General features: G+C 30.4%; 465 protein-coding genes, 4 pseudogenes, 3 riboswitches and 2 other annotated features (1 of these 474 only partly in view). Of the genes and pseudogenes, 68 read left to right on the top strand and 401 right to left on the bottom strand.

Annotation, left to right across the window (positions count from 1 at the left end; genetic code table 11):
* The 4 genes from J2Z42_RS02325 to J2Z42_RS02310 all read left to right on the top strand — a co-directional run.
* On the top strand, positions 1 to 13 hold the final stretch of the coding sequence (locus J2Z42_RS02325) for an acyl-CoA dehydratase activase-related protein (protein ID WP_209700736.1). It extends 884 nt beyond the left edge of the window; only the last 13 of its 897 coding nucleotides appear in the window; its start codon lies off the left edge, out of view; its stop codon occupies positions 11 to 13.
* The gene (locus tag J2Z42_RS02320; protein WP_209700735.1) at positions 10 to 1,107 is read left to right on the top strand and encodes an acyl-CoA dehydratase activase-related protein; all 1,098 of its coding nucleotides are present in this window, start codon (positions 10 to 12) and stop codon (positions 1,105 to 1,107) included. Before J2Z42_RS02325 ends, J2Z42_RS02320 begins: the two co-directional genes overlap by 4 nt.
* On the top strand, positions 1,088 to 2,053 hold the full coding sequence (locus J2Z42_RS02315) for an acyl-CoA dehydratase activase (RefSeq protein ID WP_209700734.1): 966 nt from the start codon (positions 1,088 to 1,090) through the stop codon (positions 2,051 to 2,053). Before J2Z42_RS02320 ends, J2Z42_RS02315 begins: the two co-directional genes overlap by 20 nt.
* Before the next feature lie 91 nt (positions 2,054 to 2,144).
* Positions 2,145 to 3,002 (top strand): YitT family protein, encoded by an 858-nt coding sequence (locus tag J2Z42_RS02310; protein WP_209700733.1) that lies wholly within the window; start codon positions 2,145 to 2,147, stop codon positions 3,000 to 3,002.
* A 61-nt stretch (positions 3,003 to 3,063) separates the two neighbouring features.
* On the opposite strand, the gene J2Z42_RS02305 is transcribed toward J2Z42_RS02310, so the two are convergent.
* The 19 genes and pseudogenes from J2Z42_RS02305 to J2Z42_RS02220 all read right to left on the bottom strand — a co-directional run bounded on the left by J2Z42_RS02305 (position 3,064) and on the right by J2Z42_RS02220 (position 17,279).
* Positions 3,064 to 3,288 (bottom strand): DUF3006 domain-containing protein, encoded by a 225-nt coding sequence (locus J2Z42_RS02305; RefSeq protein WP_209700732.1) that lies wholly within the window; start codon positions 3,286 to 3,288, stop codon positions 3,064 to 3,066.
* 84 nt (positions 3,289 to 3,372) lie between these two features.
* Positions 3,373 to 4,173: an SDR family NAD(P)-dependent oxidoreductase gene (locus J2Z42_RS02300; protein ID WP_209700731.1), complete on the bottom strand. Its 801-nt coding sequence runs from the start codon at positions 4,171 to 4,173 to the stop codon at positions 3,373 to 3,375.
* A gap of 181 nt (positions 4,174 to 4,354) precedes the next feature.
* Positions 4,355 to 5,143 (bottom strand): tryptophan synthase subunit alpha, encoded by a 789-nt coding sequence (gene trpA / locus J2Z42_RS02295; protein ID WP_209700730.1) that lies wholly within the window; start codon positions 5,141 to 5,143, stop codon positions 4,355 to 4,357.
* Complete coding sequence (gene trpB / locus J2Z42_RS02290) at positions 5,136 to 6,317, bottom strand: tryptophan synthase subunit beta (protein ID WP_209700729.1); 1,182 nt, start codon at positions 6,315 to 6,317, stop codon at positions 5,136 to 5,138. Before trpB ends, trpA begins: the two co-directional genes overlap by 8 nt.
* On the bottom strand, positions 6,314 to 6,913 hold the full coding sequence (locus tag J2Z42_RS02285) for a phosphoribosylanthranilate isomerase (RefSeq protein WP_209700728.1): 600 nt from the start codon (positions 6,911 to 6,913) through the stop codon (positions 6,314 to 6,316). Before J2Z42_RS02285 ends, trpB begins: the two co-directional genes overlap by 4 nt.
* The gene (trpC, locus tag J2Z42_RS02280) at positions 6,906 to 7,691 is read right to left on the bottom strand and encodes an indole-3-glycerol phosphate synthase TrpC (protein ID WP_209700727.1); all 786 of its coding nucleotides are present in this window, start codon (positions 7,689 to 7,691) and stop codon (positions 6,906 to 6,908) included. Before trpC ends, J2Z42_RS02285 begins: the two co-directional genes overlap by 8 nt.
* Positions 7,692 to 7,695: 4 nt before the next feature.
* Positions 7,696 to 8,709: an anthranilate phosphoribosyltransferase gene (gene trpD, locus J2Z42_RS02275; RefSeq protein ID WP_209700726.1), complete on the bottom strand. Its 1,014-nt coding sequence runs from the start codon at positions 8,707 to 8,709 to the stop codon at positions 7,696 to 7,698.
* Positions 8,699 to 9,280 (bottom strand): anthranilate synthase component II, encoded by a 582-nt coding sequence (locus J2Z42_RS02270; protein ID WP_209700725.1) that lies wholly within the window; start codon positions 9,278 to 9,280, stop codon positions 8,699 to 8,701. The genes trpD and J2Z42_RS02270 overlap by 11 nt, the downstream gene beginning before the upstream one ends.
* Before the next feature lies 1 nt (position 9,281).
* Positions 9,282 to 10,709, bottom strand: coding sequence for an anthranilate synthase component I (gene trpE, locus J2Z42_RS02265; protein WP_245331456.1), 1,428 nt, complete (start codon positions 10,707 to 10,709; stop codon positions 9,282 to 9,284).
* Between the two features lie 452 nt (positions 10,710 to 11,161).
* Positions 11,162 to 11,515: a stage V sporulation protein AE gene (gene spoVAE / locus J2Z42_RS02260; protein WP_209700723.1), complete on the bottom strand. Its 354-nt coding sequence runs from the start codon at positions 11,513 to 11,515 to the stop codon at positions 11,162 to 11,164.
* Positions 11,516 to 11,535: 20 nt separating this feature from the next.
* Entirely contained in the window at positions 11,536 to 12,540 is a 1,005-nt protein-coding gene (gene spoVAD / locus J2Z42_RS02255) for a stage V sporulation protein AD (protein ID WP_209700722.1), read from the bottom strand.
* Position 12,541: 1 nt separating this feature from the next.
* Positions 12,542 to 13,024 (bottom strand): stage V sporulation protein AC, encoded by a 483-nt coding sequence (spoVAC, locus tag J2Z42_RS02250; protein WP_209700820.1) that lies wholly within the window; start codon positions 13,022 to 13,024, stop codon positions 12,542 to 12,544.
* A gap of 276 nt (positions 13,025 to 13,300) precedes the next feature.
* Positions 13,301 to 13,564, bottom strand: a complete 264-nt coding sequence (locus J2Z42_RS02245) for a DUF1858 domain-containing protein (protein ID WP_209700721.1) — start codon at positions 13,562 to 13,564, stop codon at positions 13,301 to 13,303.
* An 80-nt stretch (positions 13,565 to 13,644) separates the two neighbouring features.
* Positions 13,645 to 14,184, bottom strand: a complete 540-nt coding sequence (locus tag J2Z42_RS02240) for an ADP-ribose-binding protein (protein WP_209700720.1) — start codon at positions 14,182 to 14,184, stop codon at positions 13,645 to 13,647.
* Positions 14,185 to 14,208: 24 nt separating this feature from the next.
* A complete protein-coding gene (locus tag J2Z42_RS02235) occupies positions 14,209 to 14,433 on the bottom strand; it encodes a YdbC family protein (protein WP_209700719.1) in 225 nt (74 codons plus the stop codon).
* A 401-nt stretch (positions 14,434 to 14,834) separates the two neighbouring features.
* On the bottom strand, positions 14,835 to 14,954 hold the full coding sequence (locus J2Z42_RS14605) for a winged helix-turn-helix transcriptional regulator (RefSeq protein WP_281063514.1): 120 nt from the start codon (positions 14,952 to 14,954) through the stop codon (positions 14,835 to 14,837).
* A pseudogene (locus J2Z42_RS02230) lies at positions 14,952 to 16,060 on the bottom strand (amino acid permease); the annotation flags it as partial. The gene J2Z42_RS14605 and the pseudogene J2Z42_RS02230, both read right to left, overlap by 3 nt.
* Positions 16,061 to 16,193: 133 nt before the next feature.
* A riboswitch (Lysine riboswitch) is annotated at positions 16,194 to 16,370 on the bottom strand.
* A 39-nt stretch (positions 16,371 to 16,409) separates the two neighbouring features.
* On the bottom strand, positions 16,410 to 16,616 hold the full coding sequence (locus J2Z42_RS02225; RefSeq protein WP_209700718.1) for a hypothetical protein: 207 nt from the start codon (positions 16,614 to 16,616) through the stop codon (positions 16,410 to 16,412).
* Positions 16,617 to 16,790: 174 nt separating this feature from the next.
* Positions 16,791 to 17,279, bottom strand: a complete 489-nt coding sequence (locus J2Z42_RS02220; protein WP_209700717.1) for a GNAT family N-acetyltransferase — start codon at positions 17,277 to 17,279, stop codon at positions 16,791 to 16,793.
* 468 nt (positions 17,280 to 17,747) lie between these two features.
* Between J2Z42_RS02220 and J2Z42_RS14365 the strand changes: the two genes are divergently transcribed.
* Positions 17,748 to 18,056, top strand: a complete 309-nt coding sequence (locus J2Z42_RS14365) for a transposase (RefSeq protein ID WP_342589983.1) — start codon at positions 17,748 to 17,750, stop codon at positions 18,054 to 18,056.
* 88 nt (positions 18,057 to 18,144) lie between these two features.
* Here the strand turns inward: J2Z42_RS14365 and J2Z42_RS02210 are convergent, their stop codons facing one another.
* The 4 genes and pseudogenes from J2Z42_RS02210 to J2Z42_RS14360 form a co-directional block, all read right to left on the bottom strand.
* Positions 18,145 to 18,315 carry a hypothetical protein gene (locus J2Z42_RS02210; RefSeq protein WP_209700716.1) on the bottom strand — a complete coding sequence of 57 codons (171 nt, stop codon included), beginning with the start codon at positions 18,313 to 18,315 and terminating at the stop codon, positions 18,145 to 18,147.
* Positions 18,296 to 18,694: pseudogene (locus tag J2Z42_RS02205) on the bottom strand (penicillin-binding transpeptidase domain-containing protein); the annotation flags it as partial. The pseudogene J2Z42_RS02205 and the gene J2Z42_RS02210, both read right to left, overlap by 20 nt.
* 87 nt (positions 18,695 to 18,781) lie before the next feature.
* Positions 18,782 to 19,564: a YdcF family protein gene (locus J2Z42_RS02200; protein WP_209700715.1), complete on the bottom strand. Its 783-nt coding sequence runs from the start codon at positions 19,562 to 19,564 to the stop codon at positions 18,782 to 18,784.
* Positions 19,565 to 19,973: 409 nt separating this feature from the next.
* Entirely contained in the window at positions 19,974 to 20,105 is a 132-nt protein-coding gene (locus tag J2Z42_RS14360) for a homocysteine S-methyltransferase family protein (protein WP_245331426.1), read from the bottom strand.
* 32 nt (positions 20,106 to 20,137) lie between these two features.
* Here J2Z42_RS14360 and J2Z42_RS02190 point away from each other — a divergent pair.
* A pseudogene (locus J2Z42_RS02190) lies at positions 20,138 to 20,594 on the top strand (AraC family transcriptional regulator).
* Between the two features lie 525 nt (positions 20,595 to 21,119).
* Here the strand turns inward: J2Z42_RS02190 and J2Z42_RS02185 are convergent.
* The 10 genes from J2Z42_RS02185 to J2Z42_RS02140 all read right to left on the bottom strand — a co-directional run bounded on the left by J2Z42_RS02185 (position 21,120) and on the right by J2Z42_RS02140 (position 32,677).
* Positions 21,120 to 22,532 (bottom strand): FAD-binding oxidoreductase, encoded by a 1,413-nt coding sequence (locus J2Z42_RS02185; protein WP_209700714.1) that lies wholly within the window; start codon positions 22,530 to 22,532, stop codon positions 21,120 to 21,122.
* A gap of 39 nt (positions 22,533 to 22,571) precedes the next feature.
* Positions 22,572 to 23,783, bottom strand: a complete 1,212-nt coding sequence (locus J2Z42_RS02180) for an electron transfer flavoprotein subunit alpha/FixB family protein (protein WP_209700713.1) — start codon at positions 23,781 to 23,783, stop codon at positions 22,572 to 22,574.
* 45 nt (positions 23,784 to 23,828) lie between these two features.
* Entirely contained in the window at positions 23,829 to 24,617 is a 789-nt protein-coding gene (locus J2Z42_RS02175; RefSeq protein ID WP_209700712.1) for an electron transfer flavoprotein subunit beta/FixA family protein, read from the bottom strand.
* A 596-nt stretch (positions 24,618 to 25,213) separates the two neighbouring features.
* Positions 25,214 to 26,488, bottom strand: coding sequence for a nickel-dependent lactate racemase (gene larA / locus J2Z42_RS02170; RefSeq protein ID WP_209700711.1), 1,275 nt, complete (start codon positions 26,486 to 26,488; stop codon positions 25,214 to 25,216).
* Between the two features lie 96 nt (positions 26,489 to 26,584).
* Complete coding sequence (locus J2Z42_RS02165; RefSeq protein WP_209700710.1) at positions 26,585 to 28,126, bottom strand: L-lactate permease; 1,542 nt, start codon at positions 28,124 to 28,126, stop codon at positions 26,585 to 26,587.
* Between the two features lie 601 nt (positions 28,127 to 28,727).
* Positions 28,728 to 29,426: a FadR/GntR family transcriptional regulator gene (locus J2Z42_RS02160; RefSeq protein ID WP_209700818.1), complete on the bottom strand. Its 699-nt coding sequence runs from the start codon at positions 29,424 to 29,426 to the stop codon at positions 28,728 to 28,730.
* A gap of 23 nt (positions 29,427 to 29,449) precedes the next feature.
* On the bottom strand, positions 29,450 to 30,097 hold the full coding sequence (locus tag J2Z42_RS02155; protein WP_209700709.1) for a ribonuclease H-like domain-containing protein: 648 nt from the start codon (positions 30,095 to 30,097) through the stop codon (positions 29,450 to 29,452).
* Between the two features lie 76 nt (positions 30,098 to 30,173).
* Positions 30,174 to 30,899: an HAD-IB family hydrolase gene (locus J2Z42_RS02150; RefSeq protein ID WP_209700708.1), complete on the bottom strand. Its 726-nt coding sequence runs from the start codon at positions 30,897 to 30,899 to the stop codon at positions 30,174 to 30,176.
* Positions 30,900 to 31,063: 164 nt separating this feature from the next.
* Positions 31,064 to 31,720 carry a methionine ABC transporter permease gene (locus J2Z42_RS02145; RefSeq protein ID WP_209700707.1) on the bottom strand — a complete coding sequence of 219 codons (657 nt, stop codon included), beginning with the start codon at positions 31,718 to 31,720 and terminating at the stop codon, positions 31,064 to 31,066.
* Positions 31,721 to 32,677, bottom strand: a complete 957-nt coding sequence (locus J2Z42_RS02140) for a methionine ABC transporter ATP-binding protein (protein ID WP_209700706.1) — start codon at positions 32,675 to 32,677, stop codon at positions 31,721 to 31,723. It abuts the gene before it with no gap.
* Between the two features lie 77 nt (positions 32,678 to 32,754).
* Positions 32,755 to 32,859, bottom strand: a riboswitch (SAM riboswitch).
* A gap of 182 nt (positions 32,860 to 33,041) precedes the next feature.
* Here J2Z42_RS02140 and J2Z42_RS02135 point away from each other — a divergent pair.
* Genes J2Z42_RS02135 through J2Z42_RS02125 form a run of 3 tightly spaced genes read left to right on the top strand, consistent with a single transcriptional unit; the run spans position 33,042 to position 35,234 of the window.
* Positions 33,042 to 33,263, top strand: coding sequence for a FeoA family protein (locus J2Z42_RS02135; RefSeq protein WP_209700705.1), 222 nt, complete (start codon positions 33,042 to 33,044; stop codon positions 33,261 to 33,263).
* A 35-nt stretch (positions 33,264 to 33,298) separates the two neighbouring features.
* On the top strand, positions 33,299 to 35,062 hold the full coding sequence (feoB, locus tag J2Z42_RS02130) for a ferrous iron transport protein B (protein ID WP_209700704.1): 1,764 nt from the start codon (positions 33,299 to 33,301) through the stop codon (positions 35,060 to 35,062).
* Positions 35,063 to 35,078: 16 nt separating this feature from the next.
* On the top strand, positions 35,079 to 35,234 hold the full coding sequence (locus tag J2Z42_RS02125) for a FeoB-associated Cys-rich membrane protein (RefSeq protein WP_209700703.1): 156 nt from the start codon (positions 35,079 to 35,081) through the stop codon (positions 35,232 to 35,234).
* 60 nt (positions 35,235 to 35,294) lie between these two features.
* Here J2Z42_RS02125 and J2Z42_RS02120 read toward each other — a convergent pair whose 3' ends face one another.
* The 8 genes from J2Z42_RS02120 to J2Z42_RS02085 all read right to left on the bottom strand — a co-directional run bounded on the left by J2Z42_RS02120 (position 35,295) and on the right by J2Z42_RS02085 (position 43,606).
* A complete protein-coding gene (locus tag J2Z42_RS02120) occupies positions 35,295 to 35,672 on the bottom strand; it encodes a CBS domain-containing protein (RefSeq protein WP_209700702.1) in 378 nt (125 codons plus the stop codon).
* A gap of 28 nt (positions 35,673 to 35,700) precedes the next feature.
* A complete protein-coding gene (locus J2Z42_RS02115) occupies positions 35,701 to 36,498 on the bottom strand; it encodes a ribonuclease H-like domain-containing protein (RefSeq protein WP_209700701.1) in 798 nt (265 codons plus the stop codon).
* Positions 36,499 to 36,527: 29 nt separating this feature from the next.
* Entirely contained in the window at positions 36,528 to 38,219 is a 1,692-nt protein-coding gene (argS, locus tag J2Z42_RS02110) for an arginine--tRNA ligase (RefSeq protein ID WP_209700700.1), read from the bottom strand.
* 50 nt (positions 38,220 to 38,269) lie between these two features.
* Positions 38,270 to 38,491, bottom strand: a binding site (T-box leader).
* 54 nt (positions 38,492 to 38,545) lie between these two features.
* Positions 38,546 to 39,922, bottom strand: a complete 1,377-nt coding sequence (locus J2Z42_RS02105; protein WP_209700817.1) for an amino acid permease — start codon at positions 39,920 to 39,922, stop codon at positions 38,546 to 38,548.
* A gap of 198 nt (positions 39,923 to 40,120) precedes the next feature.
* Positions 40,121 to 40,293, bottom strand: a riboswitch (Lysine riboswitch).
* A gap of 146 nt (positions 40,294 to 40,439) precedes the next feature.
* The gene (locus tag J2Z42_RS02100; RefSeq protein WP_209700699.1) at positions 40,440 to 42,284 is read right to left on the bottom strand and encodes a MutS family DNA mismatch repair protein; all 1,845 of its coding nucleotides are present in this window, start codon (positions 42,282 to 42,284) and stop codon (positions 40,440 to 40,442) included.
* Positions 42,281 to 42,739 carry a bacteriohemerythrin gene (locus J2Z42_RS02095; protein ID WP_209700698.1) on the bottom strand — a complete coding sequence of 153 codons (459 nt, stop codon included), beginning with the start codon at positions 42,737 to 42,739 and terminating at the stop codon, positions 42,281 to 42,283. Before J2Z42_RS02095 ends, J2Z42_RS02100 begins: the two co-directional genes overlap by 4 nt.
* 152 nt (positions 42,740 to 42,891) lie before the next feature.
* Positions 42,892 to 43,245 (bottom strand): phage holin family protein, encoded by a 354-nt coding sequence (locus tag J2Z42_RS02090; RefSeq protein WP_439897304.1) that lies wholly within the window; start codon positions 43,243 to 43,245, stop codon positions 42,892 to 42,894.
* A gap of 160 nt (positions 43,246 to 43,405) precedes the next feature.
* Positions 43,406 to 43,606: an alpha/beta-type small acid-soluble spore protein gene (locus J2Z42_RS02085; RefSeq protein ID WP_209700696.1), complete on the bottom strand. Its 201-nt coding sequence runs from the start codon at positions 43,604 to 43,606 to the stop codon at positions 43,406 to 43,408.
* Between the two features lie 236 nt (positions 43,607 to 43,842).
* Between J2Z42_RS02085 and J2Z42_RS02080 the strand changes: the two genes are divergently transcribed.
* Positions 43,843 to 44,685, top strand: coding sequence for a PHP domain-containing protein (locus tag J2Z42_RS02080; RefSeq protein ID WP_209700695.1), 843 nt, complete (start codon positions 43,843 to 43,845; stop codon positions 44,683 to 44,685).
* Positions 44,686 to 44,753: 68 nt separating this feature from the next.
* Here J2Z42_RS02080 and J2Z42_RS02075 read toward each other — a convergent pair whose 3' ends face one another.
* The 6 genes from J2Z42_RS02075 to J2Z42_RS02050 form a co-directional block, all read right to left on the bottom strand.
* Positions 44,754 to 46,154, bottom strand: coding sequence for an aminopeptidase (locus tag J2Z42_RS02075; protein WP_209700694.1), 1,401 nt, complete (start codon positions 46,152 to 46,154; stop codon positions 44,754 to 44,756).
* Between the two features lie 86 nt (positions 46,155 to 46,240).
* Positions 46,241 to 47,179: a magnesium transporter CorA family protein gene (locus J2Z42_RS02070; protein ID WP_209700693.1), complete on the bottom strand. Its 939-nt coding sequence runs from the start codon at positions 47,177 to 47,179 to the stop codon at positions 46,241 to 46,243.
* 167 nt (positions 47,180 to 47,346) lie between these two features.
* The gene (locus J2Z42_RS02065; RefSeq protein ID WP_209700692.1) at positions 47,347 to 49,482 is read right to left on the bottom strand and encodes a sodium-translocating pyrophosphatase; all 2,136 of its coding nucleotides are present in this window, start codon (positions 49,480 to 49,482) and stop codon (positions 47,347 to 47,349) included.
* A 195-nt stretch (positions 49,483 to 49,677) separates the two neighbouring features.
* On the bottom strand, positions 49,678 to 50,169 hold the full coding sequence (locus J2Z42_RS02060; RefSeq protein ID WP_342589986.1) for a 5-formyltetrahydrofolate cyclo-ligase: 492 nt from the start codon (positions 50,167 to 50,169) through the stop codon (positions 49,678 to 49,680).
* A 23-nt stretch (positions 50,170 to 50,192) separates the two neighbouring features.
* On the bottom strand, positions 50,193 to 51,140 hold the full coding sequence (gene hprK / locus J2Z42_RS02055; protein ID WP_209700691.1) for an HPr(Ser) kinase/phosphatase: 948 nt from the start codon (positions 51,138 to 51,140) through the stop codon (positions 50,193 to 50,195).
* Between the two features lie 21 nt (positions 51,141 to 51,161).
* Positions 51,162 to 51,344 carry a DUF896 domain-containing protein gene (locus J2Z42_RS02050; RefSeq protein WP_209700690.1) on the bottom strand — a complete coding sequence of 61 codons (183 nt, stop codon included), beginning with the start codon at positions 51,342 to 51,344 and terminating at the stop codon, positions 51,162 to 51,164.
* Positions 51,345 to 51,687: 343 nt separating this feature from the next.
* Here J2Z42_RS02050 and J2Z42_RS02045 point away from each other — a divergent pair, with 343 nt between their 5' ends.
* Both J2Z42_RS02045 and rocF read left to right on the top strand, forming a co-directional pair.
* Positions 51,688 to 51,864, top strand: a complete 177-nt coding sequence (locus J2Z42_RS02045) for an aspartyl-phosphate phosphatase Spo0E family protein (protein ID WP_209700689.1) — start codon at positions 51,688 to 51,690, stop codon at positions 51,862 to 51,864.
* Between the two features lie 163 nt (positions 51,865 to 52,027).
* Positions 52,028 to 52,918: an arginase gene (gene rocF, locus J2Z42_RS02040; RefSeq protein ID WP_209700688.1), complete on the top strand. Its 891-nt coding sequence runs from the start codon at positions 52,028 to 52,030 to the stop codon at positions 52,916 to 52,918.
* Between the two features lie 27 nt (positions 52,919 to 52,945).
* Here rocF and J2Z42_RS02035 read toward each other — a convergent pair whose 3' ends face one another.
* The gene (locus J2Z42_RS02035; RefSeq protein ID WP_209700687.1) at positions 52,946 to 54,115 is read right to left on the bottom strand and encodes an FprA family A-type flavoprotein; all 1,170 of its coding nucleotides are present in this window, start codon (positions 54,113 to 54,115) and stop codon (positions 52,946 to 52,948) included.
* 189 nt (positions 54,116 to 54,304) lie between these two features.
* On the bottom strand, positions 54,305 to 54,799 hold the full coding sequence (locus J2Z42_RS02030; RefSeq protein WP_209700686.1) for an ECF transporter S component: 495 nt from the start codon (positions 54,797 to 54,799) through the stop codon (positions 54,305 to 54,307).
* A gap of 161 nt (positions 54,800 to 54,960) precedes the next feature.
* Between J2Z42_RS02030 and def (J2Z42_RS02025) the strand changes: the two genes are divergently transcribed.
* A complete protein-coding gene (gene def / locus J2Z42_RS02025; RefSeq protein ID WP_209700685.1) occupies positions 54,961 to 55,434 on the top strand; it encodes a peptide deformylase in 474 nt (157 codons plus the stop codon).
* Between the two features lie 75 nt (positions 55,435 to 55,509).
* Here def (J2Z42_RS02025) and J2Z42_RS02020 read toward each other — a convergent pair whose 3' ends face one another.
* The 9 genes from J2Z42_RS02020 to J2Z42_RS01985 all read right to left on the bottom strand — a co-directional run bounded on the left by J2Z42_RS02020 (position 55,510) and on the right by J2Z42_RS01985 (position 65,251).
* Positions 55,510 to 56,886, bottom strand: a complete 1,377-nt coding sequence (locus J2Z42_RS02020; RefSeq protein WP_245331424.1) for a [FeFe] hydrogenase, group A — start codon at positions 56,884 to 56,886, stop codon at positions 55,510 to 55,512.
* 20 nt (positions 56,887 to 56,906) lie between these two features.
* On the bottom strand, positions 56,907 to 57,407 hold the full coding sequence (locus J2Z42_RS14355; protein ID WP_245331423.1) for a 4Fe-4S dicluster domain-containing protein: 501 nt from the start codon (positions 57,405 to 57,407) through the stop codon (positions 56,907 to 56,909).
* 45 nt (positions 57,408 to 57,452) lie between these two features.
* Positions 57,453 to 58,208, bottom strand: a complete 756-nt coding sequence (locus tag J2Z42_RS02015; RefSeq protein ID WP_209700684.1) for a 4Fe-4S dicluster domain-containing protein — start codon at positions 58,206 to 58,208, stop codon at positions 57,453 to 57,455.
* Positions 58,209 to 58,223: 15 nt separating this feature from the next.
* On the bottom strand, positions 58,224 to 60,023 hold the full coding sequence (locus tag J2Z42_RS02010; RefSeq protein ID WP_209700683.1) for an NADH-quinone oxidoreductase subunit NuoF: 1,800 nt from the start codon (positions 60,021 to 60,023) through the stop codon (positions 58,224 to 58,226).
* Positions 60,016 to 60,513, bottom strand: coding sequence for an NADH-quinone oxidoreductase subunit NuoE (gene nuoE / locus J2Z42_RS02005; protein WP_209700682.1), 498 nt, complete (start codon positions 60,511 to 60,513; stop codon positions 60,016 to 60,018). The genes J2Z42_RS02010 and nuoE overlap by 8 nt, the downstream gene beginning before the upstream one ends.
* A 197-nt stretch (positions 60,514 to 60,710) precedes the next feature.
* On the bottom strand, positions 60,711 to 62,423 hold the full coding sequence (locus tag J2Z42_RS02000; RefSeq protein WP_209700681.1) for a B12-binding domain-containing radical SAM protein: 1,713 nt from the start codon (positions 62,421 to 62,423) through the stop codon (positions 60,711 to 60,713).
* 115 nt (positions 62,424 to 62,538) lie between these two features.
* Positions 62,539 to 63,102, bottom strand: a complete 564-nt coding sequence (locus tag J2Z42_RS01995) for a class I SAM-dependent methyltransferase (RefSeq protein WP_209700680.1) — start codon at positions 63,100 to 63,102, stop codon at positions 62,539 to 62,541.
* An 80-nt stretch (positions 63,103 to 63,182) separates the two neighbouring features.
* Positions 63,183 to 63,905, bottom strand: coding sequence for a zinc dependent phospholipase C family protein (locus J2Z42_RS01990; protein ID WP_209700679.1), 723 nt, complete (start codon positions 63,903 to 63,905; stop codon positions 63,183 to 63,185).
* A gap of 32 nt (positions 63,906 to 63,937) precedes the next feature.
* Positions 63,938 to 65,251: a hypothetical protein gene (locus J2Z42_RS01985; RefSeq protein WP_209700678.1), complete on the bottom strand. Its 1,314-nt coding sequence runs from the start codon at positions 65,249 to 65,251 to the stop codon at positions 63,938 to 63,940.
* Between the two features lie 167 nt (positions 65,252 to 65,418).
* On the opposite strand from J2Z42_RS01985, the gene spoVB reads away from it, so the two are divergent.
* On the top strand, positions 65,419 to 66,750 hold the full coding sequence (spoVB, locus tag J2Z42_RS01980) for a stage V sporulation protein B (RefSeq protein ID WP_209700677.1): 1,332 nt from the start codon (positions 65,419 to 65,421) through the stop codon (positions 66,748 to 66,750).
* 30 nt (positions 66,751 to 66,780) lie between these two features.
* Here spoVB and J2Z42_RS01975 read toward each other — a convergent pair whose 3' ends face one another.
* The 14 genes from J2Z42_RS01975 to J2Z42_RS01910 form a co-directional block, all read right to left on the bottom strand.
* Positions 66,781 to 68,385: a putative polysaccharide biosynthesis protein gene (locus J2Z42_RS01975; protein WP_209700676.1), complete on the bottom strand. Its 1,605-nt coding sequence runs from the start codon at positions 68,383 to 68,385 to the stop codon at positions 66,781 to 66,783.
* 21 nt (positions 68,386 to 68,406) lie between these two features.
* Positions 68,407 to 69,366 carry an RluA family pseudouridine synthase gene (locus tag J2Z42_RS01970; protein WP_209700675.1) on the bottom strand — a complete coding sequence of 320 codons (960 nt, stop codon included), beginning with the start codon at positions 69,364 to 69,366 and terminating at the stop codon, positions 68,407 to 68,409.
* A 272-nt stretch (positions 69,367 to 69,638) separates the two neighbouring features.
* Complete coding sequence (locus tag J2Z42_RS01965; protein WP_209700815.1) at positions 69,639 to 70,778, bottom strand: M20 metallopeptidase family protein; 1,140 nt, start codon at positions 70,776 to 70,778, stop codon at positions 69,639 to 69,641.
* Positions 70,779 to 70,836: 58 nt separating this feature from the next.
* Positions 70,837 to 72,948, bottom strand: coding sequence for a cell division protein FtsA (locus J2Z42_RS01960; protein WP_209700674.1), 2,112 nt, complete (start codon positions 72,946 to 72,948; stop codon positions 70,837 to 70,839).
* Between the two features lie 293 nt (positions 72,949 to 73,241).
* Entirely contained in the window at positions 73,242 to 73,541 is a 300-nt protein-coding gene (locus tag J2Z42_RS01955) for a hypothetical protein (protein ID WP_209700673.1), read from the bottom strand.
* 139 nt (positions 73,542 to 73,680) lie between these two features.
* On the bottom strand, positions 73,681 to 74,580 hold the full coding sequence (locus J2Z42_RS01950; protein ID WP_209700672.1) for a prenyltransferase: 900 nt from the start codon (positions 74,578 to 74,580) through the stop codon (positions 73,681 to 73,683).
* Between the two features lie 39 nt (positions 74,581 to 74,619).
* Positions 74,620 to 76,332, bottom strand: coding sequence for a methyl-accepting chemotaxis protein (locus J2Z42_RS01945; protein WP_209700671.1), 1,713 nt, complete (start codon positions 76,330 to 76,332; stop codon positions 74,620 to 74,622).
* 219 nt (positions 76,333 to 76,551) lie between these two features.
* Positions 76,552 to 76,899, bottom strand: coding sequence for a four-helix bundle copper-binding protein (locus J2Z42_RS01940; protein WP_209700670.1), 348 nt, complete (start codon positions 76,897 to 76,899; stop codon positions 76,552 to 76,554).
* 90 nt (positions 76,900 to 76,989) lie between these two features.
* The gene (locus tag J2Z42_RS01935) at positions 76,990 to 77,283 is read right to left on the bottom strand and encodes a ferredoxin family protein (protein WP_209700669.1); all 294 of its coding nucleotides are present in this window, start codon (positions 77,281 to 77,283) and stop codon (positions 76,990 to 76,992) included.
* On the bottom strand, positions 77,283 to 78,578 hold the full coding sequence (locus J2Z42_RS01930) for an FAD-dependent oxidoreductase (RefSeq protein ID WP_209700668.1): 1,296 nt from the start codon (positions 78,576 to 78,578) through the stop codon (positions 77,283 to 77,285). Before J2Z42_RS01930 ends, J2Z42_RS01935 begins: the two co-directional genes overlap by 1 nt.
* A 4-nt stretch (positions 78,579 to 78,582) precedes the next feature.
* A complete protein-coding gene (locus J2Z42_RS01925; RefSeq protein WP_209700667.1) occupies positions 78,583 to 79,836 on the bottom strand; it encodes an FAD-binding protein in 1,254 nt (417 codons plus the stop codon).
* On the bottom strand, positions 79,824 to 80,633 hold the full coding sequence (locus J2Z42_RS01920; RefSeq protein ID WP_209700666.1) for an electron transfer flavoprotein subunit beta/FixA family protein: 810 nt from the start codon (positions 80,631 to 80,633) through the stop codon (positions 79,824 to 79,826). The genes J2Z42_RS01925 and J2Z42_RS01920 overlap by 13 nt, the downstream gene beginning before the upstream one ends.
* Positions 80,634 to 80,773: 140 nt before the next feature.
* Complete coding sequence (locus tag J2Z42_RS01915; RefSeq protein WP_209700665.1) at positions 80,774 to 82,141, bottom strand: sensor histidine kinase; 1,368 nt, start codon at positions 82,139 to 82,141, stop codon at positions 80,774 to 80,776.
* On the bottom strand, positions 82,141 to 82,824 hold the full coding sequence (locus J2Z42_RS01910; RefSeq protein ID WP_209700664.1) for a response regulator transcription factor: 684 nt from the start codon (positions 82,822 to 82,824) through the stop codon (positions 82,141 to 82,143). The genes J2Z42_RS01915 and J2Z42_RS01910 overlap by 1 nt, the downstream gene beginning before the upstream one ends.
* 237 nt (positions 82,825 to 83,061) lie before the next feature.
* On the opposite strand from J2Z42_RS01910, the gene menA reads away from it, so the two are divergent.
* The 9 genes from menA (at position 83,062) to J2Z42_RS01865 (ending at position 89,578) form a co-directional block, all read left to right on the top strand.
* On the top strand, positions 83,062 to 83,955 hold the full coding sequence (gene menA / locus J2Z42_RS01905) for a 1,4-dihydroxy-2-naphthoate octaprenyltransferase (protein ID WP_209700663.1): 894 nt from the start codon (positions 83,062 to 83,064) through the stop codon (positions 83,953 to 83,955).
* A 20-nt stretch (positions 83,956 to 83,975) separates the two neighbouring features.
* Complete coding sequence (locus tag J2Z42_RS01900; RefSeq protein ID WP_245331422.1) at positions 83,976 to 84,596, top strand: CPBP family intramembrane glutamic endopeptidase; 621 nt, start codon at positions 83,976 to 83,978, stop codon at positions 84,594 to 84,596.
* Positions 84,597 to 84,683: 87 nt separating this feature from the next.
* Positions 84,684 to 84,974, top strand: coding sequence for a hypothetical protein (locus J2Z42_RS01895; RefSeq protein WP_209700661.1), 291 nt, complete (start codon positions 84,684 to 84,686; stop codon positions 84,972 to 84,974).
* A gap of 29 nt (positions 84,975 to 85,003) precedes the next feature.
* Entirely contained in the window at positions 85,004 to 85,720 is a 717-nt protein-coding gene (gene ubiE / locus J2Z42_RS01890; RefSeq protein WP_209700814.1) for a bifunctional demethylmenaquinone methyltransferase/2-methoxy-6-polyprenyl-1,4-benzoquinol methylase UbiE, read from the top strand.
* Between the two features lie 24 nt (positions 85,721 to 85,744).
* Positions 85,745 to 86,581, top strand: a complete 837-nt coding sequence (locus J2Z42_RS01885) for a polyprenyl synthetase family protein (RefSeq protein WP_209700660.1) — start codon at positions 85,745 to 85,747, stop codon at positions 86,579 to 86,581.
* Positions 86,582 to 86,587: 6 nt separating this feature from the next.
* Entirely contained in the window at positions 86,588 to 87,103 is a 516-nt protein-coding gene (locus J2Z42_RS01880; protein ID WP_209700659.1) for a TQO small subunit DoxD, read from the top strand.
* Between the two features lie 67 nt (positions 87,104 to 87,170).
* Positions 87,171 to 87,710 carry a FixH family protein gene (locus J2Z42_RS01875; RefSeq protein ID WP_209700658.1) on the top strand — a complete coding sequence of 180 codons (540 nt, stop codon included), beginning with the start codon at positions 87,171 to 87,173 and terminating at the stop codon, positions 87,708 to 87,710.
* 18 nt (positions 87,711 to 87,728) lie between these two features.
* Positions 87,729 to 89,123: a 4Fe-4S binding protein gene (locus J2Z42_RS01870; protein ID WP_209700657.1), complete on the top strand. Its 1,395-nt coding sequence runs from the start codon at positions 87,729 to 87,731 to the stop codon at positions 89,121 to 89,123.
* Positions 89,124 to 89,269: 146 nt separating this feature from the next.
* Positions 89,270 to 89,578, top strand: coding sequence for a hypothetical protein (locus J2Z42_RS01865; RefSeq protein ID WP_209700656.1), 309 nt, complete (start codon positions 89,270 to 89,272; stop codon positions 89,576 to 89,578).
* Between the two features lie 86 nt (positions 89,579 to 89,664).
* Here J2Z42_RS01865 and J2Z42_RS01860 read toward each other — a convergent pair whose 3' ends face one another.
* Positions 89,665 to 91,500: an ATP-dependent helicase gene (locus tag J2Z42_RS01860; RefSeq protein WP_209700655.1), complete on the bottom strand. Its 1,836-nt coding sequence runs from the start codon at positions 91,498 to 91,500 to the stop codon at positions 89,665 to 89,667.
* Positions 91,501 to 91,642: 142 nt separating this feature from the next.
* On the opposite strand from J2Z42_RS01860, the gene J2Z42_RS01855 reads away from it, so the two are divergent.
* Complete coding sequence (locus tag J2Z42_RS01855; RefSeq protein WP_209700654.1) at positions 91,643 to 93,124, top strand: nicotinate phosphoribosyltransferase; 1,482 nt, start codon at positions 91,643 to 91,645, stop codon at positions 93,122 to 93,124.
* A 211-nt stretch (positions 93,125 to 93,335) separates the two neighbouring features.
* Here the strand turns inward: J2Z42_RS01855 and J2Z42_RS01850 are convergent, their stop codons facing one another.
* On the bottom strand, positions 93,336 to 93,944 hold the full coding sequence (locus tag J2Z42_RS01850) for an NUDIX hydrolase (RefSeq protein ID WP_209700653.1): 609 nt from the start codon (positions 93,942 to 93,944) through the stop codon (positions 93,336 to 93,338).
* A 104-nt stretch (positions 93,945 to 94,048) separates the two neighbouring features.
* Between J2Z42_RS01850 and J2Z42_RS01845 the strand changes: the two genes are divergently transcribed.
* The 3 genes from J2Z42_RS01845 to gltX all read left to right on the top strand — a co-directional run bounded on the left by J2Z42_RS01845 (position 94,049) and on the right by gltX (position 98,542).
* Positions 94,049 to 95,308 carry a D-alanyl-D-alanine carboxypeptidase family protein gene (locus J2Z42_RS01845; protein WP_209700652.1) on the top strand — a complete coding sequence of 420 codons (1,260 nt, stop codon included), beginning with the start codon at positions 94,049 to 94,051 and terminating at the stop codon, positions 95,306 to 95,308.
* Positions 95,309 to 95,405: 97 nt separating this feature from the next.
* On the top strand, positions 95,406 to 96,920 hold the full coding sequence (locus J2Z42_RS01840; protein WP_209700651.1) for an MBL fold metallo-hydrolase RNA specificity domain-containing protein: 1,515 nt from the start codon (positions 95,406 to 95,408) through the stop codon (positions 96,918 to 96,920).
* Between the two features lie 164 nt (positions 96,921 to 97,084).
* A complete protein-coding gene (gltX, locus tag J2Z42_RS01835; RefSeq protein ID WP_209700650.1) occupies positions 97,085 to 98,542 on the top strand; it encodes a glutamate--tRNA ligase in 1,458 nt (485 codons plus the stop codon).
* A 44-nt stretch (positions 98,543 to 98,586) separates the two neighbouring features.
* Here gltX and J2Z42_RS01830 read toward each other — a convergent pair whose 3' ends face one another.
* The 15 genes from J2Z42_RS01830 to J2Z42_RS01760 all read right to left on the bottom strand — a co-directional run bounded on the left by J2Z42_RS01830 (position 98,587) and on the right by J2Z42_RS01760 (position 112,251).
* A complete protein-coding gene (locus J2Z42_RS01830) occupies positions 98,587 to 99,000 on the bottom strand; it encodes an acyl-CoA thioesterase (protein WP_209700649.1) in 414 nt (137 codons plus the stop codon).
* 29 nt (positions 99,001 to 99,029) lie between these two features.
* Positions 99,030 to 99,893 carry a hypothetical protein gene (locus J2Z42_RS01825; protein ID WP_209700648.1) on the bottom strand — a complete coding sequence of 288 codons (864 nt, stop codon included), beginning with the start codon at positions 99,891 to 99,893 and terminating at the stop codon, positions 99,030 to 99,032.
* 77 nt (positions 99,894 to 99,970) lie between these two features.
* Positions 99,971 to 101,401, bottom strand: a complete 1,431-nt coding sequence (gene purB / locus J2Z42_RS01820; protein WP_209700647.1) for an adenylosuccinate lyase — start codon at positions 101,399 to 101,401, stop codon at positions 99,971 to 99,973.
* A gap of 119 nt (positions 101,402 to 101,520) precedes the next feature.
* Positions 101,521 to 102,069, bottom strand: coding sequence for a pyruvate kinase alpha/beta domain-containing protein (locus J2Z42_RS01815; protein WP_209700646.1), 549 nt, complete (start codon positions 102,067 to 102,069; stop codon positions 101,521 to 101,523).
* Between the two features lie 84 nt (positions 102,070 to 102,153).
* Positions 102,154 to 103,155, bottom strand: coding sequence for a hydrogenase expression/formation protein HypE (gene hypE / locus J2Z42_RS01810; protein WP_209700645.1), 1,002 nt, complete (start codon positions 103,153 to 103,155; stop codon positions 102,154 to 102,156).
* Entirely contained in the window at positions 103,139 to 104,221 is a 1,083-nt protein-coding gene (hypD, locus tag J2Z42_RS01805) for a hydrogenase formation protein HypD (protein WP_209700644.1), read from the bottom strand. Before hypD ends, hypE begins: the two co-directional genes overlap by 17 nt.
* A complete protein-coding gene (locus tag J2Z42_RS01800) occupies positions 104,218 to 104,445 on the bottom strand; it encodes a HypC/HybG/HupF family hydrogenase formation chaperone (RefSeq protein WP_209700643.1) in 228 nt (75 codons plus the stop codon). The genes hypD and J2Z42_RS01800 overlap by 4 nt, the downstream gene beginning before the upstream one ends.
* Position 104,446: 1 nt before the next feature.
* Positions 104,447 to 106,738, bottom strand: coding sequence for a carbamoyltransferase HypF (gene hypF / locus J2Z42_RS01795; protein ID WP_209700642.1), 2,292 nt, complete (start codon positions 106,736 to 106,738; stop codon positions 104,447 to 104,449).
* A complete protein-coding gene (locus J2Z42_RS01790) occupies positions 106,722 to 106,982 on the bottom strand; it encodes a hypothetical protein (RefSeq protein ID WP_209700641.1) in 261 nt (86 codons plus the stop codon). The genes hypF and J2Z42_RS01790 overlap by 17 nt, the downstream gene beginning before the upstream one ends.
* Positions 106,983 to 106,998: 16 nt before the next feature.
* Entirely contained in the window at positions 106,999 to 107,427 is a 429-nt protein-coding gene (locus J2Z42_RS01785; protein WP_245331420.1) for a cytochrome b5 domain-containing protein, read from the bottom strand.
* Positions 107,428 to 107,892 carry a hydrogenase maturation protease gene (locus J2Z42_RS01780; protein WP_209700640.1) on the bottom strand — a complete coding sequence of 155 codons (465 nt, stop codon included), beginning with the start codon at positions 107,890 to 107,892 and terminating at the stop codon, positions 107,428 to 107,430. It abuts the gene before it with no gap.
* Positions 107,889 to 109,277 carry a nickel-dependent hydrogenase large subunit gene (locus J2Z42_RS01775; protein ID WP_209700639.1) on the bottom strand — a complete coding sequence of 463 codons (1,389 nt, stop codon included), beginning with the start codon at positions 109,275 to 109,277 and terminating at the stop codon, positions 107,889 to 107,891. Before J2Z42_RS01775 ends, J2Z42_RS01780 begins: the two co-directional genes overlap by 4 nt.
* A gap of 9 nt (positions 109,278 to 109,286) precedes the next feature.
* A complete protein-coding gene (locus J2Z42_RS01770; protein ID WP_209700638.1) occupies positions 109,287 to 110,138 on the bottom strand; it encodes a hydrogenase small subunit in 852 nt (283 codons plus the stop codon).
* A 112-nt stretch (positions 110,139 to 110,250) separates the two neighbouring features.
* Complete coding sequence (locus tag J2Z42_RS01765; RefSeq protein WP_209700637.1) at positions 110,251 to 111,198, bottom strand: 3'-5' exoribonuclease YhaM family protein; 948 nt, start codon at positions 111,196 to 111,198, stop codon at positions 110,251 to 110,253.
* A gap of 105 nt (positions 111,199 to 111,303) precedes the next feature.
* Positions 111,304 to 112,251, bottom strand: a complete 948-nt coding sequence (locus J2Z42_RS01760; protein ID WP_342589982.1) for a glycerophosphodiester phosphodiesterase — start codon at positions 112,249 to 112,251, stop codon at positions 111,304 to 111,306.
* A 160-nt stretch (positions 112,252 to 112,411) separates the two neighbouring features.
* Here J2Z42_RS01760 and J2Z42_RS01755 point away from each other — a divergent pair, with 160 nt between their 5' ends.
* The gene (locus J2Z42_RS01755) at positions 112,412 to 112,636 is read left to right on the top strand and encodes a DUF378 domain-containing protein (RefSeq protein WP_209700636.1); all 225 of its coding nucleotides are present in this window, start codon (positions 112,412 to 112,414) and stop codon (positions 112,634 to 112,636) included.
* Positions 112,637 to 112,678: 42 nt separating this feature from the next.
* Here the strand turns inward: J2Z42_RS01755 and J2Z42_RS01750 are convergent, their stop codons facing one another.
* From J2Z42_RS01750 to dprA, 43 genes are all read right to left on the bottom strand, one after another.
* Positions 112,679 to 112,939, bottom strand: a complete 261-nt coding sequence (locus J2Z42_RS01750) for an HPr family phosphocarrier protein (RefSeq protein ID WP_209700635.1) — start codon at positions 112,937 to 112,939, stop codon at positions 112,679 to 112,681.
* Positions 112,940 to 113,026: 87 nt separating this feature from the next.
* Positions 113,027 to 114,220 (bottom strand): pyridoxal phosphate-dependent aminotransferase, encoded by a 1,194-nt coding sequence (locus J2Z42_RS01745; RefSeq protein ID WP_209700634.1) that lies wholly within the window; start codon positions 114,218 to 114,220, stop codon positions 113,027 to 113,029.
* Positions 114,221 to 114,284: 64 nt separating this feature from the next.
* A complete protein-coding gene (locus J2Z42_RS01740) occupies positions 114,285 to 114,641 on the bottom strand; it encodes an SMR family transporter (protein ID WP_209700633.1) in 357 nt (118 codons plus the stop codon).
* On the bottom strand, positions 114,638 to 115,834 hold the full coding sequence (locus tag J2Z42_RS01735; protein WP_245331450.1) for a hypothetical protein: 1,197 nt from the start codon (positions 115,832 to 115,834) through the stop codon (positions 114,638 to 114,640). The genes J2Z42_RS01740 and J2Z42_RS01735 overlap by 4 nt, the downstream gene beginning before the upstream one ends.
* Before the next feature lie 148 nt (positions 115,835 to 115,982).
* Positions 115,983 to 116,843, bottom strand: coding sequence for a decaprenyl-phosphate phosphoribosyltransferase (locus tag J2Z42_RS01730; RefSeq protein ID WP_209700632.1), 861 nt, complete (start codon positions 116,841 to 116,843; stop codon positions 115,983 to 115,985).
* A gap of 126 nt (positions 116,844 to 116,969) precedes the next feature.
* The gene (locus tag J2Z42_RS01725; protein ID WP_209700631.1) at positions 116,970 to 117,230 is read right to left on the bottom strand and encodes a stage V sporulation protein S; all 261 of its coding nucleotides are present in this window, start codon (positions 117,228 to 117,230) and stop codon (positions 116,970 to 116,972) included.
* 148 nt (positions 117,231 to 117,378) lie between these two features.
* Entirely contained in the window at positions 117,379 to 118,923 is a 1,545-nt protein-coding gene (gene rny / locus J2Z42_RS01720; RefSeq protein ID WP_209700630.1) for a ribonuclease Y, read from the bottom strand.
* A 185-nt stretch (positions 118,924 to 119,108) separates the two neighbouring features.
* Positions 119,109 to 120,188 (bottom strand): recombinase RecA, encoded by a 1,080-nt coding sequence (recA, locus tag J2Z42_RS01715; protein ID WP_209700629.1) that lies wholly within the window; start codon positions 120,186 to 120,188, stop codon positions 119,109 to 119,111.
* Between the two features lie 159 nt (positions 120,189 to 120,347).
* Positions 120,348 to 120,935 carry a CDP-diacylglycerol--glycerol-3-phosphate 3-phosphatidyltransferase gene (pgsA, locus tag J2Z42_RS01710; RefSeq protein ID WP_209700628.1) on the bottom strand — a complete coding sequence of 196 codons (588 nt, stop codon included), beginning with the start codon at positions 120,933 to 120,935 and terminating at the stop codon, positions 120,348 to 120,350.
* The gene (gene rimO, locus J2Z42_RS01705; RefSeq protein ID WP_209700627.1) at positions 120,919 to 122,259 is read right to left on the bottom strand and encodes a 30S ribosomal protein S12 methylthiotransferase RimO; all 1,341 of its coding nucleotides are present in this window, start codon (positions 122,257 to 122,259) and stop codon (positions 120,919 to 120,921) included. The genes pgsA and rimO overlap by 17 nt, the downstream gene beginning before the upstream one ends.
* Before the next feature lie 137 nt (positions 122,260 to 122,396).
* A complete protein-coding gene (locus J2Z42_RS01700; RefSeq protein ID WP_209700626.1) occupies positions 122,397 to 124,649 on the bottom strand; it encodes an FtsK/SpoIIIE family DNA translocase in 2,253 nt (750 codons plus the stop codon).
* Between the two features lie 114 nt (positions 124,650 to 124,763).
* Positions 124,764 to 125,426, bottom strand: coding sequence for a ClpP family protease (locus tag J2Z42_RS01695; protein ID WP_245331418.1), 663 nt, complete (start codon positions 125,424 to 125,426; stop codon positions 124,764 to 124,766).
* An 89-nt stretch (positions 125,427 to 125,515) separates the two neighbouring features.
* On the bottom strand, positions 125,516 to 126,712 hold the full coding sequence (gene dapG, locus J2Z42_RS01690; RefSeq protein WP_209700624.1) for an aspartate kinase: 1,197 nt from the start codon (positions 126,710 to 126,712) through the stop codon (positions 125,516 to 125,518).
* Between the two features lie 81 nt (positions 126,713 to 126,793).
* Complete coding sequence (locus J2Z42_RS01685) at positions 126,794 to 127,066, bottom strand: YlmC/YmxH family sporulation protein (protein ID WP_209700623.1); 273 nt, start codon at positions 127,064 to 127,066, stop codon at positions 126,794 to 126,796.
* A gap of 59 nt (positions 127,067 to 127,125) precedes the next feature.
* Positions 127,126 to 128,424 (bottom strand): M16 family metallopeptidase, encoded by a 1,299-nt coding sequence (locus tag J2Z42_RS01680; RefSeq protein ID WP_209700622.1) that lies wholly within the window; start codon positions 128,422 to 128,424, stop codon positions 127,126 to 127,128.
* A 148-nt stretch (positions 128,425 to 128,572) separates the two neighbouring features.
* Positions 128,573 to 130,684 carry a polyribonucleotide nucleotidyltransferase gene (locus J2Z42_RS01675; protein WP_209700621.1) on the bottom strand — a complete coding sequence of 704 codons (2,112 nt, stop codon included), beginning with the start codon at positions 130,682 to 130,684 and terminating at the stop codon, positions 128,573 to 128,575.
* 71 nt (positions 130,685 to 130,755) lie between these two features.
* Positions 130,756 to 131,019, bottom strand: a complete 264-nt coding sequence (rpsO, locus tag J2Z42_RS01670; protein WP_209700620.1) for a 30S ribosomal protein S15 — start codon at positions 131,017 to 131,019, stop codon at positions 130,756 to 130,758.
* A 123-nt stretch (positions 131,020 to 131,142) separates the two neighbouring features.
* On the bottom strand, positions 131,143 to 132,075 hold the full coding sequence (locus J2Z42_RS01665) for a bifunctional riboflavin kinase/FAD synthetase (RefSeq protein WP_209700619.1): 933 nt from the start codon (positions 132,073 to 132,075) through the stop codon (positions 131,143 to 131,145).
* 2 nt (positions 132,076 to 132,077) lie between these two features.
* Entirely contained in the window at positions 132,078 to 132,959 is an 882-nt protein-coding gene (truB, locus tag J2Z42_RS01660) for a tRNA pseudouridine(55) synthase TruB (protein ID WP_209700618.1), read from the bottom strand.
* Positions 132,960 to 133,922 carry a DHH family phosphoesterase gene (locus tag J2Z42_RS01655; protein ID WP_209700617.1) on the bottom strand — a complete coding sequence of 321 codons (963 nt, stop codon included), beginning with the start codon at positions 133,920 to 133,922 and terminating at the stop codon, positions 132,960 to 132,962. It lies immediately after the preceding gene.
* 1 nt (position 133,923) lies between these two features.
* Positions 133,924 to 134,274 carry a 30S ribosome-binding factor RbfA gene (gene rbfA / locus J2Z42_RS01650; RefSeq protein WP_209700616.1) on the bottom strand — a complete coding sequence of 117 codons (351 nt, stop codon included), beginning with the start codon at positions 134,272 to 134,274 and terminating at the stop codon, positions 133,924 to 133,926.
* 37 nt (positions 134,275 to 134,311) lie between these two features.
* On the bottom strand, positions 134,312 to 136,462 hold the full coding sequence (gene infB, locus J2Z42_RS01645) for a translation initiation factor IF-2 (protein WP_209700615.1): 2,151 nt from the start codon (positions 136,460 to 136,462) through the stop codon (positions 134,312 to 134,314).
* 18 nt (positions 136,463 to 136,480) lie between these two features.
* Positions 136,481 to 136,789 carry a ribosomal L7Ae/L30e/S12e/Gadd45 family protein gene (locus tag J2Z42_RS01640; protein WP_209700614.1) on the bottom strand — a complete coding sequence of 103 codons (309 nt, stop codon included), beginning with the start codon at positions 136,787 to 136,789 and terminating at the stop codon, positions 136,481 to 136,483.
* Positions 136,779 to 137,048, bottom strand: a complete 270-nt coding sequence (gene rnpM / locus J2Z42_RS01635) for an RNase P modulator RnpM (protein ID WP_209700613.1) — start codon at positions 137,046 to 137,048, stop codon at positions 136,779 to 136,781. Before rnpM ends, J2Z42_RS01640 begins: the two co-directional genes overlap by 11 nt.
* 12 nt (positions 137,049 to 137,060) lie before the next feature.
* The gene (gene nusA, locus J2Z42_RS01630) at positions 137,061 to 138,176 is read right to left on the bottom strand and encodes a transcription termination factor NusA (protein ID WP_209700612.1); all 1,116 of its coding nucleotides are present in this window, start codon (positions 138,174 to 138,176) and stop codon (positions 137,061 to 137,063) included.
* An 18-nt stretch (positions 138,177 to 138,194) separates the two neighbouring features.
* On the bottom strand, positions 138,195 to 138,659 hold the full coding sequence (rimP, locus tag J2Z42_RS01625) for a ribosome maturation factor RimP (protein ID WP_209700611.1): 465 nt from the start codon (positions 138,657 to 138,659) through the stop codon (positions 138,195 to 138,197).
* A gap of 235 nt (positions 138,660 to 138,894) precedes the next feature.
* The gene (locus J2Z42_RS01620; RefSeq protein ID WP_209700610.1) at positions 138,895 to 139,536 is read right to left on the bottom strand and encodes an amino acid ABC transporter permease; all 642 of its coding nucleotides are present in this window, start codon (positions 139,534 to 139,536) and stop codon (positions 138,895 to 138,897) included.
* Complete coding sequence (locus tag J2Z42_RS01615) at positions 139,533 to 140,204, bottom strand: amino acid ABC transporter permease (protein ID WP_209700609.1); 672 nt, start codon at positions 140,202 to 140,204, stop codon at positions 139,533 to 139,535. The genes J2Z42_RS01620 and J2Z42_RS01615 overlap by 4 nt, the downstream gene beginning before the upstream one ends.
* Positions 140,204 to 141,007, bottom strand: a complete 804-nt coding sequence (locus tag J2Z42_RS01610; RefSeq protein ID WP_209700608.1) for a transporter substrate-binding domain-containing protein — start codon at positions 141,005 to 141,007, stop codon at positions 140,204 to 140,206. The genes J2Z42_RS01615 and J2Z42_RS01610 overlap by 1 nt, the downstream gene beginning before the upstream one ends.
* Positions 141,008 to 141,054: 47 nt before the next feature.
* On the bottom strand, positions 141,055 to 141,780 hold the full coding sequence (locus J2Z42_RS01605; RefSeq protein ID WP_209700607.1) for an amino acid ABC transporter ATP-binding protein: 726 nt from the start codon (positions 141,778 to 141,780) through the stop codon (positions 141,055 to 141,057).
* 340 nt (positions 141,781 to 142,120) lie between these two features.
* A complete protein-coding gene (locus tag J2Z42_RS01600; RefSeq protein ID WP_245331446.1) occupies positions 142,121 to 146,377 on the bottom strand; it encodes a PolC-type DNA polymerase III in 4,257 nt (1,418 codons plus the stop codon).
* A gap of 88 nt (positions 146,378 to 146,465) precedes the next feature.
* Positions 146,466 to 147,515 (bottom strand): flavodoxin-dependent (E)-4-hydroxy-3-methylbut-2-enyl-diphosphate synthase, encoded by a 1,050-nt coding sequence (ispG, locus tag J2Z42_RS01595; RefSeq protein ID WP_209700605.1) that lies wholly within the window; start codon positions 147,513 to 147,515, stop codon positions 146,466 to 146,468.
* Positions 147,516 to 147,536: 21 nt separating this feature from the next.
* Positions 147,537 to 148,547 (bottom strand): RIP metalloprotease RseP, encoded by a 1,011-nt coding sequence (gene rseP, locus J2Z42_RS01590; protein WP_209700604.1) that lies wholly within the window; start codon positions 148,545 to 148,547, stop codon positions 147,537 to 147,539.
* A gap of 50 nt (positions 148,548 to 148,597) precedes the next feature.
* The gene (locus J2Z42_RS01585) at positions 148,598 to 149,755 is read right to left on the bottom strand and encodes a 1-deoxy-D-xylulose-5-phosphate reductoisomerase (protein WP_209700603.1); all 1,158 of its coding nucleotides are present in this window, start codon (positions 149,753 to 149,755) and stop codon (positions 148,598 to 148,600) included.
* A gap of 233 nt (positions 149,756 to 149,988) precedes the next feature.
* Positions 149,989 to 150,786, bottom strand: coding sequence for a phosphatidate cytidylyltransferase (locus tag J2Z42_RS01580; protein ID WP_209700602.1), 798 nt, complete (start codon positions 150,784 to 150,786; stop codon positions 149,989 to 149,991).
* Positions 150,787 to 150,828: 42 nt separating this feature from the next.
* Complete coding sequence (gene uppS / locus J2Z42_RS01575) at positions 150,829 to 151,590, bottom strand: undecaprenyl pyrophosphate synthase (protein WP_209700601.1); 762 nt, start codon at positions 151,588 to 151,590, stop codon at positions 150,829 to 150,831.
* A 78-nt stretch (positions 151,591 to 151,668) separates the two neighbouring features.
* Positions 151,669 to 152,226: a ribosome recycling factor gene (frr, locus tag J2Z42_RS01570; RefSeq protein WP_209700600.1), complete on the bottom strand. Its 558-nt coding sequence runs from the start codon at positions 152,224 to 152,226 to the stop codon at positions 151,669 to 151,671.
* Positions 152,227 to 152,245: 19 nt separating this feature from the next.
* On the bottom strand, positions 152,246 to 152,959 hold the full coding sequence (pyrH, locus tag J2Z42_RS01565) for a UMP kinase (RefSeq protein WP_209700599.1): 714 nt from the start codon (positions 152,957 to 152,959) through the stop codon (positions 152,246 to 152,248).
* 121 nt (positions 152,960 to 153,080) lie between these two features.
* Entirely contained in the window at positions 153,081 to 154,001 is a 921-nt protein-coding gene (gene tsf / locus J2Z42_RS01560) for a translation elongation factor Ts (RefSeq protein ID WP_209700598.1), read from the bottom strand.
* An 88-nt stretch (positions 154,002 to 154,089) separates the two neighbouring features.
* Positions 154,090 to 154,791 (bottom strand): 30S ribosomal protein S2, encoded by a 702-nt coding sequence (gene rpsB / locus J2Z42_RS01555; protein ID WP_209700597.1) that lies wholly within the window; start codon positions 154,789 to 154,791, stop codon positions 154,090 to 154,092.
* Between the two features lie 139 nt (positions 154,792 to 154,930).
* Positions 154,931 to 155,707 (bottom strand): GTP-sensing pleiotropic transcriptional regulator CodY, encoded by a 777-nt coding sequence (codY, locus tag J2Z42_RS01550; protein ID WP_209700596.1) that lies wholly within the window; start codon positions 155,705 to 155,707, stop codon positions 154,931 to 154,933.
* Positions 155,708 to 155,970: 263 nt separating this feature from the next.
* A complete protein-coding gene (gene topA / locus J2Z42_RS01545) occupies positions 155,971 to 158,073 on the bottom strand; it encodes a type I DNA topoisomerase (protein WP_209700595.1) in 2,103 nt (700 codons plus the stop codon).
* Between the two features lie 90 nt (positions 158,074 to 158,163).
* A complete protein-coding gene (gene dprA, locus J2Z42_RS01540; protein ID WP_209700594.1) occupies positions 158,164 to 159,300 on the bottom strand; it encodes a DNA-processing protein DprA in 1,137 nt (378 codons plus the stop codon).
* 132 nt (positions 159,301 to 159,432) lie between these two features.
* On the opposite strand from dprA, the gene J2Z42_RS01535 reads away from it, so the two are divergent.
* A complete protein-coding gene (locus J2Z42_RS01535; RefSeq protein ID WP_209700593.1) occupies positions 159,433 to 160,950 on the top strand; it encodes a YifB family Mg chelatase-like AAA ATPase in 1,518 nt (505 codons plus the stop codon).
* Between the two features lie 305 nt (positions 160,951 to 161,255).
* A complete protein-coding gene (locus J2Z42_RS01530; protein WP_209700592.1) occupies positions 161,256 to 161,624 on the top strand; it encodes a YraN family protein in 369 nt (122 codons plus the stop codon).
* A 23-nt stretch (positions 161,625 to 161,647) separates the two neighbouring features.
* On the opposite strand, the gene rnhB is transcribed toward J2Z42_RS01530, so the two are convergent.
* The 20 genes from rnhB to pta all read right to left on the bottom strand — a co-directional run bounded on the left by rnhB (position 161,648) and on the right by pta (position 179,213).
* Entirely contained in the window at positions 161,648 to 162,436 is a 789-nt protein-coding gene (gene rnhB / locus J2Z42_RS01525; protein WP_209700810.1) for a ribonuclease HII, read from the bottom strand.
* A 103-nt stretch (positions 162,437 to 162,539) separates the two neighbouring features.
* Positions 162,540 to 163,385 (bottom strand): ribosome biogenesis GTPase YlqF, encoded by an 846-nt coding sequence (gene ylqF / locus J2Z42_RS01520; RefSeq protein ID WP_209700591.1) that lies wholly within the window; start codon positions 163,383 to 163,385, stop codon positions 162,540 to 162,542.
* Positions 163,386 to 163,416: 31 nt separating this feature from the next.
* The gene (lepB, locus tag J2Z42_RS01515; protein ID WP_209700590.1) at positions 163,417 to 163,938 is read right to left on the bottom strand and encodes a signal peptidase I; all 522 of its coding nucleotides are present in this window, start codon (positions 163,936 to 163,938) and stop codon (positions 163,417 to 163,419) included.
* A gap of 48 nt (positions 163,939 to 163,986) precedes the next feature.
* Positions 163,987 to 164,334, bottom strand: coding sequence for a 50S ribosomal protein L19 (rplS, locus tag J2Z42_RS01510; protein WP_209700589.1), 348 nt, complete (start codon positions 164,332 to 164,334; stop codon positions 163,987 to 163,989).
* Positions 164,335 to 164,454: 120 nt separating this feature from the next.
* Positions 164,455 to 165,180, bottom strand: coding sequence for a tRNA (guanosine(37)-N1)-methyltransferase TrmD (trmD, locus tag J2Z42_RS01505; protein ID WP_209700588.1), 726 nt, complete (start codon positions 165,178 to 165,180; stop codon positions 164,455 to 164,457).
* Positions 165,165 to 165,659 (bottom strand): ribosome maturation factor RimM, encoded by a 495-nt coding sequence (rimM, locus tag J2Z42_RS01500; RefSeq protein WP_209700587.1) that lies wholly within the window; start codon positions 165,657 to 165,659, stop codon positions 165,165 to 165,167. Before rimM ends, trmD begins: the two co-directional genes overlap by 16 nt.
* 85 nt (positions 165,660 to 165,744) lie before the next feature.
* A complete protein-coding gene (locus J2Z42_RS01495) occupies positions 165,745 to 165,972 on the bottom strand; it encodes a KH domain-containing protein (RefSeq protein WP_209700586.1) in 228 nt (75 codons plus the stop codon).
* 17 nt (positions 165,973 to 165,989) lie between these two features.
* The gene (gene rpsP / locus J2Z42_RS01490; RefSeq protein WP_209700585.1) at positions 165,990 to 166,247 is read right to left on the bottom strand and encodes a 30S ribosomal protein S16; all 258 of its coding nucleotides are present in this window, start codon (positions 166,245 to 166,247) and stop codon (positions 165,990 to 165,992) included.
* 96 nt (positions 166,248 to 166,343) lie between these two features.
* Positions 166,344 to 167,705 carry a signal recognition particle protein gene (ffh, locus tag J2Z42_RS01485; RefSeq protein ID WP_209700584.1) on the bottom strand — a complete coding sequence of 454 codons (1,362 nt, stop codon included), beginning with the start codon at positions 167,703 to 167,705 and terminating at the stop codon, positions 166,344 to 166,346.
* Positions 167,706 to 167,722: 17 nt separating this feature from the next.
* Positions 167,723 to 168,058, bottom strand: a complete 336-nt coding sequence (locus J2Z42_RS01480) for a putative DNA-binding protein (RefSeq protein ID WP_209700809.1) — start codon at positions 168,056 to 168,058, stop codon at positions 167,723 to 167,725.
* 151 nt (positions 168,059 to 168,209) lie between these two features.
* Complete coding sequence (ftsY, locus tag J2Z42_RS01475; protein WP_209700583.1) at positions 168,210 to 169,124, bottom strand: signal recognition particle-docking protein FtsY; 915 nt, start codon at positions 169,122 to 169,124, stop codon at positions 168,210 to 168,212.
* 26 nt (positions 169,125 to 169,150) lie between these two features.
* Positions 169,151 to 172,714 (bottom strand): chromosome segregation protein SMC, encoded by a 3,564-nt coding sequence (gene smc, locus J2Z42_RS01470; RefSeq protein ID WP_209700582.1) that lies wholly within the window; start codon positions 172,712 to 172,714, stop codon positions 169,151 to 169,153.
* A gap of 109 nt (positions 172,715 to 172,823) precedes the next feature.
* Positions 172,824 to 173,918: an elongator complex protein 3 gene (locus J2Z42_RS01460; protein WP_209700580.1), complete on the bottom strand. Its 1,095-nt coding sequence runs from the start codon at positions 173,916 to 173,918 to the stop codon at positions 172,824 to 172,826.
* Positions 173,919 to 173,956: 38 nt separating this feature from the next.
* Positions 173,957 to 174,652, bottom strand: a complete 696-nt coding sequence (gene rnc, locus J2Z42_RS01455) for a ribonuclease III (RefSeq protein WP_209700579.1) — start codon at positions 174,650 to 174,652, stop codon at positions 173,957 to 173,959.
* Positions 174,653 to 174,772: 120 nt separating this feature from the next.
* Positions 174,773 to 175,006 carry an acyl carrier protein gene (acpP, locus tag J2Z42_RS01450; RefSeq protein WP_209700578.1) on the bottom strand — a complete coding sequence of 78 codons (234 nt, stop codon included), beginning with the start codon at positions 175,004 to 175,006 and terminating at the stop codon, positions 174,773 to 174,775.
* A gap of 76 nt (positions 175,007 to 175,082) precedes the next feature.
* Positions 175,083 to 176,090 (bottom strand): phosphate acyltransferase PlsX, encoded by a 1,008-nt coding sequence (gene plsX, locus J2Z42_RS01445; protein WP_209700577.1) that lies wholly within the window; start codon positions 176,088 to 176,090, stop codon positions 175,083 to 175,085.
* A gap of 108 nt (positions 176,091 to 176,198) precedes the next feature.
* On the bottom strand, positions 176,199 to 176,381 hold the full coding sequence (rpmF, locus tag J2Z42_RS01440) for a 50S ribosomal protein L32 (protein ID WP_209700576.1): 183 nt from the start codon (positions 176,379 to 176,381) through the stop codon (positions 176,199 to 176,201).
* Positions 176,382 to 176,396: 15 nt separating this feature from the next.
* A complete protein-coding gene (locus J2Z42_RS01435) occupies positions 176,397 to 176,900 on the bottom strand; it encodes a YceD family protein (RefSeq protein WP_209700575.1) in 504 nt (167 codons plus the stop codon).
* A gap of 86 nt (positions 176,901 to 176,986) precedes the next feature.
* Positions 176,987 to 178,177: an acetate kinase gene (locus J2Z42_RS01430; RefSeq protein ID WP_209700574.1), complete on the bottom strand. Its 1,191-nt coding sequence runs from the start codon at positions 178,175 to 178,177 to the stop codon at positions 176,987 to 176,989.
* Between the two features lie 34 nt (positions 178,178 to 178,211).
* Positions 178,212 to 179,213: a phosphate acetyltransferase gene (pta, locus tag J2Z42_RS01425; RefSeq protein ID WP_209700573.1), complete on the bottom strand. Its 1,002-nt coding sequence runs from the start codon at positions 179,211 to 179,213 to the stop codon at positions 178,212 to 178,214.
* Between the two features lie 212 nt (positions 179,214 to 179,425).
* Here pta and J2Z42_RS01420 point away from each other — a divergent pair, with 212 nt between their 5' ends.
* Both J2Z42_RS01420 and spoVV read left to right on the top strand, forming a co-directional pair.
* Positions 179,426 to 180,688 carry a nucleotidyltransferase gene (locus J2Z42_RS01420; RefSeq protein WP_209700572.1) on the top strand — a complete coding sequence of 421 codons (1,263 nt, stop codon included), beginning with the start codon at positions 179,426 to 179,428 and terminating at the stop codon, positions 180,686 to 180,688.
* Between the two features lie 89 nt (positions 180,689 to 180,777).
* Positions 180,778 to 181,947 carry a dipicolinic acid transporter SpoVV gene (gene spoVV, locus J2Z42_RS01415; protein WP_209700571.1) on the top strand — a complete coding sequence of 390 codons (1,170 nt, stop codon included), beginning with the start codon at positions 180,778 to 180,780 and terminating at the stop codon, positions 181,945 to 181,947.
* On the opposite strand, the gene J2Z42_RS01410 is transcribed toward spoVV, so the two are convergent.
* The 6 genes from J2Z42_RS01410 to J2Z42_RS01385 form a co-directional block, all read right to left on the bottom strand.
* Positions 181,930 to 182,454, bottom strand: coding sequence for an ATP synthase subunit B family protein (locus J2Z42_RS01410; protein ID WP_209700570.1), 525 nt, complete (start codon positions 182,452 to 182,454; stop codon positions 181,930 to 181,932). The genes spoVV and J2Z42_RS01410 overlap by 18 nt on opposite strands.
* Positions 182,455 to 182,465: 11 nt before the next feature.
* Complete coding sequence (gene coaD, locus J2Z42_RS01405) at positions 182,466 to 182,969, bottom strand: pantetheine-phosphate adenylyltransferase (protein WP_209700569.1); 504 nt, start codon at positions 182,967 to 182,969, stop codon at positions 182,466 to 182,468.
* A gap of 1 nt (position 182,970) precedes the next feature.
* On the bottom strand, positions 182,971 to 183,537 hold the full coding sequence (gene rsmD, locus J2Z42_RS01400) for a 16S rRNA (guanine(966)-N(2))-methyltransferase RsmD (RefSeq protein WP_209700568.1): 567 nt from the start codon (positions 183,535 to 183,537) through the stop codon (positions 182,971 to 182,973).
* Between the two features lie 110 nt (positions 183,538 to 183,647).
* A complete protein-coding gene (gene recG / locus J2Z42_RS01395; protein ID WP_209700567.1) occupies positions 183,648 to 185,684 on the bottom strand; it encodes an ATP-dependent DNA helicase RecG in 2,037 nt (678 codons plus the stop codon).
* A 49-nt stretch (positions 185,685 to 185,733) separates the two neighbouring features.
* On the bottom strand, positions 185,734 to 187,356 hold the full coding sequence (locus J2Z42_RS01390; RefSeq protein ID WP_209700566.1) for a DAK2 domain-containing protein: 1,623 nt from the start codon (positions 187,354 to 187,356) through the stop codon (positions 185,734 to 185,736).
* A 16-nt stretch (positions 187,357 to 187,372) separates the two neighbouring features.
* Positions 187,373 to 187,723, bottom strand: a complete 351-nt coding sequence (locus tag J2Z42_RS01385) for an Asp23/Gls24 family envelope stress response protein (RefSeq protein WP_209700565.1) — start codon at positions 187,721 to 187,723, stop codon at positions 187,373 to 187,375.
* Between the two features lie 182 nt (positions 187,724 to 187,905).
* On the opposite strand from J2Z42_RS01385, the gene rpmB reads away from it, so the two are divergent.
* Positions 187,906 to 188,097 carry a 50S ribosomal protein L28 gene (rpmB, locus tag J2Z42_RS01380; RefSeq protein ID WP_209700564.1) on the top strand — a complete coding sequence of 64 codons (192 nt, stop codon included), beginning with the start codon at positions 187,906 to 187,908 and terminating at the stop codon, positions 188,095 to 188,097.
* Positions 188,098 to 188,238: 141 nt separating this feature from the next.
* Here rpmB and J2Z42_RS01375 read toward each other — a convergent pair whose 3' ends face one another.
* The 74 genes from J2Z42_RS01375 to J2Z42_RS01010 all read right to left on the bottom strand — a co-directional run bounded on the left by J2Z42_RS01375 (position 188,239) and on the right by J2Z42_RS01010 (position 262,527).
* Positions 188,239 to 188,409, bottom strand: a complete 171-nt coding sequence (locus tag J2Z42_RS01375) for a hypothetical protein (protein WP_209700563.1) — start codon at positions 188,407 to 188,409, stop codon at positions 188,239 to 188,241.
* Positions 188,410 to 188,476: 67 nt separating this feature from the next.
* Complete coding sequence (locus tag J2Z42_RS01370; RefSeq protein ID WP_209700562.1) at positions 188,477 to 189,112, bottom strand: thiamine diphosphokinase; 636 nt, start codon at positions 189,110 to 189,112, stop codon at positions 188,477 to 188,479.
* Between the two features lies 1 nt (position 189,113).
* Positions 189,114 to 189,764, bottom strand: coding sequence for a ribulose-phosphate 3-epimerase (gene rpe, locus J2Z42_RS01365; protein WP_209700561.1), 651 nt, complete (start codon positions 189,762 to 189,764; stop codon positions 189,114 to 189,116).
* Between the two features lie 37 nt (positions 189,765 to 189,801).
* Entirely contained in the window at positions 189,802 to 190,671 is an 870-nt protein-coding gene (gene rsgA / locus J2Z42_RS01360; RefSeq protein ID WP_209700560.1) for a ribosome small subunit-dependent GTPase A, read from the bottom strand.
* Positions 190,672 to 190,695: 24 nt separating this feature from the next.
* Positions 190,696 to 192,573, bottom strand: a complete 1,878-nt coding sequence (pknB, locus tag J2Z42_RS01355; protein ID WP_209700559.1) for a Stk1 family PASTA domain-containing Ser/Thr kinase — start codon at positions 192,571 to 192,573, stop codon at positions 190,696 to 190,698.
* Positions 192,548 to 193,294: a Stp1/IreP family PP2C-type Ser/Thr phosphatase gene (locus J2Z42_RS01350; RefSeq protein ID WP_209700558.1), complete on the bottom strand. Its 747-nt coding sequence runs from the start codon at positions 193,292 to 193,294 to the stop codon at positions 192,548 to 192,550. The genes pknB and J2Z42_RS01350 overlap by 26 nt, the downstream gene beginning before the upstream one ends.
* Positions 193,295 to 193,311: 17 nt before the next feature.
* Positions 193,312 to 194,346: a dual-specificity RNA methyltransferase RlmN gene (rlmN, locus tag J2Z42_RS01345; protein ID WP_209700557.1), complete on the bottom strand. Its 1,035-nt coding sequence runs from the start codon at positions 194,344 to 194,346 to the stop codon at positions 193,312 to 193,314.
* Between the two features lie 8 nt (positions 194,347 to 194,354).
* A complete protein-coding gene (gene rsmB / locus J2Z42_RS01340) occupies positions 194,355 to 195,683 on the bottom strand; it encodes a 16S rRNA (cytosine(967)-C(5))-methyltransferase RsmB (RefSeq protein WP_209700556.1) in 1,329 nt (442 codons plus the stop codon).
* A gap of 17 nt (positions 195,684 to 195,700) precedes the next feature.
* A complete protein-coding gene (locus tag J2Z42_RS01335; RefSeq protein ID WP_209700555.1) occupies positions 195,701 to 196,381 on the bottom strand; it encodes a zinc metallopeptidase in 681 nt (226 codons plus the stop codon).
* A 41-nt stretch (positions 196,382 to 196,422) separates the two neighbouring features.
* Positions 196,423 to 197,349: a methionyl-tRNA formyltransferase gene (gene fmt / locus J2Z42_RS01330; RefSeq protein ID WP_209700554.1), complete on the bottom strand. Its 927-nt coding sequence runs from the start codon at positions 197,347 to 197,349 to the stop codon at positions 196,423 to 196,425.
* 3 nt (positions 197,350 to 197,352) lie between these two features.
* Positions 197,353 to 197,808 (bottom strand): peptide deformylase, encoded by a 456-nt coding sequence (gene def / locus J2Z42_RS01325; protein ID WP_209700553.1) that lies wholly within the window; start codon positions 197,806 to 197,808, stop codon positions 197,353 to 197,355.
* A 35-nt stretch (positions 197,809 to 197,843) separates the two neighbouring features.
* On the bottom strand, positions 197,844 to 200,045 hold the full coding sequence (gene priA / locus J2Z42_RS01320) for a primosomal protein N' (RefSeq protein WP_209700552.1): 2,202 nt from the start codon (positions 200,043 to 200,045) through the stop codon (positions 197,844 to 197,846).
* 83 nt (positions 200,046 to 200,128) lie between these two features.
* Positions 200,129 to 201,325 carry a bifunctional phosphopantothenoylcysteine decarboxylase/phosphopantothenate--cysteine ligase CoaBC gene (gene coaBC / locus J2Z42_RS01315; RefSeq protein ID WP_209700551.1) on the bottom strand — a complete coding sequence of 399 codons (1,197 nt, stop codon included), beginning with the start codon at positions 201,323 to 201,325 and terminating at the stop codon, positions 200,129 to 200,131.
* Positions 201,325 to 201,543 carry a DNA-directed RNA polymerase subunit omega gene (gene rpoZ / locus J2Z42_RS01310; protein ID WP_209700550.1) on the bottom strand — a complete coding sequence of 73 codons (219 nt, stop codon included), beginning with the start codon at positions 201,541 to 201,543 and terminating at the stop codon, positions 201,325 to 201,327. Before rpoZ ends, coaBC begins: the two co-directional genes overlap by 1 nt.
* Positions 201,536 to 202,153, bottom strand: a complete 618-nt coding sequence (gene gmk / locus J2Z42_RS01305) for a guanylate kinase (RefSeq protein WP_209700549.1) — start codon at positions 202,151 to 202,153, stop codon at positions 201,536 to 201,538. Before gmk ends, rpoZ begins: the two co-directional genes overlap by 8 nt.
* Complete coding sequence (gene remA / locus J2Z42_RS01300; RefSeq protein ID WP_209700548.1) at positions 202,150 to 202,431, bottom strand: extracellular matrix/biofilm regulator RemA; 282 nt, start codon at positions 202,429 to 202,431, stop codon at positions 202,150 to 202,152. The genes gmk and remA overlap by 4 nt, the downstream gene beginning before the upstream one ends.
* Before the next feature lie 15 nt (positions 202,432 to 202,446).
* Entirely contained in the window at positions 202,447 to 203,325 is an 879-nt protein-coding gene (locus J2Z42_RS01295) for a YicC/YloC family endoribonuclease (RefSeq protein ID WP_209700547.1), read from the bottom strand.
* A gap of 279 nt (positions 203,326 to 203,604) precedes the next feature.
* On the bottom strand, positions 203,605 to 205,083 hold the full coding sequence (spoIVA, locus tag J2Z42_RS01290) for a stage IV sporulation protein A (RefSeq protein WP_209700546.1): 1,479 nt from the start codon (positions 205,081 to 205,083) through the stop codon (positions 203,605 to 203,607).
* A 113-nt stretch (positions 205,084 to 205,196) separates the two neighbouring features.
* On the bottom strand, positions 205,197 to 206,195 hold the full coding sequence (locus J2Z42_RS01285) for an NAD(P)H-dependent glycerol-3-phosphate dehydrogenase (RefSeq protein ID WP_209700545.1): 999 nt from the start codon (positions 206,193 to 206,195) through the stop codon (positions 205,197 to 205,199).
* 1 nt (position 206,196) lies between these two features.
* Positions 206,197 to 207,513: a ribosome biogenesis GTPase Der gene (gene der, locus J2Z42_RS01280; protein ID WP_209700544.1), complete on the bottom strand. Its 1,317-nt coding sequence runs from the start codon at positions 207,511 to 207,513 to the stop codon at positions 206,197 to 206,199.
* Between the two features lie 15 nt (positions 207,514 to 207,528).
* On the bottom strand, positions 207,529 to 208,863 hold the full coding sequence (locus tag J2Z42_RS01275) for a DUF512 domain-containing protein (RefSeq protein WP_209700543.1): 1,335 nt from the start codon (positions 208,861 to 208,863) through the stop codon (positions 207,529 to 207,531).
* 191 nt (positions 208,864 to 209,054) lie between these two features.
* Positions 209,055 to 210,053, bottom strand: coding sequence for an inorganic phosphate transporter (locus J2Z42_RS01270; RefSeq protein WP_209700542.1), 999 nt, complete (start codon positions 210,051 to 210,053; stop codon positions 209,055 to 209,057).
* Positions 210,046 to 210,669, bottom strand: a complete 624-nt coding sequence (locus tag J2Z42_RS01265) for a DUF47 domain-containing protein (protein WP_209700541.1) — start codon at positions 210,667 to 210,669, stop codon at positions 210,046 to 210,048. The genes J2Z42_RS01270 and J2Z42_RS01265 overlap by 8 nt, the downstream gene beginning before the upstream one ends.
* A gap of 156 nt (positions 210,670 to 210,825) precedes the next feature.
* Positions 210,826 to 211,482, bottom strand: coding sequence for a phosphate signaling complex protein PhoU (phoU, locus tag J2Z42_RS01260; RefSeq protein ID WP_209700540.1), 657 nt, complete (start codon positions 211,480 to 211,482; stop codon positions 210,826 to 210,828).
* Positions 211,483 to 211,521: 39 nt separating this feature from the next.
* Positions 211,522 to 212,271: a phosphate ABC transporter ATP-binding protein PstB gene (pstB, locus tag J2Z42_RS01255; RefSeq protein WP_245331416.1), complete on the bottom strand. Its 750-nt coding sequence runs from the start codon at positions 212,269 to 212,271 to the stop codon at positions 211,522 to 211,524.
* Between the two features lie 10 nt (positions 212,272 to 212,281).
* On the bottom strand, positions 212,282 to 213,169 hold the full coding sequence (gene pstA, locus J2Z42_RS01250) for a phosphate ABC transporter permease PstA (RefSeq protein WP_209700538.1): 888 nt from the start codon (positions 213,167 to 213,169) through the stop codon (positions 212,282 to 212,284).
* Complete coding sequence (gene pstC / locus J2Z42_RS01245) at positions 213,169 to 214,062, bottom strand: phosphate ABC transporter permease subunit PstC (protein ID WP_209700537.1); 894 nt, start codon at positions 214,060 to 214,062, stop codon at positions 213,169 to 213,171. The genes pstA and pstC overlap by 1 nt, the downstream gene beginning before the upstream one ends.
* A gap of 61 nt (positions 214,063 to 214,123) precedes the next feature.
* Positions 214,124 to 215,023, bottom strand: coding sequence for a phosphate ABC transporter substrate-binding protein (locus tag J2Z42_RS01240; RefSeq protein ID WP_209700536.1), 900 nt, complete (start codon positions 215,021 to 215,023; stop codon positions 214,124 to 214,126).
* 132 nt (positions 215,024 to 215,155) lie between these two features.
* On the bottom strand, positions 215,156 to 216,856 hold the full coding sequence (gene pnpS / locus J2Z42_RS01235) for a two-component system histidine kinase PnpS (RefSeq protein ID WP_209700535.1): 1,701 nt from the start codon (positions 216,854 to 216,856) through the stop codon (positions 215,156 to 215,158).
* 10 nt (positions 216,857 to 216,866) lie between these two features.
* Positions 216,867 to 217,562, bottom strand: a complete 696-nt coding sequence (locus J2Z42_RS01230) for a response regulator transcription factor (RefSeq protein ID WP_209700534.1) — start codon at positions 217,560 to 217,562, stop codon at positions 216,867 to 216,869.
* Between the two features lie 38 nt (positions 217,563 to 217,600).
* Positions 217,601 to 218,314 carry a peptidoglycan editing factor PgeF gene (gene pgeF, locus J2Z42_RS01225; RefSeq protein WP_245331415.1) on the bottom strand — a complete coding sequence of 238 codons (714 nt, stop codon included), beginning with the start codon at positions 218,312 to 218,314 and terminating at the stop codon, positions 217,601 to 217,603.
* 147 nt (positions 218,315 to 218,461) lie between these two features.
* Positions 218,462 to 218,917, bottom strand: coding sequence for a transcriptional regulator NrdR (nrdR, locus tag J2Z42_RS01220; RefSeq protein ID WP_209700807.1), 456 nt, complete (start codon positions 218,915 to 218,917; stop codon positions 218,462 to 218,464).
* Positions 218,918 to 218,994: 77 nt separating this feature from the next.
* Positions 218,995 to 219,258 carry a YlmC/YmxH family sporulation protein gene (locus tag J2Z42_RS01215; protein WP_209700533.1) on the bottom strand — a complete coding sequence of 88 codons (264 nt, stop codon included), beginning with the start codon at positions 219,256 to 219,258 and terminating at the stop codon, positions 218,995 to 218,997.
* 38 nt (positions 219,259 to 219,296) lie between these two features.
* Entirely contained in the window at positions 219,297 to 220,070 is a 774-nt protein-coding gene (sigG, locus tag J2Z42_RS01210) for an RNA polymerase sporulation sigma factor SigG (RefSeq protein WP_209700532.1), read from the bottom strand.
* 73 nt (positions 220,071 to 220,143) lie between these two features.
* Positions 220,144 to 220,851: an RNA polymerase sporulation sigma factor SigE gene (sigE, locus tag J2Z42_RS01205; protein WP_209700531.1), complete on the bottom strand. Its 708-nt coding sequence runs from the start codon at positions 220,849 to 220,851 to the stop codon at positions 220,144 to 220,146.
* A gap of 53 nt (positions 220,852 to 220,904) precedes the next feature.
* On the bottom strand, positions 220,905 to 221,690 hold the full coding sequence (spoIIGA, locus tag J2Z42_RS01200) for a sigma-E processing peptidase SpoIIGA (RefSeq protein ID WP_209700530.1): 786 nt from the start codon (positions 221,688 to 221,690) through the stop codon (positions 220,905 to 220,907).
* A gap of 234 nt (positions 221,691 to 221,924) precedes the next feature.
* Positions 221,925 to 223,043: a cell division protein FtsZ gene (gene ftsZ / locus J2Z42_RS01195; protein WP_209700529.1), complete on the bottom strand. Its 1,119-nt coding sequence runs from the start codon at positions 223,041 to 223,043 to the stop codon at positions 221,925 to 221,927.
* 16 nt (positions 223,044 to 223,059) lie between these two features.
* Entirely contained in the window at positions 223,060 to 224,334 is a 1,275-nt protein-coding gene (gene ftsA / locus J2Z42_RS01190) for a cell division protein FtsA (RefSeq protein ID WP_209700528.1), read from the bottom strand.
* Between the two features lie 180 nt (positions 224,335 to 224,514).
* Positions 224,515 to 225,789 (bottom strand): glycosyltransferase family 2 protein, encoded by a 1,275-nt coding sequence (locus J2Z42_RS01185; RefSeq protein ID WP_209700806.1) that lies wholly within the window; start codon positions 225,787 to 225,789, stop codon positions 224,515 to 224,517.
* Positions 225,790 to 225,922: 133 nt separating this feature from the next.
* The gene (locus tag J2Z42_RS01180; RefSeq protein WP_209700527.1) at positions 225,923 to 226,978 is read right to left on the bottom strand and encodes a type IV pilus twitching motility protein PilT; all 1,056 of its coding nucleotides are present in this window, start codon (positions 226,976 to 226,978) and stop codon (positions 225,923 to 225,925) included.
* 185 nt (positions 226,979 to 227,163) lie between these two features.
* A complete protein-coding gene (sigK, locus tag J2Z42_RS01175; protein ID WP_209700526.1) occupies positions 227,164 to 227,871 on the bottom strand; it encodes an RNA polymerase sporulation sigma factor SigK in 708 nt (235 codons plus the stop codon).
* Between the two features lie 70 nt (positions 227,872 to 227,941).
* Positions 227,942 to 229,612: a penicillin-binding transpeptidase domain-containing protein gene (locus J2Z42_RS01170; protein ID WP_209700525.1), complete on the bottom strand. Its 1,671-nt coding sequence runs from the start codon at positions 229,610 to 229,612 to the stop codon at positions 227,942 to 227,944.
* A gap of 69 nt (positions 229,613 to 229,681) precedes the next feature.
* Positions 229,682 to 230,902 (bottom strand): peptidase U32 family protein, encoded by a 1,221-nt coding sequence (locus J2Z42_RS01165; protein ID WP_209700524.1) that lies wholly within the window; start codon positions 230,900 to 230,902, stop codon positions 229,682 to 229,684.
* 1 nt (position 230,903) lies between these two features.
* Positions 230,904 to 231,554 (bottom strand): O-methyltransferase, encoded by a 651-nt coding sequence (locus J2Z42_RS01160; RefSeq protein WP_209700523.1) that lies wholly within the window; start codon positions 231,552 to 231,554, stop codon positions 230,904 to 230,906.
* A gap of 14 nt (positions 231,555 to 231,568) precedes the next feature.
* Positions 231,569 to 232,552: an endolytic transglycosylase MltG gene (mltG, locus tag J2Z42_RS01155; protein ID WP_245331413.1), complete on the bottom strand. Its 984-nt coding sequence runs from the start codon at positions 232,550 to 232,552 to the stop codon at positions 231,569 to 231,571.
* A gap of 53 nt (positions 232,553 to 232,605) precedes the next feature.
* Positions 232,606 to 234,426, bottom strand: a complete 1,821-nt coding sequence (gene typA / locus J2Z42_RS01150) for a translational GTPase TypA (protein ID WP_209700522.1) — start codon at positions 234,424 to 234,426, stop codon at positions 232,606 to 232,608.
* A 182-nt stretch (positions 234,427 to 234,608) separates the two neighbouring features.
* Positions 234,609 to 234,968, bottom strand: coding sequence for a YlbF family regulator (locus J2Z42_RS01145; protein ID WP_209700521.1), 360 nt, complete (start codon positions 234,966 to 234,968; stop codon positions 234,609 to 234,611).
* Between the two features lie 38 nt (positions 234,969 to 235,006).
* On the bottom strand, positions 235,007 to 236,674 hold the full coding sequence (locus J2Z42_RS01140) for a ribonuclease J (protein WP_209700520.1): 1,668 nt from the start codon (positions 236,672 to 236,674) through the stop codon (positions 235,007 to 235,009).
* A gap of 19 nt (positions 236,675 to 236,693) precedes the next feature.
* Positions 236,694 to 237,158, bottom strand: coding sequence for a Fur family transcriptional regulator (locus J2Z42_RS01135; RefSeq protein WP_209700519.1), 465 nt, complete (start codon positions 237,156 to 237,158; stop codon positions 236,694 to 236,696).
* A gap of 160 nt (positions 237,159 to 237,318) precedes the next feature.
* Positions 237,319 to 237,585 carry a DUF1292 domain-containing protein gene (locus J2Z42_RS01130; RefSeq protein ID WP_209700518.1) on the bottom strand — a complete coding sequence of 89 codons (267 nt, stop codon included), beginning with the start codon at positions 237,583 to 237,585 and terminating at the stop codon, positions 237,319 to 237,321.
* Positions 237,585 to 238,013 (bottom strand): Holliday junction resolvase RuvX, encoded by a 429-nt coding sequence (ruvX, locus tag J2Z42_RS01125; protein WP_209700517.1) that lies wholly within the window; start codon positions 238,011 to 238,013, stop codon positions 237,585 to 237,587. Before ruvX ends, J2Z42_RS01130 begins: the two co-directional genes overlap by 1 nt.
* Before the next feature lie 54 nt (positions 238,014 to 238,067).
* Positions 238,068 to 238,319 (bottom strand): IreB family regulatory phosphoprotein, encoded by a 252-nt coding sequence (locus J2Z42_RS01120; protein WP_209700516.1) that lies wholly within the window; start codon positions 238,317 to 238,319, stop codon positions 238,068 to 238,070.
* 73 nt (positions 238,320 to 238,392) lie between these two features.
* The gene (gene alaS, locus J2Z42_RS01115) at positions 238,393 to 241,032 is read right to left on the bottom strand and encodes an alanine--tRNA ligase (protein ID WP_209700515.1); all 2,640 of its coding nucleotides are present in this window, start codon (positions 241,030 to 241,032) and stop codon (positions 238,393 to 238,395) included.
* Positions 241,033 to 241,093: 61 nt separating this feature from the next.
* Positions 241,094 to 241,268 (bottom strand) — a binding site (T-box leader).
* A gap of 61 nt (positions 241,269 to 241,329) precedes the next feature.
* Entirely contained in the window at positions 241,330 to 242,361 is a 1,032-nt protein-coding gene (locus tag J2Z42_RS01110) for an AI-2E family transporter (protein WP_245331412.1), read from the bottom strand.
* A complete protein-coding gene (locus tag J2Z42_RS01105) occupies positions 242,345 to 242,809 on the bottom strand; it encodes a PRC-barrel domain-containing protein (RefSeq protein ID WP_245331411.1) in 465 nt (154 codons plus the stop codon). Before J2Z42_RS01105 ends, J2Z42_RS01110 begins: the two co-directional genes overlap by 17 nt.
* 135 nt (positions 242,810 to 242,944) lie before the next feature.
* Entirely contained in the window at positions 242,945 to 243,391 is a 447-nt protein-coding gene (locus tag J2Z42_RS01100; protein ID WP_209700513.1) for an RrF2 family transcriptional regulator, read from the bottom strand.
* 94 nt (positions 243,392 to 243,485) lie between these two features.
* A complete protein-coding gene (locus J2Z42_RS01095; RefSeq protein WP_209700512.1) occupies positions 243,486 to 244,751 on the bottom strand; it encodes a replication-associated recombination protein A in 1,266 nt (421 codons plus the stop codon).
* 82 nt (positions 244,752 to 244,833) lie between these two features.
* Positions 244,834 to 245,592, bottom strand: coding sequence for a histidinol phosphate phosphatase (locus tag J2Z42_RS01090; RefSeq protein WP_209700511.1), 759 nt, complete (start codon positions 245,590 to 245,592; stop codon positions 244,834 to 244,836).
* A gap of 10 nt (positions 245,593 to 245,602) precedes the next feature.
* Entirely contained in the window at positions 245,603 to 246,520 is a 918-nt protein-coding gene (locus tag J2Z42_RS14750; protein ID WP_342589981.1) for an AEC family transporter, read from the bottom strand.
* A 52-nt stretch (positions 246,521 to 246,572) separates the two neighbouring features.
* A complete protein-coding gene (locus tag J2Z42_RS01080; RefSeq protein ID WP_245331410.1) occupies positions 246,573 to 248,096 on the bottom strand; it encodes a sensor histidine kinase in 1,524 nt (507 codons plus the stop codon).
* Positions 248,086 to 248,781, bottom strand: a complete 696-nt coding sequence (locus J2Z42_RS01075; protein ID WP_209700510.1) for a response regulator transcription factor — start codon at positions 248,779 to 248,781, stop codon at positions 248,086 to 248,088. The genes J2Z42_RS01080 and J2Z42_RS01075 overlap by 11 nt, the downstream gene beginning before the upstream one ends.
* The gene (locus tag J2Z42_RS01070; RefSeq protein ID WP_439897305.1) at positions 248,727 to 249,398 is read right to left on the bottom strand and encodes a phosphatase PAP2 family protein; all 672 of its coding nucleotides are present in this window, start codon (positions 249,396 to 249,398) and stop codon (positions 248,727 to 248,729) included. Before J2Z42_RS01070 ends, J2Z42_RS01075 begins: the two co-directional genes overlap by 55 nt.
* A gap of 154 nt (positions 249,399 to 249,552) precedes the next feature.
* Positions 249,553 to 249,885 (bottom strand): phosphoribosyl-ATP diphosphatase, encoded by a 333-nt coding sequence (gene hisE / locus J2Z42_RS01065; protein ID WP_209700508.1) that lies wholly within the window; start codon positions 249,883 to 249,885, stop codon positions 249,553 to 249,555.
* Positions 249,886 to 249,904: 19 nt separating this feature from the next.
* Positions 249,905 to 250,246, bottom strand: coding sequence for a phosphoribosyl-AMP cyclohydrolase (gene hisI, locus J2Z42_RS01060; protein WP_209700507.1), 342 nt, complete (start codon positions 250,244 to 250,246; stop codon positions 249,905 to 249,907).
* Positions 250,247 to 251,008 (bottom strand): imidazole glycerol phosphate synthase subunit HisF, encoded by a 762-nt coding sequence (hisF, locus tag J2Z42_RS01055; RefSeq protein WP_209700506.1) that lies wholly within the window; start codon positions 251,006 to 251,008, stop codon positions 250,247 to 250,249.
* Positions 251,009 to 251,011: 3 nt separating this feature from the next.
* Positions 251,012 to 251,728, bottom strand: coding sequence for a 1-(5-phosphoribosyl)-5-[(5-phosphoribosylamino)methylideneamino]imidazole-4-carboxamide isomerase (hisA, locus tag J2Z42_RS01050; RefSeq protein ID WP_209700505.1), 717 nt, complete (start codon positions 251,726 to 251,728; stop codon positions 251,012 to 251,014).
* Between the two features lie 26 nt (positions 251,729 to 251,754).
* Positions 251,755 to 252,363, bottom strand: a complete 609-nt coding sequence (gene hisH / locus J2Z42_RS01045) for an imidazole glycerol phosphate synthase subunit HisH (RefSeq protein WP_209700504.1) — start codon at positions 252,361 to 252,363, stop codon at positions 251,755 to 251,757.
* Positions 252,364 to 252,963, bottom strand: a complete 600-nt coding sequence (hisB, locus tag J2Z42_RS01040; RefSeq protein WP_209700503.1) for an imidazoleglycerol-phosphate dehydratase HisB — start codon at positions 252,961 to 252,963, stop codon at positions 252,364 to 252,366.
* 19 nt (positions 252,964 to 252,982) lie between these two features.
* Positions 252,983 to 254,041 (bottom strand): histidinol-phosphate transaminase, encoded by a 1,059-nt coding sequence (gene hisC, locus J2Z42_RS01035; protein ID WP_209700502.1) that lies wholly within the window; start codon positions 254,039 to 254,041, stop codon positions 252,983 to 252,985.
* 21 nt (positions 254,042 to 254,062) lie between these two features.
* Positions 254,063 to 255,355 (bottom strand): histidinol dehydrogenase, encoded by a 1,293-nt coding sequence (hisD, locus tag J2Z42_RS01030; RefSeq protein ID WP_209700501.1) that lies wholly within the window; start codon positions 255,353 to 255,355, stop codon positions 254,063 to 254,065.
* Positions 255,352 to 256,029, bottom strand: a complete 678-nt coding sequence (gene hisG, locus J2Z42_RS01025; RefSeq protein WP_209700500.1) for an ATP phosphoribosyltransferase — start codon at positions 256,027 to 256,029, stop codon at positions 255,352 to 255,354. The genes hisD and hisG overlap by 4 nt, the downstream gene beginning before the upstream one ends.
* A gap of 31 nt (positions 256,030 to 256,060) precedes the next feature.
* A complete protein-coding gene (gene hisZ / locus J2Z42_RS01020) occupies positions 256,061 to 257,236 on the bottom strand; it encodes an ATP phosphoribosyltransferase regulatory subunit (RefSeq protein WP_209700499.1) in 1,176 nt (391 codons plus the stop codon).
* Between the two features lie 212 nt (positions 257,237 to 257,448).
* Complete coding sequence (locus tag J2Z42_RS01015) at positions 257,449 to 258,615, bottom strand: iron-containing alcohol dehydrogenase (protein ID WP_209700498.1); 1,167 nt, start codon at positions 258,613 to 258,615, stop codon at positions 257,449 to 257,451.
* 150 nt (positions 258,616 to 258,765) lie between these two features.
* Positions 258,766 to 262,527 carry a phosphoribosylformylglycinamidine synthase gene (locus J2Z42_RS01010; RefSeq protein ID WP_209700497.1) on the bottom strand — a complete coding sequence of 1,254 codons (3,762 nt, stop codon included), beginning with the start codon at positions 262,525 to 262,527 and terminating at the stop codon, positions 258,766 to 258,768.
* Positions 262,528 to 262,735: 208 nt separating this feature from the next.
* On the opposite strand from J2Z42_RS01010, the gene J2Z42_RS01005 reads away from it, so the two are divergent.
* The 6 genes from J2Z42_RS01005 (at position 262,736) to J2Z42_RS00980 (ending at position 268,553) form a co-directional block, all read left to right on the top strand.
* Positions 262,736 to 263,647, top strand: a complete 912-nt coding sequence (locus J2Z42_RS01005; protein ID WP_209700496.1) for a glycosyltransferase family 2 protein — start codon at positions 262,736 to 262,738, stop codon at positions 263,645 to 263,647.
* Positions 263,648 to 263,726: 79 nt separating this feature from the next.
* Positions 263,727 to 264,641 carry an NAD-dependent epimerase/dehydratase family protein gene (locus J2Z42_RS01000; protein ID WP_209700495.1) on the top strand — a complete coding sequence of 305 codons (915 nt, stop codon included), beginning with the start codon at positions 263,727 to 263,729 and terminating at the stop codon, positions 264,639 to 264,641.
* 5 nt (positions 264,642 to 264,646) lie between these two features.
* A complete protein-coding gene (locus J2Z42_RS00995) occupies positions 264,647 to 265,354 on the top strand; it encodes a glycosyltransferase family 2 protein (RefSeq protein WP_209700494.1) in 708 nt (235 codons plus the stop codon).
* Positions 265,355 to 265,371: 17 nt separating this feature from the next.
* Complete coding sequence (locus J2Z42_RS00990) at positions 265,372 to 266,457, top strand: glycosyltransferase family 4 protein (RefSeq protein WP_209700493.1); 1,086 nt, start codon at positions 265,372 to 265,374, stop codon at positions 266,455 to 266,457.
* Between the two features lie 28 nt (positions 266,458 to 266,485).
* Entirely contained in the window at positions 266,486 to 267,643 is a 1,158-nt protein-coding gene (locus tag J2Z42_RS00985) for a glycosyltransferase family 2 protein (protein WP_209700492.1), read from the top strand.
* A 19-nt stretch (positions 267,644 to 267,662) separates the two neighbouring features.
* The gene (locus J2Z42_RS00980) at positions 267,663 to 268,553 is read left to right on the top strand and encodes a glycosyltransferase family 2 protein (RefSeq protein WP_209700491.1); all 891 of its coding nucleotides are present in this window, start codon (positions 267,663 to 267,665) and stop codon (positions 268,551 to 268,553) included.
* A gap of 66 nt (positions 268,554 to 268,619) precedes the next feature.
* Here the strand turns inward: J2Z42_RS00980 and J2Z42_RS00975 are convergent, their stop codons facing one another.
* Complete coding sequence (locus J2Z42_RS00975; protein ID WP_209700490.1) at positions 268,620 to 269,228, bottom strand: hypothetical protein; 609 nt, start codon at positions 269,226 to 269,228, stop codon at positions 268,620 to 268,622.
* 160 nt (positions 269,229 to 269,388) lie between these two features.
* On the opposite strand from J2Z42_RS00975, the gene J2Z42_RS00970 reads away from it, so the two are divergent.
* Positions 269,389 to 270,468, top strand: a complete 1,080-nt coding sequence (locus J2Z42_RS00970) for a hypothetical protein (protein WP_209700489.1) — start codon at positions 269,389 to 269,391, stop codon at positions 270,466 to 270,468.
* A 116-nt stretch (positions 270,469 to 270,584) separates the two neighbouring features.
* On the opposite strand, the gene J2Z42_RS00965 is transcribed toward J2Z42_RS00970, so the two are convergent.
* From J2Z42_RS00965 to J2Z42_RS00835, 27 genes are all read right to left on the bottom strand, one after another.
* Positions 270,585 to 270,878 carry a hypothetical protein gene (locus tag J2Z42_RS00965; RefSeq protein WP_209700488.1) on the bottom strand — a complete coding sequence of 98 codons (294 nt, stop codon included), beginning with the start codon at positions 270,876 to 270,878 and terminating at the stop codon, positions 270,585 to 270,587.
* A 49-nt stretch (positions 270,879 to 270,927) separates the two neighbouring features.
* Positions 270,928 to 271,329, bottom strand: a complete 402-nt coding sequence (locus J2Z42_RS00960) for an immunity 22 family protein (protein WP_209700487.1) — start codon at positions 271,327 to 271,329, stop codon at positions 270,928 to 270,930.
* A 17-nt stretch (positions 271,330 to 271,346) separates the two neighbouring features.
* Positions 271,347 to 272,516 (bottom strand): ABC transporter permease, encoded by a 1,170-nt coding sequence (locus J2Z42_RS00955; RefSeq protein ID WP_209700486.1) that lies wholly within the window; start codon positions 272,514 to 272,516, stop codon positions 271,347 to 271,349.
* Positions 272,513 to 273,241: an ABC transporter ATP-binding protein gene (locus tag J2Z42_RS00950; protein ID WP_209700485.1), complete on the bottom strand. Its 729-nt coding sequence runs from the start codon at positions 273,239 to 273,241 to the stop codon at positions 272,513 to 272,515. The genes J2Z42_RS00955 and J2Z42_RS00950 overlap by 4 nt, the downstream gene beginning before the upstream one ends.
* A 147-nt stretch (positions 273,242 to 273,388) precedes the next feature.
* Entirely contained in the window at positions 273,389 to 274,783 is a 1,395-nt protein-coding gene (locus J2Z42_RS00945; protein ID WP_209700484.1) for an MFS transporter, read from the bottom strand.
* 14 nt (positions 274,784 to 274,797) lie between these two features.
* The gene (pfkA, locus tag J2Z42_RS00940; protein WP_209700483.1) at positions 274,798 to 275,748 is read right to left on the bottom strand and encodes a 6-phosphofructokinase; all 951 of its coding nucleotides are present in this window, start codon (positions 275,746 to 275,748) and stop codon (positions 274,798 to 274,800) included.
* A gap of 45 nt (positions 275,749 to 275,793) precedes the next feature.
* Positions 275,794 to 276,960 carry an MFS transporter gene (locus J2Z42_RS00935; RefSeq protein WP_209700482.1) on the bottom strand — a complete coding sequence of 389 codons (1,167 nt, stop codon included), beginning with the start codon at positions 276,958 to 276,960 and terminating at the stop codon, positions 275,794 to 275,796.
* A 48-nt stretch (positions 276,961 to 277,008) separates the two neighbouring features.
* Positions 277,009 to 277,836 carry a sugar phosphate isomerase/epimerase family protein gene (locus J2Z42_RS00930; protein ID WP_209700481.1) on the bottom strand — a complete coding sequence of 276 codons (828 nt, stop codon included), beginning with the start codon at positions 277,834 to 277,836 and terminating at the stop codon, positions 277,009 to 277,011.
* An 88-nt stretch (positions 277,837 to 277,924) separates the two neighbouring features.
* Positions 277,925 to 278,938: an inositol 2-dehydrogenase gene (gene iolG, locus J2Z42_RS00925; protein WP_209700480.1), complete on the bottom strand. Its 1,014-nt coding sequence runs from the start codon at positions 278,936 to 278,938 to the stop codon at positions 277,925 to 277,927.
* 11 nt (positions 278,939 to 278,949) lie between these two features.
* Positions 278,950 to 280,065: a 4-hydroxybutyrate dehydrogenase gene (locus J2Z42_RS00920; RefSeq protein WP_209700479.1), complete on the bottom strand. Its 1,116-nt coding sequence runs from the start codon at positions 280,063 to 280,065 to the stop codon at positions 278,950 to 278,952.
* Between the two features lie 11 nt (positions 280,066 to 280,076).
* Positions 280,077 to 281,081 carry a Gfo/Idh/MocA family protein gene (locus J2Z42_RS00915; protein WP_209700478.1) on the bottom strand — a complete coding sequence of 335 codons (1,005 nt, stop codon included), beginning with the start codon at positions 281,079 to 281,081 and terminating at the stop codon, positions 280,077 to 280,079.
* A gap of 95 nt (positions 281,082 to 281,176) precedes the next feature.
* The gene (locus tag J2Z42_RS00910; protein WP_209700477.1) at positions 281,177 to 282,196 is read right to left on the bottom strand and encodes a Gfo/Idh/MocA family oxidoreductase; all 1,020 of its coding nucleotides are present in this window, start codon (positions 282,194 to 282,196) and stop codon (positions 281,177 to 281,179) included.
* Between the two features lie 53 nt (positions 282,197 to 282,249).
* Positions 282,250 to 283,152: a myo-inosose-2 dehydratase gene (gene iolE, locus J2Z42_RS00905; RefSeq protein ID WP_209700476.1), complete on the bottom strand. Its 903-nt coding sequence runs from the start codon at positions 283,150 to 283,152 to the stop codon at positions 282,250 to 282,252.
* Between the two features lie 30 nt (positions 283,153 to 283,182).
* Positions 283,183 to 285,120 (bottom strand): 3D-(3,5/4)-trihydroxycyclohexane-1,2-dione acylhydrolase (decyclizing), encoded by a 1,938-nt coding sequence (gene iolD / locus J2Z42_RS00900; RefSeq protein WP_209700475.1) that lies wholly within the window; start codon positions 285,118 to 285,120, stop codon positions 283,183 to 283,185.
* A gap of 53 nt (positions 285,121 to 285,173) precedes the next feature.
* Positions 285,174 to 286,580 carry a sugar porter family MFS transporter gene (locus tag J2Z42_RS00895; protein ID WP_209700474.1) on the bottom strand — a complete coding sequence of 469 codons (1,407 nt, stop codon included), beginning with the start codon at positions 286,578 to 286,580 and terminating at the stop codon, positions 285,174 to 285,176.
* 112 nt (positions 286,581 to 286,692) lie between these two features.
* A complete protein-coding gene (locus J2Z42_RS00890; protein WP_209700473.1) occupies positions 286,693 to 287,658 on the bottom strand; it encodes a transketolase family protein in 966 nt (321 codons plus the stop codon).
* Complete coding sequence (locus tag J2Z42_RS00885; RefSeq protein WP_209700472.1) at positions 287,655 to 288,503, bottom strand: transketolase; 849 nt, start codon at positions 288,501 to 288,503, stop codon at positions 287,655 to 287,657. The genes J2Z42_RS00890 and J2Z42_RS00885 overlap by 4 nt, the downstream gene beginning before the upstream one ends.
* A gap of 186 nt (positions 288,504 to 288,689) precedes the next feature.
* The gene (locus J2Z42_RS00880) at positions 288,690 to 289,484 is read right to left on the bottom strand and encodes a 5-deoxy-glucuronate isomerase (RefSeq protein ID WP_209700471.1); all 795 of its coding nucleotides are present in this window, start codon (positions 289,482 to 289,484) and stop codon (positions 288,690 to 288,692) included.
* Positions 289,485 to 289,670: 186 nt separating this feature from the next.
* A complete protein-coding gene (locus tag J2Z42_RS00875; RefSeq protein ID WP_209700470.1) occupies positions 289,671 to 290,528 on the bottom strand; it encodes an AraC family transcriptional regulator in 858 nt (285 codons plus the stop codon).
* A gap of 301 nt (positions 290,529 to 290,829) precedes the next feature.
* Positions 290,830 to 291,294, bottom strand: coding sequence for a chemotaxis protein CheX (locus tag J2Z42_RS00870; RefSeq protein ID WP_209700469.1), 465 nt, complete (start codon positions 291,292 to 291,294; stop codon positions 290,830 to 290,832).
* Complete coding sequence (locus J2Z42_RS00865) at positions 291,276 to 292,151, bottom strand: response regulator (protein WP_209700468.1); 876 nt, start codon at positions 292,149 to 292,151, stop codon at positions 291,276 to 291,278. The genes J2Z42_RS00870 and J2Z42_RS00865 overlap by 19 nt, the downstream gene beginning before the upstream one ends.
* Before the next feature lie 96 nt (positions 292,152 to 292,247).
* A complete protein-coding gene (locus J2Z42_RS00860; protein WP_209700467.1) occupies positions 292,248 to 293,960 on the bottom strand; it encodes a methyl-accepting chemotaxis protein in 1,713 nt (570 codons plus the stop codon).
* A gap of 37 nt (positions 293,961 to 293,997) precedes the next feature.
* Positions 293,998 to 294,264 (bottom strand): hypothetical protein, encoded by a 267-nt coding sequence (locus tag J2Z42_RS00855; protein WP_209700466.1) that lies wholly within the window; start codon positions 294,262 to 294,264, stop codon positions 293,998 to 294,000.
* 137 nt (positions 294,265 to 294,401) lie between these two features.
* Entirely contained in the window at positions 294,402 to 295,550 is a 1,149-nt protein-coding gene (locus J2Z42_RS00850; protein ID WP_209700465.1) for a response regulator, read from the bottom strand.
* A gap of 237 nt (positions 295,551 to 295,787) precedes the next feature.
* Complete coding sequence (locus J2Z42_RS00845; protein WP_209700464.1) at positions 295,788 to 297,200, bottom strand: aspartate ammonia-lyase; 1,413 nt, start codon at positions 297,198 to 297,200, stop codon at positions 295,788 to 295,790.
* Between the two features lie 454 nt (positions 297,201 to 297,654).
* Positions 297,655 to 298,101: a DUF134 domain-containing protein gene (locus J2Z42_RS00840; RefSeq protein ID WP_209700463.1), complete on the bottom strand. Its 447-nt coding sequence runs from the start codon at positions 298,099 to 298,101 to the stop codon at positions 297,655 to 297,657.
* A 90-nt stretch (positions 298,102 to 298,191) separates the two neighbouring features.
* A complete protein-coding gene (locus J2Z42_RS00835) occupies positions 298,192 to 299,112 on the bottom strand; it encodes a LysR family transcriptional regulator (RefSeq protein ID WP_209700462.1) in 921 nt (306 codons plus the stop codon).
* Positions 299,113 to 299,302: 190 nt separating this feature from the next.
* On the opposite strand from J2Z42_RS00835, the gene J2Z42_RS00830 reads away from it, so the two are divergent.
* Complete coding sequence (locus J2Z42_RS00830) at positions 299,303 to 300,163, top strand: ferredoxin-like domain-containing protein (protein ID WP_209700461.1); 861 nt, start codon at positions 299,303 to 299,305, stop codon at positions 300,161 to 300,163.
* Between the two features lie 78 nt (positions 300,164 to 300,241).
* On the opposite strand, the gene J2Z42_RS00825 is transcribed toward J2Z42_RS00830, so the two are convergent.
* From J2Z42_RS00825 to J2Z42_RS00805, 7 genes are all read right to left on the bottom strand, one after another.
* Positions 300,242 to 301,225, bottom strand: coding sequence for a HAMP domain-containing sensor histidine kinase (locus J2Z42_RS00825; RefSeq protein ID WP_245331409.1), 984 nt, complete (start codon positions 301,223 to 301,225; stop codon positions 300,242 to 300,244).
* 17 nt (positions 301,226 to 301,242) lie between these two features.
* Positions 301,243 to 301,662: a hypothetical protein gene (locus tag J2Z42_RS14350; protein WP_245331408.1), complete on the bottom strand. Its 420-nt coding sequence runs from the start codon at positions 301,660 to 301,662 to the stop codon at positions 301,243 to 301,245.
* A complete protein-coding gene (locus tag J2Z42_RS14745; protein ID WP_342589980.1) occupies positions 301,646 to 302,002 on the bottom strand; it encodes a winged helix-turn-helix domain-containing protein in 357 nt (118 codons plus the stop codon). Before J2Z42_RS14745 ends, J2Z42_RS14350 begins: the two co-directional genes overlap by 17 nt.
* Before the next feature lie 38 nt (positions 302,003 to 302,040).
* A complete protein-coding gene (locus tag J2Z42_RS14740) occupies positions 302,041 to 302,349 on the bottom strand; it encodes a response regulator (RefSeq protein WP_342589979.1) in 309 nt (102 codons plus the stop codon).
* 60 nt (positions 302,350 to 302,409) lie between these two features.
* A complete protein-coding gene (locus tag J2Z42_RS00815; RefSeq protein ID WP_209700801.1) occupies positions 302,410 to 303,570 on the bottom strand; it encodes a DUF2705 family protein in 1,161 nt (386 codons plus the stop codon).
* Positions 303,563 to 304,492, bottom strand: coding sequence for an ABC transporter ATP-binding protein (locus tag J2Z42_RS00810; protein WP_209700460.1), 930 nt, complete (start codon positions 304,490 to 304,492; stop codon positions 303,563 to 303,565). Before J2Z42_RS00810 ends, J2Z42_RS00815 begins: the two co-directional genes overlap by 8 nt.
* 393 nt (positions 304,493 to 304,885) lie before the next feature.
* Positions 304,886 to 305,752 carry a LysR family transcriptional regulator gene (locus J2Z42_RS00805; protein WP_245331407.1) on the bottom strand — a complete coding sequence of 289 codons (867 nt, stop codon included), beginning with the start codon at positions 305,750 to 305,752 and terminating at the stop codon, positions 304,886 to 304,888.
* Between the two features lie 150 nt (positions 305,753 to 305,902).
* On the opposite strand from J2Z42_RS00805, the gene J2Z42_RS00800 reads away from it, so the two are divergent.
* Positions 305,903 to 306,640, top strand: coding sequence for a hypothetical protein (locus J2Z42_RS00800; protein WP_209700459.1), 738 nt, complete (start codon positions 305,903 to 305,905; stop codon positions 306,638 to 306,640).
* Between the two features lie 49 nt (positions 306,641 to 306,689).
* Positions 306,690 to 306,898, top strand: a pseudogene (locus J2Z42_RS14345) (IS256 family transposase); the annotation flags it as partial.
* 25 nt (positions 306,899 to 306,923) lie between these two features.
* On the opposite strand, the gene J2Z42_RS00795 reads toward J2Z42_RS14345, so the two are convergent.
* Positions 306,924 to 308,876 carry a GTP-binding protein gene (locus J2Z42_RS00795; RefSeq protein WP_209700458.1) on the bottom strand — a complete coding sequence of 651 codons (1,953 nt, stop codon included), beginning with the start codon at positions 308,874 to 308,876 and terminating at the stop codon, positions 306,924 to 306,926.
* 95 nt (positions 308,877 to 308,971) lie between these two features.
* Between J2Z42_RS00795 and J2Z42_RS00790 the strand changes: the two genes are divergently transcribed.
* Positions 308,972 to 309,892, top strand: coding sequence for a DMT family transporter (locus J2Z42_RS00790; RefSeq protein WP_209700457.1), 921 nt, complete (start codon positions 308,972 to 308,974; stop codon positions 309,890 to 309,892).
* A gap of 45 nt (positions 309,893 to 309,937) precedes the next feature.
* Here J2Z42_RS00790 and J2Z42_RS00785 read toward each other — a convergent pair whose 3' ends face one another.
* The gene (locus J2Z42_RS00785) at positions 309,938 to 311,947 is read right to left on the bottom strand and encodes a methyl-accepting chemotaxis protein (RefSeq protein WP_209700456.1); all 2,010 of its coding nucleotides are present in this window, start codon (positions 311,945 to 311,947) and stop codon (positions 309,938 to 309,940) included.
* A gap of 198 nt (positions 311,948 to 312,145) precedes the next feature.
* On the opposite strand from J2Z42_RS00785, the gene J2Z42_RS00780 reads away from it, so the two are divergent.
* Positions 312,146 to 313,510 (top strand): DUF2334 domain-containing protein, encoded by a 1,365-nt coding sequence (locus J2Z42_RS00780; protein ID WP_245331406.1) that lies wholly within the window; start codon positions 312,146 to 312,148, stop codon positions 313,508 to 313,510.
* A 1-nt stretch (position 313,511) separates the two neighbouring features.
* Here the strand turns inward: J2Z42_RS00780 and xerD are convergent, their stop codons facing one another.
* The 4 genes from xerD to J2Z42_RS00760 form a co-directional block, all read right to left on the bottom strand.
* Entirely contained in the window at positions 313,512 to 314,390 is an 879-nt protein-coding gene (xerD, locus tag J2Z42_RS00775) for a site-specific tyrosine recombinase XerD (RefSeq protein WP_209700455.1), read from the bottom strand.
* Between the two features lie 273 nt (positions 314,391 to 314,663).
* Positions 314,664 to 315,311, bottom strand: a complete 648-nt coding sequence (gene spoIIM, locus J2Z42_RS00770; RefSeq protein WP_209700454.1) for a stage II sporulation protein M — start codon at positions 315,309 to 315,311, stop codon at positions 314,664 to 314,666.
* A gap of 64 nt (positions 315,312 to 315,375) precedes the next feature.
* Entirely contained in the window at positions 315,376 to 315,897 is a 522-nt protein-coding gene (locus J2Z42_RS00765) for an NUDIX hydrolase (RefSeq protein WP_209700453.1), read from the bottom strand.
* 19 nt (positions 315,898 to 315,916) lie between these two features.
* A complete protein-coding gene (locus tag J2Z42_RS00760) occupies positions 315,917 to 316,099 on the bottom strand; it encodes a hypothetical protein (RefSeq protein WP_209700452.1) in 183 nt (60 codons plus the stop codon).
* 236 nt (positions 316,100 to 316,335) lie between these two features.
* Here J2Z42_RS00760 and J2Z42_RS00755 point away from each other — a divergent pair, with 236 nt between their 5' ends.
* Positions 316,336 to 316,731: an HsmA family protein gene (locus J2Z42_RS00755; RefSeq protein WP_209700798.1), complete on the top strand. Its 396-nt coding sequence runs from the start codon at positions 316,336 to 316,338 to the stop codon at positions 316,729 to 316,731.
* A gap of 152 nt (positions 316,732 to 316,883) precedes the next feature.
* Here J2Z42_RS00755 and spo0A read toward each other — a convergent pair whose 3' ends face one another.
* From spo0A to dapF, 34 genes are all read right to left on the bottom strand, one after another.
* Positions 316,884 to 317,702, bottom strand: coding sequence for a sporulation transcription factor Spo0A (gene spo0A / locus J2Z42_RS00750; RefSeq protein WP_209700451.1), 819 nt, complete (start codon positions 317,700 to 317,702; stop codon positions 316,884 to 316,886).
* A 174-nt stretch (positions 317,703 to 317,876) separates the two neighbouring features.
* Positions 317,877 to 319,067 carry a SpoIVB peptidase gene (spoIVB, locus tag J2Z42_RS00745; protein WP_209700450.1) on the bottom strand — a complete coding sequence of 397 codons (1,191 nt, stop codon included), beginning with the start codon at positions 319,065 to 319,067 and terminating at the stop codon, positions 317,877 to 317,879.
* Positions 319,068 to 319,234: 167 nt separating this feature from the next.
* The gene (recN, locus tag J2Z42_RS00740; RefSeq protein ID WP_209700449.1) at positions 319,235 to 320,932 is read right to left on the bottom strand and encodes a DNA repair protein RecN; all 1,698 of its coding nucleotides are present in this window, start codon (positions 320,930 to 320,932) and stop codon (positions 319,235 to 319,237) included.
* Positions 320,933 to 320,943: 11 nt separating this feature from the next.
* The gene (locus J2Z42_RS00735; protein ID WP_209700448.1) at positions 320,944 to 321,396 is read right to left on the bottom strand and encodes an arginine repressor; all 453 of its coding nucleotides are present in this window, start codon (positions 321,394 to 321,396) and stop codon (positions 320,944 to 320,946) included.
* Positions 321,356 to 322,246: an NAD(+)/NADH kinase gene (locus J2Z42_RS00730; RefSeq protein ID WP_209700447.1), complete on the bottom strand. Its 891-nt coding sequence runs from the start codon at positions 322,244 to 322,246 to the stop codon at positions 321,356 to 321,358. The genes J2Z42_RS00735 and J2Z42_RS00730 overlap by 41 nt, the downstream gene beginning before the upstream one ends.
* On the bottom strand, positions 322,243 to 323,067 hold the full coding sequence (locus J2Z42_RS00725) for a TlyA family RNA methyltransferase (protein WP_209700446.1): 825 nt from the start codon (positions 323,065 to 323,067) through the stop codon (positions 322,243 to 322,245). Before J2Z42_RS00725 ends, J2Z42_RS00730 begins: the two co-directional genes overlap by 4 nt.
* 11 nt (positions 323,068 to 323,078) lie before the next feature.
* Positions 323,079 to 324,935, bottom strand: coding sequence for a 1-deoxy-D-xylulose-5-phosphate synthase (gene dxs, locus J2Z42_RS00720; protein ID WP_209700445.1), 1,857 nt, complete (start codon positions 324,933 to 324,935; stop codon positions 323,079 to 323,081).
* Between the two features lie 148 nt (positions 324,936 to 325,083).
* A complete protein-coding gene (locus J2Z42_RS00715; protein WP_245331405.1) occupies positions 325,084 to 325,974 on the bottom strand; it encodes a polyprenyl synthetase family protein in 891 nt (296 codons plus the stop codon).
* Positions 325,975 to 325,977: 3 nt separating this feature from the next.
* Complete coding sequence (locus J2Z42_RS00710; protein ID WP_209700444.1) at positions 325,978 to 326,202, bottom strand: exodeoxyribonuclease VII small subunit; 225 nt, start codon at positions 326,200 to 326,202, stop codon at positions 325,978 to 325,980.
* Positions 326,203 to 326,221: 19 nt separating this feature from the next.
* Positions 326,222 to 327,424 carry an exodeoxyribonuclease VII large subunit gene (gene xseA, locus J2Z42_RS00705; protein ID WP_209700443.1) on the bottom strand — a complete coding sequence of 401 codons (1,203 nt, stop codon included), beginning with the start codon at positions 327,422 to 327,424 and terminating at the stop codon, positions 326,222 to 326,224.
* A gap of 28 nt (positions 327,425 to 327,452) precedes the next feature.
* Positions 327,453 to 327,890, bottom strand: a complete 438-nt coding sequence (nusB, locus tag J2Z42_RS00700; RefSeq protein WP_209700442.1) for a transcription antitermination factor NusB — start codon at positions 327,888 to 327,890, stop codon at positions 327,453 to 327,455.
* A gap of 116 nt (positions 327,891 to 328,006) precedes the next feature.
* Positions 328,007 to 328,396, bottom strand: coding sequence for an Asp23/Gls24 family envelope stress response protein (locus tag J2Z42_RS00695; protein WP_209700441.1), 390 nt, complete (start codon positions 328,394 to 328,396; stop codon positions 328,007 to 328,009).
* Positions 328,397 to 328,507: 111 nt separating this feature from the next.
* Complete coding sequence (locus J2Z42_RS00690) at positions 328,508 to 329,056, bottom strand: SpoIIIAH-like family protein (protein WP_209700440.1); 549 nt, start codon at positions 329,054 to 329,056, stop codon at positions 328,508 to 328,510.
* Positions 329,057 to 329,113: 57 nt separating this feature from the next.
* A complete protein-coding gene (gene spoIIIAG / locus J2Z42_RS00685; protein WP_209700439.1) occupies positions 329,114 to 329,746 on the bottom strand; it encodes a stage III sporulation protein AG in 633 nt (210 codons plus the stop codon).
* Positions 329,747 to 329,795: 49 nt separating this feature from the next.
* On the bottom strand, positions 329,796 to 330,386 hold the full coding sequence (spoIIIAF, locus tag J2Z42_RS00680; protein ID WP_209700438.1) for a stage III sporulation protein AF: 591 nt from the start codon (positions 330,384 to 330,386) through the stop codon (positions 329,796 to 329,798).
* 13 nt (positions 330,387 to 330,399) lie between these two features.
* Positions 330,400 to 331,635: a stage III sporulation protein AE gene (gene spoIIIAE / locus J2Z42_RS00675; RefSeq protein WP_209700437.1), complete on the bottom strand. Its 1,236-nt coding sequence runs from the start codon at positions 331,633 to 331,635 to the stop codon at positions 330,400 to 330,402.
* 8 nt (positions 331,636 to 331,643) lie between these two features.
* Positions 331,644 to 332,030: a stage III sporulation protein AD gene (gene spoIIIAD / locus J2Z42_RS00670; RefSeq protein WP_209700436.1), complete on the bottom strand. Its 387-nt coding sequence runs from the start codon at positions 332,028 to 332,030 to the stop codon at positions 331,644 to 331,646.
* 9 nt (positions 332,031 to 332,039) lie between these two features.
* Positions 332,040 to 332,237, bottom strand: a complete 198-nt coding sequence (gene spoIIIAC / locus J2Z42_RS00665; RefSeq protein ID WP_209700435.1) for a stage III sporulation protein AC — start codon at positions 332,235 to 332,237, stop codon at positions 332,040 to 332,042.
* 57 nt (positions 332,238 to 332,294) lie between these two features.
* Positions 332,295 to 332,813, bottom strand: coding sequence for a stage III sporulation protein SpoIIIAB (gene spoIIIAB, locus J2Z42_RS00660; RefSeq protein WP_209700434.1), 519 nt, complete (start codon positions 332,811 to 332,813; stop codon positions 332,295 to 332,297).
* On the bottom strand, positions 332,806 to 333,726 hold the full coding sequence (gene spoIIIAA / locus J2Z42_RS00655; RefSeq protein ID WP_209700433.1) for a stage III sporulation protein AA: 921 nt from the start codon (positions 333,724 to 333,726) through the stop codon (positions 332,806 to 332,808). Before spoIIIAA ends, spoIIIAB begins: the two co-directional genes overlap by 8 nt.
* Positions 333,727 to 333,861: 135 nt before the next feature.
* Positions 333,862 to 334,263: a CD1247 N-terminal domain-containing protein gene (locus J2Z42_RS00650; protein ID WP_209700432.1), complete on the bottom strand. Its 402-nt coding sequence runs from the start codon at positions 334,261 to 334,263 to the stop codon at positions 333,862 to 333,864.
* Between the two features lie 83 nt (positions 334,264 to 334,346).
* Complete coding sequence (efp, locus tag J2Z42_RS00645) at positions 334,347 to 334,904, bottom strand: elongation factor P (protein WP_209700431.1); 558 nt, start codon at positions 334,902 to 334,904, stop codon at positions 334,347 to 334,349.
* A 367-nt stretch (positions 334,905 to 335,271) separates the two neighbouring features.
* The gene (locus J2Z42_RS00640; protein WP_209700430.1) at positions 335,272 to 336,348 is read right to left on the bottom strand and encodes a M24 family metallopeptidase; all 1,077 of its coding nucleotides are present in this window, start codon (positions 336,346 to 336,348) and stop codon (positions 335,272 to 335,274) included.
* A gap of 171 nt (positions 336,349 to 336,519) precedes the next feature.
* Positions 336,520 to 336,981: a hypothetical protein gene (locus tag J2Z42_RS00635; RefSeq protein ID WP_209700429.1), complete on the bottom strand. Its 462-nt coding sequence runs from the start codon at positions 336,979 to 336,981 to the stop codon at positions 336,520 to 336,522.
* A gap of 35 nt (positions 336,982 to 337,016) precedes the next feature.
* Entirely contained in the window at positions 337,017 to 337,526 is a 510-nt protein-coding gene (locus J2Z42_RS00630; RefSeq protein WP_209700428.1) for a hypothetical protein, read from the bottom strand.
* The gene (locus J2Z42_RS00625; RefSeq protein ID WP_342589978.1) at positions 337,523 to 338,245 is read right to left on the bottom strand and encodes a hypothetical protein; all 723 of its coding nucleotides are present in this window, start codon (positions 338,243 to 338,245) and stop codon (positions 337,523 to 337,525) included. The genes J2Z42_RS00630 and J2Z42_RS00625 overlap by 4 nt, the downstream gene beginning before the upstream one ends.
* Before the next feature lie 26 nt (positions 338,246 to 338,271).
* Positions 338,272 to 338,607: a hypothetical protein gene (locus J2Z42_RS00620; RefSeq protein WP_245331404.1), complete on the bottom strand. Its 336-nt coding sequence runs from the start codon at positions 338,605 to 338,607 to the stop codon at positions 338,272 to 338,274.
* Positions 338,608 to 338,663: 56 nt separating this feature from the next.
* The gene (locus J2Z42_RS00615; protein ID WP_209700426.1) at positions 338,664 to 339,155 is read right to left on the bottom strand and encodes a prepilin-type N-terminal cleavage/methylation domain-containing protein; all 492 of its coding nucleotides are present in this window, start codon (positions 339,153 to 339,155) and stop codon (positions 338,664 to 338,666) included.
* Entirely contained in the window at positions 339,124 to 339,573 is a 450-nt protein-coding gene (locus J2Z42_RS00610; protein WP_209700425.1) for a type II secretion system protein, read from the bottom strand. The genes J2Z42_RS00615 and J2Z42_RS00610 overlap by 32 nt, the downstream gene beginning before the upstream one ends.
* Positions 339,554 to 340,003 carry a prepilin-type N-terminal cleavage/methylation domain-containing protein gene (locus J2Z42_RS00605; RefSeq protein WP_209700424.1) on the bottom strand — a complete coding sequence of 150 codons (450 nt, stop codon included), beginning with the start codon at positions 340,001 to 340,003 and terminating at the stop codon, positions 339,554 to 339,556. Before J2Z42_RS00605 ends, J2Z42_RS00610 begins: the two co-directional genes overlap by 20 nt.
* A 32-nt stretch (positions 340,004 to 340,035) precedes the next feature.
* Complete coding sequence (locus J2Z42_RS00600) at positions 340,036 to 340,449, bottom strand: prepilin-type N-terminal cleavage/methylation domain-containing protein (RefSeq protein WP_209700423.1); 414 nt, start codon at positions 340,447 to 340,449, stop codon at positions 340,036 to 340,038.
* Positions 340,450 to 340,467: 18 nt separating this feature from the next.
* Positions 340,468 to 341,664, bottom strand: a complete 1,197-nt coding sequence (locus J2Z42_RS00595; RefSeq protein WP_209700422.1) for a type II secretion system F family protein — start codon at positions 341,662 to 341,664, stop codon at positions 340,468 to 340,470.
* Between the two features lie 26 nt (positions 341,665 to 341,690).
* Positions 341,691 to 343,124, bottom strand: coding sequence for a GspE/PulE family protein (locus tag J2Z42_RS00590; protein ID WP_209700421.1), 1,434 nt, complete (start codon positions 343,122 to 343,124; stop codon positions 341,691 to 341,693).
* A 155-nt stretch (positions 343,125 to 343,279) separates the two neighbouring features.
* A complete protein-coding gene (gene dapF, locus J2Z42_RS00585) occupies positions 343,280 to 344,101 on the bottom strand; it encodes a diaminopimelate epimerase (protein ID WP_209700420.1) in 822 nt (273 codons plus the stop codon).
* A gap of 141 nt (positions 344,102 to 344,242) precedes the next feature.
* Between dapF and J2Z42_RS00580 the strand changes: the two genes are divergently transcribed.
* The 4 genes from J2Z42_RS00580 to J2Z42_RS00565 all read left to right on the top strand — a co-directional run bounded on the left by J2Z42_RS00580 (position 344,243) and on the right by J2Z42_RS00565 (position 348,814).
* Positions 344,243 to 345,979 carry an Rqc2 family fibronectin-binding protein gene (locus J2Z42_RS00580; protein ID WP_209700419.1) on the top strand — a complete coding sequence of 579 codons (1,737 nt, stop codon included), beginning with the start codon at positions 344,243 to 344,245 and terminating at the stop codon, positions 345,977 to 345,979.
* Between the two features lie 184 nt (positions 345,980 to 346,163).
* A complete protein-coding gene (gene pyrR / locus J2Z42_RS00575) occupies positions 346,164 to 346,700 on the top strand; it encodes a bifunctional pyr operon transcriptional regulator/uracil phosphoribosyltransferase PyrR (protein ID WP_209700418.1) in 537 nt (178 codons plus the stop codon).
* A 45-nt stretch (positions 346,701 to 346,745) separates the two neighbouring features.
* Entirely contained in the window at positions 346,746 to 348,053 is a 1,308-nt protein-coding gene (gene uraA, locus J2Z42_RS00570; RefSeq protein ID WP_209700417.1) for a uracil permease, read from the top strand.
* Positions 348,050 to 348,814, top strand: a complete 765-nt coding sequence (locus J2Z42_RS00565; protein WP_209700416.1) for an exodeoxyribonuclease III — start codon at positions 348,050 to 348,052, stop codon at positions 348,812 to 348,814. The genes uraA and J2Z42_RS00565 overlap by 4 nt, the downstream gene beginning before the upstream one ends.
* Positions 348,815 to 348,868: 54 nt before the next feature.
* On the opposite strand, the gene J2Z42_RS00560 is transcribed toward J2Z42_RS00565, so the two are convergent.
* The 20 genes from J2Z42_RS00560 to rsmH form a co-directional block, all read right to left on the bottom strand.
* Positions 348,869 to 349,783, bottom strand: a complete 915-nt coding sequence (locus J2Z42_RS00560) for an RluA family pseudouridine synthase (protein WP_209700415.1) — start codon at positions 349,781 to 349,783, stop codon at positions 348,869 to 348,871.
* Positions 349,773 to 350,228, bottom strand: coding sequence for a signal peptidase II (gene lspA, locus J2Z42_RS00555; RefSeq protein ID WP_209700414.1), 456 nt, complete (start codon positions 350,226 to 350,228; stop codon positions 349,773 to 349,775). Before lspA ends, J2Z42_RS00560 begins: the two co-directional genes overlap by 11 nt.
* A 27-nt stretch (positions 350,229 to 350,255) precedes the next feature.
* Entirely contained in the window at positions 350,256 to 350,948 is a 693-nt protein-coding gene (locus tag J2Z42_RS00550; protein ID WP_209700413.1) for a 5'-methylthioadenosine/adenosylhomocysteine nucleosidase, read from the bottom strand.
* A 44-nt stretch (positions 350,949 to 350,992) separates the two neighbouring features.
* Positions 350,993 to 352,069, bottom strand: a complete 1,077-nt coding sequence (gene aroB / locus J2Z42_RS00545) for a 3-dehydroquinate synthase (protein ID WP_209700412.1) — start codon at positions 352,067 to 352,069, stop codon at positions 350,993 to 350,995.
* 50 nt (positions 352,070 to 352,119) lie between these two features.
* Entirely contained in the window at positions 352,120 to 352,773 is a 654-nt protein-coding gene (locus tag J2Z42_RS00540; RefSeq protein ID WP_209700411.1) for a DivIVA domain-containing protein, read from the bottom strand.
* A gap of 14 nt (positions 352,774 to 352,787) precedes the next feature.
* Positions 352,788 to 353,564 (bottom strand): YlmH family RNA-binding protein, encoded by a 777-nt coding sequence (locus tag J2Z42_RS00535; RefSeq protein WP_209700410.1) that lies wholly within the window; start codon positions 353,562 to 353,564, stop codon positions 352,788 to 352,790.
* Between the two features lie 12 nt (positions 353,565 to 353,576).
* Positions 353,577 to 353,843 carry a YggT family protein gene (locus tag J2Z42_RS00530; protein WP_209700409.1) on the bottom strand — a complete coding sequence of 89 codons (267 nt, stop codon included), beginning with the start codon at positions 353,841 to 353,843 and terminating at the stop codon, positions 353,577 to 353,579.
* A gap of 18 nt (positions 353,844 to 353,861) precedes the next feature.
* A complete protein-coding gene (locus J2Z42_RS00525; RefSeq protein WP_209700408.1) occupies positions 353,862 to 354,323 on the bottom strand; it encodes a cell division protein SepF in 462 nt (153 codons plus the stop codon).
* Positions 354,324 to 354,351: 28 nt separating this feature from the next.
* Positions 354,352 to 355,023 carry a YggS family pyridoxal phosphate-dependent enzyme gene (locus tag J2Z42_RS00520; protein WP_209700407.1) on the bottom strand — a complete coding sequence of 224 codons (672 nt, stop codon included), beginning with the start codon at positions 355,021 to 355,023 and terminating at the stop codon, positions 354,352 to 354,354.
* A 126-nt stretch (positions 355,024 to 355,149) separates the two neighbouring features.
* On the bottom strand, positions 355,150 to 355,875 hold the full coding sequence (locus J2Z42_RS00515; protein ID WP_209700406.1) for a DUF881 domain-containing protein: 726 nt from the start codon (positions 355,873 to 355,875) through the stop codon (positions 355,150 to 355,152).
* Positions 355,876 to 355,885: 10 nt separating this feature from the next.
* Complete coding sequence (locus J2Z42_RS00510; protein ID WP_209700405.1) at positions 355,886 to 356,230, bottom strand: small basic family protein; 345 nt, start codon at positions 356,228 to 356,230, stop codon at positions 355,886 to 355,888.
* A 22-nt stretch (positions 356,231 to 356,252) separates the two neighbouring features.
* A complete protein-coding gene (locus J2Z42_RS00505) occupies positions 356,253 to 356,978 on the bottom strand; it encodes a DUF881 domain-containing protein (protein WP_209700404.1) in 726 nt (241 codons plus the stop codon).
* A gap of 13 nt (positions 356,979 to 356,991) precedes the next feature.
* Entirely contained in the window at positions 356,992 to 357,765 is a 774-nt protein-coding gene (locus J2Z42_RS00500) for a cell division protein FtsQ/DivIB (protein ID WP_209700403.1), read from the bottom strand.
* 124 nt (positions 357,766 to 357,889) lie between these two features.
* On the bottom strand, positions 357,890 to 359,014 hold the full coding sequence (spoVE, locus tag J2Z42_RS00495) for a stage V sporulation protein E (RefSeq protein ID WP_209700402.1): 1,125 nt from the start codon (positions 359,012 to 359,014) through the stop codon (positions 357,890 to 357,892).
* Between the two features lie 74 nt (positions 359,015 to 359,088).
* A complete protein-coding gene (gene mraY, locus J2Z42_RS00490; protein WP_209700401.1) occupies positions 359,089 to 360,042 on the bottom strand; it encodes a phospho-N-acetylmuramoyl-pentapeptide-transferase in 954 nt (317 codons plus the stop codon).
* 35 nt (positions 360,043 to 360,077) lie between these two features.
* Entirely contained in the window at positions 360,078 to 361,475 is a 1,398-nt protein-coding gene (locus J2Z42_RS00485) for a UDP-N-acetylmuramoyl-tripeptide--D-alanyl-D-alanine ligase (protein ID WP_209700400.1), read from the bottom strand.
* A gap of 54 nt (positions 361,476 to 361,529) precedes the next feature.
* Complete coding sequence (locus J2Z42_RS00480) at positions 361,530 to 362,987, bottom strand: UDP-N-acetylmuramoyl-L-alanyl-D-glutamate--2,6-diaminopimelate ligase (protein ID WP_209700399.1); 1,458 nt, start codon at positions 362,985 to 362,987, stop codon at positions 361,530 to 361,532.
* Between the two features lie 114 nt (positions 362,988 to 363,101).
* The gene (locus tag J2Z42_RS00475) at positions 363,102 to 365,294 is read right to left on the bottom strand and encodes a stage V sporulation protein D (protein WP_209700398.1); all 2,193 of its coding nucleotides are present in this window, start codon (positions 365,292 to 365,294) and stop codon (positions 363,102 to 363,104) included.
* A 6-nt stretch (positions 365,295 to 365,300) separates the two neighbouring features.
* Positions 365,301 to 365,756, bottom strand: a complete 456-nt coding sequence (locus tag J2Z42_RS00470) for a cell division protein FtsL (RefSeq protein WP_245331434.1) — start codon at positions 365,754 to 365,756, stop codon at positions 365,301 to 365,303.
* Positions 365,757 to 365,792: 36 nt separating this feature from the next.
* Complete coding sequence (rsmH, locus tag J2Z42_RS00465) at positions 365,793 to 366,722, bottom strand: 16S rRNA (cytosine(1402)-N(4))-methyltransferase RsmH (RefSeq protein WP_209700396.1); 930 nt, start codon at positions 366,720 to 366,722, stop codon at positions 365,793 to 365,795.
* Positions 366,723 to 366,978: 256 nt separating this feature from the next.
* Between rsmH and ychF the strand changes: the two genes are divergently transcribed.
* Complete coding sequence (gene ychF, locus J2Z42_RS00460; protein WP_209700395.1) at positions 366,979 to 368,079, top strand: redox-regulated ATPase YchF; 1,101 nt, start codon at positions 366,979 to 366,981, stop codon at positions 368,077 to 368,079.
* 83 nt (positions 368,080 to 368,162) lie between these two features.
* Here ychF and J2Z42_RS00455 read toward each other — a convergent pair whose 3' ends face one another.
* Positions 368,163 to 370,466, bottom strand: a complete 2,304-nt coding sequence (locus J2Z42_RS00455; protein WP_209700394.1) for an AAA family ATPase — start codon at positions 370,464 to 370,466, stop codon at positions 368,163 to 368,165.
* Positions 370,467 to 370,653: 187 nt separating this feature from the next.
* On the opposite strand from J2Z42_RS00455, the gene J2Z42_RS00450 reads away from it, so the two are divergent.
* Positions 370,654 to 371,427: an NlpC/P60 family protein gene (locus J2Z42_RS00450; RefSeq protein ID WP_209700393.1), complete on the top strand. Its 774-nt coding sequence runs from the start codon at positions 370,654 to 370,656 to the stop codon at positions 371,425 to 371,427.
* A 16-nt stretch (positions 371,428 to 371,443) separates the two neighbouring features.
* Here J2Z42_RS00450 and J2Z42_RS00445 read toward each other — a convergent pair whose 3' ends face one another.
* The 3 genes from J2Z42_RS00445 to J2Z42_RS00435 are packed head-to-tail and all read right to left on the bottom strand — an operon-like array spanning position 371,444 to position 373,798.
* A complete protein-coding gene (locus J2Z42_RS00445) occupies positions 371,444 to 372,037 on the bottom strand; it encodes an ABC transporter ATP-binding protein (protein WP_209700392.1) in 594 nt (197 codons plus the stop codon).
* Between the two features lie 32 nt (positions 372,038 to 372,069).
* A complete protein-coding gene (locus J2Z42_RS00440) occupies positions 372,070 to 372,831 on the bottom strand; it encodes an ABC transporter permease (protein WP_209700391.1) in 762 nt (253 codons plus the stop codon).
* Entirely contained in the window at positions 372,794 to 373,798 is a 1,005-nt protein-coding gene (locus tag J2Z42_RS00435; RefSeq protein WP_209700390.1) for an ABC transporter substrate-binding protein, read from the bottom strand. Before J2Z42_RS00435 ends, J2Z42_RS00440 begins: the two co-directional genes overlap by 38 nt.
* A gap of 464 nt (positions 373,799 to 374,262) precedes the next feature.
* Here J2Z42_RS00435 and J2Z42_RS00430 point away from each other — a divergent pair, with 464 nt between their 5' ends.
* The 3 genes from J2Z42_RS00430 to J2Z42_RS00420 are packed head-to-tail and all read left to right on the top strand — an operon-like array spanning position 374,263 to position 377,572.
* Entirely contained in the window at positions 374,263 to 375,333 is a 1,071-nt protein-coding gene (locus J2Z42_RS00430; RefSeq protein WP_209700389.1) for a nucleotidyltransferase family protein, read from the top strand.
* Between the two features lie 14 nt (positions 375,334 to 375,347).
* Positions 375,348 to 376,508, top strand: a complete 1,161-nt coding sequence (locus J2Z42_RS00425; protein WP_209700388.1) for a glycosyltransferase family 4 protein — start codon at positions 375,348 to 375,350, stop codon at positions 376,506 to 376,508.
* A gap of 2 nt (positions 376,509 to 376,510) precedes the next feature.
* Positions 376,511 to 377,572 carry a prenyltransferase/squalene oxidase repeat-containing protein gene (locus J2Z42_RS00420; RefSeq protein ID WP_209700387.1) on the top strand — a complete coding sequence of 354 codons (1,062 nt, stop codon included), beginning with the start codon at positions 376,511 to 376,513 and terminating at the stop codon, positions 377,570 to 377,572.
* Between the two features lie 3 nt (positions 377,573 to 377,575).
* Here the strand turns inward: J2Z42_RS00420 and J2Z42_RS00415 are convergent, their stop codons facing one another.
* The 11 genes from J2Z42_RS00415 to J2Z42_RS00365 all read right to left on the bottom strand — a co-directional run bounded on the left by J2Z42_RS00415 (position 377,576) and on the right by J2Z42_RS00365 (position 390,200).
* Positions 377,576 to 378,559, bottom strand: a complete 984-nt coding sequence (locus J2Z42_RS00415) for a 2-hydroxyacid dehydrogenase (RefSeq protein WP_209700386.1) — start codon at positions 378,557 to 378,559, stop codon at positions 377,576 to 377,578.
* Positions 378,560 to 378,698: 139 nt separating this feature from the next.
* Positions 378,699 to 379,394, bottom strand: coding sequence for an SDR family oxidoreductase (locus J2Z42_RS00410; RefSeq protein WP_209700385.1), 696 nt, complete (start codon positions 379,392 to 379,394; stop codon positions 378,699 to 378,701).
* A 42-nt stretch (positions 379,395 to 379,436) separates the two neighbouring features.
* Positions 379,437 to 380,447 (bottom strand): SPL family radical SAM protein, encoded by a 1,011-nt coding sequence (locus J2Z42_RS00405; protein ID WP_209700384.1) that lies wholly within the window; start codon positions 380,445 to 380,447, stop codon positions 379,437 to 379,439.
* Positions 380,413 to 381,249 (bottom strand): 5'-methylthioadenosine/S-adenosylhomocysteine nucleosidase family protein, encoded by an 837-nt coding sequence (locus J2Z42_RS00400; RefSeq protein ID WP_209700383.1) that lies wholly within the window; start codon positions 381,247 to 381,249, stop codon positions 380,413 to 380,415. Before J2Z42_RS00400 ends, J2Z42_RS00405 begins: the two co-directional genes overlap by 35 nt.
* 113 nt (positions 381,250 to 381,362) lie before the next feature.
* Positions 381,363 to 381,950: a protein kinase gene (locus J2Z42_RS00395; RefSeq protein ID WP_209700382.1), complete on the bottom strand. Its 588-nt coding sequence runs from the start codon at positions 381,948 to 381,950 to the stop codon at positions 381,363 to 381,365.
* A gap of 75 nt (positions 381,951 to 382,025) precedes the next feature.
* Complete coding sequence (locus tag J2Z42_RS00390; protein WP_209700381.1) at positions 382,026 to 382,478, bottom strand: MarR family winged helix-turn-helix transcriptional regulator; 453 nt, start codon at positions 382,476 to 382,478, stop codon at positions 382,026 to 382,028.
* 214 nt (positions 382,479 to 382,692) lie between these two features.
* Positions 382,693 to 385,899 carry a carbamoyl-phosphate synthase large subunit gene (gene carB / locus J2Z42_RS00385; protein ID WP_209700380.1) on the bottom strand — a complete coding sequence of 1,069 codons (3,207 nt, stop codon included), beginning with the start codon at positions 385,897 to 385,899 and terminating at the stop codon, positions 382,693 to 382,695.
* Positions 385,900 to 385,936: 37 nt separating this feature from the next.
* Entirely contained in the window at positions 385,937 to 386,986 is a 1,050-nt protein-coding gene (locus tag J2Z42_RS00380; protein WP_209700379.1) for a carbamoyl phosphate synthase small subunit, read from the bottom strand.
* 329 nt (positions 386,987 to 387,315) lie between these two features.
* Entirely contained in the window at positions 387,316 to 387,657 is a 342-nt protein-coding gene (locus tag J2Z42_RS00375; RefSeq protein ID WP_209700378.1) for a hypothetical protein, read from the bottom strand.
* Between the two features lie 123 nt (positions 387,658 to 387,780).
* The gene (locus J2Z42_RS00370) at positions 387,781 to 389,217 is read right to left on the bottom strand and encodes an MDR family MFS transporter (protein WP_209700377.1); all 1,437 of its coding nucleotides are present in this window, start codon (positions 389,215 to 389,217) and stop codon (positions 387,781 to 387,783) included.
* A gap of 71 nt (positions 389,218 to 389,288) precedes the next feature.
* A complete protein-coding gene (locus J2Z42_RS00365; RefSeq protein ID WP_209700376.1) occupies positions 389,289 to 390,200 on the bottom strand; it encodes a ribonuclease Z in 912 nt (303 codons plus the stop codon).
* Positions 390,201 to 390,349: 149 nt separating this feature from the next.
* On the opposite strand from J2Z42_RS00365, the gene J2Z42_RS00360 reads away from it, so the two are divergent.
* From J2Z42_RS00360 to J2Z42_RS00350, 3 genes are all read left to right on the top strand, one after another.
* Positions 390,350 to 391,336 (top strand): biotin--[acetyl-CoA-carboxylase] ligase, encoded by a 987-nt coding sequence (locus tag J2Z42_RS00360; RefSeq protein WP_209700375.1) that lies wholly within the window; start codon positions 390,350 to 390,352, stop codon positions 391,334 to 391,336.
* Between the two features lie 100 nt (positions 391,337 to 391,436).
* Complete coding sequence (gene iadA, locus J2Z42_RS00355; RefSeq protein ID WP_209700374.1) at positions 391,437 to 392,603, top strand: beta-aspartyl-peptidase; 1,167 nt, start codon at positions 391,437 to 391,439, stop codon at positions 392,601 to 392,603.
* 116 nt (positions 392,604 to 392,719) lie between these two features.
* Positions 392,720 to 393,127 carry a hypothetical protein gene (locus J2Z42_RS00350; protein WP_209700373.1) on the top strand — a complete coding sequence of 136 codons (408 nt, stop codon included), beginning with the start codon at positions 392,720 to 392,722 and terminating at the stop codon, positions 393,125 to 393,127.
* A gap of 67 nt (positions 393,128 to 393,194) precedes the next feature.
* Here J2Z42_RS00350 and J2Z42_RS00345 read toward each other — a convergent pair whose 3' ends face one another.
* Entirely contained in the window at positions 393,195 to 395,732 is a 2,538-nt protein-coding gene (locus J2Z42_RS00345) for a cation-translocating P-type ATPase (protein WP_209700795.1), read from the bottom strand.
* Positions 395,733 to 395,956: 224 nt separating this feature from the next.
* Here J2Z42_RS00345 and J2Z42_RS00340 point away from each other — a divergent pair, with 224 nt between their 5' ends.
* On the top strand, positions 395,957 to 397,600 hold the full coding sequence (locus J2Z42_RS00340; RefSeq protein ID WP_209700372.1) for a putative manganese-dependent inorganic diphosphatase: 1,644 nt from the start codon (positions 395,957 to 395,959) through the stop codon (positions 397,598 to 397,600).
* A gap of 44 nt (positions 397,601 to 397,644) precedes the next feature.
* Here J2Z42_RS00340 and J2Z42_RS00335 read toward each other — a convergent pair whose 3' ends face one another.
* From J2Z42_RS00335 to J2Z42_RS00175, 33 genes are all read right to left on the bottom strand, one after another.
* Complete coding sequence (locus tag J2Z42_RS00335; protein WP_209700371.1) at positions 397,645 to 399,336, bottom strand: carbon starvation CstA family protein; 1,692 nt, start codon at positions 399,334 to 399,336, stop codon at positions 397,645 to 397,647.
* Positions 399,337 to 399,516: 180 nt separating this feature from the next.
* On the bottom strand, positions 399,517 to 399,753 hold the full coding sequence (locus J2Z42_RS00330) for a hypothetical protein (protein WP_209700370.1): 237 nt from the start codon (positions 399,751 to 399,753) through the stop codon (positions 399,517 to 399,519).
* A gap of 94 nt (positions 399,754 to 399,847) precedes the next feature.
* Entirely contained in the window at positions 399,848 to 400,624 is a 777-nt protein-coding gene (locus tag J2Z42_RS00325) for a flagellar hook-basal body complex protein (RefSeq protein WP_209700369.1), read from the bottom strand.
* A gap of 29 nt (positions 400,625 to 400,653) precedes the next feature.
* Positions 400,654 to 401,430, bottom strand: a complete 777-nt coding sequence (locus J2Z42_RS00320; RefSeq protein ID WP_209700368.1) for a flagellar basal-body rod protein FlgG — start codon at positions 401,428 to 401,430, stop codon at positions 400,654 to 400,656.
* On the bottom strand, positions 401,427 to 401,591 hold the full coding sequence (locus J2Z42_RS00315; protein ID WP_209700826.1) for a hypothetical protein: 165 nt from the start codon (positions 401,589 to 401,591) through the stop codon (positions 401,427 to 401,429). Before J2Z42_RS00315 ends, J2Z42_RS00320 begins: the two co-directional genes overlap by 4 nt.
* A gap of 35 nt (positions 401,592 to 401,626) precedes the next feature.
* Positions 401,627 to 402,091, bottom strand: a complete 465-nt coding sequence (locus J2Z42_RS00310) for a hypothetical protein (RefSeq protein ID WP_209700367.1) — start codon at positions 402,089 to 402,091, stop codon at positions 401,627 to 401,629.
* A gap of 13 nt (positions 402,092 to 402,104) precedes the next feature.
* Positions 402,105 to 402,833 (bottom strand): FliA/WhiG family RNA polymerase sigma factor, encoded by a 729-nt coding sequence (locus tag J2Z42_RS00305; protein ID WP_245331403.1) that lies wholly within the window; start codon positions 402,831 to 402,833, stop codon positions 402,105 to 402,107.
* Positions 402,834 to 402,835: 2 nt separating this feature from the next.
* Positions 402,836 to 403,513 (bottom strand): flagellar brake protein, encoded by a 678-nt coding sequence (locus J2Z42_RS00300; RefSeq protein WP_209700366.1) that lies wholly within the window; start codon positions 403,511 to 403,513, stop codon positions 402,836 to 402,838.
* A 14-nt stretch (positions 403,514 to 403,527) separates the two neighbouring features.
* Positions 403,528 to 404,409: a MinD/ParA family protein gene (locus J2Z42_RS00295; RefSeq protein WP_209700365.1), complete on the bottom strand. Its 882-nt coding sequence runs from the start codon at positions 404,407 to 404,409 to the stop codon at positions 403,528 to 403,530.
* Positions 404,403 to 405,545: a flagellar biosynthesis GTPase FlhF gene (flhF, locus tag J2Z42_RS00290; RefSeq protein WP_209700364.1), complete on the bottom strand. Its 1,143-nt coding sequence runs from the start codon at positions 405,543 to 405,545 to the stop codon at positions 404,403 to 404,405. The genes J2Z42_RS00295 and flhF overlap by 7 nt, the downstream gene beginning before the upstream one ends.
* Positions 405,545 to 407,611, bottom strand: coding sequence for a flagellar biosynthesis protein FlhA (gene flhA / locus J2Z42_RS00285; RefSeq protein ID WP_209700363.1), 2,067 nt, complete (start codon positions 407,609 to 407,611; stop codon positions 405,545 to 405,547). The genes flhF and flhA overlap by 1 nt, the downstream gene beginning before the upstream one ends.
* Positions 407,612 to 407,615: 4 nt before the next feature.
* Entirely contained in the window at positions 407,616 to 409,436 is a 1,821-nt protein-coding gene (locus J2Z42_RS00280) for a fused FliR family export protein/FlhB family type III secretion system protein (RefSeq protein ID WP_209700362.1), read from the bottom strand.
* A 31-nt stretch (positions 409,437 to 409,467) separates the two neighbouring features.
* Positions 409,468 to 409,737, bottom strand: coding sequence for a flagellar biosynthesis protein FliQ (gene fliQ / locus J2Z42_RS00275; RefSeq protein ID WP_209700361.1), 270 nt, complete (start codon positions 409,735 to 409,737; stop codon positions 409,468 to 409,470).
* A gap of 10 nt (positions 409,738 to 409,747) precedes the next feature.
* A complete protein-coding gene (gene fliP / locus J2Z42_RS00270) occupies positions 409,748 to 410,548 on the bottom strand; it encodes a flagellar type III secretion system pore protein FliP (protein WP_209700360.1) in 801 nt (266 codons plus the stop codon).
* Entirely contained in the window at positions 410,538 to 410,951 is a 414-nt protein-coding gene (locus J2Z42_RS00265) for a flagellar biosynthetic protein FliO (protein WP_209700359.1), read from the bottom strand. The genes fliP and J2Z42_RS00265 overlap by 11 nt, the downstream gene beginning before the upstream one ends.
* Positions 410,952 to 410,979: 28 nt before the next feature.
* Positions 410,980 to 411,516: a flagellar basal body-associated FliL family protein gene (locus tag J2Z42_RS00260; RefSeq protein ID WP_209700358.1), complete on the bottom strand. Its 537-nt coding sequence runs from the start codon at positions 411,514 to 411,516 to the stop codon at positions 410,980 to 410,982.
* A gap of 65 nt (positions 411,517 to 411,581) precedes the next feature.
* Positions 411,582 to 411,776, bottom strand: coding sequence for a flagellar FlbD family protein (locus J2Z42_RS00255; protein ID WP_209700357.1), 195 nt, complete (start codon positions 411,774 to 411,776; stop codon positions 411,582 to 411,584).
* Positions 411,777 to 411,996: 220 nt separating this feature from the next.
* Positions 411,997 to 412,908 carry a flagellar hook-basal body complex protein gene (locus tag J2Z42_RS00250; protein ID WP_209700356.1) on the bottom strand — a complete coding sequence of 304 codons (912 nt, stop codon included), beginning with the start codon at positions 412,906 to 412,908 and terminating at the stop codon, positions 411,997 to 411,999.
* An 83-nt stretch (positions 412,909 to 412,991) separates the two neighbouring features.
* The gene (locus J2Z42_RS00245; protein ID WP_209700355.1) at positions 412,992 to 413,396 is read right to left on the bottom strand and encodes a TIGR02530 family flagellar biosynthesis protein; all 405 of its coding nucleotides are present in this window, start codon (positions 413,394 to 413,396) and stop codon (positions 412,992 to 412,994) included.
* Between the two features lie 18 nt (positions 413,397 to 413,414).
* On the bottom strand, positions 413,415 to 414,203 hold the full coding sequence (locus J2Z42_RS00240) for a flagellar hook capping FlgD N-terminal domain-containing protein (RefSeq protein ID WP_209700354.1): 789 nt from the start codon (positions 414,201 to 414,203) through the stop codon (positions 413,415 to 413,417).
* Positions 414,204 to 414,230: 27 nt separating this feature from the next.
* On the bottom strand, positions 414,231 to 415,724 hold the full coding sequence (locus J2Z42_RS00235) for a flagellar hook-length control protein FliK (RefSeq protein ID WP_209700353.1): 1,494 nt from the start codon (positions 415,722 to 415,724) through the stop codon (positions 414,231 to 414,233).
* A gap of 28 nt (positions 415,725 to 415,752) precedes the next feature.
* The gene (gene fliJ / locus J2Z42_RS00230; RefSeq protein ID WP_209700352.1) at positions 415,753 to 416,199 is read right to left on the bottom strand and encodes a flagellar export protein FliJ; all 447 of its coding nucleotides are present in this window, start codon (positions 416,197 to 416,199) and stop codon (positions 415,753 to 415,755) included.
* Positions 416,200 to 416,236: 37 nt separating this feature from the next.
* The gene (gene fliI, locus J2Z42_RS00225; protein ID WP_209700351.1) at positions 416,237 to 417,544 is read right to left on the bottom strand and encodes a flagellar protein export ATPase FliI; all 1,308 of its coding nucleotides are present in this window, start codon (positions 417,542 to 417,544) and stop codon (positions 416,237 to 416,239) included.
* A gap of 27 nt (positions 417,545 to 417,571) precedes the next feature.
* Complete coding sequence (locus tag J2Z42_RS00220) at positions 417,572 to 418,336, bottom strand: FliH/SctL family protein (RefSeq protein ID WP_209700350.1); 765 nt, start codon at positions 418,334 to 418,336, stop codon at positions 417,572 to 417,574.
* Positions 418,320 to 419,336 (bottom strand): flagellar motor switch protein FliG, encoded by a 1,017-nt coding sequence (gene fliG / locus J2Z42_RS00215; RefSeq protein ID WP_209700349.1) that lies wholly within the window; start codon positions 419,334 to 419,336, stop codon positions 418,320 to 418,322. Before fliG ends, J2Z42_RS00220 begins: the two co-directional genes overlap by 17 nt.
* Positions 419,337 to 419,341: 5 nt before the next feature.
* A complete protein-coding gene (gene fliF / locus J2Z42_RS00210; RefSeq protein WP_209700348.1) occupies positions 419,342 to 420,949 on the bottom strand; it encodes a flagellar basal-body MS-ring/collar protein FliF in 1,608 nt (535 codons plus the stop codon).
* Positions 420,950 to 420,964: 15 nt separating this feature from the next.
* Positions 420,965 to 421,300 (bottom strand): flagellar hook-basal body complex protein FliE, encoded by a 336-nt coding sequence (gene fliE / locus J2Z42_RS00205; protein ID WP_209700347.1) that lies wholly within the window; start codon positions 421,298 to 421,300, stop codon positions 420,965 to 420,967.
* Positions 421,301 to 421,311: 11 nt separating this feature from the next.
* Positions 421,312 to 421,743 (bottom strand): flagellar basal body rod protein FlgC, encoded by a 432-nt coding sequence (gene flgC / locus J2Z42_RS00200; protein ID WP_209700346.1) that lies wholly within the window; start codon positions 421,741 to 421,743, stop codon positions 421,312 to 421,314.
* 11 nt (positions 421,744 to 421,754) lie between these two features.
* A complete protein-coding gene (gene flgB / locus J2Z42_RS00195) occupies positions 421,755 to 422,159 on the bottom strand; it encodes a flagellar basal body rod protein FlgB (protein ID WP_209700345.1) in 405 nt (134 codons plus the stop codon).
* A gap of 291 nt (positions 422,160 to 422,450) precedes the next feature.
* The gene (locus J2Z42_RS00190) at positions 422,451 to 423,308 is read right to left on the bottom strand and encodes a flagellin (protein WP_209700344.1); all 858 of its coding nucleotides are present in this window, start codon (positions 423,306 to 423,308) and stop codon (positions 422,451 to 422,453) included.
* Between the two features lie 88 nt (positions 423,309 to 423,396).
* Complete coding sequence (locus tag J2Z42_RS00185) at positions 423,397 to 423,735, bottom strand: hypothetical protein (protein WP_209700343.1); 339 nt, start codon at positions 423,733 to 423,735, stop codon at positions 423,397 to 423,399.
* A 246-nt stretch (positions 423,736 to 423,981) separates the two neighbouring features.
* Positions 423,982 to 424,314 (bottom strand): single-stranded DNA-binding protein, encoded by a 333-nt coding sequence (locus J2Z42_RS00180; protein WP_209700342.1) that lies wholly within the window; start codon positions 424,312 to 424,314, stop codon positions 423,982 to 423,984.
* Positions 424,315 to 424,381: 67 nt separating this feature from the next.
* On the bottom strand, positions 424,382 to 424,750 hold the full coding sequence (locus J2Z42_RS00175) for a VOC family protein (RefSeq protein WP_209700341.1): 369 nt from the start codon (positions 424,748 to 424,750) through the stop codon (positions 424,382 to 424,384).
* Positions 424,751 to 424,913: 163 nt separating this feature from the next.
* Between J2Z42_RS00175 and J2Z42_RS00170 the strand changes: the two genes are divergently transcribed.
* Positions 424,914 to 425,693, top strand: coding sequence for an MBL fold metallo-hydrolase (locus J2Z42_RS00170; protein WP_209700340.1), 780 nt, complete (start codon positions 424,914 to 424,916; stop codon positions 425,691 to 425,693).
* A 101-nt stretch (positions 425,694 to 425,794) separates the two neighbouring features.
* Here J2Z42_RS00170 and dut read toward each other — a convergent pair whose 3' ends face one another.
* Positions 425,795 to 426,223, bottom strand: a complete 429-nt coding sequence (gene dut, locus J2Z42_RS00165) for a dUTP diphosphatase (protein ID WP_209700339.1) — start codon at positions 426,221 to 426,223, stop codon at positions 425,795 to 425,797.
* A 162-nt stretch (positions 426,224 to 426,385) separates the two neighbouring features.
* On the opposite strand from dut, the gene J2Z42_RS00160 reads away from it, so the two are divergent.
* Positions 426,386 to 426,991: a DedA family protein gene (locus J2Z42_RS00160; protein ID WP_209700338.1), complete on the top strand. Its 606-nt coding sequence runs from the start codon at positions 426,386 to 426,388 to the stop codon at positions 426,989 to 426,991.
* On the opposite strand, the gene J2Z42_RS00155 is transcribed toward J2Z42_RS00160, so the two are convergent.
* From J2Z42_RS00155 to J2Z42_RS00145, 3 genes are read right to left on the bottom strand one after another with little or no spacing between them, the layout of a single operon-like run.
* Positions 426,988 to 427,647 (bottom strand): ABC-2 transporter permease, encoded by a 660-nt coding sequence (locus J2Z42_RS00155; protein ID WP_209700337.1) that lies wholly within the window; start codon positions 427,645 to 427,647, stop codon positions 426,988 to 426,990. The two genes, J2Z42_RS00160 and J2Z42_RS00155, sit on opposite strands and share 4 nt — an antisense overlap.
* Positions 427,647 to 428,507 (bottom strand): ABC transporter ATP-binding protein, encoded by an 861-nt coding sequence (locus J2Z42_RS00150; protein ID WP_209700336.1) that lies wholly within the window; start codon positions 428,505 to 428,507, stop codon positions 427,647 to 427,649. The genes J2Z42_RS00155 and J2Z42_RS00150 overlap by 1 nt, the downstream gene beginning before the upstream one ends.
* A 15-nt stretch (positions 428,508 to 428,522) precedes the next feature.
* Entirely contained in the window at positions 428,523 to 428,900 is a 378-nt protein-coding gene (locus J2Z42_RS00145; protein WP_209700335.1) for a GntR family transcriptional regulator, read from the bottom strand.
* A gap of 151 nt (positions 428,901 to 429,051) precedes the next feature.
* Between J2Z42_RS00145 and greA the strand changes: the two genes are divergently transcribed.
* Positions 429,052 to 429,525, top strand: coding sequence for a transcription elongation factor GreA (gene greA, locus J2Z42_RS00140; protein WP_209700334.1), 474 nt, complete (start codon positions 429,052 to 429,054; stop codon positions 429,523 to 429,525).
* A 144-nt stretch (positions 429,526 to 429,669) separates the two neighbouring features.
* The gene (gene cls, locus J2Z42_RS00135; protein ID WP_209700333.1) at positions 429,670 to 431,094 is read left to right on the top strand and encodes a cardiolipin synthase; all 1,425 of its coding nucleotides are present in this window, start codon (positions 429,670 to 429,672) and stop codon (positions 431,092 to 431,094) included.
* Positions 431,095 to 431,104: 10 nt separating this feature from the next.
* Here the strand turns inward: cls and J2Z42_RS00130 are convergent, their stop codons facing one another.
* The 11 genes from J2Z42_RS00130 to J2Z42_RS00080 form a co-directional block, all read right to left on the bottom strand.
* Entirely contained in the window at positions 431,105 to 433,093 is a 1,989-nt protein-coding gene (locus J2Z42_RS00130; protein ID WP_209700332.1) for a fructose-1,6-bisphosphatase, read from the bottom strand.
* Positions 433,094 to 433,446: 353 nt separating this feature from the next.
* On the bottom strand, positions 433,447 to 435,546 hold the full coding sequence (locus J2Z42_RS00125; RefSeq protein WP_209700331.1) for a heavy metal translocating P-type ATPase: 2,100 nt from the start codon (positions 435,544 to 435,546) through the stop codon (positions 433,447 to 433,449).
* A 196-nt stretch (positions 435,547 to 435,742) separates the two neighbouring features.
* Positions 435,743 to 435,970 carry a heavy-metal-associated domain-containing protein gene (locus J2Z42_RS00120; protein WP_209700330.1) on the bottom strand — a complete coding sequence of 76 codons (228 nt, stop codon included), beginning with the start codon at positions 435,968 to 435,970 and terminating at the stop codon, positions 435,743 to 435,745.
* A gap of 18 nt (positions 435,971 to 435,988) precedes the next feature.
* Positions 435,989 to 438,226, bottom strand: a complete 2,238-nt coding sequence (locus tag J2Z42_RS00115) for a heavy metal translocating P-type ATPase (protein WP_281063507.1) — start codon at positions 438,224 to 438,226, stop codon at positions 435,989 to 435,991.
* 22 nt (positions 438,227 to 438,248) lie between these two features.
* Positions 438,249 to 438,512, bottom strand: a complete 264-nt coding sequence (locus J2Z42_RS00110) for a metal-sensing transcriptional repressor (RefSeq protein ID WP_209700792.1) — start codon at positions 438,510 to 438,512, stop codon at positions 438,249 to 438,251.
* Positions 438,513 to 438,683: 171 nt separating this feature from the next.
* Positions 438,684 to 439,331 (bottom strand): L,D-transpeptidase family protein, encoded by a 648-nt coding sequence (locus tag J2Z42_RS00105; RefSeq protein WP_209700329.1) that lies wholly within the window; start codon positions 439,329 to 439,331, stop codon positions 438,684 to 438,686.
* Positions 439,332 to 439,354: 23 nt separating this feature from the next.
* On the bottom strand, positions 439,355 to 439,771 hold the full coding sequence (locus J2Z42_RS00100; protein WP_209700328.1) for a hypothetical protein: 417 nt from the start codon (positions 439,769 to 439,771) through the stop codon (positions 439,355 to 439,357).
* A 96-nt stretch (positions 439,772 to 439,867) separates the two neighbouring features.
* Complete coding sequence (gene aroD / locus J2Z42_RS00095) at positions 439,868 to 440,632, bottom strand: type I 3-dehydroquinate dehydratase (protein ID WP_209700327.1); 765 nt, start codon at positions 440,630 to 440,632, stop codon at positions 439,868 to 439,870.
* A complete protein-coding gene (locus J2Z42_RS00090) occupies positions 440,632 to 441,162 on the bottom strand; it encodes a shikimate kinase (RefSeq protein WP_209700326.1) in 531 nt (176 codons plus the stop codon). Before J2Z42_RS00090 ends, aroD begins: the two co-directional genes overlap by 1 nt.
* Positions 441,159 to 441,962: a shikimate dehydrogenase gene (aroE, locus tag J2Z42_RS00085; RefSeq protein WP_209700325.1), complete on the bottom strand. Its 804-nt coding sequence runs from the start codon at positions 441,960 to 441,962 to the stop codon at positions 441,159 to 441,161. Before aroE ends, J2Z42_RS00090 begins: the two co-directional genes overlap by 4 nt.
* 25 nt (positions 441,963 to 441,987) lie before the next feature.
* Positions 441,988 to 444,363 carry an ATP-dependent DNA helicase gene (locus J2Z42_RS00080; protein WP_209700324.1) on the bottom strand — a complete coding sequence of 792 codons (2,376 nt, stop codon included), beginning with the start codon at positions 444,361 to 444,363 and terminating at the stop codon, positions 441,988 to 441,990.
* A gap of 222 nt (positions 444,364 to 444,585) precedes the next feature.
* Between J2Z42_RS00080 and J2Z42_RS00075 the strand changes: the two genes are divergently transcribed.
* Positions 444,586 to 445,860, top strand: coding sequence for an SH3 domain-containing protein (locus tag J2Z42_RS00075; protein ID WP_209700323.1), 1,275 nt, complete (start codon positions 444,586 to 444,588; stop codon positions 445,858 to 445,860).
* Positions 445,861 to 445,886: 26 nt separating this feature from the next.
* Here the strand turns inward: J2Z42_RS00075 and J2Z42_RS00070 are convergent, their stop codons facing one another.
* The 3 genes from J2Z42_RS00070 to J2Z42_RS00060 form a co-directional block, all read right to left on the bottom strand.
* Positions 445,887 to 446,729 (bottom strand): response regulator, encoded by an 843-nt coding sequence (locus J2Z42_RS00070; protein WP_209700322.1) that lies wholly within the window; start codon positions 446,727 to 446,729, stop codon positions 445,887 to 445,889.
* Between the two features lie 112 nt (positions 446,730 to 446,841).
* A complete protein-coding gene (gene ymfI / locus J2Z42_RS00065; protein ID WP_209700321.1) occupies positions 446,842 to 447,579 on the bottom strand; it encodes an elongation factor P 5-aminopentanone reductase in 738 nt (245 codons plus the stop codon).
* 53 nt (positions 447,580 to 447,632) lie between these two features.
* Positions 447,633 to 448,193 (bottom strand): DUF3867 family protein, encoded by a 561-nt coding sequence (locus J2Z42_RS00060; protein WP_209700320.1) that lies wholly within the window; start codon positions 448,191 to 448,193, stop codon positions 447,633 to 447,635.
* A gap of 319 nt (positions 448,194 to 448,512) precedes the next feature.
* Between J2Z42_RS00060 and J2Z42_RS00055 the strand changes: the two genes are divergently transcribed.
* The 4 genes from J2Z42_RS00055 (at position 448,513) to J2Z42_RS00040 (ending at position 453,575) form a co-directional block, all read left to right on the top strand.
* Complete coding sequence (locus tag J2Z42_RS00055; RefSeq protein WP_245331402.1) at positions 448,513 to 449,760, top strand: MFS transporter; 1,248 nt, start codon at positions 448,513 to 448,515, stop codon at positions 449,758 to 449,760.
* A 92-nt stretch (positions 449,761 to 449,852) separates the two neighbouring features.
* Complete coding sequence (locus tag J2Z42_RS00050; RefSeq protein WP_209700319.1) at positions 449,853 to 451,076, top strand: PucR family transcriptional regulator; 1,224 nt, start codon at positions 449,853 to 449,855, stop codon at positions 451,074 to 451,076.
* A gap of 28 nt (positions 451,077 to 451,104) precedes the next feature.
* On the top strand, positions 451,105 to 452,322 hold the full coding sequence (locus J2Z42_RS00045) for a M20 family metallo-hydrolase (protein WP_209700318.1): 1,218 nt from the start codon (positions 451,105 to 451,107) through the stop codon (positions 452,320 to 452,322).
* Complete coding sequence (locus J2Z42_RS00040; RefSeq protein ID WP_209700317.1) at positions 452,319 to 453,575, top strand: dihydroorotase; 1,257 nt, start codon at positions 452,319 to 452,321, stop codon at positions 453,573 to 453,575. Before J2Z42_RS00045 ends, J2Z42_RS00040 begins: the two co-directional genes overlap by 4 nt.
* Positions 453,576 to 453,577: 2 nt before the next feature.
* Here the strand turns inward: J2Z42_RS00040 and J2Z42_RS00035 are convergent, their stop codons facing one another.
* The 7 genes from J2Z42_RS00035 to J2Z42_RS00005 form a co-directional block, all read right to left on the bottom strand.
* Positions 453,578 to 455,578 (bottom strand): glucose PTS transporter subunit IIA, encoded by a 2,001-nt coding sequence (locus J2Z42_RS00035; RefSeq protein ID WP_209700316.1) that lies wholly within the window; start codon positions 455,576 to 455,578, stop codon positions 453,578 to 453,580.
* Between the two features lie 280 nt (positions 455,579 to 455,858).
* A complete protein-coding gene (locus J2Z42_RS00030) occupies positions 455,859 to 456,149 on the bottom strand; it encodes a late competence development ComFB family protein (protein ID WP_209700315.1) in 291 nt (96 codons plus the stop codon).
* A gap of 141 nt (positions 456,150 to 456,290) precedes the next feature.
* On the bottom strand, positions 456,291 to 458,300 hold the full coding sequence (locus J2Z42_RS00025) for a methyl-accepting chemotaxis protein (protein ID WP_209700314.1): 2,010 nt from the start codon (positions 458,298 to 458,300) through the stop codon (positions 456,291 to 456,293).
* Positions 458,301 to 458,461: 161 nt separating this feature from the next.
* The gene (gene hepT, locus J2Z42_RS00020; protein ID WP_209700313.1) at positions 458,462 to 458,866 is read right to left on the bottom strand and encodes a type VII toxin-antitoxin system HepT family RNase toxin; all 405 of its coding nucleotides are present in this window, start codon (positions 458,864 to 458,866) and stop codon (positions 458,462 to 458,464) included.
* Entirely contained in the window at positions 458,859 to 459,266 is a 408-nt protein-coding gene (gene mntA, locus J2Z42_RS00015; protein ID WP_209700312.1) for a type VII toxin-antitoxin system MntA family adenylyltransferase antitoxin, read from the bottom strand. The genes hepT and mntA overlap by 8 nt, the downstream gene beginning before the upstream one ends.
* Positions 459,267 to 459,502: 236 nt before the next feature.
* Entirely contained in the window at positions 459,503 to 460,219 is a 717-nt protein-coding gene (locus tag J2Z42_RS00010) for a FlxA-like family protein (protein WP_209700311.1), read from the bottom strand.
* A 56-nt stretch (positions 460,220 to 460,275) separates the two neighbouring features.
* A partial coding sequence (locus J2Z42_RS00005) for a GxxExxY protein (RefSeq protein ID WP_209700310.1) occupies positions 460,276 to 461,373 on the bottom strand: 1,098 nt, incomplete at its 5' end.

Below are 461,373 nucleotides of genomic sequence, written 5' to 3'. Positions count from 1 at the left end.
ATGTGCTGAATGAAAATAACTTTCCCCAATCTAGGGAATACCTGTCTTGCTGCAAAAGCTGTATTCGATGGACTTGGTATAGATTATGTACTTCCCCCTAAGAGCAATAAGAATATTCTTGAAGCAGGATGTCTTTACTCACCTGAAGAAATTTGTTTGCCTTTTAAAATAATGATAGGTTCCTATATTGAAAGTATAAAAAAAGGAGCAGATACAATACTTTTAGTTGGGAGCTGTGGTCCATGTAGATTTGGAGAATATTGCGAACTTCAAATGAACATATTAAAAAATTTAGGATACAATTTAAAATTTATAGTTTTAGACTCTCCAAAAGATATAGGTATGAAAGAATTTATAAGGAGATTATCTGAAATAAATAATGAAAGCCATATATCTGCTTATAAAAAGTTAAAAGCATTATCATATGGACTTAAAATAATAAATTTAATAGACGCTATAGAAAAAAAAGCTGAATTTTTATCTGGATATGAGATAAATAAAGGTCAATGTAAGAATATTTTAAATCAATGCAAAGCAAGTGCACTTAAAAGTACCACGCCTTTTGAAATGCTGTCGATTTTAAAAGGCTATAAAAATAAATTAAATAATGTTCCTGTTGATAAAAATAAAAATCCTCTTAAGATAGCTATAATTGGAGAAATATATACTATAATAGAACCATTTTCAAATCTTTTTATCGAAAGCAAACTTATTGATTATGGTGTATCTGTAAACAGATACATAACTCCAAGCTGGTGGGTAAAAGATACTATTTTATCAATTGTAAGATTAAATTCGCCTATTATAAGAAAATGTTCAAAAAAATACCTGCCATTATATATAGGTGGGCATGCTAGAGAATGTATTGGAAATGCAGTTCTTGCTAAAAAGAAAGGCTTTGATGGGGCTATTCAAATTTTCCCCATGGGCTGTATGCCGGAAATTGTATCAAAATCCATACTTCCAACTATATCAAAAGAAGAGGATTTCCCAATACTAACCTTAGTCGTAGATGAACTTACCGGTGAAGATGGCTATATTACAAGGATTGAAGCATTTTTAGATTTGCTTGAAAGGAGAAAAAATAATGTATTATATGGGAATTGACGTAGGATCCGTCAGTACAGATATAGTAATTGTAGATGAAAATATAAAATTGTTAGAATCAATATATTTGAGAACAAAAGGAAGACCAATAAATGCAATTCAAGAAGGATTCGGGCTGCTATACAACAAATACAAAAATATTCATATAAATGGTGTTGGTACTACTGGAAGCGGAAGAAAAATAGCTGCTTCCATAATAGGTGCTGATATTATTAAAAATGAGATAACCACTCATGCTATAGCAGCTTTAAATGTAAATAAAAATGTTAGGACAATAATAGAAATTGGCGGTCAGGATTCTAAAATAATACTTTTAAATAATGGAATTGTCACTGACTTTGCAATGAATACAGTATGTGCAGCTGGAACAGGATCTTTTTTAGATAGGCAGGCAGAAAGATTAGATATTCCTATTGAAGAATTTGGTTCTTATGCATTAAAGGCACATTCTTCAGTCAGGATAGCTGGTAGATGTGCAGTTTTCGCAGAATCAGATATGATACACAAACAGCAGCTTGGTTATACTGATACTGATATAATTAAAGGCCTGTGCGATGCACTTGTTAGAAATTATTTAAGCAATGTTGGAAAAGGAAAAGATATTAAAAAGGATATTTTTTTTCAAGGCGGCGTAGCTGCAAATATAGGTATGAAGGTTTCTTTTGAAAATATACTTGGATGTAATATTATAATTCCTCCAAATTATAAAGTTATGGGTGCTGTAGGTGCTGCAATTTTATCAAAGGAATATATAGAAAAAAACAATAAAATTACTAAATTTAAAGGATTTAATTTGGCAAAAACGAATTTTATTTCAAATAGTTTTGAATGTACCGGCTGCCCAAATAGATGTGAAATAGTCAAATTGCTAGGTGGTAATAAAATTGTAGGCTTCTTTGGTGACCGATGCGGAAAATGGACTAATAAAAATAATATGTCTGCTTAGATTTGACAATTTATAAATATTTAACATATACTTAATATAGTCATAGATTGGAGATGTTGTTAATAAAACAATTTAATAAGGATGTGGTCTGATGTTAAAAAAATATCATAGTATATTTTTATCAATATCAAGAATATTATTTATGCTGCTAGGTGCAACTTTAGCTTCTATTGGCCTTGAGCTGTTTTTAATTCCAAACAATATAATAGATGGCGGCATAACAGGTATATCTATTATATCAAGTTATATTACCAAATTACCTCTTGGTATGTTTATCTTTCTATTTAATATACCTTTTTTAATAATTGGATATAAACATATTGGAAAAACTTTTACTTTATCCACCCTCTTTTCCGTAATATCATTATCAGTTATGGTATCCATGTTAAAGCCTGTAAGTGCCATAACAAATGATACTCTTCTTGCATCAATATTTGGTGGAATAATAGTTGGATTAGGTGTTGGATTAGTTATAAAGAATGGTGGATCCACAGATGGTACTGAAATTGTTGCTATAATTTTAGATAAACGTACCGGATTTTCTGTAGGAGAAATAGTTATGTTTATGAATATATTTATATTAAGCAGTGCCGGACTAATATTTGGATGGGATAGAGCCATGTACTCTTTGGTCACTTATTTTATTGCATTTAAAGTAATTGATATTGTAGTCGAGGGTTTAGATGAATCTAAATCAGTCATAATAATTTCGGATAATTATAAAGAAATAACAGATGCTGTCTTAGTCAAACTTGGAAGAGGTGCTACCCTTTTAGAAGGAAAAGGTGCTTATTCTAAATCCCCCACTAATGTATTATATATGATAATTTCACGTCTTGAAATAGCCAGACTTAAATCAATAGTAACCGAAATTGATGAACAAGCTTTGATAAGTATTGGAAGCGTAGATGTATATGGTAAAAGCTTCAAAAAGAAGACTATACATTAAAAGAAAAGCGGTTTAAATATACTACTTAATAGGAGATAGAATTTTTATTAAATTCTATCTCCTATTTCCATAAATCTTTAGTTAATTTTTTTATGCCATCCGCCCTTTTTTTAGTTTCATCTTGATCAATGCTTATAATGTTATTATCTTCTATTTTTAGCACATATCCTTCTTTTGCTCCAATAGGTATATTTATTCTTTTGATATCCATCATAGTTCTGTCTTCTTTTTCACAGACAGCATATGGGCCTTCAAATCTGTCTATTACAACTCTTATATTTTTCATTTTAGCCTTCTTTCAAGTTTCTAAAATTTTATTATATTACCATTATATTACTATAATACTATACTTGCAATATAAATTATATTATTACTTACTCTTTCTGAAGTTTTTTACCATGGATTCCTGAATTTTTCTAACTATTTTTGCAGAAATATATCCCGGTGCTAATTTTGAAAATACTATAGCTATTTTATTAAATAATCCTGGAATTATTACAGCTTTATTTCTTTCCAGACCTTTAAAAGCTGCTTTAGCAACTTCTTCCGGCAGCATAGATTTTTTTATATCAGCTTTTCCTGCATTTTTTGAAAATTGTGTTCTAGTCGCTCCAGGACATAGAACACAAACATCAACTCCATAATCTTTTAATTCATTTCTAATTGCCAAAGAGAAAGATAATATATATGATTTAGCTGCATAATAAACTGAAATATATGGACCTGGTTGATATGCACCAGTTGATGCAATATTTAATATTTTTCCCCCTCCCCTGTCAATCATATCTTTAGAAAACAATTTAGTTAAACGAGTAAGTGTTTCTATGTTAATTTTTATAACTTCAATATCCTTTTCTATGTCAATATTGTGGAATAGTCCACTATAACCAACTCCAGCATTATTTATTAAAACATCAATATTGATTCTACTCGATTTTATTTCTTTGTATATTTCCTCAGCCGAATTATCTTGTATCAGATCTTTGGTTATTATTTTAATATTTACACCATATTCTTTTTCTAAAAAACTAGATATATTATTAAGTTTATCTTCACTCCGCGAAATTAAAATTAAATTAAATCCTTTTTTAGCAAATACATTTGCTATTTCTAAACCTATTCCACTAGAAGCTCCAGTAATTAATGCTGTTTTAACATCTTGTAATACCATATTATTTACCTTTCATTTATAATATATTTTAGTTTTAATAATTGATATTCTTAATTACTGTTATTTTAGTTTATTTTTAATGTATTAGTCAAATTTGTTTTATTTTTTGTTTACTTTTAAGTTTATTTACATAATATTTGTTATATAAATAAATTTTATTTTCTAATCTTATTATAGATTTCTACAATACTGCTTTTACATCTTTTATAAAAGCTTTCACATTTTTTATAATCTCTTCTTCATTTTCTGTTTCATCAACTTTTTTTACAATGGCACTTCCAATAATTACTCCATCACAATAAGGTTTCATCTCTTTTGCCATTTCAGCATTTGATATTCCAAAACCAATAGCTTTAGGAATGTCAGTATAACGTGAAACTATATCCATGTATTCTTTTATATTTGTATTTATCTTATTTCTTGTACCCGTAACACCATTAGTAGAAACACAATATATAAAACCGCTGGCATTAGTAACTATTTTCTTTATCCTCTCCTTTGAAGTAGGTGCTATTAGTGGAATTAAGGATACATCATATTTACCTGCAATTTTTAAAATATCCGCTCTCTCCTCTATAGGCAAATCAGGTATTATTATTCCATCAATTCCTACCTTACTGCACTGACTTATAAATTTCTCTATGCCGTACTTAAAAACCGAATTATAGTAAACTAAGTAAACAAGAGGTATTTCCGTTTTTAATCTTATATTTTCAACTGAATCCATTATTTTAGCAATAGTTGTTCCATTTTTAAGTGATCTTGCTGAAGACTTTTGAATTATAGGACCATCAGCTATTGGATCCGAGTACGGTATTCCAAGTTCAACAATATCTGCTCCAGCTTCCTCCATAGAATAAACAAGTTTCTCTGTTACTTCAAAGTTAGGATCTCCTGCAGTTATAAAAGAAATCATGGCCTTTTCATTCTTTCCCTTTAGTTCTTTAAATTTTAAATCAATTCTATTCATTTAAATTTACCCCCATCACACTAGCTATAGTATTTATATCTTTGTCTCCTCTTCCTGATATGTTTACAATCATAATCTTATCTTTCGATAATGTTGGTGCCAATTTCATGGCATAGGCTAAAGCATGAGAACTTTCAAGTGCAGGTATTATTCCCTCAATTGCAGATGTATCCATAAAAGCTTTTACAGCTTCATCATCTTTAATTGAAACATATTCAGCCCTTTTTACATCGTGCAAATATGCATGCTCAGGTCCTACTCCAGGATAGTCAAGTCCTGCTGAAATTGAATATGCAGGAAGTATCTGTCCATCATCATCCTGAAGTACATAAGTCATCATTCCATGTATTACACCAACTGATCCTTTTGTTATAGTAGCTGCATTTTTATCAGTATCAACACCAAGTCCTGCTGCTTCTACCCCTATAAGTCTTACATCTTTGTCATCTACAAATGGATAAAAAATTCCCATAGCATTGCTGCCTCCACCTATACATGCCAGTATATAATCCGGAAGTCTTCCCTCTTTTTCTAAAATCTGAGCTTTAGCTTCATCGCCAATTACTCTCTGAAATTCTCTTACCATAGTTGGATACGGATGTGGTCCCATAACAGTTCCAATAACATAAAAAGTATCATCAATACATGTAACCCATTGTCTCATAGCTTCATTTACAGCATCCTTCAAGGTACCTGTTCCTGCTGTTACTGAAGTTACCTTTGCCCCTAATATCTTCATTTTAAATACATTAAGAGCCTGTCTTCTTATGTCTTCTTCTCCCATAAATATTTCGCATTCCATTCCAAACATAGCTGCAATAGTTGCTGTTGCAACACCATGCTGTCCCGCTCCTGTTTCTGCTATAACCTTCTTCTTTCCCATTCTTTTAGCTAGCAATACCTGTCCAAGAGCATTATTTATCTTATGAGCACCAGTATGATTCAAGTCTTCCCTTTTAAAATATATTTTTGCTCCTCCAAGCTTCTTTGTTAGATTTTCAGCATAATAAAGAGGAGATTCCCTTCCTACATAATCCTTTAAATAATACTTATATTCATTTATAAATTTCTCGTCTGCCATTGCCTTATTGAATTCTTCTTCAAGCTCTATAACTGCATTCATTATAGTTTCGGGTACGTACTGTCCTCCAAATTTTCCAAATCTACCTTTCATTTTATATTCCTCACTTTCTCTATAAAACTTTTTATTTTATTTTCATCTTTTAAGCCAAAGCTCTCAACTCCGCTGGAAACATCTACTACATAAGGCTTGAATTTTAATATTCCATCTTCAACATTATCTATGTTAAGCCCTCCTGCCAGTATCAATTGACATTTTAGCACCAAATTACTTGCAATCTTCCAATCAAAAGTCTTTCCGCTGCCGGCTATTTTACTATCTAAAAGTATTCCATCTACATATTCATAATTTAAATTTAATATGTCTTCTTTAGTTTTTACCTTAATTGCCTTCCATACAGTATAATCACTAAAATTATCAATATAATTTTTATCTTCTTCTCCATGGAACTGAATAACATCAAGCTTCAAAGATTTCGATACGTTCTCTACAAAGTCCAAACTCTCATTTACAAATATTCCAACTTTTTTAATGCAGGGCTTAAGTTTTGATGTAAGTTCTTTTCCTTTATTTAAATCTATACGTCTCCTGCTTTTAGAGAATACAAAGCCTGCGTAATCTGGGCTATATTTATTTACATACTCTATATCTTCTTTTCGTGTAAGTCCGCATATTTTAACCTTAGCCATTTTTTATATCACCTATAAACTTCTTCATGTTTTCTAAATCATTAAGTTTTCTCATCAAGCCTTCTCCTATTAAAACTGCATTTACAGGAAGAGTTTTTATATAATTGAAGTCGTCCATAGTCTTTATGCCACTTTCAGAAATAACTACAGTTTCATCAGGTATATATTTTATAAGATTTCCTGTATTTCTTAAATCCACAGTAAAATTTTCAAGATTTCTATTATTTATTCCTATAATTTCAGCCTCTATTTCAAGAGCACTGTAAAGTTCTTCTCTATTATGAACCTCCACTATACATTTAAGACCTAAACTAGAAGCCAATTTATAGAATTTTCTCAATTTAATTCCCAGGATTCGAACTATTAAAAGTACTGCATCCGCACCAATTAATTTTGATTCATAAATTTGATACTCATCTATAATAAAATCTTTTCTAAGGACAGGTTTTTCAGCTATTTCTTTAACCTCTTTTAAATACTTATCCTGGCCCATAAAATAATGTTCTTCTGTAAGGACTGATATGGCATCTATATCAAGTTCCTTATATTTCCTAGCTATTCCGGCTGGATCAAAATCTTCTACTATTATGCCTTTAGATGGCGATGCTTTTTTCACTTCACCTATTATACAAATATTTTCTTTATTTATAGCACCTTTAAAATCTAAATTTTTAATATCTGTCCTCTCCAGCTTATATACAATATCTTTAAGAGGTCTTGTATCCTTTCTAAGTTTCACATCCTCATTTTTAACACAAACTATATCATCCAATATCATATACTTATCTCTCCTGACTGTATTTCAATATTTCCTTATATTTATTATATCCATCTCCAGAATCAATAATTTTACTTGCTAGTATTATACCCTCTTCTATATTTTCTGCCTTTTTACCTACGTATAGAGCAGCAGCACTGTTTAAAACAACTATGTCTCTTTTAGGTCCTGTCTTTCCTTTTAAAATGTCTAGTATTATATCTGCATTTTGTTTAGAATCACCTCCTGCAATATCCTCAAAAGATGATAATTTCATTCCAAAATCTTCTGGCTTTATTTCATATTTTTTTATTTCTCCATCCTTAACTTCGCATACACTTGTTGCAGTCGTAGTTGTAATCTCGTCAAGTCCATCATTGCCATGAATAACTAAAGCTCTTTCACAACCTAAATTCAAAAGAACTTTTGCTATTGGTTCTACAAGGCTGTTGTCATAGACACCCATAACCTGACCTTTCACAAAAGCTGGGTTTGTAAGTGGTCCAAGTATATTAAATATAGTCCTAACTCCAAGTTCTCTTCTTATACCTGCTACATTTTTCATGGCACTATGGTATATTGGAGCAAATAAGAACCCCATGCCTAAATCGTCAATGCTCTTTTCAACCTTGGATTTCTCAAGATTTATGTTTATTCCAAGTTCTTTTAATACATCAGCACTTCCACTTTTACTCGATACTGCCCTGTTTCCATGCTTGGCTACTTTAACACCACCGGCTGCAGCTATAATAGAGGCCGCTGTAGATATATTAAAAGTTTTTCCTCCATCACCACCGGTTCCACAGGTATCAATAGCATATTCAGACTTCAATTTAACAGGTACAGCCATATTTCTCATAGCTCTAGCACAACCTGTTATTTCAGTAATTGCCTCACCTTTCATCTTAAGACCTATTAGAAATCCTGCTACTACAGATGGTAATTCTCCTCCACTCATTATACCTTTCATAACTTCTTCTGATTCACTTTCAGATAAATCATTGCCTGACACCACTTTTTTTATAGCTTCATTTAACATGACATACCTCCTGTAAAAAATTTTTTATTATTTCATGTCCACATTCTGTAAGTATAGATTCTGGGTGAAATTGAAGCCCATATATAGGATAGTTTTTATGCTTAATTCCCATCAAAACTCCATCATCACTTTCAGCTGTCTTTATAAACTCCTGTGGAATGCATTTATCATCTACTATTAGAGAATGATATCTCATAGCTCTCATAGGATTCTTTATTCCCTTGAATAATTTGTCTTCTACATGGCTTATCATAGAGGTTTTGCCATGTTTTATTTCCTTTGCTTTTATTACTTTCCCTCCATAGGCCTGTGCTATAGCTTGATGTCCAAGACATATTCCTAAAATAGGTATTGTTTTTCCATATTCTTTTATAACATCAATGCATATGCCGGAATCATCAGGTGTGCCAGGTCCCGGAGAGATGACTATTCCCTGAAGATTTTTAAACTTTTTTATATCAGAAACTTTAATTTCATCATTTCGAACTACCCTTATGTCTTTATAGATTTCTCCTATATACTGATATAAATTATAAGTAAATGAATCATAGTTATCTATCATAAGTATCATGTTATACCACCTCCATAAGTGCTTTTGCTTTATTTAAAGATTCCTGATATTCCTCTTCCGGATTTGAATCATATACTATTCCTGCACCAGCTTGAATATAAGCATTTTTGTCTTTAAGAACGAGCGTTCTTATTCCTATACAAGTGTCCATATTTCCATTGTAAGAAAAATATCCTACAGCTCCTGCATATAAAAATCTCTTTTTATTTTCAATCTCATCTATTATCTGCATAGCTCTTATCTTGGGTGCCCCGGATACTGTACCCGCTGGAAGACATGAGACAAAAGCATCAAAAGCTGAAGTATTACTTTTTAATTTTCCTTCTACTTCAGATACTATATGCATAACATGGGAATATCCTTCAACCTGCATGAATTTTGTAACATGTACACTCCCAAATTCACTGACCTTTCCTATATCATTTCTTCCAAGGTCTACAAGCATAACATGCTCTGCCCTTTCTTTTTCATCATTTATAAGTTCATTCTTTAATTTTTCATCTTCCTCTTTATCTCCTCCCCTTCTTCTAGTACCTGCAATAGGATTTGTACTTACTATGCCGTTCTGTACAGCTACAAGTCTCTCTGGAGAGGAACCTACGACTTCAAAATCTTTAAAATCCATATAAAATAAATAAGGTGAAGGGTTTTCAGATTTCAACTTTCTATATATATCAAATCCTTTTAAATCTGTAGCACAAGCTATTCTCTGAGAAATAACCACCTGAAATATATCTCCATTTTTTATATATTCCTTGGACTTATTTACATTTTCACAGAAATCTTCTTTGGTACAGTTAGAAGCAAATTTTTGTGTCTTTGAATTATTAGGAATATTATGAATATTTGTTTTCCTATTTATCGAATTTTTGAGTTCTTCAAAGTAATCACATAGACGTTTATATTCTATATTTTCTTCTGGAAATACATTGTATATTAAAAGCACTTTATTTTTAAGATGGTCATAACATATAAAACTTTTGTAGAACATAAAATACGCTTCTGGTATATTTAAATCATCTTCATTTTTGTCTTCTATATGTTCATACTGTTTTATAACATCATAGCCAGCATAACCAATGGCACCTCCTGTAAATGGTATATCAAGCATATCAGCTTTATAATTTATATCCATAACTTGTTTTATATAATCAATTATCTTTCCTTTAAAATTACAGCTTGTATTTTTTTCTTCTACATGAATATTATCTTTAAAGCTTTTAACTTTCATATATGGATTAACAGCTATAAAAGAATATCTTCCCTTATCTTTATCAAATTCTGCACTTTCCATTATTATTTTATTTTCACCTTTTAGATTATAAAATATATTTACAGGTGTTATTTCATCTCCATTTAGATCATACACTACTGGAAAAGCTGTTTTCTTCTTTTTAAACAAATTGAATTCACTTTCCTTTAAATTCATCAAATTTGATCCCTCCAATATATCAATATATTTTTGTAAAATAAAAAGACATATCAATCCCAAACTGGGACGAAATGTCTTTTTTCCGCGGTACCACCCATGTTAATTTTATTCTGAATAAATATAAAAAGCACTTCTCCCTTTAGGAAGAAATGCATAATCTCTAAGCCACCCAAACATAAAATTCAACTTTTAAAGTACAGAGAACAATCTCGATACTTTGTCTTTTTTAACGGCAGACAACCCGGTTTTCAGCTACTATTATTTCACATCACACCTCGCAGATCCATTCACTATAAATTTTGATATCCGGTTCTCACCATCCCGGGTTCTCTTAAATCAAAATATAATAACTACTACTTCCGTTCACAGGCTTTAACTTCTTCATTTATTGATATTAATTCTAAAGCTATTTTTAATATTTGTCAATAGATTTTATTTAAATTTTTATATTAACCTTTAGGTTTAAATATCAACGAAGCTATAAATCCAAATATTATGGCAGCTGAAATACCTGCACTTGTAACTTCAAAAATTCCAGTTAAAACCCCAATTATACCATCTCTATCAGCCTCCATCATTGCTCCCTTTACAAGGGCATTTCCAAAACTACTTATTGGAACTGACGCACCTGCTCCTGCAAATTTGACTAATGGATCATATAGTCCCAATCCACCAAGTACAGCACCAACAACCACTAAAGTAGTAGTTGTATGCGCTGGAGTTAATTTAAATACATCCATCATTATCTGCCCTATGACACATATACCACCACCTACTACAAACGCCCAAAAAAGTTTTTCCAAAATAAACACCTCTTTTTATACTATTCCATTTCTATAGAAACCGCATGTGCGACAGACGGTATGCTCTCCTTTTGCTGATATGACATAGGAGACATAAGTGCACCTGTTGCAACTACTAAGATCTTCTTTATATTTTTCCTCTGAAGCTCTTTTATAAAGTGTCCATAAGTCATAACAGCAGAACAGCCGCATCCGCTTCCTCCTGAAAAAACTTGTTGATTATCATTATATATTAACATTCCACAATCTTTAAAAGCTCCATTACTAAATTCAATTCCATCCTTTTTGAGCTGCTCTTCTGCAATTTCATGTCCAATCTTCCCAAGGTCTCCTGTAACTACAATATCATAATAAGACGGATCACGATTTAACTCCTTGAAATGCATTTTAATAGTTTCAACTGCTGCCTGTGCCATGGCCTCTCCCATATTAAAAGGATCAGATATACCCATGTCAACTACCTTTCCAATAGTAGCAGAAGTTACTTTAGGACCATTTCCGCTTTTTCCTATAACTGCAGCACCAGAACCTGTTACTGTCCACTGGGCAGTCGGTGGCTTTTGTCCTCCATATTCTGTAGGATACCTGAATTGCTTTTCAGCTGCTGCATTATGGCTTGATGTTCCTGTAAGTACATAGTTTGCAGATCCGCTGTCTATAAGAAGTGATGCCATGGCCAAACCTTCCATTGAACTTGAACATGCACCAAATATCCCTAAATAAGGTATAGCTAAAGTTCTAGCTGCAAAACTGCTTATTACTATCTGATTTATAAGATCTCCACTTATAAAAAAGTTTATATCTTCTTTTTTTACTTTTGATTTGGTTATAGCTATATTACAGGCTTCTTCTAATAGCTTTTTTTCAGCTTTTTCAAAGCTATCCTGTCCCAGCCATATATCGTCAAATAACCTATCAAATTCACTTGCCATAGCTCCTTTTGCTTCAAATGGGCCACCTACAGCTGAACACCCTAAAATACTCGGTTTTGATTGAAAAATTAAAGATTGATTTCCTGAAAGCATTTTATATCATACCACCCAACCATTTTATTGCTATACTTATTATAGTTACTATAAATGCAGAAAATACTCCAAATGTTATAACCGGACCTGCAATCTTAAACATATTGCCTCCAACTCCAAGAACATATCCTTCAGTTTGGTGTTCTATAGCTGCAGATGAAATAGAATTTGCAAATCCAGTAACAGGTATAGATGTTCCCGCCCCTGCCCACTGTGCAATGTGATCAAATACTCCAAATCCCGTTAATAGCACTGCTATAATTATAATTACAGCTGAAGTTGGATTTCCTGCAGTTTGCTCTGTGAAATTAAAATATTTTATAAACATAAATTGTAATACCTGCCCAAAACAGCATATAGATCCACCAACAATAAATGCCCTTATACAATTTGTGACTACATTTCTTTTAGGCACCTTAGTATCAGCGAATTGTTGATATTTTTTTTGCTCTGGAGTTAATTTTTCCATCTTCTTTTTACTCAAACCCATATATAATCACCTCTGTAAAATAACAAATTAAAGATATTCGATAAAAATAGTTTAACCACAAATATCATAAACTATGCTAAAAATAGGTTTTAGTTTACTTTTTTATTTGTTTACATTATTTTTAATTAACATAATATTTAAACTGTAAATATTACTTAAACTCTAATTAATAAAAATGATGTACAAAAAATATTTGCACATCATTTTTATTACATACTTATAATTGGTATTTGAATTTATAAATCTTTACCTGTATAAATAAGAATTATATTATTTAGTATTATATCGTGACTTCATAGTATCCACAATTTTCTTCTCTATTTTCCATTTTATTCTGTCACTTAATGGAATTTTATTTAAACTCTTAATTAAATTTTCTACATTAATTTCATGAGCTGCAGCAGCATCTTCCAAACTTTCATTTTGAGATAAATGGCATCCAATACACCCCATGCCAAAATTTTTTAATATTTCTACTGCCTTAGGTCCCATATTCACAATATCTGTTATTAATGTTTTTCTATCGACTTTCATAGTATGCATCTCCTTATTAAACGTTGATCTTGTCCATTTAATCCCTTTATTAATATATATTTTTTGATATGTTATATATATTATATGACATCATTCAATAAGTTTACATATAATTTATAATTATAATCATCAAAGCAAACAAATTTAACTTTTTCTATAGCTTCATAATTTTTAAGACTCTCTATAACAGTATTAAAGGCTATTTTAGATGCCAATTTTTTAGGAAATCCGTACACTCCTGTACTTATATTTGAAAAAGCAATAGTTTTAATTTTATTTTCTGATGCTAATTTTAAACTGTTTCTATAAGCATTAGCTAACAAAGTTTCTTCATTTTTATCTCCACCATGCCAAATAGGTCCCACAGTATGGATAACGTACTTTGCTTTAAGATTTCCAGCTGATGTTATAACCGCTTCCCCTGTTTCCAATCTTCCTATTTTACTTATAATAACCATACATTCTTCAAGTATCTTCGGCCCTCCTGCTGAGTGTATTGCTCCATCTACACCTCCACCACCACGCAAGCCACTATTTGCCGCATTGACAATAGCATCTACATTTTCTCTTGTTATGTCACCTTTTGTTATAGTAATTTTATTTATATAAGATACAGACAAAATTAAACACCTCCATTTAATTTTTTATAAGGTCATTTCATTAAGTATGTCTTTAAGTTTTTTCAATTCTTCTATTGTCAAAGTGATTCCCTTTCCCATTTTTTCGTGTTCAGGTGCCCAATCCCGAATGTCGTATTTAGCTTCTCTGTTATTCCATGAAATTAGATTTAGTTCCTTCTTCCAACCTTTTGGTGATTCTGAAAGAGTACCTCTACTTTCCTCAATTTCAAATTTTATATTTGCAGCCATATTTATTTCACTCCTTTTTGCTTATTTTACACCTTTAATTAAAAACTATATAATCAAATATTTCATAAAAACTCTTTATTGATTATATCAAATTACTAATGTATAATTAGCTTATAGTTACATATATTAATTATATAATGCTTAAACGAGGCGAGTGATTCGCTCCTTGCTATTCGTCAATTGGCATTATTCAATAGACTATTAAGAATCTTGGTTATTTGGTGAGTGATTTAATCCTTACTAAATATACTAGGATTCTTTTGCTTTATAATATTTTAGCCAATCATAAATTTTAATCAATCGTCTCAAATTAATCTTATCAAAACTTTTTCCATTACTAGGGGTACTGGGAGCATCCGTGTAACCAAGGGCAAAGTAAAAATCAAAAACACTTCAATAGTCTATAGACGATTTTTCCCATCCCAAATACACATCATATCTAAAATAGGTATAAGTGATTTTCCAAGCTCTGACAAACTATACTCAACTTTTGGTGGGATTTGAGGATATTCTTCTCTCAGAAAACCTGCAAGTTCTGTAGCTGCTACAAGCCATACATAAACAGTTTTCTCAGCGTAAAGTCCTGTTAAGAAACAAAGTGATGCTACTACTGTAGTAGCTATTAATGCATTTACAGGAACTCCTCTCGAATTAACTTTTTTAAGCCATGCTGGAGCTTTATCATCTTTAGCCATTGCATGCAGCATTCTACTTGAAGCATACATTCCTGAATTTCCAGCTGATAATACTGAAGTTAAAATAGCTGCTTTTATACCAACTCTTTGAAATACCATTGTAAATGGACTTGTATCAACTCCAGCATCCTTATAAGGTATTAGCACACCCACAACAAATATTGTACCTAAATAGAATATTAGTATTCTCCAAAATACTGTATTGATAGCCTTTGGTATATTTTTTCTGGATCTTCACTTTCTCCAGCTGCTATACCAACAAGTTCTGTTCCTTGAAAGGCGAAACCAGCTATTAGTGATACCATAAAATTTGATTTAACTCCACCAACAAAAGGTGCATCTCCAACTGTAAAGTTTTTCAATCCTATTCCGTGACCCCCTACTATCCCAACTATTGTTACAGCACCTATTACTATAAATACAATAACAGTAATTACTTTAATTCCTGCAAACCAATATTCAGACTCACCATAAGCTCTTGCTGATAAATAATTAAGTCCAAAAATTATTATAAGGAATATAACACTCCATAAAATTGCTGGCACGCTTGGAAACCAGTATTTCATAATAAGTGCACCTGCAACCATTTCTGCTGCAACGACAACTGACCAATTGTACCAGTAATTCCATCCCATTGCAAATCCAAAAGCTTGATCAATAAATTTTGATGCATAAGTTTCAAAAGAACCTGAATCAGGCATAAAAGTTGCCATCTCTCCTAAACTAGTCATTAAAAAATAAACCATAATACTTATGCAGCCATATGCAACTAGTGCTCCTCCTGCACCAGCTTGATTAATCTTAGCTCCAAGAGCTAAAAATATCCCCGTCCCAATAGTACCCCCTAGTGCAATCATGTTTAGATGTCTCGCAGTCAAACTCCTTTTTAACTTGTTAGGAATTTGATTATTTTGTTGTTTTATATTTTGCATAATTTTCCTCCCTATTTTATTGCCATAAATGGATCAACTAAGATTTAGAAACATAAAAAATGCCTTAAGCATACACTCAAGGCATTTAACATGTATTTATATAAACATTGCCAAACACATATATTAATCCAAAATGAATGATAGTTCTCCACAAAACCATTTTGTGACAATTTTGTACATATTCTATACAAAACCAACTATGCAGTATTTAAGGCATCTACTGCACGCTTCGGCAAAATTTCCTTTTGAGCTGCTTCATCGTGCTTACCTCTACAGCTCTACTTTTAAATTTCGCTCCTCTACCTTGGTTATTCAATTATGATAGCAATTTATCCACGAACATTAATAATTAGTTAATTCCTTCTAAGCTTTTTTCAATGTTCTCTAGAGCTTTTTGTAATATGGTCCTAGGACATGCAAAATTGATTCTTTGGAAATGTTCTCCCCCAGCACCAAAGATATATCCATCGTCCAGTGCTATTTTAGCTTTTTTATGCATCAATTGCTGAAGCTCTATATTTGTTAAATCAAAATCGCTAAAATCAAGCCATGCCAAATAAGTTCCCTCTGCTTTAATCAGCTTTACTCTTGGAATTCGTTCTTTTAGAAATTTATCAATGAAATCAAAAGTATATGTTTACTAATTACGTGATTCAACATTTCTATTACCGATAATTTAATATTGTTAGTTAGCTATAAATTACAAGTGTTCACTCATATTATATCTCAATTAGAACTTTAAAATCATATTATACCATTTAGAACCACCGTGTACTGATTTAGATATACCTGTATTTGCATATCCAAACTTTGTATAATAATGAATAAGCTTTTCTTTACAATCTAGAATAACGCCTTTGCGGCCCTCTAATCTTGATATTTCTATCATATGATTCATTAATTGTGCAGCGACTCCTTGATTACGATAATTTGGTATTACTGCAAGGCCAAAAATAGTTTGATAATTTCCATCTGGAACATGTAGTGTAGCATCATTATATAGTTCATCATATATAGCAGTTTCATTTGTTATGCATCCATTGATAAAACCAATTATTTTACCATCAATTTCTGCTATAAAAAAATTTTCTGGAAATATTTTAATTCGTTGTTCGAATGATGCCTTCGTGGCTGCCTCTGTCTCTGGAAAACATCTTGCTTCCACTTCTGTTACATCATCTAAATCTTCTATATATACTCTTCTAATTTTAATATTCATTACACTAATCTCCTCGTATAATAAGCTTATAGTCAGTTAAATAACTGCTATAGACTTATTTATTTTTATATTTTGTATAGATTAAGAAAGCACTTCTATTCTATTTTCCTAGTGGGGTTCTCCCAATTTAATATTGCTGATTCTTTCACTTTCTAATCTATACAGTTTTAACTTAATATTTATAAGTGAATTTCCTAATGCTAAAATAGTTCTAAAGAAATTGCAAATGCTTCAGTTGAATGTCTTGTTGACTTTGTCAATAAAAAAAGTCGAAAAAGAATTTCTGACCCTAAGATAATTGCAGAAGTTCTTAAGCAGGCTGCACGTAATTCATATCGCCTTGATAAATGTTTGTACGAGCCTTTAACAACTTCAGTTGCTTGCTCTTTTAACTGCATCCAGGCTTTTGAGAAGGAACTTAAAGCTATTAACAAAGCCATTTAAAAAACTGTTAATGGTATAAATCCAGTGGAATACCAAATTTTAATGTCAATCCCTGGTTTTGGTCCCGTATACTCAAGTGGTATTCTTGCCGAGTTAGGCAGTGTACACGCATTTCCTAAAAATGATGCTATTGCCAAATACGCTGGCATCGTATGGAAAGAAAATCAATCTGGTGGTTTTAAGGCTGAAAATACACCAATGAGCAAAACAGGCAACCGTTATTTACGCTATTATTTGATAGAAGCTGCTGGAAGTGTCATAAGACACATTCCTGAATATCAAGAATTCTATCAGAAGAAATTCGCTGAAGTGACTACACAGCTGCTTAATTAAATCAAAAAAATTAGTCATAAATAATTAATATTCCTTTCATAAATATATTATTAAAAATAGTTGAGTTATTTAAAATTATTTAAATAACTTAATTTTGTAGAGCACCGGTAGTTTGACTAGTAATGCTATTTTTAAAATACTCAGCGTAATCTGTTCTTCCTATATCATCCTGATTTCCTAAACTTGCAGTACATTTTTCATTAACAGCAGCTATATTTTCAGCTTTAACTCCAGTTTTTAGATGCTTTAACATTTCCACTTGTAGATACTCCAAGTCCAAATTTCCATGCATATTTAGCTAAATTGTCATCTCCAAAATAATCTCTAATTCTCTTGCCAACTGTCATGAAATAGGGGTTATTGGATTTTTGTATTGCTGTAGTTAAATCAATATATCCATTTGCACCATCTGAATCAAAATGTACAATATTATTTTTTTCGCCTTTATCAAAAGTACCATTATCGTCAACACCAAAATCAGGAGTTATAGCTCCACTTTCAAGTCCTTCAATAGCCGTCATTGGTTTAAATGTAGATCCTGGTGGTATAAGTGATTGTGTAGCATAATTATAAAATGGCTTCGCGTATATATCGTAAGCATCCTTCCTTATAGTTGTATTATTTTTTATTATCTTATTTTCTTTTCTATGTCATCATTTAGACCTCTGCCCCTTTTAAATTTTATCTCCAGAGATCTTCTTGTATTTTGGTCATCGCTTCTAATATTATCTATCAAAAATAAAGGATTTAATAATGCCAAAGTATTCTCTTACACAGTAATTAGGTAGTAATAAATAATTTACAGGTGAGGAAATACTTTCAGTTTGAAATCCACATCTTTTAGCCAAAAACTTTGCTCTAAAAACATGGAAATTACTTGTAACAATAGCCAATCGTATATTTTTTCTTCCATCTATTTTTCTTAAAATTTCACTAGTATATTTCATATTTTCTATAGTATTTTTAGACTTTTCTTCTTTTATTATATTCCCATTATTTACTCCATGTTGAACAAGGTATATTCTCATAGCTTCTGCTTCTGATATGTCCTCACCTGACCCTTGTCCACCTGAAACAATGACTTTTATACCTGGATTCTTCTTTATATACTTAAGCCCCTCTTCAGTCCTATGAAGCTGAACTAGTAGCATATTTTTTCCGCTGATTCCTGCACCTAAAATCATAATATAGTCAGGTTTTTTATGATAATCTATATTAGCATTAACAAAAATGCACCCCTCAATAAAAATAAATGAAACACAAATTATGCAGATAAAAACTTTTAAAACTCTCAAAAATCTTCTTGCTAATTTATTAAGCTTATTTTTATGAAGTTTGACTTTAAAAATACCTAATATTACATAAGCAGTCCCTAATATAATGAAAATTTCCGAAAAATTTACGAACCTATTAAAAACTATGCAGCAAATAAGAAAATATAATATATTAACTATTCCGAAAATTACCAATAAATATCCTACATTCATCTGATTTTTAAAATTTTTCATCTTAAATACCATCCCAAAATATAATAATTTTAATTTTTACTCTCAACTGTTTTAAAAGTATACTTCACGTTTTTCAATCAAACTTTAAATGTCCTACTGTTTTCCTACGTCTTTATGTATAATTTTGAACTAATGAAGAAGATTAGTTAATAATTTAGGTATATTTTACATAGTAACCATATAAATAATACATTATATAAAGCTTACTAATATATTACAAAAAAATCAAGGAGGAAATTAAGTATTATAATACAGAAAAATTAGATAAAAATAGATATATTATAGTTTTTGATTTTTGATTAAAAAAAATTCAGCACATTCTTTAATAGGAGTTCCATTGCTTATTTCATAGTCATTTTTGCAACTGAAACTTATCCATGCATAAACTTCAGGAAATTCTTGAAGGAGCTCAGCAATAGCCCTTTAAACTTGGAATTGTTTCACAAGCTAAAATATCAACTCCAGATTCTACTAAAAGTTTTATTCTAGGTCTATGGAATTCAAATAATTCCTTTTCACTAAATATGATGAATACAGGCATCGATGTACTCTATTTAAAAAGAAGGTAAATTTATGAATATTAATATTGAAATGATACCCTCATATAAAAATAGCTTATATACGAAGAATAGGCTCTTATGGTTCATGTAATGTTCAAATAATGGAACAATTAAAAAGTTTGGCTAGAGAAAAAAACTTATTTAATGAAAGTTCAATTATATTAGGAATAGCCTAAGATAACCCTCAATTCACAGAACCTAAAGATTGTCGTTATGATACATGTTTAGTTGTTTCGGATGAATTTAAGGTTGATAATAAATATATTAATTTTAGAAAAACTATTGGCGGAAAATATTACGTATTTAAAATAAGTCATACAGTAGATGCTATACAAAAAGCATGGATGGAGATATTTTCGGAGTTATCAAAAAGAAACTATAAATTTGATGATAGAAGACCTACTCTTGAACGCTATGCAGTGCAGATGATAAATAAGAACTATTGCGAAATTTGTGTACCAATATTATAAAAGAATATTAAAACAAATGAATAATTTAAAATAACTAGATATTAGCATAAAATGTTCTTATCTAGTTATTCTTAAACTATATTAATTTTAAAGTTAAGTTATTTTACTCTAAATCTTTCAGAAAGTATATTAATTAGCCAAGCTAAAATACGCCATCTTTTAGAAACATATATTTTTTCTTTTTATTTATTATAGCATTAAGTATTTTATCAGCTGCTTTATCAGCATTAATTGCCAAAAAAAATTTTGGCTTTTTCTATTTCATTATCATGAGTTTGTTCTGTTTTCTTTAACTATTACATCTATATACTTATTATTTAACCTGGCACACTTAATTAATTCATTTCTTGTAGTTTTATAAATCCATTATAGCATATAATTCAAAGTCACTTGTTTACATTCTTTTTAATTAACATAATATTTAAACTGTAACTTTATAATTAATAAAAAATACTATAAAAAAATGAGCTTTTGCAATTAATACAAAAGCTCATTTTTTTATTATCAATTATTTAGAAGTAAGCGTTATTCACAAACTTTTCCTGGGTTCAATATGTTCTTAGGGTCAAATGCAAGTTTTATATTTTTCATAAGAGCTATATAATCCTCTCCATATTGACGGAACATATATTTCTTTTTAGCATAACCTATTCCATGTTCTCCTGAAACAAGTCCATCAAGTTCTTCTGATTTCTTATACATGCAATCAAAGATATCACTTAATTTCTTTTCCCATTCTTCTTTTGAAAGATCATCTCTTAATATGTAAACGTGTAAGTTTCCATCTCCTGCATGTCCGAAACTTCTTATTCTTATATTGAATTGTTTTTGAAGGTCATTTGTATATTTTACAAATTCAGCTACTCTATTTCTTGGAACTACAACATCACACTCATCCATTTCTGTAGTAGTTGCTTTTACAGCTTCAAGGAATGCTCCTCTTGCAGACCAAACAGCTTCTTTTCTCTCGTCAGTATCTGAAATATATACATCAAGTGCTCCTTCTTCCAAGCATATGTCTGCTACTTTTTCGTAATCTGCTTCTATCTGTTCTTTACTATTTCCATCGAAAGTCAATAGAAGATAAGCATCTGATGAATTATCAGGGAATTTTTTACCTAAAAATTCTTCTGCTGCAAGTATTACTTCTCTCTGCATAAATTCTATAGCAGTTGGTATTGATTTTGATTTTATGATCTTTGGAACAGTATTTATAGCTGTTTCAAGATCTGGGAATGGTACCAAAAGACTTATAGATTTCTTTGGCAGTGGAAGAAGCTTCAATATTATTTTTGTAATTATTCCAAGAGTTCCTTCAGATCCACATATCAAATCCTTTATGCTATAACCTGAACTGTTCTTTACTACTTTTCCACCTAATTCTAATATCTTTCCAGTTGGAAGCACTATTTCAAGACCTCTTACATAGTCTCTTGTAACTCCATACTTAACTGCTCTCATACCACCTGCATTAGTGCTTATGTTTCCACCAATAGTTGCAGATTTTTCACCTGGATCTGGTGGATAGAAAAGATCGTGGTCTTCAACATACTTAGCTATATCCATGAGTAAAACTCCTGGTTCAAGTGTAAGTGTTAAATTTTCCTCATCAATTTCAAGAATATTATTCATCTGAGTCATATTTATCATTATTCCGCCTTCGATAGGAACTGATGATCCAACAAGTCCTGTTCCTGAACCTCTACCTACTACTGGAATATTATTTTCATAAGCATAAGCCATTATTTTTGAAACTTCTTCCGCACTTAAAACTTCTACCATGGCATCAGGATATTTGCTAACACCGCCTAATTCATCATGGCTAAAATCATCATTTATATCTTTGCCAGTAAAGACTCTTTCCTGTCCCAGCAAATCCACTAGAAATTTTACATCATTATTATCCAACTTTTTATATTTCTGAGCACATTTTTCCATGTCCAATACCTCCTAAATTTAAATTAATCTTAAAATTTTCTATATTGCCTCGGTCTTAATACCATTTTTCATTTTTATATCTTCTATCAATTTTGGTACTATCTCGTATATATCTCCTACAATTCCATAATGAGCTACATTAAATATAGAAGCCTTAGGGTCTTTATTTATAGCAACTATAGTATCTGAATTGTTCATACCTGCTACAAATTGGATTGCACCTGATATTCCACATGCTATTATAAGCTTTGGTTTAACAGTTCTTCCACTAAGTCCGATCTGTCTTTTTGCATCTGCCCAACCTGCTTCTATGAGAGGTCTTGTTGTTGCAACCTGTCCTCCAAGTAAATCTGCAAGTTCTTTTATCATATCAAGATCTTTTTCAGATTTAACTCCTCTACCTACTGCTACTATAACATCTGCATCAGATATTCCAACTTCTACTTCCTTCTTAGTTACTTTAAGAACATTTATTCCTGATTCTAATTTACTCTTGTCTATCTTCTCTATAGTTATCTTTCCTGAAGTCTCATCAGATCTAACTGGTGCATCCATAACCTTATATCTTACAGTTGCAAGTTGTGGTCTGTGATTTGGATTTAATATCTGTGCCATTATATTACCGCCGAAAGCTGGTCTTATCTGAACAAGATCTGTATTTTCCTTCATATCAAGTATTGTACAGTCAGCTGTAAGTCCAGTTCTAAATCTAGCTGCAACTCTTGGTGCAAGTGATCTTCCAACTGTAGTTGCTCCAACTAAAAGTGTACTTGGTTTAACCTTATTTATAAAGTCCTCAATTGCTGCAGTATATGGTTCTATTCTAAAATCTTTAAGTTCGTCATAGTCATATACAAATACTTCATCTACTCCATAGTGAAGAAGCTCTTCTGCCTTGTCTTTTATATTGCATCCTACAAAGATAGCATATACTGGATGGTTTATTTTAGCTGCAAGTTCTTTAGCTTTACCTATGAGTTCATAAGTAACAGGGTGGATATTTCCCTCTACATGATCTACATATACAGCAATTCCTTTCCAAAGACTCTTATCTATCTCTTCTACTTTATCTTCTACAAATTCTACTACTCCCTTAGGACCTTTTTTAACACAAAGTCTACACATTTTACATCCAGCTGATATATCAATTTTTCCATCTACCTCAGTCATAGCTCCAAAAGGACATATGTTAGTCAATTCTTTTATTATCTCTGGATTCAATTTTTCCTGATGTACTACTAATTTTCCCATTTTCAATTCCTCCCAATTTTATAAATAATAATTCAACATTTAATTCTAAAGAAATTTAAGTTCCTTAAGTTTACCCTCTAATTTTTCTGAAACCTCTTCACCTGTACCCGTCCACATTTCTTTATCAGTATTAACTGCTGGTGGGAATATTCTCTCTACCTGTGTTGGTGAACCATTCAAACCATATTTATTTTCATCCTGATCTTCAAAATCCTTAAAACTTAACATATCAATTTTTCTATCTTTTGTAGCTAATTTTTTCTTGTAAGATGGCAGTCTTGGCTGATATATATCCTTTTCTACAGTTAAAAGACATGGGAATTTAACATCAGCTATTTCAACTGTATTTGGCATATCCATTTCAACTACTATAGAATCATCTTTTACATCTTTAATACTTAGAACATTTGCAATATGTGGAATTTTAAGATATTCTGCCATTTCAGGTCCTACCTGTGCTGTGTCTCCATCAGTTGTCTGTTTTCCACATAATATCAAATCTATATGTCCCATTTTTCTAATTCCCTGGGATATAGTATAAGATGTAGCAAGTACATCTGCACCTGCGAATTTTCTATCTGAAAGTAGTGTTCCACAGTCTGCACCCATCATGTAGGCTTCTTTTATTACATCTGCTGCCTGAGGTGGTCCCATACTTATTACCTTTATTGTACCTCCATGTTTTTCTTTCAACTTAAGTGCTGTTTCAAGAGCAAATAAGTCATATGGATTCATTTTTGAATCTATTCCATCTCTTTTTAATACTCCTGTTACAGGATCAACTTCAACTTTTGATGTTCCTGGAACTTGTTTTATACATACTAATATATCCATTTAAACTACCTCCAAAAATTTAATATTTATATTAAAAGTTATTTAAAACTATTTAAACTTAACTATGAATGAAAAAATTTTTATATAAACTTCTTACAATATATATTTACACTTATACTGATTTTTATGTAGTTTTTAAAGTTTTAAAAATATTATCAAAATTCTGTAAATTAACTAGCGAATATTTGTATATTTACATATAACAAATTCTTCAATATACTTTAAAACAGGTTTAATAAAAATTGATTTATTGGTTATTTTTATGTTAAAATATTGTTATGAGGCATATTATTCACTCCTTTTGTTAAAGTTGTTGTGGCAAATAATTTATACAATAAAAAGTGAAATTTGTCTCTATTTTTTTTTATAAATTTTTACAAGATTGTAACTATCCAGTCACTATATATTGTTTTTAAGAACCAGTTTATGTTTTAAAGTAATTATATTAATGTATTCTTACAGTGGTCAAAATGTGTAAGTTTTTAAACTGGCTTATAAGTTCATGAAACAATAATTTAAATTTATCAATGCCTGAATAGTTACATGAAATTTCTTATTGTAAATATACGTTATAAAATTTTCTCAACCATTTAAACTTAACTTACAATTACAGCAACCCCATCTGGTACAACTGCAACTTTTGCATCTTTTCCTACAATATCATATGCTCTCTTCAATGCTTCTTCAAAAGTATAGGCATGCTGCATATGAATATTCTTTATAATGTCTGGATCACACATATCAGTTACCATAATTACAGTATGCTTGTCAAGTATTCTTGCAAGTATCTGTGATTCCCATTGATCAGGTACAGTTTTATTTCTAGGAACCTTTGAAACTTTATCTAAAAATTCTTTAGGAGATTTTACATTAGCTAAATTATTATAAAATCCTTCTCCACCATGACCATCATTGCAGGCAGCTACCATTATTATTACTCCACCATCTCTACATGTTGCCTCACCTGCTGTCATTCCTTTAACTGACTGATATATATTCTGATCTAGAGGATATCCACCATTAGTTGAAATTGCAATATCTGCATCAACTTTATTAACTTTAGATAAATTCAATACAAACTTACATCCATCCTCATGTGCCAATTTGCTATGACCTGCAAAAGCATTTATTATTTTTTTATCTCCGTCTATGACAACGTTTATTATAAATGCCAGTTTTGCTTTTTCTGCTGCATATAGCATATCCTTATGAATTGGATTATTTTCAAGTTTTCCTGTTCTAGCAAATGGACTTGCTATAAATTCTGCACAATGATTTGCCATAACAGTTTTTGCAGAAGCTATACCTGGAAGTATACTCTTCCTTCCACCTGAAAATCCAGCAAAGAAATGTGATTCTATAAATCCCTCTGCAATTAAAAGTTCTGCATTGGCAGCCAATTTATTAATTATAAGTTCTCCACCTGATGGAAGGGTTCCTATTTTTACAAGGCTGCTGTCATCACGTGAATCGTGAATTACGATTTTTTCATTTTTAACTATTTCCTCACCGAATTTAGCTATTAGCTCTTCCTTTGTTGTAAGTCTATGAAATCCTGTGGCAATTAAAATTTTTATATCTATGTTAGGATTTACTTTTCTTATTCTCTTTAAAAGTATTGGCATTATAATCTTACTTGGAACAGGTCTTGTATGGTCGCTGCTTATTATGACCATATTTTTCTTTCCTTTAACAAGTTCCTCAAGCTTAGGTGATCCAATAGGATTGTCAAGTGCTTTTTCAACTATTTCAGCTTCCGTAAGATCCGTCTTATAATTTGCTGCCTTGGATTCAAGTACTGCAGCAAGATTTTTATCTTCAATTTCAACTTCAAGTAACTTTTTATTATATGGTAACTTTATTTTTGCCATAATTAAGGCCTCCCAATTATTAAAAATATATAATTATTTTAATTTATAAATTTGATTATATAAATCCAATTAAATCCAATTTTTTGTTAGTACCTATTATATTAATGTTCCTACAAAACATATGATACCACCAAGAATTACATAAAGTAGGAAATATTTAAACACACTTCCTAAAATCTTACTTTCCGAACCAGATTTATTAACTGCAGTTACACCAATTGCAATACTTTGAGGGCAGATCATCTTTCCAATACCTGCTCCAAGAACATTTGCTGCTCCCATCCATGATGCAGAAAGTCCAAGACTTGTAGCTGTTTTTGCTTGTAATCCTCCGAATAAAACACTGGTTGATGTACCTGAGCCTGTAACAAATGCTCCAATAGCTCCAATTAATGGGGAAATCGCTGGATATGCTCTTCCTGTAGCTACAACTAAAAGGCCTGCAATATCTGCAATCATTCCACTATAGCCCATTACCTTTGCTACTGCCATAACAGCACAAATTGTAGCCATTGCTTTCCAGTTTGCTTTTAATGTATCAAGCAATACATCTAACATCGTTGATGCTTTTGCATGTTGAATAATGCCACCAATAATTGCAGCAACAAAAATGATAACACCTGGTGTATTTACCCAACTAAAAGTCAATTTACCTCCGCCTTTGCCAGCATATACAACAGCAACGGTTTTGTATTTTGCAATTAAATGATTAATTGCTGGACATAAAGTTGATGTAATTAATAAAAAAATGAATATTAAAATAAATGGACTCCATGCTTGTACTGCCTTACCGAAGGATAAACTTTCTTCTCCTTCTTTTTTATCTTTAGCTCCAATACAATACTCATCTGCAGGTTTTTTATTAAATATTTTTGCTGCAATAACTGTACATGCCATACAGCAAATAGAACCTACTATATTTGGCAATTCTGCTCCAACTACTACTGCTGTAACATACCAAGGTAATACAAATGATAATGCTGAAATTAACGTAATAGGAAGTGCTCCTTTTAATGCCTTTATTCCACCACCTACAATGCATACCATAAGAAATGGGCTTATAAAAGTAATAATTACTTCAATCATTACTGTATTTGCTGCTAATACATGAGATGTAACTCCGGTTACTGATGAAAGTGTTACAAGTGGTATTCCAACTGATCCAAATGCAGTTGGTGTACTATTAGCAACTAAACAAGCTACAACTGCTGAAAATGGGTTTAATCCAACACCAGCGAGCATAGATGCCGGAATAGCAACTGCTGTACCAAAACCTGCCATTCCTTCCATGAAGTTACCGAATCCCCATCCAATAAGTAATACTAAAACTCTTTTATCAATAGAAACTCCAGCCAACATTTTTTTTATTGATTCCATGGCCCCTGTACGTAAAGTCAAATTATACGTAAACAAAGCTGCAACAATAACCAAACAAATTGGCCACAAGGCGTTTAATAGTCCTTCCAATACCGCTGATGCAGTATAAACAACATTTAATTTCCAGAAACCAACAGCTAAAATTATTGTAATAACAAGTGCAATAGAACACGCTTTATGGCCCGGCATTTTTAATTTACCCAATGCGACTATAAGCCAAATAATTGGTAACATAGCTAATAAAAATTTTAAAAATAACATTCCTTTTCCCCCCAAGCTAATATAATAGTGTCATGGTACTATGGTAGTACCAATAACTTTATTTAAAGTTTAGCACATTTTTGTTAAAATTGATACAATTGTTATTAAATTAACATCGTTTTCATTGACCACAAATCTACAGTTTGTCTTATTAATAACGTTTACATACCTTTTTACTACATAATTTTTTTCATATAATTTTAATTTTGTACTAAAACTTTAAAACATTGTTAATAACTTAACTATCATTTATTCTACTATTATATTATATCATATCTTTCTTTTATGGGAAGAAATTTTATTTGATCATACCAATTCACTAAATTGGTATGATGGTATTACCAATTTCCTTAGCATTATAATAACACATATCTTTTTAAATTTCTACAATAGTTACAAAAATAACACAAATATATTTTAATTCAGAAGCATCATTATAACAATTTTTTCAATTGATAATCCATAATCATCTTAAAGTATTGTTTAATAGGCATTATAGATGTTTTAATATTTCAATTGATATAAATTCATTTATTTTTTTACAATATATATTAAGTGTCTACTATATATTGTAAAAATAAATGACATATTTTTAACTATGTTATACATTCCTTCTTATATATTCATTTGTGAATTCCAGGTGTTTCCTCATTTCTTCTGAAGCTTTAGCTCCATTTCCATCTCTAATAGATTCATAAATAAGCTTATGCTGATTTGCAAGTACCATAACATTTTCCTTATCTATAAGTATCTTTTTTCTGGCATCTTCTAGGAATGAATCCATAAGTGAAGACATTGCATTTAATATATTGACTATTAGCAAATTTGCTGATGCTTTTGCAATTTTATAATGAAATTGTTTATCAAATTTTACATTTTCATTTTCATTTCTGCATACTTGAAAAGATTCAGTTAACTTTTTCAACTCATCAAGCTGTTCTTCAGTTATTCTTTCAGCTGCAAGCGCTGCAGTTTCTGTTTCTATTATTTTCCTGACATCTAATATTTGTTCAGGATCACTTTGCTGCAGCATAAACATTATTGAAATTGGCTCTAATAATGTATTTTCAAAATTTTCTTTTATAAAATTTCCTTCACCCTGCTTGCATTCTATCAACCCCATAATTTGAAGTGCTCTTATAGCTTCTCTTACAGATGTTCTGCTTACTTCTAAGTTTTCAACCAATTCTCTTTCAGATGGAAGCCTGTCACCTCTCTTTAATGTTCCATCAACAATCATATTCTTTATTTGTTCTATTACTTGTTCATAAACCTTTGTACTTTTTATTGGACTAAAAATCATAAAAATTCTCCTTTTCTAAACTAATTAAAAAAAACACTTTTCCATTTTGCACACATATAAAACAAGCTTACTACATCCTGTTCATTATATAAAAGTATCTTTTTTATTTTATCTTTAGGCATTCTATTTATATATTTACTATCTTTCATTATTTTGCTAAAAGTTTTAGCTAAATTTGATCCACTTATAACCTCACTTTCCCGTATAATATCAAATTCTTTTTCTAAATTTTTTAAACCTATAGAAGTATTATTTTCTTTTTCATATTGCTTTTGCAAATCAATGTGGAAGAAATGCTCCAGAATATCGAATTTTAAATCATACTTTTTAAAAAGATAATTTATTACAGTAAAATCATTATTCCCGGAAAATGTTACAATGTATCTTTTCCCTCTATTCCACATGTTTATAAAATAATCTTCTGCAAATTTGAGTATTAAATTTGAATCGTCTTTATTTTCTATCATATATTGTGTTACTTCCAGCTCACCTTTATTGCAATTATAAATACAGCATCCAAACACGCCTATGCATATAGGTTTCCTATATATATAATGCTCTAAATCAAAAAATAAAGCATCTTTAAAGTCAAATATATTTCCATTCACTTTTAAGATTTCTTCAAATTTGGGCCTACTAACACATATACTATTGTGTCTTTCTATCACTTTACCACTTCTTTTCTAAAACTTGTACTGCATAGTTAATATAGTTAATCTAATTATACTAAAAATATCGCTAATTTTAAATTATATCTATACACTCAGCATTTAAATTATATATCATATCCTTTCTTTCAACTACTATCCTAACTTTATTTTTAATAAAATTATTTTCCATTATTTCCTTTACAAGCTCTCTTGTAGGATTAACACAGACAGGATTTCCAACTAAACTTAACATATCAAAGTCTCCGGCTGTATCTCCATAGCTGTAGCTTTTTTCCAGATCTATATCATATTTCTTAACTAGATCTTCTATAGCCTTTTTTTTACTCTGACTATCCCACATAGGAATAACTTCGCCTGTATATTTATCATTTTTATCTATAATATATTTTGCTCCAATATAATCGTCAAAGCCATGTTTTTTTGACATTTCCCTTACCAATTCTATAGGGCTTCCAGATATGGTAATTACTTTATAACCATTTTTCTTATGCCACTTTATTCTGTCTCTCGTGTAAGTATAAACTCTATCACCTTTTTGTGATATAACATTTTTAGCTATAAACTCTATTTGGGATTTATGAAGTCCTTTTATAGCTTCTACATAAATGTCTGCCATTTTTAGTAAATAATCATCGTAATTGCCCTGACGTTTATCCCATTTTTCATACCTTGGTTTTACTTCTTTATACCATCTATCAGTTGGTATGACTTCATATTTTACAAGTTTCTTAAATACTTCCGTTATTAATCCTTCCCTATATAAAGTTCCATCTATATCAAAAAAAGCTGCTTTATTCATAATAAGCTTCCTCCTTTTTTATATTAATATTTATACTATATTAATATAACAGTTTATTCTAAATACTGCAAAAATGCCACTAAAAAATATTTATTTAAAATAAATACCTGCCAGCGATAAATCTAACGCTAACAGGTATTCAATATTTCCTTATCTAAAAGTATTTACTTATTAAGTTTCTTATATATAAGATTTCCAATAGTCTGAAGAAGTTGAACAAATATTATAAGTATTACTACTGTATATACCATTACATCAGTTTCAAATCTGTAATATCCATATTTTACAGCTACATCACCAAGTCCGCCGCCGCCTACGGTACCTGCCATTGCAGAACAACCTACCACACTTATAACTGTAAGTGTAATTCCAAGTACTATAGATGGAAGTGCCTCCTTGATCATAACTTTAAATATTATCTGTGTATTGCTAGCTCCAAAAGATTTTGCCGCCTCTATTATTCCAGGATCAACTTCTTTAAGTGAAGATTCAATTACCCTTGCTGCAAAAGGTGCTGCCGCTATTGTAATTGGGACTATTGCAGCTGTAGTACCTATTGTTTTTCCAACTATAATCCTCGTAATAGGGAAAATTGCTATCATGAGTATTATAAAAGGAAACGATCTTAATAAATTTACTATTATATCAAGTACTTTATAAACTATTTTATTTGGCCTGAGTCCATTATCCTGCGTTACTATCAATAATATGGCCGGTATAAATCCTATAATTACTGCCAATACTGTAGAAATTATAACCATATAAAGCGTTTGCCCTATAGCTGGCAGCAATATTTCCTGAAATGTTTCGCTAAATCCCATCTATTCTACCTCCCATGTAACATTTCTTGAAGAAAGATACTTGCATATTGCATCCATATCTTTTTCATCTACGTTTATAACTAAATTTCCTAAAACATCATTTCTAAACCTTTCAAGCTTTCCCCATACTATAGAAAATTTTATATTTAAATCTATTGCCATTGAAGTTATCAAATTACTCTGGCTTATATCTTTAGGGAAAAATACTCTTATGTTTTTGCCTTCATCCGGCAGCAAGCTTTCATTTCCCAATAATTTTTTGAGATTCTTTCCAGGTTTTAAAAATACTTCTTCAACATTTCCTACATCTTTTATTTTACCATCATCGATAATGGCTACCTTGTTGCATATATCCTTTATTACTTCCATCTGATGTGTTACTACAATTATAGTTATTTTAAATTCACTATTTATCTTTTTCAAAAGTTCAAGTATGGATTTGGTTGTATTAGGATCTAAAGCTGATGTAGCTTCATCACATAAAAGTATATTTGGATTTAGGGCAAGTGCCCTTGCAATAGCCACTCTCTGTTTTTGTCCACCGCTTAATTCTTTCGGCATACTTTCTGATTTATCTAAAAGTCCAACTAAGTTTAACAGTTCTTCAACCCTTTTCTTTATTTTATTCTTTTCAATTCCCCAAACCTCAAGTGGAAGTGCTATATTATCATATACATTTTTTCTGTTTAGTAAATTGAAATTTTGAAATATCATTCCTAAATTTTTTCTAAATACTCTTATTTCCTTCCCTTTTAAATCTTTAACTTCCTTGTCCATTATTTTTATGCTTCCACTATCATAAGTTTCAAGTCCATTTAAACATCTAAGAAGCGTAGATTTTCCAGCTCCACTGTGACCTACAATTCCAAATATTTCGCCTTCTTTTATATGAAGGTTTATATTTTTCAATACGTGCTTACTTCCAAAAATTTTTCCTACATTATTGATATCTATCAATTACTAACCCTCCTAATATGTTTTGTCCAAAAAGCACAAAAATCCGAGGAAAACCTCAGATTCAATTACAAAATATTATCTCATCTTTCAGCTTTCGCTGCAGGAATTAGCACCATTGTACTATAAAAAATACTGGTTGCCGGGTTTCAAAGGGCCTGTCCCTCCACCTCTCTTGATAAGTTCAAGATTTATATTCAATTAATGTTTTTAATTATATCAATTTAAATTTACTCTGTCAATAGCATAAATGATAATAAATTTTAATTGAAAATAAAAGTTAATATTGACAGTGCAATATAAAGATGATACTATGTAATTGAATTGATAATGGATTTCATTATAAATTGATAGTGAGGTGATCTAATTGAGTATTTGTGATTTAAAACCTGGACAAAAGGCTTTTATAAAAAATATAAGCGGAGATAAAAAATTGGTCAAAAGACTTCTTGCTCTAGGGTGTATTGAAGGCACTGAAGTAATGTTAAAAACCTTCGCTCCCTTTGGTGATCCACTTGTTATAAATTTCAGAGGTTTTGATCTTGCTATACGTAAGAAAGATGCTGAAAATATAGCAATTTTAAACTAATTATTATAAAATCATAAAATGTTTGGAGGGAATATATGATTACAGCCGCTTTACTAGGTAATCCTAATGTTGGAAAAACTTCTTTATTTAATAGTTTAACTGGTTCAAATCAATATGTAGGTAATTGGGCTGGAGTAACAGTAGAAAAAAAAGAAGGTTATTTTGAAAATATAAAAATTGTAGATTTGCCAGGCATATATGCCATGGACACATATTCAAATGAAGAAAAAGTTTCCAAAAATTTTTTAATTGATGGTAATGCTGATGTCATAATAAACATAGTAGATGCATCCAATTTAAATAGAAACTTATACCTTACCACACAACTCAAACAATTTAGCAAACCTATAATTTTAGTTTTAAACATGATGGATGTGGCTATTTCAAATGGAATAAATATTGATTGTGAAAAATTAGGAACTGAATTAGGTGTCACAGTAGTTCCTATAATAGCTACCAAGAAAAAAGGTATAGACATACTCAAAGATTTACTTGTAAAACAGAAATTCAAAAATATTTCCAAAGCAGTTAATACTTTTGAATTTAAAACGGAAAAGGAAACATATTCTTTTATAAATGATATACTGAAAAAATGCACTACAGTTACAAAAGATAAATTTATTTCATATACTGAGAAAATAGATAAAATTGTACTCAATAGATTTTTAGCTTATCCAATATTTTTAATTGCACTCTTCTTAATTTTTAAAATCACTTTCAGCTGGGTCGGCCAGCCAATTGCAGATGTATTTAGTAACTACCTGTCAAATAGCCTTACTCCCTATTTAAAAACTTTACTCTCATCATCCAGTCCATGGTTCAGTTCACTTTTAATCGATGGTATACTTGCAGGTGTAGGATCTGTAATTGTATTCTTTCCAATTATATTTTGTCTTTTTTTAGGCATATCATTTTTAGAAGACAGCGGTTATATGTCAAGAGGTGCACTTATAATGGACAAGCTTATGAGGAAAATGGGTCTCTCAGGAAAAGCATTTATTCCACTCATAGTCGGTTTTGGATGTTCAGTGCCTGCAATTATGTCATCGAGAACTTTAGAGAGTGAAAAAGATAGGAAACTTACAGCTCTCCTTGTTCCTTTTATGTCGTGTAATGCCAAGCTGCCAATATATGCATTATTTGCATCGGCCTTCTTTGTTGGATACCAGACAGAAGTAGTTTTTTCATTATATCTGCTCGGTATAGCTTTTGCTTTTATACTTGGGATACTATTCAAAAATACAATATTTAAAAAAGATGAAGAGCCATTTATAATTGAACTTCCAAAATATAATATTCCCGAATTTAAAAATCTAATTATTCATACCTGGGAAAAAGCCAAGGGATTTCTTAAAAAAGCTGGAACTATAATATTTTCCATGTCGGTTTTAATATGGTTTTTATCTAATTTCAATACAAGTGGAATGGTTTCTATGGATAAAAGTATTTTATCCTACATAGGTAAATTTTTAAGTCCAATATTTTCACCTATGGCATATGGATCATGGCAAAATTCAGTATCACTCATAGCAGGAATAATGGCAAAAGAAATTGTAATTGGAACCATGGGAATAGTATACGGAAATAATTTGCAAACAATTTTACCAATGCATTTTTCACCTATTTCAGCCTACTCATTTTTAGTATTTGTTCTTTTTTATACTCCATGTGTTTCTTCAATATCAGCTATGAAAAAAGAGTATGGCAGTAAGATGGCTGCATTTTCTGTAACATATCAAATTGTATTTGCATGGATACTTTCTTTTATTGTATTTAAAGTAGGTTCTATTATATTTTAAAGGATGGTGCATATAAATGGTTGAAATATTAATAGGTTTAATTATAGCTATAATTGCCATATATATATTAGTAAATAATATAAAAAACAAGTTTAAAGGTAAAAACTGCTGCAGCTGCAGTTCATGTACTATGAATCATAGTTGTGCTAGCAAACAAAATCATAAAAATTAATATAAGAATGCAAATATAAAAAATCCAGTAATATGTACTGGATTTTTTATATTTGAAACATTAGAATTTTTTTATTGCATAATCAATTATATCTTCAATGGATACAATTCCTTCTACAATTTCGTTATCATCTACAACCGGTATAGCTATTATGTTGTTTTCTCTAAGTCTCTTTGCGGCATCAATTATTTCCTCATCTTTATTTGCAGTTATTACATCTTTTGTCATTACCCAATCTATAGGACACGTATCAAAGTGACCTTCTTCCATTAAGAACCTATATATATCTGCTTTAACTATCATCCCAATTAATTTCCCATTTGAGTCAATTACAGGAGCTCCATTTACATTGTGTTCGTACATTATTTTTAGTGCCTTGCTAAGTATATCGTCTGATTTAAGTTTTACTATATCAGAACGCATTATATCCTTAATCATACCCATACCCCTTTCTAAAAAATACTTTTTAATAACTGTTACTTGCAATAGATTCTATTTTTTCTACGCTTTTTCCACCTTTAAGTATATAATCTATACTTTTAGATGCAGATTTTTTTGATATTTTTCCTATTTCAAAATTTAATTTAATATGATTCCTGTTTAGAAGGCTTGTCAAAAATTTTAATTGTTTTTGTGTAATTGAGTCCTCCCTAACAAGTGAATCATTATTTTGAACTTTATATATAAATTCATGTATTTTAGGCAAATTCAATACATCTTCATAGTTATGAAGCATTATAGTATGTTTTATATTTTCATCTTCTGTATTTAAAAATTCTTTATATAAGTCTACACTCATCCCCCCATCTATTTGATCTTTTCTTTCTATTCCTATATATTTTTCCACAGTTTTTAGATTGCATCTCTTCATTCCAAGTTGTTTATAATATGGTCTAACTAATCTATATAAATCTATGTGATGTTTAGGTGAATTAAAACTTATACCTGATTCTGACATTCTCTCGCATATGAATGGCTCGTCAAATGCAATTCCATTATATGAACACCATGCATTATATTTTTCAATATCCCTTGCAAAATTAATCAATACTTCACTCTCATCCTCAAGATTTTCTGAAAAATACTGTTTTACATAGAACTTATTATAACTTATAAAGTTGCCAAAAGATATAAGTATTATGCTGTCATTAACTTTATCAAATCCTGTAGTCTCTATATCAAAATAAGCTACATCTTTCATCTTGTAATTACTATATACACTTTCAGGAACATTTAATGTTTCATTGTATTCTTTAACAAACATCTGTGCCTCCAACAAAATAAAATTTAAGGTTACATCCTATCTACTACCTGTATTCCAAGTAAATTCAATGCATTTTTTATTACCTGGCAGGAAGCTTCTACAAGTCTCAGCCTGAAATTTTTTATTTTTTCATCTTCTGTATTTAGTATACTACAAGAATTATAAAATTTGTTAAACGCTTTCGCAACATCTATTGAATATCTTGTAACTATAAATGGTTCTAATTTATCTATAGCATTTACTATTTGAGAATTAAACCTTGACAGAGTTTTTACAAGTTCGAACTCTTCTTCTGAATTAATACCATAATACCCGCAATCTTCAATTGATTCTCCAGCTTTTCTAAGTATGCTCTTTCCTCTTGCATAACTATATTGTACATATGGCCCTGTTTCCCCATCGAAACTAAGCATTTCATCCCAGTCAAATATTATATCTTTTTCCCTGTTATTTTTTAAGTATGTAAATATTACTGCGCCTATTCCTATCTTTTTAGCTACGCTTTCCTTATCTTCAAGATCTGGATTTTTATCTTGAATTATCTGGAGAGTTCTATTTATGGATTTATCAAGCAGATCCTCTAAAAATATAACATCTCCCTTTCTTGTAGAAAGTTTTTTATTAGCGAATTTAACAAGCCCAAATCCAACATGTATGCATGAATTTGCCCAGGTATTGCCCATAAGCTTCAATGTAGTAAATACCTGTCTAAAGTGTAGAGACTGATCCATTCCAACTACATATATACATTTATCAAAATCATAAGTTTTTTTCCTGTATACAGCCGCTGCCAGATCACGAGTAGCATATATAGTGGCTCCATCAGATTTTTTTATTATACATGGAGGCATATTATATTTATCCAGCATTACAACTTTTGCACCATTACTTTCCTTAAGTAATCCACATTTATCAATTTCATCAACTACACTATCCATCTTATCTGTATAAAAGCTTTCTCCTGCATATGAATCAAATTCAACTCCCAATTCATCATAAACTTTACTGAATTTTTCAAGGCTTAATTTTTTGAATTTCTTCCAGAGCTTAACTTCTTCTTCTTCTCCATCCTCCAATTTTTTAAAATACATTCTTCCCTCATCTTCAAGTGATGGATTTTTCTCTGCCTCTTCATGAAATTTAACATATATCCTCAAAAGTTCTTTTATAGGATCCTTTAAAAGTTCATCTTCATTGCACCATCTTTTATATGCAGATATGAGTTTCCCGAATTGAGTACCCCAGTCTCCTAAATGGTTTATTCTGGTACAATTATATCCTTGAAAATCCATCATTTTGTACAATGAATTACCTATAGCTGTACTAAAAAGATGTCCTACATGAAATGGTTTTGCAATATTAGGTGAAGAAAATTCTATAACTATATTCTTATTTGCTCTCTCAGGAGATTTTCCATAGTTATCTTTTTCAACAAGTATTTTGTTTATAATATCCTTAGTAAATATATCCCTATCCACAAAAAAATTTAAATATGGTCCTAAGTTTTCTATTTTGCTAAAGCATTCTGTATCTATCTTGTTTTTCAGTTCAACTGCAATTACATTTGGAGCTTTTCTTAATACTTTTGCCAGTTGAAAACATGGAAATGAATAATCTCCCATTTCAGGTTTTGGAGGTATTTCGATAATTCTTTCTATAACGTCCAATTCTAAATCTACATTTTCTTTTATTTTTTCTGCTACTAATTTTTTATAATTCATTACAAATTTTCCTTTCTTCTAATAAATAAAAAAGACTAATCTCCTTTATTTTAAGAGACGAGTCTTTTTTCGCGGTACCACTCTAATTGATAGATAATCTATCCACTTTTAACTTTAACGCAGTTAACGATTTATCTTTTATATAGCAAAAGCCTAAATATTTTAATAAATACCTCAAAGTCTCTCTTATTCTCAATAAAGCTGCAGGCTTCCACCATTCCCACTCTCTGTAAAGCTCGCCTTAAAAATATTTTTCTCTTCATAGGATATAAATATATCTAATTATATTATTAGAATAAGGTTATTGTCAATATAAAGTAAACTTTTTATTTTATATTTTCACCTTCACTTAAATTTACATCTTTTAATTTTACTATTTTAGTATGATACACTTTTTTATATATTACAAAAAGTAGTAAAAATAAAGGAAGACCTATATATGAAGATGTTACTCCTGCCCAATCTATTTTACTTCCCTGAAAATACGTAATTCCCTGTCCAAGAACTACAATTGTACATAATATAAATGCAATTATAGGCCCTACTGGAAATAATTTAGCTTTATATTTAAGAGCTGATAAATCCTTTTTCTGAGCTACATATGCTTTTCTAAATCTATAGTGGCATATTGCAATACCAAGCCATGCTATAAATCCAGCAAGTCCTGAAGCCGCTACCAACCATACATAAACTGAACTTTGTGCATATAAGCCGGTCAAAAAACAAAGTGATGCTACAAGTGTTGTAATTATAAGGGCATTTATAGGTACTCCTCTTGAATTAACCTTTTTAAGAAATTTTGGTGCCTGTCCTTCTTCAGCTAATGCATATAACATTCTTGTAGAAGCATAAAGTCCAGAGTTGCCGCATGAAAGCACAGATGTAAGTATAACTGCATTCATAAGTGATGCTGCTCCTGCTATTCCTGCTTTTTGGAATATCATAGTAAAAACGCTGGTATCTACTCCTGCTTTTGTATAAGGAATTAAGGCTCCTACTACAAATATAGTGCCAATATAAAATATTATTATCCTCCAAAATATAGTATTTATAGCCTTAGGTATATTTTTTTCTGGATTTTCACTCTCTCCAGCAGCAACTCCTATGAGCTCTGTACCCTGAAAAGAAAATCCCGCAATTAAGAATACTAAAAATATGGATTTAAATCCACCTACAAAAGGTGCCTCTCCAACGGTAAAGTTTTTAAATCCTACTGCATTACCATTAAATATTCCAAATATCATGCAGACTCCTACAAACAAAAATACAATAACCGTAACTACCTTTATTCCCGCAAACCAGAATTCTGATTCTCCATAAGACTTTGCAGATAATAAATTCAGTATAACTATAAGAGCCAAAAATACTACACTCCATATAACTGGAGGCGTACTTGGAAACCAGAATTTCATTATAAGTGATCCTGCCACCATTTCTGCCGCTACTGTAATTGCCCAGTTATACCAGTAATTCCATCCTAGTGCAAAGCCAAGCGCTGGATCTACAAACTTAGTAGCATAAACACTGAAAGAACCTGAATCAGGCATGAATGTTGCCATTTCTCCCAAACTTGTCATTAAAAAATATACCATTATTCCTATAAGAACATATGCTGCTATTGCTCCACCTGGTCCTGCCTGTTTGATAGTATCACCAAGAGCCAGAAAAATTCCAGTGCCAATAGCTCCTCCAAGGGCAATCATATTTAAATGTCTGGCTTTAAGTCCTCTTTTTAATTCACCTGATTGTCCTAAATTTTTGTCTTCTTCATTAAAAGTATTTTGCAATTTTATTCCTCCTTATCGGTCTCAATTTTTCCGATAAATGAAAACTAAGATAAAAAAAATACCACGAGCACTACTCATGGCATATAAAGTACACATAATTAAATTTACCTTATAATAGATGATAGCTCTCCACAAAATATTGTGACAGTTTTACATATATTCTACATAAAACCAACTATGCAGTATCAAAGCATTTACTACACGTTTCGGCAAAATTCCCTTTCAAATGAACTCATCGTGCTTATCTCATTCATCCTAATAATAAATATTGCACCTCTACCCTAGTTATTCACTTATAGATACATTATGAACCTTATTTAAAGATTAGTCAATATAATTTGTTCGCAGTCTACAATCTATTACATAATATTGTCCACCATATTCACCGCTAAACTATATTAAATACTATTATTCTCTACTTTACAACAATATACTAGTTATTGGGAGTATCAATTCCTGCCATCTTCATAAGATATAAAGCATTTCTAGTTTTCGATACACCTCTATTTAGCTTGTAATCAAAGCATATTTTATTATCCTTATAGTACTCTTTAAAATGATAATTTTTTATTTTTCCACCGCTTTCATTTTCTATATCACACAATTCCAAATCATGAGTTGACACCATGCCGCAGGTATTAAAACCTATTAACTCATTTATAAGTATTTTAGCTCCAGTATGTCTATCCATAGAATTCGTTCCCTTAAATATTTCATCTAATAAGAAAAATATATTTTCGCCATTTTTTGCAGCTTCCACAATATATTTTATTCTCAAAATTTCTCCATAAAAAGAAGATATGTTTTTTTCAAGGTTGTCGCTTATTCTCATGCAAGTATATATATTCATTATAGAACATTTAAAATAATCTGCATATACTGGTGCTCCTGCATACGCAAGTATTAAATTTACACCTGCCGTTCTCAAAAATGTACTTTTTCCTGACATATTTGATCCTGTAATCAGCAATACTTTTGATCCATTTTCTATATCAAGATCATTGGCCACGGCCTTACCCTTAATTAGTGGATGTGCCATATTTCTTGCTTTTATTGTAAGCTGAGCATCCAAAATATCAGGCACTACAAAATCAGGATGATCAAATCCTATAATAGCAATACTTGAAAGCATTTCAAATTCTCCTACTGTGTCTATCCATGCACCTATTGATTTTTCATTTTCATTTTTCCATTTTTCAAAGGCAAACATACATTGATAATCCCATAAAAAAAGTATATTAAGTACTATGTACACCATGTTTCTTCTCTCTGAAATATTATCCGCTATTTTTAATAAATCATTTATGGCTTTAAATTCTTTGCACTTAGATTTTATATTACTTTTATTTTCAAATACAGCTTTTAAATCTTTTAAATGTTCTGATTTAAAGTTTGTATTATAAATTAAGCTAATTATATTATTATAAGCTTTTATACTATCCTTAAGCTTATATACCATACTAAGAGAATAATCCCGCTTTTTAGAATCAATAAATAATAATCCTATAGAAAACAGAACACTTATATATGCAATATACATTTTAGATATGTGAAAAACTAATGTCGTATATAAGCTAAAAAATATTGAAGCTATTATAAGAATTGGAAGTATCTTAAATAACATTATTATAAACTTATTACTGTATATACTGCTATTTTTAAAATTTAAAATATCAATCAAATTTGAAATTTCATGTCCATTTTCGTTCTCTTTTGCAAAATAAGCCTCTGCCTGAAGTCTCTGCCTGAATTTAATATTATTTTGTAATTCAGCTACAGCTTTTTGTCTTTTTAATATAATATCTTTTTTATCTGGAGAATTGGATAATACTTCACTTAACCTATTCTTTCCCGCATTAGTTTCAGCAGTATTAATCCACTGAAATATTGAACCTTTTCCGAATACATCTAAATCATGACTGAATCTATGATTCTCATTTATAAATTTCTTGCCGCATTCTTTAAATTTCTGCCAGTTTCCATCTAACCTTTCGCAGCAAGTTCTGTTTATATTATAAAGTTCCTCTGTAAATTTATAATTCTTATTTAATCTTTCATGTTTCTTAACTGCAATTATAAAAATTATTAGAAATACCAAAAATGAACTTGCACTTAAATAAATATAACTTCTTGTATATAAAAATATAGTAATAATCGCTCCCAAAATAAAAATAACAAATCTCAATCTGCTTATTAACTTAGCAGTATTTTTTTGTTTCTCCAAAAGAGACTTATAATGATATTTTCTTCTAGAATATATATCTTTTATATCTTTCACTTTTTTTCATCTTCCACAAATTTATTAGAATGCTTTAGTAATGTTGATAATTTTAAATTATTAACATAATCCTTTATTTTAAAATCCATGCCTAAAATATGTTCACTTATCCAGTTGTAAACAAAGTCCAGAAGTTTTATAACTTCCTCCTGAGGATTTTTTTCTATCTCATCAGTATCCAGATTCTCAATTTTATCTATAAATTTATCATGTACTAATTTTTGTTCTTTATATCCAGGATACTCGTACATTAACATTATTCTCTCTTCATCTTCAAAGTGATATACAGTATAGTCTTTAAGTTCATCAATAGCATCTAAAATTTGATCAATATATGCCATCTCATTTACGTCTTTAACTAAATTATATATCTCACGCCCTATTTCAAACAATCTTTTATGCTCGTCATCTATTTTTTTTATTCCACAACTATATTTATCATTCCATTCAAACATTTCACTGCTCCTTATAATTAAAATATATTATTTTTCAATTTGCTATTTATATTATAAATTATATCACATATAATATTTCTTAAAAGTTATATTTAAATATAAATTAAAGCGGTATCCATATGAATACCGCTTTAATTTATAATAAAAATATTTTACATAACAGAGCCCGGCATAAATGCATCCAGGACTCCAATTACAAGTGCAGCTATAATTGAACCTAGTACAGTCACTCTCATGTTTGGAACTATAAACTGTGTTAAATATAATATTACAGCTGCAATTATGAATCCCTTTAAGCCTTTTCCAAAAGGACTGGCATCTACGCCCATAAATCTTTCTACTATATAATCAATAACACTTATGGCAACTGCAGCTATAATATATGACCATAAGCCTGCTATAGAGAAACCAGGCGTTACAAAAGATGTTATGGCTAGTATAATTACAGTAAATACTAGTTTTAATATATATCCTGTTATAGAATGCCTATCTTTTTTATTATCCACAGTAATCACTCCTTATACAATATAGTTATAATCATAAATTCCATGCAATATTTTTATTTTTACCTAAATCGAAAAAAATATTTATGAAAACAAAATATTAAATATAACAAGAGACCGAATAAATATAATTTTACTCAGTCTCTCATTTTAATTTATTTTATTACTTTATTCCCTGTTCATAGGCTTCAATCATTTTTTTAACCATATTTCCACCTACTGATCCAGCTTCTCTTGCAGTAAGATCTCCATTATAACCATTTTTCAAGTTTACTCCTACCTCTTTTGCAGATTCCATTTTAAATTTATTCAAAGCTTCTTTAGCTTGAGGTACTAAAACTTTATTTCCATTGCTGTATGCCATAAGAAATCCCTCCTAAAATTTTATTTTTTATTGTTTATGATATTTTTTCATCCTGTACTATAAGTTTGTTCCATTTTTCATTTATTAATCTATAAAATTAAATGAAAATACTCTAGTTTATATCACAATTAGAAATTTAACTTAATTTTAGAAAGAATATAAAATAAAAATTTGAATGCTTAATTTAAAATAGTATAATGGTTACATCAAATATTTTAAATAAGCTGGTGATTTTATTGTACAAAAAAGGAGATTTCCATATGCATTCTACAGCTTCTGACGGAGAACTCTCTCCTAAAAATCTGATTAATCTTGCAAATGAACAAGGCATAGATATTTTAGCACTTACAGATCATGACACAATATCAGGTTTAAATGAAGCAATTTCTGAGGGAATTAAAATTGGAATTGAAGTAATACCCGGCATAGAACTTTCTACTCTATATAAAGGTAAAAGTGTTCACATTTTAGGCTATTTTAAAAATTCAGAATATATAAATGACAGATTTAAAGTCTTTCTAAAGGAGATGACTGATTACAGAACACTTAGGGCTAAAAAAATAATAGATAATTTGTATAAATTTTTTAATATAAAATTAAACTATGATGATGTATTAAAAAAATCCAAGGGAATAATTGCAAGACCCCACATAGCTAAAGCCATTATAGATGCAGGTTATGACTATAGTTTTGACTATATATTTTCAAAATTTATAGGTGAATCCAGCCCTGCCTATGTTCCGAATAAAAAAATTGAAACGGAGGAAGGTATAAAAATATTAAAATCCATGTCAGCCATGGTTGTACTAGCACATCCTGTACTCGTAAAGATAAAAAATATTGAGGAACTTATTAAGCTCCCTTTTGACGGCATAGAGGCTATTTATCCTGCCAATTCAGATAATGACACAACAAAATTTATAAATTATGCAAATGAATACAGTAAAGTAATATCCGCAGGATCTGATTTTCACAGTGTAAATGTCAATGATTCAAGACATGCCTCTCTTCCAGGTGAAGTATACTTAGAAGAAAAAGAAATAAGCATATTTTTAAATAAATTAAATTCCATAAACTAAATAGACAAACTAAGGCTTATTTTCATACTAAGCCTTAGTCATATAATTCTGTTGCTATTTATTATTTACTATATTTCATTTAAAAATGCGCTGTATCCTTTAACAGCTTCATATATATCTGCCTTGCTTGCAACTTCCCATGGAGCGTGCATATTATGAAGTGCTATTCCGCAGTCTATAACCTGCATATTATACTCTGCAAGTATATAGGCTATAGTTCCTCCACCTCCCTGATCTACTTTCCCAAGCTCTGAAGCCTGCCAGGATATATTGTTGCCATCCATAATCTTTCTTATTTCTGCTATAAATTCTGGATTTGCATCATTACAACCTGACTTTCCTCTGGCACCAGTATATTTGTTAAATACTATGCCCTTTCCAAAATAAGCTGAATTATTTTTTTCCATTACAGATGGATAATTTGGATCAAAGGCAGCACTTACATCAGATGACAGCATTTTTGAATTTGTAAGGGCACGCCTTAATTTTAAATCACTATAATCCCCAGTTAAATCTATTATTTCAGCTACAGTATTTTCAAAAAACCTTGATTGCATTCCAGTAGCACCAACACTTCCTATTTCCTCTTTATCAACTAAAAGAGTTACACAAGTCTTATCAGGATTTTTTACTTTCATCATGGCATCAAAAGAAGTATATGCACATATTTTATCATCATGTCCATATGCCATTACCATACTTCTATCAATTCCATAATCTCTAGCTTTGCCTGCTGGGACTACCTCAAGTTCTGCGGATACAAAATCTTCTTCACAAATACCATATTTTTTATTTAATATTTCAAGTATATTTTGTTTTACCCTTGTTTTAATTTCTTTATCCTTTACAGGTATACTTCCAACTAATATGTTTAAATCTTCACCTTCAATAACCTTATTTCCTTTTTTGCCCATTTGGTCATTTGCAAGATGAATTAAAAGATCTGAAACACCTACTACAGGATCATCATCCTCTTCTCCAATTACTATGTTTACTTTTGTTCCATCTTTTTTAACTACTACCCCATGAATTGAAAGTGGAAGAGTTACCCACTGATATTTCTTGATCCCGCCATAATAGTGAGTCTCAAATAAAGCTAAATCAGTATCTTCATAAAGAGGATTCTGTTTTAAATCAAGTCTTGGTGAGTCTATATGTGCACCTAATATCCTCATGCCTTGCTCTATGTCACTTGATCCAATTACAAACAGTGCAACAGTTTTATCTTTATTGTTGGCATAAACCTTATCTCCTGGATTTAATTTCGACTTACTTTTTATAATATCATTTAAATCTTCATATCCATTTGCTCTGGCTCTTTTTATAAATTCCGCTGTACATTCCCTTTCAGTTTTACACTTTGACATGAATTTTTCATATTCATCAGACACTTTAAAAACTTCTTTTAAATCATTTTTTGAATACTTATCCCATGCATATTCATATTTTTTTTGTAAGTCTTTTGCCATATCTATCTCCCCTAACTATAATAATTTATATTTAATACATCACTATATGAGTACAATTAATAACTATATTTTATCACAAAAGTATACTATATCCACTTGTTTTTTCTAAATATGAATACAAGAGATACCGCTATTAATATCATAATTATGGTAATATAATGGCATCCATTTTCTATTTCCATAAGTGGTATACCTTTTAAATTCATTCCATACATACTCGCTATAAGATTTAACGGCATAAATATACTTGTAATTACAGTGAAAACCTTCATGAGTTCATTGGTTTTATTTGATATCTCAGATTCAAAAGCTTCTCTAACCAAGCCAAGATCTTGAACCAAACTTTCAAGGGAAAGCATCAATTTTTCTATTTTTTTGTTTAAGCTCATGAAGTATCCCAAACTATCCTTTTCTATTATCAGATTATCATTCAAGCAAAGACTGTCACCTATATATCTCAGTGGATTCAAGTATTTTCTCACTTTGTAAACCTGTCTCCTTAAAGTTATAAGACTGTTTAATTGCTCTTTTTTAGGATTTTTCAGAATGTTTATTTCAATTTTATCTGCCTCAGCTTCAAGCTTAGATATAATATCATAATTTCTTACTATTATTCTGTCCAATATGTAATATAATAATATATCAGATCGTGATTTATCTCTTAATATAAAGCAATTCTTCGATCCTTTAATATCATCTATCAATTCATTTATGATATCCATATTGTCCCTGTATACAGTGATTATTATTTTCTTGCTCAAAAAAACATTTAATTCTGTAGATACAACTATTTTATCCGAAAAATTTAGTATATTAAAGATTATAAAAATATAGTCATTGAAAAAACTTATTTTAGAATTTGCAGAAAAACTTTTACAATCCTCTATACTTTCGTTATCAATATCTATGAATTTATTCAAATTTTCGATTTCGCTTACATCTAAAATTATCCAGTAATAATCATCTTTTAGTTCTAATTTATAGGTAATATTTGTTAGATTATCATTTATGTCCAGTATTTTCATAAAAGCACCACCAATACAGCTTGTAACAAATAAAATTAATTGCGATTATTATTTTGTGCAAAAATTATAGTTATTAGTCCACATTATAGCTAAAAATTCACAATATAAAAAACAGCAGTAAATTTTAACTGCTGTTTTTTATATTAAAACTTTATTTTGAAAATCGATTAGCTAAATAAAGAAACAAATACAAGCGTCAACGTACTTATAAGCTTTATTAAAACGTGTATGGATGGTCCTGCTGTATCTTTAAATGGATCACCTACTGTATCACCAACAACAGCACCTTTGTGGGTTTCTGACTTCTTTCCACCAAGATTGCCAAGTTCTATAAACTTTTTAGCATTGTCCCAGGCACCACCACCGTTGTTCAAGAATAATGCCATTACAACTCCTGTTATAGTACATACCATTAAGAAACCTGCTGCAGCCTCTTTTCCAAGAAGTACGCCTACTAGAATAGGAGCACATATAGGTATTATTCCCGGTAATATCATTTGCTTTAAAGCTCCCTTTGTAACTATATCAACACAATTTGCATAATCAGGTTTGGCAGTCCCCTCCATTATACCCGATATTTCTTTAAATTGTCTTCTAACTTCTACAATAACATACTGGGCGGCTTTTCCAACTGAACGTATAGCTGCTGATGAAAAAATAAAAACAACCATCGCTCCTATAAAAGCACCTATAAATACTTGACTTTTGCCTATATCTACAGCAAATAAAGAATCTAAAGGTTTACCGAGTATTGTTTTTACCTGCTCCAGATATGCAAAGAATAAAAGGAAGGTAGCAAGTGCTGCAGACCCTACTGCATAACCTTTTGTTAAAGCTTTAGTTGTATTACCACAGGCATCCAATTTATCTGTTACAAGTCTTATGTCTTCTGGGGCTCCAGACATTTCCACAATACCACCTGCATTGTCTGTAATAGGTCCAAAGGTATCCATTGAAAGTATATATGCACAACTAGAAAGCATTCCTATAGTAGCAATAGCAATACCATAAAATCCACCATTTGATATATTAGGAAGTGCAAATTCTCCAAATTTATAAGATGCAAATATTACTGCAGAAACAGCTAAGACAGGAAGTGCTGTAGATTCCATACCTACAGATATACCTGTAATTATATTTGTTGCAGCTCCTGTTTTTGAAGCTTCAGCAATAGATTTAACAGGTCTGTATTTATATGATGTATAATAATCTGTAATTAATACAAATGCGTAACTTAAAGCTATACCACAGAAAGCACATAAATACAAATATAAATAATTTATATTTCCTCCACCAGGTAAAGTACCTGAAAACATAGATTTTATAATTAAAAATAAAAATACCAAATTCAATATAGTAGTAACTATATAACCTCTATAAAGTGCACTCATTGGGTTGTCTGTTTTATCATCAGCCTTAACAAAGAATATTCCAACTATAGAAGATATAATGCCTACAGCTCCTGTTACCAGTGGAAATAAAATTCCTTTCCATCCGAAAACAGGATATAGAGCAACTCCAAGTATCATAGCTCCTATATTCTCTGCCGCAGTTGATTCAAAAAGATCTGCACCTCTTCCTGCACAATCGCCAACATTATCACCAACTAAATCAGCTATAACTGCTGGATTTCTCGGATCATCCTCCGGTATTCCAGCTTCAACCTTTCCAACCAAATCAGCACCAACATCAGCAGCCTTTGTATAAATACCACCACCAAGCTGTGCAAAGAGAGCTACAAAGGATGCACCAAATCCGAAACCAACTAATAATGACGGAGCTTCTTTTATTAATACAGCACTATTTGACATTCCACCATAAATTAAAAATAATGCAGTTACACCTAAAAGTGAAAGTGACGTAACAGCTAGTCCTGTAACAGCACCACCTCTAAGTGCTATGGTTAAAGCAGAATTTAAACCTTTTTTAGCACCAGCAGCAGCACGTATATTAGAGTTAACTGCCATATACATTCCTATATATCCAGAAATACCAGAACACAAAGCACCAGTCACAAAAGCAATTCCAATATGCCATGCATATTTAGACGCTGTACCAGACCCTTTAGATAGATTGCCAAAATAATTTGCAGCAATAATAATTACAACAGTTATAAGTGCCAAAGAAAATATCGTTTTATACTGTCTTTTTATAAACGCCATGGCACCTTCTTTAATTGCACTAGATATATTCTGCATATCTTTAGTACCTTTTTCTTGAGAAAATATAAATTTGACAAGGAAAAGTATTGCACCTACAGCAATAATTATGGAGCAGAAAATAAGAACTAAATAGGAACTCATTAACAAGACCTCCTTAAGATTGGCATAAAATATAATTTCTCATATATAATTATATACTTATTATGTCAAAAATTCAATATCAGTCCTCTAATTTTAATTTTTGTCATTTTAAAGTAATTAAGCATTATTGTTCTTGAAAACAAAAAAGCAAGCAAATTTGTCCTTGAGTAAATCTGCTTGCTTTTTATTTTAAATTTAATTTGTAATTATACTATCTATCATAATATCATGTGTTTCTGTAGGTACAGTATCCAACACTTGAAAATCATAACATAATGCAATTTTTTTAGAATTTTTTTCTAATTTCTGCAGGAATCTATCATAATATCCTCCTCCATAGCCAATTCTACCACCTGAGCTATCAAATGCAACTCCAGGAATATACGACAAATCTATGGATTTTTCATCCACTTTAAATTCTGTACTTTCAGGTTCAAGTATATTATAGGCACCAGGTACAAGTTCACTAAATTTTTTTATTTCTACAGCTATCATACCTGATTTTTTTGATATAACTTTTGGAGTACATACTATTTTGCCGTCATATAATGCATTCTTTATGATTCTATGTGTATCTACCTCACTTTTATAACTTACAAATACAAATATGCATTTAGCTTTTTTATATTCTAAGCTATTTATGACCTTGTTAAATATTATATCATCAAATACCTTTCGTTTTTCTATATCTAAATTATCTCTAAGTGAAATTACATTTTTTCTAATTGCATTTTTTTTTTACTATTTTTCATTTTTTCTACTTCCCTTATCCTCTCACTTATCACATCTACGGGTGTAACATTCGTAGTGAGACTGTATCTATAGTTTGCTGCTGCCGCCTCTATTATAACAGCTAAATTTCTTCCAGGTCTTATTGGTAAAATTATTTTTCGTATAGGCACATCCAATATATTTACATAACTTTTATCTATACCGAGCCTATCATAATTTTCTCCTTCCTTCCACTGTTCTATATATATAACTAAATTAATTTTCTTACTTTTCAAAATAGAACTAAGACCATATAGTGCTGGAATATCTATTATTCCCATTCCTCTGACTTCAAGCATTCCAGATGTTATAAATGGTGATGTACCATGAAGTTCTCCTTCAATTTCTTTTATATCAACTGCATCATCTGCTACAAGTCTATGGCCTCTTTTTATAAGTTCAAGTGCAGTTTCACTCTTTCCTATGCCGCTCTCACCAGTTATAAGTATGCCAACACCGTATACATCTAATAATACACCATGAAGCCTGGTTTCTGGAGCTAATTTATAATCAAGATAATTCATAAGTTTATTTACGAATCTTGTAGATACGCTGTGGGTTCTAAGTAACCACCTATCATATTCAATTGCATTTTTCAACAACTCTTTGTGTGGAGGTAAATTTCTTGTTATTATAGTACATGGATTTTCAAATTCGAAATATTTTTTAAGCCTTTTTTCTCTTAAATCAGGCTGCATAGCATCCAAAAAGCTCCACTCAGCTTTACCTACAACCTGTACTCTTTTATTTGCAAAATAATTATAAAATCCACTAAATTGAAGTCCAGGTCTATTTATATCACTTACACTTATTTCATTCAATCGTTTACCTTCATTTAAAACTTCTAATTTTAAATCTTTTATTATATCCTTAACTGTTACTTTCATAATTTTCCCCCTAATTACAACTTACATCTCATTATTAGGTTTTTCTACCATATTATCAAGTTGAGCTCTAAAATTTTTCTTTATATTATCTATATATCTTTTCCTCAATTTTTTCTGTTCAACCTTTTCATTTTCCGTAAGTCCTAAAGTTTTACTTTTAGAATATAAAAAATTTATTCTCTTTACTACCTCATCTATGCTCAAAAGCTCTTCCTCCCGAAATACAATTAATATGATATTTATTATAGCACAAAAATCACAAATCTACTTCCAGCAATTTCGAAATTATTTTCTATAAATAATTTATACCAAAAAGTTTTAGACAATATTTTAATTTTGAAATTTTTTCCATGTCTTTCATATCAGTATATAAAGACAGATTTTTATGTTTTCCACATTTTCTCCACAGGATAATCCACATATTATCTACATAAGTTATGTTCATTTATGTAATAATATGTATATTATTGGCTTATAAAATATATGTTTAATTCATTAATATCTGCTAAAATAAATGTAGCAAATAAATATTATAGAGGTATATGTTATGAATATTAATCTGAAAACTTTAGAAATTAATATAATACAATCAAGAGAAAACTTATATAAAGCCATGAAAAACAATAACTTAACAGACGAAAAAGTAGTTAAATACAGCGAGGAATTGGACAAACTTATTTTAGAATACCAGATGAACGAAATTAAAACTAAACATTTATATTAAATTTACGAATTCGTATACATTTTTTCCTTATATTTGATAATATTTTAACATTAATATGCTTACAAAAATAAATATGATTTTTATTTTCTATACGTATATAATGTTTTATGTTGAAACATAATTAAATTAGACATTTTTATAAACTGGACTGGAGGTAAATCAAATGAACATAAGTATAATTGGAGTACCTATATTTCTAGGCTCTGGAATAAAAGGAGTAGAACTTGGTCCTAAAAAATTCAGAGAAAAAAATATATTAAAAATATTGGAAGATCAAGGCCATACTGTATATGATTGTGGAAATATCTATATAGATGATATACACAAATATAAGGATACTAGCCATATAAAATACTTAAAATCAATAATTCGTGTAAATAACAATTTGGCAAATGACGTATATAGCAATTTATGTGCTGGAAATTTTCCTCTTGTGCTTGGAGGAGATCATTCTTTAGGTCTTGGAAGCATAAGTGGTGCAAGCAAATTCAATAAAAATTTAGCTGTAATATGGATAGATGCTCATGGAGATATAAATACCGACAAAACTTCACCTACAGGAAATATACATGGTATGCCGCTTGCAGCTGCTATGGGCATTGGAAATGAAGATCTTGTAAATACATATTATAATGGACCAAAAATTGAGGCTAAAAATGTTTTTATATTAGGAGCAAGATCACTCGATCCAGGTGAAAAAGATCTTATAAAATCACTGGATATAAATGTTTATTCTACAGAAGATATAAAACACTTAGGAATTAAAAAGATATTGGAAGATATACATTCAAAGCTCAAACTTAACAACATAAAAAATGTACACTTAAGTTTTGACATAGACGTACTTGACCCCAAGTTTGTTCCAGGAACAGGAACACCAGTATCAAAAGGAGTTAACGTACTTGATATAAAAAATTGTCTAAAATATTTTATGGAAACAAAGCTTATAAGATCCATGGATATAGTTGAATTGAATCCTGTTTTAGATAAAAACGATATGACTTCAGATTTATGTATTGACTTGATATCAGATGCGTTTAAACATTATAAATAAAAAGCAGATAAAGAATCTGCTTTTTATTTATAATAAACTTAGGAATTTATCTAAAAACTCATCTGCTTTATGAAGTTTTTCATCATTTGGTACAAATTTAAACCTAAATCCTTCATCTACTACTTTAAATTTTAATGATTTTAACCTTTCTGTCATCATAGGTACGCCTTCACCGCTCCAGCCATAAGAGCCAAATGCACCTGCTGCTTTTCCTCTATTTGGTATAGAACATATACTCGATAACATATCCCATGCCGGTTTAACTGCATCTTGATTAATGGTAGGTGAACCTACAAGTATTCCATCAGCGCTATTTACAAGTGAAACAATTTCACCCATATCCATTGAAGTTATTTCATGTGCTTCTGCTTTTATTCCTTTTTTATTTATTTTATCTGATAAATATTCAGCAACTTTTTCTGTATTTCCATAAGCAGATATGTAAAATATCTGAACATTCTTCTCTTTTTTAGTATCTGTTGCCCATTCTTTGTATAATTCAATACACTTATCAATATCATCTATATGAACAGGTCCATGACTTGGAGCTACCATATCAAAATCAAGATCTTTAATTCTATCTAGTCCTTTTAAAACAAACTTTTTAAAAGGTCCCATTATTGCTTCAAAATAGTATTTCATTTCATCATCATAATCCAGTGAATTGTCTGTTATAGTATCATTCTTAGGACAATAATGACATCCTAGAAAATCACATGTGAACAATGTTTTTTTATCTTTTATATAAGTAAACATAGTATCCGGCCAATGGACGTTAGGAGATGATATAAATTCAAGTTTTGTTTTTCCAAGATCAATCTCTTCAGGTGCTACCATTTTTTTGAAATCTTTATTTACTATATCTTTAAGATACATAAGTGCTGCTCTTGAGCCAATCACTGTAGCCTCCGGGTATTTTTCGATTAAAAGTTTAAGAGACCCGCTGTGATCCAATTCAGTATGCTGAACTATTATGTAATCTAATTTTCTATTTCCTATAATACTTTCTATATTTGAAATATACTTATCAAAATATCCATTTTTAACAGTATCAATTACAGCTGCCTTTTCATCATCAATTAGATATGCATTATATGTAGTACCTTCTTTAGTATCCATTATAATATCAAAAGTTTCAAGTCCAGGATCCTGAACACCAACCCAGTATATATTATCTTTCAATTTCACACTATCCATATCAAAGACCTCCTAATTATAATTTTACAGTTATATTATATGAATATTATTTTAACACATATCTTTAACATTTTAAATAGTCAATAATAACTATCTACAAATAATTATTATAAAATAAATAACCAGATTATAAAAATTGAGCAGTCCGACACATAACGTGTACTAAAGACTGCTCAATTTTTACATATTTTATGCTTTTCTCAAATTTACTTTTAATGTCCTAAAAAGTATAGACAAGACAGTTAAAGATATAATTCCGTCAACCATGTGGTGAATTAAAGTACCTATTCCAACTACTACAAGAACCTTAAACATAGTAAAACCAAAAGGTATTACAAATATAGCTTCAAGTACAGCATGTACAGGTGCAGTAAGCACAATAACTTTTTTAAATGAAATTCCTCTTTTAAGCATAATAGCTCCAAAAAATCCTACAAGTATATGGCTTGATGCCCTCGCAGCAATTACAGCCGGGCTGGTAATTAAAAATCCAAGTGCAGAGCCAATTCCAACCATTACTGCAGGCACTGGTCCAAGGAACATGGAAAGAAACATTGGAACATGAGATGCAAGAGTAGCACTGAATGGTCCCAATTGAATCTTTAAAAATCCAAAGGCTGTAGGAATTATAATTGCAAGAGCTGTTAAAAGTCCTGAGTAAGTTAACTTTTTAATATTATTCATTAGTATTTCCTCCATGAAATTAGTGTATATACATTAGTATACTATATTATTTTACATATGTATATATATAATTATTTCCAAATTTTAGGTTTATAATTGATTGTTATTTTGAATATCTGTATAATTAATATATAAATGTTTTTCTACGAGGAGGTAATAACTTGGCAGTAAAGGAAGTATTAAAATATGGAAATAAAATTCTTAAGAGAGTTAGCAGACGAGTTGAAACTATAGATAATGATATTTTAAATATTGCACAGGATTTAAAAGATACATTATATAAAAACAGCGGCGGAATAGGTCTTGCTGCACCACAAATTGGTGTGCTTAAAAAAATTATAGTAATAGATTTAAGTGAAGATAAGTCCGGATTAATAACTCTTATAAATCCTAAAATAATAAAAAAGATTGGACACGAAAAAAGCACAGAAGGCTGTCTAAGCTATCCTGGATATGAAGGCATCGTAATAAGACCTAAAAAAGTTATTGTAACAGGAATGAACTTAAATGGAGAAGAAATAAAATACAATGCAGACGGTCTTCTTGCAAAAGCATTTTGTCATGAAATAGATCACCTGGATGGTATATTATATATGGAAAAAGCTAAGAAAATGTATAAACTTGATGAAGAATAAATTTTCAAAAAAATAATCCTCTATAAGTTATTTAAACTATTAGAGGATTATTTTAAAGTTACTTTTTAACATTAATTAGCTGGATTTATATTTTGTATGCAACAATTTATTAGATTTAGCTCCAAGCGGCTCTCCTAAAAAATCATTATATAATTTTTTTATTTCTGGATTTTCATGAGATTTTCTGCATGTAAGATTAGCATCATGATTATATAATCCTTTCTTTCTGTTACTATATGCTTCCTCTCTATCAGAATCAAATATAACTTTAGGCTGTCCACCTCCGCTTATACATCCCTCAGGACATGCCATAACTTCTATAAAATGGATATCACATTTACCTTCTTTTATAGACTCCATTAATTCTTTTACATGTTTTAATCCTGAAACCACTCCTACTTTAAGCTTAAAATCTTCCAAATCAACTTCTGCAGTTCTAAAACCTTCTTTGCCTCTTACCATGGTAAGATCTATTTTAGGAATAGGTTTTTTTGTATACAATTCATAACCTGTTCTAAGAGCTGCTTCCATAACTCCACCTGTTGAGCCAAATATAGTACCTGCCCCACTGTACATTCCAAGTGGTGTATCAAATTCTTCTTCACAAATAGTAGTAAAATCTATTCCAGCATCTTTTATTAGCTGTGCCAGTTCTCTTGTAGTTATAACAGCATCTACATCTCTATATCCACTATCGTGCATCTCTTCTCTTTCACTTTCAAACTCTTTACAGGTACATGGCATAACAGACACATTATATATTTTATCAGGATTAATTTTATTTATATCTGCACCATAAGTTTTAAAAATAGCTCCAGCCATCTGATTAGGGGATTTGCAACTTGAAAGGTTTGGTAAAAGTTCTGGATATGTCTGTTCTAGATACTTTACCCATGCAGGACAGCATGAAGTAAACATTGGTAAAACTCCACCTTGCATTAGTCTATTTATTAATTCACTTCCCTCTTCCATTATAGTAAGATCAGCACCAAGATTTGTGTCATACACCTTATCAAATCCTAATCTTCTAAGTGCAGCTGCCATCTTTCCAAAGCTTAAAGTTCCAAGTGGCAGTCCAAAGTCTTCACCTATAGCAACTCTAACAGCCGGTGCACATTGTACTATTTTAAATATATCCTTATTTTTTAATATCTCTTTGACCTTTTTTACTTGTCCTTTGTTATATGCTGCAAATAAAGGTTCATCAATATCATCCAGCATCCCTCTTTCAAATGCTTCTTTACTCATTGAAGTAGGAATATTATCATAAACAGATCTATATCCATTACATATCTGAATGCATTGTCCACACATAACACATTTTTCTGTATCTATTTTTTGAGGTTTACTTTGTTCTCCTTTTATTGCATCTACAGGACACACTTCCGCACATCGTCTACATCCTGTACATAATTCTCCATCTATATTTATCATAGAAGTACTAGATTCCATATTTAACATTCCCTTCTTTACTAAATTTTTTCTTTAGGCCTTACTAATTTTAAAGCATCTTTTGGGCATTCTCTAACGCATACAGGTTCTTTGCCATTTTCACTGCATAAATCACATTTATAAGCAGCTAGCTTAACCTTAGTTTCAATTTGTCCTGTAATTATATTGCTTTCAACTCTAGGCAGCAACTCTACAGCCCCTACAGGACATACCAGCGTACAGGTTTTGCATCCAATGCATGCATTTTCATTTATAATTACACTTTCACCACTTTTTAATATAGCATCAACAGGGCATGCACTTATGCAAGGTGCATCTTCACAATGTCTGCATTGAATAGGCATAACCATACCTTCATCTTTTACCATGAACAATTTTGGAGTTACTACTCTATTCATAGTCCCAATAGTTTTACCGTTATTATTTTCTCTATGACCTGCAGCACAAGCAATTTCGCAAGCTCTACATCCTATACATTTAGATGGATCTGCTACTACAAAAGAATTAAAATCTACACTCATTTAATTTACCATCCTTTCCTTACTTCAATTAGTAAGTATATTAAACTAACTATTTTCAAGCATATGTTTTACGTCACTAGCTGCAATTTTTTTCTTACAACTACTGCAAATAAGCTCTTTAGGTTCATTTATTCCAATCTTGTCATAAGCATATTTTACATGTTCTTCTGTAGCAAAATACTCTCCACACATATCGCATTTTACCATTTTAAATTTTTTGCCCCATATTTCTCTTTCTCCACTGTTATCTATAACTTTTATTGCATTAGTTGGACATACATTAGCACATGAAGCACATCCTATACAAGTTGAAGAAGGCTCATGATATGGAGTATCAACTTTTTTGTACATTCCTCTATTAATAGTTGAAATAGCTCCAACACCCATTTCGCTGCAAGCTTTCACACATAATCCACATAGAATGCAATTTTCTTTTGGATCTAGTTTAAATCTTTTTACTCTTTTTTCTTCAACTCCAAAAGCTTTAGCCATTTCACCTATTTCTTTATTTTCAGGACATTGTATTTTAAGAAGAGTAAGTATATTTTTTCTCATTCTTTTTATAGCATCTGAATTAGTTATAACCTTTACTTCTTTACTTATAGGAAATATGCAGGCCGTTACAATTTTTGAACGACCTCTATCTATAACCTCTACTACACAAAGCCTACAGCTAGCAAGTCCCGGCAGTGCATCACTATGGCATAATGTAGGCATATATATGTTATTTCTTCTAGCTATTTGTAATATAAATTCACCTTTTTTAGCTTCACAAACTTTTCCATCTATTGTAATTTTCATATTTAAATTCACCTCCTATAGAACTTTAACAGCATTAAATCTACAGATATTCATGCAATTTCCACATCTTACACACTGATCAGCATCTATTTCATATGATTTTTTGATTTCTCCTGTGATGCAATTACCTGGACAATTCTTTCTGCACATATCGCATCCAATACATTTCTCTTTATCTATAACAAAAGTAGTAAGCTTTTTACAAACTCCTGCCCTGCATCTTTTATTTATTATATGCTCTTCAAATTCATCTCTAAAATATCTGATAGATGCAATTACTGGATTTGGTGCACTTTTGCCAAGACTGTAGAGGGATGCCTTACTTGTCATTGAACTTATTTCTAAAAGTTCTTCTATATCCCCTTCTCTTCCGCCTCCATTACATATATCAGTGAGTATTTCAAGCATTCTTTTTATTCCTTCTCTGCAAGGTACACATTTTCCACAGGATTCCTCAGCTAAAAAGCTCAAGTAGTATCTTGTTACATCTACCATACAGGTTCTGTCATCCATTACGATCATACCACCTGAACCCATCATAGAATCAGCTTTGACCAAGGTATCATAATCTACAGGTAAATCCAAACACTCTCCTGGTAGACATCCTCCAGAAGGCCCACCTATTTGAACTGCCTTGAACTCTCTGTTATTTAATACGCCGCCACCTATATCATATATTATCTCCTTTAGTGTTGTTCCCATTGGTACTTCTACAAGCCCTGTATTTTTAACTTTTCCTACCAATGAAAATACCTTTGTCCCTTTACTATCCTTCATAGTTCCTATAGAACTATACCACTGTCCACCTTTTTCAATTATTATAGGTATATTTGCCCAGGTTTCTACATTATTCAAAACTGTAGGATGTCCCCAAAGTCCTTTTTCAGTAGTGTGTATATATTTAGCTCTAGGCTCTCCTACTTTTCCTTCTATCGATGACATAAGTGCTGTAGATTCGCCGCATACAAATGCACCACCGCCTCTTACTATCTGTATATCAAATGAAAAATTACTTCCTAATATATTTTTTCCTAGCAAATTTTCCTCTCTTGCCTTGTCTATTGCCTTTTGCATATTTTCTACAGCAAGTCCATATTCATCTCTTATATATGCAAATCCATTTGTACCTCCTATTGAATAAGCACAAATTATCATGCCTTCTATAACGCTATTAGGATCACCCTCCATTATGCTCCTATCCATAAAAGCTCCCGGATCTCCTTCATCACCATTACAAACCACATATATAGGGCTTGTATCAATATCTGCTGCAGTTTTCCACTTACGCCCGGTTGGAAATCCTGCTCCTCCTCTTCCTCTAAGTTTTGATTCCGATACTTCTTTAAGTACATCTTCAGGTTTCATACTACTTATTACTTTTTTTAATGCCTTATACCCTCCTCTTTCAATATAATCATCAAGGCTTGTTGGATCTATTTCACCTACATTTCTAAGAGCAATTTTATACTGTCTTTTGCAAAATTCACTTTCCTTATGATTTCTAAGTCTTTTTTTAGTAGAAGTTTCAAAATATAATAGCCTGTCTATTATTTCACCTTTTATCAAAGTCTTTTTTACTACCTCTTCTACATCATCTACTTTAACTTTAAAATATGCTATATTATCAGGATATATTTTTAGCAAAGGACCTTTTTCACACAGTCCATCACAACCTGTGCTTTTTAATTGAATATTTACTTCAGCATACACATTTAATTTAGCTATTTGAGATTTTAATTCTTCATAAACTTCCATACTGCCTTTTGCCAGGCAACCCGTACCGCAGCATACGTTTACAATTCTTTTATTACTCATTTCGCTCACCTCTATATCCATTAAGAATTTCTTCAACTTTTTTAGGTGTTAAGTTTCCATAATATTTATCATTTATCATCATAACAGGAGCTATTGCACAGCATCCTATACAATTAACTGTATTTATTGAGAATTTATGGTCTTCTGTAGTTTCACCAGGCTTAATTCCTAGTGCCTTTTCAAGTTCATCTATCACAATCATGGAGCCAGTAACGTGGCAGGCAGTCCCATCACACACTGTTATTATATTTTCTCCTTTCGGAGTAAGACTAAGTGCCTTATAAAATGTGGCCATACCATATAATCTACTTAAAGGTGTTTCTAAATGCTTAGCTAAATTTTCCATAGCTTCTCTTGGTATATACTTGTACCTTCTCTGTATATCTTGAAGAATAGCAAGAGTATATCTTTGTTCCTTAGGATATTTTTGAATTATATCCTGTCCATATAAATCATCATGCTTAGGATTTCGTTTCTCTGTGGTTAACATAAATATCCTCAACTCCCATAAAATAAATTTAATTTAAATAAATAATACTATAATCAGGTAAATAATTCTATATTTATGGCATAAGTAGAATTTTTAACTATATTCATATAATAATCAACTCATTAATTTCTTAAAATAAATAGGAGATGTATTAAAATAATTTTTTTAATACATCTCCTAAAAGGCTTATTTTCAATTTAAAACTTTATATTAAATAAGTTTATCTCCCTTTCACTTTTACCATCAAATACTATATATCCCCGTTTTTTATCTAAAACAGAAGTATCCTTAAACTTCTGTATATCTACAAAAAATTTTTCTATATGATAATTCCCGGAAACATCTATTTCACCTAATTTAATTTTATCCTTTATAATTTTTTCTTCGCTTTTAACTCTTTCTCTAATCAAGAAATCTGGAAGCCATCTTTTTTTGTTAAACTTAAGATAATCGTATTTTACTATTTCTTTTAGTTCAAAATTATCCTCTTTTAAAAGCTCTTCATTAAATTCTAAAAAAACCCTATAATATTCTATTGCAGATATATTTCTATTTAAATATCCTTTATTATAAAAAAAGTTTCCGAGTTCATTATAAAAATCAAAATGGGTATTGAATCTGCTTAAAAAATATTTTAATATATTGTTGAACTTGCCTGAATTATAATATTTATCAACAACTTCATCAATTCTCTTTAGAATTACTATTTCATGATAGCTAATTGAATCTGTCTTTAATATTTCGTATGGTGGATATGGTGAATACACCATATTCCACTTTTTAGCTTCATATCTCATAGATGAACCTTTTAAAAGTTTTAAAAACCCAAGCTGTATCTTTTCCGGTCTTATGGAATACACATCATTAAAAGAATTCTTAAAAGACTCAAAATCTTCTCCAGGAAGACCTGCTATCAAATCCAGGTGCTGGTTTATATTATGAGATTTTTGCACTTTCTTAACTTTATCTTTTATTTCATCAAAACTCACATGTCTGTTTATATTCTTAAGTATTTCAAAGTTAGTAGTCTGCACTCCAACTTCAAGCTGTATTCTACCTTTTGGTGCCCTATTCAAGACCTTTATTTCTTCATCTGTCAAAATATCAGCTGAAATTTCAAAATGAAATGTTACATCAACATTCTTTTCTATTATAAAATTCCATATATCCATAGCAAATTCAGGATTGCAGTTAAAAGTTCTATCTACAAATTTTATAAGCTTTGCGCCTTTATTTATTAGGAAATCTAGTTCTGACTTCACCCTGTTCTCATCTAAAAATTTTACGCCCTTTGTTATAGAAGACAAACAATATTTACAAGAAAATGGACATCCTCGTGACGATTCATAGTATACTATTTTATTTTCTAAGTTATCATTTTCATAATATGGAAAAACAATATTGTTCATATCTATGGACTCTCTATTTTCATTGAACATAATTTTATTTTCGTATTTTGAACAGAGTCCTCCTATACTTTTTAAGCTTGACAAATAGTCATCTAATGATATTTTGTTTTTTCTATATTCAATTTCCGTATTTATAAGCTTGTAATAAGGCAGCTCACCTTCTCCAGATATGACATAATCACCGCTATTTTCTTCGAGAAATTTCACGCAATCATATGATACCTCAGGTCCTCCATAAATTATTTTAATTTTAGGATTTATGAGTTTTATAAGTTTCGCTAAAGATGTACAATAATCTATGTTCCATATATAACATGAAAAGCCAACTATATCGGGACTTTCTTTCATTATTTCCTCTAGCATCTTTTCTCTTCTGTCATTTATTGAAAATTCTTTTATTATACAATTATATTGAAGCTTTTCTGTAAAAGCCCTCAAATATCTTACAGCTAAATTACTATGAATAAATTTTGCATTTATTGCTGAAAGTATTACCTTCACTTATCTTTTCTCCTTTAATAATTATTATTTTTAATTCTAGTTAAATATTTGTACACAATATTTATGATAAAACTTTTTATAAATTTTTACCATACCTTATTTATAAAAGATCGCTTTATACATCTTCAGTAATTGAGACTTCTTTTAATTCTTCTTGTTTTGACTCCTCTTTTTTACACTTATTTCTGGCTTTTATATAATATATATCTTCTGTAAAATTGTATTCTTCCATATCAAAATACTTGCTAACAATATTAACAGTATTTTCTTTTGAATCATCACCTGTTATATTAAAATCTCTTATTTTTATCACTTTCAATTTTTTGCCTGGAATTAATATTTTTATATCTCCATTAAAAATTCTACCAGGCCTTTTATCTATATCCCATATATAAAGCATCCCATCATCATTTAAATATTTATGTATTTGTTCTATAATAGCTCTTTTCTTGAATCTGGATCTTATTTTGTTAAATGAAAATAATAAAATACACAAATCATAATAACCCTCTTTTATTCTCTCTTTTTCTTCTTCTCCACTTATATATTCTATATTTATTCCATGGTTGAATTCTTTATATATATTATATACTATCCCTGTATTTTCAAGACCGATATCCAATAAATTTCCCCTGAATATTTCATTTTCCATATTTATAAATACTTCTTTCTTTCTCATAAGCTATCCTCCAATCCATATATTAGAAAATAAGTAAATATATATTATATAAGATGTTCTCTAAAAATAAAAAAAATCCTTCAATTTAATGAAGAATTTTTAAGAGATTTTATTTCATAATAATAATCAAGCATAAAGCCGGCGGTAGTTCTCTGTGCTTCTTTCAATATTGCAGAAGCTGTTCTTTCATATCTTTCATCCATTGGCCTTACCCCTAGATTTTTTACATAAGTACTATTCGCCATTATTGCATTGTTTTTTATATAATCTTCCAGTTTATCATATCTCACCAACTTGTCACTAGCAATAAAAGAATAATCTGACAGAAGTCTTCCTATAATCCAGAGTTCAAATTTTCTATGACTTTTAAGCAGCCTGTTGTTTACATGCTGCGGTACCGTCACATCCTGAATCAAGTGACATGCAGCACCAAAATAAAATAAGGATTTATCCATATCATCTTCTTTTGCAAACTCAATGGATTCATTATAATATTTTTTGCATTCCGTAAGGGCATTTGAAAATCCATAAAGACCCCTTCCTTTAATTACATGATAAAAGTGATTTGAGCTTTTAAAATCCTGATCCGCCCAGCTAACTCCTGAATTCATATTAAATATATTCTCTCTAAAATAATCAGATTCAATTTCATATCCATCATTTTTTAATATTTCAATTGATCGCATCATTATAAATTTATGCACTGTGCAATTAGTCTTCATTATCTTCTTCTTAAGAGGATTTACTGCAAAAAATAGTTTTTTGACCGCTCCTCCATAAGTTCTTTCGAATTTTTCCCTCATGTTAAAACTATCTCCTTTTTAAAACTCATATTTTAATCTCTTTTTACTTTTAAAATCAAAACAATAACAAAAATAGTTACTACAATAAGATATATATAGATATAATTATACTGACTTAAATTTTTAATGGTACTAATATTTTTTCTATTTACTATACTATATATGCATCCTTTGCTGCTGTCCAGTATTAGTAATCTCTTATTATAAATTTTAATGCTTTTTATTTTAGAGTTTTTATCAAATTTAATTTGTTCTCTCTGAACTTTAGGATACTTGAAACTATATAGTAAATTATCTATTTTATCATAAAAAAATATACAGTTTTTTTCATCTATATCTCCTGAATTATCCGCACAGATAGCCCCCAGGCTTGAAACTTTGGTATGCTGATATATAGGTGACGGTGGATTCATACTTGGATGATTTTCAAGCAGGAAATCCAATTTAGATTTATTATTTCCCTTGAATTTAGGAGATGTAACAGGATCTCCACCGCTGTAATCAGGCCATCCATACCATAGTCCCTTCTTTATTTCATATATATAATCTGTGTCGCCAATAACAGCTCTTGATCCTCTATTTTCCATGCCTCCAATAGCACATACAAGCTTATTTTCATTAAAATCCATACCCGTAACATTTCTTATGCCCCAGGCAAAAGTGCTGCTTTGTTTTCCATTTATGTCATAAACTACAATCGATGAATTACCCGGGAAATGTTCTGGTACTATTTGGCCTTTAATACTTTTTGTTCCATAACTTTGAAATGCTCCTGTTCTATTATTTCCAAAATTTATTCCCTTTAATGTTATGTCATTTGGAGTTATATCGCATACATAAGGTTGTGATTTTATCCAATCATTATCTTTTCCTACTACACCTGAATTGGTGGCAGCTCCAATCGACACATATATGTTATTTCCATTTATTCTTATAAGACTTTTATTATAATCTCCATAGTTTGGAATTCCAGATGCAAATTCCTTATTGCTTCTATTTTTTATATCATAACAATATATTTTATCTTTAGATATGTAATAAAGCTTACCATCCTTATAATCTATGCTGTTTATATCAAAATTGCTCTTTTTAATTAAATTATAGCTTTTGCCGTTTTTCTCTATTGCCTGAATTTTAGAAGGATATGCTATGTAATAATTTCCAATATTATCTGAAGTAAAATCTACAGCATCTTTCAAACCTTTATAGCTTACACTATAATTTAAATTTTTATTTTCCAATTTTAAATCCGGTACATTTCCACCTTTATAAAAATAAATTCTAATACTGTAGGCAACTATGAATACTACAACTGAACAAAATAAAATTTTCAAAAATTTTCCCATATATACTCTCCTAAATTTTTTAACTCTTGATACATATATATTTAAAAATAAGTTGGTATATGAATATTATTATTTTTAAATTATAAAAGAATATATTTATGTCTCTTTTCATACTTATTAATAAATCTATATTAATTTTGGCTTTAATTGCCTGTACAGGAGTTATTATGAAAAGAGACAGATTTTTAAAAAGTTCACTTATTTTAATTTTTTCAAACCTGGTTACAAGTATATTTGCTTTTATATTCTCTATATTACTTTCAAAATATCTAGGAGCAGAAGGCATGGGGTTATATGATCTCATAATGCCTGTATATGATCTTTTCATCTGTTTGATTTGCGGCGGAATGGTAACTGCTATATCGAGAGTATCGGCTATATATTTCTCAAAAGATGATTTTTCAAACCTGGACAGTTCCATCTCAGTTTCTCTATTATTCGATGCCATATTTTCTTTAATTATAATATGTTTTGTATTCGTAAATTCAAAATACATAGGTATGAATATAATAGATGATATAAGGTCAGTACATTCTATCCAGGTTATATGTCCTGCTATGTTTTTTATATCACTTTCTTGCATATTTAAAGGATATTTTTATGGAACATCCGATGTAAAAATTCCGGCACTTATAGATGTTTTTGAAAAATTTCTGAGGATTATAATAATAACCAGTATAGTAAGTATTTTTGCCTTGAAGGGTGTAAAAAATACTGTAACGGCAGCTTATATAACACTAACTCTAGGAGAACTTATAAGCCTAGTTTCACTCTACAGCATATATAGGATAAAAAAAAGAAAGTATAAAATTCAATTAAATTATGAACCTGATAATATTCAGCTTTTATTCAATATTTTGGTTGTATCTTTTCCACTGTGCTTGAATGGTTTTTTATCTACAGGTTTATCAGCCGTATCGGCACTTATAATACCAAGAAGATTGCTGCACTGCGGTATAGACTATACACTGGCACTTTCCATGATAGGCAGGTTTAAAGCAATGGCTTTTAGTATTGTATTTTTTCCAACAACAATACTTAATTCAATATCCATAGTTTTAATTCCGGATCTCTCAGAAAAATTAAATTCAAAAGATTATTTTGGAATGGAAAATAGAATATCACAGGTCTTAAAAGTATCTATATTCTTAGGCATAGGTACAATGATAGTGTGTTTATTAGTTCCAGACTATCTAGGACAGCTTTTTTATAGCAGAAATGATATAGGAAAATATATAAAATTTGCTTCACTGTGTGCCCCTGTAAGCTTTGTTTCAAGTTCAGTTTTTGGAATTTTGAATGGCATAGGTAAACAAAATATACTTCTCAGGAATTCCATTATAGTATCTGTAGAAGAACTTATACTAATATACATATTAACAGGTATATCCTCTATAAATATATATGGATGCGCAATAAGCTTGATCATAACATCCCTTACAAGTTTAATTTTAAATATGCACGAGCTTATAAAAAATAACTTCTATAATCCTTTTTAGAAGTTATTTTTTACCGAAGATAAATAATTATTAATTTATCCTGCTTAATATAAAATTTGGTATGAGCTTTGTTATTTTTTTAGGCATACGTTCCATATCCTTATTTGTTATTCCTCCTATTACAGCTAATACAAATATATATGTTAAAATTCCAACTAATATTGCTGCAATAGTGGAAAGAGCATTTGGAATATATCCAGTACTTATAAAACCCATTAATGTATCTAGTACATAGTATACTGTAAACACAAGTATACCCATTGCAATAGATGAAATTAAAGGCTTTATAGCATGTGTCACCATATTTACATTTACTTCTAATGATTTTTTAATCATAATATGATTTAAAATTATAGGTATTGCGTATCCTACAATACTTCCAGCCACAGCTCCTAATATGTTTATTCTAGGTATGGCAATTAAAATATAATTTACAACTATTTTGCACGCTATTCCTATAACAGAATAAATAGTAGCAGAATATAGTTTTCCAAGACTCTGCAAGATTGTAGTCTGTATCTGCATTACAGACATGAATACAAGAACCGAAGAACCACATGCCATTATATATGAGCCGCCTCTGATTTTTAACAAATCAAATATAGGTTCACTTAAAATAGCAAGTCCTACTGCACACGGAACTGCTATCAAGAAACAAAGCCTAAAAGAATAATTTATGCTGTTTTTTACCCTTGTTTTATCTTTAATAGCTGCAGCCGCCGATATCGCCGGCAGTATTGCCGCGGAAAGTGATGAAATAATCGCAATAGGCACATTTAAAAGCTGCTGATATTTAGAAAGATAACCATATAATATAGTTGCACTGTCATCTGTAAGTCCGCCAGCCATAAGCCTTACTTTGGTATTCATTACATCCACTATATTTCCTGCATAAGTCATTCCTACACAGAGTGTAATAGGTACACCATAGTTTATAATTTTCCTTACAATCTGTTTCCTGCTAAGTCTCTTTATATTTTCATTAAAATTATTTTTTACTATAAATCTGCTGCTTTTACTATAACAAAACATCAGAAACGAAGCAGATGCAAGTGCACCAATTGAAGTACCTATAGTACTTCCTGCGCATCCCGTCTCCACACCGTATCTCATAAGATATGCTGCAAATATAAGTGAAAATACAATGTTCAAAAGCTGTTCTATAACCTGGGATACAGCAGTTGGTGTCATATTTCCCTTTCCCTGGAAATATCCTCTATAGGCTGATGCTACAGCTGTAAATAAAATAGCAGGTGACAGACACACTATGGATAAGTAAGCTTTTTTATAATGTGTTACACTTACAATAGGCTCTGCAAAAGCAATTAGAATAATCGACATAACTATTCCTATCATAACGAGCATAAATCTAGCTATTTTAAAGCTTCTCACCGCATCCCTATAATTTTTTACAGCATTTAATTCAGATATAAGTTTTGATATGGCAACAGGTACACCTGAATTAGCAATTACAAATATAAAAGCATATATCTGATAAGAAGCACCATATACTCCATATCCAACATCTCCAATTATATGTATTAAAAATGGAATATATAAAAGTGATAAAACCTTTGTAATCATTCCTGCTGCCGAAAGTATAGCAAAACCTTTAGTTGTTGATTGTTCATTCATACTAAAACTCCCCATCAAAGGCTAAAATTTTTCGAAAATATCCTTTTTTATCTTTTTAAATATAGGCGGCAATGATGCAGTTATAGTTTTATTTTCCATATAACTAAGTTCTTCATCACAATTTTTAAAATGCAGTTTATATGCATATAGATATTGATAATCAAGCCCATATTTATTATAAAAAAAGCTATTTGTTTTTACTTCTCCATATTTTAAATCTCCTATGATAGGATTACCTATATGGGCCAAATGTGCTCTGAGTTGATGACTTCTTCCCGTAATTAATTCAAGTTCCACAAAAGAATAAAGACCGCAGGATTTTATATTTTTTACTTTCATAGATATCTCTTTGGTATTTTTACCCGGTCTATCAAATACATTAGATAAATTTTCTGCATTATCCTTATGTATATAAGCTTTATATAAGCCATCTTTTATGGTTCCCTTTACAATTGCTTCATAATATTTGCTTATGTATCTTTCCCTTATCATCTCATTTAGCATTTTTAAAGATTCATAATTTTTCCCGTATATAACCATTCCAGAAGTATTTCTATCCAGTCTGTTACATGGAGAAGGCTTAAATGTAACAGATTCTTTAGGATCATAATCTCCCTTGTCATACAAATAGGAAAGAACATAATCAGTTAAAGTAGGATCTTTACTTTTGCTATCTGAATGTACAAGTACTCCCGGCCATTTCTCTACAATTATCATATTTTTATCTTCATAAACTTTTTTTAAAAATCCACTATCTACAGCTTTAATCTCATAAACTTCTCTTTTAGACTCAATATATGATGCATCAACAATATCCCCTTCTTCAAGGAAATATTTTTCTTTTTTCTTTTTTCCGTTTACTTTTATGTCGCCCTTCCTTATAGCTTTGTATATTGCTCCTAAAGGAACATCCTTTAACCATTTTCTTAAAAATTTATCTAATCTCTGTCCAGATTCATTTATCCCTATTTCAATTTTCATCTATTCACTGCCGCCATAAACGTTCATAATTTATATGTATCAGCAGTACCTCCTTATCTATTCTTATTTTAATTCAACAATTAATTATATAATACTATTCTAACCTAAATCAACATAATAAAATATCTTTTATACTATTTTTCACTTTAGTCTAAATATTACTCCAATATCTAATTTATTCTACAATAATTTTATCAGATTATAAAAAAGATATACTTAAATATAGCACTTTAAGTATATCTTTTACATTTAACAATATTTTATGAATTGACTTACTTCAAAAAATCATATACTGCTTTACATTGAATCGCAACACCAATAGGTATACAATCCTCATCCACATCAAACAAGTTTCCGTGAGCTGGATGATCAGTTCCTTTACTTTTGTTTCCGCTTCCTAAATAGTAGAATGCGGAAGGTCTTTCCATAGAAAAATATGCAAAGCTCTCAACTCCCATACTTGGACTTTCCAAAGTGATTATATTATTCTGTTCTATGATTAAAGAAGCAGCAGAAACTACGTCTTTAATTGCAGCAGCGTCATTATATAGACATGGATAACTTTCCTCTATGTCTATGGTGCAACTTCCTCTCATTGATTTTACTATTCCTTCTGTTATCTCGCGCAATCTCTTTTTTACATATTCCCTATGTTCGGTTTTCATTGTTCTTATAATACCAGATATTGTAACTTCATCAGGTATTATATTTTGGGCAGTTCCACCGTGAATTGAACCTATTGTAAGTACTCCGGCATCTGTTGGAGGCAGTTCTCTGCTTATTATTTCCTGAAGAGCAACAATAACATAACTGCTCATCAAAACAGGATCTATTCCAGTATTTGGTCTTGCTCCATGTGCACCCATTCCCTTTATTTTTATAGTAAAAGGATTAGAAGCTGCATTTACTACACCATATCGTACTCCTATTTTTCCGGTTTCAATGCCTTCTTCAACATGGAGACCTATAACTCTATCTACATGAGGATTTTCAAGCACCCCTTCTTTTATCATAACTTTAGCTCCACCTGTAGTCTCCTCCGCAGGTTCAAAGAATAATTTTACATTTCCCTTTAATTGATCTTTTATACTATTAAGTATTTTGGCAGCACCGAGAAGTATAGTTGTATGTGCATCATGCCCACAAGCATGCATTTTTCCTTTGACTTTAGAGGCATAATCACATTTTTTCATATCCTGAATAGGAAGTGCATCCATGTCTGCCCTGAGTCCTATTGTTTTTTCTCCATTTCCCCTTATTATAGCACATATGCCACTGCCTGCTGATTCAACATATTCTATGCCTTCATTCTTTAAAAATTTCTTTATTTTTTCCTGAGTTCTGCTCAAATCATAATCAAGCTCCGGATGCATATGAATATCTCTCCTTATGTCAACAAGTTCATCCTGCATATCTTTTGCTTTCTTCAAAAAGTTTAATTCCACTTAGAATACCTCCAAAATTTATATTTTAATTCCACCCTATTTCAATTACATCGCCTTCTGAAAGTTTATCATAATACCCTGCATCTTTTCCATTTAAATGAAGATACAAGCTTCCTTTAGGATGTGACAGATCAAATTCTATATGATTGAATATATCTACAAATATATAATTATCCTTTCCTTTTAAAACCAGAGTCTTTCCATTTGCAACTACTGTAATTTCATTATTTTTATTTAGTATAGCTTTATCAATATTAATTTCTTTAATTTCTTCTTTTTTATCTACTTTTTCTTTTTCTTGATTTGTGTCTGTATATTCAATAGGTTTTTCCTCTATTTTAGGCTCCTCTTTATAAGAATCACTTTCTTCATTTTCTTCATTTTCTTCATTTTCTTTGGATATTCTATATATCCTGTCTCCCTCTTTAATCACATATTTGTCATTCAATTCTTTTCCATCTAAATAGTATACAAATTCATCATTGAAATCCACAAAATATTTTTTATATTCTCCAAGTGTCTTTGGAAATATTATATCAACTTTATCATTTTCTTTTATATAAGAGTCAATCTTAACTTTTTTATCATTTATGTATGCAACTGGTTCCAAATTGTCTATTATATCATTTATGAAGAAGCTAACAGAATATCCTTTATTAACATAATCTATTACTTTTGGTTCTGCATTTTTACCATTTACAGAATAAGTAAGTTCTATGTTGTCCCCTTCTTTTACTTTTTCATCAATGCTTTTATTGAATCCATTTACGGATATTTTTGCATTACAACCCATTGTGCCAAAAGCCACTCTTTTTATTCCATTTAAAGTAAATCTGATATTTTTTCCATTTCTGCCTATCAAAACTTTAGGACTTATTCCTGCCTGCATCATTACATCCATAACAGTGTGCCTGTGAGAATTGAAAAGACTTATTACAACTCCATTCAGCATTATATCTATAAAATCATGTCCAAGCCTTTTTATTGACATAAGAGCAATTCCAAGAACTGTAACTCCTGTACTTTCAAGAGAATCGTCCATGCACTTGCAGGCTTTTACAGAATCTCTTCCCTTTATTGCTATCCTCTGGACTGGAATATTCAAATCCTCTGAAAGAAATTCTTTAATTTTAGGTGTGTGTGCCCCTCCACCAACTAAAAACACTGCATTTGGAGATTTGTCACCATTTAAGCTTATCATTTTATCTGCTATTTCATCTGCTATTTTTTTCACTGTAGGAGTTACTAGCTTTATAACCTCTTCACCTGATATTTTGTTTTCAATTCCAAGTACGTCAACATAACTTATTTCATTGTTTGTGCTGCATTCCCTTTTTATTTTTTCTGCTGTATTAAATTCTACAAGATAATTTTGTGCTATAACCTCTGTAACCTCATCTCCAGCTTTTGGAACCATACCATAAGCACTTATGGTATCATTACTGCTTATAGCAATATCCGAAGTCCCTGCTCCTATATCAACTAAAGATAGATTCAACAGCCTCAAATTTTTAGGCACAGCTGCTTCCATTGCAGCTATAGGCTCAAGTGTCAAGCTTATAACTTGAAGTCCAACTTTTTTCATGACAGAATAAAGACTATCCACTACAGATCTCGGTAAAAATGTAGATATAACCTCTGCCGATATTGTTTCACCCTTCTGAGAAAGTAAATTTCCTATTAAATATCCATTCAAGTAATAGTTTTTTACACTGTAGCCTACGCAGTAAAGCCTCCCTTTCGTTTCTTTGTTTACCTTATTCTCCGCTGCTTTAACTGCTGTTAACTCCAAACTCCTTATAGTATCTTTGTCAATTTCCTTGTCATAGTCGATCTTCATATCTTCCTTGGTAATTACAGTTCTCAGGAATCTACCTGCTGCAGCTATAGCCACATTTTCCATTTTCATATTTAAGTCCTGCTCTATTTTTTCCTTTATAATATTCACTGTACCTGCTACAAGTTCTATATCATGTATTTGCCCGTCTATCATTGCCCTCTCTTTGTGTTCAAGGCAATGTTCGGATATTACATTAAATTTTTTATCTTTTACAACTCCAGCAGTACCTATTACAGTACGGGTACCTATATCTAATGCAAATATTACATCCTGCTTGTTAAGTTTAGTAGTCTCCATAATATTTACCTCTTTTTCTGTAATTTAAAAATCATATTATTATAGATTATAATTTTAAGTCTTACAAATATTATAAGTAATTATAAAATATTTGTAAACTGACTGAGCGGGCTAATATAAACATTTACCAAATTGCAGTTTTAAATTTTATCATTATATTAAGTCTAAAATAAAATTTACAGCGGTGGAATAAATTCCACCGCTGCTATACGTTGATAAAAGTATATTAAAATTTTTTTATGATTATTTAATATAAAATAATATATAAAAAACTTGGATCAAAATTTGTAAAGTTATTCTGATAATTTTAAAATGCCGCCATTCTCCTTTATGTAAGGAAGAGTTTTCAATATTTCGTATACATATTTCTTACCCGAGTTTTTGGATTTTAAAATATCTTCCTTATCAACTTTATCAAGGCACACTATATTACACCAAAAGTCAACAAAATCCTGTTTTGTAACAAAATGTGTATTGGATTCATCTTTTATTATAAAACCATTATTAAAATTTTCTATTATATCAATATCATCAATTTTATTATTTGATAAAGTATAGCATACATCATCCCACATTTTTTTAAATGCGATCACAATATTACCTCCTAAACTAACAATATTTTAAAATTCGTGTATCTTATATACATAGTATATCATATTTATATAAAATAGTATATCACATATTTATATAAAAGCTGTTAAAGCAAAAAAATTTTCTTATTTTATTGTTAAATTATAATCCTATTTTGAACATGATAGATATTAATAATCCAACAATCACAGCTAAGTGATATTTTAATCCAACCGTACCTATAAGCCCCATTGTTTTTCCTTTTGTAAAAATACTCTTATCATAGGACAAAAAATTAGAAATTGACTTATAAGGAAATAGTAAAATAACATTTACTAACACAACAATAGGATAAATGCCTATCATTATTAAAATAACTGTTAATACAAGCAACATAATTACATTAAAAACCCATAGCTTCTCAGAATTCTTAATTCCTATCAGTATTGGTAGTGTTTTTCTGCCAATTTTTCTATCTTCTTTCATATCGCTTAAATTATTAGATAGCAATATGGTACCAATAAAAATTGCAGTAGGAACTGCTATAAGCACCGTATTTAAATTAAATATTCCGGAATGAATATAAATAACCGTTGTCGTTATACCTATTCCCATGGTTACTCCAGATATAATTTCGCCTATTGGAGTATATGAAATAGGTAAAGGTCCACAAGCATATAAAATTGAAATAATCTCACCAATAATTGCAATTAATAAAATATAATAACTTGTTTGGCTAGCTATAAAAATACCAATTAGAAAAGCTATAGATTGATATACAAATATAATACCTAAAACTTGTTTTGGAGTAATCTCACCACTTACCAGAGCCTTTTCATTTCCTTTTTCTTTGTTATCTGCTCCACCTTTAAAATCAAAATAATCATTAATCATATTAGTAGCACTTTGAATCAATATCATAGAAATTAATAATAATATAAGATAAATAATATTAAACTTTCCAAAAGCATACCTTGAATAAACCGTACCTAGAACTACAGGAACAATTCCTGCAACAAGAGTTTTTATATCCATAAGCTTTATTATTGTATGAAAGCTCATTTTCTCACCTCTGTTTTCTTTAAAAATATTAGTTAAAATTTATATTTTAAACTTCTGTACTAAACTATTCAATTCTTCAGCTAATTCTGCTTGCCTTTGAGCTGATTTAGATACTTCTTCAATTGCATAACTTGTTTCACTAACACTATTTAGTATTCCTTCAGAACTTGATGCAGATTGCTCAGCTGTTGTTGATACATTTTCAATAGCTGAACTAGTCTGCTCTATAGAGTTTACTATTTGTAACGTACCACTGGATATTTCCTCTGACATATTTTTTATAAAAGCAGCATCTTTCTCATATTTTTCTGATATTTCCAAAAACAATTTATAATCTGGATTCACATTATTATCAATAAAAGCCAGTATATCTTGCGTATTATTAGATAAGTTACTAAATGCTTCATTTACCTGTTTTATGACATTTTGAATACTTGAAACATTACTTGATGACTGTTCTGCAAGTTTACGTATTTCATCTGCAACTACTGCAAATCCTTTTCCCATTTCTCCTGCTCTTGCCGATTCAATAGCAGCATTAAGTGCTAAAAGATTAGTTTGAGAAGCTATATTTGCTATGGAATCTGCCATAACTTTAATTTTCTCAACAACTTTTCCATCTTCTATAGCCTTAACTATATTAATTTGTTTTTCTTTATATATATTTTGAGATGCATCAATAGCCTTTAGTCCTTTGTTCTTTATTTCAGTTGCACGAGCTTGTACCTCATTTGATGCTTTATCTCCATCACTAGCTTTATTTGAAAGCTCTGTTGTATTTGAACTTATCTCTTGAATTGAAGCATTTACTTCTTCTGAAATCGCGCTTAAATTTTCTGTTCCAGATGATATTTCCCTAGTTGATTCGTTAATATTGGACATCTTTACAGATATTTCTTCTATAGTTGTAGATATATCTTCACTAGAATTGCTCATGTTAGTAGAACTTGAACTTATTGTAGATATTAATTTATGAGTATTTTTGGCTGCCTTATTTAAAGCTTCCGAGAGTTTACCAACTTCATCATTTGCACATATATCAATTCTTTTAGTCAAATCTCCATTTTCTAAAGCATCTGCAAATAAAAAAACTTTATTTATTCTTTTTGATAAAGATGTTGATATTAGTATTCCTAGCAGTATAGCAATAATAAAACCAAATATTACAATAGAAATCATAGTATTTAATGCTAATTTGTATATTGAATTATTAGATTCATTAGCATCTTGAGCCTCTTTTAAATTCAAATTTATAAGTTCATTAATAACGTTAAAAGTCTTTTGTCTTGCTTCTAATACTGTATTAAGTTTCAATTGAGCTTCATCATATTTATCTGAATTTATTAATTTCATAAAATTTTTTCGTGCCATCATGTAACTATCATGATTTTTATTAAATTGAGTTAATAATTCTTTTTCATCGCCTGTTGCATTAGTATCTTTAAAATCTTTTGATATAGTCATATCTTCTTCTGTTAGCTTATCCATTTCATTTTCTATTTGCTGCTTTTTTAATGAATCTTTTGTAGTTAAAAGAGATATTAGATCCGAATGTATTTGCAGAAAATTTTCTTTTAAAGCCCCTACTTTTCTTATATGTAATAGATTATCTTTATACATTGAAGTTGAATTTGTATTTATCTTTTTTATTTGTAATATCCCTATAGTACCTAACGTTGCCATAAGAATTGATACCAATAAAAAGCAGCTTATAAGTTTCGGTGCAATTTTTAAATTATTAAATATCTTCATTCTTACTCCTCCATACACATACATTAATACTTACTTATGTTGATACATATTTTTTATTATATATATTTATTATGTAGATTTTATGGAGGTAGTTGCATAAATTAATAAAAAGTAACTTAATTGGTTATCCATATGATTAATTTATATAGTAGTGTTTTATTCACATTTATAAAAAACAGTCAATAACCAACAAAGTTACTGACTGTTTTTTATAAGCTGTTACATTGAAGCCATTCTTCTACATTCATCAGCGCATGTACGACATTCTTTTGCACATTTTTGGCAATGCTCATCTTTAAACATCGAACATTCTTGTGCACATTTATCACAGATTGTAGCACACATATTACAATGTTCTTTTACAAATTGTCCATTCATAGACATAAGCCCTGCTGACATTTCACACATTTTTGCACATTCAACTAATATTTTCACACAGCTTTTTCTTGCATTTAAATCAGGTTCATTAATACATGCCTCAAAGCATTCATAGCATGCTTGTGCACATCTATCACATTCATCAATACATTTCTGATATTTATTTGATACCATTGTTGCAACTCCCATTTTAAAACACCTTCTTTATTTTTTGTTTTACACAAAAAATATTATGTGCAAAGGAATACATTTATATACTTGTATAATATTATAATTCTGCTATGCCAATCTAAACTGTATACCAAAACCTCCCCTTGGGAAGTTCCAATCAATATTATTATAAGGACAAATTATACGACAGGCTCCACATTCAAGACAACCTTCATAACAAACAGTAACATGTCCATCCTTGCATTCATAAACACGAGCTGGGCAAATAAAAGTACATATCTTTTCCTTACAATTATCACATATCTTCTGATCCTTTATAGTTAAATGAGGAAGTGTGTCTGCATTATAAGTATTTAAATATAGATTATCATCAATATTAACTTTTACTTTTGTATCTTCCATTATTTCATCGCCCTCCATATTTTAAACCCATCTATACCCATACTTAATAAAGATTTTCCACCAATTATGTGTTTAATAGCTAACTTTTGTTTTTTTCTTTTTGATACTCCATCTACAGTAAACATTTCACTCATTACCTTGTTAGCTGCCGGTATATAATGATTAAAAAACTGTGGATTTTTTTCCATGGTTTGAGATGCATTTTTATATTTTTTCAGATCTTTCATAACATAACTTTCTTTAAGCAGCTCTTGATAATGTGAAAGTGTCTGTTCATTGAATTTACCTAATTTCTTAGCCTGTATAATAGTCTTTGCAGCAAAACGTCCAGATGTCATTCCTAAATTTGATCCTTCTCTATGAATACCGTTAACAAACTGTGCTGCATCACCAATCACTAAAACACCATTTCCTACTAATTTAGGTATACTATTATATCCTCCTTCTGGAATTAAATGTGCATAATATTCATTTGCTTCACTTCCTGCAATTAAAGGTTTTATAACAGGGTGCTGTTTTATATATTCTAATAATTCATAAGGCTTAACATTTCTCTTGCTCATCTCAGAAAGCAAAGCTCCGCAGCCAATAGATATATGTTCCTTATTGGTATAGATAAATGCTGTACCTACCATTCCTAAGGTTCCATCGCCAAACATTTCTATAGTTGCTCCCATACCTTTGTCCAAATTGAATCTTTCTTCAATTTTATCTGAAGGCAGTTTTAATTCCTCCATAACTGCAAGAGCTACCTGATCCTTACGCCATTCTTTATGAAATCCAAGACTTTTAGCTAATAATGAGTTAACACCATCAGCAAGAACAACTACATCAGCATAAATATCTCCCTCTGGTCTATCTGTTCTAACTCCAACAACTTTATTATTTTCTATAATACATTCCTTTACAACAGTTTCATTGATAATTAAAGCACCAACTTCTATACATTTTTTTGAAAACCATTGATCAAACTTGCTTCTGAAAACTGTAAAATTATTATATGGAGGCTTGGACCATTCCATTCCTCTATACCCTGTCTTTACAACAGAATCTTTACCCAGCAGCCAAAAATTTTGCTCAACAATAGGACGTTCAAGAGGTGCTTCCTTCCAGAACTCTGGAATAATTTCATCCATCATATGACGATATAATACCCCACCCATAACATTTTTTGAACCAGGGTATTTACCTTTTTCAATAACAATAACATTAAGACCTTCTTTTGCCATTACATATGCTGCTGCAAGTCCTGAAACGCCAGCACCTACAATAATAACATCAAATTTTTCAGTCAATCTTTTAAACCTCCTCCGTAATTGTACATAAATCCTTGAAACTATTAATTAATTTAGGTAATACTTCAAAAACATCTCCCTGTATTCCATAAGTAGCCAACTTCATCATTTCACATTCAGGATCTATATTTATACAAACTATAGTTTCTGCTCCCTGAATTCCAACAGTATGCTGTATTGCACCTGAAATTCCTATAGCAAAGTATAGCTTTGGAGATACGGTTTGACCTGTCTGCCCAACTTGACGTTTATGATCTACCAATCCCTTCTCTACCGCACCACGACTTCCTGCCACTACTCCTCCAATGACTTTTGCTAGTTCCTCCAGCAATTTAAATCCTTGTTCATTTTGCACACCTCTCCCGCCGCAAACTATAATTTTAGCATCCTCAAGTTTTGCATTTTCTGACTGTTCCTTAATAATTTCCAAAACTTTAGTTTTAAGAGATTTTTCTTCAATTTTAAAAATCTCTTTAACTACAGAGCCTGTTTTATTTAACTTAGATTCTGGCATCTGCATAACTCTTGGTCGAACAGTAGCCATTTGAGGACGACATTTTTCACATACAATAGTAGCCATTATATTTCCTCCAAAGGCCGGACGACTGGCAAGTAGTATTCTTTTATCTAAGTCAATGTCCAGCCCGGTACAATCTGCTGTAAGTCCAGTTTTCTTTGCAGTTGCAACGGCACCAGCTAAATCCCTACCTGTAGTTGTTGCTCCCATTAATAATATTTCCGGTTTATACTTATCTATTAAATAGCAGAAAGCTCTGCTATAAGTTTCAGCTCTATAGAAATGAAATACTTCATCGTCTATAACATATATGACATCTACGCCATATGAAAAAAGCTCAGATATTATAGTTTCAACTTTATCACCTAATAAAACTGTACATACTTTTACCCCTAATTTCGAAGCAAGCTTTCTTGCAGCACCAATAAGTTCAAGAGTAACAGAAGCTAATTCGCCTTCCAATTGTTCTACAAAAACCCATACATCTCCAGTATGCTTTTCTAACTTTGAAACTTTGTTATCTTCCTTAGTGTCATTCTGTAGGCTATTATTAGGTTTCTTTTTACTGCTTAAAATACTTAATGCAGAAATTGGACATACTGATACACATTTCCCACATTCAATACACTTTTGTTTACTAACTACTAGTTTACTTTCTCCATTAATCTCTAAAGCATTGAATGGACAACTTGGGATACATGATTCACATCCAATACAGGAATTTGAAATTATAACTGCCATCTAACTATCCCTTCTTTCAAGCTATCTGTAAGCTGTTTTACCATTTCATCAACATTGCCCTTTAATAATTTTCCTCCAGACCTTTTTGCTGGGGGAAATATACGTCGAACTGAAGTTGGAGAACCTTTAAGTCCTAACTGACTCATATCTGCTTTAAAATCATTAATTCCCCAAACTGTTGATTTATAACGAGCCGCTCTAATCATACTTGGTAATGGAGAATAACTTAAATCGTTTATATCTTTTTCCACTGTAATCAAACATGGAAGCTTTGATTCAACAACTTCGTAGCCATTATCAATTTTTCTGTGTACTATAATAGTATTACTTTCTAAATCTAATGACTTTACTTTTTCTACATAGGTTAACTGCGCTATTCCAAGTCTAGATGCGATACCTGGCCCAACTTGAGCAGTATCTCCATCTATAGCCTGCTTTCCACAAAACAACAAGTCAATAGTCTCTTTCTCTATTATTTTTTTTATCCCCATTGCAAGTATATAACTTGTAGCCAGGGTATCAGAACCAGCAAAGGCTCTATCTGAAAGAAGATATCCTTCATCAGCTCCCATTTCAATACACTTTTTAATAACTTTTTCCGCTTGTGGTGGTCCCATTGAAATTATAGAGACCTTACCTCCAAACTTATTTTTAATTTTTACAGCTTCCTCTACTGCATGTGCATCATAAGGATTAATAATTGTAGGTGCACTTGATCTATCTAATGTATTTGTTTTTGGATCTATCTTAATTTCTGTAGTATCAGGTACTTGTTTCACACAAACTAAAATATGCAAGTATACAACAACTCCTTCAATCTTTTATTTAAAATTATCATTTGCAATTATCTTTCATTGTTTGTGCTCTATTATATAAGTCTCATATGAAGAAAAGATGAAGATTAAATAATTAAAAAATTTATTTTAATGTGTAAATATTAATCAATATCTCTAAATCGTATAGTAAATGCAGATCCTTTACCTACTCGGCTTTCAACAGCAATAGACGCTGAATGTAGAGTTAAAATATCCTTTACTATCGTTAATCCTATTCCGCTTCCCTCAATTTTATTTCTACTCTTGTCTCCCCTATAAAGTCTTTCAAATATAAAAGGTAAATCCTCCCTGCTAATTCCAATCCCAGTGTCTCTTATACTGACAATAATATTTTCTTTATCTCTAGTTAAGTTAATCCAAATTTTTCCTCCATAATTTGAAAATTTTACTGCATTAGATAAAAGGTTAATAAATACCTGTTTTAATTTATCTGAATCACCAATTATACTGTAGTCTTTGTCTGGTCTTATATTGTAAACCAGATCAATATTTTTCTCTTTCAACGCAATTGAAAAATCATCACATAATACAGATAACAATTCATCCAATAAAACCTTCTCTTTATTAATAGAAATTGTCTCTGCTTCAAATCTCTTTAAAGTATTCAGGTTATTTAAAAGTTTTCCGAACCTAATAACTTCATCATTTAACCCAGTTAACTGTTCTGAATTTACTGGAATAATTCCATCAATCATAGCTTCTAGGTTATTTTGAAGAATATTCAGTGGAGTTCTTATTTCATGAGATATATCAGATACCAGTCTTTTTCTTAATAAGTCCTGATGATTAAGCTTTTCTCCCAACATATTTATACTACTCTTAAGTTTCTCAATCTCTAGTATGTCTGTTTCTACATCAGTTCTAGAACTATATTCTCCATTAGATAGTTTTACTGACACATTTGACACTTCTCTAATTGGTACTGAAAACTGTTTTGAAATATACAAGCTGATAATTATTACAATAAGAAGACTAAAAAAAATACTTGCAATAATTCCTTTGTTAATGGACAACTTAAAATTAACATCATCAGAAGATAATAATACCGAAGAATATTGACCTATCTGTACATATCCAACAACATTACCATCATATTTAATTGAAAAAGTATTTGTGGTAAAAACTCCTTTTTTACTGTCTAAAGTGTTAAAATGCTCTTTTTCTTTAATATCATTGGGGTCCATCATCCAAACCAGCTTTTTATTTGAATCTAAAAGAGTTAAACAATAATTGCTCATAAATGCTTCATGCTTCATTTCACTTCCCGAATCGGCTGTCCATTTCTTGTCTCTTTTATAAAGCTCCTGAAAATACTGTACTATTCTATCATTTCTTTTATTTTGGTTATTCACCATATATTCATTAAATTTATTATTTATTGTGATATTTACAAAGATAGCAGTTAAAAGTGCCGCTAATATAGAGCAAGCTAAAATTATAATACTTAGCTTTCTCCTAATACTATGCATCAACTTTCACCACCAAACTTATATCCCATCCTTGTAACTGTCAAAATATACTTGGGATTTTTGCTGTCTTCCTCTATTTTTTTTCTTATATTTTTTATGTGAACATCTATTGTCCTGTCAAATCCTTCAAAATCCATACCAAAAACCCTGTCAATTAATTGTTCTCTAGTAAGAACCTTTCCTTTATTTATTGCAAGAGCATATAAAATATTAAATTCATTAGGTGTAAGAGATACTTCTTGTCCTTTAACCTTTACTATTCTACTATCTTTATATATTTGGATGCTTCCATTATCTAAAGATAAGACTGGACTGTTATTTGCCTCTAACCTTCTAAATAGAGAATTAACTCTAGCAACAAGTTCTCTTGGGCTAAAAGGCTTAACTAAATACTCATCTGCGCCTGTATTAAGCCCCTCGATTCTATCTTCTAATGCAGATTTAGCAGTAACCATAAATATATGCACATCAGATTTATCTCTTATAATTTTGCATATTTCTTCTCCCTGAATATCTGGTAACATCAAATCAAGTATTACCAAACTAAATTCAATTGAATCAAATAGTTCTAAACCTTTTAACCCGGTTGTCGAGGTATATACTTCATAACCTTCCCTTTCCAGATATGCTTTTTGAATATTAGATACCTTTTCCTCATCTTCTACTATTAAAATTTTATTCATACCATTCACCTCAAATTTACATTTTTAAAAAACTAATCCTAATATTAATTCTAATAATAGCTGAACTTTGTAAAGATTGTATGTAGATTATACATTTATACAAAATTTATCATATAAGAACCTTTATAAAATCTTCATATCATTAATCTATAGTATATATAAATCAAAAATTTAAATCCACTTCTTTTTAAGAGCACTGTAGGATTAATAGTAACAAATATATGAGGAGGATAAGAAATGAAACAAAAATTTGAAATATGGTTAAGAGCTGCAAGGCCTTTTTCCTTAACAGCCTCTATAATACCAGTTACAATAGGTGCTATATTCGCTGGAAAAGAATCAAATTTTCAGTTTATATACTACCTGCTTTCCTTACTGGCTGCCGTACTTTTACAAGCTTCTGTAAATATGCTTAACGACTATGACGATTTTACAAATAAAGTTGATACAAAAGAATCCGGCTCTTCTAGTGGTGTTATCTTTGAAAATTTATTAACTCCTGAAGAACTGTCTAAAGGAGGACATTTAGTCTTAGCCTCAGGATGTATACTCGGATTGTTTTTATCTTTTCAAAAAGGATTCTTTATTCTAATTATTGGTGCTATAGGGGCTTTAAGTGGTTATTTTTATACAGGTAAACCACTTATGCTAAAGTATAGAGGCTTAGGTGCCCCTTTAGTATTTATAATTTTTGGACCTCTAATGACACTCGGTGGATATTTTGTACAAATTCAGAAAATTAGCACCAGTGTACTTTTGTTATCAATTCCTGTTGGACTTTTAACTACAGCAATCCTGCACGCAAATGACATTAGAGATATTTTTAATGATAAAAAAGCTGGAATAAAAACTATATCTATAATAATTGGAAGAACTAATTCATGTTATATTTACTACTTTTTAATTTCTCTATCCTATATTTCCGTTTTGGCTATGATATATTACGGCATTACCCCTATTTGGAGTTTGCTTTGCCTGGTTACATTGCCAAAAGCATTGAAAAATATCAATAAATTACGTATATCTAATGAATCTAATTCTGAACTTGCTGCACTTGATCAGGAAACAGCAAAACTACAGGGACACTTTGGAATTATACTTATTATTTCAATGATATTTTCTTATATATAAGATAAATGGAGGTATTACCCTTGAACAATAAAAACTATAAATATTTAACTTTTACATTATTTACAGCAGCAATTCTATGGTACTTAATGTTTGTTATAAAACCCTTTAACTTTTGGGTAGAAATGAGTGGATCAATATTACTGTTAATATTAATGGCCTACTTCTCTAATAGAGATATCTTCTCCTTTGGAAAAATAAAATGGAGACATATTTTAATTGGAGTACTCTCAGCAATAGCCTTATACGTGATATTTTATGCAGGAAATATTATATCAGGATATTTATTTCCATTTAAAAATTCTCAAATTTCATCAGTTTATAGTAATAGATCAAATGCTAACCTAAAGCTAATAGGATTGTTGCTATTTTTTATAATTGGTCCAGGTGAAGAACTGTACTGGAGAGGCTTTATACAGAATACTTTAGGTAAACAATTTGGAGAGAACAAAGGATATTTATTTTCAGTTTTATTATACGCAGCTGTGCATATTGCTACAGGTAACTTTATGCTAATTATAGCAGCTTTCGTATGCGGATTATTCTGGGGATGGCTTTATAAAAAAGAGAAGAGCATCATTCCAGTAATTATCTCTCATGCTATTTGGGATTTAACAATATTTGTTTTACTTCCCCTAATGTAATTTTTATAACTTCTTAATTTCTTCATAACTTCTTTATATGTAAACTGTATAATTCAAATAAAATAAAAATTATTTGGAGGGATATATATGAATTGTCATGGAAATAACAAAGAAAAACAAGTAACCCATAAGCATAATTCATTAAAGCATATGCTGCATATGGTTATCTGTTGTGGATTACCTATAGTTATCGTAGCACTATTACCAATAATAACAAAGCTAAGCCCTAGTGCTGGTAGTGTAATTTGGAGAATAACACCTTTTTTGTGCCCAATAATGATGATCTTTATGATGCCAATGATGATGATGGGTAACAATAAAAAAGGAAGTTGCTGCGATAGTAAAAAAAACGATACAAACAGTAAAGAAGTCGTATAGATTTAATTATGAAAGAAGGTATACTGCACATGGTGAATAATGCCATAGATATTCAAAATATTTTTTCCTCTATCGCAGAAAAATATGATAAGTTGAATTCAATTCTTACTTTTAATATAGACAAACTCTGGAGAAAAAAAGCTATACGAATATGTGATTTAAAAATCAATGACAAAGTATTAGATTTATGCTGCGGTACTGGTCAAATGATTGATTATGCCTGCAGAAAAATAGGTAAAAATACTGAAATTACAGGACTTGATTTCAATCAGGAAATGATTAATGTTGGCTATAAGCGACTTAAGCATAGTATAGGAGATTATAAGTACAAACTAATTAAAGGTGATATTTTACAGTTGCCCTTTGAAGATAATAGTTTTAACTATGTAACAATTGCCTTTGGTCTTAGAAACATTAAGAATAAAAACCTAGCTTTATCAGAAATATACAGAATTTTAAAGCCTGGAGGAAAACTAGTTTGTCTTGAGTTATCTAATCCAGAGCTTCCCATTCTCAAAGAATTGCATTCAATATATTTAACCTTTGTCCTGCCCACTATTGGATATATAGGCACAAAAGATAAAATGGCATATTCTTACCTTAAAGATTCTGTCAAGAACTTTATGCCCAAAAAAAAGTTGAAGCTTTTATTTGATGATATTGGCTTTATAAGAACTGGATATATATCTTTAACCGGTGGAATTGCTTCTATTCATTATGGAGTAAAAAAATGTCAACTTTCTTAATTAAAATATATAGGTGGTGAAAAAATGAGCTTCAATGAAATCTCAATCCTAATAATAAAAGAACTTAATCAACTTGACTTAGAATTAAAAAACATTGCAGCAGAATTAGATGAAACTACAAAAGAAAATATACTTAGTTACTTTTTTTCAATCCCAGGCAAACGTCTAAGACCAACATTAACATTTTTATCTGCAGGTTCTATTAGCAGTGAGCTTACTCCATCTGCAGAACATAACTTAATTCAGTTAGGACTGGGTTTAGAGCTTATTCACAGTTCAAGTCTAATTCATGATGATATCATAGATGGCGACTTACTAAGACGTGGTCAAAAAACCTTAAATAAGACCTTTGGAAATAAAATAGCAGTACTTGCTGGTGATACCTTATACTCAAGAGCCTTTACTATTTTTTCAGATACTTTACCAAGAAAATTTTCGCAAGTAATGGGAGCAGTTACTGAATCAATGTCTATAGCTGAAATATTAAATGCTAACAATCCCTCACCAGATCGTGAAACCTATTTTAAAATCATTCTAGGAAAAACAGCCTCCTTTATGAGTGCTTGTTGCAGGCTTGGTGCCAGCATAGCTGATGCTACCGAAGAAAACTCTAATATGCTTTCTAAATATGGTAAAAACCTCGGTATGGCATATCAAATACTAGATGATTATATCGATGAAGATCCCGTTGCAATGAAAAATGTAACTATTGAAGATGCTTTTCAATTTGCATATAATGCTAAAGTTTCTATTGAAAACTTGAAAGACTCAGCATACAAACAAAGCTTAATTATGTTAGTTGACTATATTTTAGATTTTTATAGTCCTAAAGTAAAGAATGTATTAAAGATAGGAGTGTAAATAAAAATGAAATTTTTCCGTGATAAAAGATTTGCTATTCTTTGGACAGTACTTAGAATCTGGCTTGGTTATGAATGGATATCTGCGGCCATTGAAAAAGTATCCAACCCTACCTGGGTTGGAAGCAAAGCTGGAATAGCAATAACAGGCTTTCTAAAAGGAGCACTAGCTAAGGCTACAGGAGATCATCCTTTAGTGCAAGGTTGGTATGCCAGCTTTATTCAAAGCGTTGCTCTGCCTAATGCCAAAATTTTCAGCTATCTAGTGGCCTTTGGTGAACTATTAGTAGGTGTCTCATTAATTCTTGGTGCTCTAACAATTGTTGGTCTACTTGCCGGGGCATTTATGAATCTAAATTATATGTTAGCTGGTACAACTAGCATAAACCCTAACTTATATACTGTTGCTATTTTGCTTATTGCTGCTGGAGCAAATGCCTATGTATTTGGTCTTGATAGATTTATTTTGCCTAAGTTAAGTAAACTTTTTAATAAAAATTCTAATATAAGGATAATGAAATAATTCTATTATCATTACTAATTTCAAAAAACAAAAATATTAAACCAATAATAGAAAGAAGGCATTCAAAATGAAAAACAAACTAATTAAAAGGCTATCAATTATTTCAACCCTAGTTCTAACTTTATCTACATCAGTGCTTGCTGATGGTACTGGAAAAAAGATAGAACAGACAGTTGATGGAGTTAAAGCAGCTCTTATTCTAACAGGAGACAAGGCCAAAACTGGCGAAAATGAGTTAACACTGAAACTATCTGATGATAAGAACAAGCCAATAAATAATGCTGATGTGAAAGTATATGTAGAAATGGATAAAGGCAGCATGGGTGATATGAATATGAATGACTCCAAGCCTGAAACTATCCAATTTAAAAAGGGTCATGAAGATGGCGAATACGTTGGAACTGTAAAATTTAGTGATAAAGGCAAATGGAAAGTTAAAACAAACTTTATGGCAAGTAATGGAGAAAAAATGGCTGATTTTAATGTAGACGTAGTAAGTTCTGGCCCTAATTGGTTTGTTATTGGAGGTTTCTTAGTTGTAATTACTTTAATAATAGTGATTGCTGGGATTACAAAGAAAAAGAAGAAAAAAACTATAAAAGCATAAAAAGCGAGGTAATATTTTATGTCAGAAAAAAAGAAACCTTTAGTTTATGAAGAAAAAACATCCTCATCAGATGATAGAAATCTTTTAAATAATAAAAAATTTGCAAGCTTTATTAAAAGCAAGTGGTATCCTGGTATCTTTCAATGGCCAGTAGCAATAGTTTTTGCATTTATAGTATATCAACTACTCTTTGGACCAGCTGAAGCCCATGATAATTTTGGTACTGCCGGTACATGGGTATTATGGTGGCCTATACTGCCAATTATGTTATTCCTATTAGGTAGATTTTGGTGTGCTATATGTCCTTTTGGACTTCTTAACGATGTTGTTCAAAAATTTGTTGGAAATAACCATCCAGTTCCTAAGTTTTTAAAAAAATATGGAATTTGGATTATTGATGCAACGTTTATTGCAATTACTTGGAGTGATCACGTTTTTGGAGTTGTTGAATCGCCTAGAGGTTCTGGAACACTATTGTTATTGATTACTACTGGTGTAGTATTTTCTGGTGCAATATTTGAACGTAGAACTTGGTGCAGATATTTATGCTTTTTAGGTGGATTATCTGGTAACTATACTAGAACAGGAATGATGGAACTTAGAGCTACTCCTGAAAAGTGTGCCAAATGTAAGGTCTTAGCCTGTTACAAAGGCAGTGATAAAGCCGCTGGGTGTCCTATGTTTGAGTTTCCAAGGGCTATGGAAACCAATGCAGAATGTAATTTTTGTGGAAACTGTGTAAAGAATTGTCCTAATGACTCTATAAGAATATCACAACGTGTACCTACTAGAGAGTTATGGTTTATTCGCAAGCCAAAACTTGAAGAATCTTTCCTTGCTATTGTAATTATGGGTATTGTATTTGTACAAAATATTACCATGGTTGATATATGGAATGGTATCTTAAGTTGGCTTGAACATATAACTGGAACTACAAGCTACTATGTAATCTTTACTATAACATTTATTATAGCAATGTTAATTCCTATAATAATGTTAACTACAACAGGATTAATTGCTAAAAAATTTAATGGAGATTCTGTTAAACAAAACTTTGCTAAATTTGGATATGCCATCATCCCACTAGATCTATCTGCCCATATAGCCCATAACCTTTTCCATCTGCTAGCAGAAGGCAAATCAATTTTTTATACTTTTATGGGATTATTCGGAATAAATATGCAAGGTTCAACAGCAATATTAGATACCCCAACAATACAAGTTCTCCAATATATTTTAATTGTTCTTGGAACTATAGGTTCAATATACACTGCATATAGACTTGCCAAGAGTAATTACGGTGGCAAAAATAGCAAATCTCTAAAGACTTCAATAGTATATGGTTTTTTAATAGTAATACTATGTATTATAAACATACTACTGTTTATGCTTCCAATGTCAATGCGTATGTAGTTTAGATGCTGTCGGAAAATATTTTTCTGATGGCATTTTCTTCATAAAATCTACACATTAATTTTATAAAATATTATTAAATATTATTTCAACAATTTTTTATTATTGATATTGGTATTATAAAATTAATTTGGAGATGATATATTATGGTAAAAATTGATGACAAAGCTTTGAATTATGTTCATGGTAAAAATCTATGCTTTGTAGTATCTATAAAGAAAACATCGATAAATTGTGATTGTGGTAATTGCAATACTGATGTCAAAACTCCTAAAGTTAAAGTTTTATTTGAAACTGAAGTTTGGGACAAAGAACTATATGACATTTATAAATATCAAGATGTCAAAATATTTGTTTCAAAAGATTTAAAAGTTGCTGGTGATATAAACGTTTATCAAAAGCCAAAAATACCTTTTTTCCAACCTAAATTTGGGATTAAAGGTATCCAAGCATAAGACTATAACAACACTATAAAAAGACTGTCTGATTTTAGAACAGTCTTTTTATAATATATTAATCATCAATTATAAATCTATCTTCATTATTGAGTTATAACTTCACATTCCTCAATAAATCTCGAAACTTTGACTGTCTTTCCGTTTATGGTTTTAACCGAGCAAAGTTCTAAATTTTCTATAGTCCTTGTAATTCCTACATAAAAAAGTCGTCTCTCCTCTTCTATTGATTTTGGAATGCTATTTGAATGTGGGATTATTCCTTCATTACAGTTGATTATAAATACATTTTTAAATTCCATTCCTTTAACTCCATGAATGCTGCTTATTATTACGTCAGCATTAGATGTTAGACTGTCTTTTATACTGTTTGAGAACTCTTCTACATATTCTAAAAAATCTTTTATGTTATTATAACCATAACAAGCATCTTTAAATTCTTCTATAATATCCTCAACTTCAGAAATATCAGTATTTACTTTGTTGCAATATTCTTTTAAATAATTGATATATCCTAATTTATTTAATATTAAATCCACCGCTTCATCCAGACGAATTTTACTTAATTTTGATATTTTTCTCTTAAGTTTTCCCATATTTTTAATTTGAAAAATAGGCAGCCCATCAATGCCTCTTAAGATGTCAAAACAATTTTCCTTTACAGGATATTTTCTTAATTTATGTATATTTATTTTGCTTACGTACCTATAAGGTTTATTTATAATTTTTATAAAACTATTCCTATCGTATTCATCTACAGATAATTTTAAATAAGCTATTATATCCTGACATATAAAATGCTCAAAAAAATTGTATTTTTTATCGAGGAACTTAAATTTTATATTATTTTTTAAAAAGCTGTCTATTATGCTTCTTGATTCTATGTTAGTTCTATAAAGTACAGCAATATCATTGACTTCAACTTTATTTATATCTATGAATTCTTTAATTTTATCTGAGACATAATTAGATTCATCAACTTTTCTTTCAAAAACAGAAAAATTTATTTTGCCTATCGTTTCTTTATTTTCTTTTATAATTTTTGAATTCCTATTCTTGTTATTTGATATGAGGGCTTTTGAAATATCTACTATATTTTTATTGCTTCTATAATTGGTGCTTAAAAAAATTTTCCTTCCACCATCAAAATATTTGTGAAAGTTTACCATGCATTCAGGGTTAGATCCCCTAAACGAATAAATACATTGATCTTCATCCCCCACCGCAAATATGGAATTACTATAGGATATCAATTGGAGTAATTCTATCTGAAGCCTGTCACAATCCTGAAATTCATCAACCAATATATATTTAAATAGTTTCCTATAATTACATAGAACATCATTCCTTTGCAAAAACAGCCTTTTAGACTTTAATTGGAGGTCATCAAAATCCATTAAACTATTTTTTGCTTTATATTCTTCATAACTTTCAAAACAGTCAATAAAAACACTCCTATCTATACTGCTATCAAAATTGTATATACTGCTATCCTGGTTCTTGAAAAAAGATATATCATTTAACACCTTTTTTACTTTTTCATCACTTACTGAATCCATATATAAATTCAATACATGTTTCACAATTTCATATGATTTTTCCTGTTCAATTATATTTATTTTTCCTGTATATTTTGATAGTATTTTATAGAAAAGAGAATGAAATGTTCCAAAAAAAGGGGTATTATTTGTTCCTTTTGAAATATTCAAATATCTTTTTTTCATATTAACAGCCGCTGCTTTTGTAAAAGTTATTACAATTATATTATGTGGTTTTACTTTCCTGTTTTCTATTAAATTACAAACCCTGTTTATGATAACCGTAGTTTTTCCAGAGCCAGGAGGCGCACATACCTCAACATTTTTATAATTTGTGTCAACTGCCTCCTGTTGTTTAATATCCAGATTATTGTCTATAAACATGGTAAATATCACTCTCCCAGAAGTATATGTAATCCATTTAAATCTTTGTATTGTAATAAATTCACTAATGTATTACAATGTGTATATACATAATTATTGTCATATTATGCATAATTAAAACACAAATAGAGGAGATTTTATTATGGAGTACATAAAAAATTTTGATGTGAGGAATGGCAGAAATCTCACCATGCTGGTAGATTTTTATGAACTCACCATGGGAAATGGCTATTTAGAAAGTGAAATTGGAAACAGAATAGCTTATTTTGATATGTTTTTTAGGAAAATACCTGATGACGGCGGCTACTGTATTATGGCCGGAGTCCAGCAATTAATAGAATATTTATCTAATTTAAAATTTTCAAAGGATGATATAGAATACTTAAAAGAAAAAGGTGATTTTTCGCAAAAGTTTTTAGATTACTTAGAAAACTTTAATTTTTCATGTGACGTATGGGCAATTCCAGAAGGAAATCCAGTTTTCCCAAATGAACCTCTTGTAACTGTAAGAGGACCTGCAATTCAAGCTCAATTCGTAGAAACAATGATACTTCTAACAATAAACCATCAAACTTTAATAGCTACAAAAGCAAACAGAATATCCAAAGCCGCTGACGGAAGACCTGTTATGGAATTCGGTTCAAGACGTGCCCAGGGATATGATGGCGCAATTTACGGTGCAAGAGCTGCCGTTATAGGTGGTTGCAGCTCTACAGCTTGTACAATATCAGAGCAAATGTTTGGCATACCTGCTGTCGGTACAATGGCTCACAGCTGGGTACAATTATTTCCTTCCGAATATGAATCTTTTAAGGCATGGTCAAAAATATATCCAGATAATTGTGTCCTATTAATAGATACCTACAATGTATTAAAATCCGGACTTCCAAATGCCATAAAAGCTTTTAATGAAGTACTTCTTCCTATGGGAAAAAGACCTAAGGGAATAAGAATAGACAGTGGAGATATAACTTATCTTACTAAAAAATGCAGACAAATATTAGATGATGCCGGTTTTAGCGATGTTAAAATTGTAATTTCAAATTCATTAGACGAATTTATTATAAGAGACGTACTAAGTCAGGGTGCTTCCATAGATTCTTTTGGAGTAGGCGAAAGACTTATAACTGCAAAATCAGAACCTGTATTTGGCGGTGTATACAAATTATCTGCTGTAGAAGATGAAAATAAAAATATAATTCCTAAGATAAAGATAAGTGAAAATGAAGGAAAGATAACCAATCCAGGTTTTAAAAATATTTACAGGATATATGACAAAAAAGAAAATAAAGCTATAGCAGACTTGATAACTTTAAGAGATGAAAAAATTGATACAAATAAACCTATTGAAATATTCGATCCTGTATTTACATGGAAAAAGAAGAAATTAAAGGATTATTATGTAAAAGAACTTATGGTGAAGATATTTAATAATGGTAAGTTAATCTACGAAAATCCAGATGTAATGACTATAAGAAATATTGTAAAAGAAGAAACGGCAAAAATGTGGCCTGAAGTTTTAAGATTTGAAAATCCGCATACTTATTATGTAGATTTATCAGACAAACTCTGGGATTTAAAACAGAATTTACTTCATAAATATTCTCAAACTTATGAAGAATAATCCTACCTAGTTCTTATTCAAGCTGGAGGCTTTGTATATATAATTTTTATATGACAAATCTCCAGCTTGGTTATTCTAATAAAAACTTTCTTCATCACAAATCCATTCTAACTCCATAATTTTTCTTCTTCTATATTAATATATCCAGTTTTCGTTAACAACCCGATCTAACGCCTAGTTTCATCCCTTTCTTTGATTGAAATAAATGTTATTAGTCGCCAGATACAATTATATCAACAAATCTCTTCATTATAAGTGCAGTAAAACCCCATATAACATAATTCTCATATTTGTAGAAATAATCTATTATCTTTCCCTGCCTGAACTTATAATTTTTTCCATCATTTATAAGCTTATACGGAAATTTTTCATCTAATTTTTGAACTACTGGAAGTTCATATGAATCCGGTTTAGTTTCTATAAAAAATTTTAACGGCACTTTAAAAATGTGGTCCACTTCAGTTTCATTAGGCACTATTTCTTTTTGTGAGTTTAATCTTGACACAAATGGGAACATAATAAAATTAAATGGAGTAACTACATAATCCATATCTCCTATAAAATCAATACTTTGTCTTGTTAGATTCAGTTCTTCCATAGTCTCCCTTACAGCTGCTTTCTCAGGGCTTTCACCTTTTTCTATCTTACCTCCAGGAAGACATATATCTCCAGGCTGATGGGAAAGTCCCATCGCTCTAACTTCAAATATTACATTTGGATTATCCTTCTCGCCGCTTAAAAGAATCATAACCGATGCTTTATTAAAATTTCCTATTATATTGGATTTTCTATTCTTAAATATTTTATATATATTATCCATACAAATCGCCTCTCTATAGTTTTTATTAAATTGTAAAATATAATTCTTAATGTTATACTCATATTATAATATACACATAAATTTAAATAAATGGAGTGACTTAATTGAACAAAAATAAATTTTACATAATTATTACATTTATAATAGTATTCTTATTAAACTTTGACAGTGTATATGCAAAAGATCAAGCTCCTACTCCATCGCCGCAAATATATGGCATGGCAGCAATTACAGTGGACATGCAAACTGGAGAAATTATATATGAAAAAAATATAGATAGTAAAATTTATCCTGCAAGTACAACAAAACTTTTAACAGCTTTAATTCTAGCAGAAAGTAAAAGTAAAAATTCAACTTTAACTTATACTAAAGACGCAAAAATGCAGCCTACTTCATCCTTAAATCGTGATATACATCCTATAGATATAGGCGATTCAATGTCTGCCGAATCTGCAATGGATGCAATGCTAATGCATTCTGCAAATGATATAGCTTATATGATAGGTGAAAATTTATCAAAAGATATTCCACACTTTGCAGATAAGATGAATAAAAAAGTTAAAGATTTAAATTTAAAAAATACCCATTTTGTCACTCCAAACGGCCTTCATAATAAAGACCATTATTCTACAGCCTACGATATGAGTGTTATAGGAAGACAAGCTTTTAAAAATAAATGGATAAGAGAAACAATAAATAAAAGTGCAATCACTATAAAAACTAAAAAAGGTATAAGTTTTCCTATAAAAAATACTAACAAACTCCTTGGTAAAGATGGATGTATAGGCGGAAAAACAGGATATACCGACCCTGCTGGCAGATGCCTTGTAGCAGTATATGAACGTTCTGGGAGAAAAATATTAGGTGTAGTCATGAAATCAGAATACGATCCAAATGATACCTATGTATTTAATGACATGGAAAAAATAATAAACTGGAGTTATTCAAAAAAGCCCGACATTCTTTATAAAAAGAATTCAATTATTGTAAATAAAACTTTAAAATATAAACCTTTAATTGTAGGACCTCATGTAAATATAACTATACCTATAAAAGTATCGGATAATGTACTTTATTACGAGAATGCTGTAAATAAGAACGAATTAAAACAGAATATAAAACTCAATAACCTAAATATCAAAAATTTAAATGGCACTAACCCTATAGGCACTCTCAATATAAAACAAAGAGAGAATTCAAAAGACTATAAATTATATTCTTCACTGGCTTCAAATCAGCTAATAAAAAAGGTCTTGCCTTTTTATATTGCGGCGTTTGTAATTTTATTCCTGGTAATACTGATATTCATTCTAATATTAAGAAAGTTTTATTTCAACAAATATAATAAAAATCCTTTATCGTAAGGGTTTTTATTTTTTATTTAAATATTTTTATAAATTCAATGTAATTGATTAGTGTAAATGTTATAATTTATATAATAACAAATGAGGAGGTATTATTATGAAAATAGAATTTTACGGTGCAGCAGGCTGTGTTACAGGTTCATGTCATTTATTGAAAATAAACGGGAAAAATGTACTACTCGACTGTGGCATGTACCAGGGAACAGATGAAAAAGAACGTGGAAATGAAACCTTTAATTTTAATCCTAAAGTAATCGATTACTTGATTTTAAGTCACGCCCATATAGATCATAGCGGAAGAATACCCCTTCTTTATAAACAAGGTTTTAAAGGAGATATAATATGCACAGAAGGCACAAAAGACCTTTGCAGTGTAATGCTTCCAGACAGCGGTCATATTCTTGAATCCGAAGCAGAGTGGCAAAATAGAAAGAGAACAAGACAGGGACTAAAACCAATAGAACCACTATATACTGTAAAATTAGCACAGGTTTCAATGTACCTTTTTAAAGGTTATCCTTATGATCAGTGGATTGAATTATTTGATGGCTTTAAATTAAGATTTAGAGATGCAGGACATCTTTTAGGATCAGCTATAGTTGAAATGCTTATAGAAGATGATAAAAAAGAAATAAAAATTGTATATACAGGTGATTTGGGCAACAAACATATACCAATTTTAAAAGATCCAACTCCTATAGATTATGCTGATTATTTAATTATGGAAACTACCTATGGAAACAGACTCCATACTAACTTATCCAATGAATTAAAAGATTTATCACAAATTATAATAGATACTTTTAAAAGAGGAGGAAATGTAATAATACCTTCCTTCGCAGTTGGAAGAACCCAGGAAGTTATATATGCATTAAATAAATATATTTCAGAAAATATACTGAGTAATATAAAAGTTTACGTAGACAGTCCTTTATCTTCTGAATCCACCGCCATATTCTCGAGATATCAAAAATATTATGACGAAGAAGCAAAAGGTCTCCTGAGTAAAGGTATTGATCCTCTAAATTTTGATGGTTTAACTTTCGTACGTTCTCCAGAGGAATCAATAAAACTTAATAAAATAAATAATGGTGCTATAATAATATCCGCCAGCGGTATGTGTGAAGCAGGAAGAATAAAACACCATTTAAAACATAATCTCTGGAGAAAAGAAAGCTCTATAGTATTTGTAGGCTACCAGGCAGAAGGTACACTTGGACGTAAAATAATAGATGGTGCTAAAAAAGTAAAGATATTTGGTGAAGAAATAGCGGTAAATGCCAAAATATTTAATCTTCAGGGGTTATCAGGTCATGCGGATAAAAATGGACTCTTTAACTGGCTTTCTAGTTTTAAATCAAAACCAAAAAAAGTTATACTTGTACATGGTGATGAAAAAGCTTCAAAAGATTTTAGTGATCTTCTAACTTTAAATGAATACTCCACATTTATACCTCACCCTGGAGATACATTTATTCCAGGTATGGTTCCTCAAAAATTTAGTATTGTCAGAAATAAAATATTATCTGTCCTGGATTCTATAGACGATTTAGACTCTTGTGATAAAGAACTTTTACTAGAAAAAATAAGTTCTGAAATACGCAGCATTTAAATTATATTTTTTGTATTTTTAGATTATGCAATTTAATACCAGGTTGCCATATTTATCTTGACACTAAAACTTCATTATTATATTATTTAATAGTTAGATAAATTGTTTAACCTTTCGTCTTTTCGATGAGAGGTTTTTACTTTAAAATAATGGGAGTGACTATGATGAATAAAGTCAGAACAAGATTTGCACCAAGCCCAACTGGTTATATGCACGTTGGCAATCTAAGAACTGCTCTATATGCCTACTTGATAGCAAAGCATGAACATGGAGATTTTATACTTAGAATAGAAGATACAGATCAAGAAAGATTTGTAGAAGGTGCTTTAGATATAATCTATGATACTTTAAAGCTTACAGGACTCAAACACGATGAAGGGCCTGATATAGGAGGACCTGTAGGACCTTATGTACAAAGTGAACGAACAGATATATACTTAAAATATGCTAAAGACCTAATAGCTAAAGGTGAAGCTTATTACTGTTTTTGTTCAAAAGAAAGATTGGATAAACTAAGAGAAGGTGCAGAAAATTCAAAGAAAACCTATAAATATGATAAACACTGTCTTAATCTTTCAAAAGAAGAAATAGAAAAAAATTTACATGATGGAATTCCATATATCATAAGACAAAATAATCCTGAAACTGGAACTACTGTTTTTCATGATGATATTTATGGTGATATAACTGTAGACAATTCCGAATTAGACGATATGATACTTATAAAATCAGACGGATTCCCTACATATAATTTTGCAAATGTAGTAGATGATCATCTCATGGGAATTACCCATGTAGTACGTGGTAGTGAATATTTGTCTTCTGCACCTAAATATAACAGGCTTTATGAAGCTTTTGGATGGAATGTTCCAACTTATGTTCACTGTCCTCCAATAATGAAGGATGCTCATCATAAACTCAGCAAGAGAAATGGTGATGCTTCATTTGAAGATCTGATCAAAAAAGGTTATTTAAAGGATGCCGTACTAAACTATATAGCTCTGCTCGGCTGGAATCCAAGAGGAGAAAATGAGATATTCAGTTTGGATGGATTAGTAGACGCCTTTGATTACAAAAGCATAAATAAATCACCCGCTATGTTTGATGATGTAAAATTAAAATGGATGAATGGTGAATATATAAAAAAGATGTCCAAGGAAGATTTCACTCAAATTGCAATGCCTTATTATAAAAAAGTTATTTCAAAAGATTTAGACTTTACAAAAATAAGCGAGCTCCTTCAACCAAGAGTTGAAATATTAAGTGAAATTCCTGATTTCATAGATTTCTTTGAATCTCTTCCAGAGTATTCAGAAGATCTTTATGTACATAAGAAAATGAAAACTAACTTTGAAAATTCCATTAAAACTCTCGAAAAAATTATTCCTATGTTTGAATCTATTGAAAACTGGAATATAGAAAATATAGAAAAAGCTTGTATGGATTTAGTAAAAGAACTTGGTGTGAAAAACGGTATAGTATTCTGGCCTATAAGAACTGCCCTGTCAGGCAAAAAATTCTCTGCCGGCGGCGCTTATGAAATTGCCGACATTATAGGCAAAGAAGAATCTCTAAAGAGATTACATATAGGTCTTGAAAAATTAAAGAATGCAGCTAATTAGCAGTAAATAAAAAGTCATGAATTTTAAAATCCATGACTTTTTATTTACTGTAATGTCTGAAATTTTTTCCAAATTTCAGGATACTTTTTTTCCATATTTATTATCTTGAAATCATTATTTATAAAAGTTTGCGTTGTACCACCTTTTGCAAGCAATTCTCCACTTTTCTTATTTATAACCCTGTAATCAAATAATATCTTAACAGGAGTTAGCTCTTTAATTGAAGTCTTTATTTCAATAATGTCACCATACTTTGATGCTCTCATATACTTGCAGTGAGTTTCCATAATAGGCATCATTATGCCCATATCTTCTACTTCTTTATAGGTTATGTTAATTTTCTCTATAAAATCTCCTCTCGCCTCTTCAAACCATACATAATAATTGGAATGATGAACTATTCCCATTCTGTCAGTTTCAGCATATCTTACCTTTATATTAGTGTTGCTTATATACATAATTGTACATTTCCTCTTTTCAGTGTTATTTAATTTTTATCAAACAATTCCTCTATAAGTATTATACTACCAATGCTTATTATAGAACTGTTATCCAGCATAATAAAATTATCATAAACTTTTTTAATAACTGCTTCATGTATGAATTTAGCTTTTTCATTGTTTATAATTTCTATAGATATTTTTTTATTAGATATGCTTTTAAAATAATCTTCCATAGTTTTTTTTACGGGTTTACTATCAATTTCTGTTTTAATTAACTGACTTTCTGGCAAATAATCCTTTAAATAAATTCCAGTTATATTATTAAAAGGTATTACAAAAATTTTGTTATCACTATTTTGTATTTTTACTAAGGCTTCATCTGAGTATACAAGTAAAACATTATCTAAAGAATTTGATACAGAATATTTAAATTCTATCTTTATAGGCTTTCCATAAAAATTAGCCAGAAAATCGCTTATATAATAGTTATTAATTTTTGTGTCTGTATAATTTTTTTTATTTATATCTTCAGCTTTTTTAATCCCCGCAGCTTCGTTTGATTTGTTTGGCTTGCCAGTATTATTAGTCTTTTCTTCTTTTATATCAGCATCTATAGCTTTATCTATAATATCCTTTGCCTTTTCTTTTCCTTTTTTAATCAAGTCATCACCTTGAGGATTATTTTTCTTATTCAAGTGCTCAATATCCTTTTTTTCCATAAGATTATCTTTTAAAAAATCAATAAGTTTTTTTTCATCTATAAAAGGTTGATCCTCATGTCCATGACTGTGACCTTCATGATTTTCTTCCATATATCTTCTATTATATTTTTTTATCCTTTTCATATATCTTGGAATCATATAAAGTGCAAGTTGCATAAGATCATTCTCATTACTATGACTGCTCATATTAACCTCCAAACACAATTATCTACTAATATGATATGAATTTCTCCTATACAAGTACACTCCATAAAATAATTTTTCTAAACAGTTATTTCTGCTTCTTCTCCAAGAAATTCCCTGTTTTCATCAAGTAAAGGCTTGATAGCTGTATTTATAAAATCTTCTACCTGTCCTTCCGCTCTTCCTATAAACTTATAAGGATCTATAAGGCTCAATATTTCTTCTTTTGACATATTGAAAAATGAATCTCCTATTATTCTGTCTATGAGATCATTATCCGCACCTTCCATTTTTACTTTTTTAGCAGCTTCCATGGAATGTTCCCTTATTCTCTCATGAAGTTCCTGTCTGTCTCCACCTTTTTTAACAGCTTCCATTATTATATTTTCTGTAGCCATAAAAGGCAGTTCTCTTTTTACATGTGATTCAATAACCTTTTCGTACACTACCATATTTTCAGATATATTCATGTACAAATTAAGCACACCATCAAGTGCCAGGAAAGCCTCAGGTATTGCTATTCTTTTATTTGCCGAATCATCAAGTGTTCTCTCAAACCACTGGGTAGATGCTGTTATTGCAGGATTAAGTGCATCTACTATTATATATCTTGCAAGAGATCCCATTCTCTCACTTCTCATAGGATTTCTCTTATATGCCATAGCAGATGATCCTATCTGTTTCTTTTCAAAAGGTTCTTCCATTTCCTTCATGTTTTGAAGCAATCTTATATCATTGCTGAACTTATATGCACTCTGGGCAATTTCAGAAAGAGTATTTAGTATTATTGAATCCACTTTTCTAGTATAAGTCTGTCCTGTAACCATAAACTCTTTTTTAAATCCCATCTTTTTAGTTACCATTTTATCTAAATTCTTTACTTTTTCTGTATCTCCATCAAATAGTTCCATAAAACTTGCCTGAGTTCCTGTAGTTCCTTTAACTCCCCTAAATCTCATATTATCTATTACAAATTGAAGATTTTCAAGATCAAGATATAAATCCTGTATCCAAAGCGTCGCTCTTTTTCCCACAGTAGTAAGCTGTGCTGGTTGAAAATGTGTAAATCCAAGAGTAGGAAGTCCCTTATACTTTAATGCAAATTTAGTTAAAAGATTTATTACATTTAAAATCTTTTTCTTAATTAAAACAAGACCTTCTCTCATAATTATAAGGTCTGTGTTATCACCTACATAACAGCTAGTTGCACCTAAATGTATTATACCCTTTGCTTTTGGGCATTGAAGTCCATAGGCATAAACATGACTCATAACGTCATGTCTTACTTCTTTTTCTCTTCTCTGAGCATCTTCATAATTTATGTTATCTACATTGGCTTTTAACTCTTCTATCTGCTCGGAAGTTATATTAAGTCCAAGTTCCTTTTCACTTTCAGCAAGAGCAACCCAAAGCTTTCTCCATGTTCTAAATTTCTTTTCCTCTGAAAATATGTAGCTCATTTCTTTTGATGCATATCTTGAATTCAAAGGAGTATTGTATGTATCTCTCATGTTAAAATTCCTCCGTAAGTATTTAGTTTTTTTACACTTTTTGTTCATATTATAACATATAAAAATGGTTTTTCATACTTATACATTCGTATTTTTATTTTAATACTATCAATACTATTTTAGCAATTATACGGTTTGCAAATAAATTCATTGATCTTGGTATCAAATATGCTGTCTGCATGTGAAGGAGTAAGTATCATCGCAGTATCTGCTCCATGTGCTGAACCACCTATTGCAATAATTGGCTCTCCAAAAGGTATTAAGCCTGCATCTAAAGCCATAATAGAAACTTCTACACAAACTTTAGTTCCCTGCCCAAAGAACCTTAATGTATTTGCAATTACCTCGACAGGACTAATTCCACCAAAGGCCTTACTAATTCCTCTCTCTGCACCACTTAATACATGGGTAGTTGTAAGCACTTTTATTCCATCATTCTCAAGTTCCCTGCGAACCTCTTCAGGAAGTTCATTCTTTCCTGGTTCAGGATAACCATATGCATGTGTTACCGCTACAATATTTATTCCTTTATCATTCTTGAGAAGTTTTGCAGTACCTCCCTTTGAAGATGCTGCAACAATATATTTTATATTCCTTTCTACAGCCATATCTAATGCTAATTTTACAGTATTCTTGGTATTCTCCTCACCTTTTTTTCTAAAGTACATAATTGTATACCCCTTTTCTTTTATATATTTAACACTATCTAGATTATAATCTAAAAATTTATATACTTCCATAACTATATTTTATTAACATATCCTGGGCAGCATCTGTTGATCTAAAGTATTTAAAATCCTCTTTCCACCAAAAGAATTCTCTATATAAGCCATAGGATACTGTTCATCAGTAAAAACTCCTATAATTTTTGCATTTCTACATTGTTCTAGTTTTTTCATTTTTTGCAGCACTTCATCAGCCATATTGCTTTTTACTACTAATACAAGCCTTCCTTCACAGGCCATATATAATGGATCTAATCCCAAAATTTTATTTATTCCTTCTATCTCCCTGCTAATAGGAATGCTTCCATCTGTAAGTTTCACCGACAAACCTGCTATACTTGAAAGTTCATTTATGATTGTAGCGATTCCTCCCCTGGTAGGATCTTTCATAATTTTGATAAATGGATAATATTCTTTTATCATACTTGTAATTTTATAAACAGAAGCACAATCACTTTTAAAATCACCTTTTACCTTTATTTTATACCTTTCAAGTGCTATAGTTGTACCATGTTCTCCTATATTCCCACTAACAATTATCCTGTCTCCAGATTCAATAGGTTTTATTTCATAATTTTTTTCAATTGTACCTACCCCTGAAGTATTTATGAAGATTCCATCTACGCCACCCTTTTCAACTACTTTTGTATCTCCTGTTACAACTTTTACATTTGATTTTTTACATTGTTCTGCCATAGATTTAACTATAAGTTCAAAAGCTTTTGTAGGAAATCCTTCTTCTATTATGAAAGAACAACTTAAATAAATAGGCTTTGCACCGGATACAGACAAATCATTTATAGTTCCACAAATTGCCAACTTACCAATATCTCCACCCGGGAAAAATAGTGGTTTTACTACAAAAGAATCTGTTGTAAAAGCTGCCTTACCATGCTTTACAGAAAAAACAGCTGAGTCTATTCCAGAAGTCAAAATAACATTATTAAAGCATTTGTAAATAATTTCTTTGATTAATTCATTAGTATATTTTCCACCATCACCATATACTAATTTAATAGTTTCTTCCATAATATTTACCCCCATATTTATAATATACACAGCAGGAGCCTTCCGAGGACACCATACATGGTCCTACTGGAGATTCAGGAGTACACCTTTTAGCAAAAAAGGGGCACTCATAGGGAATCTTCTGACCCAATATAATTTGGCTGCACACACAGGATTCATTACTTTTTTCCTGTATAACCAGATTAAATTTTTTCAAGGCATCAAATTCTTCATATTTATGATTCAAATACAGGCCTGATCCATGCACCTGTCCAATTCCCCTCCATATAGAATTCCCTGTGGAAAATACTTCATCCATAATTCTACTGGCAAGCACATTTCCATAGGGTGTTACACAGGTTTTATACAAGTTTTTAAACTGCTTTTTCTCATTATCCTTCTGTGCTATTAAAAAATATATTGCAGATATAATATCCAAGCCTTCAAATCCTGCTACTACTGCTGGAACATTATATTCCTCAGTTATAAATCTGAAATACTCCGATCCGGTTATAACTGCTACATGTCCCGGGCAAATGATTCCCTGTACTTTATTTTTTTCGTTTTTTAATATTTTATGTAAAACCGGTCTCATAACCTTAAGGCCGCTGAGGACAGAAAAATTTTTTATATTGTTTTCCCTGGCTATTTTTATAGCAACTCCAATTGTTGGGGCAGTAGTTTCAAAACCTACTGCCAAAAATACCACCTGAAAATTTCTATTTTTTTGTGCAATTTTAATAGCATCTAAAGGTGAATAAACTATATTTATATTTTTTCTTTTTTCTCTTTGCTCTATTAAACTTTCTATGCTTCCTTTAACTTTCATCAAATCTCCAAAGGTTGTTAATATAACATCTTTTCTGTTTAAAATATTTATAGCTGCATCTATATACCCCTCGGGAGTTACACAAACTGGACATCCTGGTCCTGATAATAATTTTATTTTAGGATAAAATAATTCTCTTATTCCAAGCTTTGATATACTTTTAGTATGCGTTCCACATACTTCCATAATTGTAAAGTTCTCTAGTTTACTGTTTTTTATTCTGTCAACCAGTTTAATTAAAAGTTGTTCTTTATTCATATATTTTCTCCACTATCTATTTCACTTTTAAATATATTTTCCAGATAATCAAAATATTCTTTATCTATTTTCTGTATTCCAAAACCTGCATGTATTAAAACATAATCATCTATTTTGGGATTTTCTATAAGCTGTATATCCACTTTTTTGTCTATTCCCATAATGTCTACATCTGCTAAATTTCCATTAATAATTTTTATTTGAGCTGGTACAGCAAGACACATATTATATCTCCTCTCCTTCAATAATGGCATTTGCAGCAGCAATTTGTCCAAAGGAAATTCCATTGTCATTTATGGGAGTCTTAGAATTAAAAAAGACTCTAAGTCCTCTCAATGTAAGTTCATCATATATAGATTTAAGTAAATGCTCATTTTGGAACACGCCGCCGCTTAAAATCACATCCTCAATTTTATATAACTTCGATAATTTAATAACCAGATTACAAGTAACCCTGGAAAGTGTGTTATGAAATTTAGCTGATATTACAGCTTTAGATATTCCTTTTTCTATATCCTTTATTACTCCATAAACAATATCCTTATATTCAATTTGAAAAACATTACTTATTTTATCTATATTGCAAATGTAGCTTTCTATTATATTTTCCGCTATTATATTCTCCAAATCTATAGAAGCTTCACCTTCATATGTACTATAATTTCTAAGTCCCAAAAAAGATGAAACAGCATCAAACAATCGTCCCACACTGGAAGACTTATAGCAATTAAGTGAAGCCCTTAGAGCTTGTGTAATTATATCTATACTGGGTTGATTCACATTATTTATAAATTTCTCTATAGGATAGTCCAAAGAATACAAATAACTGGCAGCAGACCTCCATGGTTCCCTTATAGCTGCATCGCCTCCCTGTATGCTTACATATTTTAAATGTCCCACTCTTTTAAAATGACTTCTTGTACCTACGAAGAATTCTCCTCCCCATATATTACCATCTATTCCAAAGCCCGTTCCATCATAAATAACTCCTATAACTTTGCGGTAAATTCCATGCTCTGCCATACAGCTAACCATATGGGCATGATGATGCTGTATCTTGATTTTTCTTATATTTAAATTATCAGCATATTTTGATGTAATATAGAAAGGATGCATATCCTGTACCAATACCCGTGGGTTTATGTCCAGCAAATTAATTAAATGTTTTAGTACATATCTGTAATTTTTATAGTACTCAAGTTTTTTTAAGTCCCCCAGGTATTGACTGGTATATACATATCCATTTTTAGAAAGAGAAATGCTGTTTTTTTGTTCCGGTCCTAGAGCTATAATATTATCCCTTACTCCTAAATTTTCTGTAGACGGAGAATATCCTCTTCCCCGTCTAACTATACATTCTTTATCATTTAATACCTTAACCACTGAATCATCAACAGGAACAACAATTTTTCTATTGTGCATTAAAAAATAGTCTGATACATTATTTAAATTTTCAAGTACACTGGTATTTTTATATTCCATAGGCCTCCCGCTTATGTTTCCGCTGGTCATTATAAGCACATCCAATTCTTTTTCAAGTAATAAATAATGCAGTGGAGTATAAGGCATCATAATTCCTAATTTTTTTTGATTAGGTGCTATATTATATGGTAATGTAATATCTGTATTCTTCTTTAAAAGAACAATAGGTCTTTTGCTGCCTGTTAAAATTTCTTCTTCCTTTTCGCTAACCTCACAATACTCTTTTATGAGGTTTATGTCCTTAATCATAACTGCCAAAGGTTTAGTCGGTCTTTTTTTCCTCATTCTAAGTTCACTTACAGCTTTTTCATTTCTGCCATCACAAACTAAATGAAAACCTCCTATTCCTTTTATGGCAATAATTTTTCCTATTTTTATTAAAAATATAACTTTTTCAATTACATCTTCACAATTTATAGTCTCTCTTTTATTATTCATAAGTATTAAAGATGGTCCACATTCCTGACAGCAATTTGCTTCCGAATGAAATCTTCTATTTGAATTATTATTGTATTCTTCCTCACAGCTTTCACACATTTCGAATTCATTCATAGTTGTGCTGTTTCTATCATATGGTAGTGATCTCATTATTGAATATCTAGGTCCACACTGTGTACAGCTTGTAAAAGCATATTTATATCTTCTATCCTTTTTACTAATAACTTCATGGATACATTTTGGACAAACTCCTATATCTGGTGGTATGAACTTTACTGAAGAATTGTTTTTAAGGCTTTCTTTGATAATAAAATTGTGATAATTATAATATTTTAAGGTAGAACATTCTACTTTTTCTATAACCGCTTGAATAGGTGGATTTTTAATAATGTCTAGTATAAATTTTTTAATGTTTTCTTTGGTTCCAGTTAAATCAATAACTACTGAACCCCCTGAATTGTTTACCCAACCCTGGATTTTGTATTTTTTTGCTTTATTGTACACAAAAGGTCTGAAGCCAATGCTCTGAACTATTCCATATATTTTTAGAAGATACCTTTTCTTGCAGGTAATTATATCATTAGTTTTCAGCCACATCACCTTCTATATTTTTAATTATTGCTATTTGATCAGGCAAATCTTCAATTTCAATTTTAACTTCTGTCAATTCGTCTGTTATGTCTTCATTATAACTTCTAAGATAATCATAAAGATTAGAGGAATTAACATGGCTATTTTCATTTACAACTACAATTAATTTATTTACTTTTAAAATTTTATTTTGAACACAGCATTTGTTCAAAGCCTTAGATATTTTACTTAATAATATAATATCATGCATTTTCTAATTCACTCCTTCAAACTTTTAAATTTCCTACCTTGGGCAGATTTTCTAATATGCTCATCTGACCCTTATGACAATTTTTAAATTCAGTTGTCAAGTCCCTGCCTGCATACAGTCCATAATGAGTCCCTCCAGCCCAAACGGGAGATAAGCTTACATCATATACTATGCCATCAATAGCTATATAGGCAGGTGCTCCATTAGCTCCATCATACTTTGATAGTTCTTCCAAAGTAAGCTCTTTTACCTGTCGTACTCCATTCTCACTCTTTTCCTGTTCATACATTTCACCTATTAGTACCTGTAATTTTACTATTTCATTATTTATTAAACATCCATAATAGTTTTTCATATGCGGCCATGGATTAATAATCATTTGTTGATTGTAATAACCAATTCTCTGTTTAATACTCTGAAGTTTTGAAATCAAGTAAAGATTCAACTATTTTCCCTCCAAATCTTTAGAGTTAACTTTTAAAAGAATATCTTCTAAAACTTCTTTGGAAATTATGTCAATTTTGTCTTCCAGCTGCTGGCTAAGGCCTAATTTAAAACTGACACTGCCAACTTCAATTCCAATAACAAAACCTCTTATTGATTTATAGTATAATTTTATTAAATCTATGACATTACAGCTGTGCTGGGTATAATATTTTTTTTTACATTTATATTCCTCTAAATTGGTAATTGTTATCTCTCCAGGACTTTTGTTATAACAAACCGCATCTAATATAAATACAAAATCCCCATTTTCTATTAATGAAATACAATACTGAAAATCAGTTTCTCCAATTATAACTTCTATGTTATTTCTTACAAGACTGCCTTTTATTCTCTCCGCTACCTTTATTCCAATGCCGTCATCCTCCATTAAGATATTTCCTATTGCAATAACCTTGACCTTCATGTGAGAACCTGGATATGAACTGGTTTGTAGTTATCACTTATTAAATGGGTAGCGCAGGAAACACAGGGGTCAAAAGATCTCATAATTCTCCCAACCTCTACAGGTTTACTTATATCATTTATCCTTGTTCCTATTAGAGATTTTTCTCCAACGCCCCATCTGCCCGATTCATCTTTAGGTCCCATATTCCACACTGTAGGAGTTATAATATTATAATGTTTTATGAGTTTGTTCTCTATTTTTATCCAGTGACCTAATGCTCCTCTGGTAGTATCTATTAATCCTGCACCAAATGCTTTATCAGGAATATCATATACCTTTTGATTGCATGGCAATAGTTCAATCCTTTCCGCAAGTCCTTTCATAATGTTTATAATTTTTTTAGTTTCCTTTACTCTTGCAACAATTCTGTCCATACAGGAGCTGCCTCCTTTATATTCACCTGCGAGTATCTGCCTTGAAAGAGGTCCTACTTCCATAGGATATCCATCATAATTAGGTGATTTTATAAAGCTGTATCCTTCTTCTTTAGACAAATTAATTGACTCCTCATTATCATTCATATACCAGGTATGAAGTATATTTTCGGTAATTTTGTTAACATCGAAATCATGCTTTTGCCCATTTATTAGTACCGAAGGTTTTACATAACTTATTTCAGGATCGTGGTATTCATCAAAAACTCCGTAGCTCATAAAATTGCCGTAAGCTTCTCCCTTTTTAAAATAATCAGAATAATATTTAGAAATTGTACATATATCTTCTACCATAAAATCATCAATAAATTTCTTTAACTCAGAAACTATGGATTTAATTTTTGTCAGCTTATATGCATCTATATTTACGGTAACTCCGCCTACAAAAATTCCATGACTATGTGGTGCTTTTCCACCCAATACAGCTAATCCTTCATGGGCCAATCTACTGTATTTAATGCTATCCATATAATGATCACTTATTCTCCTGTTCAACTTGTCTGAAAGTCTATAATCATTGTACTGTGTTGAATACAGGGAATTAGTACTAGCTATTTTTACATAATCTGGTATAGTTAAATTATAAAAGTGCCTTAAATGATTTTGTATAAATTCAAATCCATGCATTAAATTGCGAATATATGAATCATTTAAACTTATTTTCACCTTTAGTGCATCTTCCAGTGCCATGGTTGAAGCCACAGCATGAGCTGTAGAACATATTCCACATATTCTTTCTGTAAAATATACCGCATCTAAAGGTTTCCTACTTTTAAGCATCTTTTCAAAGCCCCTAAATAATAATCCACTGGTTTTGGCATCTGCAATAATATTGCCTTCTACTTTAACTTTAGTTTCCAAAAAACCACTTATTCTTGTAATGGGATCAATTGTAATAGTCTTTTTCATAAAATCCTCCTAATATCTTATAAATGGCTCCATACCATCGGGGAAACTTGAATTTGCACATCCTATGCAATTGGTATTAGCCTGAACAGGCCAATTTACATATCCATTCCATTTTCTTTTTGGACAATCTGTTTTAGTAACAGGTCCCCTGCATCCTAATTTAAACATACATCCATCTTCTCCAAATTTGCTGGCAAAAATTCCTTTATCGAAATATCCTCTTCTTGTACACATATCGTGAATAGTTACTCCATAAAAAAGAATAGGCCTTCCTTCACTATCCAGTTCAGGCTTTCCAAAAACAATAAGATGTGCTAAAATTCCTATCACCCAATCCGGATGGCATGGACATCCTGGAAGTTTTATAACTTCATTGCTTATTACTTTTTCCACACTAGTACTTCTAGAAGGATTGGGTTTTGCAGCAGAAATTCCGCCAAAGGAAGCACAAGTTCCAACAGTCACAACATATTTTGCTTTTTCTCCTGCCATTTTTATAGCTTCTAATGCAGTAATTGGTTTTCCTTTATAATTAGCAATAATATTATAAAAACCATTTTGGGCAGTGGATACTGCCCCATCTACTAATAATATAAATTCAGTATTCATGGTATCTAAAAATTGTTTAAAAGCAAAATCTCCTTCCGAAACCATTAAGGTATTATTGTACTTTAGATTGATTAATTCATTTAAAATATAGTTAAGTCCGGGATTTTCACCATTTAAAAAAGAAATAATATTTCCCGAGCATCCTGTTACCTCCAGCCAGATAGCATTTAACTTTTTTATCTTCTTATTTTCAACTAGCTTTATAGCTTCACGTGTTAGTAGTTTAGCAGTATACTTTTTATCTAAAGTCATTGTTATATCACTACCTTTTAATTCCTTATATTATTTATATAATATAAATTCATACAATATAACTATAATTGAATATAAAAAAATAAGAGTGCATATGCACTCCTTTAAGATATTATAAGTTATTCCTGTATATCTGTATATTCCCAAGGAAAAATTGCCTTTCGCTAAACTCACCTTTAGAAACGTCTCTTAATGTATCCTGAAACTGATACACATTAGCATCAATTTCATCCAAATGGTGTAAAAGCTCTGCCTCTAAAATCATAGGTTTTTTAGGAGATCCATTTTCCTCTAGACCATGATGAGAAACTATCATATGTTTCAGCAAAAGTTCTACCTCATCTGAAATGTTGAGCTCCTTAGCAACATCATGGAGCATAATAGTACCCTGTACAATATGTCCAAGAAGCTTTCCTTCCTTTGAATAATCATCCGCTATGCCCAAGTTATTGGATTCAATTTCATTTATTTTCCCAATATCATGGATAATAATACCTGACAATAGTAGATCCCTATTTACATATTCATTATATATTTCTGCCATATTTATACCATTTTTAAGCATCCTATAAATATGATATAAAAGTCCTCCTTTTACAGCATGATGAACAGTTTTTGCGGCTGGATAGTACAAGAGCTTATCTTTATTATCATCCAGTAATTTGATTACTAACTTTTTTAAATCAATATTTTGAAACTTATTTACCTCATCTAAGATAGATCTTAGCATATCTTCTGAACTCACAGGTGCTTTCTTTATAAAACTGCCTTCATCTATATCATCATCAGGCACAGATAGTCTTATTTTTTGTATTATTAATTGAAGCCTATTTCTCTGATTTTTTACCGTAGCTTTCACTTTTATTATCTTACCTGTTTCAATTCCAGGCTCTAAATTTTCCTTTTTAGCTCCCCACATAAATGCATCAATATCATCTCTTCCATCGCTCAAAGAAAATTTGATATATGGGTTATTATTCCTATCTATGGACTCTTCCATATTCCTTACAAGTAAAAAAACAATTATATTATTATTTGATATTAGGTCTTTAATTTTCAAAGTTTATCTTCCTTTCCTAAATAATTACATAACTTATTATACTCTTTGGGTACAATATGATAAAGAGTTCATATTTAATTTAGAGGCTAAATTTTTCATGCACTACTAAAATTTTTTAATATTTTGTTTTGAAGTTTTGTCGGGTGGTATTTTATTTGAATATATAAAGTCAACTCCCATGTCTATATCTTTTTTCAAAGTTGAGGGTTTATCAACTGTCCACGCAAATACTTTCAAACCATCTTTATGTGCACGCTGTACCAGAGCTTTATTAAGATACTTATTATAACAATCGAGTCCTGTAAATCCAAAAGACCTTATATAATTATAACCGTGAACTTTATCTTTAGGATTTACCATAGGCATTAATATAATTTCTTTATTCTTTTTGCGTATATCCTCCATTATTTTGTAATTGAAAGAATGAACCAATAATTTTTTTTCATAATTATGTTTGTAAATAATATTTATGAATGTATTTACGTCCCTGTCTTTCTTGCTAAAAACTTTAATATCAAATACAGGCACAAGATTGTTTTTTTCACATTCTTCCAATGCATCTTCAAAACGTGGTATTTTTAAATCAGGATATAAATCTATATTTGCTCCTCTATTAATTCTAAGGTTGTCTATTTGTGTGGACGTTTTATCAGTTATACTTCCTGATCCGTCTGTAGTTCTATCAAGTTTTCCATCATGTAACAGATATAAAACTCCATCAGATGAAGAACATATATCGAGCTCTACTCCAAAGTATCCCATTTTGCCTGCTTCATCAATTGCTGGTATAGAATTTTCAGGAGCAATACCGCTTGCTCCACGATGAGCTATTATGGTTGTTTTATTTAAATTTATGAAATCATATCTCCTGTTCAGAATATTAAATGATAAGTTATTATTTATATCTGTACTGTTAATCTTACTTGCTTTTACATTCTTAGTATCATAAATATAACCTGGAAATTTAATACTGCGGCCGGGATCTATAGTATGAAACTTTGGAATTGAAATTATGGCTAAAATAACTATTATTGAAATTATCTTTTTATACACAGTATCACCATCCCCTTTAATTTATATTATATTATAATTATATAAATACTCAACTTCAATATGTTATTTTCTATTTTTCACGAATTTATACATTTAGTTGTAATATATTTTTTATATTTTAATATACTTTAATTGAGAAACGTTACAGGAGGTAATTTTTATGTATAAATTCAATATTATAGATAAGCTTTCCATTTTTTTAATCGTGCTAGCTGCTCTAATTTCAGGCATTACAGGTATACTTGGTTTTAATTTAATCGAGATTATATTTGGAGAACCACTTAATTTTATAGGAAGACTTCTTTACATACTTGTAGGTGTGGCTGGAATAGATATACTATTATTTTTATTTAAAGCAAAGACAAAATATACTCTACATAAATAAAAGGCTCATTTTGAGCCTTTTATTTATGTAGAGTATATGATTTTATTCTTCTAATGAATCTATCAATTTAACTATTTCTTCAACTGCTAAAGCTTCATCATCACCAGATGCAACAACTTTTACTGTGGAATTTTTAGTAACACCTAATGACAGTACTCCTATCAAACTTTTGATATTAGCTTTTTTACCATCAAATTCCATAGACATATCTGATTTAAAAGAAGAAGCCTTCTTAACTAATAGAGTTGCAGGTCTTGCATGAAGTCCTGTTGCACTTTTAACTGTAACTTCTTTAGATACCATCCTAAATCACTCCTAATTCATAGTATATTAAAAAACGTTCTCTTAATAATTATATCATTTTTTTAATATGTTTCAATGAATATTTCACTATTTCAAACTTTTTATAAAATCTTCTATTCTATTAAGTCCTTCTTTTATATTTTCCATAGAAGTAGCATAAGATAATCTTATATAATCATCCATTCCAAAGCCAATTCCAGGCACTACAGCTACCCTTTGTTTTTCAAGTAATTGCTGTGAAAAGCTAATAGAATCCTTAATTTCCATTCCATGAGCTTTTTTGCCAAATGTTTTTGATATATCCACGAATACATAAAAGGCTCCCTGAGGTCTAAATGCAGATATATTTTTTATATCTTCAACTCTTTTTAACATATAGTCTCTTCTACTACTAAATTCATGTATCATATATTTTACCTCAGGACTATCATATCTTAAAGCAGCTAGAGATGCATACTGAGCTATTGAATTAGGGTTAGACGTAGTATGACTCTGTATGTTGGACATTAATTTTATAATGTCTTTATTTCCTGCTGCATAACCTATTCTCCATCCAGTCATGGCATAAGTTTTTGACATTCCATTTATAATAATCGTTCGTTCATATGCGTCATCTGACAAACTTGCTATACTTACATGTACATTATTATCATATATTAATTTTTCATATATCTCATCGGATAATATTAATATATCATTCTTCTTTGCAAAATCTGCTATATTTTTTAGTTCTTTCTTTGTGTATACAGTTCCAGTAGGATTATTAGGACTATTTATTACAATAAGTTTAGTCTTATCCGTAACTGCTTTTTCAAGCTCCTCTATATTATACTTAAATCCATCTTCTTTTTTAGTTTTTACAAATACAGGTACCCCATCTGCAAGCTTTATGAGTTCTGGATAACTTACCCAGTAAGGAACTGGCACAATTACCTCATCTCCTGGATTAAGTACCGATGAAAATGTATTGCTTAGGCATTGTTTAGCTCCAGTAGATACAATAATCTGATCTGTAGAATAATTTAAATTATTGTCTTTCTTCAATTTCTCGGCTATTTCCTCTCTGAGCTCTTCAATCCCAGAAGCTGCAGTATATTTTGTATATCCATTTTTTATAGCATTAATTGCAGCATTTTGAATATATTCCGGAGTATTAAAATCCGGTTCACCTGCTCCAAATCCTATTACATCAATGCCTTCTGATTTCATTTGCTTCGCTTTAGCAGTTATTGCCAAAGTTATGGATGCTTCAATCTTTTTGGCTTTTCTTGACAGAATCATTTTTACCCCTCCATATTATAAGTTTATATATATTAATAATATCTGAAATTGTAGATATTTTAAACTAACTTTTTGAAATAAAAATTACACCTACTACTATAAAAGCTACACCTATTATTCTAGTTAAAGATATATTCTCTTTAAAAAGAAAATAAGAAAATATCATTGTTATTATATATCCGATACTTACCATAGGGTATGCATAACTCAGTTCAACTTTACTTAAAACTTTTATCCATAATAAAAAGCTAATGCCATATGATATTATTCCACACATAACAGGTAAGTTCTTCAATATGCTTAAAATGCTCTGAAATAAATATTGCAGGGTAAAATCAAGTTGGAGATTGGCTGCTCCATATTTAACAAGTACCTGTCCAATAGCCCCTAAAAAGACAGAAACCAATATTAATGCAATCATTCAAATCCCTTCCCATCTACTCTTTTAAATAAAAACGTTCTTACAATCATATAAAAGAAATATATAATCACAAATATTACCGGAAAAGAATATCTTCCTTGCCCTTCTGTTACAAAATAGACACATGTAAACATAAAAAACAGTACCACTCCATATATATTGAATTTGTCAATAAGTTGGCTCCTGCCTCTTATTATTTCAATCAGTATAAATATACTGTAGAGCAATATACATGCAATGCCAGGTGCAAATATTATTTCTCTTACAAAATTCGTATAGGCTATAAGCAAAAGTTTAAAATTATTGCTTATACCACTGCCATATGTACTATAAATTATATCATCGCCTACAAAATATGTATTAAAAAGTCTTTTAAAACCTAATTTTATAAACTCTCCAGGATGAGCTTTTATCCATTTTTTAGCCGCTAAATTTAACATTTTATTTTTTTCTGTCATATTAGCTTTTTTATATTCTTCTGTATTTACAATAGAATTTTCAACATCCCCTGCTGCCATCCATCTTCCTTTATGATTCTGAGAATTATTATTTATATAAAGTACTATTCCACCATTATTTGATACATATGTAAATTGTCCCATTAGTTTTGAATTTCTATATATCCACGGTGAAATTACTATAGCAGTTAATATAAGTACAATAAGTGAATTTTTTATGGAAAATATAATTTTTTTATGTTTTACTATATCTACTAAAAATATAGCAAAAAAAATCACTATAAAAAATGGTTTAATCATCGTATTTAATCCCGACAAAATTCCAATATAAAGATACTTGTATTTCATATCACTCATATATACATATGTTATAAGTAAAAGTAACGATGTAAATAAAAGTTCAGTTCCAAGTATGCTGTTATAGAATATATTATTAGGAATAAATACAAATAATGCAAATAATATTTTTCTATCAATTTCATTTAAATTTATCTTGAGTAGAATGGATTTAAAAATCAAGCAGTTTATAATAGTCAATATTAGGTTAAATATCTTCGCTTTTAAAATACTCGCTCCAAACAGCTTGAATATTCCACCCAATACTATTGAATATCCTAAAGAAGTATATGTATTTCCCCATGCACCGCCATTTGATATATTTACAGCCATAGTATAATAATAATCAAAGTCTGAAAACGGGAAAGAATTTACAAACACTATCCACAATGCAGACATAATTATGTCAATTGCTATAATTATTTTATAATAAATAGTTTTACTATAAATTTCTTTGTTTTTTTTCTTAAACAAGTGTTTTCCACTTTCTACATAAAATCCATCTTTAAAAAGACTTTTTATTTCCATATAAAGCTAGCATCCCTCTCTAAAGTTTTAAATATATTATTAATATAACACTAATAACCCACATAAGTACATTTATTAGAAAAGGTTTATCCTTTGCAAATACATCTTCTGGTTTTCCTCCTATATTCTTTTTGTCCATTAAATATTCATATCTAAATACTCCATAAAGTACAAATGGAATAGTAACTATCATAGTCTTGCTTTGAATAGAGCTAAATGTATAAAGACAGTATGCCATAAGTATGGATGGATTTACTATTGTAAGCATTTTATCTATGCTATTAATTGAATACTCCTTTAATATCTTCCTATGATTTGAACTATTATCTTTTAAAGTTATAAGCTCGCTTTTCCTTTTATTGAGAGCTAAAAACAAAGACAATAATACTGTACATAAAAATAGCCACGGCGAAACTTCAACTCCAGTAGCAATACTTCCACTTTCAACTCTCAATACAAATCCAAAAGTTATAGTCATAACATCTATTATAACTATATTTTTTAATTTAAAACAATACAATATGTTTATAAAAATATATGTAAGCATTATACCCAAAACTTTTATATTTACAAAATTATAATTACAATATATAACCAAAATAAATAAAGCTATATCTAAAATTATAGCTGACTTTTTGCTTACACGTCCACTTGCAAGCGGTCTTTTTTTCTTTTCAGGATGACACCTATCCTTTTCTATATCTACTATATCATTTAACACATATATTATAGATGACGTAATACAAAATAATAAGAAGGTTACTATATTTAAGATTAATATATCAAAATTTAAAAATTTCCCTGAAAAAATAATTGCAGCAAATACAAAAAAATTTTTTATCCACTGTTTAGGTCTCATTAGTTCAATCAACGCTACCATAAAACTCCTCCTAATTGCAACAAACAGTTGTACACCTTTTTACATTTTAACATAGTATATAATATAGTCAATATAAAAATTAAATAGAGACTTGAATAATCAAGCCTCTATTTAATTTAACCTATATTATCTTGGCTGCACTATTAATTTAATTGCAGTTCTCTCTTCACCATCTATCTCAACATCTGTAAAGGCCGGAATGCATATTAAATCGATTCCACTAGGTGCCACAAAACCTCTTGCAATCGCTACTGCTTTAATAGCCTGATTTAATGCTCCTGCTCCTATTGCTTGTATTTCAGCGGCTCCTCGCTCCCTCAATACACCTGCTAATGCTCCTGCAACTGAATTTGGACTTGATTTTGCTGAAACTTTTAATACTTCCATAACGAACCTCCTATATATTAACTTTATTTGTTATTGTTACTACTTTATACTATTCTACAAAAAATTAAAAATTCCTTTTATATTTTCTAAAAATTAGTACTTTTAGAAAACGTAAAAGGAATTTTTTCACACTCTTTATTAAAATTTACTATTTTGCATATTCAACTGCACGAGTTTCTCTAATTACATTTACTTTGATCTGGCCAGGATATTCTAATTCATCCTCTACTTTTTTCACTACATTTCTTGCCATCTCAACGGCTCCTGCATCATCAACATCTTCTGGTTTAACCATAATTCTAAGTTCTCTTCCCGCTTGAATGGCATATGACTTTTCTACACCTTCACATGTATTTGCTATTTCTTCTAATTTTTCCAAACGTTTAATATAAGCTTCTAAAGTCTCTCTTCTAGCTCCAGGCCTTGCTGCTGAAATAGCATCTGCTGCCTGAACAAGCACAGCCTCTAAAGATTGAAATTCCTCATCTCCATGATGGGCCGCTATTGCATTTACAATAACTGAAGATTCATGATATTTTTTAGCAAATTCCGCTCCTATAATTGCATGTGGGCCTTCCACTTCATGATCTACTGCTTTTCCTATGTCATGAAGAAGTCCAGCTCTTTTTGCTATAGTTGGATCTATTCCTATTTCTGAGGCCATAAGACCTGCCAAATATGAAACTTCTACGGAATGTTTAAGTACGTTTTGGCCATAACTGGTTCTATATTTTAGTCTTCCGAGTAATTTTATTATCTCTAAGTGAAGACCGTGCACACCAGTTTCAAATGTAGCCTGTTCGCCCTCTTCTTTAATATCACTTTCCAGTTCTTTTTTAGCTTTTTCCACCATTTCTTCTATTCTAGCTGGGTGTATCCTTCCATCAATTATAAGCTTTTCCAGTGCTATTCTAGCAACCTCTCTTCTTATTGGATCAAATCCGGATAATATTACAGCTTCCGGCGTGTCATCAATAATCAAGTCCACACCTGTCAATGTTTCAAGAGTCCTTATGTTTCTACCTTCTCTTCCTATTATTCTACCTTTCATTTCATCATTAGGAAGGGTTACTACATGTACTGTAGTCTCAGCCACATGATCTGCTGCACATCTTTGAATGGCACAAGTTATAATCTCTCTTGCTTTCTTATCAGCTTCTTCTTTAGCTCTTGTTTCAACCTCTTTAATCATGATTGCAGACTCGTGTTTAATTTCTTTTTTAACTTTCTCAAGTAAAATTTCTTTAGCTTGCTCAGAACTTAAACCAGATAACCTCTCAAGTTCATTACTTTGTTTTTTATAAAGCTCCTCTACACCTGTCTGTAGCTTTTCAAGTTCTTGCTGCTTCTTGTCAAGAGTATCTTCTCTTTTCTCAAGTGTATCATTCTTTTTATCCAGTAATTCTTCTCTTTGAATTAATCTTCTTTCAAACCTTTGGGATTCATTTCTTCTATCCCTGGATTCTCTTTCTACATCATTTCTTAATTTATGAGCTTCTTCTTTAGCCTCTAATATAGCTTCCTTTTTTTTAGATTCAGCTTCTTTTTTAGCTTCATCCTTTAATCTATTAGACTCTTCAAGAGCCTGTGATTTTATAGCAGATACTTTATTTTTTATAATATAAAATTCAATCAATACAATAACTGCTATTATTATACCAGTAATAATTTCATATATTAATACAGAATTCACACGGACACCTCCTTTGCTTCATATTTATGTATCTATATTTTAAGTTAAATGTGCAAGCATAGAAAAGGTGTCATATTATTCAATTGGTAATTCCTAAATACATGATAAACCAGAATTTGTCTTAATTTTATATTAAATTTTAATCATTGTCAAGTTCATATTTTATTTCACTTAAATACACAAATTTATTTTTCTTTAACTTTAGAATTGCTCTTTTCACTATCTTCTTCAGTTTTTGACTTGTTATTTTCAATTTCAGCTTTTGCTAATGGTAAATTATATTTTTTTCTTATCTTATTTTCTATTTCCAAACTTATATTTGGATTTTCTTTTAAAAATTGTTTAGAATTTTCTCTTCCCTGTCCTAATCTTGTTTCTTTATATGAAAACCATGCTCCACTTTTTTGTACTAATTCTTCTCTAACTCCAACGTCCAAAATATTTCCTTCTTTAGATATGCCTTGATTATACATTATATCAAATTCAGCCTGTTTAAATGGTGGTGCTACTTTATTCTTTATTACTTTAACTTTTGTCCTATTACCAATTATACTGTCACCCTGCTTTATAGAATCAATTCTTCTTACATCCATTCTTACAGAAGAATAAAATTTCAATGCTCTACCACCAGGAGTAGTTTCAGGATTTCCAAACATAACTCCAACTTTTTCTCTTAATTGATTTATAAAAACAGTTACACACCTTGACTTGTTTATAGATGCTGTCAGTTTTCTAAGCGCCTGAGACATAAGCCTTGCCTGAAGACCCACATGAGAATCTCCCATTTCACCTTCTATTTCAGCTTTTGGTACCAATGCTGCAACAGAATCAATTACAATTACATCTATGGCATTTGATCTCACAAGTGCTTCTACTATTTCAAGTGCCTGTTCTCCCGTATCAGGTTGTGATACTATTAAGTTTTCAATATCAACCCCTAGGTTTTTGGCATAAGAAGGATCAAGTGCATGCTCTGCATCTATAAAAGCTGCTGCACCTCCAGACTTCTGTGCCTGTGCTACTATGTGAAGTGCTACTGTCGTTTTACCTGAAGATTCAGGTCCGAATATTTCAACTACTCTTCCTCTTGGAACTCCTCCGATGCCAAGGGCTATATCCAAATCAAGGCATCCTGTAGAAATAGAATCTATATTAAGTATGCTGTGTTCTCCAAGTTTCATTATAGAGCCTTTTCCGAACTGCTTTTCTATCTGTCCCATAGCTGATTCTATGGCTTTTAATTTTTCATTATTTAAATTTGCCAAAACTTTCACATCCTCTCGTATTCGAACATAAGTTCTTTTTAATTATATAACATAATATATCTACAGTCAATAAAATAAGTTCTAATATATTCTAATTATAGACATATTTTAGAGTTTTAATCCATCTATTTCAATTCATAAAATAAATGGATTAAAACTCTATTTGTCCGATCTCATTACTTCCTTATTCTTAACAAAATAATCTATTCCAGATACTATTGTCATTATTATAGCAATTGCCATAGCAATACCTGTAACATAGTTCAAAACTTTATGAGGATGATTTACAAATCCCCTAAGTGCTCCTAATGATACATGATTGTAATTTAAATTTATAAGTGCTAATATTATTGCTATTATTTGAGTTACAGTCTTAGCTTTTCCCCATGGACTTGCAGCTATCACTATCCCTTCTGCCGCTGCTACACCTCTAAGGCCTGTTACTGCAAATTCCCTGGCTATTATTATCATTGCAACCCAGGAAGGTATTATATGATATTCTACCAGAGAAACAAGAGCTGCTGTAACTAAAAGTTTATCTGCTAAAGGATCCATAAATTTTCCAAACCTGGTAATCTGATTCCTGCTTCTGGCTATATACCCATCTAATTTATCAGTTATAGATGCTAATATAAATATGATTATGGCAATAATTTTACCATAAGGCATATTCTTAACTGCCATAAAAACTAAAAACACTGGTACAAGTATAATTCTAATCATTGTAAGTTTATTTGCTAAATTCATCACATACAACTCCCATTAAATCATATTCAAAGCTGTCCGTTACTTTTACATTAACTATACTGCCTATTTTTAAATCATCTTTACTGTTTATATATATGATACCATCTATTTCAGGACTCATTTCATAATTTCTTCCATAATAAATTTCATTTTCTTTTCCATCTAGAATGGTTTCATAAATTTTGCCAATCTTACTTTTATTTATTTCCCTTGATATTTTTTGCTGAAGCATCATGATTTCTCCTTGTCTTTCTACTTTTATATCTTCAGAAATTTGATTCTTCATGCTATAAGCTGGAGTTCCTTCTTCTCTTGAATATTTAAAAACTCCAACTTTATCAAGTCTTGCATTTTCTATAAAGCTTTTTAATTCATTAAAATTTTCTTCAGTTTCACCCGGAAAGCCTACTATTAAAGTAGTTCTTATAACAATATTCGGGATGCTTTTTCTTAAATTATTTATATTTTCAACTATCTTTGATTTTCTTCCCTTTCTGCCCATGGCTTTAAGTATATCATCACTTATATGCTGCAAAGGTATATCTATATATTTACATACTTTATCATTCTCAGCCATTTCATTTATCAATTCAGTTGTTATTTCTTCAGGATAGCAATAAAGTATCCTAATCCATTTTATGTTTTTAATCTCAGAAATATTATGTAAAAGTTCTGAAAGCATTTTCTTGCCATATAAATCTATTCCATATCTTGATGTATCCTGGGCAATTAATATTATTTCTTTTACCCCCTGCTGTGATAAATCCTCGCATTCTTTTAGAATGGATTCCATCTTCCTACTTCTATATTTACCTCTTATTTTAGGTATTATACAATATGTGCAGCAATTATCACATCCTTCAGCAATCCTTACATATGCAGTATGTGAGGTTGTTGTAATTATCCTATCTCCTTCATTTATATTCAAATCACTATAATTAAAACTGTACACCTTATCATTTTCGTTTTCAATATATTTTTTGATATCTTCATTTAATTTGTCATAGTCATTTACCCCGAGCATTATATCGACCTCTGGTAAAAGATGTGCAAGCTCTTCTCCATATCTTTGAGTTAAACAGCCCGTTGCAATAAGTATTTTGCAATTGAAGTCATCTTTATACTCAGACATTTCAATTATAGTATCTATGGATTCCTGTTTAGCCGATTCTATAAAGCCGCAAGTATTTACAATTATTATGTCTGCTTGCTTTAAATCTGAAACAACATCATATTCCATTCTTAAATTATTTAGTATAATTTCAGAGTCTACTCTATTTTTATCACAACCAAGACTTACCAATCCAACTCTTAATTTATTCAATTTACTCCTCCTGCATTTAATTATAATATGATATTTAATCTAATAAAATAAATACATATGTTATTTTAAAACTACTTTAACTATTTTACAAGACAAATGTATAAAGTTTAATCAATAAAATAAATATATAAATTAATTTAAAGCTTGTATTCATCCTTACTTACAAGGATTTGTCTTGGTTTTGTACCATCTTTTCCAGATATTATGCCTCTCTCCTCCATTTGTTCTATTATTCTGGCAGCTCTATTATATCCAACTCTAAGCCTCCTCTGAACAAAAGAAGTTGATGCTTGTCCTGAATTTACTACTATTCTTATTGCTTCATTTAAAAGTTCATCACAATCATCATCACTCTTTGATGTATTTGTATTTATCTCCTCCATTATTTTATCCTCATACTGAGGTGCACCTTGATTCTCTTTTATATAATTAACTACATTCTCCACTTCCTTCTCAGATATAAATGCACCCTGAATTCTAACAGGTTTTCCTTCTCCTACGGGATAAAATAACATATCACCTTTTCCAAGTAACTTTTCAGCTCCGCTGCTGTCAAGTATGGTTCTTGAATCAATCTGACTTGATACAGCAAAAGATATCCTTGAAGGTATGTTTGCCTTAATTACACCTGTAATAACATCAACAGACGGTCTTTGAGTAGCTATAACAAGATGCATACCTGCAGCCCTCGCCATTTGTGCAAGCCTTCCTATGTAATCTTCAACCTCATTAGGACATACCATCATAAGATCTGCAAGCTCATCAATTATTATTACTACCAATGGAAGTTTGCTTTCAACTTTTCCTTCATCTACCAGTTTGTTATACCCTTCTATATTCCTGACACTGTTATCTGCAAATAGCTTATATCTCCTTGTCATTTCCTGAACTGCCCAGTTTAATGCACCCGCCGCTTTTTTAGGATCTATAACTACAGGTATCAAAAGATGTGGAATTCCATTATATACACTAAGTTCAACTACCTTTGGATCTATCATGAGAAGCTTCACCTGAAGAGGAGAATATTTATAAAGCAGACTTATTACCATGGTATTTATACATACGCTCTTTCCTGAGCCAGTCGCTCCTGCTATTAATAAATGAGGCATCTTCGTCAAATCAGATACAATGCAGTTTCCTCCTATATCTTTTCCAAGACAATAAGCTAAATTGCCCTTCGAATTCAAAAACTCTTTTGATTCAATTACTTCTCTTAAATAAACCGGTGTAAGTATTTTATTTGCCACCTCTATACCTATGGCGGACTTTCCAGGTATTGGGGCTTCTATCCTTACACCTGTAGCTGCAAGTCCAAGTGCTATATCATCGGACAAATTAACTATCTTGCTTACTTTAACTCCAGCGCTCGGCTGTAGTTCAAACCTGGTAACAGATGGGCCCTTACTGACCTGCATAACTTTTGCTTCAACCCCAAAACTACTTAAAGTTTCTTCTAATTTATTTGCACTATTTATTAAATCTTTTTTATCTTCTTTGTTTAGTCTTGACTGAGAATTTTGTTTAAGCAATTCTATCTTTGGAAAATTATATACTAATTCTTCAGATTCACTTTCAATCATCTTTTTATTCAATTCTTCATTTATAGACTTATTTGGTATCTTGTCAGAAGCTATTTCTATTTCTATAGGATGTTTCAAAGATTGATTTTTATCTTCTGTATTTCCGTTTTCTTTTTCCTGCAGCACAGTATCATCTTTGGATTTCATAAAATTCAATATTTTTATTCTACTATTTAGCCCATTAATAAATCCTTCTTTTTCTTCATCAATATTTTTTACATTTTTGCTATTTTTATCTTCTATTATCTTCTCTTGATTTCCTCTATCTTTATGAGCACTAGATTGTTTAATTTTATGTAAAATATCATATACTGTAACTTTGCTCATAATCATAAATGAAATCAGATAAACACCTGCAAATATAACATAGCAGCCAACACTGCCAAACAGTTTAATCAGCGGTATATCCAAAAGTAGGCTTATAATGCCGCCATGAAATATGCTTTCTGAATTATATAATTTTTTTATGCTCTCCATTGTACTATATTCAGGATAATATTCAGACATACCTAACATTTGTATAAACAACAATGTATTTATTATAAATAATAATATTACATAAAATTTTTTATTAAAATATATTTTATTTTTTGTGACTAAAAAACACCCTCCTATAAAAACTATTAAAACAGGAAACAAAAAAGCTCCCAGACCCATAATTGCAATTAATATTTTTTTAATATTTCTGCCAAATATTCCAGATGTAGAAGGTGAAAATACACTTATTAGCATTAAAATACCTAAAGTGATAAGTATTATTCCTTTAATATCACTATTCTCCTTACAAGACTTTTGCCTTCTTTTTGCCATACAAATCATCTCCAAATGCAGAATCTTTCATTCATTTATAATAATTCTACACTATTTTCGTATTTCCTTTACAGTTTAAATACAAATACCATAGGATTACTCCTATGGATAATTTTATTTGTTTTGTTCATTTATAAGCTGGTGAAGCTTAGCTAATGCACTGCTTACTCCTCCGACTTCGTTAATAAGTCCTACATCTACTGCTTCTTTTCCAACCAGCATGGTTCCCACATCATTTAAGAGTTCATCAGTCTTAGACATTAGACTTTTTAATTTTTCTCTCTTTATATTTGAAGTTCTAATTATGAATTCATTTACTCTGTCCTGTATTTTATTAAAATATTCAAAAGTCTGATGTACTCCTATTATCATCCCATTCATCCTGACTGGATGAACTATCATAGTCGCAGATGGAGATATAAAAGAATAATCCGAACTTGTAGCAAGTGGAACACCAATTGAATGTCCTCCTCCTATTACAAGAGAAACTGTAACTTTACTAAGGCTCCTTATCATCTCAGCTATAGCAAGTCCTGCCTCTACATCTCCACCTACTGTATTTAAAATTATAAGTAATCCTTTAGTTTGACTGTTCTCCTCAATTGAAATAAGCTGAGGTATCACATGTTCATATTTTGTTGTCTTTGTCTGGGGAGGAAGTATTTCATGTCCTTCTATCTGTCCTATTATAGGAAGTATTTGGATCTCATCCTTTAAGTCATTTATCATACCTCTTCCAAATTCTTTTATATCTTCTCTTTTTTGTTCATCCAGCATAGCTATCTCCTCCATGTATAAAATAATATATTACTATTTTATTTTGTACATTAAGAAAATTCGTATACTATCAAACAAGAAATTTTAAATCAAAGATTGAATCCTCTATGAAGTGCATTTATAGCTTTATCTGCTGACTTGCTTTCCACAAGGCACCATATTGTAGTATGTGAATCAGCAGTCTGGAGCACATGTATATTTTCTTTAGAAAGTATCTTCAGTATTTTTGCCATAACTCCAGGCACCCCTCTCATACCGCTTCCTATAAGTGCTATTTTAGTACAATGTTCTATAATTGAATACTCTATTCTTAAATTTTCCATTACAATTTTAAAATTGTCAACATCATTTTCATTTATCGTAAAAATTTTTCCTCTTGGAAATACATTTATCAAATCTATACTTATAAGACTATCCGCAAGTTCGTCAAAAATATTAAAATAATTTTCATTTTCAATATTTTTATTGTGCTCTATTATTATCTGAACCCTTCCATTCATAGACGTTATTGCGCTTATAACATTAGATTGATTTTCAGTAATTGAACCACTTATAACAGTTCCCGAGCTATCATTTAGAGTATTTTTAATAACTAACGGTATTCCTGAATTCATTGCAAATTTTACTGCTCTTGGATGTATAACCTTCGCTCCCTGATCAGCAAGCTGGAACACCTCATTATAATCTATTTCCTTAATAAGAGATGCATTTGATACTATCCTTGGATCTGCTGTCATTATTCCATCTACATCAGTATATATTTCAACCTTTTCAGACTTGAGTGCGTTTCCCAGGAGTACAGCTGTAACATCACTGCCCCCTCTCCCGATAGTAGTTACAAAACCATCTTTGCTCATACCCTGAAATCCGGCGACTACAGGTATTTTTTCTTCCTGAATTATCTTAAATATTTTATCTACGTTTACACTTAAAATAGAAGCATCATTATAATTATTATCTGTAATTATAGATGCCTGTCCTCCTGTCATCGGTACTGCATCCAGTCCATGTTTTGAAAGTTCATCACTCATAACTACAGCACTTATAATTTCACCACAGCTCATTATTAAATCAGATGCTAGTTTATTTTTTATTTTAAAATTATTACTTATCAAAGAAAGGAGAGTATCTGTAGCATAGGGTTGGCCTCGTCTTCCAATTGCAGATACTACAACCACAGGAAAATATCCTTCTTTTTTTGCCTTTATTATTTTATCTGCTACATTTTCTCTTCTTTCATGGGTAGAAACAGAGGTTCCCCCAAATTTTTGTACTAATATTCTCATATTAATTCTCCATCATGTAAATATTTTTAATAGATAATATACATCATCTTATATTATTCTATTAATACATTTATACTTTTGTTAATGAATTCTTTTTAAATTCTTTTCATCAGCATCTATTATTATAGTCTTGGAGCCAATTTTTTTTACGCAATCCCATGGTACTTCTATAAATTCACTTTTGCCCCAAAAGCTTAATTTTGATTTATTATTGTTTAAAAGCAAATTTTTTAAGTTTCCATTTTCATCTACAATTATATCATTATTTCCTAAACAGTTAAATCTGTCACCATCATTTACATTTATAATTTCATATCTTTCCATTTCACTATAAAATTTTATATTTTCGCCCATATATATACCTCCAAATTTATAATTCAGTATAATATATGAGCCTCTTTTAACCTGTATTACTAAATATTCAAACTGTGATTTGAATGAAATGGATTTCTATATTCATCAAGTAAATTTTCTACCATATCAGTATCTATATTCTCTCCTACAAAGGCTGAATTGATAACTCCTTTTCCAAAAGTCTTATCCATTACTTCTTTTAATTTATCAGAATCAATTCTGTCTATTTTATTCATTATTTCCTCCGGTGTACGCACCTTGTTCAAAAATAATACAGACTTGCCATTGCTAAACATCCTACTTGTAGTACTCTCAAGTCCAAGTATATAATTACCTTTTATCTGCTCTTTTGTTTTTCTTAATCTTTCTTCATCTATTCCTTTTTTTATAAAATTATAAATTTCTTCCATTATTATACTTATAGCATCATATACATACTTTGGATTTAGCCCAGTATATATATTAATTACGCCTGTGTTGTTAAAGGAAGATATATACGAATATATAGAATAACATAAAGATTTTTCTTCCCTAATTTTTTGAAATAAAATAGAAGATGCTCCTCCTCCAAGTATGTTGTTTAAAACCAATGCTGGATACAAATCGTCATGTCCCATCTCTATACCAGGTATTCCTAAATTAAGGTGCAGCTGTTCTATACTTTTCTTCTTAAAAAAATGATTTCTTAAAAATTCAGGTTTAGAGTACACTACTGGTTTTATACTGCTGCTTCTCCAATTGCCAAAATATTTTTCCATCAAATTTTTAATATTATTTAAATCAACTTTTCCACATATTGATATGACACAATTCTCAGGTATATAATGAGTTCCTATATACTCTACTATTTGCTGCCTGCTAAAACTTTTAACACTTTCTATTGTACCTAGTATGGGATAAGACAATGAATCATCTCCCCATGCTGCCTTAGCATAAACGTCAAAAAGCACGTCTTCAGGTGAATCTTCATTCATATTTATTTCTTCAGTTATAACACTTTTTTCCTTGTTTATATCTTCAGGTAAAAATTTACTATTAAATAACATATCAGATATTACATCCAGTGCTAAATCTAAGTGAGAGTCCAGAGCCTTTACATAAAAACAAGTTGATTCCTTTCCTGTAAAAGCATTTATCTGTCCCCCTACTTCTTCTATGCATTCTGCTATATTAAAAGCCGATCTCTTTTTAGTTCCTTTAAAAAACATATGCTCAACAAAATGTGATATGCCATTTTCAGATATATTCTCATTTCTAGAACCATTTTTCACCCACAGCCCTACACTAACTGAATTTACATAATTTATGTTTTCCACTACAACCCTAATTCCACTATTCATTTTAAATATATTATACATATAGTACCCTCTCATTCTACCATTTGAAATCATAACAAATATTATACTTATAAATTATATTATGTTTATTTTTCTGTTGTATACTAATCATTTAATATGTACTAAAAATATAATACAAAAAATAAAAAGGCACCTAAGCCCTTCTATTTTATTCTTCTTTTGATTCTTTTTTCTCTGAATCCTTTATTGCATCTTTCCTCGAAAGATTTATTCTACCCTGGTTATCTATTTCTACTACCTTAACCAGTATTTCATCACCTAACGAAACTACATCTTCAACTTTATTTACCCGTTTAAAGTCAAGTTTTGATATATGAACAAGACCTTCTTTTCCAGGAAGTATTTCAACAAAAGCTCCAAATTTAGTAATATTAGTAACCTTGCCCAGATAAATTTCGCCTACTTTTACTTCTCTTGTCAAATCGTCTATAATCTTTAATGCTTTTTTTGCAGATTCAGTATCATCTGACATAACAAATATTTTTCCATCTTCTTTTATGTCAATTTTTACTCCTGTTTCTGCTATTATCTTATTTATAACTTTTCCGCCTGCACCTATTACATCTCTTATCTTATCCGGAGCTATATTCATAGTAAATGTCTTTGGTGCATATTTTGAAAGCTCTTTTCTTGGTGCTTCTATGCAAGCATTAATCTTATCAAGTATAAAAAGTCTTGCTTTTCTGGCTCCATCAAGTGCTCCCCTTACACATTCTTTTGAGAGTCCATGAATTTTTGTATCAAACTGAATAGCTGTTATTCCAACTTCAGTTCCTCCTACTTTAAAGTCCATATCTCCAAAGAAATCCTCTATACCCTGTATATCGGTGATTATTTCCTCTTTTGACAAATCTTCACTGGTTATAAGTCCCATAGCTATACCAGCTGCCGGTCTTTTTATTGGAACTCCTGCATCTAAAAGTGCAAGTGTGCTTCCACATATACTTGCCTGTGATGTAGAACCATTTGAACTCAAAACTTCAGATACAAGTCTTATAGTATATGGAAATTCTTCTTCACTTGGAATAAGTGGTATAAGCGCCTTTTCTGCCAATGCACCATGCCCTATTTCTCTTCTTCCAGGTCCCCTTAATGGTCTTGTTTCTCCTGTACTGTAAGATGGGAAATTATAATGATGTATGTATCTTTTCGATTCTTCAGAGCTTATTCCATCAAGTATCTGTGCATCTCCAAGAGATCCTAAAGTTGCAACAGTCATTACCTGAGTCAAGCCTCTTGTAAATAGCCCTGTACCATGAGTCCTTGGAAGTATGCCAACCTCGCAACTTATTGGCCTTATTTCATCAAATTTCCTTCCATCCGGCCTTCTGTGTTCATTTAAAAGCATATTTCTAACTATTTCTTTTTGAATTTTATAAAGTACTTCTGCAATGTCTGCACCATTATCCGGATACTTTTCTTTAAATTCATCATCCACTTTTTGCTTTACTGCATCCAATTCATCATTTCTTTTATCTCTATCTGTTATATACATAACTTCTTTAACCATATCGAAGCAAAAATCTCTAACCTCTTGTTCCAATGTCTCGTCAACCTTGTATAATTCCGGAACAATTTTTTCTTTTCCGTATTTATCCATGATTTCTTTTTGAAATTTAACTATTTTTTTACATTCCTCAAATCCAAACATTATGGCATCATACATTACATCTTCTGCTATTTCAGATCCTCCAGCTTCGACCATCATTATTCTTTCATCTGTAGCACACACGGTAAGATTAAGAGTACTCTTTTTTCTTTCCTCAAGTCCTGGATTTATTACAAATTTTTCATCTACTATTCCAACAGAAACTGCTCCAACTGGAGTATTAAAAGGAATGCTTGAAAGGCATAGTGCAATTGATGCACCATTTATGGCAAGTATATCAGGCAAGTTATCCTGTTCAACAGATACTACAGTGCATACTACCTGAACATCATTTCTATATCCTTTAGGGAAAAGCGGTCTTAAAGGTCTATCTATTGCTCTGGCATGAAGTATTGCCTTGTCGGTAGGTTTACCCTCTCTTTTTATAAAACCTCCCGGAATTTTTCCAACAGAATACAGTTTCTCTTCATATTCTATACTCAAAGGGAAAAAATCTACTCCTTCTCGTGGTTTATCTGATGCATTTGCATTAACTAAAACCACGGTATCACCATAACTTATGAAAATAGCACAATCAGATAACATCCCTATTTTGCCATAATCTACTTTTAAGGTTCTCCCTGCAATAGTAGTTTCAATAGTTTCGCTCATTAAATTACCTCCTTCTCATTTAAATATTAATATTTTTTTAAAATAATAGAGCGGTTGAGGCCGCTCCAATGTTATTTTCTTAAATTTAATGCCTTTATAATAGCACGATATCTTTCAATATCTTCTTTAATTAAATAATTAAGAAGACCTCTTCTCTTACCAACCATCATTAAAAGACCTCTTCTTGAGTGATGATCTTTTTTATGAATCTTTAAATGGTCGTTTAAGTGATTGATTCTTTCAGTAAGAAGTGCAATCTGAACTTCTGGTGAACCAGTGTCTCCTTCATGTCTTTCATACTTCTTCATTATTTCTTCTTTTAATGCCTTTTCCATTTTTGTAACACCTCCATATTGTTAATCCCCTCTATTCCAAGAATAATGTCGGCAAGTCAAAATTCTTAGCATAAGGATCACGACTGTAATTATAACAAATAAAACTACTATTGTAAATTAATTTTAAAAATTAATTTCTAATTTTCTGTTTTCAGCATACTCCTTATCATTTTTAAGCTGATTTGTTAAATCTTCAAGAGTGTGAAATTTAGATTCATTCCTAATTCTTTCAATAAAATACACCTTAATATGTTCATCATATATATTTTGATTAAAATTTAGAATGTTAGTCTCAATACTCAATTTATTGTCATTTGTAGTAGGATTATCACCTACATTAGTTATACCCCTATAATAATTATCTTTATATTTTACTATAGTAAAATATACACCTTCCTTAGGTATTATAATCATTTTGTCAATCTTTAAATTGGCAGTTGGAAATCCAAGCTCTTTTCCAAGTTTTTTTCCATGAATTACGGATCCTTCTATCATAAAAGGTCTTGTAAGCATATCAGCTGCTTTTTTCACATCACCCTTTTCAGAAATAAGTTTTCTTATAATTGAACTTGAAACAGTTTCTTCATTGTACTTTACAGGTTCTATAATATCAAGGGAAAATTTATATTTTATACTCAACTTTTTCAGTAGTTCCACATCTCCAGTATTTTTATATCCAAATCTGTAGTTAAAGCCTACCACCAATCCTTTAACCTTATAACTATTTATAAGGTTAACTATAAATTCTTCAGGAGATATTTTCATGAAATCAGAATTAAAGTTCGTCATATTTATTATGTCCAAACCAGCGTTTTTTAATACTTCCAACTTACTTTCATTATCCATTAAAATTTTAGGTGCTGTACTTTTATTAATTACCATGCGAGGATGGAATTTAAATGTAAACACCATACTTTTTGCATTATTGACTTTTGAAAGCTGAATTACTTTATTTATAAGACACATATGTCCAAGATGAAGGCCATCAAAACTTCCAAGTGCAACATATGTTTCTTCCTTAAAGTGCATATTAAAATTATCTTCTATTACTATCATGGTTACTTACCCCGAATCAATAACTTTGTAATTTTAAACCCAATATTTTTTTTATTTATACCGATTCCTATAAATTTATTTTTATCTACATATACTCTATAAAGTCTATCTTCATTTATGCTATTTAAAAAATCATTATCTTTTATAATAACTCCATTTAATATCTTTTTTTTAAAATTGTCTTCTATATAAACCGGAGGATACTTGTTAAGTGCTCTGTCTACAGGTGTCAAATTGTTGAAAATTTTTTCCGTGCTAAGCTCTAAAACAGGAATAGAATCTGAAATATCGAACTCGCCAGTATGCGTTCTTTCAAGACTCCACATTGTACCACCGCAGCCAAGTTTTTTACCAATATCATAGCAAAGGCTTCTTATGTAAGTTCCCTTTGAGCACTGAATTTTTAATTTAATATATGGTAAATTAAAATTAAGTATATCAATACTATATATTGTTATACTTCTGCTCTTCCTTTCAACTTCAATGCCTTTTCTTGCCAGTTCATACAATCTCTTTCCATTAACTTTAATGGCAGAATACATTGGAGGTATTTGTTCTATATCACCTACAAAATTCATTATAACATTTATTATCTGTTCTTTATCCAATTCCACAGGAGATTCAGAAACTACTTTTCCATATTTATCATAAGTATCAGTTGTAATTCCCAATCTCAATTCAGCAATGTATGTTTTTTTTCCTTCCATTATATAATCTACAAATTTTGTAGCTCCGCCTATACAAATTGGAAGCACTCCTGATGCTCCAGGGTCAAGTGTACCTGTATGACCAACTCTTTTGATTTTTAAAATTGATCTTACTTTTCTAACTGCATCAAAGGAAGTTATGCCAACAGGCTTATTTATATTCAAAATTCCATCCATTTAAATCAACCCTTTTTGAACTTCTGTAACTAATAAATTTTCTACTTCATCCATACTTTTATCTTCAATTTGAAGTCCTGCAGCCCTCATATGTCCACCGCCATTAAATTTTTCAGCAACTTTTCTTACATCTACAATCTTCTTCGATCTCAAGCTTGCTTTTATTCCATCTTTTGTCTCCTTTAATAGAATAGAAGTGTCCACCTTTCCAATCTGAAGTCCTATATTAACTATGTCATGTGTATCTACATCATCTTTTTTTACAGTTTCATCAATCATGGATTTAGTAACTTTTATTACACATATTCTATCATCTATAAGTTTCATACTGTTAATTGCCATACCATTTAACTTGATTTTCTGAAATTCTTTATTATCAAATATATCTCTATGAATTGTACTGAAATCCAGCCCTGTACTTATGAGCTTTCCAGCTATTCTATGAGTTTTTTCAGTAGTAGACGGATATTTAAAGGATCCAGTATCTGTAATCAATGATGTATATAGACATTCAGCTATATCTCTATCTATAGTTACATTAAGTTTATTTAACAAATCATATACAATTTCAGATACAGCTGCTGCCTTTGAATCTACATAATTAAAATCTCCATATTGTTCATTTGTAAGATGATGATCCATATTTATTATTTTATAACTTCTGTCTTCAAAGTTTAATCTAGCATTTATCCTTTTCTTATCACCACAATCAAGGACTATTACACAATCAATATTCGGTTCAACTTCAAAATTTTTGCCATTTATATTACAGGAATATGGCAAAAATTTAAAGTCTTTAGGTACTTCTTCCATAGAAAGTATCTGCACCTCTTTGCCCATATTCTTGAGGCCTTGAAAAAGTGCAAGAGTACTTCCTATAGAATCTCCATCTGGAGATTTATGAAAAGTAATAGCTATATTATTGATTTTTTTTATTTCTCCCAATATATCATCTATTACCATTCTATTTTTGCTCCTTTATTTTCCTTAGAAGTTCATCAATGTGCATACCATGTTCTATTGTATCATCCAGCTCAATTAATATTTCAGGAGTATTTCTAAGCCTGATTTTATGACCTACTTCTCTTCTTATAAATCCTGCTGAACTTTTTAAAGCTTCTAAGGTTTCTTCTTTTGATTTATTATCTCCATACAAACTTACAAATACTTTAGCATAGCTTAAATCCTTTGTAACATCAACTTTAGTAACACTTACCATAGCAGTAATTCTTGGATCCTTTACATCATTTCTTATTATGTTACTTATCTCTTTTCGCATTTCTTCATTTATCCTGCTGCTTCTATATTTAGACATAAACTATCACCTCCATGTTTAGTTCACAGTTAACAGTTTAAAGTTCTTTCTTTTTAACTTCTTCCATGACATAAGCCTCTATTATATCTCCCTCTTTTATATCATTGAATTTTTCAATAGAAAGTCCGCATTCAAATCCCTGGGCAACTTCTTTTGCATCATCTTTAAATCTCTTCAAAGATGCAAGTTCAGATTCAAATATAACTATTCCATCTCTTATAATTCTTACATTGCTATTTCTAACAATTTTTCCTTCCTGTACATAACATCCTGCAATAGTACCTACATTTGAAATCTTATATGTCTGTCTTATCTGAGCTTTACCAAGCACTTTCTCCTTATAATCCGGTTCAAGCATTCCAATCATTGCGGATTTTATATCATCTATAGCTGTATATATTACTCTATATGTCTTTATATCTACCGATTCTTTTTCAGCTGCTTTTTCAGCATTGGTATCTGGTCTTACATTAAATCCTATTATGATAGCATTTGAAGCAGAGGCCAAACTTACATCAGTTTCAGTTATTGCTCCAACAGCGCCATGAATTACTCTTACTTTTACTTCATCTGTTGACAAGTTTTGAAGAGATTGTCTTAATGCCTCTATAGAGCCTTGAACATCTGCTTTAACAATTATATTTAATTCTTTCACTTTTCCTTCTTTTATCTGATTATATAAATCCTCCAGGGAAACCTTATGTGTAGAATGCAGATATTCTTCTCTAGCTTTCTGCTTTCTGCTCTCAGCCAGATCTCTTGCAGTTTTTTCATCTTTTACTTCGTTAAATTTGTCTCCAGCTTCAGGTACATCAGATAATCCTAATATTTCAACTGGAATAGAAGGTCCTGCTGATTTAATTTTTTTGCCTTTATCGTCAAACATTGCTCTTATTCTTCCATAAGTAGTTCCAACTATTATTGAACTTCCTACATTTAAAGTACCATTTTGAACAAGAAGTGTTGCAACAGCTCCTCTTCCTTTATCAAGCTTTGCTTCAATTACTGCACCTCTGGCTTTTCTATTAGGATTTGCTTTAAGTTCCTGAACTTCAGCAGTTAAAAGCACCATTTCAAGAAGAGTATCCAATCCCTCTTTAGTATGTGCAGAAACAGGAACACATATAACATCGCCGCCCCAATCTTCTGGAACAAGCCCATATTCTGTAAGTTCCTGCTTTACTCTATCAACATTCGCCCCAGGTCTATCTATCTTATTTATTGCAACTATTATAGGAACATTGGCTGCTTTACAGTGATTTATAGCTTCTTCAGTCTGCGGCATTATTCCATCATCTGCAGCTACTACAAGTATAACTATATCAGTAATCTGTGCTCCTCTTGCCCTCATAGCTGTAAATGCTTCATGACCCGGTGTATCTAAAAATGTAATTTTTTCTCCATTTATATTTACAGTATAAGCACCTATATGCTGTGTTATTCCGCCTGCTTCATGAGAAGTTACTTTTGATTTTCTAATAGCATCCAGTAAAGATGTCTTACCATGATCAACATGACCCATAACGGTTACTACAGGAGGTTTCTTTTCTAAATTTTCCTCACTGTCATAATCTTGTTCTTCATCTGTAAGCTCTTCGTCAATATCATGTTCTTTCTTTAAAACAACAACATTGAATTTTTCTCCTAACTTTTCTGCTGTAGGGAAATCAACTTCCTGATTTATCCCTGCCATTACTCCCATAAATATAAGCTGTTTTATAACTTCAGTAGAGGATTTCCCTATTTTTTCAGACAACTCTTTTACTGTTATTGTATCCTCTATTTCTATAATTTTTTCTTCATCGTCAGCATCACCTTCAGCATTAGAAACAACATTTTGATCTTTTTCCTTATTTTCATTTTTGTTTATCTTATTCCTATTCGCATGAAGTTGATTTTTAGATTTTTTATTATTTGATTTTGATTTTTTTTCATTTGTAATATTTTTTTTACTTATAGTTTCTTCTTTAGCTGTAACACTTTCTTCATCATTTTCTTCATCATTTTCTTCATTATTTTCATCCTTTTTTTCATCAAAAAATTCTTTTATAAGTTCTGCATCTTCCTCTTCTATCATACTCATATGATTTTTTACTACCACATTGAATTCTTCTGAAAGAATTTCAATTAATTTTTTACTGGATATATTCAACTCTTTAGCTAATTCATAAACTCTTATTTTTGACAAATACTTTCACCCCCGAAATTAAAATTTATCTTTTTGTATGTCAATCAATTTTTCACTCATATTTTTATCAATGATCCCTATAACTTTTATCTCTTTTAATCCAATAGCACTGCCAAGTTCCTCTTTAGAACATCTAACGATAACATTTATATTATATTTATTGCCATATTCTAAAAATTTATTTAGAGTATTCAAAGAAGCATCTTCAGATACTATTATAAGATAAATTTTGTTATTCTTCACATTTGTTTCACATTTATTATATCCTTCTAGAATTTTTCCTGCGCGCTTGGCTAATCCTAAAAACTGGAGAAATTTATTTTTCATTCTCTATTTCATCCTTTAACTTGTTATACAACTCTTCATCTATATTTGTTTCAAGGTTTTTCTGAAGTCTTTTATTCTTGAAAGCCAATTCCAGGCACTCTATATTCTTGCAAACATATGCACCTCTTCCATTTTTCTTGCCGGTAATATCTACAAAAACTTCTCCTTCTTTATTCTTAACTACCCTTATAAGCTCTCTTTTGGGCTTCATTTCCATACAGCCAAGACACATTCTCTGTGGTATTTTCTTCTTTTTCATAATAGCACCACCTTATTCAATAATATCATTGTCACTGTCTTCACTTTGAATATCCTCTATTTTTTCAGATACTTCTTCTAAATCATCAGCTTGAGATCTACTTTTTATGTCAATTTTCCATCCTGTAAGCTTTGCAGCCAGCCTTACATTCTGCCCTTCTTTTCCTATTGCAAGTGACAATTGATCATCATCTACCACAATTTGGGCAAATTTGTTGTCTTCATCCAAATCAACATCTACAACTTTTGCAGGACTCAATGCATTTGCTATATATTCCTCTGGAAGTTTATTCCATTTTATTATATCTATTTTTTCATTTTTAAGTTCGTTTACTATACTTTGAACTCTTATACCCTTAGGTCCTACGCAGGCTCCCATAGGGTCTACATTTTCATCATTTGAACTTACTGCAATTTTAGTTCTTGACCCTGCTTCTCTCGCAATGGATTTTATATCCACTATACCGTCAAATATCTCAGGTACTTCAAGTTCAAATAACCTTTTTATAAGTCCAGGATGTGTTCTTGATATTACAATTTGTGCACCTTTAGTTGTATTTTTTACTTCAACTATATATAATTTAATTCTGTCATTGAAATTATATTTTTCACCTGGCATTTGCTCATTAGGTCCAAGAACTGCTTCTGTTTTTCCAAGATCTATAAGTACATTATTTTTATCTTTTCTAATTACTACACCTGTTATTATGTCATCTTCTTTTTCTGCAAAATCACTGTATATAATTCTTCTCTCTTCTTCCTTGATTCTCTGAACTACAACCTGTTTTGCTGCTTGTGCGGCTACTCTTCCAAATTTCTTTGGAGTAACTTCTATACTTACCAAATCATCGAGTTCATAATTTGGATCAAGTTCTTTTGCTTCTTCTAGCAACATTTCGTTTAAGTCATCTTCAACATCTTCTACTACTTTTTTTTGTGAATATACATGAATTTCTCCATTTTCTCTATTCATAGTAACTTTTACATTCTGACTATTAGCACCATGTGAAGCATAATTTTTCTTATAAGCTGCAACCAGCGCATCCTCTATAGTAGTAAACATTAAGTCCTTGCTTATCCCCTTTTCTTTAACTATCTCATTCAAGGCCTCTATAAATTCTTGATTCATTTCTGCATATACCTCCCCTTAGAAATTGACCTTTAGGCTTACATTTAAAATTTTATTTCTAGGAACATCTACATCTTCATCATTAATTTTTACTTGTAGATTGTCTTGGTCGAAATTTAAAAGTTCACCTTCATATTCCTTTTTTCCTTTTAATAGTCCATCTATTTTTATTCTTACCTCACTACCAATATACCTTTTTAAATGTTCATCTGTATATAATGTTCTCTCTATGCCAGGTGAAGACACTTCCAAGTAGTAAGAAAAACTTATTGGATCTTCAACATCAAGCATATCACTGACAGCCCTGCTTACTTTTTCACAGTCCTCTAAGGATATGCCGGAATCCTCTTTATCTATATATATTCTTAAATAATTTTCATTTTCCTCTTTAACTATTTCTAAATGATACAACTCATAGTTCAAATTGCAAACTATAGGTTTTATAAGTCCATAAAGTTTATTTAAAAGATTATCTGCACTCATACTTATTACCTCCTTACTTATATGTTAAACAATTCAAAAGAAAAAATGCTAATAACTATAATTTAAAAACGCAACTTACGCTGCGTTTTTACAAATAGAAAGAGTGGGTTTAAACCCACTCTACAATTAAACAATCTTCTGTAGAATTACTATGCTCATTTTAACATACTAAAGCATTTATTTCAAGATAAATATAAATTTTCATATACAATTAAATAACCATATTATTTAAAAATTATCTGACGATTTTAAGCTGCTGTCTTGCTGCTATTATGGATAATGAATAATTTATGACAAAATACATAAAAGCCAGCATTGCAAAAATAGTAATAACTTGAGAAGTTTTAGCATATTGTCCCATAATTATCATTCCTTTGCCTGTAAGTTCCTCAATTCCAACAGCCCAAACAAATGATGTATCTTTAATTACTGTAATAAAGGTAGAACACAGTGGTGGAATCATATTTCTAAATGCCTGTGGTAATATAACATGAATTAATATTTTAGTATAAGTAAATCCTTGAGATTCAGCTGCCTCCCATTGCCCTTTATTTATAGAATTCAATCCTGCACGAACGATTTCTGCAACAATAGCGCTTGTAAATATAGTCATAGCTGTAATCCCTGCATTTACTGGCTGTAATTTAGTCATAAATCTCACAGCCAATATAAATAGAAGCAGTGGTGTATTTCTAACAATTTCTATATAAAATCCTGCTATTCTACCTATAATCCTATGCTGAACATAACGTGCAATTCCTAAAACAGTACCTATAATAGAACTAATTATTATTGTAGCAACAGCTATATGGAGTGTAGTTAAAAGTCCTTTTAACAAGAATAAAATTATATCCGGTTTAAAAAGTACCGATATCATATCTTCACCTCACTCCTTTTTTCAAGTGAAAGTGCAAATCTTGCAAGCGGCAAACATAATATTAAATACAAAATTGCCGTAACAACATATGCAGGGCCATAGTAAAGATTGTTGCTTGACCAGGAATCTGCCTGATACATAAGGTCTCCACCTGCTATCATAGCCATAACGGATGTATTTTTTATAAGTCCGACAGCTTGATTTGTAAGTGGTGGAAATATTATTTTAATTGCCTGTGGAAGTATTATGTATCTCATAGCCTGCACACTTGTAAATCCCTGTGACACAGCTGATTCCATTTGACCCCTTGGAACTGCCTCAATTCCACCTCTGACAACCTCTGCAATATATGCGCCATGATATATTCCAACACCAATAACTCCTACGCTGAATACAGATATTGTAATTTTAAAATGTGGAAGTACATTATATAGGAAGAAAACCTGTATTACAAGCGGAGTATTTTGTATAATAGCAACATATATCTTATTTATTCTCTTTAAAACTTTACTTTCTAATGTTCCCATTACTCCAAAAATAACACCCAATATCATAGCTAAGACTAATGCAAATATAGATGCCAGTATAGTTACTAGAAAGCCCTGCAAAAATATAGATTTATCACTTAGCAAAGCTTCCCATTTAAATGCTGCAAAAGGACCCGGCACTATTTAATACCCCATTTATCGATTAGTTTATTCAATTCTCCTGATTTTTTCATTTCACTTATAGTTTCATTTATAGTCTTAGCTAAATCATCGTTTCCTTTTTTACTTGCAATTCCATAATCCTGAGGACTAAATTGTTCCTTTAGAAGTACTGTTGAATCATCCAAATATCCGCTAAGTATTGATTTATCTACTGAAAAACAATCAACCCTTCCAGAATCAAGTGCAGACTTAATATCTGGATAACCTGCAAATTCTAAGAAAGAAACTTTGCTTCCAACCTTTTCTGCTTCTTTCTGTATTGCATCTTTACTTGTAGCACTTTGAGCTACACCTATTTTTTTATTGTTTAAACCTTTCAAGTCTTTTATTCCTGAACTTTTCTTAACCATTAAACCTACGTGATCCGTAAAATATGGATCTGAAAAATTATAACTCTTCTTACGTTGATCAGTTATAGTAAATGTAGCTGCAATCATGTCTACTTGTCCACTATCTAAAAGTGGTCCCCTGGTTTTAGCTGTTACTCCCTGAAACTTAATTTTGTTTTCATCTCCAAATATCTTTTTAGCTACTGCTTTTGAAAGATCAATTTCAAATCCTTCAATCTTAGAAGTTTTAGGATCCTTATATCCAAATTTAGGTACATCCAATTTAACACCTACATTAAGATAACCTCTATCCTTTATAGCTTTCAATCCTGATGTCGATCCACTTGAGCTCTGTGAAGTAGATCCACATCCTGTAAATGCCATTCCAACTATAAAAATTAAAATTCCAGCAAATATCTTACTTTTTTTCATATACTTGTCCTCCTCATATCATAAATATAAATATAAAATAAATTTTATTAATGTACTATACGGCTTAAAAATAACTTGGTTCTTTCATTAGATGGATTTGTAAAAAAATGTTCTGGTGATCCTTCTTCTAGTATCTCTCCATCATCTACAAATATTACTCTGTCAGCTACCCTGCGTGCAAAACCCATTTCATGGGTCACAGCAACCATCGTAATTCCTTCATGTGCTAAATCAGTCATGACATCAAGTACCTCTTGAATCATTTCTGGATCGAGTGCCGATGTTGGTTCATCAAATAAAATAATTTCAGGTTTCATATTAAGTGCCCTTGCAATAGCTACTCTTTGCTGCTGACCTCCAGATAATTGTGCAGGATATGCATTTGCTTTTTCCTTAAGTCCTACCCTTTCAAGGTAAACCATTCCCGATTCTTCAGCCTGCTTTTTAGGAACTTTTTTTACTAAAATAGGTGCCATAGTAACATTTTCAAGTACAGTTTTATGTGGATATAAATTAAACTGTTGAAAAACCATAGCTACAGATTGTCTTATCTTTGTAATTGGTGCTTTAGGTTCTGTTATATCAGTTCCATCTATTATCACTTTTCCCTCAGTTGGTCTTTCCAGAAGATTCATACTCCTAATTAATGTACTTTTTCCTGAACCGCTTGGACCAATTATAACCAACTTTTCCCCATCTGATATTTTTAAATCAATTCCTTTCAATACATGTAGATCTCCAAAATATTTGTGAACACCTTTAAGTTCAATCATATCTAATCACCTTTTCGTAAAATTGAATTTTATATAAATAATTGTTTCATAACATTTGCATAAAAAAATATTTTTTGAACAGCTATAAATTAATTTTTCCTTTTTGTTTATTAATTTTATAATTATTATGCAATATATATTTTATATTGTCAATATAAAAGTAATAATTTATTATATATATTTTTATTTTTAAAATAATGAATGCTAATTATTCATTATTCTAAAAATTTGTATGAATATAATGCATTCATTTTTTATATATTATGCATTATATACTATTTTTTATAAAAAAAAAGAGGAATAAATCCCCTTTAAATTTCTAAAATACACTTTTGAATTTTTATGCAAACAGGCAAAGCTGGTTAGTCTCAGGTAAACCCTTAAGACATCCATGGCTATCCAGCATTTCAATTACACTCTTTGAGACTTTTCCTCTCATTCTCATGTCTTCTTTTGAAATAAACTCTCCTTCTTCTCTTCCTTTAACTAAATTTTTTGCAGCATTTTCTCCAACTCCAGGAAGTGCATTTATTGGAATCCTTATTCCATCTTCCTCCATTAAGAATTTTACAGCATCAGATTTATATATATCTATAGGCAGAAACTTGATTTTTCTTTTATACATTTCATAAGTGAGTTCCAAAATTGTCAAAAGTCCCTTGTCTTTTTGTGTTGCATTATTTCCCATAGCATATATTTCATCCATCTTTTTCTTTACTGAATCCTCTCCTCTAATAATTATATCTACATCGAATTCATCTGCCCTAACCGTAAAATACGTGGTATAGTAAGCCTTTGGATAATAAACCTTGAAATACGCTATTCTAACTGCCATCATAACATAAGCCACAGCATGACCCTTAGGAAACATGTATTTTATCTTCTTACAGGATTCTATATACCAATCAGGAACTCCGTGTTCTTTCATGATTGCTTCTCTTTCTTCTGTAAGACCTTTTCCCTTTCTTACTTTTTCCATTATAGTAAAAGCATCCTTTGGAGGAACTTCTTTGCTTAACAAATACATCATTATATCATCTCTGCAGGCTATACAATCGCTAAGAGTAGTATATCCTTCTTTTATATAATACTGGGCATTATTTAGCCAAACATTAGTACCATGGGAAAGTCCGGATATTCTAACCAAGTCTGCAAAACTTTTAGGCTTTGTATCAACTAGCATCTGTCTTACAAATTTAGTTCCAAATTCCGGGAGTCCATATGTTCCCACAGGACATCCCAGTTCTTCTGCGGTAACTCCAAGTGCCTCAGGTGATGTAAAAAGACTCATAACCTTATGATCTCCAAGTGGAATTTTTTTAGGGTCGACACCAGTTAAATCCTGGAGCATCCTGAGTACAGTAGGATCATCGTGCCCGAGTATATCTAGCTTTAATAATCTTCCGCTTATAGAATGATAATCAAAGTGGGTAGTTATTATATCAGTATCATTATCGTTAGCCGGATGCTGAATTGGAGTAAAATTATATATTTCATTATCACTCGGTACAACCATTACTCCACCAGGATGCTGTCCTGTAGTTCTCTTTATTCCAGTACATCCAATAGTAAGTCTTTCAATTTCAGCCTGTGGAACAGTTATATTTCTTTCCGACAGATATTTTTTAACATAACCGTATGCTGTCTTTTCAGCTACAGTTCCTATTGTTCCAGCCTTAAATACATGACCTTTTCCAAATAAAACCTCTGTATACTTATGAACCACTGATTGATATTCCCCTGAGAAATTCAAATCTATATCAGGTTCTTTGTCACCATTGAACCCTAGAAATGTTTCAAAAGGTATATTATGTCCATCTCTTCTCATATCAGTTCCACAATCCGGACATTTTTTTTCAGGTAAATCTGCACCTGAACTTACAGAACCATCTGTAATAAATTCACTGTGCTTACATTTTGGACATACATAATGAGGTGGAAGCCCATTTACTTCTGTAATATTTGACATAGTAGCTACAAAGGAGGAACCAACAGATCCCCTTGAACCTACAAGATACCCATCCTGGGAAGATTTAGCTACAAGTTTTTCAGCAATTAGATAAAGTACTGCATATCCATTATTTATAATAGAATTTAATTCTTTGTCAAGCCTATCCTGAACTATATCTGGAAGTCTATCTCCATATATACGGTGAACTTTATTCAAAGTCATTTCTTTTATCTGTTCTTCTGCACCTTCTATTTTAGGTGGAAAAGTTTCATCAGGTATTGGCTTTACGTCTTCAATAATATCTGCAATTTTATTGGTATTATATATAACTACTTCCTTTGCTTTCTCATCACCCAAATATTCAAATTCAGAAAGCATTTCATCTGTAGTTCTAAAATACAACGGCGGCTGATCGTCTGCATCAGAAAATCCCTGTCCCGCCATTATAATCCGCCTGAATATCTCATCTTTTGCATCCATAAAATGTACATCACAGGTAGCAACTACACTTTTATTGTACTTGTCACCAAGATAACAAATTCTCTCATTTATTTTTTCAAGTTCACGTTTATCTTTGACAGTGCCGTTTTTTATTAAAAATTTATTATTTCCTACGGGCTGTATTTCAAGATAATCGTAAAAATCAAGCATACTTTTAAGTTCATCATCGCTTTTTCCACTAAGTACCTCTTTATATACCTGTCCTGCTTCACAGGCACTACCTATTATGAGCCCTTCCCTATATTTCATGATAAGACTTTTAGGCATTCTTGGTCTTTTGAAGAAATAATCTAAATTTGAAAAAGAGATAAGTTTGTATAAATTTTTCAGTCCTACCTGATTTTTAACCAGAATTATAAGATGGTACGTAGGCTGTTTTTTTATATCTATATTTTTCAAAGATTCTTCATTTAGTTTTCCAAGATTTAAAATTTCCATATCTTTCAGTACTTTAAAACACTTTAGAAGTATGTCACATGTGGCTTTAGCGTCATCCACAGCTCTATGATGATTTTCAAGCGATATGCCAAGATGCTTTGCAACTGTATTTAATTTGAATTTTTTAAGTTCTGGAAACAAGAACCTGCAAAGTTGAACAGTATCCATTATAGGATTATTAAAATTTATACCAATATCTTTGCAGTTCTTCTTTATGAATCCTGTATCAAACCCAGCATTATGTGCAACTACTACAGCATCTCCTATAAATTCAATAAACCTTGGGAGTATACCATCTATAGCTTCTGCTTCCTTTACCATATCATCTGTAATACTTGTAAGTTCCGTAATACGTTCAGGTATAGCCATTTTGGGATTCACAAATTCACTGAATTTATCTATTACTTTACCTTCTTTAACTTTAACTGCACCTATTTCTATTATTCTGTCATTAATACTTGAAAAGCCAGTGGTTTCTATATCGAAAATTACATACGTATCGTCTATGTTTCGTTCGTATCCATTTATTGTAATTGGAACACCATCATCTACAAGATAAGCTTCCACTCCATATATTACTTTTATTCCATATTTTTTAGCTGCAGTCATAGCTTCAGGATATGCCTGAACCACACCATGGTCGGTTATAGCTATAGCTTTATGTCCATAACTTGCCGCTCTTTCTATTAAATCTGATGCAGAATTTACAGCATCCATGGCACTCATTTTAGTATGAAGATGAAGTTCAACTCTTTTTTCATCTGCATTATCCATTTTTTTGGTTTTTACTGACTTTACAATATCCTTTGCCATTATAACAAGTTCTCTTGCATATGGGTCATTTACAGCTTCACCTCTTACTGTACAGTAAAGTCCCTCTTCTATTTCATCAATTATTCTATCTGCATCTTTAGGCCTTGGGAAAAATTTAACTGTAATTGAACTTGTATAATCCGTTATATAAAATGTAACTATTTTTCTGCCTGTTTTTGTTTCTATTATTTCTTTTTTAAATATAGTTCCCCTTATGATAACTATGCCCTGAGGCCCTACTATAGTTTTTATTTCTATAGGTGAGGTTGTTATTGGTTTCCCGAATATTAGAGAACCTGATTTAACCTCTTCTCTTTTATCATTGAATTTTATATCTGATGATGTTTTTTTAATTTTCTTTTCAGGTTTATTATTGTTTCTTTCTCCATTTTGAATTATATCTTTTATATAGTTTTTTTCTATTTTTTCGCTTTCATCTAAAAAATTTTTGCTTATTAGTTTTCCATCATATGCAATAGATGTATTACAATTTATTCCAAATATATCTTTTACAATTTTTTTTAGAAGTTTTTCTACATTCTTTTTCTTTAATAAATTACACATGAAATTATTGCCATTGTATATATTCAAGCAGTCATTTTTAACTTCTATTGAAGATTCGTTAAGAAATTCCCTGCACACCGGAATATATGATGAAATTATATTTACAACTTCAGTCCAGTAATTATTACAAACTTCCTCCAATGATACATTTGAAATATCCTTATAACATATCAGATCAATATCCGTAAAACATCCCAGTTTCTTACTTACTATATCTTTTATCTTACACTGTATTTTAGCATTTAATTCATTTACTGATTTCACTATTATCTTCAGCTTGTTGCTCTTTTTTAAATATTGTATTTTCTCAAGCTTTACTTCTTCCAACATAACATCACTTGAAGAATCTATATCATTTTGCAAAAGTCTCAAAATATTAGCAGCCACTATATTACCTCCCTAAATGCAAAATACCAAATTATAAGTTATTAATTTCCAAAATAAGTTCTTCCACCAGATCTTTTTCTTTGACCTTTTTAATAATTTCACCATTTTTAAATATCAATCCAACACCTTTTCCTCCAGCTATTCCAATGTCAGCTTCTCTTGCTTCTCCAGGTCCATTTACAACACATCCCATAACGGCAACCTTTATATTTTTATCTACATTTGAAAGTCTAGTTTCAACTTCATTAGCTATTTTTATTAAGTCAATTTCAGTTCTACCGCAGGTAGGACATGATATAAACTCAATCCCCTGTTTTAATAGTCCACATGATTTTAGAATTTCACGTCCAACTTTAACTTCCTCAACCGGATCTCCTGTAAGCGAAACTCTTATTGTATCACCTATGCCATCCATCAATAGAGTTCCTATACCAATGCTTGATTTTATAGTACCTTTAAATATAGTACCTGCTTCTGTAACTCCAAGGTGAAGTGGATATTTCACCTTGCTTGATATTTTTCTATAACTTTCAATCATTTGAATCACATTAGACGATTTTATTGATATTACTATATCTTCAAAATTTACATTTTCTAATATTCTAACATGATCTAAAGCACTTTCTACCAGTCCGTCCGATGAAACTCCACCATATTTTTTCAAAATATCCATGCTTAAAGAACCTGAATTAACTCCTATTCTAATTGGAACATTATAATATTTAGCAGCTTTAGAAACTTCTCTTACCCTTTCTTTGCTGCCTATATTTCCAGGATTTATTCTGAGTCCAGATACTCCATTTTCTACAGATTTAAGTGCCAATCTATAATCAAAATGAATATCTGCAACTAAAGGTATATTTATATTTTTTACAATTTTCTTTAAGGAATCACAGGCTTCCATATCTGGCACGGCACATCTTACTATATTGCACCCTGCCTTTTCTAATTTTTTTATCTGATTTATAGTAGATACTTCATCTCTGGTATCTGTATTTGTCATTGACTGTACTGAAACCTTAGAATCTCCACCTAAAAATACATTTCCTAATTTTATTTTTTTTGTCTTTGCTCTAACCATTATAACCCCTTCACCTTTAAATTAAAATTGAATAGGATGTATTATATCCTTTACCGTTACAATCACCATTAACATCATAAGCAGTGCAAACCCAACATAATTTATCATTCCTACTCTATTTTCGTCTACTTTTTTACCCGTTATTATTTCAAACAGAAACAAGAATATATATCCCCCATCAAGCGCAGGAAATGGAATTACATTAAATATCGCAAGCTGTACACTTATATATGCAGAAAATGCAGCCAGGCTCAAAATTCCTGCTTTTGCCGCTGCTCCTGAAATCTTTATTATAGTTACAGGGCCGCCCACATCATTCATGGATGCCTTTCCCTTAAATAAAGTCTTAAAAAAAGCAAAAGTCTGATTTACAAGTGATCTTGTTTCTATAAATCCATATGAAATCGACTGACCTAAATTAGGATTAGTTATTTGAGTTCCAGAAGCTCCGATCATATATCTCTTTTCTTTTTTATCAAAAACAGGTTTTATTGCAACCTGTTTTATGTCGTTCCCTCTTTTATAAGTCACATTAAGATTGTTTTTTCCATTAGTATATATTTCTGTTGTAAAGTCTTCCCATGTATGTATTTTAGAATTATTTACTTTAATTATTCTATCTCCTGTTTTTAATCCAACTTGCTGTGCTGGTTGATTTTTAATTGTGCTATTTATAATTGGCACAAGATATCCTCTCTGTGATGCTATAATAGCAAACAATAATATCCCAAGTATAAAATTCATTATCGGTCCTGCTATTACAATACTCAATTTTCTAAGAGGCGTTTTATTATTAAATGCCCCTGGATCTGCGCTTTCTCCTTCATCTCCAAGCATTTTTACATATCCACCTATAGGAAGTAATTTAATAGAATACTTAGTTTCCTTTCCCTTTATTCCAAATAATTGTGGACCCATTCCTATTGCAAATTCTTCTACTTTTACTCCATTTATTTTTGCCATAGTAAAATGACCTAATTCATGGATTAAAATTAACAGACCAAAAGCTATTATAGCTAAAATTATATACAAATTTCATTCCTCCTATATATTAAGCATTAACTTATAATCTAATATATGTACTAATTACCATATTTATAATTTACATAGCCTTTTACCTTCTTGTTTACTTCTAATATATCATCTAAAGTATATTTATCTTTTTTCTCAAATTTATTCATACAATCTTTTAATATATCCATTATATCCAAAAATTTAATTTTTTTATTTAAAAACAATGAAACAGCTGCCTCGTTTGCACAGTTTAAAATAGCCGGCATGGTTCCTCCGCATTTTCCTGCCTCATATGCAAGTTTAAGAGGTATAAAGGTATCCATATCAGGTTTCTCAAAATTCAAGCTCCCAAGTTTATAAAAATCCAGTTTATCTACCACACCCTCATTTCTTTTTGGATAATTTAGTGCATACTGTATTGGAAGTCTCATATCCGTGCTTCCGAGCTGAGCTATAACACTTCCATCTTTATATTCTACCATAGAATGAACTATACTTTCAGGATGAACTACAACCTGTATTTTCTCATATGGTATATCAAATAAAAAGTGAGCTTCTATAACCTCAAGTCCTTTATTCATAAGTGTAGAAGAATCCACTGTGAGTTTATTTCCCATTTTCCATTTTGGATGATTCAGCGCATCCTCTACATTTACATCCACAAGCTCATTTCTCTTTTTTCCCCTAAACGGACCTCCTGAGGCTGTTATAAGAAGTTTATTCACGTCCTGTTTTTTATTTCCCCTAAGACATTGGAATATGGCACCATGTTCAGAATCGACAGGTATTATATTTGCATTATATTTTTTTACCTCTTCTTTAACTATGTCTCCTCCCGAAACCATGGTCTCTTTATTTGCAAGTGCTATGCTCTTGCCTGCCCTTATAGCATTCAATGTAGGTATAAGTCCTGCAATACCAACTACAGATGTTACGACCATATCTACTTCTTCAAGTGAAGCTATTATATTTAATCCTTCTATTCCACATAATACTTGTATATTTAAATTTTTATTTTTACAATATTCTTTAAGCTCAATATAAGCTAATTTTTCATTTAGAACCGCATACCCTGGTTTGAATTCATCTATTATGTCAATAAGTTTCTTGACATTGCTATTTGCAGAAACTCCAATAAGTTTGAAACTTTCTTTATCTTTTCTGATAACATCTAATGTTTGCGTACCTATTGAGCCTGTAGCACCTAAAATAGAAATTTTCTTCATGAATACCTCTCCTTATTTTACAGTAAATATTTTCATTTGATAATTATAACATGATTATTATACCATACCTTAATTCTAATAATTATAAAGTTTATAAAAACTATTTTAAACAAAATATCCCCATAGAATTATAAATTTACAATTTGAGTTATTACCTAAATTTAAATATCATATGTATATAATATTTGTAGATAACCAAGTCATAAATATATAACTTTGGGGATATTTATAATTCATATTAAATTTATAATAGTTAAATAACAGTAAACCACTACTGCCGAAAATAATATACTATCAAACCTATCCAAAATACCTCCGTGTCCAGGTATCAAATTGCCATAATCTTTTACACCTGCGTGCCTTTTTATAGACGATGCAAATAAGTCTCCAAATTGTGAAAGTATTCCGCAGAGGAAACCTATAGCTGCATAATTATAAACAGCAAGTGGAACACCTTTATAAATTGAAAAAATTCCAAATAAAGTGCAGCTTAAAATGCTTCCAATTATGCCTCCAATAGAACCTTCAAAAGTTTTTTTAGGACTTAATCTTGGGCATAATTTTCTCTTTCCAAAAAATTTACCGCTGTAATAGGCAAATGTATCGCAAATCCATGATGCAATAAATATAAGCCATACTAAATAATTACCATATTTCAAATTGTCAACAATTACTATAAAACTAAAAAAAACACCAACATATATAAATCCAAATATAGTAACAGCTATATCAATAAAATTGTATTTAGAATTAACTACAGGAATGCACATAAGTATAAATGACAATATTATAAGTGACAAAAATATAAGTTTATAATTGACATTATAGCCTATGTAAAAATAGTAAATTATACAAATTAAATAACCTAATTTACTAATTGCATTTATCCCATTTTTTTTAACTGAGGCATAAAATTCATGCATACCAATAATAGAAAGAATCATAATTAAATAGTTTAAATATATTCCTCCTACAAATAGGAATAAAATAAAAGGAGCAATTATAACAGCTCCTAAATATCTACTGTTCAAAATAGCACCTCCATAAAAGCAAATTAGCCGTACAATTGCGCATTACTTAATTGCTCCAAACCTTCTATCTCTATTCTGATAATCATATATAGCCTTATGAAGATCACTTTTTTTAAAATCCGGCCAATTTATATCAGAATACCAAAATTCAGAATATGCACACTGCCATAGGAGAAAATTGCTGAGCCTCTGTTCACCACTTGGCCTTATTATAAGATCTGGATCAGGCATATTTTTAGTATAAAGATAATTTGAAATAGTACTATCATCTATATCATCTTCTTTTAATATCCCATTTTTAATATCCCTGTTCATGAGCTTAAATGCACGAGTTATTTCTGATCTTCCTCCATAATTTATTGCCAAGTTTAAAATTAATCCCGTATTATTCTTTGTATTTTCATAAGCAGTATTGAGTTCTTTCTCACATAATTCAGGCAACTTATGTATATCTCCAATATGATTTATCACAACATTATTCTCGTTTAACTCATTAAATTCTTTTCTTAAATATTTAACTAAAAGCTTCATAAGTACAGAAACTTCATCTTTTGGTCTCTTCCAGTTTTCGGTTGAGAATACATATAACGTCAGGTACTTAATCCCCAAATTATTGCATTCTTTAACAATCTCTCTTACAGCTTCTACACCCGCTTTATGTCCCATACTTCTTGGAAGGTTTCTACTCTTTGCCCATCTTCCATTTCCGTCCATTATAATAGCAATATGTTTTGGTATATTATTTTTGTCAATATATATTTCATTATCATATTCTTTATTCTTTTTATTAAAATTTCCTAGCATATTCAAACTTCTCCAATCAATAATATAAAGTATTCATAAATTTTAATAAACAAATGCAGCATATATTTTTAAATATTTCTATATTGACATAACTTCTTTTTCCTTTTTTGCAACTATATTTTCTATTTCCTTTATAAAATTGTCTGTTCTCTTTTGCATTTCATTTTCTGATTTTTTGAGTTCATCTTCTGTTATTTCATTATTTTTTTTCATAGATTTAAACTTTTCATTAGAATCTCTTCTTATAGACCTTATCGCAACTTTAGAATTTTCCTCATATTTTTTAATTTTCTTAACTATATCTCTTCTAGTCTCTTCTGTAAGTTCAGGAATTGACAGTCTTATTAATTCTCCATCATTTGAAGGATTGATTCCCAAATCTGATTTAAGTATAGCTTTTTCTATGGCTTTAATGGCACTCTTATCCCATGGTTGAATTACAAGAACTCTAGGTTCAGGTATAGTTATGTTTCCAAGTTGATTTATAGGTGTATTAGTACCATAATATTCAGCTTCTATTCTATCGAGCATAGCTGCATTAGCTCTTCCTGCCTTCATACCTGCTAGTTCTTTTTTTAAAGCTTCTGCAGTTTTTTTCATTTTTTCATCAGAATTTTTTAAAATATCTTTAATCATAGAAAGTACCTCCTAAAATTTATTCTTTACATACAAGGGTACCAATATCTTCTCCAATGGCAGCCCTAGTTATATTTTCCGGATCATCCAATCCAAATACTAAAATAGGAATATTATTATCCATACAAAGTGAGGTTGCAGTAGAATCCATAACCTGAAGTCCTTTTTCAAGTACCTCTATATAACTTAATTTTTTAAATTTCTTAGCATCGGTGCATTTATGTGGATCCTTATCATAAACTCCATCTACCTTTTTAGCAAGAAGTATTACATCTGCTTCTATTTCAGCTGCACGAAGCGAAGCTGCAGTATCTGTTGAAAAATATGGATTTCCAGTTCCTGCTGCAAAGATTACTACTCTACCTTTTTCAAGGTGCCTCATAGCCCTTCTCCTTATAAAAGGTTCTGCAACTTCTCTCATTTCAATAGCTGTTTGAACTCTTGTATTTACTCCTAAATTTTCTAATGAGTCCTGAAGTGCAAGCGCATTAATGCAAGTAGCAAGCATTCCCATGTAGTCCGCTGTAGTTCTGTCCATGTCCTCTCCATTTCTTCCACGCCATATATTTCCTCCGCCTACAACTGCTCCTACTCTAATATCCATATCCACCAATTTTTTTATCTGTTGGGCTATTTTCTTAGTAAAATCGAAATCTATTCCATATCCATTTTCTCCAGAAAGTGCTTCTCCTGAAAGTTTGAGCATTACTCTTTTATATTTTGAATTACACATATATAATTATACCTCCAATTACCATAAAGTTAAACTTTATAAATTCAATTTTTAAAAATTACAGGCTTCTAGTGATTACCGCTTTAAAAAAAGAGAACACTTAGTGTTCTCTTTTCAATTTCTATTTGCCTTCCATCTGTTTCCTTACTTCTTCAGCAAAATCTTCCTGCTTCTTTTCTATACCTTCGCCTTTTTCAAATCTTACAAAATCAGCAATTTTTATTGTTGAACCAATTTCCTTGGATTTATTTTGAAGGTATTTGCTTATAGTTAAATCTGAATCTTTTATCCAAACCTGATCAACAAGGCAGTTTTCTTTATAATATTTTTTAACTTTTCCTAAAACCATTTTTTCAATAATTTTTTCAGGTTTTCCTTCATTTAATGCTTGAGTTTTATATATTTCTTTTTCTTTTTCAAGTACATCTTTATCTACTGAAGTTTCATCCAAACATATAGGATTAGCTGCTGCTACCTGCATAGCTACATCTTTTGCAACTTCCTGTAAAATTTCACTTTCTTTGTCACACTCAAGTTTAACAAGAACACCAATTCTCCCATCACCATGTGTATAACTTTCAATTATTCCTTTTTCTACAGAAAACTTCTTAAATCTTCTTACTGCCATATTTTCTCCAAGTTTCGCAATAAGATCTGTAAGTGCCTGAGATATATCTTTTGTTTCATCTAATGCATACTTTTCTTTCACAAATTCTTCTACTGTATTTGCATTTGTATTTGATGCTTGTTTTGCAATTGTATTTGAAAAATTTACAAATGTATCATTTACAGATACAAAATCAGTTTCGCAATTAATTTCTACTATTGATCCAACTTTTTTGTCATCTGAAATATAAGTAACAACAAGTCCTTCAGCTGCTATTCTTCCAGCTTTTTTAGCTGCAGCAGCCAATCCCTTTTCTCTCAAAACTTCAATAGCCTTTTCCATATCTCCGTTAGATTCGCTTAAGGCCTTTTTGCAGTTCATCATACCTGCTCCAGTTCTTTCTCTTAAATCCTTTACCATTTTAGCAGTTATCATAAATATACCCCGATATTGGCATTATTTAAAAAACAATACCAAATTACGGTTCTCAACTCCTTTCAACATCTGTATCCGTCCTAATAAATTATTCAGCTAATTGTTCTCCCTGTCTTCCTTCAATTACAGCATCAGCCATTTTTGATGTAATAAGTTTTACTGCTCTTATTGCATCATCATTTCCTGGAATAACATAATCAACTTCATCCGGGTCACAATTTGTATCGACAATAGCTACTACTGGAATACCAAGAATCTTAGCTTCTGATATAGCATTTCTTTCTTTCCTTGGATCTACTACAAACATTGCTCCTATATTATTTGCATTCATAGCTTTAATTCCGCCTAAATTTTTCTGCAATTTATCTTTTTCAGCCTTTAATTTAATAACTTCTTTCTTTGGAAGAACTTCAAATGTTCCATCTTCCTCCATTTTCTCTAATTCTTCTAGCTTCTGAATTCTAGTCTTTATAGTTCCAAAATTTGTAAGCATACCACCAAGCCATCTATTATTAACATAGAACATATCACATCTTTTAGCTTCCTGTTCAATTGCTTCCTGTGCTTGTTTTTTTGTTCCTACAAATAAAATATCCTTACCATCCAATGCAATTTCTTTTACAAAATTATATGCTTTTTCAACCTTTTTAACTGTTTTCTGTAAATCTATTATGTAGATTCCATTTCTCTCGGTAAATATATAAGGAGCCATTTTTGGGTTCCATCTTCTAGTCTGATGTCCAAAATGAACACCTGCTTCTAATAATTGTTTCATTGAAATAATTGACATAATTTCCCTCCTAGGTTTTTCCTCCATTACCTTCATATTTACAAATCTACCATAAGGCACCTATTCATAAATTAGATAATGTGTGTAATTATTACTGTAAGTAGTATATCACAACATAAATAGCTATTCAATAAATTTTTTATTTTATTTTTTTTAGCTCATCCAAAAGTTTTTCATTTAATATTTTTATATGAGTTCCTTTCATACCAAGAGATCTTGATTCAATAACACCTGCACTTTCAAATTTTCTAAGTGCATTTACAATAACTGACCTTGTTATTCCAACCTTATCTGCTATTTTAGATGCTACAAGCAGACCTTCGTTACCGTCCAACTCATTAAATATGTGTTCAACGGCTTCCAGCTCTGAATATGAAAGAGTTCCTATTGCCAACTGTACTACAGCTTTTTTTCTAGCTTCTTCTTCTATTTCATCATTTTTTGCTCTTAAAATTTCAAGTCCTATTACAGTCGCACTGTATTCACCTAATATTAAATCTTCATCAGCAAATTTATCATTAAATCTCGAAAGTACTACTGTACCAAGTCTTTCCCTATTTCCTGCTATAGGGACTATCGTTAAAAATTTGCTTCCAATTTCTCCAAAATCATCATTTTCGAAATTAAACATTTCATTATTAGTTATATTTGAAATAGTTTCATTTACTCCCAATAACTTATTATTATACTGTTCTGAAAATCTCATATCCTTTATAAATTTGCTAATAACATTATCATTTTCAAAACTTTCAGAAAAGTTATAGCCTAATATTTTACCTTTCTGCCCTATTATATATACATCACAATTTAATACATCACCTAGCAAATTGCATATATCATTGAAAGCTACCGGCTCAGCACCAGATTTTTGTAATATCTTGTTAAGCATTCTTGTTTTATCTAATAAAGATATCATTTAAATTCTCCTTTCCATCACTTTACATATAAACAACTTTATACATAAAACATATACTAATTCTATATAAAACTAAATTAAAAATTGTTATTTACTGAATAATTTAGACTTTTTAAAATATTTAGAATTATTTCTTATCCTTAAACATGATAACATAATAACTATCATATTTCAACATTATTTTGATTAAAAACAATTTATATGGGGCTGTTGTAAAATTTATATTTTTCAACAGCCCCATATATAATAAAAATAACTAAGTTTTATTTATTATCTTTTTCATCATTCTCGATATTATATTCTCTATGTTTGCATTCACTATTCGAACATTCTAAATAATTCCCTTTGGATTTATTATATTTTTTAACCATATAGCTACCGCAAGAAGGACACTTCTTGTCTGTAGGTTCAAACCAGCTTACAAATTTACAATCGGGATAATTATTGCATCCATAAAATTTTCTTCCCTTTCTACTTCTTTTTACAACTACTTTTCCATCACATTCAGGACACTTTACATCCAATTCTTCCACTATTGGCTTAGTATTTTTACACTCAGGGTAACCTGGACATGCTAAAAAGTCTCCAAATCTCCCATGTTTTATTACCATAAATCTACCGCATTTATCACATTTTATATCAGTAACTTTATCCTCTATAGTTATTTTTGCTACTTCTTTTTCAGCTATATCAATAGATTTCTTAAGTGGTTCAAAGAATTCTCCTACAACATTTCTCCAGTTTTCTCTGCCATCTTCTATACTGTCTAACTTTGACTCCATCTCTGCTGTAAATTCTGTATCAACTATTTGTTTAAAATATTGACTTACTATATTGTTTACTATATCACCAAGCTCCGAAGGAACCAAAGTTTTCTTATCTCTTTCTACATATTTTCTGCTAAGCAATGTAGATATGATAGGAGCATAAGTACTAGGCCTTCCTATTCCATTTTCCTCAAGAGTTTTAACAAGTGATGCTTCGGAATATCTTGCAGGTGGTTGAGTAAAATGCTGCTTTCCATCAATGTTCTTCGCCATAAGTTTTTCATCCTTATCAAGCTCAGGCAAACTAGTTTCCTGATTTTCTTCTCCTGTTGAATAATCATATACTTTCATAAACCCATCAAACCTAACTTTTGATCCACTTGCTTTTAATCCATATTTGCCATTTACTATATCTATCGAAATTACATCAATTATACTTGAAGACATCTGGCTTGCCATAAATCTTTTCCATATTAAATTGTATAACTTATACTGCTCTGGTTTAACACTTTTCTTAACTATATCAGGAGTTATAGATACATTTGTAGGCCTTATGGCTTCGTGCGCATCCTGTATATTCTTTTTTCCTTTAAAATTTCTAATCTTATCAGGAATATACTTATCTCCAAAAGTACTTGATATAAACTCCCTGCAGTCCCTTTGAGCCTCCTCTGCAATTCTAACTGAATCTGTTCTCATATAAGTTATAAGTCCAACAGTACCATACTTATCTATGTCAATACCTTCATAAAGCTGCTGTGCTATAGACATAGTTCTTTTAGTTGAAAAACCTAATTTTTTATATGCATCCTGCTGAAGGGTACTTGTAGTAAATGGTGGAAGAGGATTTTTATTTTTAGAAGACTTTTTAACACTTTTTACTATAAATTCCCCTGACTTCAATTCATCTATGATCTTGTCTGTTTCTTCTTCGTTATTTATTTCAATTTTCTTTTTATTTAAAGTTGTAAGCCTTACTTTAAAATATTTTTTCGATAATTCCTTATTCAAAAGGCATTCCACTGTCCAGTATTCTTTTGGTACGAAATCCTTTATCTGCTTTTCTCTCTCACATATCATTTTTAAAGCTACAGATTGAACTCTTCCTGCACTAAGTCCCCATTTTACTTTTCTCCATAGTATAGGACTTATTTTATACCCTACAAGCCTGTCAAGTACTCTTCTTGCCTGCTGGGCATCTACAAGATTTAAATTTATACTTCTTGCTTGCTTTATAGAACCCTTTACTGCAGTCTTTGTTATTTCATGAAATTCTATTCTGCACTTTTCATGTTCATCTAAATTTAATGCATGTGATAAATGCCATGAAATGGCCTCTCCCTCTCTATCAGGGTCTGTTGCCAGATAAACTTTATCGCTTTTTTTAGCTTCTTTCCTAAGTTTACTTAAAAGTTCTCCCTTTCCTCTTATAGTTATATATTTAGGAGTATATTCATTTTCTACATCAACCCCAAGTTGACTTTTAGGAAGATCTCTTACATGACCCATAGATGCCTCTACTATATAATTTTTGCCTAAATATTTCCCTATTGTTTTAGCTTTTGCTGGTGACTCTACTATAACTAATTTCTGTCCCATATTTAGCTCTGATCATATTGCAAATTAAATCAGAGCACCACACCCCCTTGTTTTATCTCTGTAATAACTCTTTATGTATTGCATTTAATACTAACTGCTCTTGTTTTCTAGAATATTATTCTTATTTACTGTTCTAACATAATAATTTCCTGAAAGACATATTATTTGTTTTTTTAACTGCAATTCAAATAATAAACCATATAATTGTTTTATGTCAATATTAGTTATCCTTAAAATATCATCTATATGAACTGGAGTATCACCTATAATGCCATATATTTTCTTTTGGTAATTATTTAATTCACTAATTTTTTCAACAGTTTTTGCTTTGTAATTCTTTATTTCATATTCAATGTTCAATAGTTCAAATAAATCTTGTAAATTCGTAAATGGATATGCTCCTTCTTTTATCAATTTATTTGTCCCTTTACTTTCATATGAAAAAATAGACCCAGGTACTGCCATTACATTTTTGCCCTGCTCAAGTGCTATATCTGCGGTTATTAAAGCTCCACTCCTCTTTCCAGCCTCAACTACTAAAAGAACATCACATAATCCACTTATTATCCTATTTCTTATGGGAAAATTATAGGAAAGAGGCGGTGTACCTGGCATAAATTCAGAAATAACACAACCTTTCTTTGAAATTTGCCTGTAAAGTTCTTTATTTTCTGCAGGATATATAACATCTATTCCTGACCCTAAAACAGCACAGGTATATCCATTTGTCATAATACATCCCCTATGTGCACAGGTATCTATTCCTCTTGCCATACCACTTACTATATTAATTCCATTTGAAGATACCTCTCTGCTTATGATTTCTGCTGCATTTTTGCCGTATATACTGCATTTCCTGGCTCCAACTATGGATACGTTTAACTTCTCATTCAATTCTGATATATTTCCAATATAAAATAGAACAGCTGGAGAGTTATCATAATTTTTCAATTTAGAAGGATATAAATCATCATTGAAATTTACGACATTTATACCCTTCTCATAACACTTTAAGGCTATGCTTTCAAGCTTATCTTTATTCCATGCATTCCTAAATTCCCTGTTCAATTTAATATTTTGGATATTGTTTTCACATATATTAATATTCTTATTTTCATAAATTGAATTCATCCATATTTCCTGGGTATTCTTAAATTTCTTTATTATATTAAGTTTTATTTTGTTTGTCAACTTTATAGAACAAAACCACAAATCATAAATATTCATATAACATTCCCTCTGCTTCATAAATTAATATTTTTAATTATTAGCATTTAAAAAGTTTTTTATTCACAATAAATATTACAATTAAAGTTTAACTTATAATGTTTATGTCAATAATTAAGCAGAGGTGATATTATGGCTGTAATGATTAATACAGCATCTCTTACTGGAATAGAAGGAAATATAATATCTGTAGAAGTAAACATAGAGAACGGACTGCCCTGCTTCAATATAGTTGGTTTGGCAGATACTTCTGTAAGGGAAGCAAAAGATAGAGTGCGTGCCGCTATAATAAATTCAGGATTTAAATTTCCAATAAAAAAAATAACAGTAAATCTAGCTCCGGCAGATATAAAAAAAGTAGGAACCCTTTTTGACCTGCCAATTGCCCTGGGTATATTATTCGATACAAAACAAATAACCTTTAAAGATTTTAATGAATTTTTAGTTCTTGGTGAATTATCTCTTTTTGGAAAATTAAATAGAGTAAAAGGTGTGCTTCCATTAACTATTGAAGGATTTAAAAATAATATTAAAAATTTTATAGTACCTTATGACAATGCAGAAGAATGCTCAATTGTTAAAAATGTAAACTGTTATCCTTTTGATAATTTAAAACAGGTAGTATCATTTATACAAAATAGAGATATAATGACATATAAAAATAAAAATGAGAAAACAATTTTAAAATCTAAGCTCGATTTTTCTGATGTGGTAGGCCAGGAAAGCTGTAAAAGAGCTATTGAGGTAGCTGCAGCCGGAAATCATAACATTATAATGATAGGCCCTCCAGGTTCAGGTAAAACTATGCTTGCAAGGAGAGTGCCAACTATACTTCCAAAATTAAGTTATAAAGAAGCCCTTGAAGTAACAAAAATTTACAGTGCAGCTGGCATATTAAATAAAAAACAATCCTTAATAACAGAACCGCCTTTCAGGAACCCGCATCATACCACTACACCAATAGCTTTGATAGGAGGGGGTTCAAATTTACTTCCAGGGGAAATATCACTTGCCCACAATGGTGTATTGTTTTTAGATGAAATTCTTGAATTTAAGAGAAATGTACTTGAAGTTTTAAGGCAGCCTATTGAAGAGAATTTTATAACCATAAGCAGATATAACGGCAAAGTTAACTATCCATGTAATTTTATGACTATAATGGCCAGTAATCCTTGCAAATGCGGAAATTTCGGATCAAATAAACACTGCATCTGTACTGAATACGAAAGGAAAAAATATATATCTAAATTGTCAGGTCCACTAATAGATAGAATGGATATATTCATTTTTGTAACTTCACCATCTTTTAAAGATTTTAACGATAATTCTAGAAATCAAAGTTCTAAAATCATGAAACAGCAAGTTCTAAAAGCTAGAAAAATTCAATATGAAAGATTAAAAAATTCTAAAATCAATTACAATTCTCAGATGGACAATAATCTTATAAAAAAATATTGCAAACTAAGTATAAACTCAAATAAATTATTAAACAATATATTTTCCAATTATAATCTCAGTGCAAGAGCCTATAACAGGATTCTTAAAGTTTCAAGAACTATAGCTGACCTGGATAATTCTGAATGTATAAATGAAGAACATCTTATAGAAGCTCTCCATTATAGAAAATTTTTAAATAATAAAATAGTATAATTACTTGTAATTATTTCCAATTTGATTTTTAAAATGTTATAATATTTTGTATAAAAGGTATTTAATTACACAAAATATTATGGATGAGGTGAGTAAAATGAGCTTTTCGATAATAGTATTATTTTTAATACTGGGTTTTGTAATATTTCTATTGGGACTAAAAACTAAAAATTATCACATGATTACATCTGGCGGAGTCATATTATTATTTTTTATAATAATATCCATCAATATATATATACCAAATATAATTAATAATCTAAATAAATGATTTTATTCTTACTAATATATATGGAGATAATTTTATGAAATGTTTTAATAAAGATATAGGAAATTTAGGTGAATACATAGCTCAAAAATACCTGACATCTATAGGCTATATAATAATTGCAAAAAACTTTAGATGCAAAATAGGAGAAATAGATATAATAGGAAAAGATAAAGATTATGTGTGCTTTATAGAAGTTAAAACCAGACGTTCTAAAAAATATGGAGAACCATGTGAGGCCGTCAATTATTTTAAAAAAATTAAAATTCTCAAAACAGCAAATATGTATATACTAAAAAATAATTTGTACAATTGTAATTTTAGGTTTGATATAGTTGAAATATTATTAAGCCAAAATGACAACAACTATAATATAAACTTAATTAGGAATGCTTTTCATGCATAAAATCAAACTAATTTTAAAATATATTATAATATATTTTTCAGAAAACTTAACCTATGCAATTTGCAAATTCCATATTTTTTTATAGCAGCAATGTGTTCTTTTGTACCATATCCTGAATTGTTTGAAAAATTATATTGTGGGTAATTTTTTGCATATTCCTTCATCAAATTATCTCTGTACACCTTTGCTATAATAGAGCCTGCTGCTATGCTTGCACTTTTTGAATCACCCTTTATTATAAATTCATTATCTATATCTAAATTTTTTACAGCATACCCATCTGATAAAACTAAATTTACCGGAATTTTTAGACCCTTAACAGCTCTTTTAAGTACTTCATTATTACACCATGAAATTCCTCTTTCGTCTATCTCTTTATTATTTATAATGGCAATATTATAACTCAAAGCTTTTTCTTTTATAACTTCAGAAATCTCTTCTCTTTTCTTTGCTGAAAGTTTTTTTGAATCCTTAATTCCAAATGCCAATTCTCTTTGATCTTTGTAGTTTAAATCAAATACCACCGCTCCTGCCGCTATAGGCCCTGCAAGAGGTCCCCTTCCAACTTCATCTACACCAGCTGTATATATGCAATTTCCAAAACTCTTATCAAATTTATACATTTTTTCCACCCGGTTTATTTCTTTTCTGGTTTTCAACATAAAATTTGATAAACTTTTAGATAAATTTTTTATATTTTTTCTCTTATCTGTATTTAACACATTCACTATATTTAATATCATATCATCATTCAGTTCAAAGTAATGCTGTTCTAGATCCTTGATCATTTTGTTAATTTCTGAAAAACTCATATCGGATTTTCTCGTTAAAATTAAGTTTTCTATATCATCTATATTTAAGTTTTCCATATCAACATTAACTGACATTATAAACCATCCCTTATAATATATAAAATTATTCTGGTAATTCCAATGAAATGTGTCCAAGCTTTCCAGATCTAAATTCATCCAGAAGTATATTCGAAACTCTATTATAGTCTATTTCTCCTCCACGGATTATAGCTCCTCTATTCCTCGCTATATTCTCCATGTTTTCCAGTGGATTGTCACTTAAAGACTTTAATTTATATCTGCTAATTATTCTGTCACTATAATTTACAGACAGAACCTCTATAAGCTTTAATGCCAGTTCTTCTACATCCATAATTTCATCCTTTATAGCTCCAGTAAATGCCAAATTCAACTGAGTTTTTCTGCTTTCAAGCTTAGGCCACAATATTCCTGGTGTATCCATAAGTTCAATTCCAACTTTAGTTTTAATCCATTGTTTGGATTTTGTAACTCCCGGTCTATTGCCTGTCTTAGCTATACTGTTTCTTGCTATCTTGTTTATAAAAGAAGACTTTCCTACATTAGGTATGCCAACCACCATCACCCTGTCTACTATCTTATTTATGCCCTTTAATTTAAGTCTGTCATGCTTCTCTTTAAGTAAGTTATTCAGCATTGGTTTAATTTTATTCATTCCATTTCCATTATTGCAGTTGACCGGCAAGACTCCTATATTTTTAGACGATAATTCTTTTATCCATTTATTGGTAACTTCATCCTCGCTCAAATCAATTTTATTAAGTAGAATCAATCTAGGCTTATTAGAACATAAATTATCAATTTCCGGATTTTTACTTGACACTACTATTCTAGCATCCCTTATTTCTATTACAACATCTACTAATTTTAAGTTATCTTTTATTTCTCTTCTAGTTTTAACCATATGACCTGGAAACCAGTTTATATTCATATAAATAACCCTTCTTTCTACTTATACATATTTACCTATATGATTTAAAAGTGCCCATTTTACTAAATGGATATAACCTAAACGAAGCCCTTCCAACCACCATTTTATAATTTACAAAGCCTACATCTGAATATCTACTGTCACGGCTGTTATTTCTATTATCACCTAAAACAAAAATAGTATTTTTAGGTACTGTAACTTCATTAAAATTTCCTATCATAGGCTCTAATATATATGGCTCATTTTTAACCTTGTCATTTACATAGAGCTTTCCATTTTCAATTTTTATTCTATCTCCACCTACTCCAATTACTCTTTTAATAAATTTTTCGCTTGGATTAGCCGGATACTTTATTACTACTATATCCCCTGGCTCAGGTGCTCTAAAATAATAGCTGACTTTTTCAACAATAAGTCTATCTTTATTGTTAAGTGTAGGATCCATTGAATGTCCATCTACACTTACAGTTTCAAATATAAATGTTATTATCAAAAACGCCGCTATAATAGCTATTAATACAGATTTGCCAATATCCAATAATTCTTTTAACAAATTGCACACCACCTTAATATAAAAAAGGGACTATAATAAGCCCCGATCTTACTTTAATATTTCCTTTACTTTAGCTGCCTTACCAACTCTATCTCTTAAGTAATAAAGTTTAGCTCTTCTTACTTTACCTTTTCTAACTACCTCTATTTTGTCTATTATAGGAGCGTTAACTGGAAAAGTTCTTTCAACTCCAACACCATATGCAACTCTTCTTACTGTAAAGGTTTCTCTAAGTCCACCATTCTGTCTCTTTAAAACTACTCCTTCAAATACCTGTATTCTTTCTCTGTTTCCTTCACTTATCTTTACATGAACTTTTACTGTATCACCTACATTGAATTCAGGTAAATCTTTTCTTATTTGTTCTGCTTCTATAGCCTTTATTACATCTAACATTGTGCGTTACCTCCTCATAAATACTAAACGTTCTTGCCCAGCATATTTATGCAGACAGCGGAACGCCCGTGTAGCACAAGACACATTTTATCATACTTAAGCTTAACTTTCAATATACACTTACCGATTTCTATACTTTTTTAATAATTTTTTGTCCTCTTCAGTTAATTCTGCCTTTCTGAACAAATCCGGTCTATTTTTCCTCGTTATAATTAAGGATTGAATCCTTCTCCATTTTCTTATATTTTCGTGATGACCTGATAATAAAACTTCAGGAACATCATATCCTTCAAAACATTCAGGTCTTGTATACTGTGGATATTCAATAAGCCCATTATAAAAAGATTCTTCCATATAGCTCTCATCGCTTTTCAAAACCCCAGGTATCATTCTGCATATAGCATCGATAATTGGGATACAGGCAGATTCTCCTCCTGTTACCACAAAATCGCCTAAAGATATTTCCATATCTATGTATTTGCGCGCCCTTTCATCTATTCCTTCATAATGACCGCATAAAAATATAAGCTCTTTTTCCTTTGAAAGCTCTTTGGCCATATCTTGATTAAACGTCTTTCCTCTCGGTCCCAAAAATATAACCTTTCCATTATTTAGCTTCTTAATGTCCCTTATACAGTCCACTATAGGCTGTGCTGCCATTACCATGCCAGCGCCGCCTCCATATGGATAATCATCTACTTTTCTATGCTTATCTTCAGTATATTCCCTTATATCTACAGTATTTACATCTAAAATTTTTTTCTCTCTTGCCCTGCCAATTATACTATAATCAAATACATCAAACATTTCCGGGAAAAGCGTTAAAATATCTATTCTGACATCCATGTGCTCACCGGCTTTATAATTACATTGGACTTTTCTATATCTATATTTAAAACTATTCCTTCAAGTGCTGGAATTAAAAGTTGTTTTCCTTCTTTTATCCAGTACACATCATTATTTGGAGTACTAATTACATCTGCAATTTTTCCATAAAAAGTCCCATTATCATCAAATACACTGCATCCTATTATATCTGAGACAAAATAATTTCCTTCTTTAAGTTCAACTGCATCTTCTCTCTCTACCTGTATACATTTTTCTTTGTATAAGACTGCAGCTTCTATAGAATCTATTCCTTCTATCTTCAATATCACTCTATTTGATTGTAACTTGCATCCAATTACTTTTTTCAGTTTTCCATCAATATATACATTTTTCAGTTTCTTAAATCTTTTTAAATCATCAGTGAGTGGATATATTTTTAATTCACCTTTTATTCCATGAGTATTTATTATTTTACCTATAGTAATAAATTCTTCCATACAAAATCCTGAATAATATCAGGTATTCACCCCTTTCAACTGATAATATTTTTAAGATAATATAAGAGTTAGGAAAACCTAACTCTTATATTATCTCTACAACAACTCTTTTATTTTCCTTTATTGCTGCTGCTTTTACAACAGTTCTTATAGCTTTAGCTATCCTTCCCTGTTTTCCTATTACTTTTCCCATATCTTCCTGTGCAACTTTCAGTTCAAGAATTATTGACTGCTCACCTGCAATCTCATTTACCTTAACCATATCTGGGTTATCTACTAATGATTTAGCTATAATTTCAACTAATTCCTTCACATAATCACCCCCAGTAACTACTTGGAAATCTTCTCATCTAATCCAGCTTTAGTAAAAAGCTTTTTTACAACATCAGTTGGCTGAGCACCATTTTTTATCCATTGTACAGCTTTTTCTTCATTGAATTTTACAGTAGTTGGTTCTGTTGTAGGATTGTAATATCCTAATTCTTCTATGAATCTTCCATTTCTTGGAGATCTTGAATCTGCAACAACTATTCTATAGAATGGAGCTTTTTTTGCACCCATCCTTCTCAATCTTATCTTTACTGCCATTTATTTCACCTCCTCAAACTTGTGGACAAAATTCTATAAAATACATAATGTCCTATAAATTAAGTTATCTTTAAATCAAAATATATAATACCTGTTTTAAAAGGGTAACTTTCCAAATAATCCTTTTTTAAATCCTTTTTTCATTCCACCCTGCATCCCACTAAACTGTTTCATCATTTTTTTCATCTTGTCAAAATCCTTAAGTAATTTGTTAACCTGCTGTATACTAGTACCTGAGCCTGCCGCAATTCTCTTCTTTCTTGAAGAAGATGCACTTATAAGTGATGGATTCTTTCTTTCCTTTTGCGTCATAGAATTTATTATACACTCTTTAATCTTTAGATCATTTTCTCCTTGAGAAAGATCCATTCCCTTGAGTGCTTTAGAGTCTACTCCAGGTATCATTTCTACGAGTTTACTTATAGGTCCAAGCTTTTTTGTCTGTTCCATTAAGTTTAGAAAATCCTGAAAGTTAAACTCTTTATTCAGCATTCTCTCTCCAATTTCCTTAGCTTTATCCTTATCTATCGATTGCTCTGCTTTTTCTATGAGAGAAAGTACATCTCCCATTCCAAGTATTCTTGAAGCCATTCTGTCAGGGTGAAATACCTGGAAATCATTCATTTTTTCGCCTACTCCAATAAACTTTATAGGCTTGCCTGTCATTGCCCTTATAGAAAGCGCAGCTCCTCCTCTGGTATCTCCATCCAGCTTTGTAAGTATAATACCAGAAATATCAATTTGTGAATTAAAACTTTCAGCAACATTAACTGCATCCTGTCCTGTCATTGAATCTACAACCAACATAATTTCATTTGGCTTTACTGTTTCCTTTATGTCTTTTAGCTCACCCATAAGTTCTTCATCTATTTGAAGTCTTCCTGCTGTATCTATTATAACTACATTTAAATCATTATTTTTTGCATATTCTACAGCACCTTTTGATATATCAACTGCAGATACCTTATCTCCCATAGAAAACACAGGAATATCTATCTGTTTTCCTACAACCTGAAGCTGCTTTATAGCAGCCGGCCTATATATATCACAAGCTGCCAGAAGAGGCTTCTTGTTTTTCTTTCTGAGCTGCAGTGCAAGTTTACCACACATAGTTGTTTTACCTGCACCCTGAAGTCCCACAAGCATTATCACAGTTATGCCATTTAAATCATATTCAATAGAACTTTCACTATTGCCCATCAAAGCAGTCAATTCTTCATTTACAATCTTTACAACCTGCTGTGCCGGAGTAAGGCTTTTAAATACCTCTTCGCCCAAACACTTCCCACTGACACTTTTTATAAAATTACGTACAACCTTGTAGTTAACATCTGCTTCTAAAAGTGCCAGTTTCACTTCTCTCATAGCATCTTTTATATCTTTTTCCGAAAGCTTACCTTTTCCCCTAAGCTTTTTTAAAGTTTCCTGGAGCTTAGACGCCAATCCATCAAAAGCCATGTTAAACCTCCCACTAATTAAATATTATCCACTATATATTTCTTTATTTTATTTATTGAATCATTATTTTCCAAGTTTGTAATCAAATCAAGCATATTTAAGATTTCTTTTTTTGATTTTTTTAATTTTATTTTGCTCTGCATCAGATTAAGCTTTTCTTCATACTGAAATAAAAGCTTATGGCATCTTTTTATAATATCATAAACAGCCTGCCTGGTTGTATTTGTATGTTCTGCTATTTCTCCCAGAGATAAATCACAATTATAATACAGATCCATTATATCATTCTGTTTATCCGTCAATAATGCTCCATATATATCCAGAAGTATAGAAAGCTTTATCCTCTCATCCATGACTTCTTGCAATAAATGCACTGTCACTTCCTCAAAATTTATTTAAAAATAAGTCTATAATTTTTCTCAGCAAAACTATAATATCAGAATTCAAATATGCTGTCAAGTAAATTTACTTAACAGCATATTTTTTAGTAATACCAGTTCATCATTAAAATAATGCTTCTGCAAAATCTGAAGGATTGAATTCCTGAAGATCATCTATACTTTCTCCAACACCTATCAATTTGACAGGTATATTCAAAGAATGTTTTATAGATATAACAATTCCTCCCTTAGCTGTTCCATCAAGCTTAGTCAAAATTATTCCATCTATTTTGCAAACCTCCATAAACTGTTTTGCCTGCTGAACAGCATTTTGTCCTGTAGTAGCATCCAAAACCAAAAGAGTCTCCCTTGATGCATCCTTGTATTCTCTGTCAATTACTCTGTTTATTTTTGCAAGCTCATCCATTAAATTTTTCTTGTTATGAAGCCTTCCTGCTGTATCACATATTAAAACATCTGTACCTCTTGCCTTAGATGCCTGAACTGCATCAAATATAACAGCAGCAGGATCCGATCCCTCCTGATGTTTTACTATATCAACACCAGCACGGCTGCTCCAAACCTCAAGTTGCTCTATAGCTGCTGCCCTAAAAGTATCTGCCGCTGCCATAAGAACTTTATATCCATCACTCTTTAGTTTTGAACTTATTTTACCTATAGATGTAGTTTTTCCAACTCCATTTACCCCGATAACTAAAATAACTTCTGGAGTACTTTTAGGTTCTATACTTCCTTTCTCATTTCCCAATATATCTATAATAACCTCTTTTAAACATTCCTTTACAAGAGATGGATCCTTTATCTTTTTCTCTCTTATTTTTTCTTTTAATTTTTCTATTATGTACAGAGTTGTATCTACTCCTATATCAGCTGTTATAAGTATTTCCTCTAACTCCTCATATAAATCATCATCTATAGAAACAGTGCCACTCAAGACGTCCATTATTCTTCCTGTTAAATTATTCTTTGTTTTTGTAAGACCATTTTTTAATTTATCAAAAAATCCGCTAAATGCCATAATATGCCTTCTTTCTATTTGTTAATTCAAGATACCTGCTCATTTAAATCAACAGATACAATTTTAGATATACCTTTTTCCTCCATTGTTACTCCATATAATACATCACTAGCCTCCATAGTTCCCTTCCTATGTGTTATTACAATAAACTGCGTATTTTTAGAAAATTTTTTAAGGAACTCTGCATATCTTGCTACATTGGCATCATCAAGCGCCGCTTCTATCTCATCCAATATGCAAAACGGAGTTGGTTTCATTTTAAGTATTGCAAACAAGAGTGCTATCGCAGATAAGCCTTTTTCACCTCCAGACATCAAATTTATATTTTGAAGTTTTTTACCTGGAGGCTGTACATTTATATCTATACTTCCTGTAAGCTCATCTCCTCCTGTAAGTATGAGATCCGCACTTCCACCTTTAAATAATTCCTTAAAGGTCTCATTAAAATTTTTTCTCAATATATTAAAATTTTCGTTAAATACAACTTTTATTTTTTTTGTCATTTGAGTAATCAGACTTTTCAGTTCATCTTCTGCCTTTATTAAATCCTCCCTTTGAGAATTCATAAAAACAACCTTCTTCTTCAATCCCTCATATTCTTCAATAGCACCTAAATTAACAACTCCTATATCAGATATTTTCTTTTTCAAAGATTCTATTTTATTTCTGAAACTTTCCATATCATCTATTTTAGTCTTATATTCAAGTGCATCTTCATATTTTATTTTCATATCTGTTTCTAATCTTGAATGTATATTTTCACTTTCAGTTATAAGCTTAGTTAAATTCAATTCAAGATTGTGAAATTCTTCTTCTTTTTTATTTATTTCAAGTTCAAGGGACTGTGATTCACTGTCGGAAACTTTTATGTCCTCCTTTATCTTTATTTCATTTAAATTCAATTCCTCTATTTTTTTGTTTGACATTTCTCTTTCTTTTTCTATTGATTCAATATTTAATTTGTTTTTTTCAATTTTCTTATAGTATTCATCTATATTATTTTTAAATACTTCTATTTCAGTTTTTAAATTTTGAATTTTACCATTCATTTCATCTATATCTTTATTCAACTTTTCAATTGAGCTGCTTTTATTTAACAATCCCTCATGAACTTTAGCTTTCTTTATTTTTATATCTGTAAGTTTTTCCCTTAAATAATCTATTCTTTTATTTTTACCCTGTAGCTCTTTTTCCAGGATAATTATTTCCTCATTGTTTTTATTTTGTTTAATATCAAAATCTTTGAGCTCATTTTTTTTATTTTCAAGTTCACTCTTGATACCAGCTGCATCTAAAATAATATTGTCTATTTCCTTTTTTGATATATCTATGTTTTTCTCAAGTTTCAAGTTTTCACTATTTATATTACTTATCTTTCCTTCCAATTTAGTAATATCTATATTATTTGAATAAATTTCATCTTTTAAATCTAAATTTTTTTCGTCAAGCTTTTTTATATTGTCTTCATAACTTAGTACATTTTCGTTTAGTACCTTTATTTTATCTCCTGTATCTTCAAGTTTAAATTCTATATCTTTAATTTCCCTTTTCCTGCCTATTATATTGCTTCCTCTACCTTTTAAGCTTCCACCTGTTAAAGCTCCGCCAGGATTAACTATCTCTCCTTTAAGAGTAACTATCCTAACAGTATAATTGCTCTTGCCTGCTATTTTAAGTGCACTGTCCAAATCTCTGGAAATTATAGTTCTTCCCAAAGCATACTCCACTGCATTTTTAAAATATCTATCATAATTTACAATGTCGCTGGCAATTCCTATATATCCATCAATTTCATCGAATCCTCTGCCGGATATTCTTTTGCTTCTTATTATAGTTAAGGGCAAAAACGTAGCTCTTCCAAGATTGTTAGTTTTTAGATAATTTATAAGTTGTTTTGCTAAAATTTCATCTTTGGTTATAATATTTGAAATAGCAGCACCCAGTGCTATCTCTATAGCTACTTCAAACTTTTTATCTACTTTAATTGTCTCACCAAGTACAAAACAGCTTTCTGAATCTACATTCACTTTTCCAGCTTTTATATCTTTCATGAGCATTTTCACAGCTCTGTTATAGCCCTCATACTGTCTGTCCAGATTTATAAGCATATTGTGATTTGCATGTAATTTCATATATATGTTATTTAAATTTTTTAAATCAAGTTGTTCTTTTTTAAGAGAAGCTTTAAACTTTAAAATTTCTCCCTTATTCTTTTGAATTATGATCTGGCAGTTATTGATTTTTTTATTTATAGAACCTATTTCAGATTCAAGCATTGAACTGGTAGTTGTATTTATTTTTATAGAATTTTGATAATCTCTACAGGAATTTTTTATAGAATTTTGTTTTTCCTCTGATTTTTCCATATTTTCCTTCAGTGTTGCTATTCTATTTTTTAAATTTGATACAGTACTTAAATATTCTATCTGATTATCTTTTAAATCTTTAATGCTGCTATTCTCGTTAGATACAGATTCTACGAATTCATTCAAATTATTACTATAATTAATTATTTCACAAGTTAAATTTTTTTCAGCAGCGTCTAATTTTGAAAAGTCTTCTCCAAGCACTTGCTTTTCTTTAATTATTTCAACAAGCTTATTTTCTGCGTCTTTATATTCTGAAGAATTTTTTTCTATATTACTTTTCAAGTTTGATATTCTTTCTTTTAAAAGATTTATATCTGAATCTTTTTTTTGAATTTCAGTCTTGCTATTATAATAATTTTTCTGAAAACTGTTTCTAACCTCATTTATATGCTGTATTTCATTATTCCAGCTGTCTATACTACATTTTAATTTTACAAACTTTGAATTAAAATTGTCTATAATCTTCTTATTATCCTGCCTTAAATTTTTCAGTTTATCTATTTTAATTTGAATTTCATCTATAGAATTTACCAGTAAATTTATTTCATTTTCCTTTAATCCTTCAGAAATTTTCAAGAACTCATTAGCTTTTTTATTTTCAATACTTAAAGGCTCCAATCTTTCTTCATAAGTGCCAAGAATATCCTCTATTCTTACAAGATTTTCATTTGTATTTTTGAGCCTTTTTTCAGCTTCTTCTTTTCTCCATTTAAATTTCACAATTCCCGCAGCTTCTTCTAAAAGACTTCTTCTTTCCTCTGGTTTTCCACTCAAAACCAAATCTATCTTGCCCTGTCCTATTATAGAGTATCCTTCTTTTCCAAGACCTGTGTCCATAAACAGCTCATATACATCCTTAAGTCTGCATTTAGTATTATTTATATAATATTCACTCTCTCCTGACCTATAAAGCCTTCTCAAAACTGTAACAGATGTATAATCGATAGGAAGTGCTTGGTCTTCATTATCAAGAGTCAATGAAACCTGACATAATCCAAGAGGTTTCCTGAATTGAGTTCCAGAGAAGATTACATCTTCCATCTTCCCACCTCTAAGATTTTTTACACTCTGCTCGCCTAATACCCATCTGACTGCATCAGAAATGTTGCTCTTCCCACTGCCATTGGGACCAACTATAGATGTAACCCCATTTGTAAATGTAAGTTCAGTTTTGTCTGCAAAGGATTTAAATCCCCTTATCTCAATAGCTTTTAAAAACATGTAAATCTCCTATCTTCCAAGCAATGGAATAAGACTAATTACAAACATAATAACTACAAGTGTTACAAATAATTTAGTCATTTTTTCTCTAGTATTTTTCTTCATAATATCACTCCCTTGCTATATTAATACCTGACCCTGTATATACGCTATCCATAAAGTTTTTTAAGGATATTTCTATCTTGCCATCTTTTAAAATTAAAACTAAATTTTCTCTATTTACACTATTATCCTGGATAACTTTTATTTTATTTAAGCCCAGTTTGTGTTTGGTATCGTTAAAAAATTTTTTCCCATCAGCATATAGCTTTGATATATCTTTTTCATTAATTTTAATTTCTATCTGGTCATTATAATTTTTCGGTATACTCCTCTTTAATATTTCATTATATATACTTCCTAAAACCAGTTCCCTAAACGCAGGGTGAAACGGTCCTGCTACTATTTCAGCTCCCACATTTATTTCTTCTGTAGGCTGCAATCCAACTCTTATTATATTTATACCTCTTGATTCAAGCATACAATACAATATCTTGCTTATATTAACTGCCTCATATAAACTATAGGGTTTATAATTTCCTCTTTTATACATAATCTCCATAGGAGTATTTTTTATTACAAGTGCCGGGTATATTCTATATATGTCAGGTTTCATATCAATAGATTCTTTTACTGTAGCTATATCCTTTTCAAAACTGTCTCCAGGAAGTCCAAGCATTATTTGATGTCCTAAAACAAATCCATATTCTTTAATTAAAGATGATGCCTTTATGACATCCTCTTTAGAGTGCCCCCTGCCTGATTTTATAAGTACATCTCTGTCAAGTGACTGCACCCCAAGTTCTATAACATCCACATCATAGTCCTTAAGATTGTCTAAAATAACATTGTCTATATAATCCGGTCTCGTTGAAAGGTGTATATAATCTACAAGTCCCATGTCTTTATATTCTTTAGCTACTTTTAAAAGTTCCTTTTGTTTATTCATGTCTATAGCCGTAAATGTGCCACCAAAAAAGGACACTTCAACTGCAGCTGAATTCCTATTTATAGTTTTTAAATATCTTTCTATAATATTTTTAGCAAAAGTTCCATCTACTTTCTCTTCATTACCTGTGATTGTAGTTTGATCACAGAAAACGCAATTATGAGGACATCCCTCATTTGGTACAAATATGGGTATTATGTAATGACTTTTTCCCATAGCTTCTACCTCCAGTTTTTATTTTTATAGAAATTTCACTACTTGCTCATTTTTTTAAGTGCATTATATGCAGCATTCTGCTCTGATTGTTTCTTGCTATAGCCTATGCCATTTCCGAGGATATTTTCATTTACAGATACACTTGTATAAAATTTTCTTCTATGGGGAGGCCCCTGAAAATTAATAAGTTTATAATCTATTGAAACATCACCATTTTGCTGCATTACCTCCTGAAGTTTAGTCTTATAGTCAAGAACTATTTCATTTTTTACTGCTTTTTCTATAATCTCACTGAAATTTTCTATTATAAATTTATCAACTTTTTTGTACCCGGTATCTATATAAAATGCAGCAATTATGGCTTCAACACAGTCTGCAAGTATAGATACCCTTTCTCTTCCACCTGTTAATTCTTCACCCTTGCTCATTCTTATATATTTTCCTATGTTCCATTTTTTGGCTACTTCATAAAGTGATGTTTCACACACTATAATAGATCTTTTTTTTGTAAGTACCCCTTCAGGTTCATCTTTATAATTCAAAAATAAATATTCGGATATAGCAAGTTGAAGAACTGCATCTCCTAAAAATTCAAGTCTTTCATTGAATTTTATACATTTCTTACCGTTTGCATAAGAACTATGTGTAATCGCAGTTCTTAGTAATTCCTTGTCCTTAAAGCATACATTTAATCTTTCCTCTAATTCTTCAAAATTGTTTGAAAAACTCTCCATTTGTTTTTTCTCCTTTTGAAGTTTATTCCTCAGTTTGCTTAAATAAAAACAAATTCAAGAATAAACTGCAGTTTTAATAATTAAAAATTTAAAGTCCCGCATAAAAACGGGACTTTAGCGCTACTCTTCTGTATGAGCTTTTATGTACTCAACTACATCTCCCACTGTAGATATCTTTTCTGCTTCTTCATCTGGTATTTCTAAATCAAATTCTGTTTCAAGAGCCATAACAAGCTCAACTATATCAAGTGAATCTGCACCTAAATCATCTACAAATGATGACTCCATTTTTATCTCTTCTTCACCTATTCCAAGTTGTTCAGCTATTATTTTTTTTATTTTTTCAAAAATCATAATTTCCCCTCCTAAAATTTTATACATAAATAATATTACACAAATATTTTATACCGTCAATACAATTTATATTTAATTATTCTGAAATAATGCGTGGAATCTTTTCAATTTCTAATTTTATCTTATCTATAATTTCATTTTTACAGCAATTTCTAGCTTGAAATATAGCATTCTTAAATGCCCTGCTGTCAGAACTTCCATGTGCTTTTACACATACTCCTTTTGATCCTAAAAATGACGAGCCTCCATACTCTGAATAGTCAAATTTACTTTTCATATTTTTAAATACATTTTTCATAAATAATGCACCTATTTTAGCTCTTGAAGATTTCATCACATCATCTTTAAGCATACCAAGTAAATTAATTGCAACACCCTCATACATTTTTAAAACAGTATTTCCAACAAATCCATCACATACAAGTATATCTACTTTACCATCTGATACATTCCTTGGTTCTACATTTCCTACAAAATTCAAATCACTTTCCTTTAAAAGTTTATACACTTTTTTTGTAAGTTCATTTCCTTTTTCTTCTTCTTCACCTATATTTATAAGTCCTATAGAAGGGTTGTTGATTTTAATTACATTTTCAAAATATATTTTTCCCATCAAAGCAAATTGGAACAAATATTCAGGCTTGCAATCTACATTTGCACCTGAATCTATAACCATAAAGCTTCCATATCTTCCAGGCATTACAGGCGCCAGAGCAACTCTATCTATGCCTTTTATCCTGCCTACTATAAGTGTAGCACCTGCCATGAAGGCTCCAGTACTTCCAGCTGAAACTACTGCATCTGCCATACCATCTGATACTAGTTTAAGAGCCTTGACTAAACTTGAATTCTTCTTTTTCCTAATTGCCATTACAGGATGTTCGTTAGTACTTATTACTTCACTTGAATCAAGGATAGTAATTCTATTTTTATCGTATTTATATTTGTTTAACTCCATAGTTATTTCATTTTCTTTTCCAGTTATTATTATATTTATATCATTTTTTTCAAGAGAAGCAACAGCTCCCTTTACAACCTCCTGTGGTGAAAAATCTCCACCCATACCATCAACAGCAATTATCACTTCACTCACATCCTCTAACCAAGCTTAAACTCTTTTAATTATATCACATTAACAGTAAATAAAATAATACATAAAGCCAAAAAAAGAAAGCCTATCGACTTTCTTTAACTATTTTTCAGATGAAACAACCTGTTTACCATCATAATATCCACAATTTTTACATACTCTATGAGCGAGCTTCATTTCGTGGCACTGAGGGCATTCAACAATTCCTGGTAAACCAAGTGTAAAGCTTTGTGATCTTCTTGCTGCTCCTCTTCCTTTTGATGACTTTCTTGCTGGACTTGTCATAACGACAACACCTCCTTAATTCTTAGAAAACATATTCTTTAACTCTGCCCACCTTGGATCAACTTCATCCTTCTTACAATTGCAAGTTGAATCATTTAGATTAGTACCGCATTTAGGGCACAACCCCTTGCAGTCCTTTTTGCAAAGTCTTTTTATAGGCAATGTTAATATTATGTTATTTTCCAATATTTCGTTAATATCTATGTAACCATTATTGATAAAGATAATATCCTCATCTTTATTGATCATTTCACTATCTGTAAATTTTTCATAAATTTCTATATTCACAGCATAATCAAATTTTTTTAAGCATCTCGAACAAGTAAGTTTTAATACCGTATCGACCTCGCCTTTTAAAACAAATATATCTCCTGTTTTTTCAAGACTGCCCGAAAATTTAATAGGCTTTACCACATCAATGTGTTCGCTGCCATCATAAAAACTATCTTCTTCTAAAATAAGATCCAATTCCTTAGTAAATAAATCTTTTTCCAATAGATCAGATACATCCAATTTCATAATGCTCACCTCTACATATTAGCCTCAGCCACAATTTATTATATAGAGATGAGCATTAAAAGTCAAGATTTATTTAATATATTCTATTATCCAACTATTTCCTTTGTATCCCTTGCTATCATAAGTTCTTCATTTGTAGGTATGACAAAAACTTTTACTTTTGAATTGTCTGAGCTTATTTCAGTTGCTACTCCAGCTGCCTTATTTCTCTCTTCATCAAGTACAATTCCAAGATTTGAAAGTCCGCTGCATATTTCTTTTCTAGATGATCCTGAATTTTCTCCTAAACCTGCTGTAAATACTATGCAATCGGCTCCGTTTAATGCTGCTATATAAGAACCTATAACAGTTCTAACTTTATAAGCATATAAATCTAGTGCAAGCCTTGCCCTTTTGTTTCCCTTAGCTGCTTCAGCTTCAACATCTCTAAAGTCACTGCTTACGCCTGACACACCAAATACTCCTGATTTTTTATTCATCATAGTATCTACTTCATCAATTGACATTCCTGCAGTTTTTACAAGGAATGGTACTACAGCTGGATCTATATCGCCGCATCTAGTTCCCATGCAAAGTCCTGCAAGTGGAGTAAATCCCATACTGGTATCTACTGATTTTCCTCCATCAATAGCACATACGCTTGCTCCATTTCCTAAATGACAAGTTATAATTTTAAGATCTTTTATATCTTTTCCCATCATTTTAGCAGCTTCTATAGAAACAAATCTATGTGAAGTTCCATGGAAACCATATTTTCTAACTCCATATTTTTCATAAAGTTCATATGGTACTGCATAAGTGTATGCATAGTCAGGAATAGTTTGATGAAATGCAGTATCAAATACTGCTACCATTGGAGTATCTTTCATAAGTGCCTTACATGCATTTATTCCTATCAAATTTGGTGGATTATGTAATGGTGCTAATTTTGCACAATCTTCTATAGCTTTCATGACATTGCCATCTATTAAAACTGAATTTCCATATTTCTCGCCGCCATGTACAACTCTATGTCCAACAGCAGATATTTCTGACATATCCTTAATAACTCCATAATCTTTGTCTACCAAAGCATTAAGTACCAATTTTATAGCTACTCTATGGTCTTCCATAGGTTGTTTAGTAATATACTTCTCACCGTTTACCTTGTGAGTTAAAATTGATCCTTCTATTCCTATTCTTTCTACAAGTCCTTTTGCGAGTACTTTTTCATCTTTCATATCTATCAATTGATATTTTAAAGATGAACTTCCGCAATTTATTACCAAAATTTTCATATAGCCATCTCCTTTTATATTGCTTTATCGTATATTACTTTATTGACTGTGCTTGTACTGCTGTTACTGCTACTACATTTACAATGTCATCAGAACTGCAGCCTCTTGAAAGATCATTTATAGGTTTTGCAAATCCCTGACATATAGGTCCTATAGCTTCTGCTTTTGCAAACCTTTGAACTAATTTGTATCCTATGTTTCCAGCTTGGAGTTCAGGGAATATAAGTACATTAGCATTTCCTGCAACTTCACTTCCTGGTGCTTTTAAATTGGCAACTTCTTTTACAAGAGCAGCATCTAACTGAAGCTCACCATCAATTTTAAGGTCAGGATTCATTTGTTTTGCAAGTTTAGTTGCTTCTCTAACTTTATCTACATTTTCATGCTGTGCACTTCCCTTAGTTGAAAATGATAGCATGGCTATTTTAGGATCCATCCCACACAAGTTCTTCGCAGTTTCTGCTGTACTAACAGCTATTGCTGCTAATTGTTCAGTATTTGGATTTGGATTTACTGCACAATCCGAGAATAATAGAAAACCTTCATCTCCGTACTCACAATTTGGTACTTCCATCATAAATATACTTGAAACTACGGAAGTTCCTGGAGCTGTTTTTATAACTTGAAGTCCTGGTCTTAAAAGATCGCCTGTAGTATGTATTGAACCTGATACTAGTCCATCTGCATCGCCTAGTTTAACCATCATTGTTGCAAAATATAGTGGATCTCTAACTATCTTGTTAGCCTTTTCAAGAGTAACTCCCTTTTTCTTTCTAAGTTCATAAAATTCATTTGAATATGCTTCTAATTTTTCAGAAGTATCTGGATCTACCATTTCAACTCCTGTTAAATCTACATTTAATTTTTTAGCTTTTTCTTTTATTACATCCTTGTTTCCAACTATTATTACATCTGCAATATTGTTTTTAACTATTTTTTCGCTAGCTTTTAAATTTCTTTCTTCTTCTCCTTCAGCCAAGACAATTTTTTTCTTATCTTTTCTTGCCTTATCCCAAATTTGCTTCATTAATTTCATATTCGTTTCTCCCTTCAAAATTAAAATAAATATAAAAAATCATACATTTATAATATAATCCTTTTTCAATATAGATTTCAATAAAAATATGAAAATTAAGCAGTTTTTTTAAAAAATTTTTCTTATCTGTTATAATAATTATTTTTATCTGTTATAATAATTGTTGTATTTAGAAATTATATTTATATAAAAAATAGGAGGATAAAATCAGAATGAACATCACCGCCATTATAGTAGAATACAATCCTTTTCACAATGGCCACATATATCATATCAAAAATACACGAAGGATAACAAACTGCCAGGCTGTTATAGCCATAATGTCTGGAAATTTCGTTCAACGTGGCATACCATCTTTAATAGATAAATGGAATAAAACAAAAATTGCACTTTTAAATGGAGTGGATTTAGTACTGGAATTACCTGTTGTCTACAGTGTATCTTCTGCTGAATTTTTTTCTCATGGTGCAATAAGTCTTATGAATAATTTAAAGGTTGTAAATAATATATGTTTCGGAAGTGAATGTGATAATATAGATCTCTTGAGTTCAATATCGAATATATTATATCTGGAACCGCAGGAATTCAAAAATTATCTAAAAATGGAACTTTTAAAGGGTGTTTCTTATGCTGAAGCCAGAAGTAATTCTATAATTAATTTTTTCAATCATAATAAAAATATGAATCTAAAAATATCAAGTGAAGAACTAAAAACTCTGATTTCATCTTCTAATAATATACTTGCAATAGAATATTTAAAAACTTTGAAAAAATTAAAAAGCAGCATAAAACCATTTTCTATAAAAAGACAGGGGGAAAATTATAACAGTATCAAAATAAGGAATAACTTTTCAAGTGCTTCTGGAATCAGACATTTTTTGAAATCTTCCGAAGATATCCATAAGCTAAAAGAAAGCATACCCGATGAAACTTATAATATAATAAATGAGTTTAAAAATTGCAATTATAATTTTTCTCCTGAGGATTTAATGGTTCCATACTTAAAATATAAATATTTCTTTAATAGAGAATCAATGCTATCACTTCCAGATATATCTGAAGGAATAGAAAATAGAATTTATAGAGCTATAGAAAATAATAATACATACGACAGCATAGTAAAAGCGTCAAAGACAAAACGCTATGCATACAGCAGAATAAGTAGAATACTATGTCAGTTCTTCCTCGGATTTGAAAATTGGAATACTTCAAGACTCAGAAATGAACATTGTCCTTATGCAAGAGTGCTCGGATTCAATAAAACAGGAATAAAGGTATTAAAAGAAATAAAAGATAATTCTTCCATACCTGTTTATACAAAACTTCCCAAAAAATCGGATGACATAGATGATATACTTGATATGGATATAGCCTCCACCAGAGCCTACAGTCTTCTAAACAAATCTATAGGTTTTAATTTTGACTATATAAAAAGTCCTATTATATTGCAGGAAAACAGCTTTAAAAATATATAATTTATATACCTGCATAACCAGCATTGCTTTTTAATATAATTCTAATATGTTTAACATTGGAATTATATTAAAAAGCAGGTGATTTACAATTGGAAATTTTATTTTATGTACTTTTAATTTTAACAATAACAGCACTTATATATCTTTTATTTAAAAATAAAAATTTATTCATAATTATAATTTGTTCTTTACTAATTATCCAAATCATAATTTCTCCAAAATTGTGTATAGACGGTGCCATAAATGGAGCTGTATTGTTTTTTTATAAAGTATTTCCATCTTTATTTTCTTTTTTGGTAGTATCAAACGTAATAATAAACTGCAATGGAATATACATATATTCCAAACTATTTGGAAAAGCCCTGTGTCGGCCATTAAGACTCCCTATAAATTGCAGCTTTGCAATTGTAATAAGTATACTTTGCGGTTATCCACTTGGAGCAAAATATGCCTGTGATCTCTATGAAAATCAAGAAATAGATATATACACTCTTCAAAGATTACTAAATATTGCTTCTAATTCAAGTCCAATTTTTATGCTTGGCTCTGTAGGAATATCCATGTTTAACAGTGTACAAATTGGATATTTATTTTTAATATCAAATTTGATCTCCTGTATGGTTATGGGTTTTATACTTCCAGTTAAAAAAAAGTACAAAAATATACCCTATATAAAACATAAGTCAAATATAACCCTGAATATAGGAAATATATTTAAAAGCAGTATTGAAACTTCAATAAAAACATGCCTATCCATAGGAGGTTTTGTAACTGCTTTTTCAGTAATAAACAATATGCTGCAACATAATTTCATATTTTACCAGTTTACAGATAAAATATCACAAATATTTAATATTTCAAATGAAGTTGTACAGGGTACACTGCTTGGAATAATTGAAATGACTAATGGCTGTAATTTAATATCTACATCCCATGCTGAGATTTTTTTTAAAGTATTAATTATAAGCTTTTTACTTACTTTTAGCGGTTTTTCAATTATATCCCAGGTTTATTCTTTCACATACAAATTCAATATTTCCATGAAAAGATACATATTTAGAAAATTGCTTCATGGAATTATATGTTCAATAATAAGTATATCTATATTTAAAATATATGAAACTAAAATATCCAAAGAAACGTTTTTTTATTATTTCACATCAAGCAGCAATAGTAATATTTTATTTATAATAACACTTATACTTCTAATATTGCCATTTTTATTATTTAAATTAAGACAACTATTTCATATTTCTTAATTCATTTATATTTTCCTTTATAGAATCTGTATTTAAATGTATACCTCCTTCTAAATCATCCACAAATTGCTGTAGCTGAACTTTTAAATCAGAAATCATCTGTTTGCTCTTTCTTTCTATTTCCATATCCAATTGGTGAAGTATATCATCTGCATAATCTCTAGCTCCCATACGTATAGCCTTTGCATTTTTCTTTGCAGATGATATTATCTCTGCAGCTCTTTTGTCTGCCTCTCTTGTAATATCATGATTCTCTATCTGACGCCTTAATATACTTAAATTTTCTTTCTTCATACTTTCAGCTTCACTTATAGCCTCATTAAGTATTCTTTCTTTTTCATCTACTACCCATTGTGCTTTTTTTAATTCGCCCGGAAGACAATTTACTATTTTACTTATTACTTCTAAAATTTCTTTTTTACTCACCATTACTTTACCCGTCATAGGAACTTTGGCAGATGTTTCTATAATTTCTTCAAGATATTCTAGTAGTTTCATAGTCTCCATATTTTTCCCTCCTAAGGACAATTAATCTTTTTATGATTGTCATTAGCTCTTTTTACTATATCCGGTATAATATCATCTGGAACTAAGCCTTTAATGCTCCCTCCAAACATAACAACCTGTTTTACAGAAGTGGAACTTAAAAATGAATTCATGGCACTTGTCATCATAAACATAGTCTCCACTTCAGGACAGAGCTTTTTATTCATAAGGGACATATTAAATTCATATTCAAAGTCAGATACAGCCCTAAGTCCTTTTACCATAACCTTAGCATTTCTCTGCTTCATAAAATCCACCAAAAGGCCGCTAAAACTTTCTACATATACATTTGTCATCCTGCCTACAACTTTTTTTATTAGCTTTACTCTTTCTTCTATACTAAAAAACCCTTTTTTTTCAGGATTGACCAGAACAGCAACAATTACTTTGTCAAATATTGCAGCTGATCTTTCTATTATATCAACGTGTCCATTTGTAATAGGGTCAAAGCTTCCGGGGTAAACTGCTACACTCACTTTATTTTCCCTCCACACATTTTTTATAAATACATATAGTAGTTTTTCCATACTTTCTATGGTCACTTAAAGAAATGTATTTGTTTCCTTTATATATTTCTTCTATAGTATCAATTTTAGTAACTATAATTCCATTTTCATTAAGCAAGTTATTTTCGCCTATTATACAAAACGCCTCAGGAATCATATTTTTTCTATACGGTGGATCTATAAATATTAAATCAAAACTTGTATTTTTATCTGCAAACTCATCAAGTGCTTTATAAGAATCTGTATTTAAACATATACATTTATCTTCAAAATGTAAATTGCTCACATTTTGTTTTAATATTGAAAAAGTTTCCATACTTCCATCCACCAGATAACATGATTTAGCACCTCTGCTAACAGCCTCAAGTCCCAAACTTCCAGTACCAGCAAATACATCCAATACTACTGCTCCAGGTACTTTATTTTGTATTATATCAAAAATTGATTCTTTAACTCTATCTAAAGTAGGTCTTGTTGTACCATATCCAACTGGCGGCAATAATTTTCTTCCTCTAGCAAGACCTGCAATTATTCTCATATGTAACTTCCTCCTAATTTTATATTGTCATTATCCATAATATTTTAACATAAATTTTAATTATACACAAAATTTTTTTCAATTAACTTATGTTGATAGTTTTTAAAATGCTAATTAAAGCATATATATTTTGAGCTATTTTCTATTTTATTAAATATTTCATTTCTAATCATTATATCTTCCTTAACCTCACTTTTTATAAGTTTTCTTGCCTCCTTATTAGCTAGCTTAAATATTTCTATATCATCTACTAAATCTGAAACTACAAGTCCATTTTCTCCATGTTGTCTAAATCCAAAAATTTCACCAGTTCCACGTATTTTTAAATCCTGCTCAGCTATAAAAAATCCATCGCTGCTGCTTTTCATAATTTCCATTCTCTTTCTTATTATATCATTTTTTATATCTGCAATAAGGATACAATATGACTTATACTTTCCTCTTCCAACTCTTCCTCTAAGTTGGTGCAGTTGGGCAAGTCCAAATCTTTCTGCATTTTCTATTATCATTAGTGATGCATTTGGTACATTTATACCTACTTCTATAACAGTAGTAGAAATTATAACTCTCGTTTCTCCATTTTTGAATTTATTCATTATTTCTTCCTTTGATTTTGGAGGCATTTTCCCATATAATATGTCTGCTTTAATATTCTTAAAATACGTATTTTTTAATTCATTATAAATGTCTTCTACAGAACTCAGATCACTATCTTCACTTTTTTCTACCAAAGGACATACTATGTACACCTGTCTGCCCTTATTTATTTCACTTATTGCAAATTCATATGCTTTGTTTCTATGCATTTTATCTGTATAGTACGTTTCTATTTTTTGTCTTCCAGGTGGAAGTTTATCTATTGTTGATACATTCAAGTCCCCATATAAGTACAAGCTTAAAGTTCTAGGAATAGGTGTTGCTGTCATAACAAGAATATCAGCATTTTTACTTTTATTTTCCAATTTACTCCTCTGCATTACTCCAAATCTATGTTGTTCATCCGTAACTATAATTCCTAAATTTTTAAATTCTACATCATCTTCAATTAGTGCATGAGTTCCTATTATGATGTCTATATTACCATTTTTCAGTTTCTCTTTTATTATAGCTTTATCTTTCTTACCTGTACTTCCGCATAAAATTTCTATTCTCACATTAAAATTTTTTAAAAGTTTTACGCTATCTTCATACTGCTGTTTTGCGAGTATCTCCGTTGGTGCCATAAATGCTGCCTGATATCCATTTTTCACAACATTGAAAATAGCAATAATTGCTACTATAGTCTTACCGCTTCCAACATCCCCCTGCACAAGTCTATTCATAGAATTCTGTCTTTTTTCATCCACCAGTATCTCTCTTATAACTTTGTTTTGCGATTCTGTAAGCTTATATGGTATCGCTTCCTTCAAATCAATTAATTCTCCAGAAATTTTAAATGCTATGCCACTCTTATTTTTATTATAATAACTTTTAAGCATTAAAATTTTTAAAGAGTATGTAAACAGTTCCTGAAATTTAAGCCTCCTTTTAGCTTCATTTAAGTCCTTTAAATTTACAGGATTATGTATTGTCCTTAAAGCTTTATCCAGACTGCAAAGCTTATATTTATCTATTATTTCATGTGGAAGATTTTCTGAAATTTTAATTTTACTTAGTACATTAGATATCAGCTTAGTAAATAGATTGTTTGTTAATCCTGATTTCAAAGGATATATGGGTAATATTCTTTTTTCAATTTTATCATCTGCTCCTTGTTTCATTACAACAGGGTTTAGTATGGAAATAGTTCCTTTAAATCTCTGGATTTTTCCCATTATTGTATATTGGCAATTTATTCTAAAGTTATTTTTCATATAAGGCTGGTTAAACCATTTTCCTTTAAAAATTCCATCTTTATTTTGAAATACAACTGTTGATATTGTTTTTCCTGTCTTCGTTCTTATATCCCTTTCTATAGATTTAACCTGACATTTCAATATAATTTTATCTTTCTTTAAATTGGAATTTTCTAAAGTTGAAATATTACTATAATTCCTTGGAAAATATAATAAAAGATCAAGTATATTAAATATACAACATTTATTTAAATTTTCTAAAGTTTTAGGTCCAACTCCCTTCAGCATTCCAATATCATCATATACATCCATAAAATCACCTCTTTTCTTGATTTAAATAAAAAAAGCCTTACGGCTTTTTTTATTCAACTGAAACTATAAAATAATACAAAGGCTGATCTCCACTATAACATTGAACATCCATATCCGGATACTTTTTCTCTATTTCCTCTCCAAATTCTTTTGCCTTTTCAGCATTACAATCTTTACCATAATATATACTTATAAGATCACTATTTTCACTTACAATATCATCTATAATATATTTACATACTTCAAATATATCATTTCCAGCCTTTTTTATAGTTCCATCCACAAGTCCTAATATATTTCCCTTTTTTATAGACTTTCCATCTATTTCTGTATCCCTTACAGCATAAGTTATAGAGCCGGTAATTACTCTATTTATAGCTTCTTCCATAGATTTTGCATTACTTTCTGCATCAATTTCAGAATTAAAAGTCATAAGTGATGTTATTCCCTGAGGTATACTCTTCGTAGCTATTACTTTTACGTTTTTTTCGCTTATCTCAGCTGCCTGATTTGCTGCCATAAATATATTTTTATTATTAGGAAGTATAAAAATATTTTCAGCATTTATTTTATCTATAGCATTTAAAATATCCTTGGTACTCGGATTCATAGTCTGACCACCTTCTATAACACAGTCGGTCCCCAAATCCTTAAATATATTTTTTAGGCCTTCACCCATTGATACGGAGATAAATCCATATTTTTTAGGTTTAACATTCTCTCCTTCGCTTTCATCTATTCCAAGCATATGACTATGTTCCTCTTTCATATTATCTACTTTTATCTTGGATAATTCACCAAGCTTGATGGCCTGAGACAATACAAGTCCTGGATCATTAGTATGAATATGTACTTTTATTATTTCATCATCATTTACTACCACCATAGAATCACCTATAGCAGAAAGTTTTTCTTTAAATTCTGTTAAGTCTACATATTTAGCATGTATAAAAAATTCAGTACAATATTCATATTTTATATCCTGTTTTCCTAATTTTTTAGCAGCAGATTCAGCTTTAATTTGATTTTCAGTAAAATTTTTTATTTCTATATTTTCCAACCCATTTTCCAGTGCATTGTACATACCTTTAAGTATTATAAGAAGTCCTTTTCCGCCAGAATCAACAACATTTGCTTTTTTTAAAACCGGCAGCATTTCAGGTGTTTTATCAAGCATGAATTCGCTGTGAGAACATACTTCACGCAGGAGTGCAGTTATATTGTTTTCCTTAGAATTCAAGGCACATTCTCCTGCAGATCTTATAATTGTTAAAATTGTTCCTTCAGTAGGTTTCATAACAGCTTTATATGCATATTTTGCTCCTTCGTTTAAGCTATTTGCAAAACCTGCTGAATCCACTTCAACCTTATCCTCAAGTCCTTTAGCTATACCTCTAAATATTTGAGAAAGTATTACTCCTGAATTTCCTCTTGCACCCATAAGAGCACCTTTAGCTAATTTTTTTGCTATTTTTCCAAGAGAGTCATTTTTCATATTTTTTATTTCTAGTACAGCTGTTTTAAGTGTCATAGACATATTACTTCCCGTATCTCCATCCGGAACAGGAAAAATATTTAACGAATTCACAATGTCTTTTTGCTTTTCCAGATCGTTGCTAGCATTGACCATCATATTGTAAAAACGCTGTCCATCTATCTTTAAGTACTCCATCTTTATAAATTCCTCCCTAGACTCTGACGCCCTGAACATTTACCGTAATTGTAGAAACCTTAAGCCCCACATAATTTTCTACATTATATTTTACTTTCTGTATTATATTATTTGCAATAACAGAAATTTTTGTTCCATATTCAACCATTATATATAGCTCTATTAGAAGTTCATTATTTTTAGAACGAATTTTTACTCCCTTACTGAGACTTCCGCCTCTTATAGTCTCCCAGAGGCCATCTTTTGCATTCTTCGAAGCCATGCCTACTACACCGTAGCATTCCATAGTCGATATTCCAACTATATTTGCAACTGATTCTTCTGAATAATCAATTTGACCAATTTCACTGGCAATACTACCTATCATATTAAAAACCTCCTTGTATAATTAATATTACATAACATATTCTATATTAAATAAAACATTTATTCAAGAAAATATTATAAAGTATATGACTATATACTTGCAAGGATTATTAATTTTGTGGTAAAATAAATAATGTTTGAATTGAGGAGAGATTTTTCACATTCTGTAAGGAGGTGTTTTTAGTGTCAAAAAAATGCGAAGTATGCGGAAAAGGTGTTGTATTTGGCGTTCAGTACAGCCATTCACACCGTCAATCCAAGAGAAGTTGGACTCCAAATGTAAAAAAAGTAAAGGCAATTGTTAATGGAACCCCAAAAACAATACATGTTTGTACAAGATGCCTTCGTTCAGGAAAGGTTCAGCGTGCTATATAAGAATAAAAAATGCAGTTGTATATGCAATTGCATTTTTATTTTTTAATATCCATTTATTTTTTCTTTCTTTTAAATAATTTAATAATAGCAGATAAAATTCCAGGAAGTTTGAATGTAATAATTTTCATGAGAAAATCCTCCTTATCTATGATTTTCTATTAAACACCATCCGAAATAAATAAGTACTGTCCCTCCAGCTATTATCCATCCCCATATAGGGATAATAATGGTGAGCATTAATCCCACTCCTACAGAAACGACAATTATTCCTATTTTTCTCTTTGTCCTTCTTTTTAAACATTTTTTTCCCATGATATTATCCCTTAAAATTGCTTTATATTATTATATGCACCAAAACTAAATATTGTTACTAAAATATTTAATCCCTGCTTCTAAATAATAAAACAATTCCACTTTTGAACACAATATTCACTTCATTATCCAAAAATTCATTCGATACAGTTCTAGAATCTCCAAGTATCAAATCATATTCATCAAGCTTATATTTTGCACCTATTATGCTTAAACCTTTTACTGAATCACAATAAGCATAGAGTGAAAAAGTTTCTCCTTTATGTCCATCTATAGTAGTTGATTTGTTTATAATTTCTATTGAATTATTGTCATCTTTTATATATCCTTTTATATTACGATTCAAACATTTTTTAAGCATCCCAATGTTTCCAAATAAGTGGTCTATCCTATTTCCTGTAGATCCTAAAAATACTATTTCATCTGCTTTAAGCTCTACTGCCTTATTAAAAGCTATTTCAGTATCTGTAAAATTTTTATTCACAGGATATTTTTCTATTTTGCAATCTGTATTTCTAAAAAAATCCAAGGATTTAGCATCTATGGAATCAAAATCACCCAAAAGATATTCTGGTACTATTTTATTTTTATAAAGGCAATTTCCACCGGAATCTGCACATATTAAAATTTGGCTTGATTTAAGTTCTTCTTTTAAAAGATTATCAGAAGGTGCAGCACCACCAGATACTATAACAGCTTTCATGTTAAATTTCACCTCTCAGTGAAGCTATGTTTTCCTTTATCTTATTGTCCTTAAACACAGCAGAACCTGCAACAATAACATTTGCCCCACTCTTTACGACAGATTTTATATTATTTCTGCCAACTCCACCATCTACTTCTATCATCAGATCCTTGTTGTATTTATCACTTAATTTTTTAACTTCTTCAATTTTATAATTGGAATAATCTATATATTTCTGTCCTCCAAAACCAGGATTAACAGACATAACAAGTACCATATCAAGATTTTTTATTAAATATTTTATATTGTCTACTGGAGTTGCAGGATTCAATGCAACTGATGCTTTAACTCCAAAACTCTTTATATAATTTATAGTTCTATCTAAATGTCTGTCTGCCTCAAAATGAACTGTTATAATATCGGCACCAGCTTCCACAAAATCTTCAATATATCTTGAAGGTTCCTCTATCATAAGATGGACATCAAAAGGTATATTTGTAATTTTTTTTATACTCTTTATAACAGGTATTCCAAAAGATATATTAGGTACAAACATACCATCCATAACATCTATATGAATAAAATCTGCTCCAAATTTATCCAGTTTTTCTATGTCACTTCCCAGCTTTGAAAAATCAGCTGATAATATCGATGGTGCTATTTTTATCATAATTCTTCCTCCTAATGTACAATAAATTTACAATTAGCTATCGTATAATATTTTTTTTATTCAAGATTTCATCCAGCATTTTTAAATAAAAATTATATCTTTTTCTATTTATTAAGCCTTCTTCAACCATTTTTTTTATGCCACAATTTGGCTCTTTATAATGAAGACAACTTGTAAACTTACAACTTCCAAGGTAATTTTTAAATTCTGGAAAATAATACTGCAGTTCCTCTGCTTCTATAAAATCTATCTTGAATGATGAAAAACCAGGTGTATCTACTATAAAACCACCATCTATTTCTATAAGTTCACTGTGTCTTGTAGTATGTTTTCCTCTTTTTAGCTTATCACTTATGACACCAGTTTCCATTAATTCTTTTCCTGCTATGTGATTTAAAATAGTCGATTTTCCAACTCCAGAAGGTCCACATAAAACTGTGATTTCACCTTTTAGTCTCTCTTTAATTTTATCTATTCCATATCCTTCCTTGGCCTTTAAAAAAATCACCTCATATCCTGCGCTTTTCACCATGTCTTCAATAGATTTTTCTTTATCTGATAATTCCAAATCAAGCTTATTAAAACAGACTATAGCTTTTAGATTGTTAAATTCACAACTTACAAGTAATTTATTTAAAAGCTCCTCATTTATATCCGGATTTTTAACTGCAAATACTACAATAGCTTGAGTTACATTGGAAACAGCGGGTCTAATTATCCGGGAACTTCTGGGATAAATTTTCTCAATAACACCTGTATCTCCCTGAAGTAAAATATCGACTCTGTCTCCAACCATTGGAGAAAGTTCATCATGTCTGAACTTTCCCCTTGATTTACACTCAATTATTTTATTATTTACTTTTATATAGTAAAATCCTGCTATTCCTTTAACTATAGTTCCATCCATAATTTCTCCAATCAAAATATTATATTATTTTCCATCAGTTTTAGTTGTTTGATCTGAATTAGTATCTTTTTGTTCTCCATTTTTTCCCTGGGTGCTGTCTCCATTTTTTCCTTGATTATTTGTAGGATTCTGTTGTTGTTTTGAATTTCCACCATCATTACTGTTTCCATTTTGATTATTCTGTGACGGATTATTTGAACTTGCAACATATTTATAATAAGTAATGTTTACAGTTCCTCCTTCTTTAGCCTGTGATGGACTCTGACTTATAACTATTCCATTCTGAGAGCTATCTGAAGTTTGCTGAGCTGATGTTGAAACTCTAAACCCTGCATTTTGAAGTATTGATTGAGCACTATCTACACTCTTTCCTGTTACATCAGGAACTGATACATATTTAACTTGAGGGCCCTTGCTTACAACCAAATTAACAGCAGTGCCTTTATCTGCATTTGAATCTGGATCTGGATCCTGGCTTATTACCTGACCGTCTGAAATACTATCACTATTTTCATAAGTTATATTTCCAACTGTAAGTCCGCTGCCTGTGATGATATCCTTAGCTGTACTTAAATCTATGCCGCGTACATTTGGAACTGTAAGTTTATCTTTTCCTCCACTTATGCTGACTCTAACCTCTGAATTAATTTTTACTTTAGTGCCTGCCTGAGGCATTGTCTCTATTACTGTGCCCTCGGCCTTATCACTTTTTTCTTTTAAAACTACAACAAATTTAAGCTTTTTAGCCTCTATAGCACTTTTAGCGTCATCCTGCTTCATTCCAACAACATTTGGCACAGTAGTTTCTCCCAATGAATTAAAAAATTTATTGTGTGCAAAATATCCCAGTGTAGATCCTATTACAATTACCATTAAAAAAAGTGCTGCAAATAGAATATTCCTTTTTTTCTTTGGATCAAGTAATTTTTTGTTTTCCTTGCTTTCCCCTTCTCCATAATCATCCTTTACCTTACTTGATTTATTTTCATTATCTTTATTTGCTTCTAAAGCATTATTTACATCTGCAGGATCCATTACCCTTGTCATATCTTCATCAAAATCATCATTTTCAATATTGGGATTCTCATTGTTTTGTATTTTTTTTAGATCCAAAAGCATATCTGTCATAGTCTGATATCTTCTAATAGGCTCTTTTTCAACAGCTTTTAATATAAGTTTATTTAAGCTGTCTGGAATGCTACCATCTATTTCCTTTGGTGGAACTACAGGCTCCTGTATATGCTTTAATGCAACTGATACCGGACTTTCCGCATCATATGGCACTCTTCCTGTAACCATTTCATAAATAACTATCCCAAGAGAATATATGTCAGTCCTAAAATCTACAAAACTTCCCTTTGCCTGTTCTGGTGAAAAATAATGTGCAGACCCCATTATCCTATTTGAATTTGTTATAGTTACAGAATTGGATGCCTTTGCTATACCAAAATCAGTAACTTTAACTATACCATCTTCTGTTACAAGAATATTATGAGGCTTTATATCTCTATGTATAATATTATTTTTATGGGCACATTCTAAAGCCTTGGCTATTTGAATGGATATTTCTACAGCTTCGCTGGGAACAATTCTAGTTTTCTCTTTTATAACCTGTTTCAAAGTTTTCCCATTTACGTACTCCATTACTATATAATTTACATCTTGCTGACTGCCTACATCATATATATTTACTATGTTATTATTTGATAGGCTTGCGGCTGCAGTTGCTTCCCTTTTAAATTTTTCTACAAATTCAGCATCATTTGAAAATTGTTCCTTTAAAACTTTTACAGCTACGTTACGATTTAATAGGTTGTCTTTTGCTCTATATACAATTGCCATTCCTCCCTCGCCTATCTTTTGTAACACTTCATATCTATTTCCCAGCGTGGTTCCTATCATCTCTACACTCTCCTTCAAATATAATAACTGATATGTTATCCTTGCCGCCTCTAAGTTTGCTTAAATCTACCAATTGTTCACAGGCATCCTTATTATCTTCATTTTTCATTATAATATCATACATTTCTTCCAAGCTTACTTGATTCGATAAACCATCAGTACACATAATTACCTTGTTTATATTTTTCAGATCAACTTCAAAAATATCTACTTCTACAGAAAAATTTGTGCCTAGAGCTCTTGTTATTATATTCTTATTTGGATGAATAGCTGCTTCTTCCTCAGTTATACTTCCCTCATCTATAAGCTGTTGTACAAGTGAATGGTCTTTAGTAATTTTAGTTATTCCATCTGTTTTTACAACATAGCAGCTGCTATCGCCAACATTTGCAGTAATCATTTTGTTATTTTTTACAAGACATGCAGTTATAGTTGTCCCCATGCCTGACAATTCCTTACTTTCTCTCGATAATTTAAATATTTTTTTATTAGCCATATCTATTCCATTCACAAGTTCATCTTCCATATCACCTAATATGTCAATTGATCTAATATATGACATAGTTGTCTCAACTGCAATTTTACTGGCAACTTCACCTGCATTATGGCCGCCCATTCCATCAGCTACGATGTACAAACAAAAATCATTACCTTCATAGAAGCTAACATAGTCTTCATTTAGCTTTCTAACTTTTCCTACGTCTGATAAGATTCCTACCATTTTTTACATCCTTTCCACTATTTTTTAGATTCTAAATAACTTCTCCTAAGCTGTCCACAGGCCGCATTTATATCTGAACCCATTTCTTTTCTTATAGTAGTTTCTATTCCACTCTGTGATAATATATGCAAAAAACTTTTAATATTATCTTTAGAAGATTTTTTAAAATCATTTTCTCTGACTTCATTTATAGGTATCAAATTTACATGACATAACATTCCCTTTAATATATTTGAGAGTTTTTTTGCAAAAATGTCACTGTCATTTACGCCCTTAACAAGTGCATATTCAAAAGAAACACGTCTGTCAGTCTTATCTATATAATATTTACAAGCATCTATAATTGATTTTATAGAATATTTATTTGAAATAGGCATCATCTTAAGCCTAACTTCATCCTCAGGCGAATGTAGTGATATAGCTAAAGTTATCTGTAGATTTTTATCTGCAAGTTCAATTATTTTTGGAACTATTCCACAGGTGGAAAGAGTTATATGTCTCTGTCCTATATTCAAACTATATTTGGAATTTATTATTTCGATAAATTTTATAACATTTTCAAAATTGTCAAGCGGCTCTCCACTACCCATCAAAACTACATTTGATATTCTATCATCAATTTCCTTCTGTGCTGCCAAAACTTGTGCCAGTATCTCACCCGAAGTTAAATTTCTTACCATACCATTTACTGTAGATGCACAGAACCTGCATCCCATCCTGCAACCCACTTGAGTAGAGACACATATTGAATTTCCCCTGTCATATTTCATAACTACAGTTTCTATAACATTTCCGTCCCTATATTTATACAAAAATTTAAGTGTGTCCCTTTTTTTTGATTCATATACTTGAACAAGTTCTGGAATTCCTATATAAAAATTCTCGTTTAATTTATCACGTGTACTTTTAGCGATATTCTTCATATTGTCAAATTTCCACGTATTATTTTTGTATATCCAGTCCATCACCTGACTTGCCCTAAATGAACTCTCATTATTTTTCTTCATCCAGGTTTTCAATTCATCTATGTTAAAATCTAAAATATTATACATAAGTACACCTACCTGTATTTTATCATCTTTGCAATAAAAAATCCGTCCATATTCTCATGAGGAAGTATTGTTACACATCCTTCTTTATGGTAGACTATATTATCCAGATGTTTGAAGTTGATTTTTTCTAATTTAAAATCAGGCTTATTTTCCAAAAACCATTTTATGTTTTCCTCATTTTCTTCTCTGTTTAACGTACATGTAGAGTATACCATCTTCCCCCCTGTTTTTACATACCTGGACGAATTCATCATTATGTTTTTCTGAATTCTAACTATATCCTTCAATTGTTTCATGCTTTTATTCCACTTTATTTCCGGTTTTTTTCTTATTATTCCAAGTCCTGAACACGGAACATCCATAAGTACCCTATCTGCACTTTTCTCAAATTTTTCATTATATTTTTCTGCATTTTGAATTCCTGCTTTTATAATTTTTATTCCAAGCCTTTCAGCACCTTTTTCTATTAATTTTATCTTGTTTTTATAAATATCATAAGCATATACATGTCCTTTATCTTTCATCTTTTCTGCTATATAAGTTGCCTTGCCTCCCGGAGCACTACACATATCAAATACAGTCATATTTTCACATAAATCCAAAGAAAGTACTGCCATCATGGCACTTTGATCCTGTACCGAAATATATCCTTCTTTAAATAGAGAATTTTTTTCAATATTGCTGCCCCTATTTATTATAATGGCATCTTCACACATATTGCCCTTTTCAATATCGTAACCATGTTCTAAAAGTTTATCCCATGTTTCTTCAAAATTCGTCTTTAATCCATTTATACGGACTGTTACCTTAGGTGTATAATTCAATCCTTTTATAATATTTTCTGCTCCATCCTTTCCATACTGATTTATAAAAAGTTTTACCATCCACTCTGGAAAAGAATATTTAAAGCATAACTTATCTATATAACTATTTTTATTATAATATGTTTTCTCTTTATTTCTGAGATAATTTCTAAGAACTCCATTTACAAGTCTGGAAAGTTTCACTGACTTTTTCTTAGAAATTTCCACGGCTTCATTTACTATGGCAAATTCAGGGACCTTATCTAAATATATAATCTGATATATGGATATTCTAAGTAAATTCAATATAAATTTATCCACATTGTTTAAACCGTTTTTTAAAAAATTACTCAGTATGCAGTCAATAGTATACTTATACTTGAGCGTTCCATATACTATCTCTGTAACAAGAGCTCTGTCTTTCAAGTTAAGTTCACTATTATTCAATTTATTATTTAAAGCTATATTAGAATATGCACCTCTATATATAACATCTTCTAACACACTAACTGCTGTAAATCTGGCATTATTCATATTTTCTCCTCTATATTTTAGTCTCTATCCCTACTTATATATATTAATCTAAGAAGGTTTGCTATAGCTGTAAGCGCAGCTGCTACATAAGTCATTGCTGCTGCTCCAAGAACTTTCCTTGCCCCTTCTAGTTCATCTCCATAAAGTATTGATCTTCTTTCAAGTATCTTAAGTGCCCTGCTTGAGGCATTTAACTCTACGGGAAGCGTAACCAGCTGGAATACTACAACGCCTGTAAAAAGTATAATTCCAAGGCTAACCAACCCTCTGATTCCAAACATAAACCCGAGTATAAACAGAATCCACGAAGCATTTGATCCAAAATTTGCTATAGGTACTATGCTGTTTCTCAAAACAAGCGGGAAATATCTTTCCTTATGCTGAATAGCATGCCCTGTTTCATGGGCAGCTACTCCAATCGATGCAACAGAATTTCCATAATAAACTTCCTGCGACAGTCTCATTACTCTAGCCCCCGGATCATAGTGGTCACTAAGTTTTCCAGGTATAAGTTCAACTGGCACATCATAGAGTCCACTCGCATCTAAAAGCATTCTAGCAACCTGAGAGCCTGTATATCCGTTCCTACTTGTATATCTTGAATAATTATTAAAAGTAGAAGATACTTTATATTGTGCATAAGCAGCCACCAAAAGTGCCGGTATCAATATGATAAAACTTCTATCAAAATAAAACATAAATGCACAACTCCTTTTTATCTAGATTGATTGATTGATTTTTATAAAATAATACCTTTCTCTATAGAATTACCTCTTATATATTCATCTACAGACATAACCCTTTTACCTGGAAATTGAATTTTTTTAATTAATAATATTTTATCCCCTGTACACACTTTTATACCATTCTCAGATACATCTACTATGCATCCCGGCTTTTCATCTGATTTTTCTTCTAATACCTCAGCTTTGTATATTTTCATTTTTTTATCTTTATACATCGTATACGCTACAGGCCACGAATTTAACCCTCTTATCAAATTATTTATATCCAAAGCCTTCAAATTCCAGTTTATATTTCCCATGGATTTATTTAACATTTTTGCATAATCCGTTGTAGTATTTCCCTGTTTCTTTCTTTCTATAGAATTACAACTAATATCCTCCAGCGTCTTTTCAAGGAGACTGCTTCCTTTTTCCATTAATATATCATGAAGCTCACAAGCTGTCATGTCATCTGTAATTGAAATTTTTTCCTGCAATAAAATATCTCCCGTATCCAGTCCTGTATCCATGAACATGGTAGTATTTCCTGTTTCCTTTTCTCCATTTATTATGCACCAATTTATAGGTGCTGCACCTCTATACTTTGGAAGTAGCGATGCATGAAGATTTATACAGCCGTACTTAGGTATATCAAGTACTTCCTTTGTAAGTATCTGTCCGTATGCTACTACTACTATAAAATCAGGATTTATTGTCTTCATTTTTTTTATAGCCCCTAAATCCTGCTTTAATTTTTCTGGTTGATATACATCTATTCCAGCACTTAATGCCACTTCCTTAACAGGTGACATTGAAAGCTTTTTCCCCCTTCCCTTTGGTCTATCTGGCTGGGTGAAAACTGCTTCAACACTGTACTTTTCTATTAGCCTCTTTAAAGATGGTACTGCAAAATCAGGAGTACCCATAAAAACTATTTTCATAAATTATTCTTCTCCCTCTGGATTTATAGCTTTATCTATATATAATACTCCATTTAAGTGGTCTATTTCATGGCAAAATGCCCTTGCTAGAAGTTCTTTTCCCTCTATTGTAACTTCTTCACCTTTTTCATTTAATGCCTTTACTTTAACTCTGTATGGTCTTTCAACTTTTTCCTGCCTGCCAGGTATGCTAAGGCAGCCTTCAACATCTACATAGCTCCCCTCTGTTTCTATTATTTCTGGATTTATAAGTTTTATTATACCATCTCCAACATCTATTACTACAATCCTTTTAAGTATTCCAATCTGTGGAGCTGCAAGACCAACACCATTTGCTGAATAAAGTGTCTCCTCCATATCATTAATAATTGTGATTATCCTATCATCTATATTATCAACTTTTCTGCTCTTCTTTCTAAGTATTTCATCACCATATTTCCTTATATTTCTTAAAGCCATTTTTATTTCTCCCTTCTAAAAATCTGAAATTAAATTTAAAGTGTATTATTAGGATTTATATCTATACTAATTTTTACATCTCTATTAACATTTTTAATTAAATTATACACCGTTTTTTTTATATTTTGTGCTGTATTTAAGTCAATTTTCCCTTTCAGCATTATTTGCCATCTGAATAATTCCTTTATTTTCGATATAACACAGGGACATGGCCCCAATATTTTAATTTTATCATTTTTTTCAAATGCCTTTTTTAAGAAAATACCAACATTTTGTATATTTTTTATTAATATGTCTTCATTTTTGCTGCTCATATTTATTAGAAAAATTTTTGAAAAAGGCGGATACTCCATTTCCTTCCTTATTTTCATTTCCTCCTCATAAAAATTATAATAATCATTTGAAGCTGCATATTTTATACTATAATTTTCAGGATTATAGGTTTGAACTATTACTTCTCCATCTTTTTGTCCCCTGCCTGCTCTTCCAGAAACCTGTGTAATAAGTTCATATGTCCTTTCGGAGGATCTGAAATCCGGCAAGTTCAAAGATAAATCTGCCGCTATAACACCAACAAGGGTAACGTCTTTAAAGTCAAGTCCCTTAGCAATCATCTGCGTTCCTATCAAAATATCAGCCCTTCCATTTTTAAAAGCATTATAAATATTTTCATAAGAATGTTTAGTCCTTGTGGTATCAAAATCCATCCTTAAAACCCTGGCTTCCTTAAACTCACTTTTTACTGCCTGCTCAACTTTTTCTGTACCGACCCCAAAATATTTAACATATTTGCTTCCACATTTAGGGCATACTTTTGGCAAGCTCATGCTGTTTCCACAGTAATGGCAAATGAGTTTTTTCATATTATGATGATATGTAAGTGATATATCACAATTATTACATTTAAATATATAACCGCATTTTCTACATGACACGAAAGTAGAGAAACCCCTCCTGTTAAGAAACAATATTATCTGTTCTTTTTTTTGCAGTCTATCCTTAATCAAACTATAAAGCCTTCTGCTGAATATAGATTTATTATTGTTTATAAGCTCATTCCTCATATCTACAATTTCTACTTTGGGCATGGAGGCTCCATCTGCCCTATGCTTTATTTCTATAAGTTTTATATTTCCACTTTTACATCTGCTGTAAGTTTCTATAGAAGGTGTAGCAGAACCCAATATCATTTTACAGTTGTACTGACTGCATTTCATTTCTCCAATTTCTCTTGCATTATATTTAGGATTGCTATCAGATTTATAACTTTCTTCATGTTCTTCATCTATTATTATAAGTCCAAGATTTTTAAAAGGAAGAAAGATAGCAGATCTTGCACCTATTGCCACCTTCACTTCTCCATTTTTTACTCTCATCCATTCATCGTATCTTTCTCCCTTTGAAAGTTTACTGTGGAATACACTTATATTGCTGCCAAATCTGCCCTTAAATCTCTCTACCATCTGTGGTGTAAGTGCAATTTCAGGCACAAGTATTATTGAATCCTTTTTCTCCAAAATTGCCCTGTCTACAATATGCATATATATTTCCGTCTTGCCACTTCCCGTTACACCATGGATAAGGAACATTTTTTTATTAGAGTTCAATATTGATTCTACTGCCATACTTTGCTCTTCATTTAAATTCTTTCTTGAATAAGTTTTATATTCATTTTTATTATATCTATTTATGATCTTCTTTTTACTTAAAATAAAGCCATATTTAATCATAGTATTTATAGATGACAGTGACATATTATAATTTTTACTGATGAAATTTTTTGTATACATACCATTATTATTCTCTATTACATTAAAAATATTAGTATATGGTTCCTTCAAAAACTTTCCATCTAATTTTTTGCCAATATATAATCGGGATTCTATCTTATTCTTTATACCATCAAAAGTTCCTGCAGGTATAAAGACCTTTATGCACTCAATATATGTACACAGGTACCTTTTTCTCATCTTTTCTATAAGTTCAAAATCTTTTTCTGTAAAAAGTGGCATTTTACCGCATACTTCAATTATACTTTTAATTTTAGATATATCCATATCTACATCTTCGTATAGCTTTACTATAAAACCATCTATACTCCTGTTTCCCATTCCAAATGGTATCTTTACCTTATATCCTATAGATATATTATCCTTTATGTTGTCCGGTATTTTATATATGAAAATTTTATCTAATTTAATAGAAATTTTATTTACAATTATACCTGCATAATTCACTTTACCACCCTTTTACCTTATTACATTAAATAAGAGAGGTACTATATAACCCCTCTCAAATAAATTTAAAAATAATATTTCTATTAATAATTGCTATTACATATCATATCAAATAATTCTCTAGCAATTTTTCTTTTACTCATTTTAAGCATATCAATATTGTTGCCATCTTTTGATATTATGGTAACTTTATTGTCATCAGATGCAAACCCTGTATCCTTTGATACTATATTATTGGCAACTATATAATCTAAATTTTTCTTTTTCAATTTTTCTTTAGCATTTTTGATCAAGTCATTGCTTTCAGCCGCAAATCCAACAAGAATCTGGTCTTCTTTTATAGTTCCAAGTTTCTTAAGTATATCTGTATCTTTCACAAAACTCAAAGAAAGGTCATCTTCTGATTTTTTTATCTTTATGCTAGAGTATGTTTTCGGTTTGTAATCGGCTACTGCTGCTGCTTTTATGACTATATCCTGATGTTTAAACCTCTCCATAACAGCCTTAAGCATTTCTTCATTGGTATTTGCACCTATATAATCTATTCCAAACGGTTTTTTCAAACTGGTTGGTCCTGATACCAGTGTAACCTCTGCGCCTCTGTCTCTAGCTTCTTCTGCTATGGAATATCCCATTTTTCCTGAAGATCTATTGGTTATAAACCTTACCGGATCTATATATGCAACAGTTGGTCCAGCTGTTACCATAACCTTCTTACCCTTCAAATCCTTTTTATCATAGAGCCTGCTTTCTACAAATTCAGCTATAAATTCTGTATCTGGAAGTTTTCCTTCTCCAACATCTCCGCAGGCAAGCCTTCCACTTTCAGGCTTTATAAAATCATATCCAAGCCTAGATAACTTGCCGATATTTTCCTGCACAATAGGATTCGTGTACATATTTGTATTCATGGCGGGTGCAAAAACTACAGGTGCCTTTGTTGCCATTATAGTGGTTGATAATAAATCATCTGCTATTCCAGATGACACTTTGCCTATTATATTTGCCGTAGCTGGTACGATAAGCATAAGATCTGCTTTTTTTGCAAGAGAAATATGTTTAATTTCCCATGCTTTAGGTTCATCAAACATATCACAATTTACTATATTCTGGCTTAAAGTCTGAAAACTCAGCGGATTCACAAATTCAACTGCTGATTTGGTCATTATTACATGAACATCAAAATCCTTTTTTTTAAGCCTGCTTATCACATCAAGTGCTTTATAAACTGCTATTCCTCCAGTTACGCCAATAACTACTGTTTTTTTATACTGGCTCATTATTTTATACCTTCTCTTAAAGTTTCGTAGTCTATTAATCCCCTGTCGATTTCATTTATAGCTATAGTTACAGGTTTGGAAGAATCAATATCTACCATTGGCTCTGAGCCTTCAACAAGCTGTCTTGCCCTTTTAGCTATTATAGTAATTAAAGTATATCTGCTATCTACTTTTTTCAATAAATCAACTACAGATGGATTTATCATAGAATCATTCATGGATAATGCCCTCCTTAGATTTTAATATTTCACTTTCAACTTTGTCTACCCTGCATTTTTCAGCTATAATTATGCTTTCTATTTTTTTAACTGCATCTTCTACAGTATCATTTACAACTGCATAATTATATTTTGATATATAATTTATTTCTTTATACGCAGATTTAAATCTGGTAACCAAAGACTCCTTAGTTTCACTTCCCCTGTTTATTATCCTGTGCTTCAACTCTTCCATAGATGGAGGAAGTATAAATATAAATACACCTTCATGATAATTTTCTTTTACTTTTAGTGCACCCTGAATATCAATTTCAAGTATTACATCTTTTCCTAAATTCATAGCATCCAATGCACTTTTTTTAGGAGTACCATAATAGTTTCCATAAACTTCTGCATATTCCAGAAAATCTTTGCTCTTTATTTTACTTTGAAAATCATCCCTTGTCAAAAAATAATAATTTACGCCATCTATTTCTCCATCTCTTGGCTCTCTTGTCGTTGCAGAAACAGATATCCAGAAATCATTTTTTTCAAGCAAAGCTTTGCAAACAGTACCTTTGCCTGCACCTGAAGGTCCTGATATTACTATTAGAAGTCCCTTTGTCTTCATTGCTCCTCAACCTCTTCTATATCTTCATCATCATCTTTATTAGAAGACAGTCTATGTGCTACAGTTTCAGGCTGAACCGCAGAAAGTATTACATGATCACTATCAGTTATAATAACTGCCCTTGTTCTTCTACCATAAGTTGCATCTATAAGCATACCCCTATCTCTCGCTTCTTGTATTATTCTTTTTATAGGTGCCGATTCGGGACTAACTATAGCTACCAACCTATTAGCTGAAACAATATTTCCAAAGCCTATATTTATTAATTTTATATCCATATATTCCCTCCTGTATTATTCTATGTTTTGAATTTGCTCCCTTATCTTTTCTATTTCATTTTTTATATTTAAAACTAGCTTGGTTATTTGTAAGTTTGTAGACTTAGAAGCTATTGTATTTGCCTCCCTGTTCATTTCCTGCAATATAAAATCCAATTTTCTTCCAATTGGTTCATTTAACTCAAGAGTATCTTTAAATTGTACTACATGACTGCCAAGCCTTACAATTTCTTCATCAATACATGACTTGTCGGCGAATATTGCCACTTCCATTGCAATTCTATTCTCATCTATTTCATAATCCTTCATTAGATCCTTTAATCTAAGGTTGAGTTTTTCTCTAAACTCATCAACAAGATTTTCTGACATATCATTTATAGAATTTAAATATTTTTCAATAGAATTACATTTCAAAATAACATTGCTCTTAAGTTTCATTCCCTCTTTTTCTCTCATATCCAAAAGCATATTTAGTGCTTCATTTAAAGCAGTATTTAGTATATCCCAAACTTTATTTAAATCTTCATCTTCCTGTTTTAAAGTAATTACATCTTGAAATTTGGCAATAAGCGATATAGATAATTCCTCTTTTATATCATATTTTTCCTTTATCTTCTTTAAACAATTCACATAACTATCTGCCAGATTTTCATCCAATACGGCCTTAACTTTTTTATTTTCATAATTGGTTTCTGTGATAAAAACATCTACTTTTCCTCTGTTTACTTTGTCTAGTATAAGTTTCCTAATTTTATCTTCAATAGGCATAAAACTTTTAGGCATTCTTATATTTAAATCACAATATCTATGATTCACAGTTTTTATCTCTACCACAAAATTTCTTTGATTACTGTCTGTACTTCCCCTTCCAAAGCCTGTCATACTTTTAATCATTAAACTTTCATCCTTCCACAGTAAACTTATAAGTCCTTATTAATTATACGTGAATATCAATTGTAATTTCAAGATATCCTATATTATTAAAATTTATAATAACCACTATTTAAAATAAATTAAATCGTGGCTTAAATCGATTATACCATAAAATACTCATAATTACTTTAAATATCTATATTTTTCTAAAAGTTTAAAAGAAGATATTTTTAGTTATATAATAAGGCTTTAAGTTAATCTCATTTTAAATTAATTAACTTAAAGCCTTATTTTACATACCTAAAGTATAATGCATATTAAACCACCGTTGCCTTCATTTATTATTTTTTGAAGGGTTTTTTGTATTTTGACTTGAACATCCTCCGGCATTTTGTATAATTTATTCTGAAGTCCTTCCTTAACAAGTATTTCAAGAGATTTTCCAAACATATTGCTTTGCCATATTTTCGATGGATCACTTTCAAATTGTTCAAGAAGTGATTTAAGCATTTCTTCACTTTCTCTTTCCGTACCCATTATAGGAGATACTTCCGCTTCTATATCCGCCCTTATAAAATGAAGTGATGGTGCACTCGCCTTTAATTTAATTCCGAATCTATTCCCTTGTTTTACTATCTGCGGCTCTTCCAATTTCATCTCAGATAGCTGTGGCGCAACCAATCCATATCCATTTTCTTTTACATCTTTAAGAGCATCTGCTATCTTGTCATATTCTACTTTAGCACTGTGCATACTTGTTACTGCTTTCAAAAGATCACTCTCACCTTGAATTTCTTCCGAACAAACTTCACTTAGTATTTTATAAAAAAGATCTTTTTTAGGTTTAAGTTCAATTCTCGATGTACCTTCTCCCATGTTTATCTCTTTAATTAAAGCTGTTCCTATAAATTCTACATCGCTAAATCCGTCAATAGATTTATCTATATCACGTACTTTATATATATTTTTGCACATATCCTTTGCAAGATTTATAAAATCAACTTTAAGCCAATGTGATAATTCCAGTTTTTCAATCCATTCCGGTATATCAATATTTATTTCTTTTATAGGAAATTCTTTTAAAATTCTTTGGAATACATTAGTTATGTCTTCTTCTTTCATATTAAGGACATCCATTATCTGTACAGGTACATCATACTTTTCCTCCATAGATTTTTTAATTTCTATTGTATCAGGCTCATATGGATGTCTTGAATTAAGTACTATTATAAAAGGCTTATTTATAGATTTCAATTCTTCTACAACTCTTGACTCAGGTTCTAAATAATCATCTCTTGGTATATCTGCTATAGATCCATCGGTAGTTATCAGAAGTCCTATAGTAGAATGTTCGTTTATTACTTTCTTAGTTCCTATTTCAGCTGCTTCTTCAAAAGGTATTTCATGATCATACCATGGAGTACTTACCATTTTAGCTTCTTCACCCTCCATGTATCCAAGTGCTGTCTTAACAATGTAACCTACACAGTCTACCATCCTTACTTTAAATTTGGTATTCTCGTTAAGGCTTATTTCTATAGCCTCATTGGGAATAAATTTAGGTTCTGTAGTATGAATTGACTTTCCTGATGAACTTTGAGGTAATTCGTCTTTAGCTCTCTGTTTTTTATAAGAATTGTCCATATTGGGAAGTACCATAATTTCCATAAATCTTTTTATAAAAGTGGATTTTCCCGTCCTGACTGGTCCTACAACTCCTACGTATATATCTCCTTGAGTTCTTTCAGATATGTCTTCATATATATCAAAGTTATCCAAAGTATACCCCCTAATTATTCTTAATATTAACAATATATATATATTTATAAAAAAGGGATATTATTCTCATATCATATATTTTTTTTATATATTTAAAAATTAGATTGTTTCATTCAGCTGTTTTCATCTTTTTTCTCTCTTGTCATAAGTTCATATACTGCCTGCCTTGCATCCTTGTTTTCAAAGAGAACTTTATAAAGTGCATCAGTTATAGGCATTTGAACTTTAAGCTTACTTTTAAGTTCATAAAATGCCTTACATGCCCATATTCCCTCAACTACCATTCCAACTTCATTAACTGCCTCTTCTTTTGATTTTCCCTGCCCTATGAGTATTCCTGCTCTCCTGTTTCTGCTGTGCATGCTGGTACAGGTAACTATAAGATCTCCAATTCCAGTAAGCCCTGAAAAAGTTTCCTTTTTTCCTCCAAGTTTAATACCTATTCTTGTTATTTCATTTATTCCCCTTGTCATTAGAGCTGCCTTTGAATTATCACCATATCCTATTCCATCACATATGCCAGCAGCAAGTGCAATTATATTCTTTACAGCTCCTCCTATTTCAACGCCTATAACATCAGAATTAGTATAAACTCTAAATCTATCCGTCATAAACATATCTTGAACACTCTTAGCAGCTTCCATATCATCAGAAGCTGCAACTACTGTAGTTGGTATATTCTTAGCCACTTCCTCCGCATGACTTGGCCCGGACAATACTACCACTTTATTATGCGGAAGCTCTTCCTGTATAACTTCTGACAATCTCTTTCCTGTTACTTCTTCAATTCCCTTTGCTATGTTTATAATCACACGGTCATTTAGTTTAAAGTCACTAATTTTTCTACACATATCCCTTACAATACGGGATGGTACTGAAATGACTATATATGCTGCTTCTTTAATAACATATTCTAGATCACATGATGCATCCACCAGTTTAGGAATATTCACTTCTTTAAGGTATCTGGAATTTTTCCTTTTTAAATTTATGCTATTTACTAGTTCCTCATTTCTATCCCATAATATAATTTTTTTTCCATGAGAAGCTAACATTACAGAAAGTGAAGTCCCGAAACTTCCTGCACCTAAGAAACAAATATCATATTTCATTTTATTCCTTCCTCTCCCTAAACTCCAATTTTATACCTGTACCTGTAAAGTCAAAACTATCTCTAATTTGATTTTCAAGATATCTCTTATATGAAAAATGAACACATTCAGGATCATTTACAAAAAACACAAAAGTTGGAGGTTGTGCTGCAACTTCTGTAACATAATAAACTTTTAATCTCTTGAGGCCTACTATAGGAGGTTCTTTCATCATAATAGCTTTATTTATAATATCATTTAAAACTCCAGTTTTAACACGTTTGTTATAATTAACATAACATTTTTTAACAGTATCCAGTACTCTATTAACTCTCTGACCTGTTTTTGCCGATATAAATATATATGGTGCATAAGACATAAATGATAAACTTCTGCCTATCATTGTTTTAAATTTATCCATAGTTTTTGTATCCTTCTCTACCAGATCCCATTTATTAACTATGACCATTATAGCTTTATTGAGTTCATGGGCATATCCTATTATCTTTTCATCCTGATCGCTTATATCATAAGTAGCATCTAATAATAAAATACAGACATCTGCCCTTTCTACTGCTGTATACGTCCTTATGACACTGTATCTTTCTATTTCTTCCTTTACTTTACTCTTCTTTCTAATACCAGCTGTATCTATTAATACAAACTTGTCATCATCTCTTTGCAAATAACTGTCTACGGCATCTCTTGTTGTCCCCGGTATGTTGCTAACAATTACCCTTTCTTCACCAAGTAATTTATTTATAAGTGAAGATTTCCCTACATTAGGTTTTCCTATAAAGGCTATCTTTATATAATCATCATCTTTTGAATTAATTTCGTCATCTTCAAAATGTTTAATTACTTCATCCAACATATCTCCTAGTGCTAAACCCTGTGATGCTGAAATAGCTATAGGATCTCCTATACCTAAATTGTAAAATTCATAAGTATTATTTTCAAATTTTAAATTATCTATCTTGTTGACTGCAAGCACTATTGGTTTTCCACTTTTTCTAAGCATCTGTGCTACTTCATTATCGGCATCTGTAAGGCCTTCACGTCCATCTACTATAAATATTATTACGTTTGCAGTTTCTATAGCTATCTGTGCCTGCCTTCTCATCTGAGATATAATAATATCACTATTTTCAGGTTCAATACCACCTGTATCTATTATTGTAAAATTATATTTTAGCCACTCTGCCTCTGCATATACTCTATCTCTCGTAACTCCAGGTGTATCCTCCACTATAGATATTCTCTTTCCTGCTAATTTATTAAATAAAGTAGACTTTCCAACATTAGGCCTGCCTACTATAGCTACTATTGGTTTTGCCATGTTCTTCCTCCTTGTTTACTCTATATCACAATTTTTTATTATAATATCTATCAAATCTTCTCCACTATAATTGCATATGGATATATTACTATTTAATTTACTTTCCAATTTTTCTACAGTCACATCATCTAAAAATATTCTACTTTTAGATGAAGAAATTTCATATCCCTTTCTGAGCATACAATCCGGTATAATAATATTTTTGCCCAATTTTTTATTTTTTAACTGATCTATGATATCATGGGCAGTAATAAGTCCTGCTACAGTTATTGTATTTCCAAAAAAATTATTCACTATTCCAATAACATCTACATTTATATTTTTGTTTACCTGCATAATTTTATCTGCAGCTTTCTTGATTTCAAAACAAGCAGACTTTCCTGTGATTAAAGTAAAGGAGCCTTTTAATTTTCCATTTAACTTACTTAGATTATTTTTAATATTATTTCTAAAAAGCCTTATCATTCCAACTCCATCTTCAAGCTGTTTAAAATTATCATAGAACTCAGTTTCAGGTACATCTCTTCCAGACAAGACATAAAATTCATCTGACATTCTGACAAAAGGTTTGCCTATTTCAGCTAAATATCTATCTTGAAGTTTTTTCATTCTATCTAATTGCTCTGCCGCAGAAAATTTGTCATATAATTTTAAATCAAATAGCCCATCTCTATATTTTGTAATTCCTACAGGTACTACAGCTACATTTTCAATTTGAGGATATAATTTATATAAATCCTCAATAGTTTTTTCCAGCTCATAATTATCATTTATACCAGGGCACAATACTATCTGACAATTTATTTTTATGCCTGAACCTGTCAGTTTCTTTAATCTATCATATAAATTCCCTGCAAATCTATTGTGAATCATCTTTATTCTAAGTTCTGGATTTGTAGTATGAACTGATACATTTATAGGACTTATTTTATATTGAATTATTCTATCTATATCATTTTCACTCATATTTGTGAGAGTCACAAAGTTTCCCTGAAGGAAAGCCAGCCTTGAGTCATCATCTTTAAAATAAAGTGTCTTTCTCATACCTTTCGGAAGTTGATCTATGAAACAAAATATACATTTGTTATGACAGCTCTTAGGTTTGTCAAGAATAAAGTCTTTAAACTCTACTCCAAGGTCTTCATCATATTCTTTTTCTATTTCAAGCTCCCATATTTCATCATTTTTTTTCTCTATTTCAACTACAACATAATTGTCACTTATTAAAAATTTGTAGTCTATAATGTCATTAATCTTTTTTCCATTAATACTGAGAAGTTTGTCACCTGCTTCTATATCCATTTCTTCTGCAATACTTCCAGGATTCACTATTGATATTTCATTTTTCATCTAAAAAACTCCCAATTTTAATATATAAATCATATACTCTTAGAATATACATTAATATATTTATTTAGTCAACTTAATAGATGTAAGCTTTTTACATAAAATAATTTTGCATATACCAAAAATGACTTTTGCTTTACTAATATATCCGCAAAAGTCATGTAAAATCATAGAATTTAAAATATGTAGAAAATTTATATAAGATTAAGTATATATATGACCACGGCAGAAATAGCAGCACATCCTGGTATGGTAATAATCCATGTAAGAACTATGTCCTTTACTACACTCCATCTTACAGCTGAAAATCTTTTAGAAGATCCAACTCCCATTATACAGGTTGTTATTATATGAGTTGTACTTACAGGTGCCTTAAACATAGTAGCTGTAAATATTACAGCAGATGAACCCATTTCAGCTGCGAAACCACTTACAGGCACTATTTTAGCCATTTTAGATCCCATGGTTTTAATTATCCTTTTCCCTCCAAGGGCGGTTCCAAGCGCCATAGCAAGCGCACATGTTATTTTTACCCATATTGGCACTGAAAATTCTTTTATAAATCCAGCACTCATAAGCGTCATTGTTATAACTCCCATAGTTTTTTGGGCATCATTTTCACCGTGATTTAATGCCAAAAACATTGTAGAAAAAATTTCAGCTTTTGAAAATATCTTTGTTACAGTAGATGGTCTTGTATTCGTCAGAAATAACTTTATTATGTTCATAAAAATAAATCCTACTATAAATCCTATTATAGGCGATAGTATAAGCCACAAAATAACTTTCCAAAAAAGACTTGACCAATTAACAATTAGAAATGTACCCTTATACATAATAGCTGATCCTATCAGTCCTCCTATAAGGGCATGTGAAGAACTACTTGGTATTCCAAAATACCAGGTTATTAAATTCCATATTATAGCTCCAATTAATGCTGCTATAATTACTTTTTGAGTTACATCATTAGGATGTACTATACCGTTTCCTACAGTTTCTGCAACCTTTACGCTCAAAAAAGCACCCGCAAAATTTAAGGCCGCCGAAATTACCACGGCTTGTTTTAATGATAGTGACCTTGTAGATACAGCACAGGCTATAGCATTGGCACTGTCATGAAAGCCATTAATAACATCAAATATTACTGCAATTACCACTATTAAAATAGTTATAAATAAAGTACTACTAAGCATTTTTCATTACTACTCCTTCAACGACATTAGCCAAATCTTCACAAGAATCTAAAGTATCTTCGAGATATTGATATATTTCTCTCCATTTTATAACATTTATAACTTCCATATTACTTCTGAATATTTTCTTTATGGCTTCTCGTGATATTATATCTCCTTCTTCTTCTATTCTGTTTACTTCTATTATTTTTTGCGGAAGTTCCTTACTTGTCTTCATATTTTTTAACTCTTTCATTATAATTATTATTTGCGTACAGGAATTCAAAATCATTTTACATAGATTTTTAGCTTCATCTTCACAAGAATTCACATTTAACATTATAAACCTACTGGCAGTTGATTCTATAAAATCAATAATGTCATCCATATCTGATGCTATAAGATAAATATCTTCCCTATCAAATGGAGTAATGAATGTTTTATTCAACTCTTTCAATATCTCATGCTGTATTTTATCTCCTTCATGTTCTACGGCCTTTATTTTTTTTATATTTTCTTCTGAGTTTTCAAGATCATCTAAAAATTCTACTAATAAATTAGCCGCCTTATAAGCTATATTAGCACTTTCTTTAAAGAATTCATAAAACTTGTCTTCTTTTGGCGTAAAACTAAACATTATATCCCTCCTAATTATTGAAAGCATATCTTCGACCGTATAAAGTATAACATAAACTTAACAATAATAAAATAAAAAAATCTTCATAAACTAAATATAAAGATTTTTTTCATAAAAATATATATTATTTTCAAAAAAGCTTATTTTTTTACATTATTATTCATTTAAGTCTTTCTGTTCTCCTGTAACCAGATATATAGTTTCCTCACATATATTAGTTACATGATCTGCTATTCTCTCTAAATACTTACATACAAATAAAAGTTGCGTCATTTGGGCTACTTTTTTATGATCCTGTACCATGATTTCCAGTATATTTGAAAATATATTTTTATATTTGCCATCTATTTCATCATCTATTTCACAGGCTTTATAGGCTTCTTCCACATTCATCGATACATATGCATCAAGTGCCTTTTTTATCATATTATTTACTAATTCCGACATATCCGATATATCTGTCAATTCTTTGACATATTTTTCATTTTCCAGTCTCAAAGTCACTTTCGCAATATCTACAGCATGATCTGCCATTCTTTCAAGATCTGTTATCAATTTAGTTGTAATAAATATAGTTCTTAAGTCTATAGCAAGCGGTTGTTCCTTGCCTGTCAACTTTATACATTTATCATCGATTTCCTTCTGTAGATTGTCAACCAGATCATCATCCTTTATAGTTTCATTTGCTAATTTTGAGTCCTGTTTCACCAGTGATTCTACACATTTATGAATTTGTTTTTCCACTATGCTCCCCATTCTCAAAACATCATTATGCATTTCCTCTAATGCATAATCAAAACCTGTTCTTGTCATAATATCACCTCTAATTCATATTTTAAAACATTACAATTATTAACCAAATCTTCCTGTTATATAGTCCTCTGTTCTCTTGTCCTTTGGTTTATAAAATATATCATCAGTTTTTCCATCTTCAATTATTTCTCCATTAAGGAAAAAAGCGGTATAATCAGATATTCTTGCTGCCTGCTGCATATTATGAGTTACTATTATTATGGTATATTCTTTCTTTAATATATCCATAAGTTCTTCTATTTTTAAAGTTGATATAGGATCAAGGGCAGAGGTTGGTTCATCCATTAAAAGTACTTCTGGTTCTACAGCTAATGTTCTGGCTATACAAACTCTTTGCTGCTGTCCACCTGAAAGCCCAAGTGCACTTTTATTTAATCTGTCCTTTACTTCATCCCATATAGCTGCACCCTTTAAACTTTTTTCAACAATTTCATCCAGTTTGTTTTTATTTTTCATTCCATGTATCCTTGGCCCATAAGCTACATTGTCATATATAGACATTGGAAATGGATTTGGGCTTTGAAATACCATTCCAATTCTTTTCCTGAGTTCTATTACATCATAATCCTCATATATATTTTTCTCTTCGAAAAATACTTTTCCATCTATTTTTACTGAACTAATTAAATCATTCATTCTATTAATAGTTCTTAAAAATGTAGATTTACCACACCCAGAAGGTCCGATTAATGCTGTAACAGAATTTTTTTCTACATTTAAATTTACTTTTTTCAATGCTTGAACCTTTCCATAATATAAATCAAGATCCTTAGTTTGTACTATATACATAGTTTCCTCCTTATTTCTTACCAGTATAGGACTCATATATTCTCTTTCCCAATATTCTAGCTAAAACATTAAATAAAAGTACCATTACAATTAATACTGCTGATGATTTGTTTGCAATTTGTGCAGCATCTGGTACCATACCTTCTGAATTAAGCTTCCATATATATACTGCTAAAGTTTCTGCCGGTCTAAATAAGCTAAATGGTGAGGCACTATTTGAAAGACTAACAGTTGTAAAATCAAGCTTTGGCGCACTCATACCAGCTGTATATAAAAGTGCTGCTGCTTCTCCAAATATTCTTCCGGCAGCAAGTATTATTCCTGTTAAAATTTGTGGTATAGCTGATGGAAGCACTATTTTCGATATAGTCTGCCATCTTGTAGCTCCAAGTCCAAGACTTGCTTCTTTCACTGATTTAGATGCATCACTTATAGCATTTTCACTTACCCTTGTAAGTGCTGGAAGATTGAGTACAGATATGGATAATGCTCCTGCAAATAGTGTAAATCCCCAATTCGTCATACTTACAAATATCAATAATCCAAATAATCCAACTACTATGGATGGAAGTGATGCCATAGTTTCTATGCATAATCTTATTATACTTAATAATATTCCTTCTTTTGCATATTCAGATAAATATATTCCAGCTCCTACTCCAAAAGGGACACTTATAACAAGAGCAACAACAAGCATATAGAAAGAATTAAAAAGTTGAGGTCCAATTCCACCTCCAGCTTGTGCAAATTTGGCATTTCCAAATAAAAAAGATGGTTTATAAAATCCATTTCCTTTTATAAGTATATATGATATTAAAGCTACTAAAAGTACTATTACAAATCCAGATATTCCATACAAAACCATAGTCCATATTCTATCTTTAATTTTAGCATTCATTATCTAACTTCACTCCTTTTTCCGATAATTCTTATTATAATAATAAATATAAAGGATATTATAAGTAATAATAATGCTAAGGACCACAGTGCATCATTCCACGCAGTACCTGATACGGTATTTCCCATATCCATAGTCAATATGCTTGTAAGAGTAGAGGTTGGATCAAGTAGTTTCCCTGGAAATTTTATTGAATTTCCGATTACCATCTGAACTGCAAGTGCTTCTCCAAAAGCTCTTGCAAGTCCTAAAACTATTCCCGTAAGTATTCCATTTTTAGCTGACGGTAATATAACTTTTGATATTGTCTGCCACCTTGTAGCTCCAAGTCCATAAGAACCTTCCATGTACTTTTTAGGCACAACTTTAACCGCATCTGCAGATATGCTTGCAATAGTCGGAAGTATCATTATACTAAGTACAAGTATACCTGCGATCAAACTGAAACCTATTCCTCCAAAATTCCACTTCAAAAATGGAATCAATACGCTGAAGCCTATCCATCCATATACAACAGAAGGAATTCCTACAAATAATTCCAGTGAAGGTTGAAGAATTTTTTTTCCTAATTTTGGGGATATATAATGCATAAATATAGCAAGCCCTACTCCTATAGGAGTACTTATTATAACTGCCCCAATTGAAACAAAAGTAGAACCCGCTATAAATATAAGTGCTCCGAATTTTGGATTATTGCCTTCCGGATTCCATAAGGATGTAAATAAAAATTTGCTTAATGAATATCCATGTTTTGTAAAAGTATTTATCCCTTTGGATGTTATAAATACTATTATTGTAAATGTCAAAATTATAATTATACCTGCACAGAGCATGGAAAATCCTCTACCTATATATTCATTTTTTAGATCTTTAAATAATTTTTTGCCATTCATATATTATCAACCTCAAAAGTAGATTTTATTAATATTGTATATATTGATATATTAAAAAATATTACTTTGTTTTCATATCGCTCATTGGAATATATCCAAGTTTTTTCACTGTAGCTTTATTTTCATCTTGCAATACAAAATCTATATATGCTTTTGATAAGTCTTTTGCTTCACCTTTTGTGTACATATGCTCATAAGACCAGAATGGATATTTGCCACTTTCTATGTTTTCATTGGTAGCTTCAACATTTTCTATTTTTAAAGTTTTTACATTTTGTTTAACAGCTTCTGTTATATAAGATAAAGCCAGATAACTTATGGAACCTTTTGTATTTTTTATTGCATTTTCTACATTTCCGCTGGAATCCTGAGTAGTTCCCAACCCTTCTTTTTCATCTTTTCCACCCATTACGGTATCTTTAAATGTAGCTCTAGTACCTGATGATTTTGTTCTGTTTATTACATTTATAGGAAGATCATCTCCACCAACTTGTTTCCAATTTGTTATTTCTCCTGTAAATATTTTCTGAATTTGATCTTTAGTTAAATTATCAACCTTTACTCCAGTATTTGCAACTACTGCAAATCCTATCGCACAAACCTTATGATCTACAAGTTTCTTAGCATCTTCTGCAGATAATTTTGATTCTGATGTTACATCAGAATTACCAATATTTGCAGTTCCATTTAGTGCTAAATTTAATCCTGTACCGCTCCCTCCTCCTTGTACATTTACAGTAGTTCCGGAATTTTTATCCATAAAGCTTTTTCCGAGTTGCTCTGCTAATGGCTGGAGTGCAGTAGAACCTGCCAGAGTTATTGATCCTGTTAATTTTTTTGTATTCGATGAATCCTTCGTTTGATTACTTCCCTTATTGCCTGAACCACATCCAACAAATGCTCCAGCTATTATGGTAATTGCCATAGCTGTTATAATAACCTTAAGACTCTTTCTTTTCATAATCATTGTAGACCTCCTCAAATTTGCTATCCGTTATTTATTACATATATAATATTATTCCACGAAAGTTAACCATTTATTACTCCTATGTTAATTAAATTTAACACAACAGCAATAAATGGTTATTATTAATTATAAAGGAATTTCAACAATGAATTTACTTCCATTTCCAACTTCACTTTCTACTTTTATATTTCCATTGAATCCCATAACAATATGTTTAACTATAGCAAGTCCAAGTCCTGTGCCTCCCTGACTCCTTGATCTGGCTTTGTCTACTCTATAAAATCTTTCAAATAATCTTTCCTGGTGTTCTTTAGATATACCTACTCCATGATCTTCTACTGAAATTATGCATTTGTTTTCTTTCAGTCTTGTAACTATATTAATTTTTCCGCCATTGTCTGAATATTTTATTCCATTATCTACTAAATTTATTATCATCTGTTTAAACCTATCTTTATCACCATAAATAATAGGTATATTAGATATTTGAACATTTATATCTATGTTTTTCTTTTGGGCGGTATTTTTCATGAGATATGAAACATCCTCTATTATAGAATTTACATTAACTTCTTCTAATTTGTCATTTTTATCATTCTCTATATGTGAAAGAGTCAAAATATCGTTTATAAGCCTTGTTAACCTATTAACTTCATCATCTATTATATCTAAAAATTTGTTTTTATTTTCAGCATCGTCCACATATCTCAACGTTTCAGAAAATCCTTTTATAGAAGTTAATGGTGTCTTAAGTTCATGAGACACATTAGCTACAAACTGAGATCTAATGTTTTCCAGCTTCTTTATATCAGTTATGTCTTGAACTACAGCAACTGTACCGATTCTGTCATGATGTTTATTTATTATATATGCAGTTTTAATCCTCAATTCTCTTTGTTTTGGCCACAAAGTCTTTATTTCCTTATATTCATTATTATCGTATTTAAATATATCCTCTAATTCAAAATCCCTTATACTATCCATTAAATTTTCCCCTATTATATCTCTATCTATTCCAAATATATCTTTAGCATAAGGATTTATCATTATTACTTTATTATTTTTATCCACAGCAATAACACCGCTATCCATACTCTTAAGTATTGCTTCAAGTTTATTACTCTGATTTATAGAATCATTTAAAGTTACTTCGAGCTCATCTGCCATGTTATTAAAAGTTTTAGCAAGCTCTCCTATTTCATCTCTAGTTTTTATTTTTACTCTCATGTTCAAATTTCCATTTGCTATACTTGAGGTTATTTTTTCAAGCTCTTTCAATGGTTTAACTATAGATTTGGAAAGCTTTGTTACAAATAATATGGATATAATTATGGATAGTACAACTATAATTATATAATATTTAAAATAGTTGCTTTCAAAGCCCCTTACTATCTGCATATTCATGGCACTTCTAACTACATGTCCATCTTTAGTAAGTGTAGCAAAATAAATTGTACTTCTTCCTATGGTATAACTAAATCTTATAGAATAACCTGTGCCGTTTGATCTCGCTTCTTGTACCTCCTTTCTTGAATTATGATTTTCAAGATATTTTTCAGATACAGCAGAATCGCTTAATACTTTTCCATTTTTATCTATATACGTTTCTCTTATTATTCCATTCTTAAAATTATTCTTAAAAAATATACTTCTGTCTTTATCATTTTTTTCCTGAATGGTATTTATTATAATGTCATTATTTATTTTGAGTATCTGTTTCATATTTTCTATATACTGATGATTTACAATAATTACAAATAAAGTTGTCATTATAACAAAACTAAATACAAGTGTACCAAGCATCGATATCATTAATTTTTTTTTCATAATATCACCATTATTCCTGAAAATTAAATCTATAACCTATACCACGGATAGTTTCAATATATTTTGGTTTTTTATCATCATCTTCAATCTTTTGTCTTAAATGCCTTATATGAACATCCACAGTTCTTGTTTCTCCAATATACTCATATCCCCATATCTTATCTAAAAGAAAATCTCTAGTCATGACTCTTCCATTATTTTTTATGAGTATTTGCAAGAGTTCAAATTCTTTTAAAGTAAGTTCTACCCTCTTACCTGATTTAGTAACTTCATGTTTATCAAATTCTATAGTTACATCACCAAAAACATAATATTTATCTATTTCCTTTATAGAAGTTCTTCTAAGAACTGCTTTCACCCTTGCTACTAGTTCTCTTACAGAAAATGGTTTTGTAATATAATCATCAGCTCCGAGTTCCAATCCAAGGACTTTGTCAAACTCTTCTCCTTTTGCAGTTATCATTATAATTGGAATTGATGATATAGAATTGTCTTTTTTTATTTCTTTACATACATCATATCCATCCATTTCCGGGAGCATTACATCCAATAGCACTAGCTTTGGCTTTTCATATTTAACTTTTTTAAGCGCATCTACTCCATTATTTGAAATAATAGTTTTATAACCGTTATTTTCAAGATTAAATTTAATTAATTCACATATGTGCTCCTCATCATCAACAATTAAAATTTTTTCCTGCGGCATAGCTTACCCTCCAATTATACTTAAATACTATTTTATTATTATTTCATATATACAAATGAAAACATCCTTCCACAATTTTTATCTTTTCTATAAGAATGCATTTTGTATTCACTACTACAAAATGTACAGACATCGATAAACTTTATGTTTTCATTTTTAATTTTTTCAGATTGCAGCTGATACTTAATACATTTTTTTAAATTCAGGTTATTTTTTATGAATATATCCTTACCTCTGTAAAAAACAGAGTTCTCAAATTTATCAATTACATCTTCACCTACTGTATAACAGCAGGATTGTATGTTTGGTCCTATACATACAAAAATATCATCCTCAGTACTTTTATAATCATTTTTTAATTTTCTAATAGCTTTTTTAACTATTAGGTTTAATGTTCCTTTCCACCCGCTGTGAACAGCTGCAATTATCCTATTTTTTCTGTCATATAAAATTACAGGCACACAGTCTGCAGTGAACACGCCAACTGCATTATTAATTTCATTTGTAAATATAGCATCTCCATCTTCTACTTTATTTTTATATACTATTAAATCATTACCATGTACCTGATTTAGGTATCCTATACTTTTCAATTCAAACCATTTTTTCAAATTTTCTATATTCTTTATTCCAACATCCTTGGATTTATTAAAATCCAGATTATTTTTCGCTGTAGAAAATACAGCTGCTGCCCCTCCCATATCTATTTCTAAAAATTCATATTTATCAATATAAATACTTCTAATGTCCATTTTTTGTCCTCCAATATTTGAAATAATAATTACATATATATTTGTATTTTAACATTTCTTATATATTAATTGTATTATGTTTATATAATTTAAATTTATTAACCTAAATTTAACATAAAAAAATAGATGACATATAAACCATGTCATCTATTTTTTTGAAATTAAATTTTTTATTTCTTCCATAAATGTATTAATATCCTTAAATTGTCTATACACAGATGCAAATCTCACGTAAGAAACCTCATCAATCTCTTTAAGACTTTTCATTACAAGTTCCCCTATATCAGAAGAATTTATTTCTGTTACCATTTTATTATTTATTTTCTTTTCTACATCGTCTGTTATATTTTCAAGTTGTTTTCTGGACACAGGTCTTTTCTGGCAGGCTTTTATAAGTCCATTTAATATTTTATTTCTATCAAAATACTCTCTATCATTATTCTTTTTTATAACAAGTATTGGCAAATCTTCAATTTTTTCATATGTTGTATATCTCTTTTTACAGCTTAAGCATTCTCTTCTTCTTCTAATAGCTCTATTGTCTTCAGTTGATCTGGAATCAACAACTTTACTTTCCGTATAACCACAATAAGGGCATTTCAATTCCATTCACGTCCTTTGCCTATATTTAATATATAGTTGTAATTATACACTTTTTCATCTAGAATTGCACTTGCCTTCTAGCTTGCAATACTTCCCGCATCTACAAGTACCACATCTACGCCTATTTTTTTTACACTATCCCATGACAGTTCGATATCTTCACTCTTTGTAAACCAGCTGATTCTATCCGTTTGAGGCGGAAGTATTATAGATACGATTTTATTTTCATCACAGTCTATTTTCAAATCCTTTATAAAACCTAATTTGGCTCCCGTATTAATATCTATGATTTCCATAGTTCTTAAATTTGCCAATGAATACAGTGACATCTCTTCTTCCATTTATGTAACACCCCCATTATTTATATACTCTAAATATATTACATATATTTTTTCATATGTCTTAATGCTGTCTTTTCAAGTCTTGATACCTGAGCTTGTGATATTCCTATTTCCTTTGCCACCTCCATTTGTGTCCTTCCATCAAAAAATCTCAAATTCAATATAAGTTTTTCTCTATCATTTAATTTTTTCATTGCTTCTTTTATAGATATATCCTGAAGCCAGTTTTCATCTAAATTTTTTGTATCACTTATCTGATCCATAACATATATAGCATCTCCTCCATCACGGTATATAGGTTCAAATAGCGACACAGGATCTTGAATTGCATCAAGCGCAAATACAACTTCTTCCCTTGGAATATCAAGTTCTTTTGCTATTTGAGATATCGTTGGCTCTTTGTTGTTTTTCCTTATAAATTTATCTCTTGCCTGAAGTGCCTTATATGCTATGTCTCTCAAAGATCTACTTACTCTTATTGAATTATTATCTCTTAAGTATCTTCTTATTTCACCTATAATCATAGGAACTGCATAAGTAGAGAATTTTACATTTTGTTTTAAATCGAAATTATCTATTGCCTTTATAAGTCCTACACATCCAACCTGAAACAAATCATCTGCATTTTCACCTCTGTTGTTAAATCTTTGTATTACACTTAAAATAAGTCTTAAATTCCCCTTTATAAATTTTTCTCTTGATTTGGTATCTCCACTTCTAGTTTTAATTAAAAGTTCTTTCATTTCTTTTTCCTTTAGAACTGGCAGTTTTGATGTGTTCACACCACAAATTTCAACTTTGTTAATTATCATGCAATCAGCCCCTTTAGAATATATAGCATTTTAAGTATTTACTAAGGAGCTAAATTTTATACTAAAAACAAGCCTATAACATTTTATTTATTTCTTTTTTCAATGTTTTTATTATTCTTTTTTCCAGTCTCGATATGTAAGACTGAGATATGCCAAGCATATCTGCCACTTCTTTTTGCGTTTTTTCAACATTCCCACTTAATCCAAACCTTAAATTTACTATTTTCTTTTCTCTTTCGCTCAACTTTTTCATAGCCATAATTAAAAGCTGCTTGTCTACTTCACCTTCTATGGAATCATATACTACATCATTATCAGTACCTAATATATCTGACAATAATAGTTCATTTCCGTCCCAGTCTATATTCAGCGGTTCATAAAATGAAATTTCAGCCTTTACTTTATTGTTTCTTCTTAAATACATCAATATTTCATTTTCAATGCACCTGGATGCATATGTTGCTAATTTAATTTTTTTATTTGGATCAAAAGTATTTACAGCTTTTATAAGTCCTATAGATCCCACAGATATCAAATCTTCCAGATTAACTCCAGTATTTTCAAATTTTCTTGCTATATATACTACTAATCTTAAATTTCTTTCAATTAAAGTAGATCTTACGTTTTCGTCTCCATTTATTAATTTAAATACCAGATCTTCTTCTTCTTCTTTTGTAAGCGGCGGTGGGAGTACCTCACTTCCTCCTATATAATAGATATTTTTAACGAATATCTTAAATTTTAACATTAATCTGTTCAATAATATTCTTAATTTAGGCATAGTTTCCCTCCAATTAACCATAGTTTTTAATTTTTATTAAATAACATAGTAAATTAAATTACTCCTCTTGGTAAAAGTGCATGATAATCACTAAGCTCACTTAATCTGTCCTCACAAAATGCAACTATAGCATCTCTACTTTCCATATTTTTTCCAACTGCTATTTTAACTGCCTTTGGCTTAAATCCAACCAACTTCCCGCATTTCCCATTCACTACTTTGTAAGGTATGAAAAATTTATCATATCCTTTAATATCAATATTACAAAACACAGATTTTTCTACTATAATTACTGGAAGATTAGTGGCTGGTTCCTTCAGTTCATTCCCCGTATCTAAAAAAGCTTTTACTCTCTTGCTTCCGCTGTTTAATATGATATCTACATTAAATATCAGTGTAGTTAAATTTTTTCTATCCCTTATATACACAACAAGTCTATCAATTATTATATATATAACCATAATTGATATTAAAAGCCATTTATATGAAAAATCATATAAATTATATCCTCCAGTATTATATTGAATAAAAATACATATACCTGCCAGGAGCATGGAATACATTATGAATATGGATAAAGCTTTTAAATTAAAAATAATGTTTTTGCTTCTAAAAGTAATAAGCACTAAAATTTCAGCTGCTGCTATTTTAAAAGATAAATTAGTAAATACTGCAAGTCTCGGGAAAACTAAAGTTATAACATAGAGTGATCCTAAACAAGATGACAAAAGTATATATCTAAATTTTACTTTTATCCTGAGCGTCTTCGCAGTTATATAAATAAGGAAAAAATTCACTACTGCATTTATAAAAATTAAAACATCTAAAAATACAATCAAGTCTCAACCATCTCCCCCTGTATTATTTGAGATTATTTATCTTTATTATATACTTGTTAATTTCAAAATTTTGTCATTTTATAACTATAATCATTTTTTTTATTTTCTATATTATGATATGTTATGTTAATTTATGCAAATTAGTAATAAAAAAGTACCTATAGATAAAACACCTTTTTTATGTGTCTTATCTATAGGTACTTTTTATATATTTTTTGTTTATTTTCTATTTACTTATTTTCTCTGACGCCTCAAAAAAGCCGGTATTTCAAGATCTTCCTCATTGATGCCCCTATAATCCGAAGTAGCAGCAGCTTCATTTTTGCTTTCCAGATTCATTTTAAATTTATTGCTTTCCTCATTCTGCTTTTTATTATTTTCACTTTCAATCTGACTTTTATCTTCTTCAAATCCAGTTGCAATTACAGTTATTCTTATTTCATCTTTTATATCCTCATCTATAACTGCACCAAATATTATATTAGCATCAGGATCAGCTGCATCTTGAACAATCTCAGCAGCTTCGTTTATTTCAAGCAATCCCAAATCAGAACCACCTGTTATATTTAAAAGTACACCTGTAGCACCAACTATAGATGTTTCAAGGAGTGGACTGGATATAGCCTGTTTAGCTGCATCCTGCGCTCTATTATCTCCATTTCCTCTCCCAACTCCCATATGTGCAAGACCTTTATCTATCATTATAGTCCTAACATCTGCAAAATCTAAGTTTACAAGTCCTGGTATGGTTATAAGATCCGATATACCTTGAACACCTTGCTTTAGAACATCATCTGCAAATTTAAAAGATTCCATTAATGTAGTTTTCTTATCAACTATAGATAATAATCTTTCATTTGGAATAGTGACCAAAGTATCTACTCTATCCTTTAAATTTTTTATTCCCATCTCGGCATGTATCATCCTTTTTCTTCCTTCAAATGGAAAAGGTTTTGTAACAACTCCTACAGTAAGTATACCCATGCCTTTAGCTATTTCTGCAATAATTGGAGCCGCTCCAGTTCCTGTTCCACCGCCCATTCCAGCAGTTATAAAAACCATATCTGCTCCTTTTATAGCTTGAGATATTTCATCTTTGCTTTCATCTGCAGCTTTTTGTCCTATTTCGGGATTTGCACCTGCTCCTAATCCTTTAGTAAGCTTTTCTCCTATTTGTATTTTCTGTGATGCCTGGGAAAGCATTAGTGCCTGCTTGTCTGTATTTATAGCTATAAACTCCACATTTTTTAGTCCTTCTGTTATCATTCTGTTTACAGCGTTATTTCCTCCGCCGCCACATCCTATTACTTTTATTTGTGCAAATTGTTGAACATCAACATCAAAATCTAGCACATCAAACCCTCCTTAATTAGAAAAAATCTGTAAAAAACTCTTTTATTTTTGATACAACTCCAGTATTTTTATATTTTATATCTTCGCTGTCATTTACTTTTCCTGTTTTTTCGTACTTATTTATATCCTTATCTTCATATTCATTGACTTTTTTCTCATATTTTCCTTTAATAGAACTAGATATATCCTTAACTATTCCAACTACTGTAACATACATAGGACTTGATGCCCCAATATAGTTCGGCACACCAACTCTAACTGTTTTGTTGAATAAATTTTCACTAAATTCTTCTATTCCCTTTATTTCAGATATACCTCCACCAACCATAACTATTTCTGATATATTTTCATAGTTATTAAACGACTTCAATTTTTTATCTACCATAGACAAAAGCTCATCAACCCTTGCTTCTATTATTTGGAGTAAAATATTATAATCTATTTTCTTTTTATTATTATAATCGGTATTAATCTCTATTTTTAAAGGCTTAGTTTTAGATAATAATCCAACACTTCCATATTTCTTTTTAAGTTTCTCTGCAGATGACAAAGGTATTTTTAAACATACAGAGATATCATTAGTTATTGTATTTCCACCTAAAGATATGGTACTTATATTGTTAAGTTTTCCTCCTTCATAATTATAAATATTTGTAGAATCTGATCCCATATCTACAAGTACAACTCCTCTTTGTATTTCTTCTTCTTTTAGCACTGCCTGAGCTATAGCTGTTGGTTCAAATACCAGACCAAGTACTTTAATCCCAGAATTATTCACACTTTTCAAGAAATTATTAACTACAGTTGATTGAGCTAAAATCACCTGAGCATCAACTTCAAGCCTAATTCCACTCATACCTATAGGATCCTTTATTTTATCATATCCATCGATTATATACTCTTCAGGTATTATACCTATTATTTCTTTATCGTTCGGAATTGTAATAATTTTAGCTGCTTTTAGTACTCTTTTTACATCACTTTGCTTTACTTCTCCATCTTCAGATGCTACAGCAACTACGCCCCTACTTTTTATAAGTTCACTCAATCCCCCCGGAAGAGCTATGTATGCCTCCTGTATATTTATGTCTATCATTTTTTCTAATTGACGTATACACTTTCTGATAGATTCTGAAGTACTATCTATATCTATTACTACTCCTTTTTTTACGCCATTGCATTTTGAAGAAGTAATTCCTATTATTTGCATTTTACCATACTTATCTAATTTACCTGCTGCCGCACATATATTAGATGATCCAATATCTATTCCTATTATATAATCGTTCATTAAATACTTTCCCCCTTAATAATAGAACCATCAGACATATATATTCAACAAGAAACTTGAATTTCCTCTTATATTTTAACACATTTTAATAAAATCTAAAATATAGTTAAATATTATTGTTTATAAAGATTACCAAAATAAACGAAAGGAAGCAATTCCCTTTCGTTTATTTTGAATTATCTAGTTAACTTTTCGTAAATCCTTTATTTTTACACTTCTTGTATGAACAGTGTGATTCCATTCCTTATTGTTTTTATTTATGATACCCTGGATTGAAATAGGAAACCATGTAATAACATATATAGGGTATATTATGTAATATAAGAATATTTTATAATTTAACTTTTTCTCAATTATAAGTATAAATGGAGTATAAATATACTGTAATATATAAAATACTATTGCCAAAATAGTAATTGAGTTAAAATTTATAGAGTATAAAATAGTATCTAAATTTGATAAAACTTTATAAGTTGTCATAAAGTATTTAATTAATCCTCCAATAGCAGAAATACTTATAAGTATTGTCATTATAGGTTGAATACTATAAAGTGCACAATCCAGCGGTATAAAACTAAAACTAGTTACAGCTTTTTTTATGAGTTTTAAAAAATATCTGCTATACACATCTGCAAATCCCTGCATCCACCTTTTTCTCTGTCTCCACGATTGAGAAAGAGTAAGTGGTTTTTCATCATATACTATGGCATCATGAGCCCAACCTATCTTGTATCCATTAAGTATTAGCTTACATGTAAATTCTAAATCTTCTGTAAGACATGTAGCACCCCATCCAAGTTTTTTCAATATATTTGTTTCTATACAAAATCCGGTTCCTCCAAGTTGTGTAGATAATCCTATATTACTTTTTCCTAGCTGAAACATCCTATTATTTGTCCAAAATCCAATTGAATAACTTCCTGTAATCCATGTATCTTCAGGATTTTTGCTGTCAAGATAGCCTTGAACAACTTTGTAACCTTCGCATAGTTTCTTGTTCATTTCCTTCAAAAAATCTTTGTGTACTAAATTATCTGCATCAAATATAGCTACAGCAGAATACTTTTTATTCATTTTAAATAGCTTACTGAACATCCATTCTAGGGCATAACCTTTACCTCTTTTGTCTTTATTAAATCTTTCATATACTATGGCGCCCTTATCTTTTGCCATTTCTGCAGTTTTATCATTACAGTTATCTGCAACTACAAAAATATCATATAATTCTTTAGGATATTCAATTGATTTTAAACTTTCTACAATATCACCAATTACAATTTCTTCATTATGAGCTGCAACAATAAGTGCGAAACTCCTTTTTTCATTCACTACCTTATTATCCTTTTTTCTCCATAAACCAAAAAAAGATATAAGTAAATAATATATCGATATAATATAGACAACCCAATTTAAAATATGAGAGATATTATTAATTATTTCCTTTACAATTAAAATATTCAAAACAATCCCCCCTAATTTAAAGTTATTTTATCACAAATAAAAATTAATTACTATAGAAACATTCAATAATTTAATAAATATTTCCTATTAATTAGTTTAAAAAGAAGGATTGTCAATAAATTTAATATTACAATGCCATCAATCTAATAAGCATATCTTTATCCATTGCACAACCAAGTGCTGATTCTTTTGATATTGATCCTTTTCTGAAAAGCTCAGCAAGAGCCATATCCATACTTTGCATACCATACTTTGTGCCGGTTTGAATAGATGATTCTATCTGGTGAGTCTTTCCTTCTCTTATCATGTTTCTTATAGCATCTGTAACTATCATTATCTCCAGAGCACATATTCTTTTGCTGCCATCTATGTTCCTTATAAGCTGCTGCGAAATTACTCCTTTCATAACAGACGCCAATTGTATCCTTATCTGCTGCTGTTGATATGGTGGAAATACATCTATAATTCTGTCTATAGTTTTAGCTGCACCTATTGTATGTAATGTTGAAAATACTAAATGACCAGTTTCCGCTGCTGTAAGTGCAATAGACATTGTTTCAAGATCCCTCATTTCTCCGACTAAAATGACATCAGGATCTTCTCTAAGTATGGATTTTAATGCATTTGAGTAACTAATTGTGTCTTTACCTATTTCTCTTTGATTTATAATAGATTTATTGTGTTTATGCAAATATTCTATTGGATCTTCAAGTGTTATAATATTTGCAGACCTGGTTATATTTATTTCATTTATCATTGCTGCTAAAGTAGTACTCTTACCGCTGCCTGCTGGACCAGTTACTAAAACCATACCCCTTTTAAAGGAGGTAAGATCACATACTGCATCTGGAAATTTAAGCTCATTTAAAGTTGGCACTTTTAATCCCACTACTCTTATAGCAATTGCACTACTGCCTCTTTGTTTAAATATATTTACTCTAAATCTTCCAATACCAGATACTGAAAATGAGCTATCAATTTCTCCCTTTTTAATATATTTTTCATAACTATCCTCAAGTATTTCCTTTGCATATTTCTCTGTATCATCAGACTTTAACTTTTCGTTTCCAATTTTAGATAATTTTCCATTTATTCTTACAATTGGAGGAATCCCAACTGTTAAATGCAAATCAGATGCATTTTTCTTAATAGTCATTTCTAATAGATCTTTTAGTAGTTTCACTTTAGTTCCCCTTTCGTCAATATTTATAGTAAGCAACTTAATTATAATATTAAAATTTCTTACAATAAATATTTGCAACCATTGCAATATTTTATGATTTGATGTATTGATGTATTGATTGGTGTGTAATGTATTACCCTTAGTTATTCGTATAATTTTTATAATATTTTATATGTTTTTTAAGTTTAATTATTATTTTTATCATAATTTAATTCTTTATATAGTTTTTTTAATGCTTTTTTTTCAATTCTAGAAACATAGGATCTTGATATTCCTAAAAGTTTTGCTATCTCCCTTTGTGTTTTTGGTTTAACTTCTGAAAGTCCATACCTCATTTCGATTACACATTTTTCTCTGCTTGTAAGACATGTATTTATTTTTGAATATAATCTTTTTACCTGCATCTTGTGTTCAACGATATCAACTATAGATTCTTCATCACTTCCAAGCACATCCATAAGTGATATCTCATTACCTTCTTTGTCAATTCCTATAGGATCTTGAAGGTAAATCTCATTTTTTATTTTCTTATTATTTCTTATCAGCATAAGTATTTCATTCTCAATACATTTTGCTGCATAAGTTGCAAGTCTGGTGCCTTTTGACTGATCAAACGAATCTATTGCCTTTATTAACCCCACAGTTCCTATGGAAATTAAATCATCTATGTCTTTATTTGGATAAGAATACTTTTTTACGATATGTGCTACCAATCTTAAATTCCTTTCAACTAGAATGCTTTTGGCTAACAGATCCCCTTCCTTTAATTTTTTTAAATAATACTTTTCTTCGTTATCATCCAGAGGTTGAGGAAATGAACTATTATTTGTCACATAGGCAGTCATAAACAACATATTATTAATAATATCTAATAAGCAATTTGTTAAAAACACAGCTGCTCCTCCTATTAGTGCTTATTAATATATTATGAAAATTATCATGGAAAAGTGCCAACAAATTAATTTAATTTTTTTCCAATGTCTGTTTCAAATTTGAAACTATTTCTCTAAAAATAGGAACAGCCGTATTTCCTCCGCTTTCTTTATCTTTATTTATATCCTGAACGAACACTACCATGGAATAATTTTTCCCTCCTAAATTAAAGAATCCTACAAACCATCCATCAGAATGTTCCTGTACGGAATTATCTTTTCCAGAGGCTTCCATTCTCTGAGTACTTCCCGTCTTACCGCCTATTTCTACGTTATCTATATAAGCAGATTTAGCCGTTCCATTTTTTACTACATTTATCATCTGATTTTTCATTTCACTTGCAGTTGATTCCTTTAAAATTTGACTACTTTTGTAATCTACTTTTTTAATTACCTTATTGTCATTGTCAACGTAAGCATCAATTATATGCGGCTGTACATAAACGCCTGAATTTATTACAGTATTTGGTATACTTATAGCTTCAATAGGTGTTATTCTAAGATTTTGCCCTATAGATGCAAGTCCTAGGCTCCCATCTGATGTATTGGGTTTATCTACCTCAAACATTCCATTTTTTTCTTCGTCAAAGCCTAATACCTTTTTAAAAAGCCCATTGTTAGCAGCATTTTTATAAAAGCTTTCAAATCCAACTTTTTTGCCTATTTGAGAAAAAATATCGTTACATGAAATTGCAAGAGCTTCACTTGAATTTAACGTTCCATGATGGGAATCGTCCTTTTTTTCATATGATCCATTGCAGGTGAATTTATCTTCCGGAGATATTTTATTTTCATCAATTCCTGCTTCTTCCACTATAGTTTTAAATATGGAACCCGGAAAAAAGCCATGACTTGTAGATACTCCAATATTAACATTTGGTTTATTATCATCCTTTTGAACAATAGCCCTTATATTTCCGGTATCAGCTTCCATAAGTACTACCCCTATCTGGCTAAAATTCTTGTTTTCATAGTTATTCAATATATTTTTTATGCTATCTTCCATATTTTTATTCAAAGTAAGTCTTACATTTACATTATTTTTTTCTATTTTTTTAGTTTCGCCAATTATATTATTATCAACATCTTTTTCAAAAACGACCTCAGGTTTTTGATTATTTTTTGTTTTATCGTATAATTGCATTTCTATCGAATCCTTAGATTTGCTTGAATTATCTTTAGTTCTATTTTTATTCATAAGCAAATTTTCAATTTTCCATACACCTGTTTTATCAACTGGAGTATATTCATAAGTATAAAATCCTTTTATTCCCTTAAGTTTTTTTAATTTATTATAAGTAGCTCCATCTATTTCATAATACAATTTTTGACTGGTTTTTAAAGTTCCAATCTTTGAAATATCATAGTCCTTATTATAATTTCTAAGAGCATATACCAATGTAAGTATGTTTTCAGATTTTATATTTTCATTATCACGTACAAATATATCCGGACATATTACAGCATAATATTTTTTATTATAATTCAGAAGTTTATTTCCATCTGAATCAAACAAAATAAAATTTGCATCAGTTGTATTTTCTGTATAGGAATATTGAGAATCAGCCATTACACTTAATTTATTGTATTCAGAATGCTGAACTTTAAATACTTTAAATCCAAGAGCAAAAAATACTATAATAAATATTGATACAATAAAATATTGCCTTTTTTTGATTATATTTCTATCTATTTCAAACATATAAAAACACCTCATCTTAGACTAATTTTTGACCAAAATAAGGTGTTTTATTCATTATTTTCTATTTTATTAAATTTTAGCTTTTATCAGCATATCATTCTCTTTTAAATTGCCATCAGTTTCAACTGTAAATATCATCTGAGCTCTAGGTGCCGAATCAATTTTCTTTCCCATATCATCCTTCATATCATTCAAATATATATAGAAATTATCACCCTCAGGACTAAGAACCTCTACTTTATCTCCATCAAATACCTTATTCCTCTGTTCTACAGTAGCTATCTTACTTTCCTCATCATAACTTCTTATTATTCCTACTATATCATAATCTCTTATATAAGAAGAAGTTTCATATATTTGACTATCCGGTTTTCCAAAATAAAATCCTGTAGAATAAACTCTATGGCTTACTTTTAGTAAATTTTCCATCCACTTTTGTTGAAATGAATACTTCTCAGGATTATCAAAATACGAATCTATTGCCTGCCTGTATGATTTCACTACAGCTGCCACATAATACGAGCTCTTCATTCTTCCCTCTATCTTTAGAGAAGTCACACCTGTATCTACAAGTTCAGGTATATGTTCTATCATGCACAAATCTTTAGAGTTAAGTATATATGCACCATTTTCATCTTCAAGTACAGGGAAATATTCACCAGGCCTTTTTTCCTCCATAAGATAATATTTATATCTGCATGGCTGAGCACAGGCTCCTCTATTTGAATCCCTACCTGTCATATAATTTGATATAACACATCTTCCGGAATATGACATACACATTGATCCATGGACAAATACTTCCATTTCACAATCCTCAGGAACTTTTTTCCTTATAGTTTTTATATCCTTAAGCGATAGCTCTCTCGCCATAACTACTCTCTTTATTCCCTGTTTGTGCCAAAATTCAACAGACTTCCAATTGACACTGTTTGCCTGAGTACTTAAGTGTAAATCAAGATCAGGTACAACTTCTTTAGCCGTCATTATTATCCCTGGATCTGATACAAGCATGGCATCTACATTTAATTTATATAACTTTCTTAAATAGTCCTCTAATCCCGTAAAATCTTCATTATGTGGAAATACATTTACAGTTACATATACTTTTCTACCTCTATCATGGGCATACTTTACACCATCTTTTAACTCTTCATCCGTAAAATTATCAGCAAAAGCTCTTAAATTAAGCCTGCTTCCACCCAGATATACTGCATCAGCTCCAAAATTTATTGCTGCTTTTAATTTTTCAATATTACCTGCCGGTGCTAAAAGCTCTGGCTTTTTCATATTAATTCCTCCTAACTGTAACAGAAATTCCATCACCCATAGGTATAATAGAGGTTATAAATTTTTGATTGTCCGACACTAATTCTAAATATTTTCTCATTCTTTTAACTATAGTTATTTTTCTATGAATAACCAAATTATCTGAAGCTACCATTCCTCTAAATAATGCATTGTCTGCTATAATAATTCCATTTTCTTCAAGCAGTCTCAAACAATGAGGTAAAAAATGATTATAGTGGCCCTTTCCTGCATCTATAAATATAATATCATATCTTGAATTTAATTTTGCAAGTTCTTCGAGACAATCTCCCTGTATTACATTTATATTATCTTGAAATCCATATTTTTTTATATTGGATTTTGCCAATTTTACCATATTGAGGTCTCTTTCTATAGTAGTTATATGGCTTTTGTTTTTAGAACTCAAGCTCATAAGTATTGAAGAATAACCAATAGCAGTACCAAGCTCAAGTATGCTCGCAGGTTTTTTTATATTTATCATAAGCTCCAAGAATCTGGCAATCTCCCTATGAATTATAGGTACCGAGTTTTCTTTTGCATAATCCTCTAAAAATTTTAAAACTCCCGAATGTTCTCCAATTAATGATTGAATATATTCATCCATATATTCAAGACTTACACCACTGCCCATCTAATCCTCCAAAATTAATTTCCTTGAGTAAATTGTTTAACTTTTAAAAACTCATTTATGTCACTTGTAAAAAATTGAGTTCCATTATTATTAGATACAAAATAAAGATAATTTGTCTTTTTAGGATTTACAGCTGCTTCAATACATCCTCTTCCAGGATTTGATATAGGCCCCTGTGGAAGTCCTGAGACAATATATGTATTGTATGGTGACTTAAACTTAAGATCCTTATAATAAAGCTTGTTTTTATATTTGTTCATGGAATAAAGTACTGTAGCACATGACTGCAGCTTCATCTTCTTGTTGAGCCTATTATAAAATACAGATGCAGCTTCTCCTCTTTCTTCTGGCTTCTCAACTTCTTTTTCAACTATAGATGCCATAGTTATCATCCTGTCAAGTTCATCATTTGTAAATTTTTTTCCATCTTTCTTTTCAATTTCATCTACAACCTGTGAAAATCTATCAAGCATAGTTTTTATAATATAATCACCACTTGAACCTTTTAAAAACTTATATGTATCAGGAAACAAATATCCTTCTACCAAATACCTTCTTTTTGAATCATTTTTTACAAATGAAGGATACTTATAGCTTTTACAACTTGAAATAAAATCTTCCTTGCTTATTATGCCATCTTTATCCAGTTTAGCAGCTATTTGCTCCACATTATAACCTTCTGGAATTGTTATCTTTACAGGTCTATCATCTATTATCCCACTTTTCATATAATTTATGAACTCACCTAATTTAATATTATTTGAAAATGAATAATTGCCTTTTTTAACTAAAACATTATTATAATTTTTATTTATATACCATTTAAGCAAACTTGCCTTAGATATAATCTTTTTATTTGAAAGATCACCTATAACTTTATTTATATCTTCACTTTTATCAACCGTAAAATTAACTCTACCTTTATTTGAATTAAGGGGATGTGTTATCCCCCTATACTGGTAATATAATACCCCACCTATTATTACAATTAAAGCCAAAACACAGATTAGAAATTTTTTTTCAAATCTTTTTCAACCATAAGTAATCCCCTCTATTTTCTTCTGGCCTTTTTTCTCAAATCAGTATTCAATATTTTTTTTCTCATTCTTATACTTTTTGGTGTAACTTCAACTAGTTCATCAGCTGCTATGAATTCAAGAGATTTTTCAAGACTCATAGGAGTAACTGGAACTAACTTTAATGAATCATCTGCACCAGATGATCTTGTATTTGAAAGATGTTTTTTCTTACATACATTTACTTCTATATCATCTGCTCTTGAACATTCTCCAGCTATCATTCCTTCATATACTTCTACTCCAGGTCCTATAAATAGAATTCCTCTCTCCTGAGCATTAAATAATCCATAAGTTATTGAAACACCAGGATCAAATACAACTAATGATCCTCTACTTCTATCTGGAATTTCGCCTTTATATGGTTCATAGCTATCGAGTACATGGTTCATTATTCCATTTCCCTTAGTATCAGTCATGAATTCATTTCTAAATCCTATAAGACCTCTAGCTGGTATTCTGAATTCAAGTCTTGTGTATCCATTAACAGCAGAAGTCATATTTACCATATCTGCTTTTCTAGGTCCTAGTTTTTCCATAACTACTCCCATAAATTCTTCTGGAACATCAATAGTCAAATATTCAATAGGCTCCATTTTTTTGCCATTTTCTTCTTTAAATATAACTGTTGGCTTTGAAACCTGGAACTCATAACCTTCTCTTCTCATAGTTTCTATAAGGATTGAAAGATGAAGTTCTCCTCTTCCACTTACCTTAAAACAATCTGCAGAATCAGTCTCTTCAACTCGCAGTGAAACATTTGTTTCAAGTTCTTTAAATAATCTATCTCTTAAATGTCTTGAAGTTACAAATTCTCCTTCTTTTCCTGCAAATGGTGAATCATTTGTCATAAAATACATACTAAGTGTTGGTTCATCTATATCAACAAAAGGAAGTGCCTCAGGTGTTGATACATCTGCTATAGTTTCTCCTATATTTATATCAGGAATTCCAGATACAGCTACTATGTCTCCAAGCTTTGCCTCATCTGTTTCTTCCTTTTTAAGTCCAGTATAAACATATAAATTAGTTACTTTTACGTTATCTACTTTTCCATCTTTTCTTATAACTGCAATTGGTTGATTTTTCTTTATGGTTCCTCTTGTTATTTTTCCTACTCCTATTCTTCCTACATACTCATTATGATCTATTGTAGTAACAAGCATTTGAAGTGGTTTATCCAAATATCCCTGTGGAGCTGCAACATTTTTAACTATCATATCAAATAATGGATCCATGTTTACTGCTTCATCATCCATTTCAAGTTTTGCAGTTCCTGCTTTAGCTGAACAATATACAACAGGGAAATCCAATTGTTCATCATTTGCTCCAAGTTCTATAAACAAATCAAATACCTCATCCAGTACTTCATTTGGTCTGGCATTAGGCTTATCTATTTTATTTATAACAACTATTGGATTTAATTTTAACTCAAGTGCCTTTTTTAAAACAAATTTTGTCTGTGGCATAGGTCCCTCATATGCATCAACAAGCAATAATACACTGTCAACCATCTCAAGTACACGTTCTACTTCTCCACCGAAGTCAGCATGTCCTGGTGTATCTACAATATTTATTTTAATTCCATTATGCATAACGGAAGTATTTTTTGAAAGTATAGTTATACCTCTTTCTTTTTCAAGATCATTGGAATCCATAACTCTCTCTTCAACTTTTTCATTTGTTCTAAATACATGGCTTTGTTTAAGAAGCGCATCTACCAATGTGGTTTTGCCGTGATCTACGTGGGCAATTATTGCCACATTTCTTATATCATTTCTTGTAAATAAACTCATTATTATTCCTCCAATTTTATACTTAAACTTATCCAATGAATCAATTTTTAACAATCACTCAAAAAAATTGGATACTTTTTAGTACCCAATCAAAGTTAACATATTTATTTTAATATCATAGTCTAAAAAAGTCAACTTACACAAACTTAGTTTAACGGTTTTCATATATATTTAACTCTTAATTACTTATTTGCTTTGTCTTCTCCAAAAGAAAAATCTATACCTATGGCATCATTCAGCACTTTTAATATTTTTTGCCACATTATAGTAAACTTTTGTTCTGATTGTATATATTCATTTACAGACGGATTTGCTGATATTACGGAGCCAATATCCTTGAACTTTTTCATAGTTTCCTCTGATACTTTTCCATATTTCATATTTTCTGAATATGCATCCATCTGTATTTTTCTGAAGTCTTCCAGTATTTTCTGATTAGTTTTATTATCTACTATTTTTTTGCTTGCTTTTCTTAAATTTAAAACTTCTTCTGATTTTTTCAATTCTTCAGCAAGCTCATTTGCTTTGTCATATATATTCATTTAAATTGTCCTTTCTATGAAAAATTATATAAAAGAATTTATATTTCCATAATTATTGGAAGTATCATAGGCTTTCTTTTAGTTTTTTCATATAAAAATACTCTCAGTACATCCTTTACATTTGATTTTATATTTGCCCATTCAGTTATATGTTTTTCCTGACAATCATCTAGAACCCCTTTAACAAGATCCTTTGCATGTTCCATTAAATCTTCGGATTCTCTAACATATACAAATCCTCTTGAAATTATATCTGGTCCTGCGATAACATTTCCACTTTCTTTTTCAATTGTAACTACAACTGTAAGTATTCCATCCTGAGATAGGTGCTTTCTATCTCTGAGAACTATGTTACCTACATCTCCAACTCCAAGTCCATCAACAAATACCTGACCTGAAGCTACAATACCACTTTTTCTTATAGAATCCCGTGTAAGTTCTATAACATCTCCATTATCAGCTATAACAATATGCTTAGATGGGAGACCAAGCTTCATTGCCAAATCTGCATGCTGCTTCAAATGCCTATATTCACCATGAACAGGCATGAAAAATTTAGGTTTTACAAGTGTATGAACTAGCTTCAGTTCTTCCTGACAGGCATGACCTGAAACATGAACATCTGCCAATGCTTCATATATTACTTCTGCACCCTTTTTAAATAATTGGTTTATCACCCTTGATATTAATTTCTCATTTCCTGGAATAGCACTAGCTGAAATTATTATTCTGTCTCCAGGTATTATAGTTACTTTTTTGTGTTCTGAACTTGCCATCCTAGAAAGCGCAGACATTGGTTCTCCCTGGCTTCCTGTGGTTATTATCACCAGTCTATTGTTTGGGTATTTATTAATATTGTCAATATTTATAAGTGTATTTTTATTAACATCAATATATCCAAGTTTTACGGCTACATCCATTATATTTTCCATGCTTCTTCCAGATACAGCAACTTTTCTATCATATTTTTCAGCTGCCGTTATTATCTGTTGAATTCTATGAATATTAGAAGCAAATGTAGCAACTATTATTCTATTTTTTGCAGTAGTAAAAAATTTCTGAAAAGTTTCTCCTACCGTTCTCTCTGACATAGTATATCCAGGTCTCTCAACATTTGTACTGTCTGCAAGCATGAGCAGTACACCTTTTTTACCGAGTTCCGCAAATCTAGCCAAATCAATTATACTTCCATCAATAGGTGTATAATCAATTTTAAAATCTCCCGTATGAAGTATTACCCCCACTGGAGTGTGTATAGCTATTGCTGTTGAATCAGCTATACTATGACTGGTTCTTATAAATTCCACTGACATACTGTCAAGTTTTATAACATCTCTTGGTTTTACACATTCAAGTTTTACCTTGTTTAACAACCCATGTTCCTTTAATTTTGTTTCTATTATTCCAAGAGTCAATTTTGTTCCATAAACCGGCACATTTATTTCTTTTAATACATATGGAAGGGCTCCTATATGATCCTCATGTCCATGAGTCAAAAATATACCTCTTACCCTTTCAATATTCTTTTTGAGATAAGTAATATCCGGTATAACTAAATCTATTCCAAGCATTTCTTCATCCGGGAATTTAAGCCCGCAATCTATTACTATGATATCATTTTTATATTCTATGACCGTCATATTCTTACCTATCTCACCTAATCCACCTAGTGGAATAACCTTTACTTTATCTTTTTCTTTACGCAAAAAGATCCTCCTTCCTTTTCTATACTTTTTTCGATTTTTCTAAACATTCACTGCATATTCCGTAAAACTTTAGACTATGATTTAAAATTTTAAAATTATATTTACTTTCTATTTGACTTTCCAGACCTTCTAAGAGCTTATCTGGTACTTCAATTATCCTGGAACATCTGGTACATATAAGATGATGATGCTGGTGTATTTCTTGTTCATGAATTATTTCATACCTGCTGCATCCATCATCCAAATCAAGTTTACATACAACTCCAATGTCCTCCAATAATTGAACTGTTCTATATACTGTTGCCAATCCTATTTCTGGGCAATCTTTTTTCACTAAATCATATATTTCTTCTGTAGTAAGATGCTTACCTTCATTTTTTATTATTATATCAACTATAGCCCGTCTTTGAGGTGTAAGTTTATAACCTTTTTCCTTTAAACTATTTTTTAATCTTTCTATTTCTCCAGACGAAAGCTTTGACATTATAATACCCCGTTTCAATTAAATTTAAATAAAATATATATTATCATACTTAGTTTAATACTATAAAAAGTAATAGTCAATTGAAACTCATTTAATATCAAAATTAAAGGCTATGAAATCATAGCCTTTAATTTTGATATTAATTAATGAGAGTATTACACTAATTCTGAATATCATCTTCAAAAAGCTTTTCATAAACTTTGTTTACAGCAGTAAACTCTTCATCATCTTCTACTGTAACAAGTATATCATTCCCATCTAAATCTTTATCTATTCTAAGTGCTATGGCTTCCTTAGATTTTCTGTTGTTTATTGGAATTACAATCAAATATTCATTATCTTCTATATCAAATTTAGTAACTACTTCAAATTCTAAGTCTTGCCCATTCTCATCTTTAAGGACTATATTTTTCAAATCATTTTTCATTATCTATCCACTCCACTTACATAAATACTATCCAAATATCCCTGCAATATATAAGTAGCCGCTAATTTATCAACTATTTTTTTTCTTTTCGCCCTCGACAAATCTGCCTCAAGCATTGCTCTATTTGCTGCTACAGTAGTCAGTCTCTCATCCCACATTTTTATTGGAATTTTAATTTTTTCATATATAAAGTCACAAAAATCCATTACTTTTTCACTTTGAGGTCCAAGTGTCCCATTCATATTTTTTGGAAGTCCCGATATAATTAATTCTACATTATAATCACTGCATATTTTACTTAATTCATCTATATCCTTATCTCTGCTCTTTCTTCTTATAGTTGTAATTCCCTGAGCTGTAATTCCAAGTGGATCGCTGATAGCTACACCAATAGTCCTATCTCCTATATCCAGTCCAAGTATCCTCATTATTTTCTCCTAAATTTTATTATATTTAAAATAAAAATGTCCTGGCGGACACTTTTATTTTATGTCTAAATAAGATTTTAATACTTCTTCTAGTATTTCATCTCTTTCAAGCTTTCTAACTAATGATCTTGCTCCATTATAATTAGTTATATAAGTTGGATCACCGGAAATCAAATATCCAACAAGCTGATTTACCGGATTATATCCTTTTTCAATTAGCGAATCATAAACTTCAGTCAATATTTCCTTAGTTAAAGCCTTCTTGCTCTCAGAAATATCAAACTGAATAGTATTATCGTCACTCATTCATATCACCCCGCTAATAATTATCTAATACTTGTAATAAATATATTATAAAACATATTTTATAAAATGTATACTACTTAACCTGTTTCTGTACAATCGATAAAACACTATTTACTGCTTCTTTTAACTTTTCAGGTAGTTTTCCTCCTGCTTGAGCCATATCAGGTCTTCCACCGCCGCCGCCGCCGCAAACAGCCGCAGCCTCTTTTATTATCTTTCCACAGTGAATTCCTTCTTTTACAGCAGACTTAGATGCCATTGCAATCAATTTAACCTTTCCATCTATGCTGCTGCCTAAAACTACAATTGACTTTTCATACTTATCTCTTATTTTATCTGCTAAATCCCTAAGTGCATTCCCATCTATATCATTAAGTACTCCTGTAAACAACTTGATATCACCTATATTTTTTTCACTTTTCAATATCTCATCTTCAGAATTTCCTGCCAGCTTTGATTTAAGTTCTTCTATTTCTTTATTTTTTTCCTTAACTTCTGCAGAAAGTATATCTAATTTATGTTCTATTTCCTTTTCTGAACATTTAAGCTTATCTGATATGTCTTTTATTATACCACTTTTAGCCTGTATATATTCAATAGCACTTTTCCCAGTAACTGCCTCTATTCTCCTTATACCAGCTGCAATTCCCGACTCAGAAACTATTTTAAATAATCCAATTTCGCCTGAATTTCTAACATGTGTTCCTCCACAAAGTTCACGGCTAAACTCTCCTACGGAAACAACTCTTACCATATCACTGTACTTGTCATCAAATAAAGCTACAGCTCCACTTTTTTTTGCATCATCCAAAGACATTATATCAGTTTTAACGTCTATAGCTTTCATTATATTTTCATTTACCAATTTTTCTATTTCTATCAATTTGTCATAACTTACAGCTTCAAAATGATTAAAATCAAACCTAAGTCTAAATTCATCTACATAAGAACCTGATTGATGAACGTGATTTCCAAGTACCTTTCTTAATGACTCATCCAGAAGATGTGTAGCAGTATGATTTTTTCTTATGTCATTTCTTCTATCCTCGTTGACAATCAAATCAACTGTGTCATTTAAGGAAATCTCTCCCGAAATCACCCTGACAAAATGCATTATTTTGCCAGCAACATTATTTTTGCAGTCTAGAACTTCAGCTTTAAAGTGGTCATTAGACATAATTCCCTTGTCGCCTATCTGTCCTCCCATTTCAGCATAAAACGGAGTGCTTTCTGCAACTATAACTCCAGAATCACCCTGGCTTAAACTGGATACCATTTCTTCATCTTTTACAATAACTTTTATTTTTGAAGTTAATTTTAAATCAGTGTAACCTTTAAACTCAGTATTTATATCAAGTGGAATCTTATTTAATATGGTGTCTTCAGCTCCCATATAATTTGTTTCTTCCCTTGCTGCCCTAGCTCTTTCCTTCTGCTTTTTCATCTCTTCATTGAATTCTTTTAAATCTACAGTATTATTGTCCCTTTCAAGTACTTCACTTGTAAGCTCTATTGGGAATCCATAAGTGTCATATAATTTGAATGCTTTACTTCCATCAAGCACCTTGTTTCCATTCTTCTTCATATCTTCCATGTAGGAATTAAGTATTTCCATTCCACTGTCTATGGTTTCTGAAAATCTCTCCTCCTCAAGTCTTATAACTTTCTTTATATAATCTTTCTTTTCCTTTAATTCAGGATAATTTTCGCAAGAATTATTTATTACAACATCAGTTAAATTACATAAAAATGATTTTTTTATGCCAAGTGCCTTTCCATGAAGGGCAGCTCTCCTTAGTAACCTTCTTAATACATATCCACGGCCTTCATTCGATGGAAGTATTCCATCACTTATCATGAAAGTAATACTTCTTATATGATCAGTTATAACTCTTAGGGATATATCTTTACTATTATCCTTTCCATACTCAGCATTTGAAACTCTGCTTACTTCCTTGAGTATCTGCTGTATAGTATCAACTTCAAATATACTGTTCTTTCCCTGCATAACTGTTGCAATTCTTTCAAGTCCCATACCTGTATCTATATTAGGATTTGGAAGCTTGTTATAATTTCCTTCTTCATCTCTATCAAACTGTGTAAATACCAGATTCCAAAGCTCAACTACCCTGTCTTCATCTCCAGCTTTTACAAACTCTTCAGCACTAGTAAGATTAAGTCCTTCCTTGTCATAATGTATTTCAGAACAAGGACCACATGGACCTGCACCATGTTCCCAGAAATTGTCTTCTTTTCCGAGCCTGAATATTCTAGAAGGATTCATATCAGTTTTTTTAGTCCATATGTCATAGGCTTCATCATCATCTAAATATATAGTAACATATAGTCTGTCCTTTGGAAGTTTTAAAACCTCTGTTATGAATTCCCATGCCCATGGTATTACTTCGTTTTTAAAATAATCTCCAAACGAAAAATTTCCAAGCATTTCAAAAAAAGTACCATGTCTTGAAGTTTTTCCTACGTTTTCAATATCACCAGTTCTTATGCACTTCTGGCAAGTTGTAACTCTCTTTCTTGGTGGAACTTGAAGTCCTGTAAAATATGGTTTAAGAGGTGCCATACCGGCATTTATGAGAAGTAAACTTTTATCATGTTTTGGAACCAGTGAAAAACTTGGCAATCTTAAATGTCCCTTACTTTCAAAAAAGCTTAAATACATCTCTCTTATTTGATTTAAACCTAAATTTTCCATTTATACGTCTCTCCTTATTTTATATGTATAAGTATCACAAAATAAAAAAAGCCTGCATCCCTAAAGGGACGAAAGCTATAATTCCGTGGTACCACCCTAATTACATAAAATTAAATTTATGTCTCTTTAAATTCCAGAACTCCTGGATAGCTTCAATATATCCTGTAAGAAGTTTTCACCATCCACTTCCTCTCTTTATAAAAAATATATTTACTCATTCCAATCATTGCCCTTATATTTGATTACTATAAAATTATAAATAAAATAAACCATTATGTCAATATTGACATCCTCAAATCAAAATATGTAATAACTCAAATCTCTATAAATTATTTTTATTACGGCACCAAGCGGTACTGCTATTACCATTCCTAAAATTCCTGCCGCTTTGTCTCCTATCAAAAGAAGAAAGATTACAGTAAGAGGATGCATACTTATACTATCTCCTGTTATTTTTGGACACAATATATTTCCTTCAATCTGCTGTAGAATATAAAGGACTATTGCTACTTCAAGTGCAGTTTTAGGTGAATTTATAAACGCTACAAATATAGCAGGAATTGCTCCAAATATGGGTCCAAAATATGGAATTATATTAAAAAATGCATTTATAAATGCTAAGACAAATGGGAAATCAACTTTTAAAACTATCAATATTATAAGTGTAGCTATTCCAACAATAAAACTTAAAATTAACTGGCTAACTATGTATCTTCCAAGTATTTTGTCTATATGGCAGCTTATTTTACTGGCTATAAGCCTTCTATTCACTGGAAACACATTTAATAAAATATGCATTATGTATTTGCTGTCTGCTAGAAAATAATACACTATTATTGGAATTATAATTGCATATATGAGTATATTGCTGAAATTCATAGCTAAATTGCATATTTTACTAAAAATTTCTATAATAACATTGTGAATTTTATAATGCAAATTATTAGTTAGTATGTATAAAATTCCTGTATTTTTAGCTGGTCTTAAACTAAAATAAATATTGTCAACCAAATTTTGTATATCACCTAAAGCATTTTTTATGCCTATATTTTGTTTAAAAAAATATGGTATGGCTGTTAAAAAACCTCCCAGCAGTATTAATATAATTGTGAGAATTACTATTAAAGCTGACAGTGACTCATCAATTCCCATATTCATCATTTTTATTTGAAACGGCTTTAATGTATATGTTATTAAAAGTGATATAATAATTATACAAATCAATTCCTTAAATGTATTATTTTTTGAAATAAGTGTAATGATTACAGCTACTGCTAAAAATATTAGTATATACTTTAATATTTTTTTTTTGCTAATTTTCATATTCATTTATCTTTTCCTCTTCATCTATATAATTTCTGTATAAAATATTTTTATCTCCTAAAATCAATTTTTTTGCAGAAAGTATCTTTCTTCCATAAAGCATGTCATAAAGCAGACCACTTGATATAATAAACGCTTTTATATAAAAACTATTTTCATAAAATATAACATCTTCTATTTTTCCAATTACATTTTGATTTTTATCTACAACATCCATAATTCTTATATCGTGAAATTTCAAAGCTTCATCTTTGCTGAACTTATCTGAGATAACAACAGGATTTAAGCTCAAAATATCATTTTTGTATATGTTTGTATCTTTTTTTAATATACTATTAGAAATAACATTAAATCCCTTTATTAACTTTAAATTAAAATCTATAACTAAATCGCCTACGAAGCCTATATTTTTCCCATTTAAATCAATAACTTCCTTAAAAATAAAATCTCTCATTCTATACAAGCTATCACCCTGTTACATTTTAAATTATATTATCTAAATTAATTTTCCCAATAAATAAAAAAATATAACTCCCTATAAAATCAATAAGAGTTATATTTTATAATTTTAAAATATACATTCAAAATTTTATTCCTTTTTGACTATTTTTTTCTTATTCATACTATTATAATCATCCACTATATTTTGCAGCGTAGTGGATTCCATAACATTATCTATACTATCCCTAATTCTTGACCATAAAAGCCTTGTGGCACAGCAGCCGACATTATTACATGAATTTCCATCAATGTCATCTATACACTCTGATATTTCTACAGGTCCTTCAAGAACCTTCATTATATCATCTATAGATATATATTTTGGATCTTTGCTTAATATATATCCTCCCTGTGCACCTCTTATACTTCTTATTAAATTTGCTTTTCTAAGCTGAGAAAATAACTGTTCCAGGTAATATTCTGATATACCTTGTCTCTCTGAAATGTTTTTTATAGAAACCGGCTGACCATCATAATGTATTGCAAGATCAACCATAGCTTTAACTCCATATCTTCCCTTTGTTGATAGCTTCAATTAACCACTTCCTTTGCCACTCAACTTCTATTTACTTGATTATATCTTATCAAATCCGAGTAAACCTGTCAACAATAAAATCAAAAACTCAATTTCAATATTCATTTTTTATGTGTTTAATATACGCTTCAGCTGCAGATTCCATCTTGTTTTTTCCCGGAATATAATATATCCTGTCTTTCAACTCATCAGGTAAGTACTGCTGATTAACATAATGATTTTCATAATCGTGTGGATATTTATATCCTATACCTCTTCCCAGTCTTTTTGCTCCGCTATAGTGAGCATCCTTTAAATATGATGGAATTTCTCCTATATTTTTACTCTCAACATCTGACATAGCATCATTAATAGCTTTATAACTCGAATTGGATTTCGGGCTTGTAGCAAGCAGTATGACTGCCTCTGAAATTGGTATTCTAGCTTCCGGCAATCCTAAATACAAAGCACTTTTTACAAGTGCGTACACAATACTTGCAGCTTGTGGATATGCAAGTCCTATATCTTCCGAAGCTATTACAAGAAGTCTCCTGCAAATTTCCTGTAAATGGCCTCCTTTTATTAAAACTGCAGCGTAGTATACAGCAGCATCAGGCGAACTTCCCCTTATACTTTTCTGAAATGCACTTATAGTATCATAATAATAGTCTCCACTTTTATCAAAATTAAATCCTTTTTCCTGTACAGCATTTTTAATGTTTTCCATTGTCAGCTCTATTTTATTGTCAACTTTTTCAGATGAGTGTATAATCAGTTCTAAAAAATTAAGCGATCTTCTAACATCTCCGCCGCTCATCCTTGATATATATTTTAAAATATCACAATTGAAAATAACTTCTATGTTATCTTCAATTTTCAATATATTAATAGCTCTTTTTAATGCTTTGATTATATCTTCTTCTTCAATTGGTTTAAATTCAAACACCAGAGATCTGCTCAATATGGCATTATAAATACAATGATATGGATTATCAGCTGTACTTGCAATTAAAGTTATCCTTCCATCCTCAATATATTCTAAGATAGACTGCTGCTGTTTTCTATTAAAATTCTGTATTTCGTCTAAATAAAGGACTACACCTTTATATCCTATAAAAGTGTCCAGACTTTTGACTACACGTTGAATATCTGAAACAGAAGCATTCGTCGCATTTAACTTATAAAACTTTTTATCTGTAATACTTGCAGCTATATTTGCCACAGTAGTTTTTCCGACACCTGGAGGTCCATAGAAAACCATATTCATGATTTTTCTATTTTTTATCATATTATAAAGTGGTTTTCCCCTGCCAAGTATATGTTTCTGTCCAACTATATCCTCTATGTTATCAGGTCTTATTCTTTCAGCTAATGGCTGCATAATTACACTTCCTTTTTATGCTAAGTAGATCAATTATTGAAAATCACATATTAAAAATAAGAGCACCTAAAGATGCTCACAATCAGTACTCCATATTTCTGTTTTTAAAATGTACTATTTTTAAATTGCACTTTTCAGCTATCCCCTCTGCTATATTAAAATTATTTCCTATAGCTTCCGGATTATGTGCATCTGATCCCACTGTTATATATTTTCCGCCAAGTTCTCTATATCTTTTATATATGTCAATCATACTGTAAATTGCCTTCTGGCTGTCCAGTCTTCTTGTATTTAGTTCCAGACATTTACCTCTATTTATAATAAGCTTTAATATTTCATCTATTATATCACAAAATTCTCTGTAATATAATTCTTTATCATCATATTTTGCATATCTGCATATATAGTCAATATGAGCCAAACTATCCACGAAATCAAATTGTTTGAAATTAACAAACATAGCTTTAAGATATCTAAGATAAGCATCCTTCTTGCTTTTGTCCTTATAATAATCGGGATAATATAAATCCATATTGTCTACTAAATGTATAGATCCAATAATATAATCAAATTCATTATCTAAAACCACTGTTCTTGATTCGTCCAAAGCATCTTCTTTCATCCCGACTTCTATACCTAGAAGTAATTTATCGCCTCTAAACCTGGAATATTTTCTAAAATAATCTCCTACATCAAAAGTAAAATCTCCTTTTGGATACCCAATATCCATATGTTCTGTAAATGTTAATGATAACTTATTATAATCAGCAGCCTTTAATGCTTCTTCTATTTTCATATTTGAATCACTTGAGTATTCCGTATGTACATGTGTATCGAACACGTTAATCACCTCATTTAAAATATTGAAGTACACTTATTATAATCGGTATAGTAATCATTGATACTATAGTAGTTATAAACACGCTCCTTGATGCTAATTCCTTGTCAGAATTATATTTCTGTGCAAGTATTGGAGATAGTACTGCCACAGGCATGGCCTCAATTACCACACTTATTTGAAGCATCAGACTATCTGCCTTAATCAATTTTAATATTATAATACTTAAAATTGGTGCTAAAATTAATCTCAAAAAGCAAAGATAATAAACTACAGTCCCTCTGAAAATATCCTTGAATTTTATCTCAGCTAACATTGCACCAACTATAATCATTGAAAGCGGTGTAGTCATAGCTCCTATTTCACTTACAGCCATATTTAAAGCATAAGGTAGTTTTATCGAAAACATAAACATTATAAATCCTAAAGTAGTGAATATTACAGCCGGGTTTAATGCAACTCCCTTCATATCTCTAATATTTCCCTTACCAGAATATATCATAATTCCTAAACTGAACATTACTATATTCATTACCATATTAAAAATTGCGCCATAAAAAATTCCTATTTTTCCGAACAATCCTTGTAAAACAGGATATCCCATAAATCCGCTATTTGAAAAAGTAGTAGCAAATCTTATAATTTTGCTGGATTCCTTGTCATACTTTAGAGTTAAAAATTTACTTAAAAATATTATAGCCAGATTTATTATAAATGAATATATAAATATACGTTTTATTTCCGTAAGCATTTTTGCAGAATATGTATAATTAAAGCAGGATAATAGTAATGCTGGAAGAGTTATATTAATTAATAAATTTGAGAGCTCATTGGTTGTTTCTTTTTTTATTATATTTTTTTTCCTGGCAAATGTTCCGGATATCATTATAAGTGATAAAATTATAACCTCGTTTATTGCAGTATAGTTCACAAAGCTTTCCTCCTAAAAGTACAAAAATATACTACCTATTATAATAGATATTTTATACAAGCTCAAATACTACATTAAATCTAATACACTCCTTATCATAATCTACCCTTATTCTTCCTCCTTGATGCTCTACTATGTTTTTCGCTATAGCGAGACCCAGTCCGCTTCCACCTGTATCTGACGCTCTAGATTTATCCACCCTGAAAAATCTGTCAAATAACTTATCTACATCATCTTTTTTTATAATATCACATTTATTTTCTATGGAGCAAACTGCAAAGTTTCCGTTTTCCTCTAAAGACACTATTATATTTCCAGGCTTAGTACAGTATCTTACGGCATTCACAAGTAGGTTTTCAAAAACCCTTACGGTTCTATTAGGATCTAAATTTACTTTTAGTCTTTTACTTGAAAATTTTTTTACTATACTAACATTATTTTCTTCAAAAATTGGAACCATTTCCTCTATGAGTTGATCTAATAAATCATTTAAAAATATGTTTTCTTTATCCATAATCACTGCATTATTTGTAAGTTTAGTATACTCAAATAAATCGTTTATAAGTAGTTCTAATTTTTCAGATTTATTATAGGCTATATTAATATACTGTTTTAACTCCTCATCTGTTTTATACTTTTTATCCTTCAAAAGACCTAGATAGCCTTTTATAGAAGTAAGCGGAGTTCTTAAATCATGAGATACATTTGTTATAAGTTCATTTTTTATTCTTTCTTCATCTCTCTCATGTTTTATCTTACTATGTAATTCATCCGCCATAAAATTTATATTGTCTGCAAGTATTGTAAGCTCATCTTTTCCTTCTCGCTTTATCTTGTAATCAAGATTTCCTTTTGAAATTTCAATTAAACCAGAAGCTATACTGTCTATATATTTAATTTTTTTATTGGTCATAAAATAAAACAACAGCAAAAAAGCCATAATTGATGCTATTATCTGAGGGACAGGATTATATATGTTTTCATAGATTATCTTACCTCTAGGAATTCCCCGCATTACCAAATATGCATTCTCATCTTTGAAATTCAAAGGATAAAAGCTTATATATTCCCTGTTTTCATTTACGGTACTTATATCACCTTTATTGTATATATCCTGAATGTTTTTCATAAATTCAACATAATTCTTTATAGAATTTTTTATAGTGCTATATATATCTATCTGTGTTTCATATGTATTTTGTGATTTATATAATACCTTTCCTTTTAAATCCGTTATCATTATTTTTTGTTTATTAGTATAATCACCTTTATCTATTATACTTTGAATTTCATTGTTATCATTTATACTCATATTTTTATTTTTTATTTTATCGGCAATAGCAGCAGCATTTACGGATATTTCATCTATCCCTTTACTATAGTCAATTCTGGCCGTCTTATTTGTTTCTTGAAATAAGTTTCCTGTAATTTTTCCAATTACAAATGCTATAATAAAACACAAAGCAAAAGCTAGTATAAGCTCTAATCTTATACTATTTTTTATATTGAATAAAATTTCCTTACATTTATTTTTAAACGATAAAATCAACTTTGTATTTAACAATCTATCTTTCAATTTTATATCCAACTCCCCAGACAGTTTTTATAAAGCGAGGTTTTCTTGGATTTTCCTCTATTTTCTCTCTTATCTTCCTTATATGCACCATAACTGTATTATCAGATTCAAAAAAATTTTGTTTCCATACTTTTTCATATATTTTTTCCATGCTAAATACAATGCCCTTATTCATAGCCAGAAGTTTCAATATGTCAAATTCTCTGGGAGTCAATTTTACATTTTTGCCAGACACTTTAACTTCATGAGTCTCTGTATTTATGACCAAATCATCAACTTTTATTATTCCTTTTTCTTGATTATTTGTAACATTGAATTCCTTGTATCTTCTAAGCTGTGATTTAACCCGGGCTATTAGTTCTAATGGATTAAATGGTTTTGTAATATAATCGTCTGCACCGGTTGTAAGTCCAAGTATTTTATCCATGTCCTGAGTTTTAGCAGACAGCATTATTATTGGCATATTTTTACTTTTTCTTATGTTTATACATGTTTTAATTCCATCCATATTTGGCATCATTACATCAAGTATAACCAAATCTATATATTTATTTTCAATAATATCTACAGCTTCAATTCCGTCTTTTGCCTTAATTACCTTATATCCTTGATTTTCAAGATATATTCCAATTAAATCTCTAATTTCTTTTTCATCGTCAACCACAAGCAAAATTTCTTTATCCATAGAAAGCTCCTCTCCAAAACAGGTCCTACAATAAATCTATATATAACTTCACATAATATTATAGCAACTATTACATCCAAAATTACATGTTGTTTGACAAATTGAGTAGCTAAAATTATCAAAATACCTGTTATATAAATAGCAGTCTTTCCTTTTATATTGTCCTTGAATGCATCTTTTGCTCCTTTTATAACAGAATAGCTGGTTAACACATGTATACTCGGGAAACAATTAAAAGGTTTATCCAGTTTATATGTCAATCTTACAAATTGAGAAAAAAAATCTTTTCCATATATCTCAGGTCTAGGAACTGTTGTCTGAAAGAAAAAATATATAATATAACATACAATCATGCCAATAATTATAGTAAACAATACTTTATAATATGTTTCTTTATGATAAATGCAAAAAAATATTAATGACAAAATTATAAATGGATACCATATCCAGTAAATTACAATAAATTCTTTTATATACGGTACCTGCCTATCTATTTCTGTAACCAATATATAATAACCCCTTACAGAATTATCAAGAAGTCCATAAGCAATATTCACTACAGGTATAAGTATCATCAGACTTAAATACAATATATTCTTTTTAAAGCCTCTAAATATCCTAGTCATATTTAATTTCTCCTATCTTTAATAATTCCATTCTATATAATTTATATTATATATAGAACATCTTAATTATTTAGGAAGTAATTCTTAAATATTTCTTAATAATAAAAAATCAAGCAGATATATAATACCCACTTGACTTAAAAATTTATATTTTTTCTACATTTTTTCTCTCAGGCTTTTTATTTTGTATCTTTTTTCTTCTATTTATAAGTTCTTTTTCTATTTCATCAAGGCTAACTCCCTGATTTACCATAAGAACCAATACATGATATATCAAATCACATATCTCTGGTACTTCTTCATCCTTAACACCATTCTTGCTTGCAACTATAACTTCTGTGCTCTCTTCCCCTACCTTCTTTAAAATTTTATCCAATCCCTTTTCAAAAAGATAGTTAGTGTAAGAGCCATCAATAGGATTCTCTTTTCTATCCTTTATTACATTATAAAGTTCTTCAATAACACCTTTTATCTCCATTATTATATCTCCTCACTTGTTAAACTGTCAGCTTATTAAAAAAGCAGCTCCTATTTCCTGTATGACATGCTGCTCCTATTTGCTCTACCTCTAAAAGTATTGTATCATAGTCACAGTCAACACTTATACTCTTAACATACTGAAAATGCCCTGATGTAGCCCCTTTATTCCAGTATTCCTTTCTTGATCTGCTCCAGAACCACGTAGTTCCGCTTTCTATAGTCCTTTTAAGGGATTCTTCATTCATATAAGCCAGCATAAGTACTTGATTATTTTCAAAGTCCTGAACTATAGCCGGGAGAAGTCCACCTTTAAAATCTATCTTTTTTAAAATCTCACTATCAAAATTAAACTTTGCCATTTATAATCTAACTCCTATATCTCTATCCTTAAGATATTCTTTTACCTGCTTTATACTCAGCTCTCCATAGTGAAAAAGGGAAGCTGCAAGTGCTGCATCTGCTCCTGAATATTTAAATACGTCATAAAAGTCCTTGAGTGAACCACATCCGCCAGACGCAATTACAGGAATATTTACTTCTTTTGATATAGCATTTGTAAGATCTATATCATATCCCTGTTTGGTTCCATCTGCATCCATGCTTGTAAGTAAAATTTCACCGGCCCCAAGACTTTTAGCTTTCTTTGCCCATTCTACAGCATCAAGACCGGTATCAATTCTTCCTCCATTTATATATACATTCCAGCTTTCACTATCCTCGTTTTTCTTAGCATCTATGGCAAGCACCACGCACTGACTTCCAAATTTATCCGCAGCATCATATATTAAATTTGGATTTCTTATAGCTGCAGAGTTTACAGATATTTTATCGGCACCAGCTCTAAGTATTTTTTTAAAATCATCTATATTCCTTATACCTCCACCAACAGTAAGTGGTATAAAAACTTTTTCCGCAGTTTTTCTGACTACATCTATCATAGTATCTCTTCCATCACTTGTAGCCGTAATATCCAGAAATACTATTTCATCTGCACCTTCTTTATTGTAATACTCTGCTATCTCTACAGGGTCTCCAACTTCTTTTAAATTCACAAAATTAATTCCCTTTACTACTTTACCCATCTTTATATCAAGACATGGTATTATTCTCTTTGTAAGCATTAATCAATTTCCCCCAATCTCTATAGCTTCTTTTAAAGAAAGAGTTTTTGAATATATAGCCTTTCCAATTATAACTCCATATGCATCTTTTTTCTTAAGTTCCTTTATATCATCTATATTTTTTATACCGCCTGATGCTACAACGTTACAGCTAACTGCATTTTTAAGCTTTAAAAGCTGATCCATATTTGTTCCTGAAAGTGTCCCATCTCTGCTTATATCCGTAAATATTAAAGTTTTAACTCCAATATCCTCCATCTGCTTTCCAAATTCTATGTAGTCAATATCACTAACTTCTACCCAGCCTTTAACTGCCACTTTTTCATCCCTGGCATCTATTCCTACAACAATTTTATCTCCATACTTTTTCACGGCTTCGGTAACCATAGCTTTATCACTCAGGGCAGAAGTTCCAAGTATCACCCTATCAAGTCCAAGTTCTAAAAGCTCATCTATAGTCTCAATGCTTCTTATTCCTCCACCAAGTTCAACGCTTAGGTCTTCTATAGAAGCTATCTTTGATATAATCTCCCTATTTTTAACTTTTCCATTAAGCGCACCATCTAAATCAACTACATGTAAAAAACTTGCTCCTTCTTTCTTAAATTTAATGGCTGTGGATACTGGATCTTCCGCCACTACATTTGAAGAATCAAATTTTCCTTGGTAAAGCCTTACACATTTTCCATCACGTATATCTATAGCTGGAAATATTAACATATACTTTCAACTCCATTCTTACATAATTAAATTGTTAAATCTACAAAATTTTTTAATATTTTAAGTCCCAAATCTCCACTTTTCTCGGGATGGAATTGAAGACCATATATATTTCCGCGGCTTACTGCTGCAGTTATATCGATATTTCCATATTCGCTGTAAGCATTCAAATCCTCTTTATTCTCAACTTCTGCATAGTAAGAATGAACAAAATACACATAGCTTGAATCAGGTATACCTTCAAACAGCTTATTTCTCTTATTTATAATTAGACTGTTCCAGCCCATATGAGGTATTTTAACATCTCCGTATATTTCTCTTACCCTGCCTTTTATTATTCCAAGTCCTTTAGTTTCTTCTATCTCTTCCCCTACATCAAATAACATCTGCATTCCAAGGCATATTCCAAGAAAAGGCTTATCTTCCTTTGCAATATCAAGTATGACTTTATCAAGTCCCCTTTTCTTTAAACTTTCCATAGCCATAGGGAAAGCCCCAACTCCCGGTAGTATAACTCCATCACTTTTATTTATTTCATCACTATCGAAAGTTACTTTAGAATCTACATTCAAATATCTAAGTGCTTTTTCTACACTTTTTAAATTTCCTGCTCCATAATCTATAATTGAAATCATTTAAATTACTCCTTTAGTAGAGAGAACTCCCTTTATTTCACTATCTATTGTATAAGCTTCTTTAAATGCGTGGCCAAAAGCTTTAAACATTCCTTCTATGACATGATGGGTATTTTTGCCGTAAAGCGACTTTACATGGAGTGTCATATCTGAATTAAAGGCAAGTGCTCTAAAAAATTCTTCTATAAGTTCTGTATCCATTTCGCCAACTTTCTGACTCTTCAAATCAGCTTCAAATACTAAAAAAGGACGTCCACTTAAATCTATAGATACCATTTCAAGACTTTCATCCATAGGAATAAAAAAAGTCCCATATCTTCTTATTTTTTCCTTACTTAAAAGTGCCTTTTTTATACACTGACCCATGACTATTCCTATGTCTTCAACGGTATGGTGAAAATCTACATATAAGTCTCCCTTTGCCTTAACCTTCAAATCTACCATTCCATGTTTTGCTATCATGGTAAGCATATGATCAAAGAAACCTATTCCTGTATCAATATCATATTTTCCTTCTCCATCTATGTCAAGTTCAATTGTTATACTAGTTTCTGATGTATCTCTTGAAATAGAAGCACTTCTATGATTACTCAAACTCATTTTTATCTCCCCGCTTCATTTAACCATTATATTTTTTCAAAAGTTCTAACATATAATTATTTTCTTCTTCTTTCCCTATAGTTATTCTAAGACAATCCTTTAAAACTCCACTGCCAAAATCTCTAACTAAAACTCCATCTTCTAAAAGTTTTTCGTATATTTCATGAGCTCTTTTTGTCTTGAAAAGTATAAAGTTTGCTGAACTTTTGTATACTTTTTCTATGTATGGTATTTTTAAAAATTCACCGTATACTCTTTCTCTCTCTGAAATTATATATTTAACCTTTTCTTCTATTTCAGACTTGTTTGAAAGTAAAACTTTGCCTATTATTTCAGTGGTAGTACTCACATTATAAGGTGGTTTAACCTTTTTTATTTCATCTAAAATTACTTTTCCTGCCGTTAAGAAACCAAGTCTTATAGAAGCTCCTCCTATCTTGGAACAGGTTTTTAAAACTATCAAATTTTCATAATCATCTATATCTTTAATAACACTTTCTCCATAAAATGCCCCATAGGCCTCATCTACTACAACTATTGAATTGCAATTTTTAACTAATTTAAGTATAGTATTTCTGTCATAAGCTTTTCCTGTAGGATTGTTGGGATTTGAAATGAAGAAAAGCTTTATGCCTTCACTATTTACCTTATCTATTATGACCTGTGGATCAAAAGTAAATTCCTCATCTGTATCAAATTTAACAATGTTTGCCGAGGAAATAGCTGCATAATTTTCATACATGGAAAATTCAGGATTCAAGAGTAAAATCTTATCATTCCTATCCAGGAAAGTGGAAACTATTATCTGTATAAGTTCATCTGAGCCATTTCCTGCAATAACAGATTTGTAATCCACTCCTGCGTATTCTGCAAATTTTTTGCAGAGGTCTTCAGACATAGCATCCGGATATCTATTAAAACTGCACTTAACTATTTCTTCTTTTATTTCAGACAGTAATTCATCGCTTACAGAAAAAGGGCTTTCATTTGCATGTAATTTTATCCTGCTGTCAATTCTTTTGGCATTATAAGATTCAAAGGTTTTTAAATCATCTCTAAAAAGTTTTTTTACATTCATATTAAGTTTCTCCTTTAAATTTTAGTTTTTTCTAACAGCTATAGAATTTCTATGTGCTGTAAGTCCTTCTTTCTCAGCAATTGTCATGATACTATCTGCTGCCTTCAAAAGTTCCTCTTCTGAATAATATATATAGCTTGATTTCTTTACAAAATCATCTACTGAAAGAGGTGAATAAAATCTTGCAGTACCGTTGGTTGGTAATACATGGTTAGGTCCTCCAAAATAATCTCCAAGTGGTTCAGGACTGTAGTGTCCTAAAAATACAGATCCGGCATTTCTGACACATGGCAAATATGAAAATGGATCTTTTATGCATAATTCTAAATGTTCCGGTGCAATATCATTTCCTATATCAATTGCATCATTTACACTGTCCACCACAATAATTATTCCATTATTCTTAAGAGATTCTTCTATTATGCTGCGTCTTTTTAAATCTTTTATCTGAATTTCAATTTCTTCATTTACCTTATTTGCAATCTCTATGGATGTAGTTACAAGTGCTGCTGATGCCATCTTATCATGTTCTGCCTGCGACATAAGATCTGCCGCTACAAATTTAGGATTTGCACTATCATCTGATACTACCAGTATTTCACTTGGACCTGCTATCATATCTATGTCAACTTCTCCATAAACAAGCTTTTTAGCAGTGGCTACATATATATTTCCCGGTCCTACTATCTTATCTACCTTAGGAATAGTTTCTGTGCCATATGCAAGAGCCCCTATTGCCTGAGCTCCTCCTATTTTATATATTTTATCTGCACCTGCTATATCTGCAGCTACAAGTACATTTGGATTTATATCAAGGCTCTCTCTAACGGGAGTTACCATAACTACCTCATCTACCCCTGCAATTTTAGCGGGTATTATGTTCATAAGTACAGATGATGGATAGGCTGCTGTACCTCCTGGGACATAAACCCCAACCCTCTTAAGTGGTATATATCTCTGGCCCATTATTTTTCCAGCTTCATCTGCTATTACAAAGGAATTATGCTTTTGCTTTTCATGGAATTTCTCTATATTTAATTTAGCTTTCTTTATAGCTTCAAGAAATTTCTTGTCTACTTTGTTATAGGCAGCTTCTATTTCAGATTTTGTAACCAGTATATTGCCTGCATTCAATTCTTCAGAATCAAACTTATTTGTATAACCAATTAAAGATGAATCACCATTTTCTCTAATATCTGATAACATATTTGAAACAGTTTTTACAACCTCTGAATCAACTTCCGTTCTCCTGCTTTTTAAGAGGTTTAAATATTCTTCCTTTCCCTTTTTATCTCCTTTAATTATCTTAATCAATTCTCTGCCTCCTTTAATTTTTTTATCTGTTCTCTTCTATCTACTTCTTCTTTTAATCTATCGACTATATCTTCTATTTCATTTTTTTTCATTTTTAAACTTGCCATGTTAACTATAAGTCTCGTACTTATACTGCATATGTCGTTATAAACTTCAAGTCCATTTTCCCTCAAAGTTGTACCAGTCTCAACTATATCTACTATAGCATCTGATAATCCGAGCATTGGTGCCATTTCTACAGAACCTTCTATCTTTATTATTTCAATATCGAATCCCATTTTTTTGAAATAGCTTCTTGCTACATTTGGATATTTCGTAGCTATTTTTTTTCTATTATAACCCTCATAAAAATTCTTTCCTTTAGGCCCTGCTAAAGAAAATTTGCATTTTCCAAACTTCAAATCCAGAAGTTCATAGAAATTTTTATCAAATTCCATTAAAGTATCTTTTCCAACTATACCTATGTCTACTACTCCATGTTCTACATAAGTAAGTACATCCGGTGCCTTGACAAGCACAAAGTCTATATTGAATTCATCATTATGAAATATAAGTTTTCTTCCCTTATTTTCAATTTCAGTGCAGTCTATTCCGATAGAGTTAAACATATCAACTGCGGTTTTCTCTATTCTTCCTTTAGTTAAAGCTATCTTCAAAGGTTTTCTAATACTCAATATCTTCACTTCCTCATATAATTTATACAATCTATACAACTATAAATTCATCCATATCTTTTAGTTTAAAATATTCACGTGCTTGGTTTAAATCATCAAAAATGCTTAATTCTACAACACAATTTTTTTCTTTAAGCTTCTCAGCCATCTCATATGCCTTTTTATAGTTTTCTTTTTTATAATAGATAAATATCCTTCTTTTGTCTTCTCCGCAAATATCTTCTTCTGTGATTATTCTCATTATATTTTCCACATTTATAGCAAGCCCTGTAGCACACTCATCATCACCAAATTGCTTTGCCAGATTGTCATATCTTCCGCCGCTCAATATTGTATTGCCGACACCATTTGCATATCCTCTGAAAATTACTCCAGTATAATAATCAATATGCTGTATCATTCCTAAATCCACACATATATATTTTTTATATCCAGCATCACTAACTAATTTATAAAGTTCACGAACATTATCAACTGCCATTAGTGCTTGCCTATTATCTGTCATTGAAGATGCCCTGTCTAATACTTCAATACCTCCAAACAACTTTGGTATTTCTCTAAGTATGGCTTTGTTTTTATCATCTATACACTCTTCATTTTCCTCTATAAAGGTTTCAAGAGCTGTAAAATTTTTATTTTCTACATAATATCTTAACAATTCAATCTCTTTATCTTCCATGCCAATTTCATTTAATATGCTCTTAAAAAAATTAATTTGTCCAAATTCTATCTTAAAATCTTTAACTCCACATTTTAAAAGTGCCCTTATCGCAGTTGTAATTATCTCTGCATCTGCTCTAATACTTTCTGCTCCCAGAATTTCTATTCCTGACTGAGATATCTCCATATCCTTACCATTTAAATTTTCATTTTCTCTATATACATTTTCTGTATAACAGAGCTTTAATGGATGAGTTGCCCTTTTTAATTTAGTTGCAGAGATTCTAACTGCCGGTGTAGTCATATCAGGTCTCAAGACCATCATTCTTCCCTGCTTATCAAATAATTTATACATGTTCTCCTGTTTAAATATAGTTTTATCATAATTAAATACATCATAAAACTCTAAAAGAGGCGATGAAATTTCTAAAAATCCAGCATCTATATAAGTTTTTCTGAGTATATTCTGTATTTGAACCTTTTTGCTGCATTCATCAAAAATAAGGTCTTTAGCACCTTCCGGTATATATCTCTTCCAATTTTCCATGTATATCCTCCAGCTTTCTTAGTTTATCATGATAAAGTGATAAATTGGTATAGTGATACTATACCAATTTTTTGTGCAAAATACAATAGTTTTTTTATATTTTTTTAATATTTTTATTATACGCATAAAATAAATATGGCATACTGATCTTAATTATAAAAAAATCAGTATGCCTATATTGTATCAACTAGCTATTTAATTATATTAAGTTATTAAAACTTAACCTTTTCTCCAGTATATGTGCACTCAAATAATTTTTTCATTTCAGCTTCAGTTATAGCTCTAGGATTAGCTCCAGTACAAGCATCTAACATGGCATTATGAGCTACGAAATCTATATTGTCCTTAAATTCTTTCTCATCTATTCCGTACTCTTTAACTGTAGCTGGTATCTCCATCTTCTTATTCATATCTTTAATAAGGCTTGTTAATGAATCTATTAATTCGTCATTATTGTTTCCTGGAAGTTCGAGTCTTCTAGCTATATCTGCATATCTGTCACTGCAGGATTTCTTGTTAAAATCTATAACATAAGGCAGGAATATAGCATTGGCACATCCATGAGGTATATGGAATACTGCTCCTGTTTTATGAGCCATACTGTGAGTTATTCCAAGAAGTGCATTTGAAAATGCCATTCCAGCCAAACACTGTGCTATATGCATATGTCCTCTGGCTTCTTTATCTCCTTCATAAGATTTTAATAAGTATTTATTTATCATAACTATTGCATGAATAGCAAGTGGATCTGAAAAATCTGAATGTAATCCTGCAACGTATGCCTCTATTGCATGAGTAAGTGCATCCATTCCAGTATGTGCTGTAAGTTTTTTAGGCATAGTCTGTGCAAGTGCTGGATCTACTATAGCTATATCAGGAGTAAGATTAAAATCTGCAAGTGGATACTTTATCTTAGATTTATAATCTGTTATTACAGAAAATGATGTTACTTCTGTTGCTGTTCCACTTGTTGAAGGTATTGCAACAAATCTTGCTTTCTGCCTTAACTTAGGGAGTCCAAAAGGAACTACTGCTTTTTCAAAAGTAAAATCAGGATATTCATAGAATATCCACATAGCTTTAGCAGCATCTATTGGTGAACCTCCTCCTATAGATACTATCCAATCAGGCTCAAATTCTCTCATAACTTTAGCACCATTCATAACAGTATCTACAGATGGATCTGGCTCAACACCTTCTATTAATCTGGTTTCAATACCAGCTTCTTTTAAATATTCTTCAACTTTATCAAGGAATCCAAACCTTTTCATGGATCCTCCACCTACTACAATTATTGCTTTTTTACCATCTAATTTTTTTAATTCTTCTAATGAATTTTCTCCAAAATAAATATCTCTTGGCAAAGTAAATCTTGACATATTTTTACCTCCTAAGTATAAATATATTGTTAAATTATTATCTTATCATATTATACCATTATTATATACAATACGTAAATAATTATTTCAAAATAGTCCCATTAAATATTTTTAATGAGACTATTTTTTCTTAAATATTCTTAGTATATATTAAAGTTTAAAATAATTTACTCCTGCTTCAAATATTCTTTGATCTTTATCTCCGGGAATATTTTTTATTACATCTTTTCCTATTCTTTCAGAGTGGCCCATCTTTCCTAAAATTCTTCCATCAGGGCTTGTTATACCTTCTATAGCATAAAATGAACCATTTGGATTAAATTCATCCTTATAATTAGGATTTCCATCAAAATCTACATATTGAGTTGCTACCTGTCCGTTCTCAATTAATTTTTTAATCATTTCATCCGTTGCAACAAATCTTCCTTCTCCATGAGAAATTGCTATTGAATGTACATCGCCTACTTTTACATTGCTAAACCAAGGTGAAATATTTGATGCTATCCTCGTATTTACTATACGTGAAATATGACGTCCTATTTTGTTATAAGTAAGTGTCGGATAATCTTCCTTTATATCTACAATTTTTCCAAAAGGTACTAATCCAAGTTTTATAAGTGACTGGAAGCCATTGCATATTCCAAGCATAAGTCCATCTCTATTATTTAAAAGTTCTTCTACTGCTTCTTTTATTTTAGGATTTCTAAATACATTGGCTATAAATTTTCCAGAACCATCAGGTTCGTCACCTGCACTGAATCCACCCGGAAACATAATTATCTGTGATGAATTTATTTTACTTACCATCTCATCTATAGACTCTTCTATCTGACTTACACTTAAATTTTTAAGTACTAATGTTTCTACATCTGCTCCTGCTTTTACAAATGCCCTTTCAGAATCATACTCACAATTAGTTCCTGGAAATACAGGTATAAATACTTTAGGTTTTGCAATTTTTAGAGATGTAGATACTCTATTTTTTGCCTCAAAGCTTATCTTTTCTATTTTTCTATTATCCTCTTCTGTCTTAGTAGGGAATACCTCTTCTAAGGTTTCGCTCCACTCATCTATCATACTGTTTAAATCTATAGTTTCATCTTCTAACTCTATAGTCTGCTCCTCATGAGTTACACCTATTATTTCATAGTCTACATCCTTAAGACAATTTTTTATATCTACATTTTCATCAAATTCAACTAACATAGAACCATAGTATGGGAAAAATACATTTTCTTTATTAAAATCAGATGAAAATTTCATACCTATTTTATTTCCGAAACTCATATTGCTCACAGCTTCAGCTATTCCACCATCACGTACGGTTTGTGCAGATATTATTTTTTTATCTTCTATAAGTGAATGTATTAACTTATAATTTTTATTTATAACATCAAAATCAGGTAAGTAATATTTATCTATAGGTACTTTAATTATTGCTATGCTAGTTCCAACCTTCTTAAATTCTGGAGATATAACATTATCTGAATTTTCCGTAGTAATAGCAAATGATACCACAGTTGGAGGTACATCCATATCTTTAAAAGTTCCAGACATACTGTCTTTTCCACCTATAGCAGCTACACTAAATTTATCCTGAGCATAAAGTGCTCCAAGGAGTGCAGAAAATGGTTTTCCCCACCTTTTTCCATCTTTCTGTGGGCTTCCAAAATACTCCTGAAAAGTAAGTCTTATATCTTCAGCTTTTCCACCTGCTGCTACAACCTTTGCTACAGATTCACATACTGAATACAATGCACCATGGAATGGGCTCCATTTAGCTATTTTAGGATTATATCCAAAACTCATAATAGTTGAAGTACTGGTATTTCCTGAAGGCACAGGAATCTTTGCTGCCATAGCTTCTATTTTGGTGAGTTGATATTTTCCTCCAAAAGGCATAAGTATAGTATTTCCGCCTATAGTGCTATCAAATCTTTCTACTAAACCTTTTTGACTGCATACATTTAATTCCTTCATCATACTTAACCATGTACTCTTTACATCTTTAGAAACTTTTCTGTTATTTTTAAAGTAGCTTCCTTCTTCACTTGGTGCCTCAACAATTGCAGAAGCTTCAGCTCTAACTCCATTTGTATCAATAAATGCCCTGCTCAAATTTACAATAACATTGCCCTTCCATGAAAGTTTCATCCTTTTGTCATCTGTAACTACAGCTACAGCTTTTGCCTCTAAGTTCTCTTCCTCTGCATATTTTATAAATTTATCAGCATTTTCCTTTGATACAACAACAGCCATACGTTCTTGAGATTCTGATATAGCAAGTTCTGTTCCGTCTAATCCTTCATATTTCTTAGATACCAAATCCAAATTTATTTCAAGTCCTTCTGCCAGTTCTCCTATGGCAACAGACACGCCGCCAGCTCCAAAGTCATTACATCTTTTTATAAGTGTGCTGACTTTTGATTTTCTAAAAAGCCTCTGAAGTTTTCTTTCAACAACAGGATTTCCTTTTTGGACTTCCGCCCCTGATGTTATTATGGATTTTTCAGTATGTTTTTTAGATGAACCTGTAGCTCCACCGCAGCCATCTCTGCCAGTTCTTCCTCCAAGAAGTATTACAATATCAGAAGGCTTAGGTCTCTTTCTTATTACATTTTTCATAGGAGCAGCTGCAACTACAGCTCCAACTTCCATTCTCTTTGCTACATAACCATCATCATATATTTCATTTACAAGTCCAGTTGCGAGTCCTATCTGATTTCCATAGGAACTATATCCCTGTGCTGCACCTGTTGTAATTTTCTTTTGTGGTAATTTTCCTTCTAAAGTTTCTTTAATTGGAACAGTTGGATCTCCGCTTCCTGTAACTCTCATAGCCTGGTATACATATGATCTGCCCGAAAGTGGATCTCTTATAGCTCCACCGATACAGGTAGCAGCTCCTCCAAATGGCTCTATTTCTGTTGGATGATTATGGGTTTCATTTTTAAACATTACAAGCCACTTTTCTGTTTTTCCGTCTACATCAGCATCTACAACTATACTACATGCATTTATTTCTTCCGATTCATCCAAATTTTTAAGTTTTCCATCAGCCTTTAACTTCTTCATTGCAATAGTAGCAAGATCCATAAGACACATAGGTTTTTCTTTTCTATTCAATTCTTCTCTAAACTTCAAATAATCACTATAAGCATTTTTTATAGGAAGAGATAATTGTCCGTCTTTAATATCTACATCTTTAAATTCAGTCATAAAAGTAGTGTGTCTGCAGTGATCCGACCAATATGTATCTATTACCTTGATTTCAGTTATAGTAGGATCTCTCTTTTCATCATTGTAAAAATACTTCCTGCAGAATTCAAGATCATCAAGGCTCATGGCAAGACCTTTCTCCTTTAAAAATTCTGCTAGTTCATCTCTTTTCATTTTTGTAAATCCATTCAAAACTTCAACATCCTGTGGGACATTAATTTTCTCATTTAGATCCGATACCTTTTTAAGAGATGCTTCTCTTGAATCCACTGGATTTATGCAATAATTTTTTATGCTTTCAAATTCTTCATCACTTATATTTCCTTCAATTATATAAACTTTAGAGGATGCTATTTTAATTCTCTCTTTCTGACTTAATATTTGTATACATTGAGATGCAGAATCAGCTCTTTGATCATACTGCCCTGGAAGGTATTCAACTGCAAATATTCTACTTTCTTTTACATCTTCCAATTCTTCTTCATATACATTATCTACAGTTTTCTCTGCAAACACTGTATATTTTGACTTCTCATATTCGTTTTCCTCCATATCCTGGATGTCATAGCGATTTATTATTCTCAAATTTTCCACATCATTAATATCGAGACTTTCTTTTATATCCTTTAAAAGCCCGTGAGCCTCTACATTAAATCCTGGTTTTTTCTCTACAAATAATCTTCTAATTTTCATTCCGTTCTCTCCCCTAATTATATTTTCGAACATTATTTACATTTTTTCCGAAATCATTCGCATTTATTATATCATATATGTTTATTTTGGGAAACAATTATATAATATTATTTTTAATTTACCCATATAAAATGCAAGAAATTATATAAACTAACAAAATAAATTTTGCATATACTGAATTATAAAATTTGTATAGGTGGTGTACTCATTGGAAATAGAAAATTTAGTAGATGTTTCTATAATTATTCCCTGTAAAAATGAATCAAACAATTTAATAAAAACCATAGATTCTATTATGTTTTCCAAAAATTCTTTTACTTTTGAAATTATCGTAGTAGATGATGGATCTACAGACTTATGCACAGATTTTTTAAAATACACTTTAATTAAAAATGTCTATAAAAATATACATTTAATAGAGACAAACTCTTTAGGTTGTTCTGGTGCAAAAAATGCTGGTGCAAAAATCGCCAGAGGAAAATATCTTGTTTTTTGTGATGCACATATAAAAGTACAGGACGGATGGCTGGATTCTCTTGTAAATACATTAAAAGATCAAAATGCTTCTTTATCTGCCCCATCTATTTTATATACAAAAAATTTCATTTCAGGGACCTATGCTTATGGTGCCACCTGGAATAAAAGCCTTGGCTATACATGGCTTTTAAATAATCCTAATAGTATAGAAGAAATACCATTTGCCCCTGCTACAACCTTATGCATAACCAGAGAATGCTTTAATAAAATAAATGGATTCGATACTTTTTTCATAGGTTATGGCGTAGAAGACCAGGAATTATGTTTAAAATCCTGGCTATATGGTTATAAAATTGTTATCAATCCCAATATAAAAGTAAAGCATCTTTTTAAGGAAAAACATTCCTATAAGATAACTAATGATTGTTTAATCTATAATACACTGTGTCTTGCTTATTCTCATTTCAAAAAAGACCGTCTCAAAAAAACTATTACTATATTTAAAAAACATAAGGGCTTTTCCGTTGCAGCAAATAATATCAAATCAAATATAGTTGAAATTTTAAGACAAAGGGATAAATATTTTACAGAGCGTATCCATAGTGATGATTATTTCTTCAAAAAATTTAATATTTACTTTTAATATTCTAATTAACATATTTATTTTAAATTGAATATATTAAAAGTGTACTACTATACCATGGAGGGATGTGGAGGCAATCATGAAAGTACTAGTTACAGGTGGAGCTGGTTTTATTGGTTCTCACATAGTGGATTTATTAATCAAAAACAATTATGAAGTTTGTATAATTGACGATTTAAGTCATGGAAATATAGATAATATTAATTCTAAGGCAAAATTCTACAAATATAATATTAAAAGCAGTAACCTTATTAATATTTTTAAAATAGAAAAACCTGAAGTTATAATACACGAAGCAGCAAAAATAAGCGTATCCGATTCTATTAAATATCCAATAAAAGACGCAGAAACCAATATTATAGGTACTTTAAATGTATTAGAAGCAGCAAGAAAAACAAACATTAAGAAAATTATTTATTCTTCTTCTTCAGCCGTATTTGGTAAGGCAGAATATTTTCCAATTGATGAAAATCACCCTTTAAATACTATTTCTAACTATGGAGTAAGCAAACAAGCTTCAGAAAATTATTTAAAAGTATACAAAGAATTATACGGTTTGAATTATATAATTTTAAGGTATTCAAATGTTTATGGTCCAAGGCAGAAATCTTCAGGTGAAAGTGGAGTTATTCCAATTTTCTGTATGAAAATTTTAAAAGATAAATCACCTTTTATATATGGAGATGGAAATCAAACTAGAGACTTTATATATGTAAAAGATGTTGCTAGAGCAAATCTACTTTCAATACAAAATAACCTTTCAGGTATATTTAATGTATCTAGCAATAAAAGTATTTCAATTAATCAGCTTTTTAAATATATATCAAGCATTTTAAACAAGAATATAAGTCCTATCTATAAAAGAAAAATAAATGGTGACATAGAGAATAGTCTTATATCCTATAAAAAAATATTTAATGAACTGGGCTGGAAACCTAAATATACAATATTAGAAGGATTAAAAGAAACGATAGAGTTTTATAAAAAGAGGTGAACAATATGAAGTTTTTTTCAAATCCCAAAGTCAGTATAATAATTCCCTGTTACAACTATGGCAAATTTCTCAATTACACTATTTATTCCTGTCTAAGCTCAACTTTTGATGATATTGAAATTATTGTAGTAAATGACGGTTCAACAGATTCATATACACTGAAATTGCTGAATAAACTTAATTATAAAAATCTCATGGTAATAAACCAAAAAAATAAAGGTTTACCTTCTGCAAGAAATTCTGGCATCAGGGAAGCTCGCGGAAAATATATACTTCCTTTAGATGCAGATGATTTAATTAGTCCTATTTTAATTGAAAAAGAATATAAAATCTTAGAAGAAAGGTCTGACGTTGGTTTTGTCACTCATTGGACTCAGGCATTTGGCACCGAAAACTATATATGGTCTGTTCCACCTTTTAATACAAAGAAATTACTAGAAGAAAATATAGTCTGTGTTACTTCACTATTAAGGAAAAAAGCCTGGTTGGATGCAGGCGGATATAATGAACAAATGAATGAAGGTTTTGAAGATTGGGATTTCTGGATTTCCCTCGTAGAAAGTGGTTGGACAGGATATACTCTTCAAGAAATTCTCTTTTATTATAGGCGTCATGGCAAAACCATGTTTCATAATGCTAAAGAAAAATATAAGTATCTCTATAACAGAATTAAAAATAATCATCCTCATATATATGAAAAATATGGATTATAATTCAAGGGAGGCAAACTATGAAAATTTTATATATATATCCTTTCTGTGGATTAGGAGGAGTAGAAACTTCAATAATAAACAAGATGCAATCCATGAACAAGTTAGGCATATATTCTGAAGCATTATTACTAAATTTTTATGGTGAGGGAGGTACAATTTTAACAAAAAATTCTCATATCAATGCCTCTCCCTCCATAGATGATTTAATAAATGTAATAAATAAAAATTTTGATGTTATATCAATAATTGATTTTCCACAATTTTTTAGAGCATTAAATATTCTGCAAATTAATAGTAAAATAATATATGAAACTCACTGCTCTGATTTACCTTCTATGCGCAGAAATTACAAAATCATGAATAGTGAAAAAATTTCAGCAATTATAGTTCCTTCAGATTTCAATAAAAATATGATAAAAAAATTAGTAAGAACGGATAAAAAAGTTTTTGTCCTGCCAAATCCTATAAACATGGCCCTATTTAGAAATATACCTCTTTCTAAATTACTTGAAAAAAACAAGGAATTCATCGATAAAAAAAATATTATATGGGTTGGCAGACTACAAGGATCTAAAAATCCTGTTGAATTTATTAGATTGGGATTAAGATTACTTAAAAAAGATATGAACTTCCATTTTACTTTAGTTGGAGATATATGTGGAGATTATCAATTCTTCAACTTTATTAAGTCAAATATACCACCAAATTATAAACCTAAATTTTCATTTATTCACAGTGTACCAAATGAAGAAATGCCTGAGATATATTCATTAGCTGCAAATACTGGAGGGTGTCTGGTTTCAACTTCAAATAATGAATCACTTCCAATGATATTTTTAGAAGCAATAAGTTGTAGGTGTCCTATAGTATCTACCAATGTAGGTGGTATTGGAGATATTATTATAAATAACTCGACTGGCAAAATATATCCACTTAATAATATCAATGAAGGTTTTAATGCAATTTATGATCTAGTGGATGAAAAAAACAAAGTTAAGAGGAATAAAATCATAAATAATGCTTATTCATTAGTTAAATCAAGACATTCCTTTGAAAAAGTATCTGAAAACTATAAACACATTATAAATATGATTTTTAATTAAAATTATTTAATTCTTTTGGAGGATTAATATGGAAAATATAGATGCAAGTATTATTATAGCAACTTATAATAGGCGTGATTTACTTAAATTAAGCTTACACTCCTTTAACTTTCAAGATTATAACAAAAATAAATTTGAAGTTATTTTAATTGATGATGGCTCCACCGATAACACTTATGACATGATAAAATCCCTCGATGCTAACTATAACTTAATATTTTTAAGGAATGAAAAAAATCGTGGTGCAGCATTTGCCAGAAATATAGGATTAAAAAATGCTAAAGGAGATATTATAATATTCTCTGACAGTGACTGCATTGTACCTCCAAATTTTATAAGTGATCACTTGAAATATCATAGTACAAACAGCAAAATATGCGTCAGCGGTGCGATTAGATGGAAAAAAGTTTTTTCAAATTATTATAAAAATTTTAACACCATGCAGCTCACAGAATTTAAAAAAGCTGCAGAAACTATTCCTTTATTCAAAGATAGATTAAAATGTATAAATTTTAATTATGATGATAACTTCAAAATTTTATCTAAAGATGATGTGCCTAATATTGATAAATATAATTATATACCTTCCTGGAGTGAGGAATATTTGGGAAAGATAATAAAGATCTTCGGGAAAGATTTAAAAAATTTTCAATATCCATGGATACTATTTACCACAGGCAATGTATCAATTGAAAAAAAGTATATTATTGATGCAGGTTATTTCGATCAAAGGTTAAGAAGAGAAGAAGATTGGGATTTAGGTTATAGGCTTTACAAAAATGGAGTAAAATTCATATACTCTCCTGAACTAGAAAGCACACACCAGGAACACACAATAATTAATAATAGAGAAAAAAAAATGATGAATTCCTACAAAATGATATTTAATAAATATAAAGATTATGAATTATTTTTATTCTGCCTATTTATTGAAAACACTATAGATATATCCAAATTATCCGAAGCTGACGCTCAATATAAAATTTTACTTCAAAATAAATATAAGTATAGCAAATTAATTGATAGGTTTCATCTTCTTTTAAAATACAGAGTTAATTCATTTCTAGAAAGTAAGATAAAATCTGATAAATTTATGAATATAGGTACTAATTTTATAGATACTAATTTAAAAAACATGGATTCATTTACTAAAGTATTTAAGGAATTGTCAAGAATTTTATATTAATTAATAAGGAGTGTTAATTTTGATAGAAACTTCAATAGATGCATCTATAATTATTCCCTGTAAAAATGAAGTGAATAATTTAAAGTGGACTGTAGAATCCATTATGAAATCCAAAAATTCTCTTAAATTTGAAATAATAGTGGTAGATGATGACTCCCGGGATTTAAGTGCAGAATTTTTAAAATCACATGAATATAAAGATATTACTCTAATAAAGACTAATAATTTAGGTGCTTCCATGGCAAGAAATGAGGGTGCAAAGGCTTCCCACGGGAAGTATCTATTTTTTTGTGATGCCCATATAAAAGTACCAGATGGTTGGTTAGACAATCTGGTAAATTCATTAAGAACTCACAATGCCCATATAATAGCGCCCTGCATTGTAGATATAAACAACAGCCTTTCAGCAGGTTATGGACAAACCTGGGATAGCAATCTTAATGTTGTATGGTTAATTCAAAATCCCAATTGTATCTCTGAAATTCCAATTGCTTGTGGATGTGCTTTTTGTATAGAAAGAGAAGCTTTTGAAAAAATAAATGGCTTCGACCACCTGTTTCATGTATGGGGAAAAGAAGACGAAGAACTCTGTTTTAAAGCCTGGCTTTATGGTTACAAGACTATAATCAATCCATATATAAAAGTTAAACATCTTTTTAGAAAAAAACACCCTTATAAAGTTACTAATGTAGATTTTATATATAATATGCTCTGCATTGCCTATTCCCATTTCAAAAAAGAGAGAATTATTAAGACCATTAATATCGCAAATAAAAACTTGCTTTTTACCGATGCAGCAAAAAATATTAAAGTCAACTTTAATTCAATACTTAAACAGAGAGAAAAGTATTTAAATGAACGCATTCATGATGATGACTATTTCTTTAAAAAATTTATGATTCCATTTTAGTTAATGCTATATAAAAATATGTAAATTACAAATAAGGGAATATTACTGTTCCCTTATTTGTAATTATTAACATGTAGGTGTAACTTTTCCTGTAATTTCAAATACATTTGTAACACAATTACTACCAATAGGTCCAAGATTCCTGTAACTTAAGTCGCTAACCAAAAACTTTACTGATGCAGGATCAATAGTGCCGCAGCAAACTACATCTGAATTGCAAAAGCATATACAATCAGAGCAGCATAAAAAAGCACAATTTCCACTTGTATCTTTAAATCCCAAACTTGCAAATACTTTAACAGTTCCAGTTACTTTTGCCCTATTCAATAATACTGTGCATCCATTTGCAAGTGTTGCCTGACATCTATCTGCTGATGGAATAACAGTAAAATTCGATCCTGAAGAAACTCCTGCATGTAATTGTCCATTTATAAATGTAAAATCAGTTGGAACTTGAATTAGGCAACAGAAAGTTCCAGGTGTACATGGTGGACAAGTAGTTGGCGGTGTAGTTGGATTGCAACATGGATCAGAAGAATCTTGCTGAAGAACAACATCAGGTGATGTCTGAATTAAACCAGCTAATTCTTTTTTTTCATCATCGCTCAAATCAACTGCTAATTGTTTTTTTGTTATATTGTCTATTTCCATCATTATTTCTTGAATATCCTTCACTTATTATCTCTCCTTTATTGAATAATGATAAGTATTACTTATAATAATATTTTACGTAATACGATTTAAAATGTTACAGTTTTAAGTATTTTTGTTATAATATCAATGTCATTATTCATATTTTATATAAGAGTACTTCTCTAGAGGTGAAAATATATTAATGGAAATAAGCAGAGAAAACTTTTATATTATAGAACAATCCAGTGGGAATGTATGGTATTTCTATTATAATGAATGTCTAGGAATTGTTTACAGGATTTTTAAAGAAAATTTACAGTCTAACTATCAATTAGTTACAGATACTGGCACTAAAAACTTTTCAGTTGTTTTATTCCCAGATGATACAATATGCGTTTTATACGAGGATATAAACGGCGAAATAAATTTAACTACCTGTGATGGAGAAACCTGGAGTGAACAGAAAATTTTAAAAAATATACACAGAGAATTATTTTCTCCTTATTTTAAAGCCGTTGTTATTAAAAATAAACTTTATATCATTTATAGCATTTTAAATAAAATCACAGGTATATCAACTCTTTTTCATCAAACATTTGATGGGAAAAATAATTTATCTAGTCCTAAAATAATTGACACAGTTAAATTCAATTATAATGTTCCATTTAATGTTTACGTATTGAAAAATAAAAAACTATTTATTATGTATCAGAGGTTGATAAATAATCATCAATTAGGTTATAAAGTTTTTGATGATAAACATTGGTCCAAATTTTATATAATAGATAAATCTATTCATCCATATAAAAATTATTCCATAATCATATATAACCATAGAGTCCACTCGTTATATATAAGAAGCGAAAAGAATAATGATAAAATAATTTATACAGCTGGTACCAATGCCAATTTTAAATATACTGAACTTGCTGAAAATCAAGATATAATTTCCTGTACATTTTTTATAACACATACACAAATATGGTGTTCATGGATACAACATAATAAAATTTTTAGCAGCTTTTCAATAGATAATGGAAATAGTTTTAGTAATCCGCCTTATAGTAAGCTATTATCATCAAATATTGTTAAATGGTCATACTCTACAAACAGAGCTTCAAATATAAATGATTTAATTTTAAAAGAAGTATATATTTCACCAGACGAACCTCTAAAATATCTAATTATCTCAGATATTTATTCTTATGATAATAATGTATCTTACAAAGCATATTTTATAAATAAAATTGTGGAAAAAATACTAAAAAAAATGCAGGAATAAATCCTACATCATACATTATTCACTTAGAATTCTAGATATAAGTCCACCTGGCATTATAATGTTTCTAATTTTATCATAGGGAATTTCGATTTTAAATAACCCATAATAATGAGGAGTTATACTTTTCCATTAAATAAATCACTAAAATTATAAGTTTCACCGGTATTAGCATCAACTGTTATAGAAGAATACGCCGTAAAACCATGAGCTGCTTTATTTATATAAGTATACATACTAAAAAGTATACTTAAGACTTTTGCTCTATTTAACATTGTTTCATAACTTCCAAGCACTTCATTAAAATCTATAACATCAGCCTTAAGTACTTCACTTTTAAACAGCTCACTTACCTCATTTATTATTGCATTATTTATTTTTGTTATACTTGCCCTGGTATATCTGTCAGACATAACCGGATATGATATACTAAACTTATCTACTGAATTTATTAATGTGAGTTTAAATATTATTCATCTTTATATATTTAAAACTTCCAACAAACTTTACATAAACATTATCCCCATTTGCCTCTTTTATACAGCCATCATAATTAAAATCATACAATAATATTATGGAATTATACTCTCTATCAAGTTTATCTATAAATTTTTTGCTATAATCTGAAATAATATTTTCTGAAAAAGATTGATCTTTTATTATATCTGAAAATGAATCAGAGTCTCTTTCAATAAAGTTTATCTCCTTTAAATCTTCATCAAAACATTCAAATTTAAAATCCATTTCAAACTTAGAATTCAAATAATCACCAAACTTAGAATAATTGACTTGAAGATAATGCTGCAAATCTTTAATATCAGAACATTTTCCAAGCCATATAGATACCATTCCTTCATGTTCCATTAAATTCTCTCACCCCTTTAAGATCTAAATACAACTTCTTCTTTAGAAAACATAACCTTTGCCAAAAATACTGTAGCTATCACATATATAACATGCCATCCTAGTACCACAACAATATGTGCAGGATTAAATATTCCTGCAATAGCCTCTTTCATAACTACTACTGCATTTACTACAGGAATATTAAAAAATACAAAGCCTATACTTTTAGCATCCATCATAAAAGGCACATATGTTAAAATCATTACTGGTACAATAAAGCCTCCAAGATACGTATTTGCCTCTTTCATAGAACGTGCAAATATACTTATAGATATCTCTACAGAACTTAGAGCTATTAATACAAATATCGATACTATACCAATTATAGCAAATGCACCTATTGGAATAGTAAAGTTACCTCCACTAGAGAATGTATATAGCATTGAACCTATCATAGATGCTAATGTAACTATTAACGTAATTATTGCAATAGTTGAAATAGCTATAAGCTTTCCCCAGAATATAGACATTCTACTTGTAGATGTTGACAAAAGAGGCTCGAAAGTTCCTCTCTCCTTCTCTCCTGCTATAAGGTCTGCCGCTATCCCAACAGTTGGACTTATCATAAAAATAATTAGTATAGTTGGAAGTATGTTTAGTATTCCCTGTGCCATAGAATCTTTAGTTTGCTTATCTGAAGTTTGCTCCTTTATTTCAAAAGGGATAAGCAATTCAGTTTTAATTCCCTTTGCCTGTAATCTTTTATCAACAACAGATTTGCTATATTTATTGAATATTTCTTTTATCATAGAAGATGCCATGGTCGATTTATTAGAATCTTCATCATATATAATCTTAATATCAGTTTCACTTTCCTTTGAAATCTTAGAATCAAAGTCTTTAGGTACCTCAATTATAAGTGATATTTTACCTTTGTTTAGTTTTTCATTTTCATTTCCGCTATTATCCATTGTTATATTTTTCATACTCTTTAACATTTTATAAACAGAAGAATTTGTATCGCCCTTATATGCAATATCAACATTTTTTTCAACAGAACTTGTGGCATCCTTCATTGTATAATCTATTATTTTAAACATTGCAGGATACATTATAATAGGAAGTAATATAGTAAATAAAATAGTTTTCTTATCTCTGAATATATCTATAAGTTCCTTTTTTAAAATCACCCAAAAATTACTCATTTTTTACCTCCACGTATCAATGTAACAAATACTTCTTCCAAATCATCATTATTATATTTCGTTTTTAAATATTCTATAGTTCCTTCTTCTATAAGCTTCCCCTTATGAATTATAACTACTCTGTCACACAGTTTTTCTACTTCTGTCATAGAATGTGAAGATAAAAGTATTACTTTGCTTTCCTTTTTGCACTTCAATATAAATTCATGTATAACTCTTGCAGCAGAAACATCTAATCCTGTACTTGGCTCGTCAAATAGCATTACATTTGGGGAATGGATTATAGTTCTTGCTATAGATACTTTCTGTTTCATTCCTCTAGAAAACTTGCCAGCTTTCCTATCCATATATTCGCCCATTTCAAGATCTTCTGTAAGTTCATCTATCCTTTTATTTATTTCATCTTGATTCATGCCATATAATTTACCGAAATACTCCATATTTTCTCTAGCCGATAGCCTATCATAAATGCCTACTTCTCCTCCAAATAGAATTCCTATTTCACGTCTAACTTTAGAAGGATTCCTAACAACATCATATCCATTTATTTCTATACTTCCTTCACTTGGCTTTAACATAGTAGAAATCATTCTTAAAGTTGTGGTTTTACCTGCTCCATTTTCGCCTAGTAATCCAACTATTTCTCCTTCATGAACATTAAATGACAAGTTATCTACTACTTTTGTTTGCTTAAATTTCTTGCTCACTCCTTTTATTTCAAGCATTTTCTCACTCCCAATTAATATAAGTTTGTTACCAATAATTATATACTATATTAGAATTTTAATAAATATTTAATAAAATAACAATTAATATAAAAAAGCTGCTTCCATTCAAAAGGAAACAGTCTTGAATATTACAAAAGCATTATATTACGAGTGTACATTTAAAATAGTGAAGAATCCTATAATCAACGCACAAATCATTATACCTGCTGAAACCAAACACGTATTGCTCATCCCAAAAGTAATATTTATTGGATTAAATTCTGCTGCAGATTTGGTTCCTGTAAAGAAATAAAATATTGCTCCTATCAATGAAGATCCGGTTGTCTGTCCAATACTTCGAGACAAATTTAAAAGTCCAGATGACAATCCTCTTTTTTCAGGTTTAGACATAGATATTATACATGCATTATTTGGAGTCTGAAAGAAAGCAATACTTCCATCAAAAAAGAAAAATGTTATTGCAAAGGCAACTGCACTTGAAAAAGTATTTAATTTGGACATCATAAAAACACCAAAGGTAAAGGCTGCTATTCCAAACATCATAACTTTATGATCTCCAAAATAGTTGGAAGCCCTTCCCGCAATAGGGCTAAAAATGGCACATCCAATTGGCCCTGAAGCGATCAATAATCCCGACATGAATGTAGAATAGCCCATTGCCTGCTGGAGATAAAAAGGAAATATAAGAGTTGATCCAGTAATTACTGCATAAAGCAGTACAGCTATGGCAAGACTTCCACTAAACACAGGATTTTTAAACATATCTAATTCTACAATTGGAAATTTTATTTTTCCTTCATAAAATATAAATATGGCAGTTCCAAAAAACGCAGCAGCAATAAGCAATACAACCATGAAACTCATACCTTGAGCTTCTGCAAAAGTTATACCCAAATTATAGCAAACAAGTATACCTGCCAATATAAATACTCCTGCAAGGTCAAACTTTTCCACATGCTCAGTTATCGGGATTTCAGGAAACCTTAAAGTCAGAATAAATGCCAATATTCCTATGGGAACATTAAAAAAGAAAATGAATCTCCAGCCAGTTAAGCCTATAAGCATGCCACCAACTGCCGGTCCTAGAGCAATCCCTATTGGAAGCATAGACGTTAGAATTCCCATGCTTTGAACTAATTTGTTTTTTGGAACAAGATCACCTACAATAGCAAAGGACAGTGCAGTAAGTACTGCTCCACCTATACCTTGAAGTATTCTGAACAATATGAGCATATAAATGGACCCTGCTACACCACAAAGTAAAGAGGCTACCGTAAATATTGCAATTCCACAGATAAATATAGACCTTTTGCCAAATATATCTCCAATTCTTCCTATGCTTACTATCAATGAAGTAACTGCAAGTAAATATCCCAAAGCTATCCACTGTACACTGGCAAAACTTATATTTAATGATTTCTCTATTGCAGGAAGTGCAATATTTACAATATTTGTATCAATAGAAGACATAAGAGTAGCAAGCGAAAGTGTAAAAACTACAAGTGCAGTGTTATTTCTATTTTTACTGCTTACCATCATAATTGAAACACTCCTTAAAAAAACATATTCAATAAGTCATAGTCTTTTTGTCTGTTGTTGTTTTCACTGTTTACTTCATCAAAATTTACATATATAATTTTGTTATTTCTAATTCCAACGGCTTTGTTTGAGAATCCATTCATTAATAGTTTCACAGCTTTCACACCCATTTTAAAGGCCAGTACTCTATCAAAAGCAGATGGATTTCCTCCTCTTTGTATGAATCCCAGCACTGTACTCCTTATATTAATGTGAAGTTTACACTCAATATATTTTTGGAGATCATCAATGTCATACATTCTCTCAGTCACTATTATGATGTTGTCTTTCTTGCCGTTTTGAATGCTTTTACCTAATTTTTCACATATGTCATCAAAGCTCAATTTATTTTCAGGTGTTGATATTATTTCTCCTCCTCCAGCCAGAGCCGAATACAGTGCCAAATCACCACAATACCTTCCCATAACTTCAACAATAGTAGTTTTCTCATGGGAACTATCAGTATCTTTTATATTTTTAATACATCCAAGGACTGTGTTCAAAGTCGTATCAAATCCTATACAATAATCCGTATAGTTCAGATCATTATCTATAGTTCCTGGTAATCCAACAGTACTGATTCCTAAATCACACAATTTTTTCGCACCTTTAAATGATCCGTCTCCTCCAATTACAATCACACCATCTATACCGAATTTTTCTAATGTAGATAAAGCTTTTTTACGCCCTTCCTCGTTAGTAAACTCAATACATCTGGCAGTTTTTAAAATAGTGCCTCCCATTTCTGCTATATTTTCTACATCCAAGCTATTCAATTTAAATAATTCCTGTTCTATTAAACCTTTATATCCATGTTTTACCCCAAAAACTTCCATGCCATTGTAAATTGCACATTTTACTACTGATCTTATGGCAGCATTCATTCCTGGAGCATCTCCACCACTGGTTAAAATTGCTATTTTCATCTATTTCACCCACCCAATAATTTATTATTTTTTATTGAATACTTTTCATATTCTAATTTTGAATTTATAAAAATAAACTGAACACAGAAATCCGACAGCAGATATGGCTGCCATAAAATAATAAGCTGCACCAATATTATAGCTGCCAGCAATCATTCCTGTAAAAATTGGGATTACAGTCATGCCAACTGCATAAATTGCCTGAAAATAACCCATGGCTGTAGATTTTTTACTCTTTTCCACATTTTTCATTGCTTCACTGGTACAAAAAGAAAAAAGAATTCCTGTTGACATAGCAATTAAAATTTGAGCCAAATATATATACACAATAGCATCTACATTTGGAACAACAATGCAATATATAAAAATACATGCAAGTACAAGTGGTATCCATAACTTTGCTCCTTGCTTTACAGCCATTTTAGAAGCTGAGAAATAGGAACTGATTACCGCCGCCGATATATATACTATTGAACTTATGCCAATTTGAAATCCAGAAGCTCCAAGCTTTTCAGCCACTTGATTGGTAAAGGACATTGCCGTAGACATAAGTATTCCCTGCTGTATCAGTGCAAGTAAGGAGAAACCTATAACTCTTTTATCTTTATATACGGTAATAAGCTGCCTCACAGGTAATGGTTCAAAATCAGCGGGAGGATCTTTTATAAAAAATGCCAAAATTGTTGATGGCAGTGCAGTCACAAGACTTAAAACACATAAGAAGTTTATTCCAAATTTATCATAGAACAAAGATCCCAAAACAAAACCTATAAGAATACCCATATTATTAGCAGCAATAATAGTACCCATAGATTTTTGCATTTCATCTTTTTTAAAATAATTTGAATACAGAACCATAAACGAAATCCACATAGCTGATGCTAATCCTGAAAACAAACTTCCAAGCAAAAATCCAGTTCCATTTGGAATAAATATTCTAAAAAGGGAGGCAAGACCGCTTGAACTAACACCTATTATGATAAACAATTTATGGCGTCCTCTCAAATCTGCCATTATGCCTACAGGCATACGAAGCAGCATCTGTGACAACCCATAAGCTCCAACAACTACCCCAACAAAGCTGGTAGTTACACCTATGGAAATCAAATATGGCGTCTGATATGGCATGTACACATACTGCGAAAACCAGAACATTACTACTACAATTAATAAAATATTTTTTTGTATTTTTACATTCAATTGCTTGATCATTATTAATATCCTTCTTCCAAAATACAATTTTATAAATTCCACTATATTTTATAGATATACTCTGGTTTTTTCTGCACCAATGCGTATTACATCTTCAGGTTCCATATTCCAATATTCAGGACGAAATAATTCCAGAGAAGCAGTTTTATCATATCCTTTCTCTTTCAATATATCTGTAATTTCCTTTATAGGAATACAGCCATCACCCGGAAAATTTCTGTGACAGTGGTCTAAAATCCCAAGAGGCAGATTTTCACAGTCATTAATGTGAAAAACAAAAATTTTATCTAGAGGAATTTTTCTAAGATACTCAATGTCTGCACATTTATCATTCAAATAGAAATTGATACAATCTATTACTAATCCAACATCACCTCTATTTATTGTACTTATAATCTCATATGCCTGACGGATGCTGTTACAAACCCAGCGTCTGTTTCCAATTGGTTCAAATGCTAATTTTAATCCATATGGCTTGGCAATATCCGCAAGTTTATTAAGTACATTTATGGAATCAATAAAAACTTCCTGCTCGTTCTTATCAGATACATTCTTACCTACAGTAGGTACTACAACCATGTAAGGGTTTCCAATCTGACTAGCAACTTTACATCCAAAAACAAATAAATCAATAAGTTCATTCCACTGCTTTTTACTGCAAAAATTAATATTTTCAATAGAATTTAATGCAAATGGTTTTAAATGACTTGTTTTGAAAAAATTTTTTAAGTCATCAATGGTATTGTGCTTAAGATATGTTTTAAGCATATCAAGACGAAGTTCAATATAATCATAACCATACTTTTCACAAAATTTCAAGTCTGTTTCAACATCAGATTTTTTCATACATGTTGCTTCATTAAATCCCAATTTCATTTAACCTTCAACTCCTTTTAAGATAATATAACCTTTATTTATTTTAAAATAAACAAAGGTTATATTGATTATATAATACCTACTACTTTTATAAAATTTCAGATATCTTAACAGGTCTGTTCTCCTTCAAGGATTTTTTAGCTGCAAGTCCTATAATTACTGCCTTTAATCCATCATCTGCATTTACTGGAGTTTCTTTATTATTTACAATTGCATCAACAAATTCTGTTATTTCTTCTGCATAAGCCTGCATATATCTCTCAAGGAAGAAAAACATTGGTTTTTCACCTGTAACACCATTTTCTGTTGATATAACTGCTGATGATACTGAATCATTTGATATAACAACTTGTCCTTTTGTTCCAAAAACTTCTGCTCTCTGATCATATCCATAAACTGATTTTCTTGAGTTATCTATAACTCCCATAGCACCATTTTCAAATTTCATAGTTATAATAGCTGTATCAATATCTCCAGCTTCTCCTATTGCTTTGTCAACTAAAACATTTCCTGCAGCATAAACTTCAACAACTTCACTGTCCATAAGATATCTAACCATATCAAAATCATGTATTGTCATATCAAGGAATATTCCACCGGATACTTTAACATAATCAATTGATGGTGGTTCAGGATCTCTTGAAGTTATTTTAAGTATCTGAGGCTTGCCTACTTTTCCATCCAATACTGCTTGTTTAACTGCTTTAAAATTGTGATCATATCGTCTGTTAAATCCAACTTGATATTTAACTCCAGGATTCTCCTTAAGTGTTTCTATAACTTCCTTTATTTTAGAAATATCATGATCTATTGGCTTTTCACAAAATACATGCTTATGAGCTTTTATAGCTTCTATTGAAATTTTTGAATGAGTATCTGTTGAAGAACATATTAAAACAGCATCAATTTCTGAATCTTCTAATATTTTTTTGTAGTCAGTATATACATATGGTATTCCTTTTTCTTTAGCCCATTTTTTTTGATCTTCATTTAAGAATGGATCAGCTATTGCTTTAATTTCTGCTTTGTTTACATATTTTGATATACTTTCGCCATGTACTCTGCCTATTCTGCCTACACCAACAATCCCAACTTTTAACATTTTATATCACCTCAATACAATTTTTTATAAGTATTTATTATATCCTGTCTCGAAAAAGGTTCATAACTATTTACAAGAAGCCTCTGCTGCCCTTTTATGACTTCATCAGTAAATATCTGGATTTCTTCTTCTTTCATTCCATATTCTCTAAGAGGTTTCCTTGGCAGCAGTTTGTCTAGAACTTTTGTAAGATTCTCATATACACTGTTTTGATCACAATGCAGTATACCAGATAGCAGATTATTTAAATTTTTTATCTTACCTTGTGGATTCTTCTTAACATAAGTTTTGAATATTTCCGTAAAGAAAAGATAGTTAGCTTCTCCATGAGGGACATGATAATTTCCTCCTATTGGATAGGAAAGTGCATGAACAGCTGCACATCCGGCATTTCCAAATGCGATACCAGCATAGTTACTTCCAAGAACAAAATCATCAATTATCTCAGTTCTATAATCTTGACCATTTTTTAATATATCAACATATCCATTCAATATCAATTTTATAGCTTTTATACTGAACATCTCAGTATAAGGTGTTGCTTTTGGAGACAAATATGACTCAGATGCATGAATAAGAGCATCTACGGAACTTGTTACAAAAAACTTATAAGGCAAGCCTTTTACAACTTCAGGTATCAGTACTGCATAATCTGCATATAGCTGATCCCCCGCAATTCCTTTCTTTGTATGTTTTGATTTGAGCTCGGCAACAGACACATTAGTAACTTCTGATCCAGTTCCACAAGTTGTAGGAACTATAATTAATTTTTTATTTTTTATCAGAGGAACTTTTCCATCAAACAAATCCAATGAATCCTTTGTGTACTTGAGTCTCAGCAGCTTTGCTATATCTATGACAGTACCTCCTCCAAGTGCAACTACCCTTTTATATTTTGCATTTCCTATATCCTTGATTATGCTGTTTATCATCTCATCCGACGGTTCTCCCGCACCATACTCCTCCTGAAATACAACATATGCTCCCTTCTCATATTTTTTCAGAAAGGGCTCATATAAAAATTTGTTAGTCAATATAAGGTCACCTTTTCCTATATTAAAAAAATCTACAAATTCCTTTGTATTATCAAATTTGTAGATCTCAGGAACTATCTTCAGCAGCTTCATATAAATCCCCCCTATTTATAAAATTTAGGCTGTTCTCCTACATTAATAGTCTCAGCTTTTCCTTGATTACGCGATTTAATAAGTGCATCAGCAGTTACACAGGCAATATATCCATCCCATGAGCTTGGTCCTGCCAGTTTATCATTTTTAACTGAATTTACCCATTCCTGGAATTCTGTATCATAGGCCTCTATAAAACGTTGTGACCAATCTTCATATATCTCATAAGAACGCTGACAATTGTAACGTACAAGAACCGTATTTGGATCAGGAAGTCTTATTGTACCTTTTTCACCTACTACTTCACACTGTATGTCGTATCCATATCCAGATGACATATTAACTTCTACATCTATTCTAACGCCACTTTTTGTCTTAAGCAGCATAATTTGTGGATCTAAAAGTTTATCTGATGAATCTCTATTTTGTTTTACTGTAAGTACCTGTCCACTTTCATAATCTTCACCAAGCAGCCAGTGTGATATATCTATCTCATGAATACCTGAATTTGTAATAGTCATATCTGTTGTATGACTTGGAATATGAGTAAGGTTTCTATGACATGCATGAATCATTAGAGGGTTGCCAATTTTTCCACTTTCTATTATATTTTTCAAAGCACGATATCCTCTGTCAAAACGCCTCATAAATCCAACCTGTACTAGACGTTTCCCAAATTTAGTCTCGGCTTTAATGATATCTTCACATTCTTTTGCTGTAGTTGCAAGTGGTTTTTCACAAAATACATATTTTCCTGTCTTAATGCATTCAAGCACATATCCCGCATGGGTTGGATCCCAAGAAGTAATTACAACGGCATCAACTTCATTACTGTGAATAACATCTTCACCAGATTCGTAAAATTTTGCTCCATATTTTTGGGCAACTTTTTTAGCTGTATCCACATTTATATCTGAGACTGCAACTACTTTAGCACCAGTAACTACATCAGTTAAACGTCTTATATGATCTCGTCCAATTCCACCTGTTCCTATAACTCCAATTTTTAAATCCATATTAAAATCCTCCCGTACAAATTATTTATATTTTAGTAAATTGCAGCTTACAGCAAACTGCAATCTACTGTTTTTTGTATTTTATCTATGAATTATTATCCATTGTATGGAAGCATTTCACCTTTCTCAAATGATTCCTTGCATCTATTTGCAATTTTTGATACAGCTGTACCATCATATACTGTTACATTAGGCTGATGGTTTTCTTGAACACATTTAATAAATTCAACCATTTCAGCTATATAGGCTTCATGCCAGCGAGCAAGAAAATCAGGGTAACATTCACGACATACCCCATGCTCACTTAATACTTCAAGCAAACTGTCTGTTCCAACAGAGCCGATACGAAGTGTACCACGGGTACCAATAATTTCAGTTTCTACATTGCACCCATGTGCAGCAGCCCTACCTGCAAATAGAAATGCCATAGTTTCATCTTCAAATTGAATTAGGCAACTTACATTATCTCCATCATTCCATTGACGGTATTGTTTGAATTCAAAACATCCACCAATTCCCCACATATTTTTAGGTTCACTTCCAGTAAACCAACGGCATAAATCTATATCATGTACACACATATCTAGGAATTGACCTCCGCTGTGAGGTGCAAATTTCAATGTGCCTTCTATTGTAGTTATAGGATCTTGTGTATATGAACGTACTAGAATTACTTTTCCAATATCGCCATTTTCTATTTTTTCTTTTGCTTTACGATAGGATTTATCATAACGGCGCATAAAACCAAGCATAAATATTTTATCTTTATGAGCTTCCACTACCTTCTCAACTTCTTTACAATGCTCTACATTTGTGTCAAGTGGTTTCTCGCAAAATACATGTTTGCCCGCATTTAATGCAATTGCAATCTGTTCTGTATGAAGTGCAGATGGAGTAACTATGGCAATTGCATCTAATTCTGGATTATTGCACATCTCCTTGAAATCTGTATAAGTATATGGAACGTTTAGCTCTTCTCCTACTTCTTTAAGTCTCTTCTTATCTACATCACAAAGAGCAGTTAATTCAGCTCCAGGTACACTACTTGCAAGATTGCAAGCATGTTCATATCCAAGTCTTCCTAATCCTGCAGAACCAATTTTAATCTTTTTCATTTTATATCCCTCCAACTTTTATTTAAATATTTTTAATATTAAGTTAATTTTAATTATATTCCTGTCTGTTCCTTTATATATGCCCTTGCCATTTTTGCATAGTCAAGTGGATTGTAGATATATGGATTCTGTTCTGCTTCAACAACCAGCCATCCTTTATAATTTCTTTCCTCCAATATTTTGAAAATTTTAGGATAATCTATACATCCTTCCTCATCACCAGGAACAGTAAAAACTCCTTCAAGTACAGAGCGTAAGAAACTTAATTTCTTTTCCCTGCATCTCTTCATAATATCAGGACGTACATTCTTCAAATGAATATGTTTAATCCTGTCAAAATGTTTTTCCAATATTTCAACTGGATCCTCTCCTGAAAAATAAAGGTGTCCTGTATCATATAACAAGCTTACATATTTTGGATCCGTCAGCTGCATAAGTTTGTCAATTTCTGCAGTTGTCTGAACAACGGTAGTCATATGATGATGATAAATAAGTGTCATACCATTATCCGATGCTATTTTTCCAAGTCTATTAAGCCCTTCAGCCAGCTTGTTCCATTCAGATTCAGATGTAATAATATACTTATCACTAATTGAAATATTGCTGCAATGCTGTATACTATGACTTTGATCTGAAACTACAACATGTTTTGCTCCAATTGACTTTAAAAAGTTCATATGGTCAATAAATCCTTTTTCGCTGACTTCATAAGGTTTTTCAGTAAGATAAGAACTATACCATGCAGTAATAGCTGAAATTCCCCTGCGGGCAAACTCCTTATTTAAAATGTCGGGATTTCTTGGAAACTGGCACCCTATTTCAGTTCCTTCATACCCGGTCAATGCTATTTCACTAATGGTTTGAAGGAAAGAATTTTCCTTACCCCATTCAGGCATATCATCCTCTGTCCATGCTATAGGTGCAATTCCTAATTTAATGTTTTCTCTTTTCAACATAAGATTTTCCTCCCAATTTATTGAATTATATTAATACATTCTTGCCTTTTTAAGTTTTTCACAAATGCCCTTGTAGGATTCCTGTGTTTTTTTAGACTTGCTGACAGATGCAACCCCTATATGCCACCAAGACTTATAACCTTCTGCCATAGTCTTAGGCAGTACTTTTGCATCTATAATGCAGGATTCAGTCTGTTTTTTTGCATCCTCTAAAGCATCTCTCAATTCTTTAGGTGTCTTTGCAGTATAACTCTTCATTCCATAACCTTCACCTATTTTTGCAAAATCCGTATATATATATTTACCGTCTGTTTTTCCAGTCTTATCATCACGATAACGGAACTCTGTACACAAACTTTCTATACCATTTCCCATCTGAAGATTATTGATGCATCCAAATGCTGCATTATCAAATACTACAACAGTAATCTTCGCATTTTCCTGAACTGCTGTAGCAATTTCAGAATTGAGCATTAAAAATGATCCGTCACCAACAAGTGCATAAACTTCTCTAGAAGGCTCTGCAAGCTTTGATCCAAGTGCACCAGCAATTTCATAACCCATGCAGGATGCACCATATTCCATATTATAGCTGTCTTTAACATCTGTAGTCCAAAGACGTTCTAAATCTGCCGGAAGCGATCCAGCTGAAGCTACAACAATTGCATCGTCATCTATGACTTCACGTACAATACTTACTCCATTTGATTCCGTTATAGTACCGCCTATATCTCTGATATAATCATTTATAATCTTTGGTGTCCAGCTTGGAACACATGGGGTAAAGTTTTCACTAGTATAAACAGCATCACAAACCGATTTTCTTTCCTTTTCCCATTCTTCCTTGATTCCAGCTATTTCACCTTTTCCATAAGATGTTTTGTAATTTTTTTGTTCCAATTTTTCTGATATAGCCTGCAAGTTCAATTTTGCGTCCCCTACAACCCTTTCAGCATCCATTTTACCAGCATCAAATTCAGATGTATTTATAGTGACGAATTTAACATCCGGATTTCGGAAAACTTCCTTGGAACAGGTTACAAAATCATTGAATCTAGTACCTATGCCAACAACAACATCCGCTTTTTCAGCTGCGGTATTTGCAGATAGAGTTCCCGTTATACCAACTCCGCCAAGATTCATAGGATTTGAAGATGGAGTTGAACTTTTGCCTGCCTGTGTTTCGGCATATGGTATTTCAAATTTGCCGCATATATCTTGAAGTACTTCACCTGCTTCAGAGTACCTTACACCGCCGCCTCCAACAAATAGAGGATATTTGCTTCTGGAAATTAACTCCACTGCATTTTCAATTTCCTTTGAATCTGCAAGTCGTCTGGCAATATGGTGTACTCTCTTTTTAAAGAAATAATCAGGGAATTCAAAACTTTCACCTTGTACATCTTGTGGAAGTGCAATGCATACAGCCCCTGTATTACTTACATCTGTCAATACACGCATTGCATTTATAAGAGCAGTCATAACATGTTCAGGACGTGAAATTCTATCCCAATAGCGAACCACAGGTTTATAACAGTCATTTGTTGTAATATTAAGATTATATGACTGTTCTATTTGCTGAAGAACTGGATCCGGCTGCCTTGTTGCAAAAGAATCCGATGGGAAAAGCAGCAGAGGAATATTATTTATGGATGCTGTAAGTGCTGCAGTAATCATATTTGCAGCTCCCGGTCCAATTGAAGATGTACAAGCAATTATACGACGTCTGTTATTTTGCTTTGCATAACTTGTGGCTGCATGTGCCATTCCCTGTTCGTTACGTCCCTGATAAACTTTAAGATGTCCTGGATTTTCTGCAAGTGCCTGTCCAAGTCCTACTACCATTCCATGTCCGAATATTGTAAAAAATCCATCTACAAATTGATTTTCAATACCGTCAAATTCCACATATTGATTATTCAGAAATTTGACTATTGCCTGTCCTACTGTCATTTTTATTTTACTCAAAGTAATACCTCCCTTTTTTATTTTAGTTTTATTTATATTAAATTTAATATAGTCTAATCAATAGTTACTTTACTATTTTCACGATTTCTAAATTGTTCTTCAAGCTGCTCAAGAGATTTTCCAAAAGTCTCAGGTACAAATGCTGAGGAACATACTATACATATAATTCCAAATCCAACAAATACGAAGAATGTATTAGATAAACCAATTGATGCTATAGCTAGAGGAAATCCTAGTCCAACTCCAAAATCAGAAATCCAGTTGAAAAATGTTGCTATACCATATCCCATTCCTCTTACTCTAAGTGGGAAGATCTCGGACAACAGTAGCCATGTGAGCGGTCCTAGAGTTGACTGGAATATTGCAAGATAAATCATTGTCAGAACAACAACTACATATGGAAGTATAGCTGAACCAACTAAAACACGTGAAACTATACCCATTACAAGCAACGTTACAGTACTTCCTACATATCCAAATATCAGTAAAGGTCTTCTCCTACATCTATTAGCCAGATAGTGCATATAAAACCAGGATGCAATTACAGACATACATCCATTTGCCACATTCGCAATTAATGCTGTCTTAACTCCAAAACCTGAATGCTCAAGTACAGTTGTTCCATAATACATTATTACGTTGATACCTGCTATCTGCTGTATAACAGATAATATAATTCCAACAAATACAAGGTGGCGAATCCATGGAGTTCCTAAATCCTTGAAGGTAGCTTTATCAAGATGCTTTTCATCTTCAATATTTTTTTCTATTGCTTTAAGGTCTGCCTCAGCCTCTGCATCATCACGTGTCTGCCTCAAAACTTCCAATGCCTGTGCTACTTTTCCATTAGCGGCCAACCATCTAGGTGTTTCAGGAACTACAAACATTCCTATCCACAGTACAACTGCAGGAATACTGGCAAGTGCTATCATATAACGCCAAATTCCAGGATTTGAAGAAATATTTCCTAAAATACTATTGAATACATAAGCCAACAATTGACCTGTAACAATCATCAATTGATCTTGAGAAACGAGACTGCCCCTTATTTTGGTTGGTGCCATTTCAGCAAGTAGTGTCGGAACAACAACAGATACTCCTCCTACCCCAAGTCCTACTATAAATCTGCATATAATTATAACTGTTGAATTAGGCGAAACTGAACATCCTATCGTAGAAAAGAAGAAAATTGCTGCAAGTATTTTAAGTATCTTTTTTCTTCCATATTTATCAGCAAAACGCCCCCATAATACTGCACCAAAAGCTGCACCAAGCAATAACGAACTAGTAACAAGACCTTCACTTAAAGGTGTTAAATTCAATTGATCCTTCCTGCTCATAAAGGTAAGTGACCCATTGATTACTCCGCTGTCATAGCCAAATAGAAGTGAACCAAACGTCGCCAGAATAGATATTTTTTTTAGAAACTTTTTCTTCTCCCTATCAACACTTTGTTCCATTAATTAATTCCCCCATTTATTAATAATTAACCTGTAAAATTTCAGGTTTTAAGCAACAATTATCTACTGGTATCAAATTTTCCTATTAGATTTCCTATTAGAAAACGTTTTATTATTTCTTTCTATTTATTGCCTTTTTACAGCTATTTACTATATCCTCAACTGTCAGCCCATATTCTTTTTTTAAATAATCTACTGAACCTACTTGTCCAAATCTATCTTGTATGCCTATTCTCTCAAGTGGTGTTGGAATGTTCTCGCTCAATACTTCAGAAACTGCACTTCCAAGTCCATTTATAATATTGTGATTTTCTGCAGTTACTATAGCTCCTGTCTTTTCAGCACATTTTATTATAAGATTCTTGTCAATTGGCTTTAATGTAAACATATTTACAACACCTGCGCTTATATCTTCCTTTGCAAGAATTTCAGAGGCATCGATAGCATCATTTACCATTATTCCACTAGCTATTATGGTTACATCACTGCCATCTTTAAGCACAGCACCTTTACCAATATCAAAACTTGAACCTTCGTCATATATCTTAATTGGATTTTTTCTAAGCAATCTGATGTAAAAAAATCCTTTCAATTTTTCAGTCTGTCTTATAATATCTGCAAGCATTACCCCATCTACAGGTTCTATAATAGTTGCATTTGGTATATTTCTTACTATTCCCATATCTTCAAATGGCATATGAGTTCCACCATTATAAGCTGCTGTAACACCTGGATCACTTCCAATTACCCTTACATTTTGTCCTGAATACCCTATAGATAAGAACAGCTGATCAAAACATCTTCTTGTTGCAAAAGGTCCAAAACTGTGTGCAAATGGTATTTTACCAGTAGCTGAAAGTCCCGCTGCCACCCCCATCATGTTCGCCTCTTGAATTCCGACATCAAAAGTTCTCTCTGGAAATTCCTCTGCAAATTTTCTCATACCCATAGATGACATGAGATCCCCATCAAGTGCCACAATATTCTTATTTTTCCTTGCGAGTTCCATTAATGTATCGCAATATACATTTCTCATTTCTTCATCTTTAATTCTTTTAGACGCCAGAACTATATTCATAATTGCACCACCTTTTCAAGTTCTTGTTTTAGATATTTTAAAGTTTCTTCAAGCTGTTCTTTACTAACTTTTATGTGATGATTCAATTTAAGCTTTTCAGCAAATGGAACTCCCTTTGCCTTTATAGTATCTAAAACTATTACAGAAGGTTTTCCCTTGACCTTTTTTGCCTCTTCTATAGCAGCATATACCTGTTCTACATCATTCCCATCTATTTCCTGAGAATGCCATCTAAAAGCCTCAAATTTAGCCTTTACATCTCCTACATCATTTATATCCTTTACATATCCATCAAGTTGTTTTTTGTTGTAATCTACAAATGCAATTAAATGGTCTAATTTTTTCTGTGCAGCATAAAGTGCTGCTTCCCATACCTGGCCTTCCTGTATTTCTCCATCTCCAAGCATTAGATATGTGTAGCTGTCCCTTTCATCCATTTTATTTCCAAGTGCAACTCCAACTGCAAGTGAAGAACCCTGTCCAAGTGATCCTGTAGACATATCAATTCCTCTTGTAAGATCCTTGTTACAATGGCTTGGGAGTTTTGTTCCACCCTGGTTCAATGTCATAAGTTCATCTTCCGGGAAAAAGCCCTTTATTGCAAGAGTAGCATATAATGAAGGCCCTGAATGACCTTTTGAACATATAAACCAGTCCCTATCCTCCCATTTAGGATTTTTAGTGTCATATCTCATAACTTTTCCATACAAAACAGCAAGAACTTCAACCATGGACATTGCACCGCCAAGATGTCCAGCTCCAAAATTTGCAATTTCTTTTATAGTGTCCATTCTTATTTTTATAGCAAACTTCTTAAGTTCCTTAATTTCGCTCTTACTTAGCATTTCCATACCCCCTTGTATAATCAATCTAGTAACTAATTTAGGCAATATTCAGAAATTAATAAAGTTATCATTTTTATAGCTTCTTTTCATAATTTGTTGTACTATAATATTGAGTTTATATTTTCCACCTTTCTATAATAGTTCTAACAAACAATTGTAATTATAGAAAAGTGGATTTTTATATGTTTAAATTTCAGGAAAATATTTTGCATTAGAAGCAGTGGTCCACTGATGTTCTGGTTTTACTGTAGTAATAATGTCTTTATCATCCCTAAGGCGAATCACCCATATATAATATTCTGCATAACCTGGTGCTGTAGCCTGTGAATGTGTTTTATTGGAAGGCATTCCTGTCAAATCATTGTTTTTTACCTTATAAACATCATCACCAATTTCAGCATATCCGTAACCATTTTCAGGCAGGAACTTATAAAAATATATCTCAGGCTCTACATGAGTATGAGGTGGGAAAGAAGACCATTTTCCTGGATAGCTTACAACTTCTCCGACGAAAAAATTTGTCTGTGGACAATTGGATCTGTCAAAAAAAGTTCTTACAATACGTGAAGAGCAATCATTTAAAACACCTTTTCCTCTTTCTTCATTAGCGCAAAGGCAGTCTTTTGCCTCTAATAACCTTGGTTTAAAATCTTTCGAATTGTCAGTCATTGAAATTGCAATTTCAGAAACATCTGAAACTCCTTCAATCTCTACATGTGTATTTTGTGGAACATGCAGCAAAATAGGTGGCTCATGAAAACAGCTCTTACGCTCTACAGTCTTACTATTACTATTCAATGAGAAAGTAACTTTTCCAGTCATAAGTACATATATTACTTCTTTACTATAATTAAAGGAAAGTTTATCATTCTTGCCCATAAGAAGTACTCCAAATTCCATTCCCATCATTTCAGGATGTTCCTCCTTAGTTACGATTTTATTGTAACCCTTTGAAAATGGAATGTTCCTAGAAATTTTCATAGCATCATACACCTCTTTTAATTTATTTTTCTAATTATGGCTATTTATGTTTCTCACCTTATATAAGTAATTATAGATTTTTTATATATAAAATTCTATAGATTTCTTGCTTTCATATTTATCCGTATTAGATGGTTAATAGCACTTTTTATGATAATGTTTTCATAGACTATTAAATTCTTGTTTTTAAATATAATTGTTTCTATATTTTCGTGGTGACATTCCAACATGCTTTGTAAATATAATATTAAAGTTACTAGGATTATCATATCCAACCATGGAAGCTATTTTTGTAACGGAATAATTAGTTGTTATCAATAATGTTTGAGATTCTCCAATACGACGTCTTAATATATACTGAATAGGTGAATATCCAATCATCTCTTTAAATACATGCGATAAATAATACGGACTAATATTTAAATCGTCTGATATTTTTTGCAAACTTATATCTTCCTTATAATGTGTATCAATATATTTTTGAATACGTTTTCCAAGAATATTAGGCTTGTCAAGTGATTGATCATGAAAGCCTTTTGCTTTTTTAAGTAAATATCTAACTTGAATTAAAAGAGACATAGCAAAATATTGGCAACTTTCTTCTGCACCAGCATACCCACTCGAAAGAGTTAAAAACATTAAATCAAAAATATTATACAATATTGGAAAACGTTCATCACTTTGTATAATTGGATTTTCATCATCGCCTATCAGGGCATTTTTTCTTAATCCATCCAGTTTAATTCCCCCAATGGCACAACAATAACTTCCAATCATTGTATTAGAACCAGAAATCTCGTCATGAATAACTCCACTATTGTATATTATAATATCACCTTTTTTGATGTTATACATTTTCCCATTTATCGAATATTCCCCATCTCCTTTTGAAATTAAAATAATTTCTATAAAATCATCGTGAGAATGCATAACTCTTGGATATACACTGTCTTCTTCTTGTATTTTACTCACATATAGTAATTTAGGAACTGTACTAGAATTAAAGCTAGAATTAAAATTTTTCTTTACAAAACATTGTATCATCAGCAATCCTCCCGTCTTAATAAAAAGTATAGCAGAAAAAATAGCAGCATAAGTACTATTTTTCATACTTTCACTGTAATTTATAATTAAAGATTCAACTATTTGCTGAAATTTTGTCTTAAATAGATAGTACCCGGACATGGAGAGAGTGCATTTTCTGATTATAGAACCTGCACTCTGTTCATATTAGTTTGATTTATTTTTATATCCTTATACAAATAATTATAGATTTTGTATATATAAAATTCTATATATTTCTTGCTTTTATATTTATTAATATTGTATGACTAATATTTTTTTATTATTTACTCTTTTCTATCGATATGTTAACTTCAAAAGGAGCGCCATTTATAATCATCTCAACACATAATACCTTATCAGAATTTGCTGTAGCTTTAAAGTTTCCATACATCAAAGTAGGTGTTGATATATCTATGTTAATGCCTTCTTCAGAAAAACTAGTACATGCATTTGCTGTAAGCATATTCGTCAGTTCTGAAATTGCACTTTGAGCAATTTCATCTAATTCTTTAACTGGTGCACCCATCATCATCCTTGATGCAATATTCTTTGCATTTTCTATAGTTGTTCCATATATTATATTGCCCCTCAAGTCTCCTACTATTCCAATAATAATAAGTACACCAATACTACTTATAGTTTTTCCTTTAATGCTAATTTTACCTTTTTTTAAATCATCTATTCCAAGCTGAGGCATTACATTTACAAATGCATCAAGGAATGGATTTATATACCTGACATCCATTCTCCTGACCTCCTTTGAAATCCTACATTTATGTAAACATCTCCAAAATCCGTTTTAGCCACTGAAGCTGTTGTAGTATCTAATTCCGCTTTAGATATATTTATAGAATTTCCATAAAATATAGTTGGTGGTGCAACTCTGAGTCCTAATAGTTTATTTCTTCTATTCATCACAGATGATGCATTTCCAGCTATCATATTTGAAAGCTCACCCATAATATTGAGCATCTCTTCTGCAGTTTTAGGAGTTCTTTTTATCATAAAAGTAGAAAGTTTTTCTGCAGTATCATAGGACATATCCAATAACATTCTTCCTGAATATTTTCCTATAATGCCCATAACAACAGATATTCCCCTTGATACCTGCTCCTCATCAGAATTGCTTTCATCTCCAAATTCTGGTACTGTCTTTGTCAATTTATTAAAAACATCCATAAAAGATTCTTTGTATACCCTATAATATATTTTATCCAACTCTTTAAAAAGTTCTTCATCAGCCATTATTCTATTTATTAGAAGCGAAAGCTCTTCAGGATCGGCAGGCTTTTGAATATAACCGGCCGCATGATTCTTCTTTGCTTTTTTTACTATCTCATCGTCCATCATAGAACTTACTATTATCACATTTATATTTGGATCTATAGAATGAATAGCTCTAGTACATTCTATGCCGTCTGTCCCAGGTATTGTCATATCCATAGTTACAACATCCGGTTTTAACTTAGTTACAACTTCAACAGTCTCATCCAGAGAACCTGCATCTCCAACAACATTGAATCCATTGTCAACAAGCATGTCCTTAAGCAACGCAATTGAAAAAGGTGAATCATCTACAATTACAACCTTAATGTCTTTCATATTACCACCAGCTTTCATCATTAAATTCTAATGTTTTAATTATAAAACACATATAGAATTATATCATGATTTAGGAAATTATTCTATATATGTATATTACATCTTGAATTTGTTTACCATATCCGTAAGCTTTTCTGAAAGTTCTGCCTGGTTTTGAGAAGAAGTAGATATATCCTCAATAGCCTTAGTAACTTCGCCTACGCTGCTTGAAATCTCATCAGACCCTGAAGCAGATTCCTCAGCAGTAGACGCCGCACTTTGTATTGCAATATTTACCTGTGATACTATTTCACTCATTTGTTTTGAAGATCCATTGATTTCATCCGCCATATTGTTCATAAACTCCGCATCTTTCTCATATTGTATTCCCGTATCCATTAATAATTTATAATTTGGTGTAACGCTATTTGATATATAATCCAGAATTTCTTTACCGCTGTCAGATAAATTCTTAAAAGCATCTTCTACTGAAAGTACCATTTCATTTATACTGTCGACTGCATTTGAAGTTTCTTCTGACAATTTTCTAACTTCGTCTGCAACTACACTGAATCCTCTGCCATTATCCCCTGCCCTTGCAGCTTCAATAGCCGCATTCAATGCCAGTAGATTGGTTTGTTCTGCTATATTTCCAATAGAAGATGCCATCGCTTTAACTTCTGAAACTACCTTTCCTTTCTCAATAGCTTCTACTATATTATTTCTTTTTTCATCATATATAGCATTACCTTCTTCTATACTCTTGGATGCTTTTTTCTTTATATCTACAGCACGATTTTTTATTTTTCTTGAAGATTTTGTAGTTTCATCTGCCTTCTGGGCAAGTTCATGTGTGTTTGCCTCCATTTCCTGAGAAGATGCACTGATTTCCTCTGTAATACTGCTTAAATTTCTAGATCCATCTGCTATCTGAACAGTAGACTCATTTACAGATGTCATCATAGATGATATCTCCTCAGTTGTGGCAGACAATTCTTCACTTGAAGCACTTATATCTTCAGTGCTTTGCATTATTTGAAGTATTAAATTCTTAATGCTACCTTGAGCCTTATTCAATTCTTCAGCTATTATTCCCATTTCATCTTTACTTGATACTTTAATAGATTCACTTAAATCACCCTTGCTTAAAGCATCTGTAAATTTTAAAATATTGTTTATTTCTCTTGAAATTGAAGAAACAATTTTATTGCCTAATAAAATTGCTGCAGCTATACCAAGTAAAATAATTATAATTATCATATACAATGATCCTCTGTATATAGACATATTACTGTCATTTTTAGCATCAGCTTCCTGTGTTGTGCTTTCAGTCAGCTTGCCAATAGTAGAAGTTAATTTGCTTCTATAAGAAGCTGCCTGCCTATTTAAATTCATTGCATCATCATATTTTCCCTCATGCATAAGTTCTATGATTTTATCGCATATATTCCTCCAGTTAGTCAATTGACTTTCCAATTCAGAAACATAATTTTTTTCCTGCGAAGTCAAATCAGAATTTTTATATTTATCAAGTATGCTATTATTTTCTTTTACATAATTGTTTAAAGCATTTACAGTATCTTGAACTTTATCCTTATTTCTGCTTTCAACAAGATTTATTAATTCCAAACGATAGAGCATAATATTGGCATTAAACTTGTCGAGATTTTTAAGGGTTACTAAATTTTTACTGTATAACTGGCTGGAACCTTTATTTATTCTTTTCATGTTTGTTATACCTATTATTCCCACAATTACAACAAATAAAGTTATCATAAGAAAACCTATAGTTTGTTTTTGTTTTATTTTTAGATTATTAAAGCAATTCATATCATTTCCTCCTTGCATAATGTGCTATAAAATTGAATTATTGTATACTATCTGGAATAGCAGCAACATTATAATTAAAATTTATATTTTTCATAAAAGTCTTTTTATAGGTCACTTTTTGAATTTCTGCTAAATCTTTTGATGTAAAAAACATAATTCCGCCAGCCTTTTTATTGTATATTCCACCACCTACTAAATATTTTCGTGAAATTATTCTTTTATTATTTACCTTTGTTTTTACTCTATATTTGCCTTTATTTGAATTATTATAATTAATTACAACAAAAATATTATATTTATCCATCAAATCGTCACCCCTACTATATTTAATCCCATTTTTTTACAAGTTACTTTTATATATACTACTTAATTTATATTTTACTATGTCATTTTAAACAATTTTTAAACAAAAAATGAGCCAGCTAATAAAAACTGACTCATTTACATATTTTTATACTTAAATTTTATTTTCTCAATATGCTCCTTTGCATTTTTTCCTTCTATATCAATTAATATTTTTTCAAATACCTTAATTTGATTTTCTAAAGAAATCTTATCTTTATTATAATAATATATTTTAATTATGCTTTCGTGTGCATATTCATTATAAGGATTTATTTTTATAATTTTTTCAAGATGCATTAATGCCTTCTTATAATCTTTATGTGAAAAATAGTATCTTACAATTTTCAATTCCATTTCTTCGAATTTACTAAGTAAATTTTTGTTTCTTCCTAAAGACCATATGTATCCATTTTCCGATAAATACCCTGTCTTATATAATCCTGTAATTTTTTCAAAATATTTAACATTATTTTTATTTAATTTTATAGGCTTTTTTGATAAATTTTCAAACTCTACATAGTCAATTAAATTGTTTGTAACTAATTTATAATTTTCATTATGTCTCTCTATTTTATTTTCTTTATCAATCTCATAGAAGCCCTTTCTTACATGATATAAATTAGCATGAAAATAAATTTTAGCTTTGTCTAAGCCCACATCTCCCCATAAATCTTCTATAATTTTATCCTGAGAAACAGATCTGCCTACGTTATGTACAAAATATGCGGCTAACTCTTCCGCCTTTTTTGTTCTAAAGTTTATAATTTCGTCTTTATTTTTGTATATTTCAAATTTTCCAAAACAACTTATGCTAAAATATTTCTTATTTGAAATAAATTCACTTGATTTTGCAATCAATTTATTGATATTAATTGCCTTTATTAGCCTCTCAATTGTAACTCCAAGCCTGTCATAGCTGACAGGTTTTATCAAATAATCTATAGCTTCAACTCCAAAAGCTTTTACTGCATATTTATTATATGCTGTTGTAAATACAATATTTATGTACTTATCTATTTCTCTTATTTTATTGCTCAAGGTTAGTCCATCTATTTTGGGCATCTCAATGTCTATAAATGCAGCATCTATTTTATTCCTTTTTGAATAATCTTTTTCAAAAAACTTTAAAGCATCATCAGCTCTATTAAAATAAGCTTTAACTTCTACTTTTCCAGTTTTTTTAAGCACCATTTCAAGTGAACTTGCTGCAATCTTTTCATCATCAACAAGAATAGCCTTTATCACATTAAATCCCCTTCTTTCAAACTTTATAATTACATTTCACATAATTCTTGCCGCCAACAATATTGATTTTATTCGCTTAATGATACTTGACTAATATTTTCCATAACATTATTCTATTATTTTATCCAAAATAATTCAACTTTTTTTCAACTTGTTAAAAAATAAAGAATTGCTTAAATATAAATATATTAAACAATTCTTTATAATAATCCCTATTCAATTATTAAATATCATATATCATTTGCATTTTACTGTTTTTCTTATATATTCTGGTTTTACCATACGCGATGGATTTATGAAATCATCATATTCATCATGTCGAAGTATATTTTTTTCCAATATAATTTCTTTTATAGATTTTCCAGTATTTATTGCCTCTTTTGCAATTTTAGCTGAAGTTTTATATCCGATATATGGTGTAAGGGCTGTAATCATTCCAACGCTATTATTTAATAATTCGCTGCATCTCTTACTATTTGCAGTTATACCAACAATACAATTATCAATGAATGTGTCAACTCCATTTGCAAGTGTTTCTATGGATTCAAATAGTTTGTAAAATATAACTGGTTCAAAGGCATTAAGTTCAAGTTGTCCTGCTTCTGCCGCCATAGTTATTGTGACATCATTTCCAATTATATTAAAAGCTATTTGGTTTATCACCTCCGGTATTACAGGATTTACTTTGCCTGGCATTATAGATGAGCCATTTTGCTTAGCAGGAAGATTTATCTCCCCAATACCTGTTCTAGGACCTGACGACATTAATCTCAAATCATTGGCCATCTTTGATAAATCAACTGCACAAGTCTTTATTGCAGATGAAATTGCACTAAATCCATCTAAGTTTTGAGTTGCATCTATTAAATTCTCTGATTGTTTTAAATCTATCCCGGATACCATTGAAATATTATAAACAATTTTGCTTATATATTCTTTATCAGCATTAATTCCAGTACCCACAGCTGTTCCACCCATATTTACAATTTTTAATTCTTCTGCAGCCTTTCTTATTCTTCTAATGTCTCTTTTTATAACAGAACTATACGCTTCAAATTCCTGCCCTAAAGTAATTGGTACTGCATCCTGAAGCTGGGTTCTTCCCATTTTTATAACGTTTTTAAATTTTTTAGATTTTTCATCCAAAGCTTTAACAAGTTCGGTCAATTTATTTATAGCATTTGAAACTAATTTTATAGTAGTTATTTTGCCTGATGTTGGGATTACATCATTTGTAGATTGTCCCATATTAACATGATCGTTTGGATTTACTATGCTGTAATCTCCTTTTTCCCCTCCTAAAATTTCTATAGCCCTATTAGCTATAACCTCATTTGCATTCATGTTCATAGACGTACCTGCTCCACCCTGAATAGGATCTATTATAAATTCATTTTGAAATCCACCATTAATTATTTCATCACAGCACATCATAATTGCAGGTGCCATATGTCCATCAAGCATTCCAATTTCATAATTTGTTATTGCAGCAGCCTTTTTAACTTGTATTAAACTTTTTACAAACTCTCTGTGCATTTTCGACCCAGTAATCTTAAAATTATTAGCTCCCCTTAAACTTTGTACACCATAATAAGCATTTTTAGGAATTTTTTTTATTCCTATAGAATCACTTTCAATTCTAAAATCCATGAAAATATACCTCCTAAATAAATTATACTAAGAATAAATTATTTCATTTGTTTTTCTATTTGAGTATATAAAAATTATATATTAAGTTCTTAGTTTTTTAATATTCATTATTACTTTAGCTAATATTATAAATATATTTTTATAATATATTAAATTTATTGTTTATATATTAATATATTTTTATAATATTTGTTTATATGTTAGCATATTATCAATCTAAATTCTTTATCCATTAAATACAAATTATAAAATGTTTTTTGTACAATTTGTACATAATTCTTTGGTGATAAATTATAGTATATTATATTATTTCATATATTCCATTATTTAAAATTATCAGAAAATTATTTTAATCATTGTATATAGGTTAATGAGATAACGGCCATTTATATCTAAAATTTTCTAAACTCTTTAGATATAAATGGCTGTATTATACTACTGATGTTGTGGAATTTTAGATTGAGTTTTCTCTATTGCACCATCGTGCACAAAATCCAGCCCTTTTACTGCACATTACCCTTTGAGATCCACAGTTAGGACAAGCTAATTTGTCATGTTCATAATTTATTTCATAAACTTTTCCGCAATCCATACATTTAAACTTACAATGATTTGTAGTATAATATCCTCCATTAATTCTTATAGCTTTCCCATCTGTTAGTGCCATTGCAACTTTCTTTCTAGCACTATCTATTATGTTTTGAAAGGTTTGACGGGATATTTGCATTTTTTCAGCACATTCTTCTTGATTTAATTCTTTTATGTCCTTAAGCCGAATTGCTTCAAGCTCCTCTACTTTTAAAACTATTTCTTCAATTTCACATTTAGGCTTTCCCCATGGTACAAAATAATTATCATTTGGGAAGAACTCAACTTTTCTAAATTTAGTTGGTCTTGACATTTTTATCCTCCCTATATTTTTTACATAATTTAATTAACTTTATATATTATAATACTACAGTATCTAAATTTTCTTGGGATTTGTTTATTTTTATATATTCACTAAAGTTCCAGTAGAAATTCCACTTAAAATATCATTTTCCTTATATTGTTCCAATAGATGCATCAAGCTCTTCATGTTATCATTAACAAGTTTGTTCTTGTAATATACCAAACTAAAATATCTGTCTAAAGCTTCCCCTTTGCTTTTTATAACATATAGCAGCCCTTTTTTTGCTTCTTCTTGAATTAATCTTGCAGATATAGCTGTAAGACAGTTATTTGAAATTACTGCTTTCTTTATCATATCTGGACAAGTTGCCTCCCAGTTAACATTTATCCTTATGCCACATCTGGAAATATAATTTTCAAAAAGTTCCCTCGTACCGCTTCCCTCTTCACGCATTATAAAATACTCTTTTTCTAAATCCTTAACAGAAATACTACCGCATCCTGAAAGTCTGTGGTTTTTACTACATACTATTACTAGATAATCATTTATCATTGGAATAGTAACTAAATCGCGACTTTTAATTTTACCTTCTACAATACCTATATCTAATTCAGATTTGAGTAATTTTTCTTCTATAAATTTAGTATTATTAATATAAACAAAGGTTTTCACCTGAGGCTTTATTTTACGGTACTGATTTATAAGTTGAGGCATAATACAAGAACCAACAGTTATTGTACCACCAATACGAAGTTTTTCTGAAAATCCCTTCAGCATATTATCTTCTAATTCATCAAATTGATTTACTACCATTCTAGCATATGCAAATAAGTTTTTACCCGCTTCTGTAATATATAATTTTTTAGCAATACGTTCAAATAGCAATACACCATAATGCTCCTCCAGTTCCCTAATTGCTTGGCTAACAGTTGGTTCTGAAATATAACATCGAGCTGCAGCAGTGCTCATTTTACCTGTTTCTACTACAGCAATAAAAATTTTTAAATGTCGAATTGTCATATTGATAACCCCTTTATATTATCTCATTGTTTTATATCATTAAAAATATTAATAGATTTTACCTATCATTATTATAAAATAATATCATTTTCCTTATTTAATCACAAGTGATATTATAAAATCAGTTAGTACTATTAAACGAATAAGACACAAAAGTAGGGAGTATATTTAAGAGAGGTGTATAATCGCTATGGTTAATATAAGCAGACAAAAAGAAATGAAATCATTGGGATTTTTATTGCAAAATGACAAAGAACATTATTCAGTCAGATTTTTAAGTAAGGCTGGTAATTTTACAGTAGAAGAATTAAATAACATTAATAAGATTGCAGAAAAATATGGACAAGGATATTTGGGACTTACAACAAGACTTCAAATTGAAGTTCCATGGATTAAAGATGAAGATGCAGAAAAGGTAATTCAAGAAGCTAAAGCTTTAGGACTGCGCCACGGCGGTACAGGGCAAAAAATAAGGCCTTTAGTTGCCTGCAAAGGAACTGTATGCCTGCATGGTAATATTGATACCCAGGCAATTTGCAGAGAATTAGACCGTAAATATTTTGGAGCTGATACTCCACATAAATGTAAAATAGGAGTTGTTGGCTGTGCAAATAACTGTGCAAAAGCTAATATAAATGATATCGGAATTATGGGAAGATGCGTGCCTAAATTTAATTCGGATAATTGCGTTGGCTGCAGACTTTGTATAAAGAATTGCAGACAAAAAGCATTAGAATTAGTAAATAACAAAATAGTTTATAACGAAAATTTATGTGTAAAATGCGGTGAATGTGTAAGAGTATGCAGAGCTAATGCTGTTATTGCCAAGGAGAAAGGTGCAGAAATATTTGTTGGCGGACGATTTGGAAGAGGAATGAGAATTGGAGATTCACTTGGAAAAATATTTAAAGAAGATGAAATAGTATCAGTTGTTGATAAGATTATGGAATATTATAATCGAACTGGAAATAAAGGTGAAAGAATTTCAGCAGTTATGGATAGAATTGGAAAATCGAAATTCATAGCTGATATATTAAACGAAATTGATTAATAAATTCAATATTTATAGTATTTTTATTAATAGTTAGTAAATGCAATAATAAATTTATGTATTTACGAATTATATAGTTTAACATGGATGATACATATTGAATATTAATCTATTATCTTGTTTATAGACTTTTACAAATCCACCATGAAGTTTTACTATGTTTTTGACAATAGATAGGCCTAAACCGCTGCCTTCTTTTTGTCTGGATGAGTCTTTTTTATATAATCTTTCAAAAAAGTTTTTCATGTCATTTTTTGATATCGGCTCTTCGGGAATGTTTGATACTGAAAGTACTGCATAATGTACATTATTAAAAGTTTCTTTGCGAATATTGAATTCAACAACTGTATTTTTCCTTGAATATTTAACTGCATTACTTAAAAGATTATTCACTGCCCTTAAAAGCAAACTTGGATCTGCTTCAATATAAATAGATTCCTGCGGCAAATTAATTGAAAGTTTTAATCCTTTTTGTATGAATTCATCTTCCTCCTCTTCATTTATCTGTCTTACAAGTTCATTTAACTCAAATTTGTGCTTTTCAAGTATGATATCACTCGAAGAGAGCTTTGAGTATTCAAAAAAATCATCAAGCATGTTTTTTAAATAAATACCTTTCTTATTCATTATGTTAACATAATTATTAAATTCATACTTTGACTCATATTTGTTATTTTTAATCATATTTATATATCCGAGGATAGTAGTTAATGGAGTTCTCAAGTCATGAGATATATTGGTCATGAATTCATTTCTGTTTTTCTCTTCTTTCTCAATTTTTGAAGCCATGTAATTTATGTCTTCGGCAAGTTCACCTAATTCATTTTTGTATTTTAATGGAACACGATTGGATAAGTTGCCTTCTGTAATATTTCTAACTGTTGATTTTATTTTAGATATATAGGATATACGTCTCCATATGAGCAAGAAAAAAATAATTATAAAAATTATAACTATCATTATACCCATAATATTTCCATTGTCTAATTTTCCATAACCTATATATATATAATATAAATAATATCCATCTTTTAAGTAATCACACCTGGTTATTTTAACCAAGCTGTTTCTACTAGTATTTAAAAATTTAAATGTTTTTTACCATCTATAATTTCCTGCGCATCTATACTTTTAATTTCTTTATTATTTGAGAATGTTACTTTTCCATCCTTTTTCACTACAAAAATAGAATATGACATATTAAATTCTTTATCCATATATTTTTGTAACTTATTAGGATCATTAATATTCATATTTTTCAACTCATATTCAATTCTAGTAATCATATTTTCATGTACATATTTAGGCGTATCTTCATAATTATTTAAAAATGAACCTAAAACAAATTCCTTTAAAAAAACTACAAGTATAAATGATATAATTATAGAAATAATTGCAAAAAAAACTAATTCACTCCTAAGTTTAAATATTCTTTTTGATTTTATAATCACAGAAAATAGTACTATGCCGATAATAATAAGTTCAAATATCGTTTTCAATTTTATATCCAACTCCCCAGATAGTTTTTATATATTTACCCTTCCTAATGCTGTCACCTAGCTTATTTCTCAAATTTCTAATATGCATGGTTACAGTATTATCATTTTCCATAAATGTATCTTTCCATAGCATTTTATAAAGCATTTTGGTTGAGTACACTCTGCCTTTATTTGATGCCAATGTGTATAAAATTTCATATTCTTTGGGAGTTAATATTATTTCTACGTTGTCTCTTTTTACTGTATGTTCTAAAGTATTTATTTCTATATCTTTAACTTTCAATATGTGATTTTGTAAGGTACTTGTACTACTAACTTTAGCTCTCCTCAGTATAGCCATAACTCTTAGTGAAAGTTCCGTAAAATCAAATGGCTTTACTATATAATCATATAATCATCGCAGCCATCTATAAATCCTTTAATTTTATCTATTTGCTGATCTTTTGCAGTGAGGAGTATAACAGGTATGCTTGAAAATTCTCTGAGTCTAATGATCATTGTATAACCGTCCATTTTAGGCATCATAACATCTAGAAGTATTAAAGAGATCGGTTTTGATTTTACAATCTGAAGTCCATCTTCTCCGTTACAGGCAGCTTGCATGACATAACCTTCTTTAGAAAAATAATTTACAATCATTTCTCTTATATCTTTATCGTCATCTATTATCAATATGCTTTCTTTCATAACCATCACCCAATTTAAAATTATATCACTTTTTTATTTAAGTGATATTTAGAAAGTTAACTAATCAAAGTTCCTCTTTCCAAAAACATAAGTGCTTAAAAACGTATTAATCAAAATCCATCCTAGACATACCATCAAAACAAAAAATACATTTATACTGCTGGTAAGTTGTACAGAAATATCTCCACTTAAGATACCCATACTATCAATCATATATGGGATAGGCAAAAATTTCACAAATATTCCATACTTGGCTGATACAAGATATTTACCAATGAATCCTAGCATGTACCAGATTGTTGTACCTCCAATCAATGTAAAGCTTGCAAGTGATGAAACAAGTGAATTTCTACAAATGGTTGATATAAGCAGTATTACTGATACAATGGCTGCTGAAATAACTATTACAATTAATATCAACTCAATAATTGCATTCCAAAGAGGAATTATTGATCTACTTCCATTTACATACTTCATTTGTGAGGTTATTGAACTTAAGATTAGTGATTTATCTAAAACATACTTTGCACCTACATCAAAAGGTAATCTACGGTCTGAAAAGCCTAAATGAATTCCACCTTCCACGATAAATATTATTGCACTCATAATTATAGTGCCTGTACTTAAAATTATTGATACAATAAATTTGGATATTATAATCTTTTTTCTAGAAATAGGTTTAGTAATTAAAGCCTTGATTGTATTAGGAGAATATTCCCCTGATACCATATCAGATAATAGTACAATAGTAATAAGTATAAAAAGTGGTATAAAATCCATTAAAGTTTCCATAGCTGTGTACATTCCCTTTGGTGTCAGTTCACTTTTTTCTATATTGTGCTTTTTTTCATATTTTAATTGAAGTAACTCATATTCATTTTTAGAATTATTTTCCTTTTCCAATTTTTGAATTTGTTCATCTAATTTTGATTTATCATAGATATTTATTTGATTCAACTGTTCTTCCTTGTCCTTTATTTCTTTTTCGGTTTCCACTATATCTCTAGAAAAATCTGCTTTTCTTATCTCATTATCAGCTTTATCTCTACCACTCTTCTGAATATTAAGAAGGTTCTTATCTCCTTGAAGCTGTCCTTCTAGAGTTTTTGTCTTTGAGATGCTTCTTAATCCAAAAGCCACTGTAACAATAAGAATAACAATAAGCAGAATTTTCTTCTTAATTATGACTCTTTTAAATTCTTCCCATATATATTTATTCATCATTATCTTCCTCCATCATCTTTATAAATTTGTCTTCCAAATTTTGTTTTACTTCAAAGAAACCTTCTACATTTATTCCAGTCCCATGCAATTTTTTTAGTATATCAAAAATATCATGTAACTCAGTATTTATTAAGATTGAAATACCATCCTTTTCTACCTTTAATAATTTTACATCAGGCGTATTTTGAATAATCTCTGATGATTTTCGGGGTAAATTAGTTTTTATAAACATAATTTTTTCACTGTTAGACTTTTCTTTATCACCTATTTCTTGAATACTAATAATTTTTCCATCATCTATAAATACAACCTTTGAACATATGTTTTCTATTTCACTTAATATGTGTGAAGATATGAAAATACTTACTCCTTTTTCTTTAACCAGTGTATTTATAGTGTTTTTAAGTTCAAAAACTCCCATTGGATCTAGTCCATTTGTAGGTTCATCTAATATTAATAATGATATATTCCCCATCAGTGCTTCTACAAGCCCCAGCCTTTGTTTCATACCTAAAGAATATTTTTTTACTTTCTCATCAATTTTGTTCCCTAAGTTTGAAAATTTTATAGCATCCTCTATTTCATTATTTGTTATACCTTCAAGTACACTTGATGTATAATTTAGGTTTTGCCTTCCTGTCATATATCCGTACATCACAGGTGTTTCTACTACTGCTCCAATATTTTTTAGAGCTTCTTCTCTTTCAGTTTTAAGATTCTTTCCACAAATTATTATTTCACCTTCATCGGAAAATAGCATACTTGTTATAATTTTAATCAATGTGGTCTTGCCTGCCCCGTTTCTGCCTACAAAGCCACATACTTCACCTTTACTTATAGAAAAGTTGATATCATCCAACACTTTTTTTCTGCCACGTTTTTTAGAAATATGGTTTACTTCCAGAACCTTATTATTCACTTTAAGCACCTCTTAAATATTTATTCTATATTCATTATAAAAGGCGAAAATATAGTAAAAGTATAGTAAAAATAAAGAAAAAATAAATTTATTACAAAAGGTAGATATTATTATAAATTAAACAGAATAAAATTATTGCTTGAAAATTTAATAAAAAAGATATGATTTATTTATTATAGAATAATATACGTTAATGTGCCATAACGAGGAAAATAAAAAAGACAATAAAGTAAAGTTTTTTTTGATAAACAATATCTTACTAATGCGTTCTTCCGCATAGTCGAGTAGACTTACACCTTGAGCATGTATCATAATAATAGAAATACATAGGATAAGTGTTGTAAATAGATATGCTACAGCTTATATGGTTGCAATAACAAGACTTTGACTAGATTAAAACATATTTATGAATTTTAATAACGATGTTGGCATATAGTTGAGTTTTCGATAAATGAATAGAACAGGTACTTTTGTATAAGAATTTTCGATTGGATAACACCTTAATATACCAGCTTTAACATATTTATTTACTACAGAAATTGGAAGTAAACTTATTCCTAATCCCGCACATATACAGCCAATTATAGCTTCTAATGTATCAAATTCCATTATTTTATTTGCTAGTAATCCTTTATTTTGCAGCCATTGCTCTAATATCTTACGGTAAAAGCATCCATTTGGAAATACAATTAGTGTTTGGTTTTGAATATCTTTAATAGAAGATATTTGTGGACGTGCTACATCTGTAACAAGTACTAATTTTTCTTCAGTGAATGTTTTTTGAATTATTTCAGAATTATTAATTGAGCCTGCTATAAAAGCTCCATCTAGGTTATATTGAAGAATATCTTGAATATTTTTTTCGGTTGTTCCTGTTTTTAAAATTAATTTTACATTTGGATATTCTTTATGATATTTAGCAAATAATCTAGGCAAATAAATAGCTGCTATTGTTTCCATAGACCCTATACGTAAAGGGCCTTTTGGAATATTGTCATCTTTTATTATCTTAGTTGTTTCATCTATAAGATGAAATATTTTTTTAGTGTATTTTAACAAGATTTGTCCTTTGGGTGTTAACGTAACACCTCGATTATTCCTATAAAATAAAGATACTTGAAAAAAATTTTCTAGTTGCTGAATTTTAGTCGAAATATTGGATTGTGCATAATTAAGTTCGTGTGCAGCTTTGGAAATACTACCCTTTTGTGCAACTAATTCAAATATGATTAAAGATTGTAAATCTATAATAGTATTCATTTATAAATATTCTCCTTAAAGTATTAAATCTTTATAATCATTTTTTGTTATCGCTATTATCGATAGCAAGCATCTATTTTTTATATTATATCATATAGCAATATAGATGTATAATGTATATAAAGTTAATTATAGATTGGAGGAATTGTAATGACAGATTTTAAGAACTACATATATGTGGCAAGCTGTGTTTTTACTAGAGAAAATCCAGCTTTAAGTGTGAAAATTCAAGATTATCTAAAAAAGCGATTTCATATGCAGATAATAAGGTGCTGTGTTCCAAAATACAAGCTGAAAGAATTTACATCTGAAATGCCAGAATGGTTGCAGTCTCGCTGGGAAGATACTCCCGATTTCAAAAATTTTACTTCAGATAATATAATGGTATATGTCTGCCATAATTGTGCTGCTATTTTTCAAGAAACTACACCTGAAGTGAAAAGAATTTCGCTGTGGGAACTTATTTTGCAAGATACAAAATTTCCGTTTCCTGATTATTCACATGAAAAAATGACTGTACAAGATTGTTGGCGTTCTTATGATAATCGTTCAGAGCAAGAGGCTGTCCGCGCATTGTTAAACAAAATGAATGTAGATATTATAGAACAAAAAGAAAATTATGAAAAAACACAGTTTTGTGGTATATCTTTATATAAACCATCGCCAAAACGGAATTTAAATTTGGCTCCAAAAAGATTTATAGAACATGCAAATGGGAAATTTATTTCACACACTAAAGAAGATCAAATACAATTAATGAGAGAACACTGTAAAAAAATCGCTACTGATAAGGTTGTTGCATACTGCCATTATTGTGTCAACGGACTTAAACTTGGTGGAAAACAAGCAAAACATTTGGCAAGTTTATTATTTGATACAGAAAAATAGCAAATTCAATATAAGTCAATGAAATTGCCATTAAAATCATCTAGCTTGTATTAGAATAATTACCTATACTGTAAATGCATTGGAGGGCTTCAATAGACAGCTTAGAAACCTCACAAAAACGAGAATTATTTTTTCAGCTGATGAAGCCCTCAAAAAATCTCTTTACCTAGCTACTGAACAAATCATGAAAAATGAACTTCTCCAATCGTAAATTTTGGAATAACATTAGTCCAATTATCATGTTTAAAAATAAAATAGGCAAAGAAATATATCTATATTCTCCTTATTTCAAGCAATGCATATATTCTTTTACCTTATCTCCTCTTACTAGGAACGCCTGTCCTTTAGAGCAAAATATTGAAGCAGCTGTATATTCAATATCTGCATCTTTATTATATCCTATCTTCTTTATAACTTCTTCTTCATTATGACATATATCATAACCATCAAATGTAAAGTTAATCTTTCCTCTGCCTTTTGTAAAAGATGCAAACTCCATGCCATAATCCATAAAAGTTGCTGCAGGTCCTCTTCCTTTTATAATAACTTTATTATGATAAGTTTCTGGAGTTTCAAAAGAACCACTTAACTTTTGTATATCGGAAATCACCCTTCCCATATAATCTATATCTACTTTAATTTTAAAGCAATAATAAGGCTCAAGCAGTACATTCCTTGCACTTTCAAGCCCATGTCTTATTGCCCTGTAAGTTGCTTCTCTAAAATCTCCACCTGAAGTATGCTTGATGTGAGATCTTCCATTTAACAATGTTATCTTTATATCTGTTAGAGGTGATCCTGTAAGTATACCGTGATGTTCCCTTTCATAAATATGTTTTTTTATTAAATTTTGATAATTTATACTTAAGTTATCTACACGACAGAGGCTTTTAAAAGTAATTCCACTATTCCTCTTTCCCGGTTCCAGTTTGATATTTACCTCTGCATAATGTCTCAGAGGTTCAAAATGTCCATATCCTATGGATTCATTCAGAATAGTTTCTTTATATAAAATTTCAGGGGTTCCAAATTCCGTATGCAAACCAAATCTTTCCATGATCAGTTCTTTTAAAACCTCCAGCTGAATTTTTCCCATAATATGAATTTCTATTTGTGACAAACTTTCATCCCACATAACCTGAAGTGAAGGATCTTCTGATTCCAAAATTTTAAAATAAGCCAGTACATCTTTTACATTTATCTTCTCATCAAATATAACTTTCGATTTCATTGTAGGAACCATATCATAAGCAACTTTTTTATTTAAATCTCCAACTCCATATCCTATTGTAGAATTTGAAAGTCCAGTTAATACAACAATTTCTCCCGCATATGCTTCATCTCTTGATTCAAATTTATTTCCATTGTAAACTCTTATCTCATTAACTTTTTCATATTGATATTCAGAGAATTTCCATACTTTTATTTCTTGTTTTACTTTTAAAATGCCCTTTAGTATCTTTATATAAGTCAATTTATTTTTGTCATCATACTTAATCTTATATACAATCCCACTAAAATTTTCATTATCATTATAATTTGTAAAAGTGATTTCATCTAATTTTTCCAAAAAATCTTCTATTCCAATATTATTAAGTGCTGATCCACTCATACACGGAAATATTTTATTAGATGCTATCATTTTCTTTAGATAATTCCTCCATATAGTGTTTTTATACCCACTTTCCAGGTATATTTCAAGAAGAGATTCATCTCTCTCTGCAATAAACTCTACATCATTATCTTCTAATTTTTCAAAATTGAAATTTTCATCTAAATAAAAAACATCTTCACTTAAGTCACTTTTAATCTTATTTACTACAGCTTCAACATTAGCACCTTCTCTATCCATTTTGTTTATAAATAAAATAGTGGGTACTTTATGTTTTCTAAGAAGATCCCATATTATTTCACTTTGAGCTTGAACTCCCTCTACAGCACTCATTATTAAAATAGCATAATCCATAATCTCAATTGTTCTCTCCATTTCCGGAGAAAAATCAGCATGTCCTGGAGTATCTATCAAATAATATGTTGAAGATTTATATTTAAATACGGCTTCACCTGAAAATACCGTAATTCCTCTTTCTTTCTCTATTTTATTGCTATCTAAAAAAGAGTTCTTATGATCAACTCTTCCTCTACTTCTAATGCTTTTTGTATGATAAAGAATTTGCTCTGCAAATGTAGTTTTCCCTGCATCTACATGAGCAAACAATCCAATAGTTTTATTCACTTTTTTGTTTCCTCCTCATATTGCTTACAGCTATTTATTTTATTTTAACATAAGTAGTATAATATATTCGTTAATTAGAGAAAGGACTTGAAAAAATGGACAATAAAAAATTACTTACAAACAGAAAAATGGTAGTACTAATTGCATCTATTTGCTGCATACTTTGGGGAAGTGCTTATCCTGGAGTTAAAAGTGGCTATGCTTTATTTAAAATAGCCCAAAATGATGTATTTTCAGAGCTTTCCTTTGCTGGATATAGATTTGCAATTGCAGGAATTATGGTTTTAATTATACCTCTGATTCATGGTAAAAATATATTTTCTCTAACGAAGAAAAATATAGGACAAGTTGTAATGCTTGGATTAACTATGACAACTTTTCAATATATATTTTTCTACATTGGACTTGCTAATACAACTGGTATAAAAGGCTCTATAATGAATGCAACGTCTACGTTCTTTAGTGTTATACTAGCTCATTTCTTATATGCAGATGATAAAGTAGATGCTAAAAAAGCTATTGGATGTTTACTTGGATTTATTGGTGTATTCATAATAAATTTCAGTTCTAAACTTTTAAATTTTAATTTTAATATATTGGGAGATGGATTTATCATTATGGCTGCCTTTATTTTTTCAGCCTCGTCAATTTACAGCAAAAAACTTTCTGAGACAATTGATGTAATACTAGTAACTGGATACCAGCTATTAATAGGTGGTATTTTTCTTATTATTATAGGTACATTCAATAAAGGATACATTACTAATTTTACATTGCCATCAACTATGATTTTACTGTACCTAGCTTTACTTTCAGCAGTAGCTTTTTCACTTTGGACATTACTTTTGAAATACAATAAAGTAAGTTCAATATCAATATTTAATTTCATAATACCTATATCGGGCGCCATATTATCTTCAATATTTTTAGGTGAGAGAATTCTAGATTTGAAAAATGCTGCAGCTCTTATTCTTGTATGTATAGGAATATATATAGTAAACAGCAATTCAAAATAAAATAAGGACTAGATTTTATAAGTCCAGTCCTCTGTTTTATTTAGTTTATTCAACTTTAAATTTGCCAACAGCATTAACTAATTTCTTTGCTGTAGAATTTAAATTTTCCGCAGATGATGCTACTTCTTGTGTAGATGCACTAACTTCCTCTGAAGATGCTGCTATTTCCTCTGTGGACGCTGTAGTATTTTCTATTAATCCACCAAATTTGTTCATGGTATCTATAAATTTATTTCTTGATTCTTCAGTATTATTTGCCCATAAGTAAGTTTGATTAATTAGCGGCGTAACTTTCTCAATTGAATTAACTATAATATCGAAAGATTTTATTGCATTTTCTACCACTGAATTTTGTTTATCTACTGTACTCTTAGCTTTTATTGAATTTTCGATAACTTCTTTTGAATCATTATTTATCGAATTAATCAAGGCATTTATTTTTTTAGCAGAATCCTCAGATTCATCAGCCAATTTTCCTATTTCCTGAGATACTACTGAAAAACCTTTTCCTGATTCGCCTGCCCTCTGAGCTTCAATAGCAGCATTTAAAGCTAGTAGATTTGTCTGATTCGCTATTTCTGCTATAACGTTATTTATGTCACTAATTTGCTCAATAGACATAGTAAGTTTATTGACTTTATTTAAAACCACCTCAAATGATGCCTTTACATTATTTATAGCTTCTTTTAGTGAATTTATTTCATCTTTCCCTGATTTCGCCTTATTTGTTGCATCATCAGAACTTGCATTTGCAAGTGAAAGTTTTTCTTTCATATTTTTCATGTTTTCACTTATATCATTCAATAAACCAATCATGCTATCCACATAATGTTGTTCATTTTCAGCTGATTTTGCTACTCCCTGAACTGCAGCAGATACTTCCTGTGAAGAACTTGACATTTCTTCAGATACAGCATTCAAGTTTTCAGATCGTTCTTCTATATTAATAGAATTTTTCTTTACCTCTAAAACCAATCCTTTAACATTAGCTTTCATATTATCAACATGCTTGGCTATTCTTCCAAATTCATCTTTTCTATTCAAAAGTTCCTCTGGAATAGAAATACTAAAATTCCCGTCACCTATTTCTTCTACCATGGATTTTAATTTTTTCAAAATGCCCTGTGCAAAATTGCCGATCAAAATCGATATAATTACAGATATAATTATACCTACAATGGCTGAAAATAAAATAAATTTCCTTATAACTGCAGTATCATAAGTCAACTCATCACCATTAGCAATGCTTACAATTTTCCATGAATTTTCATTATTTGTATCATATGCATATAGCTTATTTGTTATTCCATAATTCTCCTTAAAATAGCCAGTATTATTGGATATGATATAATTCCAATCGTTCTTTTTAATGTCACTCTTTTTACCTATTTGCTTCAAATCATGATGTGAAATTATTGTTCCATCTTTATTCATGATACATACATATCCTGTTCTTCCCACTTTTATATTAGATATATCTTTAGATAATTTCTCAAGTGAAACATCAATAGCCGCTACTCCTATTATATTTCCATCTTTTTCTACACTTCTGGCTACTGTAATCATTATTTTAGAAGTATTGACGTCCTTGTAAGGTTCAGTCCATATAACCTGTCCTTTTTTGCTTATAGCTTCCTTATACCATGGCCTCTGCCTTGCATCATATTCACCTGATACATTTCTCAAGTTTCCATCATATTTTAATCTGTCCCCATTTTTATCAGCGATATATGTACTAACTATACTTTCATTACTATTTTTTGTATTTTGAAGTAATTCTACAGCATTATTTCTACTTCCCTGATTGTTTATATCCAAGTTTTCTAATGCACTGTTATTAGAAATTAACTTGGTTTCACTTTCCATGCCTCCTAAAAATTCTTTTATAGAATGGTTTACATTTATGGCAATTTGTTTTGAACTATCTTGAAATTTTTCATATAAAATTTCGTTGGATTTTTCATAAATTGATATTCCCATTGTACATAATAATATTGTTGATACTAAAGAAATTATTATTATTAATTTTGTCTTAATACTTTTAAAGTTAAACATCCAGTAAGTAACCCCTTCCTTTTTATTTGTCATAAAATATACAATACATATAATTCTTCGGTTCATATACTATAAAACTTTATTTTTATAGAAAAATTTTATATTAGATGTTATAATTGTGTAATATTGTAAATTGCTAATATTATTATTTTATACAAATAAATACTTTTAAGTATAACTATTGAAAGGAATGATATTATGAATAAACATAAATTTATTATTTTTTCAATTGCTGTTGTTCTTATACTGTGTTTAATTATTTTAAGAAAAAATATATTAACTGTCAGGGGTAATTCAAATTCATCCAACAACAATCAATTTTCTTTAAGCCAATTAAATATGCAAAAACTTGATATAAATTTATCTTATGAAAACAAAAAAATTAAATTTAATTTGCCGATAGGTATGAAAAATAACATATATTACATACCACTAAATGACGTAATCTCAAACTTTGGAGGAACTCTTACAAGAACAAATAATAAGTTAAACTTAACCTTTAACTCAATAAATTCATTTATCGATATCAAGGGAAATACTTACATGGAAAATAATAAAACATATAATTTAAGACATAAGATTTTTTTGGAGAAAAATATTATATACATATCCATGTTTGACTTTACAAATATATTTAATTTAAAAACCTACTGGAATGAGAAAAATTCAGAAATTGATTTTTATAAAAATAGAGAAAATATTCTTATAGATAGTTCACTTGATGAAAAAAAAGCAGCTTTAATTAGATTAGAGGATGTTACAGCCGGTGGGGCTTACAATTCTCATGATACTTTAGAAAAATTAAGAATAATTACTGACTATTTGTACAATAAACACGCTGTCTTTCATGTCGCCTGGGTTCCAAGATATGTAGATCCATCTAAAAATATAGATAATAATTTATTAAAAAACTATAATATGTTTAATGCCGATTTTTTATTTACTTTAGATTATATGATAAGTAGAAATGGAATAATTGGTCTTCACGGATATACCCATCAATATAAAAATACTAAAAGTATTGATTCAATAGAATTTCATATGGGAAGAAAAGACACTATTCCTGAAGATACAGAATATGCAGAGGATAGGATAAACAAAGCTTTAGAAACCGCACATGAATTTAATATAAACTGTAATTTCTTCGAGGCACCTCATTATGCTATATTGCCGCCTCAGATGAAAGCAATAGAAAAATTTTTTAACTATATGTATGAGCCCTATTCAGAAAACGGAGGACTTACCGAATGCAAAAATATCATAAAATTTAATGAAAGCAATAGAAAAGCTGTATATGTTCCAACCCCACTTGGATACGTAGATGGTGCAAATGATTGCAAAAACATGCTGAATAAGATAAAAAAGATGGATAATAACTCTACTGCCAGCTTATTTTATCATCCACCAATTGAATTTCAATATATAAACTTAAATAGGAATAAAAATGGATATCCTACTTATACTTATTCAATAAATTCACCACTTCATCAAATAGTAGATGAATTCGAAAAAAGGAATTATAAATTTTGCAGTATAGATACTTTTGTCAACAAATATAAATGATCTATGCCCTCGGATGGGCTTTCTTATATACTTCTGCAATTTTATTTTTCTTTAAGATAGACTCATATATTTCGGTGGCAGATAGATCCTTGTGCCCTAAAAGTTCTTGAACAGACCTAATATCTGCCCCATTTTGAAGCAAATGGACTGCAAAAGAATGTCTTAAGGTGAAAGCATTTATGTTTTTATCTATATTTGCTTTTTTAGCATAATATTTTACTATTTTCCAGAAACCCTGTCTGCTCATTTTTACTCCTCTTAAATTTAAAAAAAGCAAGTCAAGTTTATATACATTAAGTCTTGTCCTTACATCTAAATACTTTTTTAAATATTTAACAGCTACAGATCCTACGGGTATTATTCTCTCTTGATTTCTAGAATTTTTACATTTAACATAACAAAGTTTTAAATTTATATCATATATAGTTAAATTTAACAGTTCCATAACTTTCATGCCTGTTGCATACATGGTCTCAAGCATTGCTTTATCTCTTACACCTTTATTCTTATTTATATCAGGTGATGAAAGCAATCTATCTACTTCTTCAATAGTCAATATCTTAGGTATATTGTGTTTTACCTTTGGCATGTCATAATACAATACCGGATTTTCATTCACAATTCCTTTAATCATAAGATATTTATAAAAGCTTCTAAGCGAAACTATATTCCTAACTATTGATGAGACTGCCCTGCCTTCTTTTTGCAAATATTGTACATATGCCATTACAGAAACTACCTCTATGTTTTTTATATCCTCATCTCTATTTTTTATAAAATCACAAAATCTGCTTATATCTCTTACATATGCTTCCAAGGTATTTTTCGATATCTGTTTTTTTTGAAGTTCGCAGACATAATTAAGCAAAAGTTTATTCAAAGCTATCACCACTCTTCAGGATTAAAGATAGATATATTACACGAAATTAAAATTTTAGAAACTGATTAAATATAATAGTATAATTATACAGTATATTAAAGTTTTTGTTAAATATACTGTACACAAAAATGCTATTTTGATAGATCTTTGGCTTAATTATAAAATAATATAATGTATAATCTAATGCCCTTGGTAGAATTATCCCAAAGAAAATAAGTATAAAAAAACATTTTAAAATTATAATTATAAAGCTTGTAACTTTTCTATTTAATATCATAATAACATTCCCTGATTCAATACAATTAATTTCATCATGTTAGGAGTAAGATATACTTCCATAACAAATCCTATACACATTACAGTTATAACAATTAAAAATGCCATAGAATATGTTGTGAGTTTAAATAACATATATGTTTTCCATTTGCTGCTTGATTTGTCTTTCAACATATTGAGTGAAAACTCCATAGCAAGTACGGATGAGAATATTATACATGGTACATATATTATATTTTGAGGAACTATAGCTAAAAGGTCAAACCATATTCCTTTAATTGCCATTTCATTTATTATGAAACTTGAAGCAAAACCAATAGTAAATCCTTTTATTACATCTATAACCAGTATAACCGGTATTCCAATAATCGTAAGTCCAAGGAACCATATAGCTAAAATTATTGGAATATTAATTTTAACTGTTTCTATAAATATAGCCTTATAATTTATACTGCCTGATCCCAAACTGCTTTTAAAACTATTCAGGTAACTCAAAAGATCATTTTTTTCAAATCCTCCCATGTATCTGACACTATATATGCCAAGTACTATACCAGTACAGAAACATAAAAGACTTATTACATAAAGCCAGAAGTTATTTTTAACATGTTCATTTATCAAGTTAGGTATTTTGCCATCCAGCATAATTCATCCCCCTTTTGTTAATCTCTATTTATTTTATGATTATCAAAAGAGTTATATGACTATGTTAAATAAACATAAAAGAACTTACTGTTTTGGCATCTATTATTTCTCCCGATTTTATCATATCCTTTATTTTATCTGTCTTTATTTCTTTTAAATTTATAAATTCATCCTCATCCGCTATGTCATTTCTTCCTTTGTATAGATCCCTTGCTTCATATATATATATTACTTCGTCACAAAAACCAGGACTTGTAACTATCTTTCCTAAATATTTAAAAGTTTTTGCCTTATATCCTGTCTCTTCCTCTAATTCACGCCTGCCACAAACTTCCGGTTTTTCACCTTTTTCCATCTTGCCTGCCGGTATCTCAAGAATAGTTTTTTCAAGAGGTTTCCTAAATTGTTCCACCATAATTAAGGTGTCATCATTTTTATAAGTTAAAATAGCTACTCCACCTGGATGGTTTACTATCTCCCTGCTGCTTTCTTTTCCATTTGGCAATTTTACTCTGTGCAAATTCAATTCAATAATTTTACCTTTATATAAAAGTTTTTTATCTACTGTTTTTTCTTCAAATTTCATAAGTAATACCTCCAGCAATCTATTCTATTTGATTTTCTATATCTCTTACAATTTGTTTGTAATATCTTATAATTTGTTTCAATTCTTCTTCCCTATCAGGATCATTTGACATCTTATCTCTTAGTTCATTAACCCTGCTAATAATCAAATTCTTTATACTTTTTATATCATCTAATTCCAATTCTATTTTTATTTTACCCATATTGCATCCCTCCCTGTTAAATCTTATGATACTATTATTTGTTTTATTATTAAATATATTAACATATTTAGTTTTTTTATATAATCCCTTTATTTTAAAAATGCCCTAAAATTTAATGTCCATCTGCCAGAACTGCTTTATCACCAAATTAACGTACATCCTATCATATACTGAAAATAAATGCTTTGATATGATATAATTGATTAATAAACAATAAATGGAGGATATTATTGGAGATGAATACAGAATTACTATATGCAATTATTACAACTAATCTAGCTCTAGTATTATATACTTTAGGTGTATGGGGTGAAAAAAAATCAGGTATACTGAAAAAATGGCATGTTATTTTATTTTGGTTAGGTTTAATCTTTGACAGTACAGGTACTTTACTCATGAGTAACATAAGTAAGACAGTCACAAAAACAATTCCTGAAATTGAACTTGTAATACATGAAACAGCAGGTATTTTCGCAATTATACTAATGATATTTAATGCTTTATGTGCAACATGGATATTAAAAAGAAATAATGAACATATGAAAAAGATCTTTCATAAATTCAGCATACTAATTTGGTTTATTTGGCTAATACCTTATTGTATCGGAATGATTATGGGTATGCATCATTAAATAATTCTATAAAAATAGATAAAAGTCTCCATTTACCTATAATTGTAAATGGAGACTTTCATAAATTTCTATTAATAAATCTATGTCCATTTTTTCAATCAAAGTTTCAACATAAAAAAATAAACTATGTGTTAAGCATTAATATTGCTGATTTAGCTCACCTTATTTTTTAGCCTCAATTTATCAGCTACCATTGCTATGAATTCCGAATTAGTGGGCTTGCCCTTTCCATTGTGTATAGTATATCCAAAAATTTTATTTATAGTTTCTATCTGGCCTCTTGACCATGCCACTTCAATTGCGTGTCTGATGGCACGTTCAACCCTGCTAGCTGTTGTATTGTATTTCTTTGCTATAGATGGATATAATTCCTTCGTAACAGCTGACAGCAGTTCCATATTGTCCACCACCATGGTTATTGCTTCCCTTAAGTACATATAGCCCTTTATATGTGCAGGAACACCTATCTCATGTATTATATCAGTTATTTCCTGTTCTAAGCTATCTGCACTGTTACCTGAATATCTAACCTCTGAATTATTATTTAAAAGCGATATGGCTTTTTTGCTTTCATTACTGTTTGTTATTACATTATTGAACATCTGTCTTATTCTTTTTGTAAACACATCCATATCAAATGGTTTCACTACATAATAATCAGCTCCCAGAGTTATAGCTCTCTGAGTTATTTTATCTTGTCCTACTGCTGAAAGTACAATTATTCTTGGCATAGGATCAATATTCATACCATTTAATCTCTCTAAAACTCCAAGTCCATCAAGATGCGGCATAATTATATCAAGCACTACTAAATCTGGCTTTTTATCCTGTATTAATTCCAATGCTTCTAGTCCATCTTTTGCAATGCCTGTAACTACAATATCTCTTTGGTTTACTAAATAATCGCTAAGAATATTACAAAATTCTTTGTTATCGTCTGCAATAATTACATTTATTTTTGATTCTTCCATCATTTTACTCCCCTTTTTCACTAATTAACTTAACTCCCAGTTGTTAACAATTAATTAATTCGACAAAAGAATTTTAATTCCTGCCTATAAAATAAACTTTTTTATAATTTTGTAAAATATAAATATTACAGAATGTAACAATCTTCCATTCTGTAATATTATATTTCTATTTTTTTACTTCATCAATAGATTTGCATCACTTAACATCCATTCTATATATATGCCATAACCAACATCAGGTTTATTTACAAGTACATGCGTAACAGCTCCTACTATTTTCCCATTTTGTATTATAGGACTTCCACTCATTCCCTGAACTATTCCTCCTGTTTTTTCAAGCAATTCTTTATCAGTAACTTTTATCACCATACTTTTTGGTCCAGGTGAATCCTGTGCTAGAAGTTTATCTATTCTTATATCATATGCTTTGACTCCATCCTTATCTATAGTTGTCAATATTTTTGCAGGTCCCTCTTTTATTTCATTTCTAAGTCCTATTTTCATAGGAGCTACACTATTGTTTTGAAGTTCATCCTTTCCTTTTCCAAATATACCACATTCAGTGTTTTTGTATATATTTCCAAGTACAGAATCTTCATTTACAAATATACCCTTTAGCTCCCCTGGGTTTCCCTTAATACCTTTTTTCACAGATACAATTGACGAAGAAACTACTTGACCTGAATTTATATTTAATATAGTTCCAGTATCAATGTCCATTATAGGGTGACCTAAAGCTGCAAACATTTTACTATTTTTGTCATAAAAAGTTAGAGTACCAATACCAGCTGTAGAATCTCTTATCCATAATCCTATTTTATAGTTATCCCCATCCATACTTTTTACTGGTTTTATTATTTTTTTTAATTTTTGTCCTTTTCTTTCTATTAAAACTGTGATATTTTGTCCATTGCTTTCATTTACTATATTTTTAGTCTGTTCTGCATCCTTAATGATAGTTTCATTCATTTTTAGTATATTATCGCCTATTTGTATTCCAGCTACGGCAGCAGGGCTTGCAGCTTTACCCTTAATTGTAGTAATATCAGACAGTGCCACAACTAATACTCCCTTAGTATTTAACTTTACTCCTACTGGCTGCCCTCCAGGATAAAGTAATATATCACTTTTAACTGGCTTTATGGATACAGATCCCACTGGAACAATTCCAAGTAAATTTATACTGGCATTTTTTTTTGATTTTTTATTTCCATTTACTTTTAAAAAAATATTTTGTTTTATACTCTGATTTTCCTTCAAAAATATAACTGTAGGTATATTTTTAAATTCGTAATAAATAAATAGCATAATAAACAGCATAGGAATTAACATATAGTACAGCATTTTTTTTGATTTTTTTTCCATGCTCTATTGCCTCCTGTCTGCATTACTTTTTTTCTATTTTTAAGTTGCCCTTTTAAATATTTTATTATGCTATTATATACTTTCATTTAAATCTAATTTTTTGCAAAAAAAATCGCTTTAATATCCTAATACTAAGCGATTTTCCCTTTAAAATATATAAAAACAATTTATATAATTTTTACTTTTTTTAAATTTGCCATTTTTACAAGCTCTTTTGCATGAGCCAAAGTTATTTTAGTAACTTCTGAACCTCCCACCATCTTTGCAAGTTCATACTCTTTTTCCTTATTATCCAGTTTTCTAATCCGTGTATATGTTTTGTCATTATAAACTTCTTTTGAAACCAGATAGTGAACATCCGACATAGATGCTATCTGCGGCAGATGAGTTACACAAAGAACCTGATGTTTTTTTGATATAGCATACATTTTCTCAGCTACACATTGAGCTATTCTTCCACTTATACCCGTATCTATTTCATCAAATATTACAGAAGGTATTCTATCCTTATCAACAAATACCGTTTTCAGTGCTAGCATTATTCTTGAAAGTTCTCCACCGGATACAACTTTTTCAAGATGTTTTAAAGGTTCTCCAGGATTTGTAGATATATAAAATTGAACTTTATCCATACCTTTTTCCGTAAACTCAGAAGTAAGTTCAATTTTTATTTTAAATACGCTTTTTTCAAGACCTATAAAATTTAATTCTTCCTTCACATTTTTTTCTAATTCCTTTGCAATACTGCATCTTTTGCAATGAATGTCATTAGCTTTAATTCTCAGACTCTTTTCAATTTCTTCCTTATTTTTTTTCAATTCTTCTACTATATGGTCACTGTTTATTATTTCATTATACCTTTTTTGTATTTTGTCTTTATAGTCAAGTATATCCTTTATAGTATTTCCATACTTCTTTTTATATCCGCTAATTTCATATATTCTAGTATTTATGTATTCCAGTTCCTTTTCATCATAACTTACATTTGAAATTATATCCCTTGTCTCTTCTATAGCTTCTTCTATATTATAATATGCATCTTCCAAAAGTTTATTTATATTTTTTATTTTGGAATTAATATCTTTTATAGAAGATATATCTTTTATTACATTGCCAATCTCATCATATACAGAACTTTTATTCTCAAACCCACCATATAATGAATTATAACATTTATTTAAGATATTGCTTATCTTCTCTGAATGTGATAATATGTCAAATTTCTTGTTTAATTCATTTTCTTCCTCTTCTTTTAAATTTGCAGAATTAATCTCATCTATCTGATATTTTAAAAAGTCACCTAATTTTTTTCCATCTCCGCCATCGCCAGAAAGTTTATGTATCTTATTTTTAACTTTTTTTAATTTATCATAGTCTTTTAAATAAAGCTCAATTAAATGTTTAATTGAACCTTCACCATAATCATCCAGGTAGTCCATATGATTCTCTTCTGATAATAAGTTTTGGTTTTCATGTTGTCCATGTATATCTAAAATGGTACATGTAATATCTTTGAGATCTGAAAGCAAAATAGACTTACCATTTACTTTTGCAATACTTCTACCTGATTGAAAAGTTTCCCTGCTTATGATTACAAGTCCTTCGTCAAAACTTATTTCTTTTAGATTTAAGGCATCTCTTGTTCTTGGATTTTCAATAGTAAATACAGCTTCAACAAATGTTTTATTTTCTCCTGTTCTTATCATGTCTTTGTTAAATTTTCTGCCAAGAATATAGTTTATAGCATCAATAAGTATGGACTTACCAGCTCCTGTCTCACCTGAAAGGACATTAAAACCTGGGCCAAAAGATATTGTTAAATTCTCTATAAGTGCAAAATTTTTTATATTTAATTGAAGAAGCATAAGTAATTCTCCTAATCAGAAATCATTTTTTTCATTTTTTGAGTTATATTTCTGGCACTCTCCTTATCTCTTGCAAGGACAAATATAGTATTATCACCAGCTATAGAACCAGCCACTCCACTAAAATTCAAAGAATCTATAGCCTCTGCTGCTGCAGCACCAGAACCCGATATAGTCTTTATCACCACAAAATTTTCCACATTCTCTATGCCTATAACTGTTTGTGAAAATATAACAGCCAACTTATTTGGAAGAGATTTTTGGCCATGATTTATAGTGGCATATTTATACTTGCCATTTTCAGATAGCACTTTTATAAGTTTTAGTTCTTTTATATCCCTTGATACAGTAGCTTGAGTTACATTCATTCCACCTTTTCTAAGCTCTTCAGCCAGATCTTCTTGTGTTTCTATATCTCTTGAATTAATAATTTGAAGTATTTTTGTGTGCCTTGTCACTTTCATATATATCACCTTCATATTCTTTTCCACCAAAAGTAATTTTTTCTCTCAGGGTTTTAAAGAAAGAATTGTTGTTGAATTTAATTAATTTTCTTTTATATTTAGATTTTTTTATATTTATACCAATCGATCCTTTGATAACAATCCAGTCTCTTCCATCTATTGATAAAAACAAATTTTCGCTTTCATTTTTGATTTTTACAGTTATTATACTATTATTGTTAAGTACAATGGTCCTAGCTGTAAGGTATTGAGAATACATTGGAGTTACACAAAAAGCATCCAAAGATGGATGAATTATAGGACCTCCTGCAGACAAATTATATGCAGTAGAGCCTGTAGATGTACACACTATAATTCCATCAGCACTAAACTCATTATAAAACTTATTGTCTATAAATACATCGTATTTTTGTATGCTGTTCTTTATTCCCTTGTAAACTACAACATCATTTAATCCATAATAAGATTCAATTTTATCACCATCATCAAGACTACATTCAATCATAGTCCTATCTTGTATTACATAATCTTTTTTAAACAATTTATCTAATGCAATTTCTATATTATTCACTTCTATTTGGGTTAAAAATCCCAGGTGTCCTATGTTTACTCCAAGTATAGGTGTATCTGACTCCAGTATATTCTCTGAAGTATTAAGTATCGTTCCATCTCCACCAAGGACTATTATAACATCCAATTTGTCACTTTCCTGAGTATTTAGACCTTCACAATCTTTATAAATTTTTATATTTACATCTTTATTTACATTGTATATAGTTTTTATAATAAAATCTACCATTTTATTTTCAGGGTCTTTAGTAGTATTTACATTAATTCCTATATTTTTCATAGCTCCTCCCCATTTAACTCATGATGAGCTAAATTAACTTTGTATAAAACGTCTTCTCTTTTAAAGGATTCACTAAAATTTTTATCCTTGGTAAAATAAATTAGATACTCTATATTGCCTTCAGGGCCTTTTATAGGTGAATAATCTAAGGATATTATTTTAACCCCATTGTCTTGTATAAAATCCACTACTCCCTGTATAACTTCTACGTGTACTGATTTATCTCTAACAACACCCTTTTTTCCAACCTTTTCTCTTCCAGCTTCGAACTGCGGCTTTATAAGTGCCATTATTTTTCCATCATCTTTTAATAGATTCAAAGCTGACGGAATGACCTTTTTTAAAGATATAAAAGACACATCTATACTTGCAAAATCCGCATATTCACCTATGTCCTCAAACTTTACATATCTTATATTAGTTCTTTCCATACAAACTACCCTTTTATCTATTCTAAGCTTCCATGCAAACTGTCCATAGCCTACATCTATCGAGTACACTTTGCTTGCCCCATTTTGAAGCATACAATCTGTAAATCCTCCAGTTGATGCCCCAATATCCAGACAGGTTTTTTCTTTTAAATCTATATTGAAATTATTGACAGCTTTTTCTAATTTTAATCCTCCACGACTTACAAATGGCAGCTTGTTTCCTTTAAACTCTATATTGGCAGAAATTTTAATTTTCTCACCACATTTATCGACTCTGTTTCCATCTACAAATATTTCTCCAGCCATTATGCTTGCCTGTGCTCTATGTCTGGACTCAAATATTCCTTTTTCAACTAAAAGTAAATCCAATCTTTCTTTTGTACCTGCCATAATTAGCTCCTTTATTTACAAATTTTCAACACACTATTTTTAATTCCATCGGCGTCCAATCCATATAATTTATATAATATATCAGGCTTTCCATGCTGAACAAAGCCCTTATATCCAAGATTCAACACTTTTACTTTATTGTCTAATGTATTTATATATTCTAATATGTAAGATCCCATTCCACCTCTTATTACATTATCTTCTATAGTAACTATGTTTATATTTTTTTTCACTAAATCCTCCAGCATTTCTTTATCTATAGGTTTTGCAAAACAAGCATTTATAACAATTACATCAATTCCCAAATCAATCAATTTTTCTCTAGCTAAAATGGCATGCTGAAGCATTTTTCCCTCTGCAATGAGGGCTATTTTCCCATTTCCTATTAATTTTTCCCATTTACCTAGTTTTAGATTTTTTATAGGATTCAAATATACAGAGTCTCCACCTCTAGGATATCTTATAGCCACAGGTGCATTTTGTTTCAATGCAAACTTAAGCATACAAGCTATTTCATCAGTACACTTTGGACACATAACAATCATATTTGGCATCTGTGTCAAATATGAAAGGTCGAATATACCCTGGTGTGTTTCTCCATCTGCTCCAACAATTCCTGCCCTGTCAACAGCAAATGTTACAGGTAGTTTTTGTATGCATATATCATGAATTAACTGATCATATGCCCTTTGAAGAAAGGTTGAATATACCGCAAATATAGGCTTGAGCCCCTCTTTTGCCATCCCGCCGCATAAAGTTACTGCATGTTGTTCCGCTATTCCAACATCAAAAAACCTATCTGGAAATTTATCGGAAAAATTTTTAAGTCCGGTTCCATCCCTCATTGCTGCTGTTATTGCAACTATTCTATTATCCTTCTCTGCTAATTTTACTACTTCTTTTCCAAAAGCCTTAGAATATGTTTCTGAAGAAGAAACTGCTATCTCACCATTAGAACAGTTGAATGGTCCTATACCATGAAACTTTCCCGGATTTTTTTCTGCAAATTCATATCCTTTGCCTTTTTTTGTAATCACATGTATAACTACTGGACCATTTATCTTTTTTGACAAATTAAGTACTTTTGTAAGTTCTTTTATATTGTGCCCGTCTATAGGTCCCAAATATTTTAATCCCATATCTTCAAAAAACATTCCAGGAACTACCATTTGTTTTATTCCGTTCTTAAATTTTTCTAAATATTTGGCCATTCCATTTCCTATATTAGGGATCTTCTTAATTGTATTTTCTATATCCTGTTTAAATTTATTGTACTTAGGATCCAATCTTAATCTGTTTAAATACTTGGATACACCGCCCACATTTTTGGCTATTGACATCTGGTTATCATTCAATATTATAATAAGTTTAGTTTTTCTATATCCAACATCATTTAGAGCCTCTAGTGCCATTCCACCTGTTAGAGCACCATCACCTATAACTGCAACTACATCATATTTTTTGTTTTGAATATCCCTGGCTCTTGCAATACCAAGTGCCGCAGATATGGATGTACTACTGTGACCGGTTTGAAAAAAATCATATTTGCTTTCGCAGCTTTTAGGAAACCCACTCATTCCCCCAAATTGTCTTAGGGTATTGAATTTATTTTTTCTTCCCGTCAATATCTTATGTACATAAGACTGATGTCCTACATCCCATACTATTTTATCTTTGTTAAAATCAAATACATCAAACAAGCACATAGTAAGTTCTACAACTCCTAAATTTGATGCCAAATGACCTCCCGTTTTGGAAACTTCTTCTATGAGAAATTTTCTTATTTCTTTTGCCATCTCGATTTTTTCCTGGAAACTCATTTTTTTTATATGATTTATATCCTTATAATTATCGAGTAAACTATACATATGCATCTATCCTTTTTAATAAAGCTATAAAAATTATTACAAATAATATAAAAACCTGAAGTTTTATGTAAAAACCTTCAGGATAGTATATTACAATTAATTATTATATCACAGCCTTTTTTATATTCAAAATAAGATATATTAAAATTTACTTTTCTCTATCCAGTAAAAATAAAGTTAATTTTTCCAAGTTTTTAGTATTTCTATTTATTCTGCCAAGTACATCTATGCACTCGCTAGTAATTGAATTGCACATTTCAATGCATTTATTCAATCCATAAGTAGTTATGAAATTTGTCTTATTGTTATTTTTATCTTTTTTTACTTTTTTGCCTAACTTCTTAGCATCACCTGTTACATCTAATATATCATCTTTTACCTGAAACGCCAATCCAAGTTTTTTACCATAATAATTTAATTTTTCTATTTCATCTTCTGATGCCCCGGCATATACAGCTGCTGATATTATAGACGCTTTTATAAGTGCTCCGGTCTTTTTGCTGTGCATATAATAAAGCTGGTCTATTGGTATTTTAATATTTTCACTTAATATATCTACAGTTTGACCACCAACCATACCTTCTACTCCTGAACTCTCTGAAATTATACTACAGGCCTTTATCTTATTTTTATCATTATTTTTTAAACAATGGTTAAACATAATATTCATACCTTCATTTAATAACCCATCGCCCGCAAGTACAGCAATTGCATCACCAAAAACTTTATGATTTGTAGGCTTTCCACGTCTTAAATCATCATTATCCATAGCAGGAAGATCATCATGAATTAACGAATAGGTATGAATCATTTCAATAGCTGCAGCTATATCAATAACATTTTCATAATTCTCATTATACATCATATAGGTAAGTAAGAATAACATAGGTCTTATTCTCTTGCCACCTGCATCCAAACTATATTGCATTGATTCATAAATTTTTTTATTGTAGGAACCTTTTTCTTCCATATAATCATGCAAATACACATCTATTTTTTGTTTTAACTCGTCAATTATCCCCTTAGTTTCATTTTCCATAATTTATTTCCCCTCTTTAAAGTTTAAATTTTTTTCTCCTTCTTCTGTAAGAATATTTATTTTTCCTTCTGCCTCTTTTAAAACTTTGTACATTTTAGTACACAATTTCATTCCTTCTTCGTACTTTTTTATACTGTCACTTAGCGGCATTTTATCTCCATCCATCTGTCTCACTATGTCTTCAAGTTTTACCATCATATCTTCGTAACTTTCATTTTTTTTAGGCACATATACCTCCCCCTTTGAATTATTTTTTTATTTTTGAAATCTCAAATTCAGATTCTCCATCTTTCATTATTATATTGACTTTGTTTATTTTGGTTAAATCTTTTATAGAATTTATTACATTTTTATCCTCATCTTCTATTACCGAATAGCCTTTATTTAGTATATTAAAAGGATTGCTGGCTTCCAATATTCCCTTTATTTTATGGAGTTTTTCTTTATATGACGTAATATTTCTATTTATTTTTACATTTAAAATTTCTTCTATTCTATCTATATTTGCATATTGATTAGCTATGTATGCCATAGGACTGATTAAATCAAGCCTTTTTTTCATAAATGCAAGTTCATCTTTTTTACTATTTTTAATATTTTCCATACTACTTTTTAAAAAATCCTTACAGGATTCAATTTTATTTTCTGCATTTTTCAAATCAAATACTGCGAGCTCTGCTGCTGCCGATGGAGTTGGAGCCCTCATATCAGATACAAAATCAGCTATGGTATAATCAATTTCATGTCCTATGCCTGTTATCACCGGCTTTTTTGAATTATATATTGCCTCTGCAACATTTTCATCATTAAAACACCACAGATCTTCTATGGACCCACCGCCCCTAGCTAAAATTATAAGGTCAATGTCCTCAATATTGTTTAATGCAGCAATTCCTTTTATTATATTATCGGCTGCATTCTGCCCCTGTACTAAAGATGGATATACAATAAGTTTAACAGCTTTATTTCGTCTCTTTGTAACATTTATTATATCCCTTAACGCAGCACCAGTAGGCGAAGTTACTATTCCTATTTTAAATGGATAATCAGGAATTTCCTTTTTATGTTCTTTGTCAAATAATCCTTTAGCCTCTAATTTTACTTTCAGTTTTTCAAACGCTATATAAAGTTCTCCAATTCCATCTACTTTCATTTCATTGCAGTATAACTGATATGCTCCTTCTTTTTCATATACAGATATTCTGCCTTTTACTACTATTTTCATACCATTTTCAGGTATAAATTCTAGATTTCTGGCTGCACTTCTAAACATTATGCAGTTTATTTTAGTATATTCATCTTTTAAAGAAAAGTATATATGTCCACTGCTGTGAAACTTTATATTTGATATCTCACCCTTTACAGAAGAATTTTGAAGTATGAAATCATTATCAAAGTTTCTTTTTATATAATTATTTATATCCGATACAGTCAATACTTTTATATACATAGTGACTACCTCACATTTTATACAGTTACTAAGCCTTATTTACATCTTTAATCATGCTTCCAAGCACTCCATTTATAAAATTGGCTGATTTGTCTTCTCCATATACTTTTGCAAGCTCCACCGCCTCATTTATAGATACATTTTTAGGTATATCCTCTTCGTACAAAAATTCATAGGAACATATCCTAAGTATTGTAATATCAATTTTAGACAATCTATCTATTTTCCATTTTTTTAAATAATTCTGTATTTTTGAATCGATTAGATCTCTATTAACTTCAACACCCTTCAAAACCCTTACTAAATAATCCATATCTATATCTTTCAAATTTGTATCTTCTTTTTTATTTGATTCTGTTTCCTGATTTTCTTTTAGATTTTCTATAACCTTGCTTGAATCCTCTTTGTTTATAGTCATCTGGAATAATAGTTTCATTGCCAATTCTCTTGATTTTTTTCTGTTCATTTTGCCCTCCATTTGGATACATATATATTTAATATCATTTCAGATATATTATACTTTAAATTATTGTCCCAATTCAAGTATATAAAAACACCCTCTTTTTTAAGAGGGTGCATCAACTATTCTTCATCGTCTTCAATTTCTTCGGATTTTGGAATTATAACATTTTGAACATGTATATTTACAGCAGAAACTTCCAGTCCTGTCATTGACTGTACCGCTTTTTTAACATTTTCCTGAACTTTAAGTGCAACATCCGGAATTCTAATTCCATACTCTACTACTACATATAAATCTATAGCAGCACTATTTTCTCCTACACTTACCTTAACACCTTTTGATAGATTTTTCTTTCCTGTTAATATCTGTGTAATGCCTCCAACAAGATTTGCACTCATTCCAACTATACCATTTATTTCTGTAGTAGCAAGTCCTGCAATTACTCCTACCACTTCATCTGATATTTTCACGATACCCATATCAATTTCATTATTTGTATTTTCTTCCATTATGGCACCTCCCGGGTTTTCATTCATTGAAAGACTATATTAAGTATGCTATTACAACATCTACATTATATCAAATGAAAAAAATTTTTACAAATAAATATGTTCATAAATCTATTTTTTTACTTCTATCTCTACATCTTCCATTTTTGAAATTCCCATAACAACATCTTTTATTTCCCTTGTATCCTTGTCTGTCAAATCTTCAGATTTTTTGACTATAACTCTCACTTTTCCATTTTCTACAGAGCATATAACATCATCATAGCCTTTGCTCTTTAAAACTGTTTCTATTTTTGATTCATAATCTGTATTCATAGCTAAATCTGTATATTTCTTTTCGGCATCTGCACGATTTTGCTGTGATACATTTTTATCATCAACTAAATTCTTTAATTTTTGAAGTGTTTCTGCATCCTTTTGATCCCTGTCCAATCTAGATTCTTCAAAAAATTGTGACTTTGAATTTTTGGTACTGGAACTTTTAGTACTTGAACTTTTAGTACTGGTATCATTACTATTAAAAGACACTGCACTTTTACCATTATTTATACTTTGATTGTCGGCGACACTAAAAGGACTATTTACCTTAGTTGCAAGCACACCTACGCAAACTATTAGAGCTAAAAGAGTCACAATAATTACAGCCTGTTTTTTATTCATTTTCCATTCCCCCTATCTCCTCTTTAAAAATTATATGCTATTTATTTTTCGTATATACTACTTTTTCATAGGATATACATTAATCTTGTCTTCAGTTATATTAAAAAGATCCATAACAGCTTTAGATATTCTAAGTTCAGTTATTTCATTTTCCGCACCCTCTGCTACAATACATACCCCCGATACTTTAGGTTTATACGTTTTAAGAATCAACGGTTTAGATTTATCACCATCATTTGTAGTAACTACCGTACTTCCGTTATTATCCTGTACAGTATTTCTTGTTCCACCTGATGTATCTTTTTCTTGAGTAGTATTTTTAGAATCATTTATATTTACTGCCGGTACCTGTTCTTCCCCACTTTCAAAACTTATCATTACATCAACTTTTCCAACTCCGTCTATTTTTTCCAAGGTATCTTTTAATTTTGCTTCTACTGATTTCTCATAATCGCTTGAATCACTTTTATCCTGAGTTTCATTGCTTGCTGTACTTTTACTGCTGCTGCTATTATTACTATTTGTTGTTTGAGCCTTATTTGAATCGGGAGTTTTAAAAAAACTTACTGTTATAATCATTAAAACCCCAATTAAAAAAATTATTAATAAGTTTACTCCTTTATTTTTATTTTTTAAATTTTTAGTGTCCAATGTTTTAATAATCCCTGAAAACCATTTTTTAAAGTTCATAGTTTTTCACCTATCCATTTCTAATTAACTTTTTAAATAGTCAATTTAATTAGCCATCCCTTACATGAATAATGTTTTCAGATACATCAAGCTCGCCGCTTAAATAAGATTTTATGTCAGCACCAACTTTACCTGACGAATCATTTGAATTATCATAATTTACACTTTTAGTATCTATGACAACTTTTTTTACTTTGTCAACGCTTGAATTTTTAACCGTTACATATACACCGTCTATGTTTACATTGTTATTTTCATTATCATAGTTGGCATTTACTTCTACCTTATAAGTTCTATCTGGATATTTTTCTTTAAGTTTTTTTTCACAATTTGTCTGAACATTTAATTTAAAAGTATCTATAGTATTCTGTAGGTTTTGGGATTTATACTTGCTCAATTCATCTATATTCTGCTTTTCATCAAAATTATTAAAAATTTTTTGACTATAGGTGCTCAAATTAAAATTCTTATTAAATAAACCTACTATTGGTTGTATAAAAACTGTAATTAAAATCAAGCCAAGTACAAATTTTGAATATTTTTTCATGCTATTATCAGGTAGTACCATTTCAATTGCAGTTATAAAAAATACCGCTGCACAAATATTTATAAGCCAGCTTTTAAGAGCATTAAGAAACAAAAAATCACCTTCTCTACATAATGCCCTTGCCGCAAGCTGCAACAATGGCTATCATTATAAAAAACATTACAGATACACATATCAAGCAGCCAGTTATAAGTGTCAGTGAATCTCCTGCTGAGTTTATACAGTTGACCATCCTGCTGTCACTTATAGGTTCTATTAGTGCAGCAGTTAATTTATAAAGCACTATAAGAACTACAAGTTTAACTACAGGAAACAATAATATTAAGATCAATACTAAAAGTCCCAGACTGCTTAAGGAATTTTTTACCAGTATAGCGTATCCAGCTACAGTAGATACCGCATCTGAAAGACTTTTTCCTACTATAGGTACAAAATTATCCACTGCAAATTTAGCAGTTTTAGCAGTCACTTCATCTATAGTACTTGAGGTAACTCCTCTTATAGTCATTATTCCTATGAACACGGTCATTATTATTCCCTGTGACCATAGTGCAACTTGATTTAATAATTTTGTAAGCTTATCTATTTTATATTCAGAAGATAGATTATTTACAAATTGCAGTACAAATGACATACATATCAAGGGAATTATAAAATTCATAAAAATTTCTGCACTTATAGTTATACTTCCTATTATAATAGGATCCATAATGGTAGCTTCTATAAAGCTCCCCGTTGTTGTAAGCAGCATAATGAGTATTGGAACTAGGGCAAGCATAAAATTTGTCATATCATTTATTGTGGACCTTGCAATATCTACTCCTATATAAAAACTTTTAGCCATTATTATTATGAGAAGAGAATAGCATGCAAAATAAGCTATATTTGATAATCCTTCCGAACTAAATGCCTTTTGCAGATTAGTAATCAATGCACATATTATAGCTATGATTACCAAAACAGCCAGAAGTTTAATAGATGCAGCAAGTTCTCTTACTAAATACATAGAAACGGCATTTATAATTTTTTTTGTAGATACTTGCCCATTTCCTGATTTCATAAAATTTTTCACATATTCTTTAAAATCTACATCTCTCAATAATTCATTTTTAGTCTTCATATTGGATATGTAATCGTATAACTTTTCTATTTTTTCAGTTTCACCATTTAATTTATTGGCTGAATTTTCATCACTTATTTTTTTTGTTTCCTGTCCATTTTCGTAACTATCTTCCACATTGTTTGAATTATTTATATTTTCATTAGTACCTAAAGTATCAAAAGCCTGAACATTAAATCCAACTATCAAAGTAATAATTAAACCCAATAAAATATTTTTCATAAGCGCACCTACATAATTTTTAAAATTGACTGAAGCACCGCCATAAGTATAGGAATTGCAAGAACCAAAATTAAAATTTTCCCTGCAAATTCAACTTTTGCTCCTAAATTGCTTTCTCCTGCATCTCTGCATATTTCACTGCAGAAAGATGCCAGATAAGCAATAGCAAGTATTTTAAACACAGTATTTAAGTAAACGAAGTCTATATTTGCTTTCACTGCCAGTTGTTGTATGAATTGAAGAACTGCCGTTATTTTAGTAAACATAAATATGAATATCAAAACTCCAGCTGTTATACTAACATAAACTGCAAAATCTTCCCTACCCCTGCTTTTAAAAATTAGTGTAATAAAAAGTGCAGTAAAAGCAAATAATACAATTTTAACTATTTCCATAAGTTTCTCCTAAAACTGGAACATGGTTCTGACTGTATTAAATAGCTTGTTGACCACAGTTACAACCATCATAAGTACTATAACAATTCCAGCAAGATTAGTTACCACCGCATATTCACCTTTTCCACTAGTTTCTAAAACTTTATTTATGACTATTACGACTATACCCACGGCTGCTATTTTAAATATTAAACTTACATCTAACATATCAGTATCTCTCCTTATAATCTTGTTAAAAGTTCCAATCGAACTAATTTAAGTATTTTAAATTAAAAGTATAGATATAACTGCTCCGATAGAAAATCCGAGACATCTATACATTTTCACATTTTTTTTTATAACATTTTCTGATATTTTAATTTGTTTTTTAATATTTTCAGTAGCTAAAGAAAATATAGCCCTTTGCCCTTCTACATCAGATTCTCCTAAAGATTTTGAAAAGTCCATAATTATAGTTATATCTTCATCTTTCAAACTTAAAGTCTCTATTTTATCTGAAAAAGCACTTTTGAAAGCTTCATAAACGCTGTACACTTTATTTTCTTCCAGCATATAATAAATTTGTTCAAGTACTGATGAAATGGGTTCTTTGGCTTTAATTGCTGCATTTTTTAGAGTATCAGGTAGCGGAGTATGAGTATATATTATTTGGTTTTCAATTTCACACATACATCTTTGAATTTCATATAATTCTTTTGTCCTTCTTTTTAATTTTTCACCATAATTGAATCCAAAAACTGTAGTAGAAAAAATTATCATAATACATCCCAATAGTTTAATCATTGTATTTACCAGGAATTTTTACCTTATTTATGAAATCATATATATATTCTACTGTTCCAGCCCCTTTTCTATAACTCAAAACTATAGCTCTCTTAAAAACTTCATTTTCAACTATCTCTTTAAAAACAGGCCTCCTATAAAGATCTTCTATTCCGTATCCATGGATAGTAGTAATTAAACTTACACCGGAATTAAGTGCTGTCACTATGCTTTCCATATCCTTGTAATTTCCAATTTCATCACATACTATAACATCCGGTGACATGCTCCTTATTGCCATTATTATTCCTTCACTTTTCAGGCATCCATCCATAACATCAGTTCTTATTCCTATATCCAGTTGTGGAACTCCACATGAACATGCTCCAATTTCACTTCTTTCATCTACCACACATACTTTCTTTCCTTTAAAATTCGCATCACCATCTGATATATTTCTTGTAATATCCCTTATGAGAGTTGTCTTTCCACATTTTGGCGGGGAAATTATTATAGTATTTATAACTTCACTTTTATCCAGAATAAATTTCATTATATTATTTGAACATCCTAAAACTTGTCTGCATATTCTAATATTCAATGATGATATATTTTTTATAGTTTTAACCTGGTTTTTTTCAATTACACACCTTCCACAGATTCCTATTCTGTGACCACCTTTTATTGTTATATACCCACGTCTTATTTCATCTTCAAATGCATATATAGAATAATTGCTTATTCTTTTTACTATAGTATTGATGTCTTCCATACTGACTTTGTACTTGGATAGAACTTCTTTTTCACCTATTTCAAATATCAAAGGTTTATTTGCCCTTATTCTTATTTCTTGTAAATCATCGTTATCCATAAAGTGCTTAACTTCTCTACTTAATCTATCAGATAACATATGAAGTATTTCTTTAGTATCCATATTTTTCATCTCCTTTCTTTATATTAATCTCTATTTTTATTTTTCTAAAATTATTCCATATAATTTAAAAATTAAAAAATAATTAGATAAAAAAAAGAGCTATCCAAATATAAAATTTCTATTTGGATAACCCTTCTATTTATTTTCATCTTCTTTTTTAAGAAGTAGTGATATTTTGCCCTTGCAATTAGGGCATATTATTTCTTCTTTTTGTCCCATCATATCTTTATCAACATAAACTAAATCATGACAATTAGGACATTTTATCTCTTCAAAATTATTTTCTTCATCTTCAAGAGATTCATAATCATCATATAATATACTATCTGTCAAATCAGCTAAATCCTCATCAACAGCATCTATATGTCTATGCATATGTTTTTGAGCTTCAGATAGATCTGAAACTTTTTCAGACAAATCATAAAGTATTTTTATAATTTCTAAAAGTACTTTTCCTTCTTTGCTATCTTTATTTATTTCAAGTCCACTAACTAACCCATTAACATAAGCTATTCTTGAACTAATATTAGAATTCACAATATCACACCCTTAAAATTATTTTTATTATAGTATAACATAATCTTTAAAGATGTATTCTAAATTTTATAAACTAAATATTATCAAACTCTTTCCATATATTCTCCGGTTCTTGTATCAACTCTTATTGTTTCACCTTCATTTACAAATATAGGGACTTGAACAATTGCTCCTGTTTCAAGAGTTGCTGGTTTTAAAACATTTGTTGCAGTATTTCCTTTAACACCTGGTTCAGTATGAGTTACCTGAAGTTCTACAAAATTTGGTGCTTCTACAGAAAATGCTTCACCTTTATAAAATTTTATTGTGGCAAACATATTTTCCTTTAAAAATTTTATAGCATCTTCTACTTTTTCATGTTCTAGTGGAATTTGTTCAAATGTTTCCTGATCCATGAAATAGTAAAGTTCACCATCAGAATACAGATATTGCATTTCCTTTCTTTCTATAACTGCTTCCTGAAGTTTTGCAGTTGGATTAAAAGTTGTTTCTGTAACTGCTCCATTTATAACATTTCTCAATTTTGTTCTTACAAAAGCTGCTCCTTTACCTGGTTTTACATGGAGAAAGTCCACTACTGTGTACACTTGTCCATCTTGCTCAAAAGTTGTTCCTTTTCTTAAATCTCCTGCTGATATCATATAATATGCCGTTGCGTAAACTCAATAAGTACCAACTGAAAGTCTACTTCTTCTTTCATAATACCTGATTTCACATTTATTTAATGTTACTTTTCTTTGGTCCGATACTCCAGAAGCTTAAATTCGGATGTCATTCACCCTAACTATTAATACAATTATGTCTATATAATTGTCAATCTAACGGCTTTAAACCCCTTTCTTATTTTTATTTGACCTTATAAATTAAAACATTTATTTGTACTTTAATATATTAGTAACACTCACTCATGTAGAATATTCTATATTAATTACTATATATACTATAATTTAAATAATTATTAAATAAAACTATCAATAAGTAGTGCTATAAACATTTTTTATAAATAAATTAACCAACGCAAATCAATTCTTTTGGAGAATGTGATAAAACTTCTCCACCATTATCTTTTACTACAAGTAAATCTTCTATTCTTACTCCTCCAAAGTCCGGTAAATATATACCAGGTTCATCTGTCACTACCATATTCTTCTTCAATTCATTTGTATTTCTATATCCAATAACCGGTGATTCGTGAATTTGCCTTCCAACTCCATGCCCGAGACTGTGACCAAAATATTTTCCATACCCATTTTTAGTTATATAATCTCTTGCAATAGAATCTACCTCTGCTGCTGACTTACCAGTTTTATACTCCTTCAAAGCCGTTTTTTGAGCTTTCAGCACTATATTATATATTTCTATCATCTTGTCAGAAGGTTTCCCAATAACTATAGTCCTTGTCATATCAGAACAATATTCTTTATATATGCATCCAAAATCCATGGTTAGAAACTCACCTTTATTTACAATTTTGTCAGTAGCTTCTCCATGTGGAAGACTTGATCTTACTCCTGATGCAACTATTGAAGGGAATGAAAGACCTGAAGCTCCTAATTTTTTCATGTAAAATTCAAGTTCAATTCCTATTTCTCTTTCACTCATTCCTGCTTTTATATATTGAAGCATATGAGAAAAAGCCTTATCTGCAATTTCTGCTGAATTCCTTATAAGTTTTAATTCTTCTTCATCTTTAACTATCCTTATTGATTCGACCATACCATTCATAGGTACAAGCTGACAATTAAGTTTACTTTTATAAAGACTATATAAATTATAAGTAACTATATCTTCTTCAAATCCAAGTATTTTAATTGAATTTTTATTGACTAAATTTGATAAAAAATCTACAAAAGAACCCACCTTACTGTATTCCAGCACTTCATAGTCCTTAACCTGTTGTTCTGCTTGTTCTGTAAACCTAGAATCCGTTATAAAAAATGCATCTTTTTTAGTAATTAAAGAATAGCTTTCATTTCCTGTAAATCCACTTAAATAATTTCTATTAGCATCTCCAATCAATAAAACACCATCTAAATTTTTTTCCTGCATACATTTTCTAAGTTTTTCAATTCTATATTTAAACAACCAAAATCCCCCTAACTAGTTTTTAGCAAGGTACATTATTATAATTACCAATTTCATATTTATTATTCCAAATGGAGGTAAAATAATTATATTTTTATCAATGTTATTTTATCAAAACTTGTTCTTATTTGCAAATAATAATGACCCTTGTAATAATCTCAATTACTTATATTATACTTCTTTTTTCATATCTTTTGTAAAATTAACGCTAAGTTGTATTTTAAAAGTTCCATCTTTATTTTCATCTTTATAATCACCAGTTTTTATACTTGCTATATTATAAAATCCCTTTATCTTCTCAATTTTGGTAAAATCATTTTGAATATTTTTCTTATTATCTATTATTTCCAAATTTATTGTTATAATGTCTTTTACCTTATCATTATTAAAATCCAATATTTTTACATTGTTCATTTCATTTAAACTGTTGATTATTTCATTATATTGAATTTTTTTATTAATATATTTCTTATTAAGTTTATTATCAATACCACTAAGTTGTGTCTTTCGTGTATTTACATTTTTAATAATAATTAAACTTTCCACAGCCATTATCACGCATACAATTGATAATACAACTATAGCAAATTTATACTTTATATTACCATTAATTCTTTCATTTAAATTTTCCATTATTTTATACCTCTAAATATCTCTAAAATAAAATTCTATCTATGTTTTAAATAAATTTTCCAAATTTTTTCGGTGCTATCTGAATTTTCTTGAACATCTTTATTTGAATTAGCTCCATTTTCGTCATCATTTCCTTTTAATGACGATATATTAATTATTGTGAATTTATTAGAACTTTCTATACGCTTAACTAGATTGAAGAAAGAATTGCTCTGACCTGTAAATTCAAAATCTATTTCATCATTATTTATATTAACATTCCCGATCTGCTTATACTCTCCAAAAATTTTTAAAAAGTCTAAATAAGTTTCAATAGTATTAAATTTAGTATCTTTTATATTTTTAGATGTTTTTAAAACATACATATTGCTTTTTTCTTTTATTGTTCCATTAAGTAACTTTAATTTATTTCCATATAATATTATGATATTTAAAAATATCATATTTATAATCAATAATACAGATGCAATCAATTTTAGCCGTTTATTTTTTACAATCAATTTATCTTTTACATACCATTTAGGTAAAAAATATCCAATAATCATATGCTCATTTCTCCTAAATCATTGCATTTATACTTTTTATATATACCACCAATCACATCTTTATATGGTAAATTCAAAAATTCTATATTTTTAAAATCAATACCCGGTATAAGCAACTTCAATTTTAAATTAAATTCATCAAAATAATACATGAAATCTTCTTTACATTGAATCTCGAATAATTCATTGAATACAACTTTTTCTTTCTGACATGCAAGAAAATATATAATTTTATCAAAGAATGCTGCAAATATATAATTATTTTCTTTTATATTTTTAGCATATCTATTTAAAGCATAAAACTGAACAGGGAGTATCCCTTTAACCTCAGTTTTATTTTTAATAAAATTTTTTAGTAATTCTACATTATTCCAGTTCATGCAAAACACCATTATGTGTAAGTTATGACCATTATCGCTTAGGATTTTATAAGAAAACATTATATTATCAATATTTTTAAATTTTTCTTTTAATTTTTCTTCTATAAGATTATACAAATACTTCTCTTTTAGTTTTGGCATAATAAAATTTTCTACATATACTTTTTCACCATGTACAAGTATATATACCCGTTTATGTTTTAAATTAATTTTTATTTTTTTAAATTCATTAATATTAAATATCCGCTTATTTATTTTATTATTTTCAAATATTCCTCTATGTTTTTTTATATATGTTATATTTTCACCCTTCAATTCTAAAAAAGATGATTTCCACACTTTATATTTCTCCTTCGCATAAATATTTAAATGGAATAATTTATGCATCCATATTTTATTCTTCCATTATTCACTGTATATTCGTAAGTTTCTTCTCTACAAAATTTGTTGTCTATAATATACTCTAATTTAAAGGTATTACTATTTTTATCATAATACACATAACTGTTTTGATAACAAATTCTAAAGTCTTTTAAATTTGAAAAATATTTACTTATATCATTATCATTGTGATAGCTTACACTTTTATTAATGTATTCATTTAATCTTGTAATTAATATTTCCCTGTATTTTTGAATATTATCTGTTTTAAATGACATTTTATAATCATGTAAATCATCCGACTTTATAAGTGTTTCCATACTATAACATCCCATTGAAATAAATATACATATAAGTCCTATGAATAATACATAAATTAATATGAATCCTCTTTTACTTTTTCTCGATCTATTCCAAAACATTTTTTATAAACATTACCTTCCTTTGTCTTTATATATATGTAACAAATATTATTTCTATTTGTTACATTAAATTCTGCTACATTCCTTAATATATTGTTACTTACTTCAAAATTTGTATATCCATAAGTTATAACTATATCTGACCTTTTGTTTCTTTTTATATAATCCCAACCTTTATTGTCAAATCTGTTTACTTCAATCATATTATTTTTAATTCTTATATATTTTGCACTGTCAATTTGAGACTTCATTATTTCAAAAGCTTCATCTGTATAAAACTTATCTCTACTTAAATTAATTTCTTCCCTGTTCAATTTCATATATTTTAAAATTACACAAGTTTGAACTGTAGTTATTATGCATATGATTGCTAATGTCATAACTATTTCAATAATAGTAAATCCATTTTTTGAATTATCTTTCAAATTTTCCTTTATAAAATTCACATTCTTCACCTTTATATGTTCCATATATATTTGCATATAATTTTAAATCTATTTTTAAAGCTTCCCCTTTTTCAATGTTAATTTCTATATACTCCCTTCCAGGGTTTTTATCTGAAAATAAATTTAAAATATCCTTGTTTTCATTTTCAGCTTTTAACGCATCTTCCAATTTTACATACTTCATGCCATTACATGATAAATTCATCAAGTCTTCATATCTAATATCATAAATAATATTATTTTTAACATACTCCATTATATAAGTATAATTTTTCATTTTTTCATTATACTTTTTTATTTTTAAAGTATTTAATTGTACATTAAAAGCCAAAGTGAATAATATTATAAATACGGATATACTGCAAAGTACTTCAATTAGAGTGAAACCTTTTCTATTTTTAAAATTTAACTTCTGCATAAAAACTCCCGACACAAATAGTTATACAGTGGCGGTTACCATTTCTATCTTTAAATTCTATACTGCAGGAATCGCCTAATACACCACTGCTATTTATCATTATTATATTATTTCCAGTACTGCTTATTATATTGAACTTTTCAGGTAAATCCATTTTAGATATTTCTTCTATATCATTGTTAAAAGTTATATTTCTGCGATTTAAATCAAATCGTATATACCCTGAAACATTCTTCTCTCTACAGTAAACTTTTGCCCTATTTATAAAGCATAACAATTCATTGTCAAATACATCCACATCTATTTTATTTTCCAAGCTTCCAATAGAACCCAGGTTAATCAAGCTATAGCTAAATATAATAGACATTATACATATCACTATTATGAGTTCAATCAGTGTAAAACCTTTTTTAAAATAATTAAAGTTCATAAAAGTAGCTCCAAATCAATTTTATATTGAAATCATTTAATAACTTTAGGATATACCTGTAATCCATCTTTATCTTTAACTGTGTATGTATTTTCTTTTGCATTTATATAAATTGTATAGTCCTTGTTATCACTTTTGTATTTTATGCCCACATTATCATCATCAATTCCGCTGTCCAATACCTGTGGACTATCTGCTGATGTAAGTTTGCTCAAGCAATCCTGAACATCATCTTTTACAAATTTACCATCATCATCACCATAACTGGCCATAGCGGCTGTTTGAAGTTGCTTAGCAGTATTAACAGCTTTAGTTGATTTTGCTTTATTTTCATAAGATGAAAATTTAGGCACCAAAAAACCTACAAGAATTAAAATTATAGATATAACTAACAACAATTCTATTAATGTAAATCCACCATTCATTAACCTTCTTTGCTTTTTCATAATTTTTTCTCCTTCCTTTTATGAAATTGAGTCCATAATATTAAATACTGGCATAATAGCAGCTATTACAAAGATTCCTATAAAAAATGATAATAGTATTATAGTAAATGGTTCTATAAAACTCACCATTATTTTTAAACTTCTATTCACATCTTCTTCAAGCATTATTTTTAACTTTTTAAAGATCAAATCCAATTTTCCTGTTTCTTCTCCAGTTTTTATCATTGATATAAATAATTCATTCCCTATTTTTTCTTTTTCAAAAGCGGAATTTATACTTTCCCCTGATTTTATTTTTTCTATTGAATTGTTTATTTTTTCGTTTACTATTCTGTTTCTTATAGTTTTTGAAGTTATCTCAAGTGATTTTAAAATGTTTATTCCAGATATACTCAATATGCTCATAGAAAAGGCTATTTTTAGCATTAATATGTTATTGTAAATTTTGCTCAAATATGGTATGTGTATCTTTATACTATCTAGAATGTGCTTCACTTTAATATTTTTAAAGCCTCTATAAACTGCAAATAGAATTGAAATTTGTACTAATACTATCTCTATATAATAATTTTTGAAAAAGCTAAATATATTTATCATTATTTGAGTTGAAAATGGGATTTTACCATTATTCATTGTTAGAACATCTAAAAATTGTGGAAGTACTGATGTTACAAGAAATATTATAACAAAAACAGCTGTTACAAATGTTATAACCGGGTATATCATTGCAGATTTTACATTAGAATGCATTTTATAAATTTGTTCATAATATTTTGATAATTCTTTTAATATTTCCTCAAGTTTTCCGCTTTCTTCCCCTACTCTTATCATCTCTATCATATAATTTGGAAATACTTCTTTAAATCTGCTCATACTATCATATAAACTGTTCCCCTCTAATACCCCTCTTTTTATGTCATTTAAGATTGATTTGAAAAAAATATTTTTTGTCTGCATTTCCAAATTATTAAAACAATTGGATATGCTTATGCCCGAACTTATCATAATACTGAGTTTGCTGCAAAAAAGCATTATGCTGTGCGTACCTGGTTTTATAAAAAACAATCTATGTAGAAATTTTTTATTATTAGAAGTTTTATATATGTAGTAACCTTCTTTTTCTAATTTATTTTTTAATTCGTCTAAATTATCATATTTACACCTTCCTCTTATATGTTTTCCATATAAATTACATGCAGAGTATTTAACTATCATAAAATACCCAACCTCCATAACAAATGTTATAAATTTAAATTAATTATTTCATTGTAAGTTGTGATGCCATTTTTTATAAGATTCGCACAATTTTCTTGAATTGAAATGCTACTTTTAATTTTGCTTTTCATAGAAGTTATTTCATACACTGCAGTTCTTCCTATATAACCAGTATAATTGCATTTAAAACATCCTTTGCTCCTGTATAAGGTTTCATTTAGGCTTATTCCTGATAATTCCATATCTAAATTATTGTAGCTTTCTTTACAATATGGACATATTCTTCTAACCAATCGTTGAGATATTATGCCTATTAAAGCATCATCTATAAAATATTTTGGTACTCCCATATTCTCCAATCTAAGCACCGCTTCCTGTGCATTATTTGTATGGAGAGTGCTTATTACAAGGTGTCCTGTTATTGCTGCCCTCACAGCTATATTTGCTGTTTCCTCATCCCTTATTTCACCAATCATAATAATATCGGGGTCCTGTCTTAATATGCTCCTCAACCCGCAGGCAAAATTCAAGCCTATCTTATCATTAGTATTAATCTGATTTATTCCATCCATAGTATATTCTACAGGGTCTTCTATGCTCATTATATTTTTTTCTGTTTTATTCAAGTTGTTCAATAATGAATAAAGCGTGGTAGATTTGCCGCTTCCGGTCGGACCAACAGCTAAAATAATTCCACTCATTGATCTTAAAAGTTTTTTTATTTTATCTTCGTCCTCCTGCAAAAATCCCAAATTAGTAAGTTTTACTATGTTTCTATCTTTATATAATATTCTCATTACAATCTTTTCACCATATATGGTTGGAAGTATGGATACTCTTACATTATACTTTTTTCCATTTCTAGTATACTTAAATTTCCCGTCCTGCGGCATCCTTTTTTCAGCTATATTCAAATCAGACATTATTTTTATTCTAGTGCATATGTGTGAATATACATTTTGAGGTATTTTTGAGCGTTTATATATAATACCATCTATCCTAAATCTCACATTTATGCCATTTTCAAAAGGTTCAATATGAATATCACTTGCCCTTTCTTCTATCGCTCTATCAATTATATAATTTGTTGCCTTAACAACCGGTGAATTTTTAAACTCTATACTGTCTTTTTTTAATAATTTATCGGGAGAAAAATCAATATTATTTATTGCGTGATCAAATTTTTCACGGTAATAAAATTTATCTATAAGTTTTAAAACATTTTCTTTATTTAATCTTAAAAACACAATATCACTTTTGAGTATAAATTTTATTTTTTCTTCAATATAAAAATCTGGTTTCTTATCTGTAACTAAATAAATTTTATTTTCTACTTTTTTTAAAGCTATTATGCAATTTTCTCTAGCCATTTCTTCAGGTATCGCTTTAACCAAATTTTTATCTACAATAATATTTTCTAAATCTACAGTTTTTAAAGCATCATAGTGCAAAATATTCATCTTCTTCCCATTAATCTGTTATTTTAGATTATTGCCATAAAATATCTATATAAACATAATATTATAAATTTTAAATAAAAATATGCATGTTTTAAATTAGCATGCATATTCTAAAACTATTTACATATATTTTATTACAGCAATTTTGTACTTAATTAAATTTCATACTCACCTTTAAATGAAACTACTGCTGGTCCCGTCATAAATACCCCTGTATCCTTTATTTCGATGAATAACTGTCCTCCAGGCACTTTAACTGAAACTTTTTTTCCAGTAAAGCCTAATTTATTTGCAGCAACAGCGGAAGCACAGCATCCGGTACCACAAGCTAGTGTTGCACCTGCTCCCCTCTCCCATGTCTTTATATTAATACCCTCATTATTTATTACTTCGCAAAAATTCACATTAGTTCCTTCCGGGAAAATTTTATATTTTTCAATATTTCTTCCTTCCACGGTATCATAATTTTTCAATTTTCCAAATACTACAGTATGTGGAACTCCCATAAGCATAGTAGTAATACTATATTCTCTGTCGCCTGCATTTATTTTTTCATCTACTATTTCTTTGTTATATTCAGCTGGTATATCATGAGGTAAAAAAGAAGGTTTGCCCATATCTATAGTTACACTTTCCACAACTCCATTTTTTAAATTTAAGAATGCTTCTTTTACTCCATCCCCGGTTTCTATTTTAACAGGATTGTCACTTAATATTCCTTCGTCAAAAACATATTTTGCAAAACATCGTATCCCATTTCCGCACATAGCTGCATAAGAGCCATCTGAATTGATTATAACCATCTGTATAGAGGCAATATTGCTTTTTCTTATTAATAATATTCCATCTCCACCAATTCCAAAATGTCTATCACAAAGTTTTTTTGAAAGCTCGCTTTCTCTTCCAATAAATTTATTTTCTCTATCGTCAATTATAATAAAATCATTTCCAGTACCTTGAATTTTAGTAAATTTCATGTCATATCACCTTCCTCAAATGTAGTTTGTTTTTAGTTTACTACTGAAATATCCTTTTATCAACGAATTTCTGCTAACTTTATTTTAAAAATTTAAAATGTTATAATTTATAAATATACCATTTATGAAAGGATGAAATATATGGCTTTAGACGGCATTTTTATACACAGTATACTAAATGAATTAAAAAATACTATACTTGGTGGAAAAGTAGAAAAAATAAACCAACCAGAAAAAGATGAAATAGTTCTTACCATAAAATTTAACAGAAAAACTTATAAACTCCTAATGAGTATAAGCTCAATTTATCCTAAAATACATCTTACAAAAATAAGCAAGGTAAATCCTAAAAAGGCACCTATGTTCTGTATGGTTTTAAGGAAATATATAAATTCCGGAAAATTGATAAATATAAGACAACTTGATACAGATAGAGTAATATTTTTAGATTTTGAAAGTTCTGATGAAATGGGCTTTAACAGTGTATATACCTTAATTATAGAGATTATGGGAAGACACAGCAACATAACCCTTATACGCAAACGGGATAATTTAATCATGGACAGTATTAAACATTTAACTCCTGAAATAAATTCAGTTAGATCTATTTATCCAGGAATAAATTATATATTTCCACCGATTTCCCATAAATTGAATCCCTTTCAATTTGTAAAAGATGACCTTGAAAAATTCATAAAAGATAATTGCACATTATTTGATTTTAATTTTTTTTCAAATACTTTTACAGGCTTCAGTACAGTATTTTCAAAAGAGCTTTATTTTGAATTTAAAGAAAAATATCCAGATGAAGATGATAATCTTATTGACACTATATTTAATTTTATAACAAATATACTTAATGATATTAAAGCTTGCAATTTTCACTTTAGTTCCTATTTAAAAAATGAAAGAATAAAAGATTTTTACTGTATGAAACTTTTACATATTTATGATTCAGAATACAAAACCTATACTTCTCCATCTGAACTCCTTGAAGAATACTACTTTAAAAAGGATAAAGCAGATAGATTAAATAATAAGAGTTCCGATCTTCAAAGATTGATAAATTTAAACCTCGACAGATGCAACAAAAAGATAAAAATATTTACAAAAGAACTGCAAAATGCCAGTAAAAAAGATAAATTTAGAATACTTGGAGAATTATTGACTTCAAATATATACAGCATTAAAAAAGGTGATAAAACTGCTCACATACAAAATTTTTACAGCAGTACAATGGACTATATAGATATAAAATTAGATGAGAATAAAACTCCTTCTGAAAATATACAACATTATTTTAAAAAATATAATAAACTTAAAAAAACAGAAGAAGCTGCTCTAGTACAACTGAAGCTTTCAGAGGACGAACTGGAATATTTAAATTCTGTACTTGCCAATATAAAAAATGCAGATAGTTATGAAGACATAGAAGACATAAAAAGAGAACTCATGGAAAGTGGATATATACGATTTAAAAAATCCTTTAAAAACAAAAATTCAAAACCTTCAAATCCTATGAAATTTATATCAAGTGACGGTATAGAAATATATGTAGGTAAAAATAATATCCAAAATGATCATCTTACTTTAAAGTTTGCAGAGAAGAAGGATATATGGCTTCATACAAAAAAAATTCCTGGTTCACATGTAATAGTTAAAAATTTTGGTGAAGTTCCAGACAGGACTTTAGAGGAAGCAGCAGCTCTTTCCGCTTATTACAGCAAAGCACGTGATTCTTCAAAGGTTGCAGTTGATTATACTCAAGTTAAAAATGTGCATAAACCAAATGGTGCAAGACCTGGGATGGTAATTTACTATACTAATAAAACTATTTATGTAGATTCTAAAAAGCCAAATATAAAACAATTGCAATAAAATGTTGAATTTAGTTCTAATTTGTTCTATAATAAATTAGAATTTTATAGTCCTTTAAATGATCCAGTGAGGTCAACAAGGTATTTTTTAGTATGGCTTTATTATGCTCTTCTCACTGAGAAGAGCATTTTATATTAAAACTTTTCCACAATAAATTATAAGCTTGAGAAAGGCGGTGATAATTTTGAAGTTAAAAGCACTTATTTTAGATGATAAAGCTATGAAAAGAACTTTAACAAGAATATCTCACGAAATAATTGAAAAAAATAATGGAATAGATAATTTAATACTTATAGGAATAAAAAGAAGAGGTTATCCTATAGCTAAAAGAATAGCCAAAAATATAGAAAATATAGAAGGTACAAAATTAACTGTAGAAAGTGTAGACATAAGCTTTTACAGGGATGATCTAGACAATAGCACCTGGAATCAACCTTTAATAAAAAATGCAAACCTAATAGATGTAAAAAACAAAAAAGTTATATTGGTTGATGATGTAATTCATACAGGAAGAACAGTAAGAGCTGCTATAGATGCCATTATACATTTGGGAAGGCCAAAAATTATACAATTAGCAGTATTAATAGACAGAGGCCACCGTGAGCTTCCAATAAGACCAGATTATATAGGCAAAAATATTCCTACTTCCAAAAGTGAAATTGTATCTGTGGAAGTTTCAGAAGTAGACAAAACTGATTCTGTTAAAATTTATGAAATATAGAACTTTTAATATAGTCCGGTGAGACTAAAAAAGGAGAGTGTATTAATGAAAAATATTGTAGATGTAGAAGAAAAACTGCCTATAGGAATTACCATACCACTTAGCTTTCAGCATTTATTTGCTATGGTTGGTTCTACCATACTTGTCCCAATACTGACTGGCATGAGTCCATCAATAGCACTGTTCTGCAGTGGAATTGGAACACTTTTATACATATTGTGTACTAAAGCAAAACTTCCAGCTTATCTTGGATCTTCTTTTGCTTTCATAAGTCCAATACTTATTGCCTCAAAAAGCTATGGTCCCGCATCAATGTTGTCAGGTGTAATAGCTGCAGGATGTGTATATCTAATAGTATCTCTTATAATAAACTTCTGCGGTGTTGACTGGCTAAACAAGGCACTGCCTAATGTTGTAGTAGGTTCCATAGTCATAGTAATCGGTCTCGGTCTTGCAGGAACTGCAATAAACTGGTCTGGATTCAATCCTAGCTATTCAACAGACCAAATGCAAAGTGTAGCAAGATGGGCATGGATGGCCGTAGCTATAATAACTCTGGTAGTTGGTGTATTTGGAACTATGTTCTTCAAAGGATTTTTAGGAATAATACCTATACTAATCGCAATTATAGTAGGATATATATCTGCCATAGTACTTGGAGTAGTACCAAAACATACTATAGATGTCATACTATCTACCAAATTATTTAAAATTCCACCTTTTATGTTCCCAAAATTCAACGTCAACGCTATTATACTTATGGCTCCTATTTCATTTGTAACACTGGCAGAACACATAGGACATATTTATGTAACAAACAATGTAGTAGGAAGAGATTTTACAAAAGAACCCGGACTTAACAGATCTATACTTGGAGATGGTGTTGCAACTATATTTGCAGGTTTTGCAGGAGGACCTCCAACTACAACTTATGGAGAAAATATAGGCGTTATGGCAATAACCAAAGTATATAGTGTATGGGTAATAGGCGGTGCTGCAATAATAGCTATATTGTTATCTTTCATAGGACCTGTAGCTGCCTTAATTGAAAATATGCCAATGCCTGTAATTGGAGGAGTAAGCATATTGCTGTTTGGAATAATTGCTTCTTCAGGATTTAGAATATTTGTAGAGGACAAAATAGACTTCAGTAAAAATAGGAATTTAATACTTGCTTCTGTTATAATAGTAATAGGAATTGGCGGAGCTTCCATAAAATTTATGGTAGGAGGAGCACCTGTTGAAATATCAGGAGTTGCACTGGCAACTATTGTTGGAATCGTGTTAAATCTTATACTCCCAGAAAACAGTGCCAATGAATTGAAAAACTCAGAGGAGGAAGAAGCTATATGAAAATATACTCCTGGAATGTAAATGGACTCAGGGCAATTGCAAAAAAGAATTTTTTTCAATGGGTAAATGAAGAAAGCCCTGATATACTATGTATACAAGAAACCAAACTCCAGGAAAATAATTTAGACATCAATTTAAAAAATATAGATGGATATAATTCATATTTTAGCTTTGCAGAAAAAAAAGGTTACAGCGGAGTTGCAATTTACACAAAAATTAAACCTATATCTGTTGAACATGGTATTGGAATCAATATATTTGACAATGAAGGAAGAATTCTTATACTTGAATTCGATAAATTTACACTGCTTAATATATACTTTCCAAATGGTCAAATGAGCGATGATAGATTAAATTATAAAATGGAATTTTTAGATGCAATCCTGACTTATTGCAATAAGCTGGTATGCTCTGGTAAAAAGATTTTAATTTGTGGTGATTATAATATAGCACACAATGAAATTGATATAAAAAATCCTAAGTCAAACTCAAAAAAATCTGGATTTTTGCCTATTGAAAGACACTGGATTGATAATTTCATATCAAATGGTTATACAGATACCTTTAGATTCAAAAATCCCGATAAAGTTGAATATTCATGGTGGAGTTATCGATTTAAAGCCAGAGAAAGAAATGCAGGCTGGAGAATAGACTATCACTTCGTTTCAAATAATATGATGGATAATGTTGAAGATGCCACAATATTGACAGATGTTACAGGATCTGATCATTGTCCTATCATGGTAGATTTAAAATTTTAAATTCAAATAAAGATGATGCTGCAAAACCATTGCTTAGTTTTGTAGCATCATCTTTTAATTGTTTTCTTTTTTTAAAATATTTATTATCCTCTTAAAATATTCTGGTATTTCAGTTTCAAATTCAATATATTTTCCTGTTGATGGATGGATAAAGCCAAGCTTTCTGGCATGAAGAAGCTGTCCTTCTAATTTAAATCTCTGCTTTTTATATCCATATACAGGATCTCCTACAAGAGGATGCCCTATATAAGCCATATGTACCCTTATTTGATGAGTTCTCCCGGTTTCAAGTACACATTTAACCAAAGTATTATTTTTAAATCTTTCAATAACACTGTAATGAGTTACAGCTCTTTTACCATTTAAAACTACTGCCATTTTAATCTTGTCTTTCGGATGCCTTGCAATCGGTTTGTCAATAGTACCTTTCTCTTCCTTTAAGACACCCTCAACCAAAGCAATATACTCTCTTGTCATTGAATGATCCTTTAGCTGTTCTGCCAATTTATTATGGGAATTGTCATTTTTAGCCACCACGAGTATTCCCGAGGTATCCTTATCTATTCTATGTACTATACCAGGTCGTGTAACTCCATTTATGCCAGATAAATCACTGCAATAACTGAGAAGTGCATTTACAAGAGTGCCTGTTTTTATCCCTGCCGCAGGATGGACTACCATACCCTGAGGCTTATTTACAACTATTACATCCCTATCTTCGTATAATACATCAAGAGGTATTTCCTCAGGTTCTATATTAAGGCTTACCGGTTCTTTTAAAATCACAGAAACTTCATCATTAAATTTAAGCTTGTAATTGCTTTTTTTAATCTTGCCATTTACAGTAACTAATTTTTCTTCTATTAGCTTCTGTATATGTGACCTTGATTTATCTTTAAAATATTGTTTCAAAAATACGTCCAGCCTTGTATCTTCATTTTCCTCAAATAATAATTTTCTAGTTTCCATTTTTATCTTCCCTCAACAAACAAAATACAAGAATTATAGTTCCAAGTACCACCATAATATCTGCCACATTAAATACTGGAAAATAATAAACTTCTTTATAATGAAGAGATATAAAATCAACTACATATCTGTAATATATTCTATCTATTAAGTTTCCAAGTGCCCCGCTTATTATAAGTGAAAGAGCCACATTTACAAATATATTCCTTGGTTTATATCTTACAATATAATATACTATGCCTATCATAATAATTACAGTAATTATGGTCAAAAATACCGTCTTATTCTGAAAAATACCAAAAGCTGCCCCTTTATTTTCAATATACAAAAATGAAAAAAAGTTTTTTATTATGGTAATTTCAGATACGCCTGATAGTACATTAATTGCCCATATTTTAGTAAGCCTATCTATTATCAGTCCAAATATTATTATTAGTATTAGCATTCACTGCCTCCCATATAATAAGGAATTTTAATTTTTAAGCATATAATCAAGTATTTCTGTAGAACTCTTTATGGCAATGGTTTCAAATTTTTTATAATCCATATGTGCTCCATTATTTGCATTATCTGATATGGATCTCAGCACAACAAATGGAACACTATTTAAATAACATACCTGGGCAATACTTCCGCCTTCCATCTCACAAGCCAGTGCATTAAACTCCTTTAAAAGCCATTTAGTTTTATCTTCACTTGATATAAATTGATCTCCTGTAACTATTCTTCCAACAAAACTATTTTTATTGCCTTCTATTGAATTGCAGGCATCTTTAGCTTTAAGTACAAGTTCTTTGTCACACTTGAATTCATATGTATTAAGTCTCGGTATCTGACCTATCTTATCTCCAAAAGCTGTAGTGTCCATATCATGCTGTACTAAATTATCTGCAATTACAATATCACCTGGATATATATTTTCGCCAAGTCCACCTGCTATTCCAACATTTATCACTTTATCGACTTTAAAATCATCCACAAGTATCTGTGTACATACTGCTGCATTTACCTTACCTATTCCACATCTAACTAGAACAACTTTTTTATCATATATTGTCCCCGAATTAAATTTCATATTTGCTTTCTCATAAGATCTCTCAATATTCATTTTAGATAATAATATCTCAATTTCTTCGTCCATAGCTCCAATTATTCCAGTTGTCATAAAATCACTTTTCCTTTCAATCCGCAATTAACAATTGCTATAAATTATTTATCAATAGATTCTTTAAGTGCTCTTAAAATTTCGTCTTCACTTACTTCAACTTTTATCTTGTAATCTCCAAAAGATCCATAAATCAGTACAAATCTTATTTTATCATCATTTTTTTTGTCATGTCTGATAGTTGCTATAAATGATGAATAATCATTTATCTTACATGTTGTATGCAATCCTAATTTTTTTATTAAGTCTTCTACAGAATTGTATATATCAGTAGATATATTAAATTTATGTTCAGAAATCTTTAAAGCTGTAAGTGTTCCAAGTGCCACTGCCTCTCCATGAGAAATATCAAAATTTGAAGATATTTCAACTGCATGGCCTACCGTATGCCCGAAATTCAATATATTTCTAAGCCCTGTATCCTTAAAGTCCTGTTCAACTACATTCTTTTTTATATTTAAACATTTTTCTATTACATATATAAGTTTATCTTTATCTTTCATAAGTATATCTTTATAATTATTTCTTATATAATCATAAAATTCTTGCGAATCTATAACTCCGTACTTGATAAGCTCTCCCAATCCATCTTTAAATTGTTTATCATTCAATGTATCCAAAAAATGCGGACATACATATACAAATTGTGGATTAAAAAAATTTCCTATCAAATTTTTTACTCCATTATAATTATATCCAACTTTTCCGCCAATACAGCTGTCAATCTGAGACAGCATTGTAGTAGGTATATTTATAAATTTAATTCCGCGCATATAAGTTGATGCTGTAAATCCAACTATATCTCCAACAAGTCCTCCACCTAGTCCAATTAATATACTTTCTCTATTTGCTCCATTTTCAAGTAAAAAGTCATATATTTTTTTCACTGTGTCTATACTTTTATTTTCTTCACCATTTTCAAAACAAAAAGTACTGCAATTAACTTTACTTTCAATACTTTTTATTGTATCCTTATATAATTTATATACAATATCTTCTGTAATTAAAAATATTTTTCCATTGTTCTCATAAGTTTTTATCACATCAAAAAATTCATTCAGGTTATTGCTTATATATACTTTATAATTTTTAATTGTAGATTTTACCGTCATTTCTTTCATATTTACACCACCCGTATTATTAAAAAAATCCACTCCTGAGAGTGGCATTTTTATCCCTTTATAAAAAAATTCTTAATCTCCTCTAATTCTTCGTCTTTAGTTGGAACTTCATCTTTAACTTCAATATTTGATATGTCATTTTTATTATCATTTTCATCCTTATCAGGTACAACTTCAATTTCTTTTTCTTTTACAGGTATCTCATTTGTACCTAAGTTTTGGCTTTCTTCATAACCAATATTATAATTTTTTACAAAATTTTTTTCCATATCATCAAACATCTCAAGTTGAGACTCCATAAAATTTCTATACTTGCTTCTGAATTTAACAAACTCCTGTTTTACCCTTTCAAATTCATCATTAATCTGAATGACATCATTGTGAGCTTTATCTATTACTTTCTTAGAAGTTTCATTTGCATTCTTTACTATAAGTTCACTTTCTTTCTTAGCATTTTCTTTTGCTTGATCAGAAGCATTCTGAGCCAGAAGAAGTGTATTCTGTATAGTATTTTCCATCTTGTTATAATGATCCAACTTTTCCTGTGCAGACTTTAATTTTTCTTTCAAATTAGAGTTCTCTTTATTAACAGCCTCAAAATCCTGTGCTATTTTATCTAAAAATTCATCTACATCATCTACATTATATCCTCTAAGTCCTCTTTTAAATTCTTTATTGGTTATATCTGCAACTGTTATTAACACAATACCACCTCAAATTAACTAAATTTTTTTATAAGTAATTTATTTCTTCCTTTTCCAGTATGTCCTATCTCTTCTACAAACTTAAATTTACCATATCCTCTTATAATTATAGTTGAATTATCCTTCAAAATTTTATCTTTTTTAGTACATTCAAAATAATCCAGCTGAACTTTTCCACTCTTTATAATCATTTCAGCTTTGCTTCTGGATAAATTACAAATTGAACCAACTATGGAATCAAGCCTCATAGATGGAACATTTATAACTAATTCTTCAAATTTATATTCCGGAACAACAACTGTATTAAAATCCAAAATATCTACACTGCAGTTCAGATTCTTTACGCTATTAAAGTTCATCTTTACATAATCACTTATATCATTAGAACAGCAAAAATAGCAGCCTTCATCACCATTTAATATTAAATCTCCAAATTTTTCTCTTTTAAGTCCAAGTGACATAAGAGCACCTAGATAATCTCTATGGGAAAGTTTGGAGAATTTGGACTTTATATTTATCTTTATCAAGTCTATAGGATAATCTTCTATACAATCATTCATAGAAAATAATATCATTCTTCTCTCTGCATCTTTAAATATACCAAAGCTTTGTACATTTAAATCAATTTCATATTTCATATTCTGTACTGTTTGCCATATATTAGGTGTATAAAATTCATTTGTATAAGTATTTTTATTTGTTTTTTTAGCTAGAATTAGCTTGTCGTATATATTTGATGAAATATTTTGCGGAACAAAGTCCAATTTTTTCAAAAAAGTTTTTTTATCCATAATATCTCCACCCTAAATTATACTGAATACAATTTTTCTGATTATATCCAATATAAGAAGGGCAATTATTGGTGAAAAGTCTATCATAAGTCCAGGCATAATCTTTTCCTGGAGTATCCTTCCCGGTCTCATAAAAGGTTCAGTAAACACGTGTACAAGCTCTGCAATTCTACCATTTCTACCACCTGGTATCCATGATAATATTACATCCACCAATATTGCTGCTTCTAAAAATCTAAAAAGCAATCCTATTGCAGTACCTAAAATAACGCTTATCATTTCTTCCTCCAATTGTGTTTATTTCCAGCTAAATAGCCCTTTTCCTGAAAGTTCACTTTTCAAGTCATTACTTACTTCAACATTTGCAGGTGAAAGTATATATATACCCTTTTCTATTTCTTCTAGACTTCCACCAAGTGAATAACTCGAGCCTCCCATGAAATCCAACAATCTTTGTGCTATTCTATTTTCAAGGCCTGTAGTATTTATAAGTACAATTTTCCTATTCTTTAATTCATCACATATGTCTGCTGCTTCTTCATAAGTAGTTGGTTTTACTATTCTAACCTTAGCTGAAATAGTTGTATGTATACTTACAACTTTGTTTTGCCTTCTTGAGTTTATTATAGGCTCAACTTCTGAAGAACCATTTATGGTTTTTTTGTCTTCTAGTTCTTCCTTCTCTTCAATTTCTTCGTCATCGAAATCATCCTCGAGTCCTAAAAATCCCATCATCTTATTTAATATTTTACCAGCCATAATTTAATACCTCCTATGTTTTTACATATTATTTTTTCTTTACATCGTAATTTCTCTCTCCAAATATTCCCTGACCTATTCTAACTAAATTTGAGCCTTCTTCAATAGCTATCTTATAATCATGAGTCATGCCCATGGATAATATATCCATAGTTATATTTTTAAACTTCTTTTTGCTCAAATCATCAAAAATACCTTTCAATTTTTTAAAATAATTTCTGCAGCTCTCTTCATTGCCTTTTGGAATTACAGACATAATTCCTTTAACTTTTACATTTTTACAATTTTCACAGACATCTATTAAATCCTGCAAATCTTCTAAATATATACCTGTTTTACTATCTTCTTTTCCTATATTTATCTGAATCAATGTATTAGCTATCAAATTTTCAGCTTTATATCGTTTTTCTATTTCTTCGAGAAGTCTTATACTATCTAAAGAATGAATCAAATAAACTTTTCCTACTATATATTTTACCTTATTTCTTTGAAGATGTCCTATAAGATGCCATCTTATATCCTTTGGAAGTTTATATTCCTTATCTATAAGCTCCTGAACTTTATTTTCACCAAAATCCCTAATTCCAAAATCATAAGCTTCTTTTATATATTCAGATGGTTTGGTTTTAGATACAGCTAATAAAATTACATTGTCTTTTAAATTTTTTTCTATTTTTTCTAAGTTTTCTTGAATCGACAATATTCTCGTCTCCTTTACCATATTTAGCTGTCATAAAATAACTCAATATATACATTATAATCTATTCTTCATTAATTTAAAAAATCCTTCAAAATTTAAATATTTTTTTTAATAATTTTAAACTTTTTAATCTTTTTTCATAAATTCTATATTATAAGTTCCATTATATGCAGGTATTATTACTTTATTCAGTTCACTTAATTTTACATATATTCCTCTTGTTATCATGATTTTTAAATAATTTTCATTAGACATCATGTAATTATGAAGTACACTTTTATTGCCTATTGCATATATTAAAAATGGTGCCGCTATTTTAATACCATTTATCCTTAAAAATGGGCCACTGCAATAAATTTCAGACCTGTCTATTATTCTATTTCCATTTATGGATATAGCTTCTGCACCAGCATTTTTCAAATCATTTATTACTTCTATTATATCAGTATTATGAACGATCCTCATTTGCTCCTCAAATAAGCTCATTTTATCATTAGTAGATCCATCATTTATTTCTATCTCTACTCCCTGTCCTTCAACAGCATCTTCACCTAATATCATTTTATCTTGTTCCAATTCTTCATTAATATTATTCTTCATCTTCAGTTTATCATTGTCATCTTTTTCATACTTTTGAATTTTTCCTGAAATTTCATCATATTCTCTTATATATCCAAGTATATCGCTTCTAAGTTTGTTCCTAGAGTTGTATGCATCCTGATACTGCTGTGAACTTAAAAATACGCTTTTGCTGCTGCCTTCCTTTTTAGGAATAACAATATTAGTGGATATAAGTATTCCAATAATTAAAGATGAAATAAATACAAATATATTACCCTCATTACCTCTCATTTAACTCACCTCAGTGTTTATGAGACTTAGCTTTTTCAAGTAATATTCTTCTTATTGTTGCGAAATTGTCAAATATTCTTCCTCCGAAAACTATAACTGCCGCAAGATATATTGGAACACCCAATTTATCTCCTAAATATGCAAGTGCTGCAGCCAATACCGAATTTCCAAAAAATCCTGATATGAATACATCAGGTCTAAAACCTTTGGATAAATTCGCCTTTATAGCTCCAAATACTGAATCCAGACATGCTAGAATAGCCACAGACATATAAGGAGAAAATTTATCTGGAATACTTACATTCCAAACTATACCTATTATTATCCCTACTATAAGACCTAAAAAACCAACCATATTATTACACTCACTCCCAAAATTAATCTTTAACTGGTTTAGCATATTCAAATTCGTAAGATTTATTATATTTATTTATTGATATATTATCTTGCTTTTCAAATTTAATATCTGCTAGATCTTTAAAATCTGAAAAAACCTCTGGAAAACTCATGGCACTATATAACAATTTTTCATCTCCTATAGCTTGAATTGTTATTCTATTTGACGGCGATATTTTTTCATCATTTATCAGTATATAATTTCCAGCTGTTCTTATCCCAGTTCTTGAGACAATCCTTATATCATTTATAGATATAGCTTCAGCTCCAGCAAACCTTAGCTCATTTACCAAATAAACCAAATGTTTATCTGTTATTTTATCTGCTGCATTATCGCCTAAATTATTTCCAAATATTTTATTGCTCGGATTAATATATATAACTATACCGGGTCCTTTTACATCCGTTTCCCCTGTTAATATTCTTGTCTTATCCAATTCATCTAAAAGATTTTTAGTAGAAGCACTTTTACTTGCAGCTGAATCTTCATAATTTTTTACTTTTTTTTGGAGTTCGTCTATTTTTCCTTCAAGTGAAGCCTTCTCTTTTTTATACTGATCTATCTCAACTGTTATATCACTGCTATTGTTTCCTTTCAAATTTAATGTATTATCCTGATTCATAAGTGTCTTAAACTGATTTACCAACATGAAACCCAATATAACACATACTACTCCAACACTTATCTGTGAATTAAATTTGCCCATAAGATCCATCCTCCTACTTATTATCAACAGAAAATGCTGGATTTCCGTCAAATCTTACATCTATGTATCCCCTGGAGTCATTCAATTTTTCCTGCTGTATTATGTTCAAAGCTTTATTCAATTTTTCTTGCATGTCATCAGCACTCCCAAGTTTTATACACATATTTGACCTAAAGGCCTTTATATCTAAAGAATTAGAAACATCTATAGATTTAATATCAAATGAAGTTTTACTGTCTTTAATTAAATCTCCAATGTTATGGATAGCATCAATTTTTCTATTATCATTTGTTTTTATTACATTTCCTACTTTAGTGCTTGACGGATTTATTCCATCTAATTCTACTAATTTCATATTGTCTACGCTGTCTCTTTTTTGCAGTACTATACCATCTTCGTTTATTACATAGAAATCTTTATTTATATTTATATAAAATACCGCATCTCTCTCTACTACATTTATATTTATTTGAGATGGCAATTTTCTTGTTATAGTTACTTTATCTATATATGGATCACTCAATATATTTTTTTTGGAAGAATTTAAATTTATATAAAATATATTATTTCCTTTATATATATTCGAAAGTTCTATAATTTTATTATCCTGTATATTTTTGTTTCCATAAACTTTAATATTTTTAATATTAAAATAAGGTAATTTTATTAACAGTATAAATAATACTGAAATAAGGAATATAAATAATAAAAATATCTTTCTTATTCTCTTTCTTCTCCTTCTATTTAAAATAAGTTCATTTTCAGTTTTAACCAAAGCATTGCCCATATCCACACCAACTTATAATAATCTATTTACACAATATATATTAACACGTAATAAAATTAATTTCATTAAAATTATGATTAATTTTTTATAAATTAATTCAAAAAAATACAGCACTGTGTAAAAATCACAATGCCATATTATTAAGCTTACTTTGCCGCGATATATTTAAAAGTACGCCCATCGCAAGCATATTAAAAAGCAGGGAAGATCCGCCATAACTTATAAAAGGAAGTGGTACACCTGTTACCGGCATGGAACCTGTAACAACTGCAATATTAATTATTGCCTGTACTGCTATTACTGATGTTATTCCTGTAGCCAGAATGGTTCCATAAGTATCGCTAGCTTTTATAGCAGTAACAATTCCTCTCCATATAAAAATTATAAAGAGCGTAATTATTATAATACATCCTATAAGTCCCAGTTCCTCTCCTATTATGGAAAATATAAAATCATTATGAGGTTCAGGTATGTAGTAGCACTTTTGTCTTGATTTTCCAAGACCTACACCCCATATCCCTCCAGAACCAAGAGCTAAAAGAGATTGAATAAGCTGGTACCCTTTTCCCTTAGGATCAGCCCATGGGTTTAAGAAGCTTGTGAATCTAGCCATTCTATAAGGTTCTAGAATTATTCCTGCAACCCCTCCAAGTACTACAAATAATACAACTCCAACCATATGAGTAATTTTAGCTCCTGATGCGTAAAGTATAATAAGTGTTACTATCATTATTACTGCTGCTATACTAAGATTTTTTTCTGCAAGTACAAGTCCTGCGTAAAAACCTGACACTAAAAGATATGGTAGAACTCCATATAAAAAGCTTCCTATTTTCCTGCCGCCTTTGACTTCTATACTTTTTGCCATATAAAGTACAATTATGTACTTGGTTATTTCAGATGGCTGAAATCCTACCGACCCAAATCTTATCCACCTTTGTGCACCTTTAGTTGCCTCAAAAGCAAACACTATCAACAACAATATTACCGAAAATATCATAAGTATCTTAGTATATTTTTTTATCTTATGATAATCAAATTTTATAGCTGCAAACATAAAAATTGTTCCAAGAATCGCCCACAGCCCCTGCCTTTTCAAATAATACGTACTGTCCTGTATGTTTTTATCAAAAAATGCCATATAGGAACTAGCACTATATACCATGACCACTCCAATAGCTATGAGCAGCATTATAGTTGAGAAGAGTATAAAGTCTATAGATCCCATATTTTTATTTAATTTATACATAGTATAATCCTCCTACTTAATTACTATATAATGCTGACATAAAAAGGCATATAATTTCAAGTGTATTTATTAATCTAAAGGGATAAAAACCCTATTAAACATAGTATAACAGTAATTATACAAAATACAGAAACAACTTTTGTTTCATGCCAGCCCGAAAGCTCAAAATGATGATGTATAGGACTCATCTTAAATATTCTTTTTCCTGTAAGTTTAAAGCTTATAACTTGAAGTATTACAGATAATACTTCAATAACATATATTCCACCAACTATTATAACCAATAATTCCAATTTTAGTATCATAGCTACAGCAGCAATTGCACCTCCAAGTGCTAAAGAACCTGTATCCCCCATAAAAATTTGTGCCGGGAAAGCATTATATCTTAAAAATCCAAGGAGTGAACCTGCAACAACTGCACAAAAAATTGCTAGAGTTATATGTCCCATAGCCAGGCTTACCAATGAAAAGAATGTCATTACAAGTAATGTAACAGAGGTTGCAAGTCCATCCAATCCATCTGTTAAATTCACCGCATTAGTAGTTGCCGCAAAGAATACAACTATAAATGGTATATAGAATTTGCCTATATCAAAACTTTTTTTAACAAATGGGAATATTATGGAAGTGCCTATATACGGATTATTAGCTGAATAATATGCAAATCCAACTGATGCAACAAGCAAAAGTATCATTTTCTGGTATGCCCTAAGTCCTAAATTTTGTTTTCTTTTTATTTTAAGTGCATCATCTATACCTCCTATTATTCCAAAGGCCAGAAGTGAATAAAGAGCAACCATTGATTCGTCTGTTGGTTTTTTAACTATTATGTACATTGTAATAAAGGAAGATAATATAAATATTATTCCACCCATGGTTGGAGTACCTGCCTTTTTTTGATGGCTTTTAGGCCCTTCCGCCCTTTCGCTTTGCCCAAATTTAAGTTTATGTAATATTGGAATTAAAACTGGTCCTTCTAAAATTGCTATAAAAAATGCTACTAACACTGAATAAATTAATCTATACATATATAATGATGCCCATAAAAGAGCATTTCCGCCTCCTATTTGTCGATATTTTCATTTAACTTTAGAACTATACTTTCAAATTTCATAGACCTTGAAGCTTTAACAAGTACTACATCCTGTTTTTTTATATATTCATGAGTTAAAAATTCCACTACTTTATTATAATCCTGAAATTCCATCACTTTTCCATTTTCATTCTGTACACTTTCAAAGCCTGATCTATAATCTTTACTGTATTCACCTATTGCAATTAGCAAATTAATTTCATTTTTTGCAGCATATCTTCCAACCTCCCTATGGAGTTTAACTGAACTTTCTCCAAGCTCGCCCATAGTTCCAAGCACTGCAATTTTTCTATTTCCGCTGTAACCTGAAAGCACATCTATTGCTGCTTTCATAGAATCTAAATTTGCATTATAGCAGTCATTTATTATGGTAAATTTGGTTCCCTTTGTAACTTCTAGTCTCATATTGGTAGTTTTCAAATTTCTAAGTCCTTCTCTTATATCACTATAGCTCATATTAAGTAGTCTACCGCAAATAACAGCAAATAGAGCATTTAGGACACTATGTTTTCCAGGAACCTCTACAGATATGCTTTCACCTGTATTCGAATTATTTTCCTTTATCAAAAAATCAATGGAATTTTCCATAAGTTTTATATCTGAAGCTGTTATATCTCCTTCATTATCTAATGATACTTTTTTTATTTTAAAATTATTACTTTTTACCTCTGATAATAAATCATTATCGTTATTTATTACAAGTATATTTTTATTAGAAAAGAAATCTGTTATTTCAAGTTTTGCCTTAAGTATGTTTTCTCTCGTTTTAAGCCTTCCAATATGTGCTGTACCAATATTAGTTATGATTGCAATATCAGGCCTTGCAGCTTTAGCCATGTTATGTATTTCTCCTAAATTATTCATACCCATTTCAAGTACTGCTATGTCAAAACTGTTATCCAGCTTAAATATCATCTTTGGAAGTCCTATTTCATTGTTAAAGTTAGCTTCTGTCTTAAATACCTTGAATTTTGAGCTGAGAGCTGCTGCCACTAAATCCTTAGTTGAAGTCTTTCCTACAGAACCTGTTACTCCTATTATCCTGATGTCAAGTGTATTTCTATAAGCCTCTGCCAGGTCAAGAAGTGCTTGTCTGGTGTTTTCAACTTTAATTATAGTGGTATAATTTTGTATATCACTGTCTTTATATTTTATTTCATCTACAATACATATAGAAGCACCTTTTTCACTTGCAAGTTTGGCATATTCATTTCCATTAAAGTTATCTCCTTTAAGTGCAATGAATATGTCTTTTTCTTCTATTTTTCTAGTATCAGTGCTGACTTTGCCAAAGCCGCCATATTTGCCTTTTAATATTACTTTACCATTTATTGCCTTAACTATATCTTCAAAGCTCATATATTCCAAGCTAAACATTCTCCCTTCTTTTTCAACTTACAATTTTATAATGAAGTAATAGTTTTACCTTTCAGACTCAAGTTCCTTAACGATCTCTGCCACTACTTCCCTTTCATCAAAATGTATAGTTTTATCCTTTAATATCTGATAATCCTCGTGCCCTTTACCTGCTATAACCACTATATCATCTTTTTGTGCCATTTTCATTGCCGCCTTTATGGCTTCCCTTCTATTTTCAATAACTTCATAATTTTTCTTCTGGATTCCAGAAACTATTTCATGTATTATACTCATAGGTTCCTCTGTTCTTGGATTGTCAGATGTTATTATTGCAAAATCGGATAAGTCCGTGCCTATCTTTCCCATTATAGGTCTCTTTGTATTGTCTCTGTCTCCACCACAGCCAAATACAGCTATAAGCCTTCCTTTTTTAAACTCTCTAACCGTATTGAGTATATTTTTCAAACCATCTGGAGTATGGGCATAATCAACTATAATTTCATAGTCTAAATTATATCCATGAGTTACAATTTCGCATCTTCCAGGTACAGCAAGCAAATTTTCAAGTCCCTGCTTTACAATTTTAATGTCTATGCCTTCATTAACACAGGCACCTATACTTCCAAGTGCATTCATAACATTATATTTTCCAGGTATATTTAGATTTATATGTTGAGTCTCATTTTTATATGTTACATCAAATTCTACACCTCTAGAATGCATATTCAAATTGTCTGCCTTTATATCAGCAGATTTTTCAATAGCATAGGTAAGCTTATTGCCTCCTGCATCCTTATATATTTTTTCACCGTACTCATCATCCATATTTATTATTGAATTCAATGTATTCTTAAAGAGTATGAGCTTTGCATTGTAGTAATTTTCAAAAGTCTTGTGAAAATCAAGATGATCTCTTGTAAGATTTGTAAATATCGCCTGAGAAAATTTTACTCCATATATTCTATTCAAATAGAGTGAATGAGATGAAGTCTCCATGACACAATAATCCACACCACTGTCTGCCATATCTTTGAATAACTTCTGTAAATCGAGGGATTCCGGGGTAGTTCTATCAGAGTGAAGTTTTTTATTTCCTATGTAATTTGCAATAGTTCCAACTAAACCCACTTTATATCCTGCAGCTTCCAAAATAGATTTAATCATAAATGTAGATGTAGTTTTTCCATTAGTACCTGTTATTCCTATAATCTTCATTTTGCTTGAAGGATTGCCATAATAATTTGAAGCAGCCAAAGACATTACCTTTCTTGTATCATCCACTTTTATAATATTACAATCCGGCAATTTTTCTATATTTCTGCTGCAAATTATAGCTGCTGCACCATTTTTACATGCACTGTCAATATATTTATGCCCATCAGTCTTGTAACCTTCAATGCATATAAAAAGGTCTCCATTTTTAACTTTTCTTGAATCATATTGAATCTCTCTTATTTCTAAATCATCTGTGCCTCTGATAACCTTATAATTTATTTTATAAAGTATATTTTTTAAATTCATGCTATACACCCCTCAAATTAAGTATTATTGGATTAAAATTTTTTATAAAAATTTATATTCATATTTACATAACATTGGCATGCAACAACCAACAGTGGTATTGCATGCCCTTATCTAATCTCCAAGTATTTCTGCATGAAGATTTATAGTAGTACCCTTCTGAACTTCTTTACCGGGTTCTACACTCTGTTCATCTACCATTCCTTTTTCATCAAAGTTTGCCTTTAATCCCAAACTATTGAACACACTGTTTGCACTGTCCGTAGTTGTACCTCTTACATCAGGAACTGTCACTACTTTATTATAGTCTGCACTTTGTGAAGTGTAAAGTAATATCTTGCTTCCCTCTTTAACTGTATAACCTGGTTTAGGATTCATATCCACCACATATTCTCCCTTATTATCAGACTCTGGAACTAAATTCAATTGTTTGAGTGCATTTTGTGCATCAGATGACTTCATTCCTCTTACATCAGGGATAACTACATTTTTAAGCATACTTTTTGCGATTTCCTGAGAACTTGCATCACTCTTTATTGAAAGATAGTTGAATATATCGCTAAAAAGCTGTTTAGCTGCCGGAGCTGCTGTCTGCCCTGCATAATAATTTGAAGGATCAGGCTCATCTATAGACACAAGGAGTGTAATTTTAGGATTACTTGAAGGTGCCATACCGGCAAAGGAAGCCACATATTTTCCAGACTGATATCCTCCAACTCCCGCCTTTTGAGCGGTTCCAGTTTTTCCTGCTATATGATAACCATCTATAAAGGCATTTTTTCCTCCACCTTCTGAAACTACTCTCTCCAGATATCCTCTCAGCTGTGCTGCTTTTGCAGAGTCCAATATTTTTTGTTTGTTTTTACCCGAAAGATCATACTTTTTATCAACTATCTCCTGATTACTGTTATCATCATAATGATCTATTTCTTTCATAACATGAGGCGTTATAAAATATCCACCATTTGCTACAGTATTAAAAGCCTTTAAATATTGAATTGCAGTTACAGTATTTGCCTGTCCAAAAGATATGGTAGCCAAATCTATATCACTTATATTCTGTGTACTTTTTACAATTCCCTTTGCCTCTCCTGGAAGATCTATGCCAGTTTTCTGTCCAAAGCCAAATTTATGTATATACTCATTTAGCTTTTCCTTCCCTATTTTCTTTCCAAGCTGTGCAAATCCTACATTGCATGAATTTTTAAGTATGTCTGAAAATGTTTCAGTACCATGACCTGTACGTTTCCAGCAGTGTATGGTTCTGTTTCCTATAGTAATGCTCCCATCACATGCAAATGTATCATTATTTACATCAACAGAATCTGTTTCAAGTGCAGTATCAGCTGTTACAACTTTAAATATGGAACCTGGTTCAAAAGTATCGCTTACAGCTCTGTTTCTCCATGTTTTTTGAAGTTCAGCATAGGATTTTCCTTCCTGCCATGGATCATTTGGATTATAGTCAGGTTTATTGACCATAGCCAGAATTTCTCCATTTTCAGGATTCATTACCACTATGCTTACAGCTTTGGCTTTATTATCCTTTAAAGCCTGTTCTGCTGTTTTTTCTGCAAAGTGCTGTATCATACTGTCAATTGTCAATACTAAGTCATTTCCATCTACAGGCTTTGTAAATTCTGAAATAGTGTCAGGTAAATCTTTGCTTTTGCTATCTGTCTCAGTAATTCTTCTACCTGGAGTACCTGAAAGCTGTTTGTTGTAATAAAGCTCAACCCCTGTAAGTCCTGTACCATCAGAATTAGTATGTCCAATAACATGCGATAGGAAATTATTATTTGGATAATACCGTTTTGTATCTGCAGATATCAGTATCCCATTTAATTTTAGATTTCTTACTTTATCTGCCTCACTTTTTTCTATTCTTCTCTTTAAAGTGGCAGAACCTAGTGGAAGTCCTCCCGGAAGTTTCTTATTTAGAATTTTTAAAACATCACTTTTATCCATTGAAAGTGAAGTTGCAATCATTGATGATACCTGCTCACTTGAAAGCTTTTTTTCTTTCATTGTGTCTCTTAACGTATTCATATCCAGGTCTACCCTGTACACATTAGCACTTATAGCTAGTTCATTGTTGTTCCTGTCTAAAATTCTACCTCTTTTAGCATCAATTTTTACATCACTTGTCCATTGAGCCACTGCCATAGTTTTAAGTTTAGGTGATTTATAAATCATTATGTAAATCATCCTACTTACCAGCAGAAGAAAAGTTATAAATAAAAAGCTAAAAACTATTATCATCCTTTTTCTTATTATAACTTTATCTCTGTATTCATTTTTAGACAATTACTTTTACCTCCATTTAAATTGCTTTAGCTTATTTAAAACTGTATTAAATTTTTTATTATTTTTATCCGATGTTTCCTGTTTTACAATTGACTTATTTAAATCCACATAAACAACTGAGGCTTTAGATGGCTGAATCATATGCAGCTTGTTTATCGCATTATCCTCTATATATTGTAAATTATTATATTTTACAAGTTCGACCATCAAGTTCCCATTTTCTGTATTTAAATTTTCTATCCTGTTCTGAGTAGAATTTAATTCCATCTGCATATTGTATATAGCAGAATATCTAGATATAAGTATTATGCCAATTATAAAAATTATTCCAATATTTCTTATAACTCTTAATTTATTTCTAACTTTATTTTTATTAGTTCGTTTTCTCTTTACTATTCTCTTTTCTTCAGTATATTCGGGCTGTATAGCATTATTCCCATTTACAATTTTGTCTTCATTCATCACTATCACTTTATTCACCTCACTCAAACTTTAGAACTAAATTTTCTCTGCCACTCTAAGCTTGGCACTTCTACTCCTTGCATTCATATCTTTTTCGCTGTCTGTAGGTTCTATTGGTTTTTTATTTATAATTTTTATGAGTGGAATTTTTCCACAAACACACACAGGAAAATCAGGTGGACATGTACATGGATTCTCTAATTTTTTAAACTTAACTTTAATTTTTCTATCCTCTAGTGAATGAAAAGTTATAACTGCAATTCTTCCACCCACCTTAAGCCTATTAACGCTATCCTCAACTGATTTGTCAAGTATTTTAAGTTCTCCGTTTACTTCGATTCTTATAGCTTGAAAAGTTCTTTTTGCAGGATGACCATCCTTTTGAAATTTCATAGGTATTGCTTTCCTTATTATATCTACAAGTTCAAATGTAGTTTTAATAGGAGATTTTTCTCTCTCCTCCACTATAAATTTTGCTATTCTCTTTGAAAATCTATCTTCTCCATAATCCTTTATAACTCTGGCTATATCATCTAATTCATATTTATTAACTACATCATACGCAGTTAAACTTTGATCCAAATCCATTCTCATATCTAAAGGTGCATCTTTCATGTAGCTAAATCCGCGCTCAGCCTTGTCTATCTGGTATGAAGAAACTCCTATATCCATAAGCACTCCATCTACTTTTTCAATATTCAATTCATTTAATATACTATCTATATTATAAAAATTGTCATGAACATACGTTACATTGTTAAATTCCTTAAGCTTTTCCTGCGCTGCTTTTATTGCATCACTGTCCTGGTCAATTCCTATAAGTCTACCGGTACCGCCAAGTTTCTTCAATATTTCTTTTGAATGTCCTCCACCGCCTAAGGTACAATCAACGTATATTCCATCTTTTTTTATATCAAGATTATCTATAGTCTCATTTAAAAGTACAGGTATATGTTTAAATTCCATAAAGTCTCCTCCATTAAGCTATATTAAAAACCCGTTTTTATCTAATTTTACTTATTCTATATTAACATAAAAATTCCTGCTTTTTATATAATTTTAATATTTTTTTTAAACAAACTAAATTTAATTTAATATTTGCTCATAATAAATTCAATTTACAGAATATTCCATAGGCATGACATTTATTGAAATACTGCATTTTGTAGAGTATAATTTAAAATGAATTTTATATAAGATATATAAGAAAGGATGTACATAGATGAAACTTGGAATTGTGGGTCTGCCAAACGTAGGCAAAAGTACCCTATTTAACGCAATAACAAAGGCAGGAGCTGAATCTGCAAATTACCCTTTTTGTACCATAGAGCCAAATGTAGGTGTAGTAAGTGTTCCAGATAAAAGACTTGATGTACTTGAAAAAATGTATACAGCTCAAAAAAAAGTATATACCGCTATAGAATTTTACGACATAGCAGGTCTCGTAAAAGGTGCCAGCAAAGGTGAAGGACTTGGAAATAAATTTTTATCCCATATAAGAGAAGTTGAAGCCATAGTCCATGTCGTAAGATGTTTTGAAGATGAAAATATAGTTCATGTAGAAGGTTCTATAGATCCTATTCGTGATATTGAAACTATAAATTTGGAACTAATATTTTCAGATATAGAAGTAATGGACAGGAGAATAGAAAAAATAGTAAAGCTCGCCAAAAGTGGTGCAGATAAAAGTGCAAAAGCAGAGTATGAACTAATGCTTAAAGTAAAGAAGCAATTAGAGGATGGAAAACCGGTTAGAACTCTAGAGCTCACAGAAGATGAAGATGAAATAGTTAAAGGCTATTTTTTACTTACTACAAAGCCTGTATTATATGTAGCAAATATTTCAGAAGATGATTTAATGTCAGGTAATGGCGATAATAAATTTGTTAAAGAAGTAAAAGATTATGCTAAAACGGAAAATGCAGAAGTAATAACTATATCTGCAAAAATTGAAGAGGAACTCTCCACTCTTGAAGATGATGAAAAGTCTGAAATGCTTGAAGAATACGGTCTAGATGAAGCAGGACTTGATAAATTAATAAACGCCAGCTATAAACTTTTAGGTCTCATAAGCTTTTTAACTGCAGGAGTTAAAGAAGTACGAGCATGGACAATAATAAATGGAACAAAAGCTCCAAAAGCCGCCGGAAAAATCCATTCCGACATAGAAAAAGGTTTTATAAGAGCAGAAATAGTTTCCTATGAAAAACTCGTGGAATCTGGATCCGAAGCAGTTGCCAAAGAAAAGGGTTATTTTAGACTTGAAGGCAAGGACTATGTAATGCAGGATGGAGATGTAGTAAACTTTAGATTTAACGTTTAATTTGTTTACAAATTTTATAAATAAAGTTCACAATTAGTTTATTTTAATTGTGAACTTTATTTTGTAAGCTATTCATTATTACTTTAATGTTTTCTGGGTTTATTCATACTATATTTTCTACATTCATTTTTAATTTCATGAAGTACAATATCAAAGTCAACATTTTCGTCGCCCATCAAGATATCTACCGCATCTTCCACAGTTTCCATAGAATATATATGAAATTTTCCATTTTTTATTTCTTCTTCAACTTCATTTTTTAAAGCAAGACTGCTTATATTGGATTCAGGAATAAGAACCCCTTTTCCATTAGTACCTCCAAGTACCTTACACACATTAAAAAATCCTTCTATTTTATCATTGACGCCGCCCACCGGCTGAACCTTTCCGAATTGATTTATAGAACCTGTAACAGCTATATTCTGCTTTATACCTATTTTTGAAACTGAAGATATAATAGCTATTACCTCTGCTACAGATGCACTATCCCCATCCACACTTCCATAAACCTGTTCAAAGTTCAAGTGAAAATTTACAGGTAGTTTACTATATCCTCCAAGCAAACTGTTTATATATCCATTTATTGTACTTATTGCCTTATTGTGAATTTTACCTGAAAGATTGCTCTCCCTCTGTACATCAAATATATTTCCCTCTCCTTTTACACAAGAACATGTCATTTTTATAGGTTTTCCAAAAACAAAATAACCTGTATTTAAAATCGAAAGTGCATTTACCTGTCCAACCTTCTTACCTGATATATCTATAAATATTTGATTTTCTATATATACATCATCTATTTGTTTGTCTATTATTTCATTTTTGCAAAATGTATTCTCAATATCCTTAACCTCTATATAATCCCTATTATTTTCTACAGCACTATCATTTGAAATTGTAAGTATCTTCTCCATTTCACAATCGTCTATAAATAGCTTACCTCTATTTTCTGCCTTTCTCGAAAAAATTTTTGCAATTTCTCTAAGTCCGTTATCTGTAATAGGTTTGAGCTTGTTATGACTGCACATATAAATAATTTTTTTTAAGAACTCTTTTTTAGTATTTTCATCTATATCCAGGATCGGATTGTATTCAGCTCTAATTTTAAATATTTTTTTAAAATCATGATCATAATTATAAAGGAAATTATACGTATTGTAATCACCTATAAGTATTATTTTTTCATTAAACCTTACAGGTTCCGGATTCAATCCGCTTAAAGATATCATTTCCAGATATCCACGTTTATAATCAAGCTTTACTTTACCACTCAGGAGGGCTTTCTTTAAATAATAATATGAATTTGGATTGTTCAAAAGACTATTCATATTGAGTATAAGACAACCTCCATTTGCCTTTAAAATAGAACCTGGCTTTATAAAATTCATATTTGTTATATAGCCACCATTCTTATTCTCATATTCTATGTCTCCAAGTAAATTAGACAGACTTGGATCTTCTTCAAATATTATTGGTGGCTCGCTAATATTACTATTATCTACAAGAACATTAACAGAGTATTTTAATATTATGCTCTTTATTGCGCTTTCATCATCATCAAAACTTATTGAGTATATACTCTCTATTTTTTTCTCCATACTTTTACATATATAATTTAAAAAATCCATAACAGTTTTATTATCTTTGAACATCTGGAAATAGTTATTATTTAAAGCACTTCTTTTTTTCATGTAGTAGTTATCCATGATTATTTTTATTTTTTCAATTTCAACTAATTCTATATTTTTTAGCTTGTCAAGTATTTTTTGAGAAGTAACTTTTAATAAATTCACCTTATTTAGTATATTTTCTTTTTCATTTATATTCAGCATATTATAGTCATTTTCATTCATCAAGCTTCCATCATCTTTAATAGGAACAAATATAAAACCGTCATCTGTGGATTTTAAGTTGAATTTTTCCTTTTTGGACATTGTTATCAATTCATTTATCAATTGCTTTTTCTTAGTATGGATGGATTGTATAATAGAATCTTTTTCACCTTGAGCCACATTATAAAATTCATAAGTAATCTTATAATAAAATTTTTGAATTTTCTCAACAATATCCTTTAATTTTTTTCCATAACCATATTTTAAAAATAAAACTCTTGGCTTTTTTATGTCATCATAAATAACATAACATATGTCCTGCATTCCATTATTTTTGATAAATTTATATACATAGTTTTCTATATTCTTCAATTTATCTTTTGAAAAATCATCTATTATATATAAATTATATCCTTCCTTATTTATACTTAATGCTGTTTTTATCTTTGCATATATATCACTATATTCATAATTATCTTCAATGTTATTATCTAAATCTATATCTTTTACATTAAAATTATAGATAACTTCATCAGGTTTCAATTCCCTTTTCATTGTTAATTCCCCCTTAGGCATTGTTTTATTATAAATTACACCTAAATCAAAAATTCTATTTGTTCCTTAATATAAGGATATTCTGAAAATACAAGTTTAGGAACAAAAAGAAAATAATTTTTCAATAATATATTACCTGAATAATTAATATAATATATTATTGAAAATACACAGGGAGATGAAAATAATGATTATATTTAAGTACATCAAGATAATGATAAATATTTTTTCAGGATTGATATTAGTATTATTAATACTCTCTTTTATATCCAGTCACAATATAAAAAATGCCAACGATACAAACACTTCTGCAAATCCAGCTCCTTTTTCACTGAGCAGTAAAGATATATACTATAGTAAACAAGACATATCAAAACAGAATACTTCTACAAATACTCTTACAAGAAATGAAGTAATAAACATGGCAAAACAAATGGTTGAAGTAACGTGGACTCCAAAATATAATTTAAAAGATAAATATAGTCCTTACATATTCATTAAAGGAAAAACATATCATGGAATACCATATAGTATGTCTATGTATCAGGTATCCTCGATTAGTGACTTTTTATCAAATATAAATGGGAGCAAAATTTTATATGGAAATGATTGTTCTGGATTTGTCAGCACCTGCTGGGGAATAAAGAGACAAACTACACTTTCTTTATTAAATTCAGTTAAACATCATGATAAAATAGACGGAAAAGCTATAAATCAAATTTCGTGGAATGACTTAAAGCCTGGAGATGCACTTCTCTTTGATAATGGAAAAGGTGAAGGACACATTATGATCTATGACAGTACAGATTCTAAAAATAGCAACAAATTAAATGTATATGAACAAAATATAAAAACTCTAGTACCTTTTCAACCTATACCAGTAGCACGGGAAGATACTAGATTTAAAAATAAATTGATAAAAAATGGATATATTCCAATTAGATTAATGACGTTAAATTAATATTAATTTAACGTCATTAATCTAATGAATAAATCATATCTCCCAATTTTTGAGCTTCTTCTTTATCATGGGTTACAATTATTACAGTTCTTTTTTTCTCCATTTGAATTTGTAAAAACTTATCCATAATTTTATTTTTCAATTCAAAGTCAAGTCCTTTAAATGGCTCGTCCATAAGTATTAAATCACCATTATATGCAAGAGCTCTAGCAAGTGCCACCCTTCTTTTCATTCCTCCACTTAATTCATCTGGAAATTTATCTCCATACTCCTCAAGTTGAACCATTTCCAGATACTTGTTTACAATACTGTCTATATCTTTTCTTTTTTCGCCTGACTTAATTACAAAAGCAACATTTTCAAATACACTTAAGTTTGGAATAAGCCTATCCTCCTGAAATACATAAGATATATTCTTTCTATTTACTCTAACCTGCCCGCTATAATTTTTATCTATACCTGCTATTATATTCAAAAGAGTAGTTTTACCACAACCGGACGGTCCGAGTACCATAGTAATCTTGCCCTTCGTAAATTTCAAATTCAAATTATAGAATACCTTGTTATCGCCATAATACTTATATAAATCTTTTATTATAATTTCTTCCATCACAACTTTTCTCCCATCATTTATTACACCATTTACAATTTGCTAGCTGTAAAATGTTTGAGATAAAATTTAAATATTCCCTCAAAAATAAAGCTTAACGCTATAACTACGATAGTCCATGCAAATAGCTCTGATGTTTCAAGCATAGTTTTTGAATTCAGCAAATTAAATCCTATAGAATATTTTGGAGTGCTTAAAACCTCGGATGCAACTGAAACCTTCCACCCTATTCCAAGACACATAAGTATTCCTGACACAATATAACTTTTTATTCCAGGCAAATATATATCTTTTAATATGTACTTTTTCTTTACTTTATATATGTTTGCCATCTGTATAAGATTTTTGTCCACTGATTTTATACCTTCAATTACATTCGTATATACTATTGGAAAACAAATAAGTACAGCTGTAAATATTACTACATTAGACGAAGTAAACCAAACAAGTGCTACTATTATTATTGACATTACAGGTGTAGCCTTTACAGTTACAACTACAGGTTGAAGAAAATCCTCTATTGAATTATTAAGTCCTGCAAATATCCCGACAATAATTCCTAAAATTATAGAAACCGAAATACCTATTATAACTCTGACTACACTTTCAAAAACACATTTCCAAAAATAAGCCTTTCCCATATAAAATATAAGAGACTTTAATACTTCAAATGGAGATGGAAGCAATATGGAATTGCTTAATATAAGTGAACAAATTTCCCATATAAAAAGCCAAAATACTAAAATAAGTGATTTTCTAATTAGTTTTGTTTCCACTGTAATAGAAATTTTCATCCGGCAACTTTCCTCCAATAGACTTTGGATTATCTTCTTTAAGTACATTATAAAAATTTTGTAATTCTTCTTTTCCATCCTTTGCACTTATAAATACTATATTGCACCTTGGTATAGCCATTTGTGCTACTTTGGCCTTTGGAATTATTCCATTTTTTTCTACAAGTTTTCCGGCTTGTTGAGTATTTTTATTTACAAAATCTACAGATGAACTATATCTCTTTAAAAATTCTTCCGCATCTTTTCCTCTTTTATCTGCAAAACTTTTTCTAAATATAAGTGTTCCCATAATAAGTTGGCTCTTTCCTTTTGATGCTTTATACCATTCTTTATTAAAATCTATAGGAACTGTAAGATCCTTGTCTTTTGTCTTTGTTGTTGTTACAAAAGGTTCTGGAAGAACTGCTAAATTAACCTTTTTAGCCGCAATAGCTGCTGCTAGATCGCTGTGTGTCATTTTATAATCTACTGTAACATCTTTCTCAGGATCAATTCCATTACTTTTCAATATGTAATTAAGTGCAAACTCCGGTACTGAGCCTTTTCCACTTGAATATATGGTTTTTCCTTTTAAGTCACTTATATTTTTTACAGAATTTCCATTTTGAACTACATATAAAATTCCGAGAGTATTTATTCCTGCCAGTTCAACCTGTCCTTTGGTCTTATTATATAAAACTGATGCTAAATTTGATGGTACTGCTGCTACATCTACGTCTCCGCTAACAACTTTGGATACAATTTGATCCGGTGAATCATATACCGAAATATCATAATCAGATTTATTATCCTCCATAAGTTTTACCATTCCAATTCCCGTAGGTCCTTTTAATGCTGCAACTTTAATTTTTGCTTTTTCATTTTGTTTGGAACCTGAACTACTAGAATTATTCGAACATCCTGCTGCAAATAATGTTGAAATTACAAGAATTAATGTAGTTAAAATAATGCCTATTTTCTTTTTCATATAAATGTCCCCCTTATTTGAAATAAATTACACCTTAATTATATATCAATTCAATATACATTTCCATTTTATATGTTTAATTCTTCATAATTTGCTTTTGTAACTTTTTATTTGAAAATATTGCTAAAAAGTTGACATTCAAAAATTTATGCACTAAAATATAGTTATTAGCAGTTCATTATAGTGAGTGCTAATATAAAAGCAACGATTACACAACACTTCTTAACTGATGTTATACTTAATAAGCATAGTATCCAGCTAAAAATTGTCTTTACCAATTTTATTTTTCATAAAATAATATCTAATTATTAAAGTTACTACGAAAAATTTTTTAGTATTAAAATTTAATTTTAGTATTTACATTATTTAATTTTTATAATTATTATGTTTATTAAGTTTACAATAAAATATAATTTAAATATTAAAAATATTATATTTATTTAATTAATTAGGGGGAATGAGAAATGAAAGCATTACTTTTAGCAGGTGGTAGAGGCACCAGGCTTAAACCTTTAACAGATAGAATTCCAAAGCCAATGGTACCTATTATGGGAAAGCCACTTCTTGAAAGGACTATACTTAAACTAAAAAAATGCGGAGTAAATGAAATTGTAATAAGTACATGTTACAAATCTGATTTCATAAAGGCTTATATAGGAAATGGTGAAAAACTTGGATTAAAAGTAAATTATATATCTGAAGATATACCTTTAGGTACTGGAGGAGCAATAAAAAATGCCGAAAAATTTTTTAATGATACATTTATAATTTTAAACTCCGATATTGTATGCAATGTACCTTACGATAAGTTTATAAATTATCATAAAAATAAACATGCTGCAGTATCTATTGCTATGACAGAAGTAGCTGATCCTTCTCAATATGGAGTAATAGAATTTGACAAAAATAATTATATAACTGCCTTTAAGGAAAAGCCTAAGAAAGGCGAATCAAATTCCAGGTGGATAAATGCAGGAATATACGTTTTTGAACCCGGTGTACTTGATGAAATACCTAAAAATGAAGTAGTCTCTATAGAAAAACAGACCTATCCTCTTCTTTTAAATAAAGGATATAAAATGTCGGCATATAAATATTCAGATTACTGGTTGGATATAGGTACAATTAAAAAATATATGAAAGCACATGCTGACATATTTTTAAGTAATTATAAAAAAATATTGAAAAGCAACAATAAATTTGACATAAATGACCTTATTATAAAAGATGAAAATATCAATATATCTTCCAATACAAAAATAACAGGCCCTGTATTTATAGGGAAAAATGTTAATATTCATAATAATTGTACGATAGGTCCTTATACTGTTATAGGAGACAATTCGAATATATATGAAAATTGCAATATATCCAAAAGCATCTTATGGAACAATGTTCTTGTAAATAAAAATGCCAGTTTGCAAAATACAGTTCTTACTTCAAATTATAAGGTAAAACCATATTGCAGTATTGAAAATAAGGCTTGTGTACCAGGTGATTATGAAAACAATTTATTAGCTGCACAAAATCTATAAAGGAGTTGAATTACATGGGAAAAAATATAGCTTTTTTAAGCACTTACCCACCAAGACAATGTGGAATAGCAACATTTACAGAAGATTTAGTAAAGAATTTAAAAATAAATTATCCTTTAAATTCATATAAAATAATAGCTATAAATGATAAAAAATATAACTACAATAACGATGTAAGCTTTAATTTAAATCAATTTGATAAGGATGACTATAAAAAATTATCTGATAAAATAAACAATTCAGATATAGATTTAATTGTAATAGAACATGAATATGGTATATATGGTGGTGCTGCCGGAGAATACCTCCTTGATTTTATAAAAAATTTAAAGGTTCCTTTTGTCACTACTTTACATACTACTCTATCCAAGCCAGATGAAAAGCAAAAATATATACTGACTACACTTGGATCCCAAAGCAAAAAAGTCATAATAATGGCTAAAAATTCTAAAAAGATATTAAAAAATGTATACAATATACCTGAAAATAAAATTTGCGTTATACATCACGGAGTTCCGGATATTTTATCTGAAAATGCAAGGTCCCTGAAAGAAAAATTTGGCTATAAAAACAGAAGTGTTATAAGCACTTTCGGGCTTTTAAGTCCAGGCAAAGGCATAGAATATGCAATAGAAGCTATATCAAAAGTTTCTATAAAGCATCCTGAAGTACTTTATTTAATATTGGGAAAGACACATCCTTGTATAAAAGAAGAATATGGTGAAAAATACAGGGATAGTCTTGAAGAAATGGTTGAGAAACTCAACATAAAAAATAATATACAGTTTGTAAATAGATATTTAACTAAAACTGAAATAGTAAATTATCTAAATTTATCAGATATATATCTAACCCCTTATCTTGGAAAAGAGCAGGCAGTAAGTGGAACTCTAGCCTATGCTGCAGGATATGGAAAGGCAATAGTATCTACTCCATATAGATATGCCCGTGAAATGCTTAAAGATAATAGAGGACTGCTTGCTGAATTTAAAGATTCAGGTTCTTTATATAAAGCAATAGAATTCTTATTAGATAATCCATCAAAACGAAAAGAAATAGAAAAAAATATGTTAAAAGTAGGTATAACCATGAGGTGGTCCTACGTATCACAAAAATATGAAAATCTATTTTTGGATGTAATTAAAAATAGTGATTATTCAATACAGGCGGTGTAATTATGTTTACAGAAAAATATGCAGAACCTCTTTTTATAATAACAGATGATACCGGAATGATACAACACAGTAATTTCACAGTACCTGATCCAAAATCAGGATATACTACAGATGACAATGCAAGAGCACTTATGGCAGCAGTTATGTTATATGAAAGATACAGAAGTGAAAAATATTTGGAACTAATATTTAGGTATCTTTCCTTTCTAACTTACGCTCAAAATAAAGATGGTGGTTTTAAAAATTTTATGGATTATAATAGAAATTTTATAGAAGAAAATGGTTCAGAGGATTGTTTTGGAAGATGTCTATGGTGCCTTGGCTGTGTAATTAATTCACCTTATATAAAAAACACTATAAAATATGCAGCTCTTACTTTAGTAAAAAATTCTATACAAAATGTATACAAATTAAATCACATAAGAGGAAAGTCATATTCTTTGATAGGCCTTTGCATTATTTATAAAAGCGTATGTGAAAATTCCTCTATATTAAACTATTTCAACTTGAATAATAAGCTTGATGAAATAAAAAATTTAATAATTAACTTATCTGATGATATACTTCATGATTTTAAAAAATGCAGCAGTGAAAAATGGCAGTGGTTTGAAGATGAATTAACCTACAGCAATTCCATAATACCTTTGAGTTTATTAAAAGGCTATGAAACAACAAAAAAAGATAATTACTTAAATACAGCATTAAAATCTATAGATTTTTTGAATGGCATATATTTTAAAAATGATTACTTTAAACCCATAGGCTGTAAGGGATGGTTTAAAATAGGAGCCAACTCACCGGCAGAATTTGATGAACAACCTGTAGAAGCTTGCAGTACAGCCTTCTTATATTTGGAAGCCTATAAAGTAACTAATAAAAATTTCTACCTTCGCAAAGCTCACTTATGCAGCGAATGGTTTACTGGAAATAATTCAATTGGCAAATCAATGTTAGATAATTTGACACATGGATGTTATGATGGAATTAGAAAATCAGATATAAATTTAAATACTGGAGCAGAAAGTATACTGGCAAATATAATTACACAGCTATTAGTCAGCTGACAATTAATTGTCAGCTGATTTAAGCTCCGGTACTAAATCCTGTGGTATTTTTCCTGTAATACCCTGTACTAAATTTTTTGCAGCTCTCATGTCCATATCAAAACGTGTTCTTGCAGTGGCTGAACCTATATGCGGCAGTGTAACCACGTTTGGCATTTTAAGTAATGGATTATCTTTATTTACAGGCTCTACATCATAAACATCAAGCCCTGCTCCAAATATTTTTTTATTTTTAAGTGCATTTATAAGTGCTTCTTCATTTACAGTTTTACCTCTTGATGCATTTATAAATATAGCTGTATCTTTCATAAGGTCAAATTCCTTATAGTCAATTAAATGTTCTGTCTCATCTGTAAGTGGTGTCATCAAAACTATATAGTCTGACTGTATAAGAAGTGTATCCAGGCTAACATATTTAGTACCCAGCTCACTTTCCAAATCATATTTTCTACTTCGATTGTGATAAAGTACATCCATATCAAAACCCAATTTAGCTCTTTTAGCTATAGCTCTCCCAATTCTGCCCATTCCTATAATTCCTAAAGTAGTATGATGTACATCTATACCATACAAATTTTTCTCGTCATTTTTATTCCATTTTCCCTGCTTTACATATGAATCCAATTCTGTGACTCTTCTTGCTGTAGAAAGTATTAGAGAAAATACAAGATCGGCTACCGTATCATCCAGCACATATGGTGTATTAGTACCCATAACTCCTCTGGATTTCATGGCTTTCAAATCAAAATTATTATATCCTACAGAACTATTACTTACGATTTTTAGATTTGGAGCATGGCTTAGCAGCTCTTCATCAATTCTTTCTCCATTTTCAAGTAAGCCTTCAACATTTTTTAGTTCTTGAAATAGTTCCTCCCTTGAAATTTTTTTATCATAATCCCAGAACTTGCAATCACAATATTGAGATATGTATTCCTTTATTTCGTCAGCAATTGATTTTTCAATAAACACCTTAAATTTGCTCATATTATTACCTCCAAACTTACTATGTTATCCACTTAATTATTCTACCACCATGTATAAATTATTTCCATGATATAACAGTATACTATCCATTTAATTAAACGACTACAAGTCATTCATTTTAAGCTATTTAATTAATTTCTTACTTTCTTTTTATTCTATGCTTCTGAGGCCTTATAGTAATATCCGTTATAACTACATCCGGGCTTTGCGTAACTATTGACTTTACTAAATCGCCTATTATTTCACTTCTTATATAAAAATCACTTTCTGTATCATCTTCACTAAAATTGGCATTTCTGTAGAAATTGGATTTTGTCATATCCGGATGAATGCACACAACTTTAACCCCTGTCCTTCTAACTTCAGAAAACAGGCTTTCCGAAAAATGGCTAAATCCAGCTTTAGTAGCCGAATATGCACAGCCGTATGTACTTATATCTTTTGCAGTAACAGAAGATATATTTATAATTGTACCTTTATTTTTTTTTAAGTCTCTTAAAAGTATACTGGATAATATCATAGGTATTTCCAAATTTGTAGATACCATATCATGTATTTTTTTAGGATTAAGTTCCTCATGAGGTCCAAAATACCCTACCCCCGCATTATTCACAAGCAAACATATATCATTCTCATTTTTTATTCTGCGTATAACCTCGCAGAGTCTATTTACATCAGTTATATCGCAAACTTGTTTTATAAAATTCGGATTATCTATTTTTGCTTTTGAAAAATCTCTTCCAAAGCCATATACTTTATAATTCATTTCTATGAGCTTTTTTGAAATTTCCAATCCTATACCGGACGATGCGCCGGTTACAACTGCTGTTTTCATATTTAACAATTTCACCTCCATATTTTATTTTTCAATATACTTTTATATAAATATTTTTTCTCTTTCAACATATTTTGATATAAGCTTACATACAAAATCAACCATAGCTTTTCTATGTAATTCAGAATATGTACAAACTCCATCTTTAGTTTTAAAAGGATATGAAAGTATTACAGAATTAGTATTTACCTTTTTTATGTTTTTTAAATACTCTTTAGATATTCTAAATACACCTACACTAACATCTTCAATACTCGCTGGTGAAATGCTCTCAAAAGTTTGTTCTACACAATCTTTATAATATTTTTCCCAATTTTTAATATATAAAAGAGGATCAAAACATATTCTAACTTTCCACCCTTTAGATAAAGCACTTTTTACACTCACAAGCCTTGATCTGAAATCAGGAGTATTTTTTTCATACTTTTTAGATATTTCCTCTGGAGAAAGAGTCCAGGCAATTATTACATTATCACATGGTTTCAAATCTTCTACACTTTTAAAATTTGTACTCTTAGTCCTGATTTCTATTTTTAAGTTTTCATGTACGCTGGCAAACTCTATCCATTTTCTAGTAAACATTGTAATCTTCTCAAAAGCTAAAATATCAGTATCATATGATATGCATAAATATACAGAATGTTTTTTTAAAAGTTCTTCAACTTTTTTAAAAGTATCTTCTAAATTCACAAATATAACTACATTTGCAGAAGAATACATTCCCTGGAGATAACAGTATTCACAATCATAAAGACAATTTATTATAGATGAAGTATAATAAAAATATTCATTTCCAAAGTCTTCACACACATCTGCACCTTTATAAATCAAATTTCCTTCATTAACAGCAAGTATTAACTTAGGAGATTCTTTTTGAACAGCAAAATCCTGATTTTTTCTGCAAAATACATCTTTATAATGGTTTATTCTTATAATATTAGAATTTTTAAAATTAGAAAGTATAAATCTTGTATTTTCGTTTTTAAAAGCCTTATCCTCTACATAAATGTGCGAGAAACTAGAACATTTCAAGCTGTTCAACAAGTTTTTCAAAATACATCTTCCCCTCATATTTGGATTGACAATAAATCTGGGTAAAAGGCTCCAAAGCCAGTATCAAATTTTCATTCCTAATTTTATAACCCTTCGCTAATTTTTTTAATTCATTCTGCATGGAAACAGATAATTTTAGATTATCCACTATTTCACTTATATAATCCATATCCCTTTCAGAAAAAATATCCTTTGGTTTTGCAATTTCACTGTTTATATCAAGTATCCAGCTGCATATATTCTCACAATTGAATTTAATTAAATTTGCAACATCCTCTTTTTTTAAATTATCGCTATCTAGATAATCAGATACAATTTTCAAACAATAAATTCTATGCTGCGGCATAAATATAGATACAGCTTCAAAAAAAGCAGCTGATTCCATATCCACAAAATCTCCACATATATTGTCATTTAAGCTTGATTTTTTTACTACATTATTAAAACTCTCTATGCTTCCCTCTTTAAATGGATGCTTAAATATCATGTCAGGATAAAATTCTCTCTTGTCTGAATTGTTTATTATTTTATTGCATAGTACTGCTGTACCTATTTTCACATTATAATCGATGCTTCCACAAATCCCAACATTTAAAAATGTGTCATATTTATTTGCTTCAAATTTAGTTATCAAGTAAGTACACCCGCAGGCTATATTTATACTTCCTGTTCCTGTAACTATAAAAATAACATCATCATTTTTAAATACTTGAAATTTATTTGAAGTATTGTCTCTTTTCAAAGAAAATCTATCTATAAAAGGCTTTGCCTCACAATACAAAGCCGCTGCTATAAAAATCATATAAACACTCCCAGTATAAAAATTATAGTAATTTCTATATAATTATACACTAAAGTTAATTTCAATACATTAATATAAGGACAACTAAATTATAAAAGTTGTCCCTTAGATTTTTACTTTATTCCTCTTTTTAGATATCTTTCTATTCTAAAACTCCAGTCATCATAGACCTCATTATACTCACTGTGAATTACATTTAAAAAATCTCCAAGCACACCCAAATTATTTAACCCTTTCATTAAATGTCTTGGATAAATGCATCTTTTAGAATAGTTATTTTTAGGATCAATAACATTTATATAAAAATTATCATCTAAGTATAAATCTTTGCACCTTATGTCAAGTTTCGTAAACTTAAGTTTTTTAAATTCTTTTAAAAGTTTAATTAAGTTACTGCATATCTTGTGATTTAAACCATTTTTCTTAATATAATAATCAAGTCTCTCACCTTTTGCATAACTTCTCACAATATAGTGTGAACCACAAAAATAAATATCAGGAAAGTGTTTACTTTTACTTGTTTTTTTAAGAATGCTATACTCACTTGCACATACAACTTTGCTTTTGAAAATTTTAATAACCCTGTTATGCGGGAGCAAATACACTATTCCATTATGTCCCACCCCCAAAAATTCTCCACTTCTGAGAAGCTTTTCCCCCCTATCATCCAACTGAATATAATAGCCAACATTTTTATTCATAACGTTACCTTCCATAATTGCTGTTAATATATTCTATGACTTAATAGATGTTTAATTGACTCCAAAATAATCCAATTATATTTTTAATTTTTCACTGCAAGCTACCGAGAGATTATCCCTAACCTGCATAAGCAATCTTCTCATTATTATTTTTTCCTCATATGTAAAATTTCCAAAACATTCCCTGTCTATTACCTTCATCATACGTATAAGTTCAGTGCATATTTTTCTGCCTTTTTCAGTTATATATACTCTATATATTCTTTGATCACTTGTATCATGTTTTCTTTCAACAAGTCCAATTTTCTCCATTCTTTTGATAGTTACTGTAATAGTTGCTGGTTTTATACATAACTCTTCAGATAATTTTTTTTGACTCTGTCCATTGTTTTTACTTAATGCAAAAAGCAGAGCATGTTGTCCTGGATAAATTCCTATTTTTTCAAATAAAGTATATGTACGATAATAATGTAACTTCATGATTTGAGAAAATACAATATAAAGTGAATCAGTTTTTTCATTTCCCATTTTGTTTCTCCTTTTGTTTACATTTAATTAGGCAACTAATATTTTATTATAATATCATCAGTCAAATGATTAGTCAATAAAATAACTTTAAATTATATATCTTTTATGTTTTAAATATTTAGCATGCTAACAAAAAACAGGTATATACAATTCTTTTAATCAATTAATTGCATATACCTTTATATTTTTAATTTAAACTATATTTTTAATATTTTTATCTGTATTCTGAAAATACATCAAGCTCATCTTCATCTACATTATTGGCTTTTACCTTTGTCATAGCTCTGAATGTATCAAGAGATGTTATGACTTCTATATTTCTTTCAATAGCAGTTCTCCTTATATGGAAACCGTCCCTTTTGGAATCATTTCCTTTAGTTGGTGTGTTTATAACAAGATCTACGTCTTCATTTTTTATAGTATCTATTATATTAGGTTTTTCTTCCTTCATCTTCCTAACTTCTTTTACTTCTATTCCATTGTCCCTTAAAAGCTTTGCTGTATTCTTAGTTGCTGCAAATTTTATTCCAAGCTTATTTATTTCTTTTGCTATAGGCAAAAATTCCTCTTTGTCATGATCACTTATAGTTGCAAGTATTGTCTTTATACTGCTATTTGAAAACATATTAGCCGCAATAAATCCTTTATAAAGTGCCTCTGTAAGATTTTTTCCAACTCCAAGTACCTCTCCCGTAGATCTCATTTCAGGTCCAAGTGAAACCTCAACATTTGGCAGTTTTTGAGTTGAGAAAACCGGAACTTTTACAGCAACAATACTAGGCTCTTTTGAAATTCCAGTTCCATAACCTATGTCGTTAAGTTTTTCACCGAGCATTACTCTTGTAGCTATATCAACTATAGGTACATTCGTAACCTTGCTTATATAAGGAACAGTTCTTGAAGCTCTTGGGTTAACCTCTATTACGTATAGCTCTCCCCTGTACTCTATAAACTGTATATTTATCATACCTTTTATGCCTATTCCCAAAGCTAGTTTTTTAGTATAATCAAGTATCTTATCTTTTATTTCCCTGGTTATATTTTGACTTGGATACATAGTTATACTATCCCCCGAATGCACACCAGCTCTTTCCAGATGTTCCATGATCCCAGGTATAAGTATATTTTCTCCATCGCATATAGCATCTACTTCTATTTCTCTTCCCATCAAATATTTGTCTATAAGTATAGGATTTTTCTTGTCTTTAGCAAATGCCTTCGACAAATAATATACAAGTTCTTTTTCATTATAAGTTATTTCCATTCCCTGACCACCAAGTACATAAGATGGTCTTACAAGTACAGGGAAGCCAACTTTCTGTGCTTCCTTCAGTCCTTCATCTATTGTCCATATACCTTTTCCCTTTGGTCTTGATATGTTAAGATTTTCAAGAAGTTCATCAAATTTTTCCCTGTTTTCAGCTGTATCTATTTGATCTGCTGTGGTTCCGAGTGTTGCTATATTTTTCTCTTTTAAGAATTCAGCAAGCTTTATAGCTGTCTGACCGCCAAATTGAAGTATTACTCCATAAGGTTTTTCCTTGTCAATTACACTAAGTACTTCTTCTTCAGTTATAGGTTCAAAATATAATTTATCTGAAATATCAAAATCCGTACTAACTGTTTCAGGGTTGTTGTTTATGATAATTGTCTCTATATTTAGCTTTTTAAGTATCTTTATGCAGTGAACTGATGCATAATCAAATTCTATTCCCTGACCTATTCTTATTGGTCCAGAGCCTATTACAATTACCTTCTTATTATCTGATACCTTTACTTCATCTTCCTGTTCATAGGTTGAATAATAATAAGGTGAAAGTGCTTCAAATTCTCCGCCGCAGGTATCTACCATTTTATATGCCGGCTTTATATTCCATATAGTTCTAAGTTTATATACCTCATCAGGAGATACCTTTAACATATCAGCTATTCCCTTATCCGAAAACCCTTTTTTCTTAAGAAGGCTTAACCAGTCCTTGTCAAGATCATCTATAGTGCTTAATTTAAGCTTTTCTTCCTGATCTATTATCCACTTAAATTTATATATAAAGAATTTATCCATTCCTGTAATTTCGCTTAATTTTTCCACTCTATATCCACGTCTTATCATCTCAGATAAAGCAAATATTCTCTCATCGTCAGGGTATACAATTCTATCTTTAAGTTCAAGCATACTGAGATTTTTGAATTTATCATAATCAAGTGAATATTTTCCTATTTCAAGTGATCTTATTCCCTTCAAAAATGCAGCTTCAAAATTGCTTCCTATGGCCATAATCTCACCTGTTGCCATCATCTTTGTTCCAAGTTCCCTATCTGCTCCCTGGAATTTATCAAAAGGCCATTTGGGGATCTTAACCACTACATAATCAAGAGATGGTTCAAAACATGCAAAAGTCTCCTTTGTAACTGCATTCTTTATCTCATCCAAACCATATCCAAGTGCAATTTTTGCGGCCACTTTCGCAATAGGATACCCTGTAGCTTTTGATGCAAGTGCCGATGAACGGCTGACTCTTGGATTTATTTCTATAACTGCATACTCAAAAGAATTTGGGTTAAGTGCAAGCTGTACATTACAGCCTCCTTCTATTCCAACTTCATTTATTATATTGATAGAGGCAGTTCTAAGCATCTGGTATTCTTTATCTGAAAGAGTTTGACTTGGTGCAACAACAATACTGTCTCCTGTATGAATTCCAACTGGATCTATATTTTCCATATTACATACAGTTATACAGTTTCCAAAGCCATCTCTCATAACTTCGTACTCTATTTCCTTCCAGCCTTTTATACTTCTCTCAAGAAGCACCTGACCAATAGAACTTAACTCAAGTCCTGTCTCCAGTATATCTTCAAGTTCCTGTTCATTATTTGCAATTCCACCGCCTGTACCTCCAAGTGTATACGCAGGTCTTACAATTACAGGATACCCTATTTTCTTTGCAAATTCTTTTCCACTCTTTATGTCAGTTATTATTTCACTTTCTACCACAGGTTCACCTATTTTATTCATAGTATCTCTAAAAATTTCTCTGTCTTCACCTTTTTTTATAGACTGTATAGAAGTACCTATTATATTGACATTGTACTTTTCAAGTATTTTCTTTTCGCTTAACTCAACTGCAAGGTTAAGTGCTGTCTGTCCGCCCATTCCTGCAAGTAAGCTGTCCGGTCTTTCCTTCTTTATAACTTTTTCTACAAATTCTACAGTAAGAGGTTCTATATAAACTTTATCCGCTACCTCCCTGTCTGTCATTATGGTAGCTGGGTTACTGTTTATAAGTATAACCTCTACTCCTTCTTCTCTTAAAGATTCACAGGCCTGTGTACCTGAATAATCAAATTCCGCTGCCTGACCTATAATTATTGGTCCCGATCCTATAACTAATACTTTTTTAATACTTTTATTTAAAGGCATAAACCCTATCTCCTCTCAATATCCTATATTAATTTATTTAAAGCGCATATTTTAGAAATTCATCAAATATATAATTATTATCAGCAGGTCCTGGACATGCTTCTGGATGGAATTGTATAGAGAAAATAGGAAGTTCCTTATGTCTCATTCCTTCTATAGTTCCATCATTAAGACTTATATGTGTTGTCTCCATTCCTTCTGGAAGTTTATTTACATAATAGCCGTGATTTTGGGATGTTATATGTACTCTGTTGTGCTTTAAATCCTTAACCGGATGATTGCAGCCTCTATGCCCAAACTTCAATTTAGCTGTACTTCCTCCAAGTGCAAGTGCAAGAAGTTGATGTCCTAAACATATTCCAACTATAGGCTTTCTTCCTATAAGTTTTTTTATGTTTTCTATTTCACTTCCTAAATCACATGGGTCTCCAGGTCCATTTGATAAAAATATTAAATCAGGATTTACCTTTAATACTTCTTCCGCTTTTACATCTTCTCTAAATACTGTAACTTTGCATTTTCTGTCTGTTAAATTTTTTATTATATCATTTTTAATTCCAAAATCTATAACAGCAACGTGTTTTCCTTCTCCATCTATAGAGTAATTTTCTTTAGTTGTTACTTCTCTTACTGCATTTTTATTTGAAAAATCTCCTATTTCATCCTTTACATTATCAAAATCTACATCTTTTACAGTTATTATTCCCTTCATAGTTCCCTTATTTCTAAGTATCTTAGTAAGTGCTCTTGTGTCAATTCCAGAAAGCCCCATAATTTTATTTAACTTCAAATAATCTTCAAGCTCCAGCTCTGATCTAAAATTACTGGATTTATTGCAATTTTCTCTAACTATGAAACCTTTAACCTTAGGACATTGTGATTCCATATCCTCTAAATTAATACCATAATTTCCTATAAGAGGATACGTCATTGTTACAATCTGACCATAATAAGATGGATCTGTAAGTATCTCCTCATATCCTGTCATTCCGGTATTAAAAACAACTTCTCCTATAGTATCTTCAAGGTAGCCAAAAGCTTCTCCCTGAAAAATGATTCCATTTTCTAATATAAGTTTTGCTTTCATAAACATGCCTCCTGTATTTTCATAGTAAAAATACACCTATATATTTTAAAAAATAAAAAGGTAATAAAAAAACTATTTATAGAAATAATTTTTCCATTACCTATATGTTTATATACAAAACTATTCATTTTTTTAAATACATAAAAAGACTTATACATATTTATATACCTCTTTCTGGCCTCACAGGACCAATTTAAAGTGCATTTTTTACTTAAATTCTTAAAGACTATTTTAATTTAAAAATAGATTCATGTCAAGTCCGTATTTTTCAAATTTCATTTATAAAAAAGAAGATAGCACAAACTATCTTCTTTTTTTATATACTTTTTTTATAAAGAACATCTTTCACTTTTCTTTACATTCTTAATTGTTGCTATATTTATAATTTCTGATTGAAATGCCTTAAGTAAAGCTTTTTCAAGGACTTTTTCATGATCAAAATTTTCTATATCCGTGCATATTGCGTATACTTTATTTACATCTCCATATAAATTCTGATAAGTTAAAGTAACATTAGGTTTATTATATTCTACATCTACTATTTTTAATCCCCATGAAATTTGAGCAAATTTATCTTTTACGCTTAATTTAGTCAAATTCTCTAATTTTTTTGCATCTTCTGAAGGATTATCTATTATTATTAATTCATCGCCAACTTTATATTTACTCATATTAACCAGCTCCCTTGCATAATTTTTTATAGTTATTAAAATAATAATATTTTTTCTTTAAATTAATTATACACCTCATTATATATTTTATACAAGCTTATTGAGATACTTTTAACAAACTTCCTATGATTTTTCTTCCATTTTATTAAAAATAGAAAATGAAAACGCTAAAGAAATTATATTTAAAATAATTAAGCATATAAATATCATATGTAATCCTGAATTTAATGAGTTTTTCACTATATTCTGAGGTATAGTTAAATTTATATTTGAAGATGAATAAAAATTATTTGAATTTACTCTAAAAATACCTATTTTAGATAAATAATTTACGATACTTAAATTAAAAATATTTCCCAAAATACTAACGCCTATAGTTTGTCCTAAATTTCTCAAAAGAGAATTTGATGCAGTAGCTACTCCTCTCATATCATAATCGACAGAATCTTGTACTGCCATAGTTATAGTTGTAAAACTACCTCCAAATCCAAATCCAAGTATACAAACATATAATATTACAAAAATAAGAGAAGATTTCAGCCCCAGAGTGTACAAGCATATGCTTCCCAATGTTATAATAAGCAAACTGAATGTTATTACATTTTTTTCACCATATTTAGTTATTTTTTTATCAATAAAAAATGCTGATAAAAACCATGTAACAGACATAGGTGCCATGACAATTCCAGATACAGTTGGACCATATCCACGTATATTTTGTATATAAATAGACATATACACATCGATGCCAATTAACGCCGAAGAAGATATAAAACTTATTATATTCACCATTATATTTGATCTTGTAAATATTTCAAATGGCATAATAGGATCTTCAGCTCTTTTTTCTACCATATAAAATATGAGAATGAACAATGTGCTAGCTGAAATGCATAAAACAATTCTCAAATTGCTATCACCTGACATAAATCCTAAAAGCAGTGATGAAATTGCAGCAGTCATGAAAAATATTCCTTGACAATCTATTTTTACAATCCTCTTTTTAAAGTTTTCCTTAAGATTTTTCTGAAGCAATACTATAGAAATTAATCCAAAAGGTATATTTATGAAAAAGATCCAGTGCCATGACAATGTATCTATCAGAAATCCACCAATAAATGGTCCAACCAGACTTGATATTCCCCATGCACTGCTAAGCCAGCCTTGTACCTTTGCCCTTTCTGAAAAAGAGAATTCATCACCAGCTATTGTATATGTAATCGTATATATGGCACCTGCACCCATGCCCTGAAGTCCGCGAAAAAATATTAATTCATACATATTTCTAGATACTCCACATAAAAAACTTCCAAGTAAAAAAACGGCAATTCCAATAGAAAGAGTATTTTTTCTACCATATAAATCAGAAAATTTTCCATAAACAGGTGTAGTTATAGAAGTCGTTAACAAATAAAGTGAAAATATCCAGCTTATAAGTTTGAAACCATTTAAGTCCTTGACAATAGTCGGCACAGCTATTGTCACAACTGTACTCTCCACCGCTGCAAGAACCATTGCCACTATTATGGCAATAACTATTCCCCTCTTTGATGATTCCATTAAGTATCACTTCTCCAATTTTACTATCACTCAGTTAGTTTTATACATTTGATTATATCATAGTTTTAAATTCAAGATGTAAAATTAATACTTTTCTTTAATCCATTCTCACCTAATATTGTATTTTTAAAAATCTCCCTTGTTTCACTTAGATAATCATCAGGTGAAATCATGGAGGGACTAAAGTGAGTTAACCACAATTCCTCTACATCCGCCTCTCTCGCAAGCTCTGCAGCCTCCCTAAATAACATGTGTTTATATTTAATGGCTTTCTCTAACTTTTTGTCATCACCATAAGTTCCTTCGCATATAAATAAATCAGAATTTTTTGCGAAATCAATCAGTTCTGGAATAGGCCTTGAATCAGTACAGTAGGAAACCTTTAATCCTTTTCTACAGCCTCCAAGTACCATATCAGGTGTATACAAATTTCCTTTATATTTTACATCTTCACACTTTTGAAGTCTGCTCCATATATCAATAGGTACGCTATTTTTAACAGCCTTTTCTCTATCGAATTTTTTATTCCTTTCCATATATACAGAATAGGCAAAACACGGAATCCTATGATCTACAGATAAAATATTTATATTAAAATCTCCTATCCTTTCAGAATAATTTTGTTTTCCTGATAATTCTATTATATTCAATTTATACGGAAGCTCGGGAGCTATAACTCTCAATCCATTTATTACACTATTTAATCCATCAGGTCCTACTATACTTAAAGGTTCCATCCTTCCTGAATTTGCTATAGCAAGCAGAACTCCAGGCAGCCCTGCTACGTGGTCAGCATGAAAATGTGTAAACAAAATTCCATCTATGGTTTTAAATCCTAACTTAAATATTTTTAAACTTACCTGAGTTCCCTCACCGCAATCTACAAGCAATTTTCTTCCCTTGTAAGAAACTACCATTGAAGTGAGAAATCTATTATAGGTTGGCATTCCTCCACCACATCCAGCCAAACATACGTCCAACATATTAATTACACCTTTCTATTATTTTATTTTTTAATTTATAATTTAACCTATACTGTAATATTTATTTAATGATAAAAAATACTTCAATCTATTTTATGTACTTCTAATATGTAGTATAATACCATTAATATATGAAAAGGATGATTTTTATGAAAGAAGCTATATTAAATTTACTAAAAAAAAATAATGATGATTTTTTATCAGGCCAAATAATAAGTGAAAAACTAAATGTAAGCCGTACATCTATATGGAAACACATAAATATCCTTAAAAAAGATGGTTACATAATAGATTCGTCTTCAAAAAAAGGCTATAAATTAATTTCTTCACCAGACATTTTAACTTATGAAGAAATAAAAGATCACCTTCATACCAAATACATAGGTAAAAATTTTTTACACTTTGATACAATAGATTCAACAAACACTGAAGCAAAAAGACTAGCAGATAATGGTGAACCCTGTGGTACCGTCATAGTTTCAGAAGAACAGAACACAGGTCACGGCCGTCTTGGCAGAGCCTGGATTTCTCCTAAATATAAAGGCATATGGGTATCCATAATACTGCGTCCTGAAGTAAATCCAATAAAGGTTCCTAAAATAACCCAGGTAGGTGCAGCTTCCATGATAAATGCCCTGAAGTCTTTAAAAATAGATGCTCAAGTAAAATGGCCAAATGATATAATTATAAATCATAAAAAAATCTGTGGAATACTCACTGAAATGAGTGCGGAATTAAATAGAGTACACTATGTAGTCATGGGTATAGGTATAAATGCAAATTTGGATAAAGAAGATTTTAGTGAAGATGTATTTAAAAAAGCTACATCTTTAAAAATTGAAACAGGATCAAAAATTGACAGAAAACTTCTGATTGCCAATTTTCTAAATGAATTTGAAGAGCTATACAGTGAATTTTCTACAAATTCCACTGTAAAAAAATCCATAGATATATGTAAAAAGAACTCAGCCATTATAGGTAGGGACATAAAAATAATATCTGACGGCGTTGAAACTTATGCCAGAGCAATAGACATTTCTGAAGAAGGCCAGCTTGTAGTTAAGTATCAAGATGGATCAATAAAAAATTTAATATCCAGTGAAATATCTGTAAGAGGATTAAATGAATACATTTAATCCTCTTATTTCAATTTAGAGTTAAAAGTATAAAATCATTATTAAAATGCATACTAATAGCAGCCTTAATAAAATTTAAAGTTTGGGAAGTGATACTTTTATGCTGCTTGTAAAAAATGCTGATGTATATGCTCCAGAATCTATAGGTAAAAAAAATATTCTTATATCCTCCGATAAAATAATTTATCTATCCTCCAAAATAGATTTCCCTGATAAAAACTTTCCTGAAATCAAGGTACTTGATGGGGATGGTTTAACCGCCGTTCCAGGTATTATAGATTTGCATATGCACATAAATGGTGCAGGAGGAGAAGGTGGTTTTACCTCAAGAACACCTGAGATGTCACTTACAGATTTCACAACAAATGGCATTACCACATGTGTCGGGCTTCTTGGAACAGATGGAATTACAAGGAGTATGGGAAGTTTGATTGCAAAAGCAAATGCCCTTCAAATAGAAGGAATAACCACATATTGCTGGACCGGATGTTATGAAGTTCCAACAAGAACACTTACAGACACAGTCCGAAGCGACATAGTAATGGTAGATAAAATAATAGGAGCCGGCGAAATAGCCATATCCGATCACAGGAGCAGCTATCCTTCCTACCAGAATTTAATACATTTAGCAAGTGAGACCAGAGTTGGAGGATTAATATCAGGAAAATGCGGGATACTCCATCTTCATGTGGGCGATGGTAAAGATGGATTAAAAACTCTATTTGATGTAATAGATCATTCTGAAATTCCATTTGAAAATCTTCTTCCAACACACGTAAATAGAAATTCACTTCTCATAAAAGAGTCCATGGAATATGTTAAAATGGGTGGATTTGTAGACATAACCACAGGAATTAAAAATGAAGGTGATTCTGCCGTGTCCGCCTGGGAACTTTATATAGATATGATGCAGGAAGGCTTCTCACCCTACAATATAACTATGAGCTCTGATTCAGGCGGTAGTATGCCTCTATTTGATGATAAAGGCAAAATCACAAAACTAACCGTAGGTTTTCCAAATACAGACATTAGAACTATAAAAAGTTTAATTGAAAAAGGTATGCCTCTTGAGCTTTCATTAATTCCACTTACATCCTCTCCAGCAAATCTTTTGAAATTAAAAAATAAAGGCCATATAAAAGAAGGCTTTGATGCCGATATACTCCTTTTAGACAAAAACTTCAACATAGTTTATGTAATATCAAAGGGTAAAATTATGGTTGATAATTATAAAGCTTCTATATACGGCAGCTTTGAAAACAAATAAATATGTATTTTAAAAAAATATATACTATGCTATAATAAGATAGGTTTTATAATAATTGTTCATAATAATTTATTTAGTTGTTCATAAAAATAAGTTAAAAAGGAGTTAAAATATATATGAGTCTCAAAGAAAAAATTTCGCAATATTATACTAAATCCTATTTAAAAAAATATGGTGATAGATTGACACAAGTGCAGGGAACTGTAATATCTGTAAAAATCAAGGCCAAAACCATATTATGGATATTCAATACATTGAAAGTAACTCTTCTTGTAAGACCGGAGAGAAGTAAAAATATATCAAAGTGTACTTATTCAAAGAAAAGATGGTTCAAAAAGCCTGAATTCATACCTGTGAGTCAGGGAAATTTTGTATTGGTTCAAGGTCTCAAAGGAAAAAGAGGAAAAGAAAACAGAGAATTGGTAGAACTTATAAATATTAGAAATATGACTACTAAAAAAGATTTAATACCTATAGAAGGAAAGGTTCCGAAGGTTCAGAGAAGAACTCAAAGATTCAGATAAAAGCAGCTGTTTCAAGATGATTTTTAGATTTCTAAGTCATCTTTGAAGACAGCTGTTTTTAGTTTAATTATTTAAAGTACAAATAAAGGCTGTTTATAAGTGCTATTATTCCCGAGAAGAAAATAACTATGCACCACTGTATTAAATTTAAAGGTGAGGTATGAAAAACAGTCTGTAAAAAAGGAACATAGCATATAGCTAAAACCATACATATAGAAACTGATATTGCTCCTAAAAGATATTTATTGCCAAATAAATTTATTTGAAATATAGGATGATTTTCAGATCTGCATTCAAAAACGTGTACAAGCTGTGACATTATAAGGGTAGCAAGAGCCATAGTTCTAGCAGTTCTAAGTCCAAATCCATAATACTGACCTACTACAAAAGAAAATACCGTACATGTTCCAATAAGTCCACCTCTTACAAGTATCTTCTCTGTAAGTCCTCTTGCAAATATGCTTTCATTCTTCTTTCTTGGTTTTTCTTTCATTATATCCCCTTCTGGAGGATCTACACCAAGTGCAATAGCAGGAAGACCATCTGTTGCAAGGTTTACCATAAGTATTTGTATAGGGAGAAGAGGTATGGCAAGATTAAATGCAGAGGCTAAAAACATTGTAAGAACTTCTCCTAAATTACATGACAGTAAATACCTTATAAATTTTCTTATATTATCATATATTACTCTTCCTTCTTCTACTGCAGATACTATAGTTGCAAAATTGTCATCTAAAAGTACCATCGAGGATGCTTCTTTTGTAACATCCGTACCTGAAATTCCCATACATATACCTATATCTGCTTCTTTTACAGCAGGTGCATCATTTACTCCATCACCTGTCATGGCTACCACTTTATTTTTTGATTTAAAAGCCCTAACTATTCTCAACTTATGTCTTGGTGTAACCCTTGCAAATATAACTTTATTTTCTACCTGCTTTAAAAGTTGCTCGTCTGTTAATTTATCCAGTTCTTCACCCGTTATAACTTCAGATTGAGATTTACATATGTCAAGATCATGCCCTATTGCAAAAGCAGTATTTTTATGATCACCTGTTATCATAACAGGTCTTATTCCAGCCATTTTACACTCTAGCACTGCATCTTTGGCTTCCTTTCTTGGAGGATCTATAATACCTGCAATGCCAACAAAAATCAAATCATCCTCTATGGATCTACCTTTAACAAGATTTCTTTTCTTATAAGCTCCCCCTATACACCTGAGGGCATTATACGACATATCTTCTATAGCTTTCAATATTTTATTTTTTTCATTTAAGCTTAAAATTGTTACCTGACCCCTGTCCAGTACATATCTGCATCTTTTTATTATCCTCTCTGGAGCACCCTTTACATAACATATCTCATCATTTCCTTCTTTAACTATTACAGACATCATCTTTCTATCAGAATCAAATGGAATATCATATATTCTATTTGCCTTATCAAGAAAGTTCTTTAAACTCTTCGTGTCATCAAAATATGCTTTTATAAGTGCCGTTTCTGTAGGATCACCGATAAGACTGTCTGAAATGCTTTTTTTATCTATATCAAATTTACAATCATTACAATATGTAAAAATTTTTTTTAGCATAGTATTTTCAGGTATTCTACCTCTTTCCATGCTATACATTCTTCCATTAAAGTACATTGCTTTTACAGTCATTTTATTTTCTGTAAGTGTACCTGTCTTATCACTACAAATTATAGAGGTACAGCCAAGTGTTTCTACAGCTGGCAATTTTCTAATAAGAGCATTCCTCTTAAGCATTCTGGATACCCCGAGTGCAAGGGCAACTGTAACTATAGCTGTAAGGCTTTCTGGAATTGCTGCTACAGCTAAGCTTACTCCAAGCAAAAACATCTCATATTTATCCTCGCCCCTCATTATTCCGGTAACAGTAACTATTGCACATACTATTATACAAAGTATGACAAGCACTTTTCCTAAATTATTCAGTTTTTCTTTAAGGGGTGATGTATCCTTGTCTATGCTCTCCAGCATACCTGCTATTTTACCCATTTCAGTTTTCATGCCGGTGCCAATAACTCTCGCCTTGCCATTACCCGTTAATAGTATTGTACCCATGTAAATTGTGTTGTCACCTTTACGTGAATTCTTGCTAACTCCTTGAGATTCACCAGTCAAAAGTGATTCATCTACCATAAAATTACTATCCTCAACAAGCATACAATCCGCTGGAATTTTATCTCCACTTTCAATAACCACCAAATCCCCTACTACCAGATTTTCTGCATTTATAACTTTTATTTTTCCATCTCTTATTACCTTCGAAGTAGGTGATGCCATATTTTTTAAAGCTTCCAAAGATTTCTCAGTTTTAAATTCCTGCGCAAATCCAAGTACGGAATTCATGATTATAATTATAATTATAGTTACAGCATCCGCTTTTTCTCCCATAAATCCTGAAATCACCGTAGCTGCAATCAAAACCCAGGTTATAAAGTCATTAAATTGAGACAGAAATATTTTAACAGGTGATACTTTTTTCTTTTTTTCAAATAAATTAGGGCCGTATTTTTTAAGTCTTCTCTCTGCTTCAACCTGAGTTAACCCCATTTCAATTTCCCTTTCATTAATCAATTTACATACCTCCACGTTAGTTTATATTCAATAATGTATATGCTGAATTATTCCACTTTATTCAGTGCATACTCAATACCAGGCCATATGACTATATAATTTTATAGAAAACTTCCTTTATAAACTGGAACTATTAGATATAATAATATATAATTATTATCAGTACATAAGCAATTCTCAGTACTTGTACACTGCTGACTCAATAAAAGGAGGAAAAATTTATGAATAACAAAGTATATATAATAGGACATAAGAATCCGGATACAGATTCAATATGCTCTTCTATATCATACGCTGAATTTAAAAATAAAATTGGGGTAGATGCAATTCCAGTAAGGCTTGGAGAATTAAGCAAGGAAACTCAATTTGCACTCGACTATTTTGGAGTTAAGCCTCAAAAATTAATCGAAACAGTAAAAACACAGATATCGGATCTGGATTTTGATAGCATAAATCCAATATCACCACAAACTTCTCTGAAAACTGCCTGGGCAATAATAAGAAAAAATAGTGTAAAAACACTCCCTGTAGTTGATGATGATGATAAACTTGTAGGCATAGCATCCCAGTCTAATATAACTTCATCATACATGGATATATGGGACAGCAATGTTATTCAAAAAAGTGGCACTACACTGGATAACATACTTGACACTCTTGCAGCTAAGTGCGTTTACTCTTCTAAAGAAAACAGGGAGTTCAAAGGCAAGGTAATAGTTGCTGCAATGCAGCCTGAAAGCATAACTGAAGTCATTGAGGAAGGAGATATAGTATTATGTGGTGACAGGGCAGACGCACAAAATGTAATATTAGATTCAGGTGCATCTCTGATGATACTTACAGGAAATCATGAAGTATCCGATGAAATAATAGATAAAGCAAAAAAATTAAACTGTACTGTAATAGTTTCCCCATATGACACCTTCACCGCAGCAAGATTAATTCCACAGAGTATACCTATAAGTTATGTAATGAAAAAAGATAATATAATATCTTTTAAAACTTATGATTTCATAGATGATGTAAGAGAAGTTATGCTTGATACCAGGTATAGAAGTTATCCTGTAGTAAATGAAGAAAACAAAATCATAGGAAGTATATCAAGATATCATTTAATATCTAAGAATAAAAAGAAAGTAATACTTGTAGACCATAATGAAAAATCACAAGCTGTAAATGGGCTTGAAGATGCTGAAATACTAGAAGTACTTGACCATCATAGAGTGGGAGATATAAAAACTGATTCTCCAATTTATTTTAGAAATGAACCTGTAGGATGTACAGCTACAATAATAGGTTCAAGATTTTTTGAAAATGGCATAACACCTTCTAAAAAAACTGCAGGACTTTTATGTGCCGCTATAATTTCAGATACCCTTCTATTTAAATCACCAACTTCAACTGAAACTGATAAAATGATGTTAAACAGATTGGCTTCTATAGCTGATATAAATCCTGAACAATTTGCAAACGATATGTTCAAGGCCGGCTCCTCTCTTGATGGAAAAACTCCAGAAGAAATATTAAAGCAGGATTTTAAGGTATTCAATATTAATGAAATAAAAGTAGGAGTTTCCCAAATTTCAACTATGAACCCTGAAAGCTTTAACCCGGTAAGAGAAGATATCGTAAATCTTATGGAATCAATGTGTAAAAGCGATGGCTTTGGATTAATGGTATTCATGGTTACTAATATATTGAAAAGTGGATCAGAATTAATTTCTATAGGTAAATACAAAGATGTAATATCTCAAGCATTTGATGTAAAATTAGCAGATAATAGCGCTTATGTACCTGGAGTTCTATCAAGGAAAAAACAGATTATTCCACCACTCACTAGTGCTTTAATTAACATTAATAAATAATCTTAAAATAACTAAAGAGGCATTAAAAAATGCCTCTTATATTTTTATGCTTCTATTTTTAAATTTTCATCCTCATCTTTACCAAGCAACTTCTTGAAACATGAAATAGCAACCATAAGTCCAAGAGCCATTAACAAAATTGCAAATATCAGTTGCAGTCCATCTGTAAGAAATACAAAATTACTTGTTACAAATATCTTCTTTAAAATACTGATAGTAGCTTGTACTAATGCAGTAAAAGTAACTACTAACATTACACACATAGGAACCCAGAGCATAAAGCCTTTACGACCAGTGGCTCTAAGAAATACAGCTAATGTAATAAGTACTAATGCTGAAAGTAATTGATTAGCTGAACCAAATAATGGCCAAACATTGTTGTATCCTCCAAGAGAAAGCATTAATCCAACAGCAAGAGTAATAATTGTAGCAACATACTTGTTACTCATCAACTTAGAAAAAGCTGAAATATTACTTGTATCTGTATTATTATCTAAAAATAATTCCTGAAAAGCCATACGTCCAATACGTGCAACAGAGTCTAAAGATGTCAGTGCAAGAGCAGATATACACATTGTCATAACACAAACAGCTATATGCTGTGGAATACCCAATAATTGAAGGAATCCTGCTACAGATCCGGCAAAAATTGAAAATGGAGTTCCAGCTGGCAGCTTTCCACCAACAGCAACAGAACCAGCAACAACAAGAGCTACTACTGCCAATAATGATTCAACAAGCATTGCACCAAAACTTATTCCTAGCATGTCCTTTTCATTTTTTACCTGCTTTGATGAAGTTCCTGATGAAACTAAACTATGAAATCCAGATACAGCACCACATGCAATAGTAATAAATAAAGTAGGAAATAGCATTTTTCCTTTCACCTCAAAGCCATTAAATGCTGGTAAATTCATAGAAGGATTTGCTACTATTACTCCTAAAACAGCACCTACAATCATAGCAATAAGTAAAAAAGCACTTAAATAATCTCTTGGCTGCATCAAAAGCCACATAGGTGTTATAGATGCAAGAAAAAGATAAACAAATACTACACCCAACCACACATTTTTACTAAAATAAAGTGGAAATGCAATTCCAACTGCTAACATTGCAATCAAAAGAATTAAACCTATAACTGCCTCAAGCCTTTGACTTGGCTTTCTATATTTAATATATAAACCAAATATCATTGCTACTACAATAAACAGCATTGATATAGAAGCTGCAGCAGCATTTGGAGTATTCAAACTACCATTTGGCTTGAATCCATTGAAGGTAGTTGCAACAATATCTGCAAACGCAGCAATAACCAGTAATGAAAACACCCAGGCAAATAAGGAAAATAATTTTTTTCCTGTTTTACCTATATACTGTTCTATAAGATAACCCATGGTCTTTCCTTCATTTTTAACAGATGCATACATAGCTCCAAAATCATGAACCGCTCCAAAGAAAATGCCTCCTATGAGAATCCATAAAAGCACCGGCAGCCAGCCAAACATAGCAGCAATAATTGGTCCTGTTACAGGACCTGCACCTGCAATAGATGAAAATTGGTGAGAAAATACTACTCCTTTTGGAGTTGGAATATAATCTTCCCCATCCTCCTTAGTATATGCAGGTGTTTTAGCTTTAGGATCAATACCCCATTTGTTAGCAAGCCATCTGCCATAAATAAGATATGCTCCTCCTAAAACTACGATAGCAATTCCAATCATAAGTAAACCATTCATTTTTTATACAGCCCCCAATATTTAAATGAAATATTACTGTAGAAAACCATAAAATTAGCCCCTTTTTATAGTTACTACGTTATAATATTAAAAGTATAGTATTGAAATAATACCATCTTACTTACTGCTTGTCAATAAAATTCGACACAAAGAAAGCTGCCATTTAATGGCAGCTTTCTTTTAATTTATTATATCATTTATATCTATAGTTCTCATCTTTAAGTGCTGAAAATTATTATGGTTACTTTTTACCTTGTGTTGATGTTTATAATTATCTTTCATTGAATAATTCTGATATGTTGGCATCTGCATGGAATCCATAGGACACCTCATATATGGATTCATAGGACAAAATGTACTTGAAGATGTAGGATACATACATGGCATGCCACAAATATAGGATGCATAGTTATACATATATAATTCCCCCCAAAATATTAAATCATTATATTATATGTATGTATAGCTAATAAATTTACAATAAGTATAAAATTATTAAATTTATATATAATTACCTTGATTTCATGCTGTTTATAAGTCCCCACATTTCATCTGAAGTAGTTAAAGCTTTAGAATTTAATTCAAAAGCTCTCTGTGCCAATATCATGTCTGTCATCTCAGTTCCCATGTCCACATTGGATTGTTCGAGATAACCTTGATTTATATTTGCATTATTATTTTGATAAACTTGAGTTCCCTGTTTGGGAGTATACAGATTATCTCCTATAGATATCATAGAATCCTGTCCAATTACATTATAAACATTTATTTTGCCATATAGCATATCTTGATTTCCATTCTTTATATAAACATACCCTTTACTGTTTACAACAAAATTATCATTTGTAAGTATCTGCCCATTTCCAGCAGCATTACGTATTATTTCAACCTTATTTCCATTACTATCTACAAGATTTCCTGCTTTGTCAACATTAAAATCTCCTGCCCTTTCATAAGCTACTTTGCTGCCTGGAAGTGTAACCCTGAAAAATCCCTGTCCATCTATAGCAAAATCTGTCTTTTTATTAGTTTCCAGTAAACTTCCCTGTTCTGTATTTCTAATCCACTCAGTAGTTTTAGTTCCGTCTCCACTTATAAGAGGTGTAGTTGCGCTGGAATTTACAGGATATCCAGCTCTATTTAAAGTTTCATACATCAAGTCCTGAAAATTTACATCTTCGCTCTTATAGCCAACAGTACTTGCGTTTGCTATATTGTTTGATATACTGTCCAATTTATTTTGCTGTGCATTCATAGCACTTACACTATTCCATATAGCTCTAAGCATATATTAAGTCTCCTTTCAAAATATAATTTCTATATCTTTCCTACCTCATTTATAAGCTTTTCAAGTGTCTCATCTATAGACTGAACTGCCTTCTGGTTAGTTTCAAAACTTCTCATAGTGGTAATCATATCTGCCATTGTACTCATTACATTCACATTGGAGCTCTCAAGGCATTTCTGTCTTACCGTGACATTTGCCTGTACAGGGTTATTTCCACTATATAAGTTGTCACCAATTTTAGTTAGATTATTGTAATTTCCAAAATCAACAGTATCAAACTTATATCTAGGTGTTCCATTTATACTTATATTTCCCTGTTCATCACATGATATTTTCCCATTTCCCACGTTTATCTCGCCAAGGGCGCCTGTCTGAATGTTCCTTCCAAGCACAGCATCACCACTGTCATCTACAAGTGTTCCATTTATATTAACATGAAAATGCCCATCTCTAGTATAATATGTATTGTTTGCATTGCCTTCCTGTCTTGATACCGTGAAAAATCCCCTGCCTTCAATAGCAAAATCTGTATCTACGTCAGTTTGTTTAATAGCTCCTTCACTAAATTCAGTATTTACTCCATTAATTTTGCTTCCAAGACTTATACTTCCTAGTATATTTCTTACGTTTCTTCCACCTTCTATTTTGTCATAATTTTGAAGAAGCATATCTCCAAAATCCGCAACAGAAAGATCATCTTGCTTAAATCCCACTGTATTTGAATTTGCAAGATTATTAGTTATAACATCCTGTTTTGCTTCTTGAGTTATCATGCCAGATACTGCTGAATAAAGACCCCTAATCATTTTTTACCTCCATTATCATTTATGACTTTCATATCCTGTGGATACTGCATTCCTAAACCTCTTGCCTTATCCTCTATTTGACTTTTACTCATTTTATAATTGATTTTAACCTGAATCATTACAGATGTGGCAAGAATTATCCCTATTCCTATTCCTATCAATATTTTTCTATCACTTAAAAAATCAAAGATATTGATTATTTTACGTATAATTCTTTTATTAATAACAATTCCCCCTTGCCAATACCAGTAATCTCAGATATTTTCTCTATAGCCACTTTATCATCCAACATTTTTTTTATATCATCTATTTTAACATTATTATAATTTTCAAATTTTAAATTTTCATTGCTTAAGCTTTCATCTTTTTTATCGATATTTTTACCAATGTCTTTATCAATATTGCTGTCAATTTCATTTTTTATTCCATCTTTTTTGTCATCAATGTGTTTTTCGTTCTTTAAATTTTCTATTTGTTTCTGAAGTTCAAAAATAGTTTCTCCAAATTCATGTCTCAGTTTTCCGACTTCCAAATCAAAATCTTTAACAGATCCTTCTTTATATTTAAGCTGAGTCCCAAATGAATTTTTTTCCTTAGAAACTGCCCTTACATTAAAAGCTATAAGTATTATTCCAATTAAAAAAAGTGTAACTACTTCCATGAAAATTTCACTCCTAAAATTTATATTTTAATTTAGTCATTGCTTTTTTTAAATGCATGATAGCTCTGCTGTGAAGCTGACAAACTCTAGATTCAGATACATTTAGAATATTTCCTATTTTCTTGAGTGTAAGCCCTTCATAATAATATAAAGTCAGCACAAGGTTGTCCTTTTCATTTAAAAGTTTCAAAGCTTTAGTTAGATATTCCAATTCTTCTTTTTTTTCAAGAACCATTTCAGGGCTTGGACTTTTATCATCCTCTATAGTTCCCATAATTGGAATTTCATCATCATCTGAAAATATATAATTTTCAAGTGACACTACCGATATATAATTTATGTAGTTTTCTATTTCAATCATTTGCTTTATACTTATATTCAATTTAGCTGATATTTCACTTGCGTTAGGCTCTCTTCCAAATTCCTTTTGAAGTTCTTCTACAGCTTGATTGTATCTATTAAGTTTATCAATAGCTCCTTTTGAAATAGGGCTGTTTTTTCTCAATTCGTCTATCATTGCCCCTTTTACACGGATAGATGCATAAGTTGAAAATTTCATTCCCTTATTTTTATCAAATTTACTTATGGCATCCATAAGACCTACAATCCCATAACTTATAAGATCTTCATATTCTATATATTTAGTCTTTCCTATTATAACTCTAGAAGCAATATATTTTACAAGTGGAAGGTACATTTTTACCAGTTCTTCTTTCATACCTAATTCGTTTTCTGTAATCATAATTACTCCTCCACTTCCCCCTTTTTTATTTGCTTTCTCATAATATCAAAAACCAATTTTATTATTTTTTCCCTACTATCCTCTTCTAAATCCAGAAATGTTATTCCACATATCAACAATTTATTTTGTGTATTTTTATCTATTCTGACAATTTTCCCTTTTACTGTTACATTATCATCTTTAATAGGTATAGTTACCATCAATGTGCTTCCCAGCCTAATTTCATTTTTATATTTCATATCTACAGACAATTTCATTCCTCCACCACTTATATTAAGTGAATTGGCATTAAAAAAATTTATCTGGCAGCTTAAATGCTTTAAATCTCTGCTGTCCGGAATAAGCACACATAAAACGTCATTTATAAGTGGAACCCTTACGAAATCTCTTCTCTGTGTTAATTTAATCTGATCAGGTTTTTTAATTTGTATCATCAATATTTTATCTGATTTTCTATCAAGTACTACCGTATAAAAACCATAAATTTTCTTTTCACGAAAATATATACACCTTATTCTGTCACCTTTTCTAAGGAGTAAGTATTTTCCATTATTTACAGGAAGACTTATTCCTATATAATCTTCACCTAAATCCTGAATATTACTTTTATAATATCTATCATCATTATCTACTTGTATCTCAATTTTACTATTTATATCAAAATCGATATCACATTCCATACAGCATCTTCTCCTTATGAAAAAATATCAAAAATTTTTTTAAATAAATCTTGAATTCCGTTTTGTTTCTTTATATTTTCAGCTCCCAATAATTTTTGTGCCATATAATTTACATTTTTTGAGGCATATGATGTAGGATAATTTATTACAAATGGAACCTGATTTTTAACTGCCTGAGTTATCTTTTTATCTTCTAATATATATCCCAGATAATTAAGACTTATATTTAAAAACTTATGTACAACTTTATTAAATTTATTAAAAGTATTTTCTCCTTCTTTGATGCTAGTAACTCTATTTACAATTACATTTGCCTTTTCCTTAATATTAAAATAATTTACAGCTTTTATTAAACTATATGCATCTGTAAGTGATGTAGGCTCAGGTGTAGTGATTATAAAGAGTTCTTCACAACATGCAATAAAACCCATCACTATCTTGTTTATACCAGCACCTGTATCTATTATTATATAATCAAATCCTTCAATTTTAGAAAGCTTGTCAATAAAATCATCTCTCTGTTTCTTACTAACTTCATTAAATCTCGGGAATCCAGTTCCACCTGGCAATAATTTTATTCCAAAAGGTCCTCTTATAATAACATCTTCCAGACTTTTATTCTCAAAAATTACATCATATACACTATATTTAGGTAGAAATCCCATAAGTACATCATCATTCCCCATTCCAATATCAGCATCAAATATGAGAACTTTTTTTTTCATTTTTTGGAGACAAATTGCCATATTTACTACAAAGTTACTCTTACCTACGCCTCCCTTTCCAGAAGTCACTGTAATTATTACAGTTTTAGGTTTATTATTGATCTTATTTGTCAATATTCTATTCTTCTGAGTTTCGGCCAGCCTTCTTAATTCCTCAGCTTGGTCTAACATATTATATCCTCCCCTAGTACAAGTTCTGTAAGTTTCTGTGAATTCATAACTTCAATATCCTCCGGCACATTCTGACCTGTAGTAACAAAGCTTACAGGTTTGCCAGCTGCATCTATAATATTAAGTATAGATCCATAAGTAGAAGTTTCATCAAGCTTAGTTATTATTACATTATTATAATTTAATTCTTTATAACCATTTACTATTGTATCTATGTCTCTATTCTTGGTTGTACAACTTATTACAAGATGTATATTTTTAGTATTTATTCTGTCAATAAATGCCCTTAATTCAGATAATTGCATTTTATTTTTACTACTTCTTCCTGTAGTATCTATTAAAATGATATCACAATTTTTCATACTATCAATAGCTTTTTCCATATCTTTAATGTTTAAAACTACTTTAAAAGGTATATTCATTATATCAGCATATGTTCTGAGCTGCTCAACCGCTCCTATTCTATATGTATCTATGGTTATAAGACCAACTTTTTTCTTTTCAATAAGTGACATTTTTCCAGCAATTTTTGCAATTGTTGTAGTTTTTCCAACTCCTGTAGGTCCTACCAGAACTACAGCATTTTCAAGCACTTTATCTTCTACTTTTATCATATTCCCTATTACCATTTTTAGCTTCTTTTTTTCCTCTACATCTTGTTGAATTTCTTTAACTTTGTTCATTATATTTTCTATAACTTTTTTATTTATATCCATGTTTTCAAGCTTTAATTCCAGCTTGCTCTTTCCTAAAGAATCATAAGATTTTTTAGACATATCATCAAGCATATTTTTCATCTGGTGAACTTCTTTTAAAAGAGCTTCATTATTTTCACTTCTTAAATTGACCGACTGTGCATAATTAAAGTCAGACTGCCTTTTTTGATTTCTTATTTTATCATTTACTACCTTTTTAAAATTCTCAACACTGTCTGTACTGCTATTTTCATATTTATTTTTTTCTTCTGGATCGTTGACAGCAGCTGTAACTTCTAAAATTTTTTTAGAGAAAAAGCCTAAGAAGCCCTTTTTTCTTACTTTTCTCTGGCTTATTATAACTGCTTCTCTTCCAAGTTCATATTTTATTCTGGTAATAGCTTCATTCATACTTTTTACTCTATACCTTTTAATAATCATTATATTGAAATTACTCCTTCTGTTTTAATTTCTATATCATTTGGTATTTCATTTAATGAAAGCACATTGACAGCCGGAAATACCATTTCAATAAGTTTCCTAAATGGCGCTCTTATTTTAGGAGAAACAAGTATTACAGGTTGATTTTCATAAAAATATACAGAATCAAGTATTGCTTTAATTGATTTTAATATTTTGCTTGTAGTATCCGGATCTATAGCCGGGAATGAACCCTGCATAGACTTTTGTATGTTATTGCCAACCAGTGTTTCTAAATCCTGAGAAAGTGTTACTACTGTAATTGTATTATTTTCATCAATCAAGGAGTTGCATATACTCCTTCCAAGTGCAAATCTTACGTATTCAGTCAAAAGCTCTATATCTTTACTGTTTCTTGAATTATCCGCCAAAGATTCCATAATGGTTACCATATCCTTTATAGGAACTCTTTCTCTAAGTAGATTTTGAAGTACTTTTTGAAGTTCACCTATCGTAAGCAAATCAGGTATAAGTTCTTCAACTACAGTAGGATATTTTTCCTTAACAGAATCCACAATAAGTTTTACTTCCTGCCTGCCAAGAAGTTCATAAGAATGGTTCTTTATGGTCTCAGTCAAATGAGTTACCATAACAGTAGTAGGGTCTACAACTGTAAGTCCCTTTATTTCAGCCTCTTCTCTCTGATCTTTATTTATCCACGTTGCCGGAAGTCCAAATGATGGCTCTGTTGTACTTATTCCTTCAATAGTATTATTTTCATTAGTAGGATCCATGCACAAAAGCATATTCGGCATAAGTTCTCCCCTTACAATGACGGTTCCCCTTATCTTTATAACATACTCATTTGTCTTTAATTGGAGATTATCTCTTATTCTTATAGGCTGAACCACAATTCCCATTTCTATGGCACACTGCCTTCTAACCGAAGTTATTCTCTGAAGTAAGTCTCCTCCTGAACTTTCATCCGCCAGTGGTATAAGTCCATATCCTATTTCAATTTCCATAGGTTCTACAGATATTAAATTCATAACATTTTCAGGCTCTTTTTCTTCTATTTGCGACATTTCCTGTTCTTTAGCCTGTATTTGTTGAATATTGTTTGTTTTTTCATCTTTGTATAAAAGGTATGCAGCTGCCATACAAGCTGCCGATAAAATTAAAAATGCTATATGTGGAAGTCCTGGAATTATTGCAAGAAATAACAGAACCCCGCCTGCAATAGCTATTACCTTTGGAAAACCTGTAAGCTGTTTAACTGCAGCGGTACCAAAATCTTCACTGTTTCCTGAACGGGTAACAAGTATACCTGAGGCTGTAGATATGAGTAGTGCCGGGATCTGTGAAACAAGACCATCACCTATAGTAAGTTTTGTATAAGTTTGAGCTGCCTCCGAGGCACCAAGTCCTTTTACCACTATTCCTATTATTATTCCAGCTATTATATTTATAACAACAATTATGAGTGCTGCTACAGCATCTCCCTTTACAAATTTAGATGCACCATCCATAGCTCCATAAAAGCTTGCTTCATTTTGAAGCTTTTCACGCTTATCTCTGGCACCTTTTTCATCAATTAAACCTGAATTCAAATCTGCATCTATACTCATCTGTTTACCTGGCATTGCATCCAGCGTAAATCTTGCTGAAACTTCTGCAACTCTGTTTGCACCATTTGTTATTACTATAAATTGAATTATAACTATAATTAAAAATATTATTATACCAACTATATAATTGTCTCCTACAACAAAACTTCCAAAAGCACTTATAACAGTTCCTGCATATCCATCTCTAAGTATAAGCCTTGTAGATGATATATTTAAAGCCAATCTAAAAAGTGTAGTTATTAAAAGCAGAGTAGGAAATGATGAAAACTGCAATGTTTCCGTAGTAAACATTGTCAAAAGTATAATTATTATAGACAGCGTTATATTAAATGCAATTAGCACATCCAAAAGTTGTGCTGGCATTGGAATTATAATCATAAGTACTACCATAATAACTACCATAGCCATTATTATATCTACATTATCTTTTAATTTAAACTTTTTTCTGCTATTTTCCAAAACATCACCTCATTTTATAAACCAGTGCCAATATTTCTGCTACTGCCTGATACATTTCAGCCGGTATTTCCATATCCAATTCTACCTCTTTATATATAAGCCTGGCCAGTGGTTTATTTTCAAATATAGGTACATCATTATCTTTTGCCACCTGTTTTATCCTAAGTGCAACTGCATCAAGACCTTTTGCTACAAGTATAGGTGCATTCTGTTCATCCTCGTATTTAAGTGCCACAGCTACATGGGTAGGGTTTGCAACAACAACAGTAGCATCAGGAACATCCTGCATCATTCTTCTCATAGCCATTTCTCTCTGTTTCTGTTTTATCTTTCCTTTTATCTGAGGATCTCCTTCATCTTGTTTATATTCTTCTTTAATTTCCTGCTTTGACATTCTAAGATCCTTATTGTATTGATAAATTTGAAATATATAATCAATAATTGCAATTATGACCAATATCAATGTTATTCTAAAAAATATAGATACAGCCAGGCTCCCTACAGCTTTGGCTACAGCTTGTACATTTAACTCTCCCAGCGTCAGTATAATCATATAGTTATCCTTAATAAATTTATAGCCTACATAACCTACTACAAGAACTATTACGCTGTCCTTTAAAAGTTCCATTACAGCCCTTGCCGAAAACATCCTTTTGAATCCATTTATAGGATTCAATTTAGAGAAATCAGGTTTCAAGGGTTCAAAAGTTATAAGTCCTCTAGTCTGAATTAAATTTGCAAGTACACCAACAACAAGTATTGGAATAGCTACAGGTAAAAAAACCACAGCCAGTCTCCACACAGCTATAAATAATATTTTATTCAAGCTGTCATAACTAAGGGACATAGTAATATAATTATTTAAGAATGCTACCATAGTAGAGCCAAGTGACTTGCCTACATATCCACCTAAAACCATAATAACCAAAGTTGAAACTCCAAGTGTCATGGCAAGTGCCACTTCCTTACTTTTTGCTATCTGTCCCTTTTTCCTTGAATCACTCTTTTTTCGCGGTGTTGCTTCTTCAGTTTTATCATCTTTTGCAAATATTAAAAGTACTGGCAGCGCCTTATAAAATCCATTTATGGAATTAGGTATGGCGGTAAATGCACTTTCCATTAATTTAAGAAAAATTGGCAGTGCGAAACATATTGAACCAAATCCTACCAATATTTTAACCGGCATTCCTAATATCATTATATTTAGTTGAGGTACTGTCCTCGCTATAAGTGACATAGTCAAATCTGTAAATAAAAGTATTAAAATTATGGGTATAGCTATCTGAAGTGAAATAGCAAAATACTCTATAAATGATTTAAATATTATATTAATCGAAGCTTGATTCAAAAAGAAATTTCCAAGTTTTATTGCACTAAAACTCTGAATTAATGACTTTATTAGCATATGATGTCCATCTACTATTAAAAAAACTACCATGGCAAACCAATAAAGCAAATGCTCAACCAAAGTGGTATTACTATTTGAAGATGGATCATAAATACTCATCATAGCAAAACCTATCTGCATATCCATAATATTTCCGGCGAATCTTACCATGGAAAAACATAAATTAGTTAGAAATCCAAGGGTAAGACCTGCGGATACTTCATTTAAACAATTAAATACAAAAGGCATAGTGCTATTTATGTTACTTATGGAAGAATAATCTATTCCCGGCATAAGTATATATGCCATAACTATAGTCAAGCCAACTTTAACCGTATTCGGAGTTCCTGCAGGAAAAAATATAGGGACAAGTGTAAAAAAACAAAATATTCTTATTGATACAAGCACTAAAGCCGTAAAGTATAAAGTATTTATCAAACTATTCCACTCCATTATGTTTAAACTGTAATCATTGTGTTATATGTGCTATATATGTAAAAATTCTTTCTGTAAATCCTACAAGCTGCTGCATTGCCCAGCTTGCTGTAATAAGCCCAATTATAGCTATTGCAATAAGTTTAGGTACAAAAGTAAGAGTTTGTTCCTGTATCTGTGTAGTTGCCTGAAATATACTTATTATTAGGCCTACAATTATTGAAACTATAAGAGTAGGTGCAGCTACTAAAAGTCCTGTTTGAATTGCATCTTTTATAATACTAATTAACATATTTTCACTCATTCAATTCACCTCATGAAAAACTTGCAATTAAAGATTTTACAAGCAAATACCATCCATCTACCATTACAAATAAAATAAGCTTAAAAGGCAATGATACCATAGTTGGCGGCAGCATGAACATTCCCATGGACATAAGCACACTGGCAACTACCATGTCTATTATAACAAACGGTATATAAATCAAAAATCCTATTTCAAAAGCAGTTTTAAGTTCACTTATCATATATGCTGGAATTACAACATAAAGTGGTGCATTTTCTCCATTAGCTGTAATCTTGTAATTTACTTTAGCTTGATCTACAAATAACTTTAGATCCTTTTTGTAAGTTTCCTTCAGCATAAACTCTCTAAGTGGCTTGGCCCCTGCATCTATTGCCTGATCCTGGGTTATTTTGTTTTCTATATATGGCTGAATGGCATTTGTATTTATTTTTTGATAAACTGGATTCATAATAAAAACAGTCATAAATAATGCTAGTCCAATTAATATCGAGTTGGGAGGTGACTGCTGCGTTCCCATTGCATTTCTTAAAAATCCAAATACAACTATAATTCTAACAAAACTTGTCATCATCATCACAAAAGATGGTAAAAGTGTAAGTACAGTAAGCATTATAAGTAATCTTATATTTTGTACATACTGCTGTGGAGTAGATGCACTTGAATTGTTCATAGATACATTTATATTTGGTATCGGCATAGTTTGAGACGCATCAGGTGCTGCATACACTACATTATGTATATTTAAAATGGCAATAACAAATATTAAAATTGAAATAGTTATAAATCCATTTCTATACTTATTCTTCATTTTTATCTTCCTTTTTATATTTAAGTTTTTTCATCCGTAAGTTGTTTGTCTTGTCTTTTATGAACTCTTTCATTCCCGATTTAGTATAAAAATCTTTTAAATTTTTATACTGAGGTATGAATTTTTTATCTTTTAATTTACAAATTTCATCTTCATTTAATTCATAAACTATTTCAATCCTTCCAGATGTAGATGAAATTACATACACCTTTTCTCCTATCTTCACTACAAGTAAACTATTTTCTTTTGATATTTGTGCTCTTTCAATTACATTTATAAAATTGTTTTTTTGTATATTTCGAAGTTTACCTCCACCATATTTCATGGAAATATATATTAAAAATATTACAAAAAGAAGAGCAATTAATGTTCTAAATATCATCCATATAAATTGTAAATCCATTGTATTCTCCTAATTATATATAAATGCTTTATTGAATTACAATATCTGTAAAATATACGTTATTCAACTGTCCCTTTTGGAGCATAGGATTTATTTTTTGAATTATTTCCAATTTTATGCTATTCATATTTTTTGGAACAATATCCGCTGCTTTTTTTGTTCTTAAAATCCCAATAACTGCATCTGTAACCATAGGTTTTTTTGTAGTTAATTCTGCTGTTAAGCTTTTATCATTAAAACCCAAAAATGCTTTCACCTTTGCATATCTGCTTCCACTCTCATCTGCCAAATTTATGGTAACTTCATCAAGTTCAAATGTTTGAGAAGATACAACCTGATCTAAGTTTGAATTTGCTACTGTGGAAGAATTTTGTCCATTATTCTGAACCTGCTGGGTATTTGTTTGCTGTACAACTCCATTTTGTGCTGTATTTGTCTTAGTATCCTTCTTCAAGAATTTACTATATCCAAAATAAGCGCCAACTCCAACTACTGCAAGTATTAGAATACCTATAATAATTACTTTTATTTTTGACGAACCTTTTTTTTTATCCTTATTTTCCATATTATATATCTCCCTTACTAAGTTCACCGTATACCGTATATAGTATATAGTTTACAATTATTTTTTTAATCAAAATTACCTCTAAATATTTTCCTCTTGTATTCTATAACCTTTCTCACTATTTCATCATTAGACTCTTTTACAAGATATTTTTTTCCATTTGTCAGAGTTATAAGGCTCTCAGGTATAGCTTCCACTTTTTCTATAATGTCAGCATTTACAATAAATTCCTTATTATTAAGTCCCACTAATTTTATCATAAAAATCCTCCTCAAATATATCCAATAAATATATTCAACATTTTTTAATATATAATTACATTATAAGTCCAATTGTACTTCAATATGTACATAATTTTAATTTTAGCTGAGACTTTTAAAATATTTTTAAGATAATTTGCTTTAATTTATAAGGTACTCAGGCAGAAGGCACTGCCTCCTACCAATTAATACCTATATGTTCAACAATATATTCTATTTATTAAGATCTTTTAAGATTTACAAGTTCCTGAAGTATTTCATCATCCGTAGATATTATTTTACCATTTGCAGAGAAAGCCCTGCTTGCTATTATCATATCTGTAAACTGCTGGGCAAGATCTACATTTGACATTTCAAGAGCTCCCTGGGTAAGAGAACCATATCCTGAACTACCTGGTGTTCCATAAGTTGCATCGCCAGAGTTTGGAGATACTTGATATAAATTTCCTCCATCCTTTACAAGTCCACCTTCATTTTGAAAAGATGCTAGTGCTACACAGCCGACATCATATGAATCATTAGCAGTCTTTACATTTATAATTCCAGTTGGTCCTACAGACCAGGAAGTAACCTTTTCCTTATCAACATCAGCAGCAGCAGGAGATGCATCTGGTGTACCATCAGACTTATAATATTGTGCAATTGAAAGCTGTTTTTTAGGCGTAGTAGAAGTAGTAGTATCTGCTTTACCATTTTTAGTAGCAGTCATTCCATATCCCATAATATGATAGCCGTCCTGAGTTAAAAGATTTCCATCCTTATCTAATTGAAAAGCTCCATCTCTTGTATAATAATTAGTACTGCCATCCGGGCTGGCCACAAAATAGTTTCCTCCTGTATTTATCACGAAATCCAAACTTCTGCCCGTAGACTGGTCACTTCCTGCAGAAAAATCTGTACTTATTCCTGCTATCTTTACTCCAAGACCGCTCTGCCTACCATTTACTCCTCCAATTCCATTATTTACAGGTGCACTTGGATCTGACATGGTTTGACTCATCATATCTTCAAAATTCATAGCTTGAGTTTTAAAACCTGTAGTAGATGAATTGGCTATATTATTTGCCACTATATTTAATTTTTGTTGATTTACTTTAAGTCCGCTTATTCCTGAATATAACGATGGTAACATATTATTTCCTCCAATTTTTAATATATTATTGTTCTGCTTCCTTCATTCCACAGAACCTGGCTTCCATTAAGGTCCAGCCATTTTTATACTATGACCATGCTGTCTATATTTGTAAAAACATTGTTACTGCTTGAATTTTTATCTACAGCTGTAATTACAGTCCTATTTTTTATAGATGTAATCAAAACAGTATCATTATAAAGCAGTGCCGATTCTGTACATCCCTTATTTTCTGCTTTGTTTATTGCAGAATTTATATTTTTCATATCACTTTCACTAAAATTTATGTTTCTGCTTTTCAGCCTCTCAGCAGCATGATTTGATATGGTAAAACTTGAGTTTTTATCAATTTCACTATTTAAAGTATCCTTAAAAGACACTTTTTCCTTGCCACTGCTTGCATTGTTATTTATATTATTTTTCTTGCTGTATACTGCCTTTAAATCCTGTGTAAAAATTAACTTTCCATTAATCACTCTATATCCCATAGATACGCACCTGCTTGTCTATGAATTTTCCACATCTGAAACATCATTAAAATCAAAGCTCTTCGTAGTTCCATCTGAAAGTTTCACTTTTACAGTTACTCCACCAACTTCTCTTGATACAGACTCTACAACACCACTATAATTGTTTCCACTTGAATCCTTCTCATCTATATTAACCTTTTTGCCTATAAGTGAAGTGGCATTTAAAAGCATATTGTTGTTGGCAGTTGTATTAAAGGTATCTCCTAAATCATCAATTTTAACAGCATCATCTATATTAATTTGTTGATATTCATTTACTGATTTTCCATCTTTGTCTGTTCCCTGTCCTGTCAGTACATTTAACTTTATATCATCACCATCTTTAACAACACCAACTACTTCTCCGCTTATTTTATTTCCAGTATCATCTGTATCACTGAAAGTAACATATTTATTTATAAGTGAATTTGCAGTTCCCATCTTGCTTGAACTATTTAAATTAGCCATCTGTTCAAGAGATGAAAATTGTGCCAGCTGACTTATATATTGTGTTGAACTCTGGGAATCACTGCTAGTTGGATCCTGGTTTGCAAGTTCTGCAGACAGTATTTTTAAAAACATATTTTTATCGATATCCTGATTTTTTTTCACTACTCTCGTTCCACTTGAAGTAGTAGCATCACTTGTGTCAATTGGATAATATTTTTGGCTGCTTTCACTAGAACTGGTATCAGTTGTACCAGATGAAGTACTAGCTGCCAATGCCCTTGACGCTTCATTGTAAAAATCATTGTTTTGATTTCCACTATTAATTAATACAGTCATTGTTTACCTCCATTTCTTAATTATTGACTAAGCCAATATATTTACATTATTGTCACCATAATAATCTTCTTGTGGTATTTCTTCATCATCAGACAAACTACTTACAGATAAATTTTTATTCTTTTTTCCACTTTCACTTTGACTCCACTTTTTACTTTCATCATTAAAAAAAGTTGTGTCTTCATGATATAAATTTAGTGAAAAGCCCTGAACCTTTATATCATTATTTTCAAATCTATTAGATAAATCCTGAAGATTTGAATTTAGGATATTATAAGCATCTTTATTTGAAGCCGTAAGAGCTGCCTTCATTTTTCCATCTTCCATAGTTAGATTTATTGTTATTTCTCCAAGTTCCTTAGGCGTAATCTTTACAGTTAGCTGTTTAATATTATTAAGATCCATATATTTAACAGTTTTTATTATATCTGAATTAAAAGTGGTCTTATTTAAAGTTATCTCCTGAGCACCATTCTTAACTGCAATATTATTGTCTCCTTTAACAGTATTAAACTGTGACATAAAATTAGTTGCCCTTGATATTTTATTGTCAGTTTTTCCTCCATCTAGTATTTTGCTCAATATTTTCTTATCATTATTACTGCTGCCTGTAAATCCACTATTTCCTTCATTTTTATTATTTGAAGTTTTATCGCCTAAATTAGTATTTTCTGTTTCAAAACCCTTGATTATATTTCCATCTTTATTTGACATTTGCAATAATTTATTATTTACTGCATTTTCTTGTGTATTTAAATTACTTTCTGATTTAGAATCAAGCTTTGACAGCAATTCAGTATAAATCTGTGATTTTAAATCAGCATTACTATTTTTGCTCATATCAGTACTTGATATAAATTTAGAAATCTTTGATGTAATACTATCAGCTATTTTTTCAGAAAGCTTTTCAGCAAGCTGTGCACCTTTATCTGACTTGCTCAAAATACTTGATAGAAGTTTAAGATCATTCCCGCATGCTTTATTTAAAACATCTGAAATATTTTTTCCATCACCAGTACTACTGTTTAATAAATTCAGTAAATTTTGCAGAGAATCCTTTGAACTAGTTAAACTATTTGAAATTTTATCACTTATTTCATCAGCTAGCTTGTTCAAAGAATTATCAAGATTTTTTTGCACATTCTGATTGTTTGAAAATAGTAAACTTAAAAGTGAAAGTATATTCTTTTCATCTATCTTTCCACTCTTTATTTCATCTTTAATACTCTTTATTTCATCATCACTAAAGCCTGCCTGCTTAAGATAGCTTTCAATTTTTGAATCCTCGTCTTTAGTATTAACATCTTCAGACGAATTTTCACTTTTTACAGATGTACTGCACTGTGAGTCATTTTTATTGACTGTTGTTGAATTATCCTGAATATTACTTTTATTATCAGTTGAATTTTGGACAAGCGATTTAAAACTTTTATCACTATTTGAAGAATATGATTTAGCACCTGATGTTGATGCTGTCGCTGCATTTACTGAAGCCATTGTATTTATCGAAGTTACATTCATTTATTATTTCACCTCCTTTCAAAGAATCCTAATCAAATTCACCATTTCTCATATTTCTAATAAATCCATACAAGCCAAATTCATCATTCTGTTTTTGTTCTATTCTGTTTTGTTCCTTTATAAAAATTGCCTTTTCTTTATCCTTTAAAATGTCTACGGTCTTCCTGTCAATCTGTCTTTTCTTCAATTCATTTCTTTTTTCATCCACAATTTTTTCACTAGCTTTAAGTTCGCTCGAAGTATCCTCTATACTATAATTAAGCGATTTTAAATACATATGCGTTATTTTTTGCTGTACTATGCTATCTACATTTGATATATCCTTGTACTTGTCATAACTTTCTTTTAGATAATCTAATTTTTCTTTTATCTTTAAACTCTTTTTTCTTGCACTTTGAAACTCTCTTTTGCTTTCATCTTCTTTGTCAATCCTTATATCTAAAAGTTTCTGGAGCCTGAATTCATACTTTTTCATAAGTTTCCCCCTTTATAAGGTTCAAAATTCATGTTTATTAATCAAACATTTTTTCTAATGTATTCACGCTTTCAGCAAAAGACGAACTTTCATCTACATTTTGTCTCAAATATGAAATTATACGATCATAATATTTTATTGCCATATCTATCTTCTTATTGCTTCCCTTGACATAAGCTCCTATATTTATCAAGTCCTCAGATTTTTTATAAGTTGACAGCAAATCTCTTGCAAATGAAGCCTTCTTTTTATGCTCATCTGTAGTTATTTCAGACATAAGTCTGCTTATGCTTGCAAGTACATCTATGGCAGGATAGTGATTTTTATTGGCAAGAGCACGGCTTAGAACTATATGTCCATCCAATATACTTCTGGCAGCATCTGCAATTGGCTCATTCAAATCATCACCATCTACAAGTACTGTATAAAAAGCAGTAATAGAGCCTATATCTGACATTCCTGCTCTTTCCATAAGTCTCGGAAGTTTTGCAAATACAGATGGAGTATATCCTTTAGTAGCTGGTGGTTCTCCAATAGCTAAACCAACTTCTCTCTGTGCCATAGCAAATCTAGTAACAGAATCCATCATTAAAATTACTTTTTTACCCCTGTCCCTAAAATATTCTGCTATGGCTGTAGCTGTAAAAGCACCTTTTAATCTAACTAAAGCAGGCTTGTCAGAAGTAGCACATACTATAATCGTTTTTTTCATTCCATCTTCTCCAATATCTTTTTCTATAAAGTCTTTAACTTCTCTACCCCTCTCGCCAATAAGTGCTATTACATTTACGTCAGCTTCAGCATATTTTGCAATCATTCCAAGAGTTGTACTCTTTCCTACACCACTTCCTGCAAATATTCCAATTCGCTGTCCTTCGCCGCAGGTTAAGAAGCCATCTATAGCTCTTATTCCTGTAGAAATTACGTCTTTGATTCTCTCTCTTTTTAATGGATCTGGTGGTTCTGCATCCAGAGGATATGGAACTCCATAGGATATAGTGCTACCATCAAGTGGATTTCCAAGGCCATCTAGCACTTTCCCGAACAGCTCATCCGAGCATCTTGCACTTAAAGGTCTCCTTTCAGGTACAACCCTGCAGCCAGGTGAAATTCCCTTAAGTTCTCCAAGAGGCATTAAAATAACATTGTTTTCATTAAATCCTACAACTTCACATACAATTCTATTGTTCTCTTCATTATAAATACTGCATACCTCTCCTACAAAAGCTTTTACTCCCTCAACTTCTATGGTTAATCCGATGACCTTTTTTACTATTCCTTCTTGATAATTATAACTGGCTTCTGCTATTTTCCTGTTTAATCGGTCAAAATTTATGTTTATCAAAAATCTCACCCCTGGTTGAAGCTATCTTTATTCTCCATCCTTAAAAATACTTTTTATCTTTTCATAGGCTGTGTCCACTCCAAAAATCATCTTTCCATTATCCATTTCAATAATAACGCTTCCTTCTTCAATGGATTCATCAGGTATTATAAATATATCCCCTTTAAATGGAAGTTGTTCTTTCCAAACGTCTATTTTTTTTCTAAACTCGCTGCAGTATTTTTCCCTGCTCTTTATTATAAAAGTTTTGCTTTTTCTCATTTCTTTTAAGGATTCAAATACTACTTCATTCAAGCTGTCTTTATCTTTTACTTCATGTTTTAATATGCTCTCTATTGCATTAAGCACCATATTTTTTATCTCTATTTCTTTTTCTTTGAGATACTTATTTTTCTCATCAAATGCCCCATGTAATACATCATCTGCATTTTTCCTTATAACCTCTGCTTCTTTTTTTGCTTTGTCCATATTTTTCGTATATCCATCATCATAAGCAGCTTTATATCCTTCTTCTTGTCCACTTTTATATCCTTCATCATATGCCTGTTTTGTAATCTCAGCTGCCTTTTCATAGGCTTCTGAAATTATAGTTTCCTTTTTTTTATTGGCATCTTCCAAAATACTAGCTCCCAAATTTTCATAGCTTTTTAAAATAGAATCATTTTTTTCTGTAGTACCTTCTCCATTTGCATGTATTTTCTTTTTTTTCTCTGCTATATCCGTAAAAATTTTTTTTGGTCCCTGATTGTCTATGCTGTCACCCTTTACTATACCTTTATACGATGATTGCATCTTCTCCTCCTCTTGACAGAACTATTTCTCCTGCTTCGTCCAATCTTCTTATTATATTGACAATCTTCTGCTGGGCTTTTTCAACATCCATAAGTCTGACAGGTCCCAAAAATTCTATATCTTCTTTTAATGCAGCCGAAGCTCTCTTAGATTGATTTCTAAATATAGCATCTCCAACTTCTTCAGAACATCCTTTAAGTGCAAGTGCAAGTTCTTTTGTATCAACTTCCCTTAGAACTCTCTGTATAGCTACATCATCAAGGGTAATGATATCTTCAAATACAAACATAGACTCCTTGATCTTTTCTGCAAGTTCTGCATCTTCCTTCTCCAGTCCCTCTGTAATATTTTTCTCAGTAGTTCTATCAACTCTGTTTAATATTTCAACAATAGTTGGAACTCCTCCTATTACCTTCATATCTGATTTAACTACAGATGATAGTTTGCCATCCAGAACTTTTTCTATCTCTTTTATAACTGCATGTGATGTAGTCCTCATTGTAGCAACCCTATAAGCTACTTCTGCCTGAACATTTTCTGGAAGTGCCGAGAGTATCTGTCCTGCTTTATCAGCCTGAAGATAGCAAAGTATAAGTGCTATTGTCTGTGGCTGTTCATCAGTTATTATGTTCAATAACTGATGGGCATCAGCCTTTCTTGCAATTGCAAAAGGCCTAAACTGTTGTGTTGCTTCAGTTACCTTATCTAATATTTCAACAGCTCTTTGATTTCCAAGTGCTTTTGACAAAAGATTTTTTGCATATTCTATACCACCTTCTACCAAATAATCCTTGGCTTTGTTCATTTCTACAAATTCTTTAAGTATATCTTTTTTTTGTTCTGACTTGACAGAACTAATATTTGCTATTTCATAAGTTATTTTTTGTATCTCTGCTTCCGGTAATTTTTTAATTATTCCTGCAGCGGCTTCAGGTCCAAGAGTTATAAAAAGTATAGCAGCTTTCTGCACGCCAGTTAATTTTTTATTGTCTCTAGCCATCTATATCACCTCTCATCCTCTGCTAGCCATGCCTTGATTACATCTGCAACCTGATCTGGTTTATCCTTAGCATATTTCTTTATTTCATTTTCAACATGAGTGTCTTCATTTTCTTCCTGATCAAGTTCTACAGGCTTAAACTTAATTTTATTCTGTGCCTTAGTTGCATCATTATCATCTATGTCATCAATATCCGGTGGATTAATTATGTCATCATCAAACAGATCTTCTTCATCTGCAGCATGCTTTCTTCTCCAAATCAAGAAACCAACTACTGAAGCTATTATAACTGCTGCTAAAATTGCACCTGCTATAATATATTTGTTACGCTGTGCCTGTTGTGAAGCTTTCTGCATAGCATCCACATCTTTTTTCGCATTATCCTGAGCTGTAGTATCAAAAGGAATAGATTCCACACTTATGGTATCGCCTCTAGTTGCATCATATCCTATGGCAGAAACTGCTAAATTTCTTATAGATGTTTTTGTAGCATTATCAACATTTCCATCAAGTGCCACGGATGTAGTTAATCTTTTCACACTTCCTGGTGCCTTTATAGTTTTTTGTTCAACCTCAGGTACATCATAATTTCTTGTAGCTTCATTGCTAGTAGAATTGCCATTGTTTGAACTACTTACAGATGTATTGCTCATATTATTATCTACAGGACTAGTACCAGAATTATTGGTTCCGCCAGTATTTGTGCTATTTATAGTATGCTCACTAACAACTACATTTTTGGAATCATAAGTTTTAGAATCCTGCTGTACAGCATCAAAATCCAGATCTGCATTTACCTGAACCTTAACCTTATCTTTACCATATATAGGTTCTAGCATTGCAAGAAGCCTTTTCTCCATATCATCTTCATATTTTTTCTGTAAATCCTGCTGCTTTTCAGCAGGAATGGTAGAATCCGAAGATGACCCTGTATCTGTGCCATCACTGCTATATAAATCCCTTGATAAAAGATTTAACTTATCATCTATAACTTCCACATTTTGTTTTGGTACATTTTTTACACTGCCAGATACAAGTGCCACAAGAGCTTTTGTCTGATCCTGAGTAAGTTGCTGACCTGTCTTCAACTTTAAAGTTACAGATGCACTCCCTGGATTAGTATCTTTTACAAATTCGGTATCATCTGGCAGTACAAGATGCACTCTTGCATTTTCAACCTGAGGAAGAGATTTTATAGTTCTTTCTAGTTCACCCTGAAGTGCTCTCTGATAATCTATCTTCATCTGGCTGTCCGTTTCTCCAAATTTACTCTTATCTAAAAGTTCAAACCCCTGACTTCCATTAGTAAGTTGAACCTCTGAAAGAGTCTGCATTCTAATTTTGTCAACTTGATCCTTTGGAACAAGTATAGAATTTCCCTGTACCTTTGCATCTACCTTATCACTTTGAAGTTGTTTATAAACTGTTGCAGCATCCGTAGTATCCAAATTTGAAAACAATACTGCATATTTGGTTTTTCCAAAAGATATTCCTGTAAATATAAGTGCAGCTATAACTCCTGAGATTATGATACCAAAAGCTATCTTTTTATTTCTACTAAGACCCTTCCATTTACCTACTAAATTTTTAAACAATTGTGATAGCTTACCCATCAATTAGCGCTCCTTCTATAACTGTGTTCTATTCAATTCCTGATATGCTTCAACAAATTTATTTCTAATCTGTACTGCAAGGCTTAACGACATTTTTGCATTTTCTGCATCCAGCATAACATTATGTATATCAGTTCTATCTCCATCTATGAATTCCTTAGTACTATTATCTGATTGTACTTGATAATTATTAACATCATCTAACTTATCCTTTAATATGTTCGAAAAACTATTAATGCTGTCTCCATTATTACTGTTACTTGCATCATTACCATCATTTACTTTAATGTCATTTCCATTTACTACTTTATTAAAAATACTGCTGTCAGGCGTAAATTTATTTATTTTCATATATTAGTCCCCTACTTTCCTATTTCCAAAGCCTTTGAAAACATACTTTTTTCAGAATTAATAGCACTTACATCTGCTTCATAAGATCTCGTAGCTGTCATCATATCAGCCATTTCATTTAATATATTTACATTTGGCATAGAAACATATCCTGTAGCATCTGCATCTGGATTCGATGGATCATAAACTCTCCTGAAAGCTGAATTATCATCCTTTATTCCTACAGCCTTTACTCCCATAAGATTCTCCTCATAATTGCCATTACTGTCTAAAGCCTCATTTAAATTTTCTTGAAATACAGCTACTTTTCTTCTATAAGGTTGTCCATTTGCACCATGAGTTGTTTCTGCATTTGCCATATTTGAAGCTATAGTATCCATCCTAAGTCTTTCTGCTGAAAGACCGCTTGCACTTATTCTAAGATCATTAAAAGCCTGAATCATAAATATCACTCCTAATTTCCATTTATAACGTTTTTAGCCATACTCAGCCTATTATTTTCAAGCGTTACAAGTGAATTATACATAAGTTCATTTGCTGCCTGATTAACAGTTTCCACTTCAATATCAACATTATTTCCATCGCTTCTCATACTTGTTGAATTATCAGTATTGGTAGTTATTTGCCCGTATCCATTGTCTAATTTAATCTGTTTGTCATTATCTGTTTTTAATTCAAGTTTATCAATACTATCCTTGAGATTTTCCTCAAATGTAACATATTTTCTTTTATATCCCTTGGTATTTATATTTGCAATATTATTTGATATTGCCTTGCTGCGCTCTGTTGACGCATCTAATCCTCTTCCAATTAAATTATTTACCAGCTGGTCGTTGGATAAATTTGATATATAATCCATATATTCCTCCTTATCTTAAATTAAACACATATATAATATATTTTACATTTTTAATGAAATTTCTGCTCAAAATATCATAAAATTTAATTATATTTTATTTTAAATTAAATTTTTTTTTAATATAATTAATTTTAACATAATTCTGCTCCATATTCCATATATATGTACAATATTTGGATATTTAATGAAAATTTAATTTTTACAGGATTGTATATTTTTTTTATTTAAGCAAAAAAACAAAGTACTTATTTTCATGTAATAAGTACCTTGTTTTCGTTGTATAAGCTGATATTATTTTACATTTTGTAATATGCTTAAAACATCTTGAGGCAATTTATTTGCCTGTGCAATCATTGCAGTTGAAGCCTGTATAATTATACCTTCTTTGGAATAATTCATTATCTCCTCAGAAATATCCGAATCTCTTATGCTGCTATCGGCGGCAGTCATTTCATCAGTTAAACTCTGCATATTATCATAATTGCTCTGAAATTTATTTTCTAAGGCACCATATTTACTTCTTGCAGAAACAACTGTATCTAAAACACTATCAATGCTGCTTAACGTACTATCAATATTTCCACTTAATATATCATTTCCTGCTCCTGTTTTAATTTTATATAATTCTGAAATTTTACTTGTGCCATCCGAAGTATTTGATAATTCATATTGTGGTATTTCAACACTTTCTCCATAATTGGCACCTACCTGCATAGTCAATGATTGATTTCCATTTCCGGAAAGCATTTTCAATCCATTGAAATCAGAATCTTTTGCCATTGCATCTACTCCGTCTATCATCTGGTCTATTTCACCCTGGATTTTTTCTCTGTCATCTTGAGTAGTTGCTCCATCACCTGCCTGAATAGTAAGTGTTTTTATTCTCTGAACCATGCTTGTAATTTCCTGAAGTCCACCCTCTGCAGTCTGAAGCATACTTATCCCATCCTGGACATTGCTTGCTGCAGTTTGAAGTCCACCTACCTGCAGCCTTATATTTTCACTTTGAACAAATGCACCAGGATCATCCGCAGCACTATTTATTTTAATCCCACTTGATATTCTAGATAAAGCTCCACTTTGTCTATTTAATGCCTGATTTTGAAGTAAATTAATAGTCAAAGCCGGCATATTATAGCTTATTCTCATGAAAATTCCACTCCTTCTCATTTACTCTGATTTTATTATTATCGAAAATATTAGAGTGATACTTTAGAATAATAAGTTGATTTTAACATTATTTTATAATTTTATTATAAGGCTCTATTTTAACATACATACTGTAAAGCTGAAGTGCCTGTTCCTCACTTATTTTATTATCTACTAAATTACGATACAATATATATAAATTTGCATTCATATCTGGATCTGACTTTTTAGTTTCTTTCATCTTTTCCAATATTTTTTCTTCCAGAGATTCACTATCATCACTCAATTCCTTATCAATCATATTCAGCATCTCTGAGGCTTCTTTCTTTAAATTCTTATTTTTTTCATTTAATCTTATAGTCTTCAAGCCCATTTTTATTTTTTGTATACAAACCTTACTTATTAATACTTTCTCCTCATCTTCCAAATCTATCCCATCCTTTTAATTAAATTCAATCGGTTACATTTAAAATTATATTTTACTTCATTATATTAATTTTAACAAGACTTGTATATTCATGTCAATTAATACTATTCAATCTCTCTATATTATATGTATTTTATATTTTAAATTTAAGCATATCCATATTCTAGACAAATAATAATGGAGCCAAATAAAAATTCAGCTCCATTATCGAAAAATATACTTTTTTTATTATTATGAAAATTTAAGCTATGCAAGTGTTTCTTTTTTATATTCTAAAAATTGGATTGTATCAGCTTCTACATTAGTATAATACTTTTTTATATTATCTCTGGTATAACTCTTTGTAGTTATTTTGCCATTTACTCCAAGAAGTCTTCCCTTTTTCAAATACTGTTGAAGTTTTTCTGCTCCGCCACTAAAATATGATACAGAAATAAAATCTGCTCTCTTTTCTCCATTTTTATTCACAAAATTTTTGTCTACTGCAAGTATAAATTTTAAAACACTTCTTTTGCTATTTTCTATTTTAAACAGCTCTGCATCTTTAGTTAATCTTCCTATAAGAGTTACATTATTCATTTTTATGCCTCCCAACTATTTTTTAATAATTATATCCAGGTTGAGAGGTTTTAAACATTTTTAAAAGTTATTTTCTAGGTAAAATCTCTGTCCAATATCCATCCGGATCAGCTATAAAATAAAGTCCCATCTTTTCATTTTCATAGCATATACATCCCATATCCTTATGAAGCTTATGTGCTGCATCATAATCATCAGTTCTTACTGCCATGTGTATCTCATTATCTCCTAAATTATATGGCTCCTTTCTATCCTTAAGCCATGTCAATTCAACACTATAATTGCTCTGTCCATCACCCATATAAACTAATATAAAGCTATTATCATCCGCATATTTTCTATCGATTTCCTTAAACCCCAATGCTTTTTCATAAAATTCTATAGATTTTTCAAGATTAAGTACATTTATATTGTTATGGTCAAACTTAAATTTCAAAATAATTCCTCCCTTTCAGCTCTTGATATCATCACTTATTTTATAATTGTTTATTATTTACATTATACCTTATATATATTTTTTTGTGAACTCGTCTGATATTTGTGATATCATGTATCTATATTACCGAGATAAAACTCATTTAACATAGGGGTGAAAAAAATTGAATAATTATACTATTAATATACATTATCTATATCACAGTGGTTTTTCAGTAGAAACTAAAAATTACTTTTTAATATTTGATTATTACAAAGATAGTTTCACAGGTAAAACAAACAATATATATAATGGACTTATCTCAAATGATTTTATAAAAAGCAAGAATAATGTTATAGTCTTTTCATCTCACAGTCATCCTGATCATTTTAATCCTGTAATACTAAAGTGGGATAAGATAAATAAAAATATCAAATATATACTGAGCAGCGACATAAAAATTACAAACTACAAAAAAAATTACTACAAACTCTCAAAATATAAAGATTTAAAATTGGATGATATCTATATAAAAGCATATGGTTCTACAGATATAGGTGTTTCATATTTAGTAAAGGTGGACGGCATAACATTATTTCATGCAGGAGATTTGAACTGGTGGTACTGGAAAGAAGATTCTGAAAATGAAAGAAAAATGGCCGGCGGAAATTTCAAACATGAAATAAAACAATTAAAAGGTGAAAAAATAGATATAGCGTTTTTCCCTGTAGACCCTAGACTTGAAGAATATTATTCTCTCGGTGGAGAATATTTTATAAAGGAAATCAATCCATCTGTATTCTTCCCTATGCATCTTTGGGACAAAATGTCAATTTGCGGCAAATTTAAAGATTATATGGGAAACTGCAAAACTAAAATAATGTGCATTGAAAATCCCGGGCAGAATTTTCAATTAGCATATGAAGATGGTCACTTGCAGCTGCCGCAGAAAGATAACAATTAAATTATCCGGCATATGTAAAATGGAACTGTCGCATTAGGAAATTTAGTTGTAGAATTTATTTTTAGTGCGACAGCCCCATTTCATTAACTCTTAATTCTTAACTAAATTCCTGTAGACCCAAATCCCCCCTGTCCTCTTTCTGTAGTGCTCAATTTATCCGTTTCCTCTACAACAACCTGCTCTACAGGCTTTATAACCATCTGTGCAATTTTCATACCTTCTTCAACTAAAAATGGCTCCTGTCCCAAATTTATCATGAGAACTTTTATCTCGCCCCTGTATCCTTCGTCTATAGTTCCTGGAGTATTTAAAAGTGTCATACCATATTTAAGTGCAAGTCCACTTCTTGGTCTAACCTGTGCTTCTGTATTTTCAGGAAGTTGAATTTTTATTCCAGTTGGCACAAGCTTTCTCTCCATAGGTTTTATAATCAGTTTCTCCACAGAAAATAGATCAAGCCCTGCATCTCCTTTATGTGCATAAAAAGGTATTTTTGCTTTATCATTAACTTTTTGAATCAACAATTTCATAATTTAAGGTTCATCCTTTCAACTCTTATATTTTTATCCATATAGCAAATATCTCAAAATATTATACTACATAAGTATCAATTCACAAATACTTAACTTTATTTATATTTACTAGTAAAATATCATGTGCTAAACTAATTATGATAAATAGAGGTGAGTTTTTTGGAATCTATAATGAATCTATTCAATCAATATGGATATATTATATTAACTATACTACTAACATTGGAACTCATAGCGTTTCCACTTCCCGGTGAAACCATTATGACATATTGTGGATACATCGTGCACCAACAAAAAATGAGCTGGATTTTAAGCATAATTATGGCATCTTTAGGCGGGATAATTGGAATTACGATATCACATTTTATAGGTAAAATGCTCGGGAGAACTTTTTTTGAAAAATATGGTCATTACATTCATCTGGACACTGCTAAATTAAATAAAATATCCAAATGGTTTGAAAGATATGGCCTGTGGCTGATATTTGTATGCTATTTTATTCCCGGCGTCAGACATATTATGGGTTACTTTTCAGGTATAGTAAAAGTTCCTTTTAAAAAATTTATGGTAAGTGCCTATCTTGGAGCATTCATATGGACAGGAACCTTTATATCACTAGGAAAATTTTTAGGGAAGAACTGGAGTCTATATCACTCACTTATATCAAAACATTTAATTTTTATATTGCTTATTTTACTAGCAATTATTTTAATTTCAACAATGATCTATTACTTTAAATATAGGTTAAAAAAAGTCCAGAATTAACTGAACTCTCTTTTTTTATATCCAAAATATGATATCACAAATGAAATTAGAAGTATTATAAAAGTTATTACTATAATTCCCGTTACTACTATCCAGTCAGGCTTACTATTAAAGTATTGTATAAATCCATTAATTTTACTCATTGTAACTTTTTTAGATAATACTTGTGGAATAAAAAATATAGAAAAAAATACAACTAAACTTACATATCTAGTTTTGTTATATCCAAATCTAAAATACATAGGAAAATATATTGAGTTCAATAATATCACAGCAATACCAGGTCCTAATATGTTTTCAAAAGTCATAAAATTTTTTGCATGAATTAATCCTTCAAAATTTAATATAAATAAAACAAAAGTACAGATAACAAATGAAATGATTAAAAATAAAAATATAGATATATATTTAGTTAAAACTATATCTATTCGTTTTACCGGTAAACTGTTAAGCATCTTTTCTGCTTTGTCATCATAACTGCAGGCAGTATTTATAAAAATGTATGAAAACATAACGACAATAATACTAATAAACATATTCACAAAAAGTTTGTCATTATTATTTTTAAATATAAAACTATATATTATTGAAATTAAAATTGACATGGCAATAGTTTTCTTTTGTATAAGTACATCTTTTAAAAGCAAATTATACATTACCTGTTCCCCCTCACTGTATATACCATAATATCTTCTAAACTCGCTTTTTCAATTAAAACTTTATTTTCAAATTTCTTTTCAATATCTTCTGTACAATCAGTTAATCCTTCAAATCCAAATGAATTTTTCTGTACACCTATAAACTTATTTTCTATTTCTTCTGTTAAAAGAGAATTATCTCCTTTTACAATACTATAATTTTCAAGGATATTGTCTTTAGTATCCGAAAATACTATATTGCCCAAATTTAAAAAAGTAATATAATCTGCAATCTTCTCCAAATCTGTAGTAATATGAGTTGAAAATAGTATAGCTTTATTTTCATCCTGAATTACAGAGTATAGAATGTCCAGCATCTCTCTCCTGAAAACCGGATCAAGCCCTGACGTTGGCTCATCCATTATTATAAATTCTGCATTATGGGAAAGTGCAATGGCAAGGGAATACTTCATTTTCATTCCCTTTGAAAGCTGTTTTATCTTTTTTTTCACAGGAAGATTGAACTCTTTCATGTATTTATTAAAAATGTCATTATCCCATCTTTTATAAAAAGACGCTATTATATTTTTCATCTCAATTAAATTTAACTCTTCATAAAAATAGCTTTCGTCGTATACAAACCCTATTCTCTGTTTTATTTCCTTTTCATGCTTTATATTATCAAGTCCAAATACATTTATACTTCCTGAAGCTTTTTTTATAAGATTCATTATTAATTTTATAGTTGTGCTCTTTCCCGCTCCATTTGGTCCAATAAGCCCCATTATATATCCCTTTTTCAAATTGAAGCTTATATTATCAAGTTTAAATCCTTTATAGCTCTTGCTTAAATCTTTTATCTCCAAAATGTTCTCCATAATACACCTCCGAATTTATAATATACTGTCATATAATATATCCAGCATCTCCTTTAATTCTTCTTTACCAATACCTGCTATTGAAGCTTCTTTTATAGCATCAATCAATTTATCCTCCACAATCTTAATCTTTTGCTCTCTTAACATCTCCTTGTTTTGAGGTGCTACATAAGAGCCTTTTCCAGGTATTGTCTCTATAAATTCCTGCCTTTCAAGCTCTTCATAAGCCCTTTTAGTAGTAATAACGCTTATCTTCAATTCCCTTGCTAGATTTCTTATTGAAGGAAGTGCCTCTCCTTCTTTTAATATTTCATTTAGAATATTATTTTTTATCTGTTTGGTAATCTGTTCATATATAGGTTCTTTTGATGCATTTGAAATAATTATGTTCATTATTTCCACTCCCTTGTCAGCTGACTGTTAAATCTGTATATATACTTTATATACAGTATATACTGTGTTTTATACTCTGTCAATATTTTCAATAGGCAAAAATAATGTTATTATAACTATATAGAAATTTAAAGAGAAGGTGTTTTTTTCTATGAATAATTATCTTACAACAGAGGCTATAAACAAACTTAAAGAGGAAATTGAACACAGGAAAGTAGTGACAAGGTGGGAGATAAATAAGGATTTGAAAGAAGCAAGAGCACAGGGCGATCTTAGTGAAAATTATGAATACAAAGCAGCTAAAAGAGATAGAGCCCATAATGAAAGCAGGATAAGATATCTTGAAAGAATGATAAGAACTGCAAAAATAATAAAAGACACTACAGCTGAAAAGCAAGTTGGAATAGGGAAATTTGTATATATAAATTTCCTCGATGAAAATGAAATTGAGAAATTTGAAATAGTAACAACCATAGAAGCAGATCCTGCCAATAATAAAATAAGTATAGAATCACCTCTAGGTTCTGCCATATATAAACATACTACAGGAGATCAAGTTAATATAAAATCTCCAGAAGGAACATACTCTGTTAGAATTGAAAATATTGAAAAAGCTCACTGTTAACATTAAACAGATTTTCAAATATGCAAATTATCATATACCTATATATAAAATAATATGTTATAATAAATAGATATTAATCTGCAATAATTTGCAGATTATTTTATTTGTAAAAATAATTAAAATTATAGATAGGGGGAAGAGAACTTGTCTGCTATTATTTATTCAATAATCATAATAAATGCAATAGTTTCTGTAATAATAATAGTACTTGAGCGAAAAAATCCTGAAAAAACTATAGCCTGGTTATCAGTTTTTATAGTATTGCCAGTGCTAGGTCTTGTTGCCTATACATTCTTGGGAAGAAACTGGAAAAAGCATACATTACATGATGAAACAAATATTAACATAGAAGAACTTATAGACGAAGCGATAAAGCAGGTAAAAAGCTACACTTATAAACCTTTAATTGAACTTTTATCAAAAAACAGTGAATCTCCTCTTTTTACAAATAACAGCATAAAGATATTCAAAAACGGAGTTGAAAAATTTTCATACTTGAAAGAAGAACTTTTAAAAGCAAAACATCATATTCATATGGAGTATTTTATTATAAAAAGTGATTCCATAGGGAATGAAATAAAGGACATTCTGATAAAAAAATCCAGGGAAGGTGTAGATGTAAGACTAATACTTGATAGAGTCGGCTGCATAAAATTAAAAAGGTCTTATATAAATGAATTAATATCTGCAGGTGTAGATGTAGTACAATATTCATACTTTCTGGCACCTCTTTTAAGACATATAAATACACAGATAAATTATAGAAATCATAGAAAGATAGTTGTTATTGACGGCAAAATTGGATTCGTTGGCGGCATAAATATTGGAGATGAATATTTAAACAAAGGAAAATTTGGCTACTGGAGGGATACCCATATAATGGTCAAAGGTGACTTTGTATTTGGACTCCAGGCTGTATTCATAGATGATTTTGCTACTATAAAAGCTGCCAATAAGGAATACTTTTTCTACGATGGAAATTTTGAAGAATTTTTTCCACAGACTGAAACCGACAGCAATAAATTGATGCAGCTTGTTAAAAGCGGACCAGATTCTGAATTTCCAGCCATTGAACAAGCTGTATTAAAGATGATAAGCATGGCAAAAGATCACATATATATAACCACCCCATATTTCGTGCCTACGGAAAGTATATTAAATGCTATAAAAGTAGCCTCATTAAGTGGAGTAGATGTCAGAATATTATTTCCAGGAAGATATGATCATATATTGGTATACTATGCTTCCATGACTTATTTAGATGATATGGTTAAAAATGGAGTAAAGATTTATTTCTATGACAAGGATTCTTTTATACACGCCAAAACTACATCCATAGACGGCAATTTATGCACCATAGGTACTGCAAATATGGATATACGAAGTTATGAATTGAATTATGAGATAAATGCTATGATATATGATGAAGAAACAACTGAAGAACTGGATGACCTATTCTTTCAGGACCTTAAAATAAGCAAAAGGGCAACAGAAGATTATTTCAACAATCTGTCACCCATAAATAAAATATTTCAAGGTTTTTGCAGGATATTTTCATCACTGCTTTGATTTGGATAAATTATTTTCTATTTTCTTCAATATATCCTTTTCTATATGCGATCAATAATTTTTCCAAATCTTCTACCTGCTTCTTTAATTCCCTTCCTATATCAGTATCCGCCACTCTTTTTCTTTTTGCAGCATGTTCAAGTATAGTGGTGGATGAAAGTATATCTTTATCATTTTCTACTGCATCTTTTATTGATGTAAATGGTTTATGTGAAGTTAAAAGAAAACCGTAGGAATTATATATAAGCGTATAACCTGCAATACCTGTTTCAGGCTGGTACGCCTTGCAAAATCCTCCATCAATAACAAGCAGCCTTCCATTTGCTTTAATAGGACTTTCACCGTCTTTAGTTTTTACAGGAATATGTCCATTTATAATATGAGAAGTTTCAGGCGAAAGATTAAATTCTTTTAGTATATTCTTACATATTTTTTCACTATCCCTGTATTTATAATAACTTATTCTATCCTCTTTATGGGTAGCAGAATCATCAATAAAGTATCTTTCAAAAGTAGTCATTTTCTTTTTACCAAATAGCGGTGAATCTTCTCCACACCACATATACCACAGCATATCCATACCATATTGTTTATTTTTAATATTGTTTTTGGAAAAATATGCATTTCTTATTAATTTATCGTACTTGTCGAGAAGAGATTTTCCACTGTACGTTGAATTGCCTATCTTTACTTTTTTAAAACTACCATCCTCATTTAATGGTATACATCCATGATATAACAAGTTTGAATTATAGACCAAATACATACTGCCATTCTTATATAAAAATTTAATATGTCTTTGAAGTTTTTCACTATTTGTAAAAGACCTCGTAAGCTTTTTAATAATACATATTTCTCTATCGGTTAATTTATATGGATCTTTGAAATCAACTGTAGGAAAATTGGTATCATTTAATTTGCATTTTTCCCCGTTTATATTTATTTCACCTTTTTCTATGTCTATCTTATCTAAAAGCAGCCTGTCATCCATCTTAAATTCCGGATGATTCTTTATTGCATTTCCCTCTAATTTAAATTGTATCATGGCTATTGCCTTATGCATTTTTGCAAAAAGATCCATATCCTTCTTATTTATGTTTTTGTCTATAACCTTTGGTATAAAGTCTTTGCAGGGATCATTAGCATAAGTATCCATAGCAAATGTAGCAAGTGGAAGTAAATTTATACCATATCCTTCTTCGATCGTATTTAAATTAGCATATCTCAAACATATTCTAAGCACGTTAGCAACACATGCCTCACAGCCTGCAGCTGCACCCATCCACAGAATATCATGGTTTCCCCATTGAATATCTACAGAATGATGTTTAATAAGAGCATCCATAATTATTTCAGCACCAGGCCCTCTGTCATATATATCTCCTATAATATGCAGTCTGTCCACAACTAAATTCTGTATTACATTTGCTATAGCTATAATAAATTCTCTGGCTCTTCCTATATTTACTATAGTCCTTATTATTTCGCTATAATATGCTTTTTTATCTATTTTGTCTCCCTGTTCGTGTAAAAGTTCTTCTATTATATATTCAAAATCTTTAGGCAGCGCCTTTCTAACTTTAGAGCGCGTATATTTTGAGCATACATTCTTACAAAGTTGTATAAGCTTGTAAAGAGTAACTGAATACCAATTGTCAAGATCATCATGTTTTTTTTCAATAATATTCAATTTTTCTTCAGGATAATATACAATAGTAGAAAGTTCAGATTTTTGCTTTTCAGTAAGAGTATTCAAAAATACATCGTCTATTTTTCTTTTTATTACTCCGGAAGCATTTCTAAGCATATGTGTAAATGATTCATATTCACCATGTATGTCACTTATAAAATGTTCTGTTGCTTTTGGCAAATTAAGTATTGCTTGAAGATTTATAATTTCTGTACTTGCACTGGATATTGTAGGATACTCTTTGGAAAGAAGCTTGAGGTATCTTAAATCTTTTTCAATTAAACTATCATTTATATTATCAGATATCATATTATTTCTCCCTATCATAATTAATTTAGTATTAGATTATCAAATAATAATATTATATTAAGTTAATTATAGTACATTATCCCTATATTGTACATCATAATTTTAGAATTAGTATAGCACAATTTAAAAATAATTAAATGTTATATGCCCGTTTATTTTAAACGGGCATATAACATTTAATTATTTATTTAATTATAAGATTGTGGGTAATAAAGATTTAATAACTTCTTTCTACAATATTATTATATAATATAACTTGTCCTGTATCAATAGGTTTTTACGTGTTTTTTCAATAACTTTATAATTAAAATAGTACAGATTTATATTCTGTACTATTTTAGTTGTATTTAAATTCATAATTTTACTTTTAAAGCTCTCATAGAATTCAATACGGCTATAATTGCAACACCTACATCGCTAAAAACTGCTCCCCACATATTAGCTATTCCTACAGCTCCTAAAATCAATATTATAAATTTGACTCCCAATGAAAATACAATATTCTGGGTTACTATGCTTTTAGTTCTCCTGGCTATCTTAATAGCCACTGCTATTTTAGAAGGTTCGTCCGTCATTATAACTACATCTGCAGCCTCAATTGCTGCATCTGAACCTATACCTCCCATTGCAATTCCAACATCAGCTCTTGCAAGCACCGGAGCATCATTTATTCCATCACCTACAAATGCCATTTTCTTATTATTTCCCTTTCTACCATCTATATATTCCAATCTTTCTACTTTTTCATCCGGCAGAAGTTCAGTATATACTTTATCAATGCCCAGCTTACTTGCAACTAGCTTTCCAATTTTTTCATTATCTCCTGTGAGCATAGCGATGTTTTTTATCCCCATATCCTTTAACTTGTTAATTGCATCTTTTGAATCTTTTTTTATTTCATCGGATATCAGTATATATCCCATATAAATTCTGTTAAAAGCTACATGAACTACAGTTCCAATATTATCTGATTCATCATAAGATATTTTTTTCTCAATCATGAAATTTGAATTTCCAGCTAAAATTTCTTTTCCATCAATATAAGCTGTAACGCCTTTTCCTGATACCTCCATATATTTTTCTACTAAATCCTTGTCCACATTTTCGCCATAAAATTTAAGTATTGAAAGTGCTATCGGATGGTTTGAAAATGCCTCAGCCAGAGCTGCATATTTTAAAACATCTTCTTTTTTAAATCCATTGAAGGGCTTCACATCTGTCACCTTAAATGTACCTTCTGTAAGTGTACCCGTCTTATCAAACACTATAGTATCAATATCATTCAAGGCCTCAAGATAATTTCCACCCTTTACAAGAATACCATTTTTAGAAGCTCCTCCTATCCCTCCAAAAAATCCAAGAGGTACAGATATAACAATAGCACATGGACATGAAATTACTAGAAATATAAGTGCCCTGTAAAACCATTTTGAAAAATCATCATCAAAAATCAATGGAGGAAAAATCGCAAGTACTGCCGCAAGTGCTACTACTACAGGTGTATAATATCTCGCAAACTTTGTAATAAATTTTTCTGTAGGTGCTTTCCTGCTGCTGGCATTTTCCACTAAATCAAGTATCTTTGCCACTGTAGATTCTTTAAAATTTTTAGTTACTTTAGCAACTAAAACTCCATTTTTGTTTATATATCCTCCAAGTACCATATCGCCGCAATTTATTTCCCTCGGAAGTGATTCACCTGTTAATGCAGAAGTATCCACCATAGAACTTCCATCTATAACTTCTGCATCAAGTGGTATTTTCTCACCTGGCTTTATTAAAATAACATCACCTATATTGACATTCTCAGGATCAATTTTTTCAAAACCAGAATCCATCTTGACATTTGCAAAATCCGGTTTGATTTCCATAAGACTTGATATGGATCTTTTGGACTTGTCAACTGCCCTATCTTGAAAATAATCTCCTACTCTATTAAAAAGCATAACCGCAACTGCTTCTGGAAACTGTTTAACTGAAAACGCACCTATACTTGCTATGCACATTAAAAAATTTTCATCAAATATCTGTCCATGAGAAATATTTTTAGCTGCTTTTAAAAATACATTCTTTGAAATTATAATATAACTTATCAAATAGAGTATTAATTCTGTATAAAAAGAAAATTTAAATGCAGCAGCCACAGCATACACTGCTGTTCCTATCCAAAAAAGTATTAATTCAATCTTTTCAGATTTGTTCTTATCTTTTTTCTTTTTTCCATCATATATAATTTCAGCATCCGGTTCAATGCTGTTAATTGCCAATTTAATATTTTTGATTACTTCATCAATTTTATCTTCGTTATAAATTTCAAATTTTAGTTTCTTTGATAAAAAATCAAGTGAAGCATATTTTATTTCAGGGATATTTTTTATTTTATTTTCTATTTTGGCCGCACAATTGGCACAGTCAATGCCTTCCAATATAAATTCTCTGTACTTTGTATCCATAATACTCCCTCCCACCATTTATACATTAAAATCAATAATATGAACATATGAACATATGTTTATATTATTAATATAGTTTACTATATGTTTTTTGTCAATAATTTTAAATAAAATTACATATAAAACAAAATGGATTTACTGTTGAAGATAAAAATAATCTCAACAATAAATCCATTTTTAATAATTCGAATAATTTTTATTCTATTTCTGTTACTTTATATCCAGCTTCATCAACAACTTTTCTTATATCACTGTCACTTATTTCAGCAGAAGATTTTATAACAGCTGTCTTGCTGTCCAAATCGACTTTAGCATTTGAAACTCCATCTATTGACTCTAAAGCAGATTTAACATGGGCTACACAATGCTGACAGCTCATCCCTTCTACATGTACGGTTTTTTTAATCTTTTTACTAAATAACATAACCTTACTCCTCCTCTTTTAATTTGGTTTAAATTTTTTCAATCTAAGAGCATTTAATAATACAGAAACTGAACTAAAACTCATAGCAAGTGCAGCTATCATAGGATTTAAGAGCGGCCCTCCAAATATAAAGAGCACTCCCATGGCAACTGGTATTCCAAGTGAATTATATCCAAATGCCCAAAAAAGATTTTCTTTAATATTTTTTATGGTTTTTTTGCTGAGATCTATAGCAGTTACCACATCCATCAAATCACTTTTCATAAGTACAATATCAGCGGACTCAATGGCCACATCAGTTCCTAAACCTATTGCCATTCCAACATCTGCCTGTGCAAGTGCAGGGGCATCATTTATTCCATCGCCAACCATGGCAACCTTTCTATTTTCAGCCTGAAGTTTTTTAACTTCATTTGCCTTATCCTGCGGAAGTACCTCTGCAAGAGTTTTATCTACTCCAACATATTTTGCTATAGCATCCGCAGTTCGTTTATTATCACCAGTTATCATAACAACTTCAATTCCCATGGAATGAAGCTTTTCTATAGCCTGCCTGCTGTTTTTCTTTACAGTATCAGCTACAGCTATAATTCCTGCAATTTCTCCATCAATTGCAACATACATTGGAGTTTTACCTTTAGATGCCATATCATGTGACATACCTTCCATATACTTTAAGTTTACATTGTTTTGATGCATAAGTTTTGCATTTCCCATTAGGATATTTTTATCTTTAATTTTAGCCTCAATGCCATGCCCGGGTATTGCTCTAAAATAATTGACTTTTTCACATTCAAGCTTTCTATTTTCCGATTCTCTTACAATAGCTTCTCCAAGTGGATGCTCTGAGGCCTTCTCACAGGAAGCTGCTATCTTAAGAAGATAATTTTCATCTATGGAATCAACTGTCTTTATATCAGTTACTTTAGGTTTTCCATCTGTTATTGTTCCCGTTTTATCTAAAACTATGGTTTTTATTGAATGTGCAGATTCAAGGGCAATCCCGCTTTTTATAAGTACACCGTATTCTGCCCCTTTACCTGTTCCAACCATTATAGCTGTCGGTGTGGCAAGTCCAAGTGCACATGGACATGCGATTACAAGTACAGATATAAATATGGTTACAGCAAATACAAAAGATTCACCATATAAATACCACCCTATAGAACTTATAAATGCCAGAACTATAACTACAGGTACAAAATAGCCTGCTATTATATCCGCCAGTTTCTCTATAGGAGCTTTTGAACCCTGAGCCTCCTCGACCAATTTTATTATCTGTCCAAGTACTGTATCCTTTCCTATTTTGGCAGCTCTGTATTTTATAAATCCATTTTTATTTATACTTGCGCCAATTACAGGATCACCTATATTTTTTTCTACAGGAATACTTTCTCCTGTAAGCATCGATTCGTCGATTGAAGTTATTCCCTGAACTATTTCTCCATCTACCGGAATTTTTTCTCCCGGTTTTACATATATTATGTCTCCAATTTCAACTTCATCAATATCAACCTCAACTTCAGTCCCATTTCTCATAATTCTTGCAGTCTTAGGGGCAAGCTCCATAAGTTTTTTTATGGCTTCTGATGTTTTTCCCTTGGCCAATACTTCAAAATATTTTCCGAGGGTTATAAGTGTCAATATAACTCCCGCAGATTCAAAATACATATGGTGCGATTTCCCATCCATAATTGTAAGTACTGCTGAAGCTGTACTATATAAAAATGCTGCTGAAGTACCTATTGCTATTAAAGAGTCCATATTGGGATTACCTCTAAAAAGAGATTTAAAACCAATTGAAAAATATTTTCTTCCTATTAAAATTACAGGTACAACTAAAACCAATTGTATCAATGCATACGATTTTGTATGTATCATAGGATCAATAATTTCAGGAAGCATACTTCCCAAGCTCTCTATTATCATAGGACCCATAGCTATAATTAAAAGTGGAACCGCAAACAGGGCAGACATTATAAATCTATTTTTTAACTCCTGTATTTCCTTCTGTTTCTTATTTTTATCATCTTCACTCTTTTGAGTTTCGTCAAGTGCTTTGTACCCTGCCTTTTCTACAGCTTTCTCTATATCAAGAAGACTTACTTTTGAATCATCAAAACTGATAGATAATTTCTCTGCTGCAAAATTCACATTAGCTTCATTTACTCCATCTAATTTTCCAGTAACTCTTTCAATAGTTTTTGCACATGCTGCACAGCTCATTCCATATACATCCAGTATTTTATCTGCCAATTAAGTACCTCCTTTCAGTAATTTATTTTAAAAGTTTTCCCAATAGATTCATTATCTCATCCACCTTCTCTTCTCCTGTATCATTTAAAAAAGCATCCTTAACACAGTTATCAAGGTGCTGCCTTAATATCATCAAATTAGCTTTTTTTAAAAGTCCCTGGGCAGCTATTATCTGATTTGATATGTCTATACAATATCTTCCCCCCTCTATCATCTTAATTATTCCATCTATTTGTCCCTTTGAAGTTTTCAAAGCCTGCAGCGCTTTCTTTTTATCTTCATTCATGCAGCAATCCATATTTATCTACCCCTTCCCCATAGTGGGGTGTTATTTTGTTAAAAATATAAATCTAAACACGTATGTTTAAATTTATACTTAAATGGTAACCATTCTTAAGTACAATTGCATTATACCACGTATAAATAAATTTTTATAGTACTTATTAAAATTTATTTATTATTTATATATATACACTTCGGTCCTCAGTCTTATATATTCCTTTACTTTATATATATCCTCATTTTCCATAGCTATACATCCATAAGTCCAATCTGATTTAGTTCCGCCGCCATGAATTCCTATTTCTCCGCCAAGTGCAGTATGCCAGGGCGGCTGTCTTCTGTCATCTATTGCATCCTTTATTCTATTGTATGTAATTTTATTTATAATATTTTTGTCCAATCCATTTTTCGCATCCTTTTCATTAGGATAGCTTATTCCGAAAAAATACTTGTACTTGCTGTTAGGATTTATATAACATACATAATAACTTCCTTCAGGAGTTTTATTATCTCCTTCTTTTTCTTTATAACCTTTGTTAACTCTCCCAAAGCCTACCTTGAATCTTCCAATTAATTTTTCATCTCCATAAAGCTCCATTATGTTTTTGGATTTATATATTTTTACAGTTGTATTTTCAGGATCATTTTGTGGTCTATTGAAAAATATTTTCTGACTTTCTTTTTGCTTATTGTTTGCTGATACCTGTTTTATATTATTATTTTGTTTTATATAATTTTTTATTGACATTCCTGAAACCAGTGCTATTAAAATTACTCCAAATATAAAAAATGCAGCTGGATAAATTCTATCTCTATTCTTCATTTCATCACCTGTTTTCAATGTATTTAATTTATACCTATAACAGTTTTAATCCAATTCATAAGTCCCTTACTGCTCTCATATTTATAATATTCATTATAATATTTTTTCCTGGCATCCTCATATTCACTTGCCTTTTTATCACGTTCCTCAATCTTCATATTGTACTCAGATGCCATTTTGTTCCATTTATCTCTGTCACCCTTTGATGATTTCATGTTGCTTTTCAATGTTGAAATCTGATTATTGATATTAATTATATTGTTTTCTAATTCATATATATTTTTTTTATTCTGGTTTAAATCATATTGCACACTCTGTATATCTTTTAAATTTTCGTCCGAGTTTTTAATTTGAAGATCCACTAATGCAGCCATAGTAACAATGCAAAAAATGATAATTATAATTACAAATTCAATCATAATATTTTTAAATTTTTCCATAGTTAACCTTTCATCATAATATTAAATTAAGTTAATTGAAATTAAATACATCAATACTAAATAATATTACTCAAGTAATAAAAAATATGATAGAAATTATAAATTATCGTGGAGTAATTCAATAATCTTTCTCAGGTCAGTTACAGAAATTTGTCCAGGTGCCGAAGCTTTTTTAACTGCTCCAAAGGTTAAATCAGAACCAAAAAGCTCACCTGCAAACCTGCTTACAACACCTTTTCCAGCCATAGACATTGTAATAATTGGGCAGTCAGCATACTTCTCCTTCATAATACGCGTTGCATCCAAAAGAGTTAATACATCTTCAACAGAATTAGGCATAACTGCAATTTTAGGAATATCTCCGCCCAACTCTCTAGCTTTTCTAAGACGTGATATTATTTCCTCTCTTTCTGGTGTTCCCTTAAAATCATGATTTGAAATAATAACTGCCGCACCTTTTTTATGGGCTGCATCAACTAATTCTCTTATATCATTTTCGTGATTAAATAATTCTACATCAATAATATCAACAAGTCCTGTCTCTACAATTGTTTTATTGAGCTTAACATAAAACTCTCTTTCAGCTTCTGCTTCTCCGCCCTCTCTGGCACTGCGAAATGTAAATATCATAGGCTTGTTTCCTATAATTTTTCTAATTGATTTCAGTGATTCCTTAACTTTATCTATATTTCCAACTTCTTTCAAAAAATCTACACGCCATTCTACAATATCAAAATCAATATTTTTTAAAGAATTAACTTCTTCAATAAGTTCCTCAATAGTTCTCCCTACCATTGGTACACAAATTTTAGGCAATCCCTTACCAATATCAACACCCCTGATTGTAACTATCCTACCCATTAACATTCATCCTTTTGTATATTTAATTCTTTATTATAAATAGAAATTATATTATCTATTACTACTTCATAATCACTTGTATTATCGACTAAAAAATCACAATAGCTCTTATAACTATCATATCTTTCATTGAAAATTTTTTCTATTTCGTGAGTTCCGTTTTTGAGAAGAGGTCTGTTTTTTATATCTACATCCGCTATTATATTTTCCAAAGGTCTATCTATAAAAAATACAATTCCATTTTTTTTAAGATTAATTATATTTTTTTCATTTTTTATTACTCCACCGCCGGTAGATATCACTACATCATATTCATTGCTAACTTCAACCGCTGCCAGTGATTCTATATTTCTGAAATATTCTTCTCCCCTTTTAAAAATTTCAGGAATGGTAATTTTATATTTATTTTCAATATATTCATCCATATCTATAAATTTTTTGTTCAATACTGAAGCAGCCATTTTTCCAATTGTTGTTTTGCCGCATCCCGGCATACCTATAAGTACTATATTTTTAACTTTATCTCTCACAGCAGTCTGCACCCCTCTTTATATACTTCATCTATCACCTTCAAAGGTACGTCTATTCCTCTCCAGACATTTTGAGATGCTGCATTTTGTGCTATTAACATATATAACCCATTTGCAGTTTTAAGTCCAAGCTCCATTCCTAATTTCAGAAACAATGTATATTCTGGATTATATATCAAATCAACTGCCGTATCAAATTTTTCGAGTGTACTCCTATCTACAGGGCAATTATCCACAGCAGGGTACATTCCACATGGTGTGCAATTTATTATGATGTCTCCCCTACATCTTTTTAGCTCATCATAGGATATAATTTCTGTATTATCTTTTGAATGCCCATTTGCCTCTCTGCTTACATATGTCACGGATTTTATTCCATTATCCATGAGATATCTCGACACTGCCTTAGATACTCCACCTGTACCAAGTATATACACACTTTTATTTTTCACATCTATTTTGTATTTTTTAAGTGTAAGTCCAAATCCAAAATAATCTGTATTGTATCCTTTTAATTTTCCATTACAAAAAGCTACTGTATTTACTGCTCCTATTTTAGCTGCCTCTTCAGATATTTCATCCAGATAATTCATAACTTCAATTTTATAAGGTATAGTTACATTAACGCCACTGCAGCCTAAAATTTTGAGTGATTGTATAGCTTCCTTCAAATTACCTTTTTTAATTTCAAACAGATTATAAGTTCCCTCTGCATTTATTTTTTTTAAGATCAAACCATTTATCACAGGAGAAAAACTATGCCCCAATTTTTCTCCTATAAGCCCATAGAAATTACTCATATTAGCACCACCTATTTTAAAATATCTAGTTTTGTTCTTCTTTCCAGAATTCACAAAGAATTTTTTGAACGTCCTGTTTTGAACTTACAATTTTATTTGGATACCATTCTTTTGGAAATAATCTTTTATAATCACTTGTTAGAAATCTCCTATCTATTAGCAGTATTACACCTCTGTCATTTTCTGTCCTTATAACTCTTCCCGATGCCTGAAGTATCTTGTTCATTCCGGGATAAATGTAGGAATATTCATATCCGCATCCATTTTTGCTATTAAAATGATCCATGATTATATTTCTTTCAATGCATATCTTTGGAAGCCCTACACCTACAATTATAGTTCCTATAAGTCTATCTTCCTTTAGATCTATTCCCTCTGAAAATATGCCTCCAAGCACAGCAAATGCGACAAAACTTTCATCATTATTCTTTTCAAAATCAAGTAAAAATTTTTTTCTTTCCGTATCATCCATGTTGGAATTTTGAATCACAGTTTTAACATTTTTATAATTTTCAATAAATAATTCATATACTTTTTCCATATATTCATAAGATGGAAAAAATACCATGTAATTTCCTTTCTTCTGTGAAATTACTGCATTTACATATTCAGCAATTGGAGCATAACTGCTCTTTCTATATTTATAAACCGTAGATACATCATTTGCTATCAAGAGTACCCTGTTTTTAACTTGAAATGGAGATGAAAGTGTCAAATTGTAATCATCTTCTCTTCCTCCGAGTATATCTTTAAAATATTTAATTGGCGAAAGTGTAGCTGAAAAAAGCACTGCTGACGCTGCTCTTTTCATTCCATCATTTAAAAGTGTACCTGGATCAATACACATCATTTTAACTTTAAGATCATCCTTTATATTTTCAACATAAGTTACAAAATCCGAATTATAAATTTCTGATATCCTTATAAAAGAATTCAAATTAAAATAAAGCTCCAGGACCTCTTCATAACCAGCATTTTCTCTATTTTCAAGTATCCATTTTTCAAGCTGATTTAAAAGATTCATGAACATAAAATTCAGGTCGGAAAATTTATCCTTTTGAATATATGTTTTTTCATTTGAGTCTTTTTTTAATTTTAGCATATAAGTATTTATTTTATTTATATTTTTTTTAATTTTATCATCTTTTTTAACAATTTTTTTTACATTTAAGAATGATTTTTTATATATTTCTGCTGAAAACATTTCCCTAGCTCTATCCACCAGGTTATGTGCCTCATCGATCAAAAATAAATAAGCTTCTTTAGAATCCTCAAAAAATCTTCTCAAATAAACTTTAGGATCAAATGCATAATTATAGTCACATATTATAAAATCACAAAATAATGATAAATCCAGAGAAAATTCAAAAGGACATACATTAAATTTTCGAGAATAATATATAACCTTTTCCCTGTCAATTAAATCCTCATTATTTATGGTATAAAATATAGCTTCATTCACTCTGTCATAATGCCCACGGGCAAATTCACACTGCTCCGGATTACAATTAATGTCTTCATTAAAACATATTTTTTCTTTTGCAGTTAACGTAAGAGTTTTTAGCCTTAGTCCATTTTTCATCATTCTATGTACAGTATCTTCTGCCGCAATTCCTGTTACAGTTTTTGCAGTCAAATAAAAAATCTTGCTTATCATCTTCATTGGAATTGTTTTTATGGCCGGGAACACAGTGGATATTGTCTTTCCTATACCTGTAGGTGCCTGAACAAACAATCTTTTCCCATCTCTTATAGTTCCATAAACAGCTACTGCCAGTTCCCTCTGTCCCTGTCTGTACTTTATAAATGGAAAATCAAGTTTTTCAATTGATGAATTTCTCGTGCTTTCCCAATCCATTTTGAATTTAGCCCATTTATAATACGTGTCTAAAACATTCATAAAAAAATCGGAAAGTTCCTTCAAATAAAATTTCTTTTTTATAAATTTAATTTTTCCATCATCTATATTATAATAAGTTAATTGAACATATATGGAATCCAAATCATTCTTCTTTGCATATATATAAGCATACAATTTTACCTGTGCCATATGTATAATATTATAATTTTCATCAATTTTATCTACAGGCTTTGTAACTGTTTTTATTTCATCAACCGTAGTATATCCATCTTTTTCAATTATACCGTCAGCGCGCCCTTCTATTAAAAATTTAAATTCTCTATAATCTATTTCATATTTTAAAACTACCTCCTGATTATATTTGAATTCTTCATTTTTTAACTTTTCATCATTATATTGTTTTTGAAGCTTTTGATGTATTTTTGTGCCCTGTAAGGCTCTCACATTACTTGTCAGCCTGCTGTCCAAATCGCCATGCCTGAATATAAATTCTACAAGGCTTCTAACAGATATTTTTATTTTATTTTTGCCATCATCCATGAAATCAGCTCTTTCAAAGTAATAAAAATAATATCACATATTATTTTACTACTAATTTATACCTAAATATATTAAAATTTAATTAGGCAGAAATAGATTATTAATGAAAAATATAGTATAATTAAACTAAATAATTTAATTATACTAAATTATTAATTAATATATACGATAACTAATTAAAATAATTAATTTCAATTCAAATAAATATTTAGGAGGTACAGCATGAACTCATCTAAAAAATTAGCATTTTCATTTTTTGTCTCGGCATCTGTTATGAGTGTTAATGCCGGAATGTATAATAATGTCCATGCTGCTGGGACTGTTCCAAACATTCAAAGTAGTGCTTATACAAGTGTAGGAAATATATTTGCGAAATGTGGTTACAAGGGTCAGTGCACGTGGTTTACATATGGAAGAACTTTAGAGAAACTAGGCATAGCATTACCTTCAGAGTTTTATGGCAATGCCATTGAATGGTGGTATGCTAATTCACGTGATAACGTGTACCCTTATGGTTCAGAGCCAAGAGCAAATTCAATCGCAGTATGGAGCGGTGGTTCGGCAGGAAATGGTCATGTTGGATTCGTAGAAGATGTACAGGGTGATACTGTATATTTAAATGAAGGAAACTTCAATGTAAGAAAAGGTTACGATGGAAGCGTAAAACAATTATCCAAATCTCAGATGAAAGACAGAGGAAATGTATTTTTAAAAGGATATATATATCTTGATTCAGGTAGAGCTTCTGTTCCTGCAAGTTCCAAGTCTGATCCACAAACACAGGTCACTGAAACAAATGTTAAAGTTGGTACTGTAAAGCTATCCAGTTCAAGTTCATTGAATGTACGAAATGGTGCAAACACTTCTTTTGGAGTAGTTGGAAGCCTTTCAAATTCTCAATCCGTTCAAATAATCGGGACGGTTGGAAACTGGTATAAAATTAAATTTAATTCTACATATGGTTATGTAAATGGTGATTATGTAAAAGTTGGAAATATACTGAGTCCAAATGAAGTTAAGAATACAAGCTCAACTACTACAACTACGGCATTATCAAAAACCGGCTATGTAAAATTAAGTAATAATTCTTCATCATTAAACTTAAGAAACTCACCAAATGGTTCCATTATAGGTTATCTGTCAAATGGTATAAAATTAACTATAGTTGGCACACAGGGCAGCTGGTATAAAGTTTGTGCAAATGGTAAAACCGGTTACGTTTCATCTTCTTACATAAGTGAAACACAAGTTTCTTCAAATGCATCTTCTGCATCTACTTTGTCAAATGCCAATAGCTCAGGTAAAACAGGAACCGTAACTCTTAAAAATTCATCTTCAATATTAAATTTAAGAAATAGTCCATGGACAGGACGTGTAATTGGTTCCCTTTCAAATGGAAACAAGGTCACTATCCTTGGTTCAAGCGGACGATGGTACAAGATATCTACATCCTCCGGTGTTGTAGGATATGTTCATTCAGATTATATAAGACTATAAAATAAAAGGCTTAGACAAGCCTTTTATTACATTTTGTTTATATTATTAATTTTGTATTTCATACTATAAGATAATGTATCCATTAGTTGTTTTTTATCCTGTCCATCTTCAGGAAAAGTAACGGAAGAACATATAAACTGGTACTCTTCATATTGAAAATCATTGGCTTTTATATCATTGTATATAGCCCTCATATCATTTGCCCTTTGAAGTGCTCTCATTTTACTGCAATCAGGTATAACTGATATAAATGTAGACAGACCATTTTTCTCAAACAAATCAGGTATATTAAAAAGCGATCTTAAATTTTCATAAACCCTTTCCATCAAAATCAAGTATCTATCATTTACCTCTATTTTTTCTTCTGTATTATTAATTTTTGATTTTACAAGGCTTGACATTATAATAGACAATTCTTTATTCTCATCCCTGCATCTACTTATCTGCTTACTGATATATTCCTGAAAATTAGTATATATTATTTCTTCATGATTATTATTCTTATAAGATTTAATAATATCTTTTATTCTCTTAACTAATACTTTAGTATCAAATGGTTTTAAAATATACTCACAAATGCCTTCCTTTATACATTTTATAAATACAGTTCTAGTGTTCAATTTAGTAAGTATCATTATAGGAATATTTAAATCTCGGGCCTTTATTTTTCTAATTATTTCAAAGCCATCCTCACTCACAAGTCCAACTTCTAATATTATTAGTTTTATATCATTTTTATTATCTGAAAGCTTATTGAAAAACTCGAAAGAATTACCAGCTTCCAATACTTCGATATCCTTACTATTCAATATATCTTTAATTCTGTATCTCATATATGCCATATCATCAAGTATTATAATTTTATCCATAATCAATTCATCCTATTAATTAATATTTATAAAGCTTAAAGTAATTATTTAATTATCGGGCATTTTACAATTTTTATAACTGCTAATTGGAAGTTAATTCTAACAATATAAATTAAAACATACCACCGTCCACAGTTATAACTTTTCCCGTTATATATCTTGAAGACTCACTGCACAAAAATGCTACTACACTTCCTATTTCCTCTCCAGTTCCAAATCTTCCTAAAGGTATTTCACTCAATAAATCCGCTTTCTCCTGTGGATTAAGCCAGGAATTCATTTCTGTATCAATTACTCCAGGTGCCACTGCATTCGCCCTTATGTTAGATGGTGCCATTTCTTTTGCTATAGCCTTCGTAAAAGAATTTACAGCACCCTTTGCTGCGGAATAAATAGCTTCACAGGATGCACCTTCATTTCCCCAAATTGAAGATATGTTGACTATATTGCCGTATTTCTTAGAAGCCATATATTTTAACACTGAGTGAGTGCAATTAATAACACCTCTAATGTCAACATCTATTACATTATTCCAGTCTTTCTCTTTCATATCCATAAATAATCCTATATGAGATACTCCTGCATTATTTACTAATATGTCAATCTTTCCCATATGTTTTAAACAAGTATCTATTAATTTTTCTGCTTCTTCATAAATACTTACATCAGCCTTAACTGCAATTCCCGTAACACCATATTTTTTTACTTCATTTAAAGTTTCACATGGTTCATCTCTTCTATAATTTAAAACTAAGTTTGCACCGCACTTTGCAAGAGTAATTGCAATAGCTTTTCCAATACCCTTAGAAGCACCAGTTACAACAGCCACTCTCCCTTTTAAATTTTCCAATTAAATTACACTTCCCAACAAAATAATTATTTCACTATTTATTATATTTATATTCAATATTCAAAAGTGCCTACATTTTCACATATTGATATTTTGAGTTTTTTGTCTTTAACCACCTTTTTATATGAGCATAAAAACTCATTTAAATCCAAATCCTCAAGGTTTATCTTTCCTGGACTTTCAAGTAAAACCTTTTCTCCATTTATGTATATGTTTATACCATTTATATTATATGTTGTAAATACTTCACTTCCAATACCATCTTTATATTTTTCCTGAAAACTTAAAGTTTTCCTTACAGATTCATAATCAGCATTTTTATATACTTCAGGTACATCTATCCCCATATTTTTCATCTGTTTTTCGATATCTTCCATATTCAAGCCATATCTTTTCATAAGCTCTTTCTGAATATTAAACATTTTTTCTGGAGATATATTATTTTCTTCCATGTACTTTTGAATATTTTTAGAAAAGTCCTCCATATTTAACTTTCCCTGAGCCATATCATAACAAAGACCATATACATAATCCTCAATTTTTTCTACATCTTTTTCTCTTGCTTTATTCTTAATCTCACTAAAGTTTACAATCTTATCATCTTTATCATCCATGCTAGTTCCTCCTTCTAGAAATATTTAATATATAATGTTATTTTATCAAATTTTATGAAATTATACTACAAGTATGGCAAGAATAAACTGATATCATTTAAAATTTCTGCATTTATTTTAATAATATATAAAATAATATTTAATTATACAGCTATTATTTCAATTTATTTGTATTATTTTTATTACATTGTCAAAACCGACAAAAAAACAAAAGTAAAACTTGTATCATTCGATAAAGACAAACTCAAGTATTACTGATATACTTTTAATTAAATTATTTTAAATAGAATATGAATCAAAAGAAAAGGAGGAAATTTAATTGAATACACAAAGTAATCCAGTAATTGCAAAAAGCTATCAAAATAAAGTATTAGCATCATCTATTCTTGGTTTCGCAGTTGAAATGATTGATATTATGATTCTTTCTTTTGTTTTAACATCAATTATTAAAGATTTTCATATCAGCTCCGCATATGGTGGACTTGTTTCTTCCATAACCAATTTAGGTATGTTACTCGGGGGCGTTGTTTTCGGTGTACTAGCAGATAAAAAAGGCAGGGTTCATGTATTTACATATACCATACTTATATTTGCAGTAGCTACAGGACTTATAGCATTTTCTACAAACATCTATATGTTATATGCACTTCGATTCATAGCAGGAATTGGTGCTGGCGGTGAATACGCCATTGGAATGTCTCTGGTAGCTGAAGCTTTTCCAAAAGAAAAACACGGAAGAATGACTTCATATGTTGGAATAGGCGGCCAGGTAGGAAGCATAGTAGCTGCAATAGCTGCTGCAATTATATTTCCTATATTTGGATGGCGTGTACTTTTCTTAATAGGTATAATTCCTGTTATACTCGCATTTGTAGTAAGAAGACATCTTGATGAATCACCTGTATGGCTTGCAAGCAAAAATAAGCATAAAGGAGAAGAAAATAAAGTATCATTAAAAGAGCTATTTTCAACTCCTAAAACAACAGTTACTACAATTTCACTTATTATAATGGCAACAGTCCAGATTGCAGGTTACTTCGGACTTATGAACTGGCTTCCATCTATACTTCAAAAACGACTTGGACTTTCTGTTACAGGTTCTTCTCTCTGGATGATAAGTACAATAGTTGGAATGTCTTTAGGTATGCTTTTATTTGGACGTATTATGGACAAATTTGGTGCAAAGGTATCTTATGCAATATTTTTAGCATGTTCCGCCGCTTCAGTTTTTCTTTATATATACGCATCAAACTCCATAGAGATGTTAATTGGTGGAATAATAGTAGGTTTCTTTGCAAATGGAATGTTTTCCGGATACGGTGCACTTATTAGTAATTTATATCCTACTGAAATCAGAAGTACCGCCAATAATACAATCTTTAATATAGGTCGTGCTGTTGGAGGATTTTCACCATTTGCCATAGGATTCTTTTTGGATCATTATAGTTTGACCATTGCAATGCTGTTTTTATCTATACTTTATGTAATATCGTTTATTACAATTTTAAGATTAAAAATAACTAAAAAAAGTGAAATAGATAGCGAATATAAGATAAAAGAAGCATAAATTATTAAGTACTCAGATGATATATTTAACATCATCTGAGTACTTAGTACAAAATAAAGTTATTAATGGCAAAAGCCATAGGAGTGATACATATGTTAACTGTAATGGATGCACTTAAAATAGAATCTCTTAAAAACACAAAATTGGCAGCAGGTAAAAATGGACTTGACAGAGTAATTAAAAGTGTTACTGTAATGGAAGTTCCAGATATAGTAAAATGGCTTAAAGGTGGGGAATTCATAATTACAAGATTCTATTCTATAAAAGATAATGTGCAGGATCAGATTAATATTTTATATGAACTCAATAAGCTAAATGCATCTGGAATAGCAATAAAACTAACCGACAGTTTTCCAGCTATAGACGAGAGATTTATCAAAGCCGCAGATGAGATAAATTTTCCAGTTATAGAAGTTACAGAAAGCCTCACATTTCTTGACATAATGACACCACTCAATTATGCAATATTTGAACAGGAGGAACATTTTAGACTGGTAGAGGAATACATAAAAGCAATAGTATTTCACACCTATAAAACCAAAGAATTTATTATAGAGAGAGGAAAAAATTTAGGCTATGATATAGAAAAAGGCTTTATATACACAATATCAATAGATGTAAGTAATTTTTGTACGTTATCTAAAAAGCACAATCAGAATAAATATAATTCAATATATGTAAAAGATGAAATTCGCCAATTCATGGATAATATAACAAGAAGTTTTAAAAGAGAAGAGAAAATACTTAATTATATGATAATAAGAAATATTGAAGATATAACTTTATTTATACAAACAGAAAACAAGATAAATGCTGAAAGATATGGAAAATATATTTTAGATTTACTTCTAAAGCATAGAAACCTTTATTATAAATGTATGGGAATGACTATAGGTATAGGCTCTATAGGTGAAGGATTAAATGGTATAGAAAATGGATATGACCAGGCTAAATATGCAGTAAAAATTGGTCAAGTTGTAAGCAAATCACAGGATTATTATTTTTATAAAAATATAGAAATATACAGTTTGTTCTATAAAAATTCTTTTGATACACTACTATCATTTACAACTTCAACTCTCGGAAAGGTGGCAAATGATATCGAACTTATAGATACCCTTTCTATGTACTTTGAATGCAATGAAAATATCATGCTTACGAGCGAAAAGCTGTTCATACACAAAAATACATTAAAATACAGACTCGATCGTATCAAAAAAATCACTGAATTGGATGTTAAAAAAATAGATGATAAAATAAAACTTTATTTTGCAGTTATTGCTTATAATGTAGTAAATAAAAAATCAAATGACTGAATGATCTTTGCTATTGGGAGATGTTTATATGGGTAAAATTGAAGATTTGAAACTCTTAAACGGATGGTTCAATGAATTTAGTTCAATTGGACAAAATAAAATTGGAGGAGTTACAAGATTAGCTTATAGTTTTGATGAAAATAATATGCATGAAACATTTAAAAAGATATGTGAAAAATTATGCTTTCATGTAAAATCGGATAGTGTTGGAAATACATTTGTAAGTTTAAAAGAAAGTGACAGTAGAAAACCCTATTTAATTGCATCACATCTTGATTCTGTACCAAACGGTGGAAAATATGATGGAGTTTTAGGTGTTATCGGCGGCATTTTAATATTAAAATGGATTAGAGACAATAATATTGATATACCTGTTAAAGTTTGTGCATTCAGGTGTGAAGAATCCAGTGCCTTCGGTAAAGCCACGATTGGAAGCGGACTTATAACCGGGAAAATTAAAGAAAAAGATTTGTGCAGTCTTAAAGGAGTACGTGAAGAAAGCCTATATGATATATTAAAATCAAAGGGATATTTATCACAAAATTATAGTGTAGAAGCCCTTCAAGGATATATTGAAATGCATATAGAACAGGGAAGGGTTTTATATGACAATAAAGTAGAAGCCGGAATAGTTACAGCAATTGCCGGTTCCAAAAGATTTAAACTTGAAATTCACGGAAGACAGGATCATTCAGGTGCCACGCCTATGTCTATGAGAAAAGATGCATTGAGTGCAGCTTCAGAAGTAATTCTTGAAATAGAAAAACTTGGAATACAAGAATCAATACATTCAACTGTAGCTACGGTTGGAGAAATACATGAAACTCCCAATGCTTTAAACGTTGTACCTGGTTTTGTAGAGCTCGGCATTGACATAAGGGGAATTGAAAGCAGCAGCATAAATTCACTGATTAGTCAGTTAAAATGCAATATTAAAAATATAATGAACAAGAGAAACCTGTCATATGAGTTAATTCCAACTACACTTGGTGAGCCGGTGAAGCTTAGTAATCAAGTTATAGGTGGGTTGTACGAAGCTGCAAAAAAACTCGGCATAGGTTGCATTAAAATGCCAAGTGGTGCAGGACATGATGCTATGGAATTTGCAGATATAACAAAAACAGGCATGGTTTTTATACCCTGCAAGGAGGGAATAAGTCATAATCCAAAAGAAGAAGCCGATTTAAGTGATCTTCTAAATGCCTGTAAAATAGTATATGAATATCTAAAGGAGGTTTTACCATGATACTTATAAAAAATGGCCACATGATTGATCCATTAAGTAAAACAGATGGACAATTTGATATATTAATAGATGGAGAAAATGTAGTAAAAATTGATAGAAACATAGAAAAAACAGATGGTGTAAAACTTATAGATGCTTCAGGCTGCATAGTCTGTCCCGGTCTAATAGACGTTCACTGCCACTTCAGAGATCCCGGATTTACAAGTAAAGAAGATATATACACAGGTGCAAAATCTGCAGCACGCGGAGGATATACAACAGTCATATGCATGGCCAATACAAAACCTGTAGTTGATAATACTGAAACACTAAAATATATAATGGATAAAGCCAAAACTGCAGTAATTGAAGTGCTTCAGGTAGCTTCAATTACTAAAGGGATGGAAGGTACCGAGCTTACAGATATGCTCAAGTTAAAAAGTGACGGAGTTGTCGGCTTTTCTGATGACGGAAAACCTATTATGAATTCTAAAATAGCAATTGAAGCCATGGAAATCGCAAGAGAGCTGGATATGCCTTTGAGTTTCCATGAAGAAGATAAAAGTCTCATAACTGAAAATGGAATAAATGCAGGTGAAATTTCAGCTTTAATGAATTTAAAAGGTTCGCCGCATGAAGCAGAAGATGTACTTGTAGCACGTGATGCAGCCCTTGCCATATCAACTAAGGCCAAAATCAATATACAGCATATAAGCTCCTGCATATCAGTTGAGCTCGTAAGATGGGCAAAGAAAATGGGCGCCAATATAGCAGCAGAAGCAACCCCTCACCATTTCAGCCTTACAGAAAAAATGATTTTGGAAAAAGGTTCACTGGCAAAAGTAAATCCACCTTTGAGAACAGAAAAAGACAGGAAAGCAATAATTGAAGCTCTCAAGGATAATACGCTTCAAATAATAGCTACAGACCATGCTCCACATACAAAAGACGAGAAAAGTAAAAATTTCACTGAAGCTCCAAGTGGCATGATAGGACTTGAAACAGCCCTTCCTCTTTCTATAACCAATCTTGTTAAGCCCGGTTATCTAAACTATATGGAGGTCATTGAAAAGCTTACGGTTAATCCTGCAAAACTATACAATCTTGATAGAGGTTATATAAAAGAAGGCCATAGAGCTGACATTACTATATTTAATCCAGATGAACAATACAGGGTAACTGATTTTGACTCTAAAGCATGTAACTCACCTTTTATAGGTATGAAACTCTATGGCAAAATTAAGAATACAATATTTAATGGCAAAATAATATAATATTATTTTATCTTAATACTTGCCGCCTTATCTCCATGTTTTACTTTTTTAAATTTGCTATTAATATTTTCTACTTTATCCATATTAGTTACAATAACTGGAGTTATAAGGTCCTTACCCTTTTCTTTAATAAATTCAGTATCCAGGGATAAAATTAAGTCTCCTTTTTTAACTTTATCCCCCTGCTTAACATGGGCAGTAAATCCTTCACCATTTAGTCCAACTGTTTCAAGTCCGACATGAATTAAAAGTTCAAGCCCATTATCTGCCGTAATGGCAAAAGCATGCTTAGTTGGGAAAAGTACAGTTATATCACCATCTGCCGGTGCATAGACTTTACTTCCGGAAGGAATTACGGCAAATCCATCCCCAAGTAATTTATCTCTGAAAGTTGCATCTGGAACTTTATCAAGTGCGACAATTTCACCATCCATAGGTGATAAAAGTTCATGATATCCACTCATGATAGTTTTTTTCTGTGAGTTACTATCTTCCCGTACAGCTTCATCTGAGCTTTCAACATATCCACCATTTTGAATAATAGCTTTTATATCATCTTTTATTCTTTCAGCTTCAGTTCCAAACACCACCTGAACACTATTTCCAGCTGTCATTATTCCTGCTGCGCCAAGTGCTCTGAGTGTCTTCTGGTCAACTTCAGGATTGTTTAGAGTAAGTCTGAGTCTTGTAATACATGCATCAAGAGTTTTAATATTATCTTTTCCGCCTATAGCTTCAAGTACTTTCAAAGCCTTTGCACTTCCCTTAACATTTATATGCTCCACTTCTTCTTCGTAATCATCCTCCCTGCCAGGCGTCTTTATATTCATTGCCTTAATTGTAAAATAGAACACAACAAAGTAAAGTGCAAAAAATGCGATTCCTACTGGCCATATAAGCCATGGGTTCTGGGAATATTTAAATCCAAGTACATAATCTATAAAAGATGCCGAAAAAGTATATCCAAGTCTTATATGAAGGAAACTTGTAACAAGCCCGGAACAAAATGCTGCCGCTACATGAAATACAAATAGTATAGGTGCTACAAATATAAATGAAAATTCAATTGGCTCTGTAATACCTGTTACAAAAGCAACAAAAGCTGCCGAAATCATCATCCCAGCCATTTCTTTTCTCTTATTTTTTTTAGCCGCTGCAATCATAGCTGCAGCGGCACCTGGAAGTCCAAACATTAAAATAGGATATTCTGCTACCATGAATATTCCTGCATGTGGATCTCCATGAAAATATCTTGGTGAATCTCCTATATAAGTAATTCCATTTGAAACAAAATGTCCAAATTGATATAAAAATACAGGATAGTAAATATGGTGAAGTCCAACAGGTATCAGAAGTCTTTTTCCTGCTGCATAAAATGCCGGTCCAAGTGCAGAACTACTTGCTAATTTTGCCATAGTATCTATTCCGCCCTGTACAGGCATCCATATGTATACACCAACTGTACCTATAATCAAAGCTGCAACAGATGTTATAATTGGTACAAATCTCTTTCCTGCAAAGAATCCAAGCACCTGCGGCAGCTTAATATTATGGAATCTGTTATATAAAAGTGCCGCTGAAATACCAATTATAATTCCTCCAAAAACTCCCATATTGATTGTAGTTCTGGTTACAATATTGTTATATGCCTGAGTTTCCATAAAAGCTTTTACAGTCATATTATGTGCTGAAGCTCCTGTTTGTGCTAAAGCTGCTGCTGCATTTGCACTTGCCAGTTTTTCAATGGATTCCAAAATAAGTTCACCTACTACAGATGCAAGTGCTGCAACTGCTTCTCCACCTGAAAACCCAATAGCAACACCTACTGCAAATATCATAGGTAGGTTGCCAAAGATAGCGTTTCCAGCTGCTTCTACATAAGGCATATTTAACAAATCCGATTGTCCAAGTCTTAAGAGAAGTCCTGCTGCCGGAAGTACAGATACAGGCAGCATAAGTGATTTTCCTATCTTCTGAAGTACTGCAAATATTCTTTTCTTCATAAAAAGTATTCCTCCTAATATTTAATATAATTATTATTTACAAATAAACAATAATTATATAAGTTTTACAAAAAAATAAAGCACAAGCTCAAAATAGCTATGCTAAATTGTATCAACATAATAGCTATTATCAAGCTCATTCCTAATTTAATAGTAACACCACTTATTTCATCTTCAGGAATTTTTATAGCAAATAAAGTTTCTATCAAGATAGAAACTTTATTTGCTAAACTACATTTATTGTATAATTGTTTTTTTATATTGTCAAGCAGATAATTTTTTAATCATTCGATACAACTTTTTCAGATAACGGATGCCTTGGATTTTTGGATACAGTTTTTATCGATATAGAAATTTCTTTTAATACATCTGCTTTAAATTGACTTGAAAGCATCCTTGCCTTAGTAAGTGCTTCTCCCTTTTCAGTAACTACGTAGTGCTGTGGAACATTGTTCAATGTCAATGCTTTTATATCATCTATACACTTAGGACATACACAAGCCTCCGGATAATCCTTCAAAACATAGGGTATTAATGTATCAACAACATCTTCCATATAATTTTTAGTCAATTATGTCACCTTTCTTTCATACAATTTTAAAGTGACAATGACCAACATTGTCAATCCACATTGTAATAATACTTAAATTATCGTTTATATTATATAAATCTTTATGTATAATATAAGAACGTGTAGGAGTCTGGCTTATTTTTAAATTTCAAATTTCTGTACTATTTCATTTAACTTTTGTGCAAGTTCAGCTTGACTTTGTGATGTTTTAGATATTTGCTCCACTTCGCTCGTAACCTCGTCAACATTTTCTTTAATATTATCTACATTTTCCGCAGATGTTTGTGCATTTCCTGCCATGTTTTGTGCTGCTTCACTTACCTGACCTACTGTTGCTGCAATTTCTTCAGACATCGCAGCTATCTCATCAGACATTTTACTTACAAAATCAGAATCTTCATGATATCTATTTCCCATATCTTGAAAAGATTTAAATTGTGGATTTACATCTTCTTCTATAAATTTCAACATACCACTAGTTGTATCAGTACCAGCTTTAAAGGCATCTTGAACTTTAGCTATCATATTTTGAATTTTTGTAACTGAATCTGCAGACTGCTCTGCAAGTTTTCTAACTTCCTCTGCCACAACAGCAAAACCTTTGCCATGTTCTCCAGCTCTTGCAGCCTCTATAGCTGCATTAAGTGCAAGAAGATTTGTCTGATCAGCTATACTTGCAATAGTTTCTGCCATAACTCTTATATTGTCAACTATTTTGCTCTTTTTAACAACTTCGGCAACTTCGCCCTGTTTTTCTTTATATACGCTTTGTGATTTATCTATAGCTTTATTTCCATTGTCGTATGCACTAACAGCCATCTTTTTAGCCTTATTTGACATATTGCTTCCTTCCATGGCCTTGCTTGACAACTCATTTATGCTGGAATTTACTTCTTCAATTGAAGCAGTTATTTCTTCTGAAGCTGCACTTGTCTCTTGAGAACCAGTCGATATTTTCTCAACACTATTACGTATATTTTCCGACTTTCTTACCAATTCTTCTACAGATGCAGCAAGTTCCTCACTTGATGCACTTATATTTTCAGAATTATCCATCATGGTTTTTACAAGTTCTTTCACATTTTCTTGTGCCGTATTTAAAGCTTCTGCAGTTTCCCCAAATTCATCCTCTTTAGTTATGTCAATAGGTGTTGAAAAATCATAAACGGAAATTTTTTTAGCAAATTTCCTAATCTTAAGAAGCGGACTTGTTACCGATTTGGATATAACACGTGCAACTATTATTCCAAATAATATAAATAATATTGTACAAATAATTTGTGTTATCCTTATAGTTTTTACACTTTTAAAATATTCTGATTCACCAGCTGCTGCAACTACAAACCAATTAGTAGCGCTTATAGGCGCATAAGCTAAAATTTTCTTTTCACCATTAAATGTATATTTACTTAAGCCACTTTTCCCGGCAACTATTTCTTTTATACAATCTGCCAATTCTGTATAACTAGGATCTTTTTGAGCTTCTTTTATAGGATTGTATTGCTTTTGCACAAAACTTACGTCCTTGTGCATTACAACTGTACCTTCTTTATTTATTACATAAGCATAAGCAGAGTTGGAAAATTTCATTTGCTGCAGAAAGTTATTTAGTTTTTGTACGCTTAAAGTTCCAAGCATTGCCCCCATAACTGTACCATTGTCATTTTTTATAGGAACATATATGTCCATAATTATATCCCCATTTATAATACTCTTTTTAGGATTTGCAAATCCCTTTTTACCCTGAAGACATAATTTTACATAATCCAACTTTGATACATCAGTAAGTTTGTCACTTAAAGTGCTGCATATCTGACCATTTAGATTAACTATACTTAATTTCTCAAAACCCAATTTGCTACTTTCATTTATGAGATCAGGCTTTTGAGTCTGCCAGTTCATGGATTTTATATTAGGAAGCTTTGCAATTCCTTCCAGCTCAGCCTGTTTGTTTGTTAAATAACTTGATACATACTTTGAAACATCATCCGCTCTTTCAATCAACTCTGAATTCACTGATTCATTGAGATAATGTGCCGAAATGCTGTAGGATACCACACTCAAAATCACACAAATTAACACAACCAGAACAGAAATAGCCAAAGTTATTTTAAATTTTACGCTTTTGTTTGAACTTAATTTTTTTTCCAAAATACATTCCTCCAATTTTTATTTGTTAAAATGCTTCTATTATTGTAGAAAATATCACTATAAATTTTATTTTTTACAATGGCAACAGTCGCTACATATCGTATATATATGTATTATCGTAAAAATATGGAGAATATTTAGCAATAAAATTCCATTAATACTTACAAAATATCAAGCATATTCTTTGAAAACTTTTCCAAATCATATATATGTTTCTCAATAACTTCTCTTACTATGTCTAAATTTACAGTTTGATAATCATGAACAGCTATATTTCTAAAACCAACCATAGATTTTAAATTATTCATAAGTTTTTCATCTATGATTTTATTTTCAAACAGTACTTCAAATGCATCTCTGCTGTTTTGTGGAATACCAAGTTTTTTTTCAGAAACTATATGCATAGCTAAATCTATAGATGCCTCACAGGCTCTTTGGATATTTAAAATTATAGAATCTTGTTTAGTATAATTCTTTAAATTTTCAGGGTTATTATCATATTCATCATTTATCCTTTTTATACATCTTTCAATAACAGATATTTTATTCAATATCACATCATTCATATATTTTTCCTCTCTTTTTTACATTTTTTAGTACTATTTCTCTTTCTTCATTTAATGTAGCATAATCTTTAAATGCATACATTTCAAAATAAGCCCTTCTTTTATCATCAATACAATATATTTTTTTCCCTTTAGCTATTACCTGAATTCTAAATACAGTAGATGCTTTTTTTAAATTAATTAAATCAACATCCCTTTTTAATATATCTGCAAGCTTTTGTGCTAACATAAATGTTTCATAGTCTGTAGTATTGATATCACTAATAAAAGCAATATCAATGTCGCTATCTTCTCTAAAAATTCCATTTACACTTGAACCAAATAAATATATTAAATATGGTTTTATATTTTCAGTAAGAAATTGAATTATTTTATCTACTTTATCTTTATCTATATTCAATTGACTCACACCTCACTTATATCCATTACTTATTTAAAGTTTATAATAATATTATCTATATAAATTATATTTTTCCATTATATATGATATATTTTTATTATGATCATAAAATTTAATTTTATACAAACATTTGTTCTTTTTTAACTATTTAAATATACTAAAAAAAGCAGCCAATTCAATGACTATTCTAAAAATATTTTTCAAGTTCATCTACCATATCTATTTTTAGAATCAATTTATGCTAATGCATCAATCGATTGCTTTTTATTAATGTCAGAATCATTTTGAAAATCGCCCTTTAAATCCATTCCTGAAGCTTTTTCAGAACTTTTTTCAAGATCTTTATCAGTACCACCTGGATCACTAATTTCCATATTTTCTTCTTTATTTTCCTTATTAATTTCATTTTTTACAGATTTGTTCATGTCACTATTTAACTTACCAATTTTAGATTGCAAGCCATTAGCCTTACCCTGGTCTTTAGCAGCTTCTGCTCTTTCTATATTAGCCATCTTATAATTTCCCGTCATTTCATCAAAGCTGGCATCTGAGTTTAATTCATTAGCTTTTCCCTTTAAATTTTTTCTAATAGAATTAACCTGTTTAACCTGATTATAAGTACTTGACATACTCAAAAAGATATTATCCTTTTGAAATTTTTCATTATTTTCCGTATTAACTTTTGAACCTGAATTAGAATTACCATTTTTATTACTAACCTGATCTATTTGTGCTTGCTGAATTTGTCCTTCTATGCTTTGAATCTGGGATTCTAGAGGTTTTATAAGCTCCTGCTTGGTTTTAGGATCTTGCTTGCTATTCTTTATACTATCTATTTGTTTTTGAATTGAAGCTTCTTGCTGTCGCAATGCTTTTATTTGAGCATCATTTGATTTATCAGTTCTGGCATAATTCATTGGTTTTATACCATTAGATGAAATAGAATTTATCATATATACATCTCCTCCACAATTGTTCATATATATTATCGTAATAATATGAAGAATGTTTAGCAGTAAACTTCCACTATTTTCTTTTTATTCCTGTCTATATCAATTATGGTTTCATTCACTTTCCCTGATTTTCTCTTAAGTTTTCTGAAATCAAATATTAAAAGATATCCATGATCTAGACTGTACTGCTCCAGGTACTCGCTGAGCTGGACAAGTCCTTTTTCATGGTACTCCTCACCATGCCATACCTTGAGTTCCACTATATACATTTTCTTATTGTAAGTTATAACTATATCAAAACGCTTTTCCTCTCCGCCCTGCACTTCCTTAAAGGCAAAGCCCGTGCCATTTATTATGGGACTTATGAATGCTAAAAACAGAAGCCTGCCGTCTGCCTCCAGGAAAGCTTCCCTTTTCTCCGAATATTCATGTTTCATAAACTCCTGAAATTTTACAAGCACCTTTTTTACATCTAAATTGCCATCTTCATTTATGAAATTTGACTTTTCATTATAGAAACTAACATCCGTCGAGGTCTCTATTAAAGAGCTCATGTAATTATATATCCTCTGCTCATATATTCTATTGTGAATTTTTAATTGTCCCTTTTCATTTTTAAAAATTCCATAAGTTATACCAAGCATTATAATAAGGTTATCCTCATTATAGGTAATTTTACTCCCATCTATAATTAAATCTTTCACCATTTCCTTCAACTTACTATTATTTTCAATGTTTTTAATCAAGCTTTCAAAATTTGTATTACTGTCTATTAAAATTTTCTTTACGGCCATATCCATATATTCTTTTTCCCACTTAAGGCTGCCTTCCGGCATTATCTTTTCATCTATTATCTTGCAGAGTTTGCTTACAAGGAAGGGGTAGCCCGAAGTATAGAAACGGAGTCTATCTGAAAAGTACTCTTTATCAAGCTCTACACCTTTATATTTCACATAGTCATCCAGCATGGTTCCTATTTCTTCTTTTGAAAAACTCATATCCACGTCAAAATCAGATGCTATATTCCAGGGACTGTTATATTTATGTTCTTCGTCAGTCCTTATTTTAAGTTTTAGACTCTTGACGTCATGTACTCCAGCAAGTATCACGCTGTGAAAGGTCCTGTCTTTTCCTGCATTTCTGAGTAAATATTT

The organism is Clostridium algifaecis (assembly GCF_017874415.1).
GTDB classification, from domain to species: domain Bacteria; phylum Bacillota; class Clostridia; order Clostridiales; family Clostridiaceae; genus Clostridium_B; species Clostridium_B algifaecis.
The sequence above is the reverse complement of the archived record's forward strand: the minus strand, read 5'-3'. Positions and strand labels throughout refer to the sequence as shown.

Coding starts and splice junctions, on each gene's coding strand:
- J2Z42_RS02320 (WP_209700735.1), top strand. CDS start 10: ATGAAAATAACTTTCCCCAATCTAGGGAATACCTGTCTTGCTGCAAAA.
- J2Z42_RS02315 (WP_209700734.1), top strand. CDS start 1,088: ATGTATTATATGGGAATTGACGTAGGATCCGTCAGTACAGATATAGTA.
- J2Z42_RS02310 (WP_209700733.1), top strand. CDS start 2,145: ATGTTAAAAAAATATCATAGTATATTTTTATCAATATCAAGAATATTA.
- J2Z42_RS02305 (WP_209700732.1), bottom strand. CDS start 3,288: ATGAAAAATATAAGAGTTGTAATAGACAGATTTGAAGGCCCATATGCT.
- J2Z42_RS02300 (WP_209700731.1), bottom strand. CDS start 4,173: ATGGTATTACAAGATGTTAAAACAGCATTAATTACTGGAGCTTCTAGT.
- trpA (WP_209700730.1), bottom strand. CDS start 5,143: ATGAATAGAATTGATTTAAAATTTAAAGAACTAAAGGGAAAGAATGAA.
- trpB (WP_209700729.1), bottom strand. CDS start 6,317: ATGAAAGGTAGATTTGGAAAATTTGGAGGACAGTACGTACCCGAAACT.
- J2Z42_RS02285 (WP_209700728.1), bottom strand. CDS start 6,913: ATGGCTAAGGTTAAAATATGCGGACTTACACGAAAAGAAGATATAGAG.
- trpC (WP_209700727.1), bottom strand. CDS start 7,691: ATGATATTGGATGATATAGTTTGTGTTAAAAATGAGGATGTGAAACTT.
- trpD (WP_209700726.1), bottom strand. CDS start 8,709: ATGTTAAATGAAGCTATAAAAAAAGTGGTGTCAGGCAATGATTTATCT.
- J2Z42_RS02270 (WP_209700725.1), bottom strand. CDS start 9,280: ATGATACTTATGATAGATAACTATGATTCATTTACTTATAATTTATAT.
- trpE (WP_245331456.1), bottom strand. CDS start 10,709: ATGAATTTAAAGGAAAGTGAATTCAATTTGTTTAAAAAGAAGAAAACA.
- spoVAD (WP_209700722.1), bottom strand. CDS start 12,540: ATGCTTTCAGGAAATCAATCTTTAATTTTTCAATCAAAACCGAGTATT.
- J2Z42_RS02245 (WP_209700721.1), bottom strand. CDS start 13,564: ATGAAAGTCGATAGAAAAACATTAATAACAGATATTGTGAATATGGGA.
- J2Z42_RS02235 (WP_209700719.1), bottom strand. CDS start 14,433: ATGGCTGCAAATATAAAATTTGAAATTGAGGAAAGTAGAGGTACTCTT.
- J2Z42_RS02220 (WP_209700717.1), bottom strand. CDS start 17,279: ATGAATATTAAAATTAGAAGAGTATATATAGAAGATTTAGATGATGTA.
- J2Z42_RS02200 (WP_209700715.1), bottom strand. CDS start 19,564: ATGAAAAATTTTAAAAATCAGATGAATGTAGGATATTTATTGGTAATT.
- J2Z42_RS14360 (WP_245331426.1), bottom strand. CDS start 20,105: ATGCCTGTATTCATCATATTTAGTGAAAAGGAATTATTTGAATTCCAT.
- J2Z42_RS02185 (WP_209700714.1), bottom strand. CDS start 22,532: ATGGAAAAATGTGCTCAGAAATATAAAAAGTTGGATAATAATGATGTA.
- J2Z42_RS02180 (WP_209700713.1), bottom strand. CDS start 23,783: ATGGGAAAATTAGTAGTACATCAGGAAAAATTGAATCCAGAGATAATA.
- J2Z42_RS02175 (WP_209700712.1), bottom strand. CDS start 24,617: ATGGATATATTAGTATGTATAAAACAAGTTCCAGGAACATCAAAAGTT.
- larA (WP_209700711.1), bottom strand. CDS start 26,488: ATGGCAAAAATAAAGTTACCATATAATAAAAAGTTACTTGAAGTTGAA.
- J2Z42_RS02165 (WP_209700710.1), bottom strand. CDS start 28,126: ATGTTATTTTTAAAATTTTTATTAGCTATGTTACCAATTATTTGGCTT.
- J2Z42_RS02150 (WP_209700708.1), bottom strand. CDS start 30,899: ATGAATAAAGCAGCTTTTTTTGATATAGATGGAACTTTATATAGGGAA.
- J2Z42_RS02145 (WP_209700707.1), bottom strand. CDS start 31,720: ATGGGATTTAGCGAAACATTTCAGGAAATATTGCTGCCAGCTATAGGG.
- feoB (WP_209700704.1), top strand. CDS start 33,299: ATGATTACAGCCGCTTTACTAGGTAATCCTAATGTTGGAAAAACTTCT.
- J2Z42_RS02125 (WP_209700703.1), top strand. CDS start 35,079: ATGGTTGAAATATTAATAGGTTTAATTATAGCTATAATTGCCATATAT.
- J2Z42_RS02120 (WP_209700702.1), bottom strand. CDS start 35,672: ATGATTAAGGATATAATGCGTTCTGATATAGTAAAACTTAAATCAGAC.
- J2Z42_RS02115 (WP_209700701.1), bottom strand. CDS start 36,498: ATGTTTGTTAAAGAATACAATGAAACATTAAATGTTCCTGAAAGTGTA.
- argS (WP_209700700.1), bottom strand. CDS start 38,219: ATGAATTATAAAAAATTAGTAGCAGAAAAAATAAAAGAAAATGTAGAT.
- J2Z42_RS02105 (WP_209700817.1), bottom strand. CDS start 39,922: ATGATTGCCCTTGGAGGAGCTATTGGCACTGGAATTTTTCTGGCTCTT.
- J2Z42_RS02095 (WP_209700698.1), bottom strand. CDS start 42,739: ATGTTTGAATGGAATGATAAATATAGTTGTGGAATAAAAAAAATAGAT.
- J2Z42_RS02085 (WP_209700696.1), bottom strand. CDS start 43,606: ATGGCATACAGCAATGGAAATAAAGTTTTAGTACCTCAAGCTAAAGAA.
- J2Z42_RS02075 (WP_209700694.1), bottom strand. CDS start 46,154: ATGGCAAAAGACTTACAAAAAAAATATGAATATGCATGGGATAAGTAT.
- J2Z42_RS02070 (WP_209700693.1), bottom strand. CDS start 47,179: ATGAAAATACTGGACATAAATGATAATCTAACAAATATTACCTATAAA.
- J2Z42_RS02065 (WP_209700692.1), bottom strand. CDS start 49,482: ATGAGTTCCTATTTAGTTCTTATTTTCTGCTCCATAATTATTGCTGTA.
- hprK (WP_209700691.1), bottom strand. CDS start 51,140: ATGAAAGTAACAGTTAAGGATATAATAAAAGATTTAAAATTAGAAGTT.
- J2Z42_RS02045 (WP_209700689.1), top strand. CDS start 51,688: ATGAATATTAATCTGAAAACTTTAGAAATTAATATAATACAATCAAGA.
- rocF (WP_209700688.1), top strand. CDS start 52,028: ATGAACATAAGTATAATTGGAGTACCTATATTTCTAGGCTCTGGAATA.
- J2Z42_RS02035 (WP_209700687.1), bottom strand. CDS start 54,115: ATGGATAGTGTGAAATTGAAAGATAATATATACTGGGTTGGTGTTCAG.
- J2Z42_RS02030 (WP_209700686.1), bottom strand. CDS start 54,799: ATGAATAATATTAAAAAGTTAACTTACTCAGGACTTTTAACAGCTCTT.
- J2Z42_RS02020 (WP_245331424.1), bottom strand. CDS start 56,886: ATGGAATCTAGTACTTCTATGATAAATATAGATGGAGAATTATGTACA.
- J2Z42_RS14355 (WP_245331423.1), bottom strand. CDS start 57,407: ATGAGTGTAGATTTTAATTCTTTTGTAGTAGCAGATCCATCTAAATGT.
- J2Z42_RS02015 (WP_209700684.1), bottom strand. CDS start 58,208: ATGAAAATTACAATAGATGGAAAAGTTTGTGAAGCTAAAAAAGGTGAA.
- J2Z42_RS02010 (WP_209700683.1), bottom strand. CDS start 60,023: ATGAGTAATAAAAGAATTGTAAACGTATGCTGCGGTACGGGTTGCCTG.
- nuoE (WP_209700682.1), bottom strand. CDS start 60,513: ATGTTAACCACAGAGAAACGAAATCCTAAGCATGATGATTTATATGGA.
- J2Z42_RS01995 (WP_209700680.1), bottom strand. CDS start 63,102: ATGAGAAAGAAAGAAGTATTTATAAATATGGAAAATGAAATATTCAGG.
- J2Z42_RS01990 (WP_209700679.1), bottom strand. CDS start 63,905: ATGAGGGAAAAATTCGAAAGAACTTATGGAGGAGCGGTCAAAAAACTA.
- J2Z42_RS01985 (WP_209700678.1), bottom strand. CDS start 65,251: ATGGGAAAATTTTTGAAAATTTTATTTTGTTCAGTTGTAGTATTCATA.
- spoVB (WP_209700677.1), top strand. CDS start 65,419: ATGAAAAGAGACAGATTTTTAAAAAGTTCACTTATTTTAATTTTTTCA.
- J2Z42_RS01975 (WP_209700676.1), bottom strand. CDS start 68,385: ATGAATGAACAATCAACAACTAAAGGTTTTGCTATACTTTCGGCAGCA.
- J2Z42_RS01970 (WP_209700675.1), bottom strand. CDS start 69,366: ATGAAAATTGAAATAGGGATAAATGAATCTGGACAGAGATTAGATAAA.
- J2Z42_RS01965 (WP_209700815.1), bottom strand. CDS start 70,778: ATGCAGGATGAACTTGTTGACATAAGGAGAGATATTCATATGCATCCG.
- J2Z42_RS01960 (WP_209700674.1), bottom strand. CDS start 72,948: ATGGAGACTACTAAACTTAACAAGCAGGATGTAATATTTGCATTAGAT.
- J2Z42_RS01950 (WP_209700672.1), bottom strand. CDS start 74,580: ATGAGCTTTCATACAATAATAAAGCTTATGGATATAAAAACTCTTGTT.
- J2Z42_RS01945 (WP_209700671.1), bottom strand. CDS start 76,332: ATGAAGATATTTAATAATTTAAAAATTGCACCGAAACTTATAAGCTGC.
- J2Z42_RS01940 (WP_209700670.1), bottom strand. CDS start 76,899: ATGGGAGTTGCAACAATGGTATCAAATAAATATCAGAAATGTATTGAT.
- J2Z42_RS01935 (WP_209700669.1), bottom strand. CDS start 77,283: ATGGAAGATACAAAAGTAAAAGTTAATATTGATGATAATCTATATTTA.
- J2Z42_RS01925 (WP_209700667.1), bottom strand. CDS start 79,836: ATGGCAGTTATAATTTCAAATTCCTGTATTGGATGTGAATCATGTATC.
- J2Z42_RS01915 (WP_209700665.1), bottom strand. CDS start 82,141: ATGCATAGTATTAGGAGAAAGCTAAGTATTATAATTTTAGCTTGCTCT.
- J2Z42_RS01910 (WP_209700664.1), bottom strand. CDS start 82,824: ATGAATAAAATTTTAATAGTAGAAGATGAGGAAAAGGTATCTAATATT.
- menA (WP_209700663.1), top strand. CDS start 83,062: ATGAAACAAAAATTTGAAATATGGTTAAGAGCTGCAAGGCCTTTTTCC.
- J2Z42_RS01895 (WP_209700661.1), top strand. CDS start 84,684: ATGAATTGTCATGGAAATAACAAAGAAAAACAAGTAACCCATAAGCAT.
- ubiE (WP_209700814.1), top strand. CDS start 85,004: ATGGTGAATAATGCCATAGATATTCAAAATATTTTTTCCTCTATCGCA.
- J2Z42_RS01885 (WP_209700660.1), top strand. CDS start 85,745: ATGAGCTTCAATGAAATCTCAATCCTAATAATAAAAGAACTTAATCAA.
- J2Z42_RS01880 (WP_209700659.1), top strand. CDS start 86,588: ATGAAATTTTTCCGTGATAAAAGATTTGCTATTCTTTGGACAGTACTT.
- J2Z42_RS01875 (WP_209700658.1), top strand. CDS start 87,171: ATGAAAAACAAACTAATTAAAAGGCTATCAATTATTTCAACCCTAGTT.
- J2Z42_RS01870 (WP_209700657.1), top strand. CDS start 87,729: ATGTCAGAAAAAAAGAAACCTTTAGTTTATGAAGAAAAAACATCCTCA.
- J2Z42_RS01865 (WP_209700656.1), top strand. CDS start 89,270: ATGGTAAAAATTGATGACAAAGCTTTGAATTATGTTCATGGTAAAAAT.
- J2Z42_RS01860 (WP_209700655.1), bottom strand. CDS start 91,500: ATGTTTATAGACAATAATCTGGATATTAAACAACAGGAGGCAGTTGAC.
- J2Z42_RS01855 (WP_209700654.1), top strand. CDS start 91,643: ATGGAGTACATAAAAAATTTTGATGTGAGGAATGGCAGAAATCTCACC.
- J2Z42_RS01850 (WP_209700653.1), bottom strand. CDS start 93,944: ATGGATAATATATATAAAATATTTAAGAATAGAAAATCCAATATAATA.
- J2Z42_RS01840 (WP_209700651.1), top strand. CDS start 95,406: ATGAAAATAGAATTTTACGGTGCAGCAGGCTGTGTTACAGGTTCATGT.
- gltX (WP_209700650.1), top strand. CDS start 97,085: ATGAATAAAGTCAGAACAAGATTTGCACCAAGCCCAACTGGTTATATG.
- J2Z42_RS01830 (WP_209700649.1), bottom strand. CDS start 99,000: ATGTATATAAGCAACACTAATATAAAGGTAAGATATGCTGAAACTGAC.
- J2Z42_RS01825 (WP_209700648.1), bottom strand. CDS start 99,893: ATGAGCAGTCATAGTAATGAGAATGATCTTATGCAACTTGCACTTTAT.
- purB (WP_209700647.1), bottom strand. CDS start 101,401: ATGAGAGATACATACAATACTCCTTTGAATTCAAGATATGCATCAAAA.
- J2Z42_RS01815 (WP_209700646.1), bottom strand. CDS start 102,069: ATGTACTTTAGAAAAAAAGGTGAGGAGAATACCAAGAATACTGTAAAA.
- hypE (WP_209700645.1), bottom strand. CDS start 103,155: ATGGAAGAAACTATTAAATTAGTATATGGTGATGGTGGAAAATATACT.
- hypD (WP_209700644.1), bottom strand. CDS start 104,221: ATGAATAAAGAACAACTTTTAATTAAACTGGTTGACAGAATAAAAAAC.
- J2Z42_RS01800 (WP_209700643.1), bottom strand. CDS start 104,445: ATGTGTCTTGCTGTACCAGCTCAAATAAAAATTATTAATGGAAATTTA.
- hypF (WP_209700642.1), bottom strand. CDS start 106,738: ATGTGGCTGAAAACTAATGATATAATTACCTGCAAGAAAAGGTATCTT.
- J2Z42_RS01790 (WP_209700641.1), bottom strand. CDS start 106,982: ATGCATGATATTATATTATTAAGTAAAATATCTAAGGCTTTGAACAAA.
- J2Z42_RS01780 (WP_209700640.1), bottom strand. CDS start 107,892: ATGAAGGTCAAGGTTATTGCAATAGGAAATATCTTAATGGAGGATGAC.
- J2Z42_RS01775 (WP_209700639.1), bottom strand. CDS start 109,277: ATGAAAAAGACTATTACAATTGATCCCATTACAAGAATAAGTGGTTTT.
- J2Z42_RS01770 (WP_209700638.1), bottom strand. CDS start 110,138: ATGACTTTAGATAAAAAGTATACTGCTAAACTACTAACACGTGAAGCT.
- J2Z42_RS01755 (WP_209700636.1), top strand. CDS start 112,412: ATGTATAAATTCAATATTATAGATAAGCTTTCCATTTTTTTAATCGTG.
- J2Z42_RS01750 (WP_209700635.1), bottom strand. CDS start 112,939: ATGGTATCTAAAGAAGTTACAGTTAAAAGTGCAACAGGACTTCATGCA.
- J2Z42_RS01745 (WP_209700634.1), bottom strand. CDS start 114,220: ATGATTCTGTCAAGAAAAGCCAAAAAGATTGAAGCATCCATAACTTTG.
- J2Z42_RS01740 (WP_209700633.1), bottom strand. CDS start 114,641: ATGATTGCATTAATATTGGTTTCTGTCTTTTTAGGGGCTATTGGACAG.
- J2Z42_RS01735 (WP_245331450.1), bottom strand. CDS start 115,834: ATGTCTGCATTGTGGATAGTGTTTGTAAATTCTTTCCCGTTTTCAGAC.
- J2Z42_RS01730 (WP_209700632.1), bottom strand. CDS start 116,843: ATGGTAGCGTTGATTGAACTAATGAGACCTAAACAGTGGATAAAAAAT.
- J2Z42_RS01725 (WP_209700631.1), bottom strand. CDS start 117,230: ATGGAAGTATTAAAAGTTTCAGCAAAATCAAGTCCAAATTCAGTTGCA.
- pgsA (WP_209700628.1), bottom strand. CDS start 120,935: ATGAATTTAGCAAATAAACTTACAATGATTAGAATTATACTTGTACCA.
- J2Z42_RS01700 (WP_209700626.1), bottom strand. CDS start 124,649: ATGGCAAAAAGAAGGCAAAAGTCTTGTAAGGAGAATAGTGATATTAAA.
- J2Z42_RS01695 (WP_245331418.1), bottom strand. CDS start 125,426: ATGCTGGATGAACAAAAAAGAGAAGATATAAAAGAATTTGGAAGAGGT.
- dapG (WP_209700624.1), bottom strand. CDS start 126,712: ATGAGAATATTAGTACAAAAATTTGGGGGAACCTCTGTTTCTACCCAT.
- J2Z42_RS01685 (WP_209700623.1), bottom strand. CDS start 127,066: ATGGGCGAAAATATAAAATTTTATAGTGAAATGGAAAGATATGAAATT.
- J2Z42_RS01680 (WP_209700622.1), bottom strand. CDS start 128,424: ATGTATAATATATTTAAAATGAATAGTGGAATTAGGGTTGTAGTGGAA.
- J2Z42_RS01675 (WP_209700621.1), bottom strand. CDS start 130,684: ATGAGCGAAACTATTGAAACTACTATTGCAGGGAGAACCTTAAAAGTA.
- rpsO (WP_209700620.1), bottom strand. CDS start 131,019: ATGGAAAAGGCATTAAAAGAAGAAATAATGAAGAAGTATGAAAGACAT.
- J2Z42_RS01665 (WP_209700619.1), bottom strand. CDS start 132,075: ATGATAGTAATAGAAGATAATTTTAATATGCACTTTAAGGAAGAAACA.
- truB (WP_209700618.1), bottom strand. CDS start 132,959: ATGGATGGAATTTTGAATATAAATAAGCCTGTTGGCATAACTTCCTTT.
- J2Z42_RS01655 (WP_209700617.1), bottom strand. CDS start 133,922: ATGGTAATAGATGATATATTGGGAGAAATAAAAAAAATCAATAATATA.
- rbfA (WP_209700616.1), bottom strand. CDS start 134,274: ATGTCTAAATATAGAAGCAGCAGGATAAATGAAGAAATGCGAAAAGAG.
- J2Z42_RS01640 (WP_209700614.1), bottom strand. CDS start 136,789: ATGAAAAATAAATTTCTCCAGTTTTTAGGATTAGCCAAGCGCGCAGGA.
- rnpM (WP_209700613.1), bottom strand. CDS start 137,048: ATGAAAAAGAAGAAAATACCACAGAGAATGTGTCTTGGCTGTATGGAA.
- nusA (WP_209700612.1), bottom strand. CDS start 138,176: ATGAATCAAGAATTTATAGAGGCCTTGAATGAGATAGTTAAAGAAAAG.
- rimP (WP_209700611.1), bottom strand. CDS start 138,659: ATGAGTGCAGATAATCTTTTAAATAAACTTTATGGACTTATAAAACCT.
- J2Z42_RS01620 (WP_209700610.1), bottom strand. CDS start 139,536: ATGATATCGGTACTTTTTAAACCGGATATAATTTTATTCTTGTTAAAA.
- J2Z42_RS01610 (WP_209700608.1), bottom strand. CDS start 141,007: ATGAAAAAAAGTAAGATATTTGCTGGAATTTTAATTTTTATAGTTGGA.
- J2Z42_RS01605 (WP_209700607.1), bottom strand. CDS start 141,780: ATGATTGAACTTAAAGGTGTTCACAAATATTTTGGAGATCTACATGTA.
- J2Z42_RS01600 (WP_245331446.1), bottom strand. CDS start 146,377: ATGTTGGAAGAAGTAAAGCTTGAGAAAATACAATATTTAAAAAAGAGC.
- ispG (WP_209700605.1), bottom strand. CDS start 147,515: ATGGTTAGAGCAAAGACAAAAAAAATAAAATTAGGAAATGTATTTTTA.
- J2Z42_RS01585 (WP_209700603.1), bottom strand. CDS start 149,755: ATGAAGAAAATTTCTATTTTAGGTGCTACAGGCTCAATAGGTACGCAA.
- uppS (WP_209700601.1), bottom strand. CDS start 151,590: ATGCTAGGAAATTTTAATAAAAAGAATAAAGAATATGATAATGAAATA.
- frr (WP_209700600.1), bottom strand. CDS start 152,226: ATGATTAAAGATATTTTAAAAAATTCTGATGAAAAAATGAAAAAAACT.
- pyrH (WP_209700599.1), bottom strand. CDS start 152,959: ATGTGTAATTCAAAATATAAAAGAGTAATGCTCAAACTTTCAGGAGAA.
- tsf (WP_209700598.1), bottom strand. CDS start 154,001: ATGATAACTGCTAAAATGGTAAAGGATTTAAGAGAAAGAACTGGAGCA.
- rpsB (WP_209700597.1), bottom strand. CDS start 154,791: ATGTCAATTATTTCAATGAAACAATTATTAGAAGCAGGTGTTCATTTT.
- codY (WP_209700596.1), bottom strand. CDS start 155,707: ATGATATCTTTATTAGATAAAACAAGAATGCTTAACAAGATATTACAA.
- topA (WP_209700595.1), bottom strand. CDS start 158,073: ATGGGACAGAAATTAGTTATAGTAGAGTCACCAGCAAAAGCTAAAACA.
- dprA (WP_209700594.1), bottom strand. CDS start 159,300: ATGAATATTTATGATTTGTGGTTTTGTTCTATAAAGTTGACAAACAAA.
- J2Z42_RS01535 (WP_209700593.1), top strand. CDS start 159,433: ATGGCTGTAATGATTAATACAGCATCTCTTACTGGAATAGAAGGAAAT.
- J2Z42_RS01530 (WP_209700592.1), top strand. CDS start 161,256: ATGAAATGTTTTAATAAAGATATAGGAAATTTAGGTGAATACATAGCT.
- rnhB (WP_209700810.1), bottom strand. CDS start 162,436: ATGAGTTTTTCAGAAATTAACAAAATGATCAAGGATCTAGAACAGCAT.
- ylqF (WP_209700591.1), bottom strand. CDS start 163,385: ATGAATATAAACTGGTTTCCAGGTCATATGGTTAAAACTAGAAGAGAA.
- rplS (WP_209700589.1), bottom strand. CDS start 164,334: ATGTTAGATGTAATAAAGGCTATAGAAGCAGAACAAATAAGAAAAGAT.
- trmD (WP_209700588.1), bottom strand. CDS start 165,180: ATGGATGTCAGAATAGATATTTTAACGCTTTTCCCGGAAATGTTTGAT.
- rimM (WP_209700587.1), bottom strand. CDS start 165,659: ATGGAAGAATTTATTACTATAGGTAAAATAATAAATACTCATGGAATA.
- rpsP (WP_209700585.1), bottom strand. CDS start 166,247: ATGGCAGTAAAGATAAGATTGAGAAGGATGGGTGCAAAAAAAGCTCCA.
- ffh (WP_209700584.1), bottom strand. CDS start 167,705: ATGGCTTTTGATGGATTGGCGTCTAAGCTCCAGGAAACTTTAAAAAAG.
- J2Z42_RS01480 (WP_209700809.1), bottom strand. CDS start 168,058: ATGGATGAGAGGATAAAGCTTTCTATACTTCTGGATATATATGGAGCA.
- ftsY (WP_209700583.1), bottom strand. CDS start 169,124: ATGGCATTTAGCGGATTTTTTGATAAATTAAAAAATGGTCTTACAAAA.
- smc (WP_209700582.1), bottom strand. CDS start 172,714: ATGTTTTTAAAAGCTATTGAGATAAGGGGATTTAAATCCTTTGCAGAC.
- J2Z42_RS01460 (WP_209700580.1), bottom strand. CDS start 173,918: ATGGGAAAAAGTCATTACATAATACCCATATTTGTACCAAATGAGGGA.
- rnc (WP_209700579.1), bottom strand. CDS start 174,652: ATGGAGAGTTTTTCAAACAATTTTGAAGAATTAGAGGAAAGATTAAAT.
- acpP (WP_209700578.1), bottom strand. CDS start 175,006: ATGATTTTTGAAAAAATAAAAAAAATAATAGCTGAACAACTTGGAATA.
- rpmF (WP_209700576.1), bottom strand. CDS start 176,381: ATGACAAGTCCAGCAAGAAAGTCATCAAAAGGAAGAGGAGCAGCAAGA.
- J2Z42_RS01435 (WP_209700575.1), bottom strand. CDS start 176,900: ATGAAATTGGATGTATCTGATCTATTGGAAAAAGATTTATTTACTAAG.
- J2Z42_RS01430 (WP_209700574.1), bottom strand. CDS start 178,177: ATGAAAATTTTGGTAATAAATTGCGGAAGTTCATCTTTAAAATATCAA.
- pta (WP_209700573.1), bottom strand. CDS start 179,213: ATGAAATTAATGAAGCAAATTTGGGATAAGGCAAGAAAAGATAAGAAA.
- J2Z42_RS01420 (WP_209700572.1), top strand. CDS start 179,426: ATGAACATCACCGCCATTATAGTAGAATACAATCCTTTTCACAATGGC.
- J2Z42_RS01410 (WP_209700570.1), bottom strand. CDS start 182,454: ATGGAGACTATGAAACTACTAGAATATCTTGAAGAAATTATAGAAACA.
- rsmD (WP_209700568.1), bottom strand. CDS start 183,537: ATGAGAATAATTGCAGGTCTTGCTAGAGGAAGAAAATTATTGCCGCCA.
- recG (WP_209700567.1), bottom strand. CDS start 185,684: ATGGATGTATATGATGATATTGGAATGCTGAAGGGAGTTGGACCTAAA.
- J2Z42_RS01390 (WP_209700566.1), bottom strand. CDS start 187,356: ATGGAGTACTTAAAGATAGATGGACAGCGTTTTTACAATATGATGGTC.
- J2Z42_RS01385 (WP_209700565.1), bottom strand. CDS start 187,723: ATGATAGGTAGTATTGCCAGTGAAATTGGTCAAATTGATTATTCAGAA.
- J2Z42_RS01375 (WP_209700563.1), bottom strand. CDS start 188,409: ATGGGAAAAAAATGTTTAAAAAGAAGGACAAAGAGAAAAATAGGAATA.
- J2Z42_RS01370 (WP_209700562.1), bottom strand. CDS start 189,112: ATGAAAGCTGTTATAGTATCTGGTGGTGCTGCACCTTCTGATAATCTT.
- rpe (WP_209700561.1), bottom strand. CDS start 189,764: ATGATAAAAATAGCACCATCGATATTATCAGCTGATTTTTCAAAGCTG.
- rsgA (WP_209700560.1), bottom strand. CDS start 190,671: ATGGATGGAACTATAGTTAAAGGAATAGCAGGATTTTACTATATAAAA.
- pknB (WP_209700559.1), bottom strand. CDS start 192,573: ATGATAGGAACCACGCTGGGAAATAGATATGAAGTGTTACAAAAGATA.
- J2Z42_RS01350 (WP_209700558.1), bottom strand. CDS start 193,294: ATGGTAGGAATCTTATCAGACGTAGGAAAAGTTAGAAAGCTAAATGAA.
- rlmN (WP_209700557.1), bottom strand. CDS start 194,346: ATGTATAATATTTTAGATTTTAACATAGATGAATTGAAAACCTGGATG.
- rsmB (WP_209700556.1), bottom strand. CDS start 195,683: ATGAATAATGCCAGATTTACAGCAGTTAGTGTGTTAGAAGATGTTATA.
- J2Z42_RS01335 (WP_209700555.1), bottom strand. CDS start 196,381: ATGTTTTATTTTGATAGAAGTTTTATCATATTGATACCGGCACTTTTG.
- fmt (WP_209700554.1), bottom strand. CDS start 197,349: ATGAAAATAGTTTTTATGGGTACTCCTGATTTTGCAGTACCATCTTTA.
- def (WP_209700553.1), bottom strand. CDS start 197,808: ATGGCTTTAAGAAATATAAGGAAATATGGTGATGAAATACTTAGAAAG.
- coaBC (WP_209700551.1), bottom strand. CDS start 201,325: ATGAGCCAGTATAAAAAAACAGTAGTTATTGGCGTAACTGGAGGAATA.
- rpoZ (WP_209700550.1), bottom strand. CDS start 201,543: ATGAATGATTCTATGATAAATCCATCTGTAGTTGATTTATTGAAAAAA.
- gmk (WP_209700549.1), bottom strand. CDS start 202,153: ATGAAGACAAAGGGACTTCTAATAGTAATATCAGGACCTTCAGGTGCA.
- remA (WP_209700548.1), bottom strand. CDS start 202,431: ATGGATATAAAATTAATAAATATAGGCTTTGGAAATATTGTTTCAGCT.
- J2Z42_RS01295 (WP_209700547.1), bottom strand. CDS start 203,325: ATGATTAAAAGTATGACAGGCTTTGGAAGGGGAAGTACAGACAGTAAT.
- J2Z42_RS01285 (WP_209700545.1), bottom strand. CDS start 206,195: ATGAAATATGATATTTGTTTCTTAGGTGCAGGAAGTTTCGGGACTTCA.
- der (WP_209700544.1), bottom strand. CDS start 207,513: ATGGCAAAACCAATAGTAGCTATAGTAGGCAGGCCTAATGTTGGAAAG.
- J2Z42_RS01275 (WP_209700543.1), bottom strand. CDS start 208,863: ATGAAAAATGAAATATCAATAGTGAATCCTGGAAGTATTGCAGAAGAA.
- J2Z42_RS01270 (WP_209700542.1), bottom strand. CDS start 210,053: ATGCTTAGTAGTACTTTATTTATAACTATTTTAATAGTGGTAATTGCA.
- J2Z42_RS01265 (WP_209700541.1), bottom strand. CDS start 210,669: ATGTTTAGTTTTACGCCAAAAGAAGACAAGTTTTATGAATTCTTTAAA.
- phoU (WP_209700540.1), bottom strand. CDS start 211,482: ATGACAAGAACAGGTTTTGATTATGCATTAGAGGAAATGCATAATGAT.
- pstB (WP_245331416.1), bottom strand. CDS start 212,271: ATGTATATAGTACAAACTAAGGATCTTGATTTATATTATGGAAAGGTT.
- pstA (WP_209700538.1), bottom strand. CDS start 213,169: ATGAATGCTAAAATTAAAGATAGAATATGGACTATGGTTTTGTATGGA.
- pstC (WP_209700537.1), bottom strand. CDS start 214,062: ATGAATGGCAAAAAATTATTTAAAGATCTAAAAAATGAATATATAGGT.
- J2Z42_RS01240 (WP_209700536.1), bottom strand. CDS start 215,023: ATGAAAAGAAAGAGTCTTAAGGTTATTATAACAGCTATGGCAATTACC.
- pnpS (WP_209700535.1), bottom strand. CDS start 216,856: ATGAAAAAAAAATTAATGATATCGATGCTTGGTACACTTGTATTTAGT.
- J2Z42_RS01230 (WP_209700534.1), bottom strand. CDS start 217,562: ATGCCGCAGGAAAAAATTTTAATTGTTGATGATGAGGAGCACATATGT.
- pgeF (WP_245331415.1), bottom strand. CDS start 218,314: ATGGACATTAGAAGTATTTATATTGATAAATATGAATTTTTAGAAATA.
- J2Z42_RS01215 (WP_209700533.1), bottom strand. CDS start 219,258: ATGGAAGAAGAGATGTCACTGTATTCATTGGCAAATTTAAGAACTATG.
- sigG (WP_209700532.1), bottom strand. CDS start 220,070: ATGATAATTAACAAAGTTGAAATTTGTGGTGTGAACACATCAAAACTG.
- sigE (WP_209700531.1), bottom strand. CDS start 220,851: ATGCCTAAATTAAGAATATTATTGAACAGATTAATGTTAAAATTTAAG.
- ftsA (WP_209700528.1), bottom strand. CDS start 224,334: ATGAACGATTATATAATAGGAATAGATATTGGATCATCTAATATATGT.
- J2Z42_RS01170 (WP_209700525.1), bottom strand. CDS start 229,612: ATGTTTGAAATAGATAGAAATATAATCAAAAAAAGGCAATATTTTATT.
- J2Z42_RS01165 (WP_209700524.1), bottom strand. CDS start 230,902: ATGAAAAAGCCAGAGCTTTTAGCACCGGCAGGTAATATTGAAAAATTA.
- J2Z42_RS01160 (WP_209700523.1), bottom strand. CDS start 231,554: ATGGGCAGTGGTGTAAGTCTTGAATATATGGATGAATATATTCAATCA.
- typA (WP_209700522.1), bottom strand. CDS start 234,426: ATGAGTTTATTTACAAGAAATGATATAAGAAATGTGGCAATAATTGCC.
- J2Z42_RS01145 (WP_209700521.1), bottom strand. CDS start 234,968: ATGAATATATATGACAAAGCAAATGAGCTTGCTGAAGAATTGAAAAAA.
- J2Z42_RS01135 (WP_209700519.1), bottom strand. CDS start 237,158: ATGTCAAAGCTTTCGTCTGGAGAAATAGAAAGATTAAAAAATAGTTTA.
- J2Z42_RS01130 (WP_209700518.1), bottom strand. CDS start 237,585: ATGAAAAATGATTTGAAAAATATAGTCCTTAAAGATGAGAATGGGCAA.
- ruvX (WP_209700517.1), bottom strand. CDS start 238,013: ATGAGGATACTTGGACTGGATATAGGAGATAGGACTATTGGTGTAGCT.
- J2Z42_RS01120 (WP_209700516.1), bottom strand. CDS start 238,319: ATGAGTGACGATAATACTATTCAGTTTGATATTTCTGAGAGCAAGAAG.
- alaS (WP_209700515.1), bottom strand. CDS start 241,032: ATGGAAAATTTAGGTTTAAATCAAATAAGAGAGATGTATTTAAGCTTT.
- J2Z42_RS01110 (WP_245331412.1), bottom strand. CDS start 242,361: ATGAATATGAAAATTAGCAAAAAAAAAATATTAAAGTATATACTAATA.
- J2Z42_RS01105 (WP_245331411.1), bottom strand. CDS start 242,809: ATGAGAGATTTTATTTTTAAGGAAGTTATTGATTTAAATGGGAAAAAT.
- J2Z42_RS01095 (WP_209700512.1), bottom strand. CDS start 244,751: ATGCAGCCATTAGCTGAAAGAATAAGACCTGATAACATAGAGGATATA.
- J2Z42_RS01075 (WP_209700510.1), bottom strand. CDS start 248,781: ATGGATAAAGAAATTTTGCTTGTGGTTGACGATGAAAAAGAAATTAGA.
- hisE (WP_209700508.1), bottom strand. CDS start 249,885: ATGGAGATAAAAGGTGTTATTGAAGAACTTTATAATGTAATAAAGGAT.
- hisI (WP_209700507.1), bottom strand. CDS start 250,246: ATGGCAAAGTTTAATTTTGATAGTGAGATTTTAAAAAAGATAGATTTT.
- hisF (WP_209700506.1), bottom strand. CDS start 251,008: ATGCTTACAAAGAGAATAATACCATGTCTTGATATAAAGATGGGTAAA.
- hisA (WP_209700505.1), bottom strand. CDS start 251,728: ATGTTAATATTTCCAGCTATAGATATACGTGATGGAAAATGTGTAAGG.
- hisH (WP_209700504.1), bottom strand. CDS start 252,363: ATGATTTCAATTATAGATTATGGAGCAGGAAATTTAAAAAGTGTAGAA.
- hisB (WP_209700503.1), bottom strand. CDS start 252,963: ATGAGTTTGAGTAATCATAGAAGTGCTTCTATTTCAAGAGATACATCA.
- hisC (WP_209700502.1), bottom strand. CDS start 254,041: ATGAATGTAAAAAAACTTTTTAGAGATGATTTAAAAACCTTTGAATCT.
- hisZ (WP_209700499.1), bottom strand. CDS start 257,236: ATGGAAAATTGGAAGAGATATATACCGGAAGGTGCTAAAGACCTTATT.
- J2Z42_RS01015 (WP_209700498.1), bottom strand. CDS start 258,615: ATGTCAAGATTTACTTTGCCAAGAGATATTTATTTTGGAGAAAATTCA.
- J2Z42_RS01010 (WP_209700497.1), bottom strand. CDS start 262,527: ATGAAAATTAGAAGATTATTTGTAGAGAAAAAACCAGGATTTAATGTA.
- J2Z42_RS01000 (WP_209700495.1), top strand. CDS start 263,727: ATGAAAGTACTAGTTACAGGTGGAGCTGGTTTTATTGGTTCTCACATA.
- J2Z42_RS00995 (WP_209700494.1), top strand. CDS start 264,647: ATGAAGTTTTTTTCAAATCCCAAAGTCAGTATAATAATTCCCTGTTAC.
- J2Z42_RS00990 (WP_209700493.1), top strand. CDS start 265,372: ATGAAAATTTTATATATATATCCTTTCTGTGGATTAGGAGGAGTAGAA.
- J2Z42_RS00985 (WP_209700492.1), top strand. CDS start 266,486: ATGGAAAATATAGATGCAAGTATTATTATAGCAACTTATAATAGGCGT.
- J2Z42_RS00970 (WP_209700489.1), top strand. CDS start 269,389: ATGGAAATAAGCAGAGAAAACTTTTATATTATAGAACAATCCAGTGGG.
- J2Z42_RS00965 (WP_209700488.1), bottom strand. CDS start 270,878: ATGTCTGACAGATATACCAGGGCAAGTATAACAAAAATAAATAATGCA.
- J2Z42_RS00960 (WP_209700487.1), bottom strand. CDS start 271,329: ATGGAACATGAAGGAATGGTATCTATATGGCTTGGAAAATGTTCTGAT.
- J2Z42_RS00955 (WP_209700486.1), bottom strand. CDS start 272,516: ATGAGTAATTTTTGGGTGATTTTAAAAAAGGAACTTATAGATATATTC.
- J2Z42_RS00950 (WP_209700485.1), bottom strand. CDS start 273,241: ATGCTTGAAATAAAAGGAGTGAGCAAGAAATTTAAGCAAACAAAAGTA.
- J2Z42_RS00945 (WP_209700484.1), bottom strand. CDS start 274,783: ATGATGGTAAGCAGTAAAAATAGAAATAACACTGCACTTGTAGTTTTT.
- pfkA (WP_209700483.1), bottom strand. CDS start 275,748: ATGAAAATAGCAATTTTAACCAGTGGTGGAGATGCTCCAGGAATGAAT.
- J2Z42_RS00935 (WP_209700482.1), bottom strand. CDS start 276,960: ATGATCAAGCAATTGAATGTAAAAATACAAAAAAATATTTTATTAATT.
- J2Z42_RS00930 (WP_209700481.1), bottom strand. CDS start 277,836: ATGAAATTGGGATTTAATGAAGCAACATGTATGAAAAAATCTGATGTT.
- iolG (WP_209700480.1), bottom strand. CDS start 278,938: ATGTTAAAAGTTGGGATTGTTGGTGTAGGCAGAATAGGCAGAGTACAT.
- J2Z42_RS00920 (WP_209700479.1), bottom strand. CDS start 280,065: ATGAAGCTGCTGAAGATAGTTCCTGAGATCTACAAATTTGATAATACA.
- J2Z42_RS00915 (WP_209700478.1), bottom strand. CDS start 281,081: ATGGATTTAAAAATTGGAGTTATAGGAACAGGTGGAATTGGACGAGAT.
- J2Z42_RS00910 (WP_209700477.1), bottom strand. CDS start 282,196: ATGAAAAAGATTAAAATTGGTTCTGCAGGATTAGGAAGACTTGGATAT.
- iolE (WP_209700476.1), bottom strand. CDS start 283,152: ATGTTGAAAAGAGAAAACATTAAATTAGGAATTGCACCTATAGCATGG.
- J2Z42_RS00895 (WP_209700474.1), bottom strand. CDS start 286,580: ATGGAACAAAGTGTTGATAGGGAGAAGAAAAAGTTTCTAAAAAAAATA.
- J2Z42_RS00890 (WP_209700473.1), bottom strand. CDS start 287,658: ATGAATATAGTTCTGGCGTCTAAAAGAATTAAAGATGAAGAAATGAGA.
- J2Z42_RS00885 (WP_209700472.1), bottom strand. CDS start 288,503: ATGCTAAGTAAGAGCGAAATTAAGGAACTTAAGAAGTTTGCTATAAAA.
- J2Z42_RS00880 (WP_209700471.1), bottom strand. CDS start 289,484: ATGAAAATTTCTAGGAACATTCCATTTTCAAAGGGTTACAATAAAATC.
- J2Z42_RS00875 (WP_209700470.1), bottom strand. CDS start 290,528: ATGATACAATGTTTTGTAAAGAAAAATTTTAATTCTAGCTTTAATTCT.
- J2Z42_RS00870 (WP_209700469.1), bottom strand. CDS start 291,294: ATGGATGTCAGGTATATAAATCCATTCCTTGATGCATTTGTAAATGTA.
- J2Z42_RS00865 (WP_209700468.1), bottom strand. CDS start 292,151: ATGAAAGACATTAAGGTTGTAATTGTAGATGATTCACCTTTTTCAATT.
- J2Z42_RS00860 (WP_209700467.1), bottom strand. CDS start 293,960: ATGAATTGCTTTAATAATCTAAAAATAAAACAAAAACAAACTATAGGT.
- J2Z42_RS00855 (WP_209700466.1), bottom strand. CDS start 294,264: ATGGATAAATATAATATTTTTGTTGTAATTAATTATAATAATTCAAAT.
- J2Z42_RS00845 (WP_209700464.1), bottom strand. CDS start 297,200: ATGGATTTTAGAATTGAAAGTGATTCTATAGGAATAAAAAAAATTCCT.
- J2Z42_RS00840 (WP_209700463.1), bottom strand. CDS start 298,101: ATGTCAAGACCAACTAAATTTAGAAAAGTTGAGTTCTTCCCAAATGAT.
- J2Z42_RS00835 (WP_209700462.1), bottom strand. CDS start 299,112: ATGACAATTCGACATTTAAAAATTTTTATTGCTGTAGTAGAAACAGGT.
- J2Z42_RS00830 (WP_209700461.1), top strand. CDS start 299,303: ATGGTTAATATAAGCAGACAAAAAGAAATGAAATCATTGGGATTTTTA.
- J2Z42_RS14745 (WP_342589980.1), bottom strand. CDS start 302,002: ATGGCTATACTGAGGAGAGCTAAAGTTAGTAGTACAAGTACCTTACAA.
- J2Z42_RS14740 (WP_342589979.1), bottom strand. CDS start 302,349: ATGAAAGAAAGCATATTGATAATAGATGACGATAAAGATATAAGAGAA.
- J2Z42_RS00815 (WP_209700801.1), bottom strand. CDS start 303,570: ATGAATAAATATATATGGGAAGAATTTAAAAGAGTCATAATTAAGAAG.
- J2Z42_RS00805 (WP_245331407.1), bottom strand. CDS start 305,752: ATGAATACTATTATAGATTTACAATCTTTAATCATATTTGAATTAGTT.
- J2Z42_RS00800 (WP_209700459.1), top strand. CDS start 305,903: ATGACAGATTTTAAGAACTACATATATGTGGCAAGCTGTGTTTTTACT.
- J2Z42_RS00790 (WP_209700457.1), top strand. CDS start 308,972: ATGGACAATAAAAAATTACTTACAAACAGAAAAATGGTAGTACTAATT.
- J2Z42_RS00785 (WP_209700456.1), bottom strand. CDS start 311,947: ATGTTTAACTTTAAAAGTATTAAGACAAAATTAATAATAATAATTTCT.
- J2Z42_RS00780 (WP_245331406.1), top strand. CDS start 312,146: ATGAATAAACATAAATTTATTATTTTTTCAATTGCTGTTGTTCTTATA.
- spoIIM (WP_209700454.1), bottom strand. CDS start 315,311: ATGCTGGATGGCAAAATACCTAACTTGATAAATGAACATGTTAAAAAT.
- J2Z42_RS00765 (WP_209700453.1), bottom strand. CDS start 315,897: ATGAAATTTGAAGAAAAAACAGTAGATAAAAAACTTTTATATAAAGGT.
- J2Z42_RS00760 (WP_209700452.1), bottom strand. CDS start 316,099: ATGGGTAAAATAAAAATAGAATTGGAATTAGATGATATAAAAAGTATA.
- J2Z42_RS00755 (WP_209700798.1), top strand. CDS start 316,336: ATGAATACAGAATTACTATATGCAATTATTACAACTAATCTAGCTCTA.
- spo0A (WP_209700451.1), bottom strand. CDS start 317,702: ATGGAAGAATCAAAAATAAATGTAATTATTGCAGACGATAACAAAGAA.
- spoIVB (WP_209700450.1), bottom strand. CDS start 319,067: ATGGAAAAAAAATCAAAAAAAATGCTGTACTATATGTTAATTCCTATG.
- recN (WP_209700449.1), bottom strand. CDS start 320,932: ATGCTTCTTCAATTAAATATAAAAAATTTTGCACTTATAGAGAATTTA.
- J2Z42_RS00735 (WP_209700448.1), bottom strand. CDS start 321,396: ATGAAAGTGACAAGGCACACAAAAATACTTCAAATTATTAATTCAAGA.
- J2Z42_RS00730 (WP_209700447.1), bottom strand. CDS start 322,246: ATGAAAAATATAGGAATTAATGTAAATACTACTAAAGACCCTGAAAAT.
- J2Z42_RS00725 (WP_209700446.1), bottom strand. CDS start 323,067: ATGGCAGGTACAAAAGAAAGATTGGATTTACTTTTAGTTGAAAAAGGA.
- dxs (WP_209700445.1), bottom strand. CDS start 324,935: ATGTATAGTTTACTCGATAATTATAAGGATATAAATCATATAAAAAAA.
- J2Z42_RS00715 (WP_245331405.1), bottom strand. CDS start 325,974: ATGGAAAATGAAACTAAGGGGATAATTGACGAGTTAAAACAAAAAATA.
- xseA (WP_209700443.1), bottom strand. CDS start 327,424: ATGTATATAAAAGTATTGACTGTATCGGATATAAATAATTATATAAAA.
- nusB (WP_209700442.1), bottom strand. CDS start 327,890: ATGAACAGAAAAAAATCAAGAGAATTGGCAATGAAACTATTATTCCAG.
- J2Z42_RS00695 (WP_209700441.1), bottom strand. CDS start 328,396: ATGGAAGAAAATACAAATAATGAAATTGATATGGGTATCGTGAAAATA.
- J2Z42_RS00690 (WP_209700440.1), bottom strand. CDS start 329,056: ATGAATAAAAAACAGGCTGTAATTATTGTGACTCTTTTAGCTCTAATA.
- spoIIIAG (WP_209700439.1), bottom strand. CDS start 329,746: ATGAACTTTAAAAAATGGTTTTCAGGGATTATTAAAACATTGGACACT.
- spoIIIAE (WP_209700437.1), bottom strand. CDS start 331,635: ATGAAAAATATTTTATTGGGTTTAATTATTACTTTGATAGTTGGATTT.
- spoIIIAD (WP_209700436.1), bottom strand. CDS start 332,030: ATGGAAATAGTTAAAATTGTATTATTTGCTTTTACTGCACTTTTTATT.
- spoIIIAC (WP_209700435.1), bottom strand. CDS start 332,237: ATGTTAGATGTAAGTTTAATATTTAAAATAGCAGCCGTGGGTATAGTC.
- spoIIIAB (WP_209700434.1), bottom strand. CDS start 332,813: ATGATTAAACTATTGGGATGTATTATGATAATTTTTTCTACTACAGTT.
- spoIIIAA (WP_209700433.1), bottom strand. CDS start 333,726: ATGGATACTAAAGAAATACTTCATATGTTATCTGATAGATTAAGTAGA.
- efp (WP_209700431.1), bottom strand. CDS start 334,904: ATGATATCAGCAGGAGATTTAAGAAAAGGAACAACTTTTGAGCAAGAT.
- J2Z42_RS00635 (WP_209700429.1), bottom strand. CDS start 336,981: ATGGAAAATTTAAATGAAAGAATTAATGGTAATATAAAGTATAAATTT.
- J2Z42_RS00630 (WP_209700428.1), bottom strand. CDS start 337,526: ATGATTATTGGATATTTTTTACCTAAATGGTATGTAAAAGATAAATTG.
- J2Z42_RS00620 (WP_245331404.1), bottom strand. CDS start 338,607: ATGGAAACACTTATAAAGTCGGATGATTTACATGATTATAAAATGTCA.
- J2Z42_RS00610 (WP_209700425.1), bottom strand. CDS start 339,573: ATGCAGAAGTTAAATTTTAAAAATAGAAAAGGTTTCACTCTAATTGAA.
- J2Z42_RS00605 (WP_209700424.1), bottom strand. CDS start 340,003: ATGAACTTTAATTATTTTAAAAAAGGTTTTACACTGATTGAACTCATA.
- J2Z42_RS00600 (WP_209700423.1), bottom strand. CDS start 340,449: ATGAAAAAGCAAAGAAGGTTAATGAATGGTGGATTTACATTAATAGAA.
- J2Z42_RS00595 (WP_209700422.1), bottom strand. CDS start 341,664: ATGATAGTTAAATACTCTGCATGTAATTTATATGGAAAACATATAAGA.
- J2Z42_RS00590 (WP_209700421.1), bottom strand. CDS start 343,124: ATGAATATTTTGCACTATGATGCTTTAAAAACTGTAGATTTAGAAAAT.
- dapF (WP_209700420.1), bottom strand. CDS start 344,101: ATGAAATTTACTAAAATTCAAGGTACTGGAAATGATTTTATTATAATT.
- J2Z42_RS00580 (WP_209700419.1), top strand. CDS start 344,243: ATGGCTTTAGACGGCATTTTTATACACAGTATACTAAATGAATTAAAA.
- uraA (WP_209700417.1), top strand. CDS start 346,746: ATGAAAAATATTGTAGATGTAGAAGAAAAACTGCCTATAGGAATTACC.
- J2Z42_RS00565 (WP_209700416.1), top strand. CDS start 348,050: ATGAAAATATACTCCTGGAATGTAAATGGACTCAGGGCAATTGCAAAA.
- J2Z42_RS00560 (WP_209700415.1), bottom strand. CDS start 349,783: ATGGAAACTAGAAAATTATTATTTGAGGAAAATGAAGATACAAGGCTG.
- lspA (WP_209700414.1), bottom strand. CDS start 350,228: ATGCTAATACTAATAATAATATTTGGACTGATAATAGATAGGCTTACT.
- J2Z42_RS00550 (WP_209700413.1), bottom strand. CDS start 350,948: ATGACAACTGGAATAATTGGAGCTATGGACGAAGAAATTGAGATATTA.
- aroB (WP_209700412.1), bottom strand. CDS start 352,069: ATGAAAGAAATGACGGTAAAATCTACAATTAAAAATTATAAAGTATAT.
- J2Z42_RS00535 (WP_209700410.1), bottom strand. CDS start 353,564: ATGGATAAAAAAACTTTTTTGAAAAAATTGGACTTTGTTCCGCAAAAT.
- J2Z42_RS00530 (WP_209700409.1), bottom strand. CDS start 353,843: ATGATAAGCGTTATTTTAGGTACTGCAATAGGATTGCTTTTTAGATTT.
- J2Z42_RS00525 (WP_209700408.1), bottom strand. CDS start 354,323: ATGGCTGGTAAAATATTAAATAAGATGATGGGATTTTTAGGACTCGAG.
- J2Z42_RS00515 (WP_209700406.1), bottom strand. CDS start 355,875: ATGAGAGGTAATGAGGGTAATATATTTGTATTTATTTCATCTTTAATT.
- J2Z42_RS00510 (WP_209700405.1), bottom strand. CDS start 356,230: ATGGTTGGTTTTTTAGGTCTTATAGTAGGGATAATAATAGGTATAGTT.
- J2Z42_RS00505 (WP_209700404.1), bottom strand. CDS start 356,978: ATGGGCAAATTTAATTCACAGATAAGTGTTGGAGTAGTATGTGTTATA.
- J2Z42_RS00500 (WP_209700403.1), bottom strand. CDS start 357,765: ATGGGCAATGCTTTGGTTAAAACTGAAAATGAACTTATTTTAAATAGA.
- spoVE (WP_209700402.1), bottom strand. CDS start 359,014: ATGTATAAATTAAATAAAAATATGGGATCTATAGACTTTATACTCTTC.
- mraY (WP_209700401.1), bottom strand. CDS start 360,042: ATGTATAGATTAATTTATTCAGTGTTAGTAGCATTTTTTATAGCAATT.
- J2Z42_RS00480 (WP_209700399.1), bottom strand. CDS start 362,987: ATGAATTTAAAAAATATACTTTATAAAATAAATTATAAGGTTATCAGA.
- J2Z42_RS00470 (WP_245331434.1), bottom strand. CDS start 365,756: ATGAATGAAGACAAAATTGTAAATGGGAATAATGCTATACAGCCCGAA.
- rsmH (WP_209700396.1), bottom strand. CDS start 366,722: ATGGAATTTAAACATATACCTGTACTTTTAAATGAGACTATAGATAAT.
- ychF (WP_209700395.1), top strand. CDS start 366,979: ATGAAACTTGGAATTGTGGGTCTGCCAAACGTAGGCAAAAGTACCCTA.
- J2Z42_RS00455 (WP_209700394.1), bottom strand. CDS start 370,466: ATGAAAAGGGAATTGAAACCTGATGAAGTTATCTATAATTTTAATGTA.
- J2Z42_RS00450 (WP_209700393.1), top strand. CDS start 370,654: ATGATTATATTTAAGTACATCAAGATAATGATAAATATTTTTTCAGGA.
- J2Z42_RS00445 (WP_209700392.1), bottom strand. CDS start 372,037: ATGGAAGAAATTATAATAAAAGATTTATATAAGTATTATGGCGATAAC.
- J2Z42_RS00440 (WP_209700391.1), bottom strand. CDS start 372,831: ATGAAAATTTCTATTACAGTGGAAACAAAACTAATTAGAAAATCACTT.
- J2Z42_RS00435 (WP_209700390.1), bottom strand. CDS start 373,798: ATGAAAAAGAAAATAGGCATTATTTTAACTACATTAATTCTTGTAATT.
- J2Z42_RS00430 (WP_209700389.1), top strand. CDS start 374,263: ATGAAAGCATTACTTTTAGCAGGTGGTAGAGGCACCAGGCTTAAACCT.
- J2Z42_RS00425 (WP_209700388.1), top strand. CDS start 375,348: ATGGGAAAAAATATAGCTTTTTTAAGCACTTACCCACCAAGACAATGT.
- J2Z42_RS00420 (WP_209700387.1), top strand. CDS start 376,511: ATGTTTACAGAAAAATATGCAGAACCTCTTTTTATAATAACAGATGAT.
- J2Z42_RS00415 (WP_209700386.1), bottom strand. CDS start 378,559: ATGAGCAAATTTAAGGTGTTTATTGAAAAATCAATTGCTGACGAAATA.
- J2Z42_RS00410 (WP_209700385.1), bottom strand. CDS start 379,394: ATGAAAACAGCAGTTGTAACCGGCGCATCGTCCGGTATAGGATTGGAA.
- J2Z42_RS00400 (WP_209700383.1), bottom strand. CDS start 381,249: ATGATTTTTATAGCAGCGGCTTTGTATTGTGAGGCAAAGCCTTTTATA.
- J2Z42_RS00395 (WP_209700382.1), bottom strand. CDS start 381,950: ATGAATAAAAATGTTGGCTATTATATTCAGTTGGATGATAGGGGGGAA.
- J2Z42_RS00390 (WP_209700381.1), bottom strand. CDS start 382,478: ATGGGAAATGAAAAAACTGATTCACTTTATATTGTATTTTCTCAAATC.
- carB (WP_209700380.1), bottom strand. CDS start 385,899: ATGCCTTTAAATAAAAGTATTAAAAAAGTATTAGTTATAGGATCGGGA.
- J2Z42_RS00380 (WP_209700379.1), bottom strand. CDS start 386,986: ATGAAAGCAAAACTTATATTAGAAAATGGAATCATTTTTCAGGGAGAA.
- J2Z42_RS00375 (WP_209700378.1), bottom strand. CDS start 387,657: ATGAGTAAATATAAAGTTGGCGATGAATTAATAATAATAGATAATCCT.
- J2Z42_RS00370 (WP_209700377.1), bottom strand. CDS start 389,217: ATGGAATCATCAAAGAGGGGAATAGTTATTGCCATAATAGTGGCAATG.
- J2Z42_RS00365 (WP_209700376.1), bottom strand. CDS start 390,200: ATGTTGGACGTATGTTTGGCTGGATGTGGTGGAGGAATGCCAACCTAT.
- J2Z42_RS00360 (WP_209700375.1), top strand. CDS start 390,350: ATGAAAGAAGCTATATTAAATTTACTAAAAAAAAATAATGATGATTTT.
- iadA (WP_209700374.1), top strand. CDS start 391,437: ATGCTGCTTGTAAAAAATGCTGATGTATATGCTCCAGAATCTATAGGT.
- J2Z42_RS00350 (WP_209700373.1), top strand. CDS start 392,720: ATGAGTCTCAAAGAAAAAATTTCGCAATATTATACTAAATCCTATTTA.
- J2Z42_RS00340 (WP_209700372.1), top strand. CDS start 395,957: ATGAATAACAAAGTATATATAATAGGACATAAGAATCCGGATACAGAT.
- J2Z42_RS00335 (WP_209700371.1), bottom strand. CDS start 399,336: ATGAATGGTTTACTTATGATTGGAATTGCTATCGTAGTTTTAGGAGGA.
- J2Z42_RS00330 (WP_209700370.1), bottom strand. CDS start 399,753: ATGTATAACTATGCATCCTATATTTGTGGCATGCCATGTATGTATCCT.
- J2Z42_RS00325 (WP_209700369.1), bottom strand. CDS start 400,624: ATGCTTAGAGCTATATGGAATAGTGTAAGTGCTATGAATGCACAGCAA.
- J2Z42_RS00320 (WP_209700368.1), bottom strand. CDS start 401,430: ATGATTAGGGGTCTTTATTCAGCAGTATCTGGCATGATAACTCAAGAA.
- J2Z42_RS00310 (WP_209700367.1), bottom strand. CDS start 402,091: ATGGAAGTAGTTACACTTTTTTTAATTGGAATAATACTTATAGCTTTT.
- J2Z42_RS00305 (WP_245331403.1), bottom strand. CDS start 402,833: ATGATTACAGAAAACGAATTAGGTATGAAAGAAGAACTGGTAAAAATG.
- J2Z42_RS00300 (WP_209700366.1), bottom strand. CDS start 403,513: ATGGAATGTGATATCGATTTTGATATAAATAGTAAAATTGAGATACAA.
- J2Z42_RS00295 (WP_209700365.1), bottom strand. CDS start 404,409: ATGTTAGACCAAGCTGAGGAATTAAGAAGGCTGGCCGAAACTCAGAAG.
- flhF (WP_209700364.1), bottom strand. CDS start 405,545: ATGATTATTAAAAGGTATAGAGTAAAAAGTATGAATGAAGCTATTACC.
- fliQ (WP_209700361.1), bottom strand. CDS start 409,737: ATGAGTGAAAATATGTTAATTAGTATTATAAAAGATGCAATTCAAACA.
- fliP (WP_209700360.1), bottom strand. CDS start 410,548: ATGAAGAATAAGTATAGAAATGGATTTATAACTATTTCAATTTTAATA.
- J2Z42_RS00265 (WP_209700359.1), bottom strand. CDS start 410,951: ATGGATTTACAATTTATATGGATGATATTTAGAACATTAATTGCTCTT.
- J2Z42_RS00260 (WP_209700358.1), bottom strand. CDS start 411,516: ATGGAAAATAAGGATAAAAAAAAAGGTTCGTCAAAAATAAAAGTAATT.
- J2Z42_RS00255 (WP_209700357.1), bottom strand. CDS start 411,776: ATGATAAAATTAGTGGGACTTAATAATAAGGAATTTATTGTAAATGCT.
- J2Z42_RS00250 (WP_209700356.1), bottom strand. CDS start 412,908: ATGTTACCATCGTTATATTCAGGAATAAGCGGACTTAAAGTAAATCAA.
- J2Z42_RS00245 (WP_209700355.1), bottom strand. CDS start 413,396: ATGGGATATAGAGTGATTAATGGAAAGTTAATTTTTACACAGGATTTA.
- J2Z42_RS00240 (WP_209700354.1), bottom strand. CDS start 414,203: ATGACTGTATTAATTAATAGTGGAAATCAAAACAATGATTTTTACAAT.
- J2Z42_RS00235 (WP_209700353.1), bottom strand. CDS start 415,724: ATGAATGTAACTTCGATAAATACAATGGCTTCAGTAAATGCAGCGACA.
- fliJ (WP_209700352.1), bottom strand. CDS start 416,199: ATGAAAAAGTATGAATTCAGGCTCCAGAAACTTTTAGATATAAGGATT.
- J2Z42_RS00220 (WP_209700350.1), bottom strand. CDS start 418,336: ATGCAATCATCGTATAAAGGTATAGTAAAGGGTGACAGCATAGACAAT.
- fliG (WP_209700349.1), bottom strand. CDS start 419,336: ATGGCTAGAGACAATAAAAAATTAACTGGCGTGCAGAAAGCTGCTATA.
- fliF (WP_209700348.1), bottom strand. CDS start 420,949: ATGGGTAAGCTATCACAATTGTTTAAAAATTTAGTAGGTAAATGGAAG.
- fliE (WP_209700347.1), bottom strand. CDS start 421,300: ATGAAAATAAATAAATTTACGCCTGACAGCAGTATTTTTAATAAAGTA.
- flgC (WP_209700346.1), bottom strand. CDS start 421,743: ATGATTCAGGCTTTTAATGATCTTAGAATAAGTGCAAGCGGTCTTTCA.
- flgB (WP_209700345.1), bottom strand. CDS start 422,159: ATGGATTATATATCAAATTTATCCAACGACCAGCTGGTAAATAATTTA.
- J2Z42_RS00190 (WP_209700344.1), bottom strand. CDS start 423,308: ATGAGAATAAGCTATAATATGCCGGCTTTGACTATTAATTTACTTCAA.
- J2Z42_RS00180 (WP_209700342.1), bottom strand. CDS start 424,314: ATGAATAATGTAACTCTTATAGGAAGATTAACTAAAGATGCAGAGCTG.
- dut (WP_209700339.1), bottom strand. CDS start 426,223: ATGAAATTGTTGATTCAAAAAGTTAATGATAAAGCAAAAATACCTTTT.
- J2Z42_RS00155 (WP_209700337.1), bottom strand. CDS start 427,647: ATGTATAATTTGCTTTTAAAAGATGTACTTATACAAAAGAAAACTATT.
- J2Z42_RS00150 (WP_209700336.1), bottom strand. CDS start 428,507: ATGGAGAACATTTTGGAGATAAAAGATTTAAGCAAGAGCTATAAAGGA.
- J2Z42_RS00145 (WP_209700335.1), bottom strand. CDS start 428,900: ATGAACATAATTATTTCAAATGCATCAAAAGAACCTATATATGAACAG.
- greA (WP_209700334.1), top strand. CDS start 429,052: ATGAATAATTATCTTACAACAGAGGCTATAAACAAACTTAAAGAGGAA.
- J2Z42_RS00130 (WP_209700332.1), bottom strand. CDS start 433,093: ATGATATCTGATAATATAAATGATAGTTTAATTGAAAAAGATTTAAGA.
- J2Z42_RS00125 (WP_209700331.1), bottom strand. CDS start 435,546: ATGGATACAAAGTACAGAGAATTTATATTGGAAGGCATTGACTGTGCC.
- J2Z42_RS00120 (WP_209700330.1), bottom strand. CDS start 435,970: ATGTTATTTAGTAAAAAGATTAAAAAAACCGTACATGTAGAAGGGATG.
- J2Z42_RS00110 (WP_209700792.1), bottom strand. CDS start 438,512: ATGAATGAAGATAAAAAGAAAGCGCTGCAGGCTTTGAAAACTTCAAAG.
- J2Z42_RS00105 (WP_209700329.1), bottom strand. CDS start 439,331: ATGAAGAATAGAGATAGAATTTATCCAGCTGCATTTTTTATATTTGGA.
- J2Z42_RS00100 (WP_209700328.1), bottom strand. CDS start 439,771: ATGGAAAAATTTAAAAATATTATGATTGAATTTGTAATTATAATTATC.
- aroD (WP_209700327.1), bottom strand. CDS start 440,632: ATGGGTAGGATAGTTACAATCAGGGGTGTTGATATTGGTAAGGGATTG.
- aroE (WP_209700325.1), bottom strand. CDS start 441,962: ATGAGTAATTTCTATGGGCTTATAGGAGAAAAATTGGGGCATAGTTTT.
- J2Z42_RS00080 (WP_209700324.1), bottom strand. CDS start 444,363: ATGGATGATGGCAAAAATAAAATAAAAATATCTGTTAGAAGCCTTGTA.
- J2Z42_RS00075 (WP_209700323.1), top strand. CDS start 444,586: ATGAACTCATCTAAAAAATTAGCATTTTCATTTTTTGTCTCGGCATCT.
- J2Z42_RS00070 (WP_209700322.1), bottom strand. CDS start 446,729: ATGGATAAAATTATAATACTTGATGATATGGCATATATGAGATACAGA.
- J2Z42_RS00060 (WP_209700320.1), bottom strand. CDS start 448,193: ATGGATGATAAAGATGATAAGATTGTAAACTTTAGTGAGATTAAGAAT.
- J2Z42_RS00050 (WP_209700319.1), top strand. CDS start 449,853: ATGTTAACTGTAATGGATGCACTTAAAATAGAATCTCTTAAAAACACA.
- J2Z42_RS00045 (WP_209700318.1), top strand. CDS start 451,105: ATGGGTAAAATTGAAGATTTGAAACTCTTAAACGGATGGTTCAATGAA.
- J2Z42_RS00040 (WP_209700317.1), top strand. CDS start 452,319: ATGATACTTATAAAAAATGGCCACATGATTGATCCATTAAGTAAAACA.
- J2Z42_RS00035 (WP_209700316.1), bottom strand. CDS start 455,578: ATGAAGAAAAGAATATTTGCAGTACTTCAGAAGATAGGAAAATCACTT.
- hepT (WP_209700313.1), bottom strand. CDS start 458,866: ATGAATGATGTGATATTGAATAAAATATCTGTTATTGAAAGATGTATA.
- J2Z42_RS00010 (WP_209700311.1), bottom strand. CDS start 460,219: ATGATAAATTCTATTTCATCTAATGGTATAAAACCAATGAATTATGCC.